The organism is Pseudomonas sp. MPC6 (genome assembly GCF_006094435.1).
Lineage (GTDB): Bacteria > Pseudomonadota > Gammaproteobacteria > Pseudomonadales > Pseudomonadaceae > Aquipseudomonas.
The window spans coordinates 275001-736373 of record NZ_CP034783.1; the positions used below are offsets into that span (position 1 = coordinate 275001).

The following is a 461373-nucleotide window of genomic DNA, read 5'->3' on the forward strand; positions in this document are numbered from 1 at the left end:
GGCGAATGTCGTCTTCACAGTATAACCAGATTGCTTGGGGTTATATGGTCAAGTGAAGAAGCGCATACGGTGGATGCCTTGGCAGTCAGAGGCGATGAAAGACGTGGTAGCCTGCGAAAAGCTTCGGGGAGTCGGCAAACAGACTTTGATCCGGAGATGTCTGAATGGGGGAACCCACCTAACATAAGTTAGGTATCTTAAGCTGAATACATAGGCTTAAGAAGCGAACCAGGGGAACTGAAACATCTAAGTACCCTGAGGAAAAGAAATCAACCGAGATTCCCTTAGTAGTGGCGAGCGAACGGGGACTAGCCCTTAAGTGGCTTTGAGATTAGCGGAACGCTCTGGAAAGTGCGGCCATAGTGGGTGATAGCCCTGTACGCGAAAATCTCTTAGTCATGAAATCGAGTAGGACGGAGCACGAGAAACTTTGTCTGAATATGGGGGGACCATCCTCCAAGGCTAAATACTACTGACTGACCGATAGTGAACTAGTACCGTGAGGGAAAGGCGAAAAGAACCCCGGAGAGGGGAGTGAAATAGATCCTGAAACCGTATGCGTACAAGCAGTGGGAGCCCACTTTGTTGGGTGACTGCGTACCTTTTGTATAATGGGTCAGCGACTTATTTTCAGTGGCGAGCTTAACCGAATAGGGGAGGCGTAGCGAAAGCGAGTCTTAATAGGGCGTCTAGTCGCTGGGAATAGACCCGAAACCGGGCGATCTATCCATGGGCAGGTTGAAGGTTGGGTAACACTAACTGGAGGACCGAACCGACTACCGTTGAAAAGTTAGCGGATGACCTGTGGATCGGAGTGAAAGGCTAATCAAGCTCGGAGATAGCTGGTTCTCCTCGAAAGCTATTTAGGTAGCGCCTCATGTATCACTGTAGGGGGTAGAGCACTGTTTCGGCTAGGGGGTCATCCCGACTTACCAAACCGATGCAAACTCCGAATACCTACAAGTGCCGAGCATGGGAGACACACGGCGGGTGCTAACGTCCGTCGTGAAAAGGGAAACAACCCAGACCGTCAGCTAAGGTCCCAAAGTTATGGTTAAGTGGGAAACGATGTGGGAAGGCTTAGACAGCTAGGAGGTTGGCTTAGAAGCAGCCACCCTTTAAAGAAAGCGTAATAGCTCACTAGTCGAGTCGGCCTGCGCGGAAGATGTAACGGGGCTCAAACCATACACCGAAGCTACGGGTATCACTTAGGTGATGCGGTAGAGGAGCGTTCTGTAAGCCTGTGAAGGTGAGTTGAGAAGCTTGCTGGAGGTATCAGAAGTGCGAATGCTGACATGAGTAACGACAATGGGTGTGAAAAACACCCACGCCGAAAGACCAAGGTTTCCTGCGCAACGTTAATCGACGCAGGGTTAGTCGGTCCCTAAGGCGAGGCTGAAAAGCGTAGTCGATGGAAAACAGGTTAATATTCCTGTACTTCTGGTTATTGCGATGGAGGGACGGAGAAGGCTAGGCCAGCTTGGCGTTGGTTGTCCAAGTTTAAGGTGGTAGGCTGGAATCTTAGGTAAATCCGGGATTCTAAGGCCGAGAGCTGATGACGAGTGTTCTTTTAGAACACGAAGTGGTTGATGCCATGCTTCCAAGAAAAGCTTCTAAGCTTCAGGTAACCAGGAACCGTACCCCAAACCGACACAGGTGGTTGGGTAGAGAATACCAAGGCGCTTGAGAGAACTCGGGTGAAGGAACTAGGCAAAATGGCACCGTAACTTCGGGAGAAGGTGCGCCGGTGAGGGTGAAGCATTTACTGCGTAAGCCCATGCCGGTCGAAGATACCAGGCCGCTGCGACTGTTTATTAAAAACACAGCACTCTGCAAACACGAAAGTGGACGTATAGGGTGTGACGCCTGCCCGGTGCCGGAAGGTTAATTGATGGGGTTAGCTAACGCGAAGCTCTTGATCGAAGCCCCGGTAAACGGCGGCCGTAACTATAACGGTCCTAAGGTAGCGAAATTCCTTGTCGGGTAAGTTCCGACCTGCACGAATGGCGTAACGATGGCGGCGCTGTCTCCACCCGAGACTCAGTGAAATTGAAATCGCTGTGAAGATGCAGTGTATCCGCGGCTAGACGGAAAGACCCCGTGAACCTTTACTATAGCTTTGCACTGGACTTTGAATTTGCTTGTGTAGGATAGGTGGGAGGCTTTGAAGCGTGGACGCCAGTTCGCGTGGAGCCAACCTTGAAATACCACCCTGGCAACTTTGAGGTTCTAACTCAGGTCCGTTATCCGGATCGAGGACAGTGTATGGTGGGTAGTTTGACTGGGGCGGTCTCCTCCTAAAGAGTAACGGAGGAGTACGAAGGTGCGCTCAGACCGGTCGGAAATCGGTCGTAGAGTATAAAGGCAAAAGCGCGCTTGACTGCGAGACAGACACGTCGAGCAGGTACGAAAGTAGGTCTTAGTGATCCGGTGGTTCTGTATGGAAGGGCCATCGCTCAACGGATAAAAGGTACTCCGGGGATAACAGGCTGATACCGCCCAAGAGTTCATATCGACGGCGGTGTTTGGCACCTCGATGTCGGCTCATCACATCCTGGGGCTGAAGCCGGTCCCAAGGGTATGGCTGTTCGCCATTTAAAGTGGTACGCGAGCTGGGTTTAGAACGTCGTGAGACAGTTCGGTCCCTATCTGCCGTGGACGTTTGAGATTTGAGAGGGGCTGCTCCTAGTACGAGAGGACCGGAGTGGACGAACCTCTGGTGTTCCGGTTGTCACGCCAGTGGCATTGCCGGGTAGCTATGTTCGGAATAGATAACCGCTGAAAGCATCTAAGCGGGAAACTAGCCTCAAGATGAGATCTCACTGGGACCTTGAGTCCCCTGAAGGGCCGTCGAAGACTACGACGTTGATAGGTTGGGTGTGTAAGCGCTGTGAGGCGTTGAGCTAACCAATACTAATTGCCCGTGAGGCTTGACCATATAACACCCAAGCAATTTGTGAACTCGAAAGAGGCCAGATTGCGGTGTGTGAAGACGAAATGAACCGAAAGTTCGAATCTCACTAAACACCGAAAGCTATCACATACCCGATTTGCTGAAGCGAAGCCGACTGGCTACGACTCAGTACCCGAATTTCTTGACGACCATAGAGCATTGGAACCACCTGATCCCATCCCGAACTCAGCAGTGAAACGATGCATCGCCGATGGTAGTGTGGGGTTTCCCCATGTGAGAGTAGGTCATCGTCAAGATTAAATTCCGAAACCCCTATCTGCGCATGCAGGTAGGGGTTTTGTTTTAGTAGAAGTCACCATTTTTTACTGGCACGTTACTGCGTAACGGGCTGGGCACAGAATTTCTTGACGACCATAGAGCATTGGAACCACCTGATCCCATCCCGAACTCAGCAGTGAAACGATGCATCGCCGATGGTAGTGTGGGGTTTCCCCATGTGAGAGTAGGTCATCGTCAAGATTGAATTCCAGAACCCCTGTCTGCTAACGCAGACAGGGGTTTTGTCTTTCCGGGATCTGTAAAAGCTTCAACCTGACCGGGTGACGGTTGATCCGTCAAAGCCCCAAAGACCTGGACAGTGATAAAGCTGCCCGTTTGTGCTTGGTCAAGGGTATAGGGCTCGTGACGGCAGCCAGCTTGATGGCTTATTTGCCTGAGCTGGGCGAGGTTGGGCGGCACGAAATTGCAGCACTGGCAGGCATAGCCCCGTACAACGATGACAGCGGCAAGCATGAAGGATCACGCCATATTAGCGACGGCAGGTTTGCTGCGCGTCGTGCGATGTACATGGCGTGCGGGGTGGTGATTCATTGAATCTACGGTGTACACAGTATTTGCGTACGACGCAGATCCATTGTGGGATCGGGCTTGCTCCGGTTACACAAACAGCTTCAACACATTGTTCATCGCATCATCGGCAAACCCCTGCACGAAATCCTTGAACCCCGGCAACGCTTCGGCACCCCCCTGCGCCGGTTCGGCAATGATGGTCCAGGTCGCCCGCGACGTGTTTGCCCCCAGCGTTTCAACACTCATCGCCGCCCACAAGTGGGCCACGCCCAACGTGTTGTAGATCATGGTCCAGGTCATGTTCAGCGCCTGCTCATCCCGGGAATTGAGTTGTTCGACCACCAGATTGCCGTCCCTGAAGAATTTCTTGCGCAGGGACGACACGCCTTCGCCGGTCATCTCGATGTGCGACAGCGCCGGAATGAAGCGGTCGAAGCCGGCAAAATTGCCGACCACGGCCCAGACTTGCGCGGCATCGGCCGGTACTTCCACCGAAGACAGGACTTGGCAGCCTTGAGGGTATTTGATCAGGGTATCGGGTTGCAGAGTGGTCATGGTGTTGCTCCGTACTTGGTTGGGATGAATCAGATGAAATTGATTTGTTTGAGGTAGTCGCAGCCACGACGCAGCAGCGCCGGGGATTTTTCCGGGTAGTGCGCGCCCATCTGGCGTACGCCGGCCTGGGCGTTGGCATGGCCAATCATCGAGATGTCGCCGATGTCTTCTTCGAAGCCGTTGAGGTAGAAACCCAGTACGCCGAACAGCGCGTTGTCGCTGTCGACCCGGCCCAGTTGCCGCTGCCAGTCGGCAACGCTGACCATCGAAAACGCCTGGCCGGCCTCGCGAAATGACGCGACGTAGGCGTCCCAGCTCAAGGGCTCGGGGTTGTGCAGGTTGAACACCGCTGAGTCGATCTGATAACGGCTGGCGTGAAAGGCGATGAAGCGGGCGAGAAAATCCACCGGCATCAGGTCGAAATTCAAGGCGAATTCCGGTACCTGGCCGAGCTGGATCGAGCCCTTGAGCATCAGCATCAAACGATTCTTGTGCGGTTGGCAGACCCCGGTGAGGCTGTTGAAACTGATGTTGCCGGGGCGATACAGATTGACCCGGACCCCACGCTCGCGAGCGCGTTCGAGGATGCGTTCCGCGACCCATTTCGACAGGTTGTAGCCGTTCCTGATGTAGATCGGCGGGGTCTGTGCGGCGGGCAACTCAAGCACCCGGCCATCGGCGGAAAGGGTGCTGGAAGCCGAAAGCGTGGAGACGAAGTTGAAGATCTTTTTGCTGCGCCCTTCGCACAATCGCAGGCACTCGAAAATCGGCTCGACGTTGTCCCGCGCCAACGACGCGTAATCGAGGACGTGATTGACGTTGGCGGCGTTATGCACCAGTGCACCGAACTCCCGGTCCAGTCGCTCGTAGACAGCCTTGGCGAGCCCCAGCTCGGGGCGGGTAATGTCCGCCGCATACACCCGCACCCGGCTCAGGTCCAGATGCTCCAGACGGTTCTCTCGCAATGCGTGAGCGAAACGTTCGGTCGCCGACAGACCGCCACCCTCGCGCACCAGACAGGCGACTTCGCTGGCGCCCCAGGCCAGCAGTGCCTCGACAATGTGCACACCGACAAAACTGTTGGCGCCGGTGACGATGACCTTGTGCACATCGCCCATGGCACTTACCGGCAAGGGCTGCACATCCAGCTCGCGGAGGGCGTCGGCCATGGCCCGTTCGCTCAACACTGCTTGCGTGCCGCAGCCACGAACCAGTGTCGCCAGTTTGCTGATGGTCGGCTGTTCGATGAAGCGGTTGATCGAGATGCTGCGCCCGAATTCCTCACGCAATCGCAGGAGCATGCGCGACAACAGGATCGAGTGGCCGCCCAGGTTGAAGAAGCTTTCGTCGGTGCAAATATCACTGGCCGGCAGCTCCAGCAACTCGGCCCAGATCGCCAATAACAAGGCTTCATCGGCACTGGCGGGCAACCGTCGCGGGTGGTTCTCAATTATGTTGACGGGCAGTTCCAGCAGCGCCTTGCGGTCGACCTTGCCGTTGCTGGCGAACGGCATGCTCGCCAGTTCGGTCCAGGCCGTGGGCTGCATGTAATCGGGCAGGCACTCGATGGCGTGTGCCTTGAGCGCATCACGAGCGGTGCCGGGCTGATCTTCCCGAGGCTGCGCGAGGAAGGCCAGGATGCGCCGCTGGCTGTCGATGACTACTGCCACCTGACGGTACAGCCGACTGTCGCGCAGGCAGCGTTCGATCTCTTCCGGCTCGACCCGAAATCCGCGGATCTTCACCTGGTTGTCCCGGCGCCCGCACAGCTCGATACCTGCGTCGGTCCACTTGGCCATGTCGCCGGTGCGGTAGGCGCGCAAGCGCTCACCATTGGCCAGGCGCAGATTCAGATAGCGTTCGGCGGTCTGCTGCGGGTTATTCAAATAACCCATGCACACCCCCGGGCCGACGATGTACAGCTCGCCTGTGGTCTGTTCAGCCACCGGTTGCAACGCCTCATCGAGAATCAGCACCTGGCTGTTGGCAATCGGCGCACCGAGGGTGCGATTGCTGTCGCCGCTGCGCAGTTGTCGCGCGGTGATCAGCACCGTGGCTTCTGTCGGGCCATAGAGGTTGTAGAGCTGGCCCTGGCGAGTCAGTTGCTCGATGACCCAGGGCTCGCAGACATCGCCGCCGGTCATGACATGATCCAGGCACTGCAATTGCTCCAGCGGCAGGATGCTCAACAGCGCGGGCGGCAAAAAGGCGTGGCTCAGTCGTTGGTGGCGGATCAGTTCCACCAGTTGCAACGGGTCGCGACGTTGATCGTCGCTGGGCACGATCAGCTCGGCACCCTGCAGCAGGGTCGGGAAAATATCGATCAGCGACGAGTCGAAACTCAGCGACGAAAACTGCAACACCCGGCTCTGTTCGGTCAGTTGCACGTAGTCGGCGTACCACGCGGTGAAGTGGGCGAGGTTGGCCTGGCTGAGCAATACACCTTTGGGATGGCCGGTGGTGCCCGAGGTGTAGAGCGCCATGCAGGGCATGTCGAGATCGGGTCGCTGGCGCATCAAGGGTTGATCGACATCTGCATCGCCGATGTCGATGCGGCTGATATCCAGACCGGGCATCCCGGCCGCGAGAGGCTGTTGCCCGTCATGCAGCAGCAACACCGCCCCGGCATTCGACAGGATGTACTGCTGGCGTTGCAGCGGATGGCTGGGCTCCAGTGGCAGATACACCGCGCCGCTGCCGAGAATCGCCAGAATCCCTGCATACAGTGCGCTGCATTTCGCCAGGCAGATCCCGACCACCACGGGTGCCGGGTGCTGATCGAGCAAGGGTTGCAAACGCTGCGCAATGGCGCGGCTCAGGGCATGCAGTTCGCGATAACTCAGCGACGTGCCGGCGACGTTCAGCGCCGGACGTGCGGCGCACTGGATGAAGCGCTGCTCGAGGCGCTCGATCATCGGCGTCTGCGCCCGTTGCAGCAGCCAGGGTTCTGCTGTGGCGTTGAGTCGATGGACAAAGGCCAGGCTCTCCAGAAACCGCAGATTTTCCACCCGCTCGAACGAGGTACAAGTGTCAGGCGGTGCGAGCAGAAAATACTCGGCATCCCGGGAGAAGCGGCTGATCAACAGCGCCACGTGGTCCACCAACTCTGCCACTGCTCGCACACGCAACGCCTGGCCGTTACCCGAAGGCTCATCGGCAATCGGCACGCGAGCCAGCCGCGTCGAGCCGTACAGGCACAGCAGGTCCAGCGGCGGCAGGCCTGAGGCTCCCGGCGTACCGACGCCCAGTTGCAGGGTCAGTCGCGGTACCTCGCCGAAGGAATCAACGGGCAGGCTGGCGTCGTCGATCACCACATCGACGGGTTCCGTGGGCTGCTCGTCGAGGGACGTCAGCCGCCTCGGCGCATGCCCCTGTTGTTCGAGTTCCAGTGCCAGGTCGATCAAGGCCTGGCTGTCTCCAATGAGCAGAATGTCGAGACGTCTCATGATGTGCTCCTCGTTAAGCCAGGTAGTCGCCCAGGGCGTCTTGCACGCACGGCGAATCAAGCAGCGAACTGCTGCGAAAAAACCGCACGATGTTGGCGACCAGCGGGTGATGGCGATTGATCGGGAAGGCCAGCCCCGAGACTTCGCCCTGGAGTGCGCGGCGTGCGCCTTCGCTGATCGGCAACGACTCGATCAGCCGCACATCAAAGGACTGCTGGATGTCGTTGGTCAGGTACTGGCCGATGAACACCGGCAGGATGTGCGCAATGCATCGACGGTCGTCTTCGCTTGCGGTGTGCCAGTAGATGCGCACCAGCCGCGTCCAGAAGCCGGAGTGGCGGCCCTCGTCGAGCAAGTGGTCGGCCATCAAGCCCTTGATCGACTGCTTGACCGTGTCGTCCTTGGCGAACGCCGCGACATCTCCAGTGACGGTGTTCTCGGCGATGGCCACACAGATCAGTTCCACGGCGCTGCGCAGGTGGTGCGGTGCGAGTGCGACGGCCGCTGGAATGGCCCGACTCAATTCGATTTCATCCGGCAGCCCGATCGGCGTGATACCGGTCATGGCGATGGTCTGCTGCATGAAGTCCATGGCTACCAGCGCGTGGTAATCCTCGTCCACCACCACCGTCATGGCGTCGTAGCGGCAGGCGAACGGGAAGGCCAGCGGGAAACGGTTTTTCGCGATGCTGCGGGCGGTCTTGTCGACGATCTCGGTTTCGAAGATCACCACGTCGTTGATGAACTTGTAGAGCGTCTGCACCAAGGCAAAATCGCGCTGCCCGGGGCACTCGCGCAGGAAGGTTTCGCTCAGCACCAGCGGCTGGCGGCTCAAGGGATAGATCAGCTTGTCGTCGTTCTCCAGCAGGCGGCGTGGGCGGGTGCGGATGGTGGCGCGGCTCTCCCAGGCGTCGGCGAAGGATTGGTAGTCGGCGGCGTTCATGGGTTCACCTCGGCCACTGCTTCGCGCATGCTCAGGCGCAGGCCATCCCACAAGGCGATGCGGCTTTCCACGGCAGCGATGGCGCTGGCATAAACATCTTGTTCACGCTGCGGATCGCCATTGACCCACCGCGCGAGCAGTTTTTCTGCCGCCGGGCCATGGTCCTCGGAGTCGACTTCGATGTGCCGCTGCAGGTAATAACGAAAGGTCGGTGCTTGCTCGATGCCGATGCCCCAGTCGTCGAGAATGCGCTGGAACATCTGCGGGATGACGCTTTCGCGACCGTGCAGAAAGGCCGCCGCGACACAATGGCCCGGCGCGTGCAGCGCGGTGTGTAAAGTGTGACGCACAAACTGCGCAGCCGCCGGATCGACCTCGACACTGCGCAACGCCACGTCATAGCTGACACCTTCGCGTTGCAGCGCCACGAAGCGTTCCACCGCGGCCGTGCTTGCACCGACTTCGCGCATGGCATCCAGGTACAACTCGAAGTGGCTGTAATGACCCCGTGCGGGACGGTCATCGGACTCCTCGCCCAACACGATCTCGTTGATCAACCGCGCAGCCTGCGGATCTCGTGGCGGTAGCCAGGGCAGTTGGACGCAGGTCAGCTCCTGTTGCAGGCGCTTGGTCAGCGACATGAAATCCCACACCGCAAATACATGGGATTCCATGAAGCGTTGAAGCACCGGGAGCGACTGTATTTGCGCAAATATCGGGTGCGCGCCAAGTTCGGCTTTCTTTAGATTAAGACGGTCTTTAGTGGATGTCATGGGCGAGCCTTTAAGTAGTGTGATCAATAAGTAACGGACGCCTGAAGTTTTTAATGGCGAGCGAGCGCCTCAAACTAATTGATGTCCGGTGGTTGTCTGTCATGAGTCTGGTTGTGGCCTGCCTGCCAGTATTCAATGGCGGCAGAGAAAAACTAATACATAAATAAAGTGCTGGGCAAGATGTTTATAAACTATTTTAAAGTTCAACTTTTTCGGGCGTGACAAGTTTCAATAAAACTTTCGGGAAAGGTTTTATCTGGATGCGGTTACTCCTTCCGGCTTATATAAGTCAGAATCTAAATAAAGAGTGAATGCCTCACTCGAAGTAACTTTTTAATGAATAGCGTCGACGTGATCCGAGGGGGTGGAAGTGGGCCGGGAATGCCGCCGATTCTTCCTTTCCCGTGACAAGTCTCCTTCCGTTGGTTCCTGGTGCGAGGACTGCTCCGTTCGTGCGGCGCCTCATTATTCGCCGGCAGTCCAAGCGTGAGCATAATTGAAGGCAGCCGCCATCACCGACGCGTAAATGCAGACGGTGCAACGATCGGGCAGGGGGGCGAAGACGGGACTTTGGAGGGAGGGATAATCGCGGCAAGCTAGACAAGCAGTTTGATTGGCCTGCTCAAGCCTGCCGCAGGCGTTACTTCAAGGTTTTCCTGTTCTTTGCTTCAGGACTGTCGAGGTAACGGGTGATGACCTCGACCGCGCGATTAAGGTGTTGTTCGAGCATCTTCACCGAGCGTTCGATGTCGCGGTCTTCCACGGCCCGTAACATCGCCCGGTGATCTTCCTGGGACAGTTTGCCCAGGCCCATGGCTTCCAGGTTGAAGCGCAGGAAGCGTTCTTCCTCGTTCAGGCCTTCTTCCACCAGCTTCAATAGCCGCCGGTTCGGCGCCTTGCTGTACAGCGTCATGTGGAACAGGCGGTTGAGCCGGCCGATTTCGGTGTAGTCGTGTTGTGCTTCCAGCTCATCGATGTAGCGGGCGGCCTGTTGAAAATCCTCGTGGGTCAGCAACGGGATCGACAAGCGCAGGGCTTCGGATTCCAACAGGATCCGCAGCGCGTAGGTTTCAACGGAATCGCCCTGAACCAGCGGTGCGACCACCGCACCTTTATGCGCGGTCACGTTGAGCAGCGATTGGGCTTCGAGCTGGCGCAAGGCTTCGCGAACCGGCATGCGGCTGACGCCGAACAGGTCTGCCAGGTCCTGCTGGCGAAGGGCGGCGCCGCACGGGATGCGACCGTCGAGTATGGCAGCACGCAGGGTTTCTTCGATCACCGAGCGGGCCAGATGAGCAGGAATCGGCCCGTTGACCTTGATGCTGCTGAGAGGGTTGGGCTTCTGTGTCACTACAACGCACCCTGATTGACTGAGATAATATTGGATCCAATGGACACTAGTTAGTGTTGTACAAGATGTCAAACTTTGTAGAAGACTGTATCAACAGTTTAGCGCGTCACCAGTGACCTCACCGTGCCATTGTCTTTGACTGCCAAGACCAGCACAGGCCAGTCGCCGGCCGTGCACTCTATCGCACGGGCAGGTCGCCGGCGTACGGCGTCTGCAATTCACGCTCCGGAATTTCCCATATCAGCACCTTGGGTGGTGTCTGCAAATAGGCGGGGCTGGCGAAATAGGCTTTTGCGGCTCCCGAGAACTCGCCGCCGTCCTTGGCGAAATTGCCGATGGACGCACCCAGCGCCACTTCCAGGAACCCGGCAAAGTTGGAGTTGCGCGAAAACGAGGTGCCGATCAGTGCAGTGTTGGGCAGGTTGGCATCGCCGAATAGATCGTCCAGCGAATCAGCCTCCTCGTTGGGCGTGGCCGGCGCCTCACTGATCACCGATTGCACCGTCTGCTCGCCAGGTGGTTGCAGTGTCTGCGGCAGCCAATCGAGCCCGGCCAGACGCACCAGATCACCCGCCCGCGGTCGAGCCTCAGGTGAGTTCACCGCAAAGCGTTTTCGAGGCGACGCTTGCAACCCCATGTTCCGAACCTGCGCTGCCACTGCCTGGGCGGCGGCTCTTGCGCCTGGTTCGCTCCAGTGGGTGTCGGTGCGCAGAAACGCCTGCTCGCCCAATGGCTGCAATGCGCTCGTCAGGTCCAGCGCTGCAACGCCAGCGGCCTGCAAGGCGACGGTCCATTGTTGCAGGCGTTGCTGCAACACCGGCGGGCGATGCAGATCGCACAGCGCGGAGGTGGCGATGCGGCTTTTATCCGGCACCACGCTCACCAGCAACGTAATGCCTCGGGTGGCCAACTGCCTGTTCAGGCGGATCACCGCGTCCGCCTTGGCGTTGGCATTTTTTTCGGCGTGGCGATTGAGCTTCAGCTCGTCGGTCAGGAACAGCCAGCCGGGGCAGCCTTGTCGAACCCGGGGGCCTGAGTCTTCAAGCAACAACCAGCTGGCGCCGCGTTCCAGATTGGCTGCGCCCACCGGCAGGGGCGCCTTGGACAATTCCTTGGCGATCCGGTGGGTGACGTCTCCCTCCAGAATCGCCTCGGTGGTGAGCGTGGGTGGCAGCAGTTCGACGTGTTGATGCCAGGCCAGCCAGCTGCTGGACGCCAGGCCACCGATCATGAACATCAGAAATGCCACGCCCGCGACCGGGCTCGCACGAAGTGCCAGAGCGCTGGGCGGCACCGGTGCGGTGGAGGGCGAGGGCTCGGTCTTCGTCATCAGAATTGAAAGTACAGGAAGGGCACGGATTCACGGCTCGCGATCAGCGCGAACGAGAGCGTGAAACCCGCCACGGGCCAAAGGGCCGCAGCCACCGTGAGTAGCGCGGTGCCTGCGAATCGTCTTTCAACATAAGGCTGCAGCAGCGGAGCGACAACACACAGCACCCCCAGCAACGCCGCCAGGCTGTGAACCGGACGCAGCGCCACGCCCAAGGCATCGCCCAAGGCCAGGCCATGCAGGCCGAATTGGCCGGCGTACATGTTCAGCGCCGAGGCGAAGTCCGGGGCGCGGAACAGCGTCCATGCCAGGCACACGAACAACAGCGTCAGGGTGTGCGAGAGCATAGGGGGCAGGCTCGGCAGGCTGGACCTGAGCCAGGCGCGATCGATGCACAGGGCCATGCCGTGGGCCGCTCCCCACAGCAGGTAGTTCCAGCTGTCGCCACCGTGCCAGAGGCCGGCGATGGCCATGGTCAGGAACAGGTTGCGGTAGGTTTGCCAGGTGCCGCCACGGTTGCCGCCCAGCGCAATGTACAGATAGTCACGCAGCCAACTGGACAGCGACAGATGCCAGCGCCGCCAGAAGTCCTGGATGCTGCTCGCAAGATAGGGACGGTTGAAGTTTTCGGGGAAGTGAAAGCCCAGCATCAGGCCCAGGCCGATGGCCATGGCGCTGTAGCCGGCGAAGTCGAAGAACAGTTGCAGCGAATACGCAAGGCAGCCGATCCAGGCATCGACGAACGATGGGTGCTCCAGGTGGAAGGCGATGTCGACGATGGGCGACAAGGTGTCGGCCACCAGCACCTTCATCGACAGGCCGATCATGAACCGACGTGCGCCCAGCGAGAAGTTCTGCCAGCTGGCCGACCGTTGCACCAACTCGCGCCGGACCCAGTCGTAGCGGATGATCGGCCCGGCAATGGAGTGGCCGAACATGGAAATGTAGGTGGCGTAATTGATGAAGTTACGCTCCACCGGGACGGTGTGGCGGTGCACATCGACCAGGTAGGAAATCGCCTGCAGCACGATAAACGATAGCCCAGCCGGGAGCGCCACCCGCTGCCAATCAAGCGGCATGGCGCCGTACCAGGTGATCAGGTCACTCCAGGTGTAGGCCAGGATATTGGCGTATTTGTACCAGCAGAGCACGGCGGTGTTGAACACGATCAGTGCAATCAGCAGCCGCACCCGCAGCAGCGATTGCTCGCGGGTCCGGTCGATGACCAGGCCACCGACCCAGGCGACTATCGTCAGCAGCACATGCAACGCCAGAAACAGCGGGCTCAACCAGCCATAGAAGAACCAGCTGCCCAGCAGCAGGACGATGTTGCGCCAGGCGGGCCTGGCCAGCGCATAGACCAGCAGAAATGCTGGCAGGAACAATGTCAGGAATTCAAGCGAGGCGAAAACCATGTCTGCGTCGCGATCCGGTCAGAGGGTCAGGGAATCCGTGATGGCCAGCAGTTTTGCGCCAGGCAGCAAGAATACGCTGTAGCGTTCCCCGGCCTTGAGTTCGCCAAGATCCAGGGTTGAGCCTGCATGGCTGTTGGCACACACCAGTTGCACGGACAACCTGACCGGATTGATCGATCTGCGTTGCACACTTCCCAGGCTGACGGCATTGAAAATATCGGCATTGCGCCCGGCAGGGCGCAGGCTTGCATCAAGGCAACTGGCGTCCGCATTGAAAAACGCCAGCGAAGCCTTGAGGCCATTGAAGTCATCTGGCGTTTCACGAATCGTTGTCTGCGCAAGGCCCGCTTTGGCGTCGGGCAGGGCGATGATCGTCACAAACTCCCCGGGCGAAAAGCCAAGGGCCAGGGGTACGCTCTGCCCTTGAGCGTTCATCGTGCCCTCCAGCGATTTGCCCGGCTGGACGGGAAGGTAGCCGGAAACTGAATACAGCCCACCCAGTTCAACGCGCGTCGAGGCCGCGTCAACCGCCAGTGGCGCAGCCCCGGGCAGGGCATTTACAAAACGCACAAAGGCCGAGTCTTCGCTCGGCCCGGTGCTGTACAGCGGGATATCCGCACACGTGGCGGTGGTGCTCAGAAAAGCGCAAGCCAGGCCGCCCGCCCATGGGCGCCGGCCCTTCACTTATAGGCCCCTTTTACCGCCTCTTTGGGCAGATTGCCCAGGGCGGTGCCAATCGCATTCGCCCAGGATTTGTACCCGGCAATAGTGAAATGCTGGCCATCGATCGTGACCCACTCGCCGGGTTTGGAAAAACTCAGGGAGTCGATATAGGTGCACGGCGCTACGTTGGTGGCGAGGAAATTCGACATCAATTGCGTGCGCGCATCATTCTTCTTATAAGGACCGCCCGCCTTGCCCCACGCTGGACCGACCCAGGCGCACTTGGCCCCGGTGGCGGCGATTTCCTTGGTCAGGCTGGTGACGTTTTGCCAGGCCCAGGCCTTGGGAAAGGCCGGGTTATCGTAGGACGCCATGGTGTCGGCGATGATGATCACCACCAGGTCCGGTTTTTCCGCGGCAATCAGCGTCTTGATGGGTGTGGTGCTGGCCTCGCGGCCTTTGATCACTTGCTTGCCGTTGATTGTATGTTCAGCGCCACAGTCGGCTTTCTTGGTAATCAGCCAGTCGGCGGCATTCGCGCCGCAAGCGCCGATTGAGTGAACGAGTGCACCTTGGCGTGTCAGGTTATCGTTCAACGGCTCCATCAGCGTGTCTACAAGGCTCATGTGGCTCTCGCCCAAAACGAGAAGCGTCAGGCCGGCAATGGCTGAAGCAGGCATTGAGTGTTCCTTCGATCAATTGGAATAAGGAGATTGATAGGGGCTGACGGGCAAGGTCATCGGGCCTGTCATGTCCTCGAACATATAGCGAAGGTACATGGCCCCCGAAAATTGTCGGTAATCTCGAGCGTTATCCAGCCCCATGTTGCCGCCCAGGAAGAAGTTGCTGCCCATGCGGTATTCACCCGAGGCGGCCAGGTTGTAGCCAACGCCGGTCTTGTTCATGCCAGGGTACTGGGCATCTCCGGCCGAGGCTTGCAGGGCCGAGTCGGTCGGAAAATAGTCGGCACGGTCCTGTTCGAAGTGCTGCACGCCCACCGAGCCTTTGAGCTGGTAAGAAAAGTTGGCCGTACGCTGGCTCCAGGTGACCGGCATACCGATGGCAAAAAAGCTCTGCGGGCTGAAATAGCCGCCGTGGCCATAGGTATAGAAGCTTTGGTTGTTTTCATAGGACAGCGCGGTGGCGCTGACACCCAGGGTCAACGTGCTGTCAGGATCGTCATTACCCAGATACCAGTAGGCGCCGCTGCCGATCTCGCTACGGGCGTTCGACTCCACGTTGTTGCCTTCAAGCTTGTGGTAGGAAGCGAAGCCATAGACGCCCACTTGCTGGTTGTCATAGCTCAGCTGACCGCGTGCACCATTGGCTGTTACACCCCCCCAGCTCTGGCCGGTGCGTGCATCGCTGGTGCCTGCAAACGACGTCACACTGTCGGTCACCGGACGGCGTGAAGCATTCACCCCGTAACGGAAGTTGGGGTTAGCCTCGAAGGGGCGATCGACACGGACGCCACCCGCAGCGGTCGTGTAACGAAAGCCCATGGGTGTCGTGCCGATATCGGCCTTGATCCCGTGCTCGGGGTTCTCGATCGCTACGGACAGACCCACGCCGGTGTCTTTCTGTGAACCGGTAGAGTCCTCTGCCGCGACGGTCGGCCCGCCGCCAAAGCGTTGCGCGGAGTTCGAATTGGCACTGCCGGCGTTCACTGTCACCGGGGTCACACGAACGGCCAGACGGTTGTTGCCGGCCGGGAAGTTGGCTTCAAAGGGCGTTTCGACGGCCGTCATCTTGCTCAGGCCGTCTTCGCTGTCGTTGCTGCGCACGCTCACGCCCTGCGCCACGTAGGCACTGCGCTCTTGCAGAATGTCGTTGAGTGCCAGCTGCGCGGGCGTCATGTCGCTGCGTGGGTCGCTGGACATCGCCGGTGCTGCGAAGGGGTTGTCCGAAGGGCCCTGTCCTGAAGACGGTTGGCCATAGCCTTGCTGTACATAACCGGCAGTCTGCTGCACATGACCTTGTTGTACATAACCGCCAGGCTGCTGCGCATAGCCTTGCTGCGCATAACCGGCAGGCTGCTGCGCATAACCTTGCTGCGCATAACCGGCAGGCTGCTGCGCATAACCTTGCTGCGCATAGCCAGCAGGTTGTTGCGCATAGGTCGGGGCTGCCTGGGGAGCACGGACAGGCGGGGCGTACCCTGCGGGCGCTTGCCCGTAAGCCTGCGCCGGTGCCTGGTAGCTCTCGGCCACCGGGGCGGGAATGCTGTCCATCGAGCTCGCATAGCCTTGCGATTGTCCCGATTGACCGGGGTAGGCATCCGGCACCACTTGCTGCACCGGGTCAATTGCGCCAGGGATCGATTCGGCCGGCAACGGAACGACTGCCCCCGCCGCCAGGGTCGTCGCACGGCGACGTTGACCGGGCATCCCGGCAAAAGGATTAGCCCCGGCATTTGAAGCATAACCTTGCGCCGGTGCGGGTGGATCGAGTGCGTCCCGCTCTACGGCGACGGCTTTGCGCAGCATGGTCGCGGCGTCTCCCGAGCGGCCCATGCTGTTGTAGAGCCGGGCTGCCGTGGTCAACAGTTGGGGGTCGCCGGGCGCCAGCTTCACCGCACGATCCACGGCTTGTTCCGCGAACGAGCGGTCCTGCGCCTGTAGCGCGGCATCGGCCGCACTGATCAGCAATTGGGCGTTGTTGGCGTCTCGCTGGACCAGCGGGCGATAGAGCTCGAAGGCTTTTTTCCGATTGCCGCTGGCGGTGTACATCCGTGCCAGGGCGGAGACGGCGACACTGTCGCCCGGGCGCTGGGCCAAGGCTGGAGACAGGGTGTCAAAGGCGGCTACCAGATCGCCGCGCTCGCGCAGGCGGTCAGCCTGACGAACACGATAGACATACAGCAGATCATCGTATTGGGCGCGTGCCTGCGTGCCCATCGGTTGCCCCTGCAGGTCATGCAGGATGCCGCTGACTTCCGCATCTTCGCCGCTCTTGAGCAGTACGCCGGCGTATTGCAGCAACAGCTCCGCTGACGGTCTTGGCGTCTGGGACAGCAGGCTGCGCATCAACACCAGGCCACGGGCCGGATCACCGGCATCGACATATGCCGTCGCCAGCGATGCCAGGCGGGCCGGTCGCATTTGCCCGCTCAAGGACGATGTCAGCGGTTCGCTGCGCTCAAGCAGCGCCAGCGCTTCTTGTTTTTGCCCGCGCCTGGACACTTCGAGTGCCTTGCGGATCTGCACATTGAGCTCGACGTCGGCGGCTAGCTCCTTGATGTCCGGGGTGCGTTCGGCGACGGGAATGCGCGAGAGCGCCGCCTGGGCTTTTTCCCATTCCTGCATCTGGGCGGACAACAATGCGCTGGTGTAGAGCGCATCGGGAAGGTCCGGCCGGGTTTTCAGCAGCTCATCGACGAGTTTGCGAGCGGTTTGCGTCTCGCCGTTGCGCAGGTGGATGCGCGCCAGGGCGAATCGTGTCCAGGCGTCGTTCGGGTCTGCGCGCAGGGCCTCGCGATAAGCCTGCTGGGCGCCGGCCCAATCGCCCCGCTGCTCGGCAGCCTTGGCCTGTTGCGTAGCGCGCAGGCCTCGCAAGCGGTTGGCATCGCCAAAACCGGCTTGCTCGGCAGGGGACAGTTTGTCCAGCCACTTGAGCGCTTCGTCAGCCTTGCCGGCCCGGGTCAACACTCCGAGCAGACCGCTGCGCGCGTCGGCATTGGCAGGATACCGCGCCAGTACCTGGCGATAAGTTGTTTCGGCGACATCCAGCTTGCCGTCCTGAGCCTCGAGCCCTGCCAGCGCTACCAGGCCTGCCGGCTCGTTGGGCTGTTTCTGGATGGCTTGCTGGAACAATTGACGCGCCTGGCTCACGCGGCCCAGGCGTTGTGTTTCACGGGCGCGTTCCAACAACACCCAATACCGCACATTTTCCAGGGCCGGCTGCCAACGATTGCCGCCCGGTTGCCGGGTAGCCTGCTCAAGGTGCTTTTCGGCTTCGCCCAAACGGTTGAGCTGCTGGTACACCACGCCCATGCCGCCGAGGGCGTCGACGTCATTGGATTTCTGCTGCAGGCGCGCCTGAAATTCTTTTTCAGCCGTGCGTTTGTCACCGGCATCGAGCGCCTTCAGGCCGCGGGCCACATGGGGGTCCTGTTGCCAGGCGGGGGCTTCTTTGGCCGTGACATTGGCCTTGTTCATCCGCGCCCGAATGTCATCATCGTCCGGGTGGACTTTGAGGAACTCTTCGAACAACGGCTTTTGTGCGGCTGTCGGCGTGTCGATCCAGGTCAGTGCCAGGCGCCAGCTTTCATCCGCATCGCCCCCGATATCGGCGCGGGTCGACAGTTTGGCCAGGGCACGAACACCTTCGGCACGACTGTCTTCACGGCGCACCAACTGTTTGGCGAAAAACAGCGGCACGTACGGGTCGCTGGTTTTTTCCCGGATCAGCCGCTCAAAACCACGACGGGCCTCTGGCCAGCCGGCATCGGTATACGCCAGGTTGTTGTAGTACTCACGCGCGAACAGGCCCTGCGGCTCGCGTCCACCCAGCACCTTGCGGTACTGCACGGCGGCGCCTTCGTGGTCACCGGCATCGACCAGGCGGCGGGCTTCCTGAAGCTGTTTCTGGCCCACGGCCGAGGCCATGGCGATCTCCTGCTCCAGCCGATCGGCTTGCGGCGCGGCAGGCTTCAACGCCTTGAGCCGGGCGAGATACGGCTGGGCCTGATCGGGCTTTTTCTGCTGGACAGCAACCATGCCAAGGCCAAACAGCGCATCGGGTTGATTGGGCGAAAGACGCAGCAACTTCTCCCAGATCTCGGTGGCCCGTTGCGGGTTCTGGCGAGACTGCCAATAGTTGCCCTGTTCAATCAGCAGTGCTTGTGGATCGGTGGTCTCGGCCGGAGCGGAGGTACAGACCAGCGCAGCCAGGATTGCGACGGCTAGTGTGTGGCGGCGCGGGTACATGCGGACTCCCAGGATAGCTTCAATGTTCCGTCGTTGAGGAACTGATAACGTTGTTCTGCCCAGCCCAGCCCGAACAGGCTGAGCATGTAGTGGTAATACATCGGTTGCACGGTGCCAGTGCGCATCTGCTCCTGCACCTTCTTCAAGGCTTGCTCGACGATGCGCTGCTGCTGCTCGGCCAGCCAGGGTTGCCCCTTGGCCAGAAAATACGGGATCAAGGCCGCCGAAAACCCGTACGGGCCATTGCCTTCGGTGCTGGCGCTGATGACTTGAACCTTTTCCGGCGGAATCCCGCTTGAGGCGGTAGCCGCGGCCATGCCGTCCAGGCGAGCGAGGATCGAAGCCGCCAGCGGGTCGCTCTTGGGCGTCATGCCGGCCCAGAGATAGACGCGTATGGCGTCATAGCTGCCAAGCTGGCCTTTGAACGGATCGATGACAAACAACCCCGAGGTGGCCGAGGTCCCGCGGTAGCCGACCCAGTCGGCGACGAAGCCATTGGGGCTGGAATCACGCAGCAGTCTGGCGGTGTTCTCAGCCACCTCTTGCCAAGGTCCTGCAGGTGTTTCCTTGGCCAGTCGGCGCAAGAGTGGGATGGGCAGGTAACTGGCATTCAGGCGCCACAGGTGGTCTGGCTGCACAAAGCCTTCCGGGCCTGGCAATAGCATTTTGCCCAGGCCCGGCAAGTCGACCAGCAGGCGCGACTCGATAGTGGCCAGCAGGCGCTTGGCGTCCTCGCGGTAATCCGGGCGCTGCCAGATCCGAGCGGCTTCCAGCAGCGCGTAGACGAACCACAGGTCGGCATCGGCTGCGGAGTTCGCGTCCTGAATCGCCCACTTGCCGTCCTTGCCCTGGCCCCACAACCAGCCCGGCAGATGCGTGCCGATGTCGCTGGAGGCCATGTTGGCCACGGTCCAGCGCCAGAGTCGGTCGAAGGTCTGCGGATCGTTGCCGATCAGGGCGAAGAGCATTCCATAGGATTGCCCCTCTGATGTGCTTTGCTGTGGGTTCAGGCTGGAGCCGAGCATCCGCCCGTCTTCCTGTATGTAGCGCTGTGCAAAGTCCTGCCAAAGCGGCCAGTTCGAAGCGCTGCAAGCCTGGGCGTGAGCAGCGCCGGGCAGCAACACCAGGCCGCCGATCAAGCCCAGCGCTGTCCGTCGATACCCGCCCGTGCTCACACGCAGCACGCCGGTGAAGGCTTTAACGATCTCGCCAAGGCGCATCTCAGTGTTTCCCGACATCGGCATCGTCGGCCAGACGATGACGTGCGCGCGCGCGCAGAGACAGATAGGCCAGCACACTGACCAATGGAATGCACAGCGCAGTGATCAGCACCAGCAGTAACACATGCTGCGAGAGCATCCATTGCACGTACTTGAAGGGCCCGAGGTGACCGACGTAATACTGCTCGTCTGCGACCAGCGACTTGATGTGCTTGCCCTGAATCACGGCGAGGCTGCCTTGCAGCGCCTGGGTATAGTCTTCGCCGCCGATCAGCGCATCCGTTGCCTCAATCAAGCCTTCCGGCCGCGCACTGGCGATCAGTACCACGCTGCGCCCGCTTTGCAGGGGGGATTGGAAACCGGTCAGGTAGGTGCTGCTGCTCGTGCCCTTGAAGGTGAAAGTACTGCGGGCCTGACGCCGATTGGCGACCGGATCGGGACTGATCCATTCGCGGATCCGCAGCGGCAGGTCGGACAGATCAAACCGCTGGCGGTCACCGTCGACGCTGGCCGGCAAGTAGCTTGCCCATTGCTCCAGCAGCGGTTGGTTGGCGCCTGAAGCCAGGACGAGCAAGTCTTTATCCGCAAGCTCGCTGATCTGATCGGCCTGGGCTACGGTAATGGCAGTGGCGGGGTAACCGGTCGACTCGCCGAAGCGGCCCATCACTGTCAGGTAGGCCGCCAGTTCGGTCGTGCCGGCATTGTCCGGCAGGATGACTGCCGATTCGGACAGGTCCGCCATGCGGGTGAACGGGAAGCCGCCGTCCTTGAAGACGCCCAGGTTGGGCATCGCGATGAAGTGCTCGTATTGACGCAGGTCCAGGGTCGATTCCGGATCGATCATGCCACGCATGTTATCGAGGATGATGTCGCGGCATTCGCCTTGTTTGGTGTAGTCGTAGACGAAGCGGATCTGCAGGCGTGACTGCAAGGCGACCGAGGTCAGCGGCAGCAACACATTGGTTTCCTGAGCCAGGCTCGGGTCTTTTTTCAGCATGGCCAAAAGGCTTGAACCGCCGCCCAGTTGCGCCACCGACGGCAAGGACACGGACTTCATGAAGCTGTCGTTGAAGCTCACCATCAAACTCGACCCCGACACGCTTGGTGGTGGGGTGTAGCGATACTTGAGGTTCAGCTTGGCGCCGTCTTCCAGCCAGTTGAACAAGTCCGGTGGCAGGCGCATGGGCACGGTGATTGCGCCCGGGTTGATGCCCGAAACATTCAACACTTTAGGGCCAACCAGTTCGCCGAGCTTGACCAGGCGATCGGTCGGCAGCCAGTTCGGCGCGTCATAGGGCTTGCGTGGTACCAGCGTATCCATCTGGTCGATTTCCACGTGGTTGCCGGTGAGTGCCTGGCTGCCCAGCGTCAGTGCAGTCGCAGCGCGCTTGAGCGCTTGCGAATCGGCACCCGCAACCACCAGCAGTTTGCCGAACGGGTCATTGGGGTTGGCAACCATGGACAGGCTCGGACCATCGGCCGTTGGCACTTGCAAACCGGGTATCTGCGAACCATCGGCACTGCTGATGAAAACGATCGCGTTACCTTTCTGCGGAATCTGGCTCAGGTTGGCCGTAAAGCGCGCACCGCGATAGCTCGCTAACGCGCCCAGCCAGGAGGCCACCGTGCCAGCGGCTTCCAGGGTGGCGTTATCGGGCGCCTGGGCAAACACAAAGGGCATGTTCAGCACGCGCGCGTCGCGGCGATCGAAAAATGGCAGCGGCAGCGACGATAGATCATCGGGCAAGTCGATTTTCGACACGCTCAGGCTCAGGCGGCTTTCATTGCTGATCTTCGCCCACAGGCTGGAGTGCATCGGGTCTTCGCACGACATGGAGTAGTGGCCGATAAACTGCAGACCAAGGCGGTTGAATTCCGTGATCAGGTGCGCAGGGATATCGACGGTGGTCTTTTGCAGCGTACCGGCGTTTTCCTTGGGCAGCGGCAGGGTGGCGGCGACTTCGTCGTTGACCATGACGTTGAGCTGCGACAGTTCGCTCAACAAGGCGGGCGAATAGGAGTACTGCAAGGTCACCTTGGCGCCTGTCACGACCTCATCGGCGCGCACGTCGAAGTTGACGCTGTCGGTCGCCTCCAGGCCGCGCAAGGTCATGGTGTAGTTTTTACCCAGCTCCTTGAGCGTCAGGTCATAACGATCGCCGTTCGCGGTGCCCGCTGCTGGAGTGGTTTCAGTGACCCCCCAGGCAGTCGAAGTCATGAGGCCGGCGCTGAGCAGCGAAGCGGCCATCAACATCCACGGGTAAGGTCGTGCATCGGCACGACGAAAGTGCTTGAGAGTCATTACTGATCCAGAAGAGGTTCGACGGCCTGAGGCACAGCACGTCGGCGCTTGAAAAGAAGACCGGTTTCTTTTGCAGTAGCTTTGAACAGTTCGATAATGCCGCGTACACCAATCAGGCTGATGTCTCGCAAGGCCCCCAGCGGGGTATCGACCTCGCCATTGCCCCAGGTCGAAGCCCAGGTATCGGCGCGCGAGAAGGTCAGACGCACCAGCTCACTTTGTTGGCGCAAGGTCATGTGATCGAATTGGGCGCCGATCATCGTTTCATTGCTGAACGCTACGGTGGCCGGGAACAGGCTGATTTGAGTATTGCGAATGAGGGCGACCTGGATCTGCTCGCCACTGGCGAACCGGCTGCCATCGGACACGTGGATACCCAGCCCTTTCTGCGAGAAGTCCTGGGTCACGCCGTCGATTTCACTGCCGTCGGCACGCACAATCCTGACCGGCAGATCGGCGCGTACCCGCGGCTCGGAGCGAATCTGCCGGGTTTCGCTGGCGACGGCCACCGATGCGCTGGTGATGATGATGTTGTAGACCGTCCAGGCCAGGTTGATCAGCACGGTGATGAGGGTATCGCCTGTACCCCAGATCAGTTCGTAAGTACCGAAGCCCAGGCCGGTCAAGTTCAGCAACAACAGGATGATGTAGGGGCGGGCCAGCTTCCATTCGAAGTATTCCTCGTCGATGATCCCGCCTTTGTCGGTCACGTTGAAACCACCGAACTTGGGATTCACCAGGGCCATCAGCACAGGCCCCATGATGTACCAGGCCAGTACCGTCTCGTAGACCTCGTTCCAGAACGAGTGACGGAATCGACCCTGAATGCGTGAGTTGGTCACGCTGGCATGGACGATATGCGGCAACACGTAGGCCATGATCATCAGCGCCGAGGCGTGGTAAATCTGGGCGTCGAAGACCAGATAGGCCAGGGGCGCGGTCAAGAACACCAAGCGCGGCAAGCCATAGAAGAAGTGCAGCATGGCGTTCGAATAGCAGATGCGCTGCCCCAGGCTCAGGCCCTTGCCGAGCAGTGGGTTGTCGGTCCGGAAAATCTGCGCCATGCCCCGGGCCCAGCGGATCCGCTGGCTGATGTGGCGCGACAGGCTTTCGGTGGCCAGCCCCGCAGCCTGCGGGATGGCCAGGTAGGCGGTGTTGTAGCCGGCGCGGTTGAGCTTGAGTGCCGTGTGGGCGTCCTCGGTCACGGTCTCGATGGCCACGCCGCCGACTTCTTCCAGAGGGGCCCGGCGGATGACTGCGCAGGACCCGCAGAAGAAGGTCGCATTCCACAAGTCGTTGCCGTCCTGGACCAGACCGTAGAACAACTCACCTTCGTTGGGGACGCTACGGAAGGTGTCGAGGTTTTTTTCGAACGGATCCGGCGAAAAGAAAAAGTGCGGCGTTTGCAGCATCGCCAGCTTCGGATCCTTCAGGAACCAGCCGAGGCTGATTTGCAGGAAAGAGCGGGTGGGCACGTGGTCGGCGTCGAAAATGGCGATGTACTCGCCACTGGTGACCTTCAGCGCTTCGTTCAGGTTGCCGGCCTTGGCGTGACGGTTGTTGTCGCGAACGATGTAGTTCACCCCGATCTGCTGGCAAAACACTTTGAAGTCTTCACGGCGGCCGTCATCGAGCACGTGCACGCGCAGCTTGTCCTTGGGCCAGTCGATGGCCTGGGCCGCAAAGATCGTCAGCTTCACGATGCCGAGGGATTCGTTGTACGAGGGAATGAACACATCGACCACCGGCCATTCAGCCGGAGGGGCGGTCAGCAATATGGGTTTGCGCTGCAGGGGCCAGGCGGTTTGCAGGTAGCCGAACAACAGCACCACCAGGGCATACAGCTCGGCCAGGACCAGGCCGTAGCCGAAGAACATGTCCAGCCAGGTTTCAAACCCCAGGGTCGACGTCAACCGCCAGTACATGTAGCGCAAGGACGCCACCACCGAGAACACGATCATCGCCAGCACTGGCAGGCGCCCCGGGATCTTGCGGATCACCAGGATCGAGCCGAAGCACAGCAGGGCAAAGACGACCTGGCTTTCCAGGTTCAGCGGCGCACAAATCATTGCGATCAAAAACAGGCCGGCAACCAGGCAGGCACCAGCCTTGAGCAGCAGGCTCGCGGTGGGCGGCAGCTTTTCCACGCGCGCAAACAGCGTGTCGAGCCATTGCTCTGAATTGAGATTGCTCATGACAGTGCCGACTCTTGGACCTGTGCGTGGGACAGCAGGCCTGAAAGCGCCTTGGCAATTTCTTGAACGTCGTGACAACCCTGGCTGAGGGGCACCTGGTCCATCGGGTTACGCTCGTAGGCCAGGGCTTCACGGATACTGCGGTCCAGATGAACAATGCCCAGCAGGCTGATGCCCATGCGCTGCTTCAACACTTCGACCATGTCCATACTGAAGCCATGAGTAGGGTCCAGCTGATTGATGATGCAGTGCAGCGTCGGTGGATGAAGTTTGCCCAGGCAGGGTTCGAGCCTGCGCTTCATTTGGTCCAGCGCCCGGTAGGAGGCGGCATCAGGCAGCATGACGAGCACCAGGTGATCGGCGATATCCAGCGCTTGCTGCAGACTCTCGTCAATGCCGACGGGCAAATCCAGGATCACCACGTCTTTGTCGCTCAATGCCATGCGCTGCAGTTGCTGGAACAACCAGCGGCCATCTTTGGCCACGTTTTGCTGTACGCGCTGCACGTCGGTGACAGCGGCCTTGCCATAAGGCACAAACTGGCAATTACCAGCGCCGGACAGGCAAACGTCGCGCCAGTTGTTGTCGTCCAGGCTCGCCTGAGCAATGCCCGGTACGGCTTCCTGAATGCCGAAATGGAATTGCAGTGCATTCTGCGGGTCCAGATCGACCGCAAACACCTGACCGCCCTCGCGGGGGCGCAGGGTGCTGGCCAGCATCGACGTCAACGTACTTCTGCCCACGCCCCCCTTGGCTGACACCACGGCGATTATCTTGGCTTTGATCCGCGCAGGGGCCACCGGGACGGCCTGGTCTTGAGCACTCAGACGCGCTTGAGCGGCCTTTTCCAGCAGGCTGCGCAAGGAAGCAGGGGTCGATGCTTGAGTGGACGGGCCGACGATTGTCTCAGGCGCAGGCTTCTTGGCAACGGGCTCGACCGGCGCCTGCGCTGAGGCCGTCGGAATGTTGACGGCAGCCTCAAGCACGGCGTCGATCGCCGCCTGTTTTATGGCATGTGCCTCGAGAGTGGCTTCAATAATGGGAACGCGGGGGGGCATCGGCGCAGTCTGCGCAGGCGTTGCATCCGAAACCAGAACAGGTGCAGCAGGTTTTACCGGCAGGCGCACCGGTGGCACGAGCGGCAGTTCCTGATAGTCGTAGTGCGGCTCTATTTCTTTATAGCTGTCCGCACTTGCCCCGAATGAGCTGAACAATGTTGCAATGTCGTCTGCGCGATTCATGGAGTAGCCCCGTTCCTGCCTTTGGCGATCTGAAAATTTTCTTAGGCAGATTCGACCTAAATCACACACACACAAAAACCCATATTCACGGCGGAATCTGGGAAAAGGTGATGTCAGGGTGATGGTGTCAATAATTTGCTGTCAGGGCTACTTATTTTTCAGGCCAGCGGCAGAGTCAATTTTTTCGTGTCAAAAAAATGTCTATTCATCCGCGTCTTTGATGCACTGATCAGGAAAATCATTTTCCGTAACCGTCGCTATATGCCTTATCGCGAGCCCTTCTAAGAGGGCGGCATCTTACTGCCTGGCGCGATTGAATGGCTGACCTGTTTCAGTATTTTTTCCTGTTTTGAAGAAATTTCCGACACAAGGAAAAGACCCCAATCTCTATATTCCCTACTGGAATTTAAATAAATTCTATTATTTCAATATCTTGTGATTCTGTTTGCATATGCAAAGCGATCCTCGCAGGAACGGTTGCTCTCCGGTTCCATCGCCGTCCCGCACCCTGACCACCTTGGCGGTGTGAACGCAATTCGGTCGCGACCTCGATGTATCGTTGAGGACAAACTTAACCGTCCGACCAATCACTGGGCCCCGAGTTGTTAAATGATCCATGCGAAGACAAACGCCTGCGTGCGGGTGGGGGCGGGTCAGGCCTGCGAATTGAAGCAACGCTGAGGGTGGGTCTAACAGTCGAGCTATGTGTCGAGCTCCCGACTGGTGCAGATGACGAAGCCGAAGGTGAAGTAGTAGACGTAGACGAACGCCGCCCGCTCTGTACAGAATTTACATATGCCGTCGGTTTTCCTGATTCTGTTGGGTATGTCATATACGTTCGAGGCTGCTGCGATGCAGCAAAAGTGTCAGCATTCCAGAGTTGAGTTGCTTGCGCATACGACGGTGGCGGATCGTACGCAGGCGGTGCGTCATGCCCGTAGCGACTACCCCCACTGGAGCTTTGCGCTTGGGGTGTTGAGCGGGACGGGCGAGAGGATAATCCGTCCAAGGCTGCACCTTGTACATATCCAGGGAAGTGTCTTGCTGTTTCTGTGACACGGGTGACGCGAGGAGAGTCGCCTGGCATTCGGTGAGCAGTTCCGAGGGTGTACAGGATGTCACCTATACGACTCGATCTCGTAGGAGGAGCGACGTAGTTTATCCTGGCATTGTGGGCTTGACCTATCATCTCCATTGCCCCGCTCAGATCCAGTTTATTCAGGGCAACAGGTCTGCTTTTACCCGGGCCTAAGGTTTTAAGGAAACTGCCTACGGCCTTGAATGAAGGCCAATGACCTGTCGGATCCGAACGATTTACCGGATCGCCCACGCAATACATATACGGATTCAACCCGCCCCGCCCAAACGGACTCCAACTGTCCGGACTATGAAAACGCATCAATCGCGGGTTGTAAGCACGGTAACCGTTACCCAGCAAATACCAGCAGGTTTGCGCTTCGCGAAGCTCGCCGTTGAAACCCAACCGCGTCGCGACTTTCTGTTGCGCAGACTGATGGCCGTAGACGGCGTAAGCCAGGCGATTGATGTCATCACCAACCACTTCGACGAGCGCCGATTGTTGGCTATCAGTCGCCAGCAAAATGGTGCGTTGTTTGTTCGATTGCTGTTGATCAACCGGATCTGTTGGGGTCATGGAGCGGCCTTCCCGGGTAAATGAGTGAAGTGAGTGCCGTCCTTTGGTTTTACGTGCTTGCGCCAAGGTTGAGAACTATCAGAACTGCTAGGGTCCCGCATCGCAAACCTGAACACGCTCATTTGTAGGAGCAAGCTTGCTCGCGATGGGGGCGGCGCGGTCCCCAGGTAGACCGCGTTATCGTTCATCGCGAGCAAGCTTGCTCCTACAGGGGGATAGGCTGATAGCATTGTGTTTGACTCAATCCTGGTCAGCCAAGAGTGCTCAGCATGCAACTTCCGGACATGAACCTCCTGGTCGCCCTCGACGCGTTGCTCGACGAGGGCAGTGTGGTGGGCGCGGCCCGGCGGATGAATCTCAGTCCGGCGGCCATGAGCCGCACGCTGACGCGGATTCGCGAGGCAATTGGCGATCCGATCCTGGTGCGTGCCGGGCGTGGCCTGGTGCCGACACCCAAGGCGCTGGCGTTGCGCGAACAGGTGCGGGATGTCGTCGAGCAGGCGGCGGTGCTGTTTCGCTCCGCCGATGAAGTGGAGTTGGGGAGCTTGCGCCGGCGGTTCAGTATTCGCGCCAACGATTTCTTCGTGGGAGTCTACGGCGGCAAGTTGTTCGACACGATGGAACGCCAGGCGCCGCTCTGTGAATTGCGCTTTGTCCCGGAGGGCGACGGGGATGACGAGGCGTTGCGTGAAGGACGTATCGATTTGAGCGTCAGTAACAACCGGCCGCTGATGCCGGAGGTGAAAGTGCAGAACCTGTTCTCCACGCATTTTGTCGGGTTGGTGCGCGAGGACCACCCGCTGTTCGACGAAGAGATCACGGCGGAGCGCTACGCCGGTTTTGCCCACATCAGCATGTCCCGCCGCGGCATCGCCCGTGGCCCGATCGACACGGCGCTCAATGCCTTGGGGCTGGAGCGGCGGGTGGCGGTGATTGCGCCGAGTTTCCATGCGGCAATGTTTGCATTGCCGGATTCCGATCTGATTCTGCCGGTGCCCAAGGAGGCGTTGCTGAGTGTGCGGCGCCTGGGGTTGAAGCTGCGATCCTTCACCCTGCCGATTCCGCTGCCGACCCTCATGCTGACCCAGGCGTGGCATCCGCGTTTCGACAAGGATCCGGCGCATCGGTGGATGCGTGAGACGCTCAAGGCCTGTTGCGATGCGACTTGGCTGGCTGCACAAACCCCCTGAAACTGAACGCCGACCCCCCTGTAGGAGCTGGCTTGCCAGCGAAGGCGGCGCATCAGTCAATGAAGATGCTGAATGAGAAATCGTCTTCGCTGGCAAGCCAGCTCCTACAGGGGATGTGTATTGCAGGGGAGGTGTATTGCTGCATCAGACGCACTTATAACCTGCCAATAAGTTGATTTTCGACAACTGCCACGCTTCATAAAATGCCCCGGTATTCAAATCCCGGAGCTTGCAGTACATGACTTCCCTCACGGTCACGGCACCTCTCGCCGCGGCCAGCCCGATTGCCGCCGCTACGCCACCGGTGTTCGGCCCGCGAATCATCATCGGCCTGCTGGGCGTGTTGCTGGCGGTGCTGGTGTCGGGCCTCAACGAGATGGTGACCAAGGTTGCCCTGGCCGACATTCGCGGCGCGTTGGCCATTGGCTACGACGAAGGCACCTGGCTGGTCGCCAGCTACACCGCGACCTCGGTGGCCGCCATGGCGTTCGCCCCCTGGTGTGCGGTGACGTTTTCGTTGCGGCGGTTCACCCTCTGCGCGATCAGTGCGTTCACCCTGTTGGGCGTTTTGTGCCCGTTCGCCCCGAATTACGAAAGCCTGCTGCTCCTGCGGACCCTGCAGGGCCTGGCCGGCGGCGCACTGCCGCCGATGCTGATGACGGTTGCCCTGCGCTTTTTACCGGCCAACGTGAAGCTTTATGGTCTGGCCGGTTACGCCCTGACGGCTACCTTCGGTCCCGGCCTCGGCACTCCGTTGGCCGGGTTATGGACCGAGCATGTCGGCTGGCAATGGACCTTCTGGCAAATCATCGCACCGTGCCTGCTTGCCATGGTCGCGATCGCCTATGGCTTGCCCCGGGATCCGCTGCGCCTGGAGCGTTTCAAGCAATTCAACTGGCGCGGGTTGCTGCTGGGTTTTCCGGCGATCTGCATGCTGGTGATCGGCATCCTGCAGGGCAACCGGCTGGACTGGTTCGAGTCGGGCCTGATTGGCGGATTGCTCGGTGGCGGGCTGTTACTGATGGTGCTGTTCCTGATCAATGAATGGTCGCAGCCGATGCCGTTTTTCAAGATGCAGATGCTCGGCATCCGCAACCTGTCGTTCGCCTTGCTGACCCTGGCCGGGGTGCTGGTGGTGCTGTTGGCGGTGATCATCATTCCGTCGAGCTACCTGGCTCAGGTCCAGGGTTATCGCCCGGTGCAGACTGCGCCGATCATGCTGCTCGCGGCATTGCCACAACTGATCGCGCTGCCCTTGGTCGCGGCGCTGTGCAACTTGCGCTGGGTCGATTGTCGCTGGGTGCTGGGTTTAGGCCTGAGCATGCTGGTGCTGTCGTGCATCGGCGGTTCGCAGCTGACGTCGGTGTGGATTCGCGACGATTTCTACCCTCTGCAACTGCTGCAAATCTTCGGTCAGCCCATGGCGGTGCTGCCGCTGTTGATGCTCTCCACCGGCAGCATCAGCCCACTGGAAGGGCCGTTCGCCTCGGCCTGGTTCAACACCGTGAAGGGCCTGTCGGCGGTGATCGCCACGGGTGTGATCGAAGCGCTGACCACGTCGAGGCTGCACTTTCATTCGAGCATGTTGGTGGACAGCCTCGGTAACTCGCCTCTGGTCGACAGCGACAGCGCGGGCCTTGCCCACCGGCTGCACGAGCAGGCCGTGGTGCTGACGGCTTCGGATCTTTATCTGTGCATGGCCGGCGTCGCCCTGGCGCTGATCCTGCTGATTTTCTGGCTGCCGACGCGGATCTATCCACCGCGCGCACCGACTTGAATGCTCCACTGGTACAGAAGGTTTTTATGACGACTCAAGCAAAGCAAAAAGTGGCCGTGGCCGCCGTCGCGGTGGTGGCACTCGGCGTGCTGGTTTATCTGCTGGCGCCGGGGATTTTCGGCCAGCGTACGCAACAGAGCACCAATGACGCCTTTGTCTCGGCGGACTTCACGCTGGTGGCGCCGCGCGTGGCCGGGTTTATCAAGGATGTGCTGGTGGAAGACAACCAGCAGGTCAAGGCCGGCCAGCTGCTGGCGGTCATCGATGACCGCGACCTGCGTGCCGCCGCCCAGGCCGCCGACGCCGAGACACTGGTGGCGCGGGCGCACCTGATAAATGCGCGGGCGACCCTTGAACGTCAGACTTCGGTGATCGCCCAGGCCCAGGCAACCGTCGTTTCGGCCAAAGCCGAGATGGCTTTCGCCGAGCATGAATTGAACCGCTACAACCACCTCGCCGGCGTCGGTGCCGGTACGGTGCAGAACGCTCAGCAAGCACGCACGCGCATCGATCAGGCCAGCGCGCGGTTGGCCAACGCCACGGCGGTACTGGCCGCGGAACGCAAGCAAGTGGAGATCCTTGCCGCCCAACGCGACGCGGCCGACGGTGGATTGAAACGAGCGCAAGCGGCGCTGGAAATGGCCAGCTATGAGCTGTCCTATACGCGCATCGTTGCGCCGCAGGACGGCATGGTCGGCGAGCGTGCAGTGCGCGTCGGTGCCTATGTCACGCCCGGGAGCAAGATTCTGGCGGTGGTACCGCTCGCTCAGGCTTATGTGATCGCCAATTTTCAGGAAACCCAATTGACCGACGTGCAGCCGGGACAGAGCGTGCAGGTAAGCGTCGACAGCCTTGGCGGCGAAGCCTTGCGCGGACGTGTCGAGAGCATCGCCCCGGCCACCGGGGTGACCTTTGCTTCGATCAAGCCGGACAATGCCACCGGCAATTTCACCAAGGTGGTGCAGCGGATTCCGGTGAAGATCGTGCTGGATGCCGGTCAGCCGCTGACTGAGCGGTTGCGGGTGGGGATGTCGGTGGAGGCGAGGATCGATACGGCGAGCGCTGGCGAACATGAGGTTGCGCAGCGATGAAATTCTTTTTCGATCGGTCTGACGCCTTCGCGAGCAGGCTCGCTCCCACAGTTGATCTGCTGGGTGCCCAAGCTTTATGCACAAAAGGAGATCCAGCATGGGAGCGAGCCTGCTCGCGAAGGGGCCGGATGCCTCAACTAACGCTTTGCGCCTTGCTCGTCATGGGCCTCTCAGCCTGCACCGTCGGCCCGGACTTCCAGAAACCTCAAGCGCAACAAGTCGCCGAGTGGTCGAAACCGGCAACAGCCGCCGCCAGTCAAGCCATCACCGAAACCATGGACGAACGCTGGTGGGAGGTGTTCCACGACCCGCAACTCTCGGCCCTGATCCAGCGCGCCCTGAGCGACAACCTCGACCTGAAACTCGCCAGCAGCCGCTTGCAGCAAAGTCGCGCCGCGCGTCAGGTGATCACCGCCGAGCGTTACCCCAATACCGCCGCCACGGGCAGCTACGGGCGTAAACGCAACAGCGGCAAAGGCCTGAACGATCCGTCGGGCAACAATGGCGACTCTGCATTCAATTTGTGGGACGCCGGCTTCTCCGCGTCCTGGGAGCTGGACTTCTGGGGCCGGGTGCGCCGCGAAACCGAGGCCGCCGATGCCACCCTGGAAGTCGCGGAAAACGACCGCCGCGGCGTGCTGTTATCAGTCCTCGCCGAAACCGCCCAGGACTATATACAGCTACGCGGTGTGCAAAGTACCCGAGTCGTCACCGAGCAGAACCTCGACGTCGCCCGCCATAGCCTGAAGCTCTCGCAGCTGCGCCTGGCCGACGGCGTCGCCACCGATCTGGATGTCGCCGAGGCCGCCGCGCAGGTCGCCGCCATCGAATCGCACCTGCCGGCACTGGAGCAGCGTCAGTCGCAACTGATCAACGCCCTGAGCCTGTTGATGGGCGAGCCGCCCCAGGCATTGCATGCCGAGTTATCCACAGACGCTGCCGTGCCGCAAACCCCGCGCCAGGTAGCCATCGGGCTGCCGTCGCAATTGGCCGAACGCCGCCCGGACATCCGCCAGGCCGAAGCGCGCCTGCATGCCGCCACCGCCAGCATCGGCGTGGCCAAGGGCGATTTCTATCCGCGGATCACCCTGTCGGGCAATGTCGGCTCCCAAGCCATGCAGCTGAGCGATTTTGGTTCCTGGGGCTCGCGCGCCTTCGGTATCGGTCCGCAGCTCAGCCTGCCGCTGTTCGATGGCGGACGCTTGCGCGGCATGCTGCAGCTGCGTGAAGCACAACAGCAGGAAGCCGCACTGGCCTATCAGCACACCGTACTGCGCGCCTGGCATGAGATCGATGATCAACTGTCCGCCTACAACGCCAGCCAGCTGCGCCGCGACCACCTCGCCGAAGCCGTACGCCAGAACCGGATCGCCTTGCGCACGGCGCAACAGCAATATGTGGAAGGGGTGGTGGATTTCGTCAACGTCCTTACCGTGCAAGGCGAATTGCTGGCGACTCAACAACAGTGGGTCGAAAGCTCGACCGGCGTGTCGCTGGCGATGGTCGGGTTGTACAAGGCGTTGGGCGGGGGATGGGAGTCGGTGTACCCGGTGGTTGAGACGGCGCAGCGCTAACGTTTCAAAAAATCGCAGCTTGCGGCAACTGGTACAGGGGTACACAGCTTCCCTATAGCTGCCGCAGGCTGCGATCTTTTGAGGCCGTCACGTTCAACTCACTCCTTTGCCGACAAATTCGCCATCCCCTTGAGCAATTCGATCGGCAGCGGGAAGACGATGGTCGAGCTCTTGTCGCCGGCGATCGAACTCAGCGTCTGCATATACCGCAGCTGCATGGCGCCCGGCTGGCGGCCGAGCATTTCAGCGGCCTGCATCAGTTTTTCCGAAGCTTGCAGTTCGCCTTCGGCATGGATCACTTTGGCCCGACGTTCCCGTTCGGCTTCGGCCTGTTTGGCGATCGCGCGCACCATCGATTCGTTGAGGTCCACGTGCTTGATCTCGACATTGGCCACCTTGATGCCCCAGACGTCAGTCTGGGCATCAAGCACTTGCTGGATATCGACGTTCAAGCGCTCGCGTTCGGCCAGCAGTTCATCCAGTTCGTGTTTACCGAGCACGGCGCGCAATGTGGTCTGGGCCAATTGGCTGGTGGCCATCAGGAAGTCTTCAACCTGGATGATCGCCTTCTGCGGATCGAGCACACGGAAATACAGCACCGCGTTGACCTTGACCGAGACGTTGTCGCGAGTGATGACGTCTTGCGGCGGCACGTCGAGGACCACGGTACGCAAGTCGACGCGAACCATCTGCTGCACCACTGGAATCAGGAGGATCAGGCCGGGGCCCTTGACCTGCCAGAAGCGTCCGAGCTGGAACACCACTCCGCGCTCGTATTCGCGCAGGATACGAAAGGTCGACCCCGCCAGTGCAATCAGCAATAACAGCAGCGCGGCAAAACCCAGTTGCAGGCCCATGGTTATTCTCCACCCGGCGCCGCGTCAGCCGCGGCCACTTCCAACAGCAGTCCCTTGCGAGCCACCACCCGGACTCGTTGCCCGGGTTGCAGCGGCGTGGTGCTGAGTACCTGCCACTGCTCTCCTTGCAGGTGCACCCAGCCGTTACAGGCATTACCGGCCTCCAACGATTTTATCGCGGTCACGCTGCCTACCAGTCCTGCATCCCCGCTGACGGTGTGGCGCGGTCGGGTTTTCAGGGCTCGGATCAGCAGGAAGAGCAACAACAGGGCACTGATCAGCCCCAGGCCAATCATCAGCGGCTCCGGCACCTCGGTGTTGGTCAGGATCACCGCGCCGATCACGAACAATACAATGCCGCCCAAACCGATCACGCCGTAATTGGGCAGTGCCGCCTCGGCAATCAGGAACGCGATGCCAAACGTGATCAGCCAGATCCCGATGGGGTTGGGCGTCAGCAGGACCACCGTGTCCGCGGCGAAGACCGAGCCGCTCAAGGCCAACAACAGCGCAACCGCACAGCAACGAATGTTCACTTGACCCTCCCTGTAGGAGCGAGCTTGCTCCGGGCGGCGTTCCGACGATGAACCTGAGAGCACCGCGCTGAGTCAGGCAGTCCGCATTACCTCATCCATACAGTCTAGTCGAGCTATGAATTGTACGAATTTTGATCAGTTGTTGACGTTGTCCGGTGGGCAGATTTCCCTCTTGTTTGCACCAGCGGGCCTAGACTTTCAGTACAGAGAAAAGTGTTAACCATCGTCCACCAGACACTGTCTGTGGACACCGAGGTGCATCATGCGTATGGCAAGAACCGTGCAGAGAAGCCTGGACAAGGCTCAATGCGAATATGACATCGTCACCCACCCACACTCGGCCAGCAGCCTTGAAACGGCGCGGGTCGCAGGCATTCCTGCCGAGCGGGTGGCCAAATCGGTCATCCTCGACGATCACCATGGTCATTACCTGATGGCCGTCCTCCCCGCCAGCCGCCACCTGGACCTGAGCAAAGTCCGCAGCAGTGGCGAATGGCAGGTCTCACGGGAAAGCAACCTGCCGCACCTGTTTGATGATTGCGAACGCGGCGCCGTGCCCGCCTTGGGTGAGGCCTATGGGCTGGATGTGGTTATCGATCCGCTGCTGACCCGGCAGAAAGATATTTATCTGGAAGCCGGCAACCACACCAACCTGCTGCACATGAACATGCCGGAGTTTCTGAAAATGGTGCCGCATGCCGAGGTGCGAGAGTTGAGTAGTTGAGTAGTTGAGTGTTGCAGCGTCAGTTGTGCCGCCATCACGGGCCAGCCCGCTCTACAGGCATCGTGTATACCCTGTAGGAGCGAGCTTGCTCGCGAATAATATTTCATTCACCAAGGATCCCAGACATGCAATCCCCAACCCACAGCCTCCCCTCGCTCTTCAAACAACTTGGCCTGCCTGATGACGCCGAAAGCATCGACAAATTCATCGCCACGCATTCACCGCTTAAACCGGAACTGCATCTGGCGGACGCTTTTTTCTGGAGCGAGAGCCAGGCGGAGCTTTTGCGGGAGGAGATTCTGGATGACGCGGATTGGGCGGAGGTGGTGGATCAACTGGATGTGCTGCTGAGGAAGGGGCGGGGGGTATAAACCTGGATACATGGTCCCGCGGATGTTTTCGAGCGCAGTTGAATACCTCCGACCGTAAGCTCTTCGGTCGCAAAAATTTGTTACAAAACTTGACCAGATTTCCCGACAAATGTCATATTGATAGTTAGCAAACTAACAGTGTGTGTTGTCCCTTCGTGCCGAAAAACCTCGACGTCCTCCAGATGAACATCAGCAGCTCCATGGTGGTGGCCGCCCGGCATTGGCGCAAAATCTGCCAGGCCACGCTGGTCAACTGTGGAGTCTCCGAAGCCTGCGCCGTCCCGTTGTTGATGATCGGGCGATTGGGCGATGGCGTGCGGCAGGTCACGGTGGCGCAGGCGGCGGGGATGGAAAGCCCGTCGCTGGTGCGTCTGTTGGATCAGCTGTGTCATGCCGGCTACGTCTGTCGTACCGAAGACACCCATGACCGGCGCGCCAAATGCCTGAGCCTGACTGCGACCGGTCGGGAGGTGGTACAAGCGGTCGAGATCGAATTGGTGCGCTTGCGTCACGAAGTGCTCGCAGGCATCGAGCAGAGTGATCTGGACGCGACGCTGCGGGTTCTCAAAGCCTTCGAATCGGCCAATCTTTCACCGGTGGCCAATCCTTGAAAGGTTTTTTCACCGGCATGCCCCCGGCGCGGGACTGGTTCTACGGTGCGCGCACGTTCGCGGCCTCGATGATCGCGTTGTACATCGCCATGCTCATGCAAATGCCCCGTCCCTATTGGGCAATGGCCACGGTTTATATCGTTTCCAGTCCCTTTGTCGGCCCGACCAGTTCCAAGGCGTTGTACCGCGCGGTCGGCACGCTGCTTGGTGCCGCGGCCGCGGTTTTTTTCGTGCCGATGTTTGTCCAGAGTCCGTATGTATTGGTGGTGGTCATCGCGCTGTGGACCGGGACGCTGCTGTTTTTGTCCCTGCACCTGCGCACGGCCAACAGTTATGCGCTGATGCTGGCGGGTTATACCTTGCCGCTGATCGCCTTGCCGGTGGTGGATAATCCGCTGGCGGTGTGGGACGTGGCGGAAGCGCGCACTGAAGAAATCTTTCTCGGCATCGCCGTTGCGGCGGTGGTGGGTGCGATGTTCTGGCCAAGGCGGCTGGCGCCGGTGTTCAACGATTCGGTGAGTAAATGGTTTACCGATGCTTCGACCTACAGTCTGCGATTCCTCAGCCGCAACGTGCAGCCGGACCAGGTCAGCGCCCTGCGCGCATCGATGGTCGCGACATTCAATACCCTGGAACTGATGATCGGCCAACTGCCCCATGAAGGCGCGCGGCCGCAAACCGTGCGCAATACCAAGGAACTGCGCGGACGCATGATTCACCTGTTGCCGGTGATCGACGCGCTCGACGACGCGCTCTATGCCCTTGAACGACGCACGCCCGAGTTGGTGGCCAGGTTTTCGCCGCTGCTGACTGCGACCGCCGAGTGGCTTGCGCAGCACAATGCCGATCTCGGCCGTTGGCAGGCACTGAAAAACCAGCTCGAAGCCCTGCAACCCTCCGCCGAGGCCTTGGACGATCGCAAGCAGTTGCTGTTTTCCAATGCCCTGTACCGCCTGGGTGAGTGGATCGATTTGTGGCAGGACTGCCGCAGCCTGCAATACGCCATCCAGTGCGAAAGCCAGGACAGCTGGCGCGCGGTATATCGGCACTGGCGGCTCGGGCGCTTGTCGCCATTTCTCGACCGTGGGCTGATGCTCTATTCGGCGGCGTCCACGGTCACGGCGATCATTGTCGCGTCGGTGCTGTGGATTCTGCTCGGCTGGACCGACGGTGGCTCCGCAGTGATTCTGGCGGCGGTGGCGTGCAGCTTCTTCGCCTCGATGGACGATCCGGCACCGCAGATCTACCGGTTCTTTTTCTGGACGGCGATGTCGGTGCTGTTCGCCAGCCTCTATCTGTTTTTGATCCTGCCTAACCTGCATGACTTCCCGATGCTGGTGCTGGCGTTCGCCGTACCCTTCATCTGCATCGGCACCCTGACGGTCAAGCCCCAGTTCTACCTGGGCATGCTGCTGACGCTCGTCAATACCTCGTCTTTCATCAGCATTCAGGGGGCCTACGACGCGGACTTCCTCAGCTTCGTCAATTCCAACCTGGCCGGCCCCGTGGGTTTGCTGTTCGCCTTTGTCTGGACCCTGATCGCGCGGCCGTTCGGTGCGGAACTGGCGGCCAAGCGCCTGACCCGTTTCAGCTGGCGCGACATTGTCAGCCTCACCGGGCCGGCCTCGTTGGCCGAACACCGGCAGTTGGGCGTGCACATCCTCGATCGCCTGATGCAGCATCTGCCGCGGCTGGCCATGATCGGCCAGGACACCGGCATCGCGCTGCGCGAAGTGCGCGTGGCCCTGAACCTGCTCGACTTGCTCGCCTATACGCCGCGAGTGTTCGGTGTGCCGCAAGCGCTGTTGCACCAGGTGGTGGCCGAAGTTGGCGAGTACTTCAAGGCGTGCCTGAAGGCTGGCGAACGTCTGCCAGCGCCGAGCCCGTTGTTGATGACCATGGACCGCGCGCGTCGCGCCCTGAATCGCGATTGCGATGACGGCGCGCGTCTGCACCTGCTGCATGCCCTGAGCGGGCTGCGCCTGGCGTTGCTGCCGGGTGTGGAGTTCGTCGGCACCGCCGAGCTTGAAGAACCGCTGCCCCATGGCATCGATGGAGCGCCTTTATGATCGGTGATCTGGATATCAGCGGAGTGTTCCTGCCGACGTTGCTGGTGCTGATGGGTATTACGTACATGTTGTACCTGTTGGTGCACGGGTTGCTCACGCGCCTGCACTTTTACCGTCTGGTCTGGCACCGGGCATTGTTCAACGTGGCTCTCTACGCTTTGCTGCTCGGCGCCGTGGACTCACTCAGTCGATACCTGATGACATGAAAAAACCGTTTTTGACCCTCGGTCGCGTGGTGCTGACCCTGCTGATCGTGACCTTCGCCGTTGTCGTCGTCTGGCGCATGGTGATGTATTACATGTTCGCGCCCTGGACCCGGGACGGGCACATTCGTGCCGACATCGTGCAGATCGCCCCGGACGTCTCCGGTCTGATCCAGCAGGTGGATATTCGCGACAACCAGTGGGTGAAACGTGGCCAGGTGCTGTTCAGCATCGACCAGGACCGCTTCAGACTGGCTCTGCGCCAGGCGAAGGCGGCGGTTGCCGACCGTAAGGAGACTCTGGCTCAGGCGCAACGGGAAGCCAAACGCAACCGTGGCCTTGGCAATCTGGTACCGGGCGAGCAACTGGAAGAAAGCCAGTCCCGGGTGGCGCGGGCCGAGGTGGCGCTGATGGAAGCCCAGGTGGCAGTGGACAGTGCCCAGCTCAACCTCGACCGTTCGACCATCCGCAGCCCGGTGGATGGCTACGTCAATGACCGTGCGCCGCGCAATCAGGAATTCGTCACCGCCGGACGCCCGGTGTTGTCGGTGGTGGACAGCAATTCCTTTCACATCGATGGCTATTTCGAAGAGACCAAGCTCGATGGCATTCATGTCGGTCAGCGCGTCGACATTCGGGTGGTCGGTGACCGTGCACGCCTGCGCGGGCACGTGGAAAGTATCGTCGCCGGCATCGAAGACCGCGATCGCAGCAGCGGCAGCAACCTGCTGCCCAACGTCAACCCGGCGTTCAGTTGGGTGCGGCTGGCCCAGCGGATTCCGGTGCGAATCGCCTTCGACGAGGTGCCGGCGGACTTTCGCATGATTGCCGGCCGCACGGCGACGGTGTCGATCATGGACGATCAAACCCGGGAGACTGCGCCATGAGCAGGGTTCCGGGTTTAGCTATTGCTGGATTTGGCCTGTTGCTGTCGGCCTGCCAGGTGGTCGGGCCGGATTATCATCTGCCGGATGAAGCCGCCGTGCACCGTGAAGACCTGCAGGGCGAGTTGGCAACGGACGGCAAAAATGTTGTCTCGGCGCCGGTGCCCGGCGATTGGTGGCGCCTGTATCAGGATCCACGCCTTGATCAGCTGGTGCAGCAGGCCATGGCGTCCAATACCGACTTGCGGGTGGCGGCGGCGAATCTGTCCCGGGCTCGCGCGCAGGTCGACGAAGCGCAGGCCGCGGGCGGCTGGCATGGCGGCGTGAAGATCGGCGCCCAGCGGTTGCAGGAGTCCGGCGAAGCGTTCTTGCTGCCGGAGAAAGTGCCGGTGGCCAACGTCGGCGACATTGGCATTACCACCTCGTATCAGTTCGACCTGTTCGGTACCTTGCAGCGCGGGATCGAAGCGGCCAAGGCCAATGCCGATGCGACCCAGGCGGCCGCGGATACGGCCCGGATCACCCTGGTGGCCGACGTCGTTCGGGCCTACACCCAGGTCTGCGCGGCCAACGAAGAGCGGGAAATCGCCCAGCATTCCCTCGACCTCCAGGCCCAGGGCACCACGCTGATCCAGCGTTTGCGTGACGCCGGGCGTGGCGATGAAACCCAGGTCACCCGCTCGCAAACCCAATTCAAGTCTTTGCGCGCCGACATGCCTCGCTATGAAGCGGCACGCCAGGCTGGCCTGTTCCGTTTGTCGATGCTACTGGCCAAACCGTTGGATCAGCTGCCGTCGGGCACCGCCAGCTGCGCCGAACTGCCGAAAATCACGCAATTGCTGCCGGCAGGTGACGGTGCAACCTTGCTCAAACGCCGCCCCGATGTGCGGCAGGCCGAGCGCCGACTGGCTGCCGCGACGGCCGGCATTGGTATCGCCACCGGCGAGTTGTACCCGGACATCAGCATCGGCGCATCCGTCGGTACCATTGGCATCCTGGAAAACCTCGGCAAACCGGCGACCAATCGCTGGGGCTTCGGCCCATTGCTGACCTGGACCGTGCCATCCAACGGCTCCCGGGCGCGAATCCGCGAGGCCGAAGCGACGACCCAGGGCGCGCTGGCGCATTTCGACGGCGTGGTGCTCAACGCCATCCGCGAAACCCAGACCGGCCTGGCCCAGTACTCCGCCTTGCTGCAACGCCGCGACGCCTTGGCGGATGCAGAGCAGTCGGCGCAACTGGCCGCGGACCAGACCCACCGCTTTTTCACCGCCGGACGTGCCTCGTTCCTGGCCGATCTGCAAGCGACGCGCACGTACACCGACGTACGGGCGCAATTGGCCGCCGCCAACACCCAGGTTGCCATGAGCCAGATCGATTTGTTCCTGGCGTTGGGCGGTGGCTGGGAAAGCGGACGAACGCAAGCCTCTAACCCCGGCAAACCCTGAGGCCGTTGCTATGCTTTGACTTGATGGGATCGCTTGCCGAACTCATCGATCCAGGCACGCGTTGGTCTTGGGGATACCAATAATGAAAAACCCTTATGCTCCCGGCTTCTGGTGCGCTATTGCAGCGTTGGTGCTGCTCTCGGCCACTTATTTCTACGGCATCATGCTGGCCCATCAAATCGACAAGGCACTGATTTTCCTCGACAGCGCCACTGCGCTGATTGCCGTGATGGCTATCGTGGTAGTGGCCTGGGCGTCGGTGCAGAGTCAGCGCATCAAGAAAAGACAATGCGAACAAGGCAAGACCCTGGTGCTGATCTGGGACACCAAGGTGGCGTTGCGTCGCGTCGAAACGGTGTTTGACCGGTATTTCTGGGGCAGCTACTGGCAACCGGGGCGCACGTTCCAGGAGGTCATGGGCGAACTCACCGGCACACCGCTGGAAAAAAGCCTCGAAACGTTGAAAAAGCAATGTCTGGAGTTGGACAAGCAGATCGCCGAAGACGGCCGACATTGGCTCAATAATGCCCGCGAACTCGCCGATGTCGCCACCGCCATGGCCCGGGAGCGCTATCAACTGGACTTCTGCGACCCGCGCGCGGAAGTGACGGGCGGGGCGGTGATCAATCGCGATTTTGAGGTGCTGGTTTATACCTGGACGGCGCGGCTGAAGAGCTTTGATCATCAGCTGGATGAGATTGAGGTTCAGTATTCCTGAATATCCTGAATTGATGTTGACTGGGCTGACGCCTTCGCTGGCAAGCCAGCTCCTACAGGAATCACGCGAATCCTGTAGGAGCTGGCTTGCCAGCGAAGGCGATCTCATGACCGCCGAAACTCTCACCCCCCACGCACGGTCCACAGACACTCTTTAACCTTTAAACATTGGGTCGCCCGGTGCGCCTGATGCTAATCTGCATCCCACTTTTCAGCGGAGTCGAGCCGTACCCGTCAAGGGTTCAGGGAAGACGACCACACCTTCAACAACGGACATTGACTGGGTAACTCATGAATAAATCAGCAGGCGTGCTTCTGGGAATTGTCGCGGCCATCGGTGTCATCAGTGCCGGTGGTGCCTGGTACACCGGTACCAAGCTCGAAGGCGTGCTCAACACCTCGATCGCCGACGCCAACAAGGAATTGCAGGCCGCGCTGGTGGGTTCCAAAGGCACGGCGTCCCTGGAGCTGGTGTCGCTGGAGCGCAATGTATTCAGCAGCACCGCGCACTATCGCCTCAAGGGCGAAGGCGAAATGTTCGGCGAAGCACCGGTAGAACTGTTATTCGTCGACCACATCGAACATGGTCCTCTGCCGTTTTCGCGCCTGGTTTCGCTGAAGTGGCTGCCGGTCATGGCCACCAGTCACTACGAGCTGGAAAGAACCCCGACCACCGAAAAATGGTTCATCGCGGCCAAGGACAAATCCCCACTCACCGGCTTGGTCAACATCGGCTACGACAATTCCACCAACGGCACCCTGCAACTGCTGCCGCTGGACGTGGCCCTGGATGACAAGTCCAACCTGAAGTTTTCCGGCCTCAACCTCGACGTCGCGGCCAGCGCCCAGGCGCAGAAGGTCAAGGCCAACGGCTACATGGATAGCCTGACGCTGACCACGGTGGCTGAAGACCAGACGCCGGTGAAGGTTGAGATGAACGGCCTGACTTTCGCCAGCAACCTGGAAAAAAGCACCTACGGCTACTACACCGGCGAGAACACCCTTGAGCTGACCGACAGCAAAACCACCTTTGGCGCCAGGCAGTCGATACTGGGTTTCAAGAAATTTGAAATGAAGAACAAGACCGAGGAATCGGGCACCAGCGCTTCAGGGCGTGCCGATTACAAGGTGGGCGAAGTGTCCTTCAACGGCAAGACTGTCGGTTCTGCCCAGATGGCCATGAGCTTGAAGAACCTCGACATCCCGGCGACCCAGTCGCTGGTGCAGATTTACCAGACCAAGCTGCAACCTTACGAGAAAGCCGCCGCCGAGGCCGCTGCCGCCGGTGAACCCGTGCCGGAGCTGGTCCTGACCCCGGCCGAAGAGGCCCAAGTCAAGACCGGTCTGGAGAAACTGCTGGCTGCCGGTCCGCAGATTGCTCTGGAGAACCTGTCGTTCCACACCGCCAACGGTGAAAGCCGCGCCAATCTGGTGCTCGACCTGACCAAGCCCAAGTCCATGGACTTGCCACCGGATCAACTGACCCGGCAACTGATCGCCCTGCTGGACGTCAATCTGCAGGTGTCCAAGCCCATGCTCGTTGATTTGCTTAGCGTCCAGGGGCAAATCGACGGTCAGACCGACGCCAAGCTCATTGCCGAGCAGGCCACCGCCACCGCCGACATGTTCGCCAGCATGGCGATCGGTGCCCAGCTCGCAAAACTCGACGGCAGTAGCATCGTCACCAAACTGCACTACGCTAACAATCAGGTGGAGTTCAACGGCCAGAAAATGACGGTCGAAGAATTTGCCGGCTTCGTGATGAGTAAGCTTGGGGGGGCTGGAAACATCCAGTAAAACCGGGGCTTACACACCGAACGCCCGGCCTCTGCTCCCAGCAGACGTCGGGCGTTTTGCTGTCTGGCATTTAAGACAGGACGATGGCCGGTGCCTGCAGTTTCACGAATCTGAACAATTATTGTGTTCCCAATTACCCAGCGAGCTCGCATGCAAGACTGCCTTTAAATAAAGTTTGGCTGGGTCACCTGGACCAGCTTTCCGATACGAAAGGGCAAAAAGGGCATTGCGGCCCGGCTGGCCATGTAAGGATGCTGACGTATGCCGAGTATTGTTGCCCCTTTTGTTCAACGTGGTATGCGACCGCTGTTTCGCGTCGCGTTGTGCAGCCAGTTGATCTGGCCGATGTTAGCGTTTGCAAACACCCCTTACGATGAAATGGTGCTCGATGCCCGAGCCGGTCACTACACGCCCGCGCTCACCGCGCTGCGTCAGGTGCCGCCGGACCAGGCCACCACCGATCAGATCAGCGATCACTTGCAGATCGCCAGTTGGGCCGGCCTGGACGCCGAAGTGATCAAGGTTTATGAAACCCAGGGACGCAATCTGGACCTGCCGGTTGCAGCCCTGACCGCCACTGCGCGGGCCTACCGCAACAAGGGCCGCTGGGACGATGCGAACCGGGTCTACAACAAGGCCTTGGCCATCGACCCGGAAAACCAGGAATTGCAGCTGGGGATGGCGCTGAACCAGGCTGACTCCGACAAGCCCGACCAGGCGGTGACGCGTGCCAGAGCGCTGGTGGCGGCCCAACCCAATGACGTCTCCCGCCGGATGGCCCTGGGCTACGCCTTGAATCGTGCCGGCAAAGAGTACGACTCGTTGTTCGAATACGATCAGGCCTTTGTCCGTTCCGGTAACGATCCAGCCGTCGCCAAGGAGTATGTGTACGCGATGCAACGGGCTCACCTGCCGGAACCGGCCTTGCGCCTGGCCCGTCAGCGCCCCGGGTTGATCGATCCGGTCACGATACGTCACCTCGAAGGCGACCTGGCCGCAGAACGTGTGCGTCTGGCTGAAATGCCGACCCGCGGCGAAGCAGAGCGCTATGTGATCGCTGATCGGGCCCTGGCCGATTACGACAAATTGATTTCCACCTGGTCCGCGGATCCGCAGGCTAAAGACGACGTCATCCGCTGGCGCATCGACCGCATGGGTGCCCTCAACGCCCGCTCCCGCTCCGCCGAGGTCATCAGTGAATACCACAAGCTGCAGGCCGAAGGTGTGGAAGTGCCGGTCTACGCCCAGCGTTGGGTCGCCGCGTCCTACCTGGACGAGCGCGAACCGGAAATCGCCACCGATATGTATCGTGCGATCCTGCTCACGCCGGATGCCGATCCTGGCAACCGTTTGCAAGACACCACCGCGCTTTACTATGCCCTGCTCGAAAGTGGCAACGCCGACGAGGCGCGCGTAGTCGCCGAGGACCTGGCCAAAGCCCAGCGACCACGCGTGCAGCTCAAGGGCCTGCCCGGAGGCAACCCCAACGACGAATGGATGGACGCGCAACAACTCGCTGCCCAGGCCGGGACTTACAGTTCCGATCTGCCCCATGGCGAGGAGCGCCTGCAGGCCTTGGTCGAGCAGGCGCCGGGCAACATCAGACTGCGTGTGGCTCAGGCCGATCTGTACCTGGCGCGAGGCTGGCCGCGGCTTGCCGAGAGCAAGCTCAAGGAAGCCGAGGCCATGGCCCCGCGGGACATTAACCTGGAAATCGCCCAGGCCCACACTGCCACGGACCTGCAGGAATGGCGGCAGATGGATGCGCTGACCGACGATGTGGTCGCGCGTTTTCCCGAGAATAGTCAGGTCAAGCGCTTGCAACGTCAGCGTGAGGTCCATGACATGTTCGAGCTGCGCGTAGAAGCGTTCGGCGGCAAGACTTATGGCGGTGATGACAACAACGTCGGCGCGGTCAACGGCAGTAAAGATTTCGGCATCGAAACCGTCCTGTACAGCCCACCCATCGGTGAAGACTGGCGTGTGTTCGCCGGTGCCGGTTATGCCGAAGGCGACTTCCAGGAAGGGACCGGTAACCATAACTTCCAGCGCGTCGGGCTCGAACGCCGGACCCGCGACTTGACCCTGGAAGCGGAAGTCTCCAACCACTCCTATGGCTTCGGTTCCAAGCAGGGCGCGCGTCTGGCGTTCGCCCATGACATCAACGATTACTGGCAGTACGGCGCCAGCCTGGAATATTTCGCCGCGGCGACGCCGTTGCGGGCCTTGAACAGCGACATCACGGCCAATGGCGGCAGCGGTTTCATTCGCTGGCGGGCCAATGAAAGTCGCGAGTGGAAATTCGCGCTCAGCCCGTCCCACTTCAGCGACGGCAACGACCGCGTCGAAGCCTTGCTCACCGGGCGCGAAGGCATCTACAGCGCACCGAACGTGCAAGTCGATCTGGGATTGGAAGTCGGCGCCAGCCACAACTCCCTGTCTGAAGACGTGCCGTATTTCAACCCCAAGTCCGATCTCAGCGTCCTGCCGATGGTCAGCGTCAATCACATGCTCTACGAGCGCTATGAAACCCGATGGAGTCAGCAGTTCCAGGTCGGCGCGGGTACTTACACCCAGCAAGATCACTCCACCGGAGGCATGGCCCTGTTGGGCTATGGCCAGCGTTACAGCTGGAACGACGTGTTGGAGGTCGGCGGTATGTTGAGCGCGATCAACCGGCCATATGACGGAGAGCGGGAAACCGATCTGCGCCTGATGGTCGATCTTACTTTCCGCTTCTAGAGGGGTTTGAAAATGGCCTTGATGTCGCGTTTCTTCCTCCTGCTGGGGGTGCTGTTGATCAGCGCTTGTGCCCAGCAAGCACCGGCGTTTGCGCCGCCGTCCGAACGGCCGCTGGACGCCAGCGAAACCCCGTGGCCGAAAAACCATGTACTCGGCATCGCTTATCACGATGTCGATGACAAGGACCCGGACCAGGCGGTGGTGGCGGTGCGAACCGAACGCCTGATCGAGCAGCTGGCCTGGTTGCGGGAGAACGGCTACCAGCCGGTCTCCATTGACCAGGTCCTGGCGGCACGCAAAGGCGGCCACGATCTGCCGCCCAAAGCGGTCATGCTCAGTTTCGACGACGGTTATTCGAGCTTCTATACCCGGGTGATGCCGGTGCTGCGTGCCTATAAATGGCCTGCATTGCTGGCGCCGGTCGGAACCTGGCTCGACACCCCGGCGAACCAACCGGTGGATTTCGCCGGCATGCCGCGCAAGCGCTCGGAATTCCTGACCTGGGATCAAGTCCGGGAGGTTTCCCAGTCCGGACTGGTGGAAATCGCTGCGCATACCGATGCCAATCACAAGGGTATCCTGGGTAACCCTCAGGGCAACATGGAGCCGGCCGCCACAACCCGGCGTTACGATCCCGTCGCCAAACGCTATGAAACCGAAACTGAGTTCCAGGCCCGTCAACGTGTTGACGTCGCGGCGATCTCGGAGAAAATTTACAAGGTCACCGGTAAAAAGCCGCGCGTCTGGGTCTGGCCGTACGGTGCGGCGGACGGCAGCACGCTGCAAATTGTCAATGATCAGGGCTATCAGATGGCCTTGACCCTCGAAGACGGGCTCGACACCGTCGATACCCTGATGAGCAGCCCGCGTTACCTTGTTTCTGCTGACCCGGAAGGCGCGCGCTTCGCCAACAGCGTCGTCTCGGTGCAGGAGAACAATGCGATGCGCGTCGTGCACGTCGACCTGGATAACGTCTACGACCCGGACCCGGCCCAGCAGGAAAGAAACCTGGGTAAACTGATCCAGCGCATGTCCGACATGGGTGCCAATACGGTATTCCTGCAAGCTTTCGCCGATCCGAAGGGTGATGGCCTGGTGCATTCGCTGTACTTCCCCAACCGTCACCTGCCGATGGCCGCCGACATTTTTGACCGCGTGGCCTGGCAGTTGCACACTCGGGCCCATGTCAAAGTCTACGCCTGGATGCCAGTGCTGAGTTTTGCCCTGGATTCGAAGCTGCCGCGCGTGACGCGCTGGGATCCGGAAACGGGCAAGGCGTCGGTCGACCCGAAGCAATACATACGCTTGTCGCCCTACGATCCCAACGTAAGACGCATCATTGGTGAAATCTACGAAGACCTCGCGCGCATGGCGTCGGTCGACGGTGTCCTGTTTCACGATGACGCAGTAATGTCGGACTTCGAAGACGCAGGCCCCGATGCTCTCAAAGTCTATGCTGCCAATGGTCTGCCCGGCTCGATTGCCGCGCTGCGCGCCGATCCTGCCGTGATGCAGCGGTGGACGCGCTTCAAGAGCCGCTACCTGATCGATTTCACCAAGGAGCTGACCGCCAAGGTCCGCGCCATTCGTGGCCCGCAGCTGCATACGGCGCGCAACATTTTCGCCGAGCCGATGCTCAATCCCGAGAGTGAAGCCTGGTACGCACAGAATCTGGATGATTTCCTCGGCACTTACGACTGGACGGCGCCGATGGCCATGCCGTTGATGGAAAAGCAGTCTTACGAAGAGTCCCATGCCTGGCTCGAAAAACTGGTCGCCACGGTCAAGTCTCGCCCCGGTGCGCTTGATCGCACCGTATTCGAATTGCAGGCACGGGACTGGACGAAACAGGAAGGTGCCGACATCGACGGCGGAACACTGGCCGAGTGGATGAGAGTGCTCCAGCGTCAGGGCGTGACCAGCTTTGGTTACTACCCCGACAACTTCCTCGACAATCTGCCAGAGCTGAAGGCCGTAAGGCCCTCGCTCTCCAACAAGTGGAATCCATAACATGCTGGATAGACTTCTGGCTCTACTCGTTCTGGCGATCGTCCTCGGGATTCCTCTCGGACTGATCTTTCTACTCACTGGCCAGTTCCTGATGGACTTCGTGTTCTTCTATCCACTGTTCATGTCGGGACTGTGGATCGCCGGGGGACTCTATTTCTGGCTGCACTGGGAGCGGCACTGGCCGTGGGAAGAAGACACCTTGCCGCCACCGCTGGCCGGCGAGCCGCTGATTTCGATCCTGATCCCTTGCTTCAACGAAGGCGACAACGTCACTGAAACCATTCATGCGGCGCTGGGCCAGCAGTACCCGAACATCGAGGTCATCGCGATCAACGATGGTTCTAAAGACAACACCGGCGCCATCCTCGACGCCTTGGCCGTGCAGGATCCGCGTTTGCGGGTGCTGCACCTGGCGGAGAACCAGGGCAAGGCTGTGGCCCTGCGCATGGGCGCCATTGCAGCGCGTAGCGAGTACCTGGTGTGCATCGACGGTGATGCGCTGCTGGCACCCCATACTGCGGCTTACCTGGTTGCGCCGTTGCTCGAGAACCCACGCCTCGGCGCGGTGACCGGCAACCCGCGGATCCGTACCCGCTCGACCCTGGTCGGCCGGGTGCAGGTTGGCGAGTTCTCCTCGATCATCGGTTTGATCAAACGTACCCAGCGCGTGTTCGGGCGGATCTTTACCGTCTCCGGCGTGGTCGTTGCTTTCCGTCGTACGGCCCTGCACCGGGTCGGCTACTGGAGCACGGACATGATCACCGAAGACATCGATATCAGCTGGAAGCTGCAGTTGGATCACTGGAGCATTTTCTACGAGCCCCGCGCGCTGTGCTGGATCCTGATGCCGGAAACCCTGGGTGGTCTATGGAAGCAGCGTCTGCGCTGGGCCCAGGGCGGTGCGGAAGTGCTGTTCAAGAACATTCGCGGCATCTGGCAGTACCGTCATCGTTACCTCTGGCCGTTACTGTTCGAATACTGCCTGTCCACCGGTTGGGCGTTCACTTTCCTGCTGTCGATAATTCTATGGCTGGTGGGTCTGTACATCGCATTGCCGGAAGTCATCGCGGTGCCCCGTATGTGGCCACCGGCGTTTACCGGCTTGCTGCTGGCAGTGGTCTGCCTGATGCAGTTCGGCGTCAGTCTGCTGATCGATCGCCGCTACGAAAAAGGTTTGGGCAAGACGATGTTCTGGGTGATCTGGTACCCGCTGGTGTTCTGGTTGGTCAGTCTGCTCACCACGCTGGTCAGTTTTCCCAAAGTGCTGTTCCGTCTACGTCAGAAACGTGCGCGCTGGGTCAGTCCAGATCGCGGCATTCGGCCGCCAGGTGCCGATGAAGAGGAGATCGTCAAATGAAAATCATCACAACCCGGCAGCGGCCAGTACTGTTCGTGGTCGATACCATGTTCACCGTCCTGGCCTGGGCCGGATTCCTGTACCTATTGTTCCTGGGTATCTGGCCATTGATCGTCAGCCACGACGGTCCGCGGATTGGCGCTTCGGCGTACGACGCCCTCGGCACCCTGCAGATTTATTTGTGGGTGGCGGTGTTCAACGCAGTGGTACTGATCGGTTGGGCACGTTATCAACAACGTAAAAGCAAAAGTTACGCCCAGCGTCGGCTGGCGGCCCCGGTTGTCGACGATCAGGGCTTGAGCAAAACCTTCAAGCTGACCCGTGAAAAGCTGCACAAACTGCGCAGCCCGGGTTCGATGACAATTCACAACGACCACGATGGCGATATTTCCCACGTGGTGAGCCACTTCTTCACGATCGACCCCCGGCAGCCGCTCTCCCTGCATCCTCTGGAGAATCCAAAAGTGGTACGTCGTCCATCCGACGATGACGAAGGCAAAGAGCCGGTGAACCGCGCCTGAGCCTGACACGTTCGCCCGGTTAGGAGCTGCTGCGCGCTGCGATCTCAAGATCAAAAATTGAAGATCGCAGCCCGCGGTAGCTCACCGGTTATGTGAAGCTAATGGTCAGCCAACATCCCGAATCAAGCGCCACGCCTCATCCACCGGCAGTGGTTGTTTCATCCGCTCAGCGAGCATCGCCATCGCCCGTTCTTCATCGCAGGCGACGGCGGCTGCCACCACCCCGTCCTTGCAGAACAGGCCGATAAAGGGCGGATGGTCGGGGTCGCCTTTGAATTCGACTTCGTCCCAAGCCTCGGCATGGCCCAGGTAGTCGTAGTTTTTGCCGAAGTGCCAGGTCCAGAAAAACGGCACGTCGAGGTAGTGCTCGTCGCCGCCGAGCATGTTCGCCGCAGCGATCCGAGCCTGTTGCTGGGCCAGGCGCCAATGCTCGATACGCTGAGGCTGGCCATTGAGCGGGAAGGTCGCGATATCACCGGCGGCCCAGAGCCCATCGGTCACGCGCATACCGCCGTCGACCGTCAGTGACTGATCTTTTTCCTTGGGCAAATCGGCAAACGGTCCAGTTGCCGGGCTGACGCCAATGCCGACCAGCACCAGGTCCGCTGGCAAACGTTGACCGTTGTCCAGTTTCACCGCTTCGACCTGGTCGGTGCCTTCAATCTGCGCGGCTTCGCCATCGGTGTGGAAGACCACGCCGTGGGCCACATGCAGGGCACGAATGGCCTTGCCGACCGCGTCGCCGAATTGCTTGGCGAAGGGTACGGCGTGGCGAGCCAGAACGGTGACGTCCAGACCGTATTCGCGCAGGGCCGAAGCAGACTCCAGGGCAATGAAACTGTCGCCGATGATCACCGCTCGCTGGCCAGGTTGCGCAGCGGCCAGAATCCGCTGCGCCTGATCCGTCGAGCGCAGCACGAAGACCTGCGGCAAGTCGGCACCGGGCAGCGTAAGCGGGTTGGGCGTACCGCCGGTGGCGAGCAGCGCGGCGTCATACGTCAGCGACTGACCGTCAGCCAGTCGCAGGGTTTTATTCACCGCATCCAGGCTGGCCACTTCACCCTTTATTCGCTCGATTCGCTGCTCGTGGTAGAAGCTTTCATCGCGCAACGGTGGGACTTCCTCCGGCGGCATTTCACCGGCGATCACGAATTTGCTCAGCACCGTGCGGTCGTAGCCGGCGTCGGCTTCGCGGTCGATCAGCAGCACGCGGCCGCCAAAGCCTTTTTCGCGCAGCGCCGCCGCAGCCGCCGTTCCCGCGGCACCGGCACCGATGATCACGAACGTGCGCTCATCGTCAGCCGGCGGTGTGCTGCCAGCCGACAGGGGCCGGTCGTCGACCCAAACCTCGTCGTCGCGCAGTTCTAGCGGGTAGCGCTTGAGGCTGTCGAGGGACGGCGGTTCACAGAGCGCACCGTCTTCGATCCGGTACGCGGCCTTGTGCCAAGGGCAGATCAGCCGCCCGTGACACAGCGCGCCCTCGGCCAGCGGCGCCCCGGCGTGGGGACATTCACCCTGATAGGCGCGCAATTGATCGCCGACTCGCAGCAGGACAATTTTAGTGTCCGCGATCCGGACTTCCAGGCCACGGTTCTCGGGCACATCGGCGAAACGGGCGACGCGGTGCAGGGCCATGATCGCTCTCCTGACGGACGTTTCAATTAAGAGTCCGGGGTTTCTTCCGAGGTTCAGCCAATTCCCGCTGCCAAGGCACCAACGGTCCGGCTATAGTTTGCACGCCGACCATGGCCCCACCCGCACAAGGTGCTCCGGTATGACCCGATCGACCTCCCTGAACCCTTGGCTGGCGGCCGTTGCAGTCGCCCTTTGCGTGCAGTTTCCGGCGCAGGCCCAGGAGCGCTTCACCCTCAGCATCCCCGGTGTCTCGGACAATCGCCTGTTCACCTCGGCAGCCGCCAGCGATGCGGCCGGTTGTGGCGGCAAGAACCAGTCCCCGGCCCTGAGCTGGAACGCCGGCCCCCCGGGCACCTTGAGCTACGCCATCGTGATGCACGACCCGGACGGCCAGAAAGGCCTGGGCGTCGACCACTGGATTCATTATGGCATCAAGGCTGCGACCCACCAGATCCCGGCCGGTGTCGGCGCCAAATCCGCCCTCGAAGGCGTGGGCGGCAGCAACAGCAAAGGTACCACCGGCTACGTGGGACCCTGCCCACCGGTCGGTGACAGCTCCCATCACTACATCATCCAGCTCTACGCCCTGGACCTGGCACCAGACGCCTTGCCCGCCGGCCTGAGCCGCGCGCAGCTGATGGAAAAAATCAAAGGCCATGTGTTGAAAAACAGCAGCGTGGTGCGGCGTTATCACCGCTGAAGTTTTTTTATTTCGGGTTAACCCGAACCGGTCGGGCTGCCCGTCTCAGAGGATGAATGGATCAATTTCCTCCTGAGGTCAGCCCCCATGTCCCTCCCTCTGCATTTCCTCCGCCCGGCCGCCCAGGGTTTCACGGTCGGGTTGCTCCTGGCCATGGCCGGTTGCGGCGTTTCGTCCAAGCCTGAGTCCGCCTCGGTCTCGCCGCCGGCTCAAGGTGCGCTCAAAACAGAGGCGCCGGTACATACCGAGGCGGTCATGGCGGACGCCACGATGGCCAAGCGCAGCGTGCGACCGGCACCGATGGCGGGTTATGCGCCGATGCCTGAATCGGCTCCGGCAGGTTATCGGGACGAGCAGCATGAACAGTATCAAGCGCTGGCCGACAACCCGATTCATAGCGTGACCGAATCGCCGGTATCGACCTTCAGCGCCGACGTCGACACCGGTGCTTATGCCAACGTCCGCCGCTTGCTGAATCAAGGGCGCTTGCCGCCCGAAGGCGCGGTGCGCCTGGAGGAGATGGTCAATTACTTTCCCTACGATTACGCATTGCCCACCGACGGCTCGCCCTTCGGTGTGACCACTGAGCTGGCGCCGTCACCGTGGAACCCGCATACCCGATTGCTGCGCATCGGCATCAAAGCCTCGGACCGCGCAGTGGCCGAACTGGCGCCGGCAAACCTGGTGTTTCTGGTGGACGTGTCCGGCTCGATGGACCGCCGCGAAGGTTTGCCGCTGGTCAAAAGCACCCTGAAACTGCTGGTCGATCAGTTGCGCGAGCAGGATCGGGTGTCATTGGTGGTTTACGCCGGCGATTCGCGCGTGGTCCTGGAACCGACTTCCGGACGGGAAAAAGCGAAAATTCGTACAGCCATCGATCAATTGACCGCAGGCGGCTCCACCGCCGGGGCGTCGGGGATCGAGCTGGCTTATCAAATGGCACAACAGGCGTTTATTCCCAAGGGCATCAACCGCATCCTGTTGGCCACCGACGGCGACTTCAACGTCGGCATCAGCGACTTCGACAGCCTCAAGCAAATGGCTGTGGAAAAGCGCAAGACTGGCGTGTCCCTGACCACCCTGGGTTTTGGTGTGGATAACTACAATGAACACCTGATGGAGCAACTGGCCGATGCCGGCGATGGCAACTACGCCTACATCGACAACCTGCGCGAGGCGCGCAAGGTGCTGGTGGATCAGCTCGGTTCGACCCTCGCCGTCGTGGCGAAGAACGTGAAGCTGCAAGTGGAGTTCAACCCGGCGCAGGTCAGTGAGTATCGGTTGTTGGGGTATGAGAATCGGGCGCTGAAGCGTGAGGATTTCAGCAATGACAAAGTCGATGCGGGTGAAATCGGTGCAGGCCATACCGTGACGGCGTTGTATGAAATTGTGCCCAAGGGGGAGAAGGGCTGGTTGGAGCCATTGCGGTATGGCAAATCCACAGCCGATGTTTCCGTGAATACCGGGGAATTGGCGATGTTGCGAGTTCGCTATCAGTTGCCAGAGGGTGGGAATAGTCGCCTGATCGAACACCCGATCGTTAACGACCTGGCCGGCAAAGCCAGCGATGACCTGCGCTTTGCAGCGGCAGTGGCAGCGTTCTCCCAACAGCTCAAGGACGGACGCTACACCGGCGAGTTCAGCCTCAAAGACACCGAAGCACTGGCTCGTGGCGCCCGAGGCGATGATCGCTTCGGCGTGCGCAGCGAGTTCGTGCAATTGGTGGAACTGGCGCAGAGCTTGCGCAGCACCACGGCGTCGAATCCAACTGCCACTGAACGACGGATTGAATAGTGAGCCGATTGAAGGGGTTCATCAGCCAGCTGTTTGCGCCCGCAAACAGCACCGAGGCCAGCAGCGACGAATCGCTGCTGGCCCGTTACCGCGAGGGCGACGGCGCGGCGTTCGAGATTTTGTACGCGCGCCATCGTCAGGGGTTGTACAGGTTTCTGCTAGGGTTGAGCGGCAGGGCTGAACTCGCCGAGGAGGTCTATCAGGAAACCTGGCTGAGCTTGATCCGCAGTGGTAGTCAGCTACAAGGTCGGGCGACTTTTCGTACCTGGCTCTACCAGATTGCCCGCAATCGTCTGATCGATCACTGGCGCAAGAACGGAGTTCATCAACCGCTGCACGACAGCTACGACGAACAGGCCCATGCCCTGGCCGACGAGGCAGCCGATCCTGAACAACTGCTGAGCCTGAGCCGCGACTCACAGCGCCTTGAAGCCGCCCTGCAAACCTTGCCCGCCGACCAGCGCGAAGTGTTCCTGCTGCGCGCCTACAGCGATCTCGATTTGCCGCAGATCGCCACCCTCACCGAAACACCGCTGGAAACCGTCAAGAGCCGCTTGCGCTACGCCCAGCAAAAACTGCGTCGGCTGCTGGCCGAGGAGGTACTGACATGACTGACGCCCGCAAGACACCGAAAGACGAAGTACTCCAGCACTATCGTGAACACGGGGCTGGTGAACCACCGGCACATCTCGACGCCTTTATCCTGGCCACTGCACACCGGGAAGTGCCCGTGCCGAAGCCGAGCCTGTGGCAACGCTGGGTCCAGGCCTGCCAGAAGCCTCGTTGGCAAGTCGCATTTGCCAGCCTGATCGGCGTGGCCCTGATGCTTGCTTTGGTGCAGCGCACGCCAGAACAGACGCCGAGCTACGACTTCGCCCCAGCGCCAAAAATATCCGCGCCGGTCGCCAAAAAAGAAGCCGCACAAGCACCACCGTCGGCTGCACGCTCTCTTGCTGCCCCGGCCGGCGCTATGTCCGCCCCTGCACCTGCTGCGCCCATGGCCGATTACGCTGCTCCCGCGCAAAGCGAATCGATCAACGCTGAAATGGTCGACGAAGCGACGGTCAGCAAGCGTGTTGCAGCGCCGGTGAAAACACTGGACGAACAGTTGCATGAAGTTCTTCGCTTGCAAAGTGCCGGTCAGACCAAAGCCGCCGACGACTTGATGGCCCAGCTGCACAAACGCTTTCCCAAGGAGAACCTCACGGCCCGACTGAAGGCATTGAAGACAAACTGAGGAGAAAGAACGGTCGCCAATTTGGCATCGCCACCCGAAAGCGCGCACTATCGGCCCATAGCCGATGCGTTGGAGGATGCCGTGGCAAAAAAAATCGACCGCATCGCCCAAATGCTCAATTGCCCGGTCAAGGGTGAGGAACTGCGGCGAGCAGTGACTGAGAGTCGTAAGGAGTTTCTGCTGGCGAAGCAGGCAGAGGAAGCGCTTGAGGAAGACGTCCTTGATGATGAATTGATCGAGGACGGAGACGACGATGATGAATACGACGAGTTCGACTGGACGACCGAATGAAAGAACGCCCTAGCGGCAAACGCCAACTGTCAGGTGGAGCGCTGCGCCTTGTAGGAGCAAGCTTGCTCGCGATGGACGTTAACGCTAACGCGTTCTTTCTGAATAAACGCATCGCCCTTGAGTCCATCATCGCAACACCGCCAGGAGCAAGCTGCCGAAACGGTGTTCGCAGAGCTTTACGCACTCCTTAATGGCATTGAAGCGAAGCAACGCAGCACTTAGCTACTCCTTCAAATTGCAGCTCCCAACAAAAACAGGACCTGCAATTTCAATGGTGGGCTACCGTTATTCTGCGGCTTGTTCCTTCCGCAACGCTGGTCCTTGCGTCAGCACTTTCCCCACATCATCAACCAGCGCCTTACTCAGCGCCGTCAAATAACGCGCAGCCCAGGTGTAACGATCGCTTTCCCTGTCGTAGGCAGCGTCTTTGGACGTGCTTTGGCGAGGAACAGAAAATCGGAAGCCATGCCTAACGCATCGCCGAGAGGCACACCGCGAGTGACGTGGAACACCGCCTGATCCGAGCAGTAGATGGCAGGCGTTAAGCCGATGGTTTTCAGCTCTGATGGGTCGATCATATGCCACCTCCATTGACGGAGGTGCGGTGGGATTGCGATTCAAGATCGCGTTGAAGGGCAAAACGAATTTCGGACGGATTTTTGTTGCGCATGGTCTAGCTCCTTGACGAGGAACTGCCACTTTTTCGTTACCAAGCGAATGGATGGCAGCTGTGCGCAGGTTGGTAAACCGGGAGTCAAGGAATCCGGCACGCCCGAAGACGTCCCACGCACAGCGGCCATAACTCAAAACTGCGGGCATAAAAAAACGCCTGCAAATCTGATGGGGGCGCTGTTGCGCTCAACTCTCGGGTTACCAAGCCCGGTCGCTGAATTGGCAGCGACGGCGGAAGGGTATCGTGCAGGTCGATCGTGCAACTTCGGATGTTGGGCGAGTGGTGACGGCGATTGTCAGAGTGCCAAATGGTCGGGGACTACCAAAGAAACCACCCAAGAAATACCCAGAAAATAACCAAGAACTACCCAAGTATCGAGCCTTCGGAGCGGGGGGCGATACCGAAGCTACTGCCGCATACCTGGAAACCGGTTCGCGAGGTGTGATACTCGTTCGGTTTGACCGAACTACTGAATTTTTCAGGGATCCGCCCCGAAACGCCACCCACAAAAAAGCCCCAGACCCTAAGATCTGAGGCTTTCTCGTTCCTACTTATGGTGCACCAGGCGGGATTCGAACCCACGACCACTGCCTTCGGAGGGCAGTACTCTATCCAGCTGAGCTACTGGTGCAATGCGGGCGCCATGATACTCATAAGCGATGCGGGCGTCCATGCTGCTGAATCGCCTGTGTTTTCGGGCCTGTAACGACCCTTTACTACGCTGATCAGAAAAAACCCGCAAATGCGCCGTTTTCGTTCTTTTTTTCGAACAGGCTATTGTCCTTTACCCCCTTTGATCCTAGGATTCGTTTGAGATTTCAAACGCTCTTGTCTGGGTGCTGAACCGCACGAGTCCAATCCGTGCGCTATTTATGTGCTTCAGCCCGGTGAATGATTTCCCTGACGGCAGCCTTCGAGGCGCCTTTCTACAATCATAATTCGCTCCGCGCTGGTCGCGGTGCTGTTAAGGAAAGCCGACATGCAGCTTAAAGACACCCAGTTGTTCCGCCAGCAAGCCTTTATCGATGGCGCTTGGGTCGATGCGGACAATGGTCAGACGATCAAGGTCAACAACCCGGCAACGGGCGAAATTCTGGGTACTGTGCCGAAAATGGGCGCTGCCGAAACCCGCCGTGCGATCGAAGCCGCTGACAAGGCGCTGCCGGCCTGGCGTGCACTGACCGCCAAGGATCGCGCGAACAAGCTGCGTCGCTGGTTCGAACTGATCATCGAGAACCAGGACGACCTCGCTCGCCTGATGACCCTGGAACAGGGCAAGCCACTGGCCGAAGCCAAGGGCGAGATCGTTTACGCCGCTTCCTTTATCGAGTGGTTCGCCGAAGAAGCCAAGCGCATCTACGGTGATGTGATTCCCGGCCACCAGCCGGACAAGCGCCTGATCGTGATCAAGCAGCCAATCGGCGTGACCGCTGCTATCACTCCGTGGAACTTCCCGGCCGCGATGATCACCCGCAAGGCGGGTCCAGCGCTGGCTGCCGGTTGCACCATGGTGCTCAAGCCTGCTTCGCAAACCCCGTTTTCCGCATTTGCTCTGGCCGAGCTGGCCCAGCGTGCCGGCATTCCGAACGGTGTGTTCAGCGTTGTTTCCGGCAGCGCCGGCGACATCGGCAGCGAGCTGACCAGCAACCCGATCGTGCGCAAATTGTCCTTCACCGGCTCGACCGAAATCGGTCGTCAGCTGATGGCCGAATGCGCCAAGGACATCAAGAAAGTCTCGCTGGAACTGGGCGGCAACGCGCCGTTCATCGTGTTCGACGACGCGGACCTGGATAAGGCCGTCGAAGGCGCGATCATTTCCAAGTACCGCAACAACGGCCAGACCTGCGTCTGTGCCAACCGTCTGTACATCCAGGATTCGGTCTACGACGCGTTCGCCGAGAAGCTGAAAGTGGCCGTGGCCAAGCTCAAGATCGGTAACGGTCTGGAAGACGGCACCACTACCGGTCCGCTGATCGATGAAAAAGCCGTGGCCAAGGTTCAAGAGCACATCGCTGATGCCGTCAGCAAAGGCGCAACCGTTCTGGCCGGTGGCAAGGTCATGGAAGGCAACTTCTTCGAGCCGACTATCCTCACCAACGTGCCGAAGAACGCTGCGGTGGCCAAGGAAGAAACCTTCGGTCCATTGGCGCCGCTGTTCCGCTTCAAAGACGAAGCCGAAGTGATCGCGATGTCCAACGACACCGAGTTCGGCCTGGCTTCGTATTTCTATGCCCGTGACCTGGGTCGTGTGTTCCGTGTGGCGGAAGCCCTGGAATACGGCATGGTCGGGGTCAACACCGGGTTGATCTCCAACGAAGTCGCGCCGTTCGGCGGCATCAAGGCGTCGGGCCTGGGCCGTGAAGGCTCCAAGTACGGCATCGAAGATTACCTGGAAATCAAATACCTCTGCCTGGGCATCTAAGCTCGCAAGACAAGAGCCGGGCAAGGCATTGCTTCAAGCGGAAAGGGCACGAGAGCGCTGTCCCTTTCCGCGCTTCAAATGGAATTTTCTCTGTGGCCGGGAAAGCTGTGGCAGTCGATCATCGCATGCTGCCGCAGTTGCCTCCCCGCCGCATTTTCCTTGAACCACGCCGCCCGATGAGCGGTGAATGAGGACTGTATGAGCAAGACTAACGCATCCCTGATGAAACGCCGCGAAGCCGCTGTACCACGCGGTGTTGGCCAGATTCACCCGATCTTCGCCGAGTCCGCGAAGAACGCCACAGTGACCGACGTTGAAGGTCGCGAGTTCATCGACTTCGCCGGCGGTATCGCCGTGTTGAACACCGGTCACCTGCACCCGAAAATCATCGCCGCCGTGACCGCGCAGCTGAACAAGCTGACTCACACTTGCTTCCAGGTACTGGCCTACGAGCCATACGTTGAACTGTGCGAAAAAATCAACGCCAAGGTGCCAGGTGATTTCGCCAAGAAAACCCTGCTGGTGACCACCGGTTCCGAAGCTGTAGAGAACGCCGTGAAAATCGCCCGTGCCGCCACTGGCCGTGCCGGCGTGATCGCGTTCACCGGCGCTTACCACGGTCGCACCATGATGACCCTGGGCCTGACTGGTAAAGTCGTGCCTTACTCGGCCGGCATGGGCCTGATGCCAGGCGGCATCTTCCGCGCGCTGTACCCGAACGAACTGCACGGCGTGAGCATCGACGATTCGATCGCCAGCATCGAACGCATCTTCAAGAACGACGCCGAACCGCGTGACATCGCCGCCATCATCATCGAGCCGGTCCAGGGCGAAGGCGGTTTCTACGTCGCGCCTAAAGAGTTCATGAAGCGTCTGCGCGCACTGTGCGACCAGCACGGCATCCTGCTGATCGCTGACGAAGTGCAGACTGGCGCTGGCCGTACCGGCACCTTCTTCGCCATGGAGCAGATGGGCGTTGCCGCCGACCTGACCACCTTCGCCAAATCCATCGCTGGCGGCTTCCCGCTGGCTGGTGTGTGCGGCAAGGCCGAATACATGGACGCCATCGCGCCAGGCGGCCTGGGCGGCACCTACGCCGGTAGCCCGATCGCTTGCGCCGCGGCCCTGGCCGTGATGGAAGTGTTCGAAGAAGAACACCTGCTGGACCGCTGCAAGGCTGTCGGCGAGCGTCTGGTCACTGGCCTGAAAGCCATTCAGGCCAAATACCCGGTGATCGGCGAAGTGCGTGCCCTGGGCGCGATGATCGCGGTCGAGTTGTTCGTTGATGGCGATAGCCACAAGCCGAACGCTCCAGCGGTAGCCGCCGTTGTGGCCAAGGCTCGCGACAAGGGCCTGATCCTGCTGTCCTGCGGCACTTACGGCAACGTTCTGCGTGTGTTGGTACCACTGACTTCGCCGGATGAGCAACTGGACAAAGGTCTGGCAATCATCGAAGAGTGCTTCGCGGAGCTTTGATTTAAAGTGCTCTGATGAAAGTGTGAGCTGATCGACAAAAAACCCGCTTCGGCGGGTTTTTTTGGCTCCCGAAACCCTCCGCGCTGTAACGAATGTCTCGCCTTGAGTAAGGTGCACGCATTTGCCAATGGAGTGTGCAGATGACCGCTGTGGTGTTACCTGCTGTACCGCGTGTGCTGATTGCCGAGGCCGACTCCTGGTCCCGTGATCTGCTCAAGCAAGTACTGTTGAGCGTGCGCTGCGACGTACGGCTGAATCTGTGTGCCGATGGTCAGGAAGCATTGCGCTTGCTCGCGGAATATCCCTACGACCTGGTGATCGTTGACAGGGAGTTGCCCGGCATCGATGGCTTGAATGTGTTGCGCAGTGTTCGCCAGCGCAAACGTAATCCGCCACTGCCGTTCATTCTGATGAGCAGCCGTAACGACAGTGCCAGCGTGCGCCAAGCCTTGCCTCTGGCGCCTGCGGCCTATCTGACCAAACCCCTGAACATGGCAAGCCTGACCCGGCGTCTGCAGGGTTTGCTGCTCAATGCTGGCGAGCAAGTATTGTGCGATGGGCCGACGCTGGCGCCGGGCATGACCTTGTCGGTTTTCCTGGAGCGCCGACGCGAGCTGGCTGATGGCGCATCGCTGATGACCGACGTGCAGTTGGCGCTCAAGCGCAGCCTCAATCCCGACAGCATCGATCTGACGCTGTTGCATGACGAGCTCCGTACCGATCCGCAGATCACCGCCGTGCTGATCGCCGCCGCCAACAGCGCGGCCCGGTATCAGGGTGTTGCCGTACAGACCCTGTCCCAGGCGCTGCAGCGTCTTGGCATCGAACAAAGCATGAACCTGGTGCTGGGTTTGGCCCTCAGGCGAAGTGCGCGGTTCAGCGATCGGTGCCTGGCGGATTACGCCGAGCGTTATTGTGAACTGTCGCTGCACACCGCCGAATATGCGCGGGCCCTGGCGCACTTGCTGGATCTGGATCAGGAGCGCTGTTATTGCGCCGGCATGCTGCATCGACTGGGCGAACTGGCGTTGTTGCGGTCTTTGCAGGAATGGAAACAAGCCGGGGGTGAGCTGGATGAGTGGGAGGAGGTGGGGAACGCGCTGGCGCAATTCGGCGCGGCTTATGGTTCGGCGTTGCGTACCCGTTGGCGTTTGCCACTGCAGTTGCGAGGGCTGATTGCGGCGGTCTACGAGCTGGGTGGTGGGGTTTATTCCAGAGAAGCACTGGTAATGAACATGGCTGCGCAGTTGGCGCGCCTGACCGGGCAGGAGGACATTGAGGCGCTGGCGAAGGGCCGAACGGCGCGGTTGCTCAAGATCGGAGTGCCGGAATTGATGCGTTTGCGCCAAACGCAAGCCTAGCCGCAGAGGATGCGATTCTTGCCCTGACGCTTCGCCTCGTACATCGCCGCATCGGCGCGGGCGAACAGGGCGTCGATGTTTTCATCCTCGGCCGTGAGGCTGGTCAGGCCCTGGCTGATGGTGATGCCGAACGTCTGGTCGTCATGGCAGAAGCTCAATCGCTGAATTTCCCGTTGCAGGCGCTCGGCCACTTGCATGGCCATGTCCGGTGCACAACCGGGGAATACCGCCGCGAACTCCTCACCGCCGATTCGCCCGAATACATCACCACGCCGCAAGGAACCTCGACCGCTCTCGGCGATCCGTTGCAGCACGCTATCGCCCACCTGGTGGCCATAGGTGTCATTGATCACTTTGAAATCATCGATGTCCAGGATCAGGAACGACAGAGGCGCGCCTTGATTTCGCGCCTGTTCGAATTCGTGGTTGGCGCATTCGAAGAAGTGTCGGCGGTTGCTGCTCTGGGTTAGCCCATCTGTGGTAGCCAGGCGGTGGAGTTCGGTTTCCATGTGCTTCTTGTCGGTGATGTCTTCGGCGATTCCGACGATGATCACCGGCTGTCCCGGCTCGGCCAGGCGGTTGATGAAGCACTTGTCACTCAGCCAGCGTACCTGGCCGTCGGCGGCAATGATGCGGTACTCACGGTTCTCAACGGCGCCTTTGTCCAATACGTCGGCCATGCTGCGCTCGGCATAGTCCAGGTCGTCGGGGTAAATGCTGTCGCGCCATTGGTTGTAGTCGGCCAGTAAAAGGCCGGCGGAACGGCCAAAAATCCGCTCGTAGGCAGGGCTCACATAGAGCATCTGGCGGGCTTCCCAGTCGAATGCCCAAAGCACCGCGTTGACGCTCACCAGCAGGGAGCTGAACAGCTGTTCGCGTTCGCTCAGGCGCGCCACTTCGCCTTGGGCATGAATCAGCGCCATTAGCGTCTGCGCGGCCTCGGGCCACTGTGGAAGGGATGAGTCTTGTAGGTTTCTATTGACCATCGGTACAAAATCTCAAAGGGCGTGTGCCGCTCGAGGTTCGAAAGCGGCCACCACAAAGCCCGCCTGGATGGCGAAGTGTCTTTGAGATAGGGGATTTGAAGTGAAGTTCCCGCCTTTCGTGGCGAGGGAGCTTGCTCCCGCCGGGCGGTACTGGCGACGCGTTTATCAGTTAAAACGCGTCGTCAGGTTTTCCACGGCCTTCGCCGCCGAGCGGGAGCAAGCTCCCTCGCCACCGTCAGACGGTAGCGGCAGGGCGCAGGGAGTAAGTTTTCAACTGGTCGGCGAATTCGCGCAGCGATTGGATTCCGCTGGCTTCGGCTTCGTGGACCCAATCCTTGATGGCGGCCAGCATGTCGTGACCATTCGAGCTGGTCTTGAGCCAGATCTGTTGCAAGGCCAGGCGTTTCTCGTAGATGACCTTCAGCGCCTGACTGTGCTCGAGCATGGTCTGGATGCGCAGGTGGTGTTTTTCATCCAGCAGGCTGGTTTCCCGCGAGAGCAGGCGCTTGGCCCGGTGGAACTGGTGACGAACCGAATGATCGACCTTTTCCAGCTCTTGCTTGACCAGCGGGGCGATCACCAGCTTGCGGTACTGGGCCATGATCTGGAAGCGGTTGTTGAGGATGGCCATGGCGGTGTCCATATCCAGGTTGCCTTTACCTTCGACCCGGTGGGCAATCGGCGCGACGCGCTGGACCTTGGCCAAGCGGAAGAAACTGAAGACTTGTATCCAGGCCCAGCCGAGATCGAATTCCCACTTCTTCACCGACAGTTTCGCCGAGTTCGGGTAAGTGTGATGGTTGTTATGCAGTTCTTCGCCGCCGATCAGGATGCCCCAAGGCACCAGATTGGTCGCCGCATCGCGGCATTCGAAGTTGCGGTAGCCAATGGCATGGCCCAGGCCGTTGACCACGCCGGCAGCCCAGACCGGGATCCACATCATCTGGATGGCCCAGATGGTGATACCGATGGTGCCGAACAGCAGCAGGTCGATAACGCCCATGATTGCCACACCCAGCAGGGGGAAACGGGTATACAGGTTGCGTTCGATCCAGTCGTCGGGGCAGTTCTTGCCGTAGATACGCAAGGTCTCGGGGTTTTCCGCTTCGGCGCGGTACAGCTCGGCACCTTTGCGCAGGACGGTGGACAACCCCTTGATGACCGGGCTGTGCGGGTCATCTTCGGTTTCGCATTTGGCGTGATGCTTGCGGTGGATAGCGGTCCACTCGCGGGTGTTCTGGGCGGTGGTCAACCACAACCAGAAGCGGAAGAAATGTTTCAGGCCGGCATTGAGCTCAAGCGAGCGATGGGCTGAATAACGGTGCAGATAGACCGTGACGCCAATGATCGTCACGTGGGTCATCAGCAGGGTGACTGCCACCAGTGACCAGGGCGACAAGCCGAGAAAACCTTCGTACCACATAGGCTAATGGGCCCTCGATAAAGAAAAAAACAGCCGTTGCATTATCACTGAGCCTACAGATAAAACCAGTCACCCTTTCAGATAAGAGTGGCTGGATGTTTCTTTAACCTATAATCCCATCCTTTCGAAAGGACATGGACGGCCGAATGTCTGCTACCTATCGCGATGCTCTGCGCGTCGCGCTGCTCTACCTTCTGGTTTCAATAGTCTGGCTGCAATTGAGCGGTCATTTATTGAGCAGCTTCTTCGATAGCTCCGAGGCGTTACAGCGATGGCAGCTGATCAACGGTTACGCCTGGGTCGTGTGCAGCGCCGGATTGATATTCCTGGCCCGTGCGCGTTTGTTCCGCTGCCTGGGGGGCGGCGCCAGGTTGCGTGAGCACGGTGAAGACCGGGAACGTTTGCGACAGGCGGCCGCGGTGTTCGATTGCACCCGTGAAGGGGTGCTGGTCACCAATAGCAATGGACTGATTGTTCACGTGAATCGGGCGTTCATGGAAATCACCGGTTACCTGCGTGAGGAAGTGCTGGGTCAGCGCCCGAGCCTGTTCAAGTCGGGACATCATCCGCCCAGTTTCTACCAGGCAATGTTCGCGACACTCAATAGCGTCGGCGAGTGGAGCGGGGAAATCTGGAACCGGCGCAAATGCGGCGAGATCTACCCGCAATGGCAGACGATCCGCCTCATTCATGACGATCAGGGACGGCTCAGCCAGTACGTGGCGGTGTTTTCCGACATCAGCGCGATCAAGAACTCTGAACATCAACTCAAGCACCTGGCACACCACGACCCGCTGACCGACCTGCCCAACCGCTTGCTGTTCACCGACCGCACCGAACAGGCGCTGGCTTCGGCGCAGGTTCACAAGCGTGGTTGTGCGTTACTGCTGATTGATCTGGATCATTTCAAGATGATCAACGACAGCCTCGGGCACACGATCGGTGATCAGCTGCTCAAGGCCGTGGCCGAACGGTTGCAAGCCCTGTTCGGCCAGGGGATTACCCTGGCGCGGCTGGGCGGTGATGAGTTCGCCGTGCTGGCCGAGAACTGTCCGCAGCTGATGCAGGCGGCGGCGCTGGCTCAGCGGATCATCGATGGCTTCAAGCAGCCATTCCTGATTGACGGGCATCAGCTGTTTATCAATACCAGCATCGGTATCAGCCTGTTTCCTGCTGATGCGTTGAGCGCTGAACAGCTGCTGCGTAACGCCGACTCGGCGCTGTTCAAGGCCAAAGGTGCTGGCCGGGACGGCTACGCCCTCTACACGGAAGAGCTGACTGCCCACGCCCAGCAACGGGTCGAGACGGCGGTTGAGCTGCGCCGTGCGCTGGAGCAGCAGGAACTGCGTGTGTACTACCAGCCGGTTCACGACCTCAGGACCTGCCGCCTGATTGGCGTCGAGGCGCTGGTGCGCTGGGAGCATCCACAGCGTGGGCTGGTGCCGCCGGCAGAGTTCATTCCCATTGCCGAACGCACCGGATTGATTGCGCAGATCGATGCCTGGGTGATGCAGCAGGCTTGTCGGCAAATGTGCCAGTGGCTGCAAGCCGGTGTGGCGTTGTCGTTTGTGGCGGTAAATGTCTCCTCGCGATTGTTCGCTCACCGTGAGTTGTTTCAGCAGGTGGCAAAAATACTGCACGAAACCGGGCTCGATCCGGCCTGCCTGGAACTGGAAGTCACTGAAAGTGCGGTGATGGAAGATCCGGAAGTGGCGCTGGAGCAGATGCATCGACTGCGCGAACTGGGTGTGCGTCTGGCCATCGATGACTTCGGTACCGGCTATTCATCGTTACTGCGCCTCAAGCGATTGCCGGTGCAGAAGCTCAAGATCGATCAGGGATTTGTCGCGGGGTTGCCTTGGGATGAGGATGACGCGGCGATTGTGCGGGTGATCATTGCCCTGGCGCAGAGCATGGGGATGCAGGTGCATGCCGAAGGGATCGAGCAGGTCGAGCAGGCGGGGTTCCTGCTTGAGCACGGTTGCGATCTTGGGCAGGGCTACTGGTTTGGGCGACCGGTGCCGGCTGGGCAGCTGGACTGGATGCGGGCACCGGAAATTCGCTAGACACCGAACGATCCCCCTCCCTTGTAGGAGCTGGCTTGCCAGCGAAGGCGGCCTCAAGTCCCGCAGCGCCCATGAAGATGCCCTCGCCGGCAAGCCGGCTCCTACATGGGCGTTTAGTTATTTAGTTATATAAACATTCTTAAATAGTCTTTTTAAGAATATCAGCGCTTGCCTACTATTGCTCTCACGCCGCAAGCAGTGCCGCCCACTGCCAGGCAACCTCTCAGTCGAAGGAGCAGCACCATGAGCGCATCCCTACGTAGCGTTGACGGTCAAGACGAAGCCACCATCTTGCGTGAAATCCAGAGTGCCTTGCGCGACCTGCGGTTCGGCGCTGTTGAAATCACTGTGCACAACGCGCAGGTGGTTCAGATCGAACGCAAGGAAAAATTCCGTTTGCAGAACCCGAGCAATAAACCGAGCTGAAACAGCAGATCAAAAGATCGCAGCCTGCGGCAGCTCCTGCGGGGGACCGAGGTGGGCGCTACCGAAGGCGGTGATCTTTTAACCGGCAACCGCGATCCCAACAAATCCATAAGAAAAGCCATCACCCACAGAATTCCAGGAGCTTTCACCATGTCGTCGATTCGTCATTTCGCTTTGGCCGCCCTGGCCAGCGCCCTATTTGCTGGTTCCGCGGTCGCCAAGGATTACGAACTGCTCAACGTGTCGTACGACCCGACCCGTGAGCTGTATCAGGACTACAACGCCGAATTCGTCAGTTTCTGGAAGAAAGCACATCCGGGCGACAACGTGAAAGTCCAGCAATCCCATGGTGGCTCGGGCAAACAGGGCCGGGCGGTGATCGACGGTCTGCGCGCCGACGTGGTGACGCTGGCCCTGGCGGGTGACATCGATGAAATCGCCAAGCTTGGCAAGACCCTGCCGGCCGACTGGCAGAAACGTCTGCCAGAGGCGAGCACGCCGTACACGTCGACCATCGTGTTCCTGGTGCGCAAGGGCAATCCCAAAGGCATCAAGGATTGGGGCGACTTGACCAAAAGTGGTGTGGAAGTCATCACCCCGAACCCGAAAACCTCAGGCGGTGCACGCTGGAACTTCCTGGCAGCATGGGCCTATGGCCTCAAAGCCAACGGCGGTGACGAAGCCAAGGCCAAGGAATACGTGCAGACCCTGTTCAAGCACGTTCCCGTTCTGGACACCGGCGCTCGCGGTTCGACCATCACCTTCGTCAACAACGGTCAGGGCGACGTGTTGCTGGCCTGGGAAAACGAAGCTTTCCTGGCGCTGAAAGAAGAGGGTGGCGCCGACAAGTTCGACATTGTGGTGCCTTCGCTGTCGATCCTCGCCGAGCCCCCGGTGGCCGTCGTCGACAAAAACGCCGAGAAAAAGGGCAACACTGAAATTGCCGAAGCCTATTTGAAACACCTGTACAGCCCTGCGGGTCAGGAAATCGCGGCGAAAAACTTCTATCGTCCACGTGACAAGGACGTCGCAGCCAAGTATGCCAAACAGTTCCCGACCCTGGACCTGGTGACCATCGACAAGGACTTCGGCGGCTGGAAAACCGCGCAACCGAAATTTTTCAATGACGGTGGCGTGTTCGACCAGATTTACCAGGCGCAGTAATCTGACTTTAGCCACACACGAGCCTGATGCTCAGGCGCGTACTTTGTGGGAGCGGGCTTGCTCGCGAAGGCGGTGTGTCATGCGACGTAAGAGTTGACTGATACGCCCCTTCGCGAGCAAGCCCACTCCCACATTAATGCGTTTAGCGGATAGTTTTTTTAACCAAGGACTTTTATGTCGCGTCGTATCTCCCCCGTCATACCCGGCTTCGGGCTGACGCTGGGCTACACCTTGGTGTACCTCAGCCTGATTGTGCTTATTCCACTGGCGGCGATGTTCGTGCATGCCGCTCAACTCACCTGGGATCAGTTCTGGGCGATTATTTCGGCGCCGCGGGTGCTGGCGGCGTTGAAGCTGAGCTTCGGCACCGCCCTCTGCGCCGCGATCATCAACGGCATCATCGGCACACTGCTGGCCTGGGTGCTGGTGCGCTACACCTTCCCGGGCCGAAAAATCATCGATGCGATGATCGATCTTCCGTTTGCATTGCCCACTGCCGTTGCCGGTATCGCGTTGACCGCGCTCTACGCGCCGAACGGCTGGGTGGGGCAGTTCGCGGCCGACCTGGCGTTCAAGATCGCGTATACCCCCCTCGGCATCACGCTGGCACTGACTTTTGTAACGCTTCCATTCGTGGTACGTACAGTACAGCCAGTATTGGCCGATATCCCCCGCGAAGTGGAGGAAGCGGCGGCGTGTCTCGGTGCGAAACCCTTGCAGGTCTTCCGCCATATTCTGGTGCCGGCATTGCTGCCAGCCTGGTTGACCGGCTTCGCTTTGGCCTTTGCCCGCGGGGTTGGCGAGTATGGATCGGTGATTTTCATCGCCGGCAACATGCCGATGAAAACCGAGATCCTCCCGCTGCTGATCATGGTCAAGCTCGACCAGTACGATTACACCGGCGCTACCTCCATTGGTGTACTGATGCTGGTGGTTTCCTTCATCCTGTTGCTGCTGATCAACTTGCTGCAGCGGCGCATCGAAACCCCATAAGGAGGCGCACACATGTCCCAATCGTCTATTGCTGCGGCTTCCTCGAACGCCTCCCGCCGTGGCAGCGCCTCATCGCGGCGACTGCTGATCGGCCTGGGCTGGCTGATTTTTGGCCTGTTCCTGTTGTTGCCGCTGGTTATCGTGGTGTCCCAGGGCCTGAAGCTCGGAATCGGTGCGTTCTTCACCGCGATCTTTGAACCGGATGCGTTGTCGGCTCTGAAACTCACGGTGATCGCCGTGCTGATTTCGGTGCCCCTGAACCTGGTGTTCGGCGTCAGTGCGGCGTGGTGCGTGAGCAAGTACTCGTTCCGCGGCAAAAGTATCCTCGTGACCCTGATCGACCTGCCGTTCTCGGTGTCGCCGGTGATCGCCGGCCTGGTCTATGTGCTGATGTTCGGCGCCCAGGGCTTGTTCGGGCCATGGTTGCAGGACCACGACATCCAGATCGTCTTCGCTTTGCCGGGCATCGTGCTGGCGACGATTTTCGTCACCGTGCCGTTTGTGGCCCGCGAGTTGATTCCGCTGATGCAGGAACAAGGCACTCAGGAAGAAGAGGCGGCCCGCCTGCTCGGAGCCAATGGCTGGCAGATGTTCTGGCATGTCACCGTACCCAACATCAAATGGGGCCTGATCTACGGCGTCGTGCTGTGCACCGCGCGGGCCATGGGTGAGTTCGGTGCGGTATCGGTGGTTTCCGGGCACATTCGCGGGGTGACCAACACCCTGCCGCTGCACGTCGAGATCCTCTACAACGAATACAACCACGTGGCCGCGTTCGCCGTGGCGAGCCTGTTGCTGATCCTGGCGCTCTTCATCCTGCTGCTCAAGCAGTGGAGCGAAAACCGTATTAACCGCCTGCGCGCCAGCGCCGCGGAGGAATAAGTCATGTCGATCGAAGTGCGTAACGTCAGCAAGAATTTCAACGCGTTCAAGGCGCTGGATAACATCAGCCTGGACATCCAAAGTGGCGAGCTCGTGGCGCTGCTCGGTCCGTCCGGTTGCGGCAAGACCACGCTGCTGCGGATCATCGCCGGTCTCGAAACCCCGGATAAAGGCAGCATCGTGTTCCACGGTGAAGATGTCTCCGGTCATGATGTGCGTGATCGCAACGTCGGCTTCGTGTTCCAGCACTACGCCCTGTTCCGCCACATGACCGTGTTCGACAACGTCGCGTTCGGCCTGCGCATGAAACCGAAAAACCAGCGCCCGAGCGAAAGCCAGATCGCGGTGAAAGTCCACGAGTTGCTGAACATGGTGCAACTGGACTGGTTGGCGGATCGCTATCCGGAACAACTGTCCGGGGGGCAGCGTCAACGGATTGCCCTGGCCCGCGCCCTGGCGGTGGAGCCGAAGGTGCTGCTGCTCGACGAACCGTTTGGCGCCCTCGACGCCAAGGTCCGTAAGGAGCTGCGCCGCTGGCTCGCACGGCTGCACGAAGACATCAACCTGACCTCGGTCTTTGTGACCCACGACCAGGAAGAAGCCATGGAAGTCGCCGACCGCATCGTGGTGATGAACAAGGGTGTGATCGAGCAGATCGGCTCACCGGGTGAGGTCTATGAAAACCCCGCCAGCGATTTCGTCTACCACTTCCTCGGCGACTCGAACCGTCTGCATTTGGGCGAAGACAACCACGTGCTGTTCCGTCCTCACGAAGTGTCGCTGTCGCGCCATGAACTGGAAGACCATCACGCCGCCGAGGTGCGGGATATCCGTCCATTGGGCGCGACGACCCGGGTAACGCTGAAGGTTGAAGGCCAGAGCGATCTGATCGAAGCGGAAGTGGTGAAGGATCACGACAGCCTGGTCGGGTTGGCGAAGGGCGAGACGCTGTTCTTCAAGCCGAAGGTCTGGCAGAAAGTCGCCAATCTCTAAATCAAAAGCAAAAGCTTCGCGAGCAAGCCCGCTCCCACATTCATCTATGGCGTTCACGAATAATGTGTTCACTGGAGCCCGCAATGTGGGAGCGGGCTTGCTCGCGAAAGCGATTTACGCCGCAGCGTTATCCTGGCGCAAACGCACACCACCCGCCCGCGCCTCGATCTGCGCTTTCAGCTCCCGCCGCAGCCCCAGCAAAAACGCCAGCTCCACCACCACAAACAGCGGCCCGACAATCAACCCCGTCACATCGTCGACAAACGCCGGCTTGCGCCCTTCATAGTGATGACCGACAAACTGAATCGCCCAGCCGATCACAAACATCCCGACGCCGCTCGCCAGCCAGACCAGCGTGCTTTGCTGCGCGAGCACCTGACCTGCCCAGATGCACAGCCCGAGCAATACACTCATCAACACCCCGAGGCGCAGTTCCAGGCGCAGGTAAAACCACGCCGACGCCAGCGCGACCAACACCGCCGGTGACAGCCAGCCCCCGGCCCATTGCGGACGCGACAGCAGCACCGCCACCGCCACTACAATCAACGGAATGCCGACGAAGTGGGTGGCAATATTGCGCGGGTCGCGATGGTAGGTAGCGTATTGACCGAGATGGTCGACGAGGCTTTTCATTGTTATTCCTCCTGTTGAGTGCTGGATCATGCCCCAGATTCATATTTTGCGCTGTCAGTCAGACGACAAGGACGTTTTTTATTGATGGGCTTTGTCCGCGAACACGCCTAGCCTGTGATGACGACAATCGAGGTGTGCCATGCGTGTGCTGTTAGTGGAAGACGAGCCTGAGCTCGCCAGTCTTTTGGCCAAAGGCCTGAGTGAGGCGAGTTATGCCGTGGATGTGGCCGTCACCGGGATGGCTGGCCGTCGTTTTATCGAGTCCGGCGAGTACGAGCTGATCATCCTCGACGTCATGCTGCCGGGGCTCAACGGCTGGCAGTTGCTGCAACAGATCCGCAAGCTGGGCGATACGCCGGTGCTGCTCCTGACGACCAAAGATGGCATCGAGGATCGCCTGCGCGGGTTGGAACTGCATGAAGATGATTACCTGCTCAAGCCGTTTGCGGTGAGCGAGTTGGTGAAGCGGGTGCGCAAGGTGTTGCGGCGGGATCGGGGGCGCTGACTGGGTCGGGCCTGGTCAAAAAATGAACTGGATATCTGCTTTGATCTGCACTAAATACAATGCATATTCACGAATTGTGTAATTTTGCACGGTATACAATGCAGGTTGATTGTATGGAAAACCTTGGCCAGACAATCCGGTCGCTACGAAAAGAGCGAAAATTAACCCAACAGGATTTGGCGAATCAGTATGGAATGAGCCGTTCCACGATCTCAGGTATCGAGAACAACACCATCCCTGAAATCGGTTTGCGCAAGGTTGAGGCGATCCTGAACGGTTTTGGCTACGAACTCACCGCAGTCCCCCGTCAGTCGCAACGTCCAACTCTGGATTCTTTGAAAAAGGTCAATTTCCATGGTTGAGCTGCAGGAAAAGGATCGGCTGCGGATCACTGTCTCCGGCACCCCTGTAGGCATCCTTGGTCGGGGTCAGTCACGCATCGATTCCGTATTTGCCTACGCCGAAGATGCGCTGGAAGAAAACGCCGTCTCGTTGACCATGCCCGCTCGCCTCGAGAGCTATACGTGGGAGCAAGGTGTTCCGCCAGTTTTTGAAATGAATCTGCCGGAGGGCGCTCTGCGCGATGAACTGACCCGTCGCTTCAGCAAGGCGTTTCTGGTGTGCAACCAAAAGTGCTGATCCGGGATAGTGCGACGACCGTTGACCGGCTGACCCATCGAGGAGCGACACATCTGGTCAAATCCTTTCGTCCAGAAGAATACCCTGAGCTTGCTGCGAACGAATATTTCTGCATGCGCGCCGCGCTGCATTCGGGTCTCGAAGTGCCGAAGTTTGAACTCAGCGAACACGGCAAATTTTTGATCGTCCAGCGCTTCGATCTGAACGACAAGGGTTGTCTGGGGTTCGAGGATTTCTGCGTACTCAACGCCTGGCCGTCGAAGGCCAAATACGATGGTTCGTACGAGGGTGCCGCGAAACAGATCAAAGAGTTTGTCTCCCCGCCGTTACTCAAGCACGCCCTTGAGTCGTTTTTCAGAATCGTCGCTTTGTCGTCCGCTCTGAAAAACGGCGATGCTCACCTCAAAAATTTCGGTGTGCTGTACGAACATTGTGGTGCTGATGCGCAAATCAGACTGGCTCCGGCCTACGACATCGTCACGACTTCGGTGTACATAAAGGCAGACAGCATGGCGTTGCTGTTAGGTGGGTCAAAGGCATGGCCAAAATACAAAATGCTGATGCGTTTTGGTCGGTCGGCCTGCAACCTGACTGAGGGGCGGTGCAATGAACTGCTGCAGCAAGTCGACCACGGAATAGATGTGGCAATGGCGGAAATGGCCGATTACATCAAGGTAAGTAGCGTTTTTGCCGAGGTTGGTGAAGCAATGATGGAACAGTGGAAATCGGGTGTAGCGCGCAGCCTGGTCAAAAGCTGATCACCGCAACCCCTCCCGAAACTGCCCCGGCGTCATCCCCGTCCAGCGCTTGAACGCGCGACTGAAGCTGCTGGTATCGGCAAACCCCAACAAATAGCTGATCTCACTCAACGAACACTGCGGGTCACGCAGGTGCAGCAGCGCCAGGTTTTCGCGACTTTCATTGAGCAGCGTATCGAACCGACAGCCCTCGTCCGCCAGATGCCGTTGCAGGCTGCGCAAGCTCAGGTGCAGGGCCTGGGCGATGCGTTCGGCGCTGGGCTCGCCTTCGGGCAGTTGCTCTTCAATGGCGTCGCGGACCTTGCGCTCCCAGGTCAGGGGCTTGAGTTGCGCGAGCGTGCGCTTGAGCACCGCTTCGTTATGCTCGGCCAGTTCCGGGTTGGCATCGTCGAGGTGGCTGTCGAAATCCACCAGCGCGAACTCCAGGCGGTCTTCATCGGCGGCGAAGTACACCGGCGAGCGAAAGACTTTGTGCCATTGATGTGAATCGCTGGGTTCCGGACGCCGCAGATACACCGCCAGTGGCGCGTAGTCGCGTCCGAGACGATTGCGGCAGGTGCGTACGTAAATCGCCGCGAAAGCATCGATGGCCTCGAAAGCCGGGGCCGGATTGCCGGGCGGGATTTTCAGGCGGAAGCGGTAGCGGTCGTCGGTGCGGCTCAGTTCCAGTTCCAGGGCATCGCTGACCACCTGGTGATAACGCACGATCCGCTCGAATACTTCCCGCAGGCTGCCGCTGGCCACCAGCGCATAACCGAGCGCATGAAACGTGGTCGGGCTGACAAAGCGCGACACCCGCAAGCCGATCGCCGGGTCGCCGCTGACCTGCACCGCGATTTCCCACAGGCGCGTCGTTCCGGACAACGGGTAACGGGCGTTCGGGTCGTCCATCAGTTGCGGGTCGAGCCCCGCCTGCCGGCACAGGGCGGTGCTGTCGAGGCCCAGCGCATCGAGTTGCTTGCGCAGGGCACGGGTCCAGCTGGCGAGGGAGGTCGGTTCAGTCATGCTGATTGGCGCTTCCGGTCAACAGGTTGGCGTTCACGGCTACCACCTTGCGAGGGGTCGCGAGGCAGGATGCGAGCATCAATAACCAGAGGATGGAAGCATGGACGGTACTTCTGCAAGCCCCCAGCGACTGAATGCAGCACAGCGCGCGGCACATATTCGTGAGGTGGTGCTGGCCAAGGGCGTCGAACTGCGGCGGCGCTACCCGATTCTCAACCATCAGGATGCCTTGGGCGTGGGCATTCTGGCCTTCGCCCTGGCCGGGATGATCGGCTCGGCGACGCTCTACATCACCGGGCACATGGCTTGGTGGGTGTGCCTGTTGCTCAACGCGCTCTTTGCCTCGCTGACCCACGAGCTGGAACACGATTTGATACATAGCATGTACTTTCGTAAACAACGTGTACCGCACAACCTGATGATGGCGCTGGTGTGGCTGGCGCGGCCGAGCACGATCAACCCGTGGATTCGTCGGCATCTGCACCTCAATCATCATAAGGTCTCCGGTACGGAAGCCGACATGGAAGAGCGGGCGATCACCAACGGCGAACCCTGGGGATTTGCGCGGCTGCTGATGGTGGGTGACAACGTGATGTCGGCGTTCATCCGAATGTTGCGAGCCAGGACCTGGGCTCATAAATTCAGCATCATCAAGCGCACCCTGAAGGTTTACGCGCCACTGGCGCTGGTGCATTGGAGCGCGTGGTACGTGTTTCTCGGCTTTCACGCGGCAAACGGCATCGCGGCGCTCATGGGCACTGCTATCGAATGGTCGGCGACAACGCTGGCGGTGATGCAAGTGATCGACATCGCGGCGGTCGTGATCATCGGCCCGAATGTATTACGCACCTTTTGCCTGCATTTCGTCAGCTCGAACATGCACTACTACGGTGACGTGGAGCCCGGCAACGTGATCCAGCAGACCCAGGTTTTGAACCCGTGGTGGATGTGGCCGATGCAGGCGTTCTGCTTCAACTTCGGCAGCAGCCACGGCATCCATCACTTTGTGGTGAAGGAACCGTTCTACATCCGCCAGTTGAGCGTGCCGGTGGCGCATAAGGTGATGCGTGAGATGGGGGTGCGGTTCAACGATATCGGGACATTCGGGCGGGCGAACCGATTTGTGCGCAAGGAGCGGCAGACCATTGGAAGCGTGCGATCGGCACAGGCCTGACCTGTCAAAATGGTCGAGGAGGTCGGCGCTCGGCTGGGATCTTATATGTCGTATTGATCTATAAATAATTCTAAATATTCTTTTAAAGAATAATAGGTTTGAGCAATGATGGGTTCAACGAAGCCAAGCGCCAAATAGCGAGTTCATCAAACCGAAACCTTTGCACGCTAAACATTACTGGAGGCTCACCTCGCGACGTTGCAGGTGTTCTTCGCTGGATATCAGTTTCCGGGACCGTCTCCTTGGCAGGGTGCGGTCCCTTTTTTATTCCGGGCATAAAGACCCTGGAGGAGCTGGTTTGTCAGATCGCCGCGGCGCGGCGAATGCTTTCTGTCAGGCGATAATGCTTTGCCAGAAATACCGCTTTCGCCGGCAAGCCAGCGCCTACAGGTTTTTTACTTTATATTCTATTTAGATCTTAATAAATAGCTTCTTATTCCTTAACGAACATAACTCTCCTCCCTATACTCGACCAGGAACAGACACGCAGCAGGAGAGCTCCCCCATGCGCAACGAATCAATTCGCTACCTGATGGTGCCGGGCTGGCAAGGATCGCCAGAAGATCATTGGCAAAGCCACTGGCAGAACAGCTTGCCGAATAGCGCACGGGTGGAGCAGGCCGACTGGCTGACGCCGCGCCGTGAAGACTGGGTCGCGGCGCTGGCCGAGGCGATTGCCGCGGATAGCACGCCAGTGATCCTGATCGCCCATAGCCTGGGCTGCATTACCGTTGCCCATTGGGCCGCCACTGCGCCTGTGCAGTTTTTACGTCAGGTTCGCGCTGCCTTGCTGGTGGCGCCTGCGGACGTCGAGCGCCCGGCTTGCGCACCTGCCTTGCGCAATTTCGCGCCCATTCCGACCGATCTTCTGCCGTTCCCGAGCCAGGTTGTCAGCTCGGACAATGACAGCGCCGTGAGTGCGCCGCGAGCCTTGGAGCTGGCCCGCAACTGGGGGGCCGAGGCGGGGATTTTGTCGGGTGCCGGACACATCAACGTGAAGTCCGGTCATCAGCGCTGGGAGCAGGGGTTTGCCTACCTCTATCGTCTGCAAAATCGCATGGAGCACCACGCCCTGCGCCGCGCTTGAACTTTTTTTTAAGAATCGCCCCCGTCTCCCGGCGGTTTTGGGCGGGAGTCTGCCATGAGTTTCGAAACGTTCGGTCAGCCGCTGCTGACCTTCCCCGATGCAGAAAAAAGTCCCCTGAGCATCCGCGCCAAAGCGTTGGTGTTCGTCGATCCGCGCTCGCGACAGTTGCGCCAGGAGCTGGAACAACTGGCACCGCGTTCGATCTCCGTATTGATCCGTGGCGAAACCGGCAGCGGCAAAGAATTGCTGGCGCGGCACATTCATCGCGCCAGTGATCGCGGGGGGTTATTCGTTTCGGTGAATTGCGGCTCGATCAGCCCCACGTACGCCGATGCCGAATTGTTTGGCTACGCCGCCGGCAGCTATAGCGGTTCGGCCAGCAGTCGCGCCGGCTGGTTCGGTTCGGCCAACGGCGGGACGCTCTATCTGGACGAGATCGGCGACCTGCCGCTGCCGATCCAGGTCAAACTGCTTGCCGCCCTGGAAAACCACGAAGTCACCCGCGTCGGCGCCCAGCAACCGAGTCCGGTGGATGTGCGCCTGGTGGCCGCCACCAGCATCGATCTGGCGCAGGCGGTGGCCGCCGGTAAATTTCACGAGCGGCTTTATCACTACCTCAGTGAAGGCCAGCTCGAACTGCCGGCGTTGCGTGAGCGGGTAGGCGATATCCTGTCATTGTCCGAATACTTCCTTGGTATCTACAGCCAGCGCCTGGACCTGCCAGTGCCGCTGATCAGCGAAGCGGCGCAGCAGTTATTAGAGGCGCATAGCTGGCCCGGAAATACCCGAGAGCTGGAAAACGTCATTCACTTTGCGCTGCTGGTGAGCACAGGTGACGAGATTTTGCCGGAGCATTTGAATTTGCCGGAAGTACCTGCCTCGCTGGTGTCGATCGAGCGGCAACTGAAGCACATCCTCCGCGAAGGCACTGCAAGCGAGCAAGCCGCGCTGAAACAACTCTTGAAAGACACCGCGCTCTTGTAGGAGCAAGCTTGCTCGCGAACCAGACGGCGCGGTGTGTCAGGCAGGACGCCTTCGCTGGCAAGCCAGCTCCTACAGGGCAATGCGGCGCTCTTGTAGGAGCAAGCTTGCTCGCGAACCAAACGGCGCGGTGTGTCAGGCAGGACGCCTTCGCTGGCAAGCCAGCTCCTACAGGGCAATGCGGCGCTCTTGTAGGAGCAAGCTTGCTCGCGAACCAGACGGCGCGGTGTGTCAGGCGGGACGCCTTCGCTGGCAAGCCAGCTGCTACAGGGCAATGCGGCGCTCTTGTAGGAGCAAGCTTGCTCGCGAACCAAACGGCGCGGTGTGTCAGGCAGGACGCCTTCGCTGGCAAGCCAGCTGCTACAGGGCAATGCGGCGCTCTTGTAGGAGCAAGCTTGCTCGCGAACCAGACGGCGCGGTGTGTCAGGCGGGACGCCTTCGCTGGCAAGCCAGCTCCTACAGGTCAATGCGGCGCTCTTGTAGGAGCAAGCTTGCTCGCGAACCAGACGGCGCGGTGTGTCAGGCAGGACGCCTTCGCTGGCAAGCCAGCTCCTACAGGTCAATGCGGCGCTCTTGTAGGAGCAAGCTTGCTCGCGAACCAGACGGCGCGGTGTGTCAGGCGGGACGCCTTCGCTGGCAAGCCAGCTCCTACAGGTCAATGCGGCGCTCTTGTAGGAGCAAGCTTGCTCGCGAACCAGACGGCGCGGTGTGTCAGGCAGGACGCCTTCGCTGGCAAGCCAGCTCCTACAGGTCAATGCGGCGCTCTTGTAGGAGCAAGCTTGCTCGCGAACCAGACGGCGCGGTGTGTCAGGCGGGACGCCTTCGCTGGCAAGCCAGCTCCTACAGGTCAATGCGGCGCTCTTGTAGGAGCAAGCTTGCTCGCGAACCAGACGGCGCGGTGTGTCAGGCAGGACGCCTTCGCTGGCAAGCCAGCTGCTACAGGTTGATGTGGTGGAATGCGGGCAAAGCTGGAGCAGACGCTGTATGAACAAAATGGAATATGAAAGTGAATAAAAGATATTGTTCGGGAATAAAAAATCCCGGTATTGTCCGTGTCACGCCAGCGATAGCACTTCACTGGCACCTGTATTAATAGCCGTCGTCGATGACGACCGCGATTTTCGATAAGGACACTGCATGAAAAAGGTTCTGTTGTTCACCGCACTGGCGGCTGCCCTGACGGCGAGTCTGGCCCAGGCTGGCGAGAAACTGGTGGTGGCGGCGACTCCGGTGCCACACGCCGAGATTCTTGAGCTGATCAAGCCGACCCTCGCCAAAGAAGGCGTGGACCTGGAAATCAAAGTCTTCACCGACTACGTTCAGCCCAACGTACAGGTCGATCAGAAGCGTCTGGACGCCAACTACTTCCAGACCCTGCCGTACCTGAACAGCTTCAACGAAGGCAAAGGCACTAACCTGGTGACCGTGATCGGCGTGCACGTCGAACCGTTCGGTGGCTACTCGAAGAAAGTCAAAAGCCTGGCTGAATTGAAAGACGGCGCGACCATCGCCATTCCGAACGAAGGCAGCAACAGTGGCCGTGCCCTGATCCTGTTGCAAAAGGCTGGCCTGATCGAGTTGAAAGACCCGAAAAATGCCCTGGCGACCCCGAAAGACATCGCCAAGAACCCGCACAACTTCAAGTTCAAGGAGCTGGAGTCAGCCATGCTGCCGCGTGTTCTGGACCAGGTCGACCTGGACATGATCAACACCAACTACGCGTTGGAAGCGGGTCTGAACCCGGCTAAAGACGCGCTGGTGATCGAAGGCGCCGATTCGCCTTACGTGAACTTCCTGGTGGCTCGTCCGGACAACAAGGACAGCGTCGCCATCCAGAAACTGGCCAAGGCCTTGACCAGTCCTGAAGTGAAGGCTTTCATCGAGAAGAAATACAGCGGCGCGGTACTGCCGGCGTTCTGATTCGCGAGGTAAACCCCTTCAAGGTTTCAACGCCGACGGCTTTCGATAGCGTCGGCGTTTTTTATGCAGAAGATCTTTTGATTTTTACGGTCTATGCCACCCTGGCCTTTCGTGCGTAAGGAATCAAGCGATGACGCCAAGCCTGAGCGCGTGATTGTCGAAGGTGGAAAGTGGCAGGGGCCAGGGGCTTGACGGCACGGTTTGCCCCCTCGGGACCTAGCAGTTCTGATAGGTGCCCGGGAGCTGGCTTTTAGTGCATGCTCAGCACTTGGCCGGGAGTTTTTTATGATTACTTCACCCCATGTTGTGTGTCGGTATCGCTATGACGCACTGGATCGTTTGACCGGACTGGAGTTAGTCGGGCAAACCAGTTTGCAACGGTTTTACTGTCACCAGCATCTGGTAACAGACCTGCAAGGGCAGGCCAGCCAGTCCGTATTTCAGCAAGGCACCCGGTTGCTGGCGTTGCAATCGCGCGAAGGCGATGCCATCAATGGTCAATTGCTGGCCACCGATCAGCAGCGTTCCGTCTTGCGTGTCACCGACCCCGGGGGATCTGTGCAGCAGGTCTATACGCCTTACGGTCATCGCCGGGCTGAAAGTGGTCTTGGCAGTCTTCTGGGTTTCAACGGCGAAGCGGTCGATCCGGTCTCTGGCCATTATTTACTGGGTATTGGTCATCGGGTATTCAACCCGGTGCTGATGCGTTTCAATAGCCCGGACAGATTGAGTCCGTTTGATATGGGGGGGCTCAATCCGTATGCGTATTGTTTTGGGGACCCAGTGAATTTCAGTGATCCGACGGGGCGGTTTGCCGAGATTGGCAGGCTCGTCACGAGCCTTTTCGGTGTAGTGAACGCACGGATTGTCATGTCCCCGGCCATCCCCTACAAGCTAGCCAAGGATGCCTTGCAATGGGGGGCGGCGGGGCAGTTACCGTTGAAATACACCGTCGGTGCAGCGGGTTCGACCGTGGCAGGTGTCGCGACGATGGTTTCGGCTTTAACGGGGGTTGCCAGTGCCGTTGCTGCAATTACCGGAGACTCTGAATCGGCCAAAACCCTGGGGTTTGTTGCGTTGGGGTTGGCAGGGCTTACGGTGGTATCAAGATTGGGTTCTAAATGGGCCGCTCGTGATCCCAGGACCATTCCCGCCTTGAAGAGTTTTGTGGAAGGCCGTAAACAGCCGGTGGCTATGCCTTCACCTGTTTCAGGAGTACTGCCAGAGTCCCTTCTACCTTCAGCACCTCCTCTGACTCCAGGCTCGCCACAAGCATCAGCACCATTTTCGACACCTGGGCCGATTGGTTTTGAAGGCTTCAGGTATCCTGAAAATACTAGTCGGACAGTCAATTTTTTGAACAAACAACTCGACAGGCAGCCTGGCATTTTCAAGAATGCCAAGCGCATTCGCCGTCACTCCACATAAAGCACAGCCGTAACGTCGGATCAGTCAATCCGGCCAATACCAGGCCGGCTCATCCAGCATTCGCTGCCCTACAATCCCGGTCTGGCCCAACGTCTTCTCCAGCACGATGCAATTGCATTCCTCATCCTCTTGCAGCGCCGAGATCAATCGCCGCGCATGGGAAACTACCCATACCTGGCACTGCTCCGACGCGCGAATAATCAGCCGCGCCAACGCTGGCAACAGGTCCGGGTGCAAACTGGTTTCCGGCTCGTTCAGCACCATCAGCGACGGGGGGCGGGGCGTCAGCAGCGCGGCGACCAGCAGCAAGTAGCGCAACGTCCCATCGGACAACTCGGCTGCCGATAACGGTCGCAACAACCCTTCCTGATAAAACTCAATGGCAAACCGTCCGCCCTGCAACGGCGCGATGCTCAATCGCGCCCCCGGGAACGCGTCACTGATCGCCGTCTGCAAAGCCTCTGGATCGCCGATTTCCCGGATGGTCTGCAACGCGGCAGCCAGATCACGACCATCGTGGTGCAGCACCGGCGTGCGGGTGCCCAACTGCGGTTGGCGCACGGGTGCGTCGGCATCGCTGCGAAAGTGATCGTAGAAACGCCAGCGACGGATGAATTCACGCAACTGCATGACTTCCGGTGAGGTGCGAAAGCTGCCGACCTGATCGAACAGGCTGTCGAAATTCGGCGTGTGCTGCGCCAGTACTTCCCAGCCAAGACCTTCACGCGCACGAATCATCGGGCCGTCGCGATCTACCAGCAGGCTGGCCGGGCGATAGAAAGGCCCGGACCAGATGCATTCCTTTTTGATTTCCGGGTCCAGGGAAAAACACGAAAGGGTCTTTTCCGGCAGACCCAGTGCAATGGAATAACTGAAGTCTTCCCCGGCAAACCCCAGGCGCAGGCGTTTCACGCCCTGTCGAACAGTCGCCTCGATCGGCACTTCGCCGTTGCGCATGCGGCGGCTGATGTGTTCCGGGCCGGCCCAGAAGGTCGAATCCAGCCCGCCCTCGCGAGCCAAGGCATTGACCACGCCACCCTGGGCGGTTTCGGCCAACAGGCGCAACGCGCGGTAGAGGTTGGATTTGCCACTGCCGTTGGGGCCGGTGATCAGGTTCAGCCGGCCCAGCGGGATCACCAGTTTATTGATCGAGCGGTAGTTGGCGACCGCGAGGGTTTTGAGCATGGAGGACGTTCTCTGTGGTCCAGAATCGGCATCAGCATAACCGCGATGGTGAATTACGTTGTTGAGCTGCCTGAGGCTGCGATCTTTTGACTTTTAGCGATTCGTGATATTGCCGGAAGATCAAAAGATCGCAGCCTGCGGCAGCTCCTACAGGGAAATGCATGTCAGCGTAGGCGAGGGCTGAACCCTGCTCTAAGCTCATAGTCGTATCGAACTGGCACGCCCGTACAACGCAAAGGAGTCTGCATGGCTGGTCCCGGATTGAAAACAGTGCTTGGCCTGAGTTTCCTGGCTTTGCTAACCGCCTGCGGCGAGAAGCCCCAGGTCGAAAAGGAGCGTCCGCGGGTGTTCGTGCAAGAGGTCAAGTCGGCTGACTACGCGGCCTCGGTGACCCTCACCGGTGATGTCCAGGCGCGGGTGCAGACCGAGCTGTCCTTCCGCGTCGCCGGCAAGATCATCCAGCGCACGGTCGATGTCGGTGACCGGGTGTCGGCCAGGCAAGTGCTCGCCAGGCTCGATCCCAAGGACCTGCAAACCAGCGTCGATTCGGCCCAGGCGCAGGTAGTTGCCGAACAGGCGCGGGTCAAACAGACCGCCGCCGCGTTCGTGCGCCAGCAAAAACTCCTGCCCAAGGGCTACACCAGCCAAAGCGAATACGATTCCGCCCAGGCCGCCTTGCGCAGCAGTCAAAGCGCCCTGGCGGCCGCCCAGGCACAATTGGCCAATGCCCGCGAACAACTGAGCTACACCGCGTTGATTGCCGACGCGCCGGGGGTGATTACCGCTCGCCAGGCCGAAGTCGGCCAAGTGGTGCAGGCTACGGTGCCGATTTTCAGCCTGGCCCGGGACGGTGAGCGCGACGCGGTATTCAACGTCTACGAGTCGCTGTTGGCCGAACCGCCGTCGGATAAATCGGTGGTGGTCAGCCTGCTCGAAAACCCGGCGATCAACACCACCGGCACCGTGCGTGAAATCACCCCGGCAGTGTCCGCGCAGACCGGTACGGTGCAGGTCAAGGTCAGTCTCAATGGCCTGCCGCAAGGTATGCAGCTCGGCTCGGTCGTGAGCGCCACGGCCAAGACGCCGGGCAAATCCGCCGTGGAGTTGCCTTGGTCGGCACTGACCAAGAACCTCAGCGAGCCCGCCGTGTGGCTGGTGGATGACCAAGGCAAGGCGCAGCTGCACACCGTCACTGTCGGCCGTTACCTCACCGGCCATGTCGTCATCAGCGCGGGTCTCAAGGGTGGCGAAAAAGTCGTCATCGCTGGCGGCCAGCTGCTGCATCCCGGCGTGAAGGTGGAGATTGCCGAAAACACTTATAAGGACTTAGGCGCGGGAGCCCAGCCATGAAGCGTCTGATGCTGGTGCTCTGCGCTGGAATGCTGGTGGCCTGTTCGAAACAAGAACCGCCACCGGAGCCGGTACGCCCGGTGCTGTCGATCAAGGTCCAGGCGCTGGATGAGGAAAATCTCGGCCGCTTCGCCGGCAGCATCCAGGCCCGTTACGAAAGTAATATCGGTTTCCGCGTGCCGGGTCGCATCGCCAGCCGCAACGTCGATGTCGGCGCCGAAGTCGAGAAGGGCGCCTTGCTCGCCACGCTTGACCCCACGGACCAGCAAAACCAGCTGCGCTCGGCCCAGGGCGATCTGGCGCGCGTCCAGGCGCAGTTGATCAATGCCCAGGCCAACGCCCGCCGCCAGCAGGAACTGTTCGATCGCGGGGTCGGTGCGCAGGCCCAGCTGGACATTGCGCAGACCGACCTCAAAACCACTCAGGCCTCCCTCGACCAGGCCAGGGCGGCGGTCGATCAGGCCAAGGATCAACTCGGCTACGTCCAACTGCGCACCGACCACAAAGCCATCGTCACGGCATGGAACGCCGAAGCCGGGCAAGTGGTGACCGCCGGCCAGCAAGTGGTGACCCTGGCGCAGCCGGATATCAAGGAAGCCGTGATCGACCTGCCCGACACCCTGGTGGACCAATTGCCGGCGGACGTGGTGTTTCAGGTCGCCGCGCAACTGGACCCGAACATCACCACCACCGCCGTCGTTCGCGAAATCGAACCCCAGGCGCAAAGTGCGACCCGTACCCGTCGCGCCCGCCTGAGCCTGACGGACACGCCACCGGGTTTTCGCCTCGGTACGGCCATCAGCGTGACCCTCAGCTCTGCGATCAAACCGCGCATCGAGCTCCCGCTGAGCGTGCTGCAAGAGGTGGATGGCAAATCGCGGATCTGGGTCGTCGATCCACAGACGCACACCGTTTCCCCGCGGGACGTCAGCCTCGTCAGCCGAACTGACAGCACCGTGGTCCTGACCAACAGCGTGAAGTCCGGCGAGCGGGTCGTCAGTGCGGGAGTGAACAGCCTCAAACCGGGGCAGAAAGTGAAAATCGACGAGGACAGCCCACAATGAAAGGGAGTTTCAATTTATCCGAATGGGCCCTCAAGCATCAGTCGTTCGTCTGGTATTTGATGTTCGTCGCGCTGCTGATGGGCGTGTTCTCGTACATGAACCTCGGTCGCGAAGAAGACCCGTCCTTTACCATCAAGACCATGGTGATCCAGACGCGTTGGCCGGGTGCGACCCAGGAAGAAACCCTCAAGCAGGTCACGGACCGCATCGAGAAAAAACTCGAGGAACTCGACTCGCTCGATTACGTGAAAAGCTACACCCGGCCCGGCGAATCAACGGTCTTCGTGTACCTGCGCGACACCACCAGTGCCAAGGATATTCCGCAAATCTGGTACCAGGTGCGCAAGAAGATCGACGACATTCGCGGCCAGTTCCCCAAGGGCCTGCAAGGGCCGGGGTTCAACGACGAATTCGGTGATGTGTTCGGCTCGGTCTACGCCTTTACTGCCGACGGCTTGTCGATGCGCCAGTTGCGCGATTACGTCGAACAGGTCCGCGCCCAGATCCGCGAAGTGCCGGGGCTGGGCAAGGTCGAGATGATCGGTGAGCAGGATGAAGTGCTCTATCTGAATTTCTCCACCCGCAAACTGGCGGCGCTGGGCATCGATCAGCGCCAGGTGGTGCAAAGCCTGCAATCGCAAAACGCGGTGACCCCGGCCGGTGTGATCGAGGCCGGGCCGGAGCGGATCTCCGTGCGCACGTCCGGTCAGTTCGAGTCCGAGAAAGACCTGGCCAACGTCAATTTAAGGCTCAACGATCGTTTCTATCGTCTGGCCGACATCGCTGACATCAGCCGTGGCTATGTCGACCCGGCCACGCCGCAATTTCGCTTCAATGGTCAACCCGCCATCGGCCTGGCCATCGCCATGAAGAAAGGCGGCAACATTCAGGCGTTCGGCAAGGCCCTGCACCAGCGCATGAATGACCTGACCGCCGACCTGCCGGTGGGCGTTGGCGTGCACACCGTTTCCGACCAGGCAGAGGTGGTGGAAAAAGCGGTCGGCGGCTTCACCAGCGCCTTGTTCGAGGCGGTGGTCATCGTGTTGCTCGTCAGTTTCGTCAGCCTCGGAGTACGTGCCGGGCTGGTGGTGGCGTGCTCGATTCCGCTGGTGTTGGCGATGGTCTTCATCTTCATGGAATACAGCGGCATCACCATGCAGCGGATTTCCCTCGGCGCGCTGATCATCGCCCTCGGCCTGCTGGTGGACGACGCCATGATCACGGTGGAGATGATGGTCACCCGGCTGGAGATGGGCGAAACCAAGGAGCAGGCGGCCACATTCGCCTACACCTCGACCGCGTTCCCGATGCTCACCGGTACCTTGGTGACAGTGGCCGGCTTTGTGCCTATTGGCCTGAACGCCAGTTCGGCGGGCGAGTACACCTTCACCCTGTTTGCGGTGATCGCCGTGGCGATGCTGGTGTCATGGGTGGTCGCGGTGTTGTTTGCGCCGGTGATCGGCGTGCACATCCTCAGCGCCAGCGTGAAACCCCATGACGCGGAACCCGGTCGCATCGGCCGCGCGTTCAATTACGGCATGCTCTGGGCCATGCGCAACCGCTGGTGGGCCATCGGCATCACCCTTGCACTGTTCGCGGCGTCGGTGTTTTCCATGCAGTTTGTGCAGAACCAGTTCTTCCCGTCCTCCGACAGGCCGGAAATCCTGGTGGACCTCAACCTGCCGCAAAACGCGTCGATCGCCGAGACCCGCAAGGCGGTGGACAAGCTCGAAGCGACGCTCAAGGACGATCCGGACATCGTGCGCTGGAGCACCTACATCGGTGAAGGTGCGATCCGTTTCTACCTGCCGCTGGACCAGCAGTTGCAGAACCCGTACTACGCGCAGTTGGTCATCGTCAGCAAAGGCCTGGAGTCGCGCACGGCCTTGAGCCAGCGCTTGCGTGAACGGCTGCGCAAAGACTTCGTCGGCATCGGCAGCTACGTCCAGGCCCTGGAAATGGGCCCGCCGGTGGGGCGGCCGATTCAGTACCGGGTCAGCGGCAAGGACATCGATCAGGTGCGCAAGCACGCGATCGCCCTGGCCACCGAACTGGATAAAAACTCGCACATCGGCGAAATCATTTTCGACTGGAACGAGCCGGGCAAAGTCCTGCGCATCGACATCGCCCAGGACAAGGCGCGGCAACTGGGCCTGTCGTCGGAAGACGTGGCCAACCTGATGAACAGCATCGTGGTCGGCGCGCCCGTGACCCAGGTCGATGACGATATCTACCTGATCAATGTCGTGGGTCGCGCAATCGATGCGGAACGCGGTACGCCGGAAACCCTGCAGAATCTGCAGATCGTCTCACCGGGCGGCACCTCTATTCCGCTGCTGGCGTTCGCCACCGTGCGTTATGAGCTTGAACAACCGCTGGTGTGGCGCCGCGACCGCAAGCCGACCATCACCATCAAGGCCGCGGTGCGTGACGAGATCCAGCCGACCGATCTGGTGAAACAGCTGAAACCGGACATCGAAAAATTCGCCACCACGTTGCCGGCGGGCTACAAGGTCGCTACCGGCGGTACGGTCGAGGAAAGCGGCAAGGCGCAGGGGCCGATCGCCAAGGTGGTGCCGCTGATGCTGTTCTTGATGGCGACCTTCCTGATGATCCAGTTGCACAGCGTGCAGAAGCTGTTCCTGGTGGCCAGCGTCGCACCGCTGGGCTTGATCGGCGTGGTGCTGGCGCTGATCCCGACCGGCACGCCCATGGGCTTCGTGGCGATCCTCGGCATCCTGGCGCTGATCGGCATCATCATCCGCAACTCGGTGATCCTGGTGACCCAGATCGAGTCGTTCGAGAAGGACGGCTACGCACCGTGGGATGCGGTGCTGCAAGCGACCGAGCATCGGCGTCGACCGATTCTGCTGACGGCGGCAGCGGCGAGCCTGGGGATGATCCCGATCGCCCGGGAAGTGTTCTGGGGGCCGATGGCTTACGCGATGATTGGCGGGATCATCATCGCCACCTTGCTGACGCTGCTGTTTTTGCCGGCGCTGTATGTGGCCTGGTACAAGATTCGCGAGCCGAAGAAAAACGCTGCGTAAAGGCGAGCGCTACGCGCTCATCGCTGGCAAGCCAGCTCCTACAGTTGACCCAGTCGTTCAGACTAACCCGGTCCCCTGTAGGAGCTGGCTTGCCAGCGAAGGCGTCAGAACTGACTACACCGTCTTACGCCAAACACTGGCCAACCAAGGCTGCTGCTCCCGCGGCAACCCCGCCGGCCGGTAGTAATGCTCCAGCTCGACAAACCCCGCCTCAGTCAGCAATTGCTGCCACGCCTGAAGATCGTGATACGCCCCATAACGCGGCCCGTTCCACCCCTCCTGATTGTCCCCACGCGGATTGGAACTGAACAACACACCACCCGGTTTCAACGCCCCACGCAGTTCCTTCAACACTCGTGGCAACTCCTGCCGCGGAATGTGGAACAGCACTGCATTGGCAAAAATCCCGTCGAAACGTTCAGCCGGCAAATCGAGTTTCAGAAAGTCCTGCTGCCAGACCTCGCAACCGCTGTCCTCGCGCGCCATCTGCGCAAGCTTCTCCGATCCATCGAGCCCGACAGCGGTATGGCCCATGCGCGTGAACGTCTGCAAATCACGCCCGGGCCCACAGCCAAAGTCAAGAATGTCGAACGGCGCCTCACCCTGAATATGCCGCATCAGGGCATCGATGTTCTGGCTGACATCGTGATCGCGGGTGCCCTCGCGAAACCCTTCGGCCACCGAATTGTAATGGCCCAGGGTGGTGGAAGTAATCTGCTCGAGGTCGGAGGGAGTCTGTTTCATGGTCGGCTGCGCAGGCAATGTGGATACGCCGAATATACGCCATCAGGCCTGGGCCTGCTGCGCAGCCATTCCCTGTAGGAGCGAGCTTGCTCGCGATGGCGATATCACTGGCGCCTAATGGATTGGATCAGACTTGGCTTTCTTCATCCCCAGACAATCAATCAACCGATCAACCATCGCCTTGGCGAACTCCAGCGAATGCCCGATGGAGAAATCGATCGGAGCTGCCGCAGGCTGGGGTCTTTTGATCTTTGCTTAACGCTTGTTCAAACCTCGCGCCAATCTATCGCCCCCCAATTGAATGAATGCCACCAACACCACCAGCAACACAATCACCGTCAACATGATCTGGCTGTCAAATCGCTGATAGCCATACCGATAGGCAATGTCGCCCAACCCACCGGCCCCAATCGCCCCGGCCATGGCCGAGGAGTTGATCATGGTCACCAAGGTAATCGTGAACCCCCCGACAATCCCCGGCAACGCTTCAGGCAACAGCACATGCCAGACGATATGCCAACGCCGGCACCCCATCGCCTGCGCTGCTTCGATCAGCCCGTGGTCGACTTCGCGCAAGCTGACTTCGGCAATACGTGCAAAGAACGGCGTGGCGGCAATGGTCAGCGGCACGACAGCGGCCCAGACACCGTAAGTGGTGCCGACAATCAGCCGGGTAAACGGAATCAGCGCCACCATCAAAATCAAAAACGGAATCGAGCGAAACAGGTTCACGAACGCGCCTAATGCGCGATTCAGCGCCGGTGCTTCGTAGATGCCACCTTTGGAACTCGTCACCAGGATCACAGCCAAGGGAATACCCGCCAGCAGCGCAATCAACGAAGACACACCGACCATCAGGAAGGTGTCGATGAAACCTTGCAGCAAGCGATCAAACCACATAACCCAACACCTCCACCTGTTGCGCCCAATGGCCCGCGCGCTGACGTAATTCTTCGGCACTGAGGGACGAACCGGTTACCGCCAGCAGCAATTGCCCGAGGGCATGGCCCTGAATCCGTTCGATGCCACCTTGCAGCAAGCGCACGCGACCACCGAGGGCGCTGAACAGTGCGGCCACGTCTGGTTCTTCATGCGCTGCTCCGGTGAATTGCAGTCGCAGCACCACGGCGTCCTCGGCGGACGTGGGCTGCGAGCGCAACCGGCTGTGCAATTCTTCCGGCAGTGCGTGTTGCAACGGCGCCAGCAACGTCTTGCTGACCTCATGCTGCGGGTTGCCGAACACTTCCCATACCGGCCCTTGCTCGACGATTCGTCCATGCTCCAGCACCACGACCCGGTCGCAGATATCGCGAATCACCGCCATCTCATGGGTGATCAGCACAATGGTCAGGCCCAAGCGTTGATTGATCTCGCGCAGCAGGCCGAGGATCGATTGCGTGGTCTCCGGATCCAGCGCTGAAGTCGCTTCGTCGCACAGCAAAATCGCCGGATCGTGGACCAGCGCCCGGGCGATGCCGACACGCTGTTTCTGCCCGCCTGACAGCTGCGCCGGATAAGCTTTGTGCTTTTCCTGCAGGCCTACCAGGTCCAGTAATTCACGGACTTTCTGCTCGCGTTTTTCTTTGGGTACCCCTGCCACTTTCAGCGGTAATTCGACGTTCTGCCAGACGGTCTTGGCCGACATCAGGTTGAAGTGCTGGAAGATCATGCCGATCCGTCGACGCAACGCCACCAGGCGGTCTTCATCGAACTCGCCAATATCGACTTGATCGATCAGCACCCGCCCGGTGCTCGGTTGTTCGAGGCGGTTGATGGTGCGGATCAGCGACGACTTGCCGGCGCCGCTGCGACCGATGATGCCGAACACTTCACCGCGCTGGATCGCCAGGTCGATGCCGTGCAATGCCGCCACAGGACCTTGCTGGCCGTTGTAGGTTTTGCCCAGGCCGATGAAGCGCACGTGGGCGCGATTAAGGTCCGGGTGCAGTTCGGTCTGTTCGACATGCTCCGGGATTGGGCGGGGCTCTGGAATCTCCAGTCGCCGTTGGATCGCGGCCGTCATGTTCAGCTTTCCCAACCGGCTTGGTAGAGCTTGCCATGGGCTTTATCCAAGGCTGCGCGAACGGCGGGTGAGTGCTGATAGATATCGACGAACTTGATCAGGCGCGGGTCGGTTTTGCTTGTCGGCTGGATCACGAACTGAATCACGTATTCCTTGTGATCGAGGCCGTCGAACAGCAGGGCAGAGCCGGCATCGAAGGTCTTCGACAGGCGGATGTAGGCCGGGTAGCCCTGGACCAGGTCGGCGTCATCGTAGGCGCGCACCAGTTGCACGGCTTCGACCTGAAGGATTTTTATTTTCTTCGGATTGGCGACGATGTCTTCTTCGGTGGCCTTGTAGCCGACCCCCGGTTTGAGTGTGATCAAGCCAGCCTTGGCCAGCAGTTGCAGGCCACGCCCGCTGTTGATCGGGTCGTTGGCGATGGCCACGCTGGCGCCTTCGGGCAGCCCGTCGAAGCTTTTGTATTTTTTCGAGTAGAGGCCGACGTTGTTGATGATCCCCGGGGCGAAGGGCACCAGGTCAAAACCGGCGGCGGCCTTGGCGTTTTCCAGGAACGGGATGTGCTGGAAGTAGTTCACGTCGATGTCGCCGGCGGCGAGGCTGACGTTGGGGGCGATCCAGTCGCTGAATTCCACCAGGTCGACTTGCAGGCCTTGTTTCTTGGCTTCTTCGACGGCGGCTTCGAGGGGGATGGCGAAGGCGGCGGTGGTGCCGACTTTCAGCGGCGCGTCGGCGGCGAAGAGGGTGGAGCTGAAGAGGCCTAGGGCCAGGGCCAGTGCTTTGACTGGGTGGGAGAGGTAGGTCTTGGTCATGGTGGGGTTTCCAGTCAGTGCATAAATTTTGGGTGTTTGGGCGGGCCTCTTCGCTGGCAAGCCAGCGCCTACAGGGGATCTATAGCGTTCGCAGACCCTGTGTAGGAGCTGGCTTGCCAGCGAAGCTTTTAGCGGCGGTGCGTTGAACCGGTATGTTGCACAGGCAGATGCGCCCCTTCGTGAAACAGCTTTTCGCGCAAAGAGCCATTGTCGTAAGCCGTCTTGTACGACCCTCGACGCTGCAACTCCGGAACCACCAGCTCAATGAAATCCACGTAGCTTTCCGGGGTGACAATCCGCGTCAGGTTGAAGCCATCGAGCCCGGTTTCGGCGATCCACGATTCCAGCTCATCGGCCACTTGCCCAGGCGAACCCACCACCGTGATGTAGCGCCCGCCGAGGGCGTGTTGTTCGAGCAACTTGCGTCGGGTCCAGTCGTTGTTTTGCAGGTTTTTGGTGGCGGACTGGATGGCGTTGCTTTTGACGTACTGGATCGGCTCATCGATCGCGTACTGGGAAAAATCAATCCCGGTGGACGCCGAGAAATGTGCCACCCCGGCCTCGGCACTGGCGTAGCTCAGGTACTCGGCATGCTTGGCCCAGGCTTGCTCTTCAGTGGCGCCGACAATCACATTCAGCCCCATGAACACCTTGATGTCCCCGGGGTTGCGTCCGGCCTCGACCGCGCTGGCGCGAACCTTGTCCACCTGGGTCTTGGTCGACGGTTTGTTCTGGCCGCTGATGAACACGCACTCGGCATGGCGCCCGGCGAACTGCAAACCGCGATCGGAACTGCCCGCCTGGAACAGCACCGGCGTGCGTTGCGGCGAGGGCTCGCAGAGGTGATAACCCTCGACCTGATAGAACTCGCCCTTGTGCTCGACCTTGTGCACTTTCTCCGGTTGGGCGTAGATCCGTTGCTTTGGATCGTTGAGCACCGCGCCGTCTTCCCAGCTGCCTTCCCAGAGTTTGTAGAGCACTTGCAGGTATTCGTCGGCCTGGTCGTAGCGGCGGTCGTGCTCGACCTGTTCGCTCAGGCCCATGGCCTTGGCGGCGCTGTCGAGGTAGCCGGTGACGATGTTCCAGCCGACCCGACCGCGGCTCAGGTGATCGAGGGTCGACATCCGCCGGGCGAACAGGTACGGCGCTTCGTAGGTCAGGTTGGCGGTCAGGCCGAAGCCGAGGTTTTTGGTGACGGCGGCCATGGCCGAGACCAGGAGCAGCGGATCGTTGACCGGCAACTGAATCGACTCTTGCAACGGCACGTCCACCGAGTGCTGGTAGACGTCGTACACCCCGACGATGTCGGCGATGAACAGCCCGTCGAACAGCCCGCGCTCCAACAGTTGTGCCAGTTCGGTCCAGTATTCGATGGTTTTGTACTGGGTGGAGTTGTCCCGTGGATGCGTCCACAGGCCATGGTTGATGTGCCCGATGCAATTCATGTTGAAGGCGTTGAGCAGGATCTTTTTTTTGCTTGTTTGAGGGGGGACCATTAGAGGGTCCCCCGCAACGGCGGGTTTTCATCGTTGAGGTAGTAGTTGCCGACGGCGTGATACTTCCAGCGCACCGGGTCGTGCAGGGTATGCACCCGAGCGTTGCGCCAGTGGCGATCCAGGCCGTGTTCGGCCAGCGTGGCCTGACTGCCGGCCAATTCGAACAGCGTGCTGCCGGCGGCAAGAGAAATTTCGGTACTGATGGCCCGGGCTTCGGCGACGGCAATCGACGCGGCGGCGACGGTCTGTGCGTCAGTCTGGGCCTGGGCCTTGTCGAGGAATTCGCCGGCGCGTTCCAGCAGCGCTTCGGTGGCGTGCAGGCGAATGCTCAAGTGACCGAAGCTCTTGAGGGTCAGGGGGTCTTCGGTGGCGTTGTCGTTGCCGGCATCGATCCACGGCCGGGTCCTGGTGCGCACGAAGTGCAACGCATCTTCATAGGCGGCGCGGGCGATGCCGGTGTCGATGGCGGCGTGAAGAATCTGCGCCAGCGGGCCGACGGTGGTCGGACGCTCGAAAGCGCTCTGGAACGGGATCACGTCTTCGGCGGCGACAAAGACGTCTTCAAAGACCACCGAACCGCTGCCGGTGGTGCGCTGGCCGAAACCGCTCCAGTCGTCGATGACCGTCAGGCCTTTGCTGTTGCGGGGCACGAAAGCCAGTTGCTGCACGCCGTGTTCATCCACCACCGAGGTCGGGATACGTTGGGCGTAAATGGCGCCGGTGGCGTAGAACTTGCGGCCGTTGATGCGGTAACCCTCACCGTCGCGAGTGAGGCGGGTAACGCGGTCGTGGGCGGTTTTGGTGCCGAGTTCGGCCAGGGCATTGCCGAAGCGTTGACCGGCCAATACTTCTGCGTACAGACGTTTTTTCTGCTCGGCGCTGCCATTCACGCGCAGCACTTCGAGGGCATAGAAATGGTTCTGCGGAATTTGTCCAAGAGAACCGTCGGCCTGCGCAATCAGCGCGATCACCTTGGCCAGCGTGACATTGGAAACGCCGGCACCGCCGTATTCCTTGGGCACGCTGATGCCCCACAGGCCCGAGCAGGAAAACACTTCCAGTTCCGGGTGTGGCAAACGCCGTTCGCGGTCGCGCAGGGCGCTGTCGCGTTTGAAATCTTCGGCCAGGTCACTGGCGACAATCAGGGCTTGCTCATCGCTGGTTATGACCGCGACGTGGTGAGAAAAAGTCATGTGTTTCTCCAGAGATCTGGTCAAAAGGGTTCTGGTCTTCAAATCCAGGAGTGGCGCGCGGGTAAAGTGCCGTTCAAGTGGTAAGTGCCGACGGCGTGATATTTCCAGCGCACCGGGTCGTGCAGGGTGTGCACGCGAGCATTGCGCCAGTGGCGGTCGAGGTTGAATTCGGCGAGGGTGGCGCGGCTGCCGGCCAGTTCGAAGAGTTTTTCGCTGGCCAGCAGCGAGATCTCGGTGGTCAGCACCTTGGCTTCGGCCACGGCTATCGAGGCGCGGGCGGCGGATTCGGCAGTGAGCGGTGCGGCGTTGACCTGATCGAGCACTTGCCCGGCCTTGCGCAGCAGCGCTTCGGCGGCGTGCAGTTCGATTTTCAGTTTGCCGATGTCGGCGATCACGTAGAGGTCATCGCTGGCCCTGTCGACATTGGCATCGATCCAGGGCCGGGCGCGGGTTTTCACGAATTCGATGGCGTCGTCGATAGCGCCCCGGGCGATACCGGCATCGATGGCCGCTTGGATCAATTGCGAGACTGCGCCCTGGATGTTCGGTTTGTCGTTGATCTTCCAGGTCTCTACCACCAGTTCGGCGTCGACCCGCACGTTGTTGAGCAAAATCGTGCCGCTGGCGGTGGTGCGCTGACCGAAACCGGACCAGTCATCGACGATGCGCAAACCGGGTGTGCCACGGCGGACGAAGGCCAGCACTTGCCTGCCATTGTCGTTCAGCGCCTTGACCGCGACCCAGTGGGCGAACAGGGCGCCGGTTGAATAAAACTTCTGGCCGTTGATGACGAAGCCATCGCCGTCGGCGGTGATCCGCGCTTTGAGTTCCAGGGTGTTTTTGGTGCCGCGTTCCGGTCCGGCATTCCCGACCCGCCAGCCTTCGAGCACGCTTTTGAACAGCTGCTTTTTCTGTGATTCGGTGGCGCTGCCAAGCACCAGGTTGAGGATGCCGAACTGGTTCTGCGGGATTTGCCCGAGTGCCGGATCCGCCGCGGAAATGATCGCGAACACATCGGCGACTGTCACGAACGAAACCTGCGGGCCACCGTACTCGCGAGGGATGGCAATGCTGCCCAGGCCGCTGCGGGTGAACTGTTCGATTTCCGACCACGGCAGCTTGCGCTGCTGGTCACGCCTGGCTGCCTGCAGGCGGGCGACCTGCGCCAGTTCATGGGCGGCCTTGATGGCTTGTGCATCGTTGCGCAAAACCTGCGCGGGCAACAACAGGGGGGCGATATCCAGATCACTCTGGAGGGTTGCTTCTGCCAGACTGGACATCAGTGCCGCTCCTTGGCTGCACGCAATGCCCTGGCGATCTGCACTGGGGTGATTGTGTTCCGGATCATACCTACCTCACATCTCATGGAACGCCGCGATGGTTGCGACGAAGTAAAAACAAGAATGTCCGGTGGTCCGGTGCATATACCCTAAGCGTGTATAAAAATAAAATAAACTAACTTTTAGGAATATAGATAGAAGAGCTATTACATATCCCTGTTGGAGCGAGCTTGCTCGCGATGGTCGTTAACGATAACGCATGTTTACTGGCTAAACGCGGCGCTCTTGGGTCCATCGCGAGCAAGCTCGCTCCTACAGGGGATCTCAGTGTTTGCGGGCTTCGGCCACCATGAGCAGTTCCTTCGGCCGGGCCTTCAAGTACGGGTTCGCACAACCAATCTTCAACCGGCGCGGCGGTGCCCAGCGCGAGTTGTTACCGACCCGATCGAGGATGCAGTACGTCACCTCCAGCCGAAGGTCTTCCCCGGCTTCAAGAATGATTGCCGGTGGCACCCAGACCTGGATCGGCTGGCCGACGTCGCCCGCCCTGAGCCTTGGCAGGTCCATGCGCACATCGCCCCAGCGCAGGGTGATTTCGTCGTCGGCGGCCATGTTCAGGTACGGCTCGATGGTCACCGGGACGCCGCGCTTGATCTGATTCGCATTGACTCCCTGGCGGCGAATGGTCTCGGGGAGGCTCACTGGCGCCAGGCACTGGTTTTCGTCGGCGAACATTGCGGGGGGTTGGCCACCGGGGCAGTCGAGTTTGATCTGGACGCGCACGGCGGGTGACAGGGCTGCTCCTTGCCCGACTTGCATGAGCCGGTAGTGGATGCGTGAAACACCGTTGGCAATAAAGCTTTGCGGCACTCGCAGGCTGACGGTGTGGCCGACATCATGGGCACTCAGCACCCTGGAGGCCACGTAGCAGTTGTCCCAGAACAGTTCGATCAGGTCACCTTCATCCATGCCGGGATAGGGCGCCACGTCGACCAGCAGGTGAGCCGCCGAGGTGATGTTGATGCCGTTCTTGTGTGATTGCGCCAGGGACGGCACAGCCAGTTCGGGTTTGTTCGAGAGGCTTTTCATGGGTTCTCCTTGAAGTCTTGCAACGAAGTCCATTTCTGAAAATCAAAAATGCGGAGTCCGAACAGCAAAACCGTTCATTACTTGAATTGAAATAATGATTGGGCGTGGTGAAAATCAATTGTTGGGACTAGATAAGAGTGCGCTTGAATACGTGTCAATAGAGCGGTTTAGTCAAATACCCAATCCCGAGTAATTCAGAAAGTTCCTACGCGTTGAAGTTAATAAGCCACGTCAATCCGTCGAACATACCTGTCAAAGCGCCCGGTCTATTGAGGTGAGGTGGTGGCTGTACGTCTGTCAGCCCATTCGTTTTTCAGAGTATTAGAGGGGGGCAATCTGTGACAGGGCATATATTTGTATCGCGCACGCTGACAACAAATCATAGGTTGTGCGGACACATGCTATTAAGTAACGGGGGATTTTATTGAAGGGGGAAAGGACTTCCATCCATGGAAGTCGACCCGTATTGCGCGGGTGTTTCAGGAGTGAGCGTTATTCAGAAACTTGCTGAGAAACTGTTTCGTCCGTTCTTCTTTCGGATTGGCAAACAATGCCTTGGCTTCGCCTTGCTCGACGATCACCCCTTTATCGAAAAATACCACACGGTTGGCCACGTCCCGGGCGAACCCCATTTCGTGGGTGACGATGACCATGGTGCGCCTCTCTTCGGCCAGGCTGCGGATGGTCGCCAGTACTTCGCCCACCAACTCGGGGTCGAGGGCCGAGGTGGGTTCGTCGAACAGAATCACTTCCGGCTCCATCGCCAGTGCGCGGGCAATGGCCACACGCTGTTGCTGGCCACCGGACAGGCGACGCGGGTAAGCGTCTTCCTTGCCCGCCAGACCGACCCTGGCCATCAGCTTTTTACCCAGGGCGACGGCTTCGGCGTGCGGGATCTTCTTTACGATGATCGGGCCTTCGATAACGTTTTCCAGGGCGGTGCGATGAGGGAACAGGTTGAAGTTCTGGAACACGAAACCCACGTGCTGGCGCAAACGTCGCACCAGGCCTTGCTGCTGGTTCAGCGGACGGCTGCCATCGATCTCGATGTCACCGACCTTGATCCGGCCGCTGGTGGGTTCCTCCAGGAAATTCAGGCAACGCAGGAAGGTGGTTTTACCCGAGCCGCTAGGCCCGATGATCGCCACCACCTCACCTTCCTTCACTTGCAGATCGATGCCGTTGAGCACCACTTGACCCTTGAACTGCTTTGTCAGTTTTTCCACGACAATCATTGGGTCAGGACTCCTGGTCGTGCCGATTGACCCGCTCTTCCAACTTGTTCTGCAGGTGCGAGAGCACCGTGGCCAGAACCCAGTAGATCAGTGCGGCGGCAAGGTACATGGTGAACACTTCGAAGGTGCGTGCCGTGATCAGCTGCGCCTGGCGGAACAGCTCCGGCACCTGGATGGTGGCGGCCAGCGCAGTGTCCTTGACCAGCGAAATGAAGCTGTTGCCCAGCGGCGGCAATGCGGTGCGCATCGCTTGCGGGATGATGGCCCGGCGCAGGGTCTGCGCACGGGTCATGCCGATGCTGGCGGCAGCTTCCCACTGACCGCGCTCGATGGAGCTGATCGCGGAACGCAGGATTTCACAGGCGTAAGCGGCCATGTTCAGCGAGAAGCCGATCAGGGCCGCCGGCAGCGGATCGAGTTCCATGCCCAACTGCGGCAAGCCGTAATAGATCACGAACAGTTGCACCAGCAACGGCGTGCCGCGAAAGAACGACACGTAGATGCGGGCGATCCAGCTCACCAGCTTGAAGCGCGACAGTCGCATCAGTGCCAGGCCGAAGCCCAGCATGAGGCCGAAGAACATCCCGCCCAGGCTCAAGATGACCGTGTAGTAGGCCCCTTTGAGCAGGAAGGGCAAGGAGTCCAGTGCGAGTTGGAAAGCTTCTTCCATTATTGAGTGACGTCAGCGCTGAAGTACTTTTCCGAAAGCTTTTTCAGCGTACCGTCGGCCCGCAGCTTGTCGATGGCTTTGTTCACCGCCGCCAGCAACTCAGGCTCGCCTTTGCGCAGGGCAATACCGGCTTCCTGACGGGAGAACGCTTCGCCGGCGGCGACAGTGTCCTTGGCCTTCTTGGCGTATTCCAGTGCGGCGAGGCGGTCGATCAGAATGGCGTCGATGCGGCCGACGCGCAGATCCTGGAACTTGGTCGGATCATCGTCATAGGTCTTGATGATGGCTTTCGGTTGGTTCTCCTTGAGCCATTGTTCGTAGTTGGTGCCCAGGCCTACACCGACTTTCTTGCCGGCCAGATCGGCGGCGGTCTTGATGGTGTCTTTGTTCTTGGTCAGAACCAGCGCCTGAATCCCGGAAACGGTGTACGGCTCGGAGAAGTCATACTTCTTCTTGCGCTCTTCGGAAATGGTCACCTGGTTGACCACGGCGTCCAGACGCTTGGATTCCAGGGCGGCGAGAATGCCATCCCATTTGGTCGGTTGCAGTTTGACCTTCACGCCCAGCTCTTTGGCCAGGGCTTCGGAGAACTCGACTTCGAAGCCGGCCAGTTTGCCGTCGGCGTCGACGAAACTGAACGGAGGGTAAGTGCCTTCCAGACCCACGTTGATCACGCCGGCGTCCTTGATTTTCTGCAGCTGCTCCCCGGCAACCGCTTGCCCCAACAGGCCGGCGCTGAGTGCCAGGCCGAGCGAACCGACCAGCAGGTTTCGACGTAATGCGGAAAAATTCATGACAAGCCCCTGTGTTTTCTTATGAAGACGCTTTAGGAAAGTTGGCAAATTCGGGATTTGAACGACTGCGATATCCTGCCCTAAAGCAGTCTATGCGTCTTGTTTCAAATTCGCCTGCGGCGCGACTATATGATGAGGTTTTTAGATTGGAAAATAATAAATATAAATTTTATTATTCTTTTTTTAGAATATATGGCGGCTTCAGAAAGATCGCAGCCTGCGCCAGCTCCTACATGGAGCGGCGTACACCCGTAGGAGCTGCCGCAGGCTGATCATAAGCTTCGGTTACAGAAAATCCTTATAGGCAAACAACGCCGGCGCCCCACCGGTGTGCAGGAAGATAATCGGCCCCTCATCAAAACGCTGGCGCCCAATCCCATCCAACAACCCGGCCATGGCTTTACCGGTATAAACCGGGTCGAGCAGCAAACCTTCCTGGCTCGCCACCAGCTTTACCGCCGCCAGTGTCCCGGCATTCGGCTCGCCATAGCGTGGGCCGAAATATTCGTCCCACAGTTCGACTTTGAAACTCGCAGGCAAGCTCATTTCCAACAACTTCGCCGTCCGCTCGGCGAGGCCCTGGACCTTCGGTCGCTGATCTTCATCGCTGCGTGAAACCGTGACGCCAATCACCGGCAATTGCGGCAGTGCTTCGCTCAATGCCAGCGCCAGGCCACTGTGCGTGCCGGCGCTGCCCGAGGCCAGCACCACAGCGGCGAAGGTGATGCCGGTGTCCTTGATCTGCTCGGCCAGTTCCAACCCGGCGCGCACATAACCCAAGGCGCCCAATGCATTCGAGCCGCCAATCGGCACCAGATACGGCTTTTTGCCGTTGCTGCGCAGGCGTGCGGCCAACGCCTCCAACTGTTCGTCGGCGTTATCCAGGTTTTCTACCAGCTCAACCTTGGCATCGAACAGATCCAGCAACAGCCGATTGCCGTTGCCGACATAGTTGGCGTCGTCGGTGCCCAGAGGATTTTCCAGCAGTGCCACGCAGCCCAGACCCAGCCGGGCCGCAACGGCGGCGGTTTGGCGCACATGGTTGGACTGAAGCGCACCCGCGGTAATCAACGTGTCTGCGCCTTGTGCCAGGGCATCGGCCGCCAGGTATTCGAGCTTGCGCAGCTTGTTGCCACCCATGGCCAGCGGCGTCAGGTCATCGCGTTTGACGTAGAGGTCGCGGCCCAGCCAGGTCGACAGGCGTTCGAGTTTTTCCAGTGGCGTGGGGTGGCCGAGCAGATCGAGGCGGTCAAAACGGGCGAGCTGTTGTTTGATCATGGTTTCCATACTGGCGCAAGAAGGTAGGCGCGAGCTCGCTCGCGATGGTCGCTAACGATAACGCGATAAGCCTGACACCCCGCAGCGGGTTCGAGTTTTTCGCGAGCAAGCCCGCTCCTACAGGGAAAAGATCTCAGGACTATAGGCACGCCTATTTATCGGGGCAACCGCCAATCGCTTATAGCCAAAAGTGTTTGATTCAGCACAATTGGTTCTTAATCGTCGTCCAGACCTTGCGTAAAGTAATCGCCGTCAGCGCGGCCAGACAGTCCGGCCGCCCATGAGGAGTTTTTACCGTGAGCGAGCGTTCCAGCCATTGGCAATTGCAGACCATCGTCAGTCAGCTGCGTTCGGCGCGTGACGAATGGCGTGCCCAAAACGGTCGCGCCAGCGGCGAGCAGGGCGGTCGGGAGTTGCCTTCCCGAGCGGCCATGGCGGAGATCCTGGAAGCCTTGTGTGGTGCGTTGTTTCCGATGCGCCTGGGGCCGGTGGACCTGCGCGAAGAGAGCGAAGACTTCTATGTCGGCCACACGCTGGACGTGGCATTGAATGCGTTGCTGGCTCAGGCGCGACTGGAACTGCGCTACGCCGCCCGCCACGGCGCCACGGCCGAGACTGAAGTCGAAGCCAGGACCATTCAGATCATCCAGGACTTCGCCCTCGCCCTGCCGGGCTTGCGCAGTCTGTTGGACACCGACGTGCTGGCGGCCTACCACGGCGACCCGGCAGCGCGCAGCGTCGATGAAGTGTTGCTCTGCTACCCGGGCATCCTGGCGGTGATTCACCATCGCCTTGCCCATCATTTGTATCGCGCCGGGCTGCCGCTGCTCGCGCGGATCAGCGCGGAAATCGCCCACTCCGCCACCGGTATCGACATCCATCCGGGGGCGCAGATCGGTCGCAGCTTCTTCATCGATCATGGGACGGGCGTGGTGATCGGCGAGACCGCCATCATCGGCGAGCGTGTGCGGATTTATCAGGCCGTGACCCTGGGCGCCAAGCGCTTCCCGGCGGATGAGGACGGTCAGTTGCAGAAGGGGCAGCCGCGCCATCCGATTGTCGAGGATGATGTGGTGATCTATGCCGGGGCGACCATCCTGGGGCGGATCACCATTGGCAAGGGCTCGACCATTGGCGGCAACGTCTGGCTGACCCGCAGCGTGCCGGCGGGGAGCAATCTGACTCAGGCGAATTTGCAGCATGATGATGGGACGCAGAAGTAAGGGCCGACATCTTTATTGGTCATGACGCCGCCTTCGCTGGCAAGCCAGCGCCTACAGGGGTATTTGTGTTCACGGAATTTGCGTACGCCACAAAACCTGTAGGAGCTGGCTTGCCAGCGAATGGTCTCAAGCCGAACGGAGATAAAGGCATTTAGCTGATTTCCCGCTGAACGAATCCCCCCACCCCCGCGTCATACCCATCCTTGAACTAGCGTATCAACACCACCGCCGAGCCCTGCGATTAGTCCTTAGCAACCTATTTATGTTTAACTTGAACGCTCATTCAAGTTAAACCGCCGGTTTGCTGCCCGCTCACAACAGGAGGCTTGCCTTTGCCGAGTCCGTTACTGATTGCCTTGCTCCACCCCCGAGAGGTGCATCTTTCATGAGTGCATCGTCCCTTCCTCCAAGCGGCCAGGTCCGCATGAACCCGCCGGTGTTCTACTTTTCGGCGAGTTTCATTCTGCTGTTCGGCATCGTCGTGATTGCCATGCCCGAACTAGCCGGTGCCTGGTTGCTGGCGGCGCAAAACTGGGCGGCCAACACGGTCGGCTGGTACTACATGCTCGCGATGACCCTGTATCTGGTCTTCGTGGTGGTCACCGCCTTGTCCGGCTACGGCAAGATCAAGCTCGGTGCCGACCACGACGAACCCGAATTCAGTTACCTGTCCTGGGCCGGCATGTTGTTCGCTGCCGGCATCAGCATCACACTGTTTTTCTTTTGTGTGTCCGAACCGCTGACCCATTTGGCGCAACCGCCTCAGGGTGAGGCGGGTACGGCGGACGCGGCGCGTCAGGCGATGCAGATTCTGTTTCTGCACTGGGGCCTGCACGGCTGGGGCGTGTTCGCCTTCGTCGGCATGGCGCTGGCGTACTTTGCCTATCGTCACAACCTGCCGCTGGCCCTGCGCTCGGCGCTCTATCCGCTGATCGGCAAGCGCATCAACGGCCCGATCGGTTACGCGGTGGACGGCTTCGGCATCATCGCCACGGTATTCGGCCTCGGCGCCGACATGGGCTTTGGCGTATTGCACCTCAACTCGGGACTGGACTACCTGTTCGGCATCGCTCACACCCAGTGGGTTCAGGTCGGCCTGATCACGCTGATGATGGGCGCGGCGATCCTGGTGGCCGTGTCCGGCGTCGATAAAGGCGTGCGAGTGATGTCCGACATCAACATGTTGCTGGCCTGTGCGCTGCTGCTGTTCGTGTTGTTTGCCGGGCCCACCCAGCACTTGCTCAACACGCTGATCCAGAACATCGGCGACTACCTCGGCGCCTTGCCGATGAAGAGTTTCGACCTCTATGCCTACGACAAACCCAGTGACTGGCTGGGCGGCTGGACGGTGTTCTACTGGGCCTGGTGGATTGCATGGTCGCCGTTCGTGGGCCTGTTTATCGCGCGGATTTCCCGGGGCCGGACCATCCGTGAATTCGTCTTCGGCGTGCTGCTGATTCCGCTGGGTTTCACCCTGGCCTGGATGTCGATCTTCGGCAACAGCGCGATCGATCAGGTGCTCAATCACGGGATGAGCGCGTTGGGCATGTCGGCCGTCGACAATCCATCGATGACGCTCTACCTGCTGCTGGAAACCTATCCGTGGAGCAAAACCGTGATCGCGGTCACGGTGTTCATCAGCTTCGTGTTCTTCGTCACCTCGGCCGACTCCGGCACCGTGGTGCTGTCGACGCTGTCCGCCAAGGGCGGCAATCCAGATGAAGACGGGCCGAAATGGTTGCGGGTGTTCTGGGGCGCCATGACCGCACTGGTGACCAGTGCGCTGCTGTTCTCCGGCAGCATCGATGCCCTGAAGTCAGCGGTGGTGCTGACCTCGTTGCCGTTCTCGTTGATTCTGCTGTTGATGATGTGGGGGCTGCACAAGGCGTTCTATCTGGAATCGCAGAAGCAGATCGCGCAGTTGCATTCCCTGGCACCGGTCTCTGGCTCGCGCCGTGGCGGGTGGCGTCAGCGCTTGAGTCAGGCGGTGCATTTCCCGTCGCGGGATGAGGTTTACCGTTTCCTCGAGACGACGGTGCGTCCGGCGATTGAAGAAGTGACTGCGGTGTTCGTCGAGAAGGGGTTGCACGTCGTCGCCCAGCCCGATCCGGCCAACGACAGCGTCAGCCTGGAAATCGGCCATGGCGAGCAGCATCCGTTTATCTATCAGGTGCAGATGCGTGGCTACTTCACGCCGTCTTTCGCCCGTGGCGGCATGGGCTCCAAGGAGCTCAACAACCGTCGTTACTACCGGGCCGAAGTGCATTTGAGCGAAGGCAGTCAGGACTACGATCTGGTGGGTTACACCAAGGAGCAGGTCATCAACGACATCCTCGACCAGTACGAGCGGCACATGCAGTTCTTGCATTTGGTGCGTTGATTCCCCGGGCGGCGGGGCTGGATTGTTCAGGTGTCAGTGCTCAACACCATGAACAACACCAGCGCCGCCACTGGCACGCCAAACACAATGCTGCCGACCACCAGTTCCGTGGTGACGGATTGGCCGGCGGTGACCACGCCGATGGCGCCGTTGATCATCGTCAGCGCCAGCCATAGCACGATGAAGCTGTAGGTCAGCGTCTGGCGGCTGAAGCCGATTTGTTCGCCGATGAACAGCATCAGCGCCAGCAGGACCAGGCCGAAGAAGATGATGATGGTGGTGTGCATGGTGTGTCTCCTCCCTTCAGATGGGTGCTGCCTTTGAGGCCGCTTTCGCGAGCAGGCTCGCTTCCACGACGATCACCGCGATCCCTGTGGGGGCGAGCCTGCTCGCGATTGGGGTCACTGCGGTGCCAGCAAGCGCACGTCATCAATACCGCCTCCCCAACCAGCGTCTGTCCTAGAGCATAGGCGTCGCAAGGCGCGGCGTTTGCGCTCTCACCGGTTGTGAAACGTTTCAGCTATTTCTCGAATCCGAGGTTTATCGGCGTTTGTCTGGGCGTATGCTGGCCAACTTGCGATGCAGTCGATACCAACTTCAAGACACACAAGAGAGGATTCGATGACCTACACCGCTGCCGAAAACCGCTACGACTCCATTCCTTACCGCCGCGTGGGACGCAGCGGACTGGTGCTGCCTGCACTGTCCCTGGGCCTGTGGCACAACTTCGGCGACAGCACGCCGATCGACACCCAGCGCGCCTTGTTGCGCACGGCTTTCGACCTGGGCATCAACCACTTCGACCTGGCCAACAACTACGGCCCGCCGTACGGCAGCGCCGAGATCAATTTCGGTCGTTTGCTGCGTGAAGACTTCAAGCAGTACCGTGACGAATTGATCATCTCGAGCAAGGCCGGTTGGGACATGTGGGCCGGCCCTTATGGCCAGGGCGGCGGTTCGCGCAAGTACGTGCTGGCCAGCCTGGACCAGAGCCTGCAGCGCCTGGGCCTGGACTACGTGGATATTTTCTATTCCCACCGCTTCGACCCGGATACCCCGCTGGAAGAAACCGCCAGCGCACTGGCCACCGCGGTGCAGCAGGGCAAGGCGCTGTACATTGGCATCTCGTCGTATTCCGGGGCGAAAACCCGTGAAATGGCGGCGCTGCTCAAAGAGTGGAAAGTACCGTTGCTGATTCACCAGCCTGCTTACAACCTGCTCAACCGTTGGGTAGAAAAGGACCTGTTGGACACCACCGATGAACTCGGGACGGGCGTCATCGCCTTCACGCCGCTGGCGCAGGGATTGCTGACCGACAAATACCTCAATGGCGTACCCGCCGATGCGCGGGTCAACCGACCGGGCGGTGGTTCGTTGCAGGCGTCGCACTTGTCCGAAGCCAATATCGCTCACGTGCGTGCATTGAATGAAATCGCCCAGCGTCGTGGCCAGAGTCTGGCGCAGTTGGCGTTGGCCTGGACGTTACGCGACCCACGAGTGACCTCGGCACTGATCGGCGCGAGCCGGCCGGAGCAGATTATCGAGAATGTCGGGGCGTTGCAGAATCTGAGCTTCAGCGCGCAGGAGTTGGCGGAGATTGACCGGTTTGCCCAAGAGGGCGGGGTTAATCTTTGGGAGAAGCCTTCGACGGCTGAGTAAGTGTTCGGCGCTGGATATTCCGGCGTCTGTTCCGGCCTCTTCGCGGGCAAGCCCGCTCCCACAGGTTTTTGGTTTGGCCAAAGATTTATGGTCAACCGATAGACCTGTGGGAGCGGGCTTGCCCGCGATGGGGCCATCAAATTCAGTAAAGAGACTGGGTCTTCACCTGAAAAACGGCACATCCCCCAACACCGTCGCCCGCTGCATCACCCGCCGCGCCGGCCGGTAATCGTCGACCGCATAGTGCTGTGTCACGCGGTTATCCCAGAACGCCACGTCATCCTTCTGCCAGCGCCAGCGAATGGTGAATTCCGGCCGGGTCGAATGGGCGAACAACAATTTCAGGATCGTCTCGCTTTCGGTGTCCGACAGTTCGTTGATCTTCGACGTGAAACCTTCATTGACGAACAACGACCGTCGCCCGCTCACGGGGTGCGTACGAATCACCGGGTGTGACAGCGGCGGATTCTTCCTGCGGGTTTCTTCCCATTGGGCCAGCGCTTCGGGCGTGTTGCCATAACGTTCCAGCGGGAACGAGCGGGTGAAGTCGTGGGTGGCGGTCAGTCCTTCGAGCAAGCTTTTCAGCGGCGCCGACAGTGCTTCATAGGCCGCAATGCCGCTGGCCCACAGCGTGTCGCCACCAAACTCCGGCAGCAGCTTGGCACTGAGCACGGCGCCCATGGCCGGGGTCGGCAAGAAGGTCACGTCGGTGTGCCAGATCGCGTTGTCGCGCACGTCGGTGACGGCGGTGTCGAGGATCAGCACTTCGGGCTGCTCCGGTACATTCGGGTAGATCGGGTGGATGTGCAGGTCGCCGAAATAGGCAGCGAAACGCGCCTGCTGCGGCGGTTCGATCGGCTGGTCACGGAAAAACAGCACCTGATGTTTGAGCAGCGCCTGCTCGATCGCGTCGCGCTGCTCAAGGTTCAGCGGCTGGCTGATGTCGACGCCGCTGATTTGCGCGCCGAGGGCCGAGCTGAGGGGGACAATCGTCAAGTTACTCATGGTCTTCTCTTCAATCCGGGGCGCCAGATGTGGGGTTTGGTTAGTGAGCCTGGCCATGCCAAGGCACCAGTTTGCGTTGCAGGGCGCGCAGGCCCATTTCCATGGCGAAGGCGATCAGGGCGATGACCAGAATCCCCAGAACCACCACATCGGTGACCAGGAACTGCGCGGCCGACTGCACCATGAAGCCCAGGCCACTGGTGGCAGCGATCAGCTCGGCGGCGACCAGGGTCGACCAACCCACACCCAGACCAATGCGCACACCGGTCAAGATGTCCGGCAAGGCGCTCGGCAGAATCACATGGCGAATCAACTGCGCCCGGGTCGCGCCCAACGACTGCGCGGCGCGCAACTTGGCCGGGTCGACGGTGCGCACGCCGGTCGCGGTAGCGATGGCAATCGGGGCGAAGATCGCCAGGTAGATCAGCAACACTTTCGACAGCTCACCGATGCCGCACCAGATCACGATCAGCGGCAGGTAGGCCAGTGGCGGGATAGGGCGGTAGAACTCGATCAGCGGATCGAGAATGCCGCGGGCGATGCGGTTGTGGCCGATGGCAATGCCAACCGGTACAGCGGTCAGCACCGCGAAACCGAGGCCCAGGCCGATTCGGCTGAGGCTCGCGCCCAAGTGCTGCCACAACGTCGAATCCATATAGCCGGTAGTCACCAACAGCCAGCCTTTGTCCAGCACGGCGGACGGTGGCGGCAGGAACAGCGGTTCGATCATTCCCGTGGCGGTAACGGCCCACCAAATGGCAATCAGCACGACCAGCGTCAGCACGCTGATCCAGCGCGTACTCAGGCTGCGGCGCAGCGCAATCACCGTCGAACCCGGTTTCACCGCCGCGGCGGGAATTTCATAACTGCTCATGCGCGCTCCTGCCGCGTGGCGGCGCTGCGTTGGGAGAACACCTTGGCGAGCACGTGTTCGCGGGTCTCGATAAAACGCCGGTCGGATTTGATCGATCGTGCGGGCTCACCGGCGGCGTAGCGCTGGCCGAAATCCAGGCTCAGGCGCTCGACGATCTGTCCAGGATTGGGCGCCAGCAGAATCAGATCCGTGGCGAGGAACACCGCTTCTTCAATGTCATGGGTAATCAGAAAAACCGGTTTGGCGGTGCGCTGCCAGACCTGCAGCAGCAGCTCCTGCATCTGTTCCCGGGTGAAGGCATCGAGCGCGCCGAAGGGTTCGTCCATCAGCAGCACTCGAGGATCGGCAGCGAGCGCGCGGGCCAGGCCGACGCGTTGCTTCTGCCCACCGGACAGCTGCCAGATGCGCCGGTTTTCGAAGCCGGAAAGGTCCACCAGCGCGAGCATTTCCCGGGCGCGGATTTCGCGTTTTTCCCGGGAAACACCCGCCAGCTCCAGGCCGAAGCCGACGTTGGCCAGCACGTCCTGCCAGGGCAGCAGGGCGTCATCCTGAAACACTACGCCACGTTCGGCGCTCGGGCCTTTGACCGGTACGCCGTCAAGGGTGATGCGTCCGGCGCTGGGTTCCACGAAACCGGCAATCAGGTTCAACAGCGAAGTCTTGCCACTGCCGGACGGGCCGAGGGCGACCAGCAATTGCTGGGGCCCTAGGCTCAAGGATATATCCGCCAGCACAGGTTCAGGGCTACCTGGGTACTGTGCGCTGATGCGCTCCAGCTGAAGCAAAGCCATTGCGGTTAACTCCGATCAGTTGGTGATGTATTTGGCGCTGACGTAGGGGGCGTAGTCCGGCAGCACGGCTTCGACCTTGCCTTGTTCCTTGAGGAACGTGGCGGTGTCGGTGATGGCCTTGGTGGTCGGCGCGCCGAGGCTGATCACCTGATCTGCCGCCAGCGGGTAGACGTTGCCTTGCAGCAGCAATGGGATGTCGCCGGCCTTGGCGCCGGACAGTTTCACCAGCTTGTCGACGTTGCTTTGATTGGCGAGCCAGGCTTTCGGATCCTTGCGGTATTCGGCGTAGGCATCGAGCGTCACTTTGGCGAACGCGGTGACGATTTCCGGGTGCTTCTCGGCGAAGTCCTTGCGCACGATCCAGGCATCGAAGGTCGGTGCGCCGAACTTGGCCAGTTCGCCAGAGGTGATCAGCACTTTGCCGTTTTCCTTGGCCACACCGAGCGCCGGGTCCCAAACGTAGGTGGCGTCGATGTCACCGCGTTTCCATGCAGCGATGATCGCGGGCGGCGCGAGATTGAGCACGGTGACTTTCGACGGGTCGATGTTCCAGTGCTTCAGCGCGGCGAGCAGGCTGTAGTGGCCGGTGGAAACGAAGGGCACGGCGATTTTCTTGCCGATCAGGTCCTGCGGGGTCTTGATCCCGGAACCGTCGCGGGCGACCAGGGCTTCGGCGGCGCCGATCTGGGTGGCGATGAGGAAGGTTTGCACCGGGACTTTGCGGGTGATTGCCGCCGTCAGGGGGCTGGAGCCGAGGTAGCCGATCTGTACGTCGCCGGAAGCGATGGCGGCGATGATGTCGGCACCGTTGTCGAATTTGCGCCAATCGATTTTGGCGTGGGTGGCTTTTTCGTAGGCGCCGTCGGCCTGGGCGACTTTGGCCGGGTCAACGGTGGTCTGGTAAGCGACAGTGACGTCGGCGGCCTGGGCAAAGAAGCTCGCCGCAGCCAGGGACGCGGCCGCCAGGAGGCGAAGAGGGAAATTCAGTTTCATTGAGAAGCTCCTTGTCAGGCGACCGAGTGTCGGCGTGAAAGGAGACTAAATGATCTAAGAATTCAAAAATAAATAACTTTTTAGAATTAGCTTGTGAGCGGAAAATTCTAAGGGAGAGGCGCCGCGGCGTTCGATGCAGGAGCGTGCTTGCTCGCGAAAAACCTGAGAACGCCGTGAGGTGTCAGGTTCACAGCGTTATCGTTGACGAGCATCGCTGGCAAGCCAGCTCCTACAGGGGTTTGTGTGGGGCCGCGATCGTTGCGGGATCCCGGATCTGTAGGAGCCGGCTTGCTGGCGAAGAGGTCCGCAGGAGCTTCAGAGGTCAGTTGCTGATGGCTAAAATGCTTGCCTGATACGACCCGACAAACACATCGAAATCGCCGACTTCGTTCTGCTCCAGCTCCACCTGCTGCGCCAGCGACGAACGCGCCCGCTCTTCAAACTTCGCTTGCTCCTCGGTGCTCAACGGCTCGCTGCGGAAATACTCCGCATGCACCTGGCTCTGACGCAGGGAGAACTGAGCAAAACTTTCCTTGTGCTCAGCCATTGCCGCCAGCACCTGGGCCGATGGCGTCAGGGACGGATCCCGGACCTTGGCCAGTTGCGCATCCAAGGCCTTGCTGTGGGTCTCGCCGCCGTGGCTCTGATCCAGCAGCGCCGCCAGTGGCGCAATCTTCTCCAGCAACTCGCTGGCCCACTCTTTCATATCCACCGGCTGACCATCGCGTTGCAGTTGCAGGCCCGGACGGCGACCCTCCTTGACCACGCTGAGGAAGTTCGAGGTCGCGTTACCGCATGAGGTGTTGGTCAGCAGCGGGCTGTCGTTCAGCGCGCAGTACAGCAGGAATGCGTCGAGGAACCGCGACTCCGGCAGGTCGATGCCCATCGGCAGGAACGGGTTGATGTCCAGGCAGCGCACCTCGACGTACTGAATGCCACGGGCCACCAGCGCCTGGATCGGCCGTTCGCCGGTGTAGGTCACGCGTTTGGGGCGGATGTTGGAGTAGTACTCGTTTTCGATCTGCAGGATATTGGTGTTGAGCTGGACCCACTCACCATCCTTGTGCGTGCCGATCTCGACATAGGGTGCATAGGGCGTGGCCACCGCTTTGCGCAGGCTGTCGGTGTAGCTGGCCAGATCGTTGTAGCAGGGCGTCAGGCCGGCCTGGGCATTGCTCTGGTAGCCCAGGTCGCTCATGCGCAAGCTGGTGGCGTACGGCAGGTACAGGGTATCCGGGTCCAGTTGTTCCAACTGGTGCGAACGGCCGCGCAGGAAGCCGGCGTCCAGTGCTGGCGAAGCGCCGAACAGGTACATCAGCAACCAGCTGTAGCGACGGAAGTTACGAATCAGCGCGATATAGGCCGACGACTGATAGTCGCGGTCGGTGCCGACAAAACCTTCAGACGCCTTGAGCAGCGGCCAGAGCTTCTCCGGCAAGGAAAAGTTGTAATGGATCCCGGCGATGCACTGCATGGTCTTGCCGTAACGCAGGGCCAGGCCCTTGCGATAGACGTACTTGAGCTGACCGATGTTGGAGGTGCCGTAATAGGCGATCGGAATGTCTTCCTCGGCCGGCAACGGGCACGGCATCGATGGACTCCACAGGTACTCGTTGCCGAGCTTGCTGTAGGCAAAACGGTGAATGCTGTCCAGGCTCGCCAAGGTGTCCGCCGGATCGGGCAGGGCCGGGGTGATGAACTCCAGCAGCGACTCGGAATAGTCGGTGGTGATTTGTTCGTTGGTCAGCGCGGAACCCAATTCTTCCGGGTGCGGCGTTTGCGCCAGGCGACCTTCGCCGGTCACGCGCAGGCATTCACGTTCGATGCCGTGAAGACACTGCTCGAGCAGAGAGAGGTTAGCGCGCTCGCCGAGCAGAGCCAGGCGGCGGTTGAGAAGTTCGCTCAAGTTGGATTCCTTCACGCGTCAGTCGCCCCAATATGGGGGTGGGCAAGACGGTCTACAAGGGTGAGTTTGAAACTGGCGTTTTCGCCTGGTTTTTGAACAGCACGGAGCACATCCCAGTCAGTCAAGGAGCGATCACCGCAAACCCTGTGGGAGCGGGCTTGCTCGCGAAAGCGGTGTGTCAGGCGACTTGAATATTGACTGACACACCCTATTCGCGAGCAAGCCCGCTCCCACAGAAAATCGCGGCGCAGCTTTCATTGCGCCGAAATTAACTCAAAACGTGGGTAAGGAGCTATAGGACAGCGAACGTGCCCTGTGCTTTTGCGACAAGTTTGTCGCCTTGCATCACGTCAGCTTCGACCACCAACGTGCGGCGGCCCGGGTGAATGACCCGTGCCGTGCACATCACTTCACCGTCAGAAACGGCGCGAATGTAGTTGATCTTGCATTCGATGGTCACGCTCTGCTGGTCAAAGCCATGGCTGCTGGAACACGCCAGCCCCATGGCAATGTCCACCAGGCTGAACAAGGCCCCGCCGTGCAGCTTGCCGCCGCGATTGCGCAGCGCTGGCGCAAGCGCCAGGGCGACTTGCGCCACCCCGGTTTCCAGGCTGTGCAAGCGACACCCCAGCAGCTTGAAAAACGCGCTTTCGGTCAGGCCGGCAGGCAGCTCCATCAGCGTTTCTTCAGCTGCTTGGCGTTGGCGAACAGCGAAGCCATGGCATTGTTGGCCGGCGCCGCTGCCGTGGTTTCCTTGCGCGGTGCGTTGTTCTGGGACTGGCGCGGAGCCGAACCAGGACGCGCGCCACGGGCACCGTCGATCTTCTCGCCCGGGGTGTCGCTCATGCGCATCGACAGGCCTACGCGTTTGCGCGGGATGTCCACTTCCATCACCTTCACCTTCACCACGTCACCGGCTTTCACCGCTTCGCGGGGGTCCTTGATGAACTTCTCCGAAAGCGCAGAGATATGCACCAAACCGTCCTGATGCACGCCGATGTCGACGAATGCGCCGAAGTTCGTCACGTTGGTCACCACGCCTTCGAGGATCATGCCCGGCTGCAGGTCCTTGAGGTCTTCGACGCCTTCCTGGAACTCGGCGGTCTTGAACCCTGGACGCGGGTCGCGACCCGGTTTTTCCAGCTCTTGCAGAATGTCGGTGACTGTTGGCAGACCGAACGTCTCGTCAGTGTACTTCTTCGGGTCAAGACGCTTGAGGAACGTGGCGTCGCCGATCAGCGAACGGATGTCGCGGTCGGTCTCGGCGGCGATGCGCTGAACCAGCGGATAGGCTTCCGGGTGAACCGCAGACGAATCCAGCGGGTTGTCGCCGTTCATTACACGCAGGAAGCCGGCGGCCTGTTCGAAGGTTTTTTCGCCCAGGCGCGCGACTTTCTTCAACGCCGCACGGGTCTTGAATGCGCCATGCTCGTCGCGATGGCTGACGATGTTCTGCGCCAACGTCGCGTTGAGGCCGGAGATACGGGCCAGCAGCGCCACGGAAGCAGTGTTGACGTCGACGCCCACGGCGTTCACGCAGTCCTCGACCACAGCATCCAGGCCGCGCGCCAGTTTCAGCTGCGAGACATCGTGCTGGTACTGGCCGACGCCGATGGACTTCGGATCGATTTTCACCAGTTCGGCCAGCGGATCCTGAAGACGACGGGCGATCGACACCGCACCACGGATCGACACGTCGAGGTCCGGGAATTCCTTGGAAGCCAGTTCCGACGCCGAGTAAACCGATGCGCCGGCCTCGGACACCATGACCTTGGTCATCTTCATCGCTGGGTATTTTTTGATCAGTTCAGCCGCCAGCTTGTCGGTTTCGCGGCTGGCGGTGCCGTTGCCGATGGCGATCAGGTCCACCGCATGCTTGGCGCACAGGGCGGCAAGAATCGCGAGGGTCTGGTCCCACTTGTTGTGCGGCACATGCGGGTACACCGTGGCGTGATCCAGCAGCTTGCCGGTGGCATCGACCACGGCGACCTTGCAACCGGTGCGCAGGCCCGGGTCGAGGCCCAGGGTGGCGCGCGGGCCGGCCGGGGCCGACAGCAGCAAATCGTGCAGGTTGTGGGCGAACACGTTGATCGCTTCGGTTTCCGCGCCATCGCGCAGCTCACCCAGCAGGTCGGTTTCCAGGTGCGTATAGAGCTTGACCTTCCAGGTCCAGCGCACCACTTCACCCAGCCATTTGTCGGCGGCGCGATTCTGGTTCTGGATGCCGAATTGCTGGCCGATCATGCCTTCGCACGGGTGCATGGTCCCTGGCAGCTCGTCGCCGACTTTCAGCGCAGAGCTGAGGATGCCTTCGTTGCGGCCACGGAAAATCGCCAGGGCGCGGTGCGATGGCATGCTTTTCAGCGGTTCGTCGTGTTCGAAGTAGTCGCGGAACTTGGCGCCTGCCTCTTCCTTGCCGGCGATCACGCGGGCACTGAGGGTGGCTTCCTGCTTGAGGTAGCTGCGCAGCTTGTCCAGGAGGCCGGCGTCTTCGGCGAACCGCTCCATCAGGATGTACTTGGCGCCCTCAAGGGCTGCCTTCACGTCTGCGACGCCTTTTTCGGCGTCGATGAAGCGCGCTGCTTCGGTTTCAGGGCTCAGGGTCGGGTCGTTGAACAAGCCGTCTGCCAGCTCGCCGAGGCCGGCTTCCAGGGCGATCTGGCCCTTGGTGCGGCGTTTTTGCTTGTACGGCAGGTACAAGTCTTCGAGGCGGGTCTTGGTGTCGGCGAGTTTGATGTCGCGTTCAAGCTGCGGGGTCAGCTTGCCTTGCTCCTGGATGCTGGAGAGGATACTGATACGCCGTTCGTCGAGTTCTCGCAGGTAGCGCAGACGCTCTTCCAGATGACGCAGCTGGATGTCATCGAGGCTGCCGGTCACTTCTTTCCGGTAGCGGGCGATGAAGGGCACCGTGGAGCCTTCATCGAGTAGCGCGACGGCCGCTTCGACCTGTTGTGGGCGTACACCGAGTTCCTCGGCGATGCGGCTGTTGATGCTGTCCATAAAACCACCTGACAAATTGTGAAAGCAGGCTCGCAGGCACCGGGTAAAAGGCTCGGCGAGTCTGGTTGAGCGGCCTGGCCTGCGCCGCTACCTGGATCAACAGGCTTCCCGTTGACCCGTGAAATCGAACAATTACTGCCGGTGCCGTAAAAATAAAAAAGCAGCCACCGCAGTAATGATCAGACGTTGCCTGACACAAAAGGCCGCGCATTATAACCAGCGTTCGGTCATTCGGGGGCATCAGAGGCTGCAGGCACAATGCGCGGATTCCTGGCGGTGAAGGAAAAATCTGCTAACAATGCACACGGTGCGTATAACGGCAGCTACGCCATAATGCGCGCCGAGATCAAAGGAGCATCCAATGAGCAGCACTGCAAACATTGCTGAAGGCGAAAAAATTCTTATCGTTGACGACGATCCCGGGCTCAGCAGCCTGCTGGAACGCTTTTTCGTCAGCAAGGGCTACCGCGCCCGCGCCGTGCCGAACACCGAGCAAATGGACCGCCTGCTGGCGCGTGAAGTGTTCAACCTGGTCGTCCTCGACCTGATGCTGCCCGGTGAAGACGGCTTGACCGCTTGCCGCCGCCTGCGCGGTGCGAACAATCAGATTCCGATCATCATGCTCACCGCCAAGGGCGATGAACTGAGTCGCATCAAGGGCCTCGAGCTGGGCGCCGACGATTACCTGGCCAAGCCATTCAACCCGGACGAGCTGATGGCTCGGGTCAAAGCGGTCCTGCGCCGCCAGGCAGCACCGGTGCCTGGCGCGCCGGGCAGCGAAGACGAAAGCGTGACCTTCGGTGACTACGAGCTGTCCCTGGCTACCCGCGAGCTCAAGCGCGGCGACGAAGTGCACATGCTCACCACCGGTGAGTTCGCAGTGCTCAAGGCACTGGTGATGAACGCTCGTCAGCCACTGACCCGCGATAAACTGATGAACCTGGCCCGTGGTCGCGAGTGGGATGCGCTGGAGCGTTCCATCGACGTGCAGATTTCCCGTCTGCGCCGGATGATCGAACCTGATCCATCCAAGCCACGCTACATTCAGACGGTATGGGGCGTGGGTTACGTGTTCGTTCCGGATGGCGCCGCCACCAAGTGATCGGCAATTTGTAGGAGCGGGTCTTGCGGATGATTTGTCCGCAGACTCGCCAACCGCAATGTGCGAGCATCGCTCGCTCCTGCAAGCGTTAACGGTTATTCATGAAAACCCCGGTCTGGTTCCCCCAAAGTTTTTTCGCCCGCACCCTGTGGCTGGTGCTGATCGTCGTCCTGTTTTCCAAGGCGCTGACCCTGGTTTATCTGTTGATGAACGAGGACGTGCTGGTGGACCGCCAATACAGCCACGGCGTCGCCCTGACGCTTCGCGCCTACTGGGCGGCCGATGAAGAGAACCGTGAAAAGATTGCCGACAGCGTGCCGCTGATTCGTGTGGTGGGTGCCGGCGTGCCGGAAGGCGAGCAGCACTGGCCCTACAGCGAGATCTACCAACGGCAGATGCAGACCGAATTGGGTCCCGACACCGAAGTCCGATTACGCATGCATTCGCCACCGGCGCTATGGGTCCGGGCGCCAAGCCTGGGTGACGGCTGGTTGAAAGTGCCGCTGTATCCGCACCCTCTGCGCGGTCAGAAAATCTGGAACGTCCTCGGCTGGTTCCTGGCCATCGGCTTGCTGTCGACCGCTTCGGCGTGGATCTTCGTGAGTCAGCTCAATCAACCCTTGAAGCGTCTGGTGTTTGCCGCGAGGCAACTCGGCCAGGGTCGCAGCGTGCGCCTGCCGATCAGCGACACGCCCAGTGAAATGACCGAGGTTTACCGTGCCTTCAACCAGATGGCCGAAGACGTCGAACAGGCTGGCCGCGAGCGTGAACTGATGCTGGCCGGGGTGTCCCACGACCTGCGCACGCCGCTGACCCGTTTGCGGCTGTCCCTGGAGTTGATGGGCGACCACAGCGACCTGACGGACGACATGGTGCGCGATATCGAAGACATGGACGCGATTCTCGACCAGTTCCTGGCTTTCATCCGCGATGGCCGTGACGAGTCGGTGGAAGAGGTGGACTTGACTGACCTGGTGCGCGAAGTCGCCGCGCCGTACAACCAGAATGAAGAAAAAGTCCAACTGCGCCTGGAGCCGATTCAACCCTTTCCCCTGCGGCGGGTGTCGATGAAGCGGCTGCTGAATAACCTGATCGGCAACGCGCTGCATCACGCTGGCAGCGGGGTCGAAGTGGCGGCTTATGTGTCCGGGGATGTCAGCGCACCCTATGTGGTGCTGAGTGTCATGGACCGTGGCGCAGGGATTGATCCGTCGGAGCTGGAAGCGATCTTCAATCCGTTCACCCGCGGTGATCGTGCCCGGGGCGGGAAGGGGACCGGGCTGGGATTAGCCATCGTGAAGCGGATTGCTTCGATGCATGGCGGCAATGTCGAACTGCGCAACCGGTCCGGTGGCGGGCTGGAAGCGCGGGTGCGGTTGCCGTTGGGGTTGATGTTGCCCCGGGATGCGGTTTAAGCGCTGGCATCTCTGTCATTCCGACGAAGGCGGCCTTACAGCCGCCATATATTTCGGCGATTAACCTTTACCTTTGGTGCGCGTCATATTCGGCCCACCATTCTTCTCCAGATGCTCGATGATGATCCCCGCGACATTCTTGCTGGTGGTGGCTTCAATCCCCTCCAGCCCCGGCGACGAGTTCACTTCCATCACCAGCGGACCATGATTGGAACGCAGGATATCCACCCCGGCCACGGCCAACCCCATCACCTTGGCCGCACGCAAGGCCGTCATGCGCTCTTCCGGCGTGATCTTGATCAGGCTGGCGCTGCCGCCCCGGTGCAGGTTGGAGCGGAATTCCCCGGGCTTGGCCTGGCGTTTCATCGCTGCAATCACCTTGTCGCCGACCACGAAGCAGCGAATGTCCGCACCGCCGGCTTCCTTGATGTATTCCTGAACCATGATGTTCTGCTTGAGGCCCATGAACGCCTCGATCACCGACTCGGCCGCAGTCGCGGTTTCACACAGCACCACGCCGATGCCCTGGGTGCCTTCCAGCACCTTGATCACCAGCGGCGCGCCGTTGACCATCGCGATCAAATCGGGAATGTCGTCCGGGGAGTGGGCAAAGCCGGTGACCGGCAAGCCGATCCCGCGGCGCGACAGCAATTGCAGCGAACGCAGTTTGTCCCGCGAGCGGGCGATGGCCACCGATTCGTTGAGCGGAAATACGCCCATCATTTCGAACTGGCGCAACACCGCGCAGCCATAAAACGTCACCGACGCACCGATCCGTGGAATCACCGCGTCGAAACCTTCCAGCGGCTTGCCGCGGTAGTGGATCTGCGGCTTGTGGCTGGCAATGTTCATATAGGCGCGCAGGGTGTCGATCACCACCATTTCATGGCCACGCTCGGTCCCGGCTTCAACCAGACGACGAGTGGAATACAGACGCGGGTTTCGCGACAGCACAGCGATCTTCATGCAACACCTGTGGAGGAGGTAGATACCGGGAACACCGGCTTGTCTTGTACGTATTTGATGCCCGGATTGACCACCAGTTGGCCGTCGATCAGGGCTTTGGAACCGAGTAACAGGCGATACCGCATGGACTTTCGGCAGGCGAGGGTGAACTCGACCCGCCAGACCCGATCACCGAGGGCCAGGGTCGTGCTGACCACGTAACGCATCTGCGCGTGGCCGTTCGAGCTTTTAATGGTTTTGCGCGTCACCAGCGGAGCTTCGCAGCGCCGGTGACGCAGCTGCACCACCGTGCCCAGGTGCGCAGTAAAACGCACCCACTGTTCGCCCTCGCGCTCGAATGGCTCGATGTCGGTGGCATGCAGGCTGGAGGTGCTGGCACCGGTGTCGATTTTTGCCCGCAGGCCGGCGACTCCCAAATCCGGGAGCGCCACCCACTCGCGCAGACCGACAACGGTCAAATGGTCAAATGTCTTCAATAGGAAAAAACCGGCGATTAACGCGTCCAGGCGCCAGGTGTGACCTGGGCCAACGCTTTGAATGCAGGCCTGGCGAACCAGTAACCCTGCATCAGAAATATTCCACAGTCCGCCAGGAAATCCCGTTCTCCGGCACTTTCGATGCCTTCGGCGATGACTGTAACGTCCAACTCCGCACAGATTGTGACAATCCCTCGAACGATAGCCTGACGAACACGATCGCGATCGACATCGCGGATCAGTGCCATGTCGAGTTTGATCAGGTCCGGTTGGAAATCAGCCAGCAGATTGAGCCCCGAGTAACCGGCACCGAAATCGTCGATGGCGGTCTTGAAGCCGAATTCGCGGTATTCACGCAGAATATTAGTCAAATGGCGATAGTTATCTACGTGCTGGCTTTCCAAGGTTTCGAAAATCAGCCGGTCGATGGGGAAATCGTGTTTTTTTGCCGCCTCCAGGGTGCTGCGAATACACAGCTCCGGACGGTAAACGGCGTTAGGCATAAAGTTGATCGACAAGTGTGTCTGCATATTTAAATTTGCCGCGCCCTCAATGGCTCGTCTCCGGCAAAGCTGGTCGAAGCGGTAACGGTTGTCGTCTGTGACCCGGTCGAGCACCGACAGCGCGCCCTCTCCTGCGACGCCTCGTACCAATGCTTCATGGGCGAAAATGGACTGGTCGCGCAAATCGACGATCGGTTGATAGGCGAAGGCAAAGTCGAAGCCCAGTGGCTCGCTCTGTTGGCAGCCCTGACAACCGACCTTGGGCGAGGTCAACGACGACGGAAATATAGTCACTCGATCACTCCATGCCGGTGAGCCGGCCTTGATCACATTCTATCTGGCGGGCCGGGTTCTTGCGCCCGACAGAAACGGTAGTACAGTTCCGACTATGGGCTGAAAGAGGAATTCAAGTGACACAAAAACAGGAAGAGGACGACAAGGTCCGTCTCGATAAGTGGTTGTGGGCTGCGCGTTTTTATAAAACACGTGCCTTGGCCAAGGCGGCGATAGAAGGTGGCAAGGTGCATTGCCGGGGCGAACGCTGCAAACCGGGCAAGGAACCGAGGATCGGCGACGAGTTTCAGATTCGCCAAGGCTTCGAGGAACGCACGGTGGTGGTCCAGGCGTTATCCATTGTGCGCCGTGGCGCGCCGCAGGCTCAGGCGCTCTATGCCGAAACCGAAGCCAGCGTCGCCAAACGCGAAGCGGCGGCTGCCATGCGCAAGGCCGGTTCGCTGGGCGTGAGTACCGATGGCAAGCCCAGCAAGAAACAGCGACGGGATTTGTTCAAGTTTCGCGGCAGTAGCAACGACGAGTAATCCCGTTGATCCTGTGTCGTTCGGGCGAAATCCCACGAAGCCCGACCGGCGCAGGTTTCACCTTGCCTGGAACAAACCCGGGATTGTTCATAAAATGCCTGCCTTGGCTGCACGTAACGCACCCCATGGGTGCAGCAGACGCAATGTACAAACGCTTGTATCCCTATTGCCATTACTTCAGATACCCAGACCTATGACCGACCTGACGGATACCGACTACACCCAACGCTTCATCTTCGATGACAGCGACACCCGCGGCGAGCTGGTTACGTTGGAGCGAAGCTATGCCGAAGTCCTGGCCAAACATCCCTATCCGGAGCCGGTCGCACAACTGCTCGGCGAACTGATGGCGGCGGCGTCGTTGCTGGTCGGCACCTTGAAGTTCGATGGATTGCTGATTCTTCAGGCCCGCTCCGATGGTCCGGTGCCGCTGCTGATGATCGAATGTTCCAGCGAACGTGAGATCCGCGGGCTGGCCCGTTATGAGGCCGACAGGATCGCACCCGATGCGACCCTCGCCGACCTGATGCCCAACGGCGTATTGGCACTGACCGTCGATCCGACCCAGGGTCAGCGCTACCAAGGCATTGTCGATCTCGACGGTGAAACCCTGTCGGATTGTTTCACCAACTATTTCGTCATGTCGCAGCAGGTGAATACGCGCTTCTGGCTGTACGCCGATGGCCGTCGTGCCCGCGGCCTGCTGCTGCAGCAATTACCCGCCGACCGTCTGAAAGATGAAGAAGAACGCGCCGCCAGCTGGCAGCACATCACCGCGCTGGCCAGCACCCTGACCGCCGATGAATTGCTTGGTCTAGACAACGAAACCGTACTTCATCGCCTCTACCATGAAGAGCAAGTCCGTCTGTTCGATGTGCAAAAACTGCGCTTCCGTTGCAGCTGCTCGCGCGAACGATCTGCCAATGCCTTGGTCAGTTTGGGACTTGAAGATGCGCAGGCACTGGTCATCGAACACGGTGGCAACATCGAGATCGACTGCCAGTTCTGCAACGAGCGCTACCTGTTCGACGCCGCCGATATCGTTCAATTGTTCGCCGGTGCGGGCGTCGAGACGCCGTCAGATACCCGTCACTAAAACGGTTCAGCGCAGGTAAATTCACTGGTTAGTGCCGGATTAACGCCGTAACGACGGGAGGGCCCTACTATTTTTGGGCTTTTCTGGCATAATCCGGCCCACTTTTTTCGCGGTAGTAGTGCACGACTTTCTACTACAAAACGTTTGGAGCACACTCGGCCAATGGCCGACGGGGAACCTTATGACGCAAGCCAATAACGCCGTGTACACCGATCTGAGTGTTGATGATCTGGTTAAAGAAGCCCTCAATCGCGGTGAAGGCGAGCTTGCCGATACTGGCGCGCTGGTTGTTCGCACCGGTCACCGTACCGGCCGCTCGCCAGTCGATCGTTTCATCGTTGAAGAACCGACTACCCAGGACGCCATCGCCTGGGGGCCGATCAACCGCAAGTTCCCGGCCGACAAGTTCGATGCCCTGTGGGCTCGCGTCGAGGCGTTCAACAACGCTCAAGAGCATTTCGTTTCCCATGTGCATGTAGGTGCTTCGGAAGATCACTACCTGGCCGTGAAGATGACCACCCAGACTGCCTGGCAGAACCTGTTCGGTCGTTGCCTGTTCATCAACCCGGAAAAGTACAACCCGGCTGGCCGTGATGAGTGGCAAGTGCTCAACGTTGCCAACTTCGAGTGCGTTCCAGAACGTGACGGCACCAACTCCGACGGTTGCGTGATCCTCAACTTCGCACAGAAGAAAGTGCTGATCGCCGGCATGCGTTACGCCGGTGAAATGAAGAAAGCCATGTTCTCGGTGCAGAACTTCCTGCTGCCGGCCGCCGACGTGCTGCCGATGCACTGCGCCGCCAACATCGGCGAAGCGGGCGATGTGACCCTGTTCTTCGGTCTGTCCGGCACCGGCAAGACCACTCTGTCCGCCGATGAAAGCCGTTACCTGATCGGTGACGACGAGCACGGCTGGGGTGAAGGCGTTGTCTTCAACATCGAAGGCGGCTGCTACGCCAAGTGCATCGACCTGTCCGAGAAGAACGAGCCGGTCATCTGGAAAGCCATCAAGCACGGCGCAGTCCTGGAAAACGTCGTGATCGATGACGCCAAGCACGCCGATTACGCTGATGTCAGCCTGACCCAGAACAGCCGCGCCGCCTACCCGCTGGAGCACGTTGCCAAGCGTTCCGAGAAAAACCTCGGTGGCGAGCCAAACGCTGTGATCTTCCTGACCTGCGACCTGACCGGCGTCCTGCCGCCAGTGTCGATCCTCAGCGAAGAACAAGCGGCCTACCACTTCCTGTCCGGCTACACCGCGCTGGTGGGCTCGACCGAAATGGGTTCCGGCAGCGGCATCAAGTCGACCTTCTCCACCTGCTTCGGCGCACCGTTCTTCCCGCGTCCGGCCGGCGAATACGCCGAGCTGCTGATCAAGCGCATCCGCGGCTTCGGCTCCAAGGTCTACCTGGTCAACACCGGCTGGACCGGCGGCGGCTACGGCGTCGGCAAACGCTTCAACATCCCGACCACTCGCGGCGTGATCGCAGCGATCCAGAGCGGCGCGTTGATCGGTGCTGAAACCGAACACCTCGACACCATCAACCTCGACGTGCCACTGGCCGTACCGGGCGTTGAGACTGGCCTGTTGAACCCACGTAACACCTGGGCCGACAAGGCTGCTTACGATGAGTCCGCTAAAGCGCTGGCCGGGTTGTTTGTTGAGAACTTCAAGAAGTTCGATGTGAGCGACGCGATCAAGGCTGCTGGGCCGAAGTTGTAAGGGTTGGTTTGATGTAAGGAAAAGCCGCCTTTAGGGGCGGCTTTTTTGTGGGCGCTAGAAGGGCATACACGAGATTTGTGTCATTGATTACCCGTACCAGGTTTTGTGTTTTTCTTGGTTAGCAAATTGGATAAAGAGTGAGTGTTCCAAGGGAAATCAGCAGCAAGGTCCGATTTGGAGGTGGGGCTTTCAAATGCTCCCGTTTCCCTGTCGCGAACAGGTGACGATACCTTCACTGGAGTAACGCTGCGTGCTCGTTGGCGATTACTGGCTGCTCTTGAGGTTAATTGAGCGTCTTGCAGTTGGCGCCCCAACTCATCCACCGCGGCGAGCTTGCTCAAGTCTTTCTCCAAGCCCAGCACCAGCATCACTGACACATAAGCCCCCACTGTTACACCCGACCCGCCTGACTCTAGAGAGCGCAGTGTTGTAAGTGACATCCCAGCTCTTTCTGCAACCTGCTTGGCTGTCAGTTTGCGGCGCAGCCGTGCGAGTTTGAGTCGCTCGCCAAACTCAGAGAGCAGCTTGGTTGCTGCTGGCAGTAGCGGCGCTGTTTTCTTCGCCATGTACCATTATTCCTTCATTTTTTAGCCTGAACAGCCAGAATAATGGCACTTATGTGTTCGATTAGGCGATTTCCAAGGTCTGTGTATCCCACCGTTGCGCCTTGATCGCTTTGTAGAGCATGCCGATGGTCAGTGGGATTTTGTCGCCACGACCCTTGGCCCTTCGCTTGAGGAACACATCAAATCCCTCTGGCTGGAAGTAGCGATAAGCGTCGTAGTCGATGAAGTCGATTGCGAATTGTTCTTCCAATGCTTCCATAAGGTGTCGTCCCTCAGCGCCGTCGCATCCCAAATCGAAGTTGATCGAGGTGATGAGGCTGATGGTTTTGCGTTCAGGCAGGCCGAGTTCTTCGTGCAGCAGCTGCATTAGCAGATGCATGGCGTGGTCGTCGGGGAAGTTGGGGGCGAGGTTCATTGCGGGTGCGTCCGATTGATCTTGAGCGGATCTTAATGGTCGTCAGGCTCGGAGGGAACGACAGGAGCAAATTGCGGCGATTTGTCTTGTCGGTATTTGGCGAGTGCTTCTTCTCTCGTAGGTAGCTGTTTGGCGAGGTCCGTTGGTGACGTGTCGAATCCTTCGAGGTGCAGGCTCGCCAGGTAGTTTGAGCGGCGGACTTTTTCGTAATGTGCTTGTTTTTGTTTGAAGGTTAATTCACTCATTATGATCGTCGGCGCATCAACATGAGATTCCCGGGAAGGCTGACGCTCGCCCCGTAGGATCTCGTTAGTCTGTTGCACGCTTTCCATCAGCTCATCAAAAAATTTGCTCACGGCTATCTCCAGGGTTTGATGGTAGCTTTCAACGCGTTTTGATCGTTCTCACGCAGAGCGTGAGAACGACTTGTTCGCTCAATTTCAGGCTGGAGCTTTCCAGTTCAGCATGCGTTGCTGGGCGACTTTTAGCAGGTCGCAGCCGTCCTGGGTCAGAAGGTAGAGCGCGTGGGTGATGTGGGGGATGTCTTTGAGGTCGCCTTGCTCGAAGCCTTGGCAGTGCAGGGTTCGGAGCAGCTCGCTGGAGGCTCGGATGCGTTGGAGGGCGGCTTCGAGGATGTCTTGCGGGTTGGCCTCTGTGTCGATGATCAGGGGCGGGGAATCGGTGAGGTTGGTTTGGAGTGGGCGGTAGCGATCGTGGGTGAATGGATTCCATTTATTCATGAAGTGCAATCTCGAATGCGTCAAAAGGAGTCGCCGTCATCGTGACCAAACGATGGGAGGCGACTGTGTTCAGGTTGGTCAACCGGTGAGATCACACGCTTACCCGGTACGCCCGAAGACGTCCCAAACACAGCCGCCATAAAGCGTGCTGACGCAAAAAAGCGCCGGCAGCATACAACGGGTGCGTGCGTAGATCTAATTCAGGTGACCAAACCTGAGTCGCTGATTTGGCAGCGACAGTTCGGACTATAGATATGAGTTACCGGTTGGCGATAGTCGACAAGGCGTCTGTGGTTGTAGGACCGGGATGAAGCTTGGATAGGGCATTGCCTACAGACTTATCCCTTCCGGGTTTGAGCGGTTTGGTTTTTATCTGGTGAACCGAGTTATCGTTTTTCGCGAGCAGGCTCGCTCCCACAGGGACATCGACTGGCGGTGGTTTTTGGTAATCGCTGTCGGGCCACTTCGAGCAGTTCGTGGCCGTCCTGGGTCAGCAGGTACAGCGCGCTGACGATGTTGGGAATGTCGCTCGCGTCGGCCTGTTTGAAACACAGGCAATACAGTGTTTCGAGCAGGTCGCTGGCGGCGCAGATGCGTTGGCGGGCGGCGTCGAGGATTTCGTGAGGGTCGGCTTCGGTATCGATGACCAGCACGGGGGTGTCGCTGTAGCTTGTTCTGAGCGGGCGGTAGCGGTTTGTGAGCGGATCGGGGTTGTTCATCGAGGTCAGTCCTGTGGGAAGTCGGGCAGTCTCGCCAGCAGGCCGACACACTGTTTCAGCCTCGCCGGAAACTATAGAAGCGGAACGCGCCATAGGACAAGATGGCCGCAATGGACAGGTTTTGTAGGGGGTTTCCTGCCCTTGGGATTCGACCTACAGGTTTGCGCGTTTTTTTACAGCAGATTCCCTGGAGGTAAAAAATCCCACGGTTTTGTCAGGCGGAGCGCGACACCCCTCGGTACGATGCGCGCCAGAATGTGTACGACTTTTCTAAAGTGTCTGGTCGTGACGGCTGGCCGGAGGCTGGCGCGAGGCCGCTTCAAGGTCCATCAAGCCTCTACCGTACGCTTCACTGTTGGCATAGATGCCAGTCCGGTTCGCCGTTGCCAGCAGGCGTTCGCGAACTTGCTGTGCGGTAAGCTCGGGATAGCGGCTGTGCAAGGCTGCCAGGGCACCGCTGACCAGCGCGGCAGCAGGTGAGGTGCCTGCGGTCTGTACGTATTCCCCGTCCTTGCCGGTGGTCAGCAGACCTTGCCCTGCGCCGGAATCGCCACCGGGTACGGCGATGCACCAGGCTGCCGCCACACCGCAGTAATTGGACTTGGCATTGATGCCGCTGCCGTCGCTTTTCAATGCCACCACCGCGATCCAGCCCTTTTCCAGTTCGGGCAGGGCGAGTGGCAAGCCGGGTTCGGCCAGCGGTTCACGTTTCAGTTCGTTACCGGTCGGGAACACAAATACCGCGCCGTCCCGGACCAGTTTTCGCGCGATCACCAACGACTCCGGCATGACCTGGTTGTAGCGTGCCTCGTTGATCTCGGTCGCCGGGATGGCATTGGCCCACGAGTTGTTGAGAATGCGCGCGCCCTTGTCGAAACCGGCTTGCCAGGATTGTGCAATCTCACGGTCAAAGAAAAATGGCTCGTTGTCGTCGCCGAAACGAAAGGGGATCAGTTGTGCGTTGAACGCAATACCGTGCATGCCATGGTCATCCTTGTTGGCCGCGAGAATGCCGGCCATCTGGGTGCCGTGACCGATCCGGTCGAGGGTGCCGACCCGGTTCTCGACATAATCGAAGCCCGGATCACGGATTCTTCCCTGAAACGCCGGCAGGCTGCTGTTCAGGCCTGAGTCGATCAGGGCTACGGCCACCCCTTGGCCGGTGCCGCCGCGGGCATAAAGGGTTGAAGCGTGAATGACTGCCAGGCCCTTCTGGGCTCGATACTCAGGTGTTTCGAACCGGGTCGGATCGATGGCGGGCTGCACAGGGTTTGTGAGGCAGCCACTTAACAGTAATGGCAGCGCCAGCGCAGGGGCGAGTGAAAAGCCGGAGGGTTGAAGCATGATCGTTCCTTGATGGATTTGCGCGCGCATCGCATGTTCTGCCGTGAAGTTTCGCGCAGAGTGGTTGATTCGAAGGCAAACCTTACCGGTGGAATCGGGCGCACGGGATGGGGGCAAAGTGCCCCGATTGTTTCGACCTATGGCGAAGGGTGACCCAATGGACGCTGTATCATCCCGTATCGTTTTTGCCCCAGACCTTTTCTCGACTCGCAGCGATCGCCAGCTAGGCTTTTGGCATCGCAGCAGTCAACGGAGTGACAGCTTATGCACAACACCCTGGAACAGGTTTTCGGTTATCCACAGTTTCGGCCCGGCCAGGAAGCGGCGGTCAGCGCGGTGTTGGCCGGGCGCTCGGCAGCGGCGATTTTTCCCACGGGCTCCGGCAAGTCTCTTTGCTACCAATTGCCAGCCTTGTTGCTGCCGCACCTGACGTTGGTGGTCTCGCCGTTGCTGGCGCTGATGCAGGATCAATTGGCCTTCCTGCAGCGCCACGGCATTGCGGCGGGCAGTATCGATTCGGCCCAGAGCCGCGAGGATGCCAACGATGTGATGGCCCGGGCGAAGTCCGGCGAGCTGAAGATTTTGATGATTTCCGTGGAGCGCCTGAAAAACGAACGTTTCCGCAATTTCCTGCAGCAGGTGCCGATCTCGCTGCTGGTGGTGGACGAGGCCCACTGTATTTCCGAGTGGGGCCACAACTTCCGCCCCGACTATCTCAAGCTCCCCGACTACCAGCGTCAGTTCAACATCCCTCAGGCACTGCTGCTGACCGCCACTGCGACGCCCAAGGTGATCGCCGATATGGAAGCCAAATTCGCCATCGCCCCGGACGATGTGGTGACCACCGGTTTCTATCGGCCCAACCTCAATCTGTTGGTGGAACCGGTGCGCGGGCAGGACAAGCGCCGGCGTCTCGTCGAGTGGATGAGCGAGCGTCCCGGCCAGCCGAGCATCGTCTATGTCACCCTGCAGAAAACCGCCGAGCACATCGCCGAACACTTGGACCGCAACGGCATTCAGGCCGAGGCCTACCACGCCGGCCTGCCACATGAGCAGCGGGAGGCGATCCAGAAACGATTCATGGGCGGACAGTCCAATTGCATCGTCGCCACCATCGCCTTCGGCATGGGCATCGACAAGAGTGACATCCGCAACGTGGTGCATTTCGACCTGCCCAAATCCATCGAAAACTACAGCCAGGAAATCGGCCGCGCCGGGCGTGACGGACAGCCATCCGACTGCCTGGTATTGGCTAACCGCGACAGCCTCAATGTGCTGGAAAATTTCGTCTACGGCGACACGCCGGAACTGGACGGCATCCGTTGCGTGCTGGATGAGTTGCAAGCCGCCACGCCCGAGGGGCAGTGGGAGTTTCTGCTGGGGCCGCTGGCGGATCAGAGCAACATTCGCCAATTGCCGCTCAAGACCTTGCTGGTGCAGTTGGAGTTGCGCGGGATCATCGCGCCGCGTTACGCCTATTACGCTGAATACCGCTTCAAGTATTTACAGGAGCCCGAGTTTTTGCTGGCGCGTTTCGAGGGTGAGCGCAGGGACTTCGTCGCGGCGATCATCCAGACCTCCACCCGTGCGCGGACCTGGGCCACGGTGAATTTCGATGCGCTGTACCAGCAGTATCAAGCCGAGCGCAATCGAGTGGTCAAGGCGCTGGATTATTTCCAGGAGAAGGGTTGGGTAGAGCTTGAAAGCAAGCAGATGACCGATGTCTACAGCCTGCTGCAAACGGATTTCGACAGCGAGGCCCTGAGTGCCGAGCTGCATGCGAGTTTTACCCAGCATGAACGCACGGAAATCGCGCGGATTCATGCCATGCTCGAGCTGTTCGCCACCGACCATTGCCTGGGTTATCGCCTGGCGGCGTACTTCGGTGACGAGCATGCGCCGCGCCAATGCGGGCATTGTTCGGTGTGTCACGGGCAAGTGGCGCGACTGCCGGCACCCCCCGAGCTGCCGGCGCTTGTGGATAAAAACTTCGAGGCGTTGTGCGCCAATTTTATCCACAGGCATGAGCAGTACACCGCCAGCGCGCCATCGGCCGAGCGTGTGACGCGGTTTTTGTGCGGGATCAGCGTACCGCTGTTTACCAAGCTCAAGGCCAGGTCCATTTCGGGGTTTGCGGCGCTGGAGGACTATCCCTATGCCGAAGTGCGGGAATGGGCCGAGATGCACCTGTAGGAATTGGTCAATGTTCGAGTGCACCCATCCCCTTAAGCTCGCCATCCAACTTCAGGAACCGACACTGATGTCCACCCCGATGCCCCAACGCACCGACTATCTCCACTTCCAACCCATCACTACCCGCTGGCATGACAACGATGCCTATGGCCACATCAACAACGTCACCTACTACAGCTTTTTCGACACGGCGGTGAATACCTATCTGATCGAAGTCGGCGGCCTGGATATCCATGACGGTGAAGTCGTGGGTTTTGTCGTGAGTTCGGCTTGCGATTACTTTGCCTCCATCGCCTTCCCTGACCGGATCGAGATCGGTTTGCGCGTGGGCAAGCTGGGCAACAGTTCGGTTCAGTATGAGCTGGCGGTGTTCAAGGCCGGGGAGGCGGAGGCGTGTGCGGCGGGGCGTTTTGTTCATGTGTTCGTGGATCGGGCGTCAAATCTGCCGGTGGCGATCCCTCCCGCGTTGCGCGGGTCGCTGGAGCAGTTGGTGGTTTGAGGGGCAAAAAAAATCGCAGCCATCGGGCTGCGATTTTTTATCTGCCGTCTGAAGCCATGCAGGCCTCAGTGACGGCGGTACTTCTTGTGATGATGCTTGCGATGGCCGTAGTGGTTACCACGGTCATGGTTGTCGCCACGGTAGCGACGATCACCACGGCTGCGACGATCATCATCGTCGTCATCGCTCTTGTTGCCCATGTAGTTACCCAGCGCGCCACCGGCACCGCCACCTGCTGCGGAGCCGATCAGGCTGCCGGTGGTGCCGCCCATGCTGCGGCCGACCACGTTACCGCCTGCTGCGCCCAACGCACCGCCAATGGCGGCTTCGCCGCGGCTGCGTTTGTCTGCGCCAACTGCGCTACCACCCGCGCCGCCCAGGGCCGCGCCAATGGTGGAACCTGTACTGCCGCCTAACGACTGACCGACGACCGAGCCCAGAACCCCGCCCAATGCGCCGCCCACACCTGCTTCGGTGGTGCCGCCGGCAGAAGCGAAGCCACTGACCAGGCCAAGGGACAACAAGAGAATCGAGGAGAACTTCATAGAGAAACCTCAAGGGGATGACGACGCGATCCTGAGGCTGTGTCATGGTTGTTACAATCGAAATCCGACGAGTAACACGACTTCAACACAATTCTATAAGTTATTGTTTTTTAGGGGGAACTTAATGGTTTTTCGCCGGTCTTTAGTTACTTCGGAATGGCCGTTTTTGTGAAAAAACGGCCTTTTTTGTGGGTGTTTGAAAAGTATTGATCCGAAAGATTCGTTGAATGTTCCATCGCCTTCGCGAGCAAGCCCGCTCCCACAGTTGACCGAGTTCTTCCAGAAGGAATGCGATCGAATGTGGGAGCGGGCTTGCTCGCGAAGGCGTCGGCTCAGGCTAAGCATCAAGCCGATTTGGCCATGATAAGCCCAGTCTCACTCGCCGCTTCCAACCGGATCGCCACAAACTTCGACGTCGGCGTATGGCTGCCATCCCCGACGCTTTCCAGCGGTACCAGCGGATTCACTTCCGGATAATAAGCCGCCGCTTGCCCGGCAGGGATATCAAACGCCAGCAGCGTAAAGCCTTTCACCCGGCGCTCGCGGCCATCATCCCAGATCGAAACAATGTCCGCCTTCTGCCCCGGTTTGAACCCCAGGCGGATGATGTCGGCCTCGTTCACAAACAAGACGTCCCGTTGACCTTTGACTCCACGATAACGGTCATTGAGGCCATAAATGGTGGTGTTGTACTGATCGTGGGAACGCATTGACTGCATGATCAGGTCCGGCAACACCCCAGTGGCTCGAGTGCGTTCGTGCACCAGGTCCGTGGGCAGGACGTTCGGGCGGAAATTCGCCCGCCCGGATGGCGTACTCCAGCGACGGGCAGCGGCGCTGTTGCCCAGGTAGAAACCGCCCGGAGTGCGGATCTTCTCGTTGAAATCGCGAAAGCCTGGAATGGTGTCGGCGATCAGGTCGCGGATACGGCTGTAATCGGCCACCAGCCAATGCCAGTCCACCGGTTGGCTGCCCAGGGTCGCGGCGGCGATACCGGCGATGATCGCCGGCTCCGAGCGCATCTGGTTCGACAGCGGCTGCAGCTGACCGTTTGAGGGGTGGACCATGCTGAACGAGTCCTCCACGGTCACCGCTTGCGGGCCTTCGGTCTGGATGTCGATGTCGGTGCGGCCCAGGCACGGCAGGATCAGCGCGTCTTTACCATGGGCCAGATGGCTGCGATTGAGCTTGGTACTGATCTGCACGGTCAGGTCGCAATTGGCCAGGGCCTGGAAGGTGCGGGTGCTGTCGGGGGTGGCTTGGGCGAAGTTGCCGCCCAGGCCGATGAACACTTTCGCCCGGCCATCGGCCATGGCGTGGATCGCCTCGACCACGTTGTGGCCGTTTTCCCGCGGCACCTTGAACTCGAAGCGACGCTCCAGCGAGTCGAGGAACGCCACCGGCGGACATTCGTTGATGCCCATGGTCCGGTCGCCCTGCACGTTACTGTGGCCACGCACCGGGCACAGGCCGGCGCCCGGTCGGCCGACGTTGCCGCGCAGCAGCATCAGGTTGGCGATTTCCTGGATGGTCGCCACCGAATGGCGATGCTGGGTGATGCCCATGGCCCAGCACATGATCACGTTCTTGCCCTTGGCGTACATGCGAGCGACTTGCTCGATCTCCACCAGTGTCAGGCCGGACTGCTCGACGATTTGCGCCCAGGAGGTGTCGTCGATGACACCAAGGTATTCCAGCACGTTGACGCTGTGTTCATTGAGGAAGTCGTGGTCAAACACCGCGGGTGTGCCAGCCTTCTGCGCATCGCGCTCCCATTGCAGCAGGAATTTCGCCATGCCACGCAGGATCGCCATGTCGCCGCCCAGCGCCGGGCGGAAGTAGGCGGTGTTGGTCGGCTTGTCGCCGTTGGTGAGCATTTCGATCGGGTGCTGCGGGTGCTGGAAGCGTTCCAGTCCCCGCTCTTTCAACGGGTTGATGCAGACCACTTGAGCGCCGCGATTCACGGCTTCGCGCAACGGTTCGAGCATCCGCGGATGGTTGGTGCCCGGGTTCTGGCCCCATACAAAAATCGCATCGGCATGTTCGAAGTCGTTGAAGGTCACGGTGCCTTTGCCGACCCCGACACTTTGCGCCAACGCCACACCGCTGGCCTCGTGGCACATGTTCGAGCAGTCGGGGAAATTATTGGTGCCGTAGGCGCGCACGAACAGCTGATACAAATACGCCGCTTCATTGCTGGCTCGGCCCGAGGTGTAGAACTCGGCCTGATCCGGGCTCGACAGCCCTTGCAAGTGTTTACCGATCAGCGCGAACGCCGCTTCCCAACTGATCGGCTTGTAGCGATCGGTTTCGGCGTCGTAGCTCATCGGCTCGGTCAGACGGCCCTGATATTCCAGCCAATAGTCGCTCTGTTCCAGCAACGACCTGACGCTGTGCTTCGCGAAGAACGCACCATCGACACGCCGTTTGGTCGCCTCCCAGTTGACCGCTTTGGCGCCGTTCTCGCAGAACATCACCAGGCCCTTTTCCGGCGAATCGCCCCACGCGCAACCGGGGCAGTCGAAGCCGCCGTTCTGGTTGGTCTTGAGCATGATGCGCAGGTTTTTCAGCGCGTTGTCGCTGGTCAACCAGGCCTGGGCCACGCTGATCAGTGCGCCCCAGCCACCGGCCGGGCCTTTGTAGGGCTTATAGCGGGGGACGGGTTTCTGATCGGCTTGACGATGTTGACTCACGCTTGATTCTCCAATGCCGGGCTGTAGACCCGCGGTGCATTTTTCTGGGGCAGATGGATGAGATTGAGGTTGTGGCGGCGGGCCCATTGCACGGCAAGGCCGGTGGGCGACGACAGGCTGACCAGGGTCTGGATGCCGGCGCGCAGTACTTTCTGGATCAATTCGAGACTGCAACGGCTGGTGACAATAGCCAGGCCGCCTGCAGTCGGGATCTTCTGACGGATCAGCCCGCCGATCAGTTTGTCGAGGGCGTTGTGCCGGCCGATGTCTTCGCGGCCCAGCAGCAATTCACCCTTGGCGTCCATGAACACCGCCGCATGCACCGCGCCGCTGTACTGGCCGAGGGGCTGGAACGCGCCGATGCGCTGGCGCAGGCCGTCGAGCCATTCCACAGGCGGCAGGGGGGCGCCGGGCAAGACTCGCAGGTCGGGCAACGCCTGTTCGACCGCTTCGACACCGCAGAGCCCGCAACCGCTGGTGCCCGCCAGTTGCCGACGTTGCTGCTTGAGGTTCCAGAAGGCGCGGTTGGCGATGGTCACTTGTGCGTATTGCGCTGAACCCGAGCCGCTGAGTTGCATGTCGTAGATGTCGCAGACGTCTTCGATGATGCCGCTGCCGAGGCTGAAGCCAACGATAAAATCCTCGAGATCCGTCGGCGTCACCAGCATCACGGCCTGGCTGATGCCGTTGTAGGCAATCGCCAGCGCGACTTCCTCGGCCAGCGCGGCGCTGTCCGATTCGGCGTTTTGCGTTTCGGTTTGGCGAAGGTTGCTGTAACTGTAGGTCTGGCTGGCAGAGGGCGCGGGCGTTTCGAGGGCAGGCGCCGCGCAGACAGGACGCTTGGCGTTCATGGCATCACCGACGGTTTGATCAGCTTTAAGCCTATGCGCGTCAACGTGTCGCGTCTAATTGCTATTACTGATCTGCCGATAGATGCCGTCGATCAAGAGCTGGTCGGCGATTTCTGATAGATCGCGAAACACGCCTCGGCCAATGCCGAACGTGGTGCGCTGCGACGCATGATCAACCCCAATTTGCCGAGGGTCTGTGCGTTTTCAATCGGCTGCAGGCGCAAATGATCCGTGAGGTTTTCCAGACCGCCCTCCAACGGCATGACGGCGCAACACAGCCCCCCGTGCACGGCTTGTATCAGCTGATGGACGGCGTCGGTCTGTAACAAGGGCTGCGGGGTCAGGCCGCGGCTGTGAAAGTTGTGGTCGATGGACTGGCGAAAATGCATGCCGCTGGTGAGCATGCCCAGCGGCAATTCGATCAACGATTCCCAGCTCAACGCAGCTTCGCCGAAGGTGTAGAAGCGTTGATCGTAGAGCAGGCCCATGCGGGTTTCGCTGAACGCCAGGGAATCGAAGCGCTCACCGTCCAGGCGTTCCAGGTATGAGACGCCGATATCCAGGCGATTGTTCGCCAGTTGTTCGAGGATCTGTTCGGAACTCAGGGACGAAAGTTCGAAGCGCAGGTTCGGGTGATCGGCATGCAGCCGTTGCATCAGTGGCAGCGGATCGAAGCTCGACAGCGGCACGACGCCCAGGCGCAGGGTACCGACCAGGTTGCCGCGACAGGCGGCGGCTTCGGCCTGCAAGCCATCGCAGGCGGCCAGTACGGTGCGTGCCCAGGCCAGCACCCGCTCGCCCGGTGCGGTGAAGCCTTCGAAGCGCTGGCCACGGTTGACCAATGGCAACTCGAGCTCTTCTTCGAGGCTGCGCAGGCGCATGGACAGGGTCGGCTGTGTGATGTGGCAGCGAGCGGCGGCCTGGCCGAAATGGCGGGTTTCGTCGAGGGCGATGAGGAATTTCAGCTGCTTGATGTCCATCTTCGCTCCAGGGCGCGGTGAAGCTTCGGATTCTAGCGCCTGGGGGGAAGCGGCGTCATTGGTCGGGTGGCAACCGAGGGTTACAACCTTGGTCTAGGCTTTTGCGTCTGGAACCTAAAACCCAAGGAGAGTGCACCATGAGTATTTTTAGCTTTGTGAAAGAAGCAGGCGAAAAGCTTATCGATCTGCTGACGCCGGGCAATGCCAATGCCAGCGAGCAGTTGAAGGAACACATCAGCAAGGTCGGCCTGGGTAACCCGAATGTGCAGGCGACAGTGGATGGCGACAAGGTCACCGTGACGGGTGAAGTCGGCAGTCAGGAAGAGAAGGAAAAGATTCTGTTGGCGGTGGGCAACATCGCCGGCGTGGGAAGCGTGGATGACCAGATTACGGTGACCGGGCCGGTGGTGAAGGCTGCAACCTTTGTCACGGTTGTGAAGGGCGACACCCTTAGTGCGATTTCCTTGCGCGTGTATGGCGATGCCAACAAGTATCAAAAAATCTTCGAGGCCAATAAGCCGATGCTCAAGGATGTGAACAAGATTTATCCGGGGCAGTCGTTGCGGATTCCTGAATAAGGCTCAAGTGCAGGTGATGGCGTTCGCGGGCAAGCCTCGCTCCTACAGGTCCACGTCGTACGCCCATATGGTGAACGACCCGGACTGTAGGAGCGAGGCTTGCCCGCGAAGGGCGTGACTCGGTCTAAAGCCCTGCTATCAACTCCCGATAATCCCCCACCGCCGCAAACTCCGCCGTGTCCTTCGGCCCCTTGCGACTGTCCGGCTCACTCACCGCCAACAAATGCGCCACGCCAAAATTGCGCGCACTGCGCAGGATCGGCAAGGTGTCGTCGATAAACAGACTGCGCGCCGGGTCGAAACCGATGTCCGCCTGCAAGGCATCCCAGAACTGCGGGTTTTCCTTGGCGAAACCGTAATCGTGAGAGCTGATCAAACGCTCGAAGTACGGCGCCAGTTCGATTCTTTCCAGCTTCAGTGACAGTGAGTCGCGGTGGGCGTTGGTGATCAGCACCACGCGCTTGCCGGCCTGTTTGATCGCCGCCAGGAACGTGTCCGCATCCGGGCGCAGGGCGATCAGGTGAGCGGTTTCCAGTTTCAGCTCGCGCACCGACAGGTTCAGCTCGGCGCTCCAGAAATCCAGGCAATACCACTGCAACTGCCCGGCATTGCGCTCGAACAGGGGCTGCAATTCCATCTCGGCCATGGCCCGGCTTACGCCATGCAACTCGGCGTAGCGCTGGGGCAGGTGCTCCAGCCAGAAATGGTTGTCGAAGTGCAGGTCCAGCAGCGTACCGTCCATGTCCAGCAGAACGGTGTCGATGTCGTGCCAGGGCAGCAGGGACATAAAAAACTTCTCCAGCGGCAAAAAAGATATCCGGAGTAAACAATCAGGATAGGCCGGGTATAGTAACCCGCTATCACCCAGGAGCCGCTCATGCGCCAGAAACCCACCATCCTCGCCCGCGAGATCGTCGCCACCAGCCGTTTATTCTGCGTCGAAGCGGTGCAGTTGCGCTTTTCCAACGGAGTGGAGCGCACTTATGAGCGACTGGTCGGCAAGGGCGCCGGGTATGGCGCGGTGATGATCGTCGCGATGCTGGATGTGGACCACGCGATACTGGTCGAAGAGTACTGCGGTGGCACCGATGAATATGAGTTGTCCCTCCCCAAGGGCTTGATAGAGCCGGGCGAGGACGTGCTGGCGGCGGCCGAGCGTGAGCTCAAGGAAGAGGCCGGGTATGGCGCGCGGCAACTGGAGCATTTGACCGAGCTGTCGTTGTCGCCCGGGTACATGAGCCAGAAGATTCAAGTGGTGCTGGCCACCGATCTGTATGAAGAACGTCTTGAAGGCGACGAGCCTGAGCCAATGGGCGTGGACAAGATCAACCTGCGTGAATTGTCGGCGTTGGCGCAGAACCCGCGGTTCACTGAGGGTCGTGCCTTGGCGTCGCTGTATCTGGTCCGTGACCTGCTGACTCAGCGCGGGGTATTTCTGCCATGAACTTCCCTCATCCGTTGATGGCGCCGGTGGTCGAGCTGGCATTGAAGGCGGGGGAATCGATCCTGCCGTTCTGGCGCATCGGCACCGCCGTGACCGCCAAGGCTGACGACTCGCCGGTCACTGCCGCAGACCTGGCCGCCCACCATGTGATTCTGGCCGGGCTGACCGCGCTGGATCCGACGATTCCGGTTTTGTCTGAAGAAGACGCCAACATCCCGCTGAGCGTACGCGCCGGCTGGCAGCGCTGGTGGCTGGTGGACCCGCTGGACGGGACCAAGGAATTCATCGCCGGCAGCGAAGAATTTACCGTCAACATCGCGTTGATCGAGCAGGGGCGCGTGGTGTTTGGCGTGGTGTCGATGCCGACCAACGGCCGCTTTTACGTCGGTGGCGCGCAGTTGGGCGCCTGGCGTGGCGACCAGGGTAGCGAACCGTCGCCGATTCAGGTGCGTGACGTTCCAGCGATGGGCGAAGCGTTCACGGTCGTGGCCAGTCGTCGGCATTCGAGTCCGGAGCAAGAGCGTTTGCTGGCCGGGTTGAGCGACAGCCTGGGTGAGCTGCAATTGGCCAATATCGGCAGTTCGCTGAAGTTTTGTTTGTTGGCGGAAGGGGCCGCGGATTGCTATCCGCGCCTGGCGCCGACTTCGCAGTGGGACACGGCGGCGGCACAGGGTGTGTTGGAAGGGGCTGGGGGCGAGGTATTGGATTTGCGCGGTCAGCCGTTCCGCTATCCGGCGCGGGAGTCGTTGTTGAACGAGTACTTCCTGGCGCTGCCGGCCAAGGCTGCGTGGCGGGAGAAACTGCTGCAGCTGGCACGCTCCTGACGGGGACGAGACAACTTGCCCAAATGCCAGCCAGCTCCATGAACCAATGTGGCATTGTGATTTACCGGTGCAGCACGTACTGCCCGGTAAACGTCACCGCATCCTCCTCACTCCCCGCATTCACAATCCGTGAATGCAGCGTCAGCCGCGCCCGGCCATAGCGTTCATACATTGCCAGAAACTTGTTCCAGACCGCCGCACTCGGCGCCTGGCAGATCGCCGTGGCATCGCGCGTGACCGGCAGCGGATAGCTGATGTGCCCTTCCTGGATCACGATATGCCCGCCCTCGACGCCGGCTTCACGCAGGCGCAAATGCAGCCAGCCCCAACCGGCCAGTACCGCACCGCAATACAGGCTGCCGCCGAACATGGTGCTCTTGTGGTTGACGTTGGCTTCCAGCGGCAGGTGCAGGCGCAGTTGCTGGTCGTGCCAGTCGAGTACGGTGAGACCCATGTCCCGCGTCAGGGGAATGTCGTGGTGAAGGATCGATTCCAGGTGACGGCTGTCGCGGTTCATTAACGGGCCTCAGGCATGAAGATGATGGTTTGACGATAACTCAGTCGAGCTCGTCGTTGGTGGTATGGGCACCACTGTCGGCGAAGTTCAGCCCGTGCTTGCGCAGTTTGTCGTGCAGGGTTTTACGCGGAACGCCCAAGGCTTCGGCGAGGCTGCGCACGGAACTGTGAGAGCGTGCCAGTTCCGCGGCAATCAGGCTCCTTTCAAAGTTTTCGACTTGCTCGCTGAGACCGCCGCTGACCACCTCTACCGTACTGCCGGCAGCCGCGTCAGGCGCGCTGTTGTCCAGCGCCAGTTCCAGGCCCAGGGCAAAGCGTTCGGCAGCGTTCTGCAGTTCACGCACGTTGCCAGGCCAGGTGTGGCGCAGCAGCAGGGCGCGTTGCCCCGGTTGCAGTTCATGGGGTGGCAAACCGTGGCGGGCGCTGGCTTCATCGGCGAAATGCTGGAACAGCAACAGCGCATCTTCGCCGCGCTCACGCAGGGGCGGAATGCGCAGCGGCGCGACGTTCAACCGGTAATACAAGTCGGCACGGAAGCGCCCCTGATCGGCGGACTGGCGCAGGTCTTCCTTGGTCGCGGCGATGATGCGGATGTCCAGCGGGATCAGCTGGTTGCCGCCCAGGCGCTCGACCACGCGCTCCTGCAGCATGCGCAGCAATTTCACCTGCACGTCCAGGCTCATGCTTTCGATTTCATCGAGGAACAGCGTGCCGCCGTTGGCGAATTCGAACTTGCCGATCCGGCGCTTCTGCGCGCCGGTAAAGGCGCCAGGCTCATGGCCGAACAGCTCGCTTTCAACCACCGATTCGGCCAGGGCTCCGGCGTTGATCGCCACGAACGGACCGTTACGCCGGCTCGACAGGTCATGCAGCGCCCTGGCCACCACTTCTTTGCCGGCACCGGTTTCGCCGAGGATCAGCACGTCGGCCTTGGTCGCCGCCAATGCCCCGATCTGTTCGCGCAGGCGCAGCATCGGCGCCGATTGCCCGACCAGTCGGGCACTCAGCGCATTACGATCGCTCAGGGCCAGACGCAGGCTACGGTTGTCCAGCACCAGTCGGCGCAAGGCCAGCGCGCGGCGTACGCTGTCGAGCAGCGCGTCACTGGCGAAGGGTTTTTCCAGAAAATCGTAAGCCCCGGCGCGCATGGCCTGCACCGCCAACGGCACATCGCCGTGCCCGGTGATCAGCAGCACCGGCAGCTCCGAGTCCTGGGCGTGGAGTTCGGTCAGCAGTTCGATCCCGTCCATGCCGGGCATCCGGATGTCACTGACGACCACGCCGGGCCAGTCGCGCTCCAGTTGCCCGGCCAGGCCCTTGGCCTCGGCGAGCGGCAGGATCTTCAGCCCGGCCAGATCCAGGGTCTGGCTCAGGGCCTGGCGCAAGTGGGGATCGTCGTCGATCAACACCACCTGAATGCGGTTGTCGATGGTCATGCACTTCGGTCCTCGGACGGTTGCAGGCTCACGCCCGGTGCGCCTGGGCGCAACTTCAAGGTAATCAGGGCGCCGCCTTCCTTGTGGTTGGAGAACGACAGTTCACCGCCAAAGGCGCGCATCAGGGTTTCGCAGATCGCCAGCCCCAACCCAAGACCCTGGGTGCGGGTCTTGGTGGTATAGAACGGCTCGCTGGCGCGACCCAGTGCCTCCAGGCAGAAGCCGGGGCCGTTGTCGCGAATGAACAGCGTGACACCTTCGTCGGTGGATTGGGCACTTATCCAGAGTTTACGCGGCGGGCCTTTTTCCGTCAGGGCATCGAGGGCATTGGCCAATAGATTGCCCAGCACCTGGCGCAGGCGGGTTTCCCCGGCCTCGACCCACAGGGTGGCGGCCGGCAAATCGCGGATCAGTTCGACTTCCATGCTGCGTCGGCGCTTGGCCAGCAGTGCCAGGGCATCGTCCAGCGCCGGTTGCAGGGCGACACTTTCCGGGGCGTGGCGATCACGCCGGGCGAAGGCGCGCAGGTGAGCAATGATCGAGGCCATGCGCCCGGTCAGTTCGCTGATCAACTTGAGGTTGCCGCGGGCATCGTCGGTGCGCTGATGATCCAACAGGACTTCGGCGTTCTCCGCGTAACTGCGGATGGCGGCGAGCGGTTGATTGAGTTCGTGGCTGATGCTCGCCGACATTGTGCCCAGCGCCGACAACTTGCCGGCCTGCACCAGATCGTCCTGGGCGCGAACCAGTTCCTGTTGGGCCTGTTCGCGCTCGAGCACTTCCTCTTTCAATCGTCGGTTGAGGCCTTCCAGGTCGCTGGTCCGCTCCGCTACCCGACCTTCCAGTTCGTGCCGGGCCTTGGCTTCGAAAGCGATCCGCTCCAGATAGTGACGCCGGCGCTGCATCATCAGGCCGAGCAACAGCATCAACACCAACAGTGTCGCGCCACCGATGGCGACCACGGTGCGCACCGGGCGATCGATCAGGGTTCGGGGGGCGAGGATGCTGACGTTCCAACCGGTTTCTTTGATCTGTTGGGTCTGAGTCAGCCAGGCGGCGGGGTTGAGATTCAAGGGTTTTGGATCGCGGGTCGGGTAGGGTTGAATCGCGATGATGGCCTTGCGTTCTTCTTCACTCAATGGCCGGGTCGAACGGAATCGCCACTCAGGCCGCGAGGTGATGATGACCACGCCGTTATGGTCCGTCAGCAGCAGTTGCTCCGGAGTTTTGCCCCAGAGGCTTTCGGTATGGTCCAGGTCAACCTTGACCACCAGCACGCCGAGAATTTTCTCGCCATTGCGCACTGCCGCGGCAAAGAAGTAACCGCGTTTGGCCGACGTGGTGCCCAACCCGAAAAAGCGCCCGAGCCGTCCAGCCATGGCTTCGCTGAAATAGGGCCGGAAGGAAAAATTGCGTCCGACGAAACTGTCGTGTTTATCCCAGTTGGACGCGGCCAGGGTCTTGCCGGTGGTGTCCATCAGGTACATGACTTCGGCGCCGGTCTGCGCGCTGATGTTTTTCAATAAGCGGTTGGCGTTGCCCTGGGTGACGCTATCGTCCGGTGCGCCGAGGACGGCTCGCAGGGCCGGCAGCTCGCCGAGGATCTGCGGCAGTACTTCATAGCGGTGCAGGGTGCCCAACAGGTTGGCGACGTAGAGATCGAGGGTCTGACGGTTCTGTCCGGCCAGTTCGCTGCGGTAATAGCGCTCTGCCAGATGCTCCAGCGGCCACAGCAATGGCGCCAGGCACAGCGCGAGCAGCGCCAGGCTGCGCCAGCGGGGTCTGCGAGGAAGGGTCGAGGTCATGAGCATCAAGCGCCTGTGGGTACAGGCGCATTATGCCTAGGCTTGCGGGCGCAGTCTGCGCGCCGTGGGGGTTGCGTATCGTCCCCGGCAATGGCGATATAGGCGCCTGATAAAATTAAAGGGGTCGTTGTATGCCGCTCGCCACGTTGATTCATCGTGCCAGTTTGCCCAGTCCGCAAGTATCCATGGAGCAAGCGCTGGCGTTGCTTGAAGGGCATTACGGGCTGAGCGGCAGGTTGCAGGCCCTTGGCAGTCAGCAGGACCTCAACTATCGCGTTGACAGTGACCAGGGGCCATTCGTCCTGAAAATCTGCCGTGGCGATTATTCGGCGCTGGAGCTGCAAGCCCAGCATGCAGGGCTCAGGCATCTGGCTGGACATCCCGAGGTGCAGGTGCCACGGGTGATCCCTGCGAACAATGGTGCAGACCTGCTGACCCTGGACGTCGGCGGCCAATCGGTGCATGTGCGCCTGCTCGATTTCATCGAAGGCCAGTCACTCACGCACCTGGATCATTTGCCCGGTTCGGTGGTGGCCGGGTTCGGTCGACTGTGTGGCGAAATGGCTCTGGCACTGGCCAATTTCGACCATCCGGGTCTCGAACGCACGCTGCAATGGGACGCCCGGCATGCCAGCGCGTTAATCGCCCATTTGTTGCCAATCATCAAGGACGATCGGCAGCGAGCGCTGATCGCCGATGCGGCCGAACGTGCCGAACGCCATTTACAGTCGCTTGTGGATAAGTTGCCAGTGCAGGCCATCCACATGGACATCACCGACGACAACGTGGTCTGGCAGCGTGATTCGCAACGCCAATGGCAAATGCGGGGCGTGATCGATTTCGGCGACCTGGTTCGCACCTGGCGCATTACCGATCTGTCGGTGACGTGCGCAGCGTTGTTGCATCACGCAGGGGGCGACCCTTTCTACATCTTGCCGGCGGTCCAGGCCTATCACCGGGTTAATCCGTTGCAGCCTGCAGAACTACGGGCGCTCTGGCCGCTGATTGTCGCGCGGGCGGCGGTGCTGGTGCTCAGCGGCGAGCAGCAGGTCAGTATCGATCCGGGTAACGAATACAGTCGCGACAACCTGACCCATGAGTGGGAAATCTTCCGCGTGGCCACCTCGGTGCCGTTGGCGTTGATGGAGGCGGCGATTCTTGCCGCGGTCGGTCAGGGCCTGCCGACAATCGACAGCGAAGGTTTTGCACCGCTGCTGCCGGGGCTGGTGGGACGTGAGTTTGCGTTGATCGATTTGGGCGTGCTCAGCCCGCATTTCGACGCCGGTAACTGGGAACAGGCAGGCATCGACCAGCGCCTGTTGGCCGAAGCGGCGGCGACTCACGGCCTGGCGGCCAGCCGTTATGGGCAATACCGGTTGTCGCGTACCCGGCCGGACAGTGCCATTGAACCGGACACTTTCCCGTTGCACGTCGAGTTGCAAGTGCCCCATGGCACGGCGGTGGAATCGCCTTTTGCCGGTGTGGTTCATCAGCCGGCGCCGAACCTGTTGCAACTGGACGGCCCCCAATTGAGCGTGCGGTTATGGGGCGTGACGCCGTCGCTGCACACCGGTGCGGCGCTGGTCAAAGGCCAGGTGCTGGGTTCGGTCAGCGGGCCGTTGGTGGTGCAGTTGTGCCGAGGCACTTCGTTCGATGCGCCGCTGTTTTGCACGCCATCGCGCGCCGCTGCCTGGCAAGCGTTGTGCCCGTCGCCGGCGGCGTTGCTGGGGCTGGCCTGCGATGCACCAGACGAACTCGATTCGGCGACATTGCTGGCGCGCCGCGACGCCAGTTTCGCCCGCACGCAAAAACACTATTACCTCGACCCGCCGCGCATCGAACGCGGCTGGCGCAATCACCTGATCGACATGCAGGGCCGGTCTTACCTCGACATGCTCAACAACGTCGCGGTGCTCGGTCATGGTCACCCGCGCATGGCCGCGGTCGCCAGCCGTCAGTGGTCGCTGCTCAACACCAACTCGCGGTTCAACTACGCGGCGATTGCCGAGTTCTCCGAGCGCTTGCTGAAGTTGTCGCCGGACTCCATGGATCGCGTATTCCTGGTCAACAGCGGCAGCGAGGCCAACGACCTGGCGATTCGCCTGGCGTGGGCCTACAGCGGCGGGCGCGACATGCTCAGCGTGCTGGAGGCCTATCACGGCTGGACAGTGGGCGCGGACGCGGTCTCGACCTCGATCGCCGACAACCCCAAAGCGTTGAGCAGCCGCCCGGACTGGGTCCATCCGGTGACCGCGCCGAACACCTATCGCGGCGAATTCCGCGGCGCCGGCAGCGCACCGGACTACGTGCGCAGCGTCGAACACAACCTGGCAAAAATTGCCGGGCAGCAACGTCAGCTCGCCGGTTTCATCTGCGAACCGGTGTACGGCAACGCCGGCGGCATCTCGCTGCCGCCGGGCTATTTGAAACAGGTCTATTCGATGGTTCGCGCCCAAGGCGGCGTGTGCATCGCCGACGAAGTGCAGGTCGGTTACGGGCGCATGGGCAACTTCTTCTGGGGCTTTGAAGAGCAGGGCGTGGTGCCGGACATCATCACCATGGCCAAGGGCATGGGTAACGGCCAGCCGCTGGGCGCAGTCATCACCCGCAGGGAAATCGCCGAAGCGCTGGAGGCCGAGGGGTATTTCTTCTCGTCCGCTGGCGGTAGCCCGGTCAGTTGCCAGATCGGCATGGCGGTGCTGGATGTGATGGAAGAAGAAAAGCTCTGGGAAAACGCGCAGGTCGTGGGCGGGTATTTCAAGCAGCGTCTTGAGGCGCTGATCGATATTCATCCGCTGGTGGGCGCGGTGCACGGTTCCGGCTTTTATCTGGGCGTCGAGCTGATTCGCAACCGTGAAACCCTGGAGCCGGCGACGCAAGAAACCACAGCCCTGTGTGATCGGCTCCGTGAGCTGGGTATTTTCATGCAGCCGACCGGCGATTATTTGAACATCCTCAAGATCAAACCGCCGATGGTCACCTCACGCCAGAGTGTGGATTTCTTTGTCGACATGTTGGCGAAGGCGCTCGCCGAAGGTCTGTAAACACAATTCCCCTGTGTACACGGACAAATGTGGGAGCGGGCTTGCTCGCGAATGCGGTTACTCATTCAACATTGATGTCTACTGATGTACCGCATTCGCGAGCAAGCCCGCTCCCACAGGAACGCACTTTATTCGATTATTATCGTATTTTATTGCCGATATTTAGACGGATGGAGAGATTGTCGCTTTTATAGCCGATATTTATCGGATATAAAGTCGTCGTCGCCACGGTGTGCCTCACCACACCCGGTGCTCCCATTTTTGTCATGGTCGACGCCACACTCGACCTTCAAGCACTTGCTCAGGAGCCGATTCATGAGCCGTATCGTTACCGTCGCCGCTACCCAGATGGCGTGTTCCTGGGACCTTGAAGCCAACATCGAGACCGCTGAGAAGCTGGTCCGTGAGGCCGCGGCCAAAGGCGCGCAGATCATTCTGATCCAGGAGCTGTTCGAGGCTCCCTACTTCTGCCAGAAGCCGAACCCGGATTACCTGCAGCTGGCGACGACCGTTGAAGACAACGTCGCCATCAAGCATTTCCAGAAGGTCGCCAGGGAACTGCAGGTGGTGCTGCCGATCAGCTTCTATGAATTGGCGGGCCGCGCACGTTTCAACAGCATCGCGATCATCGATGCCGACGGCAGCAACCTCGGGATTTATCGTAAAAGCCACATCCCGGACGGCCCTGGCTATCACGAAAAGTATTACTTCAACCCGGGCGATACCGGCTTCAAAGTCTGGAACACCCGTTACGCGAAAATCGGCGTGGGCATCTGCTGGGACCAGTGGTTCCCTGAGTGCGCGCGCAGCATGGCGCTGCAAGGCGCAGAAATCCTGTTTTATCCAACTGCCATCGGCAGCGAGCCACATGACAAGACCATTTCGTCCCGTGACCACTGGCAGCGCGTGCAACAAGGCCATGCCGGCGCCAACCTGATGCCGCTCATCGCCAGCAACCGCATCGGCAACGAAGAACAGGACGGCTACGACATCACGTTCTACGGCTCGTCGTTCATCGCCAACCAGTTTGGTGAAAAAGTTCAGGAGCTCAACAAAACCGAAGAAGGTATTCTGGTGCACAGTTTCGACCTCGACGAGCTCGAGCACATCCGCAGCGCGTGGGGGTCTTTCCGTGATCGTCGCCCGAACCTGTACGGCGCGCTGAAAACCCTCGACGGTTCCCTGGAGTCCTGATCGCTATGACCACTTTGAACAGCACCCCTCGCGCTGACGGCTTTTACATGCCGGCTGAATGGGCGCCGCAAACCCAGGCCTGGATGATCTGGCCCGAGCGTCCGGACAACTGGCGCCTGGGTGGCAAACCGGCGCAAGCCGCACACGTGGCGGTTGCAAGAGCCATCGCCCGTTTCGAGCCGGTGACCGTGGCGGTATCCGCCGGTCAATACGAAAACGCTCGCGCCCGGCTCGACATGCCGAATATTCGTGTCGTCGAAATGTCCAGTGATGACGCCTGGGTCCGCGACACCGGCCCGACGTTCGTGATCAATGACAGTGGCGAAGTCCGTGGGGTGAATTGGGACTTCAACGCCTGGGGCGGTTTCGATGGAGGCCTGTATTCGCCGTGGAACCGTGATTCGCAGGTGGGCGGCAAGATCCTCGAGATCGAACGCAGCCCGCGCTACCGCACCGAGGGCTTCGTGCTCGAAGGCGGCTCGATTCACGTCGATGGCGAAGGCACGCTGATCACCACTGAAGAATGCCTGCTCAACCGCAATCGCAATCCGCACATGAACCGGGCAGAAATTGAAGCGGTGCTCAGCGCGAACCTGGCTGTGGATAAAATCATCTGGCTGCCGGATGGCTTGTTCAACGACGAAACCGATGGTCATGTGGATAACTTCTGCTGCTACGTGCGTCCGGGTGAAGTGCTGTTGGCCTGGACCGATGATCCGCAAGACCCGAACTACCCGCGCTGCCAGGCGGCAATGAAAGTGTTGCAAGGCAGCACCGACGCCAAGGGTCGCCCCTTCACGGTGCACAAGATGCCGATTCCGGGGCCGCTGTATGCGACCGAAGAAGAGTGCGCAGGCGTCGACCCGGTGGACGGCACTCAGGAACGTAATCCGACGGTTCGTCTGGCCGGTTCCTACGTGAACTTCCTGATCGTCAACGGTGGCATCATCGCGCCGAGTTTCGATGATCCATTGGACGGTCCGGCAAAAGAGATTCTGCAGGCGCTGTTTCCGCAGCACGAAGTGGTGATGGTACCGGGGCGCGAACTGTTACTGGGTGGCGGCAATATCCACTGCCTTACCCAACAACAGCCTGCGCCACACCAGGAGTGAGTGCGCTTGTAACAGCTTGAGTTAAAAGCAAAATCGACCCGGCAAGGTTTTTTCCTCAGTGCCTTGCAAGAGCCCGCAGCCCATCAGGATTGCGGGCTTTTTTGTCTCCGTCCGTCGACGATTGCGTTTCCTTGGCACAGCTCTTGTATCTGTCCTGGTGTTGAACAGGGAGGGGAGGACTACGGTGTTCTGTCATAAACCCTGGATAAGTTAGCCGCTCACGAACCTGGAGAGAGCGTGGAATGAACGCCGAAGTGAATGAAGTGAGCGAGCGGGCGTTACATCCCCCGGCAGTAAACAGCGAATCGCTCCAGAGCCTGCCGCACTGGTTGCAGGCCGATGGGACGCTTGCGATGGATCCGCGCCGCACGATGATCGAGCGCTATCCCGCTGGTTTATTCAGCGAAGCAGAGCTGGAAGCCTTGTGGGATGTGATGGAAGGATCCCGAATGAAATATTCTCAGACAGATAATTCGTAAGTCTTTATGCCGCTCGTTGGCCCGTTTTCGCTGCAGGTAAATGGTTTGGGTTGAGCCGTGGGCGAACGCAGGCAAATCTTTTCTTAGACGATTTCTACCTATTCACAGACGATTCATGAAATTGACACACAGTTAACGGCGCGGCTACGATTCGCCCAACGCCTGTGGCTAACCGCCATGACTCATAAAATTACAATAAGGCCCGCCGCGACTCGTCGTGGGCGGGCCTTATTGTTTTAAGGTGAAAAAAGAGCGCAAAAGCGCCATTTCAGCCGTTGGGCACAGCGCGTATCAACCCGTAATAAGGAAAAGAATAAAATGTTGAACAAGCGAATCAGCCTGATCGCTCTGGGGATGTTGAGTGCTACACAGGCCATGGCTAACGACCAGGCCGAATCCAAGGGTTTCGTTGAAGACAGCAGCCTCAAAGTGCTGCTGCGCAATGCCTACATCAATCGCGACTACAAAGACGGCAATCCGGACAAAGCCGAGTGGGGCCAAGCGGCCATCGGCACCTTCTCGTCCGGTTTCACCCAAGGCACCGTCGGCGTGGGTGTAGATGCTTTCGGTCTGTATGCATTGCGCCTGGATGGCGGCAAAGGCCGTACCGGCGCACAAGGTATCGACTTCTTTAAAAAGGGCGACAGCGGCAGCGCGGCAAATGACCTGTCCAAGGGCGGCGCAGCGGTCAAATTCCGTCTCTCCAGCACCACGCTGACCTACGGCGACCAGATGCCGGCGTTACCGGTGCTGAGTTACGACAACTCGCGCCTGCTGCCGGAAAGCTACACCGGCACCCTGATCACCTCCAAGGAGATCAAAGGCCTGGAGCTGAATGCCGGTCGCTTCACCGCCGAATCGCGCAAGAGCGCGGAAGGCCGTGACAGCGGTGGCTTGAAATCGATCAACGTGTTGGGCGGTAGCTACCAGTTCACCGAGCAGTTCAAGGCTGCGCTGTACGCTTCCGACGTCGAAGACGTGCTGAAGAAACAATACGTGAACGCCAACTACGCGATCCCGATCGACAAGGATCAGTCCCTGACCCTGGACTTCAACGGCTACCGCACCAAGCTGGACGATTCCTACGTCCGCGAAAGCGGTGCTACCGGTGATGACAACAAGATCTGGAGCCTGGCTGCCACCTTCGCCACCGGTCCGCACTCGTTCACCCTCGCGCACCAGCGCAGCACGGGCGACAGCAACCTGGGCTATGCCTATGGCGGCTACCAGAAGGATCAAGGCCGTGTCGGCGACGGCGGCAATACCATCTACCTGGCGAACTCCTACTGGTCCGACTTCAACGCCGAAGACGAACGCAGCTGGCAGCTGGGCTACGGCCTCGACTTCACCACCTTCGGTGTTCCGGGCCTGACCTACAACGTCGCCTATGTGCGTGGCAGCAACATCACCACGTCCACCAGCGAAGGTGGCACCGAACGCGAAATCTTCAACCAGTTCAAGTACGTCGTGCAAAGCGGCGCGGCCAAAGACCTGAGCGTGAGACTGCGCAGCTCGGTCCTGCGCGTGTCGCAGAAATCCAGCGAATACAACGTCAGCGGCAACGAAGTACGGGTGTTTGTGGATTATCCGATCAACGTTTTCTAATGATCGGTTGCGGTATCGAGGCCTGATTCAAGGCTGAAGAAGAAAAAAGCCCTGACTGGTTCGGGGCTTTTTTTGTGGCTGAGATTCAGAGCTCGGCGCTGTCAGAAATTTCCTCCATTGAATCGAGACGGTTCTGGAGCGCGAAAGGGATCAGGCTGATGTTTATTGCGTGCTTGAACGATTGAAAATGCTGGACCAGAAATCCAACTGATGGTGGTTATTACTATGGTTGTATTGTTGAAATCCACATATGTGTGTTGTCGAATTGATAAGGATTTGAAGGCGTGTGCGGCTAAAGTCTTGAGCGCCAGCGGTCTTAGTATCAATGACGCCATGCATCTTTTTCTTCGTCAGGTGGTAGCAACTCAGGGGCTTCCGTTCGAACCGCGACAACCATCGGAGAAGACGGCCAGTGCCATGATGGAAGCACGAGATATTCGCCAGCGATTTTGCTCGAAAAAGGACGAGATTTCTGATGAGTGCGGATAGCGCTGTATCACTGTGCAAACCGTGGTCGTCGATTAGAACACCGAACTCTGTGGGAGCCAGGCGTGCTGGCGAAGGCGTCCTCAGGATCGCTATCGCCGGCAAGCCTGGCTCCTACGAAAAGCGATCACAACGCTCATGTCGTCAAAATCCCGTTTCGGTAACACGTGTCGCCAACATGTCGTCCGCGGCGACATGTTCCCAAGACGTGTCGCAAAAAGCGGAAAATTGCGACACGTTAAGGCCTCATGTCTACACTGGCGACATGAGTGAAGCCTCTCTCTGCTCAAAAAACATACAAAATGATCAGGAATGCATCCATGACCGAACCGCTTCTGCCATGGCAGGCCGACAGGCCCTACAACCAACTGCCGCTGCTACCGCCAGCGATCGAGCTGGAAACACGTGCAGTCCTCAAAAAATGCATTGAGGCGCGCACCGCGCTGGCCGAGTTGAAACAGGCAGCAGAGCTGATTCCGAACCAAACGGTCCTGATCAATACCATTCCCCTGCTGGAAGCCAAAGACAGCTCGGAAATAGAAAGTATCGTCACTACCACGGACTTACTGTTCCAGCATGCTCAAGACACTGAAAACCATGCGGACCCGGCGACCAAGGAAGCATTGCGTTATCGAACAGCGCTGAACCAAGGCTTTCTATCCTTGGCCCAACGACCGTTGTCCACCAACACCGCCGTAGAAATCTGCCGCACCCTGAAAGGCGTGAAACTGGATATCCGCCGCACGCCAGGCACTCAGCTCGCGAATGACCGCACCGGTGAAGTCATCTATACCCCGCCCGAAGGGGAGGAGCACTTGCGCGACCTTCTCGCCAACTGGGAGCGCTTTCTTCACAACGAAACCGAGCTCGATCCCCTGGTTCGCATGGCTGTCGGGCATTATCAGTTTGAAGCGATCCATCCCTTTATCGACGGGAACGGTCGTACAGGACGGGTCCTCAACACCCTGTTTTTGATCCAGGAAGGCCTCCTGAACCTGCCGATCCTCTACCTCAGCCGCTACATCATTGCCTACCGTGCCGATTACTACCGGCTCTTGCTGGAAGTTACGACCAAACAAGCCTGGGAACCATGGCTGTTGTTCATGCTAAGCGCGGTAGAAGAGACCGCTCGCTGGACGACGGCCAAGATTTCGGCCATCCGTGCATTGTCCGAACACACCATGCAGTTTGTGCGTGAGCAACTGCCGAAAACCTACACGCGCGAACTGGTGGATGTGATTTTCGAGCAGCCTTATTGCCGTATAAGCAATGTGGTCGAAAAGAAAATTGCTCAGCGTCAGGCTGCATCTCGTTACTTGAAAGAGCTTGTGACTATTGGCGTTTTGGAAGAGGTTCAGGTGGGCAAGGAGAAGCTTTTTATCCATCCGAAGCTGATGCAATTACTCATTCGCGACAGCAACGAATTCAGGCATTACGTTGGTTGAAGGGCGTTTTGAACCTGAAAAAGCCCTGATCAATCAGGGCTTTTTCTTACGTGCTATTTGCTTATGGAGCGACGTTACTGGCTCGGTTGTTACACGGCGCGTCGAGCACCTTCACCACATCATCGATGATCGCCTTGCTCATATCCTGCAAATAATGCGACGCCCAGGCATGCCGGTCGGTGTCGCGAACCATGGCGGCATCTGATGCCAGAAGCTTGGCGACGTGGAGCAGGTCGGAGGCGTGAGAGAGGGCTTGGATCACCGGGACACCGGCGTTGATGCGGAACAGCGGTTCGTTGGCGTGGAAGGAGAAGTGGGTGAGGCCGATGGTTTTGAGGTCTTGAGGGTTGGTCATTGTGCACCTCCGCTGTTTGGGCGGTTGTGGACGTGAGCCTTTGCACCAGTAGCGAGAATTTGCAGTGGATTGCAGATATTCATAACGAGAACTCCGATTGGTTCCTGCATCGATTCGAGTTCTCAGGCCCGGTCGCTGAATTGGCAGCGACGGACTGAAGGTAGCTTGAGGGAGACGGATGCGCAATCGTGGCTAGGTGGTGGCGTGGGTTGGAGACCTGAGTGATTTTTATGCCTGGGCAATAATTATTGGCCAGCCATAATTTGCATAACCCAAAGGCCTGCTGATGGCCTAGTCGACTTGCTGAAGGAGATATCAGGAATGGACGTTGAACTGGATCAGTTTCAAAAGGATTTATTGGAATCTGTACGCGAAATGAATGAGCGCCAAGCCCATCCTATCGCTGAGGTTAGGCCATTAATGCAGGAGCGAATTGACCCAAACATGTCGTCGTCTGCGACACGTACTCATAACGTGTCGCAGAAATTGAAAAAATGCGACACGTGACAAAACGGACTACATCGGAAGGGGCTAAGTCCCACAGTAAATTCGTACAACATCTAGCAGACGTTAGCTTGTGAAATAACGATCTGAGGCGTGGCCCCGGCATCGTTGGACGGCAATGTAAACGTGGTGCGAAAGCCCAGTTTATCCAGCATGTCCATCATTGCATCGATCGTGAATTTCTCGATCTTCCCAGTGGTGAGCTCTGAAATGCGTGATTGGGTCACGTTCAACCTGGTTGCGGCCACACTCTGGTTAAGTCCAAGGGTTTTGATGCAGTCAGTGATGAACACCGAAAGCTCCATCTTCAGCGCGATTTTACTGGCGACTTCTTTTCCATGCGTGACATGGAATGGACTGTCGAAAAATTGAATGGCCATGAATGTCTCACTCCTTTGAGTTATCTAAAATTTTCGATAAATGCAGGCTATTCGATTGATCCTTTATAGGCAAACGAGTAGTGCTTGCGCGACAGCATCCATTACACCAAGTAACTAATGATGTTCCCGCCCCCATCTTTATCCCCCGCAGCCAACCTCATACATTGAGCTCCAACACCTACCCATCACCCCGATGAGCAGGTCACTGGAGATCTTCCTCATGCCTTTCGTAAGCGTACGCATCACCCGCGATGGCGTTACCTCTGAGCAGAAAGCTCAGGTGATCGCCGAAATCACTGAAACACTGGAACGTGTCCTCAAGAAGGACCCGCATCTGACCCACATCGTGATCGAAGAAGTCGACACCGATAACTGGGGCTACGCCGGAATCACCACCACCCAGTACCGCAAGCAACTGGCTGAAGAGGAGGGGAAGTCGTGACGCCGTCGGTCTCCATCGATTTCATCTCCGACGTGGTCTGCCCGTGGTGCGCGTTGGGTGCCACGGCGCTGGAACAAGCGATCGAAAACGTGGCAAGTGAAGTCTCGGTCGAGCTGACCTACAAGCCCTTCGAGTTGAACCCGGACATGCCGGCGGAAGGCGAGAAAGCGGTCGAGCACTTGATGCGCAAGTACGGACGCACCGCCGATGACGTCGCCGCTGGCAAGGCCATGCAGATCGAACGGGGTGCGGCCATCGGTTTCACGTTCGATCTGGAGAAGCGCACTCACTTCTACAACACGTTCGATGCTCACCGGCTGATGGTGTGGGCGTTGCAGGAAGGGCGGCAGGTCGCACTCAAGAAGATCCTGTTGCGCGCTTACTTCACCGACGGCCAGAACCCGAGCGATCGCGAGACGCTGGTTCGTCTGGCCACTGAAGCGGGACTGGATGCGGCGGCGGCTCGAGAGGTGTTGGCGTCCGGAGCGTTTGCCAATGAAGTGCGAGAGCTGGAAGCGTTTTACCGCCAGCACGGCATCAACTCGGTACCGGCCATGATCCTCAACGGTCGTCACCTGGTGTCCGGTTCGCAGTCGGTCGAGTACTACGAACAGATGTTGAGACAAATGGCGAAGGCCCCCGCCGAAGCCTGATTACTTACTTTTTCAAACCATTATTAATTAGTAGAGGTTCATCATGAGCAATTCGAAAAAAGTCATCGTTATCACTGGCGCCTCTCAAGGTCTCGGCGCAGGCATGGTCAAGGCTTTCCGTGATCTGGACTACAAGGTCGTCGCCACTTCACGTTCGATCAAACCGTCCACCGACCCGGACATCCTCACCGTGGCGGGCGACATCGGCAACCCGGAGGTCGCTCAGCAAGTGATCCGCGAAACGATCGAACGTTTCGGCCGCATCGACACCCTGGTCAACAACGCCGGGATCTTCGTCGCCAAACCGTTCACCGAGTACACCGCTGAAGACTACGCCAATGTGCTCTCGGTGAACCTGAATGGCTTCTTCTACATCACCCAACTCGCGATTACCGAGATGGAGAAACAAGGCAGCGGTCACGTGGTGAACATCACCACCAGCCTGGTGGACCACGCCATCGACGGCGTGCCGTCGGTACTGGCTTCGCTGACCAAAGGTGGCCTGAACGCGGCGACCAAGTCTTTGGCCATCGAATACGCCAAGCGCGGGATTCGGGTGAATGCGGTTTCTCCTGGCATCATCAAGACGCCGATGCATGGTGAGGAAACTCATGAAGCGCTGGGGAATCTGCACCCGGTTGGGCATATGGGTGAGATCAGTGACATTTCTCAGGCGGTTGTGTATCTGGACAGCGCGAACTTTGTTACTGGGGAAATTCTGCACGTTGATGGTGGGCAGAGCGCGGGTCACTGAGATCTGATTTTCCAAACCCCAGAAACAACAAAGCCCTCGTATTTCTACGAGGGCTTTGTTTTGTATGGTGCCGGCACCAGGAGTCGAACCCGGGACCTACTGATTACAAGTCAGTTGCTCTACCAACTGAGCTATACCGGCGTGTTGGGCGACGATTATAGCGATTGGAATGGTTCTGTAAACCCCTGAATTCAGACTATTTTTGCGTAGGCGTCAGGCCAGGCCCGCGAGTGCTTGCGCGGGACTGGCCAAGGCAATTGCTTTAACGCCTCAGACGCCGTTCTTGACGGCGTTGATCAGGTCCTGGCTCAGCACCTGCGCGGGCGCCACTTGCACGCTTTGGGTGTAGAACGGCGGCAGGTTCTGGGCCAGTGTCGACAAGGTTTGTGCGGTGGTGTTGCCGGGCAGCAGGACGTATTGCAGGTTGGACGGATAGCTCTGTGGCACCGGGCCTTCCATGGTCGAGCCGTAGGCGCCGAAGGTCATCACGGCCTGCGGTGTGGTGGGGTCGGGGGCGTAGAGGAAGACGAAGGTGCCGTACTTCGGATGGGTCAGGTATTGCTCGGCCTGGGCGCGAACGGCCGGGTCGGGGTCGTTCATCAGGGTCCAGCGCATGACCGCGTAGCTGCGGGTGGTTTCCATGAAGGCGGTGCGAATCGGCGATTGGTTCTCGACGCCGGCCAGGCACACCAGCAGGTTGCCGAACGGGTCGATGAGGGCGACCGAGTTGAAGACCGTGCCTTGCTGCGCGGTTTTCAGTAGCGGCGGGGCGAGTTCTGCGCCGGGGTCGCGGGGGTTGGCCGATTGCACGGTCAGGGCGAACGGGCTGAGCGCGGTCAGTGCCTGGCGCACTTTGCTGTTGGTCGGGAGGTTTGTCGGGTTTTGCAGTTGGTCCGGCGGCAGGCCGCTGTTGTTGCTGGCCTCGCGCACGGTGTTGACGCTGGCGGAAAAGATCGAGCTGGTGAGGAAGTAGGCCGCCGAATCGATGGTCTCGCCAGCGAACACCGGGCTGTTCGAACCCTGATAGGCGCGGCTGACCGGCGCCGCAATCGCATAGTAGCCCCAGGTGTCTTGCGCCTGTTGGCGGATCTGCGGCGGTAGCGACGGGAAGTTGAATTGGCTGTTGAAGTTGATACCGGCGTAGTCATCGATCGCACTGACGGCGACGTTGAAGCCTGCGGTCAGCAGCGAGCCGGCGCACATGGCGCACGGGTCCAGGGTCGTGACGACGGTCAATTGGCTGGGGGGTGGCAGGTTCAGTGGCGCGACGTTTTCGTAGTACCAGTCCACCAGCTGACGTTCGCCGTGGGCGGTCGGGTCATGGGGCAGGAAGTAGGTGGTGCCACTGCCGGGAAAGGGCATCAGCACGTTGTTGTGCAGGGCGGCGATGACTTCGCCGGTGGCGTTGTTGATGATGGCGCCGCCCACGGCGAAGGTTTGCTGCAGTGCAGCCTCGATGGCCTGGTTGGCGACGGTGTCGACGGCTTCCTGTGCACTGTTCAATGTGCTCATGATTTTCCCAGCTCCTTGCTGATTGAGCGTCAGACAATTCTGGCGCTTGGCAAAGATAGTTGAGGATTTGCGGGGTGGTTATGTTCATTTGGCGTAGCGCTTATGCACAACGGGATCTTTCCTGCCCCTGCTTAGAGGCAAAATTGCGGATCCGTTCTCGTTTGCTCGCAAATGCCTGTTTTACAGGTTTTTTTACGGGTGTACGAAATTTGAACAGTTGTGTTTCAGTCCCGAAACAGCTGGATATATTGGATCCAGGAAAACTTCATCCACAGAGTTATCCACAGGCTGAGGCGTTTATGAGCGCTCTGCGAGAAGCAGGAAGTTGCGCGGCGTGAGTGCGGTTTCACAGAAGGTGCCCAGGCGAACGGTGTATGCCTGCTCGGAGAGGAAAAGCGCCCGATCGAGGTTCAGCCACAGCTCCAATGGGCGTCGGAAAAGTCCGCGCAGCAGCTCCAGGTTGCGCACTTCGGCCAGCCGCTGCCATCCGGCCGCTTCCAAGGCTTGCCAGTCCTGCGGTACGACTGTGGATAAGTCTTTAAGCGCGGCCAAATGATGGCAGTACTCGGCAAAGGATTTTTCCAGCCAGGCACTGGGCAGGGAAGGAGTGGGCAGGTATTCGTCGATGCCGCGCAGTTGCCGTTGCAGCAGGTCGAAGCCCAGGCGCCGGGCCATTGAAGTGTCGCGCTGGCGGCGGACGCGGGTGCCAGCGGTGACGGTTTCGCTCATTGGGAGCGAGAGGTCATCGAGGGACAGCTGCAACGCCGACCCCTTGGCCGCGAGGGAAAGCGCCTGATAGTCGCTGGCACTGATCCGGTTGTAGCAGCAGGGCGCGATGGCCATCTGTTTGCAACCTGCCGCGCTGGCGAGTTGCATCAGGCGCACATGCAGATCACCGCAGGCGTGCAGCGCTACGGGCGTGTGGTCAGCCTTCAATAAGACGGCGACACCCGGTGCGAGTACGTCTTGCTCGACATGAAGCGCATGCAATTGATGACGCTGGCTGAGGGCCTGGCCGCTGGCGATCAGTGCCGGGTCATATTCCAGGCAAGTCAGCTGCTGACCGGTTCGCAGCAAGCGTCGCCCCAAATGGCCTTTGCCCGAACACCAATCCAGCCAATGGTTCGGCACAGAAGTAAACGCCAGCCGACTGGCGAACGCTTCAATCTGCTGCCATTTGCGCCCTGGCACATCGACATTCAAGCGATGCCCGGCCGTTTCAAGCGCATGGGCCGGGAATTCGCCTACTGCGCTCAGATCAAGGGACAATCGTGCGAGGGTTGCAAACGGCTCCGGCGCATCCAGCAAACAGGGTTGGTTATGGCTGTTTTCCGCCTCTTCCAGCGACCGCGCCCGTAGCCAAAGCGCCAACTCCGGGTAGGACGTTTCCCAGGGGAGTTGCAGATGGGTGAACGGTCGGGGCTTCCACAGCGCCTGATGCTCGAACAGAAAAGCATCCAGCGCGGCGTAACGGGCGAGCAAGTCGTCGCCCGTCAGCACGCGACCATCAGCGTCCCTGGCAGGCATCGACGCGCAGCCAGCGCTCCAGCAGCTTGAAGCCGCGAACCAGCACGTAGGCCATCAGCAGGTAGAACATGCCCGCGGCGAAGAAGATCTCTACCGGCAGATAAGTCCGGGCGATGATGGTGCGGGCCATGCCGGTGAGTTCCAGCAGGGTCACGGTACTCGCCAGCGCGCTGGCCTTGAGCATCAGGATCACTTCGTTGCTGTAGGCCGGCAGGCCGATGCGCGCGGCGCGGGGCAGGATGATGTAGAACAGAGCCTTGGGCCGGGACATGCCCAGCGCCCGCGCCGCTTCGATCTCCCCCGGGGGAATCGCCTGGATTGCGCCGCGCAGGATCTCGGCGATGTAGGCCGCGGTGTGCAGGGTCATGGTCGCGGTGGCGCACCAGAACGGATCGCGCAGGTAGGGCCACATCGAGCTGTTGCGGATCGCGTCGAACTGCGCCAGGCCGTAGTAGACCAGGAACAGCTGAACCAGCAACGGCGTGCCTCGGAAAAAGAAGATGTAGCCGTAGGGAATTGCCCGCACGTACCAGAGGCGCGACGAGCGGGCGATGCCCAGCGGAATCGCCAGCAACAGCCCGGCGATCACGGCGATGGCCACCAGTTCCAGGGTCAGGGTCGCGCCCTGGGCCAGTTTCGGCAGCCATTTGATGATGACTTCCCAGTTCATTGGGTGCTCCTCGCGAAGCCGCGAGCGGCGCGTCGTTCCATAAAGTGCATACCGGTCATGGCCAGGATGGTCAGGCCCAGGTACATGAAGGCGGCCACCATATAAAAGGTGAACGGTTGCTTGGACACGGTCACGCCGATTTGCGCGTGACGCATGATTTCTTCCAGGCCGATCACCGACACCAGTGCGGTGTCCTTCATCAGGATCATGAACAGGTTGCCCAGGCCCGGCAGGGCGATGCGCCACATCTGCGGCATGATCAACCGTGTGAAGATGCGAAACTTCGACAGGCCCAACGCTACGCCAGCTTCACGGTGGCCCTTGGGGATCGCGAGGATCGCGCCACGAAACACTTCCGTGGCGTAGGCGCCGAAGCACAGGCCCAGCGCAATCACGCCAGCGGCGAACGCATTGAGTTCGAGGTCGGGGTTGCCGAAGAACTCGCCCAGGGCGCGCATCAGGTTGACCGTGCCGAAGTAGATCAACAGCACCCAGAGCAATTCCGGGATGCCGCGCACCAGGGTCGAATAAGTACCGCCAAGCCATTGCAACGGCTTGTATGGGGAAGTCTTGGCCAAGGCGCCGAGCAGACCGAGCACCAGCCCCACGCACAAGGCCGAGAGTGCCAGTTTCACAGTCATCAGTGCGCCAGCGGCGAGCGCCGGGCCGAATCCGTAGAGATCGATAGTCATGGATGTCTTTTCAAATCGCGGCAGGCAATGCCAGGGACGGGCGCCGTCAGCGAACGACGCCCGTCAGGCCAGTCAGGATCAATAGATGCTGAACGGGAAGTACTTGTCGTTGATCTTCTTGTAGGTGCCGTCAGCGACGATTTCTTTCAGTGCGGTATTCAGCCTGTCGCGAATCGCGTCGCCTTTACGTACTGCGATACCGATCTTGTCGCTTTCTTCCACCGGGTCGCCCTTGAATTCGTAAGAGCGGCCGGCGTCGCTTTTCAGCCATTCGTAGTTGACGTACTTGTCGGCCAGGATGCCGTCCAGGCGACCGGAAGTCAGGTCGAGGTAGGCGTTTTCCTGGGTGTCGTAGAGTTTGACTTCAACGCCTTCCATGTTGTCTTCCAGCCAGGTGCCGGCGAGGGTCGCACGTTGGGCGCCGATCACTTTGCCTTGCAGGGCATCCTTGTCGGTTTTGAAGTCGACGCCTTTCTTGGCGATGAATTGCAGCTTGTTGGAGTAGTACGGGTCGGTGAAGTCCACCGCTTGCTTGCGCTCGTCGGTGATCGACATCGAGGAGATCAGGAAGTCGAACTTCTTGGCGTTCAGGGCCGGGATGATGCCGTCCCAGTCGGAGGTGACCACTTTGCATTCGACTTTCATCTTGGCGCACAGGGCGTCGCCGATTTCCTTGTCGAAGCCGACGACATTGCCACTGGCATCTTTGTTGTTGAACGGCGGGTAGGCCGCTTCGATGCCCATCTTCAAGGTCTCGGCGGCGGCACCGGCGCTGAAGGCCAGGGTGACGGCGGCAGCCAGGAAGATCTTTTTGTAGTTCTGCATGCGGGTAGCTCCGTTAGCGGTTGCTGGACATGAATTGTTTGCAGCGCGCCGAAAGCGGGTTTTCGAATACCTGCTGTGGCGATCCTTGCTCTTCTACCAAGCCTTGGTGGAGGAACACCACTTCGCTGGAAACCTGACGGGCGAACCCCATTTCATGGGTGACCAGCAGCATGGTGCGGCCTTCTTCAGCCAATGCACGGATGACATTAAGTACTTCCTGGACCATTTCCGGGTCAAGGGCAGAGGTGGGTTCGTCGAACAGAATCACCTTGGGCTGCATCGCCAGGGTGCGGGCGATAGCGGCGCGTTGCTGTTGGCCGCCGGAGAGTTGCGACGGGTAGGCGTGGCGCTTGTCGGCGATGCCGACCTTGGCCAGCAGGGCTTCAGCGACTTCGATGGCCTCGGCCTTGCTCTGGCCGAGCACGCGGCGCGGGGCTTCGATGATGTTATCGAGCACGCTCATGTGCGGCCACAGATTAAAGTTTTGAAACACAAAACCGATCTCGCTGCGCAGGCGGTTGATCTGCCTGCCGTCGGCAGCGACCAGTTCACCGTTCTTCGCGGCCTTGAGCTTGAGTTCTTCACCGGCCACCAGGATCTGGCCCTGGTGCGGGTTTTCCAGCAGGTTGATGCAGCGCAGGAACGTGGACTTGCCGGAGCCGGAGGAACCCAGGATCGAGATCACGTCGCCGTCGCGGGCGGTCAGCGAGATGCCTTTGAGCACTTCGAGCTGTCCGTAGCGTTTGTGCAAGTTGCGGATTTCAAGCGCGGGCGCGGCCTCAGCCATGTGCGTTCCTCAAAGTGTTTCGCTCCTGCTGTTGGCGGCCTTCCTGGCGAGGCGGCCAAGCTAGCATAGCGTCTGAATGGCAGCCAACAGCGCTACGGGCGGTAAACGGGTGGTGTGTGGCAGGTTGTCGCATCGCTACAGCAGACTGTCGCGCTGCTATCAACCGAACAGCCGTTTGAACCCTGCTTCAACATGAAAAGCGTGGTGGGTATCGCAAAAAGGGGCGCGATGTTGCCAGCTTTGGCGGGGTGTTGGAAGCGCTAACCGGCCAAACGATACGTATCCGCACTTTTATCGTGCGTCGAGCTTTTTTTTAGTGTGTTTCTGGTGCGCGATTTCGTTCCTGGAGTGAGTCGCAGGGTAACGTTCTGGCGAAGTGCCATGCATTTCAATGACTTGCAAGAACTTAGCATGCTTGCTACAAGCCCCGGTTTTGGGGAGTTTGTAACATTTTGGCGCAATTATTGCGTGCAGAATAAGGAACGCTCCGTTGGTTTCTTTTTACAAGAAGGAACGTCCGGCGGGATGTACGCATTCGCTTTTCCTTACAAAGGTAGTTTCAATGAGCAGTACCCCAAGCTCCAATGGCCTCGAACAGGGGCTCAAACCGCGTCATGTGACCATGCTGTCGATCGCCGGGGTTATCGGTGCCGGCCTGTTCGTCGGCTCCGGCCACGCTATCGCTGCAGCTGGCCCGGCTGTGCTGTTGGCCTATGCTGCCGCCGGTACCCTGGTGGTGCTGGTGATGCGCATGCTCGGCGAAATGGCCGTTGCCTCGCCGGACACCGGCTCCTTCTCGACCTACGCCGATCGCGCAATCGGTCATTGGGCCGGGTTCACCATCGGCTGGCTCTACTGGTGGTTCTGGGTGCTGGTCATCCCGCTGGAGGCCAACGCCGCCGCAACCATCCTGCATGCCTGGTTCCCCAACGTGGCGATCTGGGCGTTCACCCTGGTGATCACCTTGCTGCTGACGGTGACCAACCTGTTCAGCGTGAAGAACTACGGTGAATTCGAGTTCTGGTTCGCCCTGGTCAAGGTCCTGGCGATCATCGGTTTCATTGTCCTCGGCGTTCTGGCGATTTTCGGCTTCCTGCCGACCAGCCAAGTCAGCGGTGTGTCCCACTTGTTCGACACCCAAGGCTTCCTGCCAAACGGCAAGGGCGCTGTGCTCGCTGCGATGTTGACGACCATGTTCTCGTTCATGGGCACCGAAATCGTCACCATCGCCGCTGCGGAATCGAAGAACCCGGGCCAGCAAATCTCCAAGGCCACCAATTCGGTGATCTGGCGGATCGGCTTGTTCTACCTTGTATCGATCTTCATCGTCGTGGCGCTGGTGCCCTGGAACGACCCGGTATTGGCCGCTGTCGGTTCCTACCAGACCGTGCTTGAGCGCATGGGCATCCCGAACGCCAAGCTGATCGTCGACATCGTGGTATTGGTTGCCGTGACCAGCTGCCTGAACTCGGCGCTCTATACCGCTTCGCGGATGCTGTTCTCCCTGGGCAAGCGTGGTGATGCGCCAGCTGTGGCAACGCGCACCAATGGCAGCGGCACGCCGTATTGGGCCGTGATCCTGTCCACCGCCGCCGCCTTCCTCGCGGTATTCGCCAACTACGTGGCGCCGGCCGCGGTGTTCGAGTTCCTGCTGGCCAGCTCCGGCGCCATCGCGTTGCTGGTGTACCTGGTGATTGCGGTTTCCCAGCTGCGCATGCGCCAGAAGCGCGTGATTGCCGGTGAGAAGATTGCCTTCCGGATGTGGCTGTTCCCTGGCCTGACCTATGCGGTGATCGTGTTCATCGTCGGCATCCTGACAATTATGCTGTTCCAGGAAGCCCATCGCGTTGAGATCCTCGCGACCGGCCTGCTGAGCCTGTTGGTGGTGGCGACCGGTTTGCTGGTGGCTCGCCGTCGCAAGCTGCAGAAACTGGGTGCGGCGGTGCTGAACTGATTCGTACCCCGTGACGCAAAACGGCCGCTGTCAGTGATGACAAGCGGCCGTTTTTGTTTTCGCTGGTTGTGGTCGTTCAGGTGGGGTGAACCCAGTCCTCTACGCGTAATCCCGGGACCTGTTCGAACTCCCGCAGATTGTTGGTTACCACAATGTAGCCGCGTGAGCGCGCGTGCCCGGCAATCATGTAGTCATAGGGGCCAATGGGCGTTCCAGCCTTTGCCAGCTCGGACCGAATCATTCCGGTGTGTGCAGCTGCTTCATTGTCGAAAGGCAAGACCTCAAGGCGGGCTGCCAAACCCTCGATCATGGCAAGGTTCTTTTCGGGCGCTGCTGATTTTTCGGCACCGTAGATCAACTCCATCAGCGTGACAGCACTGATACACATTTGCCCGTTATGACGGTTGAAAGCTTCTCGTACGATTTGCGGCTTGTTCTTGATCGTGAAGATGCAAATGTTGGTATCGAGCATGAACTTGATCATCAGAACGACTCACGCTCCTGATCGGCGGGTTGTTCCCGGTCGGTCATGAAGTCTGCACTCACACCATCCCCATCGAACCAGCTGTCCCATGTTTCACCGGCGGGGGTGATGATGCGAGCCCTGCCAATAGCGACTACGTCGACTCGTTTCACGTCACTTGGCATTGCAACAGCTTTGGGAAGGCGGACGGCCTGGCTTCGATTGCTCATGAAAAGGGTTGTCTGTTCCATTCTGGCCTCCTATGTTTTTACTGGTGCGTTGCGATTCCCAAAGGATAGATTCATGGAGGGATATGTCAATGGGATATACGTAACATTGGATGAAGGGTAAAGGCAGGTGGATTGATAGCTTCTAAAAAAACGGCCGCTGTCAGAGATGACAAGCGGCCGTTTTTGTTTTCGCTGGGGAGGGTGGTTACTCGCCCTGTTCTTCCTGCGCATCCAGCGACTGGCGATAGGTGTCCAGCGCTTTGCCGAAGTCGCTGATGAACTGCGGATCGGTCAGCCAGGCCTGGGCCGCATCGCGATCCATGCCGTCGGCCCACATGCGGTAGTCGATCAGCATGTCGGCAGCCAGGTGGGTGGCGGCCATGGCTTCGTTGTCGGCGTTTTCCATGTCCAGCAGGTCTGGATGGTCGCTGATGATGTCGGCGAGGTTCGACAGCAAGGTCTGCAGCATGAGGTCGCGGCTGGTGGCTTCCGCGTCGCGCATTTTGCTGAACATCGCCAGGGTGTATTCCGGGATCGGCTCGCCGATGTCGCCCAGGTCATCGTCCAGTGCGGCGGGTTTTCTGCCATGGATGTTGATTTGTTTGGCTTTGATCTTGGCGCGTTTGGCGCGTTTCTGTTGCTTGTTCAGGGAGGCCATGGGAACTCAGTTCGGTTGCTGTTGGTTTTGGGCTGCGATGATTTCGGACGCGGCCACGTAATCTGCCTGGAAGGCCGGGGATTCGATCCACGCCAGGGCGCCGGCTTCGTCCACTTCGGTGGACCATTGGCGGTACTCGATCAGCGCGCCGATGATGAAGTCTGTGGCTGTTTCTTCGCCTTCCTGCTCGAGCACCAGCGCGAGCAGCGGGTGCTCAAGAAAGGCCGCGCACATGGCTTGCTGGCTGATTTTTTGCGCCTCGATCATTTCTTTGAACAGGTCGGTCAGGTCCACCGATTCGAAGTCGATGCGATCGTCGTTCGGGTCCAGTTCCACCGGCGTAGCCGCCCGCTGGGTGCGGTTCTGCTTGGCCTTGGCCTTGGCGCGGGTGGCGCGTTTGTGCTGCTTGTTGGCGGAAGCCATGGGCGTCGTTCCGTATTTCGTTGAGTGGGCAAGTCGATCAGCTGCGTGGCACTCGCCGCCCGGGGGTATCGGGGGCCAGTTCGCCGCGTTGCAGCCAGGACAATGCAATGGGCCATAGTGTGGCTTGGTATGGGCTGCGAAAAAAGGCGAAATGTCCGACTTGTTCTTCGCCGATGTCTTCGGGAGTGATTCGCAGGTGAGTGTTGGTGCTGTTGCTGAAGTAGCCGAGCAGGCGTTCTATGGCCGGGATTGTGCCGTAAGGATCGTCGCTGATGCTGATGGCCAGGGTTTTGGCGGTCACTGAGGCGAAGGGCAGCCTGCCGGTGTCAGCGATGATCACACGACCGCTGGGGCGCGTTTCATATTGCGCTGTGGGCATGCACCAGTCGCGAACCACGCCGGCGGGCGTGTCTTCCAGCCAGCCGAGGCGTTTGCCGGGGAAGTAGCCATAGATCATTGTCAGCAGCGGCATCACCACGTGCCACTTGCCGAACATCTGCCAGCGATGAGCGGGCGCGTAGTCGCGCCAGTAGGCAAATTGCGCACCCACCGTCACCAGGCGCCGGATCAGATGCCCAGAGGCTCCCAGGCCCGCTGCACAGCCTCCAAAGCTGTGCCCGACAACATCGATGGGCTGACCGGGGAACTCGCGCTGTGCGCGCTTGAGCATCGTCTCGAAATCCAGTGTGCCCCAGTCGGACCATGAAGCTTGCAGGCCTTTGAGCGATGAGGGGCGCGACTCGCCGATGCCGCGGTAGTCATAGGTGATGACGTCGAAGCCGTTGGCGAACAGATAATCGGCAAACCGTGAGTAATGCCGGCAGCGCACCGAGGTGGCGGCGTTGATGATGACGATCGGACGCGCGATGTCCCCAGAGGCGTGCCGCCAAGTGAAACCGCCGAGGATGAACCCGTCTGCGGCGGGCTCCCTGAACGCTTCGCCAGCAATGGCGGTGGACGGCGGCAACTCGATTCGATTGGGCGCCAGCGGTGGCATGTCCTGCAAATTCATCGGCTTCGGACCTTTGCGGGTAGCTGCCAACGATAGACCTCGCACAGCTTATGGACAATCCATCCGTATGGATCCGGGTGCCTGAGTCAGCAGTCGCTCTTCAATGGCGGCCCGTTCCCGATCCAGTTCCGCACGCAGCTCTTCTTCGCTCGGCAGCACCAGCTTGTACTTGCTGGCGAACAGCTGCTCGTTGCCTTCCAGCACCGAATAGCGCACCACCGACTCGTCTTTTTGCGCGCAAAGAATGATGCCGACGGTAGGGCCATCCTCCGCCCCTCGTTTCAGCTCGTCGTACATTCGCACGTACATGTGGGGCCCTGATGAAATCACGCGGGTGCACCTTTATGTTCTGGATGCTGGTGGCGGTTTCGTGCTCGACGTGTTCAAGGCCGAATCATTCTAAAACCGGCCGGGCGCAGGGAAATCAACCAGTCTCGAGCCGATCGACAGTTCAGGCGTGCAAGTTCAACGGCAGGAGCAAAACGGGATTACCTATCTCTCCGGCGGAGTTGGCTAGGATGAGGCGTAGGCTATCCAGCAGACTACTGGCTACAACCTGCACATGACGTTTGCTATCGGACCGGAAAACAAATACATCCCCGATGTCGATGTGGTCATCCACAAAGCCCAGGGGCAAACCGTGCTGACCCTGAGTCAGGCCGGCCCGCTGGTTTACGTTCAGCTGCCGCCCGGTCACTACACCGTCGTTGCGACTCGCAATGGGGAGGAACGGCGTGATACCGCGGATGTTGGCAGTGGTGGCGCGCGCAATCTGGTTTTTCACTGGAGTGGTGGTGAATAGACGCGTCGTTGAAACAAAGGGATTTCGTTAGCGCTCAAATCCGCAAACAGCTGGCTGTTTGCGGAGTGCCACGCGCTAGGGTTTTCGGTTTGCCAAAGCGCGATGGATGGTTTGCTGAGGAATCACCTTGGGGAGGAGGTATCAGCGGATGCCGCGGATGTTGCCTTTGTTTCCTTTTACGGTGACGGAAACCTTTTTGAAGATGAAGTAGTTTTCTTCGTTCACTTCATAGCGCGGGGCGACGATCAGGTCAGCGCCGGAAGATTTGACCGCTTTGTAAGCCGCTGCCGATTTGACTGCGCTGACGGGATCCAGGCCAAGGCTGCCCAAGCCACCGCTCTGGCCACCATAGCTGACGCCATCGGCGAACTGGGAGTCGCCGCCAAACTTGAGGAAGCCGAACAGGACGTTGACCGAAGACTCACCGGAGATGGTGTCACCGACAGCGATGTCAGCTTTCAGGTCTGTTTTGACGGTACTGTCGATCGGCGAAGACGGCTGGCTGTTGTTGTAGCTGACGCAGCCGCTGGCGGTGGCAATGATGGTCGACAGGGCGAGGAACTTCAAAAGCGTATTCAAGACGGTTTCCTTACGTTGAAACGTTGAATGCAGGCAAATTTGCTGCTGCATTAGTTTCACTTTGTAAGGGCGCACACTCCATGAGACACATCCTAAAGCGATGTATGAAGGCTCGGGTACAGCGGGAAGGAAAAGGGCGTGGCGGATGTAGGAATTTTCAGCGGCGCTAAGGCTTGCTAAATCCCGGGCATAAAAAAACCCTGAATCTTGCGATTCAGGGTTTTCGGTATTTGGTGCCCAGAGACGGAATCGAACCGCCGACACGGGGATTTTCAATCCCCTGCTCTACCGACTGAGCTATCTGGGCAACGGGGCGCATTAAACTGGTTTTTCGGGGGGTCGTCAAGCAAGTTTTCAAAAAATATTTAATTATTACCGTCGCTTACGATCCGACCCCCGGGAAATCGGGGTTATTCAGCTGGCGGAACGTAGCCGTCAGCCTTGGCGTAATCCTCGCCGGAAAAGAACTTGTCCATTTCGCCCTGAAGATATTTGCGGTCTTCGGCGTTCATCATGTTCAAGCGCTTTTCGTTGATCAGCAGGGTCTGGTGCTTTTGCCAGTCGGCCCAGGCCTTGGCCGAGACGTGGTCAAAAATGTCCTGGCCTTTGGCGCCCGGGAATGGAGCACGCTCCAGGGCGGGCAATTCTTCTTTGTACTTGCGGCACATGATGGTACGGGTCATGACGACTCTCCTGCGTTCAATACGGCGGCCGCGCGTTCGAGCAAGGTTTTGACCGGGGCGGCAAGGCCCAGGCGCGGCGGGGTGGCGAGGTTATACCAGAGCCAGTCGGCCTCGGCCACGTGATGGCCGGCTTCCTGGACTTGAACCAGCCAGGGTTCGATGGCCAATTGGAAATGGCTGAAGGTGTGTATCAGGCTCGGCAGTGCCTGTTGGCTGCCCAGTTCCAGCGAGTGCTGCGATGCCAGATGTTGCAGGTCATCGAGGTCGTCGAGTTCCGGCAGGCTCCAGAGACCGCCCCACAGGCCCGTGGAAGGGCGCCGGTAAAGCAGGATCGCGCCGTCGCCGTTGGCGAGCATCGGCATCAGCGTGCGCTTCTGTGGGATGGCCTTGCGCGGCTTGGGGATCGGGTAGCGGGTCTCGAGGCCGAGCATATGCGCTTCGCAGCCCTTTTCCAGCGGGCAGAGCAGGCAGCTCGGCTTGCTGCGGGTGCAGAGCGTGGCGCCCAGATCCATCATCGCCTGGGTGTAGGCATTGACCCGAGCATGCGGCGTAAGGCGCTCTGCAGTGGTCCACAGCTGTTTGGCAACCTTGGGCTCGCCCGGATAACCCTCTTGCGCGGTAAAGCGCGCCAGCACCCGTTTGACGTTGCCGTCGAGGATCGGCGCCCGCAGGCCCATGCTCAGGCTGGCGATGGCTCCGGCCGTGGACAGGCCGATACCCGGCAGGTCTGTCAGCTTTTCCACGTCCCGCGGAAACTCGCCGCCATAGTCGGCAACCACGATCTTCGCGGTCTTCTGCAAGTTGCGCGCGCGGGTGTAATAACCGAGGCCGGTCCACAGGTGCAGGACTTCGTCCTCCGGTGCGGCGGCCAGGGCTTCGACCGTCGGCAACGACGCCATGAAGCGGTCGAAGTAATTCAGCACCGTGCTGACCTGGGTTTGCTGCAACATGATTTCCGAGACCCACACCCGATAGGGGGTGATGCCCTGTTGCCAGGGCAGATCGTGGCGGCCGTGGCGGTCGTACCAGTCCAGTACCGCGGAAGAGAACTGCTCGGCTCTCATCGCTTGAACAGCCCCTTCAGTGCGTCTTTCAATTCAGGGCTGACCTTGTCGCCAAGTTTCTCATCGATTTTTTCGCTGATCTTGTTGCCGGCCATTTTGGCCGCGACCTGGCCCATGCGTTCGTTATCGAGGCGGCAGGCCTTGGCCCCCAGTTCCAGCGGGCCACGGCAGCGCAGCGGCCATTCGATGCCGACGAATTTCTCGCCGACCTGGCAGGCCGGGTCCGGCATGTCGCTCTTGTCGCCTTCGACGATGATGCCCACGCGGTAATCCATGCCCAGTACCCGCAGATCGACATCGCCGTCACCGTTGACGGTCATGCCCGGGATGCGCACTTTCAGATCCGGGTTGCTGGCCACGCCATTACGGAAGGTCAGGTTGCCCTTGAGCTCCTGGAACGGCGTGTCCTTGCCCCTTGGCTCGCCGCTGAGGGTTTTGCGGTTCAGGGTGGCGATGCCTTTGCACAGCTGCTGTTCGAGATTGGCATTGAGCAGCACGCCGTTGTTGATGACGAAGCTGGCGTTGCCGTTGAGGCTGTCGACCAGCGCACTCTGGCTGTTGCCGCTGCCGGTCAGGTTGCTGTTGAGTGTGACCAGGCCTTTGACCGGCGGATTTTTACCTTGGCTTTCGAGGATTTTTTCCACCGGGACCTGGCTGATGCGCGTCTGCATGTTCAGCGCCGGCACCGGCTGGCGCACGTCCAGGGTGCCCTTGGCTTCAAAGTTGCCGTCGTACAGGTCGCCGCGCAGGTTCTCCAGCGTCAGCAGGCCGCCCACGCCGTTGGCCTTGAGTACAGCGTTGTGGATCGGCAGTTTGTCGAGGGTCAGTTGGCCGAAGGTCAGGTCGGCGTCCACATCGAGTTTGCTCAGGCGTTCCACCGGCAGTAGCCGCGCAGTACTCCACGGGCCTTTGGTCGGAGATGGTGGCAGGGGGGTGCTGCCCGCACCGGCCATGGCATTGGCCTCGGTGTTGGCGACTTCGGCTTCACGTACCTGTTTCGCGCTGTTGGCTTCGGCGGATTTTGGCGGCAAGTAACGATCAACGTTGAAGGTGTCAGCCTTGAGGTTCGCCCGCAGCGATTGTTTGGCGAAGTCTTCTACGGCGATACGACCGCTGAAGGTGCTGTCGTCGACCTTCAGGTTGATGTCGTCGAACGACACACTGGTCGGTGTACCGGAAAGACGGCTGGCCAGTTCGACTTTGCTCAGGCTGCCTTCAGCCATGGCCGGGAGTTTCTGGCCGACGCTGTCGACGAATTTCGCCAGGTCGAACTGGGCAATTGACAGGCCGCCGCTGATTTGCGGGGTCTTGTCGAGGTCGTTGACCTTCAGTTCACCCAAGGCGCGCAGCTGGTTGGCAGATAGCTTGATGCCGGTCCATTCGGCGACGTTAGCTGCTTTATCCAGCAACAACTGGCCCTGGGCGGCGAAGGTGATGGTTTTGCCTTGCAAAGGATCCCCGGCGACTTCACCGGAAAGCTTCATGTCTTCGAATTTGTAACGTTGCAGCGCACGCTCGAAGCGCAGTTCGCCATTGAGCTCGGTGCGGACTCGCAGAACCGGCTGGTTGGTGCCGAGAAACGCGGTGAGCTTGATCGGAATATTGGTCGAGTCGTGGACTGGCCCGGTGCTGAGCTGGATGCTTTCGGCGCTGTACAGCTTGCCGGTTTTTTCGTCGCTGTATTCGACGCGGGCGTTATTGACGGTCAGGCTGTCGATGTCCAGGCGGATCGGCTGGGCCGGTTTTTCCGCTTGGGCGGTGGTCTGCGGTGTTGCAGCTTCGCTGGTGGCGGGCGGTGTGGCCGGGGTGGCGGGCGCCGGGACCTTGCCGATGTCTTCCCAGTTTCCGTGGCCGTCCTTGTCGCGATTAAGGCGCAGGTTCAGGCCCTCGACACGCACGTCGCTCATCTGCACTTCACGGCGCAGCAGCGGCAGCACGCGAACCGACAGGCCCAGCATCTGCAAGTCAGCGAACGGCTCGGCGGGCTTGGCCAGGGTCGCGACACTGGCTTCGTGCAATTCCAGGCCCAGCCAGGGAAACAGGCTCCAGCCGATATCGCCCGTGAGCGTCAGCTCGATGTGGGCCTTGTCGCGGGCAATCTGGCGAATCTCGTCTTTATAGTCGTTGGGATCGAAGAGGTGGGTCAGGGCAAAGCCCAGCGCCACAATGATCAGTAACAGCCCGAGAAGTACCAGACCCAGGATTTTGCCGAACGCTTTCATGGGCGAGTCCTTGTAGTTAGTCGAATTCGAAATTTAGCCGGGGAGTATAGCGCTCCGAAGCGGGTGATCGGTCAGCGATCATGCAGGCAGTGCATCCAGCGACGGGTTCCCCATCGCGCTGCCTGGTTCGTCAGCAGGCCGGCTCCTACCTGTCATTACAGGTATAGCGGCGGGGCTGTTGAATTCAGTCCGTCAGTGATATCACCTCTCGTGTTTCTGTTTCCGGCCCGCGCCCCTATAATGGTTGCCTTTTTCGCCCAATGATTTTGCGGAGCTGGTGATGGCCGAACGTAAGGCGTCAGTCGAGCGCGACACTCTGGAAACCCAGATCAAAGCCTCGATCAACCTGGATGGCACCGGAAAGGCCCGATTTGATATCGGTGTTCCTTTTCTTGAGCACATGCTGGACCAGATCGCCCGTCACGGGCTGATCGACCTGGATATTGTCAGCAAGGGCGACCTGCATATCGACGACCACCACACTGTGGAGGATGTCGGTATCACCCTGGGTCAGGCTTTCACCAAAGCCATCGGCGACAAGAAAGGCATCCGTCGCTACGGCCATGCCTACGTGCCGCTCGATGAAGCGCTGTCGCGCGTGGTGATCGACTTCTCCGGCCGTCCGGGCCTGCAGATGCATGTTCCTTTTACCCGCGCCACCGTTGGCGGTTTTGATGTTGACCTGTTCCAGGAGTTCTTCCAGGGCTTCGTCAACCATGCCAACGTCTCCCTGCACATCGACAATCTGCGTGGGCACAACACCCACCACCAGATCGAAACCGTGTTCAAGGCTTTCGGCCGCGCCCTGCGCATGGCGGTAGAGCTGGATGACCGCATGGCCGGTCAGATGCCGTCGACCAAAGGCGTTCTGTAATGCAGACGGTCGCGGTTATCGATTACGGCATGGGCAACCTGCACTCGGTGGCCAAGGCTCTCGAGCACGTCGGTGCCGGCAAGGTCTTGATCACCAGCGATGCCGATGTGATTCGCGAAGCCGACCGGGTGGTATTCCCCGGCGTCGGCGCGATTCGCGATTGCATGGCGGAGATCCGTCGCCTGGGTTTCGATTCGCTGGTGCGTGAAGTCAGCCAGGACCGTCCGTTCCTCGGCATCTGCGTCGGCATGCAAGCCTTGCTCGACAGCAGTGAAGAGAACGACGGCGTCGACTGCATCGGCCTGTTTCCGGGTCAGGTGAAGTTCTTCGGCAAGGGTTTGCACGAAGACGGCGAACATTTGAAAGTGCCGCACATGGGCTGGAACGAAGTGAAACAGACGGTCTCGCACCCGCTGTGGCACAACATTCCCGACCTGGCGCGATTCTACTTCGTGCACAGCTACTACATCGCTGCCGGCAACCCGCGGCAAGTGGTGGGTGGCGGTCACTACGGCGTCGATTTCGCTGCGGCGCTGGCCGATGGCTCGCGTTTCGCCGTGCAGTTCCACCCGGAGAAGAGCCATACCCATGGCCTGCAATTGCTGCAGAACTTCGCCGCGTGGGATGGTCGCTGGTAAATGGCCGTCAAGAAGAAGCCACCGATCCTGACCCTCACTCCTGAACAGGAGAACGAGGCCAACCAGAAGATCAAACGCTTCATGGAGGATCGCTTCGAGCTGGACCTGGGTTCGTTCGAAGCGGCCGAAATCCTTGAACTGTTTACCCGTGAAATTGCGCCGCACTATTACAACAGGGCGATTTTCGATGTGCAGACGCACCTCAAAGAGAGGTTCGAAAGCATCGAAAGCGACCTGTGGGCGCTCGAGAAAAACTGATTTTCGAGCGAAGCTGAACAATCGAATTTGAAGGTTTGCCAGATGCTGATTATTCCCGCTATCGATCTCAAAGACGGTGCCTGTGTTCGTCTGCGCCAGGGCCGCATGGAAGATTCCACAGTGTTCTCCGATGACCCGGTGAGCATGGCTGCCAAGTGGGTGGAAGGCGGTTGCCGCCGTCTGCATCTGGTCGACCTGAACGGCGCCTTCGAAGGCCAGCCGGTCAATGGCGAAGTGGTTACCGCCATCGCCAGGCGCTATCCGAACCTGCCGATCCAGATCGGCGGCGGTATCCGCTCCCTGGAAACCATCGAGCACTATGTGAAAGCGGGCGTGAGCTACGTGATCATCGGCACCAAAGCCGTTAAAGATCCGGCCTTCGTGGCTGAAGCCTGCCGCGCGTTCCCGGGCAAGGTGATCGTCGGCCTCGATGCCAAGGACGGTTTTGTCGCCACCGACGGCTGGGCTGAGATCAGCACGATTCAGGTGATCGACCTGGCCAAGCAATTTGAAGCCGACGGCGTGTCCGCGATCGTTTATACCGATATCGCCAAAGACGGCATGATGCAGGGCTGCAACGTTTCGTACACCGCCGCCCTGGCTGCTGCGACGAAGATTCCGGTGATCGCTTCCGGCGGTATCCACAATCTGGGTGACATCAAGTCGCTGCTCGACGCCAGGGCGCCAGGCATCATCGGCGCCATCACCGGCCGCGCAATCTACGAAGGCACCCTCGACGTCGCTGAAGCGCAAGCTTTCTGCGATTCGTATAAAGGCTGAGGACTGACCATGGCGCTGGCCAAACGCATCATCCCTTGCCTGGACGTGGATAACGGCCGGGTGGTCAAGGGCGTCAAGTTCGAGAACATCCGCGATGCCGGCGACCCGGTGGAAATCGCCCGTCGCTACGACGAGCAGGGCGCCGACGAGATTACCTTTCTCGACATCACCGCCAGCGTCGACGGGCGCGACACCACGCTGCACACCGTCGAGCGCATGGCCAGCCAGGTGTTCATCCCGCTGACCGTGGGCGGCGGCGTGCGCACCGTGCAGGACATTCGCAATCTGCTGAATGCCGGCGCGGACAAGGTCTCGATCAACACCGCGGCGGTATTCAATCCGGAATTCGTTGGCGAAGCGGCGCAGCATTTCGGTTCGCAGTGCATTGTCGTCGCCATCGACGCCAAGAAGGTCTCCGGCCCGGGCGAAACCCCGCGCTGGGAAATCTTCACCCATGGCGGGCGCAAACCGACCGGTCTCGACGCGGTGGAGTGGGCGAAAAAAATGGAAGGCCTGGGTGCCGGTGAAATCCTGCTGACCAGCATGGACCAGGACGGCATGAAAAACGGCTTCGACCTGGGCGTCACCCGTGCCATCAGCGATGCCCTGGGCATTCCGGTCATCGCCTCCGGCGGCGTCGGCAATTTGCAGCACCTGGCCGACGGCATTCTCGAAGGCCACGCCAGTGCGGTGTTGGCGGCGAGTATTTTCCACTTTGGCGAATACACGGTGCAGGAAGCCAAGGCCTACATGGCCCATCGCGGCATCGTCATGCGCTAAAACAAATCGAAGCAGGCCAGTGGACAGCATGGCGGGCTCAAGGCACTCTTGAGCACGCCATGGATTTCGGTAGCCAGACATGCTTAGACGCCTTCTCCTCGCCCTCGCCAGCACTTCTGTGTTGCTCCTCAACGGGGCTCATGCGGCAGAAAGTCTCGACACCGACCTGGTGCTGCTGACGGAAAATTTCCCGCCCTACAACATGGCGAAGAACGGCAAGAATTTCGCTCAGGACGAGAACATCAATGGCATCGCCGTGGACATCGTCCGCGAGATGTTCAAGCGCGCCGACATCACCTACAGCCTGACGCTACGTTTCCCCTGGGAGCGAATCTACAAGATCGCCCTCGAGAAACCCGGTTATGGCGTGTTCGTGATGGCCCGGTTGGCGGACCGCGAGAAACTCTTCAAGTGGGTCGGCCCGCTCGGCCCGGATGACTGGATCATGCTGGCCAGGGCGGACAGCAAAATCACCCTCGAGACGCTGGATCAGGCGCGCAAATACAAGATCGGCGCGTACAAGGGCGATGCGATTGCCGTATCGCTGGCCAAGCAAGGGTTGAAGCCGATTGTCGTGCTGCGGGATCAGGACAATGCGAAGAAGCTCACCAGCGGCCAGATTGACCTGTGGGCCACGGGCGACCCGGCCGGGCGGTATCTGGCGCGCCAGGAAGGCGTGAACGGGCTCAAGACGGTGCTGCGATTCAACAGTGCCGAGTTGTACCTGGCCTTGAACAGGAATGTGCCGGACGAGGTGGTGGCCAGGCTTCAGGCCGCGCTGGATCAACTGCGCAAGGAAGGCGTGGTGGACGATATCATGGCGCGGTATCTCTAGGCCCCGGCACCTGATCTTATGCCAGGCTAATTCAGTGTGGGAGCTGCGGTGTTGGCGGTTAACGGTACACGCCATCCTTGCCGTGCGCAGCCGTTGCGCGGTTACCACGCACGCTGATCATCTGCTCGATATCGATCCAGTCGATTCCCTGAGCCTTGAGCTTGGGCAATTCACGCTCCAGCACCGCCAGCGTCTGCGGGTACGGATGCCCTATCATCACGGCTGAGCCCTGCTCGCGCGCCAGGCTGATGGCTGTCTGCAGCTGCGTGAAGATCGCCGCTTCCGTGGGCTCGTCGTCCAGAAACACATCCCGCGAAACGCTCGCCAATGCAATCTTCTGCGCTTGGGCCGCGGCAACGGTCTGGGCGCTGGTGCGGCTGTCGACGAAAAACTTGTGCCGCCGCTGCAAATCAGCCATCAACCAGGCCATGGCAGCCGGTTGGGCCGTCATGCGGCTGCCCATGTGGTTGTTGATGCCGGCGGTATGGGGCACGACCTTGAACGCCGCATTCAGGCGCTTCTCGAGTTCTTCGATCGGCAGTTCGGGATGCCAGGCGAACGGTCCGGTGGCCGGGGCCATCGGCATGTGCAGAATGACGATCTTGCCGGCGCGATGGGCCTCGCGGGCGAACTCGGTGGCATGGGGGGTATCGGGCATGATCGCGGCAGTCACCGGCCCGGGCAGGGCCAGCACGCGGCGATCCTGGTGCAGGTTTTGCCCCAGGTCATCGATGATCAGGCTTAAATAGGCTTTTTGAGGCGGCGTCGCGACGGGCGTTGCGTGAGCAACACCCGCCAGACAGCACATCAGTGCGAGGATGAACCGCAAACGCATCTCAGCGGCCAGAAGTGATGCTCAGCCCTTTGAGCAGGCTCAAGGCCTGGGCCAACTGGTAATCTTCATCCTGCGGCATCGCCTTGGCTTTGCCGCCGGAGCCGGTAGGCTTGTCGGCGCCGCCATTGCCATTGCCCAGGTGGCCTTGCAGGTCGGCTTCCTTGAAGTACTCGCCATCCTGCTCGTTGGTGATCTTGGCCTTGCGCACTTCGATGTCCGGCACGATGCCCTGCGCCTGGATCGAGCGGCCGTTCGGCGTGTAGTACAGTGCCGTGGTGATTTTCAGTGCGCGCTCGTTATTGAGCGGCAGCACGGTCTGGACCGAGCCTTTGCCGAAACTGGTGGTGCCCATCACCACCGCACGCTTCTGGTCCTGCAAGGCGCCGGCGACGATCTCCGAAGCCGAGGCGCTGCCGCCGTTGATCAATGTGACCATGGGCACGGCTTCGCTTTCGTCCTTGCCGGTGGCGGAAAAGCGCAGTTCGGAGTTGGCGATACGGCCCTTGGTGTAAACGATCAAGCCCTTGGTGATGAAGTGGTCGACCACTTCCACCGCTGCTTGCAGCACGCCGCCCGGGTTGTTGCGCAGGTCGAGGATGATGCCGTTGAGCTTCTTGCCGTTGTCCTTGCGCAGCTTGGCCAGGGCCTTGGAAACCTCTTCGCCGGTCTTGACCTGGAACTGGGTGATGCGGATGTAGCCGTAGCCGGACTCCAGCAGCTGGCTCTTCACGCTCTTCACTTGAATGATGGCGCGGGCCAGGGTCACGTCGAACGGCGTGCCGCCGTCGCGCACCAGGGTCAGGGTGATCTTCTGGCCGATCTTGCCACGCATCTTGTCCACGGCTTCGGTCATGCTCTGGCCGCGGGTCGGCTGGCCGTTGATCTTGACGATGAAGTCGCCGGCCTGAATGCCAGCCTTGGACGCCGGGGTGTCATCGATCGGCGAGACCACCTTGATGAACCCGTCTTCGGCGCCGACTTCGATGCCCAGGCCGCCGAATTCGCCGCTGGTGCTTTCCTGCAATTCAGCGAAGTCTTCCGGGCCCAGGTAGGCGGAGTGCGGGTCGAGGTTGCTGAGCATGCCTTTGATGGCGTTTTCCAGCAGGGTCTTGTCGTCCACCGGTTCGACATAGGCCGCCTTGATCCGGTCCATGACCTCGGCGAAGGTGCGCAACTCTTCCAAGGGCAATGGCGCCTTGGTGGTCGCAGCAGTGCCCGCAGGTGCGACCGCCGGAGCAGGTTGAGCGGCGAACGCCAGAGGCGCGCCGATCACCAGGGCGATCGTCAGGGCTAGCGAGGTAAGGCGGGGCAAATGCAGCATGTCGAACGAACTCCTAATGTAGGTGATTCAGCGCCTATCCTTGCGCGCGGCACCATTGCGCCGGATCACTCGGGTGACCCTGCTGACGAATAGCAAAATACAGCGCTGGTGTGTCCTGTCCGCCACTGTTGCCGACGGTGGAAATGGACTCACCGGCTTTTACCACGTCACCCGCAGACTTGAGCAGCGTCTGGTTGTGACCGTAAAGACTCAAGAAACCGTTGCCGTGGTCGAGGATCACCAGCAATCCTGCGCCACGCAACCAGTCGGCGAACACCACGCGACCGCCATGCACGGCGTGTACCTGGCTGCCGGCGGAGGCGCTGATCATCACGCCGTCCCACTTGGTGCGGGCGTCGTCGCCACGGGTTTCGCCAAAGCGTGCCAGCAATCGACCATCAACTGGCCAGGGAAGTTTTCCCCGGCTTGAAGCAAAAGGGCCACCAAAGGTTTCGCCTGAACTGGAAACCAGTGCGCCGGGGGTCGGTCTGACAGGTTTGCGTGGGGCGTCAGTGGCATCTGCTTGTGCCTGAGCCTCACGTAAACGCTTTTTTTCGGCTTCCTGCTGGGCGATCAGCGCTTTTTGCCGCGCTTCCTCTGCCTCGCGAGCCTGGCGGGCCAGGGTTTCCTCGATGGTTTTAAGGACTTTAGACAGGTCCGCCTGCTCTTGCTCGCGGGCGGCCAGTTTCTGATCGCGCGCCTTTACGTCGGTGTTGAGCTTGGCCAGTACTTGCTGGCGCTCCTGGCGGACTTTGTCGAGTTCGTCGCGCTGGCTGTCGAGGCTGCTTTTCTGCACGAGCAGTTGCGCCTGCTGCATGGCGATGTCTTTTTCGACATTGGCCAGTTGGCGCAAGGTTTCGTTGAAGTTCTTCAGCTGCTCCAGGCGAGCCTGGCTCAGGTAGTCGTAATAGGTGAGGGTGCGGGCGAATTTTTCCGGGTTCTGCTGGTTCAGCAGCAGCTTCAGGTACTCCTGACGGCCGTTCTGATAGGCCGCGCGGGCCTGGATGGCGATCAGTCGTTGCTGTTCAATGCGCGCGCTCTGGAGTTTTTTTTTCTCTGCATCGAGTCGCTGCAACTCGGATTCGCTTTTCTGCAGCTCTTTTTGCAGGGCCTCGACCTGCTTCTCGAGCTTGCCCATCTCGGTCTCGGTGCCCTTGAGATCTTTCTGTACCCCGGACTTTTCTTCCTGCAACTTGCCCAGCAGTTTCTTCAGCTCGGCAATGTCCTGACGCGTGGCGTCCAACTGTTGTTGGGTTTGCGCGCGCTCGTCAGCAAAGGCCGGTTGGAGCAGGCAAGTCAGGGCAAGGGCTATCAGGACGCGAAGCATAGAGGCGGGTGATACCAGGGAAAGGGACGCCCTAGTATGCCCGCCAAGCGCTGCAAAAAAAACGCCCAATTGGGGCTGTGTGATGACTGGCCCGAAAAACACCCAAAACCAATGTGGGAGCGGGCTTGCTCGCGAATGCGGTGTGTCAGGCAACATTAATGTCGACTGACAGACCGCATTCGCGAGCAAGCCCGCTCCCACAGGTTTCGGCGGAGTTTAAAAGATTGATTACACCAGTATCGAAGTACCCGTCATTTCGGCTGGTTTTTCCAGGCCCAGCAACATCAGCATGGTCGGCGCCACGTCTGCCAGCACGCCGCCTTCGCGAACCTTCAGGTCCCGCTTGCCGACATAAATGAACGGCACCGGCTCGGTGGTGTGGGCGGTGTGCGCCTGGCCAGTGGACTCGTCGGCCATTTGCTCGACGTTACCGTGGTCGGCAGTGATCAGCGCTTCGCCGCCGACTTTTTCCAGCGCGTCGACGATGCGGCCGACGCACAGGTCCAGGCATTCAACGGCTTTGACGGCCGCGTCGAACACACCGCTGTGGCCAACCATGTCGCCATTGGCGTAGTTGACCACGATCACGTCATAACGCTGGTTGTCGATAGCGTCGACGATGCGGTCGGTGACTTCCGGTGCGCTCATCTCGGGCTGCAAGTCATACGTGGCGACTTTTGGCGACGGGATCAGGATGCGTTCCTCGCCCGGGAACGGTTCTTCACGACCGCCGGAGAAGAAGAAGGTCACGTGGGCGTATTTTTCTGTTTCGGCAATGCGTAGCTGGGTCTTGCCGTTTTTCGCCAGGTAATCGCCCAGCACGTTGTCCAGGCTGCCGGCGGCGAAAGCCGATGGCGCGGGGATGCTGGCGGCGTATTGGGTCAGCATGACGAAACCGGCCAGTTTTGGCTGGCGCGCACGCTCGAACTCTTTGAAATCGTCTTCGACGAACACGCGGGTCAGTTCGCGGGCGCGGTCGGCACGGAAGTTCATGAACACCACGGCGTCGCCGTCTTCGACCTTGACCGGCTCACCAATGGAGGTGGCCTTGACGAACTCGTCGCTCTCGCCACGTTCGTAGGCGGCTTGCAGGCCTTCCTGGGCCGTGGCGGCATTGAATTCGCCATTGCCGTCGACGATCAGGTTGTAGGCCTGGGACACGCGGTCCCAGCGGTTGTCGCGGTCCATGGCGAAGTAACGGCCGACAATGCTGGCGATCCGGCCTTTGCCGAGGGCCTGGAAGGTCGCGTCGAGCAGTTCGATGGACGACTGGGCGCTTTTCGGTGGCGTGTCGCGACCGTCGAGGAAGGCGTGCAGGTAGATTTTTTCGGCACCGCGCTTGTAGGCCAGTTCAGCCATGGCAACCAGATGATCCTGGTGGCTGTGAACGCCGCCATCGGACAGCAGGCCCATGAAGTGCACGGCTTTGCCGGCGGCAACGGCTTTATCCACCGCGGCGCAGATGGTCGGGTTCTCGAAGAACTCGCCGTCGCGGATCGATTTGGTCACGCGGGTGAAGTCCTGATACACCACGCGGCCGGCGCCGAGGTTCATGTGGCCGACTTCGGAGTTGCCCATCTGGCCATCCGGCAAGCCTACATCCATGCCGCTGCCCGAAATCAGGCCGTTCGGCACGGTGGCCCACAGGCGGTCCAGCACGGGCTTCTTTGCCGCAAAGATGGCGTTGGATTCAGGGCTCTCACTGTGACCGAAGCCGTCGAGAATAATCAGGACCAAAGGTTTAGGCGTGGTAGTCATGGATTCTACTCTGGCTTAAGTTAAAAAAGAGGGCGATGGAAAAGGGAGTGGCAGTTTAAAGCGAAGTTCCGGCGCCGTCACCGCCGGACGGGGTTTGGCCCACCATAGTGGCTGTGTATACTGGCCGACATTTTAACGCCCTGGAACCTCCTTCGATGGTTGCTCACCTGATTGAATTTGCCACTAACCACTATCTGCTCGTCGGTATCTTCGTCGTACTGCTGGCGTTGCTGATTGCCTATCAGATGCAAGGCGGCGGTCGCAGCCTGAGCACCGGTGAACTGACCGGGCTGGTCAACAAAGACGCAGGCGTGGTGATCGACATTCGTTCGAACAAAGATTTCGCCGCCGGTCACATTGTTGGTGCGTTGAACATTCCCCACGACAAACTGGCTGCTCGCGTCGGCGAGCTGGAAAAACACAAGGCCAAGACCATTATTCTGGTCGACGCCATGGGCCAGACGGCCGGCACGCATGCCCGCGAACTGGTGAAAGCCGGCTTCACCGCCGCCAAGCTGTCCGGCGGTATTTCCAGCTGGAAAGGCGACAACTTGCCGCTGGTGAAGTGATATGAGCAACGTCGTCGTCTATTCCAGCGATTACTGCCCTTACTGCTCGCGAGCCAAGTACCTGCTCGAGAACAAAGGCGTGGCCTTCGAAGAGATCAAGGTCGATGGCAAGCCGCAGGTGCGCGCCGCCATGGCTCAGAAAGCGGGGCGTACCTCCGTGCCGCAGATCTGGATCGGCAGCACTCACGTTGGCGGTTGTGATGATTTGTTTGCCCTTGAACGCGCGGGCAAGCTCGACGCGATGCTCAAGGCCTGAATGCCTTCCCTATAAGACCCCTAGATCAGAAAGGATCTGAGATGACTGACCAACAGAACACTGCAGCTAGCGAAGAAGAAACCGCACCGCAATTCTCCTTGCAGCGCATCTACGTACGTGACTTGTCCTTCGAAGCCCCGAAAAGCCCGGCGATCTTCCGCCAGCAGTGGGAGCCGAGCGTCGGTCTGGATCTGAACACCCGTCAAAAGGCGCTGGAAGGCGATTTCCATGAGGTCGTGCTGACCCTGTCGGTTACCGTGAAGAACGGTGAAAACGGCGAAGTGGCGTTCATCGCTGAAGTGCAGCAGGCCGGGATCTTCCTGATCAAGAACCTGGACGATGCTTCGATGAGCCACACCCTGGGTGCGTTCTGCCCGAACATCCTGTTCCCGTACGCGCGCGAAACCCTGGACAGCCTGGTAACCCGCGGTTCGTTCCCGGCGCTGATGCTGGCTCCGGTGAACTTCGATGCGCTGTATGCACAAGAGCTGCAACGCATGCAGGCGGCTGGCGAGACTCCGACCGTTCAATAAGCGGTCTGAGCTGCATCAAAAAAAGCGCCGTTACAGGCGCTTTTTTCATGGCGTAAACGAAATCGAGTGACCCATGAAGATCTTTGTAGGAGCTGGCTTGCCAGCGAAAGCGGTGTAACTGCCAGCGTAGGTGTTGACTGTTACGGCCTCTTCGCTGGCAAGCCCGCTCCTACAAGGGGTGGTGTTACTTGAATCCGAGCTGGCGCCAGCCTTCGTAGACGGCAACCGCCACGGTGTTCGACAGGTTCAGGCTGCGGCAGCCTTCACGCATCGGCAGTCGCAGGCGTTGTTCGCCGGGCAGGGCATCGAGCACCTCCGCCGGCAGGCCACGGCTTTCCGGGCCGAACAGGAACGCGTCGCCCTCGGCGAAGCTGGCATCGTGGAACGGCCGCGAACCCTTGGTCGTGAAGGCGAACAGCCGTGGATGGCCAAGGCTCTCCAGGCAGCTGGCGAGGTCTGCGTGACGCTGCAGGGTGGCATACTCGTGGTAATCGAGGCCGGCCCGGCGCAGGCGCTTGTCGTCCATCTCGAAGCCCAGCGGCTCGATCAAATGCAGGTGGCAGCCGCTGTTGGCGCACAGCCTGATAACGTTGCCGGTATTCGGCGGAATTTCTGGTTGGAAAAGGATGACGTGAAACATGCACGGCTCCGAAGGTAAAGATGACCGGCATTCTACGCCGCCAGTGGACAAGCGATCGAAACTATTCCCGCGGGTGATGGCGTCGCTGGCGATTGTCGGGGTGATGGTGGGGCTGATGATCGGTCGCCTGACCACTCCCGACCCCAGCGAACTGCAGCAGGTCGAGGTGACGGGTGACGGGCTGGTGGTGTGGTTCAACAATGAACCCAGGAGCCATGGCGAATTCGTCGACGGCAGCCTTGCGCTGTTGTTCGAGGCCGCAGGCAAGGCACGGCAGGGTCAGCTCAAGCTCAACGACAAGCGCGTGAACTGGCGAGTGCGTTCGAGTGATGGGGGGTTGTTGCTGACAGTGGTGGCGGCCCGGCCGCTGCAGGGCGAGTGGGCCGGTAGCGAGGTCGATGACCGCTGGCGGCTGGAGATCCATCTCCGAGAGCAATAAAAGAGGGAATCCCCGGCCTGCCTGTACCAAGGTTCCCAAAACGGGAGGGCTCATCGCCAGTGCGATGTGAGCCCGGTGTAAAGAAGGAATCCCCGGCCTGCCTGTACCAAGGACCCCAAACTGGAAGGGCTCGTCGCTTGTGCGGTGTGAGCCCGGTGTAAAGAAGGAACCCCTGACCTGCCTGTATCAAGGGCCCCAAAACTGCGGGGCTCGTCGCTTGTGCGGTGTGAGCCCGGTGTAAAGAGGGGAATCCCCGGCCTGCCTGTACCAAGGTCCCCGAAACCGGTGAGTGAATCGAATCACTGAATGGACTATTGCAGGGGGCGTGCCAGGTTTTAACAAGTTGATACAGAAAGCCGCTTTGAAATGCTGAAAGCCCCGTAATTCGGGGCTTTCGTGTTTTTTCGATCGGGGTTCGATTGCGAAAGCAGGTGGGGTTTCAGATCAGTTGCCGTGCGCGATTGCGGTTCACGGTGCATTGCGGCGGTGCATTCGGGCCCCAAAAGCTTCGCGGGCAAGCCTCGCTCCTACAGGTCCCCGCGCCAATTTTTGAAATGGCGCAAATCCTGTAGGAGCGAGGCTTGCCCGCGAATGGATCTAGAGAGCGAGGAAGATCAAACGGTCTAATTAGCCCTCATCCCCCTCATCATCATCCCCGCCATCAACCTTCATCCCCAATTCCTTGATCTTGCGCGTCAGCGTATTACGCCCCCAACCCAGCAAGACGGCAGCATCACGGCGGCGGCCCGCAGTATGTTTGAGGGCGGTCTCGATCATGATCCGTTCGAAAGCCGGCACAGCGCTGTCGAGCAGATTCGACTGGCCACGGGCCAGTGCCTGGTCAGCCCACTGGCGCAGCGCTTGCTCCCAGTTGGTCACTGGCGCCGAATCCTGCGGCAGGTTCAACAGCTCCGGCGGCAGGTCACTGATGTGCACTTCGCGTCCTGAAGCCATCACTGTGATCCAGCGGCAGGTGTTTTCCAGCTGGCGCACGTTGCCGCCCCACGGCAGGTTCTTCAGGTATTCCTCGGTTTCGCTTTTCAGCAGCTTGGGCTCCACCGCCAGTTCTTGCGCGGCGCGGCTGAGGAAGTGCTTGGCCAGGGTCGGGATGTCTTCGCGACGGTCCGACAGCCGTGGGATATGAATGCGGATCACGTTCAGGCGGTGGAACAAGTCTTCGCGGAATTTCCCGGCGTGCACCAGGGTTTCCAGATTCTGGTGAGTCGCGGCGATGATTCGCACATCGACCTTCACCGGCACATGACCGCCGACGCGGTAAAACTCACCGTCCGCCAGCACCCGCAACAAGCGAGTCTGAGTGTCCGCTGGCATGTCGCCGATTTCATCGAGGAACAGCGTACCGCCGTCAGCTTGTTCAAAACGCCCGCGACGCAGGTTGGCCGCACCGGTGAACGCACCTTTCTCATGGCCGAACAGCTCGGACTCCATCAGGTCTTTCGGGATCGCTGCCATGTTCAGCGCGATGAACGGTGAAGATGCTCGTGGGCTGTGACGGTGCAGGGCGTGGGCCACCAGTTCTTTACCGGTACCGGATTCGCCATTGATCAGCACGGTGATATTGGAATGGCTCAAGCGCCCGATGGCGCGAAACACTTCCTGCATCGCCGGCGCTTCACCGATGATTTCCGGGGTGCGGGTCAGCGCGACCGGGACTTCCAGGCCTTGCTGTTCCTGGGCGTGCTGGTTGGCGCGCTTGACCAGGGAAACCGCTTCGTCGACATCGAACGGCTTGGGCAGGTATTCGAACGCGCCGCCCTGATAGGACGCGACAGCGCTGTCCAGGTCGGAGTGCGCAGTCATGATGATCACTGGCAGCCGTGGGTGTTGTTCGCGAATCCGCGCCAGAAGGTCCAGGCCGCTGGCGCCGGGCATGCGGATGTCGGAGATGATCACATCCGGCTGCTGGCGCGCCAGGCGGCTCATCACGCCATCGGCGCTGTCAAAGCTTTGCGTGGTCATGCCTTCTTGCTGCAGGGCTTTTTCCAGGACCCAACGGATAGAACGGTCGTCATCGACGATCCACACGGTTTCACTACGGCTCATGTCGATGTGGCTCCTTGTTCCAGTGGCAGAAAGATCGAGAAGGTGGTGTGGCCTGGATGGCTGTCACATTCGATCAGGCCCTGGTGCTGGCTGATGATGTTCTGGGTAATGGCCAGGCCCAGCCCGGTACCGTCCGGGCGGCCGCTGACCATGGGAAAGAAGATGGTTTCCTGCAGCTCCGCGGGAATGCCCGGACCGTTGTCGATGATTTCGATCTTGGTCACCAGGCGATGGCGCACGTGGCCGATGGTGAACTGGCGCATGGCGCGGGTGCGCAAACTGATGCGGCCCAGGCGCAGCTCGTTCTGGGTGCTGATGGCCTGCATCGCGTTGCGCACGATGTTCAGCACGGCTTGGATCATTTGTTCGCGGTCGATCAACACGTCGGGAATGCTGGGGTCGTAGTCGCGCACCAAAGTGATGCAGCCCTGGCTTTCAGCCTCGACCAGTTGGCCGACGCGCTCGAGCACTTCATGAATATTGCACATGGCCAGGGACGGCAGTTTGTTGGAGCCGAGCATGCGATCGACCAGGTTACGCAGGCGGTCGGCTTCTTCGATGATGACGTTGGTGTAGTCACGCAAGCTTTCCTCCGGCAATTCCCGGGCGAGCAATTGCGCCGCGCCGCGAATCCCGCCCAGCGGATTCTTGATTTCGTGAGCGAGGCCGCGCACCAGCATCTTGCTGGTTTCCTGCTTCGACAGCTGCGCCTCTTCCTTGGTGATCCGCAACAGACGGTCCCGGGGGTGGACTTCCAGCAGCAGCATGGTGGCGCCGTTGGCCAGGATCGGTGTCACCGCGTAATCCACGGTGAGGGTCTGGCCGGTGAGGGCGGTGAGCATCGCTTCACGCTTGGTGAACGGGTGCGCCTGCTCGACCGCCTGGCGCAGGGAATTCAGCGCTTCGGGGGATTCGGTGAACAATTCGCTGATGAACTGCCCATGGCTGCGCTGACCGCTGATGGCCAGGAGCATCTCCGCCGCCGGGTTCATGTACTCAAGACGCAGTTGGGCATCGAGCAGGATGGTGGCGGTGGTCAGGTTGTCGAGTAGCAAACGGTGTAGTGCGTCGCTTATGGTCATCAGGACCTCTTTTGGAGCGGAGCGTGCGCAAGAAACAAGCGTTGGTACAAGGAAAATGCAAAAACCAAACCAAGGCTCCGAAAAGAAGCGTTTGAGGCCTGAAACAGACGTTTGACGCTCGCTTGCGTGGCGTTCTGCCAGCTTTGACGGGTATTTTCGAACCAAAATGGGGTGGCGAGTGGGTATGGGGCAGCTTGTCGCCCCAATATAGTGCGCAAAGCTGGGCGAGGTTAGAAGAAAGGCAGGAAGGAATTTTTTTCTTCTTCGGGTTTGTCCTTGGGTGGACATTCCGGTCGTTGGCCGTAGTCAGCGAGCGCACAGGGTTTGACCTGGCGTTTCTGCGCGAGGGATATGCGCAGCATGTGGAATGGCTGATTGGCCGTGCGTTCGACGGTGCGGCCCTGTTCGTCGAGGATCTCCACGGACAGGTGATGACTGCCGCGGTCGACGTTGCTCAGGGGAAAGACCGGGCTGGGGCCGGGTTCGGCAACGGGCGCGCCGTCCAGCAGCAGGCGGAAGCGGTGACCGCGTTGCAGGCCGGGCTCGCTGGTGACGCTGACGATCAGTTCGCCGGCGCTGCTGCGGACAGTGGCGTCGGGCTCCGGGACCAGCACTCGCAGCATGTCGTAGTGCAAAGGTGCCTTGGCTTCGGTCTTTTTACCTGCAGCGACGGGGGTTGCGGCGGTCGGGTGGGCTGACATGCGATTACTCGGGGCAATCGGCACTCGCTTGGCGTTGCCTGCGCCTGGCCGGTCGGTGAAGACCCGATTGCCCTGGGCGTCGATGTAGGTGAACACGTCGGCCGCTACGGGCAGGGCGATCCAGCATGCGATCAACAGCCAGCGCCTCACGGCTTATGCACCCGTTGTACGGTGAAGGTCACGCTCCGGCTCTGCTGGACGATGTTTTCCCCGTCGATGACCTGCACCGCGAGGCTGTGCAAGCCGCGATCAATGTTCACCAGCTGCAGGATCGGCACATTGCTGGGTTGGCCGTAGGGTTGGTCGTCCAGCAACAGCCTGAACAAATGCGGACCTTGCAGGCGTGGCTTGATCAATACGTTGACGGTGAAGGTGCCGTTGTTTGCGCGCAGGGCTTCGGTGGTCGGCAGGCCGGTCAACTCCAGCACCTCGTAGGTACTGCGAGGCTGCTCGCGGCTGGCGGCGTCGGCAGGTGGCGCGGGTGCGCTTGGCGTCAGCGGCTCGACACTGTTGAGCGGCGGCAGCTCGACCGGCTGCGCCTTCACGCCGTCGGGCGGTTGGTTGCTGTAGGCAGTGTTGCCGTTGGCGTCAGTGTACTTATAGATCTGCGCTGCGGCGGGCAGGGCGATCAGCAACAGGATGAATGGAGGACAACGACGCATAAAGGCGACCAGAAACGAAAGCGTTGGGGTGCAGCATAGGTCAGGGGTGGTGGTTGACCCAAGTTGTAAGCATTTTGGAATGTATTCATATCTCCCAAAACACTGCAGTTCCCTGTGGGAGCGGGCTTGCCCGCGAAGGCGCCGGCACATCCAACATCAATGTGTCAGATAGTCCGCTTTCGCGGGCAAGCCCGCTCCCACAGGGGTTCTTCGTCGATCGTGGAATCGTGGGCATAAAAAAGGCCTCCCGAAGGAGGCCTCTCTTTTGTCACGCCGCGTGTCGCAGCGCTACCGGATCAGCAGCTGTAGTACAGCTCGTATTCCAGTGGGTGTACGAAGGTACGTACCTTGATTTCTTCTTCGCTTTTCAGGGCGATGTAAGCGTCGATGAAGTCGTCGCTGAAAACGCCGCCTTTGGTCAGGAACGCACGACCTTTGTCCAGCTCTTCCAGGGCTTCTTTCAGGCTGCCGCAAACTTGTGGGATCTCTTTCGCCTCTTCAGGCGGCAGGTCATACAGGTTTTTGTCAGCAGCGTCGCCAGGGTGAGTCTTGTTCTGGATGCCGTCCAGGCCGGCCATTACCAGGGCAGCGAAGGCCAGGTACGGGTTGGCTGCCGGATCCGGGAAGCGAGCTTCGATACGGCGAGCGCGAGGGCTGGACACGTATGGAATACGGATCGAAGCCGAACGGTTGCGAGCCGAGTAGGCCAGCATCACTGGCGCTTCGAAACCTGGGACCAGACGCTTGTAGGAGTTGGTCGACGGGTTGGTGAAGCCGTTCAGGGCCTTACCGTGCTTGATGATGCCGCCGATGAAGTACAGGGCGGTGTCGGACAGGCCGGCATAACCTTCGCCAGCGAAGGTGTTCTTGCCATCTTTGGCGATGGACAGGTGAACGTGCATACCCGAACCGTTATCGCCGTACAGTGGCTTAGGCATGAAGGTCGCGGTGCGGCCGTATGCGTCGGCAACGTTGTGTACGCAGTACTTCAGGGTCTGAACTTCGTCAGCCTTGGCTACCAGGGTGTTGAACTTCACACCGATTTCGTTCTGGCCGGCAGTCGCCACTTCGTGGTGGTGAACTTCGATGACCAGGCCCATTTCTTCCATGGCGTTGCACATGGAGGTACGGATTTCGTGGTCGTGGTCGAATGGCGGAACAGGGAAATAGCCGCCTTTGACGCCTGGACGGTGGCCGCGGTTGCCGCCTTCCACGTCCTGGTCGGACATCCACGAACCTTGTTCGGAGTAGATTTTGAACATGGAGCCGGAGATATCGGACTTGAACTTCACTTCGTCGAAGATGAAGAATTCAGGCTCTGGACCAACGAATACGGTGTCGCCGATACCGGTCGACTTCAGGTATTCCTCGGCACGCTTGGCGATCGCACGTGGGTCACGGTCGTAGCCTTGCATGGTCGAAGGCTCGATCACGTCGCAGACCAGGATCAGGGTCGGCTCTTCGGTGAAAGGGTCGAGAACGGCAGTGCTGTCGTCCGGCATCAGGATCATGTCGGAGGCTTCGATGCCTTTCCAGCCAGCGATGGAGGAACCGTCGAACATTTTGCCTTCTTCGAAGAAAGCGTCATCCAGCGCGTCGCGAGCCGGCATGGTCACGTGGTGCTGAGTGCCTTTGGTGTCCGTGAAGCGCAGATCAATCCACTTGACGTCATGATCTTTGATGAGTTGAACCGACTTCGACATAGTGTCCTCCGGGTGGATTCGGGCTTGGGTAGTGGATGCCCTTGGAATGTGGGTGATGCCGGCGCGAATACTCTGCCAAGGCAACCTGCCTCACAAGGGAGCAAATTGCATGCCAGTGCCCCATCATGGTTTTTTTGCCCCAATATCACGCTTATAAAGGCTTGATCAGTCAGAAAGAACAAATTCACGCCCTGTAATGTGGCGCCAAATTCAATAAATGACCTGTTTTGGTGCGCGACAAACCTTCTGTAGATTAACTGGTTAAACCTTGAGCAATTTCCGCTATAATCCGCGCCCCCCTTTTTCGGCTGGCCCAGCGCGCGCTGTTTTCATGAAACTAATCGTAAAAGTCTTTCCCGAGATCACCATCAAGAGCCGCCCGGTACGGATGCGTTTCATCCGCCAGTTGGCCAAAAACATCCGTACCGTGCTCCGCGACCTGGACCCGGCTGTGGTGGTGAACGGTGTGTGGGACAATCTCGAGCTGGAAACCCGCGTCAGCGAGCCCAAGGCCCTGAAGGAGATGACCGAGCGCCTGAGCTGCATGCCGGGTATCGCGCATTTCCTGCAGGTCGACGAATACCCGTTGGGCGATTTCGACGACATCGTTGCCAAGTGCAAGCAGCACTTCGGCGAGGCGCTGGCCGGGAAAATCTTTTCGGTGCGCTGCAAGCGGGCCGGCAAGCATGAATTCAGCTCGATGGACGTCGAGAAATACGTCGGCAGCCAACTGCGTCGTCAGTGCGGCGCCGCCGGAATCTCGCTGAAAGAGCCGGAAATCGAAGTCCGCATCGAAATTCGCGACAAACGGTTGTTCGTGATCCACAACCAGCACAACAGCATCGGCGGTTATCCGCTGGGTGCCCTGGAACAGACGCTTGTACTGATGTCCGGCGGCTTCGATTCCACCGTTGCCGCCTACCAGATCATGCGCCGTGGGCTGATGAGCCATTTCTGCTTCTTCAATCTGGGCGGGCGTGCCCATGAACTGGGCGTCATGGAGGTCGCGCATTTCATCTGGAAGAAGTACGGAAGCTCCCAACGCGTGTTATTTGTCAGTGTGCCGTTCGAGGAAGTACTGGGAGAAATTCTCGGGAAAGTCGATAACAGTCATATGGGCGTAGTTTTGAAGCGTATGATGTTGCGCGCTGCTTCCCGTATTGCCGATCGGCTGGAAATCGAAGCGCTGGTCACCGGTGAAGCGATTTCCCAGGTGTCGAGCCAGACGCTGCCGAACCTGTCCGTGATCGACTGCGTGACCGACAAGCTGGTCTTGCGCCCGCTGATCGCCAGTCACAAGCAGGACATCATCGACCTGGCTAACGAAATCGGTACCGCCGACTTCGCCAAGCACATGCCGGAATATTGCGGGGTCATCTCGGTGAACCCCAAGACCCACGCCAAGCGTCCACGCGTGGAGTACGAAGAACAGCAGTTCGACATGGCAGTCCTTGAGCGTGCGCTCGAGAACGCCAAGCTGGTGCCGATCGATCGAGTGATCGACGAATTGGGCCAGGATTTGCAGATCGAAGAAGTCAGCGAAGCACTGGCCGGTCAGATCATCATCGACATCCGTCATCCGGATGCCGCTGAAGACGAGCCGATGGAACTCGCTGGCATTGAGGTACAGACGATGCCGTTTTATGCATTGAACGCTCGTTTCAAGGAACTGGACCCTACTCGCCAGTACCTGCTGTATTGCGACAAAGGCGTGATGAGTCGCCTGCATGCCCACCATTTGCTCAGTGAGGGGCATGCCAATGTGCGCGTTTATCGACCGAGCTAAGAGCCCGGGGCTGTATGCCTGTGGCCTGCGTCACCGGCCCCCCGACTCTGCCGTCAAGCTGTAACGGCAAGGCCTGACTCTACTGTAAATCGCTGCCAAGACTTGTCAGCACACCGAATCCTCTGATCGAGATACACAAGTGATCGAAAATCTACGCAACATCGCCATCATTGCTCACGTTGACCATGGTAAAACCACCCTGGTAGACAAACTCTTGCGTCAATCCGGCACCCTGGAGCGCAACGAGCTCAACGACGAGCGCGTGATGGACTCCAACGACCAGGAGAAAGAGCGCGGTATTACCATTCTGGCGAAAAACACCGCCATCAACTGGAACGGCTACCACATCAACATCGTGGACACCCCGGGCCACGCCGACTTCGGCGGCGAAGTTGAACGCGTTATGTCGATGGTCGACTCCGTTCTGCTGCTGGTTGACGCTCAAGACGGCCCTATGCCGCAAACCCGTTTCGTGACCAAGAAGGCTTTCGAAGCCGGCCTGCGTCCAATCGTGGTGATCAACAAGGTTGACCGTCCAGGCGCGCGTCCGGACTGGGTTCTGGACCAGATCTTCGACCTGTTCGACAACCTCGGTGCTACCGAAGAACAGCTGGACTTCAAAGTCGTCTACGCCTCGGCCCTGAACGGCATTGCCGGTCTGGAACACACCGACATGGCTGAAGACATGACCCCGCTGTACCAGTCGATCGTCGACAACGTACCGGCGCCGAAAGTTGACCGTGACGGTCCGTTCCAGATGCAAATCTCGGCACTGGACTACAACAGCTTCCTGGGCATCATCGGCGTTGGCCGTATCGCTCGTGGTCGCGTCAAGCCGAACACCCAGGTTGTAGCGATCGATGCCGACGGCAAGCGCCGTAACGGTCGTATCCTGAAGCTGATGGGTCACCACGGCCTGCACCGTGTAGACGTTGACGAAGCAGCTGCCGGCGACATCGTCTGCATCAGCGGCTTCGATTCGCTGTTCATCTCCGACACTCTGTGCGACCCACTGAACGTCGAAGCGATGAAGCCGCTGACCGTTGACGAACCAACCGTTTCGATGACCTTCCAGGTTAACGACTCGCCGTTCTGCGGCCGTGAAGGCAAGTTCGTCACCAGCCGTAACATCAAAGAGCGTCTGGACAAGGAACTGCTCTACAACGTTGCCCTGCGCGTTGAAGAAGGCGACACCGCCGACAAGTTCAAAGTGTCTGGCCGTGGCGAGCTGCACTTGTCCGTACTGATCGAAACCATGCGTCGCGAAGGCTTCGAAATGGGTGTTGGTCGTCCGGAAGTGATCATCCGCATGGTTGACGGCGTCAAGCACGAACCGTACGAAAACGTGACCATCGACCTGCCGGAAGAATCGCAAGGTTCGATCATGGAACAGATCGGTATCCGTAAAGGCGACCTGACCAACATGGTTCCGGATGGCAAGGGCCGTGTGCGCCTTGAGTACAACATCCCGGCACGTGGCCTGATCGGTTTCCGTAACGAGTTCCTGACCCTGACTTCGGGCGCTGGCATCCTGACCTCGATCTTCGACCGTTACGACGTGATGAAGTCCGGCGACATGTCCGGCCGTCAGAACGGCGTGCTGGTATCGGTAGCTACCGGTAAGGCGCTGACTTACTCGCTGGAAACCCTGCAAGCTCGCGGCAAACTGTTCCTGGGTCACGGCGAAGACGTGTACGAAGGTCAAATCGTCGGCATCAACAGCCGCGACAACGACCTGGGCGTCAACCCAACCAAAGGCAAGAAGCTCGACAACATGCGTGCTTCGGGTAAAGACGAAACCATCGCTCTGGTTCCGCCTATCCGCTTCACCCTGGAGCAGGCTCTGGAATTCGTTCAAGAAGACGAATTGTGCGAAGTCACTCCTAAGTCCATCCGTCTTCGCAAGAAGATCCTGGGCGAAAGCGAGCGTACCCGCGCTGCCAAGAAAAGCAGCAACTGAGTTTCGACTTAGTTAGCAGCTAAAAAAACGCCCCCGGATCGCGAGATCCAGGGGCGTTTTTTTATGTCTGGGGTTTGTGTGGTGTTTGTTCTGGCCCCTTCGCTGGCAAGCCAGCTCCTGCAGGGGTGGTGTTGGACGCAGATTCTGTGAACACCACCAATCCCTGCGGGAGCGGGCTTGCCCGCGAAGGGGCCCGCTCAGGCAGCGAGATTCCGGATCAGAATTTCTCGAGGCTCCGACGGCTCTCGCTGGTCTCACGCGCCACTTCTTTGGGCTTGTACGCGCAATACCCCGGCCGCGGCCCGATTTTCGGGTGATTACGGCAAGTATCCGGGCGCTTTTCATAAATAGTGCACAGACGGCTCTTACGATCCAGGTACAGGCAATCGTTGTTGCTCATGCGCTGGAGGGTGAAGATCTCGGACTTCTGGTTGTAGCGCTCGACGATCCCTTCCTTCTGCAAGCGCTTGGCGATGTTCTTCGCTGGCTCGCCGCGCTCGAATTCGTCGACAATACCGATACGGATCAGATCCTTGATCTTGACCTCGACCGGCAGCGTGCAGCAGCTGGACACGCAGGAACCGCACATCGGCGCAGAGTACTTGGCCCAGGTATCGAGGCGATCGATCTCCGCGGCGGCGATCAGGTTGGACTTCATCATCGATTGTTACCAGCGTGTGCATCAGGGCGCGCGATCATACCGGGACTGGTGGATTTTTGAACAACCTTTCGCCAGTTTTTTTCATGAATGTCCAATGAGCGCTGTATTCCGGCACGGGCCCTGCATTCTTTCCGGTGCGCGACAAGGTAATGTGGATCTATCTCACACTAACGGGGAAAACTGCCGAACCAGAGTTCCAACGACCTGTCTGACCGTCTAGGCTCAACTATTCCACGCTTGCCCGAGGTCCTATTGATGACTCAAGAACCACTTGTTCGCGAAGCCGAGGTGGCCGCATTTCGCGACGCCGTCTTGACCAAGCTCACCTATGCGGTGGGCAAAGACCCGGATCACGCCTTCGACCACGACTGGTTCGAGGCCATAGCCCTGGCAGCGCGCGATCACATGGTCGAGCACTGGATGGATCACACCCGGCAGATCTACCGCAAAGGTCAGAAACGGGTTTACTACCTCTCCCTGGAATTTCTTATCGGCCGGCTGCTCTACGACAGCCTCAGCAACCTCGGCCTGCTGGATGTGGCCCGCGAGGCCATGACCGAACTCGGCGTCGACCTTGAGCGCATCCGCCTGCTGGAGCCCGATGCGGCCCTTGGCAACGGTGGCCTCGGTCGTCTGGCCGCGTGCTTCATGGAAAGCATGTCGACCCTCGGCATCGCCGGGCACGGCTACGGCATTCGTTATGAGCACGGCTTGTTCCGTCAGGCCATCGTCGATGGCTGGCAGCAGGAACAGACCGAACACTGGCTGGATTTCGGCAACCCGTGGGAGTTCGAGCGGCCGGAGGTGGTTTATCCGATCGGTTTTGGCGGCAGCGTCGAAACCGTCACTGACGAAACAGGCAAATCCAAGCAAGTCTGGACCCCGGCGGAAACCGTGCGCGCGATTGCCTACGACACCCCGGTGGTCGGCTGGCGCGGGGCGAGCGTCAACACGCTGCGCCTGTGGCGTGCCCGCGCCATGGAAGATTTGCACCTGGAGCGCTTCAACGCCGGTGACCACTTGGGCGCCGTGGCTGAAGTTGCCCGGGCCGAAAGTATTTCCCGGGTACTCTACCCGGCCGACAGCACCGAAGCCGGCCAGGAACTGCGCCTGCGCCAGGAATACTTCTTCGTCGCCGCGTCCTTGCAGGACTTGCTGCGCCGCCATCGCAACATGCACACCTCGGTCCTGACCCTGGGCGACCACGCGGCCATCCAGCTCAACGACACTCACCCCTCGATCGCCGTGGCCGAGCTGATGCGCCAGCTGGTCGACGTGTACGACGTGGCGTGGGACGCCGCCTGGCAGGTCACCGTCGACACGCTGTCCTACACCAACCACACGCTGTTGCCGGAAGCGCTGGAAACCTGGCCGGTCGGGTTGATGGAGCGCATGCTGCCGCGGCACATGCAGATCATTTACCTGATCAATGCCCAGCACATCGACTCGCTGAGGGCCAAGGGCGTCCATGACTTCGAAGTGCTGCGGGCTGTGTCGCTGATCGAAGAAGACAACGGCCGTCGTGTGCGCATGGGTAACCTGGCGTTCCTCGGTTCCCACAGTGTCAACGGCGTATCCGCGCTGCACACGCAACTGATGCGCAAAACCGTGTTCTCCGAGCTGCACAAGCTCTACCCGGAGCGGATCAACAACAAGACCAACGGCATTACCTTCCGCCGCTGGCTGTACCAGGCCAACCCCGAGCTGACCTCGATGATGGTCGATGCCCTCGGCCCGGATCTGCTCAATAACGCTGAAGAGCGCTTGCGCGACCTGGAACCCTTTGCCGAGAAAGCCGCGTTCCGCAAGGCGTTTGCCGACCAGCGCCTGCACAGCAAGAAAGCTCTGGCGTTTATCATCCACGAGCGGCTGGGGGTGGCGGTCAACCCGGCGGCGATGTTCGACGTACAGGTCAAGCGGATCCACGAATACAAACGCCAGTTGCTGAACCTGCTGCACACCGTCGCGCTCTATCAGGCGATTCGCGCAGAGCCGGAAGTCGACTGGGTACCGCGGGTGAAGATCTTCGCCGGCAAGGCCGCAGCCAGTTATCACCAGGCCAAGCTCATCATCAAGTTGACCAACGACATTGCCCGGGTCGTGAACAACGACCCGACCGTGCGCGGCTTGCTCAAAGTGGTGTTCCTGCCCAACTACAACGTCAGCCTGGCGGAAAGCATCATTCCGGCGGCGGATTTGTCGGAGCAGATTTCTACCGCGGGCTTCGAGGCGTCGGGCACCAGCAACATGAAGTTCGGCCTCAACGGTGCGTTGACCATCGGCACCCTGGACGGGGCCAACGTGGAAATGTGCGAGTTCATCGGCGCCGAACACATGTTCATCTTCGGCCTCAGCGCCCAGCAGGTCGAGGCGCGCAAGCAGAACCACGAGTTTAATGCGACGCCGGATATCGCCGCGTCCCACCGCCTGAATGACGTGCTGCAGGCCATTCGCGGCGGCGTGTTCTCGCCGGATGATCCGTCGCGTTATACCGGGCTGATCGATTCGCTGATCGACTACGACCGTTTCCTGGTCTGCGCCGACTTCGATTCCTACTGGGACGCGCAGATGCGCGTTGAAGCCCATTGGCACGATTCCCAGGCATGGTGGCGTTCGGCGGTATTGAACACCTCCCGGATGGGCTGGTTCTCTTCCGACCGGACCATTCGCGAGTACGCCACGGATATCTGGAAAGCGCTGGAGTAAGCCTTCGTTCGGGTCGATATAATGTCGCCCCGGAAAAGATCGCAGCCTTCGGCAGCTCCTACAGTCGGCGTTCACCTGACATCGGGTGAATGCGGTCGGTGCAGGCGCTGCCGGACGCTGCGATCTTTGCTGTACGGGCTGCGCTAATCTTCTTGGATTGGCCACTGCGCTTAGGGATATCGACCATGCAATGGATGTTCATGCTGATTGGCCTGGTGCTGGGCTGGATGCTCGACGAGTCGTTCAGCGATGCGCTGTTGGGCGCATTGCTCGGGTTGGGGATCGGCCAGGCCATTTGCATCGGCCGTCTGGGTTCACAGGCCGCCGAGCAACGCTTGCTGCTTGAAAAGGCACAGGTTGCACTGCATGCGGTCGAGCAGCGTCTGGTCATGTTGGAGGTGTCAGGCGTCAAATCGGCTGAAGTCCGCGAGCCCGCTCCGTCCGCTGAAATCATTGTCGATGATGTTTCTGCCCAACCCCCCGAATTGATCTGGGAACTCCCGCCCGAACTCGAACCGATATCGGTTGCGGCCACCGAAACCAGGCCCCCGCCGCCCGTCGATGCCTGGAAACCCGAGCCGGTTGCCCGCAAACCGCATCAATCGGCCATCCCTCGCGACCCCGATTTGATCGAACGCGCTATCAGCGTCGTCCGCGCCTGGCTGTTCGGCGGCAACACCGTCCTGCGAGTCGGCGTGGTGCTGTTGTTCCTTGGCCTGGCATTTCTACTGCGTTATGCCACCGAAGGCATGGTGGTGCCGATTGAGTTGCGTTACGTCGGCGTCGCGACGGCGGCATTGGTCCTCCTGGGGTTGGGTTGGTGGCTCAGGGCGCGCAACAGCCAATACGCACTGGTGCTGCAAGGCACCGGGATCGCGGTGTTGTACCTGACCGTGTTTGCCGCGATGCGCCTGCATCCGCTGCTCGATCCATCGACGGCGTTGGCTCTGCTGGTCGCGGTGACGCTGTTCTCGGCGACTCTGGCCATTACCCAGGACGCTTTGGGGCTGGCTGTCGCTGCGGCACTCGGCGGTTTCGCGGCGCCTATCCTGACGTCCACCGGCGTCGGCAATCACGTTGTGCTGTTCAGTTACTTCGCCTTGCTCAATGCCGGCATCCTCGCCATCGCCTGGTTCAAGGCCTGGCGTTTGCTCAACCTGATCGGTTTTGTCGGCACCTTCGGCATCGGTTTGGCCTGGGGCCTGCGCGCCTATGCACCGGACCTGTTGTGGAGCACCGAGCCGTTCCTGATTCTGTTCTTCCTGATGTACCTGGCCATCGGCCTGCTATTTGCCCGGCGCAAGCTGCTGGAGAGGGCTGACGCGGCCGGGGATGACAGCCGCGAGGCGCTGCCGCGCCGATCGTCGCGCAAGGGTGACTATGTCGACGGCACCTTGCTGTTCGGCCCGCCGCTGGTGGGCTTCGGCTTGCAGTTCGCGTTAGTGCGGCACCTGGATTTCGCCGCGGCGTTCAGTGCGTTGGTGTTGGGCATGATCTACATGGGGCTCGCCCGATGGCTGAACGGGGGGCGGACCTTGCTGTTGGCGCAAACCTGTCTGGCGCTGGGCGTGATCTTCGCCACCCTGGCGATTCCGCTGGGGCTCGACGCCCGCTGGACGGCTGCCGCCTGGGCAGTGGAAGGTGCGGGGATTTTCTGGCTCGGCCTGCGTCAGCAACGACCGCTGGCCCGGGCCTTTGCCCTGCTGCTGCAACTGGGTTCGGCGCTGGCGTTCCTCGGTGAACTGCGCATGGGCGCGAGCAGCCTGCTGGGCGGGGCGCCGCTGGGGGCGTTGATGCTCGGCGGGGCGTTGTTGTTCAGCTTCTATCAATTGCGCAGCGCTTTGCCTGGACAGGCTTCGCAGTGGGAGCGTAAAGGGTTGCCAGTGCTGGCCAGCCTCGGTCTGGCCTTTCTGTACTTGCTGGCACCGCTGTTCTTCTTCACCCAAGGTACGGCGATCAGTTGGGCGCTGGGGGGGTTGGCGACGCTGTTTGGCGGCTTGCGTCTGCAATCCTGGACGTTCCTGTTCAGCGCGTTTGCCGTGCAATTACTGGGCGGCGCGGCGTTCCTGCTGGCCGGACCTGATCTGTTCGGGCCGTTGGCCGGCGAAGGTCTGCGCCCCTTGGCCCATGGCGGTTTCTGGACCCCGTGGGTGCTGGGCCTGGCCGCGATGGTCGGGGCTTGGCGGTTGCAGTTCGGCAACCCTGCCTCGGCGCTCGATACATCGAGTGTGCAGCGTTTGTCCGACGTGTTGCTGGTGTGGGGCGCGCTCTGGTGGGCGCTGGCGTGGATCGGTGAAGTGCTGCGGTTTGCCCCTGTGAATGTGCAAGCGACGTTATTGCTGTGGGTCGCGGCGATCAGTGTCGCCTTGTGGGCAATGTTGGCGCTGCGTCTGAAATGGCCGTCATTGGGATTGCTCTGCACCGTGCTGATGCCCGCCGCCGGCCTGGTATTGCTGGCGGCTTGGCACTCGCGTTATCACCCGGCTGCCGATATCGCCTGGTTAGCCTGGACGGCGGTGTTCGTTGTGCATTTCATTTCCCTGCGGCGTCTGGCGCCAATGTTGCCGGCGCGTCCCCTGAGCACAGCGCATGTCCTAGGCTGTTGGCTGCTGATCGGGGTACTGGCGCTGGAGTTGCGCTACGGCTTGATGGTGTTGTCCGAGCACTACAACGCCTGGCGCTGGTTGGGTTGGGCAATGCTGCCAAGCCTGTATCTGGTGCTCGCGGCTGCGCCCCGTGCCTGGCCTTGGCCGGTGTCGGCTTATCCCCGGGAATACCGTCTATACGCGGCAGCCCCCCTGGCATTGTTGATGCTCGGCTGGTTCTGGCTGGCGAACGTCGTCAGTGATGGCTCTGCCGAGCCGCTGCCCTATGTGCCACTGATCAACCCGCTGGAGTCAGGCCTGCTGTTCGCGCTGTTCGGCGTCTACGTCTGGTCACGCAGCGCGGTGACGCAATGGGCGATTCGCAAGGATTACGCCGCGCAAGCCGCGCGGCTGATCGCCGGGGTTTCGCTGTTTGCATTCTTTACTGCGCTGGTGATGCGCACCGCCCACCACTGGGGCGATGTGCCATTCGAACTGGATGCCTTGCTCGACTCCATGCGGGTTCAGGCCGGCCTCTCCATCGTCTGGACCTTGATCGCCCTGAGCCTGATGATCGGCGGTCATCTGCGCCATCGCCGCGAAGTCTGGCTGATCGGTGCGGCGCTGATCGGCGTAGTGGTGGCCAAGCTGTTCTTTGTCGAATTGAGCAACCGCGGCGGGCTGGCACGGATCGTGTCGTTTATCGGAGTGGGTGTTTTGCTGTTGGTGGTCGGTTATTTCGCCCCGTTGCCGCCCAGGCGCGTTGATGCTGTGCCTGATCCTGCAAAACCGGCCCCGCAAACCGAAGGCGTGTCGTCTTGAGTGGACAAATGTACGCATTCCAATGGGGGCGCGAACCTGCTGCTGAATGCGATTTATCTGGCGGAAAAGACGCCGGTTTCGAACTACGCTCATCCGGGGGCATGAACTCTATTGGGTGTAACACGTCTGATAGGAGGAAATGCGCCCCGACTCGCGTTAAACTGCGCGGGTTTTCAGCCCCCCCATTCCACCGGAGCCTTCCATGTCCCGCGTTACCTTGAGTCGCTATTTGATTGAGCAGACCCGTAGCAACAACACCCCTGCCGATCTGCGTTTCCTGATCGAAGTGGTGGCGCGTGCTTGCAAAGAGATCAACCACGCCGTGTCCAAAGGCGCCCTCGGTGGTGTTCTGGGCAGCATGGGCACTGAAAACGTTCAAGGTGAAGTGCAGAAAAAACTCGACGTGATCTCCAACGAGATCCTGCTCGAAGCCAACGAATGGGGCGGTCACCTGGCCGGCATGGCGTCCGAAGAAATGGACAACGCCTACCAGATCCCGGGCAAATACCCGAAAGGCGCGTACCTGCTGGTGTTCGACCCGCTGGACGGTTCGTCGAACATCGATATCAACGCGCCGGTCGGCACGATCTTCTCGGTACTGCGTTGCCCGAACGAATACCTGAGCCAGAACGAGCCCTTGAACGAAAAGGCTTTCCTGCAGCCAGGCACCGAACAAGTGGCTGCCGGTTACGCGATCTATGGTCCACAGACCATGTTGATCCTGACTCTGGGCGACGGCGTGAAAGGCTTCACCCTGGACCGTGAAATGGGCAGCTTCGTGCTGACTCACGAAGACATCAAGATCCCTGAAACCACCCAGGAATTCGCGATCAACTCGTCCAACCAGCGTCACTGGGAAGCGCCGGTACAACGCTACGTCAGCGAACTGCTGGCTGGCGAAGAAGGCCCGCTGAAAAAGAACTACAACATGCGCTGGGTCGCGGCGATGGTCGCCGATGTGCACCGCATCCTGACCCGTGGTGGCTTGTTCATGTACCCACGCGACAGCCGCGAGCCGTCCAAGCCGGGCAAGCTGCGTCTGATGTACGAAGCCAACCCGATGTCGTTCCTGGTTGAACAGGCCGGCGGCGCTTCCACCGATGGCCATCAGCGCATCCTCGACATCAAACCCGACGGCTTGCACCAGCGTGTCGCGGTGTTCCTCGGTTCGAAAGAAGAAGTCGCACGCGTCACGGCTTACCACAAGGAATAAACCATGACCGCGCCCTGGCAGCCGTTGCTCGAGTGGTGGTTCGGTACGTTCGAATCCCCCAGCGAAATAGCGGCTGACAAGGGCAGGTTATGGTTTGGCAAACGCGACAGCCAGGACCTCGAAGCGCGAACGCGTTTCGGGGGCTGGGTCGAGCAGGCACTGGCCGGCGGATTGACCGAGTGGGCGCAACGTCCCGATGGTTGGCTGGCCCTGGTGTTGTTGCTCGATCAACTGCCGCGGATGATCTTTCGCGACTCTCCAAAATCCTTTTCCGGCGATCTCAGGGCCCAGGCGCTGGTGGCGCAAGGCATTGCTGCGGATTTCGACCGGCAGTTGCGGCCTATCGAGCGGGTGTTCATCTACCTGGTGTTCGAGCACTGCGAGAATCTGGCGGTGCAGAATGAAGCCGTTTCCAGGTACATCGATCTGGTTGCGCAACAGCCGGAGTCCGATCGGACACTGTTCAACGATTACCTGGACTATGCCGAGCAGCATCAGCAGGTGATTGCGCGGTTTGGGCGGTTTCCGCACAGGAATGCGGTGTTGGGAAGGGAGTCTACTGCTGAGGAGTTGGCGTTTCTCTCCAGGCCGGGCTCTCGGTTTTAGTTTTCGATTGCTGCTGATGCCGCCTTCGCGGGCAAGCCTCGCTCTTACAGGGCTAGTGCAATATTTGATACCGCGCATAACCTGTAGGAGCGAGGCTTGCCCGCGAAGAGGCCGATTCAGACACTAGATCCTGAAACTGCCCACCAACTGTTTAAGCCGGGCCGCCTGCTGCTCAAGATCGGAACACGCACGCAAGGTCGCCTGCAAGTTCTCCACCCCTTCCTGATTCAGCGTGTTGATCTCGGTAATGTCGACGTTGATCGACTCCACCACGGCCGTCTGCTCTTCCGTCGCCGTCGCCACCGACTGGTTCATCCCGTCGATCTCGCCGATGCGCGCAGTGACGCTGCCCAGGCGTTCGCCAGCCTGATTGGCGATGCCGACGCTGCTTTCGCTCTGGCGCTGGCTGTCGGTCATGATGCTGACCGCTTCCCGGGCGCCCACTTGCAGTTCCTCGATCATCTTCTGCACTTGCTGCGCCGAATCCTGAGTGCGATGGGCGAGGTTGCGCACTTCGTCGGCGACCACGGCAAACCCGCGTCCGGCTTCGCCCGCACGCGCCGCTTCAATGGCTGCGTTGAGCGCCAACAGGTTGGTCTGCTGCGAGATGCTGGTGATCACTTCCAGAATCTGCCCGATGTTGACCGTGTTGCTGTTGAGCGTCTCGATGTTGCCGCACGAATCGCTGATCTTCGCCGAGAGCTGTTGCATCGCCGCGATGGTTTTATCCACCACTTGCTGACCATCCTCGGCCAGGCTGCGGGCATCGCTCGAGTGCTGGGAGGCGAGGGCGGCGTTCTGGGCGATTTCCTGGGCGGCAGCGCCCAATTCGTTGATGGCCGCGGCGACGCTGCTGGTGCGCGAGGCTTGCTGATCGGAGTTGAACATCGACGAGTTCGACGCGGCCACCACCCGCAAGGCCACTTCGTTGACCTGGCCGGTCGCCGAGGCCACTTCCCGAATCGAGCTGTGGATACGTTCGACAAAACGGTTGAACGAGGTGCCCAGCGCGCCGAATTCGTCATGGCCGTGGATGGTCAGGCGTTTGGTCAGGTCGCCTTCGCCTTCGGCGATGTCATGCATCGCGCGACCCATGGTCAACAGCGGCTGCATCAGGAAGCTGATCAACATCCCCAGCAGCGCGATGATGATCACCACCGCGATCACCATGGCAATGATCGCCGAGGTGCGAAATTCGCTGAGCATCGCGAAGGCGGTTTCCTGGTCCAGTACCAGCGCGACATACCAGTCCGCCGACGGCACACCGTTGACGTGGGTGAAGGAGATGAACTGGCGCTTGCCGTCGATCTCGACTTCTTTCATCCCCGGGCTGACTTTTGGCGTGCCGTTCGGATAAGCGTCGACCAGACCCTTGAGTACCAGTGTGCTGTCCGGGTGGATCAGGATCTTGCCGTCGGCACTGACGATGAACGCATGGCCGTGACCGCCGAAATTCAGCGAGTTGATGATGGCGCTGACACTGGACAGATCGATGTCTGCGCCGACGACGCCAATCATCTGGTTCTGATGCTTCACCGGGGTGGCGACGGTGATCACCAGTTTGCCTGACGAGGCCGCGATGTAGGGTTCGGTAACGATTGTCTGCTGCGCACTAGTGGCCGCCTTGTACCAGCCACGGGTACGGGGATCATAGTCCGCGGCGCGATTGCCGGCCGGAATCGAGAACATCACGCCATCTATGCCGCCGAAGTAACTCAGTTGGAAGTTGCTGGTGTAGGCCGGCAGGTCGATGGCGCGCTTGAGGCTGGCCTGGGCGCTGCCATCGACGGCGAGTTGCTGGGACAGCGATTGCAGCAACTGGATGCGGCTTTCCAGCCAGGTCTGGATATTGCTGGTGGTCAGGCTGCCGAGTTCCTGCATCGAGGCTTCGGTACTGCTGCGCAAGGTCTGGCGCTGGCGGTAGTCGTTGAACAGGATGAAACAAGCGAATGCAACGGCCACCACGAGGGCGGCAGCCAACAAGATCTTGTGGCTGAACTTCATGTTTCTGGTCATTAAATGATCTACCGCGGAGGGGGCTGGTGTAGGAGCAAGCTCGCTCCTACCTGTGTCGACTGGCCGGCGTCAAAGATTAGGCGTCTTTCGTCAAAATCGACGAAATATCCAACAGCAAAGCAAAGGGGCTGATTTTGCGGAAATAACCCAGACCAATGGCGAAACAAATAGCCGAACGTTCGGGGAACCACATGAGGGTTTTCTCTTCTAAGCTTCTGCTTGGCAGACATGCCATTCCCCTTCGCCCCAGGAGCCACACCATGTCGCTGCGTTCCATCGCCCTGCTTTCGTTCTGCGTGTTGTTGGCTGCGTGCAGCAAGGTCAATCAGGAAAACTATTCGAAGCTGTCGGCAGGCATGCCCAAAGCCGAGGTTGAAACCTTGCTGGGTAAACCCGCCGACTGCTCGGGCGCGCTCGGCATGTCCAGCTGCACCTGGGGCGACAAAAACAGCTTCATCAGCGTGCAGTACGCCGGTGACAAAGTGCTGATGTTTTCCGGCCAAGGCCTGAAGTAATCCGGGGCTATACGCCCACGGGAGAAAAACAATGAAGCGGTTACTGATTTTACTTTTTGCCGGCCTGATACTAGCCGGCTGCGCCACTTCCGGCGAAGACCCGTTGGCGCCCAAGACCGTCGACGGTGTCAACCTCAAGCGTTACCAGGGCACCTGGTACGAGCTGGCTCGTCTGCCCATGTACTTCCAGCGCAACTGCGCGCAATCCGAAGCCCATTACACCCTCAAGCCTGACGGCAACGTGCTGGTGTTGAACCGCTGCCTGACGTCGGACTGGCAATGGGAAGAGATCAAGGGCACGGCGTCTCCGCAGGTGCCCGGCAAGACTGACAAGCTCTTGGTCGAATTCGACACCTGGGTCTCGCGTTTGCTGCCAGGTATGGTGAAGGGAGAATACTGGGTGTTGTACGTCAGCGAAGACTACAAGACGGCAATCGTTGGCGACTCGAGCCGCAAATATCTGTGGCTGCTGTCGCGGACTCCGACGGTTAACGGTGTAGTGCGTGAAGAACTGCTGAGCAAGGCGCGCCAGCAGGGCTACGACACCACGCGTCTGATCTGGCGCGCATCGGATGCGCAGATGGCCAAGACCTCGAACTGAGCACGCATATCCCCCTGTAGGAGCTGGCTTGTGTAGGAGCTGGCTTGCCAGCGAAGGCGGTTTACCAGTCAACATCATCGTTGAACCTGATGGCCTCTTCGCTGGCAGGCCAGCTCCTACAGGAGGTTTGCATCAACCAGGGGGTTTGCGTCAGCCGAGGAGATCGCGCAAGACCTGGGTGAACGCTCGGTTGCTCTCTTCTTCGTCGGCATGACGCCCGTCACGCACAACCCACTGGCCATTGACCAGCACATCGCGCACCTGCCGATCACCACCGGCAAACAACCAACGGTTCAAGATCCCGTCACCACTGGCCGTCGCCAGGTACGGATCATTGCCGTCCAGCACCAGCCAATCCGCACGCTTGCCAACTTCCAGTGCGCCGATCGGCTGCCCCATTGCCTGAGCCCCGCCCTCCAGCGCCGCGTCATACAGCGTGCGGCCAACCATTGGCTGATCCGCGCCATACAACCGGTTACGCCGCTGATCACGCAGCCGCTGGCCGTATTCCAGCCAACGCAATTCTTCCACCACGCTGAGCGACACATGGCTGTCGGAACCGATGCCCATGCGCCCGCCCTGGGCCAGGAAATCCACCGCAGGGAAAATCCCGTCGCCGAGGTTGGCTTCGGTGGTCAGGCACAGGCCGGCAATGGCGCGGCTCTTGGCCATCAGCGTGACTTCCTCCGGGTTGGCGTGGGTGGCGTGGACCAGGCACCAGCGTTGATCGACTTCGGTATTTTCGTACAGCCATTGCAGCGGACGCCGGCCACTCCAGCCCAGGCAGTCATCGACTTCCTTCTGCTGTTCTGCGATGTGAATGTGTACCGGGCACTGTGGGTCGCTGGCTGCCAGCACTTCGCTGATCTGCTGCGGTGTGACTGCACGCAACGAGTGGAAACACAGACCCAGCGACTGTGCCGGCTGTTGCGCCAGGATCGGCTGCAAGCGCGACTGCAGCTTGAGATAGTTTTCGGTGCTGTTGATAAAGCGCCGCTGGCCATCGTTCGGGGCCTGGCCGCCGAAACCGGAATGGCTGTACAGCACGGGCAACAGCGTCAGGCCGATGCCGGCGGCACTGGCAGCCTGGCTGATGCGCAGGGCCAGTTCGGCCGGGTCTGCGTAAGGCTGACCATTGCTGTCGTGATGCACGTAATGAAATTCCGCGACCGAGGTATAACCGGCCTTGAGCATTTCGATGTACAGCTGACGCGCGATGACGCCGAGTTGATCCGGGCTGATTTTTCCGACGAGGCGATACATCAAATCGCGCCAGGTCCAGAAACTGTCGTTCGGATTACCCGCCACTTCCGCCAGCCCGGCCATGGCCCGCTGGAAGGCGTGGGAGTGCAGGTTGGGCATTCCCGGCAGCAGCGGACCGCTTAGCCGTTCGGCGCCATCTGCGTGAGAATCGGCCTGGATATGGGTCAGGATGCCCTCGGCATTGACCTCAAGACGTACATTGTTGGCCCATCCACTAGGCAGCAGCGCGCGATCGGCAAAGAAGGCGGACATGGTTCAGCACCCCATCGTGTGTTATTTGTATATACATATACAGACGTTTGCCTGCCCGGTAAACTCCGGCAAGCTAGCAATCTCTATCAGATGAACAAGGATTACCCGTGCCGACTCCGCCAGCCACATTGCCGCCAAATGCCAATCTGAGCGCCAATCTGGGCGACAGTCCGGCGCCCTTGTATGCCCGCGTCAAACAAATGATCACCCAGCAGATCGACAGTGGAAACTGGCCGCCGCACTACCGCGTTCCGTCGGAAAGCGAGCTGGTCAGCCAGCTGGGTTTCAGCCGCATGACCATCAACCGGGCCTTGCGCGAGATGACCGCCGACGGTCTGCTGGTGCGCATGCAGGGCGTCGGGACCTTCGTCGCCGAGCCGAAAAGCCAGTCCGCGTTGTTTGAAGTGCACAACATCGCCGACGAGATCGCCTCTCGTGGCCATCGCCACGCCTGCAAGGTGATCATCCTTGAAGAAGAGGCCGCCGGTTCCGAGCGGGCCCTGGCGCTGGACATGCGTGAAGGCCAGAAGGTGTTCCACTCGTTGATCGTGCATTACGAGAACGATATCCCGGTGCAAATCGAAGACCGTTTCGTCAACGCACTGGTGGCGCCGGACTACCTCAAGCAGGATTTCACCCTGCAAACGCCCTACGCCTACCTGAATCAGGTCGCGCCGCTGACCGAAGGCGAGCACGTGGTCGAGGCGATTCTGGCCGAGCCGTCCGAATGCAAATTGCTGCAGATTGAAAAAGGCGAGCCGTGCCTGCTGATTCGTCGCCGGACCTGGTCCGGCCGTCAGCCGGTGACGGCCGCCCGTTTGATCCACCCGGGTTCGCGCCATCGTCTGGAAGGGCGCTTTCATAAGTAAGGGGCAAAGATGAGTCAGTTGAAAGTCTTGCGCGCGGCAGATTACCCGCGCATGCCGTGGAAAAACGGTGGCGGCAGCACTGAAGAAATTACCCGTGATGCCGGCGCCGGTCTCGATGGTTTCGGTTGGCGTCTTTCGATTGCCGATATCGGCGAATCGGGCGGCTTCTCGACGTTCGCCGGTTATGAGCGGGTGATCACCGTGCTGCAGGGCGAGGGCATGATCTTGCGCGTTGACGGCCAGGACACTCGGCCATTGTTACCGCTGGACCCGTTCGCCTTCTGCGGCGAGAGCCAGGTGTCGTGCGCGCTGCTCGGGGGGCCGATTCGCGATTTCAACCTGATTTATGCGCCGCAGCGTTACAGCGCGCGGTTGCAGTGGCTGGCGGGCGAGCAGCGGTTTTTCAGTTCGGCCGGGACTGTGTTGGTGTTCAGCGTGGCCGATGCGCTGGAAGTGAAGGTCGGTAACAACGCCTCACAACTGGATCGCCATGATTGCCTGCAACTCGACGGTAACGTCGGCCTGCTGGAAGTCTCCAGCAATGGCCAGTGCTGTGTGATCGAACTGATCGCACGCTGATTCTAATCCTTAAATGGTTGCAGCCTGCGGCTCTTATGTGTGGCGGTTTGCAACCAAAAACGGTCGTGCTTGCATTCAATGTAATGCTCGACCAATATCGTCATCTGCAAGAGCTTCGTAGAAGCCAACGTAGGACACGGTTCTTTGGAGACCTGTCCTGGGTACTCGCTATGACCACCAAAATCTTGAGCCCACCGCCAGGGAGGTTTTGGTGTTCAGATTGCTTGACCGGTTAAAGTCCGCCTCCAAAGCATCTTTACCAGAACTGTGGAAGTGGTCTTGCCAGTTTTGAGATAATTCGTCTACATTTTTGCGCACATTTCCACATCAGCTTGCGTTTTTACTTCGGTTTCAATACCTAATCTATATTTGCAGTAATCAATTATGTCCTGTCGTAATTCATCGCTGAGCTTATCTACCTTACGATAGTCGCCATCATTAGCGTGAATATTATGGAACTTCATTCTTAGTGCAGGGGATTTTTTTATAAAAAAAATCGCTCTTACTTCACCTTCAGAGACTTCGTTGTAGTACCCGACATTCAGGATTGCCAATGTCGCGAGAAGGGCTGAGAGGAGGAAATATTTCATTGGGCTCGCGGGTTTGGCGGTGGCAATAATTGTGTTTTTATACGGATATTCCTTACTAGCTCCATGCCAATGTTTCCAGGGCAAGTTTTTCCATCTCTATCTTGCCCTGGGTACTCTCTGTGACCGCCGAATCGTTCAATCATGAATACACTTTTTAGTGCATTGATCAAATGCAGTAGCGCGTCAATTTGCGCTGCAGGTATCACGTTAGTTGTGCTATATCCTATAAATTCGAGTGCTTCGCGCCCTTTGGAAACTATGTCTCCCCCTTCTTCTGCTGTGGTCAGATTCTCAAGAAGCACAATGCCAATGACGCCTTTATTGAAAAGCTTAACGCTTGACGCTTGAAGCCGAATATCGCGTCCTTCTAGAACCGTGCCGTCACAGGCGATGCCGTAGTGATAGCCGATATCATCAAATTTATTGCCCATATGTTGGGCTTGGATGCCTTGCATCTGCTTAATGCCCCCGGGAGTACATTCGTATGAGCGGCCAGCATGGTGCAGCGCAATCATGGTGTAGTCCCAATCGAGTACCATCTCCGGCTTGCCTTTCAGCGCTCCCCAGAATGATCGCTCGACGAATGTTGCTTGCAGCGATCGAAGTTTTCTGATTATCACATCACGTGTGGCGGCGCGATCGTTAACCGTAATAGAAACAGGGTGTATCGGCTGGTCGGGCTTCACTTCCTGCGCCTTTGTCGTCGTTGTGAAGTTTGCTCTGCTCATACGATATCCTCCAAAAAGTCGGTCAACTCACGGGCAGGAGCCTGGAACATCACGTGAAGCTCGATCACAGAGCTGGCAGTATATGCCTCGACATATGCTATGCCGTTAGAGTCCGTGACCCCAACCTTTCGAAGTCCATCAACCATCGCAATATAAGTGCGATTGGCCAGCGGCATGCCAGTGTGGCTGTCGGTGATGGCAAAAGACTGGGCGAAGGATTTCGCAATGTGGATTGGTGGAGGGGCGGAATTGTCGAAGGTCGAGGTTTGAGCAAAGGTATGCTCAGAGTTAGATGCAACAGTGGTGTACTGAGTAGCTGAAGCGTACACAACGTGATCAGAGCACCCACAGGCTACCTTGTCGCCCATTGCAACGTAGGGTTGTTGTTCTGACCAGTCGTGAGCCGTCCCTATGATGGGAAACGCTCCCTTACACTGACTGCATCGAGCAAGGTCGCCCGATTGAACAATTGGTTTGTTACCTTCAAACCATGTTGCTGAGGCCGATAGAACCTCACCGTATGTTGTTTTGTCTCCAATACAGGCTAATGCTCTCAATGTGAATCTCTCCGGGGTGAAGAAATGACTCTTCCATTTTTCACTAAATTGTCGTTCCACTCCGACGGCTTTGTACTGGGTGAAATCAACGTAACGAAGGCGAAACCATAGGGCTTTGATTGCCTAAAGTAAGTAGGACGTTTCTGAAATTGCCTCATTGATTGCAGCGTCCACCAACCGTAATCGCGGAGCTACACAGGGGCGGGCGTACTATGGGGGGCGTTCGACGCGAATTTTGCGATCACCTCACTCATTCAGGAGCTTCGGCTGCGTTCTTTGTGGTCTTTAGCGTTTCCCATTGCGCACCAACTTGTTACCGAACGCCCCAGCGTGGCGCAAAACCACGCTCAAGTAACAGCGTCACTTCTTCCGCCACATCCCGCCCCGAAAAATTTCATCTTCGTCAGAGCCCTTGATCCAGGCGCTTTCCAGTCCTTTCAGGATTTTTCTTGAGTGCTCATCCAACAAGTTGGCCGCATGATTGCATATGCTTGTATGTACAAGTAAAGACGTATGCGTATGAGTCACGAAGACTCGACCGGCGTCCACTGATTCGCTGGTGTGCCTTTCTGCTCACCGGCTTGCTCGCCCACTGGGTTGGTTTGGATTGATTGCTGAGGAGTTCTTTTCGTGACTGAGAATAAACCTACAAAGTTTCGTGACGTTGAAATCCGCGCAGCCCGCGGTAACAAACTGACCGCCAAGAGCTGGCTGACCGAAGCGCCGCTGCGCATGCTGATGAACAACCTCGACCCGGAAGTCGCCGAGAACCCTAAGGAATTGGTGGTTTACGGTGGTATCGGTCGTGCGGCACGTAACTGGGAATGCTACGACAAGATCGTTGAAAGCCTGACCAACCTGAACGACGACGAGACCCTGCTGGTGCAATCCGGCAAGCCGGTCGGCGTGTTCAAGACCCACACCAATGCCCCGCGCGTACTGATCGCCAACTCCAACCTGGTGCCGCACTGGGCGAGCTGGGAACACTTCAACGAACTGGACGCCAAAGGCCTGGCCATGTATGGCCAGATGACCGCCGGCAGCTGGATCTACATCGGCAGCCAGGGCATCGTTCAAGGCACCTACGAAACCTTCGTCGAAGCCGGTCGCCAACACTACAACGATGACCTCAAAGGTCGTTGGGTCCTGACCGCCGGCCTCGGCGGCATGGGCGGCGCTCAACCACTGGCGGCGACCCTGGCCGGCGCTTGCTCGCTGAACATCGAATGCCAGCAGGTCAGCATCGATTTCCGCCTGAACAGCCGTTATGTCGATGAACAAGCCACCGACCTCGACGACGCGCTGGCCCGCATCGCCAAATACACCAAGGAAGGCAAGGCGATCTCCATCGCGCTGCTGGGCAACGCGGCGGAAATCCTGCCGGAACTGGTCAAGCGCGGCGTGCGCCCGGACATGGTCACCGACCAGACCAGTGCCCACGATCCGCTCAACGGTTACCTGCCGGCCGGCTGGACCTGGGAAGAGTACCGCGCTCGTGCCAAGACCGAGCCTGCTGCCGTGGTCAAAGCCGCCAAGCAATCGATGGCCGTGCACGTCAAAGCGATGCTCGAATTCCAGAAAATGGGCATTCCGACCTTCGACTACGGCAACAACATCCGTCAGATGGCCCAGGAAGAAGGCGTGGAAAACGCATTCGACTTCCCGGGTTTCGTGCCGGCTTACATCCGTCCGCTGTTCTGCCGCGGCATCGGTCCATTCCGTTGGGCTGCACTGTCGGGCAACGCTGAAGACATTTACAAAACCGACGCCAAGGTCAAGGAACTGATCCCGGACGACGCGCACCTGCACAACTGGCTGGACATGGCTCGCGAGCGCATCAGCTTCCAGGGTCTGCCGGCACGTATCTGCTGGGTTGGCCTGGGCCTGCGCGCCAAGCTGGGTCTGGCATTCAACGAAATGGTCCGTAGTGGTGAATTGTCCGCGCCAATCGTGATCGGTCGTGACCACCTGGACTCCGGTTCCGTAGCCAGCCCGAACCGCGAAACCGAGTCGATGCAGGACGGTTCCGACGCTGTGTCCGACTGGCCACTGCTCAACGCCCTGCTCAACACTGCGAGCGGCGCGACCTGGGTTTCCCTGCACCACGGCGGCGGCGTCGGCATGGGCTTCTCCCAGCATTCGGGCATGGTGATTGTCTGCGACGGTACTGACGAAGCGGCCGAGCGTATCGCTCGCGTGCTGCACAACGACCCGGCGACCGGTGTCATGCGTCACGCCGATGCGGGTTATCAGATCGCGATCGATTGCGCCAAGGAACAGGGGCTGAACCTGCCGATGATTACCGGCAAATAAAACAGGCCTTGGCTTGACGCAAAACCTGTAGGAGCTGGCTTGCCAGCGAATGATGCACCTCGGTGTGCCAGGAAGGACGCCTTGGCGAGCAAGCTCGCTCCTACAGGGATCACCAACCCAGAATAACAATCCACAGAGGTTGAACAATGGCTGTTAATGACGATCGTGCAGGCAACAAACCGTTGATCGAGAAACGTTCGATCGACTACATCCCGGAAGCGGAGAGACACGGTCGTCTGTTGAGCCAGTTCACCCTGTGGATGGGCGCCAACCTGCAAATCACCGCGATTGTCACCGGGGCCCTGGCCGTGGTGCTGGGCGGTGACGTGTTCTGGTCGTTGATCGGTCTGTTGATCGGTCAACTGCTCGGCGGTGGCGTAATGGCGCTGCATGCCGCGCAAGGGCCCAAGCTTGGCCTGCCGCAGATGATCTCCAGCCGGGTGCAGTTCGGCGTGTATGGCGCGGCCATCCCGATCGTGCTGGTCTGTCTGATGTACCTCGGTTTCACCGCAACGGGCACCGTGCTTTCCGGCCAGGCGCTGGGCCAGTTGTTTGGCGTCAGCGACAGCGTCGGTATCCTCATCTTCGCCAGTGTCATCGTGCTGGTCACGGTGCTCGGTTATCGGGTGATCCATTTCATCGGCCGTGTCGCCAGCGTCATTGGCGTGATTGCCTTCGTTTACCTGTTCAGTCGCCTGATGAGCCAGACTGATGTTGGCGCGCTCCTGCAAATCCGCCACTTCAGCTGGACCAGCTTTCTGCTCGCGGTGTCGCTCGCGGCGTCCTGGCAGATCGCCTTCGGCCCCTACGTGGCTGACTATTCACGCTACCTGCCGAGCAAGACTTCCTCGGTGAAGACCTTTTTCGCGGCCGGTGCGGGTTCGGTGATTGGCGCACAGGTGGCGATGATCCTCGGCGTGCTTGCCGCCGCCTCGGCCAACGGGCAGTTCGCCGGCCACGAAGTGGCCTACATCGTGGGTCTGGGCGGTACCGGTGCCACCGCTGCGCTGCTGTACTTCAGCATCGCGTTCGGGAAGGTCACCATCTCCACGCTGAACTCCTACGGCAGCTTCATGTGCATTGCGACCGTCATCAGCGGTTTCCGTGGCGACCTGAAAGTGACGCGCTTGCAGCGTCTGGTCTTCGTGCTGGTCATCGTCGGCACGGCGACCCTGATCGCGTTGCTCGGTCAGCACTCGTTCCTCGGTGCGTTCAAGTCCTTCATCCTGTTCTTGCTGGCGTTCTTTACGCCATGGAGCGCGATCAACCTGGTGGACTACTACTGCATCACTCGCGAGCGCTATGACGTGCCGGCGCTGGCCGATCCGAACGGTCGCTACGGCCGTTGGAACCCCCTCGGCATCAGCGTCTATGTCTTCGGTGTGCTGGTGCAACTGCCGTTCATCTCCACCAAGTTCTATACCGGTCCGCTGGTGGACGCTCTGGGTGGGGTGGATATTTCCTGGATCATCGGGCTGGTGCTTCCCGCAGCCTTGTATTACGTGTGTGCGAAAAAATGGCACAGCGCAGTACCCGATCAACTGATCCTGCCGATCGAGCAGGACAGCGTTGTACAACCCAAAACAAGCGGGGCCTGTCGCACTGCGGTGCAGGCCTGATTGGACGTGGACAGGGCTGGATGCCTCTTGACTGCCGTAAGCCAATTCATGATTAGGAGCGTCACACAATGAAATCGAACAAGACCCTGCTGACCACATTGCTTTCCATGGGCCTGCTCGCCAGTGCCGGCGCCACTCAGGCAGCCGGTTGGTGCGAGTCGGGCAAACCGGTGAAATTCGCCGGCCTGAACTGGGAAAGCGGCATGCTGCTGACCGATGTCATGCAAGTGGTGCTGGAGAAAGGCTACGACTGCAAGACGGACAGCCTGCCAGGCAACTCCATCACCATGGAAAACGCCCTGAGCAGCAACGATATTCAAGTGTTCGCCGAAGAATGGGTCGGCCGCAGCGAAGTCTGGAACAAGGCCGAGAAGGCCGGCAAGGTGGTCGGTGTCGGCGCTCCGGTCGTTGGCGCGGTCGAAGGCTGGTATGTGCCGCGTTACGTGATCGAAGGCGACGCCAAGCGCAAGCTGGAGCCAAAAGCCCCGGACCTCAAGGCGATCGCCGATCTGGGCAAATACGCCACCGTGTTCAAGGATCAGGAAGAGCCATCCAAGGGCCGCTTCTATAACTGCCCGGCCGGCTGGACCTGTGAGCTGGACAACAGCGAAATGCTCAAAAGCTACGGCCTGGAAAGCACCTACACCAACTTCCGCCCAGGCACTGGCCCGGCGCTGGATGCAGCGGTGCTGTCGAGCTACAAGCGTGGCGAGCCGATCCTGTTCTACTACTGGTCGCCAACCCCGCTGATGGGCCAGGTCGACCTGGTCAAGCTTGAAGAAAAACCGGGTGTGGACAAGAGCGTGACCATCAAGGTCGGCCTGTCCAAAACCTTCCACGAGCAAGCCCCGGAACTGGTGGCCGTGCTGGAAAAGGTCAACCTGCCGATCGACCTGCTGAACCAGAACCTCGGGCGCATGGCCAAAGAGCGGATCGAGTCACCAAAACTGGCGAAAATCTTCCTCAAGGAACATCCTGAAGTCTGGCACGCATGGGTGAGCGAAGACGCAGCCAAAAAGATCGACGCGGCCTTGTAGGTCGAGCTTTACCGGCTGCCGTCAGCGGCAGTCGGATGCTTGATCGCAACCCCTTGATTGAGAGTCTCTTATGTTTCCCGAAAACTTTACTTTTTCCATCGCCGACTGGGTCAACAGTTGGGTCGATTCGCTGGTCACCAACTACGGCGATGTGTTCCGCAGCATCTCCGACACCCTGTTGTGGGCCATCGTCAATCTTGAAGGGCTGCTACGTGCGGCCCCCTGGTGGCTGATGCTGGCGATCGTGGCGGGCGTTGCCTGGCACGCGACCCGCAAAGTCGTGACCACGTCCGTCATCGTCGGCCTGCTGTTCCTGGTGGGGGCGGTCGGCCTCTGGGACAAGCTGATGCAGACCCTGGCGCTGATGATGGTGGCGACGGTCATCTCGGTGCTGATCGGCATTCCGCTGGGCATTCTCTCGGCGCGCAGCAATCGCCTGCGTTCGGTGCTGATGCCGCTGCTGGACATCATGCAGACCATGCCGAGCTTCGTGTACCTGATCCCGGTGCTGATGCTGTTCGGCCTGGGCAAGGTCCCGGCGATTTTCGCCACCGTCATCTACGCGGCGCCACCGCTGATCCGTCTGACCGACCTGGGCATTCGCCAGGTCGACGGTGAAGTGATGGAAGCGATCAACGCCTTCGGTGCCAACCGCTGGCAGCAACTGTTTGGCGTGCAACTGCCGCTGGCCCTGCCGAGCATCATGGCCGGGATCAACCAGACCACCATGATGGCCCTGTCGATGGTAGTGATTGCCTCGATGATCGGTGCCCGTGGCCTGGGCGAAGACGTGTTGGTGGGGATTCAGACCCTCAACGTCGGACGAGGCCTCGAAGCCGGTCTGGCGATCGTGATTCTGGCAGTGGTCATCGACCGCATTACTCAGGCGTATGGTCGGCCACGGCATGAGGTGAGCAAATGAACAACGAAGCCATCAGCAAGATTGAAGTCAAGAACGTCTTCAAGATTTTCGGCAACCGTTCCAAGGAAGCGCTGGCCATGGTCGGCCAGGGCAAGACCAAGGACCAGGTTTTGGCCGAAACCGGCTGCGTGGTCGGCGTCAACGACCTGTCGCTGAGCATCGGCACCGGCGAGATCTTCGTGATCATGGGCCTGTCGGGTTCCGGCAAGTCGACGCTGGTGCGCCACTTCAATCGCCTGATCGACCCGACCAGCGGCGCGATCCTGGTGGACGGCGTGGACATCCTGCAATACGACATGGACGCCCTGCGCGAATTTCGCCGACACAAGATCAGCATGGTGTTCCAGAGCTTCGGCCTGTTGCCGCACAAAACCGTGGTGGACAACGTCGCCTACGGCCTGAAAGTGCGTGGCGAGAGCAAGCAGATGTGCACCGAGCGCGCGCTGCACTGGATCAACACCGTGGGCCTCAAGGGCTACGAAAACAAATACCCGCATCAGTTGTCGGGCGGCATGCGCCAGCGTGTGGGCCTGGCCCGCGCACTCGCGGCGGACACCGACATCATCCTGATGGACGAAGCGTTCAGCGCCCTTGATCCACTCATCCGCGCTGAAATGCAGGATCAGTTGCTGGAGCTGCAAAAGACCCTGCACAAGACCATCGTCTTCATCACCCACGACCTCGACGAGGCCGTGCGGATCGGCAACCGCATTGCGATCCTCAAGGACGGCCGGCTGATTCAGGTCGGTACGCCGAGAGAGATCCTGCATTCGCCGGCGGATGAGTATGTCGACCGGTTCGTGCAGCGGCGGGCTGCGGTGGTTTAAAGAGATTTGCGGTGATAGTGCCGGCCTCTTCGCGAGCAAGCCCGCTCCCACATTTGTTCGGCGTTGTGCCGAAAATTTGTGAACACCACAGATCAAATGTGGGAGCGGGCTTGCTCGCGAAGGCGTCAGTGAAGCTGCATCAATATTCAGGTTGTACGCACGAGGTTGAAGATGTCCCAGGTTGAAAAAATCGTTATCGCCGACGCCCCGTTGCGCTGGCAGGATGTGGTCGCAGTCGCTCGCCATGGCGCACAACTGGAGCTGTCGACCCAGACCTGGGCGCGGATCGAGAATGCCCAGGCCATCGTCCAGCGCATCGTCGCCAGCGGCGAACGCGCCTATGGCGTCAACACCGGTCTGGGGGCGTTGTGCAACGTCTCGCTCAAAGACGAGCAACTCAGCCAACTGTCGCGCAACACCTTGCTCAGTCACGCCTGCGGCGTTGGCGCTCCGCTGGCCGACGAACAGACCCGCGCGATCATGTGCGCCGCGATCCATGTGTACTCCTATGGCAAATCCGGCATTCATCGCCAGGTCGTCGAAGCCCTGCTGGCGCTGCTCAACCGCGGCATAACCCCGCAAGTGCCATCCCAGGGTTCGGTCGGTTACCTGACCCACATGGCTCACATCGGCATCGCGCTGCTGGGAGTCGGCAATGTCAGCTATCGCGGGCAGATCATTGGCGCGCAGCAGGCACTGGCAGAAGAAGGTCTGCAACCGGTTCAGCTCGGCGCCAAGGACGGTTTGTGCCTGGTCAACGGCACGCCATGCATGACCGGCCTCAGCTGCCTGGCGATTGCCGACGCCACGCGCCTGGTGCAGTGGGCTGACGTGATCGGCGCGATGAGCTTCGAAGCCCAGCGCGGCCAGATCGCGGCGTTCGATGCCGAAATCATCGCGCTTAAACCGCATCCGGGCATGCAACGGGTCGGGGTCAACCTGCGCGCCTTGCTCGATGGCAGTGAAGTGATCGCCAGCAGCAAAGGCATTCGCACCCAGGACGCGTTGAGCATCCGGTCGATCCCGCAAGTCCACGGCGCCGCACGGGATCAACTGGCGCACGCGATTCAACAGATTGAAATCGAACTCAACTCGGTCACGGACAACCCGATGCTGCTGGGCACGCCGGACAATTTCCGTATCGTGTCCCAGGCCAACCCGCACGGTCAGTCCGTGGCAATGGCGGCCGACCTGCTGGCCATCGCCATGGCAGAAATCGGCTCCATCGCCGAGCGGCGTCTGGACCGTTTGATCAACCCGCATGTCAGCGGTCTTCCGGCCTTTCTGGTGGCCAACCCGGGGGTGAACTCCGGGATGATGATCGTCCAGTATGTCGCCGCTTCCCTGTGCGCGGAAAACCGCCAGTTGGCGCAACCGGCGGTGCTCGACAACTACGTCACCTCGGGTCTGCAGGAAGACCACCTGAGCCTGGGCACCAACGCGGCGCTGAAGCTGCATCGCGCGCTGGAAAACTGCACGCAGATCCTCGCCATCGAATATCTTCTGGCGGCCCAGGCGTTTGAATTCCTCAAGGAACAACGCTTCGGCGCCGGCACCGATGCCGCATGGCGTCTGCTGCGCGAACGGGTTCCAGCCTACGATCAGGACCGCTGGCTGGCGCCGGACATCGCCGCCGCCGCGGGCGTTTTGAAAGACCCGGTCTTGCTGCAAAAAGCCTTGCCGAATTTGCACTGATTTCCATACAAAACCAGCGTGCCAAGGCGCCAGCCCCCTCAGAAAGGCGGGAAGCGACGGACAACGGATATCTCCGGAGCGTCTGGTAGTTAATAACACTCTCAAAAGGAGCAAAAAATGACTGCGCTTAATTTGATTCCCGGCCAACTGAGCCTTGCCCAACTGCGTGATGTCTATCAGCAGCCGGTGAAACTGACCCTCGACAACAGCGCCTCGGCGCAGATCGAGGCCAGTGTCGCCTGCGTGGAACAGATCCTCGCCGAGAACCGCACTGCATACGGCATCAACACCGGTTTCGGCCTGCTGGCCTCGACCCGCATCGCCAGCGAAGACCTGGAAAACCTCCAGCGCTCGCTGGTGCTGTCCCACGCCGCCGGTGTCGGCGAGCCGATCAGCGATGCCCTGGTGCGCCTGGTCATGGTGCTCAAGGTCAACAGCCTGAGCCGTGGTTTCTCCGGCATTCGCCGCGTGGTGATCGACGCGTTGATCGCGCTGATCAACGCCGAGGTGTATCCGCACATTCCGTTGAAAGGTTCGGTCGGTGCCTCCGGTGACCTGGCGCCGTTGGCCCATATGTCGCTGGTGCTGCTGGGCGAGGGCAAGGCGCGCTACAAAGGCGAATGGATGGAAGCGACCGAAGCGCTGAAAGTGGCCGGCTTGACCCCGCTGACCCTGGCGGCGAAAGAAGGCCTGGCGCTGCTCAACGGCACTCAGGTTTCGACCGCTTATGCATTGCGCGGTTTGTTCGAAGGCGAAGACCTGTTTGCTGGCGCCCTGGCCATTGGTGGCATGACTGTTGAAGCCGTGCTGGGCTCGCGCTCGCCGTTCGATGCGCGCATCCACGCCGCTCGCGGCCAGAAAGGCCAGATCGACGCCGCTGCCGCTTACCGCGATCTGTTGGGTGAGCGCAGCGAAGTCTCCAACTCGCACCAGAACTGCGACAAGGTCCAGGACCCGTACTCCCTGCGCTGCCAGCCGCAAGTCATGGGTGCCTGCCTGACCCAGTTCCGTCAGGCCGCCGAAGTGCTTGCCGTCGAGGCGAACGCGGTCTCCGACAACCCGCTGGTGTTCGCCGCTGAAGGCGACGTGATCTCCGGCGGTAACTTCCACGCCGAACCGGTGGCCATGGCCGCCGACAACATGGCCCTGGCCATCGCTGAAATCGGCTCCCTGAGCGAGCGCCGTATCTCGCTGATGATGGACAAGCACATGTCGCAACTGCCGCCGTTCCTGGTGGCCAACGGCGGGGTCAACTCCGGCTTCATGATCGCCCAGGTGACGGCGGCGGCACTGGCCAGCGAGAACAAGGCGTTGTCCCACCCGCATTCGGTGGACAGCCTGCCGACGTCGGCGAACCAGGAAGACCACGTGTCCATGGCGCCGGCGGCCGGCAAGCGTCTGTGGGAAATGGCGGAAAATACTCGCGGGGTGCTGGCCGTGGAATGGTTGGCGGCGTGCCAGGGGCTGGATTTGCGTGAAGGTCTGAAGACTTCGCCGAAGCTGGAGCAGGCTCGGGCGATTCTGCGTAAAGAAGTGCCGTTTTATGAGAAAGACCGGTTCTTTGCGCCGGACATCAATGCGGCGACCCAATTGTTGGCGACGCGTTGCTTGAATGAGCTGGTCACGGCGAAGTTTTTGCCTAGCCTGTGATGGCCTCTTCGCTGGTAAGCCAGCTCCTACAGGTATCGTGTCGTGCGCATGTTATGTATCCAACACCACCCTGTAGGAGCTGGCTTGCCGGCGAATCGATTTTGAACAAGACGAGGAACTCGGGATGAAAACTCTCTGGCAACACTGCCACGTCGCAACCATGGCGCAAGGCGTCTACTCGATCATCGAGGATGCGGCCATCGTGACGTCCGGTGCGCACATTGAGTGGATCGGCCCACGCGCTGAACTGCCGCCCGGTGAATACCCGGCCGTCAACGATTTGAACGGGGCCTGGGTAACGCCGGGCCTGATCGACTGCCACACCCATACGGTGTTCGGCGGTAACCGCAGCGGTGAATTCGAACAGCGGCTGCAAGGCGTCAGCTACTCGGAAATCGCGGCGGCCGGCGGCGGCATCGCCAGCACCGTGCGAGCCACTCGCGCGGCGACCGAGGACGAACTGTTCACCAGTGCCGCCAAGCGTCTGAAAAGCCTGATCCACGACGGCGTGACCACGGTCGAGATGAAGTCCGGCTACGGTCTGGACCTGGCCAGCGAGCGCAAGATTCTGCGGGTGATCCGCCGCCTCGGCGCCGAACTGCCGGTCAGCGTGCGCAGCACCTGCCTGGCCGCCCACGCCTTGCCACCGGAGTACGCCGATCGCGCCGACGACTACATCGATCACATCTGCGCTGAAATGCTCCCGGCCCTGGCCGCCGAAGGCCTGGTGGATGCGGTGGATGCGTTCTGCGAATACCTGGCGTTCTCGCCGGCGCAGGTCGAACGCGTGTTCATCGCTGCGCAAGCGCTGGGCCTGCCGGTGAAGCTGCATGCCGAGCAACTGTCGTCCCTGCACGGTTCGAGTCTGGCAGCGCGTTACCATGCACTGTCGGCCGATCACCTGGAATTCATGACCGAAGACGACGCCATCGCCATGGCCGAGTCCGGCACCGTTGCGGTGTTGCTGCCAGGGGCGTTCTACTTCCTGCGGGAAACCCAATTGCCGCCGATGGACGCCCTGCGCAAACACGGGGTGAAAATCGCCATCGCCAGCGACCTCAACCCCGGCACTTCACCGGCGTTGTCGTTGCGCTTGATGCTGAACATGGCGTGCACCTGTTTCCGCATGACCCCGGAAGAAGCCCTGGCGGGCGCGACGATTCATGCCGCCACCGCATTGGGCATGGCCCAAACCCACGGTTCGCTGGAAGCCGGCAAGGTCGCGGACTTTGTCGCCTGGCAAATCGATCGGCCCGCCGACCTGGCGTACTGGCTGGGCGGCGACCTGGAAAAACGCGTCGTGCGTCACGGCGTTGAAACCAGCATTCAGGAGAGCAGTCGTGGATAAAGTTCTTAACTTCCAACAAGGCCGCGTGCCGCTGCTGATCAGCATGCCCCACGCCGGTCTGCGGCTGACCCCGGCGGTCGAAGCCGGGTTGATAGCCGACGCGAAAAGCCTGCCGGACACCGACTGGCACATCCCGAGGCTTTACGAATTTGCTGCAGAATTGGGTGCCAGCACCCTGGCTGCCGAGTACTCGCGGTTTGTCATCGACCTGAACCGACCGTCGGACGACAAACCGCTGTATGTCGGCGCGACCACCGGCCTGTACCCGGCGACGCTGTTCGACGGCATTCCATTGTTCCGTGAGGGCATGCAGCCCTCGGCGGCCGAACGGGCGACGTATCTGGAGGAGATCTGGACGCCGTACCACAGCACCTTGCAAAACGAGTTGGCGCGATTGAAGGCCGAATTCGGCTATGCGCTGCTGTTCGATGCGCACTCGATCCGCTCGATCATCCCGCACCTGTTCGACGGCAAGCTGCCGGACTTCAACCTTGGCACCTTCAATGGCGCCAGTTGCGATCCGCAGTTGGCCACTCAGCTCGAAGCGATCTGCGCGCGTCATGCCGATTACAGCCATGTCCTGAACGGTCGCTTCAAGGGCGGCCACATCACCCGGCATTACGGGAATCCAGCCGAGAACATTCATGCGGTGCAACTGGAGCTGGGCCAGTGCACGTACATGGAAGAGTTCGAACCGTTCCGCTATCGCCCGGACTTGGCAGGGCCGACGCAGGTTGTGCTCAAGGAATTGTTGCAAGGGTTGTTGGCCTGGGGTGAAAAGCACTACGGATAATACGGTTCGACGCGACCACCAGCCCCTGTAGGAGCGAGCTTGCTCGCGATGGTCGTTAACGAAAACGCGCCAAGTCTGACACTCTGCGGCGCCCTCAAGTTTTTCGCGAGCAAGCTCGCTCCTACAGGGGATCGTGCTCTGACGTAATTCGGGTTTATGATGCCGGACGGCAGAATAATAGATGTCCCCCCAGGGATGACCTCGACCCCTTACGGAGCGCGCAATGCAGACTTTGTACCCGCAGATCAAACCCCACGCCCGTCATGATCTGGCTGTCGATGCAACTCACACGCTCTATGTCGACGAAAGCGGTTCACCGGAAGGTTTGCCGGTAGTGTTCATCCACGGCGGCCCAGGCGCAGGGTGTGATGCCCAGAGCCGCCGGTATTTCGATCCGAACCTGTATCGCATTGTGACGTTCGACCAGCGCGGTTGCGGTCGCTCCACCCCCCACGCCAACCTGGAAAACAACACCACCTGGGATCTGGTCGCCGACCTCGAGCGCATCCGCAAACACCTGGGCATCGACAAATGGGTGTTGTTCGGTGGTTCGTGGGGTTCGACCCTGGCCCTTGCCTACGCGCAAACCCACCCGGAGCGTGTCCACGGCCTGATTCTGCGCGGGGTTTTTCTCTGCCGTCCGCAGGAAATCGAGTGGTTCTACCAGGCGGGTGCGAGCCGACTGTTTCCCGACTACTGGCAAGACTACATCGCGCCGATCCCGCAGGATGAGCGCGACGATTTGCTCTCGGCATTCCACAAGCGCCTGGTGGGCACCGACCAGATCGCCCAGATGCACGCGGCCAAGGCCTGGTCCATGTGGGAAGGCCGGACGGCGACCCTGCGTCCGAACCCGCTGGTGGTCGACCGTTTTTCCGAGCCACAGCGCGCGTTGTCCATCGCCCGCATCGAATGTCACTACTTCACCAACAACGCGTTCCTCGAGCCGAACCAGCTGATCCGCGACATGGGCAAGATCGCCCATCTGCCCGGGGTCATCGTCCACGGTCGCTACGACGTGATCTGCCCGCTGGATAATGCCTGGGAACTGCATCAGAACTGGCCGAACAGTGAATTGCAGGTGATCCGTGACGCAGGCCATGCCGCTTCCGAGCCCGGCATTACCGATGCGCTGGTGCGTGCCGCCGATCTGATGGCCCGGCGTCTGCTCGATCTGGCGCCTGAAGAAGCATGAAGGCTCTGCTGCAACGCGTGCGAGGCGCGCGAGTCGAGGTAGCGGGGGAGGTGGTTGGCGCAGTGGACCAGGGTTTGCTGGTGCTGGTGGCGGTCGAACCAGAGGATACTCGGGCCAGTGCCGACAAACTTCTGCATAAGCTGCTTAACTATCGAGTATTCAGCGATGCCGAGGGCAAGATGAATCTGTCCCTGGCAGATGTCGACGGCGGGCTGCTGCTGGTCTCTCAGTTCACCCTGGCCGCCGACACCCGAAGCGGGCTGCGTCCGGGTTTTTCGACTGCGGCGCCCCCGGCCCTGGGAGAGGAACTCTTCGGCTATCTTTTAGACAAGGCGAAACAGGTGCATGGCACTGTGGCATCAGGTAGATTCGGCGCGGATATGCAGGTGCACCTGGTCAACGATGGCCCGGTGACCTTTCTGTTACAGACCTGAAAGCGCTTGAAACATGTTTTTGAGCGCTTTTCGACTGAAAACAGGGTTTTTTCGCGAGAAATACTGGGTTGCCCCTGATGTGTTGTAACGCGGCATACTAGATAATCGCGCGTTACGGGGATCAGCGTTCGTTGGCCCATTTTGACTTAGGTAGAGACTTGTCCGGGACCTGTTGGGGAATCATTTAGCCCCAGAGGAGTCGGAACAATGCTCGCCAACTTGGCAAGAGTGTTTCGCAGGGTCGGTTTTTTACACCGCACACCGTGCTGGCGCTTTAACTGGCCGTTGGTTTTTTGATCTGTTTTCGGCGAGGGTTGCTCGTGATTGTTAGTCCCTGTAATGCACCAAAATTGTCTGCCAAACGGTTACGAAGCGCTCTGGTAGCGGGCTCTGCACTGCTCTGCCTGCTCAGCGCCGGCCAGCTTTGGGCATTCAATCTGGATGATGTATCGGTCAAGGCAAAAGAGCTGGCCGGGCAGAAATACGAAGCCCCGCGCAGTAACCTGCCGAACGAATTCCGCGAGATGAAATTCGCGGACTATCAGAAAATTCGTTTCCGCACCGAGAAAGCCGAGTGGGCCGATCAGAAAACCCCGTTCAAGCTGTCGTTCTATCACCAGGGCATGCACTTCGATACTCCGGTGAAAATCAACGAAATCACGGCTAACACCGTCGAAGAGATCAAATACGACCCTGAACGGTTTGATTTTGGCGACGTCAAGTTCGACCCTAAAGCCACCGAACAACTGGGTTATGCCGGTTTCCGTGTGCTGTACCCGATCAACAAGGCCGACAAGCAAGACGAGATCATGACGATGCTCGGCGCGAGCTACTTCCGCGTGGTCGGCAAGGGGCATACCTATGGCTTGTCCGCCCGCGGCATGGCCATCGATACCGCGTTGCCGTCCGGCGAAGAGTTCCCGCGTTTCACCGAGTTCTGGATTCAGCAGCCAAGACCGGGTGACAAGCACCTGGTGATCTTCGCCCTGCTGGATTCGCCGCGCGCCACCGGTGCGTATCGCCTGACCCTGCGTCCGGGCAGCGATACCGTGGTCGACGTCAAGGCTAGAATGTTCCTGCGTGACAAAGTCACCAAGCTTGGCGTCGCGCCGTTGACCAGCATGTTCCTGTTCGGTGCCAACCAGCCGTCGAAGGTGCTGAACTACCGTCGCGAGCTGCATGACTCCAGCGGCCTGTCGATCCATGCCGGCAACGGCGAGTGGATCTGGCGCCCACTGAACAACCCGAAACACCTGGCTGTCAGCAACTTCTCCATCGAAAACCCGCGCGGTTTCGGTCTGCTGCAACGTGGCCGCGACTTCAGCCATTACGAAGACCTCGATGACCGCTACGACAAGCGCCCGAGTGCCTGGATCGAACCGAAAGGCGATTGGGGCAAGGGTTCTGTAGACCTGGTCGAGATTCCGACCGCCGACGAAACCAACGACAACATCGTGGCGTTCTGGAGCCCGGAAAAGCTGCCTGAGCCTGGCCAGCCGCTCGACGTTGCCTACCGCATGCACTGGACCATCGACGAAGCCGCCCTTCATGCGCCGGACAGCGCTTGGGTACAACAGACCCTGCGTTCCACCGGTGACGTGAAACAGTCCAACCTGATCCGTCAGCCCGATGGCAGCGTTGCCTACCTGGTGGACTTCGAAGGCCCGTCGCTGTTGGCATTGCCTGCAGATACGGAAGTTCGCAGCCAGGTCAGCGTTGGCGAGAATGCCGAGCTGGTCGAGAACAGCGTGCGCTACAACCCTGAAACCAAGGGCTGGCGCCTGACCCTGCGCATGAAGATCAAGGACCCGAGCAAGGCCACGGAAATGCGTGCAGCGCTGGTCAAGAACATCGTGACTGCCGACCTGGCCAAGGCCGTGCCGGCCTCCAACTCTTCCGTTGCCAAGGCCGACAAGGTCGCCGCCAAGCAGCAGGAGAAGCTGGACAAGGAAGCCAAGGACGCCAAGCAAGCTGAAGCCAAACAGGCCGAAGCCAAGCCTGTCGCGGATTCCAAGGACAAGGACAACAAAGACGCCAAGCAGCCTGCAGCTGCCGACGCGGCCCCAGTCACACCGGAATCGGCGCCGACTGAAGAAGTCCTGACCGAGACCTGGAGCTACCAGTTGCCTGCCGATGAGTAATTCTCAAGTACAGCCAGAGACGCTTGCCGAGTATCTGGCGCATTTACCGATGACCGACGAGCAGCGCGCGGAACTCGCGGGCTGCCAGTCCTTCAGCGAATTGCACGAACGCCTGTCGTCTTCGACGTTCGACGCACCGACCGAGGCTGCCCAAGCCTCGGTCGGGCGTCGCCTGACCCTGAACACCGCCGAAGAACTGGCGGACGCCGAAATGCTGGCGCTCGACGCCAGCGGCCGGGTCTGCCTGCGGGCGACCCCGCCGATTCGTCGGACCAAAGTCGTGCCGGAGCCGTGGCGCACCAATATTCTGGTACGTGGCTGGCGTCGCCTGACCGGCCGCACCAACCCGCCGAAGCCACCGAAAGACGAAAACGTGCTGCCGGCGGCTCGCTGGCGCACTGTCGGTTCGATCCGGCGTTACATTCTGTTGGTACTGATGCTCGGTCAGACCATCGTCGCCGGCTGGTACATGAAAGGCATCATGCCGTACCAGGGCTGGTCGTTCGTCGACCTGGATGAAGTCCTGCACCAGCCGTTCCTGCAAACCGTCACGCAAGTGCTGCCATATGCGCTGCAAACCAGCATCCTGATCCTGTTCGGGATTCTGTTCTGCTGGGTATCGGCCGGTTTCTGGACCGCATTGATGGGCTTCCTCGAGTTGCTCACCGGCCATGACAAATACCGGATTTCCGGTAAAAGCGCCGGTAACGAGCCGATTCCCAAGGACGCGCGCACCGCACTGGTCATGCCGATCTGCAACGAAGACGTGCCGCGGGTGTTTGCCGGTTTGCGAGCGACCTTCGAGTCGGTCGCTGCCACGGGTAACCTTGATCGCTTCGACTTCTTCGTGCTCAGCGACAGTAACGAAGCCGACATTTGCGTGGCCGAGCAACAAGCCTGGCTGGACGTCTGCCGCGAAGCCAAGGGCTTCGGCAAGATCTTCTATCGCCGCCGTCGCCGCCGCGTGAAACGTAAAAGCGGCAACCTCGACGACTTCTGCCGTCGTTGGGGGGGTGACTACAAATATATGGTCGTGCTCGACGCTGACTCGGTGATGAGCGGCGAATGCCTGACCAGCCTGGTGCGCTTGATGGAAGCCACGCCGGACGCCGGGATCATCCAGACCGCGCCGCGCGCGTCGGGTATGGATACGCTGTATGCGCGCATGCAGCAGTTCGCGACCCGTGTATACGGTCCATTGTTTACCGCCGGCCTGCACTTCTGGCAGTTGGGCGAATCCCATTACTGGGGCCACAACGCGATCATCCGCATGAAGCCGTTCATCGAGCACTGCGCCCTGGCGCCGTTGCCCGGTAAAGGCGCGTTCGCCGGTGCGATTCTGTCCCACGACTTCGTCGAAGCCGCGCTGATGCGCCGTGCCGGCTGGGGTGTGTGGATCGCTTATGATTTGCCGGGCAGCTACGAAGAGCTGCCGCCGAACCTGCTGGACGAACTCAAGCGTGACCGTCGCTGGTGCCACGGCAACCTGATGAACTTCCGCCTGTTCCTGGTCAAGGGCATGCACCCGGTTCACCGGGCAGTGTTCTTGACCGGCGTGATGTCGTACCTGTCGGCGCCGTTGTGGTTCTTCTTCCTGGTATTGTCGACGGCGCTGCTGGCGGTCAACACGCTGATGGAGCCGCAGTACTTCCTCGAACCACGCCAGCTTTATCCGCTGTGGCCACAATGGCACCCGGACAAGGCGATCGCGCTGTTCTCGACCACCGTCGTGCTGCTGTTCCTGCCGAAGTTGTTGAGCATCATCCTGATCTGGGCCAAGGGCGCGAAAGAGTTCGGTGGCAAGTTCAAGGTGACGTTGTCGATGCTGCTGGAGATGTTGTTCTCCATGCTGCTGGCACCGGTGCGGATGATTTTCCATACCCGTTTCGTGCTCGCCGCGTTCCTCGGTTGGGCCGCGACCTGGAACTCGCCGCAACGTGACGATGACTCCACACCCTGGAGCGAAGCGGTCAAACGCCACGGTCCGCAAACCTTGCTGGGCTTTTTCTGGGCGCTGTTGGTGATCTGGCTGAACCCGAGCTTCCTCTGGTGGCTGGTGCCGATCGTCGGTTCGTTGATGCTGTCGATCCCGGTGTCGGTGATCTCCAGTCGTGTCGGCCTGGGCCTCAAGTCCCGTGACGAAAGCCTGTTCCTGATCCCTGAGGAATACAATCCGCCACAGGAATTGCTGGCCACCGACCAGTACACCCACGAAAACCGCTGGCATGCGCTGAACGACGGCTTTGTCCGGGCAGTGGTCGATCCACAGCAGAACGCCTTGGCGTGCTCGCTGGCGACTTCGCGCCATCTTCAGGCCGAGCCGATCGAATGGCTGCGCATCGAGCGGGTCCGTCACGCAATGAAAGTCGGGCCAGACGGGCTGACCAACAAAGAGCGAGTGGAGTTGCTGAGTGATCCAGTGGCCTTGGGTCGCTTGCACGAGCAGATCTGGGACGAAAGTCACCCCGAGTGGCTGCAGGCGTGGCGCAAATCGGTGAAGGCCGATCCCCATGCACCGTTGTTGCCGCTCAAACCGCTGAGCGTGCAGCCTCAGTTGGCGTGATCAAAGCCCCCGCTTCTGATAAGGAAGCGGGGGAGCCTTTAATAGATCGCAGCCTTCGACAGCTCCTACAGGATCCGGTTTACACGCGGACAATGTAGGAGCTGCCGAAGGTTGCGATCTTTTGCTTTCCGGCCCCGCTCGAACCAACAAATCCTGTGTAAACCCTTGTGCAAACGTCCGAGTGCGTTAGCATCCGTCCCCGAATTGGTGCGCCCGGACAACTTTCTGTTCGTATCTGCCGGTTTCCCAAGGGAAACCCGCCGTTTGCGCGCTTCACAACGCAATGGTTTTGGGGACTTGATGATGAAGAAGTATCTCTCGATGCTGCTGGTCGGCGTCACGGCACTGGTTGCCGTCAGCGCGGCGCAGGCCGGTGCCATCGACGACGCGGTCAAGCGTGGCACGTTGAAAGTCGGCATGGACCCGACCTACATGCCGTTCGAAATGACCAACAAACGCGGCGAGATCATCGGCTTTGAAGTCGACATTCTCAAAGCCATGACCAAAGCCATGGGCGTCAAGCTGGAACTGGTGTCCACCGGCTACGACGGCATCATCCCGGCGTTGCTCACCGACAAGTTCGACATGATCGGCAGCGGCATGACCCTGACCCAGGAACGCAACCTGCGCCTGAACTTCAGCGAACCCTTCATCGTGGTCGGCCAGACCCTGCTGATCCGCAAGGAGCTGGAAGGCACGATCAAGTCGTACAAAGACCTGAATACCGCCGACTACCGGATCACCTCCAAGCTCGGCACCACCGGCGAGATGGTCGCCCGCAAGCTGATCTCCAAAGCCCAATACCACGGCTACGACAACGAGCAGGAAGCGGTGCTCGACGTGGTCAACGGCAAGGCCGACGCCTTTATCTACGACGCGCCCTACAACGTGGTCGCGGTCAACAAGGTCGGCAACGGCAAGCTGGTGTTCCTCGACAAGCCGTTCACCTACGAGCCGCTGGCGTTCGGTCTGAAGAAGGGTGACTACGACAGCATCAACTTCATCAACAATTTCCTGCACCAGATCCACGAAGACGGCACCTACGATCGTATTCATGACAAGTGGTTCAAAGACACCGCTTGGCTCAAGGACATGGAATAAGGCCCGGTCAGATAGACCGCGTCGCCCCATTCGCGAGCAAGCCCGCTCCCACATTAGACCGAGTCGCCAGCTGAGCATGCGATCAAATGTGGGAGCGGGCTTGCTCGCGAAGACGGCCTCCCTGGCGACACAGAATTCGGAATTGCTGATAAATGAAACATAAAAAAGCCCAATGGCCCTGGCACGTTCTAACCGTGCTGGTGCTCATCGGCCTGGCCGGCGCCCTGTACTACGCCACCTCGCTGATGTCCTACGAATGGCGCTGGAACCGTATACCGCAATACTTCGCCTACCACGCCGAAGAATCCCAACGCGCCGCCGACATCTCCACCGTCAGCGAGTTGGTGCGCAAGGGTGACAAGGCTGAAGTAACCCTGCGCAACGATGCTGGCGACGAGCAACGCCTGGTCGTCGACGACAACAGCCTGCAAGTCGCCCAGGGCGACGATGTGGCTGAAGGCGATGTGATTGGTGTCACCCGCCATTGGGCCGCAGGACCACTGATGTGGGGTCTTTGGACCACCTTGTGGTTGTCCGTGGTGTCCGGCGTGCTCGGTCTCCTGATCGGCCTCGCCACCGGCCTGTGCCGGCTGTCGAACAACCCGACCCTGCGCGACCTCTCGACGATTTACGTCGAACTGGTACGCGGCACGCCGCTGCTGGTGCAGATCTTCATTTTCTACTTCTTCATCGGCACCGTGATGAACCTGTCCCGGGAATTCGCCGGGATCGCCGCACTGTCGTTGTTCACCGGCGCCTACGTGGCGGAGATCATCCGTTCCGGTGTGCAGTCGATCGCCCGCGGCCAGAACGAAGCGGCGCGCTCCCTGGGCCTGAGCGCTGGCCAGTCGATGCGTCATGTGGTGCTGCCGCAAGCCTTCAAGCGCGTATTGCCGCCGCTGGCCGGGCAATTCATCAGTCTGGTCAAGGACACCTCGCTGGTGTCGGTGATCGCGATTACCGAACTGCTCAAAAGCGGTCGCGAAGTCATCACCACCTCGTTCTCGCCGTTCGAAATCCTGTTCTGCGTGGCTGGGTTGTACCTGTTGATCAACCTGCCGCTGTCGAAAATCGCCAGCCGGCTTGAGCGGAGGCTCGCGCAAAGTGATTGAAGTCCGCGATCTGGTAAAAGTCTTCGACACCCGCGGCCAGGTGGTTCGCGCGGTGGACAACGTCACCACCCAAGTGGCCAAGGGTGAAGTGCTGGTGGTGATCGGCCCGTCCGGTTCCGGCAAGTCGACCTTCCTGCGTTGCCTCAATGGCCTGGAAGAATTCGACTCGGGCTCGGTCAGCATCGACGGCCTGCAGCTGGCCGACCCGAAAACCGACGTCAACGCCTACCGCCGCGAAGTCGGCATGGTGTTCCAGCATTTCAACCTGTTCCCGCACATGACCGTGCTGGAAAACCTCTGCCTGGCGCAGAAAGTCGTGCGCAAGCGCGGCAAGAAAGAGCGTGAGGCCAAGGCTCTGGCGTTGCTGGAGAAGGTCGGTATTGCGCAAAAGGCCAACGAATTTCCATCGCGTCTTTCCGGCGGTCAGCAGCAGCGGGTGGCGATTGCTCGTGCGTTGGCGATGGATCCGAAGGTGATGCTGTTCGATGAGCCAACCTCGGCGCTCGATCCAGAGATGGTCGGTGAAGTGCTGGACGTGATGAAAACCCTGGCGCTGGAAGGCATGACCATGGTCTGCGTGACCCACGAAATGGGCTTCGCGCGGGAAGTGGCGGATCGGGTGTTGTTCTTCGACCACGGGAAACTGCTGGAAGATGCCTCGCCGGCGGAGTTTTTCGATGCGCCGAAGGATCCTCGGGCGCAGGCCTTTTTGCGGCAGGTTCTCTAAGATTCAGCGTCCTCCCGGCCGCCATCGCGGGCAAGCCCGCTCCCACAGGATCTGTTTACGACATAAATCCCTGTGGGAGCGGGCTTGCCCGCGATGGCATCACCTCGGTTTTGGCTGAACCGAAACCCTCGCATCACCTCAAACCCTGAACCGCCCCACCAGCATCTGCAAATGCGTCCCCAACCGCGCCAGCTCAACACTGGAGGCCGCGGTTTCCTCACTCGCAGCCGAAGTCTGCTCGGACACATCGCGCACGTTCAGCACGCTGCGGTTGATCTCTTCGGCCACGGCGCTTTGTTGCTCGGCGGCAGCGGCGATCTGCTGGTTCATCGACTGGATCGCCGACACGGTGCGGGTGATGTTGGCCAGCGATCCACCGGCGCGGCGGGTCAGTTCGACGCTGCTGTCGGTCAGGCTGCGGCTGTTGTCCATGATGGTCGCCACTTGCTGGGTGCCGCTTTGCAGGCCAACGATCAACTCTTCGATTTCTTCGGTGGACTTCTGGGTCCGCTGGGCGAGGCTGCGGACTTCGTCGGCGACCACCGCGAAACCGCGTCCGGCCTCACCGGCACGAGCGGCTTCGATGGCGGCGTTGAGGGCCAGCAGGTTGGTTTGCTGGGCCACGGATTTGATCACGTCGAGCACGCTGCCGATCTTGTCGCTTTCGCGCTTGAGATCGCCCATGGCGACGGTGGAGTTACCCACCTCGATAGCCAGGCGCTCGATCTGGGCGATGGCTTCGCTGACCACCTTGTCACCTTCGCGGGCCTGCTGGTCGGCAGCGACCGCGGCCTCGGAGGCTTCTTCAGCGTTGCGTGCGACCTCCTGCACCGTGGCGGTCATCTCGTTCATGGCGGTCGCGACCTGGTCGGTCTCGACCTTTTGGCTGTTGACCCCGGCGCTGGTCTGCTCGGTGACGGCGGATAGCTCTTCAGCAGCGCTGGCGATTTGCGTGACGCCATCGCTGATGCCACCGATCAGTTCGCGCAAGCCTTGGGTCATGCTCTGGATGGCGCGTTGCAGCTGGCCGAGTTCGTCCTGACGCTGCGACACGAGATTGTGCGTCAGATCACCCGCGGCGATGCGCTCGGCGACTTTGAGTGTCTGGTTGAGGGGAACCACGATCTGACGGGTGATGGCCCAAGCCGCGAGCAAGCCAAAAGCCAGGGCCAGCAGGGCTGCCAGCAACAGCATGTTTTTCGCGTGGGCGGCATCGGTGTCGCGCACCACGGTCTGCGACGCCGTCAGCTTTTTGCTCAGGTCGATGAGGATGTCGCCTTGGGCCGCCATGTGTTTCAGGGCGGTGGCGTTCGCCACCTGCGAGTCACGGAACTGGCTGACGGCAGCGCGATAACCTTTTAGCGATTCGCTGGCTTGTTGCAGATTGGCAAGGTGCTGTTCCGGCACCTTGGACGGCAGGTTTGCCAGGCTTTGCAGGGCCATGTCGATAGCGTCCAGCGCCGGTTGTTCGGCTTCGGCCTTGCCGCTGTAGGTATAACCGCGAACCTGATAACGCGCTTGCTGGAGCAGTTTGCTCAGCTCGATCACGTTGTTGTAGTCGGCGACGCTTTCGCCGTGCAGCAAGGATTGCTCCACGGCGGCGATCTGGGCCACGGCGTTGTCGGCGGTCGCTCCCAGCTTGCTGCGGGCATCTTCGCGAGTGACGGTGGCCTGGGTCATGTCGGCAAAGGCGCGCTTGTACTCGGCGACGGCAGCCAGTTGCTGGTCGACCATCGCGGCGTCGGCGGGTTGTTCGATCAGCGTACGGGCGGTTTTCAAGCCGGTATCGAGCTGGCCCAGCAGGTCATTGACCACGCCCGGGCCCTGTTCGCCGCGATGCATGTCGTAGTCCAGGCGGGCAATGCGCAGGTCTTTGGTCAGCTCATTGAGGCTGGAAATGAAACCGAGTTTGTCGCCACGGCTTGTCACCTCGTTCAGGCCGGACCAGCCGGTGAAGGTGGTTAACAACGTCAGCAGGAGCACCAGACCGAAGCCGACACCCAGTTTGCGATTGACGCTGATGTTCCCCAGTTTCTCGGCTAGCCATTGGTACATGCTGCAACTCCCCAGAACCAAACATTGGTTTTATGGGAGGTGTATCGGCAGGCTCACGACATTCTGTAGGAGCAGCCGGTCGACGCTCGATTGCTCGCGATGGGCGTAAAGTCGCCGCGCTCATCCAGGCCGCCTTCGTCATCGTTAATGACCTTCGCGAGCAAGCTCGCTCCTACAGGGGATAGAGGCGGTGTCAGAAGAGGCGTGAAAGCAGCGCGGCGACGGCGGTTTCGACCCGCAGGATGCGTTCGCCGAGCTGCACCGGTTGCAGCCCGGACTTGCCCAGCAGGTCGATTTCGTAGGGGATCCAGCCGCCTTCGGGGCCGATGGCCAGGGTCACCGGCTCATCCAGGCCACGGGGGCAGGGCGGGTAGTTGCCGGGATGACCGACCAGGCCGAGGGTGCCTTCGGTCATCGCTGGCAGGCGATCCTCGACAAAGGGCTTGAAGCGCTTCTCGATGACGATCTGCGGCAACACGCTGTCCCGCGCCTGTTCGAGGCCGAGGATGAGTTGCTCGCGAATCGCCTCGGGCTCCAGGAAGGGTGTTTGCCAGAAGCTCTTCTCGACGCGGTAGCTGTTCACCAGCACGATGCGCGGCACACCCATGGCCGCCACGGTCTGGAACACCCTGCGCAGCATCTTCGGGCGTGGCAGGGCCAGTATCAGGGTCAATGGCAGCTTGGCGGGTGGGGGCTGATCGAGGATGACGCGCAACTCTGCTTCATCGGCGTCCAGGCGCAGCAATACGGCCGAGCCCATCAAGCCGTCGATACGCCCGACCCGCAGGCTGTCGCCGACGACCGAACGATGAACTTCCTGCATGTGAGTCAACCGGCGATCACGCAGGATCACGCGGTCGGCCGCTATGAAATCGGCCTCTTCCAGGAGCAGCAGGTTCACGGCTGGGTCGCTGGCGGCTGGTCGTTGTGATCGTCAACCGGCTGGTCGTCCGGGTGCTCGCCGCGTTTGCTGATCAGGCCGCTGAACAGGATGCCGATCTCGAACAGCAGCCACATCGGCACGGCCAGCAGGGTCTGCGAGAAGATGTCCGGCGGAGTGAGGATCATGCCGACCACGAAGCAGCCGATGATCACATACGGCCGGATCTTCTTCAGGTAGACGACGTTGACCACGCCGATCCACACCAGCAGCACCACGGCTACCGGGATTTCGAACGCCACGCCAAAGGCGAAGAACAGCGTCATGACAAAATCGAGGTAGCTGCTGATGTCGGTCATCATTTCCACGCCGGCCGGGGTGGCGGCGGCGAAGAATTTGAAGATCAGCGGGAACACCAGGTAATAGGCGAACGCCATGCCGGTGTAGAACAGCAGGATGCTGGACACCAGCAATGGCACCGCGATGCGCTTCTCATGCTTGTACAGCCCCGGCGCGATGAAGCCCCAGATCTGATGCAGGATCACCGGGATGGCCAGGAACAGCGACACCATCATGGTCAGCTTCAGCGGCGTCAGGAACGGCGAGGACACGTCGGTGGCGATCATCGTCGCGCCGACCGGCAGGTACTGGCGCAGCGGCGTGGAAACGAAGGTGTAGATCTGCTGGGTGAAGGCGAACAACCCGGCGAAGATGATGAAAATCGCCGCTACACAGCGCAGCAGGCGGGTACGCAACTCGGTGAGGTGCGAAACCAGCGGCATGTGCTGGTCGTTTTCGGGGAGATCGCTCATGAGACTCGCGGCGGCAAAGTGGTGTCGTGAGGAGCCGGCGTTGTCGGCGCGGCGGCAGGAGCAACAGGTTCTACGGGCGCGATAACCGGCGGCGGTTCAACAGCTTTCACCGTTTCCGTCGGTACCTGGGCAGGCGCAGGGTCTGCAGTCGGAGCATGAATCGTCTGCTCCGCCACAGGTTCAACCGGCTGAACCGGTGCGGCCTCTTGCTGAGTCGGCGTGAAAATCTTCCGCGCCTCCTGCTCCAGCGACAGAATGTGCTCGTTGTGCAGCTGCCGACGAATCTCGTCGGCACCGATTTCACGTTCAACTTCCTGTTTGATCGCGTTGAAGCTGCGCTTCAACCGCCCGACCCACAGGCCAGCGGTGCGCGCTGCACCCGGCAGGCGCTCGGGGCCCAGCACCAGCAGGGCAACGAGGCCGACGAGCAGCAGTTCAGGGAAGCTGATACCAAACATTAGTCAGTGCTCACACGTCTTTGCGGATCGGCTCTTCGACTTTTTGCGCCTGCACGTCGATGGTGTGCGGCTGGTTCACGGACTGTGCGGTCTGTGGTTGAGCAGGTGGAACCGGTTGTTGCGGGGTCACCGTCGGATCAGCCGGCTTGTCTTCATCGTTCATGGCCTTGCGAAAGCCCTTGATCGACTCGCCCACGTCGGTGCCGAGGTTTTTCAGTTTCTTGGTGCCGAACACCAGAACGACAACAACCAGGATGACGATCCAGTGTTTCCAGTCAAAAATGCCCATGTTGCTGCTCCTCTCTAATAATTGTTCAGGCGGACGGGCGCGAGGCTTTCTCGGCGTGTCCGGACAGACCGAAGCGACGGTCCAGTTCATCGAGTACAGCCTGTGGATGTTGCCCCAGTTGGGCGAGCATGACCATGCTGTGGAACCACAAATCGGCGGTCTCGTAGATCACATCGCTGCAGTCGCCGCTGATGGCGGCGTCCTTGGCGGCAATGATGGTTTCGACCGACTCTTCGCCGACTTTTTCCAGAATCTTGTTCAAGCCCTTGTGGTACAGGCTGGCGACATACGAACTGTCGGCGGCGGCGCCTTTGCGCTCTTCCAGTACCTGGGCCAGACGGGTCAACGTATCACTCATGGGTGTGTCCTGCGCTGTAGATGGCGTGCGGGTCTTTCAGGACCGGGTCGACGGTTTTCCAGTCGCCGTTCTCGAAGACACGGTAGAAGCAGCTCTGGCGGCCGGTATGGCAAGCGATGTCGCCGATCTGCTCGACCATCAGGATGATCACGTCGGCATCACAGTCCAGGCGCATCTCATGCAGGGTTTGCACGTGCCCGGATTCTTCGCCCTTGCGCCACAATTTGCCACGGGAGCGCGACCAGTAAATGGCGCGGTTCTCGGCAGCGCTCAGTTTCAGCGCTTCCCGGTTCATCCAGGCCATCATCAGGACGCGTCCGGTCTTGTGATCCTGGGCAATCGCCGGCACCAGGCCATCGGCGTCCCACTTGATCTCGTCCAGCCAGTTTTTCATCATCGACTCCGACAGCGGGCCCGACACTTCATTAGTCGGGCACAGGCGTTGAAACAGTGTGCCAGCGTGCGGGGGCGCTGGCTATCGGCGAACGACCAGATACAAGCCGACGGCCACCATGATGCCAGCCGGCCAATGGCCCATTTCGTTCAATGGCCCACCCGCGGCGAGTATCGTGCCGCCGGCCAGGTGCGCGCAACCGAGCAGGCGCAGGAGCCAGTCGTCCTTGCGTCGATGCCACGGCGGTGGAGGATCATGGGCGTGGGGCTGGGACATGCGCTCGAGCAGGTCGCGGGCCATGTTCGCCAGGTGCGGCAACTGTTCGAACTGGCTCTGCACATTGCCGAGTAAGGCTTTGGGGCTGACCCGCTCGCGCATCCAGCGTTCGAGGAATGGCTGGGCGGTGTTCCACAGGTCAAGGTCCGGGTACAACTGACGGCCCAGGCCTTCGATGTTCAACAGAGTTTTTTGCAGCAGCACGAGCTGCGGCTGCACTTCCATGTTGAAACGTCGAGCGGTCTGGAACAGGCGCATCAGCACCTGGCCGAAGGAAATATCTTTTAACGGTTTTTCGAAAATCGGCTCGCACACGGTGCGGATCGCCGCTTCGAATTCGTTGAGTTTGGTTTCCGCCGGCACCCAACCCGAATCGATGTGCAATTGCGCCACGCGACGATAATCGCGCTTGAAGAACGCGAACAGGTTGCGCGCCAGATAGTCCTGATCTTCCGGGGTCAGGCTGCCGACGATGCCGCAGTCGATCGCAATGTATTGCGGGCTCCACGGGTTGACCGTGCTGACGAAGATGTTGCCCGGGTGCATGTCGGCGTGGAAGAAGCTGTCGCGGAACACTTGGGTGAAGAAGATCTCCACGCCGCGCTCGGCGAGCATTTTCATGTCGGTGCGCTGATCGGCGAGGGTGGCCAGGTCGGTGACCTGGATTCCGTAGATGCGCTCCATCACCAGCACTTTCGGCCGGCACCAGTCCCAATAGACTTGCGGTACGTACAGCAGCTCCGAGCCCTCGAAGTTGCGCTTCAACTGGCTGGCGTTGGCCGCTTCGCGCAACAGGTCGAGTTCGTCGTAGATGGTTTTTTCGTAATCCTGGACCACGTCCACCGGGTGCAGCAGGCGCGCATCGGCCGAGAGTTTTTCGGCGGCACGGGCGAGAATGAACAGCCACGCCAGGTCCTGGGCAATGATCGGTTTCAGGCCCGGGCGGATGACCTTGACCACCACTTCTTCGCCGGTTTTCAGTTGCGCGGCATGCACCTGCGCCACCGAGGCCGAGGCCAGCGGTTCGACGTCGAAGCGGCTGAACACTTCACTGATTTTTTTGCCGAGCTGTTCTTCGATCAGATTGACCGACACTTGCGAGTCGAACGGCGGCACCCGGTCCTGCAGCTTCATCAGCTCATCGGCGATGTCTTCCGGCAGCAGGTCGCGGCGAGTGGAGAGAATCTGCCCGAACTTGATGAAAATCGGTCCCAGGTCCTGCAGCGCCAGGCGCAATCGCGCACCACGGCTCAGGTCCAGGGTCTTGCGCGGAAACCAGCGCCACGGCAAGGCGTAGCGCAGCGCCAGCAGAAACCAGGGCAGCGGCAGGGCGAACAGCAGGTCATCGAGGCGGTAGCGGATCACAACGCGCTGGATGCGCAACAAACGGCGGACGGCAAGCAGCTTCATGCGTTATCGCTTGGGTCGAGGGATCGGGAAAGGCGCTCGAAGCGCGCCTCGAGACGTTCCAGATCGAGTTTGATCTGGTCCAGTTCACTGAAACGGGCTTCAGCTTCGCGCTGACCGACGAGGGTGCGCGATTCTTCGGCCAGGTATTCGCCCAGGTTCTGATTCAGGCTGGCGAACCCTTGCTGATACCAGCGTGCGCGGCTGCGCAGATGACCACCGACCAATTGCGTGGCGACCGGGCCCAGCCAGCGCGAGAGCTCGTACTCCCAGTCCAGTTCCAGGTCCTGGAGGATCGCCGCCAGTTCCAGCAATACGCCGCTGTCGCCGTCGAGTTCGACTTCAGGACCATGCAGGACCGAGGTCTTGTCCTTGCTCATCGCCAGTTTCAACAGGCTCGAGGCCGGTGCACGCAAGGTGCAGTCGGCGCCGGTTTCCCACTGGGAAGCCAGCATCAGGCCTTCGTCGCTGGGCAGGATGAACAGTTGCAGCGCCGGGTTGCGGCAGTCGACGGCAATCACCTTGCCGCTCAAATGCGCCAGCCGCGGCAACGCCGTGCTGTCGAGCCGCAGCACCCGGTTCAGACCAAGTTCGACGCTGGCGAGCAGACCGGCCAGCAACATCAGGGTTTGATGCCGCGGTGCAGGGCCACGATGCCTGCGGTCATGTTGTGATAGGTCACGCGGTCGAAACCGGCCTCGACCATCATCGACTTCAAGGTTTCCTGATTCGGGTGCATGCGGATCGATTCGGCCAGGTAGCGATAGCTCTCCGAGTCGTTGGTGATCAACTTGCCCATCAGTGGCATGAAGGCGAACGAGTAGGCGTCGTAGGCCTTGGACATCAGCGCGTTGGTGGGCTTGGAGAACTCCAGCACCAGCAAGCGGCCGCCCGGTTTCAGCACGCGCAGCATCGAGCGCAGCGCGTCTTCTTTGTGAGTGACGTTGCGCAGGCCGAAGGCGATGGTCACGCAGTCGAAATGGTTGTCCGGGAACGGCAGCTTTTCCGCATCGGCCTGGACGAATTCGACGTTGCCGGCCACACCCAGATCCAGCAGGCGGTCACGACCGACCTTGAGCATCGATTCGTTGATGTCGGCCAGCACGACCTGGCCGGTCGGGCCAACGAGGTGCGAGAATTTCTTGGTCAGGTCGCCGGTGCCGCCGGCGATATCCAGCACTCGGTTGCCGGTGCGAACGCCCGACAGTTCGATCGCAAAACGCTTCCACAAACGGTGCATGCCGCCCGACAGGAGGTCGTTCATCAAGTCGTACTTGGCCGCTACCGAGTGGAAAACCTCAGCGACTTTTTCCGCCTTCTGGCTTTCCGGAACGTTTTTGAAGCCGAAGTGAGTGGTGGGTTCGGCATCGCTGCCTTTGCGCTGATCAGTCATATCGCTGTCACCAAAAGAGAATGCGGGACATTCTAATCCCGGTGGCCTGCTTTGTCTTGGCAAGGCTGAAGGTAAGATAGGCAATCGCCGGGACGTTTTGCCGCAGCAGCGGTCAAGATGCTTCAGGAAAGTATCCATAAAGCAGGAGTCATTCGATGGCCCGTATTAGTGTTGAGCGTGCCCACGGCCTGGGCAAGGAAGCGGCCCGCGAGAAGGCCGACAAGTTGGCGCAGAAGCTGTCCGAGCAATATGGCCTGGTACCGCAATGGTCCGGCGATACGCTGAACCTCAAGCGTTCGGGTGTGAAAGGCGAGGTGCATGTCAGCGAAGACTCGATCCGCGTCGATGTGGAGTTGGGCCTGATGATGTCGGCCATGAGCGGCATGATCAAATCGGAAATCGAGAAGGCGCTCGATAAAGCCCTGGCCTGATCCGCGACCTTCTATGAAATGCGATCAGTGTGGGCGCGGGCTTGCTCGCGAATGCGGTGTGTCATTCAGCACTGATGTCGACTGATTTACCGCATTCGTCGGAACGCCGCCCGGAGCAAGCCCGCTCCCACAGTTGGTTGCGGTGTGCTCGAAGTTTTATGTCAGTTGTTAGGGTGCCGTTTCTAATTATTCTCACTACTTTGTGCCTGAGCCCGACGCTTTCGCGGGCAGTTCCTCAAACCTTCTGCGCGTGAGGTGCACCATGGCCAAAGTTATTTTGAAGAAAAAAATCGACGCTTCGACAACGGCTCTGAGCGACGTCAAAACCTATGCTCGCAAAATCTGGCTGGCAGGCCTGGGGGCTTACGCCAGGGTCGGCCAAGAGGGTAGCGAGTACTTTCAAGAGCTGATCGTGGCCGGTCAAGCTGTTGAAAAGAAAGGCAAAGAAGCCGTTGCCGAGAAGCTCGAAGCGGCTAATGCCGAGATTGACGAAGCCAAGACTGAAGTCAGCTCTTTCAAAGGCAAGGTCGAAGTTCAACTCGACAAGGTCGAGAAGGCTTTTGACTCGCGTGTCGCAAGTACCTTGAATCGTATCGGCATTCCGTCTAAACATGACGTGGAGACACTCTCTGCCAAGCTCGATGAGCTGACGGCATTGCTCGAACGCGTCGCGCATAAATCTTAAGGAGAACGGGATGGCTGGTAAAAAGAACACCGATAAAGAAGGCAGCTCGTGGATCGGGAAAGTCGAAGACTACTCCCGCAAAATCTGGCTGGCTGGTTTGGGCGTGTACTCGAAGATCGACACTGACGGCAGCAAGCTCTTCGATGCATTGGTTAAAGATGGCGAGAAAGCCGAGAAGCTCACCAAGAGCGCTGTCGATAAGAAAGTCGATGCCGCCAAGGATTCCGCTTCGTCGGCCAAGTCGCGTATCAGCGGCGTGAAAGATCGTGCAATGGGCAAGTGGGATGAGCTGGAAGGGGCTTTCGACAAGCGCCTGAACAGCGCCATTTCGCGCCTGGGTGTACCAAGCCGCAATGAGGTCAAGGCACTGCACAGCAAGGTCGATACCCTGACCAAGCAAATCGAAAAACTCACCGGTGCCAAGGTTGCGCCTGTTGCGGCCAAAACCGCAGCAGCGAAACCGGCTGCCAAGCCGCTGGCCAAGGCTGCCGCTAAACCAGCCGCCAAGACCGCCGCCGCCAAACCTGCAGCAGCCAAGCCAGCGGCCAAACCGGTCGCTGCCAAAGCGGCGGCTAAACCGGCAGCCAAGCCTGCGGCGAAAACCGCAGCAGCCAAACCGGCCACCAAGGCAGCAGCAAAACCTGCCGCCGCGAAGAAGCCGGCCGTGAAAAAACCGGCAGCGCCGAAAGCTGCTGCACCAAAACCAGCAGTGGCTGCCGCCACCCCGGCAACCCCGGTCAGCACATCGAACTCCGCTGCTGCACCGACCCCTGCTGCAACCCCGACTGCCGCGCCGGCTCCATCGACGCCAACCAGTCAGTCCTGATTTTTCCGGGACTCAAGAGAACGCCCGGCCTGCAAAGGTCGGGCGTTTTTGTTTGTGATCCACTGTAGGAGCTGGCTTGCCAGCGAAGACGTCGTCACAGCCAACAATAATGCTGAATGACACACCCCTTTCTCCGTAGGAGCCGGCTTGCTGGCGAAGGGATCGCTGGATTTTGCGGTGATTTTTCGATCGCCTTCGCTGGCAAGCCAGCTCCTGCAGGGGGGTTATTCGTGTTCTTCGAGATATTGAAGTGCCATTTGCTCGGTCGCCACCTTGATCGGTGGCAACAGATGCGGCGCCACCAGCATCATGATCTGATACACCACCAGCCTCACCTCACCCTCGCGATCAAGAATCCGTTGGTAATCCAGCGAGAACAACAGTGTCATGGTGATCTGCTCCACCAACTGGCCCAGCGCCTGGGTGTCGCTGACCAACTGCCCCTGAGCCTTCAACTGCGCCAGCAATGAAGCCAGCGTGCGCTTGAGCGCGTTGAGCAGGTTGCGGATGCCCTTGGCCAGCTTCGGCAGGCGTCCGGCCAGGTTCGACAGGTCCTGGAACAGAAACCGGTAGTGCGCCAGGCGCTCGACGATCAGGTGCAGGAACAGCCAGTAATCTTCGGGGGCCAACTCGACATCGGCCGGCGGATCGAGCAGTGGTGCAAGTTCAGCCTGGAAGCGCTCGAACAAGCCGAGTATCAGCGGTTCCTTGCCGTGGAAGTGGTAGTAAAGATTACCCGGGCTAATCCCCATTTCATTGGCAACTTCCATGGTGGAGACGTTCGGTTCGCCCTTCTGATTGAACAACTGCAGGGCACATTCGAGGATCCGGTCGCGGGTTTTCATCCAGTCTTCTTATTGATCGAGTCATGCCACAGCCAACGCCTGTCCCTGTAGGAGCGAGCTTGCTCGCGAAAAACGAGGGGAACACGCGGTTGACCAGGCAGCACGCGTTATCGTTAACGTCAATCGCGAGCAAGCTCGCTCCTACAGGATTGAAGGCTGGCTGCAGCGTTTTAAGGTTCAGCGCACGCGCACGTAAGTGCCGGGCGCTGCCTCCATCGGTGGATAATTCTGGTTGCCCAGCGTCATCCGGGTTTCTTTCAGTGCGCCTGAACGCTCCTGAATCCAGCCCAGCCATTGAGTCCACCAGCTGCCGTCGACTTGCTTGGCATCGTAATACCAGGCCCGTGGGTCGCCGCTCAGCTTCGTGCTTTCGACGAAATTGGCTTTCGGGTTGGAGGGCGGATTGAGAATGCTCTGCACATGCCCGCTGTTGGAGAGTACGAAGCGCCGCTCTCCACCCAGTAGCAGGGTGGAGCGGTACACCGCGTCCCAGGGGGTGATGTGGTCATTGATACCGGCCACACTGAAGCTGTCGACCGTGACTTTCTGCAAGTCGATCGGCGTACCGCACACTTCAAGGCCGCCCGGATGACTCAGCGGATTGTGCTTGAAGAAGTCCAGCAGGTCGCCATGGAGGGCCGCTGGCAGGCGCGTGCTGTCGTTGTTCCAGTAGAGAATGTCGAACGGCGGCGGTTCCTTGCCCAACAGGTAGTTGTTGACGAAGTAACTCCAGATCAAATCGTTGGGGCGCATCCAGGCAAAGACCTTGGCCATGTCTCGACCGTCCAGCACGCCTTTCTGATAGGACCGGCGCTTGGCTGCCTCAAGGGTTTGCTCATCGGCGAACAGGGTCGCGGGCGTGTCCATCTGACTGTCGAGCAGGCTCACCAGGTACGTCGCGCTGGATACCCTGCGCAGTTGTCGCTTGGCTTGCAAATGCCCTTGCAGGGCGGCGATGGTCAGGCCGCCGGCGCAGGCGCCCATCAGGTTGACCTCGCGGGCGCCGGTGATCGCCCGGCAAACGTTCATCGCTTCTTCCACGGCTTCAACGTAGGTCGACAGCCCCCATTCGCGATGGCGCACATCAGGATTGCGCCAACTGATCATGAAGGTTTGCAGGCCGTTTTTCAGGGCAAACTGGACGAAGCTGTTGTGGGGGCTCAGGTCGAAAATGTAGTACTTGTTGATCTGCGGCGGCACCACCAGCAAGGGTTTGGAATACTGTTTTTCGCTCATTGGCTTGTACTGGATCAGCTCCAGCAGCTCATTGCGAAACACCACGGAGCCGGTGGTGGTGGCGACCGTTTTGCCCACTTCGAAAGCTTGTTTGGTGACCTGCCTGGGCAGGCCGTCGTTGTGCAGCAGGTCGTCGACCAGGTGGCTGATGCCGCGCACCAGGCTATTGCCGCCGGAATTGAAGATCTCTTTGATCGCCAGCGGATTGAGCAAGGTATTGGACGGGGCCAGGGCATCGTTGAGCAACGCGAACGCGAAGTGGGCACGGGCGCGATCGTCCGGGCTCATTTTGCTGTCGTCGATCCAGTGTTTGACTTGCTTTTGCCAGCTCAGATAAGCCTGCAGGCTGCGACGATAAAAAGGGTTGAGGCTCCATGCGGGATCGGCAAAGCGATTGTCCTGCGGATTGGTCGGGTGCAGGGTTTCACCCAGCAGCACTCGACCCAACTGGCCGCCCAGTTTCAAGGCGTGTCGGGCGGTGTGCACCGGGTTGCGCAAACCATGGGCGGCAACGCTGCGCAGGGTTGAAAACAGATCCCGACCCCGCAGGCCGGTAATCGCACTCTGTGCATTGATGAACGCGGCGGGAGTCGGTAAAAATTCCCTCGCTGGTTTATCGCGCATGACTCAACACTCCTTGGTCTTCAGGCCTAAAACAAATACGTCGAACCAGAACACCATAGTCGCTGTTACGGGTTGTTGCGCGCAGCGGCGTCCTGCCGACCGACAATGGGCCAGTTAACCGCCCAATGGCGCCGGATGCGGATGCATGACCGCGCGCTGCCTTTCTTCCTCAAGGAATTTCATGATGATCGGTGCCACTGCTTCGGCCCGGGTAATCAGGAACAGATGCCCGTCATCGATGATGTGCAACTGAGCGTTGGGAATCCGCCACGCCAGCACACGCATGTTGATCAGCGGGATCAGCGGATCGTCGTCGCCGGCCAGCACCAGGGTTGGCTGATGGATCTTGTGCAGCCAGTGAATGCTGGTCCAGCCGACGCCCGCGAACAACTGCCAGTAGTAACCGAGCTTGCCCGCGGAGCGCACCTTGGCGGCGTGGCTGGCGGCGAGGGTTGGATCGCGCCGGAACGCACCGCCGTAAATCATCGGCGCAATGCGGATGACATGAGACGGCTGGATATAGCGCCGTGGGCTGGCCATCAGCCATAGCACTTTGGGCTTGCCCGGCACCATCACCGCGCCAGCCGCCGTGGCCGCCAGAACGAGTTTCTTGCACCGCTCGGGGTAGTCGAAGGCGAACTGCTGGGCGAGGGCGCCACCCCAGGACACGCCGATCACGTTGACTTTTCCATAGTCGAGATAGTCGAGCATCCGCGCCGTGAGTTTCGCCAGGCCCGGAAAACGATACGGTCGGTTTGGCGTCGACGAGCCGCCGACACCGGGTACATCGAAGGCGATGACTTCCAGGTCCGGGTCCAGCGCTGCGATGAACGGAAACACCAGCTCCAGGTTGGCGCCAATGCCGTTGAAAATCAGCAAGGGCGTCAAGTGAGGCTTGCCGGGGCGTACCGCCGTGCGGAGGGTCTGGCCATCCAGGTCGACGGTACGAAATATGAACTGTTGCGGCATGCTTCAAACCCTGTGGGTGAATTCGTACTCGATCCCCTGTAGGAGCGAGCTTGCTCGCGAAAAACGAGAGGACAACGCGTGATCCAGGGAGTACGCGTTCTCGTTGACGTCCATCGCGAGCAAGCTCGCTCCTACAGGTAGAGCGAGGTGCGTCGATTACCGCTCGTGTACGTAAGTGCCCGGTGCCGCCTCGCCTGGCGGATACGCCTTGTTGCCCAGTTTCGCCGGAGCCTTTTTCAGCTCGCCCGAACGCTCGGCCTGCCAGGCCTGCCAATGCAGCCACCAGGAGTCAGTGTGCTTGGTGGAGTTTTCCTGCCAGTCCTCGGCCTTGACCGGCATTTCGCTGCTGGTCATGTAGCGCGATTTCGGATTGCCCGGCGGGTTCAGAATGCTCTGGATATGCCCGCTGCTGGACAGCACGAACTCGACCTTGCCGCCGAACAGTTGCGCCGATTTGTAGCAGGACTTCCACGGCGTGATGTGGTCGTTGGTCCCGGCCAGGGAAAAGATGTCGACAGTGACCTGCTTCAGGTCGATCGGCGTACCGCACACTTCCAGTGCGTCGGGGCGAATCAGCGGGTTGTTCTTGAACAGTTCGATCAGGTCGCCGTGGAATGCCGCAGGCAACCGCGTGGTGTCGTTGTTCCAGAACAGGATGTCGAACACCGGCGGCTCGTTGCCCAGCAGGTAGTTGTTGACCCAGTAGTTCCAGATCAGATCGTTGGGGCGCATCCAGGCGAAGACTTTCGCCATGTCGCGGCCTTCCAGTACACCGGCCTGATATGAGTGGCGCTTGGCGGATTCGAGGGTTTGTTCATTGACGAATAGCGCCACGTCGCTGTCCAGCGTGGTATCGAGCACGCTGACCAGCAAGGTGAGCGCATTGACCTTGGTCTCGCCAAGCGCCGCATAGTGACCCAGCAGCGCGGTGCAGGTGATGCCGCCGGAGCAGGCGCCGAGCATGTTCACGTCTTTGCTGCCAGTGATCGCGGTGACCACGTCGACCGCTTCCTTGAGCGCCTCGATGTAGGTCGACAGCCCCCACTCGCGCTGCTCCTTGGTCGGGTTGCGCCAGCTGACGATGAAGGTCTGCACGTTATTGCGCAGGCAGAACCGCGCCAGGCTCTTGTCCGGGCTCAGGTCGAACACATAGAACTTGTTGATCTGCGGCGGCACCACCAGCAAGGGCCGCTCGTGCACCTGCTCGGTGGTCGGCCGGTACTGGATCAGCTCCAGCACGTCGTTGCGGAAGACGACTGCGCCTTCGGTCACGCCCAGGCTTTTGCCGACTTCAAATGCGCCCATGTTGACCTGGCTCGGCATGCCGCCGTTGTGCACCAGATCCTTGGCCAGATGCGAGAGGCCGTCGAGCAGGCTTTTGCCGCCGGTTTCGAAGAAGCGTTTGACCGCTGCCGGGTTGGCCGCGCTGTTGGTCGGCGCCATGGCTTCGGTCATGAGATTGATCACGAAATGCCCGCGACTGGCATCATTGGGCGACAGATTGCTCTCGTCGATCCAGTCGTGGAGCTCCTTGCGCCACGCCAGATAAGTTTGCAGATAACGTTTGTAGAGCGGGTTCTGGCTCCAGGCCGGATCCGCGAAGCGACGGTCATCGCTTGCCGGTTGCAGCCCGGACTTGCCGAGCAGCACGTGCGTGAGTTCACGACCGAAATGGGCGACATGTTTGGCACTGTGAATGGGTTGTTTGATGGCTTGCCTGAGCACCATCCGAGCAGACGCCAGCAGATCCTTGCCACGCAATCCAACGACAGGATTCAGTCCCAAGGTGTTTTCCGAGGCCTGATACTTCAAGTCATCGTTATTCTTGTTACTCATCTACGACGCTCCATTGTCCCGAGACGAGTACCCGGGCCGGCTGCGCAGTCTCACAGCCAATGCCAGGTACTACTGCTCGGGTGACCGTTAATTCTGCATCGCTGCTTTTCAGTACAGCGAGCACTGCAGGGACCTTGCCAGTTCCATTGGTTACCCGAGTTTAATTTTTTTCGCAAGCAGGCCAATCGTCGGCCTGTAAGCCGAGCATTCAAACAGATGAAATTAGAAAATGCCTTCTAAAGAACGAGAGGCCCGACCTAGAGCATCAGCTTGACGATGGACTCGCTTGGGTCACGGGTTTTTCCGGCCGCCTTGAGCTCGGCAAGATAATCGTTCCAGAGATCCTCTTGGCGCATGCCCAACTGGTACAGATATTCCCAGGTGAACAGGCCGCTGTCGTGGCCGTCGTCGAAGGTCAGTTTCAGTGCGTACTGGCCGGCCGGTTCGACCTTGGACAGGCCTACGCCGATCTTGCCAAATTGCAGGATGGGTTTGCCGTGGCCCTGGACCTCGGCGGAGGGAGAGTGCACCCGAAGGAATTCGGCGGGCAGGTGAAATTCCTCGCCGGTCGCGTATTTCAGCGACAGGGTTTTCGAGGCTTTGTGCAGTTTGATGTCGGTGGGGAGTTGGGTCATGGCCTGAGTTCCGTTATGGGTGGAACCCTGCAGGAGCGAGCTTGCTCGCGATGGACGTTAACGATAACGCGTACTTACTGAATACACGCGTCGCCCTCAGGTTCATCGCGAGCAAGCTCGCTCCTACAAGTGTGGCTTACAGGATATAACGGGACAGGTCTTCGTTCTGCGCCAATTCGCCCAGGTGGTTGTTGACGTAGTCGGCGTCGATCAGGATCGCCTTCTCCTCGTGGGCGCTGGCCAGATCGCCGGCGCTGAACGACACCTCTTCAAGCAGGCGCTCGAGCAGGGTGTGCAGGCGGCGGGCACCGATGTTCTCGGTCTTCTCGTTGACCTGCCAGGCGATCTCGGCGATTCGCTTGATGCCGTCCGGCTGGAATTCGATGACCAGGCCTTCGGTTTTCAGCAAAGCGCAATACTGCTCGGTGAGCGAGGCGTGCGGCTCGCTGAGAATGCGTTCGAAGTCTTCAGGCGTCAGCGCCTTCAGCTCGACGCGAATCGGCAGGCGACCTTGCAGCTCGGGCACCAGGTCGCTCGGCTTGCTCAAGTGGAACGCACCGGAGGCGATGAACAGGATGTGGTCGGTCTTGACCATGCCCAGCTTGGTGTTGACGGTGCAGCCTTCGATCAGCGGCAGCAAATCGCGCTGCACGCCTTCACGGGACACGTCGACGCCACCGGAGTTGCCGCGCTTGGCGACCTTGTCGATTTCGTCGATGAACACGATGCCGTGCTGCTCGACCGCTTCCAGGGCCTTGGCCTTCAACTCTTCTTCGTTGACCAGGCGACCGGCTTCTTCGTCACGCACCAGTTTCAGTGCTTCCTTGACCTTGATCTTGCGGCTTTTCTTTTTGCCCTTGCCCATGTTGGCGAACAGGCTCTGCAACTGGTTGGTCATTTCTTCCATGCCCGGCGGCGCGGAGATATCGACGCCGACCACTTCGGCAACTTCGATTTCGATCTCCTTGTCGTCCAGCTGACCTTCGCGCAGGCGCTTGCGGAACAGCTGGCGGGTGTTGGAATCGGCCGACGGCGCGGCGTCTTCGTTGAAACCCATGCGTGCCGGTGGCAACAGGGCGTCAAGGATGCGTTCTTCGGCGGCGTCTTCGGCGCGATGGCGAACCTTGGTGATTTCCTGTTCGCGCAGCAGTTTGATGGCCGCGTCAGCCAGGTCGCGAATGATCGATTCTACGTCGCGACCGACATAACCGACTTCGGTGAACTTGGTCGCTTCGACTTTGATGAACGGTGCGTTGGCCAGTTTGGCCAGGCGCCGGGCGATCTCGGTTTTACCGACGCCGGTCGGGCCGATCATCAGGATGTTCTTGGGGGTCACTTCAACGCGCAGCTCTTCAGGCAGCTGCATCCGACGCCAGCGGTTACGCAGCGCGATGGCGACGGCGCGCTTGGCATCGTCCTGGCCGATGATATGGCGATTGAGTTCGTGGACGATTTCACGGGGAGTCATGGACATAAGTATTTGGCGGACCTCAAGCAAGAATGAGCCGTGGCACAAAGGCCTGAACAGGCTTACTCGGCGCAGTCCTGCTCCTCAATGGTCTGGGTGTGGTTGGTGAATACACAGATGTCGCCGGCGATGCCGAGTGCGGTTTCGACGATTTCCCGGGCGGACAGATCGGTTTTCTTCAGCAGCGCGCTGGCGGCGGCCTGGGCATAACCACCCCCGGAACCCATGGCGATCAGCCCTTCTTCGGGTTCGACCACGTCGCCGTTGCCGGTAATGATCAGGGACGCGTCTTTGTTGGCGACCGCGAGCATGGCTTCGAGGCGGCTGAGGGTGCGGTCGGTGCGCCACTCTTTGGCGAGTTCGACGGCGGCGCGAACCAGATGACCCTGATGTTTCTCGAGCTGGCCTTCGAAACGCTCGAACAGGGTGAAGGCGTCGGCAGTGGCGCCGGCAAAGCCGGCGATCACCTGGCCGTGGTACAGGCGGCGAACTTTCTTCGCGTTGCCTTTCATCACGGTATTGCCCAGAGAAACCTGGCCGTCGCCGCCCATGACGACTTTGCCGTGGCGGCGAACTGAAACGATGGTGGTCAAGGGAGAGTCTCCACGCAGTGGGGCGAAAATGCCTTATGCCAACTCATATGGGGGTGGTGATGCGTTTTTCAACTGCGGGGAGGGAGAGAGGACGAGCGGTGTGGTTTTGGCGAGGTGTGTGTTGCGTGTGCTGACGCCATTCGCGAGCAAGCCCGCTCCCACACTGGATTTGTGTTGTTTGCAGGTTCTATGGCAAACGGAGATTCAATGTGGGAGCGGGCTTGCTCGCGAAGGAGGCGACCCGGTATTCCAGGCCGCCCAGAGCATTTGCCCCGTTATTATCTCTTGAGGCTGTGTCCTTTAACGGCTCTGGCGTTGTTGTAACAACAGGTTGCTGAAACCGCTGCCGGCCAGTTGTTTCTGGGCGGTGGTCAGTTGCTCGCGGTTGCTGAACGGTCCGACCAGTACCCGATACCAGGTTTCATCTTTCACGGTGCCGGATTCAACCGCCACCGCCTGACCGAGCAGGATGATCTGCGCGCGAACCTTGTCCGCGTCAGCTTCTTTGCGGAACGAGCCAGCCTGCAGGAAGAACTTGGTCACCGGTGCCGCTTTGGACACCGGCGGCGCTGGCGGCGGAGTAATCCCGGCCAGTGCGGCCTGAGCCCGCGCGGTATCGATCTTCGCCGCTTGCTCCGGCGTCACCGGCGTGGTCGGAATGGCCGGCACTTGCGGCGTCGGCAGGGTTTTCTCCGGCACCGCATCCGGCGGCACGATCACTTCCGATTCCGGCAGCAAGGTATAGAAGTCGTATTTCGGCTTCACCGGCTGTGTCGGGCTCGGCGGGGTCTTGTTGGCCTCGGCGATCCGGGTGGCTTTCTGCTGCTCGATTTTCTCGCGCTTGACGCTCTCGCTGCCCTTGCCCGGTTCCAGCTTCATCAGGAACACGATAAACGCGCCGACCGTGAGGCCGATGGCCATCCACAGCCAGCCCGGAATCGGTTGCTTTGCAGGAGCTTGGTAACGGCTGGCGCCACGCTTGGGTGCAGGTTTTTTCTTGGCGGCCAACTTACATACGCTCCAGAGTTTCCAGACCCAAGAGTTCCAGGCCTTGCTTGAGAGTGCGGCCGGTCAGCGCGGCGAGGCGCAGGCGGCTCTGCATTTGCGCCGGGGTGTCGGCGCCGAGGATCGGGCAGTTCTCGTAGAAACTGGAGAACAGGCCCGCGACATCGTACAGGTAGGTGCACAGAATGTGCGGCGTACCTTTGTCGGACACGTTATTCAACACTTCGCCGAACTGCGCCAGTTTCGCGGCCAGTTCGTGTTCGTGTGCCGCCTCGAGGACGATCTGGCCTTCGACTTCGCTGAAATCCTTGCCGAGTTTGCGGAACACTCCGGCCACGCGGGTGTAGGCGTACAGCAGGTACGGTGCGGTGTTGCCTTCGAAGTTCAGCATCAGGTCGAAGTTGAAGCTGTAGTCGCTGGTGCGATGCTTGGACAGGTCGGCGTACTTCACCGCGCCAATGCCCACGACCCTGGCGATGTTGCGCAGTTCGTCCTCAGCCAGTTCCGGGTTTTTCTCTTTCACCAGGTTGTAGGCCCGTTCCTGGGCTTCGGTCAGCAGGTCGATCAGCTTCACGGTGCCGCCGTCACGGGTCTTGAACGGACGGCCGTCGGCGCCGTTCATGGTGCCGAAGCCCATGTGTTCCATCTCCATCGGGTGCGTCACGAAGCCGGCCTTGCGCGCCACGGCGAACACTTGCTGGAAGTGCAGGGCCTGACGTTGATCGACGAAATACAGTGCGCGATCGGCCTTGAGCTTGCCGCTGCGATAACGCACCGCCGCCAGGTCGGTGGTGGCATACAGGTAGCCGCCGTCGGCCTTGACGATGATCACCGGCAGCGGGTCGCCATCGGCGTTCTTGAACTCGTCGAGGAACACGCACTGGGCGCCGTTACTTTCGACCAGCATGCCGGCGGCCTTGAGGTCGTTGACCACGTTGATCAGGTCGTCGTTGTAGGCGCTTTCGCCCATCACGTCGGCCATGGTCAGTTTGACGTTCAACAGCTCGTAGATTTTCTGGCAGTGGGACAGCGAGATGTCCTTGAACTTGGTCCACAGCGCCAGGCAGTCCGGGTCACCGGCTTGCAGCTTGACCACCAGGCCACGAGCGCGGTCGGCGAATTCTTCGGATTCATCGAAACGTTGCTTGGCCGCGCGGTAGAAGTTTTCCAGGTCCGACAGCTCGTCGCTGGTGACCGGGTTTTCCTGCAGGTACGCCATCAGCATGCCGAACTGGGTGCCCCAGTCGCCAACGTGGTTCTGGCGGATCACTTCGTCGCCGAGGAACTCGAGGACCCGCGCCACGCCGTCGCCGATGATGGTCGAGCGCAAGTGGCCGACGTGCATCTCTTTGGCCAGGTTCGGCGCCGACAGGTCGACTACGGTGCGCTGCGCCGCACCCGCCTTGCGCACGCCGATGTGAGCGTCGGCCAGGGCGGCATCCAGGCGAGTGGCCAGGGCTTGGGTGTTCTGGAAGAAATTGAGGAAGCCCGGGCCGGCGATTTCGGCTTTGGAGACGTTTTCGTCGGCCGGCAGCGCGGCGATGATTTTCTCGGCCAGGTCGCGCGGCTTCATGCCGGCCGGTTTGGCCAGCATCATCGCGATGTTGCTGGCGAAATCGCCGTGAGTCTTGTCACGGGAGTTTTCCACCTGAATCGCCGGCGACAGGCCTTCAGGCAACACACCTTCGTTGACGAGTTGGGTGATGGCTTGTTGGATCAGCTGGCGAATGGTGTCTTTCATGGTCTTCTCTTTCGACCGCAAGCGCGGCGGCGCTTCGATGCGCTGGTGGAAAAACTGGGCATTATCCGTGGCGAAGGCGGGCTTGCCAACTATAGCGGGCAGGATGTGGATATGTGGTGACTATTCGGCCGCTTTCGCTGTAGGAGCGAGCTTGCTCGCGAATAACCTGAGAGCGCCGCGGGGTGTCAGGTTTGCAGCGTTATCGTTGACGACCATCGCGAGCAAGCTCGCTCCTACAGGGGGATATGCGTCGATCACACAACCAATGAACACCACAGGCCCGTTGTGGGAGCGAGACCGGCTTGCCCTCGATGGCGATCTTGAAATCAATACAAATCCACCGGATCCACATCCAACGACCAGCGCACCGCCCGCCCACCAGGCATCTGCTCCAAAATCAGCAGCCAGCTGCTTAATAGTCGATGCAGTGGTGCGCGAGCCGTCGCTTGTAGCAACAACTGCGCACGATAGCGCCCGGCCCGTCGTTCCATCGGTGCCGGTACCGGCCCGAGCAGCTCGATCCCGGTCAGGTTCTGTTCGGCCAGCAAACGCTCGGCCTCGCTGCACGCTTCATCGAGAAAACCTTCGGCCTGCCCCGGTTTGTGCGCTTCGGCCCGCAGCAGCGCCAAGTGCGCAAACGGCGGTAGTCCTGCCGAGCGACGTTCGCTCAACGCCTGCTCGGCAAACGCGAAATACCCCTGTTCGGTCAATTGCACCAGCAGCGGATGGTCTGCAAGGTGGGTTTGAATGATCACCTTGCCCGGCTCTTCAGCCCGGCCTGCGCGGCCTGCGACCTGGACGATCAGCTGCGCCATGCGTTCGCTGGCGCGGAAGTCGCCGGAGAACAGGCCGCCATCGGCATCGAGTATCGACACCAGGGTCACCCGTGGGAAGTGGTGCCCTTTGGCAAGCATCTGCGTGCCTACCAGAATGCAGGGATGGCCTTTCTGGATAGTGGCGAACAGTTGGTTCATCGCGTCCTTGCGTGAAGTGCTGTCGCGGTCGACCCGCAGCACCGGGACGTCGGGGAACAAAATAGCCAGGCGTTCCTCGGCGCGCTCGGTGCCGGCCCCTACCGGGCGCAGGTCGACTTTCCCGCACTTGGGGCAATGCCGGGGCACGCGTTCGACGTAGCCGCAATGGTGGCAGCGCAACTCGCCGGAGCGCTGGTGCACGGTCATCCGTGCATCGCAGCGTTGGCATTCGGACATCCAACCGCAATCGTGACACAGCAGCGTCGGCGCAAAACCGCGGCGGTTGAGAAAAACCAACACCTGCTGACCCGCCGCCAGTGTCTGGCCGATGGCCTGCTGCATCGGCCCGGAAATGCCGCTGTCCAGGGGGCGGCTTTTCACGTCGAGACGCAGAAAGCGCGGTTGCTTGGCGCCACCGGCGCGTTCATTCAGGCGCAGGAGTCCGTACCGACCGGTATAGGCGTTATGCAGGCTTTCCAGTGACGGGGTGGCGGAGCCGAGGACAATCGGGATATTTTCCTGTCGTGCCCGCACCAACGCCAGGTCGCGAGCGTGATAGCGCAGGCCCTCCTGCTGTTTATAGGAGCTGTCGTGCTCTTCATCGATGATGATCAGGCCGGGGTTCTTCATCGGGGTGAACAGCGCCGAGCGGGTGCCGATAATGATGTCGGCCTCGCCGTCCCGCGCGGCAAGCCAGGCGTCCAGGCGCTCACGATCATTGACCGCCGAGTGGATCAGCGCGATGCGTGCATTGAAACGCTGCTCGAAGCGCGCCAGGGTCTGCGGGCCGAGGTTGATCTCCGGGATCAGCACCAGTGCCTGCTTGCCCGCTTCAAGAGTTTCGCGAATGAGCTGCAGATACACTTCGGTCTTGCCGCTGCCGGTGACGCCGGCCAGTAAAAACGCGTGATAACTGTCGAAACCGGCGCGAATCGCTTCATAAGCCGCACGCTGCTCGGGATTGAGCGGCAGCTCCGGTTGCGCCAGCCAGCGTTCGTGGCGCGCGCCGGGGGCGTGCCTGCGGATTTCCACCTGTACCAGGTCTTTGGCCAGCAACAGGTCGAGGCTGTCCTTGCTCAACATCAGTTTGCTCAGCAGCTGATGGGCGACGCCGTGGGGATGCTGGGCCAGGGTCGCCAGGGCCTCACGCTGGCGCGGGGCGCGGGCGATGCGTGGGTCATCGAGGCTGGCGCCCGGCGCAGCGGACCAGAAACGCTCCTGGCGCGCTTCGGCCAGTTCGCCCTGGCGCAACAACACCGGCAGCGCCCAGCTCAAGGTATCGCCGAGGCTGTGTTGATAATACTGGGAGGTCCACAGGCACAGCTTGAACAGCGCCGGCGGCAATGGCGGTGTGGCGTCGAGCAGGGCCAGGGCCGGTTTGAGCTTTTCTGCCGGCACTTCGCTGGAGTCGGTGACCTCCACCAGAATCCCGATCATCTCCCGTCGGCCGAACGGCACCCGCAGGCGCATGCCCGGATGCAACTGGGCACGCAGCACGCCGGCCGGGGCACGGTAATCGAACAGGCGGCGCAGCGGCGAGGGCAGGGCGAGGCGCAATATGGCGTCGGGCACGCGGGGGGATCTCTTTGGGCGGGCAATAAATGCAAGGCTGGACGCAATACCTGTAGGAGCGAGCTTGCTCGCGAAGGTATTCCAGCCGCTGAGTGGCGTCGGTTGTACCTTTTTCGCGAGCAAGCTCGCTCCTACAGAGCAATGTACTTTGGACCGGGAGCCTAGCAGACGGTCGGTGTGAGGGACAGCTTGCGTGATTTGAAACCTCTGGTAGAATCCGCGGCCTAATTACGTGCGGTATTCAACAATGGTGTTGAGTGGCGGCACGCTAGCCTGAGGAATACACCATGAAAGCCGATATCCATCCAGCATACGAAACCATCGAAGTAACTTGCAGCTGCGGCAACAAGTTCGAAACCCGTTCGAACCTGTGCAAGCCACTGGGTACTGACGTATGCAACGAGTGCCACCCGTTCTACACCGGTAAGCAGAAGACTCTGGATACTGGCGGCCGTGTACAGCGCTTCGCAGACCGTTTCGGTGCGTTTGGCAAAGCCAAGGCTCCTGCTGCGGCAGAGTAAGGTTACAAAGCCCCATGGGCTTTACCTTGCTGATGAAAAAGGCGTCCCTTGCGGGCGCCTTTTTTGTGTCTGCGTTTTGGCTATGTGCTGCCCAGGCCTTCTGCCCGGCGCCGGACGGCCTGGCCTCGGTCACGGTGCAGCGGGTGGTGGACGGCGACACGCTGCGCCTGAGCGATGGCCGCAGTGTGCGCATGATCGGTTTGAATACCCCGGAGCTGGGCAGGAAAGGCCGTGCCGACGAGCCGTTCGCCGTGACGGCCCGCAAACGCCTGGAAGCGCTGGTTGCGGCCAGCGACGGACGGCTCGCAGTGCTGCCCGGCAAGGAAAGCAAGGATAACTACGGCCGTACCCTGGCTCATCTCTACAGCGCGGATGGCGCCAACCTCGAAGCGCAAATGCTCGCTGAGGGCCTGGGATTCCAGGTGGCCGTCGCGCCCAATGTCGATCTGGTCGCCTGCCAGCAAGCCGCGGAACGCAGTGCCCGTCAGGCCGGGCTGGGCGTGTGGCGACAATCAACTGTTTTGAAAGCGGAGCAGATCAACACGTCCGGTTTTGCCGTGCTCAGCGGTCGTGTGAGCAAGGTACAGCGCAATCGCGGCGGGGTTTGGATCGAGTTGCAGGATGCAGTTGTATTGCGCGTTGCACCCAATATGCTTGGCCAGTTCGATGTGGCGGCGCTTGAGCGGCTCAAGGGCAAGCAGATCGAGGCGCGCGGCTGGGTAGTGGATCGTTCGCGCCGCGGTGGGCGCAAAAACGGGCAGGCGCGCTGGTTATTGCCACTGACCCATCCGGCGATGCTGCAAGCGCTACCCTGATAAAAAATTGTAGACATTTTTTATGTCGATTGTGAACAGTCCATCCCTTGTGTTCCGTGGCTCTTGGCCCAAAGTCGTAGGGCAGGCCGCTTGACAGCGGTGACTGGTCAGTCTTGTGGGGACTTTGCGACACGAGTATCCTCGGCGATCCGTCTGTCCAACAGTAAAAGCGGAATGCCCACATGTCTGATCTGAAAACTGCCGCTCTCGAATATCACGCCCATCCTCGTCCAGGGAAGCTGAGTGTCGAGCTCACCAAGGCCACCGCTACCGCCCGCGACCTATCGCTGGCCTACAGCCCCGGCGTAGCCGAACCAGTACGCGAAATCGCCCGCGATCCTGAACTGGCCTACAAATACACCGGCAAGGGCAATCTGGTTGCAGTCATTTCCGATGGCACAGCGATTCTCGGCCTGGGTAACCTCGGCCCATTGGCTTCCAAGCCAGTGATGGAAGGTAAAGGCGTGCTGTTCAAGCGCTTCGCCGGCATCGACGTTTTCGACATCGAAGTCGACTCCGAAAGCCCGCAAGCTTTCATCGACACCGTCAAGCGCATCTCCATCACGTTTGGTGGCATCAACCTGGAAGACATCAAGGCACCCGAGTGCTTTGAGATCGAACGCGCCCTGATCGAACAGTGCGACATTCCGGTCTTCCACGATGACCAGCACGGCACCGCGATCGTGACCGCGGCCGGCATGATCAACGCCCTGGAAATCGCTGGCAAAACCCTGGCTGACGCCAAGATCGTCTGCCTGGGCGCCGGTGCTGCCGCCATCTCCTGCATGAAATTGCTGGTGAGCATGGGCGCCAACATCGAAAACATCTACATGGTTGACCGCACCGGCGTGATCCACTCCGGCCGTGACGACCTGAACCAGTACAAGGCTGTCTTCGCTCACGCGACCGAGAAACGCACCCTGGCTGACGCGCTGGAAGGCGCTGACGTGTTCGTAGGCCTGTCCGGTCCGAACCTGCTGAGCGCTGAAGGCTTGAAATCCATGGCGGCCAACCCGATCGTGTTCGCGTGCTCGAACCCGGATCCGGAAATCTCCCCGGAACTGGCGCATGCCACCCGCGACGACGTGATCATGGCCACCGGCCGTTCGGACTACCCGAACCAGGTCAACAACGTACTGGGCTTCCCGTTCATCTTCCGCGGTGCCCTGGACGTTCGCGCCAAGCGCATCAACGAAGAAATGAAAGTGGCTGCGGCCAACGCCCTGCGTGAACTGGCCAAACTGCCAGTGCCTCAGGAAGTGTGCGACGCCTATGGCGGCATCAAGCTGGAATTCGGTCGTGAGTACATCATTCCGAAACCAATGGATGCCCGCCTGATCACCCTGATCTCCGATGCCGTGGCCAAGGCTGCGATCGAGACCGGTGTGGCGACCTTGCCGTATCCGAAGAACTACCCGCTGAAAAGCGTGGATGATGTGTTCAACGGTTAAGTCGTTGTAGCGCTTCAACCGAAAGCCCCGATTCGTATGAGTCGGGGCTTTTTTTTTATGTCTGAGAGGTTTGTGTCGTTTGTGAGGGCCTCTTCGCTGGCAAGCCAGCTCCTACAGGGGTGTAGGAGCTGGCTTGCCAGCGAAGGCGGCCTGATAGGCGACGACCATCTTCAGGCTGCAGCAATAATCCATATGAAAAAAGCCCCGCGCTTCTCCCGAAGGCGGGGCTTTTTGATGGGCTGTGCGATCAGAACAAATCGATCGGCGCCCCTTCATCCGCGGGCAGCGGGCTGCCCGGCGCATTGCCGTTGCCCAGCTCGTTACCCGACGGTGGCGTGTCCTCGGCCTTGAACAGTTCGAAGTAGGCGCCTGGCGTGCCTGGGGAGGCTGCACGGCCACTGATCGGGTCGACGCGCAGGCTGAGGATGCCTTCCGGTTCTCGCTGCGTATGCGGCGGCTTGTCCTTGAGCGCGGCGCCCATGTAGCTCATCCAGATCGGCAGCGCGACAGTGCCGCCGTACTCCCGGCGACCCAGGCTTTCAGGCTGGTCGAAGCCGGTCCAGACGGTGGTCACGTAGTCAGCGTTGTAGCCGGAGAACCAGGCGTCCTTGGATTCGTTGGTGGTGCCGGTCTTGCCCGCAATGTCACTGCGCCCCAATGCCAGGGCGCGGCGGCCGGTGCCGCGTTTGATGACGTCCTCGAGCATGCTGTTGAGGATGAACGTGGTGCGGCCGTCGACAATGCGTTCGGCCACGGCCGGGGTGGGCGGCACTGGCTGGGCAGTCAGGGTGTCGCCTGGCGTTGCGCTGACGGTGAACGCGTCTGCAGCCGGTGCCGGTGCCGCGATGCCGTTGCTGACTGCATCGCCTTTCGGAACGCTTGGCGGGTTGGCGACGAACAGTGTGTCGCCGTTGCGGCTTTCGATCTTGTCGATAATGTACGGGGTGATCTTGTAGCCGCCGTTGGCGAAGGTGCTCCAGCCGGTGGCGATTTCCATGGGCGTCAGGGTGGCGGTGCCCAGGGCCAGGGACAGGTTGCGCGGCAGGTCCTGCTTGTTGAAGCCGAACTTGCTGATGTAGTCGATGGTGCGGTCCACGCCCAGCGCTTGCAGCAGGCGGATCGACACCAGATTGCGCGACTTGTAGAGCGCCTCTCGCATGCGGATCGGACCGAGGAAGGTGTTGGTGTCGTTCTTCGGGCGCCAGACCTTGTCCAGGTATTCGTCGACAAACACGATCGGGGCGTCGTTCACCAGGCTGGCGGCGGTATAGCCGTTATCCAGCGCGGCACTGTAGACGAACGGCTTGAAGCTCGAACCCGGCTGACGCTTGGCCTGCAGAGCGCGGTTGTAGTTGCTCTGCTCGAACGCAAAGCCGCCGACCAGCGAGCGAATGGCGCCGTTCTGCGGGTCGAGGGACACCAGTGCGCCCTGGGCTTGCGGGATCTGGCTGAACTTCAGGGAGTTGTCGGGCTGGCGCTGGACGCGAACCAGATCACCGACCTGAGCCACATCCGAGGGCTGCTTCGGATTGGGGCCCATGCTGTTGGTGTTCAGGAACGGCCGCGCCCATTTCATGGTGTCCCAGCTGACGTGTTCTTCGCCGGTGCGGGTCAGCACTTGCAGGCCAGTCTTGTCGACGTGAATGACGATGGCCGGCTCAAGGCTGCTGACGGTGCGCTGTTTAGTCAGTTCCGTCGCCCAGGCCTCGCGGGTCTTGCCCGGCAGGCGTGACTCGGGGCCACGATAGCCATGCCGCTGATCGTAGGTCATCAAGCCTTCGTGGACCGCGGTGTTGGCCATTTCCTGCAGGTTGCTCGGCACCGTGGTGGTCACGCGAAAGCCTTCGGTGTAGGCATCGCTGCCATAGCGCCCGACCATTTCGGCGCGGGCCATTTCCGCGATGTACGGCGCATTCACCTCCGGAGTCGGTACGTGATAACTGGCGTTGAGCGGTTCGTTGATCGCCGTGGTGTAGTCGGCTTCGGAGATTTTGCCCAGCTTGTACATGCGCCCCAGGATCCAGTCGCGACGCTCTTTGCTGCGGACGGGGTTGGCCAGTGGGTTAAAGCGCGACGGCGCCTTGGGCAGGCCGGCGATCATCGCCATTTGTGCCAGGCTGACGTCTCGAATCGACTTGCCGTAATAGACTTGCGCCGCGGCCTCGATGCCGTAGGCGCGGTTGCCCAGGTAGATTTTGTTCACGTACAACTCAAGGATTTCGTCCTTGGTCAGTTGCCGTTCGATCTGCAGGGCCAGGAGGATTTCAGTAGTCTTGCGCGAGAAGCTGCGTTCGCTGGTAAGGAAAAAATTCTTCGCAACCTGCATAGTGATGGTGCTGCCGCCGGACTGGATGTGTCCGCTCTTGATCAACTGAGTGGCGGCACGCATCAGGCTGCCGGGATCGACGCCGTAGTGGTTGGCGAAATTGTCGTCTTCGGCGCTGAGCAAGGCATTGATGAAATTGGGCGGGATGTCGGCGAAACGGATCGGCGTGCGGCGCATTTCGCCAAATTCAGCGATCAATTTGTCGTCGCTGCTGTATACCCGCAATGGAATCTGCAACTGAATGCTTCTCAGTGTCTCCACGGATGGCAATCCGGGACTAAGGTATAAAAACGCGCCGCTCAGACCAAGGAGCAGTCCGCAGAAGACGGCGACGATGGACCACCCGAAAAATTTCAGCAGACGAATCAAGGCTTTTGGATATCCAGGCAAAGAATGAATTAGGCTCAGGGTTCAGGTAAACAGGGAACGACCCGCGCTTGAAGTAAATGTGGAAAAAAACGCTGGGCATTATAAGCATTTTTCCGTCAAGGGCGTCATTTGCGCTGCTGTCAAGACGGGTGGTGTGAACGCAATGCGTATTACGGAGTCCGTAACTCACGGAAAGTCATAGGGAATTGGTAGTGCTAGGACTCTTCAATAAAAAGGCCAATACGCTGCTGGGGATCGACATCAGTTCCACGTCGGTCAAGCTTCTGGAATTGAGCCGCCAGGGTGATCGCTACCGGGTCGAGGCCTATGCGGTCGAACCGCTGCCCCCCAGTGCGGTGGTCGAGAAAAATATCGCCGAGCTCGAAGGCGTGGGTCAGGCCCTCGCACGCGTGCTGCTCAAGGCCAAGACCAGCCTCAGGAACGTCGCCGTGGCCGTGGCCGGTTCGGCAGTGATCACCAAGACCATCGAGATGGATGCCGGTCTTTCCGACGACGAGATGGAAAACCAGCTGAAGATCGAGGCCGATCAATACATCCCTTATCCATTGGACGAAGTCGCGATCGACTTTGAAGTCCAGGGCGTGTCGGCGCGCAGCCCCGAGCGGGTCAATGTGCTGCTGGCGGCTTGTCGCAAGGAGAACGTCGAAGTCCGTGAAGCGGCCTTGGCGCTGGCCGGCCTGACCGCTCGGGTGGTCGACGTCGAGGCCTACGCGCTGGAGCGATCGTACGGCCTGCTGACGCGTCATATGGCGGCCTCCCAGGCGGGGCTGACGGTGGCGGTGGTCGACATCGGCGCCACCATGACCACGCTGAGCGTGCTGCACAATGGGCGCATCATCTACACCCGCGAGCAATTGTTCGGCGGTCGCCAGCTGACGGAAGAAATCCAGCGACGATATGGCTTGACCCTCGAGCAGGCAGGGCTGGCGAAGAAACAGGGCGGCCTGCCGGACGACTACGTCAGCGAGGTCCTGCAGCCATTTCGCGAGGCGCTGGTGCAGCAGGTGTCCCGCTCGTTACAGTTTTTCTTCGCCTCCGGTCAGTACAACTCGGTCGATCACATTCTGCTGGCCGGCGGTACCGCGTCGGTCTCGGGGCTGGACCGGTTGATCGAGCAGCGACTGGGCACCCCCACGCAAGTGGCCAACCCCTTCTCCGATATGAGCCTGAGCAGCAAGGTCAACGCCGGTGCCCTGGCCAGTGATGCCCCGGCACTGATGATTGCCTGCGGGCTGGCCCTCAGGAGTTTCGACTGATGGCGCGGATCAATCTTTTACCCTGGCGCGAGGAACTGCGTGAAGCGCGTCGCAAGCGCTTTTTGCTGGCGCTGGTCGGGGTGCTGGTGGGTTCGGTGGGGGCGGTGCTGATTGCGGACCAGGTCATCAAAGGCGCCATCGATCGTCAAATCGCCCGTAACGACTACATCGGCAAGCAGATTGCCGTGGTCGATGAGCGGATCAAGCAGATCAGCGACCTCAAGGCCCGTCGCCAGCAGCTGGTCGAGCGCATGCGCATCATCCAGGACCTGCAAGGCAATCGCCCCATCAGCGGGCGCATCTTCGATCAGTTGGCGCGTACCTTGCCGGATGGCGTTTACTTCACCGAAGTGAAAATGGTCGGCAAAACCTTGTCCATTGCAGGCGCGGCAGAATCCAACAATCGCGTATCAGACCTGATGCGCAACCTGGATGCGTCCGACTGGTTCGATGCGCCCAGCCTCACGGAAGTCAAAGCGACCACCGCCGGTCAGCTCGATCAGGCCAATGTTTTCCAATTGACCGTACGTCAGACTCAACCGGCCGTGGAGAGCGCCAAATGAGGCTGTCCGAATGGTTCGAAGGCCTGCGCAAGATCGATATCAACGACCTGGATACCAACAACATGGGTTCCTGGCCGCCGGTGATCAAGGCATCGGCGGGTGCCCTGCTGATGGTCTTGGTGCTGGCGCTGGGGTACAGCTTTTACATCAGCGATCAGGAGGGTCGCCTCGACCTCAAGCGCGAGGAAGAGTCGACCCTCAAGGAGCAATTCGCCAGCAAAGCCCACATGGCGGCGAATCTGGAGCTGTATACCCAGCAGATGAAGGAAATGGAGAACTCTTTCGGCGTGCTGCTGCGCCAATTGCCCAGTGACACCGAGGTGCCCGGCCTGCTGGAGGACATCACGCGCACGGGCCTGGGCAGCGGTCTGGAATTCGAAGAGATCAAGCTGTTGCCGGAGGCCTCCCGGCAGTTCTACATCGAGCTGCCGATCCAGATCACCGTCACCGGTGCCTACCATGACCTGGCCACCTTCGTCAGTGGCGTAGCGGGACTGCCACGCATCGTCACCCTGCATGACTTCGATATTGCGCCGGCCAACCCCGAGGGCGGGCCGAGGTTGCGCATGAGCATCCTGGCCAAGACTTACCGCTACAACGACAAGGGGCTGCAAAAATGAGCCCGATTCGTTGTGTATCGATGATGGTATTCATCGCCGGCCTGGCCGGTTGTGGCAGCGGCAATGACGTCAGTGACCTCGATGCCTACATGAACGAAGTGCGCCTGCGACCGCCGGGCAAGATTGAACCCACCCCGATATTCCAGTCATACCCGACATTCACCTACAGTGCCGCCAACCTGAGAAGCCCGTTTTCCAGGCAGGCCAGAGTCGATCTGACGGGTCAGAAACACGGCTCGCGCAACGTCAAGCCCGACCCTGGTCGGGTCAAGCAATACCTCGAAGGTTTCAACATCGAGCAGTTTGAAATGGTCGGTACCCTCTCCAATGCGACGGGTTCCTTTGCGCTGCTGCGCGGAGCGGGCGGTGTGCATCGGCTGAAAGTCGGCGATTACCTGGGACGTAACGATGGACGGATCGTCGCCATCAGCGGCTCGCAGGTCGATGTGGTCGAAATCGTTCCGGACGGCGAAGGCGCCTGGCTGGAGCGGCCGCGGACCATTCCTTTGAAAGAGCACTCATAGTGGAACTCGAACAATGATCAGGATTTTCTCCACCTTCGGTATTTCGCTATGGATAGCGCTGCTGTCGCCGATGGTATCAGCGGCCAACCTCAAGACGCTGGATGTCGCGGCGTTACCGGGAGACCGCGTCGAGTTGAAGTTGTCCTTCGATGGACCGCCCCCGACGCCCCGTGGCTACACCACGGAATCGCCGGCACGGATTGCGCTGGATCTGCCCGGGGTAGTCAGTCAGCTGAAGAGCAAGAATCGCGAACTGGGGGGCGGCAATGCCCGCAGCGCCACGGTGGTGGAGGCCAAGGACCGCACGCGGCTGATCATCAACCTCACTCAATTGACCCCGTATGACGCGCGGGTCGAAGGCAACACCCTGTTCGTGGTTGTCGGGCAAGGCGCCGCGAAGGCCGCACCCCGGCCCGCCAATACGCCTCGCGCTGCCACTGCAACGCCAGCCCCGGCCAGGACGTATGCGCCGGTGGGCAAGGCCATACGGGGCGTGGATTTCCAGCGCGGCACCCAGGGTGAAGGCAATGTGGTCATCGATCTGTCGGACCCCACCATCGCCCCGGATATTCAGGAGCGCGACGGCAAGATCATCCTCGGTTTCGCCAGGACACAACTGCCCGAGCCATTGCGGGTGCGCCTGGACGTCAAGGACTTCGCCACGCCGGTGCAGTTCGTCAATGCCAGCGCCACGGGCGATCGGGCCACCATCAGCATCGAGCCCAGCGGCGCGTTTGACTATTCGACCTATCAAACCGACAACAAGCTGACGGTCAGCATCCGGCCGATGACCGTCGACGACCTGCAAAAACGCAACGCCGAGCGTTTCACCTACACCGGTGAAAAGCTCTCGCTGAATTTCCAGGACATCGATGTGCGCTCGGTGCTGCAACTGATCGCTGATTTCACCAACCTCAACCTGGTGGCCAGCGACACGGTGCAGGGCGGGATCACCCTGCGTTTGCAGAACGTGCCGTGGGACCAGGCGCTGGACCTGGTGCTGAAAACCAAAGGCCTGGATAAACGCATGATCGGCAACGTGCTGCTGGTGGCGCCCGCCGATGAGATTGCCGCGCGCGAACGCCAGGAGCTCGAGTCGCAAAAGCAGATTGCCGAACTGGCGCCTTTGCGTCGCGAGCTGCTGCAGGTCAACTACGCCAAGGCCGCGGATATTGCCAAGCTGTTCCAGTCGGTGACCAGTGCCGAGGCAAAAATCGACGAACGGGGCTCGATCACCGTCGATGAGCGCACCAACAACATCATTGCCTACCAGACCCAGGACCGCCTTGACGAGCTGCGCCGTATCGTTGCGCAACTGGATATTCCGGTGCGGCAGGTGATGATCGAGGCGCGCATCGTCGAAGCCAATGTCGATTACGACAAAAGCCTCGGCGTGCGCTGGGGCGGTTCGGTGCAGAACAAAGGCAACTGGAACACGTCCGGGGTCAGCAACGGCTCGTCGACCACCATTGGTACGCCGGGCAGTACCAGCACCAACTCGCCGTTCGTCGACATGGGCACCGCCGGCAACACCTCGGGACTGGGCATCGCGTTCATCACCGACAATGTGTTGCTGGACCTGGAGCTGACCGCGATGGAGAAGACCGGCAACGGCGAAATCGTCTCGCAGCCCAAGGTGGTCACATCCGACAAGGAAACCGCGAAAATCCTCAAAGGCACCGAAATTCCCTATCAGGAAGCCAGCTCCAGCGGCGCCACGTCGGTGTCGTTCAAGGAGGCCTCGCTGTCGCTGGAAGTGACGCCGCAGATCACCCCGGACAACCGGATCATCATGGAGGTCAAGGTCACCAAGGACGAGCCGGACTACTTGAACAAGGTGCAGGATGTGCCGCCGATCAAGAAAAACGAGGTCAATGCCAAGGTGCTGGTCAATGACGGCGAGACCATCGTCATTGGTGGCGTTTTTTCAAATACTCAGAGCAAGGTTGTAGATAAGGTGCCATTTCTTGGCGATGTGCCGTATCTTGGCCGCCTTTTCCGGCGTGACGTGGTTTCGGAGAAAAAATCCGAGCTGTTGGTGTTTCTCACTCCGCGTATCATGAATAACCAGGCGATTGCTGTGAGTCGTTGATTCTGTGCGAAATTTGATTCTTGTAGGACCGATGGGGGCTGGAAAAAGCACCATCGGCCGTTTGCTGGCCAAAGAGCTGCGCCTGCCGTTCAGAGATTCCGATAAGGAAATTGAATTGCGCACCGGCGCCAATATCCCGTGGATTTTCGATAAGGAAGGCGAACCGGGCTTTCGTGACCGCGAGCAGGCGATGATTGCCGAGCTGTGCGGCTGCGATGGCGTGGTGCTGGCGACCGGTGGCGGCGCGGTCATGCGCGAAGCCAATCGTCGGGCGCTGCGTGCCGGTGGTCGGGTGGTATACCTGCATGCCTCCGTCGAGCAGCAGGTCGGTCGCACCTCGCGTGACCGCAATCGACCCCTGCTGCGCACTGCCGATCCGGCCAAGACCCTTCGGGACCTGTTGGCGATTCGCGATCCGCTTTATCGGGAAATCGCCGATCTGGTGGTGGAAACCGATGAGCGACCGCCGCGAATGGTGGTGCTTGATATTCTCGAGCGCTTGCAACAGCTGCCTCCCCGTTAAAGCGCGGCGCGAAATGCGTTATCCTCGGGCGCTGTCATGGCCGCTCAAGGTTGTGGCGCATGGCTGCCGAACGGCGTCACACCAGCAGACGCCGTAGACATCGGTTAACTCAAGGCAGGACGCCTGATTCCATCTTTACTGTGGGGACACATGCAGACACTCAAGGTCGATCTAGGCGAGCGCAGCTACCCGATTCATATTGGCGAAGGTTTGTTGGATCAGCCTGAGCTGCTGGCCCCGCATATCCGCGGACGGCAAGTGGCGATTATCTCCAACGAGACCGTTGCGCCGCTCTATCTCGAGCGTCTGACCCGCAGCCTCGCACCGTTCTCGGTCATCTCCGTGATCCTGCCCGACGGTGAGGCCTTCAAGACCTGGGAAACCCTGCAGCTTATCTTCGACGGCCTGCTGACCGCGCGCCACGACCGGCGCACCACGGTGATTGCCCTGGGTGGCGGCGTCATCGGTGACATGGCCGGTTTTGCTGCCGCCTGCTACCAGCGCGGCGTCGATTTCATCCAGGTCCCGACCACGTTGCTGTCGCAAGTCGACTCGTCGGTGGGCGGCAAGACCGGGATCAATCATCCGCTGGGCAAGAACATGGTCGGCGCCTTCTATCAGCCGAACGTGGTGCTGATCGATACCGCCACCCTCAACACCCTGCCGGCCCGCGAGCTGTCCGCCGGGCTGGCGGAAGTCATCAAATACGGGCTGATCTGCGACGAGCCGTTCCTGACCTGGCTTGAAGAAAACGTCGATCGCCTGCGCGCCCTGGATCAGGTCGCCCTGACCTACGCCATCGAGCGTTCCTGCGCGGCCAAGGCGGCGGTCGTCGGTGCCGACGAGAAGGAAACCGGCGTTCGTGCCACGTTGAACCTGGGTCACACCTTCGGTCACGCCATCGAAACCCATATGGGCTATGGTGTCTGGCTGCATGGCGAAGCGGTTGCTGCTGGCACCGTAATGGCGTTGCACATGTCCGCACTGCTGGGCTGGATCAGCGAGCAGGAGCGCGATCGCGGCATCCGCCTGTTCCAGCGCGCCGGCCTGCCGGTCATCCCGCCGGAAGAGATGACCGAAGCCGATTTCCTCGAGCACATGGCAATTGACAAGAAAGTGATCGACGGTCGTTTACGCCTGGTGCTGCTGCGCCACATGGGCGAAGCGGTGGTGACCGACGATTATCCGAAAGAGGTTCTACAGGCCACGCTGGGAGCGGATTACCGCGCCCTGGCTCAGCTTAAAGGTTAATAAGATCCCGATGACTAGTTTGCATGCCGACGAGGCGTTCCTCGGCCATTACCAGTTGAGCCATGACCCTTTCGCTCCACGGGTGCCAGGTTTCAAATTTTTCCCTGCCCAGCGCAAGCCGGTGCTGGGCCAGCTGCATCACCTTGCACGCTATAGCCAGATGCTGCTGGTGGTCACCGGTCCGCAAGGCAGTGGCAAGACCCTGTTGCGTCAGGCCCTGGTGGCCAGTACCAACAAGCAGTCGGTGCAGAGTGTCGTGGTTTCCGCCCGGGGTGCCGGTGATGCAACCGGCGTGCTGCAGCAGGTGGCTCAGGCGCTGAACGTTGCGCAGCCGCAGGTCGGTGCGATTCTGGCTCAAGTGGTGCAATTGGCGCTCACGGGGCAGGAAGTCTACCTGCTGGTGGATGATGCCGAGCACGTCGACGAGTCCGCGCTGGAGGCCTTGATGGCTCTGGCCGCCGGTGCGCCGGAAGGTCGTCCGCATGTGTTCCTGTTCGGCGAGTCCTCGCTGATCGCGCAGCTTGATGCGTTGAGCCTTGAGGAAGAGCGTTTCCACGTCATCGAGTTGCAGCCGTACACCGAAGAAGAAACCCGGGAATATCTGGACCAGCGGCTCGAGGGCGCGGGGCGGGGAATCGAACTTTTCACCGCGAATCAGATCTCTGATATTCACGAAAGCTCCGACGGTTGGCCTGGCAACATCAACCAGGTTGCCCGCGATGCAATGATCGAAGCCATGATTGCCAGCCGCTCAGCGGTCAAGCGTCCAAGTATGGGGTTCAATATGCCGAAGAAACACGTATTGGCGATTTCCGCCGTCGTCGTGGTCGCGGTAGCCGCCGCCTGGTTGATGCCGGGTCGCAGCAAAGCACCGACCACAGGCGCACCTGCCAACGAGCAGGCGCAACTGCCGCCAGGCCAGGGCACACCGCAACCAGACGGTAGCGGTGCTCCGGCGATGGAGTTCAACGGTAATTCGCAACCGATGCCGTTGCCGCTGGTCGGCAACTCGCAGCCGGTCATGCGCGGTCCCCTGGCCGAAGCGGCCGGCGGTATCACCGAAGGCGACGACGGCGTGCCGTTAGAAGGCTCCAGCGCCACGCCGCCGACCGTGACCACGACTGCTCCGCCTGCGGGTTTGCAGCCAGGTCCGGCGCCGACATCGGCGGCCAAGCCAGCACCTGCTCCGACTCAAGTCGCGACGGCCAAGCCTGCTCCGGCGCCTGCTGCGAAACCGGCCCCAGTGCCAGCCAAACCCGCCGCGGCAGCCGCCAAGCCTGCCGACAAGCCAGTCACCGTGGCCAAAGCCGCGGGTGGCACCTGGTACGCAGGACAAGCACCGGGCAACTACGTGGTGCAGATCCTCGGCACCAGCTCCGAAGCGTCCGCGCAAAACTTCGTGAAAGAGCAGGGCGGCGAGTACCGTTATTTCAAGAAAGTGCTTAACGGCAAACCGCTTTACGTCATCACTTACGGCAGTTTCGCCAACCGCGATGCAGCCCTCAGCGCCATCAAGGCCTTGCCAGCGAAGGTTCAGGCTGGTAAACCTTGGCCTCGCACTGTCGCCAGCGTCCAACAGGAACTGGCAGCAACTCGCTGAAGATTCGGCGGCCTTACCCAGGCCGCCACTCCAGGCACCTCAAAATTTCCGCAAGTGCGCGCCGTCTCTTCAGACCGCGTGCCTTGTGGTGTCTGCGTCACAGTAGTCTTTGAGTCGTAGCGGTCAAAATTAAAAAAGTTTTGACTAGCACAGTAGATAGCTTTAAACCTTTCACAAATGCGACATAGATTTGCGACATTTCGTCGTCAAATTTGTGAGCCTCTGTGTCGGTGTGTACAATGACCTCCCTTTTGCCCCTGCAAAGCTGGCGTACGTTCGGCGCGGATGGCAAGTGGTTGAATTGAAAAGAAATTTGCCCTGATAAGGGGCAGCCTGGTGAGAAAGTGTCTATGAAAGCAGGTCTGTACCAACCAGATGAATTCAAGGATAACTGCGGTTTCGGCCTGATAGCCCATATGCAGGGCGAGCCCAGTCATACCCTTTTGCAAACGGCCGTCGAGGCCCTGACCTGCATGACCCACCGCGGTGGGATCAACGCCGACGGCAAGACCGGTGACGGTTGCGGTCTGCTGATTCAAAAGCCGGACGCGTTCCTGCGAGCCATCGCCCAGGAAACCTTCGGCGTCGAACTGCCCAAGCAATATGCGGTGGGCATGGTCTTCTTCAACCAGGATCCGGTCAAAGCCGAAGCCGCTCGCGAGAACATGAATCGCGAGCTCCTGGCGGAAGGCCTGCAGCTGGTCGGCTGGCGCAAAGTGCCGATCGACACCAGCGTCCTCGGCCGCCTGGCCCTCGAGCGCCTGCCGCAGATCGAGCAGGTGTACATCGGCGGTGAAGGCCTGAGCGACCAGGACATGGCGATCAAGCTGTTCAGCGCCCGTCGTCGCTCGTCCGTGGCCAACGCCGCCGACGTCGATCACTACATCTGCAGCTTTTCCCACAAGACCATCATTTATAAAGGCCTGATGATGCCGGCGGATTTGACCGCCTTCTATCCAGACCTCAGCGACCAGCGCCTGCAAACCTCGATCTGCGTGTTCCACCAGCGCTTTTCGACCAACACCTTGCCAAAATGGCCGCTGGCGCAGCCGTTCCGCTTCCTCGCCCACAACGGCGAGATCAACACCATCACCGGCAACCGCAACTGGGCCCAGGCCCGGCGCACCAAGTTCACCAACGATCTGATGGATCTGGAAGAACTCGGCCCGCTGGTCAACCGTGTAGGTTCCGACTCCTCCAGCATGGACAACATGCTCGAGCTGATGGTCACCGGTGGCATCGACCTGTTCCGCGGCGTGCGGATGATCATTCCGCCTGCGTGGCAGAACGTCGAAACCATGGACCCGGACCTGCGGGCGTTCTACGAATACAACTCGATGCACATGGAACCGTGGGACGGCCCGGCCGGTGTGGTAATGACCGACGGTCGCTATGCGGTGTGCCTGCTCGACCGTAACGGTCTGCGCCCGGCGCGTTGGGTCACCACCAAGAACGGCTTCATCACCCTGGCGTCGGAAATCGGTGTCTGGAACTACCAGCCTGAAGACGTGATCGCCAAGGGCCGCGTCGGCCCGGGCCAGATCTTTGCCGTGGACACCGAAACCGGTCAGATCCTCGACACCGATGCCATCGACAACCGCTTGAAGTCGCGTCATCCGTACAAGCAATGGCTGCGCAAGAATGCCCTGCGCATCCAGGCGACCATGGAAGACAACGACCACGGATCGGCGTTCTACGACGTCGATCAGCTCAAGCAGTACATGAAGATGTACCAGGTCACGTTCGAAGAACGTGATCAGGTGCTGCGTCCGCTCGGCGAGCAAGGCTACGAGGCCGTTGGCTCGATGGGCGACGATACGCCGATGGCCGTGCTGTCCCAGCGCGTGCGCACGCCGTACGACTATTTCCGCCAGCAGTTCGCGCAGGTGACCAACCCGCCGATCGACCCGCTGCGTGAAGCCATCGTCATGTCGCTGGAGATCTGCCTCGGTGCCGAGCGCAACATCTTCCAGGAGTCGCCGGAACACGCCTCGCGCGTGATCCTCAGCTCGCCGGTCATTTCCCCGGCCAAGTGGCGCTCGCTGATGAACCTCGATCGTCCGGGCTTCGAGCGCGCGATCATCGACCTCAACTATGACGAGAGCGTCGGCCTCGAAGCCGCGGTGCGCAACGTCGCCGATCAGGCTGAAGAAGCGGTTCGCGCCGGTCGCACCCAGATCGTGTTGAGCGACCGTCACATCGCCCCGGGCAAGTTGCCGATCCACGCATCCCTGGCCACCGGCGCGGTGCACCACCGCCTGACCGAAAAAGGCCTGCGTTGCGACTCCAACATCCTGGTGGAAACCGCGACCGCTCGCGATCCGCATCACTTCGCGGTGTTGATCGGTTTCGGCGCCTCGGCGGTCTATCCGTTCCTGGCCTACGAAGTGCTGGGCGACTTGATCCGTACCGGTGAAGTGCTGGGCGACCTCTATGAGGTGTTCAAGAACTACCGCAAAGGCATCACCAAAGGCCTGCTGAAGATCCTGTCGAAGATGGGCATTTCCACCATCGCTTCCTACCGCGGAGCACAATTGTTCGAAGCGATCGGCCTGTCCGAGGAAGTCTGCGACCTGAGCTTCCGTGGTGTGCCAAGCCGTATCAAGGGCGCGCGTTTCGTCGACATAGAAGCCGAGCAGAAAGCCCTGGCCGCCGAAGCCTGGAGCCCGCGCAAGCCGATCCAGCAGGGCGGATTGCTGAAGTTCGTCCACGGTGGCGAATACCACGCCTACAACCCGGACGTGGTCAACACCCTGCAAGCCGCTGTGCAGCAGGGCGACTACGGCAAGTTCAAGGAATACACGGCGCTGGTGGATAACCGCCCGGTGTCGATGATCCGCGACCTGTTCAAGGTCAAGACCCTCGATACGCCGTTGGACATCAGCGAGATCGAACCACTGGAATCGGTGCTCAAGCGCTTCGACTCCGCGGGTATCTCGTTGGGCGCGCTGTCGCCGGAAGCCCACGAAGCCCTGGCCGAAGCCATGAACCGCCTCGGTGCGCGTTCCAACTCCGGCGAAGGCGGCGAAGACCCGGCGCGCTACGGCACCATCAAGAGTTCGAAAATCAAGCAAGTCGCGACCGGCCGTTTCGGGGTGACCCCGGAATACCTGGTCAACGCCGAAGTGCTGCAGATCAAGGTCGCCCAGGGCGCCAAGCCCGGCGAAGGCGGTCAGCTGCCGGGCGGCAAGGTCAACGGTCTGATCGCCAAGCTGCGTTACGCAGTGCCGGGCGTGACCCTGATTTCGCCACCGCCGCACCACGACATCTACTCGATCGAAGACTTGTCGCAGCTGATTTTCGACCTGAAACAAGTCAACCCGAAGGCCCTGGTCTCGGTGAAGCTGGTAGCAGAAGCGGGCGTCGGCACCATCGCCGCCGGTGTGGCCAAGGCCTACGCGGACTTGATCACCATCTCCGGCTACGACGGCGGCACCGGCGCATCGCCGCTGACCTCGATCAAATACGCCGGCGCACCGTGGGAGCTCGGCCTGGCCGAAACCCACCAGACTCTGCGTGGCAACGACCTGCGCGGCAAAGTCCGGGTGCAGACCGACGGCGGCCTGAAAACCGGCCTCGACGTGATCAAGGCGGCGATCCTCGGCGCTGAAAGCTTCGGCTTCGGCACCGCGCCAATGATCGCGCTGGGTTGCAAATACCTGCGTATCTGCCACCTGAACAACTGCGCCACCGGCGTTGCGACCCAGAACGAGAAGCTGCGCAAGGATCACTACATCGGTACCGTCGACATGGTGGTGAATTTCTTCACCTACGTCGCCGAAGAAACCCGTGAGTGGCTGGCCAAGCTGGGCGTGCGCTCCCTCGAAGAGCTGATCGGCCGTACCGATCTGCTGGAAATCCTCGAAGGCCAGACCGCCAAGCAGAACCACCTGGACCTGACCCCGTTGCTCGGCAGCGATCACATCCCGGCAGACAAGCCTCAGTTCTGCCAGGTCGAGCGCAACCCGCCGTTCGACAAAGGCCTGCTGGCCGAGAAAATGGTCGACCTGGCCACCTCGGCCATCAACGACATGAGCGGCGCCGATTTCGCCCTGGATATCTGCAACTGCGACCGTTCCATCGGTGCGCGGATCTCCGGTGAAATCGCACGCAAGTATGGCAATCAGGGCATGGCCAGCGCACCGATCACCTTCCGCTTCAACGGGACGGCCGGTCAGAGCTTCGGTGTGTGGAACGCCGGCGGCTTGAACATGTACCTGGAAGGCGATGCCAACGACTATGTGGGCAAAGGCATGACCGGCGGCAAACTGGTCATCGTTCCGCCGAAGGGTAGCGTGTACAAGACTCAGGACAGTGCCATCATCGGCAACACCTGCCTGTACGGCGCCACCGGTGGCAAACTGTTCGCCGCCGGGACTGCGGGCGAGCGCTTCGCGGTGCGCAACTCCGGTGCTCACACCGTGGTTGAAGGCACTGGCGATCACTGCTGCGAATACATGACCGGTGGTTTCGTCTGCGTCCTGGGCAAGACCGGTTACAACTTCGGCTCAGGCATGACCGGCGGTTTCGCCTACGTACTCGACCAGGACAACTCGTTCGTTGACCGGGTCAACCACGAACTGGTGGAAATCCAGCGGATCAGCGGTGAGGCGATGGAAGCCTATCGCAGCCACTTGCAACGCGTGCTGAACGAATACGTCGAGGAAACCGACAGCGAGTGGGGTCGTAACCTCGCTGAAAACCTCGATGACTATCTGCGTCGTTTCTGGCTGGTCAAGCCCAAGGCTGCCAACCTGAAATCGTTGCTTTCCAGCACCCGTGCCAACCCGCAGTGATATGCGCCTGAAGAGTTTGATGAGGTTTTAACAATGGCTGAACGTCTGAATAACGACTTCCAGTTCATCGATGTCGGGCGCAAGGATCCGAAGAAGAAACTGTTGCGTCAACGCAAGAAAGAGTTCGTGGAAATCTACGAACCCTTCAAACCCCAGCATTCGGCCGATCAGGCTCACCGCTGCCTGGGTTGCGGTAACCCGTATTGCGAATGGAAGTGCCCGGTGCACAACTTCATTCCCAATTGGCTGAAACTGGTGGCCGAGGGCAACATCCTCCAGGCCGCCGAGCTGTCGCACCAGACCAACACCCTGCCGGAAGTGTGCGGCCGGGTGTGCCCGCAGGATCGTCTGTGCGAGGGTGCCTGCACCCTCAACGACGGCTTCGGCGCGGTGACCATCGGTTCGGTCGAGAAGTACATCACCGACACCGCGTTCGCCATGGGCTGGCGCCCGGACATGTCCAAGGTCATACCGACCGGCAAGCGTGTTGCCGTGATCGGCGCCGGCCCGGCAGGTTTGGGCTGTGCCGACGTGCTGGTCCGCGGCGGCGTGACCCCGGTGGTGTTCGACAAGAACCCGGAAATCGGTGGTCTGCTGACCTTCGGCATCCCTGAGTTCAAGCTGGAAAAGACCGTGCTGAGCAATCGCCGCGAAGTCTTCACCGGCATGGGCATCGAGTTCCGCCTGAACACCGAAGTGGGCAAGGACGTGACCGTCGAGCAGCTGCTCGAAGAATACGATGCCGTGTTCATGGGCATGGGCACCTACACCTACATGAAGGGCGGCTTTGCCGGCGAGGACCTGCCGGGCGTGCATGACGCGTTGGACTTCCTGATCGCCAACGTCAATCGCAACCTGGGCTTTGAGAAGTCGCCGGAAGATTTCGTCGACATGAAGGGCAAGAAGGTCGTGGTGCTGGGTGGCGGCGACACGGCGATGGACTGCAACCGGACCTCGATTCGCCAGGGCGCCAAGTCGGTGACCTGTGCCTATCGTCGCGACGAAGCGAACATGCCGGGCTCGCGCAAAGAGGTGAAGAACGCCAAGGAAGAAGGGGTGAAATTCCTCTACAACCGCCAGCCAATCGCGATCGTCGGTGAAGACCGCGTCGAAGGCGTGAAGGTGGTCGAGACCCGTCTCGGCGAACCGGACGCCCGCGGGCGTCGCAGCCCCGAGCCGATCCCGGGCTCCGAAGAGATCATCCCGGCGGACGCCGTGGTCATCGCATTCGGTTTCCGTCCAAGCCCGGCGTCGTGGTTCGAACAGCACAGCATCCAGACCGACAGCCAGGGCCGCGTCGTGGCTCCGGAGCAAGGTCAGTACAAGCACCAGACCAGCAACCCGAAAATCTTCGCCGGTGGCGACATGGTTCGTGGTTCTGACCTGGTGGTAACGGCGATCTTCGAAGGCCGCAATGCCGCCGAAGGGATCCTGGATTACCTGGGCGTCTGATCACTTCCTGAGATTGGAATACGATCAAAATGTGGGAGCGGGCTTGCTCGCGAAGTCGGAGTGTCAGTCAGCATTGATGTTGCCTGATACACCGCTTTCGCGAGCAAGCCCGCTCCCACAGTTGTTTCTCGGTGTTGCGAAAATCGTGATCCACCGCGACAAATTGACCCGATAGACAAAAGGCTGACCTGCAACCGTGCCTTTTGCGTCGCGCTCTGAGAAAATGCCCGCACTTTTTTTCCGGATGCCGACATGACTGCCCTGAAGAACGACCGTTTCCTTCGCGCCCTGCTCAAGCAACCTGTAGACGTCACCCCTGTGTGGATGATGCGTCAGGCCGGCCGCTACCTGCCTGAATACCGCGCCAGCCGTGCCAAGGCCGGCGACTTCATGAGCCTGTGCATGAATCCGGAGTTCGCTTGCGAAGTCACGATGCAACCGCTCGACCGCTATCCGCAACTGGACGCGGCGATCCTGTTCTCCGACATCCTCACCATCCCGGACGCCATGGGCCAGGGCCTGTACTTCGAAACAGGTGAAGGTCCACGCTTCAAGAAAGTCGTCAGCACCCTGGCGGACATCGAAGCCCTGCCGATCCCGGATCCGCACAAAGACCTCGGCTACGTCATGGACGCGGTCAGCACCATTCGCCGTGAGCTGAACGGCCGCGTGCCACTGATCGGCTTTGCCGGCAGCCCATGGACCCTGGCCACCTACATGGTTGAAGGCGGCTCGTCGAAAGACTATCGCAAGACCAAAACCATGCTCTACGACAACCCGCAAGCCTTGCACCTGTTGCTGGACAAGCTCGCGCAGACGGTCACCAGCTACCTCAACGGCCAGATCATGGCTGGCGCGCAAGCGGTGCAGATCTTCGACAGCTGGGGTGGCAGCCTCTCGGCGGCGGCGTACCAGGAATTCTCCCTGGCTTACATGCGCAAGATCGTCAGCGGGCTGATTCGCGAACACGAAGGTCGAAAAGTGCCGGTGATCCTGTTCACCAAGGGTGGGGGGCTGTGGCTGGAAAGCATCGCCGACGCTGGCGCCGATGCACTGGGCCTGGACTGGACCTGCGACATCGGCAGCGCCCGTTCTCGCGTTGGCGACAAAGTCGCGCTGCAAGGCAACATGGACCCGACCGTGCTCTATGCCAAGCCAGAAGCCATTCGCACCGAAGTCGGCCGCATCCTCGCCGGCTACGGCAAGGGCAGTGGCCACGTGTTCAACCTCGGCCATGGCATCACCCCGGAAGTCGATCCGGAACACGCCGGTGCGTTCTTGCGCGCGGTGCATGAGTTGTCGGCGCAATATCACGAGTGATCGTGACCCAATAGAAAACGCCCGGCTTATGCCGGGCGTTTTTGTTTGGCGATATGGGGCCGCACTCGGTCAATGTAGGAGCGAGCTTGCTCGCGAAGAGGCCGGCACATTCAACAAAGATGTTGGCTGACAGACCGCTTTCGCCGGCAAGCCGGTCTCGCTCCCACAGGGTTCCGCGTCAGGCTTTTACGCCGGTCAGCGGCGGCAACTTCGCCAGTTTCAACGCCACCAACAGCGCAATGACCAGCAATCCGCCAATGAACAGGCCAATCCCGTTCCACCCGCCCAAATGCCAGAACACCCCACCCGCCGTGCCGGCAATGCTCGACCCGGCGTAATAGCTGAACAGGTACAGCGACGACGCCTGCCCCTTGGCCTTGAGCGCGCGGCGGCCGATCCAGCTGCTGGCCACCGAATGGGCGCCGAAGAAGCCGAAGGTAAAAATCAGCATGCCGACGATCACCAGCGGCAATGACGTGAACAGGGTCAGGGCCAGGCCGGCGATCATCAGCACGATGGTGGCCCAGAGCATTTTGCGCCGGCCGAGTTTGTCGGCCAGGGCGCCGACTTTCGCCGAGCTGTAAATGCCCGACAGGTACACCACCGAGAGCAGCCCGACAAAGGCCTGATCCAAGTGATACGGCTCGGCCAGCAAGCGATAGCCGATATAGTTGAACAGGGTGACGAACGCGCCCATCAGCACAAAGGCTTCGAGGAACAACAGCGGCAGGCCGGCATCGCGAAAGTGCATGGTGAAGCCGTCGAGCAGGCTGCGCGGGTGCAATGAGCGAGGGCGGAAGTTGCGCGACTCGGGGAGAATTTTCCAGAACACCGCCGCCGCGATCAGCGCCAGGCCGCCGATCACCAGCATCGCCGCGTGCCAGCTGATGAAGTCGATCAACACCCCGGTAATCAAGCGTCCGCTCATCCCGCCGATCGCGTTGCCGGCGATGTACAGGCCCATGGCCAGGCCGATGTGCTGCGGGTGGATCTCTTCACTCAGGTAAGTCATGGCCACCGCGGCCAGACCGCTCAATGACAACCCGATCAACGCGCGCATGAGTAACACGCCGTGCCAGCTCGGCATCATGGAGCTGGCGATGGTGCACAGCGCCGCCGCGAACAACGCCGCCACCATGACCGGTTTACGCCCTATACGGTCGGAGAGGGGACCCGTTATCAACAAGCCAATGGCGAGCATGCCAGTGGCCACCGACAGAATCAGGCTGCTCTGGGCCGCGTTGATGGCGTACTCGTGGGACAGCAGCGGCATCATCGGTTGCACGCAATAAAGCAGGGCGAAGGTCGCGAAGCCGCCAGAGAACAGTGCCAGCACCGTGCGCATGAACAGCGGCGTGCCTTTTTCGATGTAAATGTCCTGCACCTGCGCGACGACATCGTCCTGCACGGCGGGCGGAATTTCATGGGCGAGTGGAGCGACAGCAGTTTTCACTTCAGACCTCGGAGAGCGCAGCCGATCAGGCACAGGAAAAAGCATATAGCTGCCTAATGATTCAATCCAATATATTGTTCGACCTGTTTGAGAGGTTTTGCGACCTAATGAGGTTTTCATGGAATTGCGTCACCTGCGCTACTTCATCGCCGTTGCCGAAGAACTGCATTTCGGCCGCGCCGCCCAGGTGCTGGGTATTTCCCAACCACCGCTAAGCCAGCAAATCCAGGCGCTGGAGGAGGAAGTGGGGGCGCGGCTGTTCGAACGGACCAATCGTCGGGTCGAGCTGAGTGAGGCCGGTCGATTGTTTCTGGAAGAGGCGCGGCTGGTGTTGGCTCAGGTGGATAAAGCGGCGGATGTTGCACGGCGGGCGCAGCTGGGTGAGTTGGGTGAGTTGAAGATTGGCTTTACCTCGTCTGCGCCCTTCAACTCGACCATCCCTCAGGCCATCTTTTCGTTTCGCCAACGGTTTCCGGCAGTGCACTTGAATCTGCGGGAAATGAGCAGCACCCAGGTGGCCGTCGCCCTGGTGGACGGATCGATCGAAGTTGGCATCATGCGGCCGCTGAGTCTGCCGGACTCACTGAGCATGGTGGAGCTGATGCGCGAGCCACTGGTGGCGGTCCTCAGCTCCAAGCATCCATTGGTGGCCGATAGCGAAGAGGGATTATTCCTCTCGGCCCTGGCCCTTGAACCCTTCGTATTCTTCCCGCGCAGCTACGGCAGCGGCCTGTACGCACAATTGCTCAGCCTGGCCCGGGATGCCGGCTTCAACCCGCACTTCGCGCAAGAGGCGGGCGAGGCGATGACGATTATCGGTCTGGTCGCGGCGGGATTGGGGGTATCGGTACTGCCGGCGTCTTATCAGCAGATGCGCATTGATGGCGTAGTGTATCGGCCGCTGCTGGATCCAGCGGCGGTGTCGGCGGTGTGGCTGGCCCAGCGCAAGGATCAGAAGTCGCCGATGGCCAAGGCGTTTATTGAGCTGCTGACGCGCAAGGTCGAGCCGCTGAAGCCTTGACTGCTGCGTCCGAACGCGGCCCGAGTCAATCGCGGGCAAGCCCACTGCCACAGGGTTTGGCAGTGTGAATACGATTTTCGCCACACTGCCAAACCCTGTGGGAGCGGGCTTGCCCGCGAAGGCGCCCGCAAGAACACTAAAAATGGCAGTTGTCTATGACGATGAAGTATTCACCCTATCGGAAGATATACCGCTTGCTGTAGGACGTCTCCGAAGTAATCCGGAGAGGCTACAGCGCCTTGCGGTGTTGCCTACAACTAATCCAGAATCCGCCGGCTTGTGCACCTTGGGGGCCGCCGGTAACTTGATTCGTGTCACTGATTCCCAGTGATCGGGTTTAGTAGCCCGGTTTTCCTTCCCAAACGAATGCACAAGCGTCGTTCAGTCAGGCATACGCCTGCACTTGATGGTAGCTGTGCGCATGGCGCCCTTGGGTGCGCCGGATTTGGGTCGGTGTCCGGTCTACTAACTTGCGCACAGCTGCCACCCTTCCGTTTAGTAGCGAAACAGGTTGCGGCACTACTAACAGGATTACCTTCCCAATGATAAAGCCAACTCCGAACCCGCCGGATACCGAGCCGGTCTCTCTTTCGGGATCAACCGATTCCGAGACACGCACGCCGAGCAAAATCTTCCTCATCGCCCCCGGCATCGACAATCAAACCCTGCTGGAATACGCCTGTGAAACACTTCAAGAGGAGACACTCCAAGTAACGCATTCGACTTAGTGCTTTGCCCGATTCCTGCGCAGAATCAATTTCTTTTGACGGGTGCCATGGATGCCACTTTTATATCAACCCAAGGAAGGCAGCGTGCTGATCTGCGACTTCAGGGGCTATGAAGTCCCTGAAATGGTCAAGATCAGGCCTGTTGTCGTTATAAGAAAACACAGATCCAATAGCTTACTGGTAACCGTTGTGCCGCTGAGTACCACCGCCCCGGATCATATGCTTGAGCACCATCTGGAACTTCAAAGTCATCTACAAGGCGCCAGTCCGGTCTGTTGGGCAAAATGCGACATGATTGCGACCGTGAGCCTTTCCCGACTCGACCGGATCAAACGCCGAGATCGCCAGGGAAAGCGTGTTTACGTCATTTCACAACTTGATACAGATGAGTTTTACGCAATCAAAGTCTCGGTGCGTAAGGCGCTGGGTCTGTAATGGGGCCGATTGCAACACAGACAGGCGAGTTGCCACCTGTTGTCCATCACGCCATTCCGGGCAATACTATCCATGTTCCCGAAAGGGGCTTGTGAGACTCTGAGGATCCTGGGTAACCAGCCATCGCAGAGCCAGGCAGGTCAAGGGCGATGACAAGCCGGCCTGTTTGTGAAGGGGCGCCGAAAGGCGCCCTTTGTCGTTCTGGTGGTACTGAAAACGTTGAACCACCCGGCTACACCCACCGCCGAAAAATCAGCGAGGTATTCACCCCGCCAAACGCAAAATTATTATTCATCACATACTGATTGCTCATCTGCCGAAACTCGCCGCGCAGGTAATCGAGCTTGCCGCACTTCGGGTCGACCTCGTCGAGGTTGAAGGTGTGCACGTACAGGTCGCGGTTCATCATTTCGATGCTGAACCAGGACTCCAGCGCACCGCAGGCGCCCAGGGTGTGGCCGAGGAAGCTTTTTTGCGAGCTGATCGGCATGTGTTCGCCGAACAGGCTGTTGGTCGCCAGTGTTTCAGCGATGTCGCCCTGTTCGGTGGCCGTGCCATGACCATTCACGTAGCCGATGTCCGAAGGCTGTAGCCCGGCGTCTTCCAGGGCCAGTTCCATGGCCCGGCGCATGGTGGACTGCTCTGGGCGGGTCGCGTGCTGGCCGTCGGCATTGCTGCCGAAGCCGACGAGTTCGGCATGGATATGCGCGCCGCGGGCCAGGGCGTGTTCCAGTTCCTCGAGGACCAGCATGCCAGCGCCTTCGCCGATCACCAGGCCATCGCGCCCGGTGTCATAGGGGCGAGGGCTGGTTTGCGGGGCATCGTTTTTCAGGCTGGTGGCGTAGAGCGCATCGAACACCATGGCTTCGGTGGGGCACAGCTCTTCGGCGCCGCCGGCGAGCATCAGCGGCAGGCGCCCGAATTTGACCGACTCGTACGCATAACCGATGCCCTGGCTGCCGCTGGTGCAGGCGCTGGAGGTCGGAATCAGGCGCCCGGTCAGGCCGAAGAAGATGCTGATGTTCGCCGCGGTGGTGTGCGGCATCATGCGCACGTAGGAGTTGGCGTTCAGGCCCTCGGCCACCGAGTTGAGCAACATGTTGCCGAAGGCCTTGATTTCGTCGGTGCTACCGGTGGACGAGCCACAGGCCACACCCATGCGCCCGTCCTTGATCAATTCGTTGCCGAGCAATCCGGCGTCGGCCAACGCCTGCTCGGCAGCACCCACGGCAAGCCGCGAGACGCGGCCCATGCTGCGCAGTTGCTTGCGGGTCCAGTGGCTCGGCACTTTGAAGTCATCGATAGGCCCCGCCAGGCGCGTGTTGAGTTCGGTGAAACGATCCCATTCGTCCATCCGGCGAATACCGCTGCGGTTGGCCGCAAAGTTGCCGGCGATGGTCGCCCAATCGCTGCCCAATGACGTGATGCCGGCCATGCCGGTGACGACAACGCGCTTCATCAGCACAGGCCTCCATTGACGGCCAATACTTGCCGGGTGATGTACGAGGCTTCCGCCGACATCAGGAAATTCACCGCGCCAGCCACTTCTTCAGGCGTGCCCATGCGTTGTGCGGGGATCATTTTCATCAGTTCTTCCACCGGCACGTGTTCGTCGAGCATCGCGGTGTCGATCAGGCCGGGTGCGACACAGTTGACGGTGATTTTGCGCTTGCCGAGTTCGATCGCCAATGCCTTCGCCGCGCCGATCAGACCGGCCTTGGAGGCGCTGTAGTTGACCTGGCCACGGTTGCCGATCAACCCGGACACCGAGGTAATGCAGACAATGCGCCCGGCGGCGCGCCGACGAATCATCGGCATCATCACCGGGTGCAGCACGTTGTAGAAGCCGTCGAGGTTGGTGCGCATCACCACATCCCAATCATCCTCGCTCAGGGCCGGAAAAGCACCGTCGCGGGTCAGGCCGGCGTTCAACACCACGCCGTAATAGGCGCCGTGGGTTTCCACGTCGGCTTCAAGAATGGCTTTGCAAGCGGCGCGGTCGGACACGTCGAATTGCAGGATGCGCGCAGTGCGCCCCAGGGCCTCGACCTCGGCTTGCACCGCGATGGCGTCCGCCAGGCCGCTGCGGCAATGCAGCACGATGTCATGCCCGGCCTGAGCCAGGCGCAACGCGATGGCGCGGCCGATGCCACGGCTGGAACCGGTGACCAGTACGGATTCAGTCATGACTGGACTCCTTGGGGTTCATGAAGATAGTGGGCGGCCTGAGGCGGGCGGAATACGTTCAGACGGGCGGTAGCGTGGATGCCGGGAGCGTTGATGTGGCATTCGAACACGCCCATGCCGTTGTCATCCTCCAGCGAGCGCAACCCATGGATGGTCAGCTCGGTGCCAGCGGGAAAGTGTTCGACGTTGCACTCGAATTTTCGCGTGCCAAGCAGGAACCCCAGCGCGACCGCATCGCCGCGCTGGCGCGCATGGCAGCCGGCATAGGCGGCAACGCTCTGGGCCATTAGTTCGATACCGACCCAGGCCGGCATGCTGCCGTCGGGACAGCTGAACAGACCGTTTGGCCTGACGGTGAGGCGAGTGTGAATCTGCTCGTCATCGAACGACAGGATCTGTTCGATCAGGATCATGTCGCCAGCATGCGGCAGCAGTTCGGCGAGCGGCCAGTCAATCATGGGGCGTCTCCGATAATCAGGCTGACGTTATTGCCACCGAAGGCGAAGGAGTTGCTCATCAGGTAGCGAGGTGCAATGGACGTCAGGCGATCGGCCGGGGTCACCCACTTCAGGGCTGGCAGTTCGGGGTCGGGCTGGCCATCCCAGATATGCGGCGGCAGGGCGTGCTCGCGGTTCTGCGTGCTCAGGCTCAGCCAGCAGAACGCCGCTTCCAGGGCGCCGGCAGCGCCCAGGGTGTGGCCGGTCATCGGTTTGGTCGAGGAGCAGGGTACGCCATGGGGGAACAGCGCCGTCACCGCCAGGCTTTCCATGGCGTCGTTGTGTTGGGTGGCGGTGCCGTGCAGGTTCAGGTAATCGATCTGCCCGGGTTGCAGGTTGGCGCGGCTCAGGGCCTTGCGCATGGCTTGCAAGGCACCACGGCCGGTCGGTTCCGGCGCGGAAATGTGGTGCGCGTCGGAGCTGGCGCCGCTGCCCAGCAGAGCAATCGGCTGGCCGTCGCCGACACTTTTAGTCATCAGAAACAGCGCCGCCGCTTCGCCGATGTTGATGCCGTTTCGGTTGACCGAGAACGGATTGCAGCGTTGTTCGGAGACCGCTTCCAGCGCCGAGAACCCGTTGAGGGTCAGTTTGCACAATGTGTCGACACCGCCGCACAGCACGGCATCGCAAAGACCCAGGTCCAACAGGCGCTGGGCACTCATCAACGCCCGGGCGCTGGAGGTGCAGGCGGTGGAAATCACATAGGCCGGGCCGCTCAATTGCAGCCAGTCGGCGAGGAAGTTCGCCGGCGCGCCGAGTTCCTGCTGTTGATAGTCGTAATCGGCCGGAAACTCATGCTCACGAATGTAATGAGCCAACCCGCGACTGGCTTCATCGATGCCCGAGGTGCTGGTGCCCAGAACGATACCGATACGGTCGCGGCCACAGGTCTGGATCGCCTGGTCGATGTCGTCGCGAATCTGCAGCGCGGCTTGCATCAGCAATTGATTGTTGCGACTGCTTTGCTCGGCGAGCCCAGGTGGGATCGGCGGCAACTCAGCGTGTACCGCCGCCACTGGCAGCGAGCGTTCCGCCACCCAGCCGGCCTCATGGCGCATGCCGGAGCAGTCGCCGGCAAACAGGTTGCGGGCGACTTCGTGCTTGTCGCGGCCCAGGGCGCAAACCACCCCGAGAGCGTTCAGATAAGCCGTCATGGCGCCTCCCCGTTGAGGGGTGTGACTTGATAACTCGGGCCTTTGGGCAGGTTCAATTCAAAGCTCATCGGTTGTGAATAACGGACGTCCCAGTGCGAGGGCAGGGAGCGTTGCGAACCGTGTTGCCAGGCCGCGGGGTAGTTGCCCGAGAGTTCTTCCTTGGGCGTCAGCGCAAACAGCAACGCGGCGAACAGCTCCCGCGCTTGCGGATTGGGCGGCAACAGACCGTCAGACTGCCACTCGCCGTCGACCAGTTTCTGCCGTGCCTGGGGAATGCCCAACAGGTCCATCATCGACCAGCGAATGCCGGGGCCTTCGCGCTGGATCACCAGGACCCAGTCCTGACGTTGCCCGGCCTCGAGCCGCTGGATGTGCAATTGCAGCGGCAGCGCCAGGTTCGGGATTTGCTCGGGCAGTGGCGCCCTGCTGGCACAGGCGCTCAGCAGCAGGACTGCGCCAAACAGTAGAAATCGCAGAATGCCCACTATCCCTGTGGGAGCGGGCTTGCTCGCGAAGGCATCGGCACATCCAACATCGAAGGTGGCTGGTCCATCGCTTTCGCGAGCAAGCCCGCTCCCACAGGATGTGTACTTTGAGCAACTGACAATGAGCATCAAACAGCACCTTCAAGGGGGTTGCGCGCTACCACGTTGACCAGGGTTTCTTCGACGTAGTTGTCGCTCAGGTAATTCACGTGGCATCCCTTGCACAGAGTTCCGACAGCATTCGCAGGCGACGCCGGGGTTCGGCGACGAACGGATTGCGCTCGTCCCAGGCATACCCGGCAAGGATCGAGCTGATCATGCGGCGGATGTCGGGCGAGCCGCCCTCATGATAAATCACATCCTGGAAGGTGCCGGCGTACCAGCCTTCGACATAGCAACGAAAGGTGTCGACGCCACGCTTGAGCGGTGCGGCGAACTCGGTTTGCCAGTCGACGCTTTCGCCTTGCAACTGACGGTGCAGCACCGCGGCGGCCATGCTTGCCGAACGCATGGCGATGGTCACGCCGGAGGAGAACACCGGGTCGAGGAACTCGGCGGCGTTGCCCAGCAAGGCAAAGCCCGGCCCGTGGAGGGTTTTGACGTTGGCCGAATAACCGCCAATGGTCCGTGCTGGCGTATCCCACACGGCGTTGTTCAGCACGCTGGACAGGCTTGGGGTTTCAGCGATGAACCCGCGCAGGCAGTCGTCGAGATTTTCGGTACGGCCTGCGAAATGTTCGGCTGCCGCCACCACGCCTACCGAGCAACGGCCATTGCTGAACGGAATGGTCCAGAACCAGATGTCGCGATGGATCGGATGGGTGGTGATGAGGATTTTTTCCCGCTCGAAAGCCGGGTTGTCGATATGGTCTTCGACGTGGGTAAACACCGCCTGGCGCACAGGGAAATTCGACGGCGCCTCCAGGTCGAGCAAGCGCGGCAGCACGCGACCGTAGCCGCTGGCGTCGAGCACGAAATCGGCTTCGACGCGGTACTGGCTGCCGTCTTCGCGCTGCACATCCAGTTGCGGTCTGGGCAAGGTGAAATCGGCACTGACGATCGCTTCGCCGTAGCGCACTTCCACGCCCTGGAGTGCCGCCTGATCGGCCAGCAGCTTGTCGAAGTCGGCGCGCTGGACCTGAAAGGTGGTCGGCTTGCCGTTGCCGAAGGTGTCACCGAAGTCGAAGGCGCTGTAGTGCTCGCCCCAGGCGAATGCCGCACCGTTTTTCAGCTGGAACCCGGCGGCGTTCACCGCCTCGAGCATGCCGGCTTCCTCGACGAAATCCAGGCAGTGGGACAGCAGGCTTTCACCGATGGAAAACCGCGGGAAATGCTGGCGTTCGATCATCAGCACATCGTGGCCTTTGCGCTTGAGCAGCGCGGCGGCGATGGCGCCCGAGGGCCCCGCGCCGATCACCACAACCTGGCGACGTTCCATTTCAACTGTTGGCACTGGAGCTCCTTGCCGGGACGGCGATGTTCAAGCGGGTTCGGTGCATGCCGGCGAGCGCCGGCAGCAGTGTGGCGATCAGGCCCATCACCATCAGCGCAAAATACAGCGCCGGGCTGATGAGCTGTTGTTGCAGCAGCAGGTTGAGAAACACGATCTCGCTCAAGCCACGGATATTGAGCAGGATACTTTCCCGCCAGCGGCTGGCGCCTTCGAACGAGGCGCCGGCCCAGCCAAGGCCCAGCCAGTTACCCAGCAGTTTGCTGATGATCGGCAACAGCAGCAGCGCCGTCAGTTGCACCCAGCCAAGGCTGGACAGGGCCGCGTGGACGTTGATCTGCACGATGCCGAACGTGAGGATCAGCGGGATCGCAATATACGTCTGCACGTGACTCAGCCAGATCACCGGCAACGGCAGCACCAGCGGCACCTTGAGCGCGGCCATGCACAATAGGTAGCCAATGCCGACGATCAGTGCATTGAGCTTGAAGTGCTCCGCCGCGACCAATAGCGCGAAGAAGCAGACGCTGTGCAACAACGGTTGGCGCAGACGCAGCAGGCGCAACAGTAATGGCAGGCAGGCCGCGGCCAGCGGCAGCAGCAGGCTGCTCAGGTGCAGGCTGCCCTGGGCGATGGCGAACAGGGTCCAGCAGGTGAGGTCGATGAGGATGGCGGTCTGCACCAGGCGCCGGGTGGCGGCAGGCGGGTATTGGATGTGCCGCAGGTACAGATACAACACCGGAATAGCGGTGATGGCGAACAGCAGGCCGACCGCCAGGGAACTGATCCAGGGTTGCGGCGGTAGCAGCCAGACCGCTGTCGCGAGCCCGCAGGCGAATGGAATGCAGAAGCTCGGCAGGGCGATTTTCAGGCTCTGGCGGTCGAGTCGCAGGTCGATCACGTCGCTGAGAATATGCCCCAGGAGCAAGGCAAAGCTCAGGCTGTAGAGATTTTTCAGCCAGGCCGGCGCCACCAGCGCGGCACCGCTCAGTTGCCATTGAGGCTCGATCCAAAAGAACATCAGCAACGGCAGGCCGAAGGTCGCCAGCAGCAACTGGCTGACGATCGGGATCACGCCGAAGTGACGCCCGACACGGGTGGCCACGGCGAACAGTGCCAGGGCCATGAGCCAGAACAGGACGACCATCATGCTGCCGGCTCCGTGACCGCGCCCGCATGGACATGTCGTCCTGCCCAGGGTGCGAGGATGAAGCTGAAGGCCAGGCCGAGGCTCACCGACAGACCGAAGTTGCTCACCGCCGGCGTACTGGACACGGCCAGCAGCCCGAACGACAGCCAGGTGGTCAGCGCCGCCAGCAAGGTGCCCAGCAGGCTCACGGCGACACCACCGACCTGTTCGCGCATCAGGATCGCGTAGTCGACGCTGATGGCCGTGACCAGCAGCAGGCCGAACAGACTGAACAGCGTCAACGGTTGCCCGAGCCAGCCGAGACTGGCCAGGCTGCACAGCGCCGCCAGTAGTGGCAGGGCGACGATGCGCAGTGCGCCACCCAGGCCGAACGGCAGGATCAGTACCAGCACGATCAACGCACAGGAGGCGAGTTTCAGTTCAGCGGCACTGACTTGGGTATCGGCGAAAACCTCGTTCAATTCGCCGAGGCGATCCACCAGTTCCACGCCTGGCAAATCCATGGCCTGGACCCGCAACAGGGAAGGGTTGTTCAGGCCTTGCAGGCTGACCAGCGCCGCTACGCCGTCTTCGATGGGGCCTAGCCACAGGACGCGATAAGGTTCGGCCAAAGGACCGACCAGCGCCGCGTCGATGTCTTCGATCGGCAGCGCCTGCAGCCTTGCCAGTTCCGCTTGCAGCGCTGCAGCCGGCACGCCGAGGTCGAGCAAGGGGTGCCAGAATTGCGCAAGTTTGTTCAAGGCCTCACGCACCCGCACCTGTTCGCTCGGCGGGCTGACCAGTTGATTGAGTGACAGATAACCCTTGAGTTTGTCCAGGTTGACCAGTTGATCCAGCCGCTCGCCCAGCGCTGCCTGGCGCTCCAGCAGTTGCTGTTGATTGGCCGCGCGCACCAGGAAGAACTGGCTGGTGGGTTGATAACCGGTGATGCGCGCAATGGCCTGGGCTTCGTCGGTCAATTGCTGCGGTGCGCCGACCCACTGGCGAATATCGTTGCGGGCTTCGAGCTGCAACAGTCCGCCCACACAAAAAGCAATCAGCAGCGCCAGCAACACCGGGGTGCGCGCAATGTTCAGCAGCGCTTCACGGCGTTCCAGTAAAAATTCGGCGACTCGCAGCGGCCACTGCGCCGGGCGCAGCTCGACGCCCTTGAGCAGTGCCGGCAACAGGCACACCGCGCACAGGTAGGCACCCACCAGACCGGCGGCAGAGAACACGGCAATCTGGGTCAGTGCCGGGAACGGCGTCCAGGCCAGGGCCAGGTAGCCGATACAGCTGGTGATCAGGCTCAGCGTCAGCCCCGGCAGGGTCAGGCGCAACGCCGGCCAGCTGTGCCAGGGTTTCAGGCTCCAGCTCTTGGACAGGTAATGCAGCGGGTAATCGACAGCGACGCCGATCAGGCTGGAGCCGAGCACCAGGGTCATCACGTGCATGTGCCCGAACATCGCCACGCAGGCCACGGCACCGAACAGCATGCCCACCAGCACCGGCACAAACGCCAGCAACACCCGCCAGCGCCGGAAGGCCAGCAACAGCAGCAACAGAATGCCCGCCGTGGCGCCGCCGCCGACCCAGGTCATTTCCCGGGTGGCTTGCCGTTGACCGCTGGCGGCGTAGAGCAAGCCACTGGCGGCCAGCAATTGCACGTCGGCATGGGCGGCTTGTTCCCGGCCCTGCTGGAGCAGATCGGCCACTTGCAGCGGCAGGTTCATGTCGAAGGCGTTGCCGGTGGTCCGCGCCCGCAGCAGCACCCAGCTCTTGCCGTCGGCATCGGCGACCAACGCACCGCTGCCGATGTCCAGTTGCACGGAGCCGTGTTGCGGCTGGCTGTTCTGGATGCGCCCGGTCAGGCCCAGCCAGTCATCCTCGCTCGGCACCAGGCTGAAGCCGGTGAAGGGGTCGAACAGTGCCTGGACCCGTTGCTGGATAAACGCGTCGGGGTGCTCGATCAGTTGTTGTCGATCGGTCGCCGAGAGCATCGCCAGGCGACCTTGCAGCAATTGCGTGCGCAACGCCGGCAAGTCCGCCTGCAGGTTCCACTGGACCTTTTCGAACAAACCGCTGGCCTGCCACTGCTCACCCAGTGTCTGCGCCATGGCGATGGCTTGCGGGCGATCCTTGTGGCCGACCAGCACCAGCATTTCGCGGTTCAGCGGTTCTTGCATGCGTTGTTCGGCACGCAATTCCAGCGCATCCGGTGCCGTGCCCGGCACCAGTTCCATCAGGTTGGCCGACAGCGGTGCGCCGTCACGCCATTGCCAACCGGCGAGCGCGAGCACCGCCAGCAGCAGGAGCAGAAACAGCCACGGCAGCTTCCGTTCACTCGGCAAAGTCATGTTGCTCCGCTTCGCTCAAGGGTTGAGCGCTGGTGCTGTCTTGCATGCGCAACAGCGTGCTGTCGCCCTGGGTTTCGAGCAGCTGGATGCTGTGCACCAGTTCACCGCCGGTGATATTGATCTGATTGAACACCTGCTTGAGCAGCATCGAGCGCGGCAGCAGGGTCAGTGTCCAGTTCTGTGCATCGCCGCTCAGGGACAGCTCGAAGTCCCGTTGCAGTCCGCTGCTGTCGCCTTGCAGCACGGCGAGGAACAAGCGGTTCTGCTCGGCGCCGGCGCTCTTGCCCGGGAGCATTTGCCAACCGTTGGCGTCGCGCCGGGCAATGCCCTTGGCGTTGATGCGGTAATCCTGTTGCAGCGGGGTTTTCAGCAGCCACAGCAGGCCCTGATTTTTCGCCAGGACAAAGGTGCCCTTGCTGGTCAGCGGCCGGGGCAGGGCGCGCAGGTATTTTTCCTGGATGAAGTTGCCGTGGATCACCTCGGGCCTGCTCAACTGATCGCTCAACTGCTGCAAATCAAATGCGTTGGCCAACCCAGGAATGCTCAGTAACACGCAGAACACTGTAGGAGCGAGCTTGCTCGCGAAAAACCTGAGAGCGCCGCGGAGTGTCAGGTGTCGAGCGTCATCGTTAACGACCATCGCGAGCAAGCCCGCTCCCACAGGGGGGCGGGGGTGGCAGTCAATCATGGCAGGGCCCTCTCTACGGCGTCGGTGAAGACCTTGGGCGAAGCCAATTGCATTTCACGGCTGCCCATGTCGACAGCCACCTGCACGGAACTGGCACGGGTCAGGCGTTCGCCGGTGTGCAGATCGCTGATCAGGTAGCTGATCTTCAGACGGTTCTCCCATTCCACCAGGTTGGCCCGCACATTCAGCTTCTGACCGAACACGGCGCCGCGCACATAGCGCAACTGCAAGTCGATCACCGGCCAGGCGTAACCCGAGGCAACCATGGCGTCGTAGTTGTGGCCGATCCTGTCCAGCAGCGCACAGCGGGCGACTTCCAGGTATTTGACGTAATGGCCGTGCCAGACGACGTTCATGGTGTCGACGTCAAAGAACGGCACCAGGATTTCCGTATCGGCATGAAGCACGCCCTTGCTACGCATGCAGCCTCCAGTGTTGTTCGGCAATACGTTTCAGGCACAGGCGCAATTCGCCCTCCAGGGCACGGTCTTCGATGACCGGCGCAAAGTCCTTGGCCAGTGCCTCGTGCATGGCGGCCAGGGCGGGTGGCAAGGGCCGCGCATCTTCAGCCATGCCGCGCAGCCAGACGCCCTGATTGGCCGCCAGCAGCGTGGCGGCGGCGACCTGTTCGGTCAGTTCCAGCACGCGGATCGCGTCCCGGGCGGCAATGGTACCCATGCTGACCTTGTCCTGGTTGTGGCATTCGGTGGAGCGCGAGAAGACGCTGGCCGGCATGGTGTTTTTCAGCGCTTCGGCCGTCCAGGCGCTGGTGCCGATCTGTACCGCCTTGAACCCGTGGTTGAGCATCGCCCGGTCGGCGGTGGCGCCGGACAGGTTGCTCGGCAAGCCGTGGTTGTAACGCTCGTCCACCAGCAGGGCGAGTTGACGGTCAAGCAGGTCGGCGACGTTGGCCACCAGGTTTTTCAGGCTGTCCATGGCGAACGCGATGTGGCCGCCATAGAAGTGCCCGCCGTGCAGCACACGTTCGGCTTCGGCGTCGATGATCGGGTTGTCGTTGGCGCTATTGAGCTCGATCTCGATAAACGAGCGCAGCCAGTTCAGGCTGTCCGCCAAGACGCCGAGGACGTGGGGCGCGCAACGCAGGGAATAACGGTCCTGCAGGCGATGCAACGGCGCGGTCGGTGCGTCGATCGCCAGGTCTTTGCGCAGCCAGGCGGCGACTTGCATCTGCCCTGGGTGCGGCTTGGCGGCGAACAGGCGCTCGTCGAAATGCTCCGGGTTGCCTTGCAGCGCGACCACGTTCAGCGCGGTGATGCGGGTCGCCAGTTGCAGCAGGTAATCGGCGCGGGCAAAGGCCAGGCACGCCAGGCCGGTCATGACCGCGGTGCCGTTCATCAGCGCCAGGGCTTCTTTCGGGCGCAGTACCAGCGGTTGCCAACCGAGTTCGCGGTGCACGTCGGCGGCTTGTCGGCGTTCACCTTGGAACAGCACTTCGCGCTCGCCGGACAGGGTCGCGGCCACATAGGACAGCGGCGTCAGATCACCGCTGGCGCCCACCGAGCCCTCTTCCGGGATCAGCGGCAGGATGTCGTGTTCGAGGAAGGCGTGCAGGCGTTCCAGCAGTTCTACGCGAACCCCGGAAACACCTTGGCATAGCGACTGCAGCCGCGCTGCGAGCACCGCGCGCGTAGCCTGGGCGTCGAGCAGCTTGCCCAGGCCGCAGCCGTGGAAGGTGTACAGATGACGGGGCAGGGCCTCGACGTGATGCAGCGGCACCGCGACCACGCAGGAATCGCCGTAACCGGTGGTCACGCCGTAGATCACGCCTTCCTTGTCCAGCAGGGAGTCGAGGAATCGCGCACCCTTGGCGATACGCTCGCGGAACGCGGGGTCGCCTTGCAACTGCGTCGACACCTGACGGTTGGCCAGGGCCAGCACGTCTTCGATGCGCAGAGGGAGTTCGCCGAAGGTTACCGGCTCAAGCGTTGACGTCGTCATCGGTCTTCCAGAAAGGGTAGAAATTGAACCATTGTTGGGGCGCTTGCAGGCAATAGTGACCCAGGCGTTCGGCGTAGCGGGTCGCCCACTGATGAATGACCTGCTCGCGGTCGCTGCGCTTCCACACCACGGCTTCGGTGAACGGTTCGAGGGTCACCCGATATTGGCCCGTCGGCTTTTTCAGGCACATCAACAGATTGATCGGGCATTTGAGCAAACCGGCCAGCAACCACGGGCCCTGAGGGAACGCGGCTTGTTGACCGAGAAAATCCACGGTCACGCTGCGCCCGCCGTGCAGCGGCACGCGGTCTCCGGCGATCGCCAGCCACTCGCCGCGCTCCAGGCGTTCATGCAGTTGCAACATGATGACCGGGTCGAGTTCACTGACCTGGATCAGCCGCAGGTTGGTCGCACCCGCTTCACCCAGCAGGCGATTGAATTGCTCGGCGTGCTTGGTGTGCACCAGTACGTTCATGGTGACCTTCTCGCCGATCTCCGCCAGTGCGCGGCAGACCTCGAGGTTGCCCAGGTGCGCACCCACCAGCATCTGCCCGCGTGTGCCGCGCAATTGATTGCGCAGCAGCGCCGGGTCGATGATTTCGATCTGCTCGATGCTCAGCTTGCCATTCCACACATCGAGTTTGTCGAGCATGGAATCGGCGAACGCCATGAACTGGCCGAACACTCGCCAATGGGTCGGGCGCAATTCGCTGCGACCGCTCCAGTCGGCGAGCCGTTGCTGGTATTGCCAGGCACTGTGGCGGGCGCTGCGACCGAACACAAAAAAGTACAGGACAATGCCGTACAGCAGCGGGCTCAGCAGTCGGCGGCCAAGCACCCTGGCGCCGAACGCCGTGAGCTTCATCAACCAGAAACTGCCGCGTTCCTGGCGGTCGGCCCAGTGTTGTCGGTCTGCGCTCATGCTCGCCACCGCCGCCAGAGGATCACCGGGGCCCGCCATAACATGCCGAAGAACAGGCGGGTGTGCATGCTCGTGATCAGCACGTTGTCGCGGAACATGCGGAAATGCGAGACGCCGTCCAGCGGGTAGTGAACCCGGGTTTGCAGCCACTGCATCGGCTGGTTGCGCCAGGCCAGGCGCACCAGGATGTCCGAGTCGAAGTCCATGCGCTTGCCAATTTTGGCGGAGTCGATCAGTGCCAGGGTCGGCGCCAACGGATAGAGGCGAAAACCGCACATGGAATCGCGGATCTGCAACGACAAGGTGTTGATCCAGACCATGACGTGAGTCAGGTAGCGGGCGTACAAACGACCTTTGGGCACGCTGGCATCGTACTTTGGATAACCGCAGATCACCGCCTCGGGGTGCTGGCGCGATTGTTCGATGAAGGTTGCGACGTCCTGCAGGTCGTGCTGGCCGTCGGCATCGACCTGCAAGGCATGGCTGAAACCCAGCCGCGCCGCTTCGCGCAAGCCGGTCATGACGGCGGCGCCCTTGCCCTGGTTGGAGGCCAGGCGGATCAGGAACACGTTGTCGCGCCGGGCCAGTCGATCCAATACCGCGGCGCAGGCCTTATCGCTGGCGTCGTCCACCAGCAGGCACGGCAAGCCGCTGGCGAGCACGGCATCGACCACCGTGGTGATGGCGGTTTCGTGGTTGTAGACCGGGATGACGGCGCAGGGGTTATGCATCCGCTGAGGCCTCCAGCAATATCCGCCCACTGGAACAGGTCGCGGTCTCATTGCGATAGGCGAAATACAGCTTGCCACGTGCCGGGTCAAAGCGCAGGTGCAGTTGGATTTCATCCCCCGGGCGCACCAATTGCTGGAATTTCAGCACTTCCATGCCGGCGAATTTTGCCGGCAGGTCCATCAATCGCTGACCCAGCATCAGCGCCCATTCCACCTGCACCACGCCGGGCAATACCGGGGCCTGGGGGAAATGACCACTGAAGTAGGCGAGGTCCGGTGGCACCGCCAGTTGCAGGCTCCATTCGCCATCGACTTCGAGCTGCTCCAGCACCTCTGGCGCCTTTGGACGCGGCGCCAGCAGCAGGGCTTCAACGTCGGCCTGAGGCAGTTTGCCTTGGGCGTTCAGCGGCAGTTGCCGCAGCAGGCGCCAACGGCGTGGCAGGGCGAGGGCTTCGCAATGCAGGCTCAGATGCTCACGCAATACTTGCGTGAGGGTGCGGCGGCCCTGATTGCGCAAGGCATGCAAGCCCAGTTCGCTCAGCACCGCCAGCACGCCCAATGACGCACGATTTTCCTGAACCACGCCAAGGCGCGCTTCGGCCACCCACTCGTGCTCCGTCAACGCCTGTTCCAGCATCGGCAGCGAGATACGTTTTTCTTCCAGTTTGACGATCCGGTCCAGGCGCCCGAGCAATTCGAAACGGCCATCGGCTGCGATTCGTGCGGCGTCCGCGGTGTGTTCGATATGGTCGGGCGGCAAGTAGGGCGAGGCAACGAGCAGCGCACCGTCGCTGTCCTGGCTCAACTCGATGCCGGCGAAGGGCTGCCAGAAATCCTGTCCCTGGCGCCAGGCAATGCCGCCGGTTTCCGAGCTGCCGAAGATTTCCGTCGGCCATTGGCCCAGGCGGTCGTGCAGGCGTTGAGCCGCCTCGGCCGGTAACGCACCGCCGGAGGAAAACACCCGTCGAACCGCACTCATGGCCGGCCAGTCGAGATTGTCACCCATGCGCTTGAGCAGAGCCGGGCTGGCGACCCAGGCGAACGCCGAGTGTTCACGGCTGGCGCGCTGCACATCTTCCGGAAACGCCAGTTGCTTGCGCACGAACGAGCGCCCGGCGCACAACGGCCACAACACCCGGAACAGCAGGCCGTAGATGTGCTGGGTGGCAACGCTGCCGATGAGGCAGGCCTCACCCAGGTCGGCGCCCCACAGGCGCTCCAGCGCTTCGACTTCATTGGCCAGCTGGCGCAGGCTTTTGTCGATGCGCTTGGGTTCACCGCTGGAACCGGATGTGCACAAACTCAGCTGGCAGCGATCCAGATCCAGCGTGGCGGCGCTCAGTGGCAAATGCCGATAATCACTCAGGTGCGCATCGTCGGCCTGATCGGTCAGCCACAGATCGACTTCCGCTGACCAACGCTGGCGAGTCTGGGCCTGCAAGTCGGCAGGCAGCAGCACGCTGACCCCGGCACGCCAGGCGCCGAGCAGGGTAATCGCCAGGTCGGCGGCGTCTTCCAGGTGCACGGCAATGCGCTGCACACCCTGGGCCTGCAGGCCGGCGGCCAGGCCCAATGCCTGCGCGCACAGTTGCGCGTGATTCAGCGCCGGCCCTGCCGTCACGGCACGTTCCGGCTGAGCCTTGAGCAACAGGTGCTCAAGTTTTGTCCAATTCATGAGTGGCCTCGTACCCGTTGTCGAATGAGCCATTCAATGGCAAACAGCAGGCCCATCAATCCGTAGGAAATCAGGCCGGTGTACAACATCCACCAACTCAGCGGCGCCCAGAGGGTCAGGGCGGCGGCCAGCAAACCGTTACAGAGGAAGAACACACTCCAGGCGATCGTCACCTGGCGGGTATAGACAATCGCCTTGGCCGGCAGTTGCGGTTCGCGCATGCGCGCCAGCCGTTCGACCATCGGCGGGCCGTATTTCAGGCTCAAGCCAAATAGCCCGAGCATGAACGCGCTGATCAGTACCGGGTACCAGCGCAGCAACAGCGGGCTGTCCGACAGCGCCAGCAGCAGGCAAAAAGCGATCGCGCCAATCGCCATCCACAGGCTGCCTGGCTTGCGCGCACCGAGCAGGGCCCGGGCCAGCCACAGGCCGCCCAGCAGCAGACCGAACTGCCACGGGGCAAAATGCTCCATGCCGAAATACACCGCAAAGGGGTACAGCAGGCCCGCCAGCAGCAGGCCAAGGCCGATCAATCGACTCATGCGGCTGGATGAACCAGACGGTAGACCGCCTCGACCACGTCGCTGACGGTACGCACCGATTTGAATTCTTCGGCGGCGATTTTCTTGCCGGTCTGGCGTTTGATGTGATCGATCAGGTCGACTGCGTCGATGCTGTCGATTTCCAGGTCCTGATACAGGTTGGATTCGAGGCTCACACGCTCGGGGTCCAACTCGAAGAGTTCGACCATGGCATCGCGCAGGGTGTTGAAAATGTCGTCACGAGTTTGCATGGTCCGGTCTCAAGCTGCCTGTTTTGCAGTGACGAACGCCGCAAGGCTCGCCACGTTGCTGAAATGATTGCGCGTGTCCTTGGCGTCGGCGTCGATCTTGATGCCGTACTTTTTCTGGATGGCCAGGCCGAGTTCCAGAGCGTCGACCGAATCCAGGCCCAGGCCTTCGCCGAATAGCGTCTGGTCATCGCCGATGTCGTCGGCGCTGATGTCCTCAAGGCCGAGGGCATCGATGATCAGTTCTTTGATTTCACGGTGTAGTTCGCTCATCTTCGGCGAGCTCCTTGATATAGTAATGATGCAGATAATCGTTGAGCTTGCGCGACGCCTGAGGAGCAGGGCCCAGCGCAGCGAAGGCTTGTGGGTCTATATCGGCCCCGACACGGAAACTGAAGTGCACGCGACGTTTGGGGATCCGATACCAGGGCTCGGCCTTGGTCAATGTGGTGGGGCTGACCTTGATGATCACCGGGGTGAGGATTTTCGCACCGCGCAGTGCGATCGCCGCGGCACCCCGATGAAAGGCAGGCGCGTGGCCTGGCCGGGTGCGCGTGCCTTCGGGAAAGATGATCAGGGTCTGGCCACTTTTCAGCGCATCGGCAGCGGCATCGAGCATGTCCATACTGCCATCGTTGCTGATGTATTCAGTGCGACGCAGCGGATCGCGGGTAAAGGGGTTCTCCCAGAGGCTTTGCTTGACCACGCAGTTGGCATGGCGCACCAGGCCGATCAGGAACACGACATCGATCAGCGACGGGTGATTGGCGATGATCATCTGCCCCGGTCGACCGAGCTTTTCAGCCCCCTGGATGTCGTAGGTCAGCACGCCGGCGCGGGCCATGAACCGGACGAAAAACCAGAAACAGCGACTGACGGTTTGCCGCGCCCGCAACCGATGCGTCTGGGCATCGCCCGGCAGGCAGCTCAGCAGCGGGAAAATCACCAGGCGCAGGCACACCCCGCCCAACCCGAACAGGGTGAAGCTTGCGGCGGTAGCCAGCAGACGCCAGTAATAGGCGTCGCGGTTTTTATCTGTTACAGGTTGCGTTGCCAGGTCCATACACGATTTTTCCAGGCATGTTGGCAGGTAGTCTGCTGGCCAAGCAGGGTACGCAAGAGATCCAGGGCATGGGGCCAGCGAGCTTTGGACAACTCATCCGGGTTGCTGTTCAGGGACAGCTGCCAGTCATTGCCCGGGGTGATCAGCAGGCCGACCGCATAAGGGAACGGCACATCGTCGATCCAGGTGGAATAGGCTTCGGGTGGCTGCTCTTCGGTGACCACCAGCAGAACTGCCGTCGCGCCTTCGGCGAGCAATGCCGCGGCCTCTAGCATGCCGTGTTCAAGGCCGTCGCCGGCTGCCGCGAGGGCCGTCATCTCACTGGTTTCGCCACGCATGATCGACCACAGGCCGATGACCGCGTTGTGCACCGACAGGCTGAATTGGGTAGGGGACAGCGGTTGCCCGGCGGCCAGTTCGCTGAGGATTTCAAAGGTGCGCGGGGTTTCGCCATGGCGGGAAATAAAGACCAGCGGTAAGTCCTGACGCCCCTCGGCCAATGGCCAGCCCACACTGAATGCCATTCGCGCCAGGCGGCTGAGTCGCCGGCGCTGCATGGCCGGTAAAAAAGAGACGTCGGGAGCGGCATCGCTGCCCTGGAGCACGACCGGTTGTCGGCACCAGGCTTGCCAATCGTCCACGCTATCGAGCCCAGGGGCCCACGCGCGCCATTGGGCGATGTTGAAGTTGATCACAGACATTCATCCCGCCCCTGCGGGCTTTCCTTGACGCGGTGAGTCGCAAATACAGCGACAGACGCTACGTGGCGCTTTGCGCCGAGTGGCGCGCATTATCGCGGCGCGGCGAGCCCGTAGCAAATGCTGGTTACATTTTGCTCAACAGCAGCGGTGACTACGCTTCGAGCCTTCGAATGCCCATTATCCATATTGCACCTGCCATGTCTGTCGGCTCATTTTGCGATCAGCGGATGACTTTTCGGCTTTTTCATCAAGAGATCGCCCCTGACTGTGTAGTCCCTTTGCTGGCGAGGTAGCTAAGCAGCGCCGCGGACTACTACACTCGGTCATTCTTTGATACACGGAGGTCTTTACATGCGGCGCGTGGTGTTCAATCAGAAAGGTGGCGTAGGCAAATCGAGCATTGCCTGCAATCTGGCAGCGGTCAGCGCCAGCGAGGGTTATCGCACCTTATTGGTGGATCTCGATGCCCAGGCCAACTCCACCCAGTACCTGACAGGGCTCACCGGCAATGACATCCCGATGGGCATTGCCGATTTCTTCAAGCAGACGCTGTCTTCGGGGCCGTTCTCGAAAAAAAGCCAGGTCGATATCTACGAGACCCCGTTCGACAACCTCCACGTCATCACCGCCACGGCCGAGCTGGCTGACTTGCAGCCCAAGCTTGAGGCCAAACACAAGATCAACAAGTTGCGTAAATTGCTCGATGAGCTGGACGGCGAATATGACCGCATCTATCTGGATACGCCGCCAGCGTTGAATTTTTATGCGGTTTCGGCATTGATCGCCGCTGACCGCGTGCTGATCCCCTTCGATTGCGACAGTTTCTCGCGTCAGGCGCTGTATGGTCTGCTGGCGGAGATCGAAGAGTTGAAGGATGACCACAACGAAGGCCTGGAGGTCGAAGGCATCGTCGTCAACCAGTTCCAGGCCCGTGCCAGCCTGCCCCAGCAAATACTCGACGAACTGATCGCCGAGGGGTTGCCGGTGCTGCCGGTGTATCTGGGTAGCTCGGTGCGGATGCGTGAGTCGCATCAGGCCAACACGCCGCTGATCCATCTCGATCCGCGGCACAAGCTGACCCAGCAGTTCGTCGATTTGCACAACCTTCTCGAAAACACCTGATGACCCATGTGGGAGCGGGCTTGCTCCGGGCGGCGTTCCGACGAATACGGTGTGTCAGTCACCATAGATGTCGACTGATAAACCGTATTCGCGAGCAAGCCCGCTCCCACAATTGATTCTCGGTGGCTATGACAGTGTGGTCAGATCCCCTGACTACGCAGCCAGCTCATCAACTGGGGTAACGGAAAGGCCCCGCTCTGGCGCGCCACCTCCCGGCCGTTCTTGAATAGAATCAGACTTGGAATCGAGCGAATCCCCAACTGCGCCGACAACTGCTGATTCGCCTCGCTATCCAGTTTCGCCAACCGACACTTGCCTGCCAACTGACTGGCGGCCTGCTCGAACACCGGCGCAAACGACTTGCACGGCCCGCACCAGTCCGCCCACACATCCACCAGCAGCGGCAGGTCACCCTTGATCTGACTGGCGTAATCGCCTTGTTTCAACTCGAACGGTTTGGCCAACAGGACCTCGGCCTTGCAACGGCCGCATTTTGGACGGTCGTTGAGGCGTTCTGCGGGGATACGGTTGAGGCCGTTGCAGTGGGGGCAGGGGATGAGGACTGGTTCAGACATGGTCGGCTCTTCAAAATTGGCAGGCAATGCGCTGGATCTGGAGGCAAAGATCTCGTTTATCAAGACAGATGGTGTCTGCCGGTACCTTGTCATCCTCAGGACGAGCAACTGATCTCCAGATGCTTGCCCCACTCCGGTGGTCGCTCGGCGTAGCGCTCCATTCCAGGTTGTTCCTCGAACGGATTGCTCAGCACCGCATGCAGGCGACGAACCTCTGAATAGTCACCGCTCTCCGCCGCATCAATGGCTTTCTGTGCCAGGTAGTTACGCAGGATGTAGAGCGGATTGACGGCGTGCATCCGTTTGCGGCGTTGTTCCTGGTCAGCCTCGCCTTCACGCGTCACCCGGGCGATGTACAGCTCACCCCAGGCATCGAAGCCCTTGATGTCGACGAAGTCGTCGCGCAAACGGGCAAGCGCCTGCTCCGGTGATTCATCCCCCAGGCGGCGGAAGAACAGGCTGTAATCGACGCCGCTGTTCTGCATCAGTTGCAGCAGCTGCTCCAGCAATTTCTGGTCATCTTCCTCGGCAGTGGTGAAGCCCAGGCGACGGCGCATCAGGTCCAGGTAGTGGGCCTGGTACAGCGGCAGGTACAGGCCGAGGGTTTCGCGCAGGGCCTCGACGCTGATGAATGGCGTCAGGGCCTGGGCCAGGGCGCTGAGGTTCCACTGGCCGATCGGCACCTGGTTGCTGAAGGAATAACGTCCCTGGTCATCGGAGTGGTTGCAGATGAAGTGGGCGTCGAAGTCGTCGAGGAAAGCGAACGGGCCATAGTCGAAGGTGATGCCCAGGATCGACATGTTGTCGGTGTTCATCACCCCGTGGCAGAAGCCATAGGCTTGCCACTTGGCGATCAGTTCCGCGTTGCGCTCGACGATCTCGCGGAACATCGCCAGGTACGGTTCGGGTTGTTCCAGGCACTCGGGGAAGTGCATGGCCAGCACGTAGTCGCCGAGCTCTTTCTGCTTCTCTGGGCGCTTGGTGTAATAGAAATACTCGAAATGCCCGAAACGCACATGGCTCGGTGCCAGGCGCAGGACCATGGCCGCACGTTCCTGCTTCTCGCGCCAGACCGGGGTGTCGGAGCCGATCACGCACAGCGCGCGGGTGGTCGCAATGTTCAGGGCATGCAGCGCTTCGGAGGCGAGAAATTCGCGGATCGATGAACGCAGCACCGCGCGTCCGTCGCCCATGCGCGAAAAGGGTGTCTGGCCAGCACCCTTGAGGTGCAGGTCCCAATGCTCGCCGGCCTCGTTGTACACCTCGCCCAGCAATAAGCCGCGCCCGTCGCCCAACTGGGGATTGTAGGAACCGAACTGATGACCGGAATAGACCATTGCCTTCGGAACCGCGTCGGCCCAGAGCTTGTGGCCGCTGAACAGCTCGGCGAACTCCGGGGTTTCGGCCTCGGCCGGGTCGAGGTCGAGCAGGGCCATGGCGGCGGGGCTGGCCACCACCAGGCGCGGATTGTCGATGGGCTCGGGCAGCACATGGACGGAGAACGTATCGCCCAGGCGGGCGAAACGGTTATCGAAGGTCAGTTCGTCGAGGGCTTTCAAGGGCCATCTCCAGCAGAATGTCCGAGCATTCTGCTAGGGATAGGCCGGTTAGTCGAGCTTGGCGGCCGGCGGCGCTTGAGGCACTTGACCCTCGGTCTTGGGCGCAATGGTTTTCGTTTCCGGATCGACCGGCACCATTTTGTATTCCTGGCCTTGAAGGTTCTTGAGATAGACCTCCATCTGCCGGAACGAAATGTTGATGTGTTGCTTTTTGAATTCGCGGTTGATAAAGCGGTTGACCTCATCGAGCACCGGGTTACGGTCACCCAGGTCGCGCACGTGCATGCGCAACTCGTGGTCGAGGGTGCTTTCGCCGAAGTTCAGGAAGTACACGAGGGGTTCAGGCTCTTTGAGTACCCGCGGGTTTTCCCGTGCAGCCTTCAGAAGAAGCTCTTTCACCAGATCCAGGTCCGAGCCGTAGTCGACCCCGAGCTTGAGGGTCACCCGGGTGATGGTGTCCGTCAGGGACCAGTTGATCAATTGCCCGGTGATGAACGTCTTGTTCGGGACGATGATGTCCTTGCGGTCGAAGTCGGTGATGGTCGTGGCGCGGATCCGAATCTTGCTCACCGTGCCCGACAGGTTGCCGATGGTAATCGTGTCGCCGATCCGCACCGGGCGTTCGAACAGGATCATGATCCCGGAAATGAAGTTGGCGAAGATCTCCTGCATGCCGAAACCCAGGCCCACCGAGAGCGCTGCCACCAGCCATTGCAATTTGTCCCAGCTCACGCCGAGCGTGGACAGGGTGGAGACGAAACCGATACCGGCGATCACGTAGGAAAGCAAAGTGGTGGTGGCGTAGGCACTGCCTTGGGCCAGGTTGAGCTTCGACAACACAAACACTTCCAGCAGACCCGGCAGGTTGCGTGCGAGGGCAAAGGTGATGCCGATGATGATCAGTGCGCCGAGCATGTCGCCGATGCTGATCGGTACCATGCTCATGTTGGCGCCGGTGCCGCTGGTGTATTCGTAGAGGGTGATGTTGTCCAGGTACGAGAACACCGAGATCAGGTCGGACCAGACCCAGTACAGGGCCGCCATGAACCCGCCGAGCAGCGCCAGACGGATCAGGCGCAGGGACTGTTCGTTGACCTTCTCGATGTCCAGGGCCGGCTCTTCGATCACCGCTTCGCCGTCACCTGCCTCTTTGGCGGCCTGGCGTTTGGCCAGGGCGCGCTGATAAGCCAGGCGTCGGGCTGCAACGCTGAGACCGCGGACGAAGGTGGCTTCGATCACCAGCCAGAACATCAGCAGGTAAAGGGTATTGATCAATCGGTCGCTGAGTTTCAGTGCGGTGTAGTAGTAGCCGAAGCACACCGCCACGAACAATGCGATCGGCAGGGCGGTGAACAGGATGGCCACGGCCTTGCGGAACAGCGAGGCGTTTTCGTGGGTCGGGCTGCTGATCAGCAGGCGGCTGAGCAACCAGGCCATCAGGGCGTAGCAAGTCAGTACCACCGGCATGCCGAGCACGTCGTCAGCCAGCGCGGCCGGTTGCAGCTCGGCGACGGCCACCACCGCGACCAAGGCCATTACCACCAGCCCGAGTCGGCGAATCCAGCCTTGGAGGAATGCGACCTGGGGTTTTTCCCAACGGAAATGCAACTCGGCCACGCCGCCAGGTGCGAGGATCCGGTAGGCGGTGTAGAACACCAGCCAGGCCTGGGCCATCTGCAGCAGCGCCGCGCCCATGTTGGCGTTCTGCCCGCGCGCGTCGATCTGCAGGGCCAGGCCGCACAAGGCCAGGCCCAGGGCGACCGGCATGGCCAGCAGAATATTGATCAGGATCGCTTGAGGGGTGTGCCACTGGCTGTCGCGCTTGAAGTGGCCGATGTCCTGGTGAACCTTGTTCAACTTGGCGTACAAGCTCGTGCGCCGCCACAGCAGGGCGCCGATCAGCAGCGCCAGCGGCAGGAACAGCAGCGGCCGCTGGGTCAGGCCGTCGGTCAGTTCGCTCAGGCTCGAGGCCCACGGCAGGGTGGTGACCTGGCGTTGCAGGCGTTCCGGCACGCCGTGCATCCACTCAAAGTCCAACGGCTTGTTGCTGGGAATCCAGAACATCTGCTCGTCGAGGGTCGCCCGCAGGCTCTGGGCGGTGCTCAGCAGTTGCTTCTGATTGAGTTGCAGGGTGATGGATTCGTTGAGTACCGCACTCAGTTCGCGGTTCAGCCGCTCCAGCAGGTCGGCGCGAGTGAGGGCCAGTTCCATCAGGCTCTTGCGCAGTTGCGGGGTGACTTGCTCGGGCGGCTGGGCCGCCAGCAGGTTATCGACGTAGGTCGCCGGATTGCTCAGCAGTTCCCGTTGCTGGCTGACCTCGAACTGATACAGGCGAATGTCGGCGATCTGATCGGCCAGGTCGCGGTCGACCTTGAGGTGCGGCAGGCTCTGTTTCTGCTTGTAGAGAATCTTGGAGAGCAGCAGGCTGCCCTTGAGCACGTTGATTTGCTCCTCCAGGGCCGAATCGCTCTGGGTCACGTTGTCCAGCTGCTGTTTGGTCTGCAGGTTCTGCTGGGTGACTTCGTTGAGGCGGTCGGTGCTTTTGAGCAGGTAGTCCGAGAGTTTCAGGTTGGCCGCACTTTCGGTGGCCAGCAGCACGCTGCCGCCGGATTTCTGCGCTTCGATGGACTGCTGGGTCACCGTCTCCTGGGACTGGGCCAGGCGTTTCTGGTTGATCAGGTTTTGCAGCTCCTGGATTTCCCTATCCAGACGGTCGGATTTCTCCGAGAGCAAGTCATGCTGGCTGTTGCCCAGGTCCTGCAGCTGACTGTTGCCGGCCAGTTCCTGGCGCCGCAGGGGGATCAGGGCATTGAGCGCCGCGAGTTCGGCATTGAGCTGGTCGCGTTGTTCGCCGCTCAAGGTCTTGCCGTTCTCTTTGCCGGCCTTGAGGATGTTGTTGATCTGCTGGATGCGCGTCTGGCTGGTAGAAATTTCCACCTGGGCGCGCTCGGGGCGGGTTTGGGCGGTATTGACCAGGCTGTTGGCGTCGCCCAGGGCCTTTTGCAGATCGCTTTGCTGGGTCGAGCGCTCGGTCAGCAATTGCTCAAGCTGCTGAATCGACTCCTTGGCGTAGCGCTGCGCCACCGGCACCACGCTGGTCGCCTTGAGGAGCGTCAGTTCCCGCTGATTCTCGATGTTCTGCTTGGGCGCAGTGGCCAGTTGTTGCTTGAGCTCGACCAGCTTCTGTTCGTAATCACGCTTGTTGGTGAGCTGTGTCAGCGTGCCTTGCAGAATGCTCTGCAGGGCCTTTTGGTCGGCCTCCGGCAGTTTGCGCTCGGCGATCTTGTCCAGGTTTGTCTGCACGGCTTCGCTGGACGGCGGCTCGGCCGCTTGCAACGTACCGATAGAAAGACTCAAGCCCAGCAGGGCCATGACGAAAAAGGAGCGCAGGGTTGGCATAGAGACCGATCGAAAACGAGGCGAAGAATGGAGTTTAGAGGAAGAGCCCGGGGCCCGGGCGACTTCCTTCGGGGAATCTGACGCCCACTTTGCCGATCTTGTTCCCTTCCATGACCGCGACGGTCCAGATGGTGTTGTTCCACTCCACCTGGTCACCGACGACTGGCGCCCCCCCCACCTTATGGGCAATGAAATGGGCCAGGGTCATGTCCGGATCGATGCCTTCGACTTTCAACCCATACAGGGCCGCAACCGCGGCCAGCTGGGCGTCTCCTTCAAGTACGAAGTCGCCGAAAAAGCGCAGATCGAGGCCCCGTTGCGGCGCCTGACTGAAGAGTTTTCCGAGGGCCGCAAGGTTGTGCTCATGGCCGATTACACAGAGCAAATCATCGACTTCAAGCACTGTACTACCCGACGGATGGAGCAGTTGCTGCCCTCGAAACAGTGCCGCGATCCGGGTGCCTTCGGGCATTTTCAGTTCACGAAGGGGGGAGCCGATGCACCATTTTTCGGCACCGAGGCGATAAACGAACAGTTCCCACTCGCTGGTGACGTGGACTTCCAGGGCTGATCGGGAAATCGGCAAGGGCTCTGGCGGGACAGTGACTTTCAAAAGCTTCGCCACCCAAGGCAGGCTGGTGCCTTGCACCAGCAGCGACACCAGCACGATAAAGAACGCCAGATTGAAATACAGCTGGGCGTTGGGCAGCCCCGCCATCAATGGGAACACTGCCAGAATGATCGGGACCGCGCCCCGCAGGCCGACCCAGGAAATGAATGCTTTCTCACGCCCATGGAATGCCTTGAAGGGCAGCAGGCCGACTAGCACCGACAGTGGGCGGGCAAACAGAATCATCCACAGCGCCAGGCCCAGCGCGGGCAGGGCGATCGGTAGCAGGTCGTGGGGGGTAACCAATAAGCCCAGCACCAGGAACATGCCGATCTGGGCCAGCCATGCCATGCCGTCGAGCATATGCAGGATGCCGTGTCGGCTGCGGACCGGACGGTTGCCGATCACCAGACCGCACAGGTACACCGCCAAAAAGCCGCTGCCGTGCAGGGCGTTGGTCAGGGCAAACACCACCAGGCCACCGGCAACCACCAGGATGGGATAAAGCCCGGCGGCCAGGTGGATGCGGTTGACCAGTTGCAACATCAGCCAGCCGCCGCCGAGGCCGATCACGCCACCTATGCCGAACTCGCGCACCAAATGCACCAGCAAATTCCAGTGCAGGCCGGTTTCGCCGCTGGCGAGCATGTCGATCAGGGTTACGGTGAGGAACACCGCCATCGGATCGTTGCTGCCGGATTCGATCTCCAGGCTCGCGCTCACCCGTTCGTTCAGGCCCTTGCCGCCCAGCAGCGAGAACACCGCCGCGGCGTCGGTAGAGCCCACGATAGCGCCGATCAGCAGGCCCTGCATCAGATTGAGATCGAACAACCACGCCGCCGCCATGCCGGTCAGCCCCGTCGTGATCAACACCCCGACCGTGGCCAGGGACAGTGCCGGCCATAACGCAACGCGGAAACTGGATACCCGTGTGCGCAAACCGCCATCGAGCAGTATCACCGCCAACGCGAGGTTGCCCACCAGATACGCCGTTGGATAGTTATCGAAGATGATGCCGGCGCCGTCGACGCCAGCCAACATGCCCACCGCCAGGATAATCACCAGAATCGGGATGCCGAGGCGCGATGAAAGTGAGCTCACCAGAATACTCGCACCTACCAGCAACGCGCCGATCAAGAACAGGCTGTTGATGGTGGTCGCATTCAAAGGCAGTACTCCAGAAAGCTGAAAAGGCGGGCACAAACTGACCATGCAGTCTGCGTGCCAGCGATTCTAACCTGTTGAAATGTGATGCTGTCAAAAAGCTTTTGCGACAGGAGAGGCTCCAGGCGTTCCGGCTTTTTTATCGTACGACTGTCTCGGCGACGAAGTGCAGGAACCAGATTGGCCAATCAGAGTCTCTACAGTTCGCAGGAAAGGTCGTCCGCCAGCAAAATCAAGGCTTTGAGCCTGGATAACCCTGGCATCCGGGGTGACTTTTCTTTATCGTACGCGCCCTTTGAAAATGCCTGGAAAAATCAAAATGTTGGAAGCATCCCTAAGCCAATTGGAACAGCTGGTCAGCGACTTGGTACAACAGAACCAGAGCCTGCTTGCCACCAACCAGTCCCTGAGCGCGGAACTGGCCCAGTCCAAGGACGACAACGAAAGCCTGCAGTTGAGCCTGATGGAACAGGAAGAGAAGCAAGGCGCCACCACGGCCCGCATCCAGGCTTTGGTTGAGCGCGTCAGCGCCGGCCCTGTCAGCGCATGAATCACGGCGCCGCAGGGGTAAAAGTCGTCTCGATCCTGGGGGAGGACTATTCGATCAGGGCGCCGGCCGGGGAAGAGCAAACCCTGCTTGACGCCGCGCTGATGTTGAAGGCCGCTCTGGCTGACACTAAAAAGAAATACCCGACACTGATCGGTGACCGCTTGTTGGTACTGGCCGCCATGAATCTGTGCTCCCAGCAGATTGAAATGAAGAAACAGCATCAGCAGGAACTCGACCGTTACCAAGAGCAAGTCAGCGCCACGGTTGAGACAATTGCCAGGACCATGGGTCAAGGATGATTGGAGACTTTTGACCTCAGCAGTATTGGTCGAGATCGGGGCCTTCAATGATATGCATGTTCGAAGAGGAGGTGGCCCGCCTCCTCTTCCTATCTAAAATGAATTTTTTCGAATCAAGCGGCTTCGTAGCTAAGTAGAACTGCATAGAGGTTAGGGGAGTTTAAAATAAATTGTTTGTGTGTGAGTCTGTACGGGGTGGGATTCAATCCTAAAAACAACGTATCTCCTTTTTTTGCATACGGAATAATATCATTGTATTGGAGAATGGGTGTCCCTGCTTCATAAGGATCATGGCCTTGGGCATTGCAAGTTATCTCGAATGACCATATGGGAGGGTTGGTGTGGTCGTATCTTCTCAATATCCTGGAAGACGTAGTGTATACAATGTCTGGGGAGTCAAGAACGAAGTGGGTTCCGAGGCGAGAGTGGGTGATGGCCTCATGTTTCGTTATCGTTTTTTCGGGGTTTGGACTAGGTGGTTTAATTGAAGTAGGGTGAGCGCCAGTTTCGCCAGTTTCTCCTGTCCCTAGACCGAGTAACATGCTTACTCCAAACAAACCGCCTGGATGTAAAGTAAAATATTTTCCATTGACTTTAGATGCGCCTATAGGGGGGATAACCGTGTCGCCAGTTTGCATTAGTGCGAGCGCTAATGCACCTCTAAGCTCGATTGATGATGCGAGTTCAATGGTTTCTGAATTTTCACGTTCCAAAACAATAAGGGTGCTTACTTCGTGCGAACCATCAGATCCCGGCTGCGTTTTGAAAATTTTTGAAGCGACACGATAGAGAGGACCTTTAGGCAGCTGAAACTCGTCGCCAATCTCTGCACACAGGATTGCCTGATCCCGTGTGAGGTCTGCTTTTGGTGAGTCGATTTCATTTTCCGTTGTCATGTTTTGATTCCTTGTGTGTATGCGATGGTCTGTCAGCATCCAGATTGATAATCTCTAGGTCGGCGTGACGTTTACGTTCTCGCAAATTTGAATGCGGTGTTTTTTCTCAGGAAAATTCGTAGTGAATGACGACGGCATACAGGCTGGTGTCAGGGTTTATTACAAACTCTTTATGTGCGATTTTGTATTGGCTAGTGTCCCCCGCTGACAAGAGTTCTCCTTTCTTTACATACCGGAAAAACTCCTTGGAGTCGCTGGCTTGCGTTGCCATTTGAAGTGAAAATTCGTTGGGATATCTGGCAAATACCTCAAATCTCCACCCCTGGTTATAGTTTATGAGTCTTTTTGAAACTACAACTGCACGTTGACCATCTGGACGTGGTATGTCGATTAAGTCGCCAATGTAAGCGTGGGTGACCGTCTCATTGTTATCTAGAAAATTAACTGGATCAAATTCATGTGGATCGCGTTCAGGTTTGGTATTGGAAAGATCGGATTGTCCTTTTGAAAGTCTTGGACTTAACCAAGCGCTGTAGCCCTTGTCCTCGTTGTAAATATATTGGCTTTGATTATTCGTAAAAGGGATGTTGTGGAAGTGAAAGAGGTCGCCGGCTTTAATTTGCGCCCGTCCTATTACGTGTCTTGATTCGATGGGTGATTCCAGCTGAATAGTTGGATGGTTTGTATGCGTCAAGGTGATTTTGGCATTTATGTGTTCCGGCACTGCAGCGGTACCCACACGTGCTTTGAAAGATTTGTCAGTTACACAATAGCCAGAACCTTGAGGGAGGTGATAAATGTCTCCAATCTCTGCATAAGGTATCGTTTGCTCCAATGTGAATTGATGGGTGGCTGAGGTGGTTGTCGGTTCAGTTGTCATGTTTTTTCCCTCGTTGTATATACTGATCCATCAGTAGCCCGGACATCATAGTCTTGCTGGTTTGCGCGATATTTGGTTTAGTTATGCTTTGATTGTGGGCTCTGTTAAGCGTGGTGTGAACTGTCAGAAGTAACAGGTGGAACGATTAAGCTTCCGCGGCAGGCATTGGGTGCGTTCTTTTGTCGGTGGTCTCCAGCACGTCCAATAACGCCTGATCGGCTTGGTGACGACGACGGAAGAGCAATCGGCGGTGACAAGAAAAGATCAACCGGAACGTGCAGGGAATTTCGGATCTGGCCCGGGTGACAGCAGGGGAAGTCAGGGCTTGTCGTGAAGATTGTCAGACGTTGCAACGGCTGGCGGATGATCTGGCGCGGCAGATGGGTGGGTTTCGGTTGAGCTGATATGTCGTCCATTCGGACGCCATCGTGGGCAAGCCCACAGGGTTTGTGTGTTGAGCCACATATGGATTGTGAACAACAGCGATTCCTGTGGGAGCGGGCTTGCCCGTGATTCGATTTCAGCCATTACAAGGGGCTCTAGTTAAAACCACTCATCCTGCATCGTCAGGCACACATCATCCCGAGCCTCAAGAATCGCCAGTTCATGATGGCAACCCGGCACTTCCCATGTCAGGAAATACCGCGCCGCCTGCAGCTTGCCTTTATAGAAGTTCACATCCGCCGCATTACCCTTGACCAACCCTTCCTCGGCCCGAATCGCCTGTTCCAGCCAGCGCCAGCCAATCACCGTATGCCCGAACACTTTCAAGTACAGCGCCGAGTTCGCCAGGCTGCTGTTGACCTTGCCTTGCCCCAGATCCGTCAGCAGGCCGATGGTCACCGTTTGCAGGCGCGCCACCAGTTTCTCCAAGGGCTCGCGCAACCTGGTCAGCGACTCATGTGCCTGCGCCCGTTCGGCTGTGTCGGCGATCAGGCGGATCAATTGCTTGAGCCCCGCGCCACCGTTCTGCGCCAGTTTTCGCCCCAGCAAATCCAGCGACTGAATGCCGTGTGTGCCCTCATGGATCGGATTCAGGCGGTTGTCGCGGTAATACTGCTCCACCGGATATTCACGGGTATAACCATGACCGCCAAGAATCTGGATCGCCAGTTCGTTGGCCTTCAAGCAAAACTCCGATGGCCAGGATTTGACAATCGGCGTCAGCAAATCCAGCAGCTCATGGGCTTGTTTGCGCTCGGCTTCGGTCTCAAGCGTGGTGGTGTCATCGAACAGCCGTGCGGCGTATAGCCCGAGGTCGAACGAACCCTCGACGTAAGCCTTCTGCGTCAGCAACATGCGTTTAACGTCGGCATGCTGAATGATCGCCACCGGCGCAGTGCTCGGGTCCTTACTGTCCGGCACGCGACCTTGTGGACGTTCGCGGGCGTATTCCAGCGAGTACAGATAACCGGCGTAACCGAGCATTACCGCGCCCATGCCGACGCCGATCCGCGCCTCGTTCATCATCTGGAACATGTAGCTCAACCCGTGGTGCGGCTTGCCCACCAGGTAGCCGACACACTCGCCGTTGTCACCGAAGTTCAACGCGGTGGAGGTGGTGCCGCGCCAGCCCATCTTGTGGAACAGCCCCGCCAGCAGTACGTCGTTGCGCTTGCCCAGGCTGCCGTCATCGTTGACCAGAAACTTGGGCACGATAAATAGCGAGATTCCCTTCACGCCGGCCGGTGCATCCGGCAACTTGGCCAGGACCATGTGCACGATGTTTTCCGACAGCGGGTGATCGCCCCCGGAGATGAAAATCTTGTTGCCCTTGAGTCGATAGGTGCCGTCGGACGCCGGCTCGGCACGGGTACGAATATCCGACAACGACGAACCGGCATGCGGTTCGGTCAGGGCCATGGTGCCGAAGAAGCGTCCGTCGATCATCGGCTGCAGGAAACGCTGCTTTTGTTCATCGGTGCCGAAACTTTCAATCAGGTTGGCCGCGCCCATGGTCAAAAACGGGTAGGAGGTCGATGCCGCGTTGGCCGATTGGAAGTGGGCGAAACAGGCTTGGGACAGCAGGGTAGGGAGCTGCATGCCGCCTGCGTCGAAACTGCGCGCAGCGTTGAGGAAGCCGGCTTCAAGAAACGCATCCACCGCCGGTTTGACTTCCGGAATCAGAATCGCCTGACCGTCTTCGTAGCGCGGCTCGTTCTCGTCACCCTTGCGGTTGTGCGGGGCAAAAAACTTTTCGGCGATGTGGCGGGCAGTGCCGATGGCGGCATCGAACGTCTCGCGATTGTGCTCGGCGAAACGCACACGCTGGGTCAGGGCCTCGGCATCGAGGACTTCATACAGCTCGAAAGCCAGATTGCGGGAACTGAGCAGCGTCTCGGACATGGCGGCCTACCTTTTTTTGGGTTGGACCGAGTCTAGGCGTGGGGAGGGCGGGGTGAACAGGATGATTGATGTGGGTGATGGTGGGGTGCAGGCGCCGCTGATCAAATGTGGGAGCGGGCTTGCTCGCGAATGCGGTTTAACAGTCAATGTTGATGTCGACTGACACTCCGCCTTCGCGAGCAAGCCCGCTCCCACAAGGGGTTTTGCATTCCAGGCATCCATTGCGGGCGCCTGGCTTTGAAGCGGTTTAGCCGATCGTCATCAAGCTGGCGTTACCACCCGCCGCAGCGGTGTTAACACTCAACGCCCGCTCGATCACCAGGCGCTCCAGCGCAATGCCGGTTTCGCCTTGCGACAAACCATGAACCCCAACGATCGCGCCAGCACGCTTGGCCACTTGCTGGCACACCGCACGCAACTGATCGGAATGGCCATGATGCAGAACCGCATCAAACACCACTTCGTCCTTGTTCCAGTCAGCCACCAGCTTGATGCGTGCCTGAATTTCCTTAGGCAGGCGTGCGAACAAGGCCTTGGTCAGGTCAGCTTCCGGCCATACCGCCGAACCGCCCACCGCCAACACCGCTGCCAGTTGGGTCAGCAGATCGCCTTCGACTTCCGCCAGGCACAGCACGTGCTCGCGCGGCAGGATCGCGTAGCTGTTGCGTTCGCCAGTCGGGCCCGCCAGAACACGGGTGATCCCGCTTTGCGATTGCGCCGCGAACTGCGCGCACAGGGTGCTCAGGTCGGCGAACTTGTTGCTGTCGGCCCAAGCCTTCAGGGCCGACAGCGGTTTGCTCATGGCATCGCGCAGACGAACATCCGGCGCAGTGATGGCGTCGCCACGAGCGAAGGATTGTTCGATTGCATCGGTAGGACGCGTCGACAGCAGACGGTACAGGTACAGCGGACCACCGGCTTTCGGGCCAGTCCCCGACAAACCTTCGCCGCCAAACGGTTGCACGCCCACCACGGCACCCACAATGTTGCGGTTCACATAGACGTTACCGGCGTTGACGTTGTCGATCACCTTGGCGATGGTCTCGTCGATACGGGTGTGCACGCCCAGCGTCAGGCCATAGCCGGAAGCATTGATCTGAGCAATCAGCTGGTCGATGTCTTTGCGCTTGTAGCGAACCACGTGCAGTACCGGGCCGAAGATCTCCCGTTGCAGCTCGTCGAAGCTTTCCAGTTCAATCAAGGTTGGCATCACGAAGGTGCCGCGCTTGACTTCGTCGGTATTGGCGATAGCCACCTGGTACACGCTGCGACCTTTGTCGCGCATGGCCTGGATGTGCTTGTCGATGCCTGCCTTGGCTTCGGCGTCGATCACCGGGCCGATGTCCACGGACAAGCGCTCCGGGTTGCCGAGACGGCATTCGGCCATGGCACCCTTGAGCATTTCGATGACGCGGTCAGCGGAATCTTCCTGCAGGCACAGTACGCGCAGTGCCGAGCAACGTTGGCCGGCGCTATCGAAGGCCGACGATACGACGTCGATCACCACTTGTTCAGTCAGCGCCGAAGAGTCGACGATCATCGCGTTCTGGCCGCCAGTTTCAGCGATCAGCGGGATCGGCCGACCTTGAACATCCAGACGACCCGCGACGTTGCGTTGCAGCAAGCGAGCAACTTCGGTGGAACCGGTGAACATCACGCCTTTGACCCGATCGTCGCCGACCAGACGGGCGCCAACGGTTTCGCCACGGCCCGGCAGCAGTTGCAGCACGCCTTGCGGAATCCCGGCTTCGAGCAGCAAGCGCACGGCTTGAGCAGCCACCAGCGGGGTTTGTTCCGCAGGTTTCGCCAGTACCGGGTTACCGGCGGCCAGTGCCGCAGCGACTTGGCCGCTGAAGATTGCCAGCGGGAAGTTCCACGGGCTGATGCAGACCACCGGGCCCAATGGGCGGTGGGCGTCGTTGCTGAAATCGTTGCGGGCCTGCACCGCGTAGTAACGCAGGAAGTCCACGGCTTCACGCACTTCGGCGATGGCGTTGGCGAAGGTCTTGCCGGCTTCACGAGCCAGCAGGCCCATCAGCGGCTGAATCTCGCCTTCCATCAAATCGGCGGCACGTTCCAGGATCGCGGCACGTTCGGCGGGCGGGGTGGCCTGCCAGATTGGCGCAGCATTCAGGGCGCACTGGATCGCGTTGTCGACGTCGTCGACGGTGGCTTCTTGCACATGGCCTACTACGTCACGCAGATCGGACGGGTTCAGCACCGGTGCAGGGGTTTCAGTGCTGGAGACACAACCGAGCATCGGCGCGGCTTTCCAGTGGTTATGAGCAGTGGCCAGCAGGGCGCAGGACAGCGAAGCCAGACGATGTTCGTTGGCCATGTCGATGCCGCTGGAGTTGGCGCGCTCGGCACCATAAAGATCACGCGGCAGCGGGATACGCGGGTGCGGCAGGCCGAAGCCGCCTTCCAGCGTCGCCATCTGCTCGATGCTGGCCACTGGATCGGCCACCAGCTCCTGAATCGAAATGGACTGGTCGGCGATGCGGTTGACGAACGAGGTGTTCGCGCCGTTTTCCAGCAGGCGACGGACCAGGTACGCCAACAGTGTTTCGTGGGTGCCGACCGGTGCGTACACGCGGCACGGACGGTTCAGCTTGCCTTCGGAAACCTTGCCTACAACCTGTTCGTACAGCGGTTCACCCATGCCGTGCAGGCACTGGAACTCGTACTGGCCGGGGTAATAGTTCTGACCGGCGATGTGGTAAATGGCCGACAGGGTGTGGGCGTTGTGCGTGGCGAATTGCGGGTAGATGACTTCCGGTACCGACAGCAATTTGCGTGCACAGGCGATGTAGGACACGTCGGTGTACACCTTGCGGGTGTAGACCGGATAGCCTTCCAGGCCTTCGACCTGGGCGCGCTTGATTTCGCTGTCCCAGTACGCGCCTTTCACCAGGCGGATCATCAGGCGATGACGGCTGCGACGAGCCAGGTCGATCACGTAGTCGATCACGTAAGGGCAACGCTTCTGGTAAGCCTGGATCACGAAACCGATACCGTTCCAGCCGGTCAGTTGCGGCTCGAAGCACAGGCGCTCCAGCAGATCCAGGGACAGTTCGAGGCGGTCGGCTTCTTCGGCATCGATGTTCAGGCCGATGTCGTATTGCTTGGCCAGCAGCGTCAGCGACAGCAGGCGCGGATACAGCTCGTCCATCACGCGCTCGTACTGCGCACGGCTGTAACGCGGGTGCAGGGCCGACAGCTTGATGGAAATACCCGGGCCTTCATAAATCCCACGACCGTGGGACGCTTTGCCGATCGAATGGATGGCTTGTTCGTACGAGGCCAGGTACTTCTGGGCGTCATGTTCGGTGAGTGCAGCTTCACCCAGCATGTCGTAGGAATAACGGAAGCCCTTGGCTTCGAACTTGCTGGCGTTGGCCAGGGCTTCGGCGATGGTTTCGCCGGTGACGAACTGCTCGCCCATCAGGCGCATGGCCATGTCGACGCCCTTGCGGATCATCGGTTCGCCGCTCTTGCCGATGATGCGGCTCAGGGACGAAGTCAGGCCCGCTTCGTTGTGGGTGGCGACCAGCTTGCCGGTCAGCAGCAAACCCCAGGTGGCGGCGTTGACGAACAGCGACGGGCTGTTGCCCAGGTGCGGGTGCCAGTTGCCGGTGCTGATCTTGTCGCGGATCAGCGCGTCGCGGGTGCCTTTGTCCGGGATGCGCAGCAGCGCTTCGGCCAGGCACATCAGCGCCACGCCTTCCTGGGACGACAGGGAAAACTCTTGCAGCAAGCCTTGAACGATACCGGCACGGCCGCCGGCGCTCTTCTGATTGCGCAGTTTCTCGGCAATCGAGGCGGCGAGTTTGTTGGTGGCTTCGGCCATCGCCGCCGGCAGGCGAGCCTGTTCGATCAGCATCGGCACCACTTCGGGTTCCGGGCGACGGTAGGCGGCGGTGATCGAAGCGCGCAGCACCGATTGCGGCAGGATGCTTTCGGCAAACTCAAGGAAGCACTGGTGTGCGTGATCGATGTGGATCTCGCCCGCCTCGTCGACTTCCTTGCCGTTCAATCCGTTCAGCTCGGACAGGGTTGCACCACCCTCGAGTTTTTCCAGGTAATTGAAAATTGCCTGCTTGATCAGCCAGTGCGGCGTGCGATCAATCGAGGTCGCGGCAGCCTTGAGGCGTTCGCGGGTCGGGTCGTCAAGTTTGACCCCAAGGGTAGTGGTCGCCATATTTTTATCCTCATGTTTGCCACGACCGCGTGGCATCAGCTGGCGCAAGATTAGCTGCGCAGCTGGCGAGGTGCAACCGGGTGCAACCCTTTTTTTGCCGGAATAGTATGCAGCTCGTCAGGAAATAAATTTCGCTACCTTCGCATCGTTACTGGAGGATAGTTTTACATTTGGTAAAGAGCCTTGAGTGCCCTAAAAAGGCGCAAAAATCGTGCTTTCGTCGATAAATCCGACTGGGTGCAACTTATTCGGGAGAAACTGGTTGCACCTTATTTGGTTTGTTGAATAGCATTCGCGTCCAAGGTGCAACCGGGCATAAAAGTCAGGTGTGCCGGCTGATGGCTTTCCTGGGGAAACATCAGTCATAAATGCGCGGGATCCAGAGTCGTCTGTCGAACGTCGTCGTTTGCGTGCGGTTCACCAGCCGCCGCTACATAAAAACAAAGCCAGGGCGTAACTTAATGAGCGTTAGCAATCCAACCCTGATCACGTTCGTGATCTATATCGCAGTAATGGTGCTGATCGGCTTCATGGCCTATCGCTCCACCAATAACCTTTCCGACTACATTCTGGGCGGTCGTAGCCTGGGCAGTGTCGTGACGGCATTGTCCGCCGGCGCCTCCGACATGAGCGGCTGGTTGTTGATGGGCCTGCCGGGCGCCATCTACATGTCCGGTCTGTCCGAAAGCTGGATCGCCATCGGCCTGATCATCGGTGCTTACCTGAACTGGCTGTTCGTTGCCGGTCGTCTGCGCGTGCAGACCGAGCACAACGGCGACGCACTGACCCTGCCGGATTACTTCTCCAGCCGTTTCGAAGACAAAAGCGGCCTGCTGCGGATCATCTCCGCGGTCGTGATCCTGGTGTTCTTCACCATCTACTGCGCCTCCGGCATTGTGGCCGGCGCCCGTCTGTTCGAAAGCACCTTTGGCATGTCCTACGAGACGGCGCTGTGGGCCGGCGCTGCGGCGACGATTGCCTACACCTTTGTCGGTGGTTTCCTGGCTGTCAGCTGGACTGACACCGTACAAGCCACGTTGATGATCTTCGCCCTGTTGCTGACGCCGATCATCGTGCTGCTGGCCACCGGCGGCGTCGACACCACGTTCCTGGCGATCGAAGCGCAAGACGCCAGCAACTTCGACATGCTGAAAAACACCACCTTCATCGGCATCATCTCGCTGATGGGCTGGGGCCTGGGCTACTTCGGCCAGCCGCACATCCTGGCGCGCTTCATGGCGGCGGATTCGGTGAAATCGATTGCCAAAGCTCGCCGCATCTCCATGGCCTGGATGATCCTGTGCCTGTGTGGCACCGTGGCGGTAGGCTTCTTTGGTATTGCTTACTTCTCGGCGAACCCTGACTTGGCCGGTCCCGTGACCGAAAACCCCGAGCGTGTGTTCATCGAACTGGCGAAAATCCTGTTCAATCCGTGGGTCGCCGGTGTGCTGTTGTCGGCCATTCTGGCGGCGGTGATGAGTACCTTGAGCTGCCAGCTGCTGGTGTGCTCCAGCGCCCTGACCGAAGACTTCTACAAAACCTTCCTGCGTAAAACCGCTTCCCAGGTTGAACTGGTCTGGGTCGGTCGCGCCATGGTGCTGCTGGTTGCCCTGATCGCTATCGCGTTGGCCTCCAACCCGGAAAACCGCGTATTGGGTCTGGTCAGCTACGCCTGGGCCGGCTTCGGTGCCGCGTTCGGCCCGGTCGTCCTGATCTCCGTGATCTGGAAAGACATGACCCGCAACGGCGCACTGGCCGGTATCCTGGTCGGCGCGATCACCGTGATCGTGTGGAAACACTTCGAGTTGCTGGGCCTGTACGAGATCATCCCGGGCTTCATCTTCGCCAGCCTGGCGATCTACATCGTCAGCAAGCTGGGCGCGCCGACTGCCGGCATGCTGCAGCGCTTCGCTGCGGCCGAGGCAGATTTCCGCCTGAACAAGTGATGGGGATGAGCTGAAGCCCTGACCTTTCGCCGAACATGAAAACGGCCCGCCTCCCTCTGGAGGCGGGCCTTTTTTTTTGTTTTTTCAGTGGGCGAGCGATTTTCTTCGGCAGGTCCGACAGGGGGCGATGAGCTCATGGCCGCCGCTCGGAGTGCCCGCTCAGCCGCGAACCCCTGACGTCCAGCCCCGTACAAGGTAAACTTGGCGCCCTTCGCAGGAGCAACCATGAATTATCGCCACGCCTTCCATGCCGGCAATCACGCCGACGTGTTCAAACACCTGACCTTGACCCGCCTCATCGCCTTGATGTCGCGCAAGGAGCAGCCGTTTGCCTATCTCGACACTCACGCCGGCATTGGTCTGTACGACCTTCAAGGCGATCAGGCCAGCCGTACCGGCGAGTACCTGGAAGGCATTGCGCGTTTGTGGGATCAGCCGGATCTGCCGATCCTGACGGCTGATTACATGCAGGTCCTGCACGAGATGAACCCGGATGGCCAGTTGCGCTATTACCCGGGGTCGCCGGAGTTGGCGCGGCGCCTGACCCGGCCGCAGGACCGGGTGTTGCTGAACGAGAAACACCCCGAAGATGGCGTGTTGCTCAAGGACAACATGAAGGGCGATCGTCGGGTGAAGGTGCATCTGGGCGAAGGCTGGCATGTGCCGCGGGCGATGTTGCCGGTGCCGGAGAAGCGCGCGGTGATGTTGATTGATCCGCCGTTCGAGCAGCTCGATGAGATGCAGCGTTGCGCGGCGTCGTTGAAAGAGGCGATCAGCCGGATGCGCCAGACGGTGGCGGCGATCTGGTATCCGGTGAAGGACCAGCGCCTGTTGCGGCGTTTCTATCAGGATCTGGCGGGAACCGGCGCGCCGAAATTGTTGCGCGTGGAGTTGCTGGTGCATCCGCTGGATACGCCAAACAGCCTCAATGGTTCGGGGTTGGCGATTGCCAATCCGCCGTGGGGGCTGGAAGAGGAATTGCGTGAGTTGCTGCCGTGGTTGTCCAAGAAGCTTGGGCAGACCCAGGGTGGGTGGCAGATGGATTGGTTGATTGCCGAATAGGGTGAATCAACGGCAAGATCAAAAGCTCGCAGCCTTCGGCAGCGCCTACAGGGGTGTCGTTTCGATCACAAATGTGGGCGGACACATAATTCTGTAGGAGCCGGCTTGCTGGCGAAGGCGTCTTCATGGGCAATGCAAGACTTGAGGCCGCCTTCGCTGGCAAGCCAGCTCCTACAAGAGCGGGCTTGCCAGCGATGCTTTTCAGGGCCCGAAAGTCAGATCGGGCAGGTCACGCCTGTACCGCCAATCCCGCAATACCCTTCTGGATTCTTGGCCAGATACTGCTGGTGATACGTCTCGGCGAAGTAGACCGTCGGGGCTTCGTCGATTTCGGTGGTGATGGTGCCTTTGCCGGCCTTGGTCAGTTCGGTCTGGAACACCTGCGCGCTGCGCTTGGCGGCTGCCAGTTGGTCCGGGTTGGTGGCGTAGATCACCGAGCGATACTGCGTGCCGATATCGTTGCCTTGGCGCATGCCCTGGGTCGGGTTGTGCAGTTCCCAGAACATCTTCAGCAGCTCGTCGTAGCTGACTTTTTCCGGCTCGTAGACCACGAGCACGACTTCGGTGTGCCCGGTCAGGCCCGAGCAGACTTCTTCATAGGTCGGATTAGGTGTGAAACCACCGGCATACCCCACCACGGTGCTGACTACGCCTTCACGCTGCCAGAAGCGACGCTCCGCACCCCAAAAGCAACCCAGGCCGAAGATTGCAAAGTCGACATTGGTGGCGAACGGACCCAGTAGCGGGGCGTCGTGGACGAAATGTTTTTCCGGCAGGGACATTGGCGTTTCACGGCCGGGCAGAGCTTGTTCTTTAGTCGGGAGCACGTTTTTGTTTACCAGGATTTCCGAGCGCAGAACCATTATCAGTCCTCTCAATCAGGTTGGAATGTTGATACGCAGACCGCCAGTGTGCCCAATGCCGTCCAGTTACGCACTATCTCTGTGGGAGCAACCTCGCTCCCACAGGGATTGCTTGCGGTGTGCTCAGGCGATCGGGCCACGCGGGTAGCGTTTGAGCTTTTCGATCAGCTCGCTGCCCGGAATTGGTCGGTCGAACAGGTAGCCCTGGCCGACGTCGCAGCGGTGGCGGCGCAGAAAGGCCAACTGCTCGGCCGTCTCGATGCCTTCAGCCACGACCTTGAGTTTCAGGTTGTGGGCCATGGCGATCACCGCGGAGGTGATTTCCATGTCGTCCTGGTTATCCGGAATTTCGTGGATGAAGCTTCGATCGATCTTGATGATGTCGATCGGGAATTTTTTCAAGTAACTGAGCGACGAGTAACCGGTGCCAAAGTCGTCCATGGCCAGGGTCAGGCCCAGGCGCTTGAGCTGGTCGAGCTGCAGATGGGTGTCTTCGGTGGCTTCCAGCAGCAGGCCTTCCGTCAACTCAAGCTCCAGCAGGTTTGCCGGCAGCGCTTCTTCCTTGAGGATGCTGGCAATGGATGCCACCAGGTCCGGGTCGGAGAACTGTTTGGGCGACAGGTTGATCGCCACCTGGAGATTGCCCAGGCCAGCGGCCGTCAGGTCCTTGCTCATGCGGCAGGCCTGGCGGGCGATCCACTTGCCGATCGGAATGATCAGGCCGGTTTCTTCGGCGACGCTGATGAACTGATCCGGGCGGATCATGCCTTTTTCCGGATGGTTCCAGCGCAGCAAGGCTTCCATGCCCAGCAGGCGACCGCTGCGCAGGCAGAGCTTGGGTTGATAAAACACCTCCAGTTCGTTCTGGGTCAGGGCGCGGCGCAGGTTGTTCTCGACGAACAACTTATAGCTGGCCTCGGCGTTCAACGCTTCGGTGAACACCTGAACCTGATGTTTACCGTTGGCCTTGGCCTTGTGCAGCGCCAGCCCGGCGTTGCGCATCAGGGTCTGCGGGTCGCGTCCGTGCAGCGGCGCGCAGGCCAGGCCCACGGAGCCGGTGACGCTGATCAATTGGTTGTCGACGAACATCGGCTTGTCGAGGGTCGCCAGTAACTGGTTGGCAACTTGCAGGCCAGCCGAGATGTCGGTGTTGTCCAGCAGCACCGCGAATTCGTTACTGGCAAAGCGTGCCAGGCTGCCGCTCGGGCTCAGGCTGTTGCGCAGCCGCCGGGCCAGGCTGATCAGCAACTTGTCACCGGTTTGATGGCCAAGGCTGTCGTTGATCCGCTTGAAGTTGTCGATGTCCACCAGCAACAGGCTGATCGGCGTATCGCTGTCTCGGGCGAAGCGTTCATCGAGGTTGCGGATGAACGCCGGACGGTTGCCGAGGTTGGTCAGGTTGTCGGTGTAAGCCAGGCGCTCGATGCGCTGCTGGGCAAGCTTGGTCTGGGTGATGTCTTCATAGATGCCGATGTAATGGGTCAGCTCGCGGTTGTCACCGTAGACTTTGGAAATCGACAACTGACCCCAGTAGGGTTCGAGGTTTTTGCGCCGGCTTTTGAATTCGCCCTGCCAACTGTTGCTCATGGTCAGCGCCGAGGGCGCGTCAAACAGCAGTTCGCTGAGATTTTCCAGCGCCGGCAATTCCGACAGCCGCTGGCCGTGGACTTCGTCGGTGGTGTACTGGGTGATCGCCGTGAAGCTTGGGTTGACGTACTCCACCACGCCGTCGCAATTGACCAGCAGGAAGGCGTTGGCGCTTTGTTCCACCGCGCGCTGGAACAGGTGCAAAGCGCTGGTGGCCGTGCGGCGCTTGTGGTTGTTGATCACTTGGGCGAACTGATCCGCCAGCTCGCCGGCGAAGGCGATTTCATCCGACTGCCAGGCACGGGTCGTACCGGTCTGTTCAAGGCAGAGCACGCCGACCACCTGGCCATCGACACGGATACTGGCGTCGAGCATGGCATTCACATCGCGCGGGCGCAGGCTTTGAGCCATTACCCGAGTGCGCGGGTCATGCATCGCATTGTGGGCGTCGATGGCGCGGCTGCTATGCAGGGCTTCCATGTAATCGGGGAAGTCGCTGACGTCGATCGGCTCCGGCAGTTGATATTGCCGGGTGGCACGGTGATAGGCCGAGATGGGCGATAGCCGCGAACCTTCGAGGTTCCACAGGCTGGCGCAGTCGATTTCGTAGATATCGCAGGCGCTGCGGGTGATCAGTTCGGCAGCTTCATGCAGGGAATTGTTGGCGCTGTAGCGTTGGCGGGTCAGCAGCAGGATCAGGTCTTGCTGGGCGCGCACCCGGTCCAGGTGCAGGAGCTGTTCCTGCTGGGCGCGTTGATTGAGTTCCAGGGCGAATTGCAGGCGCGAGTTCTGGGTTTCCAGATCAAGCGTCGGCAGCGTTTGTTCGCCCTCGAATAATCCCTCCACGACCATCAGGTAGCCGCGCAGCAGGTGTCGATTGTGTTGTCGGTAGGCTTCGCCCAACTCGAGCAGGCTCAGGGCGCCTTTGGCGGTGTGCAGGGTGTAGCGGATCAGGTAATGCGGGCTGCCGCTGAGTTGCTGCTGAATTGCGTCGTGCAGTCGATAGCGCGCTTCGGGCTCCATCAGGCTGGCGTAGGGTGAGTCGACCAGGGCACAAAGCTCCCTGGCCGGCTGACCAAACTGTCGTTCGCAATTGGGATCGAGAAACAGCAGCCCCCAGTTCGGTTCATTCAGCCGTTCGAAACGCAGCATGCCGAGCCGTGATGGCACAGGCAACTGCGTCACTACCTCGGCCACCATACGGCTGGTGGCATCGGGTTGGCTTTTCATAGGGGGGAACTCGCTTCGAATATGCTGATCGCGCCGGGCTCTCGCCCTCTTTACTGTTGCTTGTCGCAGGCTGCGATATTTTCTGGCTTAACGCAATCTGATATGTGTCGATTGCAGCAGATTGCCGTCCCGGTCGTGATAACTGGCGCGGATCTGTTTTGTGTCGACGATCAGGTGGGCGATGCCGTCTACAAATGTAGGAAAGAGGTTTCACCAGGCAAAAAAAAGCCCCGCCAAATGGGCGGGGTTGAGGTACGAGCGTGTGGCGCTCGGAAAGCGTGGAACGCAACCGGCCCTCCGGTGAAGGAGGGCCGGTCGGTGTTACAGCAGGATGGTGCGGATGTCCGCCAGCAGGTCGCTCAGACGCTTGGTGAAGCGTGCAGCAGCGGCGCCGTTGATCACGCGGTGATCGTAGGACAGCGACAGTGGCAGCATCAGTTTCGGCTGGAAGGCTTTGCCGTCCCAGACTGGCTGGATGGTTGCCTTGGAAACACCGAGGATCGCCACTTCCGGCGCGTTGACGATCGGCGTGAAGCCGGTGCCGCCAATGTGGCCGAGGCTGGAAATGGTGAAGCAGGCGCCTTGCATGTCGTCCGCGGTGAGCTTCTTGTCGCGGGCTTTGGCGGCCAGCACGGCGGCTTCGGCTGCCAGTTGCAACAGGCTCTTCTGATCGACGTTCTTGATGACCGGTACCAGCAGGCCATCCGGGGTGTCGACCGCGAAGCCGATGTTCACGTACTTCTTGCGGATGATTGCCTTGCCGCTTGGTGCCAGCGAACTGTTGAAGTCCGGCAGTTCCTTGAGCAGGTGCGCGCAGGATTTGAGCAGCAGCGGCAGGATGGTCAGCTTGACGCCAGCCTTTTCTGCAACGGCTTTCTGAGCGACACGGAACGCTTCCAGCTCGGTGATATCCGCCGAGTCGAACTGAGTCACGTGCGGGATGTTCAACCAGCTGCGGTGCAGGCTCGACGCGCCGATTTGCATCAGGCGAGTCATCGGCACTTCTTCGATTTCGCCGAAGCGGCTGAAGTCGACGACCGGAATCGGCGGGATGCCCGCGCCGCCGGTTGCGCCGGCAGCGGCGGCCGGTGCTTCCTTGGCCTTCTGCATCATGGCTTTGACGTAAACCTGCACGTCTTCTTTCAGGATGCGACCGTGCGGACCGCTTGCGCCGACTGCGTTCAGCTCGACACCGAATTCACGGGCCAGCTGGCGTACTGCCGGGCCTGCGTGAACCTTGGCGCCCGGCTTGGCCGGTGCAGCTGCAGGTGCGGCAGGTGCCGCAGCAGCGGCCGCCGGAGCGGCTTCAGTTTTGGCAGCAGCAGGTGCGGCAGCGGCTGGAGCCGGAGCAGCAGCCGGAGCAGCGCCTTTGACTTTCAGCTTCAGGATCAGGTCGCCGGTACCGACTTCGTCGTCCAGCTTGATGGAAATGCTTTCCACCACGCCAGCGGCAGGCGATGGAATTTCCATGCTCGCCTTGTCGGATTCCAGGGTGATCAGCGACTGGTCGGCTTCAACGGTGTCGCCGGCCTTGACCAGGACTTCGATGATCTTGGCCTTGCCTGCCGAACCGATGTCCGGGACGTGAATGTCCTGAACACTGTCGGCAACCGGTGCCGCCGGGGCCGCAGCGGCAGGCGCCGGAGCAGCGGCAGCAGGCGCAGCGGCTTGAGCTGGCGCGGCCGCAGCCGGAGCAGCGGCACCTGCCACTTCCAGATCCAGGATCAGGTCGCCGGTGCCGACTTCGTCGTTGAGCTTGACGCTGATGGCCTTGACCACGCCAGCGGCGGGCGAAGGGATTTCCATGCTGGCCTTGTCGGATTCCAGGGTGATCAGCGACTGATCAGCCTCGACGGTGTCGCCGACCTTGACCTGGATCTCGATGATCTGGGCCTTGCCCGACGAACCGATGTCCGGCACGTGCACTTGCTGAACCGAAGCGGCAGCAGGCGCAGCAGCAGGAGCGGCCGGCGCAGGAGCGGCAGCCGGTTCAGCCTTGGCGGCTGGCGCAGGGGCCGCAGCAGCCGCAGGGGCCGCAGCTACGGCACCTTCGACTTCCAGTTCCAGCAATTCGTCGCCTTCTTTCAGGCGATCGCCCAGCTTCACTTTCAGGCTTTTGACGATGCCGGCCTTGGGAGCAGGAATTTCCATGCTCGCCTTGTCCGACTCAAGCGTCAGAATGCTCTGGTCGGCTTCGACACGGTCGCCGACCTTAACAAACAGTTCAATTACTTCACCTTCACCGCTGCCGATGTCAGGTACGCGAATGAGTTCGCTCACAGAGTGTCTCCTCAGCAGTCCAGTGGGTTGCGTTTTTCCGGGTTGATCCCGAACTTGGCGATGGCTTCAGACACCACCTTGGGTTCGATATCACCACGGTCAGCCAAGGCTTCCAGGGCTGCCAACACCACGAAATGACGGTCGACTTCGAAGAAGTGACGCAGCTTCTTGCGGCTGTCACTGCGGCCGAAACCGTCGGTGCCCAGGACTTTGAATTCCTTGGACGGGACCCACTGACGAATTTGCTCAGCGAACAGCTTCATGTAGTCGGTAGACGCGATCACCGGACCTTTACGGCCGTTCAGGCACTCTTCGACATAGCTCAGTTTAGGCTTCTGGCCCGGGTGCAGACGGTTGCTGCGCTCGACGGCCAGGCCATCGCGACGCAGTTCGTTGAAGCTGGTAACGCTCCAGACGTCAGCGCCGACGTTGAACTGTTCACGCAGAATCTTCGCCGCTTCACGGACTTCACGCAGGATGGTGCCGGAGCCCATCAGCTGAACGTGGTGCGCCGCTTCGCGGGTGTCTTCTTCGAGCAGGTACATGCCCTTGATGATGCCTTCTTCGACACCGGCCGGCATGGCTGGCTGCTGGTAAGACTCGTTCATCACGGTGATGTAGTAGAAGACGTCCTGTTGCTGTTCGGTCATCTTCTTCATGCCGTCCTGGATGATCACCGCCAGCTCGTAGCCGTAGGTTGGATCAAAGGTGCGGCAGTTCGGGATGGTGGCAGCCAGGATGTGGCTGTGACCGTCTTCGTGTTGCAGGCCTTCGCCGTTCAGCGTAGTCCGGCCGGCGGTGCCGCCGATCAGGAAGCCACGGGTGCGGCTGTCGCCAGCGGCCCAGGCCAGGTCGCCAATACGCTGGAAACCGAACATCGAGTAGAAGATGTAGAACGGCAGCATCGGCTGGTTGTGGCTGGAGTACGAAGTACCGGCAGCGATGAAGGAGCTCATGGCGCCCGCTTCGTTGATGCCTTCTTCGAGAATCTGGCCCTTCTTGTCTTCCTTGTAGAACATCACCTGGTCTTTATCGACTGGCTCGTAGAGCTGGCCGACGGACGAGTAGATGCCCAGCTGGCGGAACATGCCTTCCATACCGAAGGTACGGGCTTCGTCCGGGATGATCGGAACGATGCGCGAACCGATTTCCTTGTCCTTGACCAGCTGCGCGAGGATCCGCACGAAGGCCATGGTGGTGGAGATTTCACGGTCGCCCGAGCCGTCCAGGATTGCCTTGAGGGTATCCAGCGGTGGCGTCGGGATGTCGAAGCTCTTGGCGCGACGCTGTGGCACGAAACCGCCCAGTGCAGTGCGGCGCTCGCTCAGGTAGCGGGCTTCGGCGCTGTTCGGCTCCGGCTTGAAGAACGGCAGGTTTTCCAGCTCTTCGTCCTTGACCGGAATGTCGAAGCGATCACGGAACAACTTCAGGCTGTCGACATCGACTTTCTTGGTGTTGTGCGCGGTGTTTTTCGCTTCGCCGGCACCGGTGCCATAACCCTTGATGGTCTTGGCCAGGATGACGGTCGGTTGTTCTTTGTGGTTGACCGCTTCGTGGTATGCCGCGTAGACCTTGTACGGGTCGTGGCCGCCACGGTTGAGTTTCCAGATCTCGTCGTCGGACAGGTCTGCAACCATCGCCTTGAGTTCTGGCGTGTTGAAGAAGTGTTCACGCACGAACGCGCCGTCTTTGGCTTTGTAGTTCTGGTACTCGCCGTCGATGACTTCGTCCATGCGGCGTTGCAGGATACCGTCGACGTCTTTGGCCAGCAGTGGGTCCCAGAAACGGCCCCAGATGACTTTGGTCACGTTCCACTGAGCACCGCGGAACACGCCTTCGAGCTCCTGGATGATCTTGCCGTTGCCGCGAACCGGGCCGTCGAGGCGCTGCAGGTTGCAGTTGATGACGAAGATCAGGTTGTCGAGCTTCTCGCGGCCAGCCAGCGAGATCGCACCCAGGGATTCCGGCTCGTCGCACTCGCCGTCGCCCAGGAAGCACCAGACTTTCTGCTTGCCTTCAGGGATGAAGCCACGGGCTTCCAGGTACTTCATGAAGCGTGCCTGGTAGATCGCCTGGATCGGGCCCAGGCCCATGGATACAGTCGGGAACTGCCAGAAGTCAGGCATCAGCCAAGGGTGCGGGTAGGACGACAAGCCCTGACCGTCGACTTCCTGGCGGAAGTTGTTCATCTGGTCTTCGGTGATGCGGCCTTCCATGAACGCACGGGCGTAGACGCCTGGCGAGGTGTGGCCCTGGAAGTAGATCAGGTCGCCGCCGTGTTCGTCGGTCGGGGCCTGGAAGAAATAGTTGAAGCCGATGTCATACAGGGTCGCACTGGAGGCGAAGCTGGAGATGTGACCACCCAGGTCAGAATCTTTCAGGTTCGTACGCATTACCATGGCCATCGCGTTCCAACGTACCAGCGAGCGAATGCGGCGTTCCATGAACAGGTCGCCAGGCATGCGTGCTTCGTGGGTAACGGGGATGGTGTTGCGGTACGGCGTCGTGATGGCGTAAGGCAACTGCGAACCGCTGCGGGTCGCGAGTTCACCCATACGGGTCATCAGATAGTGAGCACGGTCTTCGCCTTCTTTGTCGAGAACCGATTCCAGGGCGTCCAGCCATTCCTGGGTTTCGACGGGATCGAGGTCTTGCATGGCTTGCTCCAGGGCGGAAAGGCTTCCAGAATCGGTTGCCTGAGTTTGCGACTGGCCTTGTGGGCAGACGGTATAAATTCTTGGATTGCCGAGAGGTTGTTCCGGCGGCGTGTAGTTTTACTACAAATCATCGGGCATTTCAGCCTTTCGAATGTATAGACGAGTAGTAAAACTACAGATGAGCGGCTTGTGGCCTCCAGCTGCGTTGTGAGAATAATCGTTAAGGTTGGTCTTTTGCCAACCGTAAAAGGTGAAAGCTTGATGCTGTCTGCCAAAAATACAGAAATTTCAGCTATTTCTAACCTTTGTTCGACAGTCGATCAGGTAGTGTGTTTTCGCAAATCACTACATGCAGCCCTCTACACGCCGATCAAGGATAGACCATGAGCCTCCCTTCGCTTGCCGAACTGCCTGCCATCCTCCTGCCGTTTGTCTCCCGCGCCGAGCAGTCGCTCCGTACGGCCGCCGCGGAGCTGGACGACGACCGGGGGCTGTCCGGCTGGACGCCTGAACGCTGGGCCCAATTCGCGCGAGTCACCGCTGCCAGCGACTTCGTGATTGAACAGAGTGCGCGCGACCCTTCCATGCTGCTGGAGCTGGTGCAGTCCGGCGAACTGGACCGCGATTTTGCGCCCGGTGAATTGTGCGGGCAGATTGCGGCAGCGGTGAGCGCGGTCGAAACCGACGATGAACTCGGTCGCGTCCTGCGCCGCCAGCGCAATCGCCACCAGGTGCGGATCATCTGGCGCGACCTGACCCGTCAGGCCGATCTGGTCCAGACCTGCCGCGACCTCTCGGACATGGCCGATGCCAGCATCGATCAGGCCTATCAGTGGTTGTACTCGCGGCATTGCCAGCAATTCGGCGTGCCGACCGGCCGGCGCAGTGGCGAACCACAACAGATGGTCATTCTCGGCATGGGCAAGCTCGGCGCGGTGGAGCTCAACCTGTCGTCGGACATCGACCTGATCTTTGCCTACCCCGAAGGGGGAGAAACCGTCGGCGTGAAGCGATCGCTGGATAACCAGGAGTTTTTCATTCGGCTCGGCCAGCGTCTGATCAAGGCGCTGGACCCGATGACGGTCGATGGCTTCGTGTTCCGTGTCGACATGCGCCTGCGGCCCTACGGCTCGGCGGGCGCCTTGGTGCTGAGCTTCAACGCACTGGAGCAGTATTACCAGGACCAGGGCCGCGACTGGGAGCGCTATGCCATGATCAAGGCGCGGGTGGTGGCCGGCGATCAAGTGGCCGGCGCGCAGTTGCTCGACCTGTTGCGACCGTTCGTCTACCGGCGCTATCTGGACTTTTCGGCCATCGAAGCGCTGCGCACCATGAAGCAGCTGATCCAGCAGGAAGTCCGGCGCAAGGGCATGGCCGACAATATCAAGCTCGGCTCCGGCGGGATCCGCGAAGTCGAATTTATCGCCCAGGCCTTTCAGCTGATTCACGGTGGCCGCGACCTGAGCCTGCAGCAACGCCCTCTGTTGAACGTACTGAGCACGCTGCAAGACCAGGGTTACCTGCCGCCGGCGGTGATCAGCGAACTGCGCGAAGGCTACGAATTCCTGCGCTACACCGAACACGCCATCCAGGCGATTGCCGACCGCCAGACCCAGATGCTGCCGGACGGCGCTCAGGATCAGGCGCGCATTGCCTTTATGTTGGGTTTCGACGATTGGGCCGCTTTCCATGAGCAGCTCATGTATTGGCGCGGTCGGGTGGCGTGGCACTTCGGCCAGGTGATCGCCGACCCCGATGAAGAACAAGGCAGCGAAAGCGAAGTGGTGGTCGGCGGTGAATGGCTGCCGCTATGGGAAGAAGCCCAGAACGAAGAGGCGGCCTGCCGTCAATTGGAAGAGGGAGGTTTCACCAATGCCGCCAAGGCGCTGAAAGCCTTGGCCAGCCTGCGCGGCAGCCCGCAGTTGCGCGCCATGCAGCGCCTGGGGCGCGAGCGCCTGGATGCCTTCATCCCGCGACTGCTGGCGCAAGCCGTGGAGCACGCCAATCCCGACCTGGTGTTGGAACGGGTGCTGCCATTGGTTGAGGCCGTGGCCCGTCGTTCTGCATACCTGGTGTTGCTGACCGAGAACCCCGGCGCGCTGCGACGCTTGCTGACGCTGTGCGCCGCGAGCCCGTGGATCGCCGAACAAATCACGCGCTTCCCGCTGCTGCTCGATGAACTGCTCAACGAAGGCCGCCTGTTCAAGCCGCCCTTGGCTCCGGAACTGGCTGCCGAGTTGCGCGAGCGCCTGACACGGATTCCCGAGGACGACCTCGAACAGCAGATGGAAGCCCTGCGGCATTTCAAGCTGGCGCACCGCTTGCGGGTGGCGGCCTCGGAAATCGCCGGCAGCCTGCCGTTGATGAAAGTCAGCGATTACCTGACCTGGCTCGCCGAAGCGATTCTCGAACAGGTATTGGCCCTGGCCTGGCGCCAGACCGTGGCCAAGTACGGCACGCCATTGCGCACCGACGGCACGGTGTGCGATCCCGGCTTTATCATTGTCGGTTACGGGAAAGTCGGCGGGCTGGAATTGGGGCATGGTTCGGACCTGGACCTGGTGTTCATCCACGACGGCGATCCGCAGGCGGAAACCGACGGGCCCAAGCCTATCGATGGCGCCCAGTTCTTCACGCGGCTCGGGCAGCGGATCATTCATTTGCTGACGACCCAGACCAACTCCGGTCAGCTCTACGAAGTGGATATGCGTCTGCGTCCGTCCGGTGCTTCGGGATTGCTGGTGAGTTCCCTGGGGGCGTTTGCCCGTTATCAGGAAAACGAAGCCTGGACCTGGGAACACCAGGCATTGGTACGGGCGCGGGTACTGGTGGGCAGTGAGGATGTCGGCCGGGCGTTCGAGAAAGTCCGTGCCGCGGTGTTGGGCAAATCACGCGACCTGGCGACCTTGCGGCAGGAGGTCAGCGAAATGCGCGCCAAGATGCGCGATAACCTCGGCAGCAAGAGCACCGCGGCAGGCACCGGGGCAAATGCCTTCGAGGCCACGGCGCCATTCGATCTCAAGCAAGACGCCGGAGGTATCGTCGATATTGAATTTATGGTGCAATACGCGGCTCTGGCATGGTCGCAAACGCACCCGTCATTGCTGCGCTGGACCGATAACATCCGCATTCTGGAGGGGTTGGAGGAGGACGGGTTGATGCCCGCCGAAGACGCCAGCCTGTTGCGTGAGGCCTATAAAGCCTACCGCTCCGCCGCCCACCGGCAGGCCTTGCAGAAGGACCCCGGGGTGATTCCCGGTGACCAGTTCGCGGACGAACGACGGCAGGTACTGCGGATCTGGCGTGAGTTGGGATTGTAGGAGCGAGCTTGCTCGCGATGGTCGTTAACGATGACTCGGCTAACCTGATACCCCGCGGTGTGCTCAGGTTCATCGCGAGCAAGCTCGCTCCTACAGTAGATCTGCAGTGTTTTGTAGAGTTCTCGAGGCGGGGAGGCGTATGCCTCCCCGGTTCGTTTATGGAAACCACATGAAAATTCTGATCGTTGGGCCCAGTTGGGTCGGTGACATGGTGATGGCGCAGACACTTTTTCAGTGTCTCAAGCAACGACACCCGCACTGCGAAATCGACGTGCTGGCCCCCGAGTGGAGCCGGCCGATTCTCGAGCGCATGCCCGAAGTGCGCCAGGCCTTGAGCTTTCCGCTCGGCCACGGCGCCCTGGAGCTGGCGACCCGTCGACGCATCGGCAAATCCCTGGCCGGCCAGTACGACCAGGCGATCCTGTTGCCCAATTCCCTGAAGTCGGCGCTGGTGCCGTTCTTCGCCGGCATCCCGAAACGCACCGGCTGGCGTGGCGAGTTCCGTTATGGCCTGCTCAATGACGTGCGCACGCTGGACAAAGAGCGTTACCCGTTGATGATCGAGCGCTTCATGGCCCTGGCTTACGAGCCCGGCCTTGATCTGCCCAAGCCCTATCCACGGCCGAGCCTGCAAATCGATCCGGTCAGCCGGGAAGCGGCACTGGTCAAGTTCGGCCTGGCCCTCGACCGTCCGGTGTTGGCGCTGTGCCCCGGTGCCGAGTTCGGCGAATCCAAGCGCTGGCCTTCCGAGCACTACGCCAAGGTCGCCGAAGCGAAAATTCGTGAAGGCTGGCAGGTCTGGCTGTTCGGTTCGAAGAACGATCACGCCGTCGGTGAAGACATCCGGTCGCGGCTGATTCCAGGCTTGCGCGAAGAGTCGGTGAACCTCAGCGGCGACACGTCGCTGGCCGAAGCCATCGACCTGATGTCCTGCGCCGATTCGGTAGTCTCCAACGACTCCGGCCTGATGCATGTCGCTGCCGCGCTGAATCGCCCGTTGGTGGCGGTCTACGGCTCGACGTCGCCGGGCTTCACGCCACCATTGGCCGAACACGTCGAGATCGTGCGCCTGGGCATCGAATGCAGTCCGTGCTTCGATCGCACGTGCCGCTTCGGCCATTACAACTGCCTGCGCCAGCTGATGCCGCAAGCGGTGAACGAAGCCTTGCAGCGGTTGCAGGGCACTGTGGTCGAGGTCAAATAATTTGCGGGTTCTGTTGATCAAGACTTCATCGCTGGGCGACGTGATTCATGCGTTGCCAGCGCTGACCGACGCAGCGCGAGCGATCCCCGGCATCCAGTTCGACTGGGTGGTGGAAGAGGGTTTTGCCGAAATTCCGACCTGGCACCCGGCCGTGGGCAAGGTGATTCCAGTGGCGATCCGCCGCTGGCGCAAGAACCTCTGGCAGACCATCAAGAGTGGCGAGTGGAAGCGCTTCAAGCAAAGCGTGCGCGCCTCGCAATATGACTTGGTGATCGATGCCCAGGGCCTGCTGAAAAGCGCGTTGCTGACCCGGTACGTCAAAGCCCCGGTGGCCGGGCTGGACCAGCATTCGGCGCGCGAGCCGATCGCCGCACGTTTTTATTCCCGGCGTCTGTCCGTGGCCCGGGGGCAACACGCGGTGGAGCGGGTGCGTCAGTTATTCGCCGTGGCATTGGGTTATGACTTGCCCAACGGTCTGGGCGACTACGGCCTGAATATCGACCGTCTGGTGGAGCTGCCGCGCAAAAATCCTTACGTAGTGTTCCTGCACGGCACCACCTGGGACACCAAGCACTGGCCTGAAGCCTACTGGCGCGAGCTGGCCGAGCGGGTCGGCTACCTCGGCGTGGCGGTGAAACTGCCCTGGGGCAATGCGCTGGAGAAGGCCCGTGCCGAGCGCATCGCCAAAGACCTGAAACACGTCGAAGTGCTGCCCAGGCTGAACCTGGCCGGTGTCGGCAAGGTGCTGGCCGGTGCACAAGCCTGCGTCGCGGTGGACACCGGTCTCGGCCACCTCGCCGCGGCGCTGGATGTGCCGACGCTGTCGTTGTTCGGCCCGACCAACCCGGGTCTGACCGGCGCCTATGGCAAGTCGCAGATTCACCTGGCGAGCGATTTCCCTTGCGCGCCGTGCCTGCAAAAGAAATGCACCTATCAACCGACGGCGGAAGATCTGCGTCGGTTTGACCTGAAACGCGAGTGGCCCCTGTGCTTCACGCGTCTGAACCCCGAGCGTGTCGCGAGCCGATTGAGCACGTTGTTACTGGCTGAGGAGCTGCGCTGATGCAATTGGCATTTGTCTTGTACAAGTACTTTCCCTTTGGTGGCTTGCAGCGTGATTTCATGCGCATCGCCCTGGAATGCCAGCAGCGAGGCCATCAGATTCGCGTCTACACGCTGATCTGGGAAGGCGACATTCCACCGGGCTTCGAAGTGCTGGTGGCGCCGGTCAAGGCGTTGTTCAACCATCGGCGCAATGAAAAGCTCAGCGAGTGGATGCAAGCGGATCTGGCCAAGCGTCCGGTAGACCGTTTGATCGGTTTCAACAAGATGCCGGGCCTGGACGTCTACTACGCCGCCGACGGTTGCTTCGAAGACAAGGCGCAGAATCTGCGCAACTCGCTGTACCGTCGTTGGGGGCGCTACCGGCACTTCGCCGAGTACGAGCGCGCGGTGTTCGCCAAGGACGCCAAGACCGAAGTGCTGATGATTTCCGAAGTGCAGCAGCCGCTGTTCATCAAGCATTACGACACGCCGCTGGAACGTTTCCATCTGCTGCCGCCGGGTATCTCTCAAGATCGTCGCGCGCCAGCCAATGCCGTCGAAATCCGGGCCGACTTCCGTCGCGAATTCAACCTGAAGGACGATGAGCTGTTGCTGGTGCAGATAGGCTCCGGGTTCAAGACCAAGGGCGTGGATCGCAGCCTCAAGGCGCTGGCCGCCTTGCCCGCCGATCTGAAGAAACGCACCCGGCTGTTTGTAATTGGCCAGGACGACCCCAAGTTATTCCAGGTGCAGAGCGCCGCATTGGGGCTTGGCGACAACGTGACGTTCCTCAAGGGCCGCAGCGATATCCCGCGATTCCTGCTCGGTGCTGACCTGTTGATCCACCCGGCGTATAACGAAAATACCGGGACCGTGTTGCTCGAAGCCCTGGTGGCCGGGTTGCCGGTGCTGGTGAGTGCGGTGTGTGGTTATGCCCACTACATCGCCGAGGCCGACGCCGGTCTGGTGCTGGACGAACCTTTCGATCAGGAACAGCTGACCCGCTACCTGACCGGTATGTTGAACGATGCTCAAGCACGGGCGGCCTGGAGTCGCAACGGCCTGGCCTTCGCCGAGACGGCCGACCTCTATAGCATGCCGCAGCACGCGGCCGATGTGATTCTGGCGGAGCACGCGCAATGAAGTTGATGCTGGCTGAACCGTTCAAGAGCCTCTGGGCCGGACGCGACCCGTTCGCCGAAGTCGAGAAGCTCGAGGGCGAGGTGTACCGCGAGCTTGAAGCACGCCGGACCCTGCGTACCGTGGTCGATGGCAAAGGATTTTTCGTGAAGATCCACCGGGGCGTCGGTTGGGGCGAGATCGTCAAGAACCTGATCACCGTCAAGCTGCCGGTGCTCGGTGCCGGCCAGGAGTGGAAGGCCATTCAACGCCTGCATGAAGTCGGCGTGCCGACCATGACTGCCGTCGCTTATGGCGAGAAGGGCAGCAACCCGGCGGATCAGCACTCGTTCATCATTACCGAGGAACTGGCACCCACCGTCAGCCTCGAAGATTTCAGCATCGACTGGGTCAAGCAGCCGCCGTTGCCCAAGCTCAAGCGTGCGCTGATCGCTGAAGTCGCGCGCATGACCGGCATGATGCATCGCGCTGGCGTCAATCACCGCGACTGTTACATCTGCCACTTCCTGCTGCACACCGACAGACCGGTGACGGCTGAAGACTTGAAGCTCTCGCTGATCGACCTGCACCGTGCCCATACCCGTGCGACGATCACCCAGCGCTGGCGCAACAAAGACCTGGCGGCGCTGTATTTTTCGGCGCTGGATATCGGCCTGACGCGTCGCGACAAACTGCGTTTCCTCAAGGGTTATTTCCAGCAGCCCCTGCGCCAGATCCTCGGCGAACAGAATGGGTTGCTCGGCTGGCTGGAAGGCAAGGCCAACAAGCTCTATGCGCGTAAGCAGCGATACGGGGACGCGCTCTGATGTCGGGTTGGAAACTGGAACCTGCTTACAGCGATCTGGCAGAAGATTTCGGCAGCCTCGAGGCGGTGTTTGCGCTTGAGGGTGAGCGCTTGACCCACGACCTGTTATCCGAGGTCATTCGCGTCAAGCGCAATGGCGTCAACTATTACGTCAAACGCTATGTGGGTGCGGGGAAGGGGCTGCGTCGTTACCTGGGCAAACCCCGGGTCAAAGCCGAGTGGCAGAACCTCAAGCGCTTCGCCAAATGGGGCATCCCCACGGCCGAGGTGGTGGCCTGGGGCCTGGAGCGGCGCGGTGCGGCTTATGATCGCGGTGCGATGATCACCCGTGAACTGCCCAATACCGAAGATCTATCCGTCCTGGCCGAACGGCATGATCCGAAGCTGGCGGACCGCGCCTGGGTCGACACCGTCAGTCGACAGTTGGCCGCCTACACCCGGACCATGCATGATCATCGCTTCACTCATAACGATTTGAAGTGGCGCAACCTGTTGGTTGACGACCAGCCCCGGCTGTTTCTGATCGACTGCCCCAACGGCGATTTCTGGCGTGGCTTCTGGCTCAAGTACCGCATCACCAAGGATCTGGCCTGCCTGGACAAGGTGGCCAAGTACCAACTGTCGGCCACCCAGCGCCTGCGCTTTTACCTGCAATACCGCCAGCGGACCCGGCTCGATGCAGCCGACAAAAAACGAATCCGCCACGTGGTGAGATTTTTCGAGGGGCGCGAATGACTGATTTCCTCGCCGCTGAAGACCGGGCACTGCTCGTGCGGCACGGCCTCGACACCTTCGATGCACTCTGGGCCAAGCAACTGGACGCTGTGGATGAGCCCAACATCGCACGCGGTGGTTGGAGCAGCGTGTATCGGCTGGATCTGGAAGGCCATGGCTACTACCTCAAGCGCCAGAGCAACTATCAGATGCGCACCTTGCATGCCCCGTTTGGCGAGCCGAGTTTTGCCCGTGAATTTCGCAACATCAGCCGCTATGAGCGCTTCGGGATTCCTGCATTGAAGGCGGCGTTTTTCGGTGAGCGCAAAGTCGACGGCGAGGTTCGGGCGATTCTGTTGACCCGTGCCCTCGACGGCTGGGATGACCTGGATTCGTTGTTGCAGCGCTGGTCGGCGTTGAGCGAGGCGCAGCACTCGAAGATTCTGCAGGCCTGTGGGCAATTGGCCCGGCGCCTGCATGGGGCGCGTCAGGTGCACGGCTGCTTCTACCCCAAACATATTTTTCTCCAGGCCACCGGCGACGGTTACCAGGCCCAACTGATCGACCTGGAAAAGACCCGGCCGCTCCTGTTCGGTTCGCGTGACCGGGCCAAAGACCTGGAGCCGTTGCTGCGCCGGGCACCAGAATGGAACGAAGCGCAGTTGCGCGAGTTGCTGGCTGCCTATCTGGAGCAATCCCGGGACAGCACGCTGATCGACAGCTGGCTGGCGCGACTGAACGCGCGGCGCAGCCATAAGGAGACCCGCTGATGCGTTTGTCCGAGCTGAAAAAGGCTGGCCGCCGTCCTGGCCTGCCATTGAGCATTTCACTGGCCGATGCCGCTGGCCCGGCCGAGTTGCAGCTACTGAGCTTGTTGCGGGTCTTGCCCGGGCAGCGTTATGTCGGCGCCGGAGTCTGGCGCGGTCGGCCGGTGCTGGCCAAATTGTTGGTCGGTAGCAAGGCGGCACGGCATTTTCAGCGTGAACTGGATGGCGTGCGTTTGCTCGCCGCCCAGGGCCTGACCACGCCGCAGCTGTTGGCCGACGGCCTGAAAGAAGGCGAGGGCGGCTGGCTGCTGTTTGATTACCTTGAAGGCGCCGAGAGCCTGGGGGAGGCCTGGAAGCAGGTTGAGCAGTTGCCCCTGTTGGCGGATGAGCAATCGGCGGTCCTGGCCGATGCACTGGGCGCGATTGGTCAGCTGCACCGCAAAGGCCTGTGGCAGGAAGACCTGCATCTGGACAATCTGCTGCGCCAGAGCGGCCGGCTGTATTTGATCGATGGCGCGGGCATCCGAGTCGAGACGGCCGGCAAACCGCTGTCGCGCCAGAAAGTGTTGGAAAACCTCGGGGTGTTTTTTGCCCAGTTGCCCAAGTCGCTGGAGCCCTTCACCGAAGAGTTGCTGGTGTATTACCTGCTGAGCAACGGCGAGCATGCCTTGCCCATGGAGGCCTTGCAGCAACAGATCGACAAGGTTCGACGCTGGCGCCTCAAGGATTTTCTGATCAAGGTCGGTCGCGAATGCACGCTGTTCAGTGTTCAGCGCGGGGCGTTCGGTTTGCAGGCGATTCGCCGCGAGGAAGAGGCGGCGATGCTGCCGGTGCTGGAGCAGGCCGACGCATTGCTCGATCAGGGCCACCTGTACAAGACCGGCGGTGCGGCGAGCGTCGGCAAGGTCGAGGTGGGCGGTCGTACGCTGGTGATCAAGCGCTACAACATCAAAGGGTTCGCCCACTGGCTCAAACGCTTCTGGCGTCCGAGCCGTGCCTGGCACTCCTGGCGCGAAGGTAATCGGCTGGCGTTTCTCGATATCGCCACGCCCAAGCCCCTGGCGTTGCTGGAGAAGCGTTTTCTGTGGCTGCGCAGTCGGGCTTATCTGATCACCGAGCATCTGTCGGGACCGGACATCATCGAGCGCTTTGGGCCGTACGTCGAACGTGGTGACGCGCCCGAGGCTGAGCTGGTTGCGCTGGATCAGTTGTTTGCGCAGTTGATTCGCGAACGGATCAGCCATGGGGATTTAAAGGGTCACAACCTGTTCTGGCAGGAGGATCGCTGGTCGCTGATCGACCTGGATTCGATGTGTCAGCATGACTCTGTGGGCCGCTTCGCCCCGGCGTATGCGCGGGATCGGGCGCGGTTCATGCGTAACTGGCCAGAGGGCAGTGCGCTTTATCAAGTCATTGATCAGCGTCTGCCCAGGGAAATCTCCAGCGCTGCCTGAATCGGGGCTTCGACCCTTTCGCGGGCAAGCCCGCGATGGCGTCAGATCAGTCTCCCGATATCTAGAGGACAATTTTTTCTGAAAAGTCCTACATGATCTCCAGACCTCATGAACTATGCCCTGAATAGCGACGATGCTAGCTTGCCTGATGTATTTCGAGGGCAGGTAGTGGCTATGAAAAGGGCTGTTGTAATCGGAGCACTCTCACTGGTTTTATCCGGCTGCGGAACCGCCGTTACGGTACTGCAGGATGACGCCGAAACGGCAAAGGATCTGCGGCAGAGGCAGACCTACTGTCAATCCATTCCCCGTGCCTACAGCGGTCTGGCCTATGACTTCTGCATACTCAATTCGCCGCCCAGTCAGACGGCAGGTGGAGCGCAAGTAGGCTTTATTCCACTGATCTTTTTCGACCTCGTTGCCTCCGGGGTACTGGACACGGTCCTCCTGCCTTACACCCTTTATCGCCAGAGCGAGGACGGAAGCCTCTGGATCAGGTGAAGGCTCCGCACTGCAATGCCTTCTGCCGCGACAGACTGGTGTGAACAACCGCAGGGTCATTCCCGCCATGTTTACGCTATAATCCCGCCCTTTAGCTGCCACTCGCCCCTTGCGAGGGGCACATCAATTTTCGAGGCGCCCTGCGCCTGCATGCAGACTAAAGAGGCTAGACCCCTGTGGCATTGACGATTCTTGGCCTGTCCGGCGCCCTTAGCCATGATCCTTCCGCCGCCCTGTACATCGACGGCAAGCTGGTCGCGGCGGCTGAAGAAGAGCGCTTTGTTCGCGATAAACATGCAAAGAACCGCATGCCTTACGAATCGGCGAAATTCTGTCTCGAGCAGGCCGGCATCAAGCCGTCCGACGTTGACGTGGTAGCGATTCCATTCGCGCCGATCAGCCTGTTCGGCAAGGCCCGCTGGCAGTACGCCAAGCGTTACTGGTACGCCCCGGACCGCGCCCTTGACGCCATCCTGATGGGCAACCGTCGCTACAAGCGCTATCGCAACAAGATTGTCTGGTGCCTCGAGCAACTGGGCTTCGATCCGAAGAAGATCAAGATCGAGCCGGTCGAACACCACCTGGCCCACGCCTCCAGCGCTTACCACTGCTCCGGCTTCAAAGAGAAAACCGCGATTCTGGGGATCGACGGCAAGGGTGAGTACGCCACGACCTTCTTCGGTTACGGCGAAAACGGCAAGATCCACAAGATCAAGGAGTTCTTCGACCCGGACTCCCTCGGCGGCCTGTATGGCGCGATCACCGAGTTCCTCGGTTTCGAAATGCTCGACGGCGAGTTCAAGGTCATGGGCATGGCGCCGTACGGCGATGCCAGCAAATACGATTTTTCGCGGCTGGCCTCGTTCGAGAACGGCGAGCTGGTAGTCAACACCGAGTACGCCAACGTCATCGGCCTGCGTCGTTATAAAGAAAAGGGCAAGGGTTTCTATTTCTCGCCGAAGCTGATCGAGTGGCTGGGTCCCAAGCGCGAAGGCGACATCGCCGACGAGCCGTACATCCACTACGCTGCGAGCATGCAGGCGCTGTTCGAGAAGCTGGCGTTGCAGATGATCGACCATTACCTGGGCGATGTGCTCAAGGAAACCGGCAAGCTGGCCTACGCTGGCGGCTGTGCGTTGAACGTCAAACTCAACCAGAAAATCATCGCTCGCGATGACGTCAAGGAACTGTTCGTCCAGCCTGCGTCCGGCGATGCCGGCACCGCGGTGGGGGCGGCAGCTTACGTGTCCCACGCCCGTGGAGTACCGGTCGAGAAGATGGAACACGTTTACCTCGGCCCGTCCTACAGCAACGAAGACGTGATCGCCGCCTGCGCGCGTCACCCGAGCAAGCCTGAATGGCGCAAGCTCGAGAACATGCCGGAAAACATCGCCAAAATCATGGTCGATGGCAACCCGGTGGCCTGGTTCCAGGGGCGCATGGAGTTCGGTCCGCGGGCCTTGGGCGGTCGCTCGATCATCGGTTGCCCGAGCGCCGTTGGCGTGGCTGACCGGATCAACCACCAGATCAAGTTCCGCGAGCGCTGGAGGCCTTTCTGCCCGTCGATGCTCGACACCGTCGCCCCACAGATGATCAAGATCGATCACCCGGCGCCCTTCATGACCTTCACCTTTGAAGTGGCTGAAGAGTGGAAGACCCGCGTGCCCGAAGTCGTCCACGAAGACGGTACCTCCCGGGCCCAGGTACTCAAGCGCGAATACAACCCGCGCTACTACGACATGATGAAGGCGCTGGAAGTGCTGACCGGTAACGGCGTCTCGCTGAACACCTCGCTCAACCGTCGTGGCGAACCGATGATCTGCTCGCCGACCGATGCCCTGAACATGTTCTACGGTTCCGATCTACAGTATTTGATCATGGAAGATATCCTGGTGGTCAAAGAGGGCGCGAACGCATATGACACGCTCGGCTGAACGCCATGTGCTGCAGTTCTGTCACGGCTATGACGGGCCGTTCCTGGACTGCGCAAGGCAGTATGCCAGCCTGTTCGCGGGGACCGGTTATCGGGTGACCACGGTGTTTCTGACCGGGGTTGCCGATGCCGAAGTCGCCGCGGGTTGCGCTTCCGATGAAGTGCTGTTCATGGAATACAGCTCCAAGGCCATTCGCGGCCTGAAGCTGGGCGCCATCGGCGATCTGCGCAAGATCGCCGCCTCGCGCAATTTCAGTTTCTGTATTGCTCACCGATTCAAGCCGATTTATATCGCCTTGCTCGGCACGTCGTTGCCGGTGATTGGCGTGCATCATGCGTTTGACGATTACAAGCGCGGCACCCGCAAACTCTTCGCCAATTTTTTCCGCAAGCGCCTGAGCCTGCTTGGCGTTTCCGATGCGGTGCGTGACGACATGCGCAGTTGCCTGCCGAAATGGCCGGCCGCGCGGATACAAACGCTCTACAACCGGATCGATGTCCAGGCCTTGCAGGAGAGCCAGGTGTCGGTTCGCGAAGCTCGTGAAGTCCTCGGTCTGTCGATGGATGCCTGGATCGTCGGCAACGTCGGGCGACTGCACCCGGACAAGGACCAGGACACGCTGTTGCAAGGTTTTGCCACAGCGCTGCCGGGTTTGCCGGTCAACAGCCAACTGGTGATTCTCGGCGCGGGTCGACTGGAGCAGGATCTCAAGGCCCTGGCGCGTGAGCTGGGCATCGGCGACCGCGTGCTGTTCCTCGGCCAGGTGCCCGAGGCTCGGCGTTATTTCCGTGCCTTCGATGCATTTGCCCTGAGCTCCGATCACGAACCGTTCGGCATGGTGTTGCTGGAGGCCATGGCCGCCGGTGTGCCGCTGCTCGCCACGGCGTGTGGCGGCGCGAAGGAAGTGGTCGAAGGCGTAGGCATTCTGTTCCCGCTGGGCGATGCCGGGCGTTTGGCCCAAGGGCTGCAACATCTGGCCGCCATGGACGAGCAGCAACGTCACCAGTGTGCCGAGCTGATGCTCGACCGCTTGCAAGAACGCTTCTCCGACCGCGCGGTGCGTGACGCCTTCTGGCGTTTGCCGCCTGTTACCGAACTGGCACCGAGGGGCTGATGCTCAACCGATTTCAAGGCTGGCGCGAACGTGGCTGGACGGCAGTCGACGCCTCGACTTACGCCGAGGCCTGGCAACGTTATGGCGGCAGCGTCGCCACTCATCCCATGGTGGTCGAGCGGCTGGCGCAGTTGGCTGGCATCCCGGTGCGTTACCTGGCCTGGGAGCAGCACGGCGAAGTCAAAGCCGCGATCCCGACCTGGGGTCGCGACCTGGCCTTATCCAAAGAAGTGCTCAAGCGCCAAGGTAAAAAGGGCTTGTACGACCTCGGCAACGCCGAACTCATTCTGCCGGCCGCTGCCGATGCCCAGGCGCCGCTGCGTCATCGCGGGCGCTATCTGTCGGCGCTGAACGAAGGCCGCTTTACCGGCATCAGGTTGCAGGCCGAACAACTGGCCATGGCCCGCACTCCCGAAGAACTGTCGAAGAAGTTCCGCTACAACCAGCGCCGCGAATTGCGTCTGCTGGAAGAGGCGGGCGGAGTGGTGCGACCGGTCGCCGAGTTTTCCAGCAGCGAGCTGGCGGCCATCTATTGCGACCTGTTCCAGCGCCGTTGGGGGTTCCCGGCGACGGGCGCCGAACGCATGGCCGAGGTCATCGAGTTGCTGCGTGACCTGTTGATCGGCTCGGTGATTTTTCTCAACGATGCGCCGATAGCGATTCAGCTGGTCTACCGTGTGGTGACACCCCAGTGGGTCAGCGTCGAGTACATCAACGGCGGCGTCGATCCCGAAACCCGTGAGTTCAGTCCCGGCAGCGTCTTGAGTTTTCTCAACACCCAGAGCGCCTGGGAGCATGCCCGGGCGCTGGACAAACCCCTGCGCTTTTCTTTCGGGCGCGCCGACCGTGAATACAAGGATCGCTGGTGCAACCCTGTGCCGGTATTCACCGTATGAGCCAGCCCATGAATCGCAAACAGCAACTGCTCAAGCGCCATCGGCGCAACAAACGCATCGGCCTGTTGATTGCGCTGGTGGTGTTGATTGCCTGCGGCGTGCTGGTGGTCTGGTGGCTGCCGGTGGTGCTCGCGGTTCTGGGCTGGATTGCCCACGAGGCATGGTTTGCCGACCATCTGTTTTATTCACCCACAGACGATTATCAGTACAGCTTCCCCCCGTACACCCAGCAGCCCAAGGTGCATCTGGACGGGGACCGGTTGCGGCTTGACGAGGGCGTGATGCTGGTCGACAACGCCACCCTGATCTTGGCGCTGCGGATAAAAAGCACCTGGCTGGGACGCTTTATCGATCCCGTTGTCGAGCTGGCGGGTGGGGCTGATCCGGACCGCCAGACCTTCGAGCGTGGCGTCGATGGTTTGCGTTACCTCAATCTTACGGGGCAGGCCTCTGTGCTCTCGCAAGGTGAGTTGCGTCTGCGCGGACGTTTCTGCCGATTGCTCGGCGAGCCGGTGCTCTCGGCGTTCGAACATCCGGATTACAGCCGTCAGCGGGTGATGGTGATCGCGCCCCACGCCGACGACGCCGAGCTGGCCGCATTCGGCTTGTACAGCGGCGCCGAACAAAGCTGGATCGTGACCATCACCGCCGGTGAAATCGAGGCCGGGCACTACCGGCAGATGGGGCTCGATGGCGTCGAAGCGTCTCGGCTGAAGGGCTCGCTGCGCGCCTGGGACAGTGTCAGCGTTCCGTTGTGGGGCGGCGTGCCTCAGCAGCGCTGCATTCAACTGGGCTACTTCTGCCTGCAGTTGCCTGCCATGCAAAGCGCACCGACCGAGGCCGTAGCGTCCCGTGAGGCTCAGCTGGGCGATACCCGATATTTCCGCCGATTCAATCCATTTGCCTTGGGCAGTGACGTTGATGGCCTGCCATCCTGGAATAATCTGCTGGCTGACCTGCGTGAATTGATCGAACGCATCGAGCCTCAGATCATTGTCTTGCCGCACCCGCACCTGGATCCCCATCCGGACCACCTGTGCTCGCAGCAGGCGGTGATGCAGGCATTGAGCGGCACGACGTGGCAGCCTGAAACCTTGTTGCACTACGCCAATCACTTGCATGACAACGATCGCTGGCCAATGGGCGACGCGGGCACGGGCGTAGCACTGCCGCCCCAGATCGGAGTCCATGAATCGTTGCGTCCCTGGACGCTGTGTCTGTCGACCGACAGCCAGTGGCGCAAGGCGATGTCGCTGGGCATGATGCACGACCTTCAGCCCCGGCCGCCCTTCAAGCGCCTGCTGCGCCGAGCGATACAACGTTGCCTTGCGGCTCGACGCTGGCGAGCGTTCGGCGAAAACGATTTTCTGCGTAAAACGGTACGACGCCACGAATTGTTCTGGGTCCAAGAGTTGTCTGGAAAGAGAGAGTCCAATTGAAAGTCCTGTTTCTGGTACAGAAAGAGCAGCGGGCGATTCTCGATCGACTGTATGACGGCATCGCCGAGCATTGCGAGTGCGACAAGCGCGAATTGACCAGTGAAGAGCAGGACGACTTGCGGGGGTATTTTCGCAAGCATGTCGATGTGACCCGCTATGACCGTATCGTGTTTTTTCTGCGCTTCAAAAAAGAAATCCGGCAGGTAAGGTTCATCCGGACCGTGCCCAACCTGGTCATTCTTGAGCACGATGCCTACCAGAATTACATTCCGTGCAAATACACCGGCAAGTTCAGTGCCCATTACCGCAAGCTGCCCTGGGCGCGGGTGATCAGCTCGGGTTTCATGGTCAGTGAGCGTTTGCGCGCAGAGGGCTTCGACGCGGTATTCGTGCCGAAGGGCTACGACCAGACATTGCTGCAGGACCAGGGGCGTGAACGGGATATCGAGCTGGCGTTTGTCGGCAGCACCAACAGCGTCGCCTACAGTGGCCGCAAGGCGCTGCTCGATGAGTTGGGACGAGTCGAATCGATGGTCGTCACGCGCACCAAATCCGGTGAAGAGTACTGCGACACACTCAACCGCATTCGCTTCTTCGTCAGCGCCGATGTCGGCATGGGCGAATTCATGATCAAGAACTTCGAGGCCATGGCGTGCGGCTGTGTGTTGCTGGCCTACGATCAGGGCGCTTCGGAAAGCGGCGCGCTGGGTTTGCAGGACATGCATAATGTGGTGCTCTACCAAGATGTCCCGCAGCTCCAGCAGAAGCTGGCCGTATTGCGAGCCGACCCGGAGCTTGCGCAGCGCATCGCCGCCAATGGTCGCGAACTGGCGGTCAGTCAGTTCAGTTTTGCGCGGATTGGCCAGCGTATCGTCGAAGCGCTGGAGCCTGCACTGCGCCCTGGCGCGCCGCTGGGGCTGCTGGAAAAAGTGCGCCTGAAACTGGGCGTTTGACAAGGGTTGGTCAGCCATTGAGATGGCTGGCACTTTGACTTTTAATCGGGAATCAGGTGCACTTTTCTAACGAAAGTAACATCACATTAGTGGTCACCAGCTGTGGCCGCCTGGACCTGCTCAAAATAACTCTCGAGAGTTTTGACCGGTTCAATACCGCCGCCATCCGCGAAGTCTTCATCACTGAAGATGCAGGGGACGATCAGGTGCACTCGGTCATTCCCGCCCATTGGAAAGATCACTGCACGGTGTTCGTCAATCGCCCGAAGCTCGGCCAGTTGGCGTCGATCGATCTGGCGTACGAACACGTCAGCACGCCCTACATCTTTCATTGCGAAGATGACTGGGAGTTCTATCGCCCGGGGTTTGTGGAAGACTCCATGGCCATCCTCGAGTTGCGTCCGGAAATTCTCCAGGTGTGGTTGCGCAACTATATTTACGATCTGTGTGTTCACAGCCCCTACATTCACCAGGGCGCCCGCGAAATTATCGGTGGGGTGCCGTGTTACCCGCTAATCTCCGATAAGCCCGAGTGGCAGAGTTTTTCGCTGAATCCCGGGCTGCGTCGCATGAAGGAATATCGGCTCTGCGCCCCATTTGCCGAACACGGTGGGGAAAAGGCGTTGTCGCAGCGTTACGCACAGCTCGATTTGACTGCCGTGACCCTGGAAGGGGATGCCGTTCGGCATACCGGATTTGGCCTCCATGTACAGACGTCGATTGAACGTCGGCGCAAGGTGCGCCGCAGTCGACGTGACCATGTGAAGTCCGGATTGTTTCTACTGCTGGGAGTCTGCATTGGCTGGTTCATCAACTAAGTGCACCGCTTGTCACCCGGGACCCTTGCATTGGCTTGTTGCTCTATGAATATCCTTAACGTCATGTGGTCCGGTGGTGCTCCATACGCATCGATTCACAAGGTTCATCAGCAAATTCTCTCGCAGGCTGGTCCCACTGCATCAGTGAAGACCTGGTTGCTGCAAGGCAGCGTGTCCGAGTGCGGGCTGAGCGTAGGCGATGCCCGGGAATGGAAACTGTCCTCTGCCCGCTTGAAGGGGCGGCATTTCTGGCGGCTGACGAAGCCCTGGATGCAGGCCGGCTTTCAGAAGGCGCTCATGCAGAGTGAGGCGCAGCTGCTGCTGCTCGATGGTTTGGGCGTCGCTCGCACGCTGTTGCCGCTGCTCAAAACGCTGCCACATATCCGCGCGGTGGTGATTTTCCATGGCTCCACGCGTCTGCGTGCCACGGATCGAGCGCTCTTCGAGCAGCTCACTGCGTCTTCCCGGCTGACCTTGGTTGCAGTGTCCAATACCTTGGCCACCCAGTTGAGCGACGACCTCCAATTGCCCGTGATGACCCTGCGCAGTGCGTTCGACCCTGCCTCCTTCCGTTCGGCAGTGCTCTCGCGAGAGCAGGCCCGTGCCCGGTTGGGATTGCCCCTGGATCATACGCCGGTGCTCGGTGCGGTCGGACGATTCGAGGACAAGAAGGGTTTTGCGTGTCTGTTCGAGGCCTTTACTTCGGCCTTGCAGCAACGACCCGACCTGCGCCTGGTGATCATCGGCGAAGGATCGACCCGGGCAGCGCTGCAAGCGCGCATCGACCACCTGGGATTGAATGCCCGTGTCTCGTTGCCCGGTCACCTCAACGAGGCTGCGCAGCTTTACAGCGCCTTCGACTGGGTCGCAATCCCTTCACTCAGCGAGGGGCTGGGGTTGATCATGCAAGAGGCCGTGATGGCGGGCGTGCCGGTCATCTCCAGCGACTTGCCGGTGTTCCGCGAGCAGTTGGCTCATACGGGCTGGTATGCCCCCGTCGATGATGTCAGTGCCTGGAGCGATGCCATCTTGCGCGCGTTCAGCGTCTGTGCGAAAAACGTCGCCGCGGAGCAATATCTGGAACTGGCGCCGGACCAGGCCTGGTCGGACTTCAGTCAAGTCGCCCGCCGATTGCTCTCATGACGGCAGAACGGCTTGCTCCAGCGCTTGCATTGGAAAGCTGCCGTTCAGGTTCTCTCGTGCAATATAGCGGGCGAAGTGTTGCAAGTTGCGCTTGATCAGGTGCCTGGGCAGCGGTGCCCGCATGAAACGCATGTCCGCCACGTCGATCAGGCCCATCCGATTGTCCGGTGTCACCACGATGTTTCCCAGGTGCAATGAACGAAAGTAGATCCCCGACGAATGAAGACTGCGTATCAGGCCCGCCAGAGCAGGCAGGTTCTGCTGCCAGTTGAAACCTTCCTTGTCGGCAATCTGGCGCAGGGTTTCTCCAGGCAGGGGCCGGTAAAGCACAGCCGTCATGCCTGGGGCTTGCAGTTGGAAGAACTGCAGGACCTCAAAGGTGGGCACACCCAGTTTTTGCAGTTCGATGGCATTGTCGATGAAGCGCTTCGAATATGGACGAAACAGGGCGGAGGAAAAAATACGCTTGCGCCTGAACAGTTTGAGGATATTCCCGTCCTGCAACAGGTAGACTTTCGGGCCGAAGCTATCGGCCTCCAGTATTTTGGCGCCTTCAATCATTCGATTTAAAGCGTCTTGCGCAAGTCGGGAGCATTGCATCGTAGGAAGCCTTGTTGGAATAGCGGGGCACAGTGGCGGGCAATGATGCCGAAAAGTTTCAGTTTTAACCATGCCGGGTTAGGCGGGGCGAATCAACCAAGGAGCACATTGATGCAGGAAACACGCTGGGCGCAAGCATGGATGACGATCGGTCTGCTGTGGTTCCTGTTGGCCATCGCCGTTGCGCCTACCAATAAAGTCTATCAGCAGGGCCTGGTCGCAACGCTCTGGCTGCCGGCCATAATGTTCGCCTGGTCAACACGGGCCAGGCTCGCAGAACTGCTCGATAAACAGCGCTGGATCTACCTGCCATTGCTCGGTCTGGTGGTCTGGTCATTGATCAGCCTGTCATGGACCAATGCCGAAGACCCGGGTCGCGAAGCCAAGCGTTTGTTGTATATCGGTGTGTTTCTGCTGTTCTTCCCGGTCTTTGCCAATGCCCGACCCGAGCGGGTCATACGCGTCATGCAATGGGGTGGCCTGGGGTTGGCATTGACTGCCTTGGCGGCGATGGTCAGGTTTTATGTGATCAATGGCAGCGTCTGGTATGCGCGCGTCGAGGGGTTGGGCGAGTTGGCTCATCCGATTCTGGGGGGGTATGTCATCGGGCTGGCGGCCGTGTGGCTTGTGCATTGGGTCCCGCGGGATCGCCGGCTGCAAGCGGTCTGGGCGCTCGCGCTAGGGTTGCTGGGGCTATTTGTAGTGCTTAGCCAGAGCCGTGGTGCGGCGTTGGCGTTGTTTCTGACGTTGCTCGCCATGCCCATCTGGTGCCGTGATCGTCGCAGCCGGATCATTGCCGTGTCGGCATTGACCGTCGCGATGCTGGCTTTCTGGTTTCTCGAGCCTCTGGTGTTGGCCCGCGGCGTTTCCTATCGTCCGCAGATCCTCATGGCAAGCCTGCAAATGATCGCCGAACATCCGTGGCAGGGGTTGGGGCTGGGTGGCGCCTACAAAGTGTTCGCCGACGGCATCTACTTTGACCATGCCCATAATCTGTTCACCCATGTCGCTATCGAACTGGGCCTGCCGGGCCTGTTATTGTGGTGCGCGACATGGATTGCAGTCCTGTATCAAGCCTGGAAGGCCCGGGAAACCCTCTATGGCCAAGGTGTCATCGGCATCTGGCTGTTTTCGTCCCTGGCCATGCAATTCGACGCGGCGAGCCTGACCGGAACGCCAAGGGCGGAGTGGTTCATCAGTTGGTTGCCTGTAGGTCTGGCTGGTGTTTTGGTATGGGCGCGGGCCGATTCCGGCGCTTGTGATAAAATTTCGCGTTCTTCCTAATCAGTGAGCTCTACGATGAGTGACGCACCGCCCATAGCGGGACAGGATTCCAGCTTGAAAATCTATTTTCGGCTGCTGGGGTATGTAAAACCCTATACCGGCCTTTTCCTGCTGAGTATCGTGGGCTTCGTGATTTTTGCCTCCACTCAGCCCATGCTGGCGGGGATCCTCAAATATTTCGTCGATGGCCTGAGCAATCCTGAAGCGGTGCTCTTCCCCAACGTCCCCTACCTGAAAGACTTGCAGTTGCTGATGGCCGTGCCGTTGCTGATCATCCTGATCGCCGCGTGGCAAGGCCTGGGGTCATTTCTGGGTAACTACTTCCTGGCCAAGGTTTCCCTGGGCCTGGTTCACGACCTGCGTGTCGAGTTGTTCAACAAGCTGCTGGTGTTGCCCAATCGCTATTTCGATACCCACAACTCCGGGCACCTGATCTCGCGCATCACCTTCAACGTGACCATGGTGACCGGCGCAGCCACGGACGCCATCAAGGTGGTCATCCGTGAAGGCCTGACCGTGGTGTTCCTGTTTGCTTATCTGGTGTGGATGAACTGGAAACTGACGATCGTGATGCTGGCGATCCTGCCGGTCATCGCGTTCATGGTCGGCAATACCAGCAAGAAATTTCGCAAGCAGAGCAAGAAGATCCAGGTGGCGATGGGCGACGTGACTCACGTGGCTTCCGAGACCATCCAGGGGTATCGCGTGGTGCGCAGCTTCGGTGGCGAGAACTATGAAAAGCGTCGCTTTGCCGAGGCCAGCCAGGGCAACACCGACAAACAATTGCGCATGACCAAGACCGGCGCGGTGTACACGCCCATGTTGCAGTTGGTGATCTATACCGCCATGGCGGTGCTGATGTTCCTGGTGCTGTTTCTGCGCGGCGACGCCTCCGCCGGTGATCTGGTGGCCTACATCACCGCGGCGGGTCTGTTGCCCAAGCCGATTCGACAGCTGTCGGAAGTCAGTTCGACCATCCAGAAAGGCGTCGCTGGTGCCGAAAGCATTTTCGAGCAGCTGGACGTCGAACCCGAGGTCGACAACGGCACCGTCGAACGTGATCGCGTGAGCGGCCACCTGGAAGTGCGCAACCTCAGTTTCACGTACCCGGGGACCGAGCGCGAAGTGCTGAAAAACATCAACTTCACCGCGGCACCGGGACAAATGATCGCCCTGGTCGGGCGCTCGGGGAGCGGCAAGTCGACCCTGGCCAGCCTGATTCCGCGTTTCTATCACCACGACGTCGGCGAAATCATGCTCGATGACGTGGAAATCGAAGACTATCGCCTGCGCAACCTGCGTCGGCATGTGGCGCAAGTCACGCAGCATGTGACCCTGTTCAACGACACCATTGCCAACAACATCGCCTACGGCGACCTGGCCGATGCACCGCGTGCCGATATCGAGAAGGCCGCCACGGATGCCTACGCGATGGACTTCATCTCGGAAATGCCCCAGGGGCTGGACACTCAGGTCGGGGAAAACGGCGTGTTGCTGTCCGGCGGACAGCGTCAACGCCTGGCGATTGCCCGTGCCCTGTTGAAGAATGCACCCTTGCTGATTCTCGACGAAGCGACGTCGGCGCTCGATACCGAGTCCGAGCGGCATATTCAGGCGGCCCTGGATCACGTCATGAAAGGTCGCACCACCCTGGTGATCGCGCACCGCTTGTCGACCATCGAGAAAGCCGATCTGATCCTGGTCATGGACCATGGGGAAATCGTCGAGCGTGGCACCCACGCCCAGTTGCTGGCGCAAAACGGCTACTATTCGCGCCTGCATGCGATGGGCCTGGACGAGCAGGTGTCGGCCGGCATCGCCTGAGCCGGCGAGAGGGTGGGCCTGGCTCACCTCTCGCACGCCCGACGTGCAATGCGTCCGGTGATATGTGCTCAGCCATCAATAGAAATCCGAGCCGAATCATCCCGTTGCAGCCGTCACACTAGCCCATGCCAAGCCTGTGTTAATATCGCGCCCCTGTTCATTCTGTATGTGGGTTGCACCATGAAGTTGTCCATGCCGCGATTCGATCAAGCCCCTGTCTTGGTGGTCGGCGATGTCATGCTCGACCGTTACTGGCATGGTGGTACCTCACGGATTTCCCCTGAGGCGCCGGTACCGGTGGTCAAGGTCGAGCAAATCGAGGACCGCCCGGGCGGTGCCGCCAACGTTGCGTTGAACATTGCCGCCCTGGGTGCCCCGGCGTCGCTGGTCGGCGTCACTGGCGACGATGAAGCCGCCGACAGCCTGGTCAATAGCCTCAAGGGCGCGGGCGTGCGGGCCTTGTTCCAGCGCATCGCGCACCAGCCTACCATCGTCAAGCTGCGGGTCATGAGTCGTCACCAGCAACTGCTGCGTATCGACTTCGAAGAACCCTTCGCCACCGACGCCCTGGCGTTGGGCGAGCAGGTCGACGAACTGCTCGAAGGCATCAAGGTGCTGGTACTGTCGGACTATGGCAAAGGCGCGCTGAAAAACCATCAGGTGCTGATCCAGGCCGCCCGTGCCCGTGGCATTCCGGTGCTGGCCGACCCCAAGGGCAAGGATTTCTCCATCTACCGTGGGGCGAGCTTGATCACGCCGAACCTCAGCGAATTCGAAGCCATCGTCGGTGGCTGCGCCGATGAGCACGAGTTGGTGAGCAAGGGTGCGCAGCTGATGCATGACCTGGACCTCGGCGCATTGCTGGTGACCCGTGGCGAACACGGCATGACCTTGCTGCGTCCGGATCATCCGGCGTTGCACCTGCCGGCCCGTGCCCGTGAAGTGTTCGACGTGACCGGTGCCGGCGACACGGTGATTTCCACCCTGGCGGCAGCGATTGCCGCCGGTGAAGAACTGCCCCACGCGGTGGCCCTGGCCAACCTGGCGGCGGGCATCGTGGTCGGCAAGCTCGGTACGGCGGCCATCAGCGCCCCGGAACTGCGGCGGGCCATCCAGCGTGAAGAAGGTTCCGAGCGCGGTGTGCTGGGGCTTGAGCAACTGGTGCTGGCGGTCGCCGATGCGCGTGCGCACAACGAGAAGATCGTCTTCACCAATGGTTGCTTCGACATTCTGCACGCCGGCCATGTGACTTATCTCGAACAGGCGCGGGCCCAGGGCGATCGTCTGATCGTGGCGGTCAACGACGATGCGTCGGTCAGCCGTCTGAAAGGGCCGGGTCGTCCGATCAACAGCGTCGACCGGCGCATGGCCGTACTGGCGGGCCTGGGCGCTGTGGACTGGGTGATCAGCTTCCCTGAAGGCACCCCGGAAAACCTGCTGCGCGAAGTCAAGCCGGACGTGCTGGTCAAGGGCGGTGATTACGGGATCGAGCAGGTGGTCGGTGCGGACATCGTGACCACGTATGGTGGCATCGTGAAAGTGCTGGGGCTGGTTGAAAACAGCTCGACCACGGCGATTGTCGAGAAGATCCGCAAGTCCGAATGACAACCCCCCTGTAGGAGCTGGCTTGCCAGCGAAGGTCGTCAACGATAACGCGTGTATGCCTGAATCAACGTGGCGTCCTCGAGTGCATCGCTGGCAAGCCAGCTCCTACAGGGTGAGGGTCGTCAACGATAACGCGTGTATGCCTGAATCAACGTGGCGTCCTCGAGTGCATCGCTGGCAAGCCAGCTCCTACAGGGGTTGTGTACACCTGTAGGAGCTGGCGCAGGCTGCGATCTTTTTCTTTCAGGAGCTGACTTTTTTACGCGGCACGATCTTCTTCAGCAGTTGCTTGGCCTTCCCACGTAGCCGCGCCAGGCCGGAATCCTTCCCCGGCGGGTTCAACCCCTGCTCCCGCACCCAATCCTTCCAGCGAATCCGTTCATCGCGTACCAGCCAGCCTTCCTGTCGGGCGAAGCTTTCTGCCAGGTACAACCCGCGAGTACTCGCCGGGTACAACTGATCCTTTTTCAAGGTAAAGAGCTCGGCCATTGGCTGGCCGTCTTGCAGTGGCATCAAATAAAGGTCGGGACGCTTGCGGTCGAGCCGGGCCACCAGTTGATCGCCTTCCAGTCGCTCGTCGACATGAAACAGGCTCAGGGATTTGGCTTCCTTGGGGACTTCCAGGCGCAGGTCATAGATCAGTTGCAACGACGCCGTCGGCAAGTGCACGTAAGCCCGCGGACGTTCGATCAGCTGCAGGTTGGCGCAACGCACCGGGCGCGCCGCGCCTGACAACGGGGTCAGGCGAAAAGGCATGGCTTCACGGTAATGCAGGGCTGAAGAGTAGGGCGCCGGTAACCACGTATCGTTGAAGCGTCCGCCGAGCCAGCCTTCCGGCGTTTCCAGCAGGCACTCTTCGGCAATCTCCTGGATCGCGGTGTGAAGCGGCAGGTTCAGTTCGTGGGCCGGCACGTAGCCGGAGATCAGCTTGAGCACCACATCGCCGCGGTCCTGCCGCCGTTGACGCACCAACACCCAGTAATCGCGATTCTGCCAATGCAGGGTCAAGCGCACCGAGACGCCGAGATTGGCCAGCTCCAGCGCGAAACGTTCGGTGTCGGCTACGGCCACCGGGCGGCGACGTTGCAGGGTCTGGGAAAAATTGAGCGGCATCCCGACGCTCTGATAACTCAAGCCTTCGGGGGTCGCTTCGACGAATAACGGCAGGGTCTTGAAATTGCTCGGGTTCTTTCTTATGAGCGTACGCGGCATGTCGGCTCCTGCTTAAGGCCGCGTCGGCGGCGTCAGTTTCTACGTAGGACCTGGGCAGCGGTCGCGACGTTGTGGGCGAGGTGCAGCGGATTGATGGTCCCGACAATAGCACTGGCGACACCCGGATGTTCAAACAACAATTCGAAGCTGGCGCGCACCGGGTCCACGCCCGGGCTCAGGCAGACGTGACCGCTGGCGAGGGCTTTTTTGACCAGAATGGCTTTGCCATGGGCAGCAGCATAGTCAATGACCGGCTTCTCGTTCTGTTCGTTCAGATTGTAGGTGACCATGGCGCAATCACCTTGTTCCAGAGCCTTCAAGCCGCCTTCGACGGTTTTTCCGGAAAAGCCGAAACCGCGAATCTTGCCTTCGGCCTTGAGTTCGGCAAGGGTCGCATAGGCTTCGCTGTCATTGAGGATCGCCAGGTCGTTGCCATCGGAGTGCACCAGCACCAGGTCAATAAAATCCGTTTCCAGACGTTGCAGGCTGCGTTCCACCGAGAGTCGGGTATGCGCCGCACTGAAATCGTGTCGGGACTGACCGTCGGCAAACTCTTCGCCGACCTTGCTGACGATTACCCAGTCCTGGCGCTGGCCGCGCAATAACGGGCCAAGGCGTTCTTCGCTGCGGCCATAGGCCGGTGCCGTATCGATCAGGTTGATGCCCAGGTCGCGCGCGAGTTTGAGCAGCATGCGCGCTTCGTCATCGCCGGGGATCTGAAAACCGTTGGGGTACTTCACACCTTGGTCGCGGCCGAGTTTTACCGTGCCCAGGCCCAGGGGCGAAACCAGCAGGCCGGTGCTGCCCAGAGGGCGATGCAGATCGTGCAGGGTGGGTTGGCTCATGGCAGCAGTTGTTCCCAGGCTGGAATGCCCATCGGTGGTTTTGGCAGTTCGGGCAGCGGTGCGGGATGGCCTGGCTGGATGTCATCCCGTTGCAATGAATTGATGACGCGGTCGGCGAAGTCTGGCGCGAGTGCCAGTTTGGTGGGCCAACCGACCAGCAGCCGGCCCTCTTCGGCAAGAAACGCGTTGTCGGGGCGGGTCAATCCGGATTGTAGCGGCTCGGCGCGATCCACGCGCAAGGTCGCCCACTGCGCCGTGCTCAGGTCGATCCATGGCAGTAATTGGCCGAGTTCTTTGCGGGCCGTGGCAATTTGCGCAGCGGGATCGCGGGCGACACCTTCGGCTTCGGCAATATCGCCACCCAGGTACCAGACCCATTGTCCGTCGGCCGCCGGGTGCGTGGTCACGGTGATGCGCGGTTTGGTACCACCGCCCAGGCAGTGGGCATACAGCGGTTTGAGGCCCGGGCCTTTGGCGATGATCATGTGCAACGGCCGGCGTTGCATGGCGGGATGGGTCAGCCCCAGTGTTTCAAGCAAGGTCGCGGTGCCGGCGCCGGCGCTGAAGACGATGCGCTGGGCGCGGATCTCGCGCTCGTCCACCTTCAGGCCGATCAGCTTCCCACCCTCCAGCAACGGCTCGATTTTCTGCCCGGCGAGCAAACTGTCACCCGCGAGGTCGGCCAGGCGCTGGATCAGGCTGGGTACGTCGATCACCAGTTCCGCCAGCCGGTAGACCTTGCCTTTGAAACGCTTGTCTTGCAGCGCCGGTGGCAATTGCTCACCGGTGACCTGATCGACGCGACCGCGTACAGCCTTGCTGGCGAAGAAGCTGGTGAGATTGCCGGCGAGGGTGCCGGGAGACCAGAGGTAATGCGCTTCGGACAGCAGGCGCACGCCGGACAGGTCCAGCTCACCGTCCCCGGCCAGCGCTTCACGCCAGCGACGCGGCATGTCGGCGATGGCTTCCGAGGCGCCAGTCAGGGCGCCATGCAGGGCGTACTTGGCACCGCCGTGGATGATCCCCTGGGATTTCACGCTCTGCCCGCCACCGAGGCTGGCGCTTTCCACCAGCACGGTCGAAAAACCCTGGCGACGCAGGCGCGCATTCAGCCAGAGCCCGGCGACTCCAGCGCCGACAATCAGAACGTCGGTGGAAATAACGGATGGCATGCAGCGACCTCAGTGTTCAAGACGAGGGCGCAGTATACAGGCTCGACGATTGGAAGGGCTGAAGCACCTGTGGGAGCGGGCTTGCTCGCGAAAGCGGTGTGCCAGTCGACACAAATGTTGCCTGACACATCGATTTCGCGAGCAAGCCCGCTCCCACAGTGAATCGAGTTCCAGGTCTTAGTGCCCGGCGGTTTTGGAGAAGAGTTGAATGACGACAACCCCCAACACAATCAGCGCCATCCCCAGCATCGCCGGCACATCCAGCTTCTGTCCGTAGATAAACAGCGCCGCGACGCTGACCATCACGATGCCCATTCCAGCCCACACCGCGTAGGCCACGCCCACCGGCACGCTGCGCACCACCAGGGTCAGCATCCAAAAGGCAATCCCGTAACCGACAATCACCAGAATCAGCGGCAGCGGGGTGCTGAAGCCTTTGACGGCTTTCATCGAGACGGTGGCGATCACTTCAGCGCAGATGGCAATGGCCAGGTAGTAGTAAGCGGTCATGGGTCAATCCTCGTGTGAAGTGTTGCTATCCAAGTTCGGCATTCTAGAGCTTCTTCAGATGCGGTAAAGTCATTACCTATCTGTTATTGCGATGGGTTTGGCCATGAACATGCAATGGAATCTGGACCAGTTGCGGTTGTTTGTCGGCGTGGCGGAGCAGCGGTCGTTCTCCGCCGTGGCGCGGGATCAGCGCAAGGCGCAGTCGGCGGTCAGCAGCTCGATTGCGCTGCTGGAAGAGGACTTGGGCGTCAGCCTGTTCGATCGCAGCAGTGGCCGCCAGCCGAAACTCACCGAGGCCGGCAATGCCTTGCTGGACGAGGCGCGGGAAGTGCTGCGTCAATGTGAACGCCTCAACGGCCGGGCGCTGGCGATGATGCGCGGCCAGGAGGCGCGTCTGCGCGTGGCTCAGGATGAAGCCATGCCCTATCAACCGATCATCGAAAGCTTCGAGGCCCTGGCGGATAAATTTCCCAGTCTTGAAGTGCAGTTGACCAGTGCAGCCCAGGGCGATGTGGCGCGCAAACTGGTGGAGCGTCGGGCCGACCTGGGCCTGCTGTTTTATCACGATCAGATCCCCGAAGCGCTCGAGCGGCGGGTGTTGGGCAGTGTTGAAATGGTCACGGTGTGTGGCGTCGGGCATCCATTGGCGGAGCAGTCTCGGGTCGACTGCCAGCAACTGGCACGGTATCGGCAGTTGCTGATGTCCACCCAGTCCAGCGTCTATCCCGGCAGTGAACCCGCCAGCCCGCAAGTCTGGCGGACCGACAGTTTCTACGTAATGGCCGAATGGCTGGTGCGTGGCCTCGGTTGGGCCTGGCTGCCGCGACACGTGGTGCAATATCCGGCGTATCAAGGGCTGATGGTCGAACTGGACAGCGAATGGACCCCGCCAGCGTTGATTGTGGAACTGGTCTGGCGCCGCGACGAGCCCCTCGGTCCGGCCGCCCGTTGGCTGGCGGAACGTTTTGCCGTGCACTTGCAGGCGATTGGCGAAAAACCCGATAAACTCCGCCGCCATGAATAGAACTCTCTACACCGCGTTGTTTTACCTGGGGCTGCCATTGGTAGCGATTCGGCTGTGGCTGCGGGCGCGCAAGGCGCCGGCCTACGCCAAGCGCATTGGCGAACGTTTCTCCCTCGGCCTGCCAGCGATGAGGCCGGGCGGTATCTGGGTGCACGCGGTATCCGTGGGCGAAAGCATTGCGGCCGCGCCGATGATTCGCGCCTTGCTGCAACGTTATCCGACACTGCCGATTACCGTGACCTGCATGACCCCGACCGGTTCGGAGCGCATCCAGGCACTGTTCGCCAATGAGCCGCGTATCCAGCACTGCTATCTGCCATATGACTTGCCCTGCGCCGCGGCGCGATTTCTTGATCGGGTCCGGCCGACCCTGGCAGTGATCATGGAAACCGAGCTCTGGCCCAACCATATCCATCAGTGCGCCAAGCGCGGGATTCCCGTCGCGCTGGCCAATGCGCGCCTGTCCGAGCGTTCGGCCAAGGGCTATGGTCGTTTCAGCAAATTGACCCGGCCGATGCTCACCGAGATGAGCCTGTTCGCGGTGCAGACCGAAGCCGAGGCCCAGCGCTTCCGTGACTTGGGTGCGCGTCCGGAAACGGTCGAAGTGACCGGTTCGATCAAGTTCGACCTGACCATCGACCCGGCATTGCTGCAGCGTGCTGCCGCGTTGCGTGCGCAATGGCAGGCGCAAGAGCGTCCGGTATGGATCGCCGCCAGCACCCATGAAGGTGAAGACGAAGTGGTGCTGGCCGCTCATCGCCAGTTGCTCAGCCGTCATCCCGATGCGTTGCTGATTCTGGTGCCGCGCCATCCGGAGCGTTTCAATGCGGTGTTCGAGTTGTGCCGGCAGCAGGTTTTCGCGACGGTGCGCCGTTCCACGGGCGAGCCGGTGACCGCGGGTACTTCGGTGTTGCTGGGCGACACCATGGGCGAATTGCTGTTTCTTTATGCCCTGGCCGACAGTGCCTTCGTCGGCGGCAGCCTGGTGCCGAACGGCGGGCACAATCTGCTGGAACCGGCCGCGTTGGCCAAACCGGTGCTCAGCGGGCCCCACCTGTTCAACTTTCTCGAGATCGCCGCGCAGTTGCGCAGTGCCGGGGCGTTGCAGGAAGTGGACGATGCCGAAGGCTTGGCGGTTGCGGTGCAGCGGCTGTTCGAGTTGCCGAGGGATGCGCAGCGGATGGCGGAGGCGGGGTTGAACGTGATGCGCAGCAACCAGGGGGCGTTGCAGCGGTTGCTGGATGGGTTGGGGCGGTTGATCGAGCGTTAGATCGCGCAGTCTTCATTCGCGAGCAAGCCCGCATTGGATCGCCTGCGAACACAAAATTTGTGTCAGGCAGAGATCCCTGTAGGCGCTGGCTTGCCAGCGAAGGCGTCATCAGATTCAACAATGATGTTGGCAGACAGGCCGCTTTCGCTGGCAAGCCAGCTCCTACAGGGTGGGATTTTCAAGGCCGGGCTTTGAGCTGATCCGCCGCTGCCTTGGCCAGATCCGGCGGCAGGAAGTCTTTATCCGGGTTGTAGTCAGGTTTGAGATAACGCTTGAGGTCCTGCAGATCGCCCGGGTTCAACGTGCCGGCCGCTTGCTTGAGGCGCAGATTGTCTAGGATGTAGTCGTAGCGGGTGTTGTTGTAGTTACGCACCGAGGTGTACAGCTCACGCTGGGCATCCAGCACGTCGACGATGTTGCGCGTCCCCACCTGATAACCGATTTCGGTCGCTTCCACTGCGCTCTGGTTGGAGATGATCGACTGCTTGCGCGCCTGCACCTGCTCGACGTCGGTGTTCACCGCACGGTGCAGGTTGCGGGTGTTTTCCACCACTTGCCGGCGCAGGGATTCGCGCTGTTGTTCGGTCTGATCCAGGCGTGAATAAGACTCGCGAACCTGTGAGGTGGTGAGGCCGCCACTGTAGATCGGGATATTCAATTGCAGCGCCAGTGTGCGTTGCTCGATGGGGCCGCCATAAGGCTGGGGGAATGCGTTCGGATTGCTCAAGCCGAAAGCGTCGTTGTCACCCTTCTCGTATTTCGCCACCGCATCCACGGTCGGTGCGTGACCGGCCTTGCGCTGCTTGAGGGTTTCTTCAGCCGCGCTGACCGCGTAGTTGCTGGCCAGCAGATTCAGGTTCTGCCTGGCGGCAGTGTCGACCCAGGCCTTGGCATCGTTCGGGGCCGGTGGCAGTATCGGCAAGGTGTGGACGATACCCTGGATCGAGTTGTATTGCCGGTTGGTCAGGGTGATCAAGGCTTCGAACGCGTCGTCCACCTGGCGTTGCGCAACGATCCGGTTGGCCCGTGCCGTGTCGTAGCTGGCCTGGGATTGCAGGACATCGGTCTTGTCCGAGAGGCCGACGTCGAAGCGTTCGTTGGACTGATCGAGCTGGCGCTTGAAGGCGGCTTCTTCGGCCTTGGTCGAGGCCAGGTTGTCCTGGCTGCGCAACACGTTGAAGTAGTCTTCTGCCGTTTGCAGAATCAGGTTCTGCTCGGTCGCCGAGAGTTGCAGCGCCGCCTGTTCGTTGACGTCCTTGGCGGCCTGATACTGGAACCAGCGATCGGCGCGGAACAGTGGCTGGGCCAGGGTCGCCTGATAGGAGTTGGCGCTGCGGTTGGCAACGGACGCCGGTTGATCGATATCGGTACGCACATTGGCGACCTGGGCGCCGCCGGAGAGGTTTGGCAACAAGCCGGCGCGGGCCTGGGGCACGACTTCTTTCTGGGCACCGTACTGGGCTCGGGCGGCGGCCAGGTCGGCGTTGTTATCCACCGCTTCCTGATAGACGCTGACCAGGTCGGTGTTGGTCGATAAGGGCGCTTCTGCTGCCCAGGCCATTCCATTGGACGCACAAGACACGGCTAGGGCCAGTGAGAGTTTGCGCAGCATGAGGCCATCCCTAAAAAATTACGCTGATAATTTGAGCGCCAAGGCTACGGCGCACGCCATACAGCGTCAAGGCGCGGCATGGCTTGGCGAGTGTAGTTGCGCACACGTTTGGCAACAATCCTGTAATTGCGCCATTCATCATGGTGTTTAAAGCGGGGTTGGCGTTCTTTGCCAGTTGTGTCTAGACTGGCCACGTTCTTGTCGGGGTGCCTTGCTATGAGGCTGAGATCGAATAATTTCGGATCCCGTTGAACCTGATCAGGTTAACGCCTGCGTAGGGAACAAGATTTCTCGTCACCCGGCGAGTCCTCTTGTGCTTCGTCCGGGATGTTGTTCGACAATCGAACAGCCCTCGTGCACAGAGCACAGCACAGCTGGTTTTTTCAGCGCCCGTGCGTCCATTCGTTTACAGGTTCGCTCCGACAAAAAATCCACTGCCTGGATGTGTTCGGAGAGCCCGTGATGACTATAAAACTAAAAGACAATACGAACCTGAGTGACTCGGCCAAGGTCGATCAAAAATCGGTTCAGCCGTTTACCCGCTCGCAAAAAATCTACGTTCAAGGCTCGCGCCCGGACATCCTCGTGCCGATGCGCGAAGTCAGCCTCGACGTGACCCCGACCGAATTCGGCGGCGAGATCAATGCGCCGGTAGTGGTGTATGACACCTCGGGCCCGTACACCGACCCCAACGTCATCATCGACGTACGCAAAGGCCTGGCCGATGTACGTTCGCCATGGATCGAAGCCCGTGGCGACACTGAGCGCCTGTCCGGCCTGAGCTCCAACTTTGGTCGCGAACGCCTCGCCGATGCGGAGCTGACCAAGCTGCGTTTCGCCCACGTGAACAACCCGCGCCGCGCCAAGGCCGGGGGCAACGTCACCCAGATGCACTACGCCCGCCAAGGCATCATCACCCCCGAGATGGAATTCGTCGCCATCCGCGAAAACATGAAGCTCGAAGTGGCCCGCGCCGCCGGGCTGCTGGACCAGCAACACGCCGGTTACAGCTTTGGCGCCAGCGTGCCGAAAATCATCACCCCCGAATTCGTCCGTGAAGAGATCGCCCGCGGCCGCGCAATCATCCCGGCCAACATCAACCACACCGAACTGGAACCGATGATCATCGGCCGTAACTTCCTGGTGAAGATCAACGGCAACATCGGCAACAGCGCACTGGGTTCGTCCATCGAAGAAGAAGTGGCGAAACTGACCTGGGGCATTCGCTGGGGCGCGGACAACATCATGGACTTGTCCACCGGCAAGCATATTCACGAAACCCGCGAGTGGATCATCCGTAACTCGCCGGTGCCGATCGGTACCGTGCCGATCTATCAGGCCCTGGAAAAAGTCGGCGGCGCTGCCGAGGACCTGACCTGGGAGCTGTTCCGCGACACGCTGATCGAGCAGGCCGAGCAGGGCGTCGACTACTTCACCATCCACGCCGGCGTGCTGTTGCGTTACGTACCGCTGACTGCCAAGCGCGTGACCGGCATCGTCTCCCGGGGTGGTTCGATCATGGCCAAGTGGTGCCTGGCGCACCACAAAGAGAACTTCGCCTATACGCATTTCGAAGAAATCTGCGAAATCATGAAGGCCTACGACGTCAGCTTCTCGCTGGGCGATGGCCTGCGTCCGGGCTCGATTGCCGATGCCAACGATGCGGCACAATTCGGCGAGCTGGAAACCCTCGGCGAACTGACCAAGATCGCCTGGAAGCACGACGTACAAACCATGATCGAAGGCCCGGGCCACGTGCCGATGCAGTTGATCAAGGAAAACATGGACAAGCAGCTCGAGTGCTGCGACGAGGCGCCGTTCTACACCCTCGGCCCGCTGACCACCGACATCGCACCCGGCTACGACCACATCACCTCCGGCATCGGTGCGGCGATGATCGGCTGGTTCGGCTGCGCCATGCTCTGCTACGTGACGCCGAAGGAACACTTGGGCCTGCCGAACAAGGATGACGTGAAGACCGGGATCATCACGTACAAGATCGCCGCACACGCCGCCGATCTTGCGAAGGGACACCCGGGCGCACAGATACGCGACAATGCCTTGAGCAAGGCGCGTTTCGAATTCCGTTGGGAGGACCAGTTCAACCTCGGCCTTGATCCGGACACCGCGCGTTCGTATCACGATGAGACCCTGCCGAAGGATTCGGCCAAGGTCGCGCACTTCTGCTCCATGTGCGGACCGAAATTCTGCTCGATGAAAATCACCCAGGAAGTCCGTGAATACGCGGCCAACCAGCGGATCGAAACGATTGATGCCGAAGTCGCCAAGGGACTGGCGGAACAGGCTGAGCGGTTCAAGCGGGAAGGCAGTCAGCTTTACAAGAAGGTTTGATCTGACCTGTGATTGACGGCGGCTGTGCTGCCGTCTTCGCGAGCAAGCCGAATCGTCGCACCGCCGCTCCCACATTTGATCCTGGTGGTACACAATATTTGTGGTCACAGGAGATCCAATGTGGGAGCGGGCTTGCTCGCGAAGGCGCCAGGCCAGGCGCCGAATATCTCAATGACACACTTATCCCTCTGAGATAACACCCTTGAGCATTCAACCCAGCACTTATTCCCCCGACATCGCGGTGCCCACCGACAAACGTGTCTTCGGCGGTCGCGATCTGTTTTCCCTGTGGTTTTCCCTCGGCATCGGCCTGATGGTGCTGCAGACCGGTGCCCTGCTCGCGCCAGGCCTGGGCCTGTCCGGCTCGCTGCTGGCGATTTTCCTCGGTACGCTGGTCGGCGTTCTGCTGCTGGCCGCCGTCGGCGTGATCGGCAGTGACACCGGCCTGTCGTCGATGGCCGCGCTGAAGCTCAGCCTCGGCAAACATGGCGCGAGCCTGCCGGCGGTGCTGAACCTGCTGCAACTGATCGGTTGGGGCTCGTTTGAAATCATCGTGATGCGCGACGCCGCCAGCCTGCTGGGTGCGCGCGCCTTCAGTGAAGGTAGCCTGCTGTCCAGTCCGCTACTGTGGACCTTGTTTTTTGGTGGGCTGGCGACCTTGCTGGCCGTCAGCGGTCCGCTGACGTTCGTGCGGCAGATCCTGCGCAAGTGGGGCATCTGGCTACTGCTGGCCGCGTGCATCTGGCTGACCTGGAACCTGTTCGCCAAGGCCGATCTGGCGGCGCTGTGGGCACAGGCCGGTGACGGTTCGATGCCGTTCGCCGTGGGCTTCGACATTGCCATCGCCATGCCGCTCTCGTGGCTGCCGCTGATTGCCGACTACTCGCGTTTCGGCAAGCGCGCGAAAAATGTGTTCGGCGGTACCGCGATAGGCTTCTTTATCGGTAACTTCTGGCTGATGAGCCTGGGTGTGGCCTACACCCTGGCGTTCGCGCCGAGCGGTGAAGTCAATGCCTTGCTATTGGCGCTGGCCGGTGCCGGCCTGGGGATTCCGCTGCTGCTGATTCTGCTGGACGAGTCGGAGAACGCCTTTGCCGATATTCACTCGGCCGCAGTGTCGAGCGGGATTCTGTTGCGCCTGAAGGTCGAGCATCTGGCGCTGGCCATTGGCGTGATCTGCACGTTGATCGCCTGCCTGGCGCCGTTGGCCCAGTACCAGAACTTCCTGCTGTTGATCGGCTCGGTGTTCGCGCCGCTGTTCGGCGTGGTGCTGGTGGATCACTTCATCTTGCGCAAACGTTCTGCTCAAGTGACGGCAAGCGCATTGCGCTGGCCGGCGCTGCTCGCCTGGTTGGGCGGGGTGAGCACCTATCACTTGCTGGCCAACCTGTACCCGGATGTCGGCGCAACCCTGCCGGCGCTGGTCCTGGCAGGGCTGCTGCAGCTGGTACTGGGCCGGGCTTTCAGCTACGGCCGGGAAACAGCTCGGGCTTGAGAATGCCGTTCAGGCGAGGGTAGGGGATCTTCAATTCGACGTGGCCCAGTGCGTAAGGCGCAATGGTGCTCACTTCGTACTTGAGGATCACCCCGCCATACGTCAGTGCCACGTTCTGGGTTTTGACGAAGGGCCAGCTCTTCACGAACTCCGGTTCCTGATCGAGCTTGGTGCTGATCAGCCAGCTGTTGTGCGCCACTTGCGCGGCTTTCCAGAACGCTTCTTCCTGCCCTGGCACCAGCATGTCCGACAGGGTCAGCACCTTGTGCTGCTGGCGCGAGTAGTTGATGAAGCTTCGGCCCGGCGTGCCATGGGCGCCGCCGGTGTCCAGGTAGCTGGAAAACTCGACGATCACCAAGCCGTCATGCTGCTCACGTACCTTGGCTTGCAGGTAGCTGCTGTGACGCGGGCCTGCACTGCTCAGAAATTGCTCGCGATACGCCGCCAGCGTCGGCGCCACCGGGGCGTCGGGCGAGGTGCGGGTCATTTGCAGCAAACGTTTTTCGATGATGCCATCCAGTGCCGGTTCGGCAGGGAAGCGCAGGGTGTCGATGTTCACCAACGGGCAGTCCTGGTTGGTGCAGCCCGGTTTCAGCTGTTCGGAGGCATCGCGGGTGGTTTCCAACGGTGCCCGGTAGCTGGGCTGGAACAGACTCTGGCAGGCGCCCAGGGTCAGGGCGATTGCAGCCACGGAGGCGATTTTAAAAAGCGACATGGGCGTCCTTCATAAAACAGGGAAAGGCAAAAAGTTACCCGCTTCGACTCTCGGCGCAGGAATCAGTTCGCCACTAAGCTAATTAGAGTTGGTTTCGCCCTCACCGTCTATCCCGCTCGCTGGAAAGGGGCTGCATCAAAGGTCGCAGGCGCGTTAGGATGGCGCGAAGTCGAGGCTGGAGCCTCGGTGTAGAAACGAGGATTGTCATGACTGATTTTGCCAACGCCATTCCGACCGCCGTTGAGATCGTTCGGCGCGAAAAGTGCTTCGAGGGCTTTTACAAGCTCCACCGCATGCACTTGCGTCACGAATTGTTCGCTGGCGGCATGAGCCGCGAGATCAGCCGGGAAGTGTTTGTGCGCCATGACGCGGTGTGCGTGTTGCCTTACGATCCGCTGCGCGACGAAGTGGTGTTGATCGAGCAGTTTCGCGTCGGCGCCATGGGCAAGATCGACAACCCGTGGCTGGTCGAACTGGTCGCTGGTCTGATCGATAAGGATGAAGAACCGGAAGAAGTTGCTCACCGCGAAGCGCAGGAGGAAGCTGGGCTTGTATTCGGGGCGCTTTGGCCGATGACCAAATATTTTCCATCGCCGGGCGGCAGCAATGAATTCGTGCATTTGTACCTGGGGCGTTGCGACAGCACCGGTATCGGCGGCCTGCATGGGCTGGAGGAAGAAGCAGAAGATATCCGCGTCACGGTCTGGGCGTTCGAAGATGCCCTGCAGGCCGTACGCGACGGGCAAATTGCCAACGCGGCCAGCATCATTGCCTTGCAATGGTTAGCTTTGAACCGCGCTGAAGTGAGGGGGTTATGGTCGTAAACAAGCTGCGCGATCGCTATCGGGTGGACCTGGTGGGGCTGCAAGCGTCCTGCGAGGCCAACTACGCGCGCCTCATGCGACTGTTGCCGGACATGCGCAACGAGCCCGCGGCGCGGCGCATTGCCGTGACCCACGGTGACCAGATGCTCGGCGTACTGGCCCTGGAAGTGCTGCAGGTCTGTCCGTATACCACGACCCTGCAAGTGCGCCAGGAACACAGCCTGCCCTGGCTGCCGGTGCCACAACTGGAAGTTCAGGTCTATCACGACGCGTGCATGGCCGAAGTGGTCAGCGCCGAACATGCACGACGTTTTCGCGGCATCTATCCTTACCCGAACGCCGCCATGCACCAGCCTGACGAAAAGGCCCAGCTGAATATGTTCCTGGGCGAGTGGCTGAGCCATTGCCTGGCCTGCGGACACGAGTATGCGGTTGTGCGCTGATGTGAACTGCGTCAGGTTTACAGTTTCCTCTTTTGGTCGTCCCCCAGCATAATTGCGGCACTCATCCATCCCCGTGATCTCGCCCCGGGAGAACGCCTTGCCACGCGTACCCACATTGACCACCGCCGATCCGGCGTTGCTGGTGCAACTCTCCGACAGTCATCTGTTTGCCGAGGCGGCTGGCACGTTGCTAGGCATGAACACGCGTGACAGCCTGCAACACGTCATTGAGCTGGTACGGTTGCAACAGCCACGGATCGATCTGATCATTGCCAGTGGCGATATCTCCCAGGACGGGACGCTGGAGTCCTATCAGCAGTTTCGCGACCTGACCCGCCAGCTCGATGCGCCGGCACGCTGGATTCCCGGCAATCACGACGAACCCCGGATCATGGCTGAGGCCGCCGTGCAGAGTGCATTGCTCGAGCCTGTGGTGGATATCGGTAACTGGCGAGTCACGCTGCTGGATTCGGCAGTGCCGGGCTCGGTGCCGGGGTATCTGGAAGTCGAACAGTTGCAGTTGCTGGCCCGCTCGCTGAGCGAGGCGCCGGAGCGGCATCATCTGGTGTGCTTCCACCATCATCCGGTGTCGATTGGCTGTGCGTGGATGGAGCCGATCGGGTTGCGTAATCCAGAGGCGCTGTTTTCGGTTCTGGATCGATTCCCGCAGGTGCGTGCTGTTTTGTGGGGGCATGTTCATCAAGAGATCGACCGGGAGCGTAATGACGTGCGGTTGATTGCCTCGCCGTCGACCTGCATTCAGTTCGAACCGGGGAGCGATGATTTCAAGGTGGGGGATCAGGCGCCGGGGTATCGGTGGTTGCGGCTTATGCCGGATGGCGAGCTCGTAACCGGTGTGGAGCGCGTGACAGGCTTCGAGTTCCAGGTCGACTACGGCTCCAACGGCTACTAACACTTTTCCTGCGAGTGCCCCCATTCCCTGTAGGAGCTGGCTTGCCAGCGAAGGCGGAATGACTGACAACATCAATGCTGAATGTGACGGCCCCTTCGCTGGCAAGCCAGCTCCTGCAGGGGGATCGCGTTCTTTGCGAAGGTGATGGCACCCAACCCCCCCGACACCCTGTAAACTGCGCCTCTTTACCGACGCACAGGGAGCTCAAATGTCCGGTTCGATCCTTTATATCCACGGTTTCAACAGCGCGCCGGCGTCGAACAAGGCCACTCGGTTGATCCAGGTGATGGACCAACTGGGTTTGAGCGATCAGTTGCGCGTTCCGTACTTGCATCACCACCCCCGTGAAGCCATCGGTCAGCTGGAGCAGGCAATCGAGGAGCTCGGGCGGCCATTGCTGGTCGGCAGCTCACTCGGCGGCTACTATGCGACTCACCTGGCCGAGCGCCATGGCTTGAAGGCCCTGTTGATCAACCCTGCCGTCAGTCCGCATCGGATGTTCGACGGGTATCTGGGGGCGCAGAAAAACCTGTATACCGATGAGGCCTGGGAATTGACCCACGACCACGTGACGGCCCTGGCCGAGCTGGAAGTGCCGGCGCCCCGGGATCCGCAGCGGTTTCAGGTGTGGTTGCAGACCGGCGACGAAACGCTGGACTATCGCCTCGCCCAGCAGTATTACCGGGCCTGTGCCTTGCGCATCCAGGCCGGCGGCGACCATGGTTTCCAGGGATTTGCCGCGCAACTTCCGGCGATGCTGAGTTTTGCCGGCATCGGCGCAGATTTGTATCAGGCGATTGATTTCACTGCACTGTGACGCCTTGCCCCCTTTTTACTGAGCACTTTTTTCACTGAAGGACGACGAGACCCCATGGCCACTCCCAGCGCTAGCTCCTATAACGCAGACGCCATCGAAGTCCTCTCGGGCCTCGACCCGGTGCGCAAACGCCCCGGGATGTACACCGACACCAGTCGGCCGAACCACCTCGCCCAGGAAGTCATCGACAACAGCGTCGACGAAGCCTTGGCCGGGCATGCGACTTCGGTGCAGGTCATCCTGCATGCCGATCACTCTGTGGAAGTCAGTGACGACGGCCGTGGCATGCCGGTCGACATTCACGCTGAAGAGGGCGTGTCTGGCGTTGAGCTGATCCTCACCAAGCTCCATGCCGGCGGTAAATTTTCCAACAAGAACTACCAGTTCTCCGGCGGTTTGCACGGGGTGGGTATTTCCGTGGTCAACGCCTTGTCGACTGAAGTCCGGGTGCGTGTAAAGCGTGACGGCAACGAATACCAGATGACGTTTGCCGACGGTTACAAAAAAACCGAACTGGAAGTCATTGGCACCGTCGGCAAACGCAACACCGGCACCAGCGTGTTCTTCGCGCCGGACCCGAAGTACTTCGATTCGCCGAAATTCTCCATCAGCCGCCTCAAGCACGTGCTCAAGGCCAAGGCCGTTCTGTGCCCGGGGCTGCTGGTCAGTTTTGAAGACAAGGCCACCGGCGAGAAAGTCGAATGGCATTACGAGGACGGCCTGCGCTCCTACCTGGTGGACGCGGTCAGCGCATTCGAGCGCCTGCCCGACGAGCCGTTTTGCGGCAGCCTGGCCGGTAACAAAGAAGCGGTCGACTGGGCGTTGCTGTGGTTGCCGGAAGGCGGCGACAGCGTCCAGGAAAGCTACGTCAACCTGATCCCGACGGCGCAGGGCGGGACTCACGTCAACGGGCTGCGTCAGGGCTTGCTCGACGCCATGCGCGAGTTCTGTGAATTTCGCAGCCTGCTGCCGCGGGGCGTGAAGCTGGCGCCGGAAGATGTCTGGGAGCGCATCGCCTTCGTCCTGTCGATGAAAATGCAGGAGCCACAATTTTCCGGCCAGACCAAGGAGCGCCTGTCGTCCCGTGAAGCGGCGGCGTTCGTTTCCGGCGTAGTCAAGGACGCCTTCAGCCTGTGGCTCAATGCCCACCCTGAGACTGGCATGCTCCTGGCAGAACTGGCGATCAACAACGCCGGCCGTCGCCTGAAGGCCAGCAAGAAGGTCGAGCGCAAGCGCATTACCCAGGGTCCGGCGCTGCCGGGCAAGCTCGCCGACTGCGCCGGGCAGGACCCGATGCGTTCCGAGCTGTTTCTGGTGGAAGGTGATTCCGCCGGCGGTTCGGCCAAGCAAGCGCGGGACAAAGAGTTCCAGGCGATCCTGCCGTTGCGCGGCAAGATCCTGAACACCTGGGAAGTCGACGGCAGCGAAGTGCTGGCCAGCCAGGAAGTGCACAACATCGCCGTGGCCATCGGTGTCGATCCAGGCTCGGCGGATATCGCCCAATTGCGTTACGGCAAAATCTGCATCCTCGCCGACGCCGACTCCGACGGCCTGCACATTGCCACCTTGCTGTGCGCGTTGTTCGTCCAGCATTTCCGCCCGCTGGTGGATGCCGGTCACGTCTACGTCGCAATGCCGCCGCTGTACCGCATCGACCTGGGCAAAGAGATCTACTACGCCCTGGACGAAGCCGAGCGCGATGGCATTCTCGATCGCCTGGTGGCCGAGAAGAAACGCGGCAAGCCCCAGGTCACCCGATTCAAGGGCCTGGGTGAAATGAACCCGCCACAGCTGCGCGAAACCACCATGGACCCGAACACCCGGCGCCTGGTGCAGCTGACGCTGGACGATTTCGCAGCGACCTCGGAAATGATGGACATGCTGCTGGCGAAGAAACGCGCCGGCGACCGTAAATCCTGGCTGGAGTCCAAAGGCAACCTGGCCGAGGTTCTGGGCTGATGCGCCGAGGCTTTGCCTTGGTGTGTGCGTTGCTGCTGACCTCGATGACGGTGGCTGCGCAGTCGGCGCCAGAATTGCGCCTGGTATCGGCACATGCCGTCGATGGCATGCGCGGCGGCAATCTGTCCGGGCTGGCCTGGTGCGGCAAGGATCTGTGGAGCGTATCCGACCGGGATGACGATCAGATTTACCGGCTCGATACCCGTGACCCTGTCTGGCAAGCCGAAGCCGTACACATCGATGTGCCTGCGGTGCCGGATAGCGGATTGCCCTGGGGGCTGCGCTCGCGGACGTGGGCCGCCTCATTCGCCCGTGGCGGGGATCTGGATTTCGAAGGCATTACCTGCGACAGCGCCGGTAATCGCTACATTGTCAGCGAGTCTCATGCGGCGGTGCTGCAAGTGCCGCCCACGGGTCCCGCCTCCTGGCTGAAGATCTCGCCGATCCTGGTTCGCGAAGCACGGGCCAGCGGCCTGTTGCTGAAATTCAATGCGCTGTTCGAAGGCCTGGCGATCAGTCCCGAAGGTGACCAATTGTGGTTGGCTGCCGAGCGCGAAAGCCGCGGGTTGCTGTTGATCAAACGCCAGCAAACCGTCTGGGACTGCGATGGCGGCTGTGTGCTACTGAGCGAGGCCGGGAAGGAAATGCAGCCCGCGCAATTCCCCGGTGCCAGGGCGATGCCGCGAGACTTTGCCGACCTGTCATGGTTCGACGGCAAGCTGTTTACCCTTGAGCGCAATGTTTTCGAGATCTGCCGCCGCGACGCGCAGACGGCCAAGGTCGAGCGCTGCTGGTCGTATGCCGCCGAGGCGTTGCAGGAAAATCGGCGTTACCCACAAGCCTATGGCCTGGAAGAAGCATTGATCGTGGACGCCGACGGTGCCTGGATTGGCATCGACAACAACAACGGTATACGCGCCGATGGCGAGGTCCGCCCGATCGTCATGCGCTTTGCCGCGCCTGAGGGTGGCTGGAGTGCCAAGTCATGAGTCGGCAACCGCCGGGCAAGCGCATCGGCCGGGTATTGATGGTGTTGGCGTGGTGCGCAGCGCTGTTTCTGGCCACGCGGTTTTTCGGGCAGTGGGAGCAGCGCCAGCAGAATCCCAACGCCGTTGTCAGCTCGGAACAGGGCGAAGGTTTTGTCGAAGTAAAACTTGCCAGCAACAATCAGGGACATTTTGTTGCCAGCGGCCAGATCAACGGTCAGCTGGTGGATTTCATGCTGGATACCGGGGCAACCGACGTGGCAATTCCCGGCGGTATGGCCGAACGGCTGAAACTGGAGAAGGGCTTCCCGGTGACCTTGAGCACGGCCAGCGGTCGTGCCGAGGGCTACCGGACCCGTATCGAGCGCCTGCAACTGGGCGACATTGTGCTGCGTGATGTGCGCGCCCTCGTCGTGCCAGGCCTGGACGGCAATCAAGTGCTGCTCGGGATGAGCGCGCTGAACAAACTTGAATTTACCCAGCGCGGTGGCACCATGCTGCTGCGCCAGACAACGAACCAATGAGGCCCGCATGAGCGACTCCCTTGATCTCAGCCTGGACGGTGTAGAACGCCGGTCACTGGCTGACTTCACCGAAAATGCCTACCTCAACTACTCCATGTACGTGATCATGGACCGTGCCTTGCCGCATATCGGCGACGGCCTGAAACCGGTACAGCGGCGCATCATCTACGCGATGAGCGAGTTGGGGCTGGACGCCGATTCCAAGCACAAGAAATCGGCGCGTACCGTCGGTGACGTGCTCGGTAAATTCCACCCGCACGGCGACTCGGCCTGCTACGAAGCCATGGTCCTGATGGCCCAGCCGTTCAGCTACCGCTACACACTGGTCGACGGCCAGGGTAACTGGGGTGCGCCGGATGATCCCAAATCCTTCGCCGCCATGCGTTACACCGAAGCGCGGCTGTCGCGTTATTCCGAAGTGCTGCTCAGTGAGCTGGGCCAGGGCACGGCGGACTGGGGCCCGAACTTCGACGGTACCCTCGACGAGCCCCTGGTGTTGCCGGCGCGGTTGCCCAATATCCTGCTCAATGGCACCACCGGCATCGCCGTGGGCATGGCGACCGACGTACCGCCGCACAACCTGCGCGAAGTCGCCACCGCCTGCGTGCGTTTGCTCGATGAGCCCAAGGCCACGGTCGAACAGCTCTGCGAACATATCCAGGGCCCGGATTACCCGACCGAAGCGGAAATCATCACGCCCCGCGCCGATTTGCTGAAAATGTACGAAACCGGCAAGGGCTCGGTCCGCATGCGTGCCGTGTACCACATCGAAGACGGCGACATCATCGTTACCGCGCTGCCGCATCAGGTCTCCGGTGCCAAGGTGCTGGAGCAGATCGCGGGCATGATGCAGGCCAAGCCGTCCAAGGCGCCGCAGATTGCTGACCTGCGCGACGAATCCGACCACGAAAACCCGTGCCGGATCGTGATCATCCCCGGCGCCCGCAAAAACTTTGACCACGATGCCCTGATGCAACACCTGTTCGCCAGCACCGAGCTGGAGTCGAGCTACCGGGTCAACATCAACATCATCGGCCTGGATGGCAAGCCGCAGCTGAAAAACCTGCGTGCGTTGCTGGTCGAGTGGTTGCAATTCCGGGTTCAGACCGTGCGTCGCCGCCTGCAATTCCGTCTGGACAAGGTCGAGCGTCGCCTGCACCTGTTGGACGGTTTGTTGATCGCCTACCTCAACCTGGATGAAGTGATCCACATCATCCGGACCGAGGAGCACCCGAAAGCGGCACTGATCGAGCGTTTCGCCCTGAGTGAAATCCAGGCCGACTACATTCTCGATACGCGCTTGCGTCAGTTGGCGCGACTGGAAGAAATGAAGCTGCGTGCCGAGCAGGATGAACTGCTCAAGGAACAGGCCAAGCTGCAAGCCCTGCTGGGCAGCGAAGCCAAGCTGAAAAAGCTGGTACGCACCGAGCTGATCAAGGACGCCGAAACCTACGGCGACGACCGTCGTTCGCCAATCGTCGAGCGCGCCGAGGCCAAGGCCTTGACCGAACACGATCTGTTGCCGAACGAGAAAGTGACCGTTGTGCTGTCGGAAAAAGGCTGGGTGCGCTCTGCCAAGGGCCATGAAATCGATGCCACCGGGCTTTCCTACAAGGCCGGGGATGGTTTCAAGGCCTTGGCACCCGGACGTTCCAACCAGTTTGCGGTGTTTATCGACTCCACTGGCCGCAGTTATTCGGTGGCCGCGCACACCTTGCCATCGGCCCGTGGCCAGGGCGAACCGTTGACCGGTCGTCTGACGCCGCCGCCGGGGGCGAGTTTCGAATGCGTGCTGATGCCGGAAGACGATTCGCTGTACGTGATCGCCTCCGACGCCGGTTACGGGTTCGTGGTCAAGGGGGAAGACCTGCAAGCCAAGAACAAGGCGGGCAAGGCCTTGTTGAGCCTGCCGAACAACGCCAAGGTGATCCTGCCGCGACCGGTGGCCGATCGTGAACAGAACTGGCTGGCCTCGGTGACCACCGAAGGTCGCCTGCTGATCTTCAAGATCAGCGATCTGCCACAATTAAGTAAAGGTAAAGGCAATAAGATCATCGGGATTTCCGGTGAGCGTGTTGCCAGTCGCGAAGAATATGTCACGGACATCGCCGTTCTACCGGAAGGCGCGACCTTGGTGCTGCAAGCCGGAAAACGTACCTTGTCGCTGAAAGCGGACGACCTCGAACACTACAAAGGTGAGCGTGGGCGTCGTGGTAACAAATTGCCACGTGGCTTTCAAAGGGTGGATGCGCTGCTCGTCGAAAACCTCAATTAGGCGTCCTAGAGCGCTCGATCTACGATTTAACGCGTAGATCGACGCATTGGCGCTGGAGTCGGAACGCATATTCACGGATGATATGGCCTTTCAAGCGCCGGCGTGGTCGAGCGTTCTTCATATTTTTTGAGTTTTTTCACTGTGGTTAGCCTTGTGGCAACCACTTGGATGGGACGATGACTGCTCTGCGCCTTCCGTTTATTTTGATGCTCGCCGGGGTCCTTGGCCTGGCGGGTTGCAGCGTTCACCAACCGGTGTCGCTGTATCAGCTGGACAGCGGAAGTCCGGCTCAGCCTGCGCAAAGCGCGGGCATGGCCGTATTGCTGGGTCCGGTGACCGTTGCCGATTATCTGCAGCGCGAAACCTTGTTGCAGCGTCAGCTCGATGGGAGCCTTCAGGCTGCCACTGATGGCCGATGGGCGGGTAGCCTTTCGTCCGATATCGATCAACTGTTGCTGCGTCAGGTAGCAGGGCATCTGGACAGCCAGCGCGTGGTGCTGGCGCCAGCGACGGTGGGTTTCACGCCGGATGTCCAGGTTCTGCTGACTATCACCCGCCTGGACTCGGGCGAGTCGCAACCGGCGATCCTCGATGCGCAATGGCGGCTGATCGACCGTCGTGGCCAGGTTCGCGATAACCGCATCATTCATCTGCAGGAACAGCATGCCGGCGGTACGGCGTCGCAGGTTCAAGCTCAGGGTATGTTGCTGCAGCGTCTGGCGGAGCAATTGTCGGTGGCGCTCAAGCCGCTGGCCAACCAGCCGCCGATTGCCGAAGCGCCACGCAAGCCTGCAGCCAAGGCTGCGGCACCTGCGGCGGAGCAGGACAAACGGCCGAAGATCCCGATGGCTTCGCCGATCCGCACGGATATGGAAGTGTTCAGGTTCTAGGGTTGGAATGATCCAAGGCAAAGCCCGCGATGTGCGGGCTTTGTTGTTTCTGCGGGGTGAGATCTTCGGTGGTGCTGATGGCCTGTTCGCTGGCAAGCCAGCTCCTACAGGTATCATGTCGTACCCACATCGCGTGAACGACACGGCACCTGTAGGAGCTGGCTTGCCAGCGAAGAGGCCGGCACAGGCCACAAAAAAAAAGCCCGCAGACGATCTCTCGTCCGCGGGCTTCTTCACATCAGGGCTAAGATTTACGCCCGACGCTCATGCATCCGCGCCAATTGTCGCTCGAGCATCGACGGATAAGGCTCCATCAGCCGCTCTACGCAGCACGCGCCTTCCGGGCTGGCAATCGGCCGGATCCGGGCACGCTGACGGATCAGCGCGTCGTCACTGATCTTGCGCTCCACCAGCAGCAGGTTGCGGCTGTGTTGCGACAGGGCCAAGGCGTCCTGGGCCGATTCGGTCAGCAGCAGATCGATCTGGCTCATGCCGAACAATTCGTCGCCCAGGGTCAGGCCCAGCTGCAATTGCAGGGTGATGCCGCTGTCCGCGACTTCGATCTGCAACTGATGGCCCAGAGCCCGCAGCAACTCACCGCAGCAAATGGCATTGGTCAGGTAATCGTCACCGCTGTCTTCGCTGTGGAACAGCATCAGCGTGCTGCCGTCGTTCAGGGTATGCAGTTCACTCTGGTAGAGCGACGCGGCTTGATCGAGGCAATCGCGATAGCGTTTGAGCAGTTCTTCCAGGCGCGTCCGGGGCAGGCGGCGCAGTTGCTCCTGTGCGCCCAGTTGCACGGCGAGCACGGCGCTGTGTTGCGGCACATTCGATGGCTTTGGTTTTACCAGCGCTTTCGGCGCACTGTCCGCAGCAACATCACGCAGATCGGCAAACGGGTCGTCGTCATCGTCATCGTCATCCTCGACGGTGCTGACAATGCGCCGCGGCGCAGGCTTCAAGGCGGCTACCGGGCGACTTTCGTCAAAGCTGGGGTCGCGCAGGTTGCGTACTTCAAAGGCCGGATCGGCTTCTTCGTCGTCGGCATCGTCGAACTCAGGCTCCGGTTCAGGTTCCGGCTCAACCGGTTCCGGCGCGAAGTCCGCGTGCAACTGGCGAGCCAGGTCGCCGATCTCGTCCTGACGCTCGGTGCCTGGCGTGTATTCGTCGATATTGCGCAGCCACACGCGCAATTGCATCAGCGGCGTGGAAAGGTTGCGTCCCAGGCGCAGACTCAGAGCCAGCGACAAGGCCAGCAGAATGGCACTGAGAATGCCCATGCTTTGCAGGCTGATGGTCATCGGCTGCTGGAATTGATCCATGTCCAGACTGATGCGCAGTTGCCCGGCGGTCACGTCCTGAAACGTGATCTTGCTCTGGTACATGCCCTCGGCTTCGCCCAGCAGGCTGTGCTTGGGGCGCTGACCGGCTTCGGCGAGGATGCGGTTATCCACGCTGTAGATGGCGGCGTGGGCCACCAGCTTGTTTTTGGTCAGGTTGTTGAGCAACACGTTAAGGCTGAGGATGTCGTTGGACACCAACAGCTCCGTGGCCGACGTGGCGGTCTGGGTGGTCAGGCTTTCGCCCAGCGCATCCGCCTGCTCATGCATGGCCTGCTTGAACTGCAAACCCATCACGCAGGCGTAGATCACCAGGGCCAGAGCGACCAGGATCACGTTATGGCTGGCGATGCGCAATGCAATCGGTACACGGCGGTGGCGCAGTGCACGGAAGATCAGCAGAAAGAAGTTATCGGTTTTTACTGGCGTGGGCCGGTTCACTTGAGCTCGGCTCTTTGTCCGTGAAGTTGACGCGCAGTATAGCGACAGGCCCTAGACCGGCAAAGCGCTGACGGTGCCCGATGGTCACTGAATGTGGGTAGAATGCGGTTTTTTTCCACCTGCGGGGGTGCGCCTTGCGCGAAATCGTCCTGATAAACATCACGGGAGTCGACCGTCCGGGTCTGACTGCGGCCATTACCGGCGTTCTGGCCCAGGGTGGTGTGAACATTCTCGACATCGGTCAGGCGGTGATCCACGACACCCTGTCGTTCGGCATCCTGGTTGAAATTCCTGACACCGAACAAGGCAAGTCGGTGCTCAAGGACATCCTGTTCACGGCTTACAAGCTCGATCAACAGGTGCGTTTCACGCCGGTGTCCGAAGAGGATTACCAGCAATGGGTGGGCAATCAGGGCAAGAAACGCCACATTGTGACGCTATTGACCCGCAAAGTGACGGCCGAGCAACTGCAGCGAGTCAGTTCGATCACTGCCAAGTACGGCCTGAACATCGACCACATCGACCGACTGTCCGGGCGTATGCCGCTGGATACCCCGGCCGATCAAGGCAAAGGCTGCATCGAGTTTTCCGTACGGGGTGAAGCGGCTGATCCGCAAGCGTTGCGGGCGGAATTCTTGAGCGTCGCCCAGGAACTGAACGTCGACATCGCCTTCCAGGAAGATTCGCTGTTCCGCCGCAACCGGCGCCTGGCGGTGTTCGATATGGACTCGACGCTGATCGAAGCCGAAGTCATCGACGAACTGGCCAAGGCCGCCGGTGTCGGTGACCAGGTCTCCGCCATCACCGAGCGGGCGATGGCCGGCGAGCTGGATTTCCGCGCCAGCTTCAAAGAGCGCCTGGCCTTGCTGCAGGGCCTGGACGTCAGCGTACTGGACTCGATCGGCGCCTCTTTGCGCCTGACCGAAGGCGCGGAAACACTCTTCGCCGAACTCAAGCGCCTGGGCTACAAGACGGCGATCCTGTCGGGTGGCTTCACTTACTTTGCCAAGCAGTTGCAAGCCAAGCTGGGCATCGACTACGTGTTCGCCAACGAGCTGGAAGTGGTCGATGGCAAGGTCACCGGCGTGGCGGTGGAACCTATCGTCGATGCACAGCGCAAGGCGGATCTGCTGAAGGAACTGGCGCACAAGGAAGGTTTGCGTCTGGAGCAGACCATCGCCGTCGGCGATGGCGCCAATGATTTGCCGATGCTGGCGATTGCCGGGCTGGGCGTGGCGTTCCGCGCCAAGCCGCTGGTCAAGCAGTCGGCGAAGCAGGCGATTTCCACCCTTGGGCTGGATGGCGTGCTGTATCTGCTGGGCTTCCGGGATCGTGACGGGCAGCTCTGATATTTCGGCTGCCTGATCGGGCCTCATCGCGGGCAAGCTCCCACAGGTTCTTCGGTGTGCACACTATCCGTCACACACAGAGATCACTGTGGGAGCGGGCTTGCTCGCGAAGGGCGCACCGCGGTGTTAAGGATTCACCCTCAAAGCGTCTTCCACAACGAATCGAACTCCTGCTCGATGCGGACCACACCACTCCCCCCGGCATCGACGCTTGCGGCTGTCTCCAGCAAGCGATAGGCAAACTGATTGAAACTGTGGGTGCTCGCCAGTCGCCGATCCAGCGCGACCCGGCGTTCTTCGCCGTGGGTATTGATTACCACCTGTTGGCCTTCCTGAAAGGGCAGGCGCGGAGCGAGCAACGTCGGCGGCAGGTCTATCGCACTGATGGCCGGCAATAACAGACCGCGCAGGTATTGGCTGTGCCCGTCATGGTCACGCAGCAGTTGCAGCCCGCAAGGTTCGGCGTAAGGCGCGACCTGCTCGATCCCCATGTGCGTACCGCCGCCACGTACTTGCCGGATCCAGCGCACCACTGCGATGCTCCAGCCTTGTCCTGCAGAATCCTCGAGGCCCATCATTTCGCCCGCCTGTAGCTCGGCGGGTACTGGACCAGGCCAGGCCAGGCAATAACCGCCAGGGCTGTGATTGATCACCGGCAGGACATAAGTCGCAAAGTGTTGATTGCGGTCGGATGCCTCATGGCTATCGTCATTGCGCAGTTGCGGATACTCGATTTCTTCGTAGGGCAACAGATCGCCCACGTTGCCCTGGTGCTCGACAGGGCTCCACAGGTCTTTTACTCGATCTGGCGATATTGCCGAGAATTGCGCCTGTCGAGAGCCCGAGTGTTTCAGGATGTCGCTGAACGAACGTTGCCCACCCAGATAGAAATGCAGCGCGCTCATGCCGATGCACAGGGTCAAGGTGCCTTGGCCGACGGTGCGCTGGAATCCGCGCTCGGCCGTCTGGCCCCAGGCTGCATGCAGGTGTTGCAGCGTATCGAGGCTCAGCCCTGCCGGGACCGGCAGGGGTGTCGAGCTGGCGGTTTTTTGCAAATGAGCTTCGATGGCTGCGACCAGCGGTAGCGGGTCGATCGCGAGAACGCTTTCCTGCTGCTCCGGGCGAAACCGGGCGCTGTAACGAGGCCCGGTGTCGCTGTCCGATGCGATGGCAAACAGTCCATCGGACCGTTTACCGGGTTGCAGCGTAATCCATTTACTCCAGGGCTCCAGCACCTCGGCGACCCGGGCAATCTGGTTCTGCCGCAGTTGGTTGCAACGGGAGGCTCCCAGCAGCAACGCGACGACGTAGGTCTGTTCGATGCTCAGCGTTTGCGTCTGGCTGGCCAGCTCGTCGCGCAGGCTCAGGTGCTGCAGCTGGTGCCGGCAGGCGATCCGGTACAGCTGATGCAACTCCAGCCACAGCCCTTCCGGTACCGGACAATAAAGCTCGGTGGCGCGGATCAACGGCCCGTTCAGGCAATGGATCGCACGTTGCAACGCCAGGGTCAGCACCGGCGCACGGTCCTTGCTGAATCGCGGAGTGACGCGCACGACAATCTGTTTATAGCCAATCGCCAAGTGATTTTGCAGCGCCTGGCAGAGGTTGGCGATCTTGCGCGATCGTTCGTCGAGGACGATCGACTGATGCAGGAAATGCCGCTCCAGGTGCTTGCAGACGTAATACACCTCGGGCCTTAGCAGCTCGAGCATTTGCAGGCGGTTATCGCTGGGCGTCAGGAGCTGATTGAGTTCGCTCAAGCCTTGATAGAGCTGGCGCGCGGTTTCGCCGATGCTGGCTTTAGGCAGATTGGCAATCCAGCGCTTGAGGTCGCGCGGGGTGGCTTCACAGAACGTCAGGCGCAATTGCTTGGGAACAGGCGCGCGTAGCAAGAGGTGGGGAAGGGTTTCATCCATGCCGTGAACAAACTCCAACAGGGAAAATGGGCAGTGAATGGCAGGACTGTAACATGCAGAAGTACCCTCGAGCCCGGGAATGTCGGCAGGCAGGGGATTACCGTTTGTCTGTCAGTCTGGTGACGTTCGGGCGTGCTACTAATCTGACAGTCGTGCGACTGGATACGCACAGTCGTACGGCCTGCTGCATACGCAGGGCAGGTCTCTTCGTAACTTCAAGGAGATGAGGTTCATGTCTAAATACGTAGTGGCAAATCAATGGGGCGGTAGTTCGGCACCCTGGCATCCAGGCGGAGACTGGGTACTGGGCGCGCGGGACAACCAGAAGGTTGTCGCCATCGAAATCAAATCGGGCGATGGCGGCAAGAGCTTCACCGGCACCATGACTTATGCCGGCGAAGGTCCCATTGGCTTCAAGGCTCAACGCACGGGCCAGAACCAGTACAACGTTGAAAATCAATGGGGCGGCAACGATGCCCCGTGGCACCCGGGTGGCAAATGGGTCATCGGTGGCCGGGATAATCAGAACGTTGTCGCGTTGAGCGTGACCTCCAATGACGGAGGGAAAAACCTCAGTGGCACCAATACCTACGCCAATGAAGGACCGATCGGCTTTCGTGGCCAGATAGAGTAACGGCACCACCGAAATATCCGGCCTCGCGAAGACGTTCGCGAGGCCGGATCATGCATCAGGCTGTTGGCAGGCCCATGCCCTGGCCCATCTGCACCGGCGAACCGGCCGCCAGTTCTTCAGCCCATTTGACCTGGTCCGGCCCGAATAGCACCACGGCTGTCGAACCCAGTTTGAAGCGACCCAGTTCCGCACCTTTTTCCAGGTGGATCGGCGCACGGGCTGCTTCGTCGTAGCGGAAGGTTTTCAGCTCGCGCTTCGGTGGCGTGACCAACCCGGCCCAGACCGTTTCGATCGATGCCACGATCATGGCGCCCACCAGCACCACGGCCATTGGCCCGCGCTCAGTGTCGAAAATGCACGCTACACGCTCGTTGCGGGCGAACAGTTCCGGCACGTTTTCGGCGGTGGTCTGGTTGACAGAGAAAATCCGCCCTGGAATGTAGACCATCTCGCGTAGCGTGCCAGCCAATGGCATGTGCACGCGGTGATAGTCCTTCGGCGACAGATAAATAGTGGCGAAATCGCCGCCCATGAATGGCGCGGCATTGGCCGCGTCACCACCGAGCAACTCCAGGACGCTGAAGCTGTGGCCCTTGGCCTGGAACACGCGGCCGTGTTCGATCGGGCCGAGTTGGCTGACGGCGCCGTCGGCGGGGCTGAGGATTGCACCCGGCGTCTGGTCCAGCGGACGCGCACCCTCTTTCAAGGCGCGCGTGAAAAACGCATTGAAGTGTTCGTACGCGGTGAGGTCTTCGACCAGCGCCTGGGACATGTCCACCTGATAGCGCTTGGCGAACCACGCCGTGAAGGCGTTCTTGAACCAGCGCACGCGGCATTCGGCAATGCAGCCGGCCAGTCGCGACAGCAAATGGTGGGGCAGCAGGTATTGGCTGAGGATAAACAAACGCTTATTCATTGACGGTCCTTAGAAACCTTATTTCTCTACCGGGGTATCGGGATGGTTGCCCCATTCGCCCCATGAGCCGGCGTAGCCTTTGACCCGCGGATAACCGAGGGCTTTGGCCACCAGATAGGTGAAGCCAGAGCGATGGTGGGTCTGGCAGTGGGTGATCACTTCTTTGTCTTTGCTGATCCCGAGTTGCTCCAGGATCTGCGGCATGTCCGTGCGAATGCGCAGGTGGCGCGCCGGATCCATGCCCGCGGTCCATTCGAAATTGACCGCGCCGGGAATGTGTCCTGCCTTGGCCGCCAGGACTTTCTCGCCGGAGTACTCCAGCGGTCCGCGGGCGTCCCAGATCGCCAGGTCGGCCGCGCCGAGACGGCTTTGCAGGTACTCGCGGGTAGCGATGGGTTCGTCGTGCAAGGTCAGGGGGGCCGGGCCGCCTACCGCCGCCGGGATCTGGATCGACATGGGCAAACCTTCCGCCAGCCAGGCCTGCAGCCCGCCGTCGACATAGTGGTAGTTGCGATGGCCGATAACGTCCAGCAGCCAGATAAAGCGTCCGGCCCAACCGCCGCCTTCGTCGTCATAGACGACGTAGACCGCGTCGGGGTTGTGTCCCAGTTCGCCGAACAATGCTTCAAGCGCTCCCTGAGTCGGCAGCAGGCCCGGCGCAGGCGCCTGGCCCAGTTGCGTACGCTTGGGATCGACAAAGCGGGCACCGGGTATATGCCCTTCGGCATAACGGGCGCTGCTGGTCAGGTCCACCAGGATAAGTTCGCGGGCTTCGAGACGGGCGAGCAGCTCGCTCGGCTCGATCACCAGGGTCAAGCCAGAGAAGTCAGACATGTGAGGTCTCCAGAGCACAAAGGGTTGGATTGTAGCGCAGCCTTCAGTGGCCGCGGTGGCTAAAGCTGTGCAGGGCTTTTTCGATGCACTGCGCGGTTTTGCCGAAGGCTTGCACGGTGATCTCCGAGAACGGCCCGCCGCCCTGATCCGCCACCACAACCATGATCACCCGGCCGTTGCTGACCAGTGAACGCAGTAACAGGTGTTCACCCGGGAATTGCGCGCGCAGGTCGGCGGGCAGAAGGGCCGAGAGTCGCGCATGGTTGTCCGGGCTCAGGCGCAGCTGCGCCTGTTGCGAGAGCAGGCGTTGCAGCACGGCGCTTTGGCTGACAGGGAAACTCAGGCTGGCGGCCGCCTTTGGCAGGCCGAAGGCCTGGTGCACCCGCAAATGGGCGTGAGTGCGGTCGGCCATCAGCAGCATCACCCGTCGCATGCCGCACGCGACCAGGGCGTCGCAAGCAGAGGTGGTCAAGTGCATGGCATTGGCGAAGCGACTGGGCTGCATCAGCAATTCGGCGCATTGCCTGCGCCATTTCACCAGGTCTTCGGCGGTCGGCGCCGGGGTCGGCAGCCCATCCGCGTGAATGTTCTTCATCCCCCATGGCCAGATCAGCGAAACGGCCGGGTGCCACAGGTCTGGCATGGCGTGATGACGGGCGCTGGTGACGGCCTGTCGGTGCAACTGCTGCTGCACTTCGTCCATCGGCATTTGCAGGTAAAGGCTGGTCAGGTAGTTCCAGCGCTCAGCGTGCGCGCTGTCCCAGGTCTGTTGCACCGACAGCGCCAGGCCGTTGGCCAGCAACACGGTGTTGGCCGGTTGATTGAGCCAGCGGCGCAGGGTCGGATCGTCATCGAGGCGGTTCTGCTGGCGCAACGGGTGATGACTGTCGCGAGCGATGCGCAGGACCTTGACCAGTTCCCGTTGCTCGTTGAGCAGCAGTCGGTAACCTTGCTGCACCCAGAATGGCAGGTGCCAGAGGTCCGCCAGGGCCTGACCTATTTGCAGCAGGCGTACGCCGAACAGCTGCTTCTCGACGTCGCGCGCCGATTCGCCATTATGGATGACCCGTTGTTCCCACTCTTCAAGCAACTGCGGATGGGTCAACGCCATCGGCCACAACGGCGAGAGAAACAGCAGGCTGCCCCAATGGATGTCTTGCCACAGCCGCGCCAGGCGACTGGCGAAAAAACCGTTGGCCTGTTGGGTCGCGTGCTGGCTGATCAACTGCAGTTGGCGCAGGGCGACGGGGATCTGCGACAGCGGCTCGGCGGGCAACCGCCCGAGGAGTTCTTCGGTGCGCTTCAATCCGAGGCGATTGAGCGCCACCTCCAGGTTTTCAGCGGGCGTGGACAGGCGGCCCTGGGCATGCCGGTTGGCTTCGCGAATCACGCTCAAGGCCAGGGCAGGGCTGTCCTGCATCAATTCGGCGATATCGCGCAGCGAACTTCGCCTGTCGCGGATGGCCTTGCACACCCGATCGTGACTGGCTTGCGGAACGGGCAGGCGCACGCCATCGAGCAACTTGACCCAACCATCGAGTGTGCTCGGCGGCGGCGTTGGAGCGTTCGTTTGGTTAGCCATGTCTGGACGCGATCATCGTCTGCATTTATCTATGCCCCAAGCGTATGCCCGGAGCGGGCCACATTGGCTTTTCAGCTGAACGGGCTATAGTCTGGCGCAGTTTTGCCGATAAGGAGAAGAAGAGATTTTTCAACTTCCGAATATGACCTTGAACCCGACTCAGTAAGTGCTCCCCACCCTATGGCTAAAATAATCGGCATCATCGTCGTATTCGCGAGCGTGCTCGGCGGCTACGTGCTTTCCCACGGTAAAATTGCCGCCCTGATTCAGCCCTTCGAGGTGATGATTATCGGGGGAGCGGCCCTGGGTGCATTCCTGCAGGCCAACCCCGGTTACATGACGATGCGCGTGTTCAAGAAGTCCTTGAGCATGTTCAGCTCGCGTTTCACCCACATCTTCTACCTTGAGGTGCTGGGGCTGATCTACGAGATCCTCAACAAGAGCCGCCGCGAAGGCATGATGGCCATCGAAGGCGACATTGAAGATGCCGCCGCGAGCCCGATCTTCGCCAAGTACCCGGCGGTTCTGAAAGATGAACGCATGACGGCGTACATTTGTGATTACCTGCGCATCATGTCGTCCGGCAACATGGCGCCCCATGAGCTTGAGGGCCTGTTCGACATGGAGCTGTACAGCCTCAAGGAAGACCTGGATCACCCCTCCCACGCCGTGAACGGCATCGCCGACGCCATGCCCGGCTTCGGTATCGTCGCGGCGGTATTGGGTATCGTGGTGACCATGGCGTCCCTGGGTGATGGCGATCAGCAATCCATTGGCTTGCACGTCGGCGCGGCGCTGGTCGGTACCTTCTTCGGTATTCTTGCCGCCTACGGTTTCTTCGGCCCGCTGGCCCACTCTTTGGCCCACGATGCGAAGGAAGAACTGAACGTCTACGAGGCCATCAAGGCCTCGCTGGTCGCTTCCGCTTCCGGCATGCCGCCATCGCTGGCGGTGGAGTTCGGCCGCAAGGTGCTGTACCCGGCGCACCGTCCCAGCTTCGCCGAGCTGGAACAAGCGGTTCGCGGTCGCTGAGTCATGGAGAATAACCAGCCGATCATCATCAAGCGCGTCAAGCGCTACGCCGCCGGGCATCATGGCGGCGCCTGGAAAATCGCCTTCGCCGACTTCGCGACGGCGATGATGGCGTTTTTCCTGGTGCTGTGGCTGCTGTCCAACGCAACGCCTGAGCAGAAGATCGCCATCGCCGGTTACTTCAAGGACCCGATCGGCTTTACCGAAAGCGGTACGCCCTACATCATCGACCTGGGTGGTTCGCCGACCCTGGCACCGGATATCACGCTCAATCCCGAGATCAAATCCCAGCCGCAGCCGGACAAAGTGACCATCGGTACCGAACAGGCCGAAGGCATGGCCGAGCAGGTCGAGAAGGAGCGGTTGGAGCTGCTGCTGCAAGAGTTGCAGAGCAAGGTCAATGAAAATCCTCAGTTGCACAAATTCAAGGACCAGATCCAGTTCGAGATCATTGCCAACGGTTTGCGCATCCAGGTCATGGACGCGGAAAACCGGCCGATGTTTGACTCGGGCAGTGCTCGCCTGAAACCGTACTTCGAAGATATTTTGCTGGCCATGGCCGACACCATCAAAGCCGTGCCGAACAAGATCAGCATCAGCGGCCACACCGATGCCACACCCTATTCGGGTACCGGTGATTTCGGTAACTGGGAGCTGTCAGCCAACCGGGCCAACGCGGCCCGCCGTGCGCTGGTAGCCGGCAGCTACCCGGAATCGCAAGTGGCGCGAGTCGTCGGCTATGCCTCCTCGGCCCTGTTTGATCGGGACAACCCGTTCAATCCGGTCAATCGTCGTATCGACATCGTGGTGCTGACCAGGAAAGCCCAGCGTGCCATCGAAGGCGCGCAAGGTGCCGAGTCAACGCCGGAGCAGCTCCAAGGGCAGGGCGCCCCGGGTGAAGTGCTGACCAACCCCGTCGACCCGAATGCGTTGCCGGCCGATAAAGAGCCATTGCCGGCGCATGAGCTTCGCGAGCGCTTGAATCTGTTCGATGACCCGGCGCCGAAACCGGGTGAACCGCCCAAGCGGTGACCCACAAAAAAGCCGACAGCGATGTCGGCTTTTTTTGTTTCTGCTGCCTGCTGCGGATCATGTCCGTGGCGCCACGAACATGATCCGGCTACTTAGTAGCTGCTTTCGGGCAAGCTGGCGATGATCGAGCGATAGCTGTTCATCCGTTGCTGCTGCACGCGGCCTTCTTCCAGGGCCTTGAGCAAGGCGCAACCCGGTTCGCGGTCGTGCTTGCAGTCGCGGAAACGGCAGGTGCCGATCAAGTCGTTGAACTCGATGAAGCCCGCTTCGACGTCGGCCCGGCTGACGTGACCCAGGCCGAATTCGCGGATACCCGGGGAGTCGATCAACTCACCGCCACCGGGAAAGTGGAACAAGCGCGCGGTGGTGGTGGTGTGGGTGCCCTGGCCGGACAGCTCGGACAGCGGGCCGACGCGGGTTTCGACTTCCGGCAGCAGGCTGTTGACCAGCGATGACTTGCCGACGCCGGACTGGCCGACGAACACGCTGATGCGCCCGTCCAGTTGCTCCTGCAGTTGCTCCATGCCATTGCCGTGGTGCGCCGACACTTCCAGCACCGGGTAGCCCAGCGTGCGGTAGACCGCCAGCAAGGCATTCAGCGCCGGGGCATTCTGTTCGTCGATCAGGTCGAATTTGTTGAGCAGCAGCAGCGGGCGAATCCCCGCGTGCTCTGCCGCGACCAGATAACGGTCGATCAGGTTGGCGTGGGGCTCGGGCAGTGGCGCGAAGACAATGACGATCATGTCGACGTTGGCCGCCACCGGCTTGAGCTGGCCACGGCTGTCCGGACGGCAGAGTTCGGTTTTACGCGGCAGTTGCGCCACGATCACGCCGATCCCCTGGTTGCCGGCACGCCAGACCACCTGATCGCCGGTCACCAGCGCCGGGAGGTTGGCGCGCAAGTGGCAGCGGAACACCTGGCCGGCCAACTCGCCATCGAGCGCTTCGACTTCGACCTGCACACCGAAGTGCGCGATCACCAGGCCCGTCTGTTCCGGACCCAGGTCGCCACCCTCGAGTGCCTCGACAGCCGAGGACTCGCGTTTGGCGGCGCGGGCAGCGCGTTCGCCCTGAATCTTTTCGATGCGCCAGTTTTGACGACGATTGAGTTGGCGTTTGGCCATGGGTGTTCCGTATCAAGAATGCAGCGATTAGGTAAAACGGCCGCGAGTTTAGCACGCCCAGCCACGTCCCTAGGCTAAACTGCGCAGCATTGCCTAGGAGTCGACACATGCAAAACCCGCAGAATCTGATCTGGATCGACCTGGAAATGACCGGTCTGAACCCCGATACCGACGTCATCATCGAGATGGCCACCATCGTCACCGACAGTGATCTGAACACCCTGGCCGAAGGGCCGGTGATCGCCATTCATCACAGCGATGAAATCCTTGCCGGCATGGACGAGTGGAACACCCGTCAACACGGCGGCTCGGGCCTGACCCAACGGGTTCGCGACAGCCGCATCAGCATGGCCGAAGCCGAAGCCGAGACCATCGCCTTCCTGGAGAAATGGGTGCCGAAGGGCAAGTCACCGATCTGCGGCAACAGCATTTGCCAGGATCGTCGCTTCCTTTATACCCACATGAAGTCCCTGGAAAGCTATTTCCACTACCGCAACCTTGACGTGTCCACGCTTAAAGAGCTGGCCGCACGCTGGGCGCCGGACGTGCGCGATAGCTTCCAGAAAGGCAGCACCCACCTGGCCCTGGACGACATCCGTGAATCCATCGCCGAGTTGCAGCATTACCGCAAGAACTTCATCAAGTTCTGATTCAGAGGTGTCCTTAAGGGCCCCTTCGCTGGCAAGCCAGCTCCTACAAGGGATGCGACATACCTGTAGGAGCTGGCTTGCCAGCGAAGAAGCCCTTGAAGACACCATCGCCACCAAGCCGGCTCCTACATTTGCTAATTGCCCCCTTTTGGTGCCCGGACGATCTGGCTAGACTGCGCGCCTTTCTGCAAGGACCGCCCCCATGTTGCTGATGCTCTACCTGATCGCCATTACCGCCGAAGCCATGACCGGTGCCCTGTCTGCCGGTCGTCGCGGCATGGATTGGTTTGGTGTGGTGCTGATCGCGTGCGTGACTGCCCTGGGTGGTGGGTCGGTGCGCGACGTGCTGCTTGGCCATTACCCGCTGACCTGGGTCAAACACCCGGAATACCTGGTGTTAACCTCGATCGCAGCGATGTTCACCGTGTTCGCCGCACGCTGGATGCGCCACCTGCGTTCGCTGTTTCTGGTACTCGACGCCATAGGACTGGTGGCCTTTACCCTGATTGGCTGCATGATCGCGCTGGAAATGGGCCATGGCATGCTGGTGGCTTCGGTCAGCGGGGTGATCACCGGGGTATTCGGCGGCATCCTGCGGGACATCTTCTGTAACGACATCCCGCTGATTTTCCGCCGTGAACTCTACGCCAGCGTCTCGTTCGCGGCGGCGTGGTGCTACATGCTGTGCATCTATCTGGAACTGCCCGGCGAACAGGCGATCCTGATTACTCTGTTCGGCGGCTTCCTGCTGCGTCTGTTGGCAATCCGTTTCCATTGGGAAATGCCGAAGTTCGTCTATAACGACGAGGCCTGACACGGTCACTGTAGGAGCTGGCTTGCCAGCGAAGGCGGTATAACAGCCAACATGGATGTTGACCGTTATGGCCTCTTCGCTGGCAAGCCAGCTCCTACAGGGTTTCGTGTTGTTTCAGGGCCCACTCCACATGTTCGCGCACCAGTTCCGAGGGGTATTCGCGTCGCGCCTTCAAGGCTTCCAGCACCGGAATGCTCGACGGCGCATTACCCAGGCCCACCGCCAGGTTGCGCAGCCAGCGTTCGTAGCCGGCACGGCGTAGCGGCGAACCTTCGGTGCTGCTGAGGAATTTGTCTTCGTCCCACATGAACAATTCGGCCAGTTCGGCATTGTCCAGATTGTGCCGCGGCTTGAAGTCGCTTTCGCCGGACGGGCGGGCAAAGCGGTTCCACGGGCAGACGATCTGGCAGTCATCGCAACCGAACACCCGATTGCCGATCAACGGCCGCAAATCTTCCGGAATCGCACTTTTCAGCTCGATGGTCAGATAGGAAATGCAGCGTCGAGCGTCCAGTACATAAGGACCGACGAAGGCATTGGTCGGGCAGATGTCCAGGCACGCGGTGCAACGTCCGCAATGTTCGGAGGCGTGGGGCGGGTCCACGGGCAGCGGCAGGTCGACAAACAGTTCGCTGAGAAAGAAGTAACTGCCGGCCTTGCGATTCAACACCAGGGTATTTTTGCCGATCCAGCCCAGGCCGGCTTTTTCGGCGATCGCCTTTTCCAGCACCGGTGCGCTGTCGACGAACGCGCGGTAGCCGAACGGGCCGATGACCGCCTGGATTTTTTCTGCCAGTTGTTGCACGCGTTTACGGATCAATTTGTGATAATCGCGGCCCAAGGCATAGCGCGAAACGTAGGCTTTCTCCGGTTGGGCCAGGCGTTGGGCCATTTCCGTGTCGCCGGGAAGGTAGTCCATGCGCAGGGAGACGACCCTTAACGTGCCCGGCACCAGCTCTTCCGGGTGCGAGCGTTTGCTGCCGTGGGCGCCCATGTACTCCATTTCGCCATGGTAGCCGGCTTCGAGCCAGCGCTGCAGGTGCTGCTCATGCTCGGCCAGGTCCAGGCCGCTGATGCCGACTTGCTGAAAGCCCAGCTCGCGGCCCCAATCCTTGATGGATTGGGCGAGGGCGGGCAGGTCTGTGGTAATTGCGGGCATGAGACGAGAGAAACCGGAGCTGAGGTGCGTATAATTCTGCCAGACATCGGAGCCCGAAGACGCATGCCGCACACTAAAGATGATTTACCCGACGCGCTGTACAGCGCCGCGCAAGTGCGAGCGCTCGATGCGAGCCTGATCGCGGCCGGCACATCGGGCTTCGAATTGATGCAGCGGGCGGCGCGCGCGACCTGGCGGGCGCTGGTCCGTCATTGGCCGACGGCGAACGAGTTGAGCGTGGTGACCGGTCATGGCAACAACGCCGGTGATGGCTATTTAGTAGCTGTTTTGGCCAGGCGTGCAGGCTGGCACGTGCGCGTCCTGGCAGTCGGTGATCCTCAGCGTTTGCAAGGCGATGCAGGCTTGGCCCACGCCGAGGCCGTGGCTGAAGGCATTGCCGTCCAAGCCTGGAGCGCGCAGTCCGAGTTGCGCGGTGTCGTGGTCGACGCCTTGCTCGGCACCGGGTTGACGGGAGAAGTGCGAGAACCCTATGCCAGCGTTATCGCTGCGATCAATGCCAGTGGTTTGCCAGTGGCGGCAGTGGATCTCCCGTCGGGTCTTGGCGCCGATACTGGACGCATGCTCGGCGCGAGTGTCCGGGCGGACCTGACCGTGACCTTCATCGGCTTGAAGCTGGGGCTGTTCACTGGCGACGCGGCGGATGTGGTCGGCGAGTTGGTGTTCAATGATCTGCAAGCCTCTCCTGAGTCATTTAATGGCGTCGACATCAGTGCGCGTCGCCTGACGGCTGGCAATTTGCCGCGTCTGGCCAGCCGCGCGCCCACTGCCCACAAAGGCAAGTTCGGTCACGTGCTGTTGATCGGCGGCGATCGAGGTTTTGGCGGCGCGATCCTGCTGAGTGCGCAAGCTGCGCTGCGCAGTGGCGCGGGCATGGTGTCGGTATCGACGCGCAGTGAACACGTGCCCGCCGCACTGGCGAGAATTCCCGAAGCCATGGTGTTGGGCACTTCGTCGGCCAATCAACTGATGGGATTGCTTGAAAAAGTCTCCGTTCTGGTGGTCGGTCCAGGCCTGGGACAGGCCTCCTGGGGGCGCAGTCTGTTGTCGGCGGCCGCCAACGCACCGCTTGCGCAAGTCTGGGACGCCGATGCCTTGAATCTATTGGCCGAAGAACAGGCGAGCTTGCCCAAGGGTTGTGTGATCACGCCCCATCCGGGCGAAGCGGCGCGGTTACTGGGCCTGTCGACTGCCGAAGTCCAGGCCGATCGTCCTGCCGCCGCTCATGCATTGAGCAAAAAATATACAGCGGTTGTGGTCCTCAAAGGCGCCGGCAGCCTGATCGCCAGTCCCGATGGGCGTCTGGCGGTATGCGCTCAGGGGCATCCGGCGATGGCTACCGCCGGATTGGGCGATGTGCTGGCTGGATTGTTGGGCGCCTTGTTGGCCCAAGGCATGAACGCCTTTGACGCCGCTTGCCTCGCGGTCTGGCTGCACGCCAATGCCGGTGCGCAACAAGGTAAATCGGGCCGTGGGCTGGCGGCCAGTGATCTGATTCCAGCCATTCGTCAGTTGTTGGAGGAGCAAGCACCGTGTCTGAAGTAACCCTGTACCTGGCCGATGAACAGGCCATGACCGACTTTGGCGCGCGTATCGCCCGCACCACCAAGGGCCATGGCCTGATCTTTCTTGAAGGCGACCTCGGTGCGGGGAAAACCACGCTGTCCCGAGGCATCATCCGGGGCTTGGGGCATGTGGGCGCGGTAAAAAGTCCGACCTTCACCCTGGTCGAACCTTACGAGATCGGCGACATCCGGGCCTTCCATTTCGACCTGTATCGGTTGGTCGATCCGGAAGAGCTGGAGTACCTCGGCATCCGTGATTACTTCGACGACGATGCGCTGTGCCTGATCGAATGGCCCCGCAAGGGTGCAGGCTTTTTGCCAAAGCCCGACCTGACCATTACCATTAGCCCGCAAGACAGCGGGCGTTCGCTGAAAATTTTGTCCCAGGGCTCGCGTGGCGAGTCGTGGTGTGCCGCTTTGGCATTGGAATCCAATTAAATGATGGGGTCAGGTATGCGCTTTCGCGCGATGGTAGCTGCCGTAGGGTTGTTGTTTTTGGCGGTGACCGTCGACGCTGTGGCCGAGACGAAGGTCAACAGCGTTCGCCTGTGGCGTGCTCCCGATAACACACGATTGGTGTTCGACCTGACGGGGCCTGTCCAGCACAGTGTCTTTACCCTGACCGCGCCGGACCGCCTGGTGATCGACATCAATGGTGCGAGTCTTGGGGCGCCATTGAACGTCAATAGCTCGAACACCCCGATCACCGCAATGCGCTCGGCCCAACGCACGCCGACCGACCTGCGGGTGGTCATCGACCTGAAAAAGGCCGTCACGCCGAAAAGCTTTACCCTGGCGCCAAACGCCCAGTACGGTAACCGACTGGTGGTCGATCTGTTCGATAACCCTGCCGACGCCGCGCCGATTCCGGCGCCGACCAACGTCGCGAAAGTGGCCCCGGTGCCGGTCACCCCGATCGATCCGCCGGTCAAATTGCCGCCAGCCCCGGCCGGCAAGCGTGACATCGTCGTGGTCATCGATGCCGGTCACGGTGGCGAAGACCCGGGCGCTTCAGGGTCTCGCGGTCAGCGCGAGAAAGACGTGGTGTTGGCCATCGCTCGCGAACTGCAGCGCCAGGTCAACGGCATGAAAGGCTTCCGTGCCGAACTGACCCGTACCGGCGACTACTTCATTCCCTTGCGCGGCCGCACCGAGATCGCCCGCAAGAAGGGCGCCGACCTGTTCGTCTCGATCCACGCCGATGCCGCACCTTCGGCTGCAGCCTTCGGAGCATCGGTGTTCGCCCTGTCCGATCGCGGCGCCACCTCCGAGACGGCGCGCTGGCTGGCCGACAGTGAAAACCGTTCCGACCTGATCGGCGGTGCCGGCAACGTCAGCCTCGACGACAAGGACCGCATGTTGGCGGGCGTACTGCTCGACCTGTCGATGACCGCCTCCCTGACCTCCAGCCTGAACGTCGGCCAGAAGGTCCTGAGCAACATCGGCCGGGTCACCCCACTGCACAAACAACGGGTGGAGCAGGCCGGGTTCATGGTGCTGAAGTCGCCGGACATCCCGTCGATCCTGGTGGAAACCGGGTTTATCTCCAACGCCAACGAAGCCTCCAAGCTTGCCGCCGCGAACCACCAGCAGGCGTTGGCGCGTTCGATCAGCAGCGGCGTGCGCCAGTTCTTCCAGCAGAATCCACCGCCGGGCACCTACATTGCTTGGCTGCGCGATTCCGGCAAGATCGCCCAAGGCCCGCGAGACCATCGCGTGAATCCCGGTGAAACCCTGGCGATGATCGCCGTGCGCTACCAGGTGTCGCCGGCCACCCTGCGCAGCGTTAACAACCTGGCAAGCGATGAGCTAAAGATCGGTCAGCATCTGACGATTCCCGGCACTGAACTGGCAGCCAAAGAATGAATCAGGCACTGACCAGCACCGCTCGGATCGAGCTGCTCAGCCCCCGGCTGGCGAACCAGATCGCCGCCGGCGAGGTGGTCGAGCGCCCGGCTTCGGTGATCAAGGAGTTGCTGGAAAACAGTCTCGACTCCGGCGCCAGGCGCATCGATGTCGATGTGGAGCAGGGTGGTGTCAAATTGCTGCGGGTGCGCGACGATGGCAGCGGCATTTCCGCCGATGACTTGCCGCTGGCCCTGGCCCGGCATGCCACGAGCAAGATCCGCAACCTGGAAGACCTCGAGCAGGTCATGAGTCTCGGGTTTCGTGGCGAGGCCCTGGCGTCGATCAGTTCCGTGGCACGGCTGACGCTGACGTCCCGTACCAAAGAGGCCGATCAGGCCTGGCAAGTCGAAACCGAAGGCCGGGACATGGCGCCGCGGGTACAGCCGGCCGCTCATCCGGTCGGTACCTCGGTCGAAGTGCGCGACCTGTTCTTCAATACCCCGGCACGCCGCAAGTTTCTCAAGACTGAAAAAACCGAGTTCGATCACCTGCAAGAAGTGATCAAGCGCCTGGCATTGGCGCGTTTCGACGTGGCCTTCCATCTGCGCCATAACGGCAAGACCATCCTCAGCCTGCATGAGGCCCACGATGATGCGGCCCGTGCCCGGCGTGTAGCGGCCATCTGTGGCTCGGGTTTCCTGGAGCAGGCGCTGCCGATAGAAATCGAGCGCAATGGCCTGCATCTGTGGGGCTGGGTCGGCTTGCCGACGTTCAATCGCAGCCAGGCGGACTTGCAGTATTTCTTTGTGAATGGCCGTGCGGTGCGCGACAAACTGGTGGCTCATGCGGTCCGTCAGGCGTATCGCGATGTGCTGTTCAATGGCCGTCACCCGACCTTCGTGCTGTTTTTCGAAGTCGATCCGGCGGGCGTCGACGTCAACGTGCACCCGACCAAGCACGAAGTGCGCTTCCGTGACGGGCGCATGGTCCACGACTTTCTCTACGGCACCTTGCACCGCGCCCTGGGCGATGTGCGTCCGGAAGATCAACTGGCGGCGCCTGTGGCGACAGCCATCGTTCGACCGACCGGGATCGATGCCGGCGAGTTCGGTCCCCAGGGTGAAATGCGTCTGGCGGCCAATGCGTTGCTGGAGCAGCCCCAGGCTCAGCCGGCCTTCAATGCAGCGGCAGGCTCGGGTGCCGGCGCCGGTTATCAATACACGCCACGGCCGCAGTCCGGCGTTCCCGCCGCAGAAGCCCAGGCGGCCTACCGCGAGTTCTTCGCGCCGTTGCCCGAGGCCAACGCGGTCGCGCTACCGGCCGGGCAGGACGATATTCCGCCACTGGGTTACGCGTTGGCGCAGCTCAAGGGCATCTATATTCTGTCAGAGAACGCCCAGGGGCTGGTGTTGGTGGACATGCATGCCGCCCATGAGCGGATCATGTATGAACGCCTGAAAATCGCCATGGCCAGCGAAGGCCTCAGTGGCCAGCCGCTGTTGGTGCCCGAGTCCCTGGCGGTCAGCCAGCGTGAAGCCGATTGCGCCGAAGAGCATGTCGCCTGGTTTCAGCGCCTGGGCTTCGAGTTGCAGCGTCTGGGCCCGGAATCCCTGGCCATCCGGCAGATTCCGGCCTTGCTCAAGCAGGCTGAAGCCAATCGACTGGTCAGCGACGTATTGGCGGACCTGATGGAGTACGGCACCAGCGACCGGATCCAGGCGCACCTGAACGAGCTGCTCGGGACCATGGCCTGCCACGGCGCGATTCGAGCGAATCGGCGTCTGGCCCTGCCGGAAATGAACGGTCTGCTGCGCGACATGGAAAACACCGAGCGCAGCGGTCAATGCAACCATGGCCGACCGACCTGGACCCAATTGGGACTGGACGATCTGGACAAACTGTTCTTGCGCGGTCGCTGATGAGCCAGCTCCCTCCTGCAATTTTCCTGATGGGGCCGACCGCCGCCGGCAAGACCGACCTGGCCATCGAACTCACCAAAGTCTTGCCCTGCGAGTTGATCAGCGTTGATTCGGCGCTGGTCTACCGTGGCATGGACATCGGCACCGCCAAGCCTTCCAAAGAGATTCTGGCCGAATTTCCCCATCGCCTGATCGATATTCTCGACCCGGCAGAGAGCTATTCGGCCGCGGATTTCCGACGTGATGCCCTCGACGCCATGGCCGACATAACTGCACGCGGAAAAATTCCGCTGCTGGTAGGCGGCACAATGCTCTACTACAAAGCGTTGGTCGAAGGCCTGGCGGACATGCCAGCCGCCGATCCCGACGTCCGCGCACAGATTGAAGAAGAAGCTGCACGCCTTGGCTGGCAAGCCCTGCACGATCAATTGGCAGTGATTGATCCACAATCTGCTGCGCGCATTCATCCGAACGATCCCCAGCGACTCAGTCGAGCACTGGAGGTTTATCGTGTCAGCGGTCAAAGCATGACTGAACTGCGCTTGCGACAATCTGCGCAAAGTACTGAAGCAGCCGCTTCGGGACAGCAACAATTGCCCTATACTGTCGCGAACTTGGCGATTGCTCCGGCAAATCGCCAGGTACTGCATGAGCGAATTAAACAAAGATTTACTTTAATGTTGGAACAGGGATTCATTGACGAGGTCGTAGCCCTGCGTAAGCGAAGTGACCTGCATGCCGGGTTGCCGTCTATACGTGCAGTTGGCTACCGACAAGTCTGGGACTACCTGGATGGCAAGCTGACGCAAGCCGAGATGCAGGAGCGTGGAATCATTGCCACGCGCCAGCTGGCGAAGCGCCAGTTCACCTGGTTGCGCAGTTGGGCTGAATTACACTGGCTGGACAGCCTGGATTGCGACAATCTGCCGCGCGCCTTGAAATACCTGGGGACCATCTCCATATTGAGCTGAGTCCTTGCAATTGCCGTCTATCCTTGGGGGTGTGACGGCCACAAGCCATTTGTTTACCTATTTTTTTATATTGAATCCTTAAAGGAGTGCGGCACATGTCAAAAGGGCATTCGCTACAAGACCCTTACTTGAATACTTTACGTAAAGAGAAAGTGGGGGTCTCCATCTACCTGGTCAACGGGATCAAGCTGCAAGGCACGATCGAGTCTTTCGACCAGTTCGTTATCCTGCTGAAAAACACCGTCAGCCAGATGGTTTACAAACACGCTATCTCTACAGTGGTGCCGGTTCGTCCAATTCGTCTGCCTAGTGCCGCCGAAAGTGAACAGGGCGACGCTGAGCCTGCACCGGGTAACGCCTGATAGGAGTCTCCTTTGTTCTTTGAGCGCCACGGTGGTGGTGAACGGGCCATTCTCGTTCACTTGGATGGCCAGGACCCTGAGGCGCGCGAAGATCCGCAGGAGTTTCAGGAATTGGCAATGTCGGCTGGCGCCGAGACCGTCGCGTTTTTCAACGTGCCGCGTCATCGGCCAACCGCCAAATACCTGATTGGCAGCGGCAAGGTCGAGGAATTGCGCGACCTGGTCAACGCCGAGCAGGTAGATCTGGTGATTTTCAATCACATCCTCACGCCCAGTCAGGAACGTAACCTCGAACGTGTTTTCGAGTGTCGCGTGATCGACCGCACGGGTCTGATTCTGGATATTTTCGCCCAGCGCGCCCGCACCCATGAAGGCAAGCTCCAGGTCGAACTGGCCCAGCTTGAGCACATGAGTACGCGGCTGGTTCGTGGCTGGACTCACCTTGAGCGGCAAAAGGGTGGTATCGGTCTGCGCGGCCCGGGTGAAACCCAGCTGGAAACCGACCGGCGCCTGTTGCGGGTTCGCCTGCGTCAGATCAAGGGGCGCCTGGAAAAGGTTCGCAGCCAGCGCGAGCAATCCCGTCGCGGGCGCAAACGGGCTGACATTCCGACGGTTTCACTGGTGGGTTATACCAACGCCGGCAAATCGACGCTGTTCAACTCGGTGACCGATTCCGATGTCTTCGCCGCCGACCAGCTCTTCGCCACCCTCGACCCGACCCTGCGCCGACTTGAACTCGACGACCTCGGGCCGATCGTGCTGGCCGATACCGTGGGCTTCATTCGTCATCTGCCGCACAAACTGGTCGAGGCATTTCGGGCTACGCTCGAAGAGTCGAGCAACTCCGACCTGCTGCTGCACGTGATCGATGCCCATGAACCCGAGCGCATGGCCCAGATTGAACAGGTCATGGTGGTGCTCGGGGAGATCGGTGCACAAGACTTGCCGATCCTCGAGGTATACAACAAACTCGATTTGCTCGAAGGTGTGGAGCCGCAGATCCAGCGCGATGCCGATGGCAAGCCGCAGCGGGTCTGGTTGTCGGCCAAGGACGGTACAGGTCTGGATTTGCTCAAGCAGGCTGTGGCCGAACTGCTCGGCGACGATTTGTTTGTTGGCACCTTGCGCTTGCCGCAACGTTTTGCTCGACTGCGTGCGCAGTTTTTCGAAGTCGGTGCGGTACAGAAAGAAGAACACGACGAAGAAGGCATCTGCCTGCTGGCCGTTCGTTTGCCACGAATCGAGTTGAATCGACTGGTGAGCCGCGAAGGATTGCAGCCGATGGATTTCATCGAGCAACACACTTTGCAATAAAAGCCTGAAAAAGCGGTTGTGCCGCGGTCACAGGCATTCTGTAGCATTGGTCGGCGCGCCGTGGGTGCGTCTTTGCTTTATCAGATGGAGAGCGCTATGGCTTGGAATGAGCCGGGTGGCAACTCGAATAATCAGGATCCTTGGGGTGGCAAGCGCCGCAATAACGGCGACCGCAAGGGACCACCGGATCTCGACGAGGCCTTCCGAAAGCTGCAGGAAAGCCTGAACGGGTTGTTCGGTGGTGGTAAGAAACGCGGTGATGACGGCGGTGGTCCGGGCAGGAGTAGCGGCTTCGGCGGCATTCTCGGCATCGGCCTGGTCGTGTTGGCGGCCGTGTGGCTGTACAGCGCGGTCTACGTAGTCGACGAGCAGGAGCAAGCTGTGGTGCTGCGCTTCGGCAAGTACTACGAGACCGTCGGCCCGGGCCTGAACATCTATTTCCCGCCGATCGATCAAAAGTACCTGGAAAACGTCACGCGTGAGCGTGCCTATACCAAGCAGGGTCAAATGCTGACTGAAGACGAAAACATCGTCGAAGTGCCGCTGACCGTGCAGTACAGAATCAGCAACCTGCAGGACTTCGTGCTGAGCGTCGATCAGCCGGAAATCAGCCTGCAGCACGCGACCGAAAGCGCCTTGCGCCATGTGGTGGGTTCCACCGCGATGGATCAGGTGCTGACCGAAGGTCGTGAATTGATGGCCAGCGAAATCAAGGAGCGCCTGCAACGCTTCATGGATACCTATCGCACCGGTATCACCGTCACTCAGGTCAACGTACAGAACGCAGCGGCACCGCGTGAAGTGCAGGAAGCCTTTGATGACGTGATTCGTGCCCGTGAAGACGAGCAGCGTTCGCGCAACCAGGCTGAAACCTACGCCAACGGTGTCGTGCCGGAAGCCCGTGGTCAGGCCCAGCGCATCCTTGAAGATGCCAATGGTTACCGCGACGAAACCGTCTCGCGCGCCAAGGGTGAGGCCGATCGCTTCACCAAGCTGGTGAGCGAATATCGCAAGGCACCTGAAGTCACCCGCGAGCGTCTGTACCTGGATACCATGCAGGAAGTCTTCAGCAACACCAGCAAGGTTCTTGTAACCGGCAACAAGAATGGCCAGAGCAATCTGCTCTATTTGCCGCTGGACAAGATGGTCGAAAGTGGTCGCAGCACCAGCACTCAGGTGACCGGCGCGGCAGCCACCAGCAATGAAGCGAATGCTCGTGCGGCAGCTGATCTGCAGCAACAGCAGACACGTACCAGGGAGAGTCGCTGATGAGCAATAAATCGCTGATCGCCCTAATTGTCGTGGTCGTCGTGGCGATCGCCGCCTGGAACTGCTTCTACATCGTGACTCAGACCGAGCGCGCGGTGTTGCTGCAGTTCGGACGCGTGGTCCAGGCTGATGTACAGCCAGGCTTGCACGTGAAAGTGCCCTACGTGAACAAGGTGCGTAAATTCGATGCGCGCCTGATGACACTGGATGCACCGACACAGCGCTTCCTGACGCTGGAAAAGAAAGCCGTCATGGTCGACGCCTACGCCAAGTGGCGCGTGAAAGATGCCGAGCGCTTCTACACCGCCACTTCCGGCCTCAAGCAGATTGCCGACGAGCGTCTTTCCCGTCGTCTGGAATCGGGCCTGCGTGACCAGTTCGGTAAGCGCACGTTGCACGAAGTGGTGTCCGGTGAGCGCGATGCGCTGATGACCGATATCACCGCTTCGCTGAACGCGATGGCGGAAAAAGAGTTGGGCATCGAAGTGGTCGATGTTCGGGTCAAGGCCATCGATCTGCCGAAAGAAGTGAACCGCAGTGTGTTCGAGCGCATGAGCTCCGAGCGTGAGCGTGAAGCTCGCGAACACCGCGCCAAGGGTAACGAGCTGGCAGAAGGCATTCGTGCCGATGCCGATCGTCAACGCCGCGTGCTGCTGGCTGAAGCCTATCGTGAATCTGAAGAGGTTCGCGGTGACGGTGATGCCCAGGCGGCGGCAATCTACTCCAAGGCCTACGGCCAGGATCAGGAGTTCTACGGTTTCTACCGTAGTCTGCGCGCCTACCGTGAAAGCTTCGCGAACAAATCCGACGTCATGGTCCTGGACCCAAGCAGCGACTTCTTCCGTTACCTGGAAAAAGCCAAGCCTTGATACCTCGTTGACCTGAATCATCCCCCCGCCTGGCGGCTACAGCCTCGGGCGGGGTGATCCTTTGGGAAAACGAGTGTATGATGCGGCAGCCGGGAAATTCCCGGCTTTTTTGCGTCTGCACGTTTGATTGCTGAACGTGTGCAGTCGCCCGAGTTGAATGACTCGACAGGTTTTTCGAGGAAAGTGGTTGGCGAAGCCGATTCCAGGCTTTTCGCCCCGTTGTTCATGCGCGTGGTTTGCACATGAGCCGATCATTTTCTGCTTCACTCAAGGCTCGCCCAACGGCTGGCCGCCCGGACCATAGGGGAATGGCGTAATGGCAACGGTAGACCGCTGGCTGCTGCCAGATGGCATCGAAGAAGTACTGCCACCAGAAGCGGCGCGCATCGAAGTAGCGCGGCGCCAGGTGTTGGATCTGTTCCAGAGCTGGGGTTACGAGTTTGTCGTGACTCCCCATATCGAGTACCTCGAATCCCTGCTGACCGGCGCGGGCTCGGACCTCGATCTGCGTACCTTCAAGGTCATCGACCCGCAATCGGGCCGGCAGATGGGCTTCCGTGCCGACATCACGCCGCAAGTGGCGCGCATCGATGCGCACACCCTGCGCCGCGAAGGCCCGAGCCGTCTGTGCTATGCCGGGAGTGTGCTGCATGCTCAGCCGCGCGCATTGTCGTCTTCGCGCAGCCCGATTCAGCTGGGTGCCGAGTTGTATGGCGATGGCAGCCCGAGCAGCGACGTGGAAGTGATCAGCCTGATGCTGGCGATGCTGCAACTGGCCGACGTGCCGGATGTGCACATGGACCTCGGGCATGTCGGTATCTATCGTGGCCTGGCCCGCGCCGCCGGTTTGTCCGGTGAAGTCGAGCAACAGTTGTTCGATGCGCTGCAACGCAAGGCCATCGACGAGGTCATTACCTTGACCGAAGGCTTGCCTGCCGATCTGTCGGGCATGCTGCGGGCGCTGGTCGACCTGTGTGGCGGCCGTGAAGTATTGAGCGCTGCCCGTGAGCGTCTGGCGAATGCGCCGGCGCCGGTTCTGGCGGCGCTGGACGACTTGCTGGCAATTGCCGAGCGTCTGTCCATGCGTTTCCCGCAATTACCGCTCTACTTCGACCTGGGCGAGCTGCGCGGCTACCACTACCACACGGGTGTGGTGTTTGCGGTGTTTGTGCCGGGTGTTGGCCAGTCCATTGCCCAGGGCGGTCGTTACGACGACATCGGCGCCGATTTCGGTCGCGCCCGTCCGGCAACCGGTTTTTCTACCGATTTGAAAACCCTGGTGACCCTGGGGCGTGCTGATATCGAGTTACCGTCTGGCGGTATCTGGATGCCTGACAGTACGGATGCGGCACTCTGGCAGCAGGTTTGCCAGTTGCGCAGTGAGGGTCAGCGTGTCGTTCAGGCATTGCCTGGACAACCTTTGGCCGCCGCCCGTGAAGCGGACTGCGACCGGCAATTGATTCAGCAGAACGGGCTTTGGCAAGTATCGCCACTGGCTTCTTGAGTTTTCCCGCCGGCTGCCGCCGGCACCAAGTTTGCGCGAATGAGGACAAGTGTTATGGGTAAGAATGTCGTAGTCCTGGGCACCCAATGGGGTGATGAGGGCAAAGGCAAGATCGTTGATCTGCTGACCGAACATGCTGCCGCCGTAGTGCGCTACCAAGGTGGCCACAACGCGGGTCACACCCTGGTGATCGACGGCGAAAAAACCGTCTTGCACCTGATCCCGTCGGGCGTGCTGCGCGAAGGCGTGCAGTGCCTGATCGGCAACGGCGTGGTGGTTGCACCCGACGCCCTGCTGCGCGAGATCACCAAGCTGGAAGAGAAAGGCGTACCGGTGCGCGAACGCCTGCGTATCAGCCCGTCCTGCCCGCTGATCCTGTCCTTCCACGTTGCGCTGGACCAGGCGCGTGAAAAGGCCCGTGGCGAGCTGAAGATCGGTACGACCGGTCGCGGCATCGGCCCGGCGTACGAAGACAAGGTTGCGCGTCGTGGCCTGCGTGTTGGCGACCTGCTCAACATGCCGCGCTTTGAAGACAAGCTGCGTGAACTGGTGGATTACCACAACTTCATGCTGGTTGGTTACTACAAAGAGCCAGCCATCGACTTCGACAAGACCCTGGCCGAGTGCAAAGAATACGCTGAGCTGCTCAAGCCGCTGATGCTCGACGTGACTGCCGAACTGCACGACCTGCGTCGCGCTGGCAAAGACATCATGTTCGAAGGTGCCCAAGGCTCGTTGCTGGACATCGACCACGGCACCTACCCGTACGTGACCAGCTCTAACACCACTGCTGGCGGCGTTGCTACCGGTTCGGGTGTTGGTCCTATGTTCCTGGACTACATTCTGGGCATTACCAAGGCTTACACAACGCGTGTAGGTTCGGGTCCATTCCCGACTGAACTGTTCGACGAAGTCGGTGCACACTTGGCTAAACAAGGTCACGAGTTCGGCGCGACGACCGGCCGTGCCCGTCGTTGTGGCTGGTTCGACGCCGTTATCCTGCGTCGCGCTATCGATGTGAACAGCATCTCCGGCATCTGCCTGACCAAGCTGGACGTACTCGACGGTCTGGAAACCATCAACATTTGCGTCGGCTACAAAGATGCCGAAGGTAACGATGTTGCCCCGACTGACGCTGACAGCTACGTGGGCCTGCAGCCTGTGTACGAAGAAGTGCCGGGCTGGACCGAGTCGACCGTGGGCGCCAAAACCCTGGAAGAACTGCCAGCCAACGCACGTGCCTACATCAAACGCGTCGAAGCGCTGATCGGCGCGCCGATCGACATTATTTCGACGGGCCCGGACCGCAACGAAACCATCGTTCTGCGTCATCCGTTCGCTTAATAAACCGTTGATGTAAAACACAAAGGGTCCTTCATTGGGCCCTTTGTCGTTTGTGTCTGTCGGGCGGCATGACCTTTGCTGTGATCTTCATTAAATGCATCCTTTGCGGGGTGCCATCAATTTAATGGCGTCAAAGCAGAAGGATTTCCTGTGTCGGCCGTTCTCTCTCTGTTACAAAGCCGTTTATTGCGGCCCGTGTTCGTTACCTTGGGTATCGCTCTCCTGGTGCAAGTGCTGGTGGCTGTCGCGCTGACGCGGAGCACGGTGACTGCGCTGGAGGCCGATCTGGCCTTGCGCCTGGATGCCGACAGCCAGAAGCTCTCCAGCGAACTGGAACAGGCGGGGCGTGAAGTCACGTCGAGCCTCGATAGCCTGTCGACCAACACGCGTCAGCGCCTCACGGCTGGCTTGTCCTCGCGATTGAAGGACGAGCAGGCGCAGCTGCGGGCGACCCTGGAGAAGGATCTGAAGGACTCCGCCAATGATATGGCGCAGCTTCTGGCCTCGGTCGCACCTCGCGCCATGTGGGACAGCGACGTTCCAACCCTGTCCGAATTCGCCCGCCGGGCCCAGCGCAATCCCAACGTGCTGTTCGTGGTCTACGACGACGCCACGGGCCAGCACCTGACGCGCTACCTCAACAGGGAAAACCCGATCAACAAGGCCTTGCTGGAAAAAGGCCAGGGCGAGCGGGCGCTGGACAAGGTGCTGGATGCGGCGAAGAACGATCCATCGGTCTACTACCTCGAAGCGTCGATCAACCCCAATGGCGTGGAAATCGGCAAAGTCCTGATGGGTGTCTCGACGGCTTCGGTAGAGGCCGATGTGGCGGCCCTGGACAAGCGTTTCCTTGCGTTGATCGCCAGCAGCGATGAGCTGGTGGGCGACAGCCTGAAAGGCGCGGCGGCTGATAGCGCCACGGCAATGCGTGCGCGGCTGCAGTCGGCGCAGACCACCGCCTCCGAGATGAAAACCAACACCACTGACACGGTGCAGGAAGCGGCGACAACGTTGCGCTGGCGTATTGGCATGGGCCTGGCTGTCGTAGGCTTCGCTGTGCTGTTGCTGCTCGCGGTGGTGCTGGGGCGTCGAGTGGTCAATCGCTTGAAAATGCTCATCGCCGCCATGGATGACCTGGCGGCGGGTGAGGGCGACCTGACCAAGCGCGTGCAGATCAACAGCAAGGACGAAATCGGCGACATGGCCTCGGCGGTCAATCGCTTTGTGGATAAGTTGCAGCCGATCGTGCGTGAGGCGGGTGATGTGGCCCAGCGCACCGGTGTGGAAATTGGCGCCATGACCTTGCGCAACGCCGGCGCCGATGCGGCGGCCGGCCTGCAGCGTGATGAAGTGGCGGAGAGCTTGCGTGCGCTGTCCCAGATGGCGGATGACGCTCAATCTGAAAGCGATGCCATGCAGGCGGCCCTGCAGCAGGTAGTGGACATTCGCTCCGCCACCGATGAAAACACCCGCACCTCGGCCAAGGTCGGCAGCCTGATCGAGGCGTTGGCCGGGCAGGTCGATACCGGTGCGACGGTCATCGAGCGGCTGGCGCGGCAGAGTGAACAGATTGAAGTGGTGCTGACAGTGATTCACGGGATCGCCGAGCAGACTAACTTGCTGGCGCTGAACGCGGCCATCGAAGCGGCACGAGCCGGCGAGACCGGTCGCGGTTTTGCAGTGGTGGCTGACGAAGTGCGGGCGTTGGCGAGCAAGACCCAGAGCTCCACGGGCGACATCCAGGCGCATATCGTCGCGTTGCAAGAGGGCGCGCGTGAGGCGGTTGCTGCGATCGGTCAGGCCGGGCGCCAGGCCAGTGAAGGTTTGCTGGTGTTGCGTGACAGTGCGCGGCTGCAGCAATCGGTGCAGGCGTCGGTCGAGCAGGTGCATGCGGCGATAGGTCTGGCGACTCAGGCGGCGGCCCATCAGGCGCGGGGGGCGCAAGCGGTGCGTGGGCGGGTCCAGACCATCCATGTGCAGGCCGAGAAGGCGGCCCAGGCGGTGGTGGAGACCACGGCCAGCGGCAAGGTGCTGGATGGGTTGGCGGCGCAGTTGAAGGCGAGCCTGGGGCAGTTCAGGGCGTAAGATTTTCATTGTTCGCGCTGGCCTCTTCGCGAGCAAGCCCGCTCCCACATTTAATCGCGTTCCTTCTGGAAGAACTCGGTCAACTGTGGGAGCGGGCTTGCTCCGGGCGGCGCTCCGACGATGGCGGTCTCAGCGGCTCAGATACATCCGCGTCGTTAACAGATACACCGGCAACCCCGACACCACTATCAACAACGCCGCATAAGGCGCCGCCGCCGCAAATTCCACATTCGCGGTATGCGCCCAGACCTCCGTCGCCAAGGTGTTAAGCCCGGTCGGACTCAGCAGCAGCGTCGCCGTCAGCTCCTTCATCGCATCCAGAAACACCAGGGCAAACGCGGCGCCCAGCGCCGGGAAGATGATCGGCAGAGTCACCCGGCAAAACGCACTGAAGGACGACGCCCCCAGCGTGCGTGCGGCCTCTTCCAGTTGCGGCGCAGCCTTGTTCAGGGCCGTACGGATCGGCGCTTGAGCCAGCGGCAGAAACAGCAGCGCATAAGCGATCAGCAGCAACGTCGAAGTCTGGTACAGCACCGGCACATAGTGCAGCGCGAAATACACCAGTGTCAGGGCAATCACCAGCCCTGGCAGTGCGTGCAGCAGATACGGCAGGCGCTCGGCCCAGATCGCCAGTCGGCCCTTGTGACGCACCACCAGCAATCCCACTGGAACCGCCAGCACCAGGCACAGCGCTGCGCCACCGAGGGACAGTGCCAGGGACGAGAGCAATGCCTCGCTGATCGCGGCTACCGGGAACGCCGCCGACGAACCCACCGCCAACCAGTACGCCAGCATTCCCAGCGGGATGCCGCTGCCGATGATCGCCAGCGTCAAGCAGTAGAGCTGTCCGACAGTCGCCCAGGGGCCGAGGCGAACCTGTTCTGCCCGGCGTGCCGCGCCCTGGCCGGTGCGCACGTGTCGGCCTTTACCGCGCACTCGCAACTCCAGCCACAGCAGTACCAGGCACAGTCCCAGCAGCACCGCCGAAAGCATCGCCGCGTTGGCGTTGCTGAATTCCAGCTCGAACTGTTGGTAGATGGCGGTCGTGAAAGTCTGCAGGCCGATAATCGACAGCGCGCCGAACTCCACCAGCATGTGCAGCGCTATCAGGAGAGACCCGGCCAGCAGCGATGGCCAGAGCAGGGGCAGGGTGATTTTGAAGAAGACGCCCAGGCGATTCTGTCCCAGCGTGCGGGCGGACTCTTCCAGCGACGGGTCAAGATTGCGCAGCGTCGCCGCCACCGGCAGAAATATCAGCGGATACTTGGACAGGGTCATCACCAGAATGGCCCCGCCCAGGCCTTCGAAGTGAGCGCTCAGGGAAACCCAGGTAAAACTGCTGACGAACGCCGGCACCGCGAACGGCAAGCACAGGATGACACCCCACAAGCGTCGCCCAGGCAGATTGCTGCGTTCCAGCAGCCAGGCCAGTGACAGGCCGATCACACCGCAGGCCAGGGTGACGCCGATCATCAGTGCCAGGGTGTTGCGCAGCAGGCCGAACACATACGGTCGCCACAGCAGGTGCAGCGCTTCGGCCCAGCCCGCTTGCCAGGTCTTGAGCCCGACATAAGCCAGCGGCAGCAGGCTGAGCACCACCAGCAGCAGGACCGGCAGCAACAGCCAGATCGATGGCCGTTTGCGCCGTGGCACATAACCCCCGCGCGCGCGAGCGGTGGATAAAGTTGCGCTCATCAGTTCAAGCCAACGTCACGTTCCAGGTCCAGGGCTTCTTCGGCATTGCCGAGGTCGGCCGGAGTGACTTTCGGCGCTTGCAGTTCACTGAACGGCTTCAGGCCACGATCCGATTGCATGCCTTTGTGCAGCGGGTATTCGGCGGTGGTCTGGGTGATCACGCGTTGGCCCTCTTCACTGGCCATGTAGGCGAGCAATTGCTGGGCTTCTTTTGGATGCTGGCTGGATTTCAGCACGGCGGCGCTGGAAACGGTGATCAGCCCGCCGACGTCGCCGCCGGTGAAGTAATGCAGTTTAGAATCGAGCTGGCCTTTTTCACGCTGCAGGGCGAACCAGTAGTAATTGTTCACCAGCACAGTGGCGACTTCGCCATTTTCCACGGCCTTCAGGGCAACCATGTTATTGCTGTAAGTCTTGCCGAATGCACGCAGGCCGGTCAGCCATTCTTCGGCCGCGTCCATGCCGTGCACCTTGATGATCGCCACGGCCTGTTCCTGGAACGCGCCGCTGGTAGGCACGAAGCCGACCTTGCCTTGCCATTTCGGGTCGGAGAATTCCATCACCGACGTGGGCAGGTCTTTTTCGTCGATCAGTTTCGGGTTGTAAGCGACGACACGGACCCGCGCGGTGATGCCGATCCAGGTGCCATTACCGGCGACGTAGTCCTTTGGCAGAACGGCGAGGGTGGCGGCATCGGTCGGCGCCAGCAAGCCCTGTTCGCCGAGTTTGTTCAGCGGTGGCGATTCTTCGGTGTAGATCACGTCGGCGGGGGAGCGATCGCCTTCTTCGACGACCTGGCTGGCGAGTTGGTTGCTGCTGCCTTTACGTACATTGACGTGAATCCCGGACTTGGCTTCAAAGGCTTTGGCGATGGCGTCGCCGACTTCCTTGTGTTGCCCGTTATAGAGCGTCAGGGAAACTGGATCGGCGGCCTGGGTGAGGGGAGTGGCTAGTGCCAGGCCGAGCAGGGTAATGGTCAGGCCGCGGCGCAGGGTATTTCGAAACATCATTCGCAGGGTTCCTCACTGTCGCATTGCAAAATCTTGCAACAATGATAAACGATATTGTTTCTCAAGTGCGCTTGCGGGGACAACACTGCTTCTGTAGGAGCAAGCTTGCTCGCGATGGGCGTGAACGATAACGCTGTAAATCTGGCACCCCGCGGCGCTCGCAGGTTTTTCGCGAGCAAGCTCGCTCCTACAGGGGGAGGAGGTAATTTATGGAGGCCAGAAACGCAAAAACCCGCTTTCGCGGGTTTCTGTGAAATTCAAGACCGTGGCCTTGAATTTGAATTGGTGCCCAGAAGAAGACTCGAACTTCCACGACCTTGCGGTCACCAGCACCTGAAGCTGGCGTGTCTACCAATTTCACCATCTGGGCATAATCTTCAGCGTTGCCGCTGTTGATGTGGCGCACTATACGGAGAGCTTTTTGATCTGTAAACCCCTGATTTGATTTTGATAAATCAAAAAGCCCCAAATGCAAAAAACCCGCTTTCGCGGGTTTTTGTGCAAGCCTTGAAATTGATCTAATCTCAAGCTCGAAATTGGTGCCCAGAAGAAGACTCGAACTTCCACGACCTTGCGGTCACCAGCACCTGAAGCTGGCGTGTCTACCAATTTCACCATCTGGGCAGTATCGGCAACGCTAGTGCGTCGTCGATGGCGCGCACTATACGGAGCGTCGTTTTAACTGTAAACCCCTGGCATCAAAAAAACCTGGAATTTTTTACCAGTGGCACTGAAATCAGTTTTGCGGTGTCGATTAAGGGCTTTAGATGGGCTGTCATAGCCTGAAATTTCCCGTTTCATTACGCCTATGCCAAACTAACCCGCATATAGACAAGGTGAAAACTCTCTAATGGCCGATTGGCAGTCCCTCGATCCCGAGGCCGCTCGTGAAGCGGAAAAATATGAAAACCCTATTCCTAGCCGCGAACTGATCCTTCAGCACCTTGCTGATCGGGGTTCGCCTGCTAACCGCGAGCAGTTGGTCGAAGAGTTTGGTCTGACCACAGAAGACCAGATCGAAGCCCTGCGCCGCCGCCTGCGCGCCATGGAGCGCGACGCTCAACTTATCTATACCCGGCGCGGGACCTACGCGCCGGTGGACAAGCTCGACCTGATCCTGGGCCGCATCAGCGGTCACCGTGACGGTTTCGGCTTCCTGGTCCCGGACGACGGCAGTGACGACCTGTTCATGAGCCCGGCGCAAATGCGCCTGGTCTTCGACGGCGACCGTGCCCTGGCCCGTGTTTCCGGTCTGGATCGCCGCGGTCGCCGCGAAGGCATGATCGTCGAAGTGGTCTCCCGCGCTCACGAAACCATCGTTGGTCGCTACTTCGAAGAGGGCGGTATCGGTTTCGTGGTGGCGGACAATCCGAAGATCCAGCAGGAAGTGCTGGTGACGCCGGGCCGCAATGCCAGCGCCAAGATCGGTCAATTCGTCGAAGTGAAGATCACTCACTGGCCGACGCCGCGCTTCCAGCCGCAAGGCGACGTGGTGGAAGTCGTGGGTAACTACATGGCGCCGGGCATGGAGATCGATGTCGCGCTGCGCACTTACGACATTCCTCACGTCTGGCCTGAGGCCGTGCTGAAAGAAGCCGCCAAGCTCAAGCCGGAAGTCGAAGAGAAAGACAAAGAGAAACGCATCGACCTGCGTCACCTGCCGTTCGTCACCATCGACGGTGAAGACGCTCGCGACTTCGACGACGCGGTCTTCTGCGAAGCCAAACCGGGCAAGCTGCGCCTGTTCTCCGGTGGCTGGAAGTTGTACGTGGCGATTGCCGACGTTTCCAGCTACGTGAAAATCGGTTCGGCGCTGGATAACGAATCCCAGGTTCGCGGCAACTCGGTGTACTTCCCCGAGCGCGTGATTCCGATGCTGCCTGAGCAGCTGTCCAACGGCCTGTGTTCGCTGAACCCGCACGTCGATCGCCTGGCCATGGTTTGCGAGATGACCATCTCCAAATCCGGCGAGATGACCGATTACTGCTTCTACGAAGCGGTGATCCATTCCCATGCCCGCCTGACCTACAACAAGGTCAGCGCGATGCTGGAAACGCCGAAACTCACCGAGGCGCGTCAGCTGCGTGGCGAGTACAACGACGTCCTGCCGCACCTCAAGCAGCTTTACTCACTGTACAAAGTGCTGCTGGCCGCTCGTCACGTGCGTGGCGCGATCGATTTCGAAACCCAGGAAACCCGGATCATCTTCGGCACCGAGCGCAAGATTGCCGAGATCCGCCCGACCGTGCGCAACGACGCCCACAAGCTGATCGAGGAATGCATGCTGGCGGCCAACGTGGCCACCGCCGAATTCCTGAAAAAGCACGAAATTCCTGCGCTGTACCGGGTCCACGATGGCCCGCCACCGGAGCGCCTGGAAAAATTGCGCGCGTTCCTCGGCGAGCTCGGCCTGTCCCTGCATAAAGGCAAGGACGGCCCGTCGCCGAAGGATTACCAGGCGTTGCTGGCCAGCATCAAGGACCGTCCGGATTTCCACCTGATCCAGACCGTCATGCTGCGCTCGTTGAGCCAGGCGGTTTATAGCGCCGATAACCAGGGCCACTTCGGCCTGAATTACGAAGCCTATACCCACTTCACCTCGCCGATCCGCCGCTACCCGGACTTGCTCACGCACCGGGCGATCCGCAGCGTCATCCATTCGAAAATGAACACCCCGCACGTTCGCCGTGCTGGCGCGATGACCATTCCGAAGGCGCGCATCTATCCGTACGACGAAGCGATCCTGGAGCAGCTCGGCGAGCAGTGCTCGATGAGCGAGCGCCGTGCCGACGAAGCCACCCGTGACGTGGTGAACTGGCTCAAGTGCGAGTTCATGAAAGATCGCGTGGGCGAGTCGTTCCCGGGTGTGATCACCGCCGTGACCGGTTTCGGCCTGTTCGTCGAGCTGACCGATATCTACGTCGAAGGCCTGGTGCACGTCACCGCGCTGCCGGGCGATTACTATCACTTCGACCCTGTGCATCACCGCCTCGCCGGTGAGCGTACCGGCCGCAGCTTCCGTCTGGGCGATACCGTTGAAGTGCGCGTGATGCGCGTCGACCTCGACGAGCGCAAGATCGACTTCGAGATGGCTGAAAAAACCATCAGCGCGCCGATCGGTCGCAAAAAACGCGGAACTGAAAAAACCGAGCCGGCTACCAAATCGGCTGCTAAAACCGCAGCAGAGCCGGCACCGGCGAAAACCGGTCGTCGCCCTGCCAAGGAAAAGGCTGTCGAAGCCTATCGCCCAAGCGATGCCGCGGCGAAAAATGCCGAATTGCGCAAGAGTCGTGAACTGAAGCAGGCATTGCTGTCTGAAGCGAAGAGCGGCGGTAAAGCGGCGTCTGGGGGAAAGACCGGACGGTCGGCGCCTGACCAGGCTCCCGGCGGCAAGCCAGCCAAACCAAGCAAACACCGTAAAGGCCCGCCCAAGGCGGGTTCCGCTCCAGCTGCCAAAAGCGGCGGGGTACGTAAACCTAAGGCCAAGTCATGAGTCAGTTGGAAAAGATCTACGGCGTGCATGCGGTAGAAGCGTTGTTGCGTCACCACCCAAAACGGGTCAAGCAGATCTGGCTGGCTGAAGGCCGCAGCGATCCGCGGGTTCAGACGCTGATCGAGCTGGCTGCGGAAAATCGCGTTGCCGTGGGCAATGCCGAGCGTCGTGAGCTGGATGCATGGGTTGAAGGCGTGCATCAGGGCGTGGTGGCGGAAGTGAGTCCGAGCCAGGTCTGGGGCGAGGCGATGCTCGATGAGCTGCTCGACCGCACCGAAGGCGCACCGCTGTTGCTGGTGCTCGACGGCGTGACCGATCCGCACAACCTTGGCGCTTGCCTGCGCTCGGCCGATGCGGCCGGTGCGCTGGCGGTGATTGTGCCCAAGGACAAGTCGGCGACCCTGACCCCGACGGTACGCAAGGTGGCTTGCGGTGCGGCGGAAGTGATTCCGTTGGTCGCCGTGACCAACCTGGCGCGCACGCTGGAAAAACTCAAGCAGCGGGGCCTGTGGGTCGTCGGTACCGCGGGCGAGGCCGAGCAGAGTCTGTACCAGCAGGACATGACCGGCCCGACCATCCTGATCATGGGTGCGGAAGGCAGTGGCATGCGTCGCCTGACCCGTGATCTTTGCGACTACCTGGTACACCTGCCGATGGCTGGCAGCGTCAGCAGTCTCAACGTGTCAGTGGCGACTGGAGTGTGCCTGTTCGAGGCGAAGCGCCAGCGCAGCGTCAAGGCCGCCGGAACCGCCAAGAAGTCCTAAGCTGCATGCGATCCAAATGTGGGAGCGGGCTTGCTCGCGAAGAGGGAGTGTCAGTCGACATCAATGTTGACTGATTTACCGCATTCGCGAGCAAGCCCGCTCCCACAGTGGTTTGTGGTGAAGCGAAGATTGGTGGTGTGAACGAACTGTTCAAATAATCACCAATTGCCTTGCACCTCTCCCATCCCTTCTCTACAATTGCGCCCCTTGCTGTGACGGCAGGCACGCATGTGTCTATCGCGGGCAAGTCCATAAGTGTCATTCACTCCTTGTCTGACCGCTTTTGAGCGGCAGGCTACAACCCGTAAGGAGCATTCATGCGTCATTACGAAATCATCTTTTTGGTCCACCCGGATCAAAGCGAGCAAGTCGGCGGCATGGTAGAGCGTTACACCAAGCTGATCGAAGAAGACGGCGGCAAAATCCACCGTCTGGAAGATTGGGGCCGTCGTCAACTGGCCTACGCAATCAACAATGTTCACAAGGCTCACTACGTGATGCTGAACGTTGAGTGCACTGGCAAGGCCCTGGCCGAGCTGGAAGACAACTTCCGCTACAACGATGCAGTGATCCGTAACCTGGTCATCCGTCGCGAAGAAGCCGTTACCGGCCAATCCGAGATGCTCAAGGCTGAAGAAAACCGCAGTGAGCGCCGTGAGCGTCGCGACCGTCCTGAGCACGAAGGCGCTGAAAGCGCTGATAGTGATGACAGCGACAACAGCGATAACGCTGACGAGTAATCCACGGACCTTTTGAGGAGCCTATTACATGGCACGTTTCTTCCGTCGTCGTAAATTCTGCCGCTTCACCGCTGAAGACGTGAAAGAGATCGATTACAAAGATCTCAACACCCTGAAAGCCTATGTATCCGAGACCGGCAAAATCGTTCCAAGCCGTATCACCGGTACCAAAGCACGTTATCAGCGTCAGCTGGCCACCGCTATCAAGCGCGCCCGCTTCCTGGCCCTGCTGGCCTACACCGACAGCCACGGCCGCTGAGACCGGGCAGTCGACACGTAGCAAAGGATTGAAAGCATGCGTGCCTTAGCTGAGTTCATCATGCGCGGCCGTATGCAGGCCACTCTGGTAGTGGCTGGATGCGCAGCATTGCCGTTGTTGTATTGGTTGGGTGCTGCCGCTGGATGCTTCGTGCTCCTGCGGCGCGGATGGAAGGACGCCTCGAGCGTTCTTGCTCTGGGATTGCTGCCGGCATTGATCTGGTGGCTTTACGCCGATGACCCACGCTCACTTCTCGTGTTGCTGGGGTCTTGGAGCCTTGCGTTGGTTTTACGCGCAAGTGAGTCCTGGAACCGCGTGCTGCTGGTCAGCATAGCGATGGGAGTGGTGTTTTCAGTGGTGCTGGGGACGGCTTTTGGTCCGCAGATCGAGATGCTGGCGCAGGCTTTGATAAAAGTCATGCCGTCGCTACTCGGTGATGTCTACCAAAAGTTGTCGGTAGACGAGCAAGCGCATTTTGCGTCCCTGATTGCACCGGTCCTGACCGGCCTGATTGCGGCTTTGTTGCAAATCGTCAGTGTGCTGAGCCTGATTTTCGGGCGCTACTGGCAGGCGTTGTTGTACAACCCGGGTGGTTTTGGTCGCGAGTTTCGCGCCATCCGATTCCCGCTTGGGCCGGCGATGTTGCTGCTGGCGTTCATGCTTCTGGGGCCGAACATCGGTCCGCAGATGGCCATGTTGACGCCGTTGTGCAGCGTACCGCTGGTATTCGCCGGGCTGGCCCTGATTCACGGGCTGGTGGCGCAAAAGCGACTGGCCAGGTTCTGGCTGGTGGGGTTGTACGTCACGCTGTTGCTGTTCATGCAGCTGATCTATCCGTTGCTGGTGGTCTTGGCCATCGTCGACAGCCTGATTGATTTTCGCGGTCGTTCGACGCCGAAAGACGTCGATAGCGCGAACGGTGAAGGTTAAAAGTTAAGAGGATTTTCACATGCAACTGATCCTTCTGGAAAAAGTCACCAACCTGGGCAACCTGGGTGACAAAGTGAACGTTAAGGCTGGTTACGGTCGTAACTACCTGCTGCCTTACGGCAAAGCTACCGCTGCGACCGCTGCCAACCTGGCTGCGTTCGAAGAGCGTCGTGCCGAGCTGGAAAAAGCTGCAGCAGACCGTAAAACTTCGGCTGAAAGCCGTGCCGCCCAACTGGCTGAGCTGGAAGTGACTATCACTGCCACCGCCGGTGACGAAGGCAAGCTGTTCGGTTCGATCGGCACCCACGACATCGCTGATGCACTGACCGCCTCTGGCGTTGAAGTTGCAAAAAGCGAAGTTCGTCTGCCGAACGGCACCATCCGCAACGTAGGCGAATTCGACGTAGCCGTGCACCTGCACGCCGAAGTTGAAGCCACCGTACGCGTTGTCGTGGTAGCAGCTTAAGCAGCACTTGTCGGCTGGCACCCTAGGGTGCTTGCCGGTAACATCGGGCACGATCCTGTTTACAGGTCGTGCCCTTTGTCTTTCTGCAGTTCCTGATTTTCACAAACCTATTCAAGTGGCCATGAACGATATCTCCGCTCCCGAGCAATATGACCTGCAAACCGCGTCCCTGAAGGTGCCTCCGCATTCCATCGAGGCCGAACAGGCCGTGCTCGGTGGTCTGATGCTGGACAACAACGCCTGGGAACGCGTGCTCGATCAAGTCTCGGACGGCGATTTCTATCGGCATGACCACCGTTTGATCTTCCGCGCAATCGCCAAACTGGCCGACCGGAACTCGCCGATCGACGTCGTGACCCTTGCCGAGCAATTGGACAAGGAAGGTCAGACCTCGCAAGTCGGTGGTCTTGGTTACCTTGGCGAACTGGCAAAAAACACGCCGTCCGTCGCCAACATCAAGGCCTATGCGCAGATCGTTCGCGCGCGGGCGACCCTGCGGCAACTGATCGGCATTGCTACCGAGATCGCCGATAGCGCCTTCAACCCTGAAGGCCGCACGGCGGAAGAGATTCTCGACGAAGCCGAGCGGCAGATCTTCCAGATCGCCGAGGCCCGGCCAAAAACCGGCGGCCCGGTGAGCGTGAATGACCTGCTGACCAAGGCCATCGACCGCATCGACACCTTGTTCAACACCGACAACGCCATTACCGGCCTGTCCACCGGTTATACCGATCTCGACGGGATGACCAGCGGCCTGCAGCCGTCCGACCTGATCATCGTCGCCGGCCGTCCGTCCATGGGTAAAACCACCTTTGCGATGAATCTGGTGGAAAACGCCGTGTTGCGCAGCGACAAGTGCGTTCTGGTCTACTCGCTGGAGATGCCAGGCGAATCGCTGATCATGCGTATGTTGTCGTCTCTGGGCCGCATCGACCAGACCAAGGTCCGGGCCGGTCGCCTGGACGACGACGATTGGCCGCGCCTGACCTCGGCGGTCAACCTGCTCAACGATCGCAAGCTGTTCATCGACGATACAGCCGGTATCAGCCCCTCGGAAATGCGTGCGCGGACCCGACGGCTGGTGCGTGAACACGGCGATGTCGCCCTGATCATGATCGACTACCTGCAATTGATGCAGATCCCGGGCTCCGGTGGCGACAACCGGACCAACGAAATTTCCGAAATCTCCCGTTCCTTGAAAGCCCTGGCCAAGGAATTCAACTGCCCGGTGGTGGCGCTCTCGCAGCTCAACCGCTCCCTGGAGCAACGGCCGAACAAGCGCCCGATCAACTCCGACCTCCGGGAATCCGGAGCGATCGAGCAGGATGCTGACGTGATCATGTTCGTGTACCGGGACGAGGTGTACCACCCGGAAACCGAGCATAAAGGCATCGCCGAGATCATCATCGGCAAGCAGCGGAACGGTCCGATCGGCACGTCACGACTGGCGTTCATCGGCAAGTACACCCGCTTCGAAAACCTCGCGCCGGGCAGTTACAATTTCGACGACGAATGACAGCTGGCCGAAATCATTCGGCCAGCCGTTCTTTTTACCCGGTCGAAGCATTATCGGTTTCGGCAGCGGCCTCTTCCCCGGCGTTCTTGCCGGCCCGCAATCGCTTTACGACGCCAGCTCGAAGATTTTCTGTGCCGTGCGGCCATCAATGGTTTCGCGCCAGATGGGAACGTGCTCCCGGCCGGCCTGTTCATCCTGGCGCTGAGAGGAAGCGCCCAGTCCGCTCTGCTCGAGAGTTTTGAGATGCCCCCCCTTTGCCGTGAAGTTCAACACAGGGCTGTCCTGCTTTTCATAGTGGAAATGGGCGTGCCACAAGGGCTCTGCGGTGCGTCTGTCGTTGAGTGAGTAGATGTCGAGAAAGTGCTTGCGCTTGCCCTTGCCGAGCGCCAATCGGCTATGGGTTTTCACGACGCCGATCTGTTCCTGGCTGATCAAATACGCCAGGCGGTCCGCACTCAGAAAGGCTTTGTCCTTGTAGAGCCGGATGCGGATGTCCTCGCCTTCGGTGCGCAGGCGCTGACTGTCTTGCCTCAGGCGCTGGACAAGGGCTGCGATGTTGTTGCCGGTCGGATTCGGCGCGAGTTCGAGCTGTCGGGCCAGGTCGTCGAGGGCTTCGGCTTTGCCACCGAGAAATTCGACGATATTGGTGGCGTTGCGTTTTCCCCGCTCATCCTGCCTGGCACTGTTCAGGTGCGAGTCGGATTGCTCCAGTCTCTGAGTGGCTTGCGCCATCAGTTCAGGCAGCGCTCGGTTTTGTGCGCGTTGCACCCGGCGCCATTCTCCCTCCCTTTGCTCGTAGGTCCGCAGGACCTGTGCCGAGTTGTTGGGATCGATCACATCGATCAGCTCTATACCGGATGCGGTGCGACGCGGTTGACCGACACTGATCTTGTAGACGCCGTGGTGTTTGGCGCGAAAGACTCGCCTGGGCATCGGTGCCCGCCCGGTTCTGCCTTGCGCGGGAACGAAGTCGAAATCAATGGGCTGATCCTGTGCCGGTAGCGCCGAGGTGTTTTCCTGGTCTCGGTGATAACGCGCCATCTGACTCTCCAGCGCGGTTTCGAAGATCTGGACGGCCTCTGTGATTTCACGCCGGGAGTTGGCCTGGGGTGAGTCTGGCGGCAGGTCCAGATTCTCGTACGAGGACCTGATGGCCGCGCTTTGATCGAGCAGATCGGTCAGCGCCGCGATGCGGGCGACCTCAGGAATGCTCTCGATCCCCCGGAATGCGGAGGCAGCCTCAATGAAAGAGTGCGCCAGGTGCACCGCTTCAGCGTCGCTGTTGCCTGGGTCGTCCGTCAGCAGTCGGCTTCGGGCTTCGACCCAACCGGCGGTGACTTCATGAATCTCCTTCGCGTCATAACCCAGGTCAGCCAACTCAAGCTCCGAGGAGCGCGAGCTGGCCTGGATTTCATGGGCAACTTGCTGGCACTTCTGCAAAATGTTGCGTTTCTTCATCAGGTGTTCGGCGATAGTTTGGTAGGCAGCCGTCGGGTCATTGATTGGCCGAACCTCCAGCAATTTGCGCATATCGCTGGCAGCAATGAGACGGTGGTAACCTGAAACTTTAAGTTCGCGAAGTTCATGCAGTTCATTTCTATAGACACCGTTTGCTTTAACAAGAATCAGCCAATCGTGTTCGTCCACGTACTTGGTGGTCATGTTTTCCAGCAAAGCGAGTTCTCGGTGAATTTGTACTTCCAAAAGTATCAGAGCCGTTCTTTCACCTGCTGCGCCGATTACTTCCTCCCAGCGAGTCGTTAGTTGAATTCTCCTCTGTCTGGCCGCCTCGAGCATGGCGGACTCTGTATGCAATAGTTCTATCTGCCCGGCGAACCGATCTTGCAAGGTTCTGTTTCCCGCCGCCCGCATACCGCCCGCGCCGACGACGGCAATTCCCACCCAGCCGTCCCGATCATCGAAAACAATCGGCTCCGACCTTCCCGGGCGAGTGGCGACATAAACGTTGTTGTCGTCCAGGGCGATGGGGTCCTCTGCCCGGATAATGCGCATCACGGGAGCCCGCGGCGAGGATGCCTCAAAGTCCTGCAGGACCTGATAGGCGTGGTTCTGAATGACCACGTAGAGTTTGCCATCGAGCCGATGTAGCCCGTCGCTGCCCGGGTCGACGCCGGTCAAGTCCAGGGGCGTGCGAAAGGCCTCCAGGCGGGTGAAGGTCAAGGGGTAGGTCGCTGCCTCAACCTCATCCAGTGGATACCAGAGCTTGCTGTCGGGGTCCCGCGCGAGCGCCGGGCCTGAAGGTTGCAGTTCGCTCGGCAGTTTGGCCCGGTACAGGCCGGTTTCCGGATCTGCCCCGATCTGCACGATGCTGCCGCCCGCCACATCGACGTACTGGCGTCCCTTGAACGTCCTGTATCCCTGGGCGTCGGGAGCGGGAAGTTGAGCCACCGAAGCGACCCGGTAATGCTCCAGTGGACGCTGCGCAGCCGTGGGTGCAGGCAACAGGGCGACAGGTAGCTCGCTAGCCGTGACTGGCGGTGCTGGCGCGATGGCGTCAAGGTCGACGTCCCCCGGTGTTCCGGTTGCCCTGGGGGGATTTGGCGGATTCGTCGTGATTGACGGCCCGAAATCGACACGCGGCAGGGTGTCGGGTAGCGATGTGTGTCCGTCCGACGGCGGCTTGGGACGGGTGTGGATATCGACGGTGACTGTGCCTTTGGCAGGCAGTTTTGGTGACATTATTTTTCATCCTTGAACAGTTGCCGCATCAGCACCCACAAGCTGGATGATGACGGGGCATTCGGCGTCATTGCCGGTTATGCGCCTCACAGGTCTGTAAAGCGCGTATCGTTCGGGTCTGTTGTGCGGGGCGCGGTGGATCGAAGAGAAACCGACCACCGTTGTCGGAATTGGTTAAATTTTGTGCTATATTCCGCGCCCGCGATTTTTCATCTCAACACCGGTCATCGACATGCAAGCAGCCAAGCCGTTATTTGACTATCCAAAATATTGGGCCGAATGTTTCGGGCCAGCGCCATTCCTGCCCATGAGCAGGGAGGAGATGGATCAGCTTGGCTGGGATTCATGCGACATCATCATCGTCACCGGTGATGCTTACGTCGATCACCCGTCGTTCGGCATGGCGATCATCGGCCGGCTGCTGGAGTCCCAGGGCTTCCGCGTCGGGATCATCGCCCAGCCAGACTGGCAGTCCAAAGACGACTTCATGAAGCTCGGCGAGCCGAACCTGTTCTTCGGTGTCGCGGCCGGCAACATGGACTCGATGATCAACCGCTACACCGCCGACAAGAAAATTCGCTCCGATGATGCCTATACGCCCGGTGGCCTGGCGGGCAAGCGTCCGGACCGTGCGAGCCTGGTCTACAGCCAGCGCTGCAAGGAAGCCTACAAGAACGTGCCGATCGTGCTGGGTGGCATCGAAGCCTCCCTGCGCCGCATCGCTCACTACGATTACTGGCAGGACCGGGTGCGCAACTCGATCCTGATCGACGCCTGCGCCGACATCCTGCTTTACGGCAACGCCGAGCGGGCAATCGTCGAAGTCGCCCAGCGTCTGTCCTACGGTCACAAGATCGAAGACATCACCGACGTGCGCGGCACCGCGTTCATCCGTCGCGACACGCCGAAAGACTGGTACGAAGTCGACTCCACGCGCATCGACCGTCCGGGCAAGGTCGACAAGATCATCAACCCGTATGTGAACACCCAGGACACCCAGGCTTGCGCCATCGAGCAGGAAAAAGGCCCGGTTGAAGACCCGACTGAAGCCAAGGTTATACAGATCCTTGCCAGCCCGAAAATGACGCGCGACAAGACCGTTATTCGTCTGCCATCGGTCGAAAAAGTCCGCGGTGACGCGGTTCTTTATGCTCACGCCAACCGCGTGCTTCACCTGGAAACCAACCCGGGCAACGCCCGTGCGCTGGTGCAGAAGCATGGCGAAGTCGACGTCTGGTTCAACCCGCCGCCGATTCCGATGACCACCGAAGAAATGGACTACGTGTTCGGCATGCCCTATGCGCGCATTCCGCACCCGGCGTACGGCAAGGAAAAAATCCCTGCCTACGACATGATCCGTTTCTCGGTGAACATCATGCGTGGCTGCTTCGGTGGCTGCACCTTCTGCTCGATCACCGAGCACGAAGGCCGGATCATCCAGAACCGTTCCGAAGAGTCGATCATTCGCGAAATCGAAGAGATCCGCGACAAGGTCCCGGGCTTCACCGGCGTCATTTCCGACCTCGGCGGCCCGACCGCGAACATGTACCGCATCGCCTGCAAGAGCCCGGAAATCGAATCGGCGTGCCGTAAGCCGTCGTGCGTGTTCCCGGGCATCTGCCCGAATTTGAACACGGATCACTCTTCGCTGATCCAGCTGTATCGCAGCGCTCGTGCCTTGCCGGGTGTGAAGAAGATCCTGATCGCCTCCGGCCTGCGTTACGACCTCGCGGTCGAGTCGCCGGAGTACGTCAAGGAGCTGGTGACCCACCACGTCGGCGGTTACCTGAAGATCGCCCCGGAACACACCGAGGAAGGTCCGCTCAACCAGATGATGAAACCGGGCATCGGCAGCTATGACAAGTTCAAGCGCATGTTCGAGAAGTACTCCAAGGAAGCCGGGAAAGAGCAGTACCTGATTCCGTACTTCATCGCCGCCCACCCGGGCACCACCGATGAAGACATGATGAACCTGGCCCTGTGGCTCAAAGGCAACGGCTTCCGCGCCGACCAGGTGCAGGCGTTCTACCCGTCGCCGATGGCCACCGCTACCGCGATGTACCACTCGGGCAAGAACCCGCTGCGCAAGGTCACTTACAAGAGTGACGCCGTGACCATCGTCAAGAGCGAAGAGCAGCGTCGCCTGCACAAGGCGTTCTTGCGTTATCACGACCCGAAAGGCTGGCCGATGCTGCGTGAAGCGCTGACCCGCATGGGCCGCGCCGACCTCATCGGGCCGGGCAAGACCCAGTTGATCCCGCTGCATCAGCCAGCGACCGACAGCTACCAGAGCGCCCGTCGCAAGAACTCGACGCCGGCCGGCAGTCACAAGGTTGCAGGGGAGAAGACCACCAAGATCCTGACCCAGCACACCGGCCTGCCGCCACGTGCCAGCGATGGCGGCAACCCGTGGGACAAGCGTGAACAGGCCAAGGCTGCGGCGTTCGCCCGCAACCAGCAGGCAGCCAAGGAGCGCAAGGATGCGGCCAAAGGCAAGGGGCCGAAGCCTGCGCGCAAGCCGGTCGTACCGCGCTAAGCCACGTTTGAGCTGAACAGAACGCCAACCTCGGGTTGGCGTTTTGCGTTTAAGGCTTGAAAGTTTTGCCCGGGCGACTGTCACTCTAAAACTTCCCTGACAGCACTCGCCGCCACATTAACGTGCAATCCCCCCAAACCAAATTCCCGCATCGCCCGATTTTGGTGCTGTACTGCCTCAAGCAAACGGAGAAAGCGCCAGCGCTGCGCGATGGCATAAGTCTTGCGCGCTCTCCAATACGCTCAAGGCTCGCAGGAGGCACGCCGTGTCGATTCATGTCGCATTGCACCATGTCACGCATTACCGCTACGACCGCGCCGTCGAGCTCGGACCGCAGATCGTTCGTCTGCGCCCGGCCGCCCACAGTCGTACGCGAATACTGTCCTACGCATTGAAAGTCTCGCCTGGGCAGCACTTCATCAACTGGCAGCAGGACCCTCAGGGCAATTACCTGGCGCGGTTGGTGTTTCCGGAGAAAACCGCAGAGCTGCGGATCGAAGTCGATCTGCTGGCCGAGATGGCAGTCTTCAATCCGTTCGACTTCTTCCTCGAGCCCTACGCGCAACAGATCCCGTTCACCTACGCCGCGGACGAACGCAAGGAACTGGCGCCGTACCTGGAAACCTTGCCCCTGACCCCGAAGTTCCAGGCTTATCTGCAGGGCATCGACCGCACACCACTGCCCAGCGTGGATTTCCTTGTTGCACTCAATCAGCGACTGAGCGAAGACATCGGCTACCTGATTCGCATGGAGCCGGGCGTGCAGACCCCGGAACACACCCTTGAACAGGCCTCCGGCTCCTGCCGCGACTCCGCGTGGCTGCTGGTGCAATTGCTGCGTAACCTCGGGCTGGCGGCGCGTTTCGTCTCCGGCTACCTGATCCAGCTGACCGCTGACGTCAAAAGCCTCGACGGCCCGTCGGGCACTGACGTGGACTTCACCGACCTGCACGCCTGGTGCGAGGTCTATCTGCCCGGTGCAGGCTGGATCGGCCTGGACGCGACCTCCGGGCTGTTCGCCGGCGAAGGCCATATTCCGTTGGCCTGCAGTCCCGATCCGGGCTCTGCGGCACCGATCAGCGGCCTGGTGGAGCCCTGCGAGTGTGAATTCACCCACGAAATGTCCGTGGAGCGGATCTGGGAAGCGCCGCGGGTGACAAAGCCTTACACCGAAGCGCAATGGTTGGCGATCCAGGCGCTGGGGCGGCAGATCGATGCCGACCTGCTCGAAGGTGACGTACGCCTGACGATGGGCGGCGAGCCGACCTTTGTGTCCATCGATGACCCTGACGGCGCCGAGTGGAATACCGCAGCGCTCGGGCCGGACAAGCGTCGCCTGTCCGCCGAGCTGTTCCAGCGCATGCGCAAGCATTACGCGCCCGAGGGCCTGGTGCATTTCGGCCAGGGCAAGTGGTACCCCGGCGAACAATTGCCGCGCTGGTCGCTGAACTGCTACTGGCGCCGCGACGGCGTGCCGATCTGGCATAACAGCGCGTTGATCGCCGATGAGCAGGCAGACTACGGCGCTGATGGCGAACTGGCCGGGCGTTTTCTCGCGAGTGTCGCCGAGCGCCTGAAAATTCCGACACGTTTTGTGTTCCCGGCCTACGAAGACAATTTCTATTACCTCTGGCGCGAGGGGACTTTGCCGCAGAACGTCAGTGCCGAAGACTCACGCCTGGAAGAACCCCTGGAACGTGCGCGCCTGCGCAAAGTCTTCAGCCAGGGCCTGGACAAGGTGATCGGTCAGGTCCTGCCACTGGCGCGCACCGCCAAGGGTGATCAGTGGCAAAGCGGTCGCTGGTACCTGCGTGACGAGCACTGCCGATTGGTGCCGGGGGATTCGCCCCTGGGTTATCGCCTGCCGCTCGGGTCGCAGCCTTGGGTGAAGGCGGCGGAATATCCGTTCATCCATCCCAAGGACCCGAACCAGGATTTCCCGCCATTGCCTGACACCGCACAGCTGCAGAGCCATGGTGAACCTGCCGTGGCTGACGAGCGCGCGCCCGGGATCGATGAATCCGCCGACTGGCTGACCCGTACGGCATTCTGTGCCGAGGCTAGGGAAGGCCGGCTGTACCTGTTCATGCCACCGCTGGAGCGGGTCGAGGACTACCTGGAACTGGTCAGCGCCATCGAAGCCACGGCTGAAGAATTGCAGTGCCCGGTGTTGCTGGAAGGCTATGAGCCACCGAGCGATCCACGCCTGAGCAATTACCGGATTACCCCGGACCCCGGCGTGATCGAGGTCAACGTGCAGCCGTCCGCCAGCTGGGATGAGCTGGTCGAACGCACCGAATTTCTTTACGAAGAGGCGCGCCAGACGCGACTGACCACCGAGAAATTCATGATCGACGGCCGGCACACCGGCACCGGTGGCGGTAACCATTTCGTATTGGGTGGTGCGACACCGGCTGACTCGCCGTTTTTGCGTCGTCCCGATTTGTTGCGCAGCCTGATCAGCTACTGGCACAACCATCCGTCCTTGTCCTACCTGTTCTCCGGACTGTTCATCGGCCCGACGTCCCAGGCGCCACGTGTTGACGAGGCGCGCAACGATGCGTTGTACGAGCTGGAAATCGCCTTTGCCCAGATGCCCGAGCCAGGTGAAGCGTGTGCGCCCTGGCTGGTGGATCGGCTGTTGCGCAACCTGTTGATCGATGTCACCGGCAACACCCACCGCGCCGAATTCTGTATCGACAAACTCTATTCGCCGGATGGCGCTACCGGTCGCCTTGGCTTGCTTGAGCTGCGAGCATTCGAGATGCCACCCCATGCGCGCATGAGCCTGGCGCAGCAGTTGCTGCTGCGGGCGCTGGTCGCCCGGTTCTGGCGCGAGCCCTATGCGCCGCCGAAGCTGGCGCGCTGGGGCACCGAACTGCATGACCGATTTCTGTTGCCGCATTTCATCGAGCAGGATTTCGCCGACGTCATTTTCGACCTCAATGCCGCCGGTTATCCCGTACGTGCCGAGTGGTTTGCGGCGCATCTGGCGTTCCGTTTTCCCAAGGTCGGCGATTACGCGGTCAGCGGCATCGAGCTGGAAGTACGCCAGGCGCTTGAGCCCTGGCATGTGCTGGGCGAGGAGGGCGCGGTGGGGGGGACGGTGCGTTATGTGGATTCGTCCCTGGAGCGCTTGCAGGTCAAACTCACCGGTTTGCCGCCCCAGCGTTATCTGTTGACCTGTAATGGCATTCCAGTGCCGTTGCAGCCTACCGGACGGGTCGGCGAATTCGTCGCCGGTGTACGGTTTCGCGCCTGGCAACCGGCGAACTGCCTGCAACCGACGATTGCTGTGCATGCGCCGCTGGTGTTCGACCTGCTCGACACCTGGATGCAACGCTCGCTGGGCGGCTGTCAGTACCACGTCGCCCATCCGGGCGGGCGCAACTACGACAGCCTGCCGGTGAATGCCAACGAGGCGGAAAGCCGGCGGATGGCGCGCTTCTTCCGCATCGGACATACGCCAGGGAAACTTCCTGTACCGAATGTGGACATTAACGACGAGCTACCGATGACGCTCGATTTGCGACGTTTCTAAACTGTACGCGACGCTCGGATTGTTCATATGTCCGGGCGTCATGTGCCTGCGTTAGTCTGACCGTTCCTTGCTGTCTGCCGAGCTTTCCATGCCTGATCTGCTTGACCGCTACCCGCTGACGGCGGGCACCTACCACGAACTGCTTGATGACAGTGGCGCCGTGCGCCCGCACTGGCAGCGGCTGTTCGACCAATTGCAACGCAGCACGCCAGCGCAATTGGTGCAGCGTCAGGCGCTGCTGACCCGACAGATCCAGGAAAACGGCGTGACCTACAACGTCTACGCCGACCCCAAGGGGGCTGATCGGCCGTGGGAGCTGGACCTGCTGCCCCATGTCATTGCGGCCGATGAGTGGGAGCAGTTGGCGGCGGGCATCGCGCAGCGGGCTCGCTTGCTCAATGCCGTGCTGGCGGACCTCTATGGTCCGCAACGCTTGATCGCCGAGGGCCTGTTGCCCGCCGAGTTGGTATTTGGCCACAACAACTTCCTCTGGCCCTGTCAGGGCATTACGCCGCCCGACGGGGCCTTTCTGCATCTGTACGCCGTGGACCTGGCGCGTACCCCCGATGGTCGCTGGTGGGTGACGGCGGATCGGACCCAGGCGCCGTCCGGAGCCGGTTATGCCTTGGAAAACCGCACCATCGTCTCTCGAGCCTTTCCGGAGTTGTACCGCGATTTGAAGGTGCAGCATCTGGCCGGGTTCTTCCGCACGCTTCAGGAAACCCTGGCCCGTCAGGCGCCGAGCGATGATGAAGCGCCGCTGGTGGTGTTGCTGACGCCGGGCCGCTTTAACGAAAGCTATTTCGAGCACCTGTATCTGGCGCGCCAGCTGGGTTATCCACTGGTAGAGGGCGGCGACCTCACGGTGCGCGATGCCACGGTCTATCTGAAAACCTTGAACGGCCTGCGCCGGGTCCACGCGATCATGCGGCGTCTCGATGATGATTTCTGCGATCCGCTGGAATTGCGTACCGATTCCGCGCTCGGCGTACCGGGCCTGCTCGAAGCCGTGCGGCAAGGCCGGGTGCTGGTGGCCAACGCCCTTGGCAGTGGCGTGCTGGAGTCGCCGGGACTGCTGGGTTTCTTACCGAAAATCAATCAATTCCTGTTCGGCGAAGCACTGATCCTGCCCTCCATCGCCACCTGGTGGTGCGGCGAAGCGCCCGTGCTGGCCGAAGCACTGGAGAAATTGCCGCAATTGCTGATCAAACCGGCATTTCCGTCCCAGAGCTTCGCTGCGGTGTTTGGCCGTGACTTGAGTGAAAAACAGCGCAAGGCCCTGGCCGAGCGCATGCAGGCTCGGCCTTATGCCTATGTGGCGCAAGAACTGGCGCAGCTTTCTCAGGCTCCGGTGTGGCAGGCTGAAGGCGGACATCTGCAGCCACGGGCCATCGGCATGCGTGCGTATGCCGTAGCCAGCCGCAATGGGTATCGGGTGCTGCCCGGTGGCCTGACCCGGGTGGCCGCCGAAGCCGACGCCGAAGTGGTATCGATGCAACGCGGCGGTGCGAGCAAGGACACGTGGGTATTGGGGGATCGTCCGCCGAGCGGCGAACAATGGAAAACCCGACGCAACATTGGGATGCGCGATCTGGTGCGACGCGATCCGTACCTGCCGTCACGGGTGGTGGAAAACCTGTACTGGTTCGGCCGTTACTGCGAGCGTTGCGATGACAGTGCACGGTTGCTGCGGATCATGTTGGCGCGCTATGTCGACGGTGACGATCCGCAGGCCTTGCAGGCGGCCGTCGATCTGGGCGAGCGCCTGAATCTGTTGCCGGACGAAGGCGAGTTGCCGGAGCGCTTGTTGGCCGCGCTGCTCGGCGATGACTGGCCGTTCAGCCTGCGCTCCAACCTGCAGCGTTTGCAGTGGGCGGCCTCCCAGGTGCGAGGCAAGCTGTCGCGGGAGAATTGGCAGGCGCTGGTAGAGTTGCAGCGCGAAGCCATGGCGCTGGAAACCGATGAAGCGGATTTTGGCGAACTGCTGGATTTTCTCAACCGTCTGGTGATGTCCCTGGCGGCGTTGTCCGGTTTCGCCCTGGACGACATGACCCGGGACGAAGGCTGGCGCTTCCTGATGATTGGCCGACGGATCGAGCGCCTGCAATTTCTCAGCAGCAGCCTCGCCGCATTTCTGCGGGGGGCCGATGCCTTCGATCAGGCCGGGCTGGAATGGCTGCTGGAACTGGGGAACAGCAGCATCACTTACCGTTCGCGGTATCTGGCGGTGGCGCAATTGATACCGGTTCTGGACCTGTTGCTGCTCGATGAACAGAACCCTCATGCGGTGCTGTTCCAGTTGAAGCTGGTGACCCGCACACTCAAGCGCTTGAACGACGACTTTGGCGCGCCGCGCGAAGCAGGCCTGCCGTTGTTGGTGGCGCAACTGGCGCGTTTCGATCTGGGCTGCCTGGAAAATCCGCTGTTCGGTGAGGCCAGTGTTCGCGCCGCGGTCGAGGGTCTGGCCGATCTGTTGCAACAGATCGCCGATGCCAGCGGACAAGTGTCGGATCGTCTGGCCTTGCGCCATTTTGCCCATGTCGATGATGTCAGCCAGCGCACGGTGTCCGTCTGATGAGCGCCCATTATCAGATTCTCCACGACACCCATTACCACTACGACAGCCCGGTGTCCCTGGCCCAGCAACTGGCGCACCTGTGGCCGCGGGCCTGTGCCTGGCAGCGTTGCACCGAGCAGCAATTGCAGATCAGCCCGGACCCGACTTCACGCCGGGACGAGCTGGATGTATTCGGCAATCCCCTGACCCGGCTGGCGTTCGAGCGGCCCCATGATGAATTGCTGGTCAATGCCCGGCTCACCGTTGAAGTGCTGGCCCGGCCTGCGCTCGACTTCAGTCAATCTCCCCCATGGGAGCAAACGCGCAATGCGCTGACCTACAGCAGTCAGCCGCTATCCCCAGAATTGCTGGATGCTTGCCGTTTCCGTTTTGAATCACCCTATGTGCATTTGAAACGCAACTTCGTCGAGTTTTCGCAGAGTTGTTTTCCCCAAGGGCGACCGCTGTTACTCGGCGTACAGGCGTTGATGGAAAAAATCTTCAGCGAATTCACCTTTGACGCCGAAGCAACCCAAGTGGCAACGCCACTGGTGGAGGTACTGGAGCGTCGTCGCGGTGTTTGTCAGGATTTCGCGCACCTGATGCTCGCTTGCGTACGCTCCCGCGGGCTGGCGGCGCGATACGTCAGCGGCTATTTGCTGACCCAACCACCACCGGGGCAGCCGCGATTGATCGGCGCCGATGCGTCCCATGCCTGGATCTCGGTGTTTTGCCCGGTGCTGGGCTGGGTCGATTTCGATCCGACCAACAACGTGCAACCGGCGCTGGAGCACATCACCCTGGCCTGGGGCCGGGATTTCTCCGATGTCTCGCCGTTGCGCGGGGTGATTCTGGGGGGCGGCAACCATGACCCTGAGGTCCGGGTCACCGTGATGCCACTGGATTAACCAGAAACTACTGTATGAGCGAGCTTGCTCGCGAAAAACCTGAGAGCACCGCGGGGCGTCAGGCGTATGGCATTATCGTTGACGACCATCGCGAGCAAGCTCGCTCCTACAGGGGAATGTGGGGTATTTCAGATTGAGCTGTGAGGGTCAGCAGCGGCGCTGCCAACCCTGGACACAGATCCGGTGGGCCTGATCAGATCATCGGGCCCTGAGGGTCTCAGGCGTCGGGCGCCTGATCTTTCGGTGTTTCAGTTTCGTCTGTAGCCACTTCGCCTTCGGCATCTGGGTTCAGTGCTGCTGCTTCTTCTTCAGCGGTAGCTTTCTTGCGCTGAAGCTTTTCCTCTTTCTTCTGCTCCTTGGCCAAGTCTCTCTGACGTTTGGCGAAGGAATAATTGGGTTTAGCCATGGGCGATCCTCTGGGGTCGAAGGTGAGGTTGAGCGGCGCGTATTCTGCCTTGTATCGATGCCGAGCCGTTAGCTGGGTTTTTGCTCTGTCCACTTTGGCACCACTGTCGGCTGCCAGGCATCCAGGGCATCGAGCAGGGTTTGCGGCGATTCGCTCACTTGCAGCATGTCACGGTGCGCCTCGCGAACGAAGCCTTCGCCGACGATATGATCAAGAAAACCGGTCAATTTGCTGTAGAAACCGTTCACTTCCAGCAGCCCCAGCGGTTTGCCGTGGTAGCCGAGTTGGCCCCAGGTCCAGACTTCGAACAATTCCTCAAGCGTGCACAGGCCGCCGGGCAGGGCGATAAAAGCGTCGCTGAGCTCGGCCATCCGCGCCTTGCGCGCATGCATGCCGTCGACCACTTCCAGGCGAGTCAGGCCGCTGTGGCCGATTTCCTTGTCCTTGAGGCTTTGCGGGATGATCCCGATCACTTCACCACCGGCCGCCAGCGCAGCATCGGCGACGATGCCCATCAGCCCGACGGCGCCACCGCCATAGACCAGGGTCAGCTTGCGCTCGGCCAATGCCCGCCCCAGGGCGACAGCCGCTTCACGATAAGCCGGGTTGGTGCCGGTACTGGCACCGCAAAATACACAAACAGACGCTAAAGACATGCCTTGCTCCATGGTCAGATGGCCACAGAGTAAAGGCAGGCAAGCGCCAGTCCAAGGTCTAAACGTCGCGTTTGGGTGTTTCACAGGTGCCGCTGGCGCCACAGGCATAGGCGGCGAGCAAACTGCACAACAGGCTATTGAGGGACATGTCAGGCGCTCCAGAATGATTGACCTGATGATAGGGCCGTCCTTGACCGCTGGCTGGTAGATTGTCTCGATAGGTGTCATAGCCCGAAAGTTGTATACAATTTTTGATTCAGGTCATAGGAACTTGCGAAGTTTTCAGGCAGTCTTCTGTCCATTCGCACTTTGTTAACCCTGCCTTGGAGATTCACCATGTTTGCCAAACTTGTTGCGGTATCCCTGTTGACACTGGCCAGCAGCCAATTGATGGCTGCCGAGTGCAAGGTCACTGTCGACTCGACTGACCAGATGTCCTTCGATACCAAGGACATCAGCATCGACAAGAGCTGCAAGACGTTCACCGTGGAGCTGAAACACTCCGGCAACCTGCCGAAAAACGTCATGGGTCATAACTGGGTGCTGAGCAAAGAGGCTGATATGCAGCCGATCGCCACCGCGGGTCTGGCCGCAGGCATCGAGAAGAACTACCTGCCGGAAGGTGACGCGCGCATCATCGCTCACACCAAAATCATCGGCGCCAAGGAAACCGACTCGGTGACCTTCGATGTGTCCAAGCTGGCTGCTGGTGAGAAGTACGGGTTCTTCTGCTCATTCCCGGGCCATATCTCGATGATGAAAGGGACTGTTACCCTGAAGTAAGCGAATCGAGTCATAAAAAAAGCGTCCGCTCGGGACGCTTTTTTTGTGCCTGACGATAGACCGAGTCATCGTTCTTCGGCGCCGGAACAGGCGCCAACTTATTTACGGCTTACGGTGCGAACGGCATCACGCGCTTGTGATGGGTCTTTTTAAACGTATCGCAGATGATCTTGAACGCTTCCTCACGCACCGGCTCGCCGTGCAGGAATGCATCGATCTCGGCATAGGTCACGCCGTGGGACGCTTCATCCGGCTTGCCCGGCGACAAGTCCTCAAGGTCGGCGGTCGGGATTTTTTCCACCAACGACTCCGGCGCGCCGAAGCTGCGGGCGATGTCCCGGACCTGATTCTTCACCAGGCCGCTCAGCGGTGCGAGGTCACACGCGCCGTCACCAAACTTGGTAAAAAAGCCCATCACCGCTTCCGCCGCGTGGTCGGTGCCGATCACCAGCCCATGTGCTGCGCCGGCAATGGTGTATTGGGCAACCATGCGCATCCGCGCCTTGGTATTGCCGAGCACGAAATCCACCGATACCGCCTGCTTGCCTTCGAACGCTGCCACTTCACTGGCCAGGGCTTTGACCGCCGGACCGATGTTGACCGTGTGACGCTCGTCCGGGGCAATGAAGTCCACCGAGGCCTTGGCGTCGTGCTCGTCGAACTGGGTTTCGTAGGGCAAGCGCACGGCGATGAACTTGTAGCTATCGTCACCTGTGCGTGTGCGCAACTCGCGCATGGCGTGTTGGGCCAGCAGGCCGGCAGTCAGGGAGTCGACGCCACCACTGATGCCGAGCACCAGGGTCTTGAGCCCGGAATTGACCAGGCAATCCTGGATGAAGGTGATCCGTCGGGCGACTTCGGCCTCAAGGGCGGCCTGGTCGGCGAACGGCGGTTGAACCTTGAGCTGCTCAGCAATCTCACGCTGTACGGCTTGCATGAATTCACTCCTTGCTAGGTAGACTTGATGTGCTGGAAAGGGCGGCAGGTACTTGGAAAACGTGTCGCAAATAGGCGACGAAATTCGGGTCTTTGCAATGCGTCTTGCCCGGCTCGTCGGAGATCTTTGCCACCGGCTGGCCGTTGCAGGCGGTCATTTTAAGCACGATGCTCATCGGTTCGACACCCGGAATATCGCACGTCAGGTTGGTGCCGATACCGAAGCTGACATTGATCCGACCCCGCAGCGCCCGGAAAATCTCCAGGGCCTTGGGCAGCGTCAGGCTGTCGGAGAACACCAGCGTCTTGCTCATCGGGTCGATGCCAAGCTGGTGATAGCGAGCGATGGCTTTTTCCGCCCAGAGCACCGGATCACCGGAATCGTGGCGCAAGCCGTCGAAGAGTTTGGCGAAATAGAGGTCGAAATCACTGAGGAAGGCATCGGTGGTGATGCAGTCGGTCAGGGCGATCCCGAGCAAGCCCCGATATTCGCGGACCCAGCAATCGAGGGCGGCGATCTGGCTGTCGATCAGGCGCGGGCCGAGTTGCTGATGGGCCATGATCCACTCGTGGGCCATGGTGCCCAGCGGCTTTATGTCCAGCTCACGCGCCAGGTGCACGTTACTGGTGCCGACGAAGCGCCCGGGGAAATCGTGCTTGAGCACGTTCACCACTTCTTCCTGTACGCGAAACGAGAAGCGCCGGCGAGTACCGAAATCGGCAACCTGCAATTCGGATAATTCATCGCTGCCGGCATTGGCGGTCAGCCAGTCGAACTTGCGATAGAGCTGCTCGCGCGCCTGCTCCAGGACGATTTCCCGGTAGCGATAGCGGTTGCGCACTTCGCTGACAATCGCCAGCAGCGGCACTTCGAACAGAATCACATGCAGCCATGGCCCGCGCAGGCGAATGAACAGCTCGCCGTTTTCGATCCCGGTATGGACGTAGCGCAAGTTGAAGCGAAACAAGCCGAGAAAGCGCAGGAAATCCGGTTTCATGAAGCTGATGCGCTCCATGAAACCCAACTGGTCGGCACTCAGGCTCAGCTCGGCCAGTCGCTCGATCTGAAAGCGGATCTCCGCCAGGTACGGGCGCAGATCCTCACTGTTGCGGCAACGGAACTCCCATTCGACTTCCACGTTGGGGTAGTTGTGCAGCACCGCCTGCATCATCGTCAGTTTGTAGAAGTCGGTGTCGAGCAGGTTCTGCACGATACGATCGGCAAACACACTCTCGCTCATAACGGGGGTTCTCCAGGCTGGCCGCGGCCCGTGGCAGCGACGTTGCAGCTGTTTCAATGAATGGGGCTAGTGGCGCATATCGGTGGTGAAGATTGCCAGCGTTTTTTTAGACCGCAGCAGATCCCTGTAGGAGCGGACTTGCCCGCGAAAGCGATCTACCCGTCAACATTTATGTTGGATGTGCCGGCCGATTCGCGGGCAAGCCCGCTCCTACAGGGATTGGGGCAGCCCTATATAGTCGGCACGACGGGACTATCAATCTGCTCCAGCATCCACTTCACAAAATCTCGCACTTTCGGCACTTCCGCCGCATGCTCCGGGTACGCCAGGTAGTAGGCGTCGGTGCTGGGCATCGCATGCTGCCAGGGTATGACCAGTTTACCGTCGGCCAATTCCTCTTCCACCAGAAACTTCGGCAACAGCGCCACGCCGCAGCCGACCTGGGCGGCGCGGATGCACATGTAGAAGGTTTCGAACCGTGGGCCGTGGTAACTGTGCTCGGTGTGGTAGCCCTGGCTGTCGAACCAGTCATGCCAGGCCTGGGGGCGTGAAGCGTTTTGCAGCAGGACCAGGTCAGCGAGTTGCGTAGGATCGGTGAACGGCGTATCCGGCAGGCTGCCCGGTGCACACACAGGAACAAGCTCTTCGCTGAACAGCTTCAGGCATTCGGTGCCGGGGCGCGAACCCTGGCCAAAATAGAAGGCAAGGTCGCTGCGACCCTGCAACAGATCGTCGGCTTCCTGTTCGCTGCACAGGTCCAGGTGGATCGATGGGTGGCGCAGGCGCCAGCCTTTCAAGCGTGGCACCAGCCAACGGGCGCCGAAGGTCGGGGGCGTGGAGACGCGCAGGACTTCGGTTTCGCCACCGTAGGAACGCAGGTAATGGGTCGACATCTCGACCTGTGTGAGGATTTTTCGCACCTCTACCAGGTACAAATCTCCGGCCGGGGTCATTTGCAGACGGCGGCGCACCCGACGGAACAGCAGGTGCTGCAACAATTCTTCGAGTTGTGCGACTTGTTTGCTCACCGCGCTCTGGGTCAGGTTCAGCTCTTCGGCGGCCCGGGTGAAACTCAAATGCCGGGTCACAGCCTCGAAACACTGCAGGGCGGTGATCGACGGCAGATAGCGTTTGTTCAGCATGGGCGGTCCTTTCTTCTTGTCTCTTATTGCCAGCAATGCACAGCATGAATAAACGGAATGATATCTCTCTTAAAGGTCGTTTGTTGAGTAACCTCGGGGGCGCTAAAACTACAGGTCTGATCAGTCGTGATTTTCCGGCTGCCCACATTCTGTTTTTTGCTTGAGGAGTAACCCATGGTTGCCGCATTGCTTGATCGTCTTGGTGTGAACCCGGCCCTGTATCAGAACGGCAAAGTGCCGGTGCATTCGCCCATCGATGGCAGCCGGATCGCCGCCGTGAACTGGGAAGGCGCCGCCGAAGTCGAGCAGCACATCAGTCGCGCAGATCATGCGTTCGAACTGTGGCGCAAAGTCCCGGCGCCGCGCCGTGGCGAACTGGTGCGTCAGCTGGGCGATATCCTGCGTGAATACAAGGCCGACCTCGGCGAGCTGGTGTCCTGGGAAGCCGGGAAGATCACCCAGGAAGGCCTGGGTGAAGTTCAGGAAATGATCGACATTTGCGACTTCGCCGTGGGTCTTTCCCGTCAGCTGTACGGCTTGACCATCGCCTCCGAGCGCCCTGGCCACCATATGCGTGAAACCTGGCATCCGCTGGGCGTTGTCGGTGTGATCAGCGCGTTCAATTTCCCGGTCGCGGTCTGGGCCTGGAACACCACGCTGGCGCTGGTCTGTGGTAACCCGGTGATCTGGAAACCGTCGGAAAAAACCCCACTGACCGCCCTGGCCTGCCAGGCGCTGTTCGACCGGGTCCTGAAAAACTTCAGCGACGCGCCACCGCACCTGAGCCAAGTCATCATCGGCGGCCGTGATGCCGGTGAAGCCCTGGTCGATGACCCGCGTGTTGCGCTGGTCAGCGCCACCGGCAGCACCCGCATGGGTCGCGAAGTGGCACCGAAGATCGCCGCACGCTTTGCCCGCAGTATTCTCGAACTGGGCGGCAACAACGCGATGATCCTCGGCCCAAGCGCCGACCTGGACATGGCCGTGCGTGCGATCCTGTTCAGCGCTGTTGGCACCGCGGGCCAGCGTTGCACCACGCTGCGTCGCCTGATTGCCCATGAATCGGTGAAGGAAGAAATCGTCACCCGCCTCAAGGCCGCGTATTCCAAAGTGCGTATCGGTCATCCGCTGGAAGGCAACCTGGTCGGTCCACTGATCGACAAGCACAGTTTCGAAAACATGCAGGACGCACTGGAGCAAGCGTTGAGCGAAGGTGGCCGGGTATTCGGCGGCAAGCGTCAACTGGAAGATAAATTCCCTGATGCCTATTACGTCTCGCCGGCGATCGTTGAGATGCCGGAGCAGAGCGATGTGGTGTGCAGCGAAACCTTCGCACCGATCCTGTACGTGGTTGGTTACAACGATTTCGACGAAGCACTGCGCCTGAACAACGCCGTGCCACAGGGCCTGTCGTCATGCATCTTCACCACTGACGTGCGTGAAGCCGAACAGTTCATGTCGGCCGTGGGCAGCGACTGCGGCATCGCCAACGTCAATATCGGCCCGAGCGGCGCGGAAATCGGCGGCGCGTTCGGTGGCGAAAAAGAAACCGGCGGTGGTCGTGAATCGGGCTCCGATGCATGGCGCGGGTACATGCGCCGTCAGACCAACACCGTGAACTATTCGCTGGAGTTGCCGTTGGCTCAGGGCATTACGTTCGACTGACGGGCCCTTTCGCTGGCAAGCCAGCTCCTACATGGTTTGTGTCACGGCATATAACCTGTAGGAGCTGGCTTGCCAGCGAAGCTTGTTTGTTTGTTTGTTAGGTTTCTGTTGGAGTCTGGCAATGCCGTTACGCGAAGAGTGTCTGTGGGAAAAACTGACGCCGCAAAGGCCGGACAATACGGCGCTCAAGGGCGAAGTGAAAGTGGATGTCTGCGTCATCGGCGCCGGTTTCACCGGTCTGTCGGCGGCGGTGCATTTGCTCGAACAAGGTAAAAGTGTCTGCGTGCTGGAAGCCCATCGTGCCGGTCATGGTGGTTCCGGGCGCAATGTCGGTCTGGTCAACGCCGGGATGTGGATTCCACCGGACGAGATCGAAGAAGGGTTTGGCGAAGCAGTGGGCAGTCAGCTCAATCGCATGCTCGGTGCGGCGCCGTCCCTGGTGTTCAGCCTGGTCGACAAATACCACATCGATTGCCAACTGCGCCGCGAAGGCACGCTGCACATGGCGCACAACGCCCGTGGCGAAGAGGATCTGCGCAGTCGTGAGCAACAATGGAAACGTCGCGGAGCGCCGGTCGAACTGCTGACCGGGCAGGCGTGCGAACAAGCAACGGGCACCAAAAAGATTGCCGCTGCGCTGCTTGATCGACGTGCGGGCACGATCAACCCGATGGCTTATACGACAGGTCTGGCCAAAGCGGCTATCAGCCTGGGCGGTCAGCTGTTCGATCATTCCCCGGTGACCCGACTCGAACGTCAGGGCCAACGCTGGTCGGTGCAAACGGCGCAGGGTTCGGTGCTGGCCGAGCAAGTGGTCATCGCCTCCAACGCTTACACCGAAGGCGACTGGACGGAGTTGCGGCGCAATTTCTTCCCCGGTTATTACTATCAAGTGGCCTCGGTCCCGCTCACCGAAGAGGCCGCGCAGCAAATCCTGCCCGGCGGCCAGGGTTCCTGGGATACCCGCCAGGTCCTCAGCAGCATTCGTCGGGATAAAGACGGACGCTTGCTGCTTGGCAGTCTGGGGAACGGCAACAAGAAGCCGACCTGGTTCCTCAAGGCCTGGGCCGACCGGGTTCAGCAGCACTACTTCCCTTACTTGAAACCGGTGGAGTGGGAGTGCACCTGGACCGGTTGCATCGCGTTCACGCCTGACCATCTAATGCGATTGTTCGAACCCGCGCCCGGTCTAGTGGCAGTCACCGGTTACAACGGCCGGGGCGTGACGACCGGCACCGTGGTCGGCAAAGCCTTTGCCGACTATTTGTGTAACGGAAATCCTCAAGCTTTGCCGATTCCCTTCGCCCCCATGCAGCCATTGGCAGCGGCGGGATTGCGCAGCTGTTTATACGAAGCCGGTTTTTCGCTGTATCACGCAGGCCAGTGCCTGCGGATCGTTATTTGATTGTTGAAATATGTTGCTGAAAGCGGCGCTTTTACGGGTAACGACTAGCCTGTAGTGGTGCGGGTTTGTAGCAGTCCCGCACCAGCAGTGTGCACTTCGGTGACGCACGTTGTTACAGGCAGGTTGCACGTCGTTTGGCACCGCGGTTGCAATGATGGCGCATGCGGGTTGCGCCTTAAAAAATAAATGGTTTCACCTTCCGCGGTTTAGATGGTTGCACGCCCAATGAAAATGGGCTCGAAACAGTCGTAAGAACAATAAGGTAGCGACTTTTCCCAGAATAAAAAACCGATGGCACGGCCCTTGCTCTGAGCATTCAGAGAAGTCGCAGTGCCAACTAAAAAAAACCATGGAGCACCACCTCATGTCCCAGACGTTTTACAAGAAAGGCTTTCTGGCCCTCGCAGTGGCAGCTGCGTTGGGTGTTTCTGCGTTTGCACAGGCTGACGTAAAAATTGGTGTGGCGGGTCCAATGACAGGTGCCAACGCGGCATTTGGCGAGCAGTACATGAAGGGTGCACAAGCGGCGGCCGATGCGGTCAACGCGGCGGGCGGCGTCAACGGGGAAAAAATCGTCCTGGTCAAGGGCGATGACGCCTGCGAACCGAAACAGGCTGTGACGGTCGCCAAGGACCTGACCAACCAGAAAGTCGTTGGCGTGGTCGGTCACTTCTGCTCTTCGTCGACCATTCCGGCTTCCGAGATCTACGATGAAGCGGGCATCATTGCGATCACTCCCGGCTCCACCAACCCGGCGGTTACCGAGCGCGGCCTGAGTGCCATGTTCCGTATGTGCGGGCGTGACGACCAGCAAGGCATCGTGGCGGGCGACTACATCGTCGACGTGCTCAAGGGCAAGAAAGTCGTGGTCCTGCACGACAAGGATACCTACGGCCAAGGCCTGGCGGACGCTACCAAGGCCCAGCTGGAAAAACGCGGCGTGAAGCCGGTGTTGTACGAAGGCCTGACCCGTGGCGAAAAAGACTTCAGCACTATCGTCACCAAGATCCGCGGCGCTGGCGCCGACGTCGTCTACTTCGGTGGCCTGCACCCGGAAGCCGGTCCCCTGGTGCGCCAACTGCGTGAGCAAGGTCTCAAAGACGTCAAGTTCATGTCCGACGATGGCATCGTGACCGACGAACTGGTGACCACCGCTGGCGGTCCGCAATTCGTCGACGGCGTGCTGATGACCTTCGGCGCCGACCCGCGCCTGCTGCCAGAAAGCAAGACCGTAGTGGATGAGTTCCGCAAGAAGGGCACCGAGCCTGAAGGCTACACCTTGTACGCCTATGCTTCAGTCCAGACGCTGGCCGCGGCCTTCAATGGCGCCAAATCCAACAGTGGCGAGAAAGCCGCCGAGTGGCTGAAGAAAAACCCGGTCAAGACCGTGATGGGCGAGAAGACCTGGGACGCCAAGGGCGACCTGAAAGTCTCCGACTACGTGGTTTACCAGTGGGATAAGGACGGCAAATACCACCAGCTGGAAAAACAGAAGTGATATGACCTGCTGATTGCCCGGCGCCTGGTGCGCCTGGCAATCAAAGAACATGTCCGTGCAGTACCTGTCTTTTCTCGTAGAGCTGCACACAACCCTGTTGTACGGGTGGCTGAACCCCAGCCCGTCGCACCTGGCTTCTGTGCAGTCTCTCAAATGCGTGAGATTGCGTTATGGATGGTATTTTCCTGCAGCAACTGGTCAACGGCCTGACCCTCGGGTCGGTCTATGGCCTGATCGCCATCGGCTACACAATGGTCTATGGCATCATCGGCATGATCAACTTCGCCCACGGCGAGGTTTACATGATTTCCGCTTACCTCGCGGCAATCAGTCTGGCTCTGCTGGCATACTTCGGTATCGAATCCTTCCCCCTGCTGATGCTCGGCACACTGATCTTCACCATCATCGTCACGGCGGTGTATGGCTGGGTCATCGAGCGCGTCGCCTATAAACCGCTGCGCAACTCTACCCGACTGGCCCCGCTGATCAGCGCCATCGGTATTTCCCTGATCCTGCAGAACTATGCACAGATCGCCCAGGGCGCCCGTCAACAAGGCGTGCCGACACTGCTCACCGGTGCATGGCGAGTTGAAGTCGGGACCGGCTTCGTTCAGCTCACCTACACCAAGATCTTCATTCTGGTCGCAGCGTTTGCCGGGATGGCCCTGCTGACCTACATCATCAAGTACACCAAGCTCGGCCGCATGTGCCGCGCCACCCAGCAAGACCGCAAGATGGCCTCGATCCTGGGGATCAACACCGATCGCGTGATTTCCTACGTGTTCATCATCGGTGCCGCGATGGCGGCCCTGGCCGGCGTGCTGATCACTATGAACTACGGCACATTCGACTTCTACGCGGGCTTCATCATCGGCATCAAGGCGTTCACCGCCGCGGTGCTCGGTGGGATCGGCTCGTTGCCCGGGGCAATGCTCGGCGGGATCATTCTCGGGATCTCCGAGTCGCTGTTCTCCGGATTGGTCAACTCGGACTACAAAGACGTCTTCAGCTTCTCGCTGCTCGTTCTCGTTCTGGTCTTTCGGCCCCAAGGCCTGCTCGGCCGTCCTCTTGTGTCGAAGGTGTAAGCGATGTCTTCAACCACTAAAAAAACCATTGATCTCAAAAGAAGCCTGGTTGACGCGATTCTCGCCGGCCTGGTGGCCCTGATTGTGTTCGGCCCGATTGTTGGCGTGGTCCTGGACGGCTACGGCTTCAACCTGGAAACGACCCGGGTGGCATGGATTGTCGCCATCGTCATGGCGGGCCGCTTTGCCCTGAGCCTGTTCCTGCAAACCCCCAAGGGCTTGAAGATTCTCGAAGGTTTCGAAAGCACCGGCTCCGGGGTGCATGTACTGCCGCCGGACTACAAGACCCGGTTGCGCTGGATCATTCCGGTGGTGATCGTCGTCGCCGTGGTGTTCCCGTTTTTCTCCAACTCCTACCTGCTGGGCGTGGTCATCCTCGGGCTGATCTACGTGCTGTTGGGCTTGGGGCTGAACATCGTGGTCGGCCTCGCCGGCCTGCTCGACCTGGGTTATGTGGCGTTCTACGCCATCGGTGCCTATGGACTGGCGCTCGGTTATCAATACCTGGGGCTCGGTTTCTGGACGGTGCTGCCGCTGGCGGCGATCACGGCTGGCCTGGCCGGTTGCATCCTGGGTTTCCCGGTGCTGCGACTGCACGGTGACTACCTGGCAATCGTGACCCTGGGCTTTGGTGAAATCATCCGGCTGATCCTTAACAACTGGCTGTCCCTGACCGGTGGCCCGAACGGCATGGCGGCGCCGTTGCCGACCTTCTTCGGCCTCGAGTTCGGTAAGCGAGCGAAGGAGGGGGGCGTTCCGTTCCATGAGTTTTTCGGCATCGCCTATAACCCGGACGTGAAGTACTACTTCATTTATGCGGTGTTGTTCCTGGTGGTGCTGGCCGTGCTGTACGTCAAGCATCGCTTGACCCGCATGCCGGTCGGCCGCGCCTGGGAAGCCTTGCGCGAAGACGAAATCGCTTGCCGCTCCATGGGCCTGAACCACGTGCTGGTCAAGCTTTCGGCGTTCACCATCGGCGCATCGACGGCTGGTCTGGCTGGCGTGTTCTTCGCCACTTATCAAGGTTTCGTCAACCCGACCTCGTTCACCTTCTTTGAATCGGCACTGATCCTCGCCATCGTGGTACTTGGCGGCATGGGCTCGACCATCGGCGTGGTCATCGCCGCATTCGTGCTGACCGTGGCCCCGGAACTGTTGCGCGGCTTCGCCGAATACCGCGTATTGCTGTTCGGCATCCTGATGGTGTTGATGATGATATGGCGACCGCGCGGCCTGATTCGGATCAGCCGTACCGGTGTGACGCCACGTAAAGGAGTAGCGCCATGAGCGAAGTCGTACTCTCGGTCGAGAAGCTGATGATGCACTTCGGCGGCATCAAGGCATTGAGCGATGTCAGCCTGAAAGTGCACCGCAACTCGATCTTCGCCTTGATCGGCCCCAACGGAGCCGGCAAGACCACCGTGTTCAACTGCCTGACCGGGTTCTACAAAGCCTCCGGCGGCAGGATCGAACTCAATACCCGTGGCAAGCGAACCAACGTGATCCAGCTGCTGGGCGAATCGTTCAAAGCCGTCGATTTCGTTTCCCCGAAAAACTTCATCAACCGGCTGCGCTACAAAATGTTCGGCGGCACCCACCTGGTGAACCGGGCAGGCCTGGCGCGCACGTTCCAGAACATTCGCCTGTTCAAGGAAATGTCGGTGCTGGAAAACCTGCTGGTCGCCCAGCACATGTGGGTCAATCGCAACCTGCTGGCCGGTATCCTCAACACCAAGGGCTATCGCAAGGCCGAAAGCGATGCACTGGACCACGCGTTCTACTGGCTGGAAGTGGTGGACCTGGTGGACTGCGCCAACCGTCTGGCCGGCGAGCTGTCCTACGGCCAGCAACGCCGCCTGGAAATCGCCCGGGCCATGTGCACCCGGCCGCAGATCATCTGCCTCGACGAACCGGCTGCCGGTCTCAACCCTCAGGAAACCGAAGCGCTGAGCGCGATGATCCGGCTGCTGCGCGACGAGCACGATCTGACCGTGGTGCTGATCGAACACGATATGGGCATGGTCATGAGCATTTCCGATCACATTGTGGTGCTGGACCACGGCATCGTCATTGCCGAGGGCGGGCCTGAGGCCATTCGCAACGATCCCAAGGTGATTGCCGCCTACTTGGGCGCCGAAGAAGAGGAGGTGGTATGACCCAACCCATCCTCGAGCTCAAGGAACTGGACGTGTTCTACGGGCCGATCCAGGCCCTGAAGAAAGTCTCGCTGCACATCAACGAAGGGGAAACCGTCAGCCTGATTGGCTCCAACGGCGCCGGCAAATCGACGCTGCTGATGTCGATTTTCGGTCAGCCACGGGCGGCAAGCGGGGCGATCGTCTATCAAGGGGTGGACATCACCCACAAATCGTCCCACTACATCGCCTCCCACGGCATTGCCCAGTCGCCGGAAGGTCGGCGGGTATTCCCCGACATGACAGTCGAGGAAAACCTGCTGATGGGCACCATCCCGATCGGTGACAAGTACGCCACCGAAGATATGCAGCGCATGTTCGAGCTGTTTCCACGGCTCAAGGAGCGTCGTACCCAGCGGGCCATGACCATGTCTGGTGGCGAGCAGCAAATGCTGGCCATCGCCCGGGCGCTGATGAGCCGGCCGAAACTGCTGTTGCTCGATGAACCTAGCCTGGGGCTGGCGCCGATCGTGGTGAAGCAGATTTTCGCCACCCTGCGGGAGCTGGCGAAGACCGGCATGACCATCTTCCTGGTCGAGCAGAACGCCAACCACGCCCTCAAGCTGTCGGACCGGGCCTACGTGATGGTCAACGGCGAGATCCGCATCACAGGCACCGGCAAGGAGCTGCTGGTCAACGAGGAGGTGCGTAACGCTTATCTCGGCGGGCACTGAACCGTTGAGTAACCAAAAAACGCCCTGACGAACTCAGGGCGTTTTTTTATGCCCCCGGTAAATCTGTTCACCCTTGTAGGAGTGTCAACCCGTAGGAGGAAATCAAGGAAGTCACAAGGTAAAGCGAAATTGTGGAAAACAATATTCGCGACCTCTCAAAGCGCGACATAAAGCCGCTGCAAATAGTTGTTTTGTCACAGTTTTGACTTGTCCCCGTTTGCTGTGGAGCTGGCTGTGAATAACGTGGGAGTAGCTGGCTGAAAGCCTTTGAAAACGTGGTCTGCAGGGTTGTGGTTGTTTTTTGATCAAGCGTTTTTTTCGGACGGTGACCCGACTTTGTCAACCTTTTTGTTGGCAGCAAAAACACGTTGGAATGTGCCCGGGCAGCCTGTGGATAAGTCTGTGGTTAAACTCTGGAAAGACTCCGCTGGAGGCCGTAGTTACTGGCTTGGCGCCATCGTCGGTTTTACCCCGGATCGTGCAAAATGCCTTGGGGCTGCACGGCAGGACAGCCAGGGTCAAGCAAAAAAGTTTCAAAACTGCTCGCCAAGCCTTGTACACAGCGGCTTTCAGCTTTTCCACTTGCCCCCGGAATGTGTGGATGGGGCTGTGGATAAGGTGCGCGCACATGGCTGCAAGCCACAGTGGGTAAGGCGTTCGTCGTGTTGATCATTTTTTGCACAGAATCGCGATCGTGGAATGGTTGCCGGTGAGAGCGGGGCGGGGCATGCTGCCAGCTGATTTTCTATCCCAATGGCTGTCTGTCAGCCGAAGCAAGGAGAACACGATGTCCAACACCCTGTTTATTACCGGCGCGACCTCCGGTTTTGGTGAGGCCTGTGCCCGTCGTTTTGCCGACGCCGGCTGGAAACTGGTGCTGACAGGCCGTCGTGAAGAGCGCCTCAATGCCCTGTGCGCCGACTTGTCGAAACAGACCGAGGTCCATGGCCTGGTGCTCGACGTGCGTGATCGCAAGGCCATGGAGGAGGCGATAGCCAATCTGCCGCCTTCGTTCGCCAAACTGCGCGGGTTGATCAACAACGCGGGCCTGGCCCTGGGGGTTGACCCGGCGCCCAAATGCGATCTCGACGATTGGGACACCATGGTCGACACCAACATCAAAGGCCTGATGTACAGCACGCGCCTGCTGTTGCCGCGCCTGATCGCCCATGGTCGCGGTGCCAGCATCGTCAACCTCGGCTCCGTCGCCGGCAACTACCCGTATCCGGGCAGCCATGTGTATGGCGCGAGCAAGGCGTTCGTCAAACAGTTCTCCCTGAACCTGCGCTGCGACCTGCAAGGGACCGGCGTGCGCGTCAGCAACATCGAGCCGGGCATGTGCGAGAGCGAGTTTTCACTGGTGCGTTTCGCCGGTGACCAGGAGCGTTACAACGCGACCTACGCCGGTGCCGATCCGATCCAGCCACAAGACATCGCCGAAACAATTTTCTGGGTACTCAACGCCCCGGCGCACATCAACATCAACAGCCTGGAGCTGATGCCGGTGAGCCAGACCTGGAGCGGGTTTGCCATAGAGCGTAATAGCGACAGGGCATAAGACCGTGTAACCGCCAATCGCGGGCAAGCCCGCTCCCACAGGGTTTGTGCCGGTTCACTACAATGTGAACGGCGCAAAACCCTGTGGGAGCGTGGCTTGCCCGCGAAGGCGATTTCTCATTCAACGAAGATAATCGGCCAATCCGCCATAACAGGTCGCCAAGTGATAGGGCGTGGTCGAAGGCATATCCTGACGACTCACTTCACCCTGCTCATCCCGACACTCGTACCAGCCCTCTGCATGCAGATGGCGCTGCTGCAATGCCTGTAACTGCTGTAGCAGCGCATTCTCGCTGCCCGGGCGCAGGGTCAGGGCGCGCAGGTACTCGGCCTGAGCCCAGATTCGTTGGGTGGCATCCTTGGAAAGTCCCTCCAGAGTGAGCATCGCCCGCACTGCGCCGGTCTGTCGATCGACGCCCAGTTGCTCGGTGAACGCGAAGGCGCGCTCCAGTGACGTGTGCAATGCCGAACCGTGCAGTAACGGCGAAGACTCCAGCAGGAAATACCATTCGAACTGATGCCCCGGTTCAAACCAGTTAGCCTCGGCCCCCAGCGGTTTTTCCATCAACACATCGTGGTGCGGATCGATAAAACGCTCGTGCATGGCAGTGCATAAATCAACGAGCGCGTCTTGCACGGCGTTGTCTTCACGTACCGACAACGTGGCGAGGAAGGCTTCGGCCAGGTGCATCAGAGGATTCTGCAGCGGTCCGGTGTCGAGCGATGACCAGTCACGATCAAGGCTGGCTTCGTACAGGCCGTCACCCGTGGCGAAATGCTGCGCAATCGTTGCCAGTGCCGCGTTGAGCACCGACTCCACCTGCGGTTCGCGAACTTTGTCCCAGTAATGGGCGCAGGCGAAGAGGATGAATGCGTGGGTGTAGAGGTCTTTGCGCTGATCCAGCGGGGCTCCGTGCGGGTCGATGCTGTAGAACCAGCCGCCGTGCTCGGTGTCGTGAAAATGCGTTTGCAAGGAGTGGAACAACGCTGCGGCGCGCTCTTCGGCGGCCGGCACCTGGCCGATCAGGCTTGAAAACAGATACAACTGCCGCGCGCAGGCCATTGCCCGATAGCGTTGAGGAGGCAGCGGTAGATGACTGGCGTCCAGTGCTTCGTACGGCAACGCCATATCGGGGTTCCAGCCGGGTCCTTGCCAGAGCGGCACGATCACGTCCAGAAAGTGCTGTTGCACCCGGGCGAACAGTGCGGTCAATTCAGGCTGGGAGGCGGAGCGGGAAACTGGCGGCATTGGCTGGCGTCGTCACGGCAGGTTGATTGCGCGACATGTTAGCAGAGAGGTCGGCCCGAGCGATGTCTGTCAGGCCGCCTTCGCGAGCTTGCTCGCGAAGAGGCCATCACAGGCGATAAAAAAATCAGCCCGCCAGCAACCAGGCCCCAGTCGCCGCCGAACCCGCACCCACCAGCCGAACCAGCGGTGCCGCCGCCTGAGGCAACACCCGCACCACCGCATAACCCGCCGCATGCAATGCCGCAGTCGCCACTACAAACCCCGCCGCATACGCCCAAGGACTCGACATGTCCGGCAACTCCAACCCATGCGCCACGCCATGGAACAGCGCGAACACCGCGGTCGCGCCCACCGCCAGGCTCAACGGCGGACGCACTGCCAGGGCTACCGCCAGACCCAACGCCAACACCGATCCCGCAATCGCGCTTTCCAGCGCTGGCAGCGCCAGCCCTTCAAAGCCCAAGAGCCCGCCGATCAGCATGGTGCCGACGAATGTGCAGGGCAAAACCCACCGCGCGGCGCCTTTCTGCTGCGCAGCCCACAGCCCGACTGCAACCATCGCCAGCAAATGATCGAGGCCTGCGATCGGATGGCTGATACCAGCGATCAAACCGTTATCGCCATGACCCGGGTGGGCGAATGCGACGGCCGGAGTCAGCAGCAGGGCCATGGCGCCCAGAATGCGTTTAAGTGTCATGGATAAGCTTCCTTGTTGATAACAGTTGAGCGAGATCAGGCCCCGGTCAGCAGGCCCTGGCGTTCGATGAAGGCGATTATTTCCTCCAGTCCCAAGCCGGTTTTCTGGTTGCTGAAGACAAACGGCTTGCCGTTACGCATGCGTTTGGTGTCGCTGTCCATCAGTTCCAGCGACGCGCCTACCAGCGGCGCAAGATCGATTTTATTGATCACCAGCAGATCGGATTTGCAGATCCCCGGCCCGCCCTTGCGCGGCAGCTTGTCGCCAGCCGACACATCGATCACGTAAATGGTCAGGTCGGACAGTTCCGGGCTGAACGTCGCCGAGAGGTTATCGCCTCCGGACTCAACCAGAATCAGGTCCAACCCGGGAAAGCGACGGTTCAGTTGATCCACGGCCTCCAGGTTGATCGAAGCGTCTTCGCGGATCGCCGTATGCGGGCAGCCGCCAGTTTCCACTCCGATGATCCGCTCCGGCGCCAGGGCTTCGTTGCGCACCAGGAAGTCGGCGTCTTCGCGGGTGTAGATGTCGTTGGTCACCACCGCCAGGTTGTAGCGGTCGCGCAGCGCCAGGCACAAGGCCAGGGTCAGCGCGGTTTTGCCGGAACCGACCGGGCCGCCGATGCCGACACGCAGAGGTTGTGTGTTCATATGATTCTCCAAATTAAAAGGCCCTAGGAACGAAACAGGCGGCTGTACTGGCGCTCATGGGCCATGCACGCCAGCGACAAGCCGAAAGCGGCGCTGCCACAGTGTGCGGGGTTGATTCGGGTGGTGTTTTGCTGAGCCTGTTGCAGCAATGGCAGCAGTTCGCTGGTCAGGCGTTGCGCGGCTTGCTGGCCCAGGGGCAGGGTTTTCATCAACACGGCCAGTTGGTTTTCCAGCCAGCTCCAGAGCCATGCCGCCAGCGCGTCCTGCGCACTGATGTGCCAGGCGCGAGCGGCCAGCGCCCAACCGAGGGCCAGGTGCGGTTCGGGGTGTTGTTCGAGGAAGGCGCGGGCCGGGGCATCCAGTTCTGGCAAGCCATTGAGCAGTTGCTGCAGGGAATAGCCCATTTGCCGGCTTTCCTGGTGCAGCTCGCGGGTTTCCCGGCTCGCACGATGCTCCTCACAACGCTGTAGCAGTTCGCCCCAGTTTTCCTCGGCCGCAGCCGTGCAATGGGCGAGCAGTAGCGGCGCTTCAAAGCGTGCCAGGTTCAGCAGCAGTTGATCGCTGATCCAGCGTCGCGCACTGTCGGGATCATTGACACGGCCGTTATCCACAGCCATTTCCAGGCCTTGGGAATAGCTGTAGCCACCAATCGGCAATTGCGGACTGGCCAGACGCAGCAGGGCCCAGGCTGGATTCATGAACGCACGCCGAACTGGTGCAGCTTCGGCGGGTAGTTGAACGCTTCGTCACCATGGCGTGAATGGTGATGGCCCCCGCCATAGGCACCGTGTTCCGGCTGAAACGGCGCCTCGCAGCCCTCGACCCTGGCCCCCAGTTGTTCGAGCATGGCCTTGAGCACATAGTCATCGAGCAGACGCAGCCAGCCATCCCCGACTTGCAGTGCGACGTGGCGGTTGCCCAGGTGATAGGCGGCGCGGGTCAGTTCGAAGGCATTGGCGCAGGTGACGTGCAGCAATTGTTCGGCTCGGGCGCGGACGCGAACGATGCGCCCGTCTTCGCTTAGCAGACATTCGCCGTCATACAGCGGCGGTTGACCGCGCTCCAAAAACAATCCGACGTCTTCACCCTCGGCACTGAAACAGCGCAGACGGCTTTTGCTCCGGGCTTCGAAAGTCAGGTGCAACTCAGCGGCCCAGACAGGTTGAGGGTCGATTCTGCGATGAATCACCAGCATCGGAAGGCTTCCAACTATGAACAATAGTCAGGCTAGAGCAAGGGGCTTGCCAATGAAGCGATGTGTAGGAAAAAGGCGTTGAAGCCTGTAAGACGTTTGGCGGTGAAGTAGAAAACTGAATTAATTTGGTGCGAGGACGAGTGCGATGCACCAATTTGCGGCGCACGCTCAACTCGTCCACACACGGTCGGAGCTACTCGGTACTGCCGAGCCCCTGCCAATGCTTCAATCCGATAAAGATGAACCGCAACTGCTGGGTAATCTTCACCTGCGGTGTCAGGTGTTCGGGCAGCGCCTGCGTCGGCGGATCAATGATGTCTGGCAAGGTCGCAAACACGCTCTTGACGATCAGATCGGCCATCACGCTGAGCGCGGCGATATCGAGGTGTTGCAGTTTCGGCATCAGCGACAGATCAGTGGCCAGGTCCGAACTGATGTCTTCGCGCAAACGACCGATGGCCAGGCGCACCGGCAGCGAGCCACCGTATTGCTCCCGGGCCAGAAACAGGAATTGCGAACGATTGGCCGACACCACATCGAGAAAGATTCGTACGGAGGCGTCGATGATGCCGCCCATGACAAACTCGTTGTGGCGCACCAGGCGGATGGTTTCGCGGAAGGTCTGGCCGACTTCGCTGACCAGCACCAGGCCCAGTTCATCCATGTCGGCGAAATGCCGGTAGAAGCCGGTAGGAACGATGCCGGCGGTCCTCGCCACTTCGCGCAGGCTCAGGCTGCCGAATCCTCGGCCGCATTCCATCAAGTGGCGGGCGGCGTCCATCAGGGCGTTGCGGGTCTGTTGTTTCTGTTCGGCGCGGGGCAGCATCGCAAGGGTGTTTTTCTGGAGAGGGACAGCGGCGCACTCTAGCAAATAGGCTTTGCCGGCGTCGAACGTCTATCGGAGGATCTTGCGGGAAAGTACGGCGTGTATAAAGAGAAATGCCATAACGTCAAAAGCCCAATCCGTGAATTGGGCTTTTTTTCAGGGCCACCATGGGCTTAGCTCAAGGCGCTGTTGCGTTCGATGACGCGGTCACCACCACCTTCAGCCAGGGTTTGACCTTGTGGAGTGCGATCGGAACCGTCGGCAGCCAGGGTTTGACCTTGTGGAGTGCGATCGGAACCGTCGGCAGCCAGGGTTTGACCTTGTGGAGTGCGGTCGGAACCGTCGGCAGCCAGGGTCTGGCCTTGTGGGGTGCGATCGGAACCGTCGGCAGCCAGGGTCTGGCCTTGTGGAGTGCGGTCGGAGCCGTCAGCTGCCAGGGTCTGGCCTTGTGGAGTGCGGTCGGAACCGTCAGCAGCCAGGGTCTGGCCTTGTGGAGTGCGGTCCGAGCCATCTTGAGTGATCAGGCCTTTTTCTTTCAGGCGATCATTGCCACCTTCGGCAATGGTTTGACTGAACACAGAGTGGCTGGTTTTGACTTGCGGAGTGGCCTGGTCAGCAGCCGGCAGGGCAAAAGCAGTGCTGGCCAGCATTGAGAGAGTAAGGCTAAGCAGTAATTGGCGTTTCATGATTGGATGCTCCGTAGGAGGGCGATAAAGTGGGTACGAGGGCAATGTTACTCTCGATAAGTCGATATAAAAGTTCATAAAGGCAATGGTAATAATCAACGGAATTGATTGTTCGCTAAGAAGGCTCTAGATCGGGTGTTTCCGAAGGACCGTTTTGCACAGGTGTGGGTATTTTCGACCCACATCCGCCACACAAACGTGCGTGTGCGGTAACGCTGGAGGGGAGGGTAAGCACGCGACCGAGCGGCTATTTGTGTGCGAATCAATCTTTCTATTAAACCTGCGGCCGGTTTTTCAGTCGTAGATTTCAGGGCAGGCCGGTTCTGGCCTAACGTTTCACACGTGCGTCGCAGTCAGGGCGCTCAGTCGTATCAGGAGCTCTGTGCAATGACGCGCACTCGTAAAATTCTTCTCTGGACGGTCGCCAGCCTGGTTGTTCTGCTGGCCGTACTGGTTCTGGTCATCGCGTTCTTCGATTGGAACCGGATCAAACCTCCACTCAATGCCAAAGTGTCTGAAGAGCTGCACCGCCCGTTCGCCATCAATGGCAACCTGGCGGTCATCTGGCAGCGCGACCCCGACGAAGGTGGCTGGCGGGCGTGGGTGCCGTGGCCGCATGTAGTGGCCGAGGACCTGAGCCTGGGCAACCCGGACTGGTCGAAGCAGCCGCAGATGGTCACCCTCAAGCGCGTCGAACTGCGCATTTCACCTGTGGCCTTGCTGGCCCAACGCGTGGTGATCCCGCGCATCGACCTCACCGGACCCAATGCCCAGCTGCAGCGTCTGGCTGATGGCCGCGCCAACTGGACATTCAAGTTCGATCCCAAGGATCCGGACGCTGAGCCTTCGAACTGGGTGGTGGACATTGGCGCGATCGGCTTCGACAAGGGCCACGTCACCCTCGACGACCAGAGCCTCAAGACACAACTTGACCTGATCATCGACCCGCTGGGCAAACCGATTCCATTTAGCGATATCGTCGGCGACAAGGCGGCGAAAACCGCGCAAGAGAAGGGCGCCACCCCCCAGGATTACGCGTTCGCCCTGAAGGTCAAAGGCCAATACCACAATCAGAAACTGGCAGGCGAGGGCAAGATTGGCGGCCTGCTGGCCCTGCAGGATGCGGCCAGGCCGTTTCCGCTCCAGGCCCAGGTCAAGATCGCCGACACCAGTGTCGAGCTGGCTGGCACCCTGACCGATCCGCTGAACCTCGGTGCGTTGGACTTACAGCTGAAACTGGCCGGTGCCAGCCTCGGCAATCTCTACCCGTTGACCGGCGTGACCCTGCCGGATACACCACCCTATGCCACCGACGGTCATTTGATCGCCAAGCTGCATGAGCCTGGTGGCGCCGTGTTCCGCTACGAAGCGTTCAACGGCAAGATCGGCGCGAGCGACATCAATGGCAGCCTGGCCTATGTCGCCAGCCAGCCGCGGCCGAAACTCAGTGGCTCGCTGGTTTCCAATCAGTTGCTGTTTGCCGACCTGGCGCCATTGATCGGCGCCGACTCGAACGCCAAGCAAAAAGCCCGTGGCGGCGAAAGCAAGCAACCGGCGGACAAAGTCTTGCCGGTCGAAGCCTTCAAGACCGAGCGCTGGCGCGATATGGATGCCGACGTCGAATTCACCGGCAAACGCATCGTCCACAGCGAAAAACTGCCGTTCAACGACCTCTATACCCATGTGGTGCTGACCGACGGCGTGCTCAGCCTGGAACCGCTGCGCTTTGGTGTGGCAGGTGGCAAGCTGGATGCGCAGATTCGTCTGAACGGTCGCACCGAGCCGTTGGAGGGCCGGGCACAGCTCACGGCACGCGGCTTCAAGCTCAAGCAGTTGTTCCCGACGTTCGAACCGATGAAAACCAGTTTCGGTGAGCTCAATGGCGACGCCGACATCACCGGGCGTGGCAACTCGGTGGCCAAATTGCTGGGCAGTGCCAACGGCAACCTGAAGATGCTGATCAATGACGGCGCCATCAGTCGCGAGTTGATGGAGCTTGCCGGGCTGAACGTCGGCAACTATGTGGTCGGCAAGATCTTCGGCGACAAGGAAGTGAAGATCAACTGCGCGGCCGCCGATTTCGACATCAAGACCGGTCTGGCAACCACGCGGCTGTTCGTCTTCGACACCGAGAACGCGATCATCTATATCGATGGCACGGCGAATATGGCGACTGAACAACTGGACCTGACCATTTCTCCGGAATCCAAGGGGTGGCGTTTGATCTCGTTGCGTTCGCCGTTGTACGTGCGCGGCAAGTTCATCAAGCCGGATGCGGGTGTGAAAGCCGTTCCGCTGTTACTGCGCGGCGCCGGGATGGTTGCGCTGGGTGTCATTGCCGCGCCAGCGGCAGGACTGCTGGCGTTAATAGCACCGAGCGGGGGCGAGCCTAACCAGTGCGCACCGTTGCTGGAGCAGATGAAAGCGGGCAAGGCGCCGAAAACGGTATAAGGCTGAAAAAGCTCAAGCAATGATCTGTAGCAAGCTTGATCGCTCGCTATGGATCGTTGCAGTAGGCATTTCCAAGGTCGCCGATCAGCGGTTATTGTGGATTGTTGAGTGCCTCAGGCGCTGGGTTCTATCAATATTTTTTAAATATTAAACATAGAGGCGTAATGGTCGGGGGCTTGGTAATAACCTGTCATGCATGAACGGTGGAAAGTACAGCTCGGGATGATAAGTTGGAGCGGTCGGTCATCTGGCTGATCCCGAATAATACTTACATGGAAGTTTATATGACTATTTTAGTACCCAGTGCTGAAGAGAGCATGGCTTTTTTTGCAGGCGCACAACTCGCCCCTCTGGTTAACAGGCGCAACCAAATCAGATCCTTTGCCGCGTTGAACGGTGAAGCAGTTGCCAAATCTGATTTTCTAATAGGTGATAATGCACCGGTAGCGATTGGGTTTACCGACAATCTTGACGAAGAAAAAAAGAGTGCGGCGGCGGACAGTATCCATTTTGCAGAGCGCTATGCTGATTCATACTCCGATCGGAAAAAGACATCTGTTGAATGGCACACGAAATACGCTGAGGCATTGAAACATTGTGGCTGGTCGCTGACTAATTCCAAATATCAGGAGCAAGAGGTCAAGCAAACGAATGTCACAATGGATTCCATTGTCCTGGATCTGGTCAAGGCAGTTGCTGGCCGTAACGCACCGGCGATGCTGACAATGTTGGGGCAGGCCTTTGACAAAATGAAATCCGATGACGAGCTTGTCACTTTATTCGATCGTAATAGCAAAAGCGGCAACGACGCAGACTTCAGGCTCGTCCCTTGTCTGCAAACCCCCGGAGGGACAGCAGTTGCTGCCTTCGTGGCGGTGGATTGCAATCTTTCAGCGTCGCAGGGCGGCGCCTGGTTTTGGAAGTGGAAATTTTCAAATTTGAAAATGAAAAGAGTAGCTACTGTCATGGAGCTCAATTTGCGTATGCATGAGCGCAGGAAGGATCAAATCATGGAGGCCCTTGATATAAGTTCGGACGAATTTTTTAAGGGTGTCAAGCTCAAGTGATGGAAGCGCTATTGGCTGCAGGATGAGCAGCCCGTTTTTAAAAGAGGCAGTTTGGAGAACAATATGATCAAGGATGATGTTGTTGTAGTGGCGGGTAATGTGTTGTCCGTTTCAAGCGATGTTGTTGATCCTTGGAAAGAAGCTGTGATCAGCTCGCTGCTGTTCTCTCGGCTCTATGCTAATTCACAAGCTGACAGGTTTGCCCAAGCGCAGCAATGGTATAAAGATTACGATGATGCCTTGGGGCGTTTGAAGTGGGAGCTTAAGGCTAATAGGAGTAATGATTTTGAGCCCATGGAAGGCAGTGTCATCGTGGTGAAAGATCTGATTAAAACCCAAATGGTGGATGCTTTAGGCTCAGCTCAAGCTGAGCAGTTTGAGCGACTGATGCGCAGTATTGAACTCGCCTCGAGCGCGGAGATGCTCGCCGCGCAGGTTGGGGAGCATGCAGTGGTCAAGGTGGCTGTGAATGACATTCATGAGGCTTCATGTTTGGCCCTGCAGCTGTGTTTGGTGGGGCAGGGGCCCCTCATTTGCTCGGTGTTTGTTCGCTTTGACACCACTCAAGAGGTTGATTTTGATTTTTTCAATCAGAATTTCATGAGTGAACATATTGCAGGCAAGGTCAGTGTGGACGTTTCGCTGCGAGTGCTAAACAAAGTGAGTTATGAAAAAAGTCGAATGCGAGAGATTATTGCAAGCAAGCTTCCTGAAGCAGGAGAGCTCGCAGGTGCTTGATCTCTCTTGATAACTGTTTCTTTGGTTGTTTATTGCCGAGCACGGTATGCCCTTGTTTTACCTGTAAGAAGTTGGGGCTTCGCGCCAGCCCAACTTCTTACGTGCCTCGGCCTGGATTCAGTACGGTGATGTGGAATGACAGGGTTACAATTTGTTGTCGGACTTTTAATGATTTGCTTTTGTTTCTTTGGCTTTCTGTTGTCATGAATGGGAGCGGCCTTACTGCGTTACTGATGCGCAATAAGGCTGCTTTTTCGTTATAGATCTTTCAGAATATCGGCCATGTCATCCGCATGCTCTTCTTCCTGAGCCAGGATGTCTTCGAAGATGCGCCGGGTGGTAGGGTCTTGCTCGCCAATGTACTGAATGATCTCGCGGTAGCTGTCGATGGCGATGCGCTCGGCGACCAGGTCTTCGTAGACCATTTCCTTGAGCGAGTTGCCGGCCACGTACTGGGCGTGGGAGTTTTTCGACAGCAGGTCGGGGTTGAACTCGGGTTCGCCGCCCAGCTGCACGATGCGTTCGGCCAGGCGGTCGGCGTGTTGGGCTTCCTGGGTCGCGTGTTCGAGAAATTCGTCGGCGGCGACGTGGGCTTTCAGGCCGTTGGCCATGAAGTAGTGGCGCTTGTAGCGCAACACGCAGACCAGCTCGGTGGCCAGCGATTCGTTGAGCAAGCGCAGGACTTCTTCACGGTCGGCGCTGTAGCTTTCGGTCACTGCGCCGTTTTCGACGTTCTTGCGGGCACGCTCGCGCAGGGTGGTTACATCGGACAAATGCATATCGCTCATCTCGATCTCCTGGAGGCTGATCCGTTTTGCGTCACCTTCTGAGGAAGTGATCGCTACTTAAGGTGTGAGTAATGAGGGACGCAAAAAGTTTTATGTATTTTGGCATTGGAAACGATTGCAGCCTGCGCCAGGCGCTACAGGGAAATGCGCGCGGGGAAAGCCTGCGATCCGGGCACCAGGCCAGATAATCGGACTTCTTCCTGCAACCATGCAAAGAACGCCCGGACCGGCGGATGCCGTTCGCGCCCCGGCACGCAAAGAGCGCTGTACCCAGCCCCGTTGACCTGAATGTCGCCCCGGTAAGGCACCAGTAAGCCGCTGGACACACTCTCGGATACCAGAATATTGCTCGCCAGCACCAGGCCTTGCCCGGCGATGGCGGCTTGGAGGGCGTAATGTTCTTCGTCGTACTCCCGGACCGCCGGTTGCCCCGCCAGCCAGGTTTCGCCGGACTGCGCGCACCAGGCAACCCAGCCATGGGCATAGAGCCTGGAGTTGTGCCAGCTTACGCTGATCAGCGTGGGTGCCCGCTGCCCGGCCAGGGCCACTTGTTCGGGTGAGCCATAGACACCGAAGGATTCATCGAACAGGCACAGGCCATAAAGGTTCGGATAGTCATCGAGGCTGTAGCGCACTGCCAGATCGACGCTGGCGTCCTGATGCAAGTCGATGACTTCGCAATGAGTGTCGAGCCGCAGGCTGATCGTGGGGTGGCGGGCGTAAAAGCGTCCAAGACGTGGCACCAGCCAGAGGGCGGCGAAAGCGGCGGTGGTGGATATCGTCAGGCTCGCAACGCTGCGTTGCGGACGCAAGGTGTCGACGCTTTGCGCAATTTCCAGCAAGGCGCCGTGCAGGCTGTGGAATAGCCGTTCACCGCGCGCGGTAAGGCGCACTTGTCGTGGCAGCCGCTCGAACAGCGGCACACCGAGCCAGCTCTCCAGCGAACGAACCTGATGGGAAACCGCGGTTGGGGTTACCGAGAGCTCTTCAGCAGCAGCCTTGAAGCTCGACAAGCGTGCAGCGGATTCAAAGGCACGCAGGGCAGTGAGCGGTAGCGAGGCAAACATATGAATAACTCCATGAATGAAATTAATTCATCCAGAATGATTTTTGTTCATTTGAAGAGGGACGGCTTCGCGCCACAGTCTGCAAGGCACAAGCAGATCGAGTTTAATCCTTCAGGAGAATCAGATGAAAAAAATTCTAGCTGTTCACGCCAGCCCCCGTGGCGAGCGTTCTCACTCCCGGCGCTTGGCTGAGGTGTTTCTTTCGGCCTGGCAGGCCAGCCACCCGCAATCACATTTGACCCGCCGTGAAGTCGGCAGGAGCCTCATTCCGCCGGTCAATGAAGCCTTTGTCGCCGCGGCGTTTTATCCCGAACCCGAGGCGCGACCTCTGTCGATGCAGGCCGATCTGGCGTTCAGCGATGAACTGGTTGGCGAGCTGCTAGGCCATGACTTGCTGGTCATCTCCACACCGATGCACAACTTCAGCGTGCCCAGCGGCCTGAAAGCCTGGATCGATCAGATCGTACGGCTTGGCTTGACCTTCAATCACACCCTGGACAACGGCGTCGCCCAATATGAACCGTTGGTACGGGGGAAAAAAGCCCTGATCGTCACCAGTCGGGGCGGATTCGGTTTCGGGCCGGGTGGTGAACTGGAAGCCATGAACCATGCCGATCCGTTGCTGCGCACGGCGTTGGGTTTCATTGGCATTACCGACCTCACGGTGGTGGCTGCCGAGGGCGAAGAGTCCGCCGGGCGCACTTTCCAGATTTCCGCGGCCGAGGCCGAGCAGCGTTTACTCACACTGGCCAGGGAGTTCTAGATGGCCTGGCTGTTTTTGCTGATCGCCGCCGGGTTCGAAGTCACCTTTGCCATGGGCATGAAGTACGCCGATGGCTTCACTCGACTTTGGCCCTCGCTGATCACGGTGGCCGCCGCGGTGGGCGGGATTTACTTCCTGACCCTGGCCATGCGCGAGCTGCCGGTGAGCATCGCTTATCCGATCTGGACCGCCATTGGCTCACTGGGCACCGTATTTCTAGGGTTCGCGCTACTCGGAGAAAGCCTGACGGCCGTTAAAATGGTATCGGTGGGGTTGATTGTGGCGGGTGTGGTGGGGTTGAAATAGGGCGGTTGTCATAGACTGGTCGTCCAGTTGTCACCTTCGATGTCGAAGCTTGGCGGATGTCTTGCATCGCGCCTTGCCTCACCTCACCGATCACAAGGATGTTTGCCCATGTCGCAAGGTTCGGCCACGCGCTATCCGTTGGTTCTGGTTCCGGGAATGCTCGGGTTTATCTGTCTGCTGCTCTATCCGTACTGGTACGGGATTGTTTCGGCGTTGCGCCGGGATGGGGCAACGGTGATTGCGGTGCAGGTCTCGCCGCTCAACTCGACCGAGGTGCGCGGTGAGCAATTGCTGGCGCGGATCGAAGAGATCGTGCGGGAGACCGGTGCCGAGAAAGTCAATCTGATCGGCCATAGCCAGGGCTCGCTCACCGCCCGTTATGCCGCCGCCAAACGCCCGGATCGAGTCGCCTCGGTCACATCGGTGGCCGGGCCCAATCACGGTTCGGAGCTGGCGGACTACCTGCACAAACACTACCCGGCAGACAGCGCCAAGGGTCGCCTGCTCGGTGTTTTGCTGCGGCTGATCGGCGCGTTGATGAACCTGCTGGACACCGGTTATCGCGGGCCGAAACTGCCAGTGGATGTCCCAGCCTCGCATCAATCGCTGACTACTGCAGGCGTGGCGCTGTTCAATCAGCAATATCCGCAGGGGTTGCCGCTAACCTGGGGCGGGCAGGGGCCTGAAGTGGTCAACGGGGTGCGTTATTACTCCTGGTCCGGGACCTTGCAACCGGGTAAAACCGATCGCGGGTCCAACCTGTTTGATGGGACTAACCGAAGCTGTCGCTTGTTTGCCAGAACATTCGTGCGCGAAGTCGGGCATTGCGACGGGATGGTCGGGCGATACAGTTCGCATCTCGGTACGGTGATTGGTGATGAGTACCCGCTGGATCACTTCGACATCGTCAATCAATCGCTGGGATTGGTGGGCAAGGGCGCGCAACCGGTCCGGTTGTTTGTCGAGCATGCGGCGCGGTTGAAAGCGGCAGGGGTTTAGCAGGTCGACCGAATCATCGTTCTTCGCGAGCAGGCTCGCTCACATTGGACTCGGTTGCCCACAGAGTCTGCTCGCGAATGACATCAGATCAGGCAGCGCAAGGCCTACGGCGCAATACGGTGGTCCAGCGCTCCGAAACAATCACCCCGGCCAAGGTCAGGACCCCACCCACCAGGTGATACATCGCCAATTGCTCGTGCAGCACCACCGTCGCAATCAGTGCCGTCATCAGCGGCAGCAGATTGAAAAACAGTGTGGTCCGGCTCGGCCCCAGGCGCATAACCGCCTGCATCCAGGCCAGCGGCGCAATCATCGAAGCGAGCAGGCAGGCGTACAACACCAGCGGAATGTTCTGCAGGGTCAATCCGATTTTCGGTGATGTGAGAAACAGCGGAAACAACACGACTACCGCCACCAGTACTTGCAAATACAGCAAGACCAGCGGCGGCAAGCGCAATTGCCACTTTTTCAGCAGGGTGCTGTAGATCGCATAGGCCAGGGTGGCGATCAGCATCATCGCGTCGCCCAGATTGACGCCGTGATCCAGCAAGGCGCCGAGGCTGCCGGAGGAAATCACCACCAGCACCCCGGCAAACGACAGTACCGCACCGGCCAACGCCCCGGCAGTCAGGCGCTGGCCCAGGCTGACGATGGCCATGGCCAGTGACATCAGCGGCATCAGTGACAGGATGATCCCCATGTTTGTGGCCGAGGTCAGCGTCGCGGCGAAATACGCCAGGCTTTGATAGACCGCCATGCCCAGCACGCCGAGGATGAAGATCTTGCCCAGGTTCGGGCGGATCGCCGGCCAATGGGCAATTACCGGTTTGAGCATGAACGGCGTGAACAGAATCCCGGCCAGCAGCCAGCGATAGAAGCCAATCTCGGCGGGGAAAATCGCTCCAGCCGACATTTTGGTGATCACGGTGTTGCCGGCCCAGATGAAAATGGCCAGCAGGGGATACGCGTATTGCATTGGGAAAAACCAGAACGTTAATGAGGGATGATTATCGCCTGTCTGGATTAATGCCTATACTGCGATCCAGTCAATCTGCCACTGATTCCGGACAGCGTGAACAGTAAACACATCGATCTGCTGGATTTCAGCGTGCTACCGGCCCCGGTCTATTTCCGCTACGCCGACTTCAACTCCCACGAGTACGCCTCGGCCCACCGTCATCCGTGGGGTACCCTCGAGTATTCGGCCAATGGTGTGATGCACATGGAGATCGGCCGCACCCGCTTCATGTCGCCACCGCAGTACGCGGTGTGGGTGCCGCCGCAGGTCGAGCACAGTTTCCGCAGCAATCAGCCGATCAACTACCGCGCGGTCTGTCTGGCACCCCTGCTATGTCGTGACCTGCCACAACAGGCCTGCACCCTGGCGATCAGCGATATTCTGAAGGCGATTCTCAAGGACTTCGCCACGCGGGATGTGAAGATTCCCGAGTGCGACGCCGACAAACGTCTGGCTCAGGTGCTGGTGGATCAACTGCAACTGGCCCCGGTGCATGAGTGCTATTTGCCCTACGCCAGCAGCCCGGGATTGCTCGGCATTCTGGAAGCCATGCACGCCGAACCTGGAGATCATCGCCCCCTTGCAGACTGGGCCGCGCAAATCCATGTCAGTGAACGCACGCTGGCGCGCCAGTTCGTGCGCGAGTTGGGCATGAGTTTTGGCGAGTGGCGCCAGCGGTTGCGCTTTCTGGCGGCGATTGAAGCGCTGGACAGCCATCGCAGCATCCAGGAAATCGCCTTCGATATGGGCTACAGCACTGGGTCGGCGTTTATCGCGATGTTTCAACGCCAGTCCGGATGCACGCCGGAGCAGTATCGACGCAGCCAGCTGGAGAGCCGATGAAGGTGTAACAGGAGTTGTCTACACTGCAGAGCGAGGCCGCGCCCCTCGCTGCGGCAACAAGGAGAAAACTCCATGAAGATGTTGCATGTCCCTTTGTTGATGATCGGTGTACTGATGTGCGCCCAGAGTTTCGCCGCCACTGACCAACAGAACAAGATGACCACTTGCAACGCCGACGCCACCGCCAAAAGCCTCAAGGGCGATGAACGCAAGGCCTTCATGAGCACCTGCCTCAAAGCGGCGCCGGCAGCGGAGGCCGCCAAACCCATGACTCCCCAGCAACAAAAGATGAAAACCTGCAACGCCGATGCCGCGACTAAAGCCCTCAAGGGTGATGAGCGCAAGGCGTTCATGAGTGACTGTCTGAAGAAAAAATAATCGACTGGGGGCGAGATATTTGCGGTGACTGTACTGGCCCCATCGCGGGCAAGTCCGCTCCCACAGGGGTCTCGAATGTCTGCACATTCTTTGTTCAGCACAGATACCGTGTGGGAGCGGGCTTGCCCGCGATGAGTCCTGAAAGATTACTGAAAGTCCCACTAAGGTCAGACCCACACAATCCCTAGTGCTGTCACCGGAACGCTGGCAGACTGCCAATCCTTTTACGCCGTTCGTTTTGAGGCTGTATGCCAACGTTTTCTCAACGCCAAGTCTTGCTGATAATCAGTTGGGTCATCATCTTTGGTGGTTTGCTGCTGGTGATCCCGTTGCGACTGCTGCCCAGCCTGTTGGCCGGTCTGTTGGTGTTCGAACTGGTCAATATGCTCACCCCGCAGTTACAGCGGCTGATCGAAGGCCGGCGTGCGCGCTGGCTGGCGGTGGCGTTGCTGGGCACATTAGTGGTGAGCGTGCTGGCGTTGATCTTTGCCGGCGCCATCAGTTTTCTGCTGCACGAGGCGGAAAACCCTGGGGCTTCCCTCGACAAATTCATGGGCGTGGTCGACCGGGCGCGCGGGCAACTTCCGCCGTTCATCGATGCCTATCTGCCTGCCAGTGCCGCCGAATTCCGCGTGGCGATCGGCGAGTGGATGAGCAAGCACCTGAGCGACTTGCAACTGGTGGGCAAGGACGCGGCGCACATGTTCGTGACGCTGCTGATCGGCATGGTGCTGGGCGCGATCATTGCCTTGCAGCGGGTGCCGGACGTGACTAAGCGCAAGCCTCTGGCCGCCGCCCTGTTCGATCGTCTGCACCTGCTGGTCCAGGCGTTTCGTAACATCGTGTTCGCCCAGATCAAGATTTCCCTGCTCAATACCTTCTTCACCGGGATTTTCCTGGCGGTGGTCCTGCCGATGTTCGGCATCAAGCTGCCACTGACCAAGACCCTGATCGTGCTGACCTTCCTGCTCGGCCTGTTGCCGGTGATCGGCAACCTGATGTCGAATACCCTGATCACCATCGTCGGTTTGTCGCTGTCGATCTGGGTGGCGGTGGCGGCGCTGGGTTACCTGATCGTTATCCACAAGCTCGAATACTTTCTCAATGCGCGCATAGTTGGCGGGCAGATCAGTGCCAAGTCGTGGGAGTTGCTCTTGGCAATGCTGGTGTTCGAGGCCGCGTTCGGCCTGCCGGGGGTGGTGGCGGGGCCGATTTATTATGCGTATTTGAAGAGTGAGTTGAAGCAGGTGGGGATGGTTTGATCAGGTATTGATCTGACTGTGGCGAGGGAGCAAGCTCCCTCGCCACAGGTCTTTCAGGTCAATCCATCGTGCCGTAACGCTTGGCCGCTTCAATAGCCAACCCACTGCCGATGCTGCCAAAAATGTTCCCCTCCACATGCCGCGCATTCGGCAACATCGCCGAAACACTGCCGCGCAGCGCCGGAATCCCGCTCGAGCCACCGGTGAAGAACACCGTATCCACCTGATCGACCCGCACATTCGCATCGTTGAGCAACTTCGTGACGCTGTTGCGCACGCGCTCGAGCAGGTTGTCGATGGCCGATTCGAACAGCGCCCGGCTCAGCTCCACGCTCAGCCCCGGCTCGATGCGGTCCAGTGGCACATGCCGGCTGTCGGCGTGGGTCAGCTGAATCTTGGTTTCTTCCACTTCCATGGCCAGCCAATGCCCGGCGCGCTGGTCGATCAGCTTGAACAGGCGGTCGATGCCGCCCGTGTCTTCGATGTCGTAGCGCATGCTGCCCAGTGCCAGGGTGGACTTCTGCGAGTACACCGAGTTGATGGTGTGCCAGGTCGCCAGGTTCATGTGGTGGCTGGTGGGCATGTAGGCGCCACTCTTCATGCGGCTGCCGTAGCCGAACAGCGGCATCAGGCCCTGCAGGCTCAGTTGCTTGTCGAAATCGGTCCCGCCGATGTGCACGCCGCCGGTGGCGAGGATGTCGTCGTGACGATTGTCGTGGTTGCGGCGCTCGGGCGACAGGCGCACCAGCGAGAAGTCGGAGGTACCACCGCCGATGTCGACGATCAGCACCAGCTCTTCCTTTTCGATGGTCGACTCATAGTCGAACGCCGCCGCAATCGGTTCGTACTGGAACGACACATCCTTGAAACCGATGGCGCGGGCCACATCCACCAGGGTGTTTTCCGCTTCCTGGTCGGCCATTTCATCGTCGTCGACGAAGAACACCGGACGACCCAGCACCACTTCATCGAACTCCCGACCGGCGGCCGTTTCCGCGCGTTTCTTCAATTGGCCGATGAACAGCCCGAGCAGGTCCTTGAACGGCATCGCGGTACCGAGGACACTGGTGTCGTGCTTGATCAGCTTGGAGCCCAGCAGGCTCTTGAGCGAGCGCATCAGGCGGCCTTCGTAGCCTTCGAGGTACTCGTGCAGCGCCAGCCGGCCGTACACCGGGCGACGTTCTTCCATGTTGAAGAACACCACTGACGGCAGGGTGATCTTGTCGTCCTCCAGCGCGATCAGCGTTTCCATGCCGGGGCGCAGCCAGCCGACGGTGGAGTTGGATGTGCCGAAGTCGATACCACAGGCACGGGCTGGAGATGCGTTTTTCATGTCTTTCAGGTTCCGGTTAAAAAACGGCCGCGCAGTGTATGTCACTGCGGCACAGATTCGAAGGCCGACTATCCGCTAAATCTCAGCTATTAGCGCCTTGAAAGACTATCCTTTGCCCCAAACTTGTCTGCATTGGGCCTGGCAGCCACCGGACGGTCGCAAGAACCGCCCACTGCTGCCGATAAACTTCTGATGCGCCGCCCGGTCACAATCTTGAGATCGGTCAAACCCGGTGATGCAAATCAAGTGCATGCTCTGGCAGGTGGCGCGATATCGATAACGGATGGTGACTCCCACGATGGACTTCAAAGATTATTACAAGATTCTCGGTGTGGAACCGACTGCGGACGATAAGACGATCAAGGCGGCTTATCGCAAGCTGGCGCGCAAATACCACCCCGATGTCAGCAAGGAAAAGGACGCCGAAGCCAAATTCAAGGATGCGTCGGAAGCCTATGAAGCGCTGAAAAGCGCCGACAAACGCGCCGAATACGACGATTTGCGCAAATACGGCCAGCACGGCCAACCGTTCCAGGGGCCGCCGGGTTGGCAGGGACGAGGCGCTGGCGGTTTCGGTGGTGGTCAGGACACGGGCGATTTTTCGGATTTCTTCAGTTCGATCTTCGGCGGCCGTGGACCTGGTTTTGAGGGTGGACAGTCGCGTCGCAGCACCGGACGTCGAGGGCAAGACGTGGAAATGGAATTACCGGTTTTTCTGGAAGAAACCCTCTCGAACGAGTCGAAGAAGGTCAGCTTCCAGGTGCCGCAGTACAACGCTGCGGGCCAGCATGTCAGCAACACCAGCAAAAGCCTGAACGTGAAGATCCCGGCCGGCGTGGCCGACGGCGAGCGTATCCGCCTCAAGGGCCAGGGTGCACCGGGTGTCGGTGGCGGCGCCAATGGCGACCTGTACCTGATCATCCGTTTTGCGCCGCACCCGAAATACGATGTGGAAGGCGAGAACCTGATCATCACGCTGCCACTGGCTCCTTGGGAGCTGGCGCTGGGCACTGAAGTCGCGGTGCCGACCCTGACCGGCAGAATCAATCTGAAGGTCCCGGCTGGCAGCCAGAACGGCCAGCGCATGCGCGCCAAAGGTCATGGCCTGATGAACAAGACCGGCGAGCGCGGTTACCTGTTCGTGCAACTCAAGGCCGTCATGCCTAAAACCTCGGACGACGAGGTCAAGGCGCTGTGGCAGGAACTGGCGAAAAAAGCCGCTTTCAATCCACGAGAAAACTTCTGATCCAAGAGACGGAGTAGCCCACCATGAGCAGCCCCCTGATCGTTCAACTGGACATGGCAGAATTCTGTGAGGCGACCGATTTGTCGGACGTCTACGTGATCGAAATCGTCGAACACGGCATCCTCGAACCTCAGGGCGCGCAGCCCAAGGATTGGCGTTTCAACGATTATGAGCTGGCGCTGGCCAAGCGTGCCGCCAAGCTGCGGCACGACCTGGAGCTGGAGTGGGAAGGTGTTGCCCTGGCGCTGGATTTGCTTGAAGAAGTCCAGCAGCTACGGGCGGAGAATCGGATGTTGAAGCAGCGGTTGGGGCGGTTGGTGGTGGAGTAGCGAAATGGTTAGACTCCTGACCGAACTTTAGAAACTCGGCTTACAGTCGCATAGTGATTCAGAATTCATTAAGCATGCGGTTGACTCGACTTGCTATGGAACCGCCTTGCCTTCTTATCTCAGCTTGCCTAGCTCTCGGTGCGCGCCCCTCTTGTATCAGTCGGTTATTCAACGTTAGTATCTGATCGTTGACTAGCGCCCTTCGCATTTCCTCCCGAGTATCCGCAAAGCCTGGGTCTCGCTCTTGTATTTGAGACACTCTAATTCTCGGATTTATGTTCGTTGAATCTCCACCACCCCGAACCGGTTCTCGAGGGCTTGTGACCATTTGGCCACTGCTATTACGGCGTGTCACTGTTACTTCCCCTTTGCTATTTTTATGCACTCCTTCCTTTTGATTCGAGGGCTTGGATGGACCGGCTTTTAGATTTGGGTTTTCTAGAGCGCTTGGGCTGTTTGGTCCGAAAGGATCACTAGCTCTCGCAGAGTCGTATCCAGCAGGACTCGGACGCCCATGATTATAGGAGGTTTGTCGCGGAAGGCCGTTACGTGGCCCTGGTGCTCCACCGACCACAAGTGCTGATTCGAAGAACCCCGATAGCCCTTGCCCTGTTTCAGGGCGCATTTCCCCCATTCCAGACGGAACATAGGCGATACCTTTTCGCCCCGTCTGCTCGGCGCCACCAAAGAAAAAATCAAATGCACGGGAAAAAAATTTGCCTGCTTTCATGTGTCCGGTCGGATCCGAAGAATTCACCGGATCCCCCACGCAATACATATATGCATTCAATCCGCCTCTCCCAAACGGGCTCCAGCTGTCCGGGCTATGAAAACGCATCAATGTCGGGTTGTAAGCCCGGTAGCCATTGCCCAGCAAATACCAGCCGAGGCGCGGCTCGCGCAATTCACCGTTGAACCCGATGTTCGTCGCTACATCTTGATGCGCGGACTGCTGGCCGTAGGCGGAATAAGCGATGGCATTAGATTTGCCACTTGCGACTTCAGCGAGTATCGAGTTTTTATTGTCGGCAGCCAGCAGGACAGTGCGCGACTGTTGTGCGGACGCTTGGTTATCAGCAGGTAACTGAGGCATGGCGCAGCCTTCCTTGGTGAGAGCGTTGATAGTGATCAGCGCTCCCAGTCTGACCCTGTTGCAAAGTGCCGGGAACTAGCAGAACTGATAGTCGGGCGCCCCCCCTGGCGCTGGATCTGCTGGAATAGGCCGGCAACTCCTGGCCAAGACCGCGCTCAACCATCGACGGATGGTCGAATCCAGCCTGCACCGGCCCTCCTACACAAGCGCCGTTGTTTCAGATTCGCCGGGGCAACACCACGGTAAACAGCGTGCCCTCGGCCTCACTGGAGCTGACCTCGATCGTCCCTGCATGGGCGTTGACCACTTCCTTGACGATAAACAAACCCAGTCCGAGGCTGGTTGACGGCTGGCCAAGTTCTTCGTCGGCACTGCGCACCAAAGGATCGAAGATGGTGCCAATGGCATTCTCGGGAATCGGCGTGCCGTGGTTGAGCACCGTGAGACGAACCGTATCTGGTTCGCCAATGAGCCTTATCGTCACATCCCGTTTGTTCGAACCATGCTGCAACGCATTGCCGATCAGGTTTTGCAGGAGTTGACCCAGGCGCCCTGCATCCCAGACGCCTCGGGTGTCTCCTGATACGTCGAGTATCGGATCGCACTCCGGGTTGCCGGCACAGGCTTCGGCGATCGCGGCATGGGCGGCGTCCGCCAGGTCCATCGGGACGGGTTCGATCGGCAGGCTCTTGCCCAGGCGACTGCGCACCAGCTCCAGCAAATCGCCGACCATCACCGCCATGTGCCGCGCGCCGCGCTTGATGTTGATCGCGCAGGTCAGCGCATCGCCCTCGAGCGTCACCTTGCGCAGCAGCAGTTCGGTGGACATGCTCACCGCTTGCAACGGCGCGCGCAGGTCATGGCCGAGGATCGCCAGAAAGATGTCCCGCGAATGATTGACCTGTTCGGCATAGGCCGCGGTGGACTCGGCAAGGGCTTCGTCGATGGCTTCATTGAAGCGGATCATGTCCTGGAAATAGGTCATGTCCGGCGACTCCAGGCTGCCTACCCACAGACGAATCACGCAGGCGCGCAAATGGCGGAACTCGGACGTCATCTGCACCAGATCGAACCCGACGTTGTGGCGCAGCTCTCCATGACAGGCCGCGGCCTCGTCCAGGCTCGGGGTTTTCTCCGGGCCTTCGCCTTTGGCTTTGGCCGCCTGTTCGCTGGCGGTCTGTG

Annotated in this window: 390 protein-coding genes, 5 tRNA genes, 3 rRNA genes, 9 pseudogenes and 1 riboswitch (1 of these 408 cut by a window edge); of the genes and pseudogenes, 216 read left to right on the forward strand and 191 right to left on the reverse strand. The window is 60.2% G+C overall.

Features of this window, described 5'->3' with window-relative positions; translation table 11 throughout:
• The first annotated feature begins 46 nt into the window (after positions 1-46).
• From ELQ88_RS03255 to ELQ88_RS34495, 4 genes are all read left to right on the forward strand, one after another.
• Positions 47-2938: ribosomal RNA gene (locus ELQ88_RS03255) — 23S ribosomal RNA — on the forward strand.
• 156 nt (positions 2939-3094) lie between these two features.
• Positions 3095-3210, forward strand: a 5S ribosomal RNA gene (gene rrf / locus ELQ88_RS03260).
• A 107-nt stretch (positions 3211-3317) separates the two neighbouring features.
• Positions 3318-3433, forward strand: a 5S ribosomal RNA gene (gene rrf, locus ELQ88_RS03265).
• 141 nt (positions 3434-3574) lie between these two features.
• The gene (locus ELQ88_RS34495; RefSeq protein WP_267464305.1) at positions 3575-3787 is read left to right on the forward strand and encodes a transposase; all 213 of its coding nucleotides are present in this window, start codon (positions 3575-3577) and stop codon (positions 3785-3787) included.
• Positions 3788-3850: 63 nt separating this feature from the next.
• Here the strand turns inward: ELQ88_RS34495 and ELQ88_RS03275 are convergent, their stop codons facing one another.
• The 14 genes from ELQ88_RS03275 to bcsQ form a co-directional block, all read right to left on the reverse strand.
• Positions 3851-4318: an SRPBCC family protein gene (locus tag ELQ88_RS03275; RefSeq protein ID WP_138963600.1), complete on the reverse strand. Its 468-nt coding sequence runs from the start codon at positions 4316-4318 to the stop codon at positions 3851-3853.
• A 29-nt stretch (positions 4319-4347) separates the two neighbouring features.
• Positions 4348-7764, reverse strand: coding sequence for an amino acid adenylation domain-containing protein (locus tag ELQ88_RS03280; protein ID WP_138963602.1), 3417 nt, complete (start codon positions 7762-7764; stop codon positions 4348-4350).
• 13 nt (positions 7765-7777) lie between these two features.
• A complete protein-coding gene (locus ELQ88_RS03285) occupies positions 7778-8707 on the reverse strand; it encodes a diiron oxygenase (protein ID WP_128873929.1) in 930 nt (309 codons plus the stop codon).
• Positions 8704-9480 (reverse strand): DUF3050 domain-containing protein, encoded by a 777-nt coding sequence (locus tag ELQ88_RS03290; protein WP_138963604.1) that lies wholly within the window; start codon positions 9478-9480, stop codon positions 8704-8706. Before ELQ88_RS03290 ends, ELQ88_RS03285 begins: the two co-directional genes overlap by 4 nt.
• A gap of 640 nt (positions 9481-10120) precedes the next feature.
• Positions 10121-10831: a GntR family transcriptional regulator gene (locus tag ELQ88_RS03295; RefSeq protein WP_138963606.1), complete on the reverse strand. Its 711-nt coding sequence runs from the start codon at positions 10829-10831 to the stop codon at positions 10121-10123.
• Positions 10832-11009: 178 nt separating this feature from the next.
• Positions 11010-12161, reverse strand: a complete 1152-nt coding sequence (locus ELQ88_RS03300) for a cell division protein FtsQ (protein WP_138963608.1) — start codon at positions 12159-12161, stop codon at positions 11010-11012.
• Positions 12161-13576, reverse strand: a complete 1416-nt coding sequence (locus ELQ88_RS03305; protein ID WP_138963610.1) for an MBOAT family protein — start codon at positions 13574-13576, stop codon at positions 12161-12163. Before ELQ88_RS03305 ends, ELQ88_RS03300 begins: the two co-directional genes overlap by 1 nt.
• A gap of 18 nt (positions 13577-13594) precedes the next feature.
• Positions 13595-14260, reverse strand: a complete 666-nt coding sequence (locus ELQ88_RS03310; RefSeq protein WP_138963612.1) for an alginate O-acetyltransferase AlgF — start codon at positions 14258-14260, stop codon at positions 13595-13597.
• Positions 14257-14919: an SGNH/GDSL hydrolase family protein gene (locus ELQ88_RS03315; protein WP_128873923.1), complete on the reverse strand. Its 663-nt coding sequence runs from the start codon at positions 14917-14919 to the stop codon at positions 14257-14259. The genes ELQ88_RS03310 and ELQ88_RS03315 overlap by 4 nt, the downstream gene beginning before the upstream one ends.
• Before the next feature lie 15 nt (positions 14920-14934).
• Positions 14935-19167: a cellulose biosynthesis protein BcsC gene (locus ELQ88_RS03320; protein ID WP_138963614.1), complete on the reverse strand. Its 4233-nt coding sequence runs from the start codon at positions 19165-19167 to the stop codon at positions 14935-14937.
• A complete protein-coding gene (bcsZ, locus tag ELQ88_RS03325; RefSeq protein ID WP_138963616.1) occupies positions 19143-20387 on the reverse strand; it encodes a cellulose synthase complex periplasmic endoglucanase BcsZ in 1245 nt (414 codons plus the stop codon). Before bcsZ ends, ELQ88_RS03320 begins: the two co-directional genes overlap by 25 nt.
• 1 nt (position 20388) lies before the next feature.
• Complete coding sequence (gene bcsB, locus ELQ88_RS03330) at positions 20389-22689, reverse strand: cellulose biosynthesis cyclic di-GMP-binding regulatory protein BcsB (protein WP_138963618.1); 2301 nt, start codon at positions 22687-22689, stop codon at positions 20389-20391.
• On the reverse strand, positions 22689-24884 hold the full coding sequence (gene bcsA, locus ELQ88_RS03335) for a UDP-forming cellulose synthase catalytic subunit (RefSeq protein ID WP_138963620.1): 2196 nt from the start codon (positions 24882-24884) through the stop codon (positions 22689-22691). Before bcsA ends, bcsB begins: the two co-directional genes overlap by 1 nt.
• The gene (gene bcsQ / locus ELQ88_RS03340) at positions 24881-26125 is read right to left on the reverse strand and encodes a cellulose biosynthesis protein BcsQ (protein WP_138963622.1); all 1245 of its coding nucleotides are present in this window, start codon (positions 26123-26125) and stop codon (positions 24881-24883) included. The genes bcsA and bcsQ overlap by 4 nt, the downstream gene beginning before the upstream one ends.
• A gap of 1387 nt (positions 26126-27512) precedes the next feature.
• Between bcsQ and ELQ88_RS34500 the strand changes: the two genes are divergently transcribed.
• The 5 genes from ELQ88_RS34500 (at position 27513) to ELQ88_RS03365 (ending at position 33411) form a co-directional block, all read left to right on the forward strand.
• Positions 27513-27803, forward strand: a complete 291-nt coding sequence (locus ELQ88_RS34500) for a hypothetical protein (RefSeq protein ID WP_228761584.1) — start codon at positions 27513-27515, stop codon at positions 27801-27803.
• Between the two features lie 245 nt (positions 27804-28048).
• Positions 28049-28969 carry a LysR family transcriptional regulator gene (locus tag ELQ88_RS03350; RefSeq protein WP_138963626.1) on the forward strand — a complete coding sequence of 307 codons (921 nt, stop codon included), beginning with the start codon at positions 28049-28051 and terminating at the stop codon, positions 28967-28969.
• Positions 28970-29207: 238 nt separating this feature from the next.
• Complete coding sequence (locus tag ELQ88_RS03355; protein ID WP_138963628.1) at positions 29208-30746, forward strand: MFS transporter; 1539 nt, start codon at positions 29208-29210, stop codon at positions 30744-30746.
• A 26-nt stretch (positions 30747-30772) separates the two neighbouring features.
• Complete coding sequence (locus ELQ88_RS03360) at positions 30773-31837, forward strand: HlyD family secretion protein (protein WP_138963630.1); 1065 nt, start codon at positions 30773-30775, stop codon at positions 31835-31837.
• Positions 31834-33411 (forward strand): efflux transporter outer membrane subunit, encoded by a 1578-nt coding sequence (locus tag ELQ88_RS03365; RefSeq protein WP_138963632.1) that lies wholly within the window; start codon positions 31834-31836, stop codon positions 33409-33411. Before ELQ88_RS03360 ends, ELQ88_RS03365 begins: the two co-directional genes overlap by 4 nt.
• A gap of 98 nt (positions 33412-33509) precedes the next feature.
• Here ELQ88_RS03365 and ELQ88_RS03370 read toward each other — a convergent pair whose 3' ends face one another.
• Positions 33510-34268 (reverse strand): slipin family protein, encoded by a 759-nt coding sequence (locus ELQ88_RS03370; RefSeq protein WP_138963634.1) that lies wholly within the window; start codon positions 34266-34268, stop codon positions 33510-33512.
• A gap of 2 nt (positions 34269-34270) precedes the next feature.
• Positions 34271-34804, reverse strand: a complete 534-nt coding sequence (locus ELQ88_RS03375) for an NfeD family protein (protein WP_138963636.1) — start codon at positions 34802-34804, stop codon at positions 34271-34273.
• A gap of 262 nt (positions 34805-35066) precedes the next feature.
• Here ELQ88_RS03375 and ELQ88_RS03380 point away from each other — a divergent pair, with 262 nt between their 5' ends.
• The 13 genes from ELQ88_RS03380 (at position 35067) to pgaD (ending at position 50258) form a co-directional block, all read left to right on the forward strand.
• Positions 35067-35528, forward strand: coding sequence for a YbaK/EbsC family protein (locus ELQ88_RS03380; RefSeq protein ID WP_128873912.1), 462 nt, complete (start codon positions 35067-35069; stop codon positions 35526-35528).
• 125 nt (positions 35529-35653) lie between these two features.
• The gene (locus ELQ88_RS03385) at positions 35654-35899 is read left to right on the forward strand and encodes a DUF2789 domain-containing protein (protein WP_128873911.1); all 246 of its coding nucleotides are present in this window, start codon (positions 35654-35656) and stop codon (positions 35897-35899) included.
• Positions 35900-36081: 182 nt separating this feature from the next.
• The gene (locus tag ELQ88_RS03390; RefSeq protein WP_138963638.1) at positions 36082-36510 is read left to right on the forward strand and encodes a MarR family transcriptional regulator; all 429 of its coding nucleotides are present in this window, start codon (positions 36082-36084) and stop codon (positions 36508-36510) included.
• Positions 36507-38579: an FUSC family protein gene (locus tag ELQ88_RS03395; protein WP_138963640.1), complete on the forward strand. Its 2073-nt coding sequence runs from the start codon at positions 36507-36509 to the stop codon at positions 38577-38579. Before ELQ88_RS03390 ends, ELQ88_RS03395 begins: the two co-directional genes overlap by 4 nt.
• On the forward strand, positions 38576-38785 hold the full coding sequence (locus tag ELQ88_RS03400; RefSeq protein WP_138963642.1) for a DUF1656 domain-containing protein: 210 nt from the start codon (positions 38576-38578) through the stop codon (positions 38783-38785). The genes ELQ88_RS03395 and ELQ88_RS03400 overlap by 4 nt, the downstream gene beginning before the upstream one ends.
• Complete coding sequence (locus ELQ88_RS03405; protein ID WP_138963644.1) at positions 38782-39669, forward strand: HlyD family secretion protein; 888 nt, start codon at positions 38782-38784, stop codon at positions 39667-39669. Before ELQ88_RS03400 ends, ELQ88_RS03405 begins: the two co-directional genes overlap by 4 nt.
• The gene (locus tag ELQ88_RS03410; RefSeq protein ID WP_138963646.1) at positions 39666-41114 is read left to right on the forward strand and encodes an efflux transporter outer membrane subunit; all 1449 of its coding nucleotides are present in this window, start codon (positions 39666-39668) and stop codon (positions 41112-41114) included. Before ELQ88_RS03405 ends, ELQ88_RS03410 begins: the two co-directional genes overlap by 4 nt.
• A gap of 82 nt (positions 41115-41196) precedes the next feature.
• Positions 41197-41832, forward strand: coding sequence for an NADH:ubiquinone oxidoreductase subunit N (locus ELQ88_RS03415; RefSeq protein ID WP_138963648.1), 636 nt, complete (start codon positions 41197-41199; stop codon positions 41830-41832).
• A 290-nt stretch (positions 41833-42122) separates the two neighbouring features.
• Positions 42123-43628: a YdgA family protein gene (locus ELQ88_RS03420; RefSeq protein WP_138963650.1), complete on the forward strand. Its 1506-nt coding sequence runs from the start codon at positions 42123-42125 to the stop codon at positions 43626-43628.
• Between the two features lie 261 nt (positions 43629-43889).
• Entirely contained in the window at positions 43890-46370 is a 2481-nt protein-coding gene (pgaA, locus tag ELQ88_RS03425; protein WP_138963652.1) for a poly-beta-1,6 N-acetyl-D-glucosamine export porin PgaA, read from the forward strand.
• 12 nt (positions 46371-46382) lie between these two features.
• Positions 46383-48380 (forward strand): poly-beta-1,6-N-acetyl-D-glucosamine N-deacetylase PgaB, encoded by a 1998-nt coding sequence (gene pgaB / locus ELQ88_RS03430; protein ID WP_138963654.1) that lies wholly within the window; start codon positions 46383-46385, stop codon positions 48378-48380.
• 1 nt (position 48381) lies between these two features.
• On the forward strand, positions 48382-49737 hold the full coding sequence (gene pgaC, locus ELQ88_RS03435) for a poly-beta-1,6-N-acetyl-D-glucosamine synthase (protein ID WP_138963656.1): 1356 nt from the start codon (positions 48382-48384) through the stop codon (positions 49735-49737).
• Positions 49734-50258 (forward strand): poly-beta-1,6-N-acetyl-D-glucosamine biosynthesis protein PgaD, encoded by a 525-nt coding sequence (gene pgaD / locus ELQ88_RS03440; RefSeq protein ID WP_138963658.1) that lies wholly within the window; start codon positions 49734-49736, stop codon positions 50256-50258. Before pgaC ends, pgaD begins: the two co-directional genes overlap by 4 nt.
• Positions 50259-50363: 105 nt before the next feature.
• Here the strand turns inward: pgaD and ELQ88_RS03445 are convergent, their stop codons facing one another.
• Positions 50364-51893: an apoptosis inducing factor family protein gene (locus tag ELQ88_RS03445; protein ID WP_138963660.1), complete on the reverse strand. Its 1530-nt coding sequence runs from the start codon at positions 51891-51893 to the stop codon at positions 50364-50366.
• 139 nt (positions 51894-52032) lie between these two features.
• Here ELQ88_RS03445 and ELQ88_RS03450 point away from each other — a divergent pair, with 139 nt between their 5' ends.
• The 5 genes from ELQ88_RS03450 (at position 52033) to ELQ88_RS03470 (ending at position 55915) form a co-directional block, all read left to right on the forward strand.
• On the forward strand, positions 52033-52593 hold the full coding sequence (locus tag ELQ88_RS03450; protein ID WP_128873898.1) for a YbhB/YbcL family Raf kinase inhibitor-like protein: 561 nt from the start codon (positions 52033-52035) through the stop codon (positions 52591-52593).
• An 87-nt stretch (positions 52594-52680) separates the two neighbouring features.
• Positions 52681-54387, forward strand: coding sequence for a VWA domain-containing protein (locus ELQ88_RS03455; protein WP_138963662.1), 1707 nt, complete (start codon positions 52681-52683; stop codon positions 54385-54387).
• Complete coding sequence (locus tag ELQ88_RS03460) at positions 54387-54998, forward strand: RNA polymerase sigma factor (protein ID WP_138963664.1); 612 nt, start codon at positions 54387-54389, stop codon at positions 54996-54998. The genes ELQ88_RS03455 and ELQ88_RS03460 overlap by 1 nt, the downstream gene beginning before the upstream one ends.
• Entirely contained in the window at positions 54995-55624 is a 630-nt protein-coding gene (locus tag ELQ88_RS03465) for a hypothetical protein (protein WP_138963666.1), read from the forward strand. The genes ELQ88_RS03460 and ELQ88_RS03465 overlap by 4 nt, the downstream gene beginning before the upstream one ends.
• Positions 55625-55645: 21 nt before the next feature.
• Complete coding sequence (locus ELQ88_RS03470; RefSeq protein ID WP_228761585.1) at positions 55646-55915, forward strand: hypothetical protein; 270 nt, start codon at positions 55646-55648, stop codon at positions 55913-55915.
• Between the two features lie 285 nt (positions 55916-56200).
• Here ELQ88_RS03470 and ELQ88_RS03475 read toward each other — a convergent pair.
• Together ELQ88_RS03475 and ELQ88_RS03485 are read right to left on the reverse strand one after the other, a co-directional pair.
• Positions 56201-56493: pseudogene (locus ELQ88_RS03475) on the reverse strand (DUF3077 domain-containing protein).
• 649 nt (positions 56494-57142) lie between these two features.
• A tRNA-Arg gene (locus tag ELQ88_RS03485) sits at positions 57143-57219 on the reverse strand.
• Between the two features lie 348 nt (positions 57220-57567).
• On the opposite strand from ELQ88_RS03485, the gene gabD reads away from it, so the two are divergent.
• From gabD to ELQ88_RS03500, 3 genes are all read left to right on the forward strand, one after another.
• Positions 57568-59010, forward strand: coding sequence for an NADP-dependent succinate-semialdehyde dehydrogenase (gene gabD / locus ELQ88_RS03490; protein WP_128873893.1), 1443 nt, complete (start codon positions 57568-57570; stop codon positions 59008-59010).
• A 198-nt stretch (positions 59011-59208) separates the two neighbouring features.
• Positions 59209-60486 (forward strand): 4-aminobutyrate--2-oxoglutarate transaminase, encoded by a 1278-nt coding sequence (gene gabT / locus ELQ88_RS03495; protein ID WP_138963670.1) that lies wholly within the window; start codon positions 59209-59211, stop codon positions 60484-60486.
• A gap of 140 nt (positions 60487-60626) precedes the next feature.
• Positions 60627-61847, forward strand: a complete 1221-nt coding sequence (locus ELQ88_RS03500; RefSeq protein ID WP_138963672.1) for an HDOD domain-containing protein — start codon at positions 60627-60629, stop codon at positions 61845-61847.
• On the opposite strand, the gene ELQ88_RS03505 is transcribed toward ELQ88_RS03500, so the two are convergent.
• Entirely contained in the window at positions 61844-62833 is a 990-nt protein-coding gene (locus tag ELQ88_RS03505) for a sensor domain-containing diguanylate cyclase (RefSeq protein ID WP_138963674.1), read from the reverse strand. The genes ELQ88_RS03500 and ELQ88_RS03505 overlap by 4 nt on opposite strands.
• 235 nt (positions 62834-63068) lie before the next feature.
• Complete coding sequence (desA, locus tag ELQ88_RS03510; protein WP_138963676.1) at positions 63069-64256, reverse strand: delta-9 fatty acid desaturase DesA; 1188 nt, start codon at positions 64254-64256, stop codon at positions 63069-63071.
• A 146-nt stretch (positions 64257-64402) separates the two neighbouring features.
• On the opposite strand from desA, the gene dibA reads away from it, so the two are divergent.
• From dibA to ELQ88_RS03540, 6 genes are all read left to right on the forward strand, one after another.
• Positions 64403-66322 carry a phosphodiesterase DibA gene (gene dibA / locus ELQ88_RS03515; RefSeq protein WP_138963678.1) on the forward strand — a complete coding sequence of 640 codons (1920 nt, stop codon included), beginning with the start codon at positions 64403-64405 and terminating at the stop codon, positions 66320-66322.
• Positions 66323-66565: 243 nt separating this feature from the next.
• Positions 66566-66748 carry a sulfur starvation response protein OscA gene (gene oscA, locus ELQ88_RS03520; RefSeq protein ID WP_007945260.1) on the forward strand — a complete coding sequence of 61 codons (183 nt, stop codon included), beginning with the start codon at positions 66566-66568 and terminating at the stop codon, positions 66746-66748.
• A 150-nt stretch (positions 66749-66898) separates the two neighbouring features.
• Positions 66899-67912 carry a sulfate ABC transporter substrate-binding protein gene (locus ELQ88_RS03525; protein ID WP_138963680.1) on the forward strand — a complete coding sequence of 338 codons (1014 nt, stop codon included), beginning with the start codon at positions 66899-66901 and terminating at the stop codon, positions 67910-67912.
• A 174-nt stretch (positions 67913-68086) separates the two neighbouring features.
• Positions 68087-68905 (forward strand): sulfate ABC transporter permease subunit CysT, encoded by an 819-nt coding sequence (gene cysT, locus ELQ88_RS03530; protein WP_138963682.1) that lies wholly within the window; start codon positions 68087-68089, stop codon positions 68903-68905.
• 12 nt (positions 68906-68917) lie between these two features.
• Complete coding sequence (cysW, locus tag ELQ88_RS03535) at positions 68918-69787, forward strand: sulfate ABC transporter permease subunit CysW (RefSeq protein WP_128873885.1); 870 nt, start codon at positions 68918-68920, stop codon at positions 69785-69787.
• A 3-nt stretch (positions 69788-69790) separates the two neighbouring features.
• Positions 69791-70780, forward strand: a complete 990-nt coding sequence (locus ELQ88_RS03540) for a sulfate ABC transporter ATP-binding protein (RefSeq protein WP_128873884.1) — start codon at positions 69791-69793, stop codon at positions 70778-70780.
• A gap of 114 nt (positions 70781-70894) precedes the next feature.
• Here ELQ88_RS03540 and ELQ88_RS03545 read toward each other — a convergent pair whose 3' ends face one another.
• Positions 70895-71413: an Mpo1-like protein gene (locus ELQ88_RS03545; RefSeq protein ID WP_138963684.1), complete on the reverse strand. Its 519-nt coding sequence runs from the start codon at positions 71411-71413 to the stop codon at positions 70895-70897.
• 139 nt (positions 71414-71552) lie between these two features.
• On the opposite strand from ELQ88_RS03545, the gene ELQ88_RS03550 reads away from it, so the two are divergent.
• From ELQ88_RS03550 to ELQ88_RS03560, 3 genes and pseudogenes are all read left to right on the forward strand, one after another.
• A complete protein-coding gene (locus ELQ88_RS03550) occupies positions 71553-71918 on the forward strand; it encodes a response regulator (RefSeq protein ID WP_128873882.1) in 366 nt (121 codons plus the stop codon).
• A 113-nt stretch (positions 71919-72031) separates the two neighbouring features.
• Complete coding sequence (locus ELQ88_RS03555; RefSeq protein WP_138963686.1) at positions 72032-72280, forward strand: helix-turn-helix domain-containing protein; 249 nt, start codon at positions 72032-72034, stop codon at positions 72278-72280.
• Positions 72273-73315: pseudogene (locus ELQ88_RS03560) on the forward strand (type II toxin-antitoxin system HipA family toxin). Before ELQ88_RS03555 ends, ELQ88_RS03560 begins: the two are co-directional and overlap by 8 nt.
• Here ELQ88_RS03560 and ELQ88_RS03565 read toward each other — a convergent pair.
• Positions 73316-74320, reverse strand: coding sequence for an AraC family transcriptional regulator (locus ELQ88_RS03565; RefSeq protein ID WP_138963688.1), 1005 nt, complete (start codon positions 74318-74320; stop codon positions 73316-73318). It lies immediately after the preceding pseudogene.
• Between the two features lie 100 nt (positions 74321-74420).
• Between ELQ88_RS03565 and ELQ88_RS03570 the strand changes: the two genes are divergently transcribed.
• The 5 genes from ELQ88_RS03570 (at position 74421) to ELQ88_RS03590 (ending at position 80910) form a co-directional block, all read left to right on the forward strand.
• Positions 74421-75494, forward strand: a complete 1074-nt coding sequence (locus ELQ88_RS03570) for a fatty acid desaturase (protein ID WP_138963690.1) — start codon at positions 74421-74423, stop codon at positions 75492-75494.
• 505 nt (positions 75495-75999) lie between these two features.
• Positions 76000-76581, forward strand: coding sequence for an alpha/beta hydrolase (locus tag ELQ88_RS03575; protein ID WP_128873872.1), 582 nt, complete (start codon positions 76000-76002; stop codon positions 76579-76581).
• A 54-nt stretch (positions 76582-76635) separates the two neighbouring features.
• Positions 76636-77565, forward strand: coding sequence for a sigma 54-interacting transcriptional regulator (locus ELQ88_RS03580; protein ID WP_138963692.1), 930 nt, complete (start codon positions 76636-76638; stop codon positions 77563-77565).
• 1134 nt (positions 77566-78699) lie between these two features.
• Positions 78700-79482 carry a MetQ/NlpA family ABC transporter substrate-binding protein gene (locus ELQ88_RS03585; protein ID WP_128873870.1) on the forward strand — a complete coding sequence of 261 codons (783 nt, stop codon included), beginning with the start codon at positions 78700-78702 and terminating at the stop codon, positions 79480-79482.
• Positions 79483-79767: 285 nt separating this feature from the next.
• Positions 79768-80910 (forward strand): RHS repeat-associated core domain-containing protein, encoded by a 1143-nt coding sequence (locus ELQ88_RS03590; protein WP_138963694.1) that lies wholly within the window; start codon positions 79768-79770, stop codon positions 80908-80910.
• Positions 80911-80934: 24 nt separating this feature from the next.
• Here the strand turns inward: ELQ88_RS03590 and ELQ88_RS03595 are convergent, their stop codons facing one another.
• A complete protein-coding gene (locus tag ELQ88_RS03595; protein ID WP_128873868.1) occupies positions 80935-82095 on the reverse strand; it encodes an AAA family ATPase in 1161 nt (386 codons plus the stop codon).
• A 246-nt stretch (positions 82096-82341) separates the two neighbouring features.
• Between ELQ88_RS03595 and ELQ88_RS03600 the strand changes: the two genes are divergently transcribed.
• Genes ELQ88_RS03600 through ELQ88_RS03610 form a run of 3 tightly spaced genes read left to right on the forward strand, consistent with a single transcriptional unit; the run spans position 82342 to position 87559 of the window.
• Complete coding sequence (locus tag ELQ88_RS03600; RefSeq protein ID WP_138963696.1) at positions 82342-83445, forward strand: efflux RND transporter periplasmic adaptor subunit; 1104 nt, start codon at positions 82342-82344, stop codon at positions 83443-83445.
• Positions 83442-84509 (forward strand): efflux RND transporter periplasmic adaptor subunit, encoded by a 1068-nt coding sequence (locus ELQ88_RS03605; RefSeq protein WP_138963698.1) that lies wholly within the window; start codon positions 83442-83444, stop codon positions 84507-84509. The genes ELQ88_RS03600 and ELQ88_RS03605 overlap by 4 nt, the downstream gene beginning before the upstream one ends.
• Positions 84506-87559: an efflux RND transporter permease subunit gene (locus ELQ88_RS03610; RefSeq protein WP_138963700.1), complete on the forward strand. Its 3054-nt coding sequence runs from the start codon at positions 84506-84508 to the stop codon at positions 87557-87559. Before ELQ88_RS03605 ends, ELQ88_RS03610 begins: the two co-directional genes overlap by 4 nt.
• Before the next feature lie 114 nt (positions 87560-87673).
• On the opposite strand, the gene ELQ88_RS03615 is transcribed toward ELQ88_RS03610, so the two are convergent.
• The 12 genes from ELQ88_RS03615 to ELQ88_RS03670 form a co-directional block, all read right to left on the reverse strand.
• Positions 87674-88303: a class I SAM-dependent methyltransferase gene (locus ELQ88_RS03615; protein ID WP_138963702.1), complete on the reverse strand. Its 630-nt coding sequence runs from the start codon at positions 88301-88303 to the stop codon at positions 87674-87676.
• 255 nt (positions 88304-88558) lie between these two features.
• Positions 88559-89203 (reverse strand): methionine ABC transporter permease, encoded by a 645-nt coding sequence (locus tag ELQ88_RS03620; RefSeq protein WP_128873861.1) that lies wholly within the window; start codon positions 89201-89203, stop codon positions 88559-88561.
• Positions 89193-90326 (reverse strand): ATP-binding cassette domain-containing protein, encoded by a 1134-nt coding sequence (locus ELQ88_RS03625; protein ID WP_138963704.1) that lies wholly within the window; start codon positions 90324-90326, stop codon positions 89193-89195. Before ELQ88_RS03625 ends, ELQ88_RS03620 begins: the two co-directional genes overlap by 11 nt.
• A gap of 2 nt (positions 90327-90328) precedes the next feature.
• Positions 90329-91138 (reverse strand): MetQ/NlpA family ABC transporter substrate-binding protein, encoded by an 810-nt coding sequence (locus tag ELQ88_RS03630; protein ID WP_138963706.1) that lies wholly within the window; start codon positions 91136-91138, stop codon positions 90329-90331.
• Positions 91139-91266: 128 nt separating this feature from the next.
• Complete coding sequence (locus ELQ88_RS03635) at positions 91267-92634, reverse strand: LLM class flavin-dependent oxidoreductase (RefSeq protein ID WP_138963708.1); 1368 nt, start codon at positions 92632-92634, stop codon at positions 91267-91269.
• Positions 92634-93827 (reverse strand): SfnB family sulfur acquisition oxidoreductase, encoded by a 1194-nt coding sequence (locus ELQ88_RS03640; RefSeq protein WP_138963710.1) that lies wholly within the window; start codon positions 93825-93827, stop codon positions 92634-92636. Before ELQ88_RS03640 ends, ELQ88_RS03635 begins: the two co-directional genes overlap by 1 nt.
• A 38-nt stretch (positions 93828-93865) precedes the next feature.
• On the reverse strand, positions 93866-95107 hold the full coding sequence (locus ELQ88_RS03645) for an SfnB family sulfur acquisition oxidoreductase (protein WP_138963712.1): 1242 nt from the start codon (positions 95105-95107) through the stop codon (positions 93866-93868).
• 324 nt (positions 95108-95431) lie between these two features.
• Positions 95432-96196, reverse strand: a complete 765-nt coding sequence (locus ELQ88_RS03650) for a hypothetical protein (protein WP_138963714.1) — start codon at positions 96194-96196, stop codon at positions 95432-95434.
• 479 nt (positions 96197-96675) lie between these two features.
• Positions 96676-97431: an L-cystine ABC transporter ATP-binding protein TcyN gene (gene tcyN / locus ELQ88_RS03655; protein ID WP_128873854.1), complete on the reverse strand. Its 756-nt coding sequence runs from the start codon at positions 97429-97431 to the stop codon at positions 96676-96678.
• A 4-nt stretch (positions 97432-97435) separates the two neighbouring features.
• Positions 97436-98101, reverse strand: coding sequence for a cystine ABC transporter permease (tcyL, locus tag ELQ88_RS03660; protein ID WP_128873853.1), 666 nt, complete (start codon positions 98099-98101; stop codon positions 97436-97438).
• Positions 98101-98895: a cystine ABC transporter substrate-binding protein gene (gene tcyJ, locus ELQ88_RS03665; protein WP_128873852.1), complete on the reverse strand. Its 795-nt coding sequence runs from the start codon at positions 98893-98895 to the stop codon at positions 98101-98103. The genes tcyL and tcyJ overlap by 1 nt, the downstream gene beginning before the upstream one ends.
• A 285-nt stretch (positions 98896-99180) precedes the next feature.
• A complete protein-coding gene (locus ELQ88_RS03670; RefSeq protein WP_128873851.1) occupies positions 99181-100173 on the reverse strand; it encodes a D-cysteine desulfhydrase in 993 nt (330 codons plus the stop codon).
• Between the two features lie 296 nt (positions 100174-100469).
• On the opposite strand from ELQ88_RS03670, the gene epsC reads away from it, so the two are divergent.
• Positions 100470-101396, forward strand: coding sequence for a serine O-acetyltransferase EpsC (gene epsC / locus ELQ88_RS03680; RefSeq protein WP_128873850.1), 927 nt, complete (start codon positions 100470-100472; stop codon positions 101394-101396).
• 424 nt (positions 101397-101820) lie between these two features.
• Entirely contained in the window at positions 101821-103776 is a 1956-nt protein-coding gene (gene betT / locus ELQ88_RS03685) for a choline transporter BetT (protein ID WP_178084735.1), read from the forward strand.
• 26 nt (positions 103777-103802) lie between these two features.
• Here the strand turns inward: betT and ELQ88_RS03690 are convergent, their stop codons facing one another.
• Positions 103803-104063 carry a hypothetical protein gene (locus ELQ88_RS03690; protein WP_128873848.1) on the reverse strand — a complete coding sequence of 87 codons (261 nt, stop codon included), beginning with the start codon at positions 104061-104063 and terminating at the stop codon, positions 103803-103805.
• A 334-nt stretch (positions 104064-104397) separates the two neighbouring features.
• On the opposite strand from ELQ88_RS03690, the gene mgrA reads away from it, so the two are divergent.
• Positions 104398-105435 carry an L-glyceraldehyde 3-phosphate reductase gene (gene mgrA, locus ELQ88_RS03695; RefSeq protein ID WP_128873847.1) on the forward strand — a complete coding sequence of 346 codons (1038 nt, stop codon included), beginning with the start codon at positions 104398-104400 and terminating at the stop codon, positions 105433-105435.
• 162 nt (positions 105436-105597) lie between these two features.
• Here the strand turns inward: mgrA and tauD are convergent, their stop codons facing one another.
• From tauD to ELQ88_RS03730, 8 genes and pseudogenes are all read right to left on the reverse strand, one after another.
• Positions 105598-106440: a taurine dioxygenase gene (gene tauD / locus ELQ88_RS03700; RefSeq protein WP_128873846.1), complete on the reverse strand. Its 843-nt coding sequence runs from the start codon at positions 106438-106440 to the stop codon at positions 105598-105600.
• Between the two features lie 40 nt (positions 106441-106480).
• Positions 106481-107314 (reverse strand): taurine ABC transporter permease TauC, encoded by an 834-nt coding sequence (gene tauC, locus ELQ88_RS03705; protein WP_128873845.1) that lies wholly within the window; start codon positions 107312-107314, stop codon positions 106481-106483.
• The gene (tauB, locus tag ELQ88_RS03710) at positions 107311-108105 is read right to left on the reverse strand and encodes a taurine ABC transporter ATP-binding subunit (RefSeq protein ID WP_138963718.1); all 795 of its coding nucleotides are present in this window, start codon (positions 108103-108105) and stop codon (positions 107311-107313) included. Before tauB ends, tauC begins: the two co-directional genes overlap by 4 nt.
• Before the next feature lie 15 nt (positions 108106-108120).
• Positions 108121-109098 carry a taurine ABC transporter substrate-binding protein gene (gene tauA / locus ELQ88_RS03715; RefSeq protein ID WP_138963720.1) on the reverse strand — a complete coding sequence of 326 codons (978 nt, stop codon included), beginning with the start codon at positions 109096-109098 and terminating at the stop codon, positions 108121-108123.
• Between the two features lie 137 nt (positions 109099-109235).
• A pseudogene (locus ELQ88_RS34510) lies at positions 109236-109310 on the reverse strand (outer membrane lipoprotein carrier protein LolA); the annotation flags it as partial.
• Positions 109311-109420: 110 nt separating this feature from the next.
• Entirely contained in the window at positions 109421-111004 is a 1584-nt protein-coding gene (gene gshA / locus ELQ88_RS03720; RefSeq protein WP_138963722.1) for a glutamate--cysteine ligase, read from the reverse strand.
• 292 nt (positions 111005-111296) lie between these two features.
• A complete protein-coding gene (locus ELQ88_RS03725) occupies positions 111297-111680 on the reverse strand; it encodes a PaaI family thioesterase (RefSeq protein WP_128873842.1) in 384 nt (127 codons plus the stop codon).
• Complete coding sequence (locus ELQ88_RS03730; RefSeq protein WP_128873841.1) at positions 111680-114004, reverse strand: Tex family protein; 2325 nt, start codon at positions 114002-114004, stop codon at positions 111680-111682. The genes ELQ88_RS03725 and ELQ88_RS03730 overlap by 1 nt, the downstream gene beginning before the upstream one ends.
• 361 nt (positions 114005-114365) lie before the next feature.
• Between ELQ88_RS03730 and ompR the strand changes: the two genes are divergently transcribed.
• Positions 114366-115106 carry a two-component system response regulator OmpR gene (gene ompR / locus ELQ88_RS03735; protein WP_064675389.1) on the forward strand — a complete coding sequence of 247 codons (741 nt, stop codon included), beginning with the start codon at positions 114366-114368 and terminating at the stop codon, positions 115104-115106.
• Positions 115107-115207: 101 nt separating this feature from the next.
• Positions 115208-116521 (forward strand): ATP-binding protein, encoded by a 1314-nt coding sequence (locus tag ELQ88_RS03740; RefSeq protein ID WP_128873840.1) that lies wholly within the window; start codon positions 115208-115210, stop codon positions 116519-116521.
• 60 nt (positions 116522-116581) lie between these two features.
• On the opposite strand, the gene rimK is transcribed toward ELQ88_RS03740, so the two are convergent.
• Genes rimK through ELQ88_RS03755 form a run of 3 tightly spaced genes read right to left on the reverse strand, consistent with a single transcriptional unit; the run spans position 116582 to position 118760 of the window.
• Positions 116582-117487, reverse strand: coding sequence for a 30S ribosomal protein S6--L-glutamate ligase (gene rimK, locus ELQ88_RS03745; protein WP_138963724.1), 906 nt, complete (start codon positions 117485-117487; stop codon positions 116582-116584).
• On the reverse strand, positions 117484-117945 hold the full coding sequence (locus tag ELQ88_RS03750) for an ATP-dependent zinc protease (protein WP_178084736.1): 462 nt from the start codon (positions 117943-117945) through the stop codon (positions 117484-117486). The genes rimK and ELQ88_RS03750 overlap by 4 nt, the downstream gene beginning before the upstream one ends.
• A 35-nt stretch (positions 117946-117980) precedes the next feature.
• Positions 117981-118760, reverse strand: a complete 780-nt coding sequence (locus ELQ88_RS03755; protein WP_128873935.1) for an EAL domain-containing protein — start codon at positions 118758-118760, stop codon at positions 117981-117983.
• 116 nt (positions 118761-118876) lie between these two features.
• Here ELQ88_RS03755 and ELQ88_RS03760 point away from each other — a divergent pair, with 116 nt between their 5' ends.
• The 3 genes from ELQ88_RS03760 to ELQ88_RS03770 all read left to right on the forward strand — a co-directional run bounded on the left by ELQ88_RS03760 (position 118877) and on the right by ELQ88_RS03770 (position 122103).
• Positions 118877-119284 carry a S4 domain-containing protein gene (locus ELQ88_RS03760; RefSeq protein WP_128873838.1) on the forward strand — a complete coding sequence of 136 codons (408 nt, stop codon included), beginning with the start codon at positions 118877-118879 and terminating at the stop codon, positions 119282-119284.
• A gap of 193 nt (positions 119285-119477) precedes the next feature.
• On the forward strand, positions 119478-120380 hold the full coding sequence (hslO, locus tag ELQ88_RS03765) for an Hsp33 family molecular chaperone HslO (RefSeq protein WP_128873837.1): 903 nt from the start codon (positions 119478-119480) through the stop codon (positions 120378-120380).
• 181 nt (positions 120381-120561) lie between these two features.
• Positions 120562-122103, forward strand: coding sequence for a phosphoenolpyruvate carboxykinase (locus tag ELQ88_RS03770; RefSeq protein WP_128873836.1), 1542 nt, complete (start codon positions 120562-120564; stop codon positions 122101-122103).
• An 80-nt stretch (positions 122104-122183) separates the two neighbouring features.
• On the opposite strand, the gene ELQ88_RS03775 is transcribed toward ELQ88_RS03770, so the two are convergent.
• The 6 genes from ELQ88_RS03775 to ELQ88_RS03805 form a co-directional block, all read right to left on the reverse strand.
• Positions 122184-122669 (reverse strand): helix-turn-helix transcriptional regulator, encoded by a 486-nt coding sequence (locus tag ELQ88_RS03775; RefSeq protein WP_138963726.1) that lies wholly within the window; start codon positions 122667-122669, stop codon positions 122184-122186.
• Positions 122670-122730: 61 nt separating this feature from the next.
• The gene (locus tag ELQ88_RS03780; RefSeq protein ID WP_138963728.1) at positions 122731-123084 is read right to left on the reverse strand and encodes a DUF1493 family protein; all 354 of its coding nucleotides are present in this window, start codon (positions 123082-123084) and stop codon (positions 122731-122733) included.
• A 32-nt stretch (positions 123085-123116) separates the two neighbouring features.
• Complete coding sequence (locus ELQ88_RS03785; protein WP_228761586.1) at positions 123117-123440, reverse strand: YhfG family protein; 324 nt, start codon at positions 123438-123440, stop codon at positions 123117-123119.
• Between the two features lie 84 nt (positions 123441-123524).
• Positions 123525-123824 carry a hypothetical protein gene (locus ELQ88_RS03795; protein ID WP_128873833.1) on the reverse strand — a complete coding sequence of 100 codons (300 nt, stop codon included), beginning with the start codon at positions 123822-123824 and terminating at the stop codon, positions 123525-123527.
• 386 nt (positions 123825-124210) lie between these two features.
• Positions 124211-124543, reverse strand: a complete 333-nt coding sequence (locus ELQ88_RS03800) for a hypothetical protein (RefSeq protein ID WP_128873832.1) — start codon at positions 124541-124543, stop codon at positions 124211-124213.
• Positions 124544-124813: 270 nt separating this feature from the next.
• The gene (locus ELQ88_RS03805) at positions 124814-125887 is read right to left on the reverse strand and encodes a S8 family peptidase (protein ID WP_138963730.1); all 1074 of its coding nucleotides are present in this window, start codon (positions 125885-125887) and stop codon (positions 124814-124816) included.
• Between the two features lie 264 nt (positions 125888-126151).
• On the opposite strand from ELQ88_RS03805, the gene ELQ88_RS03810 reads away from it, so the two are divergent.
• Both ELQ88_RS03810 and ELQ88_RS03815 read left to right on the forward strand, forming a co-directional pair.
• Positions 126152-128080, forward strand: a complete 1929-nt coding sequence (locus ELQ88_RS03810; RefSeq protein WP_128873830.1) for an ATP-dependent DNA helicase RecQ — start codon at positions 126152-126154, stop codon at positions 128078-128080.
• A 67-nt stretch (positions 128081-128147) separates the two neighbouring features.
• The gene (locus tag ELQ88_RS03815; RefSeq protein ID WP_128873829.1) at positions 128148-128579 is read left to right on the forward strand and encodes a thioesterase family protein; all 432 of its coding nucleotides are present in this window, start codon (positions 128148-128150) and stop codon (positions 128577-128579) included.
• A 65-nt stretch (positions 128580-128644) separates the two neighbouring features.
• Here the strand turns inward: ELQ88_RS03815 and ELQ88_RS03820 are convergent, their stop codons facing one another.
• From ELQ88_RS03820 to ELQ88_RS03835, 4 genes are all read right to left on the reverse strand, one after another.
• The gene (locus tag ELQ88_RS03820) at positions 128645-129124 is read right to left on the reverse strand and encodes a glycine zipper domain-containing protein (protein WP_128873828.1); all 480 of its coding nucleotides are present in this window, start codon (positions 129122-129124) and stop codon (positions 128645-128647) included.
• Positions 129125-129468: 344 nt separating this feature from the next.
• Positions 129469-131817, reverse strand: a complete 2349-nt coding sequence (locus tag ELQ88_RS03825; RefSeq protein WP_138963732.1) for an FdhF/YdeP family oxidoreductase — start codon at positions 131815-131817, stop codon at positions 129469-129471.
• Positions 131814-132668, reverse strand: coding sequence for a formate dehydrogenase accessory sulfurtransferase FdhD (gene fdhD / locus ELQ88_RS03830; RefSeq protein WP_128873826.1), 855 nt, complete (start codon positions 132666-132668; stop codon positions 131814-131816). Before fdhD ends, ELQ88_RS03825 begins: the two co-directional genes overlap by 4 nt.
• Positions 132669-132760: 92 nt before the next feature.
• The gene (locus tag ELQ88_RS03835; protein ID WP_128873825.1) at positions 132761-133648 is read right to left on the reverse strand and encodes a LysR family transcriptional regulator; all 888 of its coding nucleotides are present in this window, start codon (positions 133646-133648) and stop codon (positions 132761-132763) included.
• Between the two features lie 137 nt (positions 133649-133785).
• Here ELQ88_RS03835 and lysM point away from each other — a divergent pair, with 137 nt between their 5' ends.
• Complete coding sequence (gene lysM / locus ELQ88_RS03840) at positions 133786-134226, forward strand: peptidoglycan-binding protein LysM (protein WP_017335932.1); 441 nt, start codon at positions 133786-133788, stop codon at positions 134224-134226.
• A 124-nt stretch (positions 134227-134350) separates the two neighbouring features.
• On the opposite strand, the gene yrfG is transcribed toward lysM, so the two are convergent.
• A complete protein-coding gene (gene yrfG / locus ELQ88_RS03845; RefSeq protein WP_138963734.1) occupies positions 134351-135013 on the reverse strand; it encodes a GMP/IMP nucleotidase in 663 nt (220 codons plus the stop codon).
• Positions 135014-135103: 90 nt separating this feature from the next.
• On the opposite strand from yrfG, the gene nudE reads away from it, so the two are divergent.
• Positions 135104-135670 (forward strand): ADP compounds hydrolase NudE, encoded by a 567-nt coding sequence (nudE, locus tag ELQ88_RS03850; protein WP_128873823.1) that lies wholly within the window; start codon positions 135104-135106, stop codon positions 135668-135670.
• Positions 135667-136494: a 3'(2'),5'-bisphosphate nucleotidase CysQ gene (gene cysQ / locus ELQ88_RS03855; protein ID WP_138963736.1), complete on the forward strand. Its 828-nt coding sequence runs from the start codon at positions 135667-135669 to the stop codon at positions 136492-136494. Before nudE ends, cysQ begins: the two co-directional genes overlap by 4 nt.
• Positions 136495-136555: 61 nt before the next feature.
• On the opposite strand, the gene ELQ88_RS03860 is transcribed toward cysQ, so the two are convergent.
• Genes ELQ88_RS03860 through ELQ88_RS03870 form a run of 3 tightly spaced genes read right to left on the reverse strand, consistent with a single transcriptional unit; the run spans position 136556 to position 140251 of the window.
• Positions 136556-137011 (reverse strand): thioesterase domain-containing protein, encoded by a 456-nt coding sequence (locus tag ELQ88_RS03860; RefSeq protein ID WP_128873821.1) that lies wholly within the window; start codon positions 137009-137011, stop codon positions 136556-136558.
• Positions 137012-137051: 40 nt separating this feature from the next.
• Positions 137052-138446: a sigma-54 dependent transcriptional regulator gene (locus ELQ88_RS03865; protein WP_138963738.1), complete on the reverse strand. Its 1395-nt coding sequence runs from the start codon at positions 138444-138446 to the stop codon at positions 137052-137054.
• Positions 138443-140251 carry an ATP-binding protein gene (locus tag ELQ88_RS03870; protein WP_138963740.1) on the reverse strand — a complete coding sequence of 603 codons (1809 nt, stop codon included), beginning with the start codon at positions 140249-140251 and terminating at the stop codon, positions 138443-138445. Before ELQ88_RS03870 ends, ELQ88_RS03865 begins: the two co-directional genes overlap by 4 nt.
• Positions 140252-140382: 131 nt before the next feature.
• Here ELQ88_RS03870 and ELQ88_RS03875 point away from each other — a divergent pair, with 131 nt between their 5' ends.
• From ELQ88_RS03875 to ELQ88_RS03905, 7 genes are all read left to right on the forward strand, one after another.
• Positions 140383-143295: an aminotransferase gene (locus tag ELQ88_RS03875; RefSeq protein ID WP_138963742.1), complete on the forward strand. Its 2913-nt coding sequence runs from the start codon at positions 140383-140385 to the stop codon at positions 143293-143295.
• A gap of 315 nt (positions 143296-143610) precedes the next feature.
• Complete coding sequence (aguB, locus tag ELQ88_RS03880; protein ID WP_138963744.1) at positions 143611-144489, forward strand: N-carbamoylputrescine amidase; 879 nt, start codon at positions 143611-143613, stop codon at positions 144487-144489.
• A gap of 5 nt (positions 144490-144494) precedes the next feature.
• A complete protein-coding gene (aguA, locus tag ELQ88_RS03885; RefSeq protein WP_138963746.1) occupies positions 144495-145601 on the forward strand; it encodes an agmatine deiminase in 1107 nt (368 codons plus the stop codon).
• 242 nt (positions 145602-145843) lie between these two features.
• A complete protein-coding gene (locus tag ELQ88_RS03890; protein ID WP_128873815.1) occupies positions 145844-146080 on the forward strand; it encodes a hypothetical protein in 237 nt (78 codons plus the stop codon).
• A gap of 318 nt (positions 146081-146398) precedes the next feature.
• Entirely contained in the window at positions 146399-147685 is a 1287-nt protein-coding gene (locus tag ELQ88_RS03895) for an OprD family porin (RefSeq protein ID WP_128873814.1), read from the forward strand.
• A gap of 225 nt (positions 147686-147910) precedes the next feature.
• On the forward strand, positions 147911-148174 hold the full coding sequence (locus ELQ88_RS03900) for a type II toxin-antitoxin system RelB/DinJ family antitoxin (RefSeq protein ID WP_138969480.1): 264 nt from the start codon (positions 147911-147913) through the stop codon (positions 148172-148174).
• 317 nt (positions 148175-148491) lie between these two features.
• Positions 148492-149616: a Fic family protein gene (locus ELQ88_RS03905; RefSeq protein WP_138963748.1), complete on the forward strand. Its 1125-nt coding sequence runs from the start codon at positions 148492-148494 to the stop codon at positions 149614-149616.
• A 61-nt stretch (positions 149617-149677) separates the two neighbouring features.
• Here ELQ88_RS03905 and ELQ88_RS03910 read toward each other — a convergent pair whose 3' ends face one another.
• The gene (locus ELQ88_RS03910) at positions 149678-149971 is read right to left on the reverse strand and encodes a DUF3077 domain-containing protein (protein ID WP_138963750.1); all 294 of its coding nucleotides are present in this window, start codon (positions 149969-149971) and stop codon (positions 149678-149680) included.
• Positions 149972-150292: 321 nt separating this feature from the next.
• Between ELQ88_RS03910 and ELQ88_RS03915 the strand changes: the two genes are divergently transcribed.
• On the forward strand, positions 150293-150478 hold the full coding sequence (locus ELQ88_RS03915; RefSeq protein ID WP_138963752.1) for a hypothetical protein: 186 nt from the start codon (positions 150293-150295) through the stop codon (positions 150476-150478).
• A 53-nt stretch (positions 150479-150531) separates the two neighbouring features.
• Here the strand turns inward: ELQ88_RS03915 and ELQ88_RS03920 are convergent, their stop codons facing one another.
• Positions 150532-150855, reverse strand: coding sequence for an XRE family transcriptional regulator (locus ELQ88_RS03920; RefSeq protein WP_138963754.1), 324 nt, complete (start codon positions 150853-150855; stop codon positions 150532-150534).
• Between the two features lie 220 nt (positions 150856-151075).
• Between ELQ88_RS03920 and ELQ88_RS03925 the strand changes: the two genes are divergently transcribed.
• The 3 genes from ELQ88_RS03925 to ELQ88_RS03935 are packed head-to-tail and all read left to right on the forward strand — an operon-like array spanning position 151076 to position 152704.
• Entirely contained in the window at positions 151076-151297 is a 222-nt protein-coding gene (locus tag ELQ88_RS03925; protein ID WP_138963756.1) for a 4-oxalocrotonate tautomerase family protein, read from the forward strand.
• A complete protein-coding gene (locus ELQ88_RS03930; RefSeq protein WP_138963758.1) occupies positions 151294-151950 on the forward strand; it encodes a DsbA family oxidoreductase in 657 nt (218 codons plus the stop codon). The genes ELQ88_RS03925 and ELQ88_RS03930 overlap by 4 nt, the downstream gene beginning before the upstream one ends.
• A 43-nt stretch (positions 151951-151993) precedes the next feature.
• Entirely contained in the window at positions 151994-152704 is a 711-nt protein-coding gene (locus ELQ88_RS03935; RefSeq protein ID WP_138963760.1) for an SDR family oxidoreductase, read from the forward strand.
• Between the two features lie 65 nt (positions 152705-152769).
• Here ELQ88_RS03935 and ELQ88_RS03940 read toward each other — a convergent pair.
• The 7 genes from ELQ88_RS03940 to ELQ88_RS03970 form a co-directional block, all read right to left on the reverse strand.
• Positions 152770-152845: transfer RNA gene (locus tag ELQ88_RS03940), tRNA-Thr, on the reverse strand.
• Positions 152846-152974: 129 nt separating this feature from the next.
• A complete protein-coding gene (locus ELQ88_RS03945) occupies positions 152975-154216 on the reverse strand; it encodes a nucleoside deaminase (protein ID WP_138963762.1) in 1242 nt (413 codons plus the stop codon).
• A 297-nt stretch (positions 154217-154513) separates the two neighbouring features.
• The gene (locus ELQ88_RS03950) at positions 154514-155743 is read right to left on the reverse strand and encodes a methyltransferase (RefSeq protein WP_138963764.1); all 1230 of its coding nucleotides are present in this window, start codon (positions 155741-155743) and stop codon (positions 154514-154516) included.
• Positions 155724-156413, reverse strand: coding sequence for an ABC transporter permease (locus ELQ88_RS03955; protein WP_128873807.1), 690 nt, complete (start codon positions 156411-156413; stop codon positions 155724-155726). Before ELQ88_RS03955 ends, ELQ88_RS03950 begins: the two co-directional genes overlap by 20 nt.
• A complete protein-coding gene (locus ELQ88_RS03960) occupies positions 156410-157105 on the reverse strand; it encodes an ABC transporter permease (RefSeq protein ID WP_128873806.1) in 696 nt (231 codons plus the stop codon). Before ELQ88_RS03960 ends, ELQ88_RS03955 begins: the two co-directional genes overlap by 4 nt.
• A gap of 78 nt (positions 157106-157183) precedes the next feature.
• Positions 157184-157930, reverse strand: coding sequence for an ABC transporter substrate-binding protein (locus tag ELQ88_RS03965; protein ID WP_128873805.1), 747 nt, complete (start codon positions 157928-157930; stop codon positions 157184-157186).
• A 13-nt stretch (positions 157931-157943) separates the two neighbouring features.
• On the reverse strand, positions 157944-158717 hold the full coding sequence (locus ELQ88_RS03970) for an ABC transporter ATP-binding protein (RefSeq protein WP_128873804.1): 774 nt from the start codon (positions 158715-158717) through the stop codon (positions 157944-157946).
• A gap of 562 nt (positions 158718-159279) precedes the next feature.
• Between ELQ88_RS03970 and gabP the strand changes: the two genes are divergently transcribed.
• Positions 159280-160671, forward strand: a complete 1392-nt coding sequence (gene gabP, locus ELQ88_RS03975) for a GABA permease (RefSeq protein ID WP_138963766.1) — start codon at positions 159280-159282, stop codon at positions 160669-160671.
• A 76-nt stretch (positions 160672-160747) separates the two neighbouring features.
• On the opposite strand, the gene vapC is transcribed toward gabP, so the two are convergent.
• From vapC to ELQ88_RS04005, 6 genes and pseudogenes are all read right to left on the reverse strand, one after another.
• A complete protein-coding gene (vapC, locus tag ELQ88_RS03980) occupies positions 160748-161155 on the reverse strand; it encodes a tRNA(fMet)-specific endonuclease VapC (protein ID WP_138963768.1) in 408 nt (135 codons plus the stop codon).
• Positions 161155-161385, reverse strand: coding sequence for a type II toxin-antitoxin system VapB family antitoxin (gene vapB, locus ELQ88_RS03985; protein ID WP_128873801.1), 231 nt, complete (start codon positions 161383-161385; stop codon positions 161155-161157). Before vapB ends, vapC begins: the two co-directional genes overlap by 1 nt.
• A 184-nt stretch (positions 161386-161569) precedes the next feature.
• On the reverse strand, positions 161570-162022 hold the full coding sequence (locus ELQ88_RS03990; protein ID WP_138963770.1) for a hypothetical protein: 453 nt from the start codon (positions 162020-162022) through the stop codon (positions 161570-161572).
• Positions 162023-162028: 6 nt separating this feature from the next.
• Positions 162029-162445 (reverse strand): hypothetical protein, encoded by a 417-nt coding sequence (locus tag ELQ88_RS03995; protein ID WP_138963772.1) that lies wholly within the window; start codon positions 162443-162445, stop codon positions 162029-162031.
• 37 nt (positions 162446-162482) lie between these two features.
• On the reverse strand, positions 162483-163457 hold the full coding sequence (locus tag ELQ88_RS04000) for an alpha/beta fold hydrolase (protein ID WP_128873799.1): 975 nt from the start codon (positions 163455-163457) through the stop codon (positions 162483-162485).
• 48 nt (positions 163458-163505) lie between these two features.
• Positions 163506-163766, reverse strand: a pseudogene (locus tag ELQ88_RS04005) (PDDEXK nuclease domain-containing protein); the annotation flags it as partial.
• A 121-nt stretch (positions 163767-163887) separates the two neighbouring features.
• On the opposite strand from ELQ88_RS04005, the pseudogene ELQ88_RS04010 reads away from it, so the two are divergent.
• A pseudogene (locus tag ELQ88_RS04010) lies at positions 163888-164259 on the forward strand (carboxypeptidase regulatory-like domain-containing protein); the annotation flags it as partial.
• Between the two features lie 141 nt (positions 164260-164400).
• Here the strand turns inward: ELQ88_RS04010 and ELQ88_RS04015 are convergent.
• The 5 genes from ELQ88_RS04015 to ELQ88_RS04035 form a co-directional block, all read right to left on the reverse strand.
• On the reverse strand, positions 164401-164838 hold the full coding sequence (locus ELQ88_RS04015; RefSeq protein WP_128873932.1) for a hypothetical protein: 438 nt from the start codon (positions 164836-164838) through the stop codon (positions 164401-164403).
• 231 nt (positions 164839-165069) lie between these two features.
• Positions 165070-165145 (reverse strand) — tRNA-Phe (locus ELQ88_RS04020).
• 103 nt (positions 165146-165248) lie between these two features.
• A complete protein-coding gene (locus ELQ88_RS04025) occupies positions 165249-165521 on the reverse strand; it encodes an oxidative damage protection protein (protein ID WP_064675437.1) in 273 nt (90 codons plus the stop codon).
• Positions 165518-166585: an A/G-specific adenine glycosylase gene (gene mutY, locus ELQ88_RS04030; RefSeq protein WP_138963774.1), complete on the reverse strand. Its 1068-nt coding sequence runs from the start codon at positions 166583-166585 to the stop codon at positions 165518-165520. The genes ELQ88_RS04025 and mutY overlap by 4 nt, the downstream gene beginning before the upstream one ends.
• Entirely contained in the window at positions 166582-168807 is a 2226-nt protein-coding gene (locus ELQ88_RS04035) for an AsmA family protein (RefSeq protein WP_138963776.1), read from the reverse strand. The genes mutY and ELQ88_RS04035 overlap by 4 nt, the downstream gene beginning before the upstream one ends.
• Positions 168808-169087: 280 nt before the next feature.
• On the opposite strand from ELQ88_RS04035, the gene hisB reads away from it, so the two are divergent.
• The 6 genes from hisB to ELQ88_RS04065 all read left to right on the forward strand — a co-directional run bounded on the left by hisB (position 169088) and on the right by ELQ88_RS04065 (position 172972).
• Positions 169088-169681, forward strand: coding sequence for an imidazoleglycerol-phosphate dehydratase HisB (gene hisB / locus ELQ88_RS04040; protein ID WP_128873795.1), 594 nt, complete (start codon positions 169088-169090; stop codon positions 169679-169681).
• Positions 169681-170319 carry an imidazole glycerol phosphate synthase subunit HisH gene (hisH, locus tag ELQ88_RS04045; protein WP_128873794.1) on the forward strand — a complete coding sequence of 213 codons (639 nt, stop codon included), beginning with the start codon at positions 169681-169683 and terminating at the stop codon, positions 170317-170319. Before hisB ends, hisH begins: the two co-directional genes overlap by 1 nt.
• A complete protein-coding gene (locus ELQ88_RS04050; RefSeq protein WP_050682512.1) occupies positions 170320-170577 on the forward strand; it encodes a DUF2164 domain-containing protein in 258 nt (85 codons plus the stop codon).
• A 42-nt stretch (positions 170578-170619) separates the two neighbouring features.
• The gene (gene hisA / locus ELQ88_RS04055; RefSeq protein WP_128873793.1) at positions 170620-171357 is read left to right on the forward strand and encodes a 1-(5-phosphoribosyl)-5-[(5-phosphoribosylamino)methylideneamino]imidazole-4-carboxamide isomerase; all 738 of its coding nucleotides are present in this window, start codon (positions 170620-170622) and stop codon (positions 171355-171357) included.
• Positions 171358-171366: 9 nt separating this feature from the next.
• Entirely contained in the window at positions 171367-172137 is a 771-nt protein-coding gene (hisF, locus tag ELQ88_RS04060; protein WP_007897430.1) for an imidazole glycerol phosphate synthase subunit HisF, read from the forward strand.
• A gap of 79 nt (positions 172138-172216) precedes the next feature.
• A complete protein-coding gene (locus ELQ88_RS04065) occupies positions 172217-172972 on the forward strand; it encodes an ABC transporter substrate-binding protein (RefSeq protein ID WP_138963778.1) in 756 nt (251 codons plus the stop codon).
• A gap of 58 nt (positions 172973-173030) precedes the next feature.
• Here the strand turns inward: ELQ88_RS04065 and ELQ88_RS04070 are convergent, their stop codons facing one another.
• The 4 genes from ELQ88_RS04070 to gpmI form a co-directional block, all read right to left on the reverse strand.
• Positions 173031-173807 (reverse strand): divergent polysaccharide deacetylase family protein, encoded by a 777-nt coding sequence (locus ELQ88_RS04070; protein ID WP_128873792.1) that lies wholly within the window; start codon positions 173805-173807, stop codon positions 173031-173033.
• A gap of 1 nt (position 173808) precedes the next feature.
• Positions 173809-175128 carry a S41 family peptidase gene (locus ELQ88_RS04075; RefSeq protein ID WP_138963780.1) on the reverse strand — a complete coding sequence of 440 codons (1320 nt, stop codon included), beginning with the start codon at positions 175126-175128 and terminating at the stop codon, positions 173809-173811.
• 34 nt (positions 175129-175162) lie between these two features.
• Positions 175163-176455: a murein hydrolase activator EnvC gene (locus tag ELQ88_RS04080; RefSeq protein WP_138963782.1), complete on the reverse strand. Its 1293-nt coding sequence runs from the start codon at positions 176453-176455 to the stop codon at positions 175163-175165.
• Positions 176456-176683: 228 nt separating this feature from the next.
• On the reverse strand, positions 176684-178213 hold the full coding sequence (gene gpmI / locus ELQ88_RS04085; protein WP_128872252.1) for a 2,3-bisphosphoglycerate-independent phosphoglycerate mutase: 1530 nt from the start codon (positions 178211-178213) through the stop codon (positions 176684-176686).
• A 155-nt stretch (positions 178214-178368) separates the two neighbouring features.
• On the opposite strand from gpmI, the gene ELQ88_RS04090 reads away from it, so the two are divergent.
• From ELQ88_RS04090 to secB, 3 genes are read left to right on the forward strand one after another with little or no spacing between them, the layout of a single operon-like run.
• The gene (locus ELQ88_RS04090; RefSeq protein WP_128872251.1) at positions 178369-178782 is read left to right on the forward strand and encodes a rhodanese-like domain-containing protein; all 414 of its coding nucleotides are present in this window, start codon (positions 178369-178371) and stop codon (positions 178780-178782) included.
• A 1-nt stretch (position 178783) separates the two neighbouring features.
• Positions 178784-179038, forward strand: coding sequence for a glutaredoxin 3 (gene grxC / locus ELQ88_RS04095; RefSeq protein WP_008149430.1), 255 nt, complete (start codon positions 178784-178786; stop codon positions 179036-179038).
• 41 nt (positions 179039-179079) lie between these two features.
• Positions 179080-179571: a protein-export chaperone SecB gene (gene secB, locus ELQ88_RS04100; RefSeq protein WP_027922165.1), complete on the forward strand. Its 492-nt coding sequence runs from the start codon at positions 179080-179082 to the stop codon at positions 179569-179571.
• A 184-nt stretch (positions 179572-179755) separates the two neighbouring features.
• On the opposite strand, the gene ELQ88_RS04105 is transcribed toward secB, so the two are convergent.
• The gene (locus tag ELQ88_RS04105; RefSeq protein WP_007949025.1) at positions 179756-180211 is read right to left on the reverse strand and encodes a tRNA (cytidine(34)-2'-O)-methyltransferase; all 456 of its coding nucleotides are present in this window, start codon (positions 180209-180211) and stop codon (positions 179756-179758) included.
• On the opposite strand from ELQ88_RS04105, the gene ELQ88_RS04110 reads away from it, so the two are divergent.
• A complete protein-coding gene (locus ELQ88_RS04110; protein WP_128872250.1) occupies positions 180210-180650 on the forward strand; it encodes a hypothetical protein in 441 nt (146 codons plus the stop codon). The two genes, ELQ88_RS04105 and ELQ88_RS04110, sit on opposite strands and share 2 nt — an antisense overlap.
• Positions 180651-181277: 627 nt before the next feature.
• On the opposite strand, the gene ntrC is transcribed toward ELQ88_RS04110, so the two are convergent.
• The 5 genes from ntrC to glnA form a co-directional block, all read right to left on the reverse strand.
• Complete coding sequence (ntrC, locus tag ELQ88_RS04115; RefSeq protein WP_128872249.1) at positions 181278-182714, reverse strand: nitrogen regulation protein NR(I); 1437 nt, start codon at positions 182712-182714, stop codon at positions 181278-181280.
• Positions 182711-183796 carry a nitrogen regulation protein NR(II) gene (gene glnL / locus ELQ88_RS04120; protein ID WP_128872248.1) on the reverse strand — a complete coding sequence of 362 codons (1086 nt, stop codon included), beginning with the start codon at positions 183794-183796 and terminating at the stop codon, positions 182711-182713. Before glnL ends, ntrC begins: the two co-directional genes overlap by 4 nt.
• A 230-nt stretch (positions 183797-184026) precedes the next feature.
• Positions 184027-184647, reverse strand: a complete 621-nt coding sequence (locus tag ELQ88_RS04125) for a DUF4124 domain-containing protein (protein ID WP_138963784.1) — start codon at positions 184645-184647, stop codon at positions 184027-184029.
• Complete coding sequence (locus ELQ88_RS04130; RefSeq protein WP_138963786.1) at positions 184644-185159, reverse strand: DUF4124 domain-containing protein; 516 nt, start codon at positions 185157-185159, stop codon at positions 184644-184646. Before ELQ88_RS04130 ends, ELQ88_RS04125 begins: the two co-directional genes overlap by 4 nt.
• Before the next feature lie 296 nt (positions 185160-185455).
• The gene (gene glnA, locus ELQ88_RS04135) at positions 185456-186862 is read right to left on the reverse strand and encodes a glutamate--ammonia ligase (RefSeq protein ID WP_128872245.1); all 1407 of its coding nucleotides are present in this window, start codon (positions 186860-186862) and stop codon (positions 185456-185458) included.
• A gap of 331 nt (positions 186863-187193) precedes the next feature.
• On the opposite strand from glnA, the gene thiI reads away from it, so the two are divergent.
• Positions 187194-188648: a tRNA uracil 4-sulfurtransferase ThiI gene (thiI, locus tag ELQ88_RS04145; RefSeq protein WP_138963788.1), complete on the forward strand. Its 1455-nt coding sequence runs from the start codon at positions 187194-187196 to the stop codon at positions 188646-188648.
• A 139-nt stretch (positions 188649-188787) separates the two neighbouring features.
• Complete coding sequence (gene typA / locus ELQ88_RS04150) at positions 188788-190608, forward strand: translational GTPase TypA (RefSeq protein WP_128872243.1); 1821 nt, start codon at positions 188788-188790, stop codon at positions 190606-190608.
• 217 nt (positions 190609-190825) lie between these two features.
• On the opposite strand, the gene ELQ88_RS04155 is transcribed toward typA, so the two are convergent.
• Positions 190826-191266, reverse strand: a complete 441-nt coding sequence (locus tag ELQ88_RS04155; protein ID WP_138969481.1) for a YkgJ family cysteine cluster protein — start codon at positions 191264-191266, stop codon at positions 190826-190828.
• Between the two features lie 258 nt (positions 191267-191524).
• Between ELQ88_RS04155 and ELQ88_RS04160 the strand changes: the two genes are divergently transcribed.
• From ELQ88_RS04160 to ELQ88_RS04175, 4 genes are all read left to right on the forward strand, one after another.
• The gene (locus tag ELQ88_RS04160) at positions 191525-193975 is read left to right on the forward strand and encodes a glycogen/starch/alpha-glucan phosphorylase (RefSeq protein WP_138963790.1); all 2451 of its coding nucleotides are present in this window, start codon (positions 191525-191527) and stop codon (positions 193973-193975) included.
• A 185-nt stretch (positions 193976-194160) separates the two neighbouring features.
• Positions 194161-197382, forward strand: coding sequence for a DUF2339 domain-containing protein (locus ELQ88_RS04165; protein WP_138963792.1), 3222 nt, complete (start codon positions 194161-194163; stop codon positions 197380-197382).
• Between the two features lie 202 nt (positions 197383-197584).
• Positions 197585-198595, forward strand: a complete 1011-nt coding sequence (locus tag ELQ88_RS04170) for a class 1 fructose-bisphosphatase (protein ID WP_128872240.1) — start codon at positions 197585-197587, stop codon at positions 198593-198595.
• 3 nt (positions 198596-198598) lie between these two features.
• Positions 198599-199201: a DUF924 family protein gene (locus ELQ88_RS04175; RefSeq protein WP_128872239.1), complete on the forward strand. Its 603-nt coding sequence runs from the start codon at positions 198599-198601 to the stop codon at positions 199199-199201.
• 123 nt (positions 199202-199324) lie between these two features.
• Here ELQ88_RS04175 and ELQ88_RS04180 read toward each other — a convergent pair whose 3' ends face one another.
• Together ELQ88_RS04180 and ELQ88_RS04185 are read right to left on the reverse strand one after the other, a co-directional pair.
• A complete protein-coding gene (locus ELQ88_RS04180) occupies positions 199325-201217 on the reverse strand; it encodes a methyl-accepting chemotaxis protein (RefSeq protein WP_228761588.1) in 1893 nt (630 codons plus the stop codon).
• Between the two features lie 76 nt (positions 201218-201293).
• Positions 201294-201494, reverse strand: coding sequence for a hypothetical protein (locus ELQ88_RS04185; RefSeq protein ID WP_138963796.1), 201 nt, complete (start codon positions 201492-201494; stop codon positions 201294-201296).
• Between ELQ88_RS04185 and ELQ88_RS04190 the strand changes: the two genes are divergently transcribed.
• Positions 201478-201732 (forward strand): hypothetical protein, encoded by a 255-nt coding sequence (locus ELQ88_RS04190; protein WP_128872236.1) that lies wholly within the window; start codon positions 201478-201480, stop codon positions 201730-201732. The two genes, ELQ88_RS04185 and ELQ88_RS04190, sit on opposite strands and share 17 nt — an antisense overlap.
• 31 nt (positions 201733-201763) lie before the next feature.
• Positions 201764-202333: a lipocalin family protein gene (locus tag ELQ88_RS04195; protein WP_138963797.1), complete on the forward strand. Its 570-nt coding sequence runs from the start codon at positions 201764-201766 to the stop codon at positions 202331-202333.
• A gap of 150 nt (positions 202334-202483) precedes the next feature.
• Here the strand turns inward: ELQ88_RS04195 and ELQ88_RS04200 are convergent, their stop codons facing one another.
• Positions 202484-203848, reverse strand: a complete 1365-nt coding sequence (locus ELQ88_RS04200; RefSeq protein ID WP_128872234.1) for a formimidoylglutamate deiminase — start codon at positions 203846-203848, stop codon at positions 202484-202486.
• A 200-nt stretch (positions 203849-204048) separates the two neighbouring features.
• Between ELQ88_RS04200 and hutC the strand changes: the two genes are divergently transcribed.
• On the forward strand, positions 204049-204717 hold the full coding sequence (gene hutC, locus ELQ88_RS04205) for a histidine utilization repressor (protein ID WP_228761636.1): 669 nt from the start codon (positions 204049-204051) through the stop codon (positions 204715-204717).
• A gap of 9 nt (positions 204718-204726) precedes the next feature.
• Positions 204727-205296, forward strand: a complete 570-nt coding sequence (locus tag ELQ88_RS04210) for a HutD family protein (protein WP_138963799.1) — start codon at positions 204727-204729, stop codon at positions 205294-205296.
• A 302-nt stretch (positions 205297-205598) separates the two neighbouring features.
• Here the strand turns inward: ELQ88_RS04210 and ELQ88_RS04215 are convergent, their stop codons facing one another.
• From ELQ88_RS04215 to ELQ88_RS04225, 3 genes are read right to left on the reverse strand one after another with little or no spacing between them, the layout of a single operon-like run.
• Entirely contained in the window at positions 205599-205886 is a 288-nt protein-coding gene (locus ELQ88_RS04215; protein ID WP_138963801.1) for a hypothetical protein, read from the reverse strand.
• Positions 205883-206614 carry a peptidoglycan recognition family protein gene (locus ELQ88_RS04220; protein ID WP_138963803.1) on the reverse strand — a complete coding sequence of 244 codons (732 nt, stop codon included), beginning with the start codon at positions 206612-206614 and terminating at the stop codon, positions 205883-205885. Before ELQ88_RS04220 ends, ELQ88_RS04215 begins: the two co-directional genes overlap by 4 nt.
• Entirely contained in the window at positions 206611-207231 is a 621-nt protein-coding gene (locus ELQ88_RS04225) for a PAAR domain-containing protein (protein WP_161599948.1), read from the reverse strand. Before ELQ88_RS04225 ends, ELQ88_RS04220 begins: the two co-directional genes overlap by 4 nt.
• Positions 207232-207801: 570 nt before the next feature.
• Here ELQ88_RS04225 and hutU point away from each other — a divergent pair.
• The 17 genes and pseudogenes from hutU (at position 207802) to ELQ88_RS04310 (ending at position 228648) form a co-directional block, all read left to right on the forward strand.
• The gene (gene hutU / locus ELQ88_RS04230) at positions 207802-209484 is read left to right on the forward strand and encodes a urocanate hydratase (RefSeq protein ID WP_128872231.1); all 1683 of its coding nucleotides are present in this window, start codon (positions 207802-207804) and stop codon (positions 209482-209484) included.
• Positions 209485-209630: 146 nt separating this feature from the next.
• Positions 209631-211103 (forward strand): cytosine permease, encoded by a 1473-nt coding sequence (locus ELQ88_RS04240; protein WP_128872230.1) that lies wholly within the window; start codon positions 209631-209633, stop codon positions 211101-211103.
• A gap of 68 nt (positions 211104-211171) precedes the next feature.
• A complete protein-coding gene (locus tag ELQ88_RS04245) occupies positions 211172-212140 on the forward strand; it encodes an ABC transporter substrate-binding protein (protein ID WP_128872229.1) in 969 nt (322 codons plus the stop codon).
• A gap of 70 nt (positions 212141-212210) precedes the next feature.
• Positions 212211-213062, forward strand: coding sequence for a proline/glycine betaine ABC transporter permease (locus ELQ88_RS04250; RefSeq protein WP_128872228.1), 852 nt, complete (start codon positions 212211-212213; stop codon positions 213060-213062).
• Positions 213059-213889 (forward strand): glycine betaine/L-proline ABC transporter ATP-binding protein, encoded by an 831-nt coding sequence (locus tag ELQ88_RS04255; protein WP_128872227.1) that lies wholly within the window; start codon positions 213059-213061, stop codon positions 213887-213889. Before ELQ88_RS04250 ends, ELQ88_RS04255 begins: the two co-directional genes overlap by 4 nt.
• 171 nt (positions 213890-214060) lie before the next feature.
• Complete coding sequence (hutH, locus tag ELQ88_RS04260; protein ID WP_138963809.1) at positions 214061-215584, forward strand: histidine ammonia-lyase; 1524 nt, start codon at positions 214061-214063, stop codon at positions 215582-215584.
• A 117-nt stretch (positions 215585-215701) separates the two neighbouring features.
• The gene (gene hutH / locus ELQ88_RS04265; protein WP_138963811.1) at positions 215702-217234 is read left to right on the forward strand and encodes a histidine ammonia-lyase; all 1533 of its coding nucleotides are present in this window, start codon (positions 215702-215704) and stop codon (positions 217232-217234) included.
• Positions 217235-217358: 124 nt separating this feature from the next.
• Complete coding sequence (gene hutI / locus ELQ88_RS04270; RefSeq protein WP_138963813.1) at positions 217359-218582, forward strand: imidazolonepropionase; 1224 nt, start codon at positions 217359-217361, stop codon at positions 218580-218582.
• Positions 218575-219375 carry an N-formylglutamate deformylase gene (gene hutG / locus ELQ88_RS04275; RefSeq protein ID WP_138963815.1) on the forward strand — a complete coding sequence of 267 codons (801 nt, stop codon included), beginning with the start codon at positions 218575-218577 and terminating at the stop codon, positions 219373-219375. The genes hutI and hutG overlap by 8 nt, the downstream gene beginning before the upstream one ends.
• 48 nt (positions 219376-219423) lie before the next feature.
• Positions 219424-219501: pseudogene (locus ELQ88_RS34515) on the forward strand (outer membrane lipoprotein carrier protein LolA); the annotation flags it as partial.
• A 97-nt stretch (positions 219502-219598) separates the two neighbouring features.
• The gene (gene pip, locus ELQ88_RS04280) at positions 219599-220570 is read left to right on the forward strand and encodes a prolyl aminopeptidase (RefSeq protein WP_128872222.1); all 972 of its coding nucleotides are present in this window, start codon (positions 219599-219601) and stop codon (positions 220568-220570) included.
• Entirely contained in the window at positions 220567-221004 is a 438-nt protein-coding gene (gene dtd, locus ELQ88_RS04285; protein WP_064675477.1) for a D-aminoacyl-tRNA deacylase, read from the forward strand. Before pip ends, dtd begins: the two co-directional genes overlap by 4 nt.
• A gap of 320 nt (positions 221005-221324) precedes the next feature.
• Positions 221325-223145 carry a glucan biosynthesis protein gene (locus ELQ88_RS04290; RefSeq protein ID WP_138963817.1) on the forward strand — a complete coding sequence of 607 codons (1821 nt, stop codon included), beginning with the start codon at positions 221325-221327 and terminating at the stop codon, positions 223143-223145.
• Complete coding sequence (gene mdoH / locus ELQ88_RS04295) at positions 223138-225708, forward strand: glucans biosynthesis glucosyltransferase MdoH (RefSeq protein ID WP_138963819.1); 2571 nt, start codon at positions 223138-223140, stop codon at positions 225706-225708. The genes ELQ88_RS04290 and mdoH overlap by 8 nt, the downstream gene beginning before the upstream one ends.
• 303 nt (positions 225709-226011) lie before the next feature.
• Positions 226012-226809 (forward strand): transporter substrate-binding domain-containing protein, encoded by a 798-nt coding sequence (locus tag ELQ88_RS04300; RefSeq protein ID WP_138963821.1) that lies wholly within the window; start codon positions 226012-226014, stop codon positions 226807-226809.
• A 152-nt stretch (positions 226810-226961) separates the two neighbouring features.
• Complete coding sequence (locus ELQ88_RS04305; protein WP_138963823.1) at positions 226962-227921, forward strand: amino acid ABC transporter permease; 960 nt, start codon at positions 226962-226964, stop codon at positions 227919-227921.
• On the forward strand, positions 227914-228648 hold the full coding sequence (locus ELQ88_RS04310) for an amino acid ABC transporter ATP-binding protein (protein ID WP_138963825.1): 735 nt from the start codon (positions 227914-227916) through the stop codon (positions 228646-228648). The genes ELQ88_RS04305 and ELQ88_RS04310 overlap by 8 nt, the downstream gene beginning before the upstream one ends.
• Positions 228649-228786: 138 nt before the next feature.
• Here the strand turns inward: ELQ88_RS04310 and ELQ88_RS04315 are convergent, their stop codons facing one another.
• The 10 genes from ELQ88_RS04315 to ubiE form a co-directional block, all read right to left on the reverse strand.
• A complete protein-coding gene (locus ELQ88_RS04315) occupies positions 228787-230703 on the reverse strand; it encodes a methyl-accepting chemotaxis protein (RefSeq protein ID WP_138963827.1) in 1917 nt (638 codons plus the stop codon).
• Positions 230704-230896: 193 nt separating this feature from the next.
• Entirely contained in the window at positions 230897-231604 is a 708-nt protein-coding gene (locus tag ELQ88_RS04320; protein ID WP_138963829.1) for a 16S rRNA (uracil(1498)-N(3))-methyltransferase, read from the reverse strand.
• Positions 231601-232395: a twin-arginine translocase subunit TatC gene (gene tatC / locus ELQ88_RS04325; protein ID WP_128872212.1), complete on the reverse strand. Its 795-nt coding sequence runs from the start codon at positions 232393-232395 to the stop codon at positions 231601-231603. The genes ELQ88_RS04320 and tatC overlap by 4 nt, the downstream gene beginning before the upstream one ends.
• A complete protein-coding gene (gene tatB / locus ELQ88_RS04330; protein WP_138963831.1) occupies positions 232392-232853 on the reverse strand; it encodes a Sec-independent protein translocase protein TatB in 462 nt (153 codons plus the stop codon). The genes tatC and tatB overlap by 4 nt, the downstream gene beginning before the upstream one ends.
• 10 nt (positions 232854-232863) lie before the next feature.
• Positions 232864-233142: a twin-arginine translocase TatA/TatE family subunit gene (locus ELQ88_RS04335; protein ID WP_138963833.1), complete on the reverse strand. Its 279-nt coding sequence runs from the start codon at positions 233140-233142 to the stop codon at positions 232864-232866.
• A gap of 25 nt (positions 233143-233167) precedes the next feature.
• Complete coding sequence (locus ELQ88_RS04340; RefSeq protein WP_007899279.1) at positions 233168-233500, reverse strand: phosphoribosyl-ATP diphosphatase; 333 nt, start codon at positions 233498-233500, stop codon at positions 233168-233170.
• Complete coding sequence (gene hisI / locus ELQ88_RS04345; protein WP_138963835.1) at positions 233493-233894, reverse strand: phosphoribosyl-AMP cyclohydrolase; 402 nt, start codon at positions 233892-233894, stop codon at positions 233493-233495. The genes ELQ88_RS04340 and hisI overlap by 8 nt, the downstream gene beginning before the upstream one ends.
• A gap of 81 nt (positions 233895-233975) precedes the next feature.
• Positions 233976-235580, reverse strand: coding sequence for a ubiquinone biosynthesis regulatory protein kinase UbiB (gene ubiB, locus ELQ88_RS04350; RefSeq protein WP_138963837.1), 1605 nt, complete (start codon positions 235578-235580; stop codon positions 233976-233978).
• Positions 235577-236200, reverse strand: a complete 624-nt coding sequence (locus ELQ88_RS04355; RefSeq protein WP_138963839.1) for an SCP2 domain-containing protein — start codon at positions 236198-236200, stop codon at positions 235577-235579. The genes ubiB and ELQ88_RS04355 overlap by 4 nt, the downstream gene beginning before the upstream one ends.
• Positions 236200-236970: a bifunctional demethylmenaquinone methyltransferase/2-methoxy-6-polyprenyl-1,4-benzoquinol methylase UbiE gene (gene ubiE, locus ELQ88_RS04360; RefSeq protein ID WP_007948968.1), complete on the reverse strand. Its 771-nt coding sequence runs from the start codon at positions 236968-236970 to the stop codon at positions 236200-236202. Before ubiE ends, ELQ88_RS04355 begins: the two co-directional genes overlap by 1 nt.
• 155 nt (positions 236971-237125) lie before the next feature.
• On the opposite strand from ubiE, the gene ELQ88_RS04365 reads away from it, so the two are divergent.
• From ELQ88_RS04365 to ELQ88_RS04375, 3 genes are all read left to right on the forward strand, one after another.
• Positions 237126-237401: a polyhydroxyalkanoic acid system family protein gene (locus ELQ88_RS04365; protein ID WP_128872207.1), complete on the forward strand. Its 276-nt coding sequence runs from the start codon at positions 237126-237128 to the stop codon at positions 237399-237401.
• A 262-nt stretch (positions 237402-237663) separates the two neighbouring features.
• Positions 237664-238086, forward strand: coding sequence for a phasin family protein (locus ELQ88_RS04370; protein ID WP_138963841.1), 423 nt, complete (start codon positions 237664-237666; stop codon positions 238084-238086).
• A 10-nt stretch (positions 238087-238096) separates the two neighbouring features.
• Complete coding sequence (locus ELQ88_RS04375) at positions 238097-238912, forward strand: phasin family protein (protein ID WP_138963843.1); 816 nt, start codon at positions 238097-238099, stop codon at positions 238910-238912.
• Positions 238913-239136: 224 nt separating this feature from the next.
• On the opposite strand, the gene ELQ88_RS04380 is transcribed toward ELQ88_RS04375, so the two are convergent.
• The 11 genes and pseudogenes from ELQ88_RS04380 to ELQ88_RS04425 all read right to left on the reverse strand — a co-directional run bounded on the left by ELQ88_RS04380 (position 239137) and on the right by ELQ88_RS04425 (position 252410).
• A complete protein-coding gene (locus ELQ88_RS04380) occupies positions 239137-239757 on the reverse strand; it encodes a TetR/AcrR family transcriptional regulator (RefSeq protein ID WP_128872204.1) in 621 nt (206 codons plus the stop codon).
• Positions 239758-239934: 177 nt separating this feature from the next.
• A complete protein-coding gene (gene phaC / locus ELQ88_RS04385) occupies positions 239935-241617 on the reverse strand; it encodes a class II poly(R)-hydroxyalkanoic acid synthase (RefSeq protein ID WP_138963845.1) in 1683 nt (560 codons plus the stop codon).
• A gap of 114 nt (positions 241618-241731) precedes the next feature.
• A complete protein-coding gene (gene phaZ, locus ELQ88_RS04390; protein WP_128872201.1) occupies positions 241732-242586 on the reverse strand; it encodes a poly(3-hydroxyalkanoate) depolymerase in 855 nt (284 codons plus the stop codon).
• A 156-nt stretch (positions 242587-242742) separates the two neighbouring features.
• Positions 242743-244422, reverse strand: a complete 1680-nt coding sequence (gene phaC, locus ELQ88_RS04395) for a class II poly(R)-hydroxyalkanoic acid synthase (RefSeq protein WP_138963847.1) — start codon at positions 244420-244422, stop codon at positions 242743-242745.
• Between the two features lie 257 nt (positions 244423-244679).
• Positions 244680-245057: a DUF971 domain-containing protein gene (locus ELQ88_RS04400; protein WP_128872199.1), complete on the reverse strand. Its 378-nt coding sequence runs from the start codon at positions 245055-245057 to the stop codon at positions 244680-244682.
• Positions 245058-245193: 136 nt separating this feature from the next.
• Positions 245194-246531 carry an ATP-dependent protease ATPase subunit HslU gene (gene hslU / locus ELQ88_RS04405; RefSeq protein WP_128872198.1) on the reverse strand — a complete coding sequence of 446 codons (1338 nt, stop codon included), beginning with the start codon at positions 246529-246531 and terminating at the stop codon, positions 245194-245196.
• 56 nt (positions 246532-246587) lie between these two features.
• Complete coding sequence (gene hslV / locus ELQ88_RS04410; protein WP_007948954.1) at positions 246588-247118, reverse strand: ATP-dependent protease subunit HslV; 531 nt, start codon at positions 247116-247118, stop codon at positions 246588-246590.
• Positions 247119-247418: 300 nt separating this feature from the next.
• On the reverse strand, positions 247419-248126 hold the full coding sequence (locus ELQ88_RS04415; RefSeq protein WP_128872197.1) for an SPOR domain-containing protein: 708 nt from the start codon (positions 248124-248126) through the stop codon (positions 247419-247421).
• A gap of 1 nt (position 248127) precedes the next feature.
• Positions 248128-249864 carry an arginine--tRNA ligase gene (gene argS / locus ELQ88_RS04420; protein ID WP_128872196.1) on the reverse strand — a complete coding sequence of 579 codons (1737 nt, stop codon included), beginning with the start codon at positions 249862-249864 and terminating at the stop codon, positions 248128-248130.
• Between the two features lie 138 nt (positions 249865-250002).
• Positions 250003-250122: pseudogene (locus ELQ88_RS34520) on the reverse strand (outer membrane lipoprotein carrier protein LolA); the annotation flags it as partial.
• Between the two features lie 68 nt (positions 250123-250190).
• A complete protein-coding gene (locus ELQ88_RS04425) occupies positions 250191-252410 on the reverse strand; it encodes a primosomal protein N' (RefSeq protein WP_138963849.1) in 2220 nt (739 codons plus the stop codon).
• 287 nt (positions 252411-252697) lie between these two features.
• Here ELQ88_RS04425 and rpmE point away from each other — a divergent pair, with 287 nt between their 5' ends.
• The 3 genes from rpmE (at position 252698) to ELQ88_RS04440 (ending at position 255197) form a co-directional block, all read left to right on the forward strand.
• Positions 252698-252931 (forward strand): 50S ribosomal protein L31, encoded by a 234-nt coding sequence (rpmE, locus tag ELQ88_RS04430; protein ID WP_028621753.1) that lies wholly within the window; start codon positions 252698-252700, stop codon positions 252929-252931.
• 14 nt (positions 252932-252945) lie between these two features.
• Complete coding sequence (locus ELQ88_RS04435) at positions 252946-253746, forward strand: thermonuclease family protein (protein ID WP_138963851.1); 801 nt, start codon at positions 252946-252948, stop codon at positions 253744-253746.
• Between the two features lie 182 nt (positions 253747-253928).
• A complete protein-coding gene (locus ELQ88_RS04440) occupies positions 253929-255197 on the forward strand; it encodes a malic enzyme-like NAD(P)-binding protein (RefSeq protein ID WP_030129218.1) in 1269 nt (422 codons plus the stop codon).
• 247 nt (positions 255198-255444) lie between these two features.
• Here ELQ88_RS04440 and ELQ88_RS04445 read toward each other — a convergent pair whose 3' ends face one another.
• Complete coding sequence (locus ELQ88_RS04445; RefSeq protein ID WP_138963853.1) at positions 255445-257892, reverse strand: penicillin-binding protein 1A; 2448 nt, start codon at positions 257890-257892, stop codon at positions 255445-255447.
• Positions 257893-258104: 212 nt separating this feature from the next.
• Here ELQ88_RS04445 and ELQ88_RS04450 point away from each other — a divergent pair, with 212 nt between their 5' ends.
• The 11 genes from ELQ88_RS04450 to hemE all read left to right on the forward strand — a co-directional run bounded on the left by ELQ88_RS04450 (position 258105) and on the right by hemE (position 273910).
• On the forward strand, positions 258105-259169 hold the full coding sequence (locus tag ELQ88_RS04450) for a pilus assembly protein PilM (RefSeq protein ID WP_138963855.1): 1065 nt from the start codon (positions 258105-258107) through the stop codon (positions 259167-259169).
• Positions 259169-259732 carry a PilN domain-containing protein gene (locus ELQ88_RS04455; RefSeq protein ID WP_128872934.1) on the forward strand — a complete coding sequence of 188 codons (564 nt, stop codon included), beginning with the start codon at positions 259169-259171 and terminating at the stop codon, positions 259730-259732. Before ELQ88_RS04450 ends, ELQ88_RS04455 begins: the two co-directional genes overlap by 1 nt.
• Positions 259729-260352, forward strand: a complete 624-nt coding sequence (pilO, locus tag ELQ88_RS04460) for a type 4a pilus biogenesis protein PilO (protein WP_138963857.1) — start codon at positions 259729-259731, stop codon at positions 260350-260352. The genes ELQ88_RS04455 and pilO overlap by 4 nt, the downstream gene beginning before the upstream one ends.
• Positions 260349-260876, forward strand: coding sequence for a pilus assembly protein PilP (locus ELQ88_RS04465; protein WP_138963859.1), 528 nt, complete (start codon positions 260349-260351; stop codon positions 260874-260876). The genes pilO and ELQ88_RS04465 overlap by 4 nt, the downstream gene beginning before the upstream one ends.
• Before the next feature lie 13 nt (positions 260877-260889).
• Positions 260890-262968, forward strand: a complete 2079-nt coding sequence (gene pilQ / locus ELQ88_RS04470) for a type IV pilus secretin PilQ (protein WP_138963861.1) — start codon at positions 260890-260892, stop codon at positions 262966-262968.
• 4 nt (positions 262969-262972) lie between these two features.
• Positions 262973-263491: a shikimate kinase AroK gene (gene aroK / locus ELQ88_RS04475; RefSeq protein ID WP_128872930.1), complete on the forward strand. Its 519-nt coding sequence runs from the start codon at positions 262973-262975 to the stop codon at positions 263489-263491.
• A gap of 150 nt (positions 263492-263641) precedes the next feature.
• Positions 263642-264742 carry a 3-dehydroquinate synthase gene (aroB, locus tag ELQ88_RS04480; RefSeq protein ID WP_128872929.1) on the forward strand — a complete coding sequence of 367 codons (1101 nt, stop codon included), beginning with the start codon at positions 263642-263644 and terminating at the stop codon, positions 264740-264742.
• Between the two features lie 10 nt (positions 264743-264752).
• Positions 264753-266342 (forward strand): AAA family ATPase, encoded by a 1590-nt coding sequence (locus ELQ88_RS04485; protein WP_138963863.1) that lies wholly within the window; start codon positions 264753-264755, stop codon positions 266340-266342.
• Positions 266343-266692: 350 nt separating this feature from the next.
• Positions 266693-271138 carry a glutamate synthase large subunit gene (gene gltB / locus ELQ88_RS04495; RefSeq protein ID WP_138963865.1) on the forward strand — a complete coding sequence of 1482 codons (4446 nt, stop codon included), beginning with the start codon at positions 266693-266695 and terminating at the stop codon, positions 271136-271138.
• 33 nt (positions 271139-271171) lie between these two features.
• Positions 271172-272590: an FAD-dependent oxidoreductase gene (locus ELQ88_RS04500; protein WP_008149580.1), complete on the forward strand. Its 1419-nt coding sequence runs from the start codon at positions 271172-271174 to the stop codon at positions 272588-272590.
• A 252-nt stretch (positions 272591-272842) separates the two neighbouring features.
• On the forward strand, positions 272843-273910 hold the full coding sequence (hemE, locus tag ELQ88_RS04510) for a uroporphyrinogen decarboxylase (protein WP_138963868.1): 1068 nt from the start codon (positions 272843-272845) through the stop codon (positions 273908-273910).
• A 178-nt stretch (positions 273911-274088) separates the two neighbouring features.
• Here hemE and ELQ88_RS04515 read toward each other — a convergent pair whose 3' ends face one another.
• A complete protein-coding gene (locus tag ELQ88_RS04515; protein ID WP_128872924.1) occupies positions 274089-275363 on the reverse strand; it encodes an MFS transporter in 1275 nt (424 codons plus the stop codon).
• A gap of 118 nt (positions 275364-275481) precedes the next feature.
• On the opposite strand from ELQ88_RS04515, the gene ELQ88_RS04520 reads away from it, so the two are divergent.
• Together ELQ88_RS04520 and ELQ88_RS04530 are read left to right on the forward strand one after the other, a co-directional pair.
• Entirely contained in the window at positions 275482-276384 is a 903-nt protein-coding gene (locus ELQ88_RS04520; protein ID WP_138963870.1) for a LysR family transcriptional regulator, read from the forward strand.
• Positions 276385-277163: 779 nt separating this feature from the next.
• Complete coding sequence (locus ELQ88_RS04530; protein ID WP_138963873.1) at positions 277164-277547, forward strand: type II toxin-antitoxin system PemK/MazF family toxin; 384 nt, start codon at positions 277164-277166, stop codon at positions 277545-277547.
• Between the two features lie 232 nt (positions 277548-277779).
• Here ELQ88_RS04530 and ELQ88_RS04535 read toward each other — a convergent pair whose 3' ends face one another.
• The 19 genes from ELQ88_RS04535 to ELQ88_RS04630 form a co-directional block, all read right to left on the reverse strand.
• Positions 277780-279006: a beta-ketoacyl-ACP synthase gene (locus ELQ88_RS04535; RefSeq protein WP_128872920.1), complete on the reverse strand. Its 1227-nt coding sequence runs from the start codon at positions 279004-279006 to the stop codon at positions 277780-277782.
• Positions 279006-279734: a 3-oxoacyl-ACP reductase FabG gene (gene fabG, locus ELQ88_RS04540; protein ID WP_138963875.1), complete on the reverse strand. Its 729-nt coding sequence runs from the start codon at positions 279732-279734 to the stop codon at positions 279006-279008. The genes ELQ88_RS04535 and fabG overlap by 1 nt, the downstream gene beginning before the upstream one ends.
• The gene (locus ELQ88_RS04545) at positions 279731-280192 is read right to left on the reverse strand and encodes a hotdog family protein (RefSeq protein WP_128872918.1); all 462 of its coding nucleotides are present in this window, start codon (positions 280190-280192) and stop codon (positions 279731-279733) included. The genes fabG and ELQ88_RS04545 overlap by 4 nt, the downstream gene beginning before the upstream one ends.
• A complete protein-coding gene (locus ELQ88_RS04550; RefSeq protein ID WP_138963877.1) occupies positions 280189-281385 on the reverse strand; it encodes a beta-ketoacyl-[acyl-carrier-protein] synthase family protein in 1197 nt (398 codons plus the stop codon). Before ELQ88_RS04550 ends, ELQ88_RS04545 begins: the two co-directional genes overlap by 4 nt.
• Positions 281382-281864 (reverse strand): DUF3261 domain-containing protein, encoded by a 483-nt coding sequence (locus tag ELQ88_RS04555; RefSeq protein WP_138969482.1) that lies wholly within the window; start codon positions 281862-281864, stop codon positions 281382-281384. Before ELQ88_RS04555 ends, ELQ88_RS04550 begins: the two co-directional genes overlap by 4 nt.
• 211 nt (positions 281865-282075) lie before the next feature.
• Positions 282076-283323 (reverse strand): NAD(P)/FAD-dependent oxidoreductase, encoded by a 1248-nt coding sequence (locus ELQ88_RS04565; protein ID WP_138963881.1) that lies wholly within the window; start codon positions 283321-283323, stop codon positions 282076-282078.
• Positions 283310-284470, reverse strand: coding sequence for a sodium:proton antiporter (locus ELQ88_RS04570; RefSeq protein ID WP_138963883.1), 1161 nt, complete (start codon positions 284468-284470; stop codon positions 283310-283312). The genes ELQ88_RS04565 and ELQ88_RS04570 overlap by 14 nt, the downstream gene beginning before the upstream one ends.
• Positions 284467-286806 (reverse strand): MMPL family transporter, encoded by a 2340-nt coding sequence (locus ELQ88_RS04575; protein WP_128872914.1) that lies wholly within the window; start codon positions 286804-286806, stop codon positions 284467-284469. Before ELQ88_RS04575 ends, ELQ88_RS04570 begins: the two co-directional genes overlap by 4 nt.
• Positions 286790-287494 (reverse strand): outer membrane lipoprotein carrier protein LolA, encoded by a 705-nt coding sequence (locus ELQ88_RS04580; RefSeq protein ID WP_138963885.1) that lies wholly within the window; start codon positions 287492-287494, stop codon positions 286790-286792. Before ELQ88_RS04580 ends, ELQ88_RS04575 begins: the two co-directional genes overlap by 17 nt.
• Positions 287491-287916 carry an acyl-CoA thioesterase gene (locus ELQ88_RS04585; protein ID WP_128872913.1) on the reverse strand — a complete coding sequence of 142 codons (426 nt, stop codon included), beginning with the start codon at positions 287914-287916 and terminating at the stop codon, positions 287491-287493. Before ELQ88_RS04585 ends, ELQ88_RS04580 begins: the two co-directional genes overlap by 4 nt.
• Complete coding sequence (locus ELQ88_RS04590; RefSeq protein ID WP_138963887.1) at positions 287909-289453, reverse strand: aromatic amino acid ammonia-lyase; 1545 nt, start codon at positions 289451-289453, stop codon at positions 287909-287911. Before ELQ88_RS04590 ends, ELQ88_RS04585 begins: the two co-directional genes overlap by 8 nt.
• Complete coding sequence (locus ELQ88_RS04595; protein WP_128872911.1) at positions 289434-290375, reverse strand: glycosyl transferase; 942 nt, start codon at positions 290373-290375, stop codon at positions 289434-289436. Before ELQ88_RS04595 ends, ELQ88_RS04590 begins: the two co-directional genes overlap by 20 nt.
• Positions 290372-291106: a glycosyltransferase family 2 protein gene (locus ELQ88_RS04600; protein ID WP_128872910.1), complete on the reverse strand. Its 735-nt coding sequence runs from the start codon at positions 291104-291106 to the stop codon at positions 290372-290374. Before ELQ88_RS04600 ends, ELQ88_RS04595 begins: the two co-directional genes overlap by 4 nt.
• Complete coding sequence (locus tag ELQ88_RS04605) at positions 291099-292781, reverse strand: acyl-CoA synthetase family protein (RefSeq protein ID WP_138963889.1); 1683 nt, start codon at positions 292779-292781, stop codon at positions 291099-291101. Before ELQ88_RS04605 ends, ELQ88_RS04600 begins: the two co-directional genes overlap by 8 nt.
• Positions 292778-293323 (reverse strand): hypothetical protein, encoded by a 546-nt coding sequence (locus tag ELQ88_RS04610; RefSeq protein ID WP_138963891.1) that lies wholly within the window; start codon positions 293321-293323, stop codon positions 292778-292780. Before ELQ88_RS04610 ends, ELQ88_RS04605 begins: the two co-directional genes overlap by 4 nt.
• A complete protein-coding gene (locus ELQ88_RS04615; RefSeq protein WP_128872907.1) occupies positions 293320-293574 on the reverse strand; it encodes an acyl carrier protein in 255 nt (84 codons plus the stop codon). The genes ELQ88_RS04610 and ELQ88_RS04615 overlap by 4 nt, the downstream gene beginning before the upstream one ends.
• Before the next feature lie 9 nt (positions 293575-293583).
• Positions 293584-293844, reverse strand: coding sequence for a phosphopantetheine-binding protein (locus ELQ88_RS04620; protein ID WP_128872906.1), 261 nt, complete (start codon positions 293842-293844; stop codon positions 293584-293586).
• Positions 293825-294634: a lysophospholipid acyltransferase family protein gene (locus tag ELQ88_RS04625; protein WP_138963893.1), complete on the reverse strand. Its 810-nt coding sequence runs from the start codon at positions 294632-294634 to the stop codon at positions 293825-293827. The genes ELQ88_RS04620 and ELQ88_RS04625 overlap by 20 nt, the downstream gene beginning before the upstream one ends.
• On the reverse strand, positions 294610-295335 hold the full coding sequence (locus ELQ88_RS04630; RefSeq protein ID WP_128872904.1) for a beta-ketoacyl synthase chain length factor: 726 nt from the start codon (positions 295333-295335) through the stop codon (positions 294610-294612). The genes ELQ88_RS04625 and ELQ88_RS04630 overlap by 25 nt, the downstream gene beginning before the upstream one ends.
• Positions 295336-295686: 351 nt before the next feature.
• Here ELQ88_RS04630 and ELQ88_RS04635 point away from each other — a divergent pair, with 351 nt between their 5' ends.
• A complete protein-coding gene (locus tag ELQ88_RS04635) occupies positions 295687-296457 on the forward strand; it encodes a ParA family protein (protein WP_128872903.1) in 771 nt (256 codons plus the stop codon).
• Between the two features lie 140 nt (positions 296458-296597).
• On the opposite strand, the gene trxC is transcribed toward ELQ88_RS04635, so the two are convergent.
• From trxC to ELQ88_RS04655, 4 genes are all read right to left on the reverse strand, one after another.
• A complete protein-coding gene (gene trxC / locus ELQ88_RS04640; protein ID WP_128872902.1) occupies positions 296598-297032 on the reverse strand; it encodes a thioredoxin TrxC in 435 nt (144 codons plus the stop codon).
• A 95-nt stretch (positions 297033-297127) separates the two neighbouring features.
• Positions 297128-298591 carry a protein adenylyltransferase SelO gene (locus ELQ88_RS04645; protein WP_138963895.1) on the reverse strand — a complete coding sequence of 488 codons (1464 nt, stop codon included), beginning with the start codon at positions 298589-298591 and terminating at the stop codon, positions 297128-297130.
• Between the two features lie 48 nt (positions 298592-298639).
• Positions 298640-301990: a mechanosensitive channel MscK gene (mscK, locus tag ELQ88_RS04650; RefSeq protein ID WP_138963897.1), complete on the reverse strand. Its 3351-nt coding sequence runs from the start codon at positions 301988-301990 to the stop codon at positions 298640-298642.
• A gap of 34 nt (positions 301991-302024) precedes the next feature.
• Positions 302025-303767, reverse strand: a complete 1743-nt coding sequence (locus ELQ88_RS04655) for a potassium/proton antiporter (RefSeq protein WP_138963899.1) — start codon at positions 303765-303767, stop codon at positions 302025-302027.
• 316 nt (positions 303768-304083) lie between these two features.
• On the opposite strand from ELQ88_RS04655, the gene ELQ88_RS04660 reads away from it, so the two are divergent.
• Both ELQ88_RS04660 and ELQ88_RS04665 read left to right on the forward strand, forming a co-directional pair.
• Complete coding sequence (locus ELQ88_RS04660) at positions 304084-304314, forward strand: hypothetical protein (RefSeq protein WP_128872898.1); 231 nt, start codon at positions 304084-304086, stop codon at positions 304312-304314.
• Positions 304311-304613 carry a cell division protein ZapA gene (locus tag ELQ88_RS04665; RefSeq protein WP_138963901.1) on the forward strand — a complete coding sequence of 101 codons (303 nt, stop codon included), beginning with the start codon at positions 304311-304313 and terminating at the stop codon, positions 304611-304613. The genes ELQ88_RS04660 and ELQ88_RS04665 overlap by 4 nt, the downstream gene beginning before the upstream one ends.
• 113 nt (positions 304614-304726) lie before the next feature.
• On the opposite strand, the gene ELQ88_RS04670 is transcribed toward ELQ88_RS04665, so the two are convergent.
• From ELQ88_RS04670 to putA, 4 genes are all read right to left on the reverse strand, one after another.
• A complete protein-coding gene (locus ELQ88_RS04670; RefSeq protein WP_138963903.1) occupies positions 304727-305509 on the reverse strand; it encodes a hypothetical protein in 783 nt (260 codons plus the stop codon).
• A gap of 106 nt (positions 305510-305615) precedes the next feature.
• Positions 305616-306389 carry a hypothetical protein gene (locus tag ELQ88_RS04675; protein WP_138963905.1) on the reverse strand — a complete coding sequence of 258 codons (774 nt, stop codon included), beginning with the start codon at positions 306387-306389 and terminating at the stop codon, positions 305616-305618.
• 543 nt (positions 306390-306932) lie between these two features.
• Positions 306933-308735: an acyl-CoA dehydrogenase gene (locus ELQ88_RS04680; RefSeq protein WP_138963907.1), complete on the reverse strand. Its 1803-nt coding sequence runs from the start codon at positions 308733-308735 to the stop codon at positions 306933-306935.
• A gap of 247 nt (positions 308736-308982) precedes the next feature.
• Complete coding sequence (gene putA, locus ELQ88_RS04685; RefSeq protein ID WP_138963909.1) at positions 308983-312936, reverse strand: trifunctional transcriptional regulator/proline dehydrogenase/L-glutamate gamma-semialdehyde dehydrogenase; 3954 nt, start codon at positions 312934-312936, stop codon at positions 308983-308985.
• Between the two features lie 461 nt (positions 312937-313397).
• Between putA and putP the strand changes: the two genes are divergently transcribed.
• Together putP and rlmJ are read left to right on the forward strand one after the other, a co-directional pair.
• A complete protein-coding gene (putP, locus tag ELQ88_RS04690; RefSeq protein WP_138963911.1) occupies positions 313398-314882 on the forward strand; it encodes a sodium/proline symporter PutP in 1485 nt (494 codons plus the stop codon).
• Between the two features lie 225 nt (positions 314883-315107).
• Complete coding sequence (gene rlmJ / locus ELQ88_RS04695; protein WP_138963913.1) at positions 315108-315944, forward strand: 23S rRNA (adenine(2030)-N(6))-methyltransferase RlmJ; 837 nt, start codon at positions 315108-315110, stop codon at positions 315942-315944.
• A 215-nt stretch (positions 315945-316159) separates the two neighbouring features.
• Here the strand turns inward: rlmJ and msrA are convergent, their stop codons facing one another.
• From msrA to aceE, 4 genes are all read right to left on the reverse strand, one after another.
• Positions 316160-316807 (reverse strand): peptide-methionine (S)-S-oxide reductase MsrA, encoded by a 648-nt coding sequence (gene msrA / locus ELQ88_RS04700; protein ID WP_128872890.1) that lies wholly within the window; start codon positions 316805-316807, stop codon positions 316160-316162.
• Positions 316808-316930: 123 nt separating this feature from the next.
• Positions 316931-319624, reverse strand: coding sequence for a GGDEF and EAL domain-containing protein (locus ELQ88_RS04705; protein WP_138963915.1), 2694 nt, complete (start codon positions 319622-319624; stop codon positions 316931-316933).
• A gap of 321 nt (positions 319625-319945) precedes the next feature.
• Positions 319946-321904: a dihydrolipoyllysine-residue acetyltransferase gene (gene aceF / locus ELQ88_RS04710; protein WP_138963917.1), complete on the reverse strand. Its 1959-nt coding sequence runs from the start codon at positions 321902-321904 to the stop codon at positions 319946-319948.
• 11 nt (positions 321905-321915) lie between these two features.
• Positions 321916-324561 carry a pyruvate dehydrogenase (acetyl-transferring), homodimeric type gene (gene aceE / locus ELQ88_RS04715; RefSeq protein ID WP_128872888.1) on the reverse strand — a complete coding sequence of 882 codons (2646 nt, stop codon included), beginning with the start codon at positions 324559-324561 and terminating at the stop codon, positions 321916-321918.
• Between the two features lie 383 nt (positions 324562-324944).
• Between aceE and glnE the strand changes: the two genes are divergently transcribed.
• The 17 genes and pseudogenes from glnE to ELQ88_RS04795 all read left to right on the forward strand — a co-directional run bounded on the left by glnE (position 324945) and on the right by ELQ88_RS04795 (position 343807).
• The gene (glnE, locus tag ELQ88_RS04720; RefSeq protein ID WP_138963919.1) at positions 324945-327881 is read left to right on the forward strand and encodes a bifunctional [glutamate--ammonia ligase]-adenylyl-L-tyrosine phosphorylase/[glutamate--ammonia-ligase] adenylyltransferase; all 2937 of its coding nucleotides are present in this window, start codon (positions 324945-324947) and stop codon (positions 327879-327881) included.
• A 17-nt stretch (positions 327882-327898) separates the two neighbouring features.
• A pseudogene (locus ELQ88_RS34525) lies at positions 327899-327979 on the forward strand (outer membrane lipoprotein carrier protein LolA); the annotation flags it as partial.
• Positions 327980-328050: 71 nt separating this feature from the next.
• Positions 328051-329085: a lipopolysaccharide heptosyltransferase II gene (gene waaF / locus ELQ88_RS04725; protein ID WP_138963921.1), complete on the forward strand. Its 1035-nt coding sequence runs from the start codon at positions 328051-328053 to the stop codon at positions 329083-329085.
• Between the two features lies 1 nt (position 329086).
• Positions 329087-330148 (forward strand): lipopolysaccharide heptosyltransferase I, encoded by a 1062-nt coding sequence (waaC, locus tag ELQ88_RS04730; protein ID WP_138963923.1) that lies wholly within the window; start codon positions 329087-329089, stop codon positions 330146-330148.
• Entirely contained in the window at positions 330148-331272 is a 1125-nt protein-coding gene (locus ELQ88_RS04735) for a glycosyltransferase family 4 protein (RefSeq protein ID WP_138963925.1), read from the forward strand. The genes waaC and ELQ88_RS04735 overlap by 1 nt, the downstream gene beginning before the upstream one ends.
• Complete coding sequence (gene rfaP, locus ELQ88_RS04740; protein ID WP_138963927.1) at positions 331269-332075, forward strand: lipopolysaccharide core heptose(I) kinase RfaP; 807 nt, start codon at positions 331269-331271, stop codon at positions 332073-332075. The genes ELQ88_RS04735 and rfaP overlap by 4 nt, the downstream gene beginning before the upstream one ends.
• Positions 332075-332809, forward strand: a complete 735-nt coding sequence (locus tag ELQ88_RS04745) for a lipopolysaccharide kinase InaA family protein (RefSeq protein ID WP_138963929.1) — start codon at positions 332075-332077, stop codon at positions 332807-332809. The genes rfaP and ELQ88_RS04745 overlap by 1 nt, the downstream gene beginning before the upstream one ends.
• Positions 332806-333558: a lipopolysaccharide kinase InaA family protein gene (locus ELQ88_RS04750; protein ID WP_138963931.1), complete on the forward strand. Its 753-nt coding sequence runs from the start codon at positions 332806-332808 to the stop codon at positions 333556-333558. The genes ELQ88_RS04745 and ELQ88_RS04750 overlap by 4 nt, the downstream gene beginning before the upstream one ends.
• Positions 333558-335009, forward strand: coding sequence for a lipopolysaccharide kinase InaA family protein (locus tag ELQ88_RS04755; protein ID WP_138963933.1), 1452 nt, complete (start codon positions 333558-333560; stop codon positions 335007-335009). The genes ELQ88_RS04750 and ELQ88_RS04755 overlap by 1 nt, the downstream gene beginning before the upstream one ends.
• Before the next feature lie 168 nt (positions 335010-335177).
• The gene (locus ELQ88_RS04760; protein ID WP_128872937.1) at positions 335178-335510 is read left to right on the forward strand and encodes a YceK/YidQ family lipoprotein; all 333 of its coding nucleotides are present in this window, start codon (positions 335178-335180) and stop codon (positions 335508-335510) included.
• Positions 335511-335686: 176 nt separating this feature from the next.
• Positions 335687-337444: a carbamoyltransferase gene (locus ELQ88_RS04765; RefSeq protein WP_128872879.1), complete on the forward strand. Its 1758-nt coding sequence runs from the start codon at positions 335687-335689 to the stop codon at positions 337442-337444.
• A complete protein-coding gene (locus ELQ88_RS04770; protein WP_128872878.1) occupies positions 337428-338558 on the forward strand; it encodes a glycosyltransferase in 1131 nt (376 codons plus the stop codon). The genes ELQ88_RS04765 and ELQ88_RS04770 overlap by 17 nt, the downstream gene beginning before the upstream one ends.
• Positions 338558-339454, forward strand: a complete 897-nt coding sequence (locus ELQ88_RS04775; protein WP_138963935.1) for an antimicrobial resistance protein Mig-14 — start codon at positions 338558-338560, stop codon at positions 339452-339454. The genes ELQ88_RS04770 and ELQ88_RS04775 overlap by 1 nt, the downstream gene beginning before the upstream one ends.
• An 8-nt stretch (positions 339455-339462) precedes the next feature.
• A complete protein-coding gene (locus ELQ88_RS04780; RefSeq protein WP_138963937.1) occupies positions 339463-340893 on the forward strand; it encodes a PIG-L family deacetylase in 1431 nt (476 codons plus the stop codon).
• Positions 340890-341846, forward strand: a complete 957-nt coding sequence (locus ELQ88_RS04785) for a glycosyltransferase (protein ID WP_138963939.1) — start codon at positions 340890-340892, stop codon at positions 341844-341846. Before ELQ88_RS04780 ends, ELQ88_RS04785 begins: the two co-directional genes overlap by 4 nt.
• Before the next feature lie 56 nt (positions 341847-341902).
• The gene (locus ELQ88_RS04790) at positions 341903-342664 is read left to right on the forward strand and encodes a glycosyltransferase family 2 protein (protein ID WP_128872874.1); all 762 of its coding nucleotides are present in this window, start codon (positions 341903-341905) and stop codon (positions 342662-342664) included.
• 45 nt (positions 342665-342709) lie between these two features.
• A complete protein-coding gene (locus ELQ88_RS04795) occupies positions 342710-343807 on the forward strand; it encodes a glycosyltransferase (protein WP_128872873.1) in 1098 nt (365 codons plus the stop codon).
• Here the strand turns inward: ELQ88_RS04795 and ELQ88_RS04800 are convergent.
• A complete protein-coding gene (locus ELQ88_RS04800) occupies positions 343802-344407 on the reverse strand; it encodes a serine/threonine-protein kinase (RefSeq protein WP_128872872.1) in 606 nt (201 codons plus the stop codon). The genes ELQ88_RS04795 and ELQ88_RS04800 overlap by 6 nt on opposite strands.
• Positions 344408-344518: 111 nt before the next feature.
• On the opposite strand from ELQ88_RS04800, the gene ELQ88_RS04805 reads away from it, so the two are divergent.
• The 3 genes from ELQ88_RS04805 to hldE all read left to right on the forward strand — a co-directional run bounded on the left by ELQ88_RS04805 (position 344519) and on the right by hldE (position 349120).
• Positions 344519-345691: an O-antigen ligase family protein gene (locus ELQ88_RS04805; RefSeq protein WP_138963941.1), complete on the forward strand. Its 1173-nt coding sequence runs from the start codon at positions 344519-344521 to the stop codon at positions 345689-345691.
• A gap of 15 nt (positions 345692-345706) precedes the next feature.
• Entirely contained in the window at positions 345707-347515 is a 1809-nt protein-coding gene (gene msbA, locus ELQ88_RS04810) for a lipid A export permease/ATP-binding protein MsbA (RefSeq protein ID WP_138963943.1), read from the forward strand.
• A gap of 180 nt (positions 347516-347695) precedes the next feature.
• Positions 347696-349120: a bifunctional D-glycero-beta-D-manno-heptose-7-phosphate kinase/D-glycero-beta-D-manno-heptose 1-phosphate adenylyltransferase HldE gene (gene hldE / locus ELQ88_RS04815; RefSeq protein ID WP_128872869.1), complete on the forward strand. Its 1425-nt coding sequence runs from the start codon at positions 347696-347698 to the stop codon at positions 349118-349120.
• Positions 349121-349363: 243 nt separating this feature from the next.
• On the opposite strand, the gene ELQ88_RS04820 is transcribed toward hldE, so the two are convergent.
• From ELQ88_RS04820 to ELQ88_RS04835, 4 genes are all read right to left on the reverse strand, one after another.
• Positions 349364-350332 (reverse strand): metal ABC transporter ATPase, encoded by a 969-nt coding sequence (locus tag ELQ88_RS04820; RefSeq protein WP_128872868.1) that lies wholly within the window; start codon positions 350330-350332, stop codon positions 349364-349366.
• 32 nt (positions 350333-350364) lie between these two features.
• Positions 350365-351177: an aldo/keto reductase gene (locus ELQ88_RS04825; RefSeq protein ID WP_138963945.1), complete on the reverse strand. Its 813-nt coding sequence runs from the start codon at positions 351175-351177 to the stop codon at positions 350365-350367.
• Positions 351174-352349 carry an FAD-dependent oxidoreductase gene (locus ELQ88_RS04830; protein WP_138963947.1) on the reverse strand — a complete coding sequence of 392 codons (1176 nt, stop codon included), beginning with the start codon at positions 352347-352349 and terminating at the stop codon, positions 351174-351176. Before ELQ88_RS04830 ends, ELQ88_RS04825 begins: the two co-directional genes overlap by 4 nt.
• Before the next feature lie 177 nt (positions 352350-352526).
• Positions 352527-352859, reverse strand: a complete 333-nt coding sequence (locus ELQ88_RS04835; RefSeq protein ID WP_008027887.1) for a multidrug efflux SMR transporter — start codon at positions 352857-352859, stop codon at positions 352527-352529.
• Between the two features lie 103 nt (positions 352860-352962).
• Between ELQ88_RS04835 and ELQ88_RS04840 the strand changes: the two genes are divergently transcribed.
• Both ELQ88_RS04840 and waaA read left to right on the forward strand, forming a co-directional pair.
• Positions 352963-353883 carry a LysR family transcriptional regulator gene (locus tag ELQ88_RS04840; RefSeq protein ID WP_138963949.1) on the forward strand — a complete coding sequence of 307 codons (921 nt, stop codon included), beginning with the start codon at positions 352963-352965 and terminating at the stop codon, positions 353881-353883.
• Entirely contained in the window at positions 353876-355153 is a 1278-nt protein-coding gene (gene waaA, locus ELQ88_RS04845; RefSeq protein ID WP_138963951.1) for a lipid IV(A) 3-deoxy-D-manno-octulosonic acid transferase, read from the forward strand. The genes ELQ88_RS04840 and waaA overlap by 8 nt, the downstream gene beginning before the upstream one ends.
• 178 nt (positions 355154-355331) lie before the next feature.
• Here waaA and ELQ88_RS04850 read toward each other — a convergent pair whose 3' ends face one another.
• Positions 355332-356765 (reverse strand): TolC family outer membrane protein, encoded by a 1434-nt coding sequence (locus ELQ88_RS04850; RefSeq protein ID WP_138963953.1) that lies wholly within the window; start codon positions 356763-356765, stop codon positions 355332-355334.
• Between the two features lie 192 nt (positions 356766-356957).
• Positions 356958-357063: riboswitch (TPP riboswitch) on the forward strand.
• A 164-nt stretch (positions 357064-357227) separates the two neighbouring features.
• On the opposite strand from ELQ88_RS04850, the gene thiC reads away from it, so the two are divergent.
• Entirely contained in the window at positions 357228-359117 is a 1890-nt protein-coding gene (thiC, locus tag ELQ88_RS04855; protein ID WP_128872862.1) for a phosphomethylpyrimidine synthase ThiC, read from the forward strand.
• Positions 359118-359319: 202 nt separating this feature from the next.
• The gene (cytX, locus tag ELQ88_RS04860; RefSeq protein ID WP_138963955.1) at positions 359320-360612 is read left to right on the forward strand and encodes a putative hydroxymethylpyrimidine transporter CytX; all 1293 of its coding nucleotides are present in this window, start codon (positions 359320-359322) and stop codon (positions 360610-360612) included.
• Here the strand turns inward: cytX and ELQ88_RS04865 are convergent.
• Entirely contained in the window at positions 360581-361327 is a 747-nt protein-coding gene (locus tag ELQ88_RS04865) for an RsiV family protein (RefSeq protein WP_128872860.1), read from the reverse strand. The two genes, cytX and ELQ88_RS04865, sit on opposite strands and share 32 nt — an antisense overlap.
• A 206-nt stretch (positions 361328-361533) precedes the next feature.
• Here ELQ88_RS04865 and ELQ88_RS04870 point away from each other — a divergent pair, with 206 nt between their 5' ends.
• From ELQ88_RS04870 to ELQ88_RS04910, 9 genes are all read left to right on the forward strand, one after another.
• Positions 361534-362151 (forward strand): NUDIX domain-containing protein, encoded by a 618-nt coding sequence (locus ELQ88_RS04870; RefSeq protein ID WP_128872859.1) that lies wholly within the window; start codon positions 361534-361536, stop codon positions 362149-362151.
• Positions 362142-362594 carry a DUF1249 domain-containing protein gene (locus tag ELQ88_RS04875; protein ID WP_064675587.1) on the forward strand — a complete coding sequence of 151 codons (453 nt, stop codon included), beginning with the start codon at positions 362142-362144 and terminating at the stop codon, positions 362592-362594. The genes ELQ88_RS04870 and ELQ88_RS04875 overlap by 10 nt, the downstream gene beginning before the upstream one ends.
• A 97-nt stretch (positions 362595-362691) precedes the next feature.
• Entirely contained in the window at positions 362692-363507 is an 816-nt protein-coding gene (cpdA, locus tag ELQ88_RS04880) for a 3',5'-cyclic-AMP phosphodiesterase (protein WP_138963957.1), read from the forward strand.
• A 208-nt stretch (positions 363508-363715) separates the two neighbouring features.
• Positions 363716-364324: a YqiA/YcfP family alpha/beta fold hydrolase gene (locus ELQ88_RS04885; protein ID WP_128872857.1), complete on the forward strand. Its 609-nt coding sequence runs from the start codon at positions 363716-363718 to the stop codon at positions 364322-364324.
• Positions 364325-364378: 54 nt separating this feature from the next.
• Positions 364379-366283, forward strand: a complete 1905-nt coding sequence (gene parE, locus ELQ88_RS04890; RefSeq protein ID WP_128872856.1) for a DNA topoisomerase IV subunit B — start codon at positions 364379-364381, stop codon at positions 366281-366283.
• Positions 366283-367272 (forward strand): esterase-like activity of phytase family protein, encoded by a 990-nt coding sequence (locus tag ELQ88_RS04895; protein WP_138963959.1) that lies wholly within the window; start codon positions 366283-366285, stop codon positions 367270-367272. The genes parE and ELQ88_RS04895 overlap by 1 nt, the downstream gene beginning before the upstream one ends.
• The gene (locus ELQ88_RS04900) at positions 367269-367793 is read left to right on the forward strand and encodes a TIGR02281 family clan AA aspartic protease (protein WP_128872854.1); all 525 of its coding nucleotides are present in this window, start codon (positions 367269-367271) and stop codon (positions 367791-367793) included. Before ELQ88_RS04895 ends, ELQ88_RS04900 begins: the two co-directional genes overlap by 4 nt.
• A gap of 7 nt (positions 367794-367800) precedes the next feature.
• Complete coding sequence (gene parC, locus ELQ88_RS04905) at positions 367801-370068, forward strand: DNA topoisomerase IV subunit A (protein ID WP_128872853.1); 2268 nt, start codon at positions 367801-367803, stop codon at positions 370066-370068.
• 176 nt (positions 370069-370244) lie between these two features.
• On the forward strand, positions 370245-370958 hold the full coding sequence (locus tag ELQ88_RS04910) for an ABC-type transport auxiliary lipoprotein family protein (RefSeq protein WP_128872852.1): 714 nt from the start codon (positions 370245-370247) through the stop codon (positions 370956-370958).
• Positions 370959-371209: 251 nt separating this feature from the next.
• Here the strand turns inward: ELQ88_RS04910 and ELQ88_RS04915 are convergent, their stop codons facing one another.
• Positions 371210-372739, reverse strand: a complete 1530-nt coding sequence (locus ELQ88_RS04915; RefSeq protein ID WP_138963961.1) for an AhpA/YtjB family protein — start codon at positions 372737-372739, stop codon at positions 371210-371212.
• Positions 372740-372873: 134 nt separating this feature from the next.
• Here ELQ88_RS04915 and serB point away from each other — a divergent pair, with 134 nt between their 5' ends.
• A complete protein-coding gene (serB, locus tag ELQ88_RS04920; RefSeq protein ID WP_128872850.1) occupies positions 372874-374088 on the forward strand; it encodes a phosphoserine phosphatase SerB in 1215 nt (404 codons plus the stop codon).
• 140 nt (positions 374089-374228) lie between these two features.
• Here serB and ELQ88_RS04925 read toward each other — a convergent pair whose 3' ends face one another.
• Positions 374229-376004 (reverse strand): molecular chaperone, encoded by a 1776-nt coding sequence (locus tag ELQ88_RS04925; protein ID WP_138963963.1) that lies wholly within the window; start codon positions 376002-376004, stop codon positions 374229-374231.
• A gap of 232 nt (positions 376005-376236) precedes the next feature.
• Between ELQ88_RS04925 and ELQ88_RS04930 the strand changes: the two genes are divergently transcribed.
• The gene (locus ELQ88_RS04930; protein WP_128872848.1) at positions 376237-376638 is read left to right on the forward strand and encodes a lectin OAA; all 402 of its coding nucleotides are present in this window, start codon (positions 376237-376239) and stop codon (positions 376636-376638) included.
• A 55-nt stretch (positions 376639-376693) separates the two neighbouring features.
• Here ELQ88_RS04930 and asd read toward each other — a convergent pair whose 3' ends face one another.
• Genes asd through ELQ88_RS04945 form a run of 3 tightly spaced genes read right to left on the reverse strand, consistent with a single transcriptional unit; the run spans position 376694 to position 379970 of the window.
• Complete coding sequence (gene asd / locus ELQ88_RS04935) at positions 376694-377554, reverse strand: archaetidylserine decarboxylase (protein WP_064675599.1); 861 nt, start codon at positions 377552-377554, stop codon at positions 376694-376696.
• An 18-nt stretch (positions 377555-377572) separates the two neighbouring features.
• A complete protein-coding gene (rhdA, locus tag ELQ88_RS04940) occupies positions 377573-378388 on the reverse strand; it encodes a thiosulfate sulfurtransferase (RefSeq protein ID WP_128872847.1) in 816 nt (271 codons plus the stop codon).
• Between the two features lie 43 nt (positions 378389-378431).
• Complete coding sequence (locus tag ELQ88_RS04945; RefSeq protein WP_138963965.1) at positions 378432-379970, reverse strand: HDOD domain-containing protein; 1539 nt, start codon at positions 379968-379970, stop codon at positions 378432-378434.
• Between the two features lie 180 nt (positions 379971-380150).
• Here ELQ88_RS04945 and motA point away from each other — a divergent pair, with 180 nt between their 5' ends.
• Together motA and motB are read left to right on the forward strand one after the other, a co-directional pair.
• Positions 380151-381002: a flagellar motor stator protein MotA gene (gene motA, locus ELQ88_RS04950; RefSeq protein ID WP_128872845.1), complete on the forward strand. Its 852-nt coding sequence runs from the start codon at positions 380151-380153 to the stop codon at positions 381000-381002.
• A 3-nt stretch (positions 381003-381005) separates the two neighbouring features.
• Positions 381006-382034: a flagellar motor protein MotB gene (gene motB / locus ELQ88_RS04955; protein ID WP_138963967.1), complete on the forward strand. Its 1029-nt coding sequence runs from the start codon at positions 381006-381008 to the stop codon at positions 382032-382034.
• 92 nt (positions 382035-382126) lie between these two features.
• Here motB and rsgA read toward each other — a convergent pair whose 3' ends face one another.
• Entirely contained in the window at positions 382127-383158 is a 1032-nt protein-coding gene (gene rsgA / locus ELQ88_RS04960) for a small ribosomal subunit biogenesis GTPase RsgA (protein ID WP_128872843.1), read from the reverse strand.
• A gap of 107 nt (positions 383159-383265) precedes the next feature.
• On the opposite strand from rsgA, the gene orn reads away from it, so the two are divergent.
• Both orn and ELQ88_RS04970 read left to right on the forward strand, forming a co-directional pair.
• Complete coding sequence (orn, locus tag ELQ88_RS04965) at positions 383266-383808, forward strand: oligoribonuclease (RefSeq protein ID WP_128872842.1); 543 nt, start codon at positions 383266-383268, stop codon at positions 383806-383808.
• A 202-nt stretch (positions 383809-384010) separates the two neighbouring features.
• On the forward strand, positions 384011-384622 hold the full coding sequence (locus ELQ88_RS04970; protein ID WP_128874287.1) for a trimeric intracellular cation channel family protein: 612 nt from the start codon (positions 384011-384013) through the stop codon (positions 384620-384622).
• Positions 384623-384716: 94 nt separating this feature from the next.
• On the opposite strand, the gene queG is transcribed toward ELQ88_RS04970, so the two are convergent.
• Positions 384717-385781 carry a tRNA epoxyqueuosine(34) reductase QueG gene (queG, locus tag ELQ88_RS04975; protein ID WP_138963969.1) on the reverse strand — a complete coding sequence of 355 codons (1065 nt, stop codon included), beginning with the start codon at positions 385779-385781 and terminating at the stop codon, positions 384717-384719.
• A gap of 63 nt (positions 385782-385844) precedes the next feature.
• Between queG and ELQ88_RS04980 the strand changes: the two genes are divergently transcribed.
• From ELQ88_RS04980 to ELQ88_RS05035, 12 genes are all read left to right on the forward strand, one after another.
• Entirely contained in the window at positions 385845-387344 is a 1500-nt protein-coding gene (locus ELQ88_RS04980; protein ID WP_138963971.1) for an NAD(P)H-hydrate dehydratase, read from the forward strand.
• Positions 387332-387802 (forward strand): tRNA (adenosine(37)-N6)-threonylcarbamoyltransferase complex ATPase subunit type 1 TsaE, encoded by a 471-nt coding sequence (gene tsaE, locus ELQ88_RS04985; protein ID WP_128874291.1) that lies wholly within the window; start codon positions 387332-387334, stop codon positions 387800-387802. Before ELQ88_RS04980 ends, tsaE begins: the two co-directional genes overlap by 13 nt.
• Complete coding sequence (locus ELQ88_RS04990; protein WP_138963973.1) at positions 387803-389230, forward strand: N-acetylmuramoyl-L-alanine amidase; 1428 nt, start codon at positions 387803-387805, stop codon at positions 389228-389230. It abuts the gene before it with no gap.
• Positions 389231-389238: 8 nt separating this feature from the next.
• The gene (gene mutL / locus ELQ88_RS04995; RefSeq protein ID WP_178084737.1) at positions 389239-391131 is read left to right on the forward strand and encodes a DNA mismatch repair endonuclease MutL; all 1893 of its coding nucleotides are present in this window, start codon (positions 389239-389241) and stop codon (positions 391129-391131) included.
• A complete protein-coding gene (gene miaA, locus ELQ88_RS05000; RefSeq protein WP_128874486.1) occupies positions 391131-392102 on the forward strand; it encodes a tRNA (adenosine(37)-N6)-dimethylallyltransferase MiaA in 972 nt (323 codons plus the stop codon). Before mutL ends, miaA begins: the two co-directional genes overlap by 1 nt.
• 95 nt (positions 392103-392197) lie before the next feature.
• Positions 392198-392464 (forward strand): RNA chaperone Hfq, encoded by a 267-nt coding sequence (gene hfq, locus ELQ88_RS05005; RefSeq protein ID WP_064675613.1) that lies wholly within the window; start codon positions 392198-392200, stop codon positions 392462-392464.
• Between the two features lie 12 nt (positions 392465-392476).
• Entirely contained in the window at positions 392477-393778 is a 1302-nt protein-coding gene (gene hflX, locus ELQ88_RS05010; RefSeq protein ID WP_128874294.1) for a ribosome rescue GTPase HflX, read from the forward strand.
• Between the two features lie 96 nt (positions 393779-393874).
• Positions 393875-395047, forward strand: a complete 1173-nt coding sequence (gene hflK, locus ELQ88_RS05015) for an FtsH protease activity modulator HflK (RefSeq protein ID WP_138963977.1) — start codon at positions 393875-393877, stop codon at positions 395045-395047.
• Positions 395047-395916 (forward strand): protease modulator HflC, encoded by an 870-nt coding sequence (gene hflC / locus ELQ88_RS05020; RefSeq protein ID WP_138963979.1) that lies wholly within the window; start codon positions 395047-395049, stop codon positions 395914-395916. The genes hflK and hflC overlap by 1 nt, the downstream gene beginning before the upstream one ends.
• Positions 395917-396232: 316 nt before the next feature.
• On the forward strand, positions 396233-397420 hold the full coding sequence (locus ELQ88_RS05025; protein ID WP_128874297.1) for an ATP phosphoribosyltransferase regulatory subunit: 1188 nt from the start codon (positions 396233-396235) through the stop codon (positions 397418-397420).
• A 54-nt stretch (positions 397421-397474) separates the two neighbouring features.
• Entirely contained in the window at positions 397475-398764 is a 1290-nt protein-coding gene (locus tag ELQ88_RS05030; RefSeq protein ID WP_138963981.1) for an adenylosuccinate synthase, read from the forward strand.
• A gap of 150 nt (positions 398765-398914) precedes the next feature.
• Entirely contained in the window at positions 398915-400849 is a 1935-nt protein-coding gene (locus tag ELQ88_RS05035) for a methyl-accepting chemotaxis protein (RefSeq protein ID WP_128874299.1), read from the forward strand.
• Positions 400850-400978: 129 nt separating this feature from the next.
• Here ELQ88_RS05035 and ELQ88_RS05040 read toward each other — a convergent pair whose 3' ends face one another.
• The 4 genes from ELQ88_RS05040 to ELQ88_RS05055 form a co-directional block, all read right to left on the reverse strand.
• Complete coding sequence (locus ELQ88_RS05040) at positions 400979-402544, reverse strand: iron ABC transporter permease (protein WP_128874300.1); 1566 nt, start codon at positions 402542-402544, stop codon at positions 400979-400981.
• The gene (locus tag ELQ88_RS05045; protein WP_138963983.1) at positions 402544-403554 is read right to left on the reverse strand and encodes an extracellular solute-binding protein; all 1011 of its coding nucleotides are present in this window, start codon (positions 403552-403554) and stop codon (positions 402544-402546) included. Before ELQ88_RS05045 ends, ELQ88_RS05040 begins: the two co-directional genes overlap by 1 nt.
• Positions 403555-403837: 283 nt before the next feature.
• Positions 403838-403924, reverse strand: a tRNA-Leu gene (locus ELQ88_RS05050).
• 167 nt (positions 403925-404091) lie between these two features.
• Positions 404092-404178: transfer RNA gene (locus ELQ88_RS05055), tRNA-Leu, on the reverse strand.
• A 226-nt stretch (positions 404179-404404) separates the two neighbouring features.
• Between ELQ88_RS05055 and rnr the strand changes: the two genes are divergently transcribed.
• The 7 genes from rnr (at position 404405) to dnaB (ending at position 411722) form a co-directional block, all read left to right on the forward strand.
• Complete coding sequence (gene rnr, locus ELQ88_RS05060) at positions 404405-407047, forward strand: ribonuclease R (protein WP_138963985.1); 2643 nt, start codon at positions 404405-404407, stop codon at positions 407045-407047.
• Positions 407044-407811: a 23S rRNA (guanosine(2251)-2'-O)-methyltransferase RlmB gene (gene rlmB / locus ELQ88_RS05065; RefSeq protein ID WP_128874303.1), complete on the forward strand. Its 768-nt coding sequence runs from the start codon at positions 407044-407046 to the stop codon at positions 407809-407811. Before rnr ends, rlmB begins: the two co-directional genes overlap by 4 nt.
• A gap of 317 nt (positions 407812-408128) precedes the next feature.
• A complete protein-coding gene (rpsF, locus tag ELQ88_RS05070) occupies positions 408129-408551 on the forward strand; it encodes a 30S ribosomal protein S6 (protein WP_003217491.1) in 423 nt (140 codons plus the stop codon).
• A 28-nt stretch (positions 408552-408579) separates the two neighbouring features.
• A complete protein-coding gene (rpsR, locus tag ELQ88_RS05075; RefSeq protein WP_002551829.1) occupies positions 408580-408810 on the forward strand; it encodes a 30S ribosomal protein S18 in 231 nt (76 codons plus the stop codon).
• A gap of 36 nt (positions 408811-408846) precedes the next feature.
• Positions 408847-409740, forward strand: a complete 894-nt coding sequence (locus ELQ88_RS05080; RefSeq protein WP_128874304.1) for a hypothetical protein — start codon at positions 408847-408849, stop codon at positions 409738-409740.
• Positions 409741-409759: 19 nt separating this feature from the next.
• Positions 409760-410206: a 50S ribosomal protein L9 gene (gene rplI, locus ELQ88_RS05085; protein WP_003197251.1), complete on the forward strand. Its 447-nt coding sequence runs from the start codon at positions 409760-409762 to the stop codon at positions 410204-410206.
• Between the two features lie 121 nt (positions 410207-410327).
• The gene (gene dnaB, locus ELQ88_RS05090) at positions 410328-411722 is read left to right on the forward strand and encodes a replicative DNA helicase (RefSeq protein WP_128874305.1); all 1395 of its coding nucleotides are present in this window, start codon (positions 410328-410330) and stop codon (positions 411720-411722) included.
• Between the two features lie 105 nt (positions 411723-411827).
• On the opposite strand, the gene ELQ88_RS05095 is transcribed toward dnaB, so the two are convergent.
• Positions 411828-414422, reverse strand: coding sequence for a hypothetical protein (locus ELQ88_RS05095; protein WP_138963987.1), 2595 nt, complete (start codon positions 414420-414422; stop codon positions 411828-411830).
• 232 nt (positions 414423-414654) lie between these two features.
• Between ELQ88_RS05095 and ELQ88_RS05100 the strand changes: the two genes are divergently transcribed.
• The 4 genes from ELQ88_RS05100 (at position 414655) to ELQ88_RS05115 (ending at position 423964) form a co-directional block, all read left to right on the forward strand.
• On the forward strand, positions 414655-416958 hold the full coding sequence (locus ELQ88_RS05100) for a YgiQ family radical SAM protein (protein WP_138963989.1): 2304 nt from the start codon (positions 414655-414657) through the stop codon (positions 416956-416958).
• A 265-nt stretch (positions 416959-417223) separates the two neighbouring features.
• A complete protein-coding gene (locus ELQ88_RS05105; RefSeq protein WP_138963991.1) occupies positions 417224-420499 on the forward strand; it encodes a transglutaminase family protein in 3276 nt (1091 codons plus the stop codon).
• Positions 420500-420587: 88 nt separating this feature from the next.
• The gene (locus ELQ88_RS05110) at positions 420588-423074 is read left to right on the forward strand and encodes a circularly permuted type 2 ATP-grasp protein (protein ID WP_138963993.1); all 2487 of its coding nucleotides are present in this window, start codon (positions 420588-420590) and stop codon (positions 423072-423074) included.
• Positions 423074-423964: a transglutaminase family protein gene (locus ELQ88_RS05115; protein WP_138963995.1), complete on the forward strand. Its 891-nt coding sequence runs from the start codon at positions 423074-423076 to the stop codon at positions 423962-423964. The genes ELQ88_RS05110 and ELQ88_RS05115 overlap by 1 nt, the downstream gene beginning before the upstream one ends.
• Before the next feature lie 8 nt (positions 423965-423972).
• Here ELQ88_RS05115 and ELQ88_RS34530 read toward each other — a convergent pair.
• The 3 genes and pseudogenes from ELQ88_RS34530 to ELQ88_RS05125 all read right to left on the reverse strand — a co-directional run.
• Positions 423973-424053, reverse strand: a pseudogene (locus tag ELQ88_RS34530) (outer membrane lipoprotein carrier protein LolA); the annotation flags it as partial.
• 128 nt (positions 424054-424181) lie between these two features.
• The gene (locus ELQ88_RS05120; RefSeq protein WP_128874310.1) at positions 424182-424370 is read right to left on the reverse strand and encodes a hypothetical protein; all 189 of its coding nucleotides are present in this window, start codon (positions 424368-424370) and stop codon (positions 424182-424184) included.
• Positions 424371-424438: 68 nt separating this feature from the next.
• Positions 424439-425026, reverse strand: a complete 588-nt coding sequence (locus ELQ88_RS05125) for a TIGR00730 family Rossman fold protein (protein ID WP_138963997.1) — start codon at positions 425024-425026, stop codon at positions 424439-424441.
• 336 nt (positions 425027-425362) lie between these two features.
• Here ELQ88_RS05125 and azu point away from each other — a divergent pair, with 336 nt between their 5' ends.
• On the forward strand, positions 425363-425809 hold the full coding sequence (gene azu / locus ELQ88_RS05130) for an azurin (RefSeq protein ID WP_128874312.1): 447 nt from the start codon (positions 425363-425365) through the stop codon (positions 425807-425809).
• Between the two features lie 109 nt (positions 425810-425918).
• On the opposite strand, the gene nadE is transcribed toward azu, so the two are convergent.
• The 3 genes from nadE to ELQ88_RS05145 all read right to left on the reverse strand — a co-directional run bounded on the left by nadE (position 425919) and on the right by ELQ88_RS05145 (position 429128).
• Positions 425919-426746 (reverse strand): ammonia-dependent NAD(+) synthetase, encoded by an 828-nt coding sequence (gene nadE / locus ELQ88_RS05135; protein WP_128874313.1) that lies wholly within the window; start codon positions 426744-426746, stop codon positions 425919-425921.
• A 4-nt stretch (positions 426747-426750) separates the two neighbouring features.
• Positions 426751-427986: a nicotinate phosphoribosyltransferase gene (pncB, locus tag ELQ88_RS05140; protein ID WP_128874314.1), complete on the reverse strand. Its 1236-nt coding sequence runs from the start codon at positions 427984-427986 to the stop codon at positions 426751-426753.
• Positions 427987-428216: 230 nt separating this feature from the next.
• Positions 428217-429128, reverse strand: coding sequence for a LysR family transcriptional regulator (locus tag ELQ88_RS05145; protein ID WP_128874315.1), 912 nt, complete (start codon positions 429126-429128; stop codon positions 428217-428219).
• A gap of 174 nt (positions 429129-429302) precedes the next feature.
• Here ELQ88_RS05145 and ELQ88_RS05150 point away from each other — a divergent pair, with 174 nt between their 5' ends.
• From ELQ88_RS05150 to ELQ88_RS05190, 8 genes are all read left to right on the forward strand, one after another.
• Positions 429303-430793: an aldehyde dehydrogenase family protein gene (locus tag ELQ88_RS05150; RefSeq protein ID WP_128874316.1), complete on the forward strand. Its 1491-nt coding sequence runs from the start codon at positions 429303-429305 to the stop codon at positions 430791-430793.
• A 121-nt stretch (positions 430794-430914) separates the two neighbouring features.
• A complete protein-coding gene (locus ELQ88_RS05155) occupies positions 430915-432198 on the forward strand; it encodes an FAD-binding oxidoreductase (RefSeq protein WP_128874317.1) in 1284 nt (427 codons plus the stop codon).
• Positions 432199-432562: 364 nt separating this feature from the next.
• Positions 432563-433696 carry a branched-chain amino acid ABC transporter substrate-binding protein gene (locus ELQ88_RS05160; RefSeq protein WP_128874318.1) on the forward strand — a complete coding sequence of 378 codons (1134 nt, stop codon included), beginning with the start codon at positions 432563-432565 and terminating at the stop codon, positions 433694-433696.
• A gap of 170 nt (positions 433697-433866) precedes the next feature.
• The gene (locus ELQ88_RS05165; protein ID WP_064675641.1) at positions 433867-434781 is read left to right on the forward strand and encodes a branched-chain amino acid ABC transporter permease LivH; all 915 of its coding nucleotides are present in this window, start codon (positions 433867-433869) and stop codon (positions 434779-434781) included.
• Positions 434782-434784: 3 nt separating this feature from the next.
• Positions 434785-436068 carry a high-affinity branched-chain amino acid ABC transporter permease LivM gene (gene livM, locus ELQ88_RS05170; protein WP_064675642.1) on the forward strand — a complete coding sequence of 428 codons (1284 nt, stop codon included), beginning with the start codon at positions 434785-434787 and terminating at the stop codon, positions 436066-436068.
• Positions 436065-436937, forward strand: a complete 873-nt coding sequence (locus tag ELQ88_RS05175; RefSeq protein WP_138963999.1) for an ATP-binding cassette domain-containing protein — start codon at positions 436065-436067, stop codon at positions 436935-436937. The genes livM and ELQ88_RS05175 overlap by 4 nt, the downstream gene beginning before the upstream one ends.
• Positions 436934-437650 (forward strand): ABC transporter ATP-binding protein, encoded by a 717-nt coding sequence (locus tag ELQ88_RS05180; RefSeq protein WP_128874320.1) that lies wholly within the window; start codon positions 436934-436936, stop codon positions 437648-437650. The genes ELQ88_RS05175 and ELQ88_RS05180 overlap by 4 nt, the downstream gene beginning before the upstream one ends.
• Before the next feature lie 787 nt (positions 437651-438437).
• Positions 438438-439208 carry an SDR family oxidoreductase gene (locus tag ELQ88_RS05190; RefSeq protein WP_128874321.1) on the forward strand — a complete coding sequence of 257 codons (771 nt, stop codon included), beginning with the start codon at positions 438438-438440 and terminating at the stop codon, positions 439206-439208.
• A 120-nt stretch (positions 439209-439328) separates the two neighbouring features.
• Here the strand turns inward: ELQ88_RS05190 and ELQ88_RS05195 are convergent, their stop codons facing one another.
• The 7 genes from ELQ88_RS05195 to ELQ88_RS05225 form a co-directional block, all read right to left on the reverse strand.
• The gene (locus ELQ88_RS05195; protein ID WP_128874322.1) at positions 439329-440456 is read right to left on the reverse strand and encodes an AGE family epimerase/isomerase; all 1128 of its coding nucleotides are present in this window, start codon (positions 440454-440456) and stop codon (positions 439329-439331) included.
• A gap of 124 nt (positions 440457-440580) precedes the next feature.
• A complete protein-coding gene (locus ELQ88_RS05200) occupies positions 440581-441153 on the reverse strand; it encodes a HupE/UreJ family protein (protein ID WP_138964001.1) in 573 nt (190 codons plus the stop codon).
• Positions 441154-441188: 35 nt separating this feature from the next.
• Positions 441189-441803 carry an urease accessory protein UreG gene (gene ureG, locus ELQ88_RS05205; protein WP_128874324.1) on the reverse strand — a complete coding sequence of 205 codons (615 nt, stop codon included), beginning with the start codon at positions 441801-441803 and terminating at the stop codon, positions 441189-441191.
• A gap of 23 nt (positions 441804-441826) precedes the next feature.
• Entirely contained in the window at positions 441827-442501 is a 675-nt protein-coding gene (locus ELQ88_RS05210; protein ID WP_128874325.1) for an urease accessory UreF family protein, read from the reverse strand.
• Positions 442498-442998, reverse strand: a complete 501-nt coding sequence (ureE, locus tag ELQ88_RS05215; RefSeq protein ID WP_128874326.1) for an urease accessory protein UreE — start codon at positions 442996-442998, stop codon at positions 442498-442500. The genes ELQ88_RS05210 and ureE overlap by 4 nt, the downstream gene beginning before the upstream one ends.
• A 193-nt stretch (positions 442999-443191) precedes the next feature.
• A complete protein-coding gene (locus ELQ88_RS05220) occupies positions 443192-443824 on the reverse strand; it encodes a TetR family transcriptional regulator (protein WP_128874327.1) in 633 nt (210 codons plus the stop codon).
• A gap of 173 nt (positions 443825-443997) precedes the next feature.
• The gene (locus tag ELQ88_RS05225) at positions 443998-444510 is read right to left on the reverse strand and encodes a hypothetical protein (protein WP_138964003.1); all 513 of its coding nucleotides are present in this window, start codon (positions 444508-444510) and stop codon (positions 443998-444000) included.
• A 387-nt stretch (positions 444511-444897) separates the two neighbouring features.
• On the opposite strand from ELQ88_RS05225, the gene ELQ88_RS05230 reads away from it, so the two are divergent.
• The 3 genes from ELQ88_RS05230 to ELQ88_RS05240 all read left to right on the forward strand — a co-directional run bounded on the left by ELQ88_RS05230 (position 444898) and on the right by ELQ88_RS05240 (position 448766).
• Positions 444898-446961, forward strand: a complete 2064-nt coding sequence (locus ELQ88_RS05230; protein ID WP_138964005.1) for an AsmA family protein — start codon at positions 444898-444900, stop codon at positions 446959-446961.
• Positions 446962-447245: 284 nt separating this feature from the next.
• Entirely contained in the window at positions 447246-448028 is a 783-nt protein-coding gene (locus tag ELQ88_RS05235; protein ID WP_128874330.1) for a hypothetical protein, read from the forward strand.
• A gap of 63 nt (positions 448029-448091) precedes the next feature.
• Entirely contained in the window at positions 448092-448766 is a 675-nt protein-coding gene (locus ELQ88_RS05240; RefSeq protein ID WP_138964008.1) for a hypothetical protein, read from the forward strand.
• A gap of 257 nt (positions 448767-449023) precedes the next feature.
• Here ELQ88_RS05240 and ELQ88_RS05245 read toward each other — a convergent pair whose 3' ends face one another.
• Together ELQ88_RS05245 and ELQ88_RS05250 are read right to left on the reverse strand one after the other, a co-directional pair.
• Positions 449024-449554: a ferritin-like domain-containing protein gene (locus ELQ88_RS05245; protein ID WP_064675658.1), complete on the reverse strand. Its 531-nt coding sequence runs from the start codon at positions 449552-449554 to the stop codon at positions 449024-449026.
• Positions 449555-449688: 134 nt separating this feature from the next.
• Positions 449689-450621 carry a LysR substrate-binding domain-containing protein gene (locus ELQ88_RS05250; RefSeq protein ID WP_138964010.1) on the reverse strand — a complete coding sequence of 311 codons (933 nt, stop codon included), beginning with the start codon at positions 450619-450621 and terminating at the stop codon, positions 449689-449691.
• Positions 450622-450745: 124 nt separating this feature from the next.
• Here ELQ88_RS05250 and ELQ88_RS05255 point away from each other — a divergent pair, with 124 nt between their 5' ends.
• The 3 genes from ELQ88_RS05255 to ELQ88_RS05265 all read left to right on the forward strand — a co-directional run bounded on the left by ELQ88_RS05255 (position 450746) and on the right by ELQ88_RS05265 (position 452689).
• Positions 450746-451384, forward strand: a complete 639-nt coding sequence (locus ELQ88_RS05255; protein ID WP_138964012.1) for an NAD(P)H-dependent oxidoreductase — start codon at positions 450746-450748, stop codon at positions 451382-451384.
• The gene (locus ELQ88_RS05260) at positions 451385-451690 is read left to right on the forward strand and encodes a multidrug efflux SMR transporter (protein ID WP_128874334.1); all 306 of its coding nucleotides are present in this window, start codon (positions 451385-451387) and stop codon (positions 451688-451690) included.
• Positions 451691-451798: 108 nt separating this feature from the next.
• Positions 451799-452689 (forward strand): triacylglycerol lipase, encoded by an 891-nt coding sequence (locus ELQ88_RS05265; RefSeq protein ID WP_138964014.1) that lies wholly within the window; start codon positions 451799-451801, stop codon positions 452687-452689.
• Positions 452690-452777: 88 nt separating this feature from the next.
• Here ELQ88_RS05265 and ELQ88_RS05270 read toward each other — a convergent pair whose 3' ends face one another.
• The gene (locus tag ELQ88_RS05270; RefSeq protein WP_128874336.1) at positions 452778-453665 is read right to left on the reverse strand and encodes a DMT family transporter; all 888 of its coding nucleotides are present in this window, start codon (positions 453663-453665) and stop codon (positions 452778-452780) included.
• Between the two features lie 96 nt (positions 453666-453761).
• Here ELQ88_RS05270 and ELQ88_RS05275 point away from each other — a divergent pair, with 96 nt between their 5' ends.
• The 3 genes from ELQ88_RS05275 (at position 453762) to ELQ88_RS05285 (ending at position 456190) form a co-directional block, all read left to right on the forward strand.
• A complete protein-coding gene (locus ELQ88_RS05275; protein WP_128874337.1) occupies positions 453762-454550 on the forward strand; it encodes a helix-turn-helix transcriptional regulator in 789 nt (262 codons plus the stop codon).
• A 72-nt stretch (positions 454551-454622) separates the two neighbouring features.
• Positions 454623-454928 carry a PsiF family protein gene (locus ELQ88_RS05280; RefSeq protein WP_128874338.1) on the forward strand — a complete coding sequence of 102 codons (306 nt, stop codon included), beginning with the start codon at positions 454623-454625 and terminating at the stop codon, positions 454926-454928.
• A gap of 248 nt (positions 454929-455176) precedes the next feature.
• Positions 455177-456190: a hypothetical protein gene (locus tag ELQ88_RS05285; RefSeq protein WP_128874339.1), complete on the forward strand. Its 1014-nt coding sequence runs from the start codon at positions 455177-455179 to the stop codon at positions 456188-456190.
• 58 nt (positions 456191-456248) lie between these two features.
• On the opposite strand, the gene ELQ88_RS05290 is transcribed toward ELQ88_RS05285, so the two are convergent.
• Entirely contained in the window at positions 456249-457523 is a 1275-nt protein-coding gene (locus ELQ88_RS05290) for an Hsp70 family protein (RefSeq protein ID WP_138964016.1), read from the reverse strand.
• Between the two features lie 298 nt (positions 457524-457821).
• On the opposite strand from ELQ88_RS05290, the gene ELQ88_RS05295 reads away from it, so the two are divergent.
• Together ELQ88_RS05295 and ELQ88_RS05300 are read left to right on the forward strand one after the other, a co-directional pair.
• Positions 457822-458769, forward strand: a complete 948-nt coding sequence (locus tag ELQ88_RS05295; protein ID WP_128874341.1) for a DnaJ C-terminal domain-containing protein — start codon at positions 457822-457824, stop codon at positions 458767-458769.
• 23 nt (positions 458770-458792) lie between these two features.
• Complete coding sequence (locus ELQ88_RS05300; RefSeq protein WP_138964018.1) at positions 458793-459098, forward strand: chaperone modulator CbpM; 306 nt, start codon at positions 458793-458795, stop codon at positions 459096-459098.
• Between the two features lie 58 nt (positions 459099-459156).
• On the opposite strand, the gene ELQ88_RS34535 is transcribed toward ELQ88_RS05300, so the two are convergent.
• Both ELQ88_RS34535 and ELQ88_RS05310 read right to left on the reverse strand, forming a co-directional pair.
• On the reverse strand, positions 459157-460191 hold the full coding sequence (locus ELQ88_RS34535; RefSeq protein ID WP_228761589.1) for an RHS repeat-associated core domain-containing protein: 1035 nt from the start codon (positions 460189-460191) through the stop codon (positions 459157-459159).
• 217 nt (positions 460192-460408) lie between these two features.
• A protein-coding gene (locus ELQ88_RS05310; protein ID WP_138964020.1) for a HAMP domain-containing sensor histidine kinase crosses the window boundary here: on the reverse strand, positions 460409-461373 show its 3' portion. 160 nt of this gene lie beyond the right edge of the window; 965 of the gene's 1125 nt are visible here — the last part of the coding sequence; its start codon lies off the right edge, out of view; it ends in the stop codon at positions 460409-460411.

Coding starts and splice junctions, on each gene's coding strand:
- ELQ88_RS03275 (WP_138963600.1), bottom strand. CDS start 4,318: ATGACCACTCTGCAACCCGATACCCTGATCAAATACCCTCAAGGCTGC.
- ELQ88_RS03280 (WP_138963602.1), bottom strand. CDS start 7,764: ATGAGACGTCTCGACATTCTGCTCATTGGAGACAGCCAGGCCTTGATC.
- ELQ88_RS03285 (WP_128873929.1), bottom strand. CDS start 8,707: ATGAACGCCGCCGACTACCAATCCTTCGCCGACGCCTGGGAGAGCCGC.
- ELQ88_RS03290 (WP_138963604.1), bottom strand. CDS start 9,480: ATGACATCCACTAAAGACCGTCTTAATCTAAAGAAAGCCGAACTTGGC.
- ELQ88_RS03300 (WP_138963608.1), bottom strand. CDS start 12,161: ATGACGAAGACCGAGCCCTCGCCCTCCACCGCACCGGTGCCGCCCAGC.
- ELQ88_RS03305 (WP_138963610.1), bottom strand. CDS start 13,576: ATGGTTTTCGCCTCGCTTGAATTCCTGACATTGTTCCTGCCAGCATTT.
- ELQ88_RS03315 (WP_128873923.1), bottom strand. CDS start 14,919: ATGCCTGCTTCAGCCATTGCCGGCCTGACGCTTCTCGTTTTGGGCGAG.
- ELQ88_RS03320 (WP_138963614.1), bottom strand. CDS start 19,167: ATGTACCCGCGCCGCCACACACTAGCCGTCGCAATCCTGGCTGCGCTG.
- bcsZ (WP_138963616.1), bottom strand. CDS start 20,387: ATGCGCCTTGGCGAGATCGTTAAAGCCTTCACCGGCGTGCTGCGTGTG.
- bcsB (WP_138963618.1), bottom strand. CDS start 22,689: ATGACTCTCAAGCACTTTCGTCGTGCCGATGCACGACCTTACCCGTGG.
- bcsA (WP_138963620.1), bottom strand. CDS start 24,884: ATGAGCAATCTCAATTCAGAGCAATGGCTCGACACGCTGTTTGCGCGC.
- bcsQ (WP_138963622.1), bottom strand. CDS start 26,125: ATGAATCGCGCAGACGACATTGCAACATTGTTCAGCTCATTCGGGGCA.
- ELQ88_RS34500 (WP_228761584.1), top strand. CDS start 27,513: ATGAAAACGCATCAATCGCGGGTTGTAAGCACGGTAACCGTTACCCAG.
- ELQ88_RS03350 (WP_138963626.1), top strand. CDS start 28,049: ATGCAACTTCCGGACATGAACCTCCTGGTCGCCCTCGACGCGTTGCTC.
- ELQ88_RS03355 (WP_138963628.1), top strand. CDS start 29,208: ATGACTTCCCTCACGGTCACGGCACCTCTCGCCGCGGCCAGCCCGATT.
- ELQ88_RS03360 (WP_138963630.1), top strand. CDS start 30,773: ATGACGACTCAAGCAAAGCAAAAAGTGGCCGTGGCCGCCGTCGCGGTG.
- ELQ88_RS03365 (WP_138963632.1), top strand. CDS start 31,834: ATGAAATTCTTTTTCGATCGGTCTGACGCCTTCGCGAGCAGGCTCGCT.
- ELQ88_RS03370 (WP_138963634.1), bottom strand. CDS start 34,268: ATGGGCCTGCAACTGGGTTTTGCCGCGCTGCTGTTATTGCTGATTGCA.
- ELQ88_RS03380 (WP_128873912.1), top strand. CDS start 35,067: ATGCGTATGGCAAGAACCGTGCAGAGAAGCCTGGACAAGGCTCAATGC.
- ELQ88_RS03385 (WP_128873911.1), top strand. CDS start 35,654: ATGCAATCCCCAACCCACAGCCTCCCCTCGCTCTTCAAACAACTTGGC.
- ELQ88_RS03390 (WP_138963638.1), top strand. CDS start 36,082: ATGAACATCAGCAGCTCCATGGTGGTGGCCGCCCGGCATTGGCGCAAA.
- ELQ88_RS03400 (WP_138963642.1), top strand. CDS start 38,576: ATGATCGGTGATCTGGATATCAGCGGAGTGTTCCTGCCGACGTTGCTG.
- ELQ88_RS03405 (WP_138963644.1), top strand. CDS start 38,782: ATGAAAAAACCGTTTTTGACCCTCGGTCGCGTGGTGCTGACCCTGCTG.
- ELQ88_RS03410 (WP_138963646.1), top strand. CDS start 39,666: ATGAGCAGGGTTCCGGGTTTAGCTATTGCTGGATTTGGCCTGTTGCTG.
- ELQ88_RS03415 (WP_138963648.1), top strand. CDS start 41,197: ATGAAAAACCCTTATGCTCCCGGCTTCTGGTGCGCTATTGCAGCGTTG.
- ELQ88_RS03420 (WP_138963650.1), top strand. CDS start 42,123: ATGAATAAATCAGCAGGCGTGCTTCTGGGAATTGTCGCGGCCATCGGT.
- pgaA (WP_138963652.1), top strand. CDS start 43,890: ATGCCGAGTATTGTTGCCCCTTTTGTTCAACGTGGTATGCGACCGCTG.
- pgaB (WP_138963654.1), top strand. CDS start 46,383: ATGGCCTTGATGTCGCGTTTCTTCCTCCTGCTGGGGGTGCTGTTGATC.
- pgaC (WP_138963656.1), top strand. CDS start 48,382: ATGCTGGATAGACTTCTGGCTCTACTCGTTCTGGCGATCGTCCTCGGG.
- pgaD (WP_138963658.1), top strand. CDS start 49,734: ATGAAAATCATCACAACCCGGCAGCGGCCAGTACTGTTCGTGGTCGAT.
- ELQ88_RS03445 (WP_138963660.1), bottom strand. CDS start 51,893: ATGGCCCTGCACCGCGTCGCCCGTTTCGCCGATGTGCCCGAGAACCGT.
- ELQ88_RS03450 (WP_128873898.1), top strand. CDS start 52,033: ATGACCCGATCGACCTCCCTGAACCCTTGGCTGGCGGCCGTTGCAGTC.
- ELQ88_RS03455 (WP_138963662.1), top strand. CDS start 52,681: ATGTCCCTCCCTCTGCATTTCCTCCGCCCGGCCGCCCAGGGTTTCACG.
- ELQ88_RS03465 (WP_138963666.1), top strand. CDS start 54,995: ATGACTGACGCCCGCAAGACACCGAAAGACGAAGTACTCCAGCACTAT.
- gabD (WP_128873893.1), top strand. CDS start 57,568: ATGCAGCTTAAAGACACCCAGTTGTTCCGCCAGCAAGCCTTTATCGAT.
- gabT (WP_138963670.1), top strand. CDS start 59,209: ATGAGCAAGACTAACGCATCCCTGATGAAACGCCGCGAAGCCGCTGTA.
- ELQ88_RS03500 (WP_138963672.1), top strand. CDS start 60,627: ATGACCGCTGTGGTGTTACCTGCTGTACCGCGTGTGCTGATTGCCGAG.
- ELQ88_RS03505 (WP_138963674.1), bottom strand. CDS start 62,833: ATGGTCAATAGAAACCTACAAGACTCATCCCTTCCACAGTGGCCCGAG.
- desA (WP_138963676.1), bottom strand. CDS start 64,256: ATGTGGTACGAAGGTTTTCTCGGCTTGTCGCCCTGGTCACTGGTGGCA.
- dibA (WP_138963678.1), top strand. CDS start 64,403: ATGTCTGCTACCTATCGCGATGCTCTGCGCGTCGCGCTGCTCTACCTT.
- oscA (WP_007945260.1), top strand. CDS start 66,566: ATGAGCGCATCCCTACGTAGCGTTGACGGTCAAGACGAAGCCACCATC.
- ELQ88_RS03525 (WP_138963680.1), top strand. CDS start 66,899: ATGTCGTCGATTCGTCATTTCGCTTTGGCCGCCCTGGCCAGCGCCCTA.
- cysT (WP_138963682.1), top strand. CDS start 68,087: ATGTCGCGTCGTATCTCCCCCGTCATACCCGGCTTCGGGCTGACGCTG.
- cysW (WP_128873885.1), top strand. CDS start 68,918: ATGTCCCAATCGTCTATTGCTGCGGCTTCCTCGAACGCCTCCCGCCGT.
- ELQ88_RS03540 (WP_128873884.1), top strand. CDS start 69,791: ATGTCGATCGAAGTGCGTAACGTCAGCAAGAATTTCAACGCGTTCAAG.
- ELQ88_RS03545 (WP_138963684.1), bottom strand. CDS start 71,413: ATGAAAAGCCTCGTCGACCATCTCGGTCAATACGCTACCTACCATCGC.
- ELQ88_RS03550 (WP_128873882.1), top strand. CDS start 71,553: ATGCGTGTGCTGTTAGTGGAAGACGAGCCTGAGCTCGCCAGTCTTTTG.
- ELQ88_RS03555 (WP_138963686.1), top strand. CDS start 72,032: ATGGAAAACCTTGGCCAGACAATCCGGTCGCTACGAAAAGAGCGAAAA.
- ELQ88_RS03565 (WP_138963688.1), bottom strand. CDS start 74,320: ATGACTGAACCGACCTCCCTCGCCAGCTGGACCCGTGCCCTGCGCAAG.
- ELQ88_RS03570 (WP_138963690.1), top strand. CDS start 74,421: ATGGACGGTACTTCTGCAAGCCCCCAGCGACTGAATGCAGCACAGCGC.
- ELQ88_RS03575 (WP_128873872.1), top strand. CDS start 76,000: ATGCGCAACGAATCAATTCGCTACCTGATGGTGCCGGGCTGGCAAGGA.
- ELQ88_RS03580 (WP_138963692.1), top strand. CDS start 76,636: ATGAGTTTCGAAACGTTCGGTCAGCCGCTGCTGACCTTCCCCGATGCA.
- ELQ88_RS03585 (WP_128873870.1), top strand. CDS start 78,700: ATGAAAAAGGTTCTGTTGTTCACCGCACTGGCGGCTGCCCTGACGGCG.
- ELQ88_RS03590 (WP_138963694.1), top strand. CDS start 79,768: ATGATTACTTCACCCCATGTTGTGTGTCGGTATCGCTATGACGCACTG.
- ELQ88_RS03595 (WP_128873868.1), bottom strand. CDS start 82,095: ATGCTCAAAACCCTCGCGGTCGCCAACTACCGCTCGATCAATAAACTG.
- ELQ88_RS03600 (WP_138963696.1), top strand. CDS start 82,342: ATGGCTGGTCCCGGATTGAAAACAGTGCTTGGCCTGAGTTTCCTGGCT.
- ELQ88_RS03605 (WP_138963698.1), top strand. CDS start 83,442: ATGAAGCGTCTGATGCTGGTGCTCTGCGCTGGAATGCTGGTGGCCTGT.
- ELQ88_RS03610 (WP_138963700.1), top strand. CDS start 84,506: ATGAAAGGGAGTTTCAATTTATCCGAATGGGCCCTCAAGCATCAGTCG.
- ELQ88_RS03615 (WP_138963702.1), bottom strand. CDS start 88,303: ATGAAACAGACTCCCTCCGACCTCGAGCAGATTACTTCCACCACCCTG.
- ELQ88_RS03620 (WP_128873861.1), bottom strand. CDS start 89,203: ATGTGGTTTGATCGCTTGCTGCAAGGTTTCATCGACACCTTCCTGATG.
- ELQ88_RS03625 (WP_138963704.1), bottom strand. CDS start 90,326: ATGACGGCCGCGATCCAACGGCGACTGGAGATTCCAGAGCCCCGCCCA.
- ELQ88_RS03630 (WP_138963706.1), bottom strand. CDS start 91,138: ATGACCAAGACCTACCTCTCCCACCCAGTCAAAGCACTGGCCCTGGCC.
- ELQ88_RS03635 (WP_138963708.1), bottom strand. CDS start 92,634: ATGGTCCCCCCTCAAACAAGCAAAAAAAAGATCCTGCTCAACGCCTTC.
- ELQ88_RS03640 (WP_138963710.1), bottom strand. CDS start 93,827: ATGACTTTTTCTCACCACGTCGCGGTCATAACCAGCGATGAGCAAGCC.
- ELQ88_RS03645 (WP_138963712.1), bottom strand. CDS start 95,107: ATGTCCAGTCTGGCAGAAGCAACCCTCCAGAGTGATCTGGATATCGCC.
- ELQ88_RS03650 (WP_138963714.1), bottom strand. CDS start 96,196: ATGAAAAGCCTCTCGAACAAACCCGAACTGGCTGTGCCGTCCCTGGCG.
- tcyN (WP_128873854.1), bottom strand. CDS start 97,431: ATGATTGTCGTGGAAAAACTGACAAAGCAGTTCAAGGGTCAAGTGGTG.
- tcyL (WP_128873853.1), bottom strand. CDS start 98,101: ATGGAAGAAGCTTTCCAACTCGCACTGGACTCCTTGCCCTTCCTGCTC.
- tcyJ (WP_128873852.1), bottom strand. CDS start 98,895: ATGAATTTTTCCGCATTACGTCGAAACCTGCTGGTCGGTTCGCTCGGC.
- ELQ88_RS03670 (WP_128873851.1), bottom strand. CDS start 100,173: ATGATCAAACAACAGCTCGCCCGTTTTGACCGCCTCGATCTGCTCGGC.
- betT (WP_178084735.1), top strand. CDS start 101,821: ATGAACCCGCCGGTGTTCTACTTTTCGGCGAGTTTCATTCTGCTGTTC.
- ELQ88_RS03690 (WP_128873848.1), bottom strand. CDS start 104,063: ATGCACACCACCATCATCATCTTCTTCGGCCTGGTCCTGCTGGCGCTG.
- mgrA (WP_128873847.1), top strand. CDS start 104,398: ATGACCTACACCGCTGCCGAAAACCGCTACGACTCCATTCCTTACCGC.
- tauD (WP_128873846.1), bottom strand. CDS start 106,440: ATGAGTAACTTGACGATTGTCCCCCTCAGCTCGGCCCTCGGCGCGCAA.
- tauC (WP_128873845.1), bottom strand. CDS start 107,314: ATGAGCAGTTATGAAATTCCCGCCGCGGCGGTGAAACCGGGTTCGACG.
- tauB (WP_138963718.1), bottom strand. CDS start 108,105: ATGGCTTTGCTTCAGCTGGAGCGCATCAGCGCACAGTACCCAGGTAGC.
- tauA (WP_138963720.1), bottom strand. CDS start 109,098: ATGAAACTGAATTTCCCTCTTCGCCTCCTGGCGGCCGCGTCCCTGGCT.
- ELQ88_RS03725 (WP_128873842.1), bottom strand. CDS start 111,680: ATGGAGCTGCCTGCCGGCCTGACCGAAAGCGCGTTTTTCAAGCTGCTG.
- ELQ88_RS03730 (WP_128873841.1), bottom strand. CDS start 114,004: ATGGACAGCATCAACAGCCGCATCGCCGAGGAACTCGGTGTACGCCCA.
- ompR (WP_064675389.1), top strand. CDS start 114,366: ATGAGCAGCACTGCAAACATTGCTGAAGGCGAAAAAATTCTTATCGTT.
- ELQ88_RS03740 (WP_128873840.1), top strand. CDS start 115,208: ATGAAAACCCCGGTCTGGTTCCCCCAAAGTTTTTTCGCCCGCACCCTG.
- rimK (WP_138963724.1), bottom strand. CDS start 117,487: ATGAAGATCGCTGTGCTGTCGCGAAACCCGCGTCTGTATTCCACTCGT.
- hslO (WP_128873837.1), top strand. CDS start 119,478: ATGACCGACCTGACGGATACCGACTACACCCAACGCTTCATCTTCGAT.
- ELQ88_RS03770 (WP_128873836.1), top strand. CDS start 120,562: ATGACGCAAGCCAATAACGCCGTGTACACCGATCTGAGTGTTGATGAT.
- ELQ88_RS03775 (WP_138963726.1), bottom strand. CDS start 122,669: ATGGCGAAGAAAACAGCGCCGCTACTGCCAGCAGCAACCAAGCTGCTC.
- ELQ88_RS03780 (WP_138963728.1), bottom strand. CDS start 123,084: ATGAACCTCGCCCCCAACTTCCCCGACGACCACGCCATGCATCTGCTA.
- ELQ88_RS03795 (WP_128873833.1), bottom strand. CDS start 123,824: ATGAATAAATGGAATCCATTCACCCACGATCGCTACCGCCCACTCCAA.
- ELQ88_RS03800 (WP_128873832.1), bottom strand. CDS start 124,543: ATGAACAACCCCGATCCGCTCACAAACCGCTACCGCCCGCTCAGAACA.
- ELQ88_RS03805 (WP_138963730.1), bottom strand. CDS start 125,887: ATGCTTCAACCCTCCGGCTTTTCACTCGCCCCTGCGCTGGCGCTGCCA.
- ELQ88_RS03810 (WP_128873830.1), top strand. CDS start 126,152: ATGCACAACACCCTGGAACAGGTTTTCGGTTATCCACAGTTTCGGCCC.
- ELQ88_RS03815 (WP_128873829.1), top strand. CDS start 128,148: ATGTCCACCCCGATGCCCCAACGCACCGACTATCTCCACTTCCAACCC.
- ELQ88_RS03820 (WP_128873828.1), bottom strand. CDS start 129,124: ATGAAGTTCTCCTCGATTCTCTTGTTGTCCCTTGGCCTGGTCAGTGGC.
- fdhD (WP_128873826.1), bottom strand. CDS start 132,668: ATGAACGCCAAGCGTCCTGTCTGCGCGGCGCCTGCCCTCGAAACGCCC.
- ELQ88_RS03835 (WP_128873825.1), bottom strand. CDS start 133,648: ATGGACATCAAGCAGCTGAAATTCCTCATCGCCCTCGACGAAACCCGC.
- lysM (WP_017335932.1), top strand. CDS start 133,786: ATGAGTATTTTTAGCTTTGTGAAAGAAGCAGGCGAAAAGCTTATCGAT.
- yrfG (WP_138963734.1), bottom strand. CDS start 135,013: ATGTCCCTGCTGCCCTGGCACGACATCGACACCGTTCTGCTGGACATG.
- nudE (WP_128873823.1), top strand. CDS start 135,104: ATGCGCCAGAAACCCACCATCCTCGCCCGCGAGATCGTCGCCACCAGC.
- cysQ (WP_138963736.1), top strand. CDS start 135,667: ATGAACTTCCCTCATCCGTTGATGGCGCCGGTGGTCGAGCTGGCATTG.
- ELQ88_RS03860 (WP_128873821.1), bottom strand. CDS start 137,011: ATGAACCGCGACAGCCGTCACCTGGAATCGATCCTTCACCACGACATT.
- ELQ88_RS03865 (WP_138963738.1), bottom strand. CDS start 138,446: ATGACCATCGACAACCGCATTCAGGTGGTGTTGATCGACGACGATCCC.
- ELQ88_RS03870 (WP_138963740.1), bottom strand. CDS start 140,251: ATGACCTCGACCCTTCCTCGCAGACCCCGCTGGCGCAGCCTGGCGCTG.
- ELQ88_RS03875 (WP_138963742.1), top strand. CDS start 140,383: ATGCCGCTCGCCACGTTGATTCATCGTGCCAGTTTGCCCAGTCCGCAA.
- aguB (WP_138963744.1), top strand. CDS start 143,611: ATGAGCCGTATCGTTACCGTCGCCGCTACCCAGATGGCGTGTTCCTGG.
- aguA (WP_138963746.1), top strand. CDS start 144,495: ATGACCACTTTGAACAGCACCCCTCGCGCTGACGGCTTTTACATGCCG.
- ELQ88_RS03890 (WP_128873815.1), top strand. CDS start 145,844: ATGAACGCCGAAGTGAATGAAGTGAGCGAGCGGGCGTTACATCCCCCG.
- ELQ88_RS03895 (WP_128873814.1), top strand. CDS start 146,399: ATGTTGAACAAGCGAATCAGCCTGATCGCTCTGGGGATGTTGAGTGCT.
- ELQ88_RS03900 (WP_138969480.1), top strand. CDS start 147,911: ATGGTTGTATTGTTGAAATCCACATATGTGTGTTGTCGAATTGATAAG.
- ELQ88_RS03905 (WP_138963748.1), top strand. CDS start 148,492: ATGACCGAACCGCTTCTGCCATGGCAGGCCGACAGGCCCTACAACCAA.
- ELQ88_RS03910 (WP_138963750.1), bottom strand. CDS start 149,971: ATGACCAACCCTCAAGACCTCAAAACCATCGGCCTCACCCACTTCTCC.
- ELQ88_RS03915 (WP_138963752.1), top strand. CDS start 150,293: ATGGACGTTGAACTGGATCAGTTTCAAAAGGATTTATTGGAATCTGTA.
- ELQ88_RS03920 (WP_138963754.1), bottom strand. CDS start 150,855: ATGGCCATTCAATTTTTCGACAGTCCATTCCATGTCACGCATGGAAAA.
- ELQ88_RS03925 (WP_138963756.1), top strand. CDS start 151,076: ATGCCTTTCGTAAGCGTACGCATCACCCGCGATGGCGTTACCTCTGAG.
- ELQ88_RS03935 (WP_138963760.1), top strand. CDS start 151,994: ATGAGCAATTCGAAAAAAGTCATCGTTATCACTGGCGCCTCTCAAGGT.
- ELQ88_RS03945 (WP_138963762.1), bottom strand. CDS start 154,216: ATGAGCACATTGAACAGTGCACAGGAAGCCGTCGACACCGTCGCCAAC.
- ELQ88_RS03950 (WP_138963764.1), bottom strand. CDS start 155,743: ATGCCTGCCAGGGACGCTGATGGTCGCGTGCTGACGGGCGACGACTTG.
- ELQ88_RS03955 (WP_128873807.1), bottom strand. CDS start 156,413: ATGAACTGGGAAGTCATCATCAAATGGCTGCCGAAACTGGCCCAGGGC.
- ELQ88_RS03960 (WP_128873806.1), bottom strand. CDS start 157,105: ATGACTATCGATCTCTACGGATTCGGCCCGGCGCTCGCCGCTGGCGCA.
- ELQ88_RS03965 (WP_128873805.1), bottom strand. CDS start 157,930: ATGCAGAACTACAAAAAGATCTTCCTGGCTGCCGCCGTCACCCTGGCC.
- ELQ88_RS03970 (WP_128873804.1), bottom strand. CDS start 158,717: ATGGCTGAGGCCGCGCCCGCGCTTGAAATCCGCAACTTGCACAAACGC.
- gabP (WP_138963766.1), top strand. CDS start 159,280: ATGAGCAGTACCCCAAGCTCCAATGGCCTCGAACAGGGGCTCAAACCG.
- vapC (WP_138963768.1), bottom strand. CDS start 161,155: ATGATCAAGTTCATGCTCGATACCAACATTTGCATCTTCACGATCAAG.
- vapB (WP_128873801.1), bottom strand. CDS start 161,385: ATGGAACAGACAACCCTTTTCATGAGCAATCGAAGCCAGGCCGTCCGC.
- ELQ88_RS03990 (WP_138963770.1), bottom strand. CDS start 162,022: ATGGCCTCCCTGAACAAGCAACAGAAACGCGCCAAACGCGCCAAGATC.
- ELQ88_RS03995 (WP_138963772.1), bottom strand. CDS start 162,445: ATGGCTTCCGCCAACAAGCAGCACAAACGCGCCACCCGCGCCAAGGCC.
- ELQ88_RS04000 (WP_128873799.1), bottom strand. CDS start 163,457: ATGAATTTGCAGGACATGCCACCGCTGGCGCCCAATCGAATCGAGTTG.
- ELQ88_RS04025 (WP_064675437.1), bottom strand. CDS start 165,521: ATGACCCGTACCATCATGTGCCGCAAGTACAAAGAAGAATTGCCCGCC.
- mutY (WP_138963774.1), bottom strand. CDS start 166,585: ATGAGAGCCGAGCAGTTCTCTTCCGCGGTACTGGACTGGTACGACCGC.
- ELQ88_RS04035 (WP_138963776.1), bottom strand. CDS start 168,807: ATGAAAGCGTTCGGCAAAATCCTGGGTCTGGTACTTCTCGGGCTGTTA.
- hisB (WP_128873795.1), top strand. CDS start 169,088: ATGGCCGAACGTAAGGCGTCAGTCGAGCGCGACACTCTGGAAACCCAG.
- hisH (WP_128873794.1), top strand. CDS start 169,681: ATGCAGACGGTCGCGGTTATCGATTACGGCATGGGCAACCTGCACTCG.
- ELQ88_RS04050 (WP_050682512.1), top strand. CDS start 170,320: ATGGCCGTCAAGAAGAAGCCACCGATCCTGACCCTCACTCCTGAACAG.
- hisA (WP_128873793.1), top strand. CDS start 170,620: ATGCTGATTATTCCCGCTATCGATCTCAAAGACGGTGCCTGTGTTCGT.
- hisF (WP_007897430.1), top strand. CDS start 171,367: ATGGCGCTGGCCAAACGCATCATCCCTTGCCTGGACGTGGATAACGGC.
- ELQ88_RS04065 (WP_138963778.1), top strand. CDS start 172,217: ATGCTTAGACGCCTTCTCCTCGCCCTCGCCAGCACTTCTGTGTTGCTC.
- ELQ88_RS04070 (WP_128873792.1), bottom strand. CDS start 173,807: ATGCGTTTGCGGTTCATCCTCGCACTGATGTGCTGTCTGGCGGGTGTT.
- ELQ88_RS04075 (WP_138963780.1), bottom strand. CDS start 175,128: ATGCTGCATTTGCCCCGCCTTACCTCGCTAGCCCTGACGATCGCCCTG.
- ELQ88_RS04080 (WP_138963782.1), bottom strand. CDS start 176,455: ATGCTTCGCGTCCTGATAGCCCTTGCCCTGACTTGCCTGCTCCAACCG.
- gpmI (WP_128872252.1), bottom strand. CDS start 178,213: ATGACTACCACGCCTAAACCTTTGGTCCTGATTATTCTCGACGGCTTC.
- ELQ88_RS04090 (WP_128872251.1), top strand. CDS start 178,369: ATGGTTGCTCACCTGATTGAATTTGCCACTAACCACTATCTGCTCGTC.
- grxC (WP_008149430.1), top strand. CDS start 178,784: ATGAGCAACGTCGTCGTCTATTCCAGCGATTACTGCCCTTACTGCTCG.
- secB (WP_027922165.1), top strand. CDS start 179,080: ATGACTGACCAACAGAACACTGCAGCTAGCGAAGAAGAAACCGCACCG.
- ELQ88_RS04110 (WP_128872250.1), top strand. CDS start 180,210: ATGCACGGCTCCGAAGGTAAAGATGACCGGCATTCTACGCCGCCAGTG.
- ELQ88_RS04105 (WP_007949025.1), bottom strand. CDS start 180,211: ATGTTTCACGTCATCCTTTTCCAACCAGAAATTCCGCCGAATACCGGC.
- ntrC (WP_128872249.1), bottom strand. CDS start 182,714: ATGAGCCGTAGTGAAACCGTGTGGATCGTCGATGACGACCGTTCTATC.
- glnL (WP_128872248.1), bottom strand. CDS start 183,796: ATGACCATAAGCGACGCACTACACCGTTTGCTACTCGACAACCTGACC.
- ELQ88_RS04130 (WP_138963786.1), bottom strand. CDS start 185,159: ATGCGTCGTTGTCCTCCATTCATCCTGTTGCTGATCGCCCTGCCCGCC.
- glnA (WP_128872245.1), bottom strand. CDS start 186,862: ATGTCGAAGTCGGTTCAACTCATCAAAGATCATGACGTCAAGTGGATT.
- thiI (WP_138963788.1), top strand. CDS start 187,194: ATGAAACTAATCGTAAAAGTCTTTCCCGAGATCACCATCAAGAGCCGC.
- ELQ88_RS04155 (WP_138969481.1), bottom strand. CDS start 191,266: ATGAAGTCCAACCTGATCGCCGCCGCGGAGATCGATCGCCTCGATACC.
- ELQ88_RS04160 (WP_138963790.1), top strand. CDS start 191,525: ATGACTCAAGAACCACTTGTTCGCGAAGCCGAGGTGGCCGCATTTCGC.
- ELQ88_RS04165 (WP_138963792.1), top strand. CDS start 194,161: ATGCAATGGATGTTCATGCTGATTGGCCTGGTGCTGGGCTGGATGCTC.
- ELQ88_RS04170 (WP_128872240.1), top strand. CDS start 197,585: ATGTCCCGCGTTACCTTGAGTCGCTATTTGATTGAGCAGACCCGTAGC.
- ELQ88_RS04175 (WP_128872239.1), top strand. CDS start 198,599: ATGACCGCGCCCTGGCAGCCGTTGCTCGAGTGGTGGTTCGGTACGTTC.
- ELQ88_RS04180 (WP_228761588.1), bottom strand. CDS start 201,217: ATGACCAGAAACATGAAGTTCAGCCACAAGATCTTGTTGGCTGCCGCC.
- ELQ88_RS04190 (WP_128872236.1), top strand. CDS start 201,478: ATGTCGCTGCGTTCCATCGCCCTGCTTTCGTTCTGCGTGTTGTTGGCT.
- ELQ88_RS04185 (WP_138963796.1), bottom strand. CDS start 201,494: ATGGAACGCAGCGACATGGTGTGGCTCCTGGGGCGAAGGGGAATGGCA.
- ELQ88_RS04195 (WP_138963797.1), top strand. CDS start 201,764: ATGAAGCGGTTACTGATTTTACTTTTTGCCGGCCTGATACTAGCCGGC.
- ELQ88_RS04200 (WP_128872234.1), bottom strand. CDS start 203,848: ATGTCCGCCTTCTTTGCCGATCGCGCGCTGCTGCCTAGTGGATGGGCC.
- hutC (WP_228761636.1), top strand. CDS start 204,049: ATGATCACCCAGCAGATCGACAGTGGAAACTGGCCGCCGCACTACCGC.
- ELQ88_RS04210 (WP_138963799.1), top strand. CDS start 204,727: ATGAGTCAGTTGAAAGTCTTGCGCGCGGCAGATTACCCGCGCATGCCG.
- ELQ88_RS04215 (WP_138963801.1), bottom strand. CDS start 205,886: ATGAAATATTTCCTCCTCTCAGCCCTTCTCGCGACATTGGCAATCCTG.
- ELQ88_RS04220 (WP_138963803.1), bottom strand. CDS start 206,614: ATGAGCAGAGCAAACTTCACAACGACGACAAAGGCGCAGGAAGTGAAG.
- ELQ88_RS04240 (WP_128872230.1), top strand. CDS start 209,631: ATGGCTGTTAATGACGATCGTGCAGGCAACAAACCGTTGATCGAGAAA.
- ELQ88_RS04245 (WP_128872229.1), top strand. CDS start 211,172: ATGAAATCGAACAAGACCCTGCTGACCACATTGCTTTCCATGGGCCTG.
- ELQ88_RS04250 (WP_128872228.1), top strand. CDS start 212,211: ATGTTTCCCGAAAACTTTACTTTTTCCATCGCCGACTGGGTCAACAGT.
- ELQ88_RS04255 (WP_128872227.1), top strand. CDS start 213,059: ATGAACAACGAAGCCATCAGCAAGATTGAAGTCAAGAACGTCTTCAAG.
- hutH (WP_138963809.1), top strand. CDS start 214,061: ATGTCCCAGGTTGAAAAAATCGTTATCGCCGACGCCCCGTTGCGCTGG.
- hutH (WP_138963811.1), top strand. CDS start 215,702: ATGACTGCGCTTAATTTGATTCCCGGCCAACTGAGCCTTGCCCAACTG.
- hutI (WP_138963813.1), top strand. CDS start 217,359: ATGAAAACTCTCTGGCAACACTGCCACGTCGCAACCATGGCGCAAGGC.
- pip (WP_128872222.1), top strand. CDS start 219,599: ATGCAGACTTTGTACCCGCAGATCAAACCCCACGCCCGTCATGATCTG.
- dtd (WP_064675477.1), top strand. CDS start 220,567: ATGAAGGCTCTGCTGCAACGCGTGCGAGGCGCGCGAGTCGAGGTAGCG.
- mdoH (WP_138963819.1), top strand. CDS start 223,138: ATGAGTAATTCTCAAGTACAGCCAGAGACGCTTGCCGAGTATCTGGCG.
- ELQ88_RS04300 (WP_138963821.1), top strand. CDS start 226,012: ATGAAGAAGTATCTCTCGATGCTGCTGGTCGGCGTCACGGCACTGGTT.
- ELQ88_RS04305 (WP_138963823.1), top strand. CDS start 226,962: ATGAAACATAAAAAAGCCCAATGGCCCTGGCACGTTCTAACCGTGCTG.
- ELQ88_RS04315 (WP_138963827.1), bottom strand. CDS start 230,703: ATGTACCAATGGCTAGCCGAGAAACTGGGGAACATCAGCGTCAATCGC.
- tatC (WP_128872212.1), bottom strand. CDS start 232,395: ATGAGCGATCTCCCCGAAAACGACCAGCACATGCCGCTGGTTTCGCAC.
- tatB (WP_138963831.1), bottom strand. CDS start 232,853: ATGTTTGGTATCAGCTTCCCTGAACTGCTGCTCGTCGGCCTCGTTGCC.
- ELQ88_RS04335 (WP_138963833.1), bottom strand. CDS start 233,142: ATGGGCATTTTTGACTGGAAACACTGGATCGTCATCCTGGTTGTTGTC.
- ELQ88_RS04340 (WP_007899279.1), bottom strand. CDS start 233,500: ATGAGTGATACGTTGACCCGTCTGGCCCAGGTACTGGAAGAGCGCAAA.
- hisI (WP_138963835.1), bottom strand. CDS start 233,894: ATGAAAAACTGGCTGGACGAGATCAAGTGGGACGCCGATGGCCTGGTG.
- ubiB (WP_138963837.1), bottom strand. CDS start 235,580: ATGAAGCTGCTTGCCGTCCGCCGTTTGTTGCGCATCCAGCGCGTTGTG.
- ELQ88_RS04355 (WP_138963839.1), bottom strand. CDS start 236,200: ATGTTGCTGGCCGGTCTGCTCGCCAGCGTCGAACTTGGTCTGAACCGG.
- ubiE (WP_007948968.1), bottom strand. CDS start 236,970: ATGACTGATCAGCGCAAAGGCAGCGATGCCGAACCCACCACTCACTTC.
- ELQ88_RS04365 (WP_128872207.1), top strand. CDS start 237,126: ATGGCCCGTATTAGTGTTGAGCGTGCCCACGGCCTGGGCAAGGAAGCG.
- ELQ88_RS04370 (WP_138963841.1), top strand. CDS start 237,664: ATGGCCAAAGTTATTTTGAAGAAAAAAATCGACGCTTCGACAACGGCT.
- ELQ88_RS04375 (WP_138963843.1), top strand. CDS start 238,097: ATGGCTGGTAAAAAGAACACCGATAAAGAAGGCAGCTCGTGGATCGGG.
- ELQ88_RS04380 (WP_128872204.1), bottom strand. CDS start 239,757: ATGAAAACCCGCGACCGGATCCTCGAATGTGCCCTGCAGTTGTTCAAT.
- phaC (WP_138963845.1), bottom strand. CDS start 241,617: ATGCGCGATAAACCAGCGAGGGAATTTTTACCGACTCCCGCCGCGTTC.
- phaZ (WP_128872201.1), bottom strand. CDS start 242,586: ATGCCGCAACAGTTCATATTTCGTACCGTCGACCTGGATGGCCAGACC.
- phaC (WP_138963847.1), bottom strand. CDS start 244,422: ATGAGTAACAAGAATAACGATGACTTGAAGTATCAGGCCTCGGAAAAC.
- ELQ88_RS04400 (WP_128872199.1), bottom strand. CDS start 245,057: ATGACCCAACTCCCCACCGACATCAAACTGCACAAAGCCTCGAAAACC.
- hslU (WP_128872198.1), bottom strand. CDS start 246,531: ATGTCCATGACTCCCCGTGAAATCGTCCACGAACTCAATCGCCATATC.
- argS (WP_128872196.1), bottom strand. CDS start 249,864: ATGAAAGACACCATTCGCCAGCTGATCCAACAAGCCATCACCCAACTC.
- rpmE (WP_028621753.1), top strand. CDS start 252,698: ATGAAAGCCGATATCCATCCAGCATACGAAACCATCGAAGTAACTTGC.
- ELQ88_RS04435 (WP_138963851.1), top strand. CDS start 252,946: ATGGGCTTTACCTTGCTGATGAAAAAGGCGTCCCTTGCGGGCGCCTTT.
- ELQ88_RS04440 (WP_030129218.1), top strand. CDS start 253,929: ATGTCTGATCTGAAAACTGCCGCTCTCGAATATCACGCCCATCCTCGT.
- ELQ88_RS04455 (WP_128872934.1), top strand. CDS start 259,169: ATGGCGCGGATCAATCTTTTACCCTGGCGCGAGGAACTGCGTGAAGCG.
- pilO (WP_138963857.1), top strand. CDS start 259,729: ATGAGGCTGTCCGAATGGTTCGAAGGCCTGCGCAAGATCGATATCAAC.
- ELQ88_RS04465 (WP_138963859.1), top strand. CDS start 260,349: ATGAGCCCGATTCGTTGTGTATCGATGATGGTATTCATCGCCGGCCTG.
- pilQ (WP_138963861.1), top strand. CDS start 260,890: ATGATCAGGATTTTCTCCACCTTCGGTATTTCGCTATGGATAGCGCTG.
- aroB (WP_128872929.1), top strand. CDS start 263,642: ATGCAGACACTCAAGGTCGATCTAGGCGAGCGCAGCTACCCGATTCAT.
- ELQ88_RS04485 (WP_138963863.1), top strand. CDS start 264,753: ATGACTAGTTTGCATGCCGACGAGGCGTTCCTCGGCCATTACCAGTTG.
- gltB (WP_138963865.1), top strand. CDS start 266,693: ATGAAAGCAGGTCTGTACCAACCAGATGAATTCAAGGATAACTGCGGT.
- ELQ88_RS04500 (WP_008149580.1), top strand. CDS start 271,172: ATGGCTGAACGTCTGAATAACGACTTCCAGTTCATCGATGTCGGGCGC.
- hemE (WP_138963868.1), top strand. CDS start 272,843: ATGACTGCCCTGAAGAACGACCGTTTCCTTCGCGCCCTGCTCAAGCAA.
- ELQ88_RS04520 (WP_138963870.1), top strand. CDS start 275,482: ATGGAATTGCGTCACCTGCGCTACTTCATCGCCGTTGCCGAAGAACTG.
- ELQ88_RS04530 (WP_138963873.1), top strand. CDS start 277,164: ATGCCACTTTTATATCAACCCAAGGAAGGCAGCGTGCTGATCTGCGAC.
- ELQ88_RS04535 (WP_128872920.1), bottom strand. CDS start 279,006: ATGAAGCGCGTTGTCGTCACCGGCATGGCCGGCATCACGTCATTGGGC.
- fabG (WP_138963875.1), bottom strand. CDS start 279,734: ATGACTGAATCCGTACTGGTCACCGGTTCCAGCCGTGGCATCGGCCGC.
- ELQ88_RS04545 (WP_128872918.1), bottom strand. CDS start 280,192: ATGATTGACTGGCCGCTCGCCGAACTGCTGCCGCATGCTGGCGACATG.
- ELQ88_RS04550 (WP_138963877.1), bottom strand. CDS start 281,385: ATGACGGCTTATCTGAACGCTCTCGGGGTGGTTTGCGCCCTGGGCCGC.
- ELQ88_RS04570 (WP_138963883.1), bottom strand. CDS start 284,470: ATGATGGTCGTCCTGTTCTGGCTCATGGCCCTGGCACTGTTCGCCGTG.
- ELQ88_RS04575 (WP_128872914.1), bottom strand. CDS start 286,806: ATGACTTTGCCGAGTGAACGGAAGCTGCCGTGGCTGTTTCTGCTCCTG.
- ELQ88_RS04580 (WP_138963885.1), bottom strand. CDS start 287,494: ATGATTGACTGCCACCCCCGCCCCCCTGTGGGAGCGGGCTTGCTCGCG.
- ELQ88_RS04585 (WP_128872913.1), bottom strand. CDS start 287,916: ATGCGTAGCAAGGGCGTGCTTCATGCCGATACGGAAATCCTGGTGCCG.
- ELQ88_RS04590 (WP_138963887.1), bottom strand. CDS start 289,453: ATGACGACGTCAACGCTTGAGCCGGTAACCTTCGGCGAACTCCCTCTG.
- ELQ88_RS04595 (WP_128872911.1), bottom strand. CDS start 290,375: ATGAGCGCAGACCGACAACACTGGGCCGACCGCCAGGAACGCGGCAGT.
- ELQ88_RS04600 (WP_128872910.1), bottom strand. CDS start 291,106: ATGCATAACCCCTGCGCCGTCATCCCGGTCTACAACCACGAAACCGCC.
- ELQ88_RS04605 (WP_138963889.1), bottom strand. CDS start 292,781: ATGAATTGGACAAAACTTGAGCACCTGTTGCTCAAGGCTCAGCCGGAA.
- ELQ88_RS04610 (WP_138963891.1), bottom strand. CDS start 293,323: ATGAGTCGATTGATCGGCCTTGGCCTGCTGCTGGCGGGCCTGCTGTAC.
- ELQ88_RS04615 (WP_128872907.1), bottom strand. CDS start 293,574: ATGCAAACTCGTGACGACATTTTCAACACCCTGCGCGATGCCATGGTC.
- ELQ88_RS04620 (WP_128872906.1), bottom strand. CDS start 293,844: ATGAGCGAACTACACCGTGAAATCAAAGAACTGATCATCGATGCCCTC.
- ELQ88_RS04625 (WP_138963893.1), bottom strand. CDS start 294,634: ATGGACCTGGCAACGCAACCTGTAACAGATAAAAACCGCGACGCCTAT.
- ELQ88_RS04630 (WP_128872904.1), bottom strand. CDS start 295,335: ATGTCTGTGATCAACTTCAACATCGCCCAATGGCGCGCGTGGGCCCCT.
- ELQ88_RS04635 (WP_128872903.1), top strand. CDS start 295,687: ATGCGGCGCGTGGTGTTCAATCAGAAAGGTGGCGTAGGCAAATCGAGC.
- trxC (WP_128872902.1), bottom strand. CDS start 297,032: ATGTCTGAACCAGTCCTCATCCCCTGCCCCCACTGCAACGGCCTCAAC.
- mscK (WP_138963897.1), bottom strand. CDS start 301,990: ATGCCAACCCTGCGCTCCTTTTTCGTCATGGCCCTGCTGGGCTTGAGT.
- ELQ88_RS04660 (WP_128872898.1), top strand. CDS start 304,084: ATGTTGGAAGCATCCCTAAGCCAATTGGAACAGCTGGTCAGCGACTTG.
- ELQ88_RS04665 (WP_138963901.1), top strand. CDS start 304,311: ATGAATCACGGCGCCGCAGGGGTAAAAGTCGTCTCGATCCTGGGGGAG.
- ELQ88_RS04670 (WP_138963903.1), bottom strand. CDS start 305,509: ATGACAACGGAAAATGAAATCGACTCACCAAAAGCAGACCTCACACGG.
- ELQ88_RS04675 (WP_138963905.1), bottom strand. CDS start 306,389: ATGACAACTGAACCGACAACCACCTCAGCCACCCATCAATTCACATTG.
- ELQ88_RS04680 (WP_138963907.1), bottom strand. CDS start 308,735: ATGTCCGAGACGCTGCTCAGTTCCCGCAATCTGGCTTTCGAGCTGTAT.
- putA (WP_138963909.1), bottom strand. CDS start 312,936: ATGGCGACCACTACCCTTGGGGTCAAACTTGACGACCCGACCCGCGAA.
- putP (WP_138963911.1), top strand. CDS start 313,398: ATGAGCGTTAGCAATCCAACCCTGATCACGTTCGTGATCTATATCGCA.
- rlmJ (WP_138963913.1), top strand. CDS start 315,108: ATGAATTATCGCCACGCCTTCCATGCCGGCAATCACGCCGACGTGTTC.
- msrA (WP_128872890.1), bottom strand. CDS start 316,807: ATGGTTCTGCGCTCGGAAATCCTGGTAAACAAAAACGTGCTCCCGACT.
- ELQ88_RS04705 (WP_138963915.1), bottom strand. CDS start 319,624: ATGAAAAGCCAACCCGATGCCACCAGCCGTATGGTGGCCGAGGTAGTG.
- aceE (WP_128872888.1), bottom strand. CDS start 324,561: ATGCAAGACCTCGATCCCGTCGAAACCCAGGAATGGCTGGACGCCCTG.
- glnE (WP_138963919.1), top strand. CDS start 324,945: ATGAGCCTCCCTTCGCTTGCCGAACTGCCTGCCATCCTCCTGCCGTTT.
- waaF (WP_138963921.1), top strand. CDS start 328,051: ATGAAAATTCTGATCGTTGGGCCCAGTTGGGTCGGTGACATGGTGATG.
- ELQ88_RS04735 (WP_138963925.1), top strand. CDS start 330,148: ATGCAATTGGCATTTGTCTTGTACAAGTACTTTCCCTTTGGTGGCTTG.
- rfaP (WP_138963927.1), top strand. CDS start 331,269: ATGAAGTTGATGCTGGCTGAACCGTTCAAGAGCCTCTGGGCCGGACGC.
- ELQ88_RS04745 (WP_138963929.1), top strand. CDS start 332,075: ATGTCGGGTTGGAAACTGGAACCTGCTTACAGCGATCTGGCAGAAGAT.
- ELQ88_RS04750 (WP_138963931.1), top strand. CDS start 332,806: ATGACTGATTTCCTCGCCGCTGAAGACCGGGCACTGCTCGTGCGGCAC.
- ELQ88_RS04755 (WP_138963933.1), top strand. CDS start 333,558: ATGCGTTTGTCCGAGCTGAAAAAGGCTGGCCGCCGTCCTGGCCTGCCA.
- ELQ88_RS04770 (WP_128872878.1), top strand. CDS start 337,428: ATGACACGCTCGGCTGAACGCCATGTGCTGCAGTTCTGTCACGGCTAT.
- ELQ88_RS04775 (WP_138963935.1), top strand. CDS start 338,558: ATGCTCAACCGATTTCAAGGCTGGCGCGAACGTGGCTGGACGGCAGTC.
- ELQ88_RS04780 (WP_138963937.1), top strand. CDS start 339,463: ATGAATCGCAAACAGCAACTGCTCAAGCGCCATCGGCGCAACAAACGC.
- ELQ88_RS04795 (WP_128872873.1), top strand. CDS start 342,710: ATGAATATCCTTAACGTCATGTGGTCCGGTGGTGCTCCATACGCATCG.
- ELQ88_RS04800 (WP_128872872.1), bottom strand. CDS start 344,407: ATGCAATGCTCCCGACTTGCGCAAGACGCTTTAAATCGAATGATTGAA.
- ELQ88_RS04805 (WP_138963941.1), top strand. CDS start 344,519: ATGCAGGAAACACGCTGGGCGCAAGCATGGATGACGATCGGTCTGCTG.
- msbA (WP_138963943.1), top strand. CDS start 345,707: ATGAGTGACGCACCGCCCATAGCGGGACAGGATTCCAGCTTGAAAATC.
- hldE (WP_128872869.1), top strand. CDS start 347,696: ATGAAGTTGTCCATGCCGCGATTCGATCAAGCCCCTGTCTTGGTGGTC.
- ELQ88_RS04820 (WP_128872868.1), bottom strand. CDS start 350,332: ATGCCGCGTACGCTCATAAGAAAGAACCCGAGCAATTTCAAGACCCTG.
- ELQ88_RS04825 (WP_138963945.1), bottom strand. CDS start 351,177: ATGAGCCAACCCACCCTGCACGATCTGCATCGCCCTCTGGGCAGCACC.
- ELQ88_RS04830 (WP_138963947.1), bottom strand. CDS start 352,349: ATGCCATCCGTTATTTCCACCGACGTTCTGATTGTCGGCGCTGGAGTC.
- ELQ88_RS04835 (WP_008027887.1), bottom strand. CDS start 352,859: ATGACCGCTTACTACTACCTGGCCATTGCCATCTGCGCTGAAGTGATC.
- ELQ88_RS04840 (WP_138963949.1), top strand. CDS start 352,963: ATGAACATGCAATGGAATCTGGACCAGTTGCGGTTGTTTGTCGGCGTG.
- waaA (WP_138963951.1), top strand. CDS start 353,876: ATGAATAGAACTCTCTACACCGCGTTGTTTTACCTGGGGCTGCCATTG.
- ELQ88_RS04850 (WP_138963953.1), bottom strand. CDS start 356,765: ATGCTGCGCAAACTCTCACTGGCCCTAGCCGTGTCTTGTGCGTCCAAT.
- thiC (WP_128872862.1), top strand. CDS start 357,228: ATGACTATAAAACTAAAAGACAATACGAACCTGAGTGACTCGGCCAAG.
- ELQ88_RS04865 (WP_128872860.1), bottom strand. CDS start 361,327: ATGTCGCTTTTTAAAATCGCCTCCGTGGCTGCAATCGCCCTGACCCTG.
- ELQ88_RS04870 (WP_128872859.1), top strand. CDS start 361,534: ATGACTGATTTTGCCAACGCCATTCCGACCGCCGTTGAGATCGTTCGG.
- ELQ88_RS04875 (WP_064675587.1), top strand. CDS start 362,142: ATGGTCGTAAACAAGCTGCGCGATCGCTATCGGGTGGACCTGGTGGGG.
- ELQ88_RS04885 (WP_128872857.1), top strand. CDS start 363,716: ATGTCCGGTTCGATCCTTTATATCCACGGTTTCAACAGCGCGCCGGCG.
- parE (WP_128872856.1), top strand. CDS start 364,379: ATGGCCACTCCCAGCGCTAGCTCCTATAACGCAGACGCCATCGAAGTC.
- ELQ88_RS04895 (WP_138963959.1), top strand. CDS start 366,283: ATGCGCCGAGGCTTTGCCTTGGTGTGTGCGTTGCTGCTGACCTCGATG.
- ELQ88_RS04900 (WP_128872854.1), top strand. CDS start 367,269: ATGAGTCGGCAACCGCCGGGCAAGCGCATCGGCCGGGTATTGATGGTG.
- parC (WP_128872853.1), top strand. CDS start 367,801: ATGAGCGACTCCCTTGATCTCAGCCTGGACGGTGTAGAACGCCGGTCA.
- ELQ88_RS04910 (WP_128872852.1), top strand. CDS start 370,245: ATGACTGCTCTGCGCCTTCCGTTTATTTTGATGCTCGCCGGGGTCCTT.
- ELQ88_RS04925 (WP_138963963.1), bottom strand. CDS start 376,004: ATGGATGAAACCCTTCCCCACCTCTTGCTACGCGCGCCTGTTCCCAAG.
- ELQ88_RS04930 (WP_128872848.1), top strand. CDS start 376,237: ATGTCTAAATACGTAGTGGCAAATCAATGGGGCGGTAGTTCGGCACCC.
- asd (WP_064675599.1), bottom strand. CDS start 377,554: ATGAATAAGCGTTTGTTTATCCTCAGCCAATACCTGCTGCCCCACCAT.
- rhdA (WP_128872847.1), bottom strand. CDS start 378,388: ATGTCTGACTTCTCTGGCTTGACCCTGGTGATCGAGCCGAGCGAGCTG.
- ELQ88_RS04945 (WP_138963965.1), bottom strand. CDS start 379,970: ATGGCTAACCAAACGAACGCTCCAACGCCGCCGCCGAGCACACTCGAT.
- motA (WP_128872845.1), top strand. CDS start 380,151: ATGGCTAAAATAATCGGCATCATCGTCGTATTCGCGAGCGTGCTCGGC.
- motB (WP_138963967.1), top strand. CDS start 381,006: ATGGAGAATAACCAGCCGATCATCATCAAGCGCGTCAAGCGCTACGCC.
- rsgA (WP_128872843.1), bottom strand. CDS start 383,158: ATGGCCAAACGCCAACTCAATCGTCGTCAAAACTGGCGCATCGAAAAG.
- orn (WP_128872842.1), top strand. CDS start 383,266: ATGCAAAACCCGCAGAATCTGATCTGGATCGACCTGGAAATGACCGGT.
- ELQ88_RS04970 (WP_128874287.1), top strand. CDS start 384,011: ATGTTGCTGATGCTCTACCTGATCGCCATTACCGCCGAAGCCATGACC.
- queG (WP_138963969.1), bottom strand. CDS start 385,781: ATGCCCGCAATTACCACAGACCTGCCCGCCCTCGCCCAATCCATCAAG.
- ELQ88_RS04980 (WP_138963971.1), top strand. CDS start 385,845: ATGCCGCACACTAAAGATGATTTACCCGACGCGCTGTACAGCGCCGCG.
- ELQ88_RS04990 (WP_138963973.1), top strand. CDS start 387,803: ATGATGGGGTCAGGTATGCGCTTTCGCGCGATGGTAGCTGCCGTAGGG.
- miaA (WP_128874486.1), top strand. CDS start 391,131: ATGAGCCAGCTCCCTCCTGCAATTTTCCTGATGGGGCCGACCGCCGCC.
- hfq (WP_064675613.1), top strand. CDS start 392,198: ATGTCAAAAGGGCATTCGCTACAAGACCCTTACTTGAATACTTTACGT.
- hflK (WP_138963977.1), top strand. CDS start 393,875: ATGGCTTGGAATGAGCCGGGTGGCAACTCGAATAATCAGGATCCTTGG.
- hflC (WP_138963979.1), top strand. CDS start 395,047: ATGAGCAATAAATCGCTGATCGCCCTAATTGTCGTGGTCGTCGTGGCG.
- ELQ88_RS05025 (WP_128874297.1), top strand. CDS start 396,233: ATGGCAACGGTAGACCGCTGGCTGCTGCCAGATGGCATCGAAGAAGTA.
- ELQ88_RS05030 (WP_138963981.1), top strand. CDS start 397,475: ATGGGTAAGAATGTCGTAGTCCTGGGCACCCAATGGGGTGATGAGGGC.
- ELQ88_RS05040 (WP_128874300.1), bottom strand. CDS start 402,544: ATGAGCGCAACTTTATCCACCGCTCGCGCGCGCGGGGGTTATGTGCCA.
- ELQ88_RS05045 (WP_138963983.1), bottom strand. CDS start 403,554: ATGATGTTTCGAAATACCCTGCGCCGCGGCCTGACCATTACCCTGCTC.
- rnr (WP_138963985.1), top strand. CDS start 404,405: ATGGCCGATTGGCAGTCCCTCGATCCCGAGGCCGCTCGTGAAGCGGAA.
- rlmB (WP_128874303.1), top strand. CDS start 407,044: ATGAGTCAGTTGGAAAAGATCTACGGCGTGCATGCGGTAGAAGCGTTG.
- rpsF (WP_003217491.1), top strand. CDS start 408,129: ATGCGTCATTACGAAATCATCTTTTTGGTCCACCCGGATCAAAGCGAG.
- rpsR (WP_002551829.1), top strand. CDS start 408,580: ATGGCACGTTTCTTCCGTCGTCGTAAATTCTGCCGCTTCACCGCTGAA.
- ELQ88_RS05080 (WP_128874304.1), top strand. CDS start 408,847: ATGCGTGCCTTAGCTGAGTTCATCATGCGCGGCCGTATGCAGGCCACT.
- rplI (WP_003197251.1), top strand. CDS start 409,760: ATGCAACTGATCCTTCTGGAAAAAGTCACCAACCTGGGCAACCTGGGT.
- dnaB (WP_128874305.1), top strand. CDS start 410,328: ATGAACGATATCTCCGCTCCCGAGCAATATGACCTGCAAACCGCGTCC.
- ELQ88_RS05095 (WP_138963987.1), bottom strand. CDS start 414,422: ATGTCACCAAAACTGCCTGCCAAAGGCACAGTCACCGTCGATATCCAC.
- ELQ88_RS05100 (WP_138963989.1), top strand. CDS start 414,655: ATGCAAGCAGCCAAGCCGTTATTTGACTATCCAAAATATTGGGCCGAA.
- ELQ88_RS05110 (WP_138963993.1), top strand. CDS start 420,588: ATGCCTGATCTGCTTGACCGCTACCCGCTGACGGCGGGCACCTACCAC.
- ELQ88_RS05115 (WP_138963995.1), top strand. CDS start 423,074: ATGAGCGCCCATTATCAGATTCTCCACGACACCCATTACCACTACGAC.
- ELQ88_RS05120 (WP_128874310.1), bottom strand. CDS start 424,370: ATGGCTAAACCCAATTATTCCTTCGCCAAACGTCAGAGAGACTTGGCC.
- ELQ88_RS05125 (WP_138963997.1), bottom strand. CDS start 425,026: ATGTCTTTAGCGTCTGTTTGTGTATTTTGCGGTGCCAGTACCGGCACC.
- azu (WP_128874312.1), top strand. CDS start 425,363: ATGTTTGCCAAACTTGTTGCGGTATCCCTGTTGACACTGGCCAGCAGC.
- nadE (WP_128874313.1), bottom strand. CDS start 426,746: ATGCAAGCCGTACAGCGTGAGATTGCTGAGCAGCTCAAGGTTCAACCG.
- pncB (WP_128874314.1), bottom strand. CDS start 427,986: ATGAGCGAGAGTGTGTTTGCCGATCGTATCGTGCAGAACCTGCTCGAC.
- ELQ88_RS05145 (WP_128874315.1), bottom strand. CDS start 429,128: ATGCTGAACAAACGCTATCTGCCGTCGATCACCGCCCTGCAGTGTTTC.
- ELQ88_RS05150 (WP_128874316.1), top strand. CDS start 429,303: ATGGTTGCCGCATTGCTTGATCGTCTTGGTGTGAACCCGGCCCTGTAT.
- ELQ88_RS05155 (WP_128874317.1), top strand. CDS start 430,915: ATGCCGTTACGCGAAGAGTGTCTGTGGGAAAAACTGACGCCGCAAAGG.
- ELQ88_RS05160 (WP_128874318.1), top strand. CDS start 432,563: ATGTCCCAGACGTTTTACAAGAAAGGCTTTCTGGCCCTCGCAGTGGCA.
- ELQ88_RS05165 (WP_064675641.1), top strand. CDS start 433,867: ATGGATGGTATTTTCCTGCAGCAACTGGTCAACGGCCTGACCCTCGGG.
- livM (WP_064675642.1), top strand. CDS start 434,785: ATGTCTTCAACCACTAAAAAAACCATTGATCTCAAAAGAAGCCTGGTT.
- ELQ88_RS05175 (WP_138963999.1), top strand. CDS start 436,065: ATGAGCGAAGTCGTACTCTCGGTCGAGAAGCTGATGATGCACTTCGGC.
- ELQ88_RS05180 (WP_128874320.1), top strand. CDS start 436,934: ATGACCCAACCCATCCTCGAGCTCAAGGAACTGGACGTGTTCTACGGG.
- ELQ88_RS05190 (WP_128874321.1), top strand. CDS start 438,438: ATGTCCAACACCCTGTTTATTACCGGCGCGACCTCCGGTTTTGGTGAG.
- ELQ88_RS05195 (WP_128874322.1), bottom strand. CDS start 440,456: ATGCCGCCAGTTTCCCGCTCCGCCTCCCAGCCTGAATTGACCGCACTG.
- ELQ88_RS05200 (WP_138964001.1), bottom strand. CDS start 441,153: ATGACACTTAAACGCATTCTGGGCGCCATGGCCCTGCTGCTGACTCCG.
- ureG (WP_128874324.1), bottom strand. CDS start 441,803: ATGAACACACAACCTCTGCGTGTCGGCATCGGCGGCCCGGTCGGTTCC.
- ELQ88_RS05210 (WP_128874325.1), bottom strand. CDS start 442,501: ATGAATCCAGCCTGGGCCCTGCTGCGTCTGGCCAGTCCGCAATTGCCG.
- ureE (WP_128874326.1), bottom strand. CDS start 442,998: ATGCTGGTGATTCATCGCAGAATCGACCCTCAACCTGTCTGGGCCGCT.
- ELQ88_RS05220 (WP_128874327.1), bottom strand. CDS start 443,824: ATGCTGCCCCGCGCCGAACAGAAACAACAGACCCGCAACGCCCTGATG.
- ELQ88_RS05225 (WP_138964003.1), bottom strand. CDS start 444,510: ATGAAACGCCAATTACTGCTTAGCCTTACTCTCTCAATGCTGGCCAGC.
- ELQ88_RS05230 (WP_138964005.1), top strand. CDS start 444,898: ATGACGCGCACTCGTAAAATTCTTCTCTGGACGGTCGCCAGCCTGGTT.
- ELQ88_RS05235 (WP_128874330.1), top strand. CDS start 447,246: ATGACTATTTTAGTACCCAGTGCTGAAGAGAGCATGGCTTTTTTTGCA.
- ELQ88_RS05240 (WP_138964008.1), top strand. CDS start 448,092: ATGATCAAGGATGATGTTGTTGTAGTGGCGGGTAATGTGTTGTCCGTT.
- ELQ88_RS05245 (WP_064675658.1), bottom strand. CDS start 449,554: ATGAGCGATATGCATTTGTCCGATGTAACCACCCTGCGCGAGCGTGCC.
- ELQ88_RS05250 (WP_138964010.1), bottom strand. CDS start 450,621: ATGTTTGCCTCGCTACCGCTCACTGCCCTGCGTGCCTTTGAATCCGCT.
- ELQ88_RS05255 (WP_138964012.1), top strand. CDS start 450,746: ATGAAAAAAATTCTAGCTGTTCACGCCAGCCCCCGTGGCGAGCGTTCT.
- ELQ88_RS05260 (WP_128874334.1), top strand. CDS start 451,385: ATGGCCTGGCTGTTTTTGCTGATCGCCGCCGGGTTCGAAGTCACCTTT.
- ELQ88_RS05265 (WP_138964014.1), top strand. CDS start 451,799: ATGTCGCAAGGTTCGGCCACGCGCTATCCGTTGGTTCTGGTTCCGGGA.
- ELQ88_RS05270 (WP_128874336.1), bottom strand. CDS start 453,665: ATGCAATACGCGTATCCCCTGCTGGCCATTTTCATCTGGGCCGGCAAC.
- ELQ88_RS05280 (WP_128874338.1), top strand. CDS start 454,623: ATGAAGATGTTGCATGTCCCTTTGTTGATGATCGGTGTACTGATGTGC.
- ELQ88_RS05285 (WP_128874339.1), top strand. CDS start 455,177: ATGCCAACGTTTTCTCAACGCCAAGTCTTGCTGATAATCAGTTGGGTC.
- ELQ88_RS05290 (WP_138964016.1), bottom strand. CDS start 457,523: ATGAAAAACGCATCTCCAGCCCGTGCCTGTGGTATCGACTTCGGCACA.
- ELQ88_RS05295 (WP_128874341.1), top strand. CDS start 457,822: ATGGACTTCAAAGATTATTACAAGATTCTCGGTGTGGAACCGACTGCG.
- ELQ88_RS05300 (WP_138964018.1), top strand. CDS start 458,793: ATGAGCAGCCCCCTGATCGTTCAACTGGACATGGCAGAATTCTGTGAG.
- ELQ88_RS34535 (WP_228761589.1), bottom strand. CDS start 460,191: ATGCCTCAGTTACCTGCTGATAACCAAGCGTCCGCACAACAGTCGCGC.